We start from the raw sequence: 375,067 nt of genomic DNA, 5'->3' as shown, positions 1-375,067 counted from the left end.
AGCGAAAGGTCACCTTCCGTCACTACCGCCGCCGTACAGATAAATACGGATACAGGCGGGACTTTAAAATCTATGAATGTGAATCCTGCGAAGAATGCCCATTCAAAGCGGACTGCACCACCGCCAAAGGAAACCGGAAGGTCTATTATAATCCGGTCTACGAGGAACTCAAAGCGAAAGAAGCGATCAAACTGAAAAGTGAGTTCGGACGAACACTCTACGCGCGCCGAAAAACGGACGTGGAGAGTGTATTTGGTCATGTCAAACAAAATCTTGGCTTCCAGCGATTCCACCTGAGAGGGTTGGAAAAAGTTCAGGTGGAGTTTGGTTGGGTGGCTCTCGCTCACAATATACGTAAGATGGCGGTGGCAAGACGCCGCAAAATGAAGCCAGCTGCATAAGTTGGATTTTAAAAAATCCATGGTCACCATCTAGATGGATGGCGTCCATGGTATTTTAACATTAAGGGCTTTTGATACAGCCCCTTGGAAAGTCAATCAGACGTGTCATATTCATCGAGGGTGAGCCTAGTGACAGTGGTACTATCCCCTTTTTCTATTTCCTCTTTTGTAGCGTCTCGACCGTCTGACTCTTCTTCGTTCATCGTTGGCGCTACTTTTTGACGATTCACGCCATTGTTTTTCCTATCGTTCATTCACATCGACTCCCGTATTCTTGAAAAGCTTAGTTGATCGGGTTCTGAGGGGCTTTCGCAAAGCTTTGCATAAGTTGGGTCATGTCATTTTGAGCAAGCTGGGGAACCTGATAGTATCCATGCTTATTTTGATAAAGGAAAATTTCATAAGCCATTTCAATCATATTAGGAATACTATCAGCAAAAACACGACGCATCACGGGGTTCGTGGATTCCAATGCGGCCATTGTCATGTGAGATGCAAGACCTTTCGCTTGGCTCATCATAAAACTGGAAATGCATTCATCCGAAATTTCATTCATTGATTGGATTGGTTTTTTCGGTTGACCACCGGGCTTCATACCATAGATGACATCATTACTTTGGGACATGTTATATGTCTGGGTAGGCTGAGAGGGATCTTTGCCTGTTTGGAACGTATCGAGCATCGTATTGTATAGATTTGTAACAAAGTTAGAGTGTCTTTGCATCATACTTTTCAATTCAGTGTCTTGCACATGCTGTTCATACATTTTGTATTGATCGAGCATACCGATTACTCCGCCGATCACCTCGTGGGCGTCAAAAAGTTCATGTCCCCCGTGGTTCATCATACCAGGCATATTTTCAGATACCTGTTTTCCTTGCATTTGATTTTGGTTCATGTTTTGTTGATCCATCTCGTTCCCTCCATTAACATTAAAATTCTTTTTTATTATGATACAAAAGGGGAAAAACATGTACGAAAATTATAAGCTGGAAAGGAAGGGATCCTACTTAGAAATTCTTCTCGTTCCGTTTTAATCGGTCATAAAATTTTAAGTAGAGAAACGGTGAGTTCCCTAAGAATTTTTAGAAAATAGTTAAAAATCACTAGTCAGATTTCATATTATATGCAATAATTAAATTATTAAGGTTTTGATTTACATATTGATTTCATCAAAACCAAAAAGTATTTTAAAAGGGGTGTGCAATGTGAATACACAAAAAGTGTTGATTAATGGCGAACGGTTGAAAAACACATTGGAGGAATACGCTGATAATGGGCGTACAGAGAATAATGGGGTAACACGCCTTTGCTTTTCTGAAGAAGATATACAAGCCCGCAACCTATTCCGTTCTCATTGTGAAGAGCTAGGTATGACGGTAAAAATTGATGATATGGGGAATATCTATGCGACCCTTCCAGGAAAAGATAATAGCAAGCCGCCTGTAGTGATGGGTTCCCATCTCGACTCTGTAAAAAAAGGCGGACGCTTTGATGGTGTTCTTGGTGTATTAGCCGGACTTGAAGTGGTTCGTACGATCGTAGAAAATAACATCGAGCCGGAAGTGCCTGTTATGGTTGTAAATATCACAAATGAAGAAGGTGCCCGATTCGAACCATCCATGATGTCATCTGGTGTTCTTTCTGGTCGCTTTGACAAGGCGAAAATGCTTCAGTCTACAGATGCAGAAGGAATTTCATTTGAGCAGGCACTAAAAGAAAGCGGTTACGAAGGAGAAGAAGCGAACCGTATTAAAGAAGCAAAAGCATTTTTAGAGCTTCATATTGAACAAGGGCCCGTCTTGGAAAGAGAACAAATTGATATCGGTATCGTTGAAGGCGTTGTAGGAATGGTATGTTATGACATTGAAGTAACAGGTGAATCCGACCATGCTGGAACAACACCGATGCCAATGAGAAAAGATGCTTTCTTTGCAGCGAATAATCTTATCCAGGAAGCTAGAGAAAAATTAAGCAAGCTTGATGATGATCTTGTCTATACCATGGGACGGATTAATGCTTGGCCTAACATTCATACGGTCATTCCGAACAAGATTGTCTTTTCCCTTGAAGCAAGACACCAAAATCCTGAAACCATTAAACGCGTAGAAGAAATTATTCAGGAACTCACTCAGTCAGAAGGGAAAGAAAAATGTGAAGTAAAAGCCACGAAATTATGGAGCCGCGACACGATATGGTTCGATAAAGATGTGGTGAATACGTTCGAACAATCGGCTGAAGCTCTTGGATATTCTCATAAACGGATGGTAAGCGGTGCCGGACATGACGCACAATTCCTACAAGATTTCCTGCCGTCCGCAATGATATTTGCTCCTAGCGTGAATGGGAAAAGTCATGATGAAGATGAGTTAACCCATTGGGATGACTGTGAAAGAGCGGTAAACGTTGTCCTCCAGACAGCTCTCTCTCTTGCCACTGAATAAAAGGTAATATACTGGCTAGTGCATGAAAACAAACATGCGCTAGCCTTTTTTTCATTTGAATAGCCTTTTTTTCAAGCCTCTCTTTTCATAACTAGGCGACTGATTAGTTTAACTTTTATAGACGGTGGGGAATAGATCAGACAGAGAATCGTACATGGGAGGAAACATCATGACAGACGATCCAATGAAAAACAAGTGGATGCCTATGACGTCCGTTGAAACTGGAGAAGTGCATGACATTCGTTCAGATGTGCATGGATTGACTCTTCAAATAGTGAACGTTTGTTTTGTTGGCAAACCGGCTGATCCAAAAGGATGGGTACTAGTGGACGCTGGAATGCCGAAATCCGCTGATGCTATCAAAAAAGTGGCGAAAGAGCGTTATGGTAAAAATAGCCGCCCGCAAGCAATCATACTCACACACGGGCACTTTGACCATGTCGGAGCTGTCGTTCAACTGGCAGAAGAATGGGACGTCTCTGTATATGCCCATTCCTCGGAGATTCCTTACCTTACAGGTAAGAAAAAATATCCCGATCCTGATCCTGGCGTAGAAGGTGGGATGGTAGCAAAAATGTCTAGTCTGTTCCCGGATGAACCGGTGGACTTAGGACCGTATATACACGAGCTGCCTGAAGATGGATCAGTGCCCGCCATGACAGGGTGGAAATGGGTTCACACACCGGGGCACACGGAAGGTCATATCTCGTTATTTCGAGAATCTGATCGGACCCTTCTTGCTGGGGATGCTTTTGTGACAGTGAAACAGGATGAGCTCTACAAGGTCTTCAAGCAAGAAAAAGAAATTACAGGCCCGCCTCGTTATTTTACTCCCGATTGGCAGAAAGCGAAAGAATCAGTAAAAAATCTAGCGCAGCTAAACCCTGACGCTGTGTTAACAGGACACGGACGTCCTATGACAGGTACAGAATTAAAAGAAGGGCTTCACACGTTAGCCCGCCATTTTGAAGAAATAGCGGTACCTGATCACGGACGATATGTGGATTCGAAAGATGAAAATAGGGTATAATCAGGGAGCTGATAAAACAGCTCCCTGCCCTTTTTCATTAGAGTGGTAATGGAAAGGATGGGTCGAGTAGACCATGTAATATAGCAGTCATAACTAGGAGGGAGAGAATTGGGTTTTTTAAACAACTGGGGAGAATGGCTTTTGGGGCTTCCTTGGATTGATATTGGTGTTGCTGTTTTAATATTTATCCTCGTGTTTTTATTTAGGAAAATATTTACAAAATATCTTTTTCGTCTTATCCTTCGATTGACCAATAGAATTCCTCGAATCTTTAGAAATATACTTACATCCTTTGAGAAACCATTGCATTTTTTCATAGGTATATTAGGGATTTACTTAGCTCTGCTCTATTTACCGATTCCATGGGAAAATATGCAAGTTATTAATACATTGTATCGATCTATTATCATTATAGTGCTTGGTTGGGGGTTCTATAATTTTGCAGGAACCTCTTCTAGTTTGTTTTATAAGATTGCGAAGAAAATGGAAGACGGAAAAGACAGCATGCTGATACCGTTTTTATCTCGGCTTCTCCGTTTTGTGATCATTGCTCTTACGCTTACCATCGTTGCATTTGAGTTGGGGTATGATGTGAATGGGTTCATTGCAGGACTCGGATTGGGTGGTTTAGCCTTCGCTCTCGCTGCTCAAGATACGCTGAGCAATTTCATTGGAGGCATCATCATTGTTACCGAACGACCATTTAAAAAAGGTGACTGGATTTCCACTCCAACGGTTGAAGGGATTGTAGAGGATATTTCCTTTCGAAGTACAAAAGTTCGTGCCTTTGAAGATTCGCTAGTCATCATACCTAACAAAACTATTGCTCACGAACCGATTACGAACTGGTCACTAATGAACAAACGTCTCATTACATTTACGATAGGATTGGAACGAAGTGTTTCCCGCATTCAATTGGAAACAATCGTTCAACGGATTAAGCAAATGCTGAACGATCATGAAGACATTGATAAAGAATTGATCATCGTTAACTTTAATGAGTTGAAAGACTCCTCTTATGAATTGTATTTGTATTTCTTTACGAAAACAACGGCTTGGGTCGAATGGACAGAAGTCAAACAAGAAATGAACTTAGAGATTGTTAAGATATTAGAAGAAGAAGAGGTAGACATTGCATATCCTTCCCGTTCGCTCTATCTAGAAAGCGACAGTGAAGTGATGGAACAAGTAATGGACGAAGTACGGAATAAGCAGCTTCAGTATGTGAATGGAGAAAATACAGAGAAAAAGGACTAGATAGGAAGTAGGGCTGTATGAAAGGTCATAAACAATGATCTTTCACAGCCCTTTTTTAGAGGGAGTAACAGGATATTAAATGCATATTTTTGGCATGTCTGAAGGGTGTGTCGCCGATAGATAGGAACCTGGACTTTTCTTACGATTATCACTATTCTTCTGTTTGCTGTTTAAAGGATTTGGTATAATAGGGGAGTTATCTTTTGTTAGACGCCGGAGGGAAAAACATGGAAGAAGAAAATATAACGAGATTAACAATAGACGGAAAAGAATTTATATTAATTGGTACGGCACACGTTTCGAGACAGAGCGTGGATGAAGTCAAACAGGTCATAGAAAGCGAACAACCTGATGCAGTTTGTATTGAGTTAGATGAACAGCGTTTCCAAGCTATGATGGAAGGCAATAAATGGAAAGATATGAATATATTTCAAGTCATTAAAGAAAGGAAATCCTCCTTACTTTTAATGAATTTGGCTATTTCTTCGTTTCAGAAACGTATGGCAAAACAGTTTGGTATCGAAGCAGGACAAGAAATGAAACAAGGAATCGAGTCTGCGGAACACATAGGTGCCGAATTAGTACTAGCAGATCGAAATATTCAGATTACGTTTGCACGAATTTGGAGAGAAGTAGGGTTTTGGGGAAGAGCAAAGCTATTAATGGGTATTATACTCAGCATCTTCAGTAAAGACACGATCACCGAAAAAGAATTAGAAGAGATGAAATCACAAGATACGTTAAACGCAGTCCTCCATGAATTAACAGAAACGTTCCCCCGGCTGAAGAAGCCATTAGTAGATGAACGAGATCAATATCTCTCCCATAAAATCAAGGAAGCACCGGGTGAGAAAATAGTCGCTGTGTTAGGGGCTGCACATGTTCCTGGTATAAAAAAAGAAATCAAACGCGAACAGAACATAGAAGAATTAACTAAGGTTCCACCTAAATCGGTCCTTCCGAAAGTAATAGGCTGGGCGATTCCCGTTCTTATCGCGTCTATTATCATCTATACCTTTATCGCGAATCCGACAGCTGGAATCCAGCAGATGATTAGCTGGGGATTGTGGAATGGATCTTTTTCAGCTTTAGGGACAGCTATTGCAATGGCTCATCCACTAGCTATCCTGACTGCATTTGTTGCTGCCCCTATTACGTCTTTAAATCCTCTTATAGCTGCAGGCTGGTTAGCAGGTGCGGTTCAAGCGCTGATTCGAAAACCGAATGTTAGAGATTTTGAAGCACTATCAGATGATGTGTACAGCGTCAAAGGATTTTGGAGAAACCGTGTGACAAGGATTCTCTTAATTGTCGTTTTGGCCAACTTAGGGAGCACTCTAGGCACGGTGATTGGAGGAGCAGATGTGATTCGGTTGTTTTTTGAAAATATTGGATAGAACGTTAACCGGGAGGGTGGCGAGATGTCACAATGGTATGCGGTGGTTGATATCGGTGCAAAAACGACAAAGCTTGTTATATTCGAAGTCAGCTCTTCCAACTTAATAAAAGAAGTGAAAAAATGGAAAAAACCTCTTCATCTTCAATCTTATATAACGATAAAAAATGAAATGTCATTAGAAGGCCAGCACGTATTGGTGGAAGCACTTCAAACATTTAAACTTCTTTTGAACGACTTTGAAATCGAACAATATATATGCGGAGCCACTGCCGCCTTACGAGACATACAAAATCAGGAAGAAGTTCTCTCGCGCGTGAAACATACCGTCGGATGGAATATTTCGGTGTTAACAGGGGAAGAAGAGGCTTACTATGGGTATGCAGCGGTGGTGCAGACGTTAGAAGTGAATTGTGGTATAACTTGTGACATTGGCGGAGGAAGCACTGAAATAACGAGTTTCTACAACAATGACTTAGTTCATAAGGCAAGTATTCCGGTAGGCACACTTGTGCTAGCAGAACAACTTCATATGGTTGACGGGCTGCCATTAGAGGACTCCGTTAAACAAGTCTATCAACTGATCGAAGGACATATGGCGGGTTTACCGTGGGTGGAAAATCAGAAGGTTTCATTGATCGGCATTGGCGGCAGTGCTCATGCATTGGCCAAGATAGACAGGCATAGAAGAAAGCTCCCGCGCCAAAATATGCACGGGTATCGCATGGCTGTAGAGAATATTTTGCAGATGAAAACCTATTTCTCTTCTTTATCCAATACGGAGCGAAAGAGGGTAAAAGGGTTGTCTAAAGAAAAAGCAGACAATATTCTGCCTGCTTTGTATATATTGGAGACTCTCATACATCATATGAAAGCAACTCAGTTTGTCATAAGCAGAAATGGGTGGAGAGAAGGCATCTTGTATGATAAACTTATGCTCCTTTAATGGCTGTGCTCTTCCTCAGATGTAGGAAGACCATAAAAGCCTGTTTCAATCTGCATTGGTCTTCCTCATCAATCCCTCTAATCTCTATACTTAGCGAGTGGTTTCGTCCATGAGAAAGTTTAAAAACGCTTTGTTTGCCGGGGACAACGGTACATTCTTTTTGTGAGCAATCCCAAGTGTCAACACGATTGGCGGATCGAAGGGAATGGCTACAAGATCTTCTTCTTTTTCGGGAACGACCATTTTCAAAAACACAGAGACTCCAAAACCACGGGCTGTCAACGATTTAGCCATTGAAATTTGATTCGTTTCAAACGCTATTTTTGGAGATTGTCCTGCCAGCTCACCTGCTTCTTCGATCACTTTTCTTTGATAGTATCCTTCTTTAAACAATATTAAAGGTTCATGTGCTAGTTGGCTTAAGGGAACCGATCTTTTCTCAGCCAGATGATGATTGGGCGGAACGACCAGCATAAGTGGTTCTTCTAAAAAAGGATGTATCTGAAGCATGTCATTCATGCCTTCGCTCACTACGACCGTCCCCATTTCCATTTCTCCGTCAATGATTGCCTCTCCCAGATCTGTACTTCCTGCCTCATAAAGATCAATGGCAAAAGAAGGATTCTTTTTTTTAAAACGAGCCAGTTTTTCTGGAAAATAATATGAACCAACCATAGAAGGCAGGCCAAGCTGAACAGTACCAAGGATACCAGCTTTCACATCTTGTAATTCATTTTTTGCCCTCTCAAAGCCTTTTATTAACTGATCGGCGTGTTTTTTTAAAATACGGCCTTCTGCTGTCAAGTAGACATGACGCTTTTCGCGGATAAATAACATACAGTCGAGTTCGTTTTCTAGGTTTTTAATTGCTTTACTGATGGCTGGCTGGGCAATATGAAGTTTTTCAGCGGCTCGAGTAAAGCTTCCTAGTTCTGCCACTTCTTGAAAGTACATCAATTGCTTGATATCCATGTATCTATATCTCTCCCTATTATTCATTAAAGTTATGATTATGATAATTATTATATATTTTTTTTATTGTTAGAACAATGATAGGATAAAGATAGAGAAAGAAGAGAAAGAAGGCATACTCATGATTGATGTAAAGACAAAAACTTTTTGGAGAGCAACGGCAGCACTTGGAGCTGCTTCCTTGTTAATTTTTGCGAATATATATTTCCCTCAGCCACTCCTTCCATTGTTTACACAGGAGTTTGGCATATCAGAAACAACTTCAAGTTTAACTATTTCTGTTGCATTGTTTGTGTTAGGAATTAGTTTCTTTCTATATACAGCGTTGTCGGATGCATATGGCAGAAGGAATATTATTATCCTTGCCATGGTGCTTGGAACGTTGGGAACTTTAGCGATAAGTTTGGCCCCGACGTTTGAATGGCTATTAGCCGCGCGTATTTTCCAAGCGGCTGCACTTGCTGGAATCCCCGTAGCAGCCATGGCCTATATTAGTGAAGAATATAAAGTGAGAGCAATGTCGGTGGCTGTAGGTATTTATATCAGCTGTAACAGTATTGGGGGGATGAGCGGCCGTGTAATCAGCGGAGTATTAACAGACTTGTGGGATTGGCGATTTGCTTTTTTGGTTATGACCATTTTAAGTGTGTTTATCTTACTGCTAGTCTATTTTCTGTTACCAAAATCCAAACAGTTTACTTCAAGGCCGTTTCATTTGAAGGAAGTTATTCGCGATAATAAAAACCATATAACTGACCCGAAAATGCGTTATGCTTATATTATTGGCGGTTTACATTTCTTCGTATTTATTGGAGTGTTTAATTTTATTACCTATTATTTACATGGAGAACCATTTCAGGTTTCAACGGCTATTCTTGGCCTTTTGTTTCTCACGTATGGAGCAGGAACGATAAGTTCGACGCTCGCTGGTAAGGCTGCCCAAAAATGGAATCAGACAACTTGCATGTTTATTGGGATTGCTTTCATGGCCACGAGTATTGCTCTTACTTTAATACCTTCCTTTCCTGTTATTATTGTAGCCTTGATCTTCCTGAGCTTTGGATTCTTTTTTGTTCATTCCACGTCTAGTGCGTGGGTAACTACACATGCCAAAACTGCGAAAGCCAGTGCTTCCGGTTTGTATTTAACCTCTTATTATTTAGGCGGGAGCCTTGGAAGCATTTATTACGGCTGGCTGTGGCCTGCATTCGGATGGTCTGGGATAGTCGCAGGTTCGATGGTTATATTGTGTGTAACAGTTCTTTCTACGAAAATACTGTCCCGAATGGAAAAGGAAGAAAGAAAAGAAACACGAAAATATACACGCCCCGTACACGCTCAGAAGTCGTTATAATCATTGAGAGTGTTTGTTTCTCCTTGTCGTGAGTATGGTAAGATGAGGTAAAAAGGGAGCGATGCCCATGAATACTGTTACAAAACAAGAAAGTTTTGTGATCCCTATGGAACAGAACTTATATGTGAGAGGAAATGTTCACCTAAACGACACGAAAGAGAAAAAACCAGTCGTAATTTTGTGCCATGGCTTTAAAGGCCATAAAGATTGGGGGTTCTTTCCTTATGTCGCTGACTATTTGGCTGATAAAGGGTATGTGGCCATTCGCTTTAACTTCTCTTGTAATGGTGTCAAAGAAACCGACTTTGATGAGTTAGATAAATTTGCTATAAACTCATTTTCTCGTGAACTGAAAGATATAAAGACACTGTTTGCAGCAATGACAGACAGAAAACTTCCATACCATGACGTGTTTGATCTGGATAAAATTGCTCTTCTCGGTCACAGTAGAGGGGGAGGGACGAGCATTCTACATGCTGCGGATAATACAGGTATTAAAGCTGTAATAACGTGGAATGGAATTTGGAACGTCCATTATCTAGGGGACGATGTTAAAAAAGAAGCCTATGAACAAGGTACAGCGTATATAAAAAATGCACGCACAAACCAATGGATGCCTATATCTAAAAGCTTTTTTGATGATATAGAGAGTAACGGTAAAAAGTATGACATATTAAATGCACTTACGTCGATGACTACACCTTTGTTGCTTGTGCAAGGGGAGAAAGATCGAGAATGGCTCGTTGAAGGTTCTAAAAAAATGTCAGAAACAAATGAACAGCATAAGCGTGTTTTGATCTCTGGAGGGAATCATACCTTTCAAGCTGTTCATCCGTTTCAAGGTGTGACTCCTGAATTGGAGGAAGCTTTACGTCATACTACAGCTTTTTTAAAGGAAACTTTAAAATAGACAGCTTCAAGGGATATAGAAAAAATTATAGAAAAAACCGGACTTGATTATACCAACAAGTCCGGTTTTTTTGCTATTTCCTGTAACATAACAGGATTTTCAATTTGAAACAATCATAAATAAATATATGAAGTGAACCTTATGGTTATAGGGGTAGAGTCGGATATAAAGCTAATTTTATATAAAAATTTTAAAAAAATCAAAAATACCTGTTGCAAAACAGGTGTTACTGTTATAACATAATAACCAGATAAAGGAACTGTAATAAAACAGTTGTTAACCAGAAGGGAGAAGCTGGATAAGGCACGGCTGCCTCTCTTCCACACTAAAACTCGCAAAAAGGGAGATGAAAAAAATGGGGAATATTCAAGAGCAAGCAAAACAATTGCAAGAAAAGTGGGAGAAAGAGGATCGCTGGATTGGAGTTGAGCGTCCTTACAGCGCAGAAGACGTAATTAAACTACGCGGCTCTTTGCAAATTGAACATACATTAGCAAAGCGTGGTGCCGAAAAATTATGGGATTTACTACATGAGGAACCTTATGTGAATTCTCTCGGTGCTCTGACTGGAAACCAAGCGGTGCAACAGGTGAAAGCAGGACTGAAAGCAATCTATTTAAGTGGCTGGCAAGTGGCAGCAGATGCAAACCTTTCAGGGCAGATGTATCCAGACCAAAGTCTCTACCCTGCAAACAGTGTACCGCATGTGGTAAAACGAATTAATCAATCGCTTCAGCGGGCGGACCAAATTCAACACATGGAAGGCGAAGGAGATACAGATTATTTCGCTCCTATCGTGGCTGATGCGGAAGCTGGATTTGGCGGACAACTGAATGCATTTGAATTAATGAAAGCCATGATTGAATCCGGAGCTTCTGGGGTACACTTTGAAGATCAGCTCGCTTCCGAGAAAAAATGTGGTCATCTCGGCGGAAAAGTACTCGTTCCTACCCAAACCGCTGTCCGTAATTTAGTGGCTGCTCGTCTCGCTGCTGATGTTAGCGGTACAGATACCATTCTAATGGCAAGAACCGATGCCAATGCTGCTGATTTGATCACGAGCGATATTGACCCTGCTGACCATGAATTTATTACAGGAGAGCGTACGTCAGAAGGCTTCTATCGTACAAATGCCGGGCTTGACCAAGCGATTGCTCGTGGATTGGCTTACGCTCCATATGCAGATTTAATCTGGTGTGAAACTGCTAAGCCTGATTTGGAGGAAGCGAAACGATTTGCAGATGCTATCCATGCGAAATACCCTGGAAAAATGCTTGCTTATAATTGTTCTCCATCTTTCAACTGGGAAGCGAACTTAGATGAAAAAACAATCGAAGAATTCCAGGTAGAGCTCGGCAAAATGGGATATAAATTCCAATTTGTTACACTTGCCGGCTTCCATGCTTTAAATCACAGCATGTTTGAATTAGCTCGCGGCTATAAAGAGCGCGGAATGGGAGCATATTCTGAGTTACAACAGGCTGAATTTGCGAGTGAAGCGGATGGGTATACAGCTACTCGTCACCAACGTGAAGTGGGGACTGGTTACTTTGATGAAATTTCACAAGTGATCAGCGGAGGTACTTCTTCTACAACTGCAATGGCTGGATCTACAGAAACAGCTCAATTTAAGCAAACCACAAAATCCTAAATCAATAGAGTAGTAAAGAGCCAGGGAGATATTATCTTCCTGGCTTTTTTAGCAAAAGATCATTAAACGACGAGCCTCCGAGCGATTAGGAGCTGTAGCTAGACATCACTCCATGCATGTTATACTTTTCTATCTGATAAAAAAAGGAGGGGATACCTCCTTTTTAAAAACGATAGCATATAGATCGTTATAGAACAGACAAGTCTAACATATCTTCTGTAATTAAAATACCATCTTCATCAGCATACACCCAAGAACCAGGTTTCCAATCGACATTTGCAAAACGAACCGGTACATTGACCTCTCCTTCGCCTTTTTTAATGGATTTTATAGGGTTTGTCGCTACAGCGCGTATACTTACATTCATATCATTCATTTCTCCTGAATCTCTTATGCAACCGAAGACAATAACACCTTGTAGTTTTCGAGACTCTGCAATAGCTGCAAGATTATCCCCTAACAAAGCACAGCGCATAGAGCCTCCTCCGTCAACAACTAATACACTGCCTTCTGGTATGTCCTCTAGCGATTTTTTTACAAGAACATTATCTTCAAACACTTTCACCGTATGTATCGGACCGTAGAATGTCTGTTTCTTTCCGAATGATTTAAACATGGGGTCTGCTAATGTGACTTTTTCTCTGTAAATGTCGCAAATATCTGCTGTTAATCCCACGAAGATCCCTCCTAATTATGGTGTCTCCTTAATTCATTTCGACAAAAAAAAATATGATCCTCTTTTGTGTAAATAGTTGTCTTGAAAAAAAAATTAGTATACTCTTGTTTTAGCTGTTTTTGAAAGCAGTAGAAATTCGATCGGAGGGATATACATAATGTCAGAGAAAATTAGAATAGGCATAACCGGTTACGGAAACTTAGGAAAAGGGGCACAATCTGCCATTAAGCAAAATGACGACATGGAATTAGTAGCCGTTTTTACGAGAAGAGATCCATCCAGCTTGGATGTAGGAGATCCGAATGTAAAGGTTATCTCTCTTGATGATGCGGAACAATACAAAGACGAGATAGATGTCATGCTTCTCTGTGGCGGTTCTGCCCATGACCTTCCAGAACAAGGGCCAATGCTTGCCAGACACTTTAATACGGTCGATAGTTTTGATACACACGCTAAAGTTAATGAATATTTTGATGCTATTGATGCACCCGCTAAAGAAGGCGGTAATACCGGAATCATTTCGATTGGATGGGACCCAGGCTATTTTTCACTCAATCGCTTATATGGTGAAGCAACGTTGCCAGAAGGAGAAACATATACGTTCTGGGGGAAAGGACTTAGCCAAGGGCATTCAGATGCCGTTCGACGAGTAGAAGGCGTGAAAACAGGAGTCCAGTATACAATTCCTTTGGAAGACGCGGTAAATAGAGTACGTGCTGGAGAAAATCCATCTCTTGAAACGAAAGAAAAGCATTTCCGGGAATGCTATGTTGTTCCTGAAGAAGGAGCCGACAAAGACGCGATTGAACGGGAAATAAAAACAATGCCTAACTATTTTGCGGACTATGAAACAACAGTGAATTTTATCGATGAAGATGAAATGCGTAAAAATCATTCAAACATGCCACATGGTGGTTTTGTTATCCGTAGTGGAAAAACAGGTGAAAATACGAATCAAATTATGGAGTACTCTTTAAAGCTGGACAGTAACCCTGAGTTTACCTCCAGCGTGTTAGTAACTTATGCTCGTGCTTGTCATCGGTTGAACAAAGCTGGTGACGTTGGCGCTAAATCCATGTTTGATGTGGCTCCAGGGTTGTTATCCCCTAAATCCCCATCACAGCTTCGTAAAGATCTTTTATAAAAACGTGATGAACCCTTCCTAATGGGAGGGTTCTTTTACGTGCCTAAAAACCACTCCCATGAAATATTTCACGTTGATATGTGATATAATAGTAAGAGTAACAAGAAAGGGATGGATGTATGGCTTACTACAATAATAAGAAAGAAGCACCGCCGGAAGTAGAGACGTCTATCTGGTCTTGTACAAATGAAGATTGTTCAGGCTGGATGAGGGAAGATTTTACGTTTGAGAAACAACCGGATTGCCCGTTATGTCAGTCGAGCATGGAAAGAGAGACAAAAACATTACCGCAGATTATTTAATAACCGTTAGCCTAACCGAATAGGCCTCCCAACTAATAGTAACAATGGTTGGGAGGCCTATTTTTTGTTTAGGAAATGATAAAAGTTATTCGCTTGTAGGTAACTTTTGTGGAATGGTTAGCTACGTCCAGCTCCAAGCACCATCGGTTGCTAGAGCATTAAGCAGGTTAGAAACCTATATGTCCACGTTAACTACTCGTCTTATTGATATTTACTTGATGAGGATAAGGGATAACAATGTTATGGTCCTCGAGCGCTTTCTTACACGCTAAACGCAAATCGCGTTCGACTCGCCATTGCTCCATATTTTCTGTTTTACCGATAATTCGAATCACTACATCTGAATCTCCAAACGATTGGACGCCAAGTACATCCGGTCCCTCTTTAATAGCAGGGTCCTCTGCTGCCACTTCATTACAGGCATCCTGGAGAATACGAATGGCCTCGTCCACGTTGTCATCATAAGAAATGCTCATATCGACAATTGCTTGCATATTTCCGCGTGAGTGGTTATTTACGGTTGTGATTTCCCGGTTAGGTACGAAATTCAATGTACCGTCAAAGCTGCGAATTTGTGTTGTACGTAATCCTACTTCTTCGACAATGCCATCAATGCCTGCGACAGTCACGTAATCTCCGACGTCAACTTGCTTTTCTAACAGGACAAAAAAACCTGTGACCACATCACTTACAAGTCCTTGAGCACCAAAGCCTATCGCTAATCCAACCACACCGGCACCGGCAATAAGAGGAGCAATGTCAAGGCCGAAAATACCGACAATAATAGTAATAAGAATGAAAATAAGTATGTAAGAAAATACATTGACGCTTAATTTTAATAATGTTTGTACTCGTCCGGGATGCATATTCCTAGTCTTTGACATACGTTCAAAACTCTTGTTGATGAGTTTTTGTCCAATCGCTTTTGCTATAAAAAAGCCAATGAACACTAATAGTACTTGGAGAATAATCTTTACCGCTCCTCCAAGAAATGTTGCCCATAATTCATTATCTAGCAAATCCACAACAACTTTCACTCCTTCAAAGTAAATATAGTCTATTAGTTCCCTAAATGGAAGAAGGTGAAACAATATCACCTTATCACGAGGAATGATAAATAATCTACTTCTCGAAAGCAAAATATTTTACTTTTTCGGAAGTATTCGGTAATCTTAAACATAGGTTGAGAAATTACATTAATATTCTCATCTCACGGGGATAAATACCGATAAGGTTTTTTATTTTCTGTGGATGGGTAGACTATCAAAAGGTCATTTTTAAATACAGCCTTTAATTAAATTTATTACAATTTAATATTGACTTTAATTTGAGGCTCGTATTATAATGATTGATGGAAGAATAATGAAAAAATACTTAAAGGAGTGTTGTTACATGAGTGATAAGCGTATGGTTGCGAAACAAGCCCCTCGATTTGAAATGGATGCTGTAATGCCAAATAAAGAATTTGGTAAAGTTAGTCTTGAAGAAAACATGAAAGAGGACAAGTGGACGGTATTGTTCTTCTATCCAATGGACTTTACGTTCGTCTGCCCTACTGAAATTACCGCATTGAGTGATCGATATGATGAGTTTGAAGATCTTGATGCAGAAGTGATCGGTGTTTCAACTGACACTATTCATACTCACAAAGCATGGATCAACACTTCCCGTGATGACAATGGACTTGGCGACCTGAACTATCCTCTTGCAGCAGACACTAACCATAAAGTCGCTGAAGAATACGGCGTTCTTATTGAAGATGAAGGGGTTGCTCTTCGCGGACTCTTCATCATCAGCCCGGAAGGTGAATTGATGTACTCTGTTGTAAACCACAACAACATTGGTCGTGATGTAGATGAAACTCTTCGCGTACTACAGGCACTTCAAACTGGCGGACTCTGCCCAGCTAACTGGAAGCCTGGCCAAGAAACTCTAAACGTGTAATGTTTCTCTAATTAGGAGAGATAAGAAAGAGAGAGGTCTAGCAGAGATGTTAGACCTCTTTCTTGCCCTATGTGGTCAGATAACGATGAGATGTTGAAAAAGGAGGCAGTTAACATGGCTTTAAAGCTAAGATCTGAAATGCCGGAGATTGAAGGAGCAACCACGTGGTATAATGGAGAAGTGACGAAGGATGATTTATTAGGTGACAAACCGACTTTAATTCACTTCTGGTCTGTAAGCTGCGGATTGTGTAAAGAAGCAATGCCAAATGTGAATCAATTTCGGGACGATTACAAAGACGAACTGAACGTCGTGGCTGTTCATATGCCGCGTTCTGAAAAAGACTTAGACCTCGAACAGATCAAAGAAGTAGCAGACGAACACGAAATCACTCAACCGATTTTTGTTGATAATGAGCATAAGCTTACTGACGCATTTGAAAATGAGTATGTGCCTGCGTATTATGTATTTGATAAAGATGGTACGCTGCGTCACTTCCAGGCAGGCGGCGGTGGCATGAAAATGTTAACGAAACGTGTAAACCGTGTGCTCGGAAAAAATGAAAAGAAATAAAGGAAGAACTGTCCAGAACCTAACTCTGGGCAGTTTTTTTATCGTGCAATGTTCGGAAGCTCGTGGAGAAGGAACCGGGTTTACCAACTGGGCCTGCCATCACACTTTAGAGGTACTTTTCAGTGAGGAACATCCATGTGTGTTTGTCGATTACCAGAACGTTTTAATGAGTTATTCATTTTCAATTACGCTGTCTCACTCTCAATTAAAGAGTATAAAGTACAGAAAGGGAGAAGTATAAACATATCCCACATTTTATGAAGAGAACCTGTTAAAATAGTGAGAGAGTTATCATGTCAGCGGAGGAAAGAATGATGAAAAAACAATTTGCAGTGATAGGACTTGGACGTTTCGGCGGCAGTATTTGTAAATCATTGGCGGCAGAAGGAATGGAAGTCCTAGCGATTGATCAAGATGAAGAAAAAGTGAGGGAATTTTCCTCTATTGCTACCCAAGCTGTCATAGCCGACACGACGGATGTAAAGGCGTTAAAAGGGTTAGGGATTCGAAACTTTGACCATGTGATCGTAGCAATAGGTGACAACATACAAGCGAGCATCATGACAACATTGATTCTCGATGAAATGAATGTCAAACATATTACGGTGAAAGCTCAAAATGACTATCATGAGAAAGTATTGAGGCGAATCGGGGCAGATGAAGTCGTTCATCCTGAAAGGGATATAGGTGTTCGAATTGCACATAATGTAGTCTCACGTAACGTTTTAGATTATCTAGAGCTCTCCGATGAATACAGTATTGTCGAATTAGCTGCGGGAGATAAATTAGACGGTGAGAGCTTAATTGACCTAGACTTTCGTTCTAAATACGGCTGTAACATTCTTGCTGTTAAAAGAGGAGATGACATACACGTTTCCCCGCGCCCAGAAGAAACAATCAAGAGTGGAGACGTTTTAATTGTAGTGGGAGCCGATGATGATATTAACAGGGTTGAAAATCATTGGATCAATGATGAAGATTAGGAATGGCGAAATGAAGAAGAGATTTCGTTATAACAGCCGGGGAAGGAATAATTTACCGGCTGTTTTTATTGGTTTAAAGAGGTTCGAAGAGTGGTAGAACAGTAACTAGAAGTTATTTGATACGCAAGTTATTAAAGGAGTGAAATTGTATGACACAAGAAACAAACAGTAAGTTAACAGCAGGGTTATTAACAGGTGTAGCCATTGGGATTGGAATTGCTTTGTTAGACAAAAATACGCGTTCCATGATGATGGATAAGACGAAGACAACAACTGGAACGATGTCACGCTTTGCTTCTGAAGTGAAAGAGAATCCAAGAGAGTCAAAGGATCAGCTGATGGATAGAATTCAAGAAGCAGGTAATATTATGAAAGAAGCAATAAATGACTTACAATCCCTTTATAAAAACACTGGAGGAGAACTGGCTGACAAAATAAAAGACGTCCAGGAAGATTCCAAAGATGTGGTTTCTACCACGAAAGAAGTTACCCAAGACCTTCAAGATGTAGGGGAGAAAGTAAAAGAAGCAAAAGAAGAGTTAGTGAACAATGAAAATGGATCAGGAGGCACTAGTCCAAGCAATGGAGCAACTTCTGGCAGCAGTACATCTTCCTCTACTAGCAATCAAAGTTCTGTAAATAAACCTATGTAAGAAAATAATAACAAGCCCTTAATAAAACACCCTCGTTTTTCTATTTACTGAAAAACGAGGGTGTGTTTTGTATATTTCTTAGACTTCCATAATAATTGGTAAGATCATGGGGCGGCGCTTCGTACGTTCATACAAATAAGGAGCCAATTGATCAATTACTTCGTTTTTAATTTCTGCCCATTGTGTTTTTTTCTGTTCCATAATCGTGTCTAAATGCTTAGCAAGCATGGCTTGGGCATCGTTAATTAAGTCACTGGATTCTCTCATATAGACAAAACCGCGTGAAATGATATCTGGCCCGGCGGCTACTTTTATATTTTTCATATCAATGCTGACAACGACAACAACAAGTCCTTCTTCTGATAATATGCGCCGGTCTCTCAGCACAATATTTCCAATATCTCCAATGCCATGTCCGTCTACATAGACAGAACCAGAAGGAACTTTTCCTGCGATAGCCGCACTATTTTTTGATAAAGCCAACACTTCTCCATTATCCATAATAAACGAGTGATCTTCTGGTACACCGCAGTCTTTTGCGAGACTCGTATGCTTTTTCAGCATTCGGTATTCCCCGTGAATCGGCATGAAGAATTTTGGTTTCATTAAACGGAGCATTAGTTTTTGTTCTTCTTGACCACCGTGGCCGGAAGTATGAATATTACTTAAGGATCCATGAATAACATTCGCTCCTACGCGGAAGAGCTGGTTAATAATTTTATTGACGGACAGTGTATTCCCAGGGATTGGTGAACTGGAAAATACAACAGTGTCTCCAGGGATGATTTGGATTTGTCTATGCGTTCCGTGAGCGATGCGAGACAATGCTGCCATCGGTTCGCCTTGACTTCCTGTACATAAAATGGCTACTTGATCATCCGGAATCCGGTTTAACTGGGATGGCTCTACAAAAGTACCTTTAGGTGCCTTAATATACCCAAGTTCTTGGCCAATGGTAATGGCTGATTCCATACTTCTTCCGAAGACTGCAATTTTGCGGCCAAACCGAACAGCTGCCTCCACGGCTTGTTGTAGCCGATATATATTCGAAGCAAATGTTGCGAATATTAAACGCCCCTCCGCTTGACGGAAAATAGAATCAATACTCTTTCCAACCGTCCGTTCTGACATAGTAAATCCGGGGATTTCACTGTTTGTGCTATCAGACAATAAGCAGAGGACTCCTTCTTCTCCTATCTGGGCCATTTTTGCCAAATTAGCCGGCTCCCCAACTGGCGTAAAATCAAACTTAAAATCACCGGTGTGAACAATGTTTCCTTCAGGTGTGTGAACTACTACACCTAATGAGTCAGGAATACTGTGAGTTGTTCGGAAAAAAGAAACCTTGGTCTTTTTAAATTTGATGTCTTGTTCTTCTTTAATAATATTTAATTTCGCGCGGCGGAGTAAACCATGTTCCTCTAATTTCCCCTTTAAGAGACCGATGGCGAGCGGACCGCCGTAAATAGGAACATTCACTTCACGTAGAAGATAAGGAACTCCTCCAATGTGGTCTTCGTGTCCGTGAGTAATAAATAAACCTTTGATCTTCTCTTTGTTGCGGGCAAGGTACGTGTAATCAGGTATGACATAATCGATTCCAAGTAATTCATCTTCTGGGAACATAATTCCGGCATCAATAAGAATAATCTCATCTTGATACTGTACGGCATACGTATTTTTTCCGATTTCGCCTAAACCTCCAAGGGCGAAAACAGCTACTTGATTCTTTTTTATTTGCTTCATATCCTATACATTCTCCACTTTAAAATCTTCTTTAGATTGTTCGAATTTAAGGAGGTCTTCTGAAACCGGTTGAATGTACTCAATGTTGTATTTTTTGTCCGCCAGTTTTTGCCGCACTTCTCTTTCCGATTCTGCTTCTACGAATAGAGAGCGTGTATTTTCTCTTACAGGTACTTCTGAGAAGTTTTCTTGATAAAAAACTTTGTAAATCATAACTCTTATCTCTCCTCTTTCTGTTCTTCTTTGTATATCGCTGTATTGGAAAGGGACGGCGCTTACTTTCGCAAGCAGCACATCCCAACAATCACTACATTCGATTCTTCTTATTTTTCATTATAAGCTACTACTATTATTAATTCGATGAATTAGTATGAAACGACAAGATAATGAAATATTTGGGTCCGGCAAGTATTCAATTAACAAATTGTAATCGATTTACAAGTTTTTTTCAACAGAACAGAAGGAGAGAGCTGTTTAGGCAGGCAAGTACCGGTTTCTTGGAAGCAGGTCACGACAGCGTCTTAATAGGCGTCTTCGCCATTTTCTAGACATAACCAAACTCCTTTCTCATTCACGACGTCTTCAAATAGACGCTTCGCTTTTTTAGTGTGCCTCCTCTCGATTCGTTCCTATCAAGTAATTACTGGAAAGCATAATGAATAATAAAATTCAAAGTTATGTTAAAATAACAGTAGAAACAAAAATGATTAGACATGGGGGATAACATGAAGAAACCATCGATTGTATTTTTTGATATTGATGGAACGTTGTATACGGAAGAAATGACACTTCCGCCATCTGCGAAACAGGCAATACGGGAGCTGAAAGAAAAAGGGGTTTACGTCGCAATAGCAACAGGGAGAGCACCGTTTATGTTTGAATCATTAAGAAGAGAGCTTGAGATTGATACCTTTGTAAGTTTTAACGGTTCCTATGTTGTGGTGAATGGAGACGTCATAATGAAGCAGCCATTAGACCGTAAAACAATCTCAGAATTACAAAAGGCTGCCTACCAAAAACAGCATCCAATGGTATTTTTAGATCATCAACAAGCAGCAGCTGATATAGAAGGACATGAACATGTAGCAGAAAGTTTACACTTTTTAAAAATGCCCTATCCGCCAGTCAAAAAGGATTTTTATTTAAATAATGATATTTATCAAGCATTATTATTTTGTGACGAGCGAGAGGAAAAAACATATAAAGGACTTTTTGAATCGCTTCATTTCATAAGATGGCATCGCCGATCTCTTGATATACTTCCTGCTGGAGGGTCAAAAGCAAACGGCCTCCGTGCTGTCGCGAATCATTTAGGGTATACGATGGATGAGACTGTGGCTTTTGGGGACGCCTTAAATGATATAGAAATGTTACAAGAAGCTGGAATAGGGGTAGCAATGGGAAACGCATTAGAAGAAGTGAAAAAAACAGCGGATATGGTAACGGCACCTGTCCATGAAAATGGAGTGCGCACAGGGTTAGAACGTCTGGGACTGTTGTGATTAAAAAAGATGCCTCCGTAATTGGGGACATCTTTTTTAGATTGCTTGTACTATTCTATAGCTTTGGAAGTTCTTTCTTAAACTTGCCTTTATAATCGTCAATGCGATCATAAAACATAATGCCGTTTAAATGGTCCAATTCGTGTTGGAAGACAATAGCTGGTAAACCACGCAATCGCAACGTTACTTTTTCATTTTCCAACGTTGTCCCTTCCACTTTTATGCGCTTGTAACGAGGTACAATGCCGGGTACTTCCCGGTCCACTGAAAGACAGCCTTCTCCTCCTTCAATATGCGTTTCCTCAACAGAATGACTGATAATTCGTGGGTTAAAAAAACTATAGCTATATAAATTATCTTTATCATCCGTTACATGCATAGCAAATATCCGTTTCGTTATCCCGAGCTGAGGAGCTGCTAATCCTACTCCTGAACGTAAATTATATTTTTCTGCTATCTCTGGATCTTGACTATTTTTTAGAAACTCAAGCATTTTTTCGGCTGTTTCCCGATCTTCTTCAGAGGGCGGGAGACTTACTTCTTCTGCCATTTTACGCAAGGCCGGGTGCCCTTCCCGGACAATGTCTTTCATAGTGATCATCGATTCTTTCCTCCTATATGTCGCGCTGAAAAAACACGGTGTTTTTATCTAAAATTATAGTATAGCAGAAATTAAAATTACGCAAAAAAAAAGCGCCCCGCAAAAGGGACGCTGTTTTTATTATTTACAATCTTTATCGTGAAATTTTGAAGCTCCTACAATAATAAGCAGGATAAACAAGACAACGATCAAAGCAAAACCACCTGTGCGTGGGTGACCGCCGTATCCTCCAACAGGGCCTCCGCCGAAACCACCGACATCACCTTTGCTATAACCGCCGACAGGACCTCCGCCGTAACCGTTCGGTCCAAAATTATTGTTGTTATTGTTGCCCCACATACGTAAAAACCTCCTTTAAAAGTAACAAAGCACCTTCTTCAGGCATTTCCCTACATTTGTATGCAAGAACAATAGAAGAGACTGGGCGAATAACGAGGAGAAATGAAATAAACAGTTATGGTATGAATTGAATTACCGAATACGTTGTTTTAAAATGAAAAAGGTATAATTAGTAAAATTTCACAATAGATGGTGCGGAGTGACTGGGGAGGAGTCGGTTTTGTTTTTACTAAACAAGAAAAAATGGCAATCGGTAGGAATAGCTGGTTTATTATTAATTACTGGGGCCTGTGGCAGCCCAGAAGAAAAAGCCTACAATCAATTAGAAGAGGCGGCATCACAAGAAGCGTCCTTTCAAGAACAACAAGAACCTCTTATGAAGCATGAAAAAGAAGAACAAGAGCTTTACGAAGAAATGCTTTCATTAGACTTGGAGGATCATGAGCAGTTAGAAGAACTAGCAAACGAAGCTGTGTCACATGCTGAGGAACGTAAACAATTGACTGAAAAAGAGAAAGAGAGTATTGAAGCAGCGTATGAGGAGTTCCAAAAGGCTGAAGAGAACATGACAGAAGTCGAAGGGGCAAAAAAGGAAGCAGAAGCTGTGAGTGAAGCAATGAATCAACGGTACGACGCTTATCAATCGTTGTATGAAACATACACGTCTGCGCTTGAAGAAGATATAAAATTATATCAAAGCTTGACACAAGAAGATCTAACCTTAGATGAGCTTCAAAAACAAATAGATCAGACGAATGAAAAGTATGCTGAAGTTCAGGAACATAGAAAAACATTTAACACTCATACAGAAAAGTACAACGAAGCAAAAAAGTTGTTTTATGAAGCTGCAGGGTTCGAAGTGAGTGCAAAACCAGAAACGGATGAATCAAAAGAAGAGGAAAAATAATCGATAGACTGTTTTAAAGAGGGGATGGTTCTCTTTAGAGCAGTCTTTTTTATTTAAAAAATAGGAAATGGCCCGATTTCGAATAGTCGAACCGGCAATTGTGTTAACTGCCGAAGAAGGCGCTTTCATACCTATTAACTGTTTACGTTATTCACCTCATGATATATAACAGTTTTCTAAATGTGAATTTTATGTTGCAACAATTGACATAATAAAAAGGTTAAGATTAAAAGGTTGACGAGGGATTTGCTTATGATATATTCTAATTATTGTAAGAGGTTGTTACACTAAGTTTATGTATTTATTTGAAACAGTAAGCACTAAAAAAGAATGAGAAGAAAAGATTATCAAGTGGTGATGAAGGGTAATTAATCAGTAGTAGCATGAAGAAAAGTGTTGTTTTTAACAGAGATGGTTACCCTAGAAAGCAAGAAATGAATTCACGTAATCACCACTGGCTGCATCCATAGACGATGACATTATGTGTACAGAAAGGAAGAGGTGAGCACTTGTGGCTACCAAAACATTGGAGCAGATTGAGAATCAATTTGAAACATTTCAGATTTTGAATGAAAAAGGAGAAGTTGTGAACGAAGAAGCGCTGCCAGACCTCTCAGATGAGGAACTAGTAGAGCTGATGGAGAGAATGGTGTACACCCGCATTTGGGATCAGCGCGCCATCTCTTTGAATCGACAAGGGCGACTAGGATTTTATGCACCGGTTGCGGGTCAGGAAGCATCCATGCTTGGATCACAGTATGCCCTGGATAAAGAAGATTGGATATTACCTGGTTATCGCGACGTTCCTCAAATTGTATGGCATGGGTTGCCATTATACCAGGCATTTTTATATTCCAGAGGTCACTTCCATGGCGGTCAAATCCCTGAAGATGTCAATGTGTTGATGCCACAGATTATTATCGGAGCACAAATTGTACAAACCGCTGGAGTAGCTCTTGGGTTAAAGAGAAAAGGGAAAGAAAATGTAGCTATTACGTACACCGGAGATGGTGGTGCATCGCAAGGTGACTTTTATGAAGGCATGAACTTTGCGGGAGCTTACAACGCACCGGCTATTTTCGTCGTCCAAAATAACCAATTTGCAATTTCCGTCCCGGTAGAGCAGCAATCTGCCGCAAAGACTATTGCACAAAAAGCAGTGGCTGCGGGAATTCGCGGGCTGCGCGTTGACGGCATGGATGTGTTGGCGGTGTATGCGGCGACAAAAGAAGCACGTGAAAATGCCTTAAACGGCAACGGACCAACACTCTTAGAAAATGATTGTTACCGCTATGGTCCTCATACTATGGCTGGAGATGATCCGACAAGGTATCGTACCTCTGAACTTGATGATGAGTGGGAGAAAAAAGATCCAATTGTACGGTTCCGTAAATACTTAGAAGACAAAGGTTTATGGTCCGAAGATAAAGAGAACGAAGTAGTAGACAAGGCGAAAGAAGATGTAAAAGCTGCGATTAAGAAGGCGGATGAAACGCCGAAGCAGAAAGTGACAGATCTAATTGATATTATGCATGAAAAACTGCCTGCTAATTTACAGAAGCAGTTAGAAGAATATAGAGAGAAGGAGTCGGAGTAAGCTATGGCGCAAATGACAATGATTCAAGCAATCACTGATGCGATGCGTACGGAGCTAAAAAACGATGAGGATGTACTCGTTTTCGGGGAAGACGTTGGTTTAAACGGCGGTGTGTTCCGTGCAACGGAAGGATTGCAGGAAGAATTTGGGGAAGAGAGAGTGTTTGATACGCCGCTTGCAGAATCTGGAATCAGTGGGCTGGCTATTGGATTAGGGTTAACAGGATTCCGTCCTGTTATGGAAATCCAATTCTTTGGATTCGTATTTGAAACAATGGACGGTGTGGCAGGTCAAATGGCGCGTATGCGTTACCGTTCTGGAGGAAACTATCACTCTCCTATCACGGTTCGCTCTCCATTTGGAGGCGGTGTAAAAACACCGGAACTACATGCCGACAACTTAGAAGGTTTAATGGCTCAATCACCGGGTTTGAAAGTTGTTATCCCATCTACCCCTTATGATGCAAAAGGGTTATTGATATCATCTATCCGTGATAACGATCCTGTTGTATTTCTTGAGCATATGAAGCTTTATCGCTCGTTCCGTGAAGAAGTGCCAGAGGAAGAGTATACGATTGAATTAGGAAAAGCAGATATAAAAAGAGAAGGAAAAGATGTCACCATTGTTACGTATGGTGCAATGGTTCACACTTCTTTAAGAGCAGCAGATGAATTAGCAGAAGATGGCATTGAAGCAGAAGTAATTGATTTACGGACAGTTAGCCCTGTAGATATGGAGACCATCATAGAATCTGTTAAGAAAACAAACCGGGCTATTGTAGTACAGGAAGCACAAAGACAAGCAGGAATCGCAGCTAACGTCGCAGCTGACATTAGTGAAGAAGCTATCCTCCACTTAGAAGCTCCTGTATTGCGTGTGACAGCACCAGATACTGTTTACCCGTTTTCAGCTGCAGAAGACGTATGGCTTCCAGGTACGAAAGATGTTATTGAAAAAGCAAAAGCTGTTATCGACTTTTAATGAAATCCTTGAAGAACGCCGTACACATCACGGCGTTTTCCTTGGGAAATAGGGAAGTGTAAGACTGTAAGGGCACTGTCTCGTTCCAAACCGAGAGGACTCCTGTGACTAAATTCGAGGTTATGAACGGTGTTGTCTCAGGACGAACTTTCGAGGAGTGGGTGTGTGTTGTGTTGGTCAGGGCAATTCACTTTTCTAGTAGAATACAATTGCGGTACGGAGAGAGATGAGATAATAAAGGAGGCAAAATGAGTGGCTTTCGAATTTAAACTTCCAGAACTAGGTGAAGGTATCGTTGAAGGCGAGATTGTGAAATGGGCCATCAAAGAAGGCGACGAAATCAAAGAAGACGACACCCTCGTTGAAGTACAGAATGATAAATCAGTTGTAGAAATCCCATCGCCTGTAGAAGGTACCATAAAGGAAATTAAAGCAGAAGAGGGCAAAACAGTCGTCGTCGACGAAGTAATCGTCGTGATAGATGATGGCAGTGAAGACACTTCCTCTGAAGACAAGAAGGAAGAAGACAAGAAGGAAGAAGACAAGAAGGAAGAAGACAAAAAAGAAAAACAAGAAAGCAAACAAGAAGAACAAACGGAGACAACAGCAAACGAAGAGCCAAAAGAAGAGCAAGCGACGAAAGAAGAGAAACAAACAGATAATAAACGTGTAATCGCCATGCCATCTGTTCGAAAATTCGCCCGTGAAAAAGGCGTAAATATTCAAGAAGTAAAAGGCACGGGTAAAAACGGACGGATTTTAAAAGAAGACATTGAAGCATTCTTAGATGGTGGACAGGACGCGGAAACATCAGCAGATGGAAAAGACGAATCACAGGAAGAAGCACCAGCTGCAACTGCAACAAGTCAAGACACTGCTTCACTTGAAGAACGTGTTCCAATGAAAGGGATACGTAAGGCAATTGCCAAAGCAATGGTAAATTCTAAACACACTGCCCCTCATGTTACTCACATGGATGAAGTCGATGTAACAAATCTTGTAGCAAATAGAAAGAAATTCAAGCCAATCGCTGCTGAAAAAGACATTAAGCTTACGTATCTTCCATATGTTGTAAAGGCTCTAACGTCTGCGTTAAGAGAATATCCTGCATTAAATGCCTCCATCGATGATGAAAAGGAAGAAATTGTTTACAAAAAGTATTATAATATAGGTATTGCCGCTGATACAGAACAAGGACTTGTCGTTCCGGTCGTGAAAGAAGCCGATCGTAAATCTATTTTTATGATTGCTGATGAGATCAACCAACTCGCAGTCAAAGCGCGCGACGGTAAATTAACTTCAGAAGAAATGAAAAATGGATCTTGCACAATCTCTAATTTAGGATCCGCGAGTGGCCAATGGTTCACACCGGTCATTAATCATCCGGAAGTGGCAATCTTAGGTATCGGCCGCATAGAAGAAAAAGCAGTGGTACGTGACGGAGAAGTTGTCATAGCCCCTATGCTTGCTTTATCCTTAAGTTATGACCATCGTTTGATCGATGGGATGACAGCACAGCACGCGCTAAACCATGTGAAGCGCTTGTTGAACGATCCTGAATTATTAGTGATGGAGGGGTAGTAGAAATGGTTGTAGGAGATTTTCCAGAAGAAGTAGATACGCTTATTATAGGATCCGGACCAGGAGGATACGTAGCTGCTATTCGAGCAGCGCAACTTGGGCAAAAAGTGACCATCGTAGAAAAAGAAAGCGTTGGCGGCGTTTGTTTGAACGTTGGTTGTATTCCTTCTAAGGCTCTCATTCAAGCGGGACATCGTTTTGATGAAGTGAAGTCCGGAGGAGACGATCTGGGAATCACAGCTGAAAACGTAAGTATTGATTTTTCTAAAGTACAAGACTGGAAAGCAGGAATCGTTAAGAAATTAACTGGCGGTGTGGAATCTTTATTAAAAGGAAACAATGTGAATATAGTTAAAGGGGAAGCATATTTTTCAGATGAGAATTCTGTAAAAGTTTCCACGGATGAATACAATTCCCAAACGTATAAATTTAAAAATTGTATTGTAGCGACTGGCACACATCCTACAGAAATTCCTAATTTCAAATTTAGTGACCGCGTCATTCATTCGACGGGAGCACTCCAATTAAAAGAAATTCCTGAGAAACTGGTTGTAGTTGGCGGCGGATATATCGGAATTGAATTAGCCGGGGCATATGCAAATTTAGGTTCGGAAGTAGTTGTTCTTGAAGGCGAAAAACGCATTCTGACTGGATTTGAAAAACAGATGGCTCAGTTGGTTCAGCGTCGTTTGAAGAAAAAAGGCGTGAAATTCCATACGCAAGCCACCGCAAAAAATGTTGAGGAAACAGAGAACGGTGTGACAGTTACTGCCGAAGTAAAAGGAAATGAAAAGACTTTTGACGCGGACTATGTGCTTGTTTCGGTAGGACGTAAACCAAATACAGAAGAGCTCGGATTAGAGCAAATCGGAGTTGAAATGGATGATAAAGGTCTCATTAAAGTAGACAAGCAACTCCGTAGTTCAAAAAGTAACATTTATGCGATTGGTGATATCGTAGAAGGTCCACAGCTTGCACACAAAGCTTCTTATGAAGGAAAGATTGCAGCAGAAGCCATTTCAGGCCAAGCATCAGAAGTAGACTATATCGGTATACCTATGGTCGTGTTTGCTGAACCAGAGCTTGCGAGCGTCGGATATACTGAAAAGGAAGCGAAAGATGCGGGATATGAAGTTGAGGCAGCTAAGTTTCCTTTCCAAGCGAATGGACGTGCTTTAACATTAAATGACGCCGATGGGTTTATGAAGCTTATCACGCGAAAAGAAGATGGTTTGGTTATTGGCGCTCAAATCGCTGGACCAAACGCTTCAGACATGATCGCTGAGGCAGGACTTGCGATTGAAGCCGGTATGACAGCTGAAGATATTGCCATGACCATTCATGCTCATCCAACACTTGGGGAAATTACAATGGAAACAGCAGAAGTGGCACTAGGTACGCCTATTCACATTACGAAATAATAATTGATGACTAACAGCCGATGAAGAGAGTTAATCTCTTCATCGGCTGTTTTTGTTTCATTGAGTGAAAGGAAACGAAAGAAAGAACCAAACGTGCCCATGGATATCGTAAAGTAAACAATTCAAGGATGTTATCATGGGCTCAAGTTATTGGTCGAGTGAAAAGAAAATGTACGGGAAGTGAGAATTTTTTCTCTGCGTCCGTCTTTAACAGAGAACAAAGCGAGTTACTTCAAAGAAAACGTATATTTATCTATGGGTTATACGTTCTATTGGTAGTAGGAAGTTTGAAAAAGAGACAAGCCCCACAAAGGCAGGAGGGTAAAAGTTGTGTGGGGGAGCAAAAAGTCCAGCTCTAATTGGCTGGACTTAAATGGTGTATTATCTTTTAGGTGTGCCGACTTGTTCTTTTAATTTTTTGTTCTCTTTTTTTAGTTCATCTTTTTCTTTGCGAAGTTTGTTACGTTCTGCTTGGATCGAAGATTGATCAGCTAGCAATGCGCTTCTTTCCGCTTTAAAGGCTTTTAAGATAGAGATAACCATTAGCAGCATAATAATCGTAAATGGCAGAGCTGCAATAATCATGGCTGTTTCTAAACCAGCAAGACCACCAAAATACAGTAAAACAGCAGCGGCAGAGGATTGAATAATACCCCAAGCCATTTTTACAGAAGTAGGCGGGTTCAAACTTCCATTCGTCGTCTGCATACCTAATACAAAGGTAGCGGAGTCAGCGGATGTAACGAAGAAAGAGACGATAAGCAGTATGGCTAATGTCATCATTATTCCTGATAATGGAAACTGATCCAATAGGGTAAACAATGCAATCTCATCACCAAAATTGTTCATGACTTGATACAATTGTCCACTTAACGCATTATCAACAGAAATTCCGGTACCGCCAAAAACCGAGAACCAAAAAGCACCAAATATAGTCGGTACCGCTAACACTCCAACTACGAATTCTCTTATTGTACGTCCGCGAGAGACACGAGCAATAAATGTACCAACGAATGGTGACCAAGCTATCCACCATGCCCAATAGAAAATGGTCCAGCTTTCTAACCAACCTCTATCCCCGGCAAATGTGGCTGTACTGAAACTCATACTTGGCAGGTTTTGCAAGTAATGGCCGATGGTAGTCGTGAAGACGTCAAATATATAAACGGTTGGTCCTACAATAAGTAAGAATATCATTAGACCGATAGCTAAATAAACATTGGTCATACTTAATATACGAATACCGCGGTTAATACCCGTCCCAGCAGAAATCAGATAGAGCACGGTTATAATGGCAATGATGATCAGCTGGGTTCCAATGTTATTTTCAATAAAGCCTAATGTGTAACTTAAACCGCCAGTTACTTGGGCCGCACCTAAACCTAGTGAAGTTGCTACACCAAAGATGGTGGCAAAAACAACAATCACATTAATTAATGTACCAAGTGGGCCATCGACACGATCACCAAGAAGGGGGCGTAATACTGCACTGAGAACACCTGGTGCATCATGACGGAATTTAAAATAAGCTAATGATAAAGCGACAATAGAGTATATGGCCCAGGGGTGAACTCCCCAGTGGAAGAAAGAATACTGTAACGCTGCAGCCGCAGCAGCACTAGATTCAGGCTCTGAAACGGGAGGTCCGTAATAGTGATACAAAGGTTCAGCCACACCCCAGAATACAAGACCGATTCCCATTCCAGCCGTAAATAAAAAGGCGAACCATGTAAAATAATTGTACTCAGGTCTTTCATCAGGCTTTCCGAGGCGGATCTTTCCATAAGGACTCACGATTAAATAGAGAGCAAATATGACGAAGGCTGTGGCAGACAGCAAATAAAACCAGCCTAAATTTTTAGAGATGGCACCTTGAATGCTGCCGAGTACGGTTTCCGTATTATCCGGTGCCACGGTCCCCCAAATAATAAATATGAGGGCAATGAAAAATGAGATATAAAAAACAGGAGTTAATTTTTTCATCCCAGGCAATACCACCTTTCTCATCCTTATACTTTCCATGTTTCGATTAATTATCATGTAATTCCCGACCAATTATTCACGTAAGCATTTTTTCTTCTTCGATAGAGCCCTTAGCCTGATACCCTCTAAAAAACACAATGAACATTGTAACATCCCCCCCACCCGTGAAATCAAGGGAAAAACATAGGCATTGATATATACCCTATGTACGAAGAAACTAATCGATAATATAGATTATATTTAAACAATTAAAGCAACTTTTCCAATTTCTTTCCTATCGATTACCACTTTTCTCCACCAAACTTTGATAAAATTGGAAAGGAAATAAGAGTGGGGGGAGTAATGAAATGAAGATTTTTTATTCAATGGTTATCATACTATTATTGCTAGGAGCCTGCCAAACAACGGAAAAGACAGCAATGAATGAAGAGGAAACGGACAGAGAGAGTAACCGGGAAGTAACAGAAGTTGAGGAAAAAGATACGACAAAGGAGGAAGAACCAGAGAAAGAAAAAAGTAAAGAAGAGAATAATGAAGAAAAATACGAAATTAATAAGGCAAATTGGACGTTGGAACCAATAAAAGAGCAAACGGGGGAAAACACGTCCAAGGTGTTATTAACAATAGATGATGCACCGGATCAACATAGCGTGGCTATGGCAAAAATGTTAGCAGAAGAGGAAGTTCCTGCCATTTTTTTTGTGAATGGTCATTTTTTAAAGGATGAAGAAGGTAAAAAGCAATTAAAAGAAATAGCTGAACTTGGTTTTGAGATCGGAAATCATACTATGAATCATTCAAATTTGAATGAATTAACCGAGAAAGAAACAGAACAGGAAATCATTACATTGAATGACACGATTGAGGGCATTACTGGAGTTCGTCCCGTCTTTTTCCGTGCTCCATTTGGAGTGAATACCGATGTCTCCAAACAAATATTGAAAGAAGAAGATATGGTATGGATGAATTGGACATATGGGTACGATTGGGAAGACCAATATATGGACGCCGAAGCGTTAGCTGACATAATGGTCAATACTGAGCTTCTTCAAAATGGTGCAAACCTGCTCATGCATGACAGGGAGTGGACAAAAAATGCCCTTCCCTCCATAATAGAAGGTTTTCGAGAAAAGGATTATGAATTTATAGATCCGGATCAGATAGAAAGAAAAGAAGATGAAGATTAGTGGTATTGTGTCATACTATTTCCTATTGACTTCTTCAATATGTCATCATATTATAAACAATATAAATACGGATGCGTCAAGGGAGGAGTAAACAGGTGGGAACGATAGTATGTCAAGATTGTAACCGAACCATCGAACATTATGATGATCATAAAGTAACCATTCTTTACGCTTCAACATGTGAATCCTGTGAAAAAGAGAACAAATAGTTAATGATATAAACGATCAATCCCCTGTGTAATATGGCAGGGGTTTTTTTGTGTAAGGCATTAATACTGGGTATAATGAAAAGAGAAGCAGTAGCGAGAGGAGGAAAAACAGTGAGTGAATTACATATGCCTATTTCTATGGAATGGAGTAAAGAGGAAGTGATTGATGCAGTAAACTTTTTTCAAACGGTTGAAAGAGCTCACCATAAAGCTGTACCGCGGGAAGATATATTAGCCCTTTACAATCGTTTCAAAGAAATCGTTCCCTCAAAAAGTGAGGAAAAGCAATTGTTTCGAACATTTGACGAGCGCGCTGAAGTTTCGTGTTGGCAGGCTGTCCAAGCGGCCAAAAAAGCAGAACCTGGCGAAAAAGTAAAATTGTAGGCTCAACAGTTGTCCGTCTTTGTATGTCCGAATACGGAACTTTCACGAATGACATGCTTCGCTCGCCTTCCACAAGGAGCTGTATCAAAAGATATTTTTCAGTTGCCAAGCACTCCATCTCTGCCACAGGTATAAGTGCGACATCCATTTGCGAACAGAGAAGAAGTTCATGTAATTGTTCGACCGAACCACAAGATTAAGAGCTTTAATAAGAGATACAGTCCTTTGTAAATAGGCGAGCATGTTACTTTTTTTAGCGAGTAATTGCACGCTGGGCTTCAGTATAAAATGGAACTAACGTTTCGAACGTACGTTTAGCCTCTTCTAAAAAGGCTTCTCCATCTTTTAATAGAGGGTGACCTTTCTCAAAGTGCTTCCCTAGTAAAAATTCTCCTTTTTTTACATCTCTAAATCTTTCTAAGCCTGCGATTAGTTCCTGTTCTTCGATATGCTTCAGAACTAAGGACTCTTTTTTAGTATGGTCAAGAGAGATGCGGTAATCCTCAGGTAATGCCATCATATCATTTGATGTATGGAGTAATGCTTCTGCCGCTTTCTCTTTATCAGGCATTTCGTAGATGAAAGCGAGCCATATAAAGACATGATCATCAAATAAACCGACTTGGAAATGAGGGTGCTTTTTATACCCTCGTTTATCATCTGCAACCGCTAACCAAGTGTCATTAGGTGGGTTCTTTGTACGTCTCGCGTGCTTGGCAATGTGGAGAAACATTTCTTTCCCAAGCATAAGAGACAATTCTTCTCTTAAATAAGCTCCGATTTCTTGAAATTTCGGCTGGATTCTCTCCTGGATAGCGCTCATTCTAGTTTCTAATCCATCGAGATGAAAAGTATCAAAATCCGTTTTTTGGAATCCCTGAAACGTCATGAGTTGGTCTCCTTTCCATATGCTCACCTTTGATATTATCATAAGTGATCAATATGTCGAAAAGCAAATGGTCCTTGCGCTGAAAGTTATCGCATATTTTTCTTTTTTTAATAAGTACCAAAAATTTATAGTTTGTAATTAAAAAATTTTATGGTATAATATTCAAACAAACTATCAGAAAATTTAGTTTGTTCAAACGTGATGAAGGGGTCAATGAAAAACCGTTTTTGTTTTAGGAGTATCACTATTACACATCCACCGTTTCTCTTCCAGCAAAAGATACTTCCCAAACAAAAGCAATAATCAAAGAAGGGGTGCATGGCCATGGAACAAGTAATCCAGACATTTAAACAGAAAAATGCGGGAGAAAGACTTCCAGTAGTGCGGCTGGAAATTGACTATGAACTTGTCAGTTTACATGATGCAATGCAGGCCGGAGACCTCGAGGAAATGAAACATAGTAAAGAGAGATTGCAATTATTGCGAGAAGAATGGCTTAGGCTGACGAAGCCTGTACCTTTGTAGAACTTGGCATTATTTATAGGTATTCCTTTATAAGCGATGTATTTGACTGGCTGGGACAACCAGCCAGTTTTTTTGTTTGTTAGAGTAGAAGCCTATTCTTAAAGTTAACTGGAGTGTTTCTTATTGTCTAGCTTCAGGCGCCATTGGCTCGAGATCGCTTCAATCCGCACTGCGGCAGCAAAGCCTCCTCGGCGGGCCTCCAGCGCTTGTCCCCGATAGGTGGGCGCCTTGCGCTTTTCTTTATGCAAGTGAAACTCTTACTCATAAAGTCATATGATATGTTAATTTTCAACAACGTATGCCATAATAGGTTCAGGAAGGAAAATCACACAGATGTTAGTAAATGGAGTGGTTAAATGACAGCAGATTGGAATGAACTGAAAAATCAAGCAGTAAAATGGATGGATGAAGCGGGAAAAATGCTGAAAGAATCTTTGTCTCATCATCTGCAAGTGGATAAGAAATCTGATCCTAATGATTTAGTGACAGAGATGGATTATAAAGTAGAACGATTTTTGAATGAAAAAATAAACGACACGTATCCTGGCCACCTTGTACTGGGAGAAGAAGAAACTGGGACGAATATAGAGTCTACCGATGGTGTGTTATGGATTATAGATCCGATTGATGGAACAACTAACTTTGTTCATCAGAAATTCAACTTTGCTATATCTGTGGCCGTGGTAGAAAATGGAGTTGGCAAGGTAGGAGTCATTTATAATGTCATGCATGATGAATGGTACACCGCGGTAGAAGGAGAAGGTGCCTATCTTAATGAAAGTCAATTACCAGAAGTAACACCAGTGGATTTACCAGAGGCTGTCATCGGCTTGAATGGCAGATGGCTTGCGAGAGAGAAAAGAAGAGATGAACGCTCTCTTCATCGAATGGTTCGAAAATCGAGAAGTGTACGCTCTTACGGCTCAGCAGCTATTGAACTAGCATATGTAGCTTCAGGAAGATTAGATAGTTATATGAGTTTTAGTCTTTCTCCTTGGGACTACGCAGCAGGATTAGTGCTTTTAAAAGAAGTTGGAGTGACGGCAACTGATTTCAAAGGTGAGCCGCCTTCTTATTTACAATCAAGTACCGTTCTTGTGGCACGCCCTGGATTGCATAACCAGCTTCTTCATTATGTACATGATCACGAAGGTTTTCAGGAGTAATTCATCTCCAACGAACATGTTTGTTAACTAACATGTATAAAAGACTCTTCATTAAAAAAATACACAAACAGCCACAGAGTAATTTATATTCTGTGGCTGTTTTTGTTTATATGGTGGAGATTCGAAACTCTGCTTAGCTGACAGGGCCAACATGATCACGAAGCTTCCGAGCTAGCGTGAAAGATAGATACACTCCGGCAATACAAACAATTGCAAGTATAATAGAACGTTCTGCAATGGCAACTCCAATAAATGCAATGCTTAAAACAGCAAATATAGCTAATAATAAAAAGTAAATCTTTATCCGGCTCATCTTTTCACCTTCCAAATTTATTGCGTTAGTCAAGTCACTCACTAATAAATAGTGTACAACGAACTTCTTTCATTGAAAAGAGAAGCTTCTCTTAAAGTAAGGAAACGGATAACTTTCCAAAAGAGAGCGAGAATATGTTGTCTCAATATCTCAACGTCACTTAAGAAGCAGTGGTTTTATTATAGCGTAAATTATGATACAATTGTTTGGTTAATGAACCGACCGAGAATAGGAGAGATATAACTTAATGAAAGTACGGAATGATTTACGAAACATCGCGATAATTGCCCATGTTGATCATGGTAAAACAACCTTGGTTGACGAGTTGTTAAAGCAAGCAGGAACCTTTCAGGATCATGAGAAAATTGACGAAAGGGCCATGGACAACAACGACATTGAAAAAGAAAGAGGAATTACGATTCTAGCGAAAAACACAGCTGTTAATTACGGAGATACTCGCATTAACATAATGGATACTCCGGGACACGCTGATTTTGGCGGAGAAGTAGAGCGTATCATGAAAATGGTAGACGGTGTTCTTCTAGTAGTTGATGCATATGAAGGTTGTATGCCGCAAACACGTTTTGTGTTGAAAAAAGCATTGGAACAAAAGCTGAAGCCGCTTGTTGTATTAAATAAAATTGATCGTGATATGGCAAGGCCGGAAGAAGTTGTTGATGAAGTGCTTGACTTGTTTATAGAACTTGGAGCTGATGATGAGCAACTTGAGTTTCCAGTCGTTTACGCTTCAGCCATAAACGGAACTGCGAGTGAAGATCCAAATAAGCAAGATGATAATATGGAAGTGTTGTTCAATATGATTATCGATAATGTTCCAGCTCCTATTGATAATCGTGAGGAACCGTTCCAATTCCAAGTAACCATGCTTGACTATAACGAGTATGTCGGGCGTATTGGTGTGGGAAGAGTATTCCGAGGCACAATAAAGACTGGTGATCAGGCTGCGCTTATAAAAAGCGACGGCACAGTCAAAAACTTTCGGGTAACAAAATTGTTTGGTTTTATGGGCCTTAAACGTATGGAAATTGACCAGGCGGAAGCAGGAGATTTAATTGCGATAGCAGGTGTCGAGGATATCATGGTAGGAGACACGATCTGCCCTGTTGAACATCAAGAGTCCCTTCCTCTTCTTCGAATTGATGAGCCGACACTTCAAATGACGTTTCTAGTTAATAATAGTCCATTTGCAGGTCGTGAAGGGAAATATGTAACGAGCAGAAAAATAGAAGAACGTTTACTCACTCAATTGGAAACAGACGTTAGTTTACGAGTGGACCATACTGATTCTCCTGACGTGTGGACAGTTTCTGGACGTGGAGAGCTTCATTTGTCTATACTCATTGAAAACATGAGACGGGAAGGTTATGAACTTCAAGTATCGAAGCCTGAAGTAATTATTAAAGAGATAGACGGAGTGAAATCAGAGCCTGTAGAACGTGTCCAAATTGACGTTCCTGAAGATTACACCGGAAATATTATGGAATCTCTTGGCGAACGAAAAGGCGAGCTCATTGACATGGTAAACAAAGGAGAAGGCCAAGTCCGCATGGAATTCCTCATTCCGGCACGAGGATTAATTGGATATTCCACAGAGTTCATGGCACAAACAAAAGGCTATGGCATCATCAATCATTCATTCGACAGTTATAAACCTGCTCATGCTGGACAAGTAGGCGGACGTCGTCAAGGTGTTCTTGTTTCTATGGAAACAGGAAAAACGACACCATATGGTATGATGCAGCTAGAAGATCGCGGAACATTATTTGTTGAACCAGGTACGGATATTTATGCAGGAATGATTGTAGGGGAACACAACCGCGATAACGATTTAACGGTTAATATCACAAAAGCAAAGCAACAAACAAACGTCCGTTCCGCTACAAAAGACCAGACGGTAACGATGAAACGTCCTCGTCTTTTAACGCTTGAAGAAGCTCTAGAGTATTTAAATGAAGATGAATATTGTGAAATTACGCCTGAATCGATCCGTCTCCGTAAAAAAATATTAGACAAGAGCACGAGAGAAAGAGAAGAGAAACGAAAAAAATTGGCGAAAAAAGCATAACTTCGCTAAAAAACTGGACACTGCTCGTAAATTATAATACATTCTAATAGTATGGATAATGTATGATGAATTTGATAGAGTACTGTCTAGCTATAGTGCCAAGCCATCAACAGGGATAACTGCCTGCGTTCATCCTTACCCGTGAATACGTAGGCAGTAGCATCTTCTGTACAAGGCTTTATGGTGCTAGCGCTTTTCTTACAGAAAGGCATCGAGGTGAAATGTAATGAATATAGCAGCGGTAAATCCTAACAGTGTAGAAGTAACAAGAGAACAGCTAAGTTGGATGGCGGGTGTATTAAACGTGCATGAAAGTCCAATTCTCGGCTTTTGGCTGTTGTATGCTGCCATCATCATCACAAGCGTGATTGTCTATAACTTAGGATTTGCAAAGAAGTTATCGGTTTTAAAAAATGTTGTTATTTATATTTTGTTGTTAATAGGTGCCCTTCCTCTCACCATTTTTGCGATTGGTATGCCTGTAGTCGAATCCCTTCTTATCGCTGCAGCTGTGTTGGGCGGATATCGAATCCGACATCGTCACACTAGGAAAGAACAAGGAGATAATAATACGGCGGTTCAAAAATCGTAATAGTGGAGAGCTTATAACGTGTAAAAACGCCTCCGATTATCAGTAATGATAGTCGGAGGCGTTTTATACAGAGGGAGCATCCACCTTTTTACGGTCTTAGCCTGGCTTAACTGGGAGTTAGTCCCAATCATCTTGATTTTTAGGATCACGGTATAGATGGAAATGCCCCGAGGCCCAACGTTCATTTGTTCGCTTTTCTATCCGAGAGTAGCACTCATCACATAAATACGTATGAATGGGCCGGTTTCTAAGTTTCTTGGCTAAAGGATCCTTATCATCGAGATCATTGATCGAATCACATATGGCACATTTAACTTTCATCTTATTCACTCTCCATGGGAGGTAGACTTCTATTTTTATTACATACATGAGTCATTATCTTACATGCTTACCTATGATGATTGCACTGTATATGCTATCCACTAATTTACACCACAACATTATTAAGAGCGATCATTGAAATATAAGATTGACTCTCATGAAAAACAAGCAATTTATATTATAACATGTTTAAAGAAGGGAATTATATGTAAGAATGATATAAATAACAAAATATACAGGAATCTTTGAATCAAGTGTCGTATTTCATTAATAAAGGTGTCTAAGATTTAAATTGGATGAATGAGGGTAGGAGCATACTAAGTGGAGGGATGACAATGTCAGCAAACAATCAACAGCAATTAACAGATGAATTACTTCAGCAACTGCGCGAGGAGACGTTCGTATCTTTGATTACGGTTGATCATGAAACAGGCAATCCGTATGTCAGTGCTATCTCATGGGTATACGCTCCAGATCGACAAACGATACGTTTCTCGATAGACAATGGCTCTAAAAACATTATGAATGTGAAAAAGCATGCTGGGATTGTATTGACGATTATCGATAACGGAACAACGTATGCTATTTCCGGCAATGCTTCCATTATAGAGGAAAACATGGATAATATTCCCATTGACTTAGCATTAATGGAGTGCCGGATCGAAGAAATAAGGGACATTATGTTTTATGGCGGAAAATTAGTGAACGAGCCGGACGTAGAAAAAACCTATGATGAGGAAGCGGCAGAAAAATTGGATAATCAGGTAATGAATGCATTAAAGGAGGCATAGTCCGGTCTTTTTCCGGTCTAGCCTTTTTTTTAGATTGGAAAGGAATCATGGCATTCTGTCCAGCTTCAGACTGTTCTGGGGGATTGAAACAGGTCTTTTGCTAAGACTTACACATACACTGTACCACGCAAAATTCAGAAAGTAATTCATATTGAAAGTGGCGTTGCTTGCACATTCCTCACGTCGTAATTTGCCACATCTGATCAAAGAGCTAACGCTGTTCTGCTAAAACATTAACATTAATTAATGAATATTTAACATGAATCCGTATGTTGGTAAATATCGTAAGGAGTACAGTAAGAATTAAGGATACAAACAAATCATGAAATAGCCGTCAATTTTGGCCAAGTTGTCGCATAAATTATAGTAATTACCGATGAATATTGAGTCTCCCAACAGTAAGGTATTGAATAGTGGGGAGGAAATCCATGAGGAAAATTTATGTTATTGATACAAATGTACTGTTACAAGACCCGCGAGCGATGTTTCAATTTGAAGAAAATGAAGTGGTTATCCCAGCTGTGGTTTTGGAAGAAATTGATTCGAAAAAAAGATATATGGATGAAATTGGACGAAATGCAAGACATGTTTCAAAAATCCTGGACGGTTTACGAAACGAAGGTATGCTTCATGAAGGGGTGCCTCTAGTGTCAGGCGGAGTGATTAGAGTCGAATTAAATCACCGTTCTTTTCAGTATTTAAAAGACACGTTTATGGAAGTTACAAATGATAATCGCATACTAGCAGTAGCGATGAACTTACAAGTCGAACAAGAAACACTCGAGCGCCCTAAAAAAGTTTGTATCGTAAGTAAAGATGCTTTGGTACGTGTGAAAGCTGACGCCCTGGGAATCAAAGCAGAAGATTTCTTAAGCGACCGTGTGACCGAGTACGATAATGTGTACAAAGGAAAAATATATGCTAACGTTCCAGCACAGTTACTAGACTTATTTTATGAAAAACAATCCTTGCCCGTTTCCGTCTTAGAGAAGGAACGTCTCGCGCCTCATCAATTTGTCGTATTAAAAGATGCACTGGGCACCCCCGCCTCTGCGGTAGGGAAAGTAGACGAAACAGGGAAAATGGTCAAGCCATTCGCCATTGAGATGGATCAAGTATGGGGTATCCGACCACGTAATGTAGAACAAAAAATGGCACTCGAGCTCTTACTTCGAGATGAAATTCAACTCGTTACGTTAACAGGGAAAGCTGGAACAGGAAAAACATTGCTTTCCTTAGCAGCGGGATTGTTACAGACTGAAGATATGGGGAACTACAATAAATTATTAGTAGCACGACCGGTGGTACCGATGGGGAAAGATATTGGCTTCCTGCCAGGTGAAAAAGAAGAAAAGTTACGACCGTGGATGCAACCTGTTTTCGATAACTTGGAATTTCTTTTTAATACTAAAAAACCAGGGGAAATTGATCAAATACTCGCAGGTATGGGGTCGATTCAAGTAGAAGCTCTCACGTATATCAGAGGGCGAAGCATCCCTGATCAATTCATTATTATAGATGAAGCACAGAATTTAACAAAACATGAAGTGAAAACGATTCTGACTAGGGTAGGAGAGGGAAGTAAAATAGTATTTATGGGGGATCCGGCGCAAATTGACCATCCGTACCTTGATGAGTTAAACAACGGTTTAGCTTATGTAGTGGAGATGTTTAAAAATGAATCCATCAGCGGGCATGTTACGTTAGAAAAAGGAGAAAGATCTGGGCTTGCACAATTGGCAGCTGATTTATTGTAACGGTTGCTTTAAACGGGTTCCATGCTAATAAAGAAAGCAAAGCAGGGTAGCGACGATACCTTGCTTTGCTGTCGGCTAGTGAACACGAAATCCTTTTACGTGTGTAATGGGATCATGCTTGTTACTCGCATCTCCGTAGTAAACATGGACAGGCCCCGTTTCTTTTAGTGGACTGCCATCTTTTGAAAATCCAATTACGAGATGGTAAGCATCTTCTAAAGAGATAATATGTTCTTTCCCATTTGTTGTCTCAATTACAACGCGGGAAGCACTGTCTTCAGGTTCAGCATTTTGAAGAAAGGAACCAAAAGGGATACCAAATGTACCGTTGATTAGCGCTTCTTTTTTGTTTCTAATTTGGTTCGTTTGCGTTCTCTTAGGTATTTGTGCACCTTCAATCATTTCCTTGTCCCATTGCTTTGATATGGATTTAGTATATTCTTCTAAGTCCTGAGCTTTCCGCTTTTCTTCCCCTTCCCACGTTCTTAAATCAATTTTTCGGTCATCAAAGATCCAAACTGTGGGGTCGATAGTGATCTGGTGTTTTATATTACCATGGATTGTTACGATAAATTCCAAAAGATTTCCTCCTTCTATACAAGTTCCTCATTTATCCTAACATATCTTTATAGATATGAAATAAAAAAAACCATTCCATATACGCATTAATATTGTTTTACACGCACGGTAAGATTATCCAGAAACAAGTATAAAGTATATAGTAGAAAAATAGTGATTAAGCAACAAACTGAAGAAATATTGACGCCTTCCCTTAAAAAGGTTTCTTGCAATTTATCATGTGAACAGATAAGATAGAAGCAAGGAGTTAACGAGTAGGAGGGATCACCTTGAGCGTGAAGGCGATGACTGAACATAGTGAAAAGGCGTATGCACTACTTAAAGCCGACGCAGAAAAGATCCGGAAATTAATTGAAGTTCAAATGGATAATTTAACAATGCCTCAATGTCCATTATATGAAGATGTACTGGATACTCAAATGTTTGGCTTGTCTCGCGAGATAGACTTCGCTGTACGCTTAAATCTGATCGACGAGGACACAGGCAAGCAAATACTAAATGAATTAGAACGGAAACTTGCAGCTTTTCATGAAGCAACTGTAGGTAAATAAAAAGAAGCCAGGCGCTGAACAATGTCAGCCTGGTTTTTATTTTTTTTATTGGACGGAAATAACGTTTTTTAAAATGCTGCTTAGAGAAAACTTGGCACAGACAGTCTTGTAAAAATTTTGACAGAAAACAAATACATGATATGATAAATTATATTTAAAATAATCAGTCAACATAGAGTTTTTTAAATAATTAGTAGATAGTTGCCAAGGAGGAGTTGGATGAGCGGATTAGGAAACATCAACAAAGTATTAGTCGCGAACAGAGGTGAAATTGCAATCCGGATATTCCGGGCATGTACCGAATTACATATTCGTACAGTAGCAGTGTATTCAAAAGAAGATACTGGTGCTTTTCATCGTTATAAGGCTGATGAGGCTTACTTAGTAGGAGAGGGTAAAAAGCCGATTGATGCTTATCTTGATATTGAAAGCATCATAGAAGTGGCAAAAGCAAATGACGTAGATGCCATTCATCCAGGTTATGGCTTCTTGTCAGAAAACCTAGAATTTGCAAAAAGATGTGAAGAAGAAGGGATCATTTTCATCGGGCCAGAAACAGAGCATTTACATATGTTCGGGGATAAAGTTCGAGCTCGGGAAACCGCCATCAAAGCTGGAATTCCTGTTATCCCTGGTAGCGACGGACCAGTTGAAAGCATGGATGAGGTTAGAGAATTTGCTGATAAACATGGTTTTCCATTTATCATTAAAGCCTCCCTTGGCGGTGGAGGACGCGGGATGAGGATTGTGCGAAGCCGTGAAGCGTTAGAAGAGGCGTATGATCGAGCCAAATCAGAAGCTAAATCTTCATTTGGTAATGACGAAGTGTATGTGGAGAAATTCATTGAAAATCCAAAACATATCGAAGTTCAGATTCTTGGTGACCAGGAAGGCAACATCGTTCATTTGTATGACCGAGATTGTTCCGTACAACGCAGACACCAAAAAGTTGTAGAAATTGCCCCTACTGTTGCTTTGAGTGATGAATTACGAGAGAAAATCTGTGCCTCAGCGTTAAAACTCGCGAAAAACATTCAATATGTGAATGCCGGAACAGTGGAATTTCTCGTTAATCCTAACGGGGATTTTTATTTTATTGAAGTAAATCCTCGGATACAAGTAGAGCATACTATCACGGAAATGGTTACAGGGGTTGATATTGTTCAAAGCCAGCTTTATGTGGCGGCAGGCTACCCTTTACATGGTGCGGAAATTGGTATTCCACAACAGGAGAATATTACAACACTTGGGTACGCGATACAATCTCGAATAACCACAGAAGACCCTGCCAATAAATTCCTCCCGGATACTGGCAAAATAATGGCTTATCGCTCAAGTGGCGGATTTGGAGTCCGACTCGATGCTGGAAATGGTTTTCAAGGTGCTGTCATCACACCGCACTATGACTCATTATTAGTGAAAGTATCGACATGGTCTCTTTCTTTTGAAGGAGCGGCGGCAAAAATGCTCCGTAACTTGAAAGAATTTCGGATCCGCGGTATTAAAACGAACATTGCATTTTTGGAAAACGTTGTCCAACATGAAGAGTTTTTGAATGGAGAATATAATACATCCTTTATTGACTCTACACCTGAGTTGTTCGTTTTTCCAAAAAGAAAAGACCGTGGAACGAAAATGCTTACGTTTATTGGAGAAACCATTGTAAACGGATACCCAGGGCTTGAAAATGTAAAAAAACCAGTATTTGAGCAAGTGGAATTACCTAAAGTAAAATATAGTGAACCAATACCAAATGGCACGAAGCAAATATTGGATGAACAGGGGCCAGAAGGGCTTGCAGAATGGGTGAAAAACCAAAAAGAAGTGCTATTGACAGACACTACTTTCCGTGATGCTCACCAGTCTCTTTTAGCCACAAGAGTGAGAACTCATGACTTAAAGCGAATTGCTGAGCCAACTGCCAGATTACTCCCTCATTTGTTCTCCTCCGAAATGTGGGGAGGGGCAACCTTTGATGTATCTATGCGCTTTCTGCACGAGGATCCGTGGGAAAGACTTATCCAGCTTCGGAAAAAAATGCCAAATGTTCTGTTGCAAATGCTTTTGCGCGCTTCCAATGCAGTAGGGTATAAAAACTATCCAGACAACGTCATAAAAGAATTTGTAGCGACATCTGCTGAAGCCGGTATCGACGTTTTCCGGATTTTTGATTCCTTAAATTGGTTAGAGGGAATGAAGCTTGCCATCAATGAAGTACGCCAGCACAATAAGATTGCGGAAGCATCGATGTGTTATACCGGCGACATATTGGATCCTTCTCGGGACAAGTATGACTTATCCTACTATAAAAATCTTGCAAAAGATTTAGAGCGTTCTGGTGCTCATATATTAGGAATTAAAGATATGGCGGGACTATTAAAACCAGAAGCGGCATACCAGTTAATTTCTGAACTAAAAGAAACAGTCGATATTCCTATTCATTTGCATACACATGACACAAGTGGAAACGGCTTAGTAACGTATACACGGGCTGTGGAGGCTGGAGTCGATATTGTGGACGTTGCGGCAAGCTCCATGGCTGGTCTAACCTCCCAACCAAGCGCCAACAGTCTTTACTATGCATTAAAAGGTACAGAGCGAATGCCTAACATCGATATAAAAGCGTTGGAAGAACTAAGTGAATATTGGGAGTACACCAGAAAATATTATCAAGGATTCGAAAGTGGGATGAATGCCCCGCATACGGAAGTCTATGAGCACGAGATGCCCGGAGGTCAGTATAGTAATCTGCAGCAGCAAGCGAAAGCAGTCGGGTTAAAAGGACGCTGGAATGAAGTGAAGAAAACGTACCGGCGAGTCAATGACATGTTTGGAGACATTGTGAAAGTAACCCCATCTTCCAAAGTGGTTGGAGACATGGCTCTATACATGGTACAAAACGACTTAACAGAAGATGATATTTATGAAAAAGGAGAAAACCTCGATTTCCCAGATTCAGTGGTAGAATTCTTCCAAGGGCAATTAGGACAACCTTATCAAGGTTTTCCAAAGGAACTTCAAAACATTATCCTGAAAGGAAGAGAAGCAATTACCAATCGGCCGGGGGAACAGATGGAACCGGTACGCTTCCAAGGTTTGAAGGAAGACTTATATCATTCCCTTGACCGGCAAGTATCGGAGCATGATCTTATCTCTTATGCTTTGTACCCGAAAGTATTTCTTGAATTTGAGAAGTTCCGGCAGCAATTTGGGGATGTTGCCGTACTGGACACACCTACCTTCTTTTATGGTCTTCGCCTGGGGGAAGAGATTGAAATAGAGATTGAACAAGGAAAAACTTTGATAGTGAAGCTAGTATCTGTCTCTAAACCACAGGATAATGGGAATCGCATTGTTTACTTTGAGTTGAACGGTCAATCTCGAGAAGTAATGATTAAAGACCAAAATGTAAAAACGATAGCATCTGATCGTCCGAAAGCTGATAAAACAAACCCAGAACATATTGGCGCCTCCATGCCGGGGACGGTAATAAAGAAGCTGGTTGAAAAAGGAGAACGAGTCAAAAAAGGTGATCATTTAATGATCACAGAAGCCATGAAAATGGAAACAACGGTCCAAGCACCATTTGACGGAGAAGTGAAGAATTTACATGTAAAAGACGGTGACTCTATTGAAACAGGGGACTTACTAATAGAGATAACAAAATAAAAAGGAATTTGTATAATTCCCTTCGATATTTAAAGGAATAAAAGAGAAAAAAGACTGCTGTCTGATAAGTGACAGCAGTCTTTCTTTATCTGGTTTAAGAAGCTGGTTTTCTGGTTATAATCATTGTAATATATGCCAATATAGTGAACAATAATGTGATCGTTAATGCGTGGAAGAGTGCAGGTGTTAAATAAGTGTCTGCGTAAAGGATGGACACTCCTGCCACAATTTGTACGATGATCAACAAGACCGCAGCAATGCTTGTCCAAACCAAACTAAGGTAATGAGTGTACTTACGAAGGGTCCAGATGGTCAAAATGAGTATCATCAGTGTGAGCAAGTAGGCAGATACTCGGTGCGAGAAGTGAACTGCAGTTTGAAAACCTAAGCTTCCTGTCATAGTTGGAATTATTTCCCCGTTACATAGAGGAAAACCTGTACAAGCATAAGTAGCTTCGGTGTGTTTTACGTAAGCTCCCGTATATATAACGAGATAACTATATATAAAGACAATAAACGTGTACAATCTGTATCCTTTGGAAATGACGGGAGCGGGGATGCCGCGTTTGCCGTCTTCAAAGGCTAATACATTTAACAGAACAACGGATGCAAATGATATGGTCGAAATTCCAAAGTGTAAAGCTAAGACAATATCTGAATTACCCCAAATTACAGCCCCTGCCCCCATCAGACCTTGAAACATAATAAATAAAACAGCCATCAATGCTAAAAATTTTGTCTCTCGTAAGTGAGAAAGTTTTTTCCAAGACCAGATCGCTAGAATGATGATAACAATTCCCATAAGTCCGGACCAGAGTCGGTGGCTATATTCTATGATCGTTTCTACCGCAGGATTTTCAGGCATAAATTCACCGAAGCAAAGAGGCCATGTTGCGCCGCAGCCATCTGCAGAGCCTGTTTTAGTTACTAACGCTCCTTGTAATAAGACAATCAACATGCCGAATGAGGCAAATAGCCCAAAAATCTTTAACCCTTTATTCATTTTCTTGTCACCTCCTCTTTGCCATAGCTTCGACAAAGATTGGAATGTATATAACATATTCATAGTAATGAAGAACAGCCTAAAAAGTCAATTTCGAAAGAGTGAACAATCGGCTTCACTCTCATACAAATGTGAAGATCCTGTGAAACTTGCGAAAATGATGAAACTCGTACACTTTTAAGCTATAATGTCAGGTAGATGTCAAGAGAGAGAGAATAATTACGTGCTCTTTCTCTTTTTATGCGGTTATATGATACAATCTGTATGGTAATACAAATAGGAAGACAACATAGTATAAGTATGTTATTCTATTTTCTCTATTTGAAGGTGTCATAAATATAACCGCAAGTGTGAGAAGGGGGGGAAAGGTTTGGAAAAAAGCAACACAGCAGTAGATACTGCTAAAGTCGTGGATGCTCATCCTGAGAGAACCCAAGCCCATTCCGGTAACAAAACCTGGAAAGAATATGTAACTCTGGCTAAAATGGGAATCGTTTCATCGAACTTAATTACAGTGTTTGCCGGCATCTTTCTAGCATCTGTATATACTGATTTCCAGCTGTTACAGAACTTGCATATTTTAATATTGACAATGGTTGGCTCCGGCCTTGTAATGGCAGGTGGATGTACACTCAATAATTATATTGACCGTGATATTGATCCTGTTATGGAACGTACAAAAGAAAGACCGACCGTTATAGGCAGTGTGAAAGCAACGAATGTACTGCTTGCAGGTTTAATTGAATCGGCGCTCGGTATTATGTTGCTGGCAGCTGTCGAACCAATTGCTGCTGTCATCGGAATTGTTGGGCTTGTTACGTATGTAGTAATTTATACGATGTGGTTGAAACGAGTTTCTACATTAAACACAGTAGCAGGTTCTATTTCTGGCGCTGTCCCCCCCCTTATCGGTTGGGCAGCGGTAGATCCGGGATTGCATCTTTATGCATGGTTGTTATTTGCAATTATGTTTATTTGGCAGCCGCCTCATTTCTTAGCATTAGCTATGAGACGTGCTGATGAATACAAAGCTGCAAACGTGCCGATGCTTCCAGTAGTAGCAGGTTTCGCAATGACGAAAAGACAGATTGTTTTATATGTAGCTGTCTTGCTTCCTATTTCATTGTTTCTTTATGAATTCGGGACAATATATACCGTAGTTGCGGCATTGCTTGGGATTGGATGGTTGGCTTTAGGTATTGCTGGCTTTAAGATGAAGGATGATATCAAATGGGCTACGATGATGTTCATCTATTCGCTTAATTATCTCACCATTTTGTTTGTGCTTATGGTCATTGTCCACTTTTAACAACAAGAGTGGAAGGTTATCTTCCACTCTCTGTTGTTCACTTTCCTAAAAGGGAGAATGACTGTAAAAGCATATAAATTTTGCAATTATTTTTATGTGAAAGAGAGGTTTGATGATTTTATGAAAGGACGCAAAGGGTTACTGCGTTTCCTTCCTCTATCCGCAATGCTTCTTTTCCTTGCGGGGTGCGGGGAGGAAAGGTTATCAGCGTTAGATCCAAAAGGCCCGCAGGCACAATGGATCTACGACAACATGATACTCAGCTTATATGTAATGGCCTTAGTAGTCATCGTCGTATTTACGCTATTCTTTATTGCTGTTTTTAAATTCCGTAAAAAACCAGGCGATGATGAACTTCCGAAACAGGTGGAAGGCAGTAAAGCGTTGGAGATTACTTGGACTGTTGTACCTATTATTCTCCTTATTATCCTTGCTGTACCTACCATTCAAGGTACATATTATTTCGCGGAAAGTCCGCCTGATGTAGAAGGCTCCAGCCAGGCTGGCGAGAGCGGTGAAGAAGCACCAGCTCCAGATGAGTCTGAAGCATTGATTATTGATGTAGTTGGACACCAATACTGGTGGCAGTTTGATTATCCACAAGGTTTCACTGCGGGGAATGAAGTCCATATCCCGGTCGGAGAAAAAGTTTGGTTTAATCTAACTGCAAGCGACGTCATGCACTCATTCTGGGTGCCGGCACTAGGTGGTAAAATTGATACTGTTCCTGGTGTGGACAACATGATGTGGCTTGAAGCGGACGAGCCTGGTGTGTATAAAGGCAAGTGTGCTGAATTGTGCGGACCGTCTCACGCGTTGATGGACTTTAAAGTGATTGTACAAGAGCCTGAGGAATATGAAGCTTGGGTGGAAGAAATGTCTCAGGAAGAAGAATTACCTGAAGAGAATTCTGTTGAAGCAGATGGCCGTCAAGTGTTTGAAGATCAAGGCTGTATCGGCTGTCACGCAGTTGCTGGACAAGGAACAGGCCAAGGACCGGCACTGAGTAACTTTGCTGACCGTGAATTCATTGCAAATGTTGTCGAATTCTCAGATGAAAACTTAGAAGGTTGGATCCGTAATCCAGAAGATTACAAACAAGGTAATAACATGCCTGGGTTCCAAAATATTAGCGATGAAGATATGGAAGCACTTATTGCATACTTGAAATCTTTAAGTGTAGAAGAGTAATTATTGAATAATTAGAAGGAGGTAAACCACTTGGCTACTGCTACTGCTACAGCGAATAAAAAGAAAAGCGTTGTATGGGATTGGCTAACTACAGTCGACCATAAAAAGCTTGCGATATTGTATCTAGTGGCGGGTACGCTGTTTTTCGTAAAAGCTGGTTTAATGGCGCTGTTTATTAGAATTCAGCTCATGGTGCCAGAAAACGATTTTATGACAGGCCAGGTTTTTAATGAATTGATTACCATGCATGGTACAATTATGTTATTCTTGGCAGTTACCCCGCTGATTTTCGGGTTTATGAACTTTGTTATTCCTTTACAAATCGGGGCGCGTGACGTTGCGTTTCCATTTATTAATGCTCTCGGTTTTTGGATTTTCTTCTTTGGAGGATTGCTCTTAAGCATGAGCTGGTTCTTCGGAGGAGCCCCAGATGCAGGGTGGACAGCATATGTACCACTTTCTACGAGAGAGTATGCCGGTTCAGGGATGGACTTTTATGCTCTAGGATTACAAGTTAGTGGTTTTGGTACGTTGATCTCTGCCATTAACTTTATAGTTACGATCATAAACATGCGTGCTCCAGGTATGACCATGATGAGAATGCCATTGTTCTGCTGGACAGGACTGGTTGCTTCCATTTTGATCGTATTCGCCTTTACACCACTCGCAGCAGGTCTTGCGTTATTAATGTTAGATCGTCTGTTTATGGGTCAATTTTTCACTCCTGACATGGGTGGTAACTCTATTTTGTGGGCACATATTTTCTGGATCTTTGGACATCCGGAAGTGTATATATTAGTATTACCTGCTTTTGGTATTATTTCAGAAGTGGTTCCTGCGTTTTCACATAAGCGGTTGTTTGGTTATACTGCTATGGTATTTGCGACAATTGTTATCGCGTTCCTATCTTTCATGGTGTGGGTGCACCACATGTTCACGATTGGTATTGGACCGATTACGAACTCAGTGTTTGCACTAGCAACGATGACGATTGCCGTGCCGACAGGTATTAAAATATTTAACTGGCTGTTTACAATGTGGGGCGGTAAGCTCGTATTCAACACAGCTATGCTTTGTGCAGCTTCCTTCGTCCCTACGTTTGTTTTAGGTGGTATTACAGGTGTAATGCTTTCGATGGCACCTGTTGATTATTTATACCATGATACGTACTTTGTAGTAGCTCACTTCCACTATATTATTATTGGTGGTATTGTATTTGGTCTTTTAGCAGGCCTCTACTACTGGTATCCAAAAATGTTTGGCCACAAGCTGAATGAAACACTAGGTAAAATCATGTTCTGGTTACTTTATATTGGATTCCATTTAACATTCTTTATCCAGCATATCCTTGGTTTAATTGGAATGCCTCGCCGTGTATACACATATCTTGGCGGTCAAGGTTGGGATACGATGAACTTAGTTTCTAGTGTCGGTGCTTTCGTAATGGGAGCTGCCATTGTAGTGCTCGTGCTAAACATTGTTTATTCAGCATTTAAGTCAGAACGTATTACAGTGAGTGATCCTTGGAATGCTCGTACATTAGAGTGGGCAACACATACTCCAATTCCAGAGTATAACTTCGCTCAAACACCACAAGTACGTTCTCTCGATCCGTGGTTTTATGAAAAAGTACACGGGGAAGGTAAAATGCAACCAGCTGAACCATTACAGGACATCCACATGCCAAATGGATCGATCCTTCCGTTCCTCATGTCGCTTGGTTTATTTATTTGGGGATTTGGTATGATAATGATTAACATGGATAACCCTATCGTGCCACCAGGAGTTGTGATTGCTATCGGATTTATTATGACTTTCGGTACAATGGTACTGCATTCAAAAGAAGATCATGGCTACCACATTCCTCTCGAGGAAGTAAAGAAAATCGAGAAGGAGGTTGGATAAAATGTCAGATCACGTAGATGTATCGAATGGTCTTCCGGCTAATCCGGAAAAATCAACGATAGAAGGTAAAAATAAGTTTCTCGGTATGTGGGTATTTCTCGGCGGGGAAACCATCATGTTTGCTACCTTTTTTGGTACATTCCTTGGGTTAAGAGAAGGAACAGCAGGCGGTCCAACGCCAGATGAGCTGTTCTCTCTCCCGCTCGTCTTTTTAATGACCATGTTCTTGTTAACTAGTTCCTTAACAAGTGTATTGGGTATTATATCGATGAAGAAAAATAATTTTAAAGCGATGAGAATGTATTTTCTCGTTACCGTCCTGCTGGGACTTGGATTCTTTGGATGTGAGGTATATGAGTTCTGGCACTACAACCATGTTGGGCTAGGGTACTCGGTAAGTGCATTTGCATCTTCCTTCTACACTCTCGTAGGGCTTCACGGAGCTCACGTACTGTTTGGTCTCGGGTGGATTACTACATTGCTTGTACGTTATTGGGGGAAAGGGATTACGTTGGCAAATGCTCCTAAATTCTACTCCGCCAGTCTGTATTGGCACTTTATTGACGTGGTGTGGGTATTCATATTTACAGTAGTGTATTTATTGACACTAGGGGGTGCGTAAAACATGTCTGATGAACTTTCAAAGCCTTTTCCGAAAAGCGCAATGACTGAGAATGAAAGATATGAACTTGGAAGAGAAACTCGCATCCAAGTGGTGTCTTTTGCTTTTATGATTATGCTTACGATCATTTCGTTTATTTCCGTAGCTACGGAAACGATTCCGTCTGGATTTGTAGTACCTTTCATTTTGTTGTTGGGAACCGTACAATTTGCCTTACAGCTATTTTATTTTATGCACTTAAAGGACAAAGACCACGGTTGGCCTAATGCTTTTTTCGCAACAGGGATTGTGGTTACCATCCCAGCACTGATTGCATTGATTTTATTGCTGGGAGAAACAAAGTGGTAATAGAATAATAAAAAACTGCTTCGAGGCCTAGCCTGAAGCAGTTTTTTTATCCAATAGGTCATCATTTACGTAATGCTGTTTCGGTGTCTGGCAACTTATGGGGTTGGATATCACACTTATGCTCTTTTGCAAATCAGAGCAGTTATGGCTATCGTAGAGAAATTGTCCTCCAACGTTCACGTGATTGTTAGGATTACACTCGCTTTGACTCGCATAACTTCGGTACAATAAAAGAGAATAGCTGAAAATGAGGAGGTTACCACGTTGGCAGAACGTCATTCGACAGCTTCGTCTTCTAGCGATAGACAGAATATATGGGTGGCTGTACTCGTAACGATTATCGTCAATGGGCTTGTCACATTTCTAATTTTTGCGGATGGCATCAATAAAGATATTGGTTTTGATTTAACGATTCTTCCAATGATGAATGCCATTTTTAATAGCTTTACTACTGTTTTCTTACTCATGGCTTTGTTTTTCATTTTGCGTAAAAATATAAAAATGCATCGCCGTTTTATTTATGCCGCCTTTTCATCCACTTCGTTATTTTTAGTGACGTATTTAACATACCATTCCTTGGCTGAATCGACGTCATACGGAGGAAGTGGATTCTTAGCTGGCGTTTATTACTTTATATTAATTACTCATATTATTCTAGCTGCTGTTATCGTACCGCTAGCGATATTATCATTTTTACGCGGTATTAAATACCAAGTGGAAAAACATCGAAAAATTGCACGCTGGACAATGCCATTATGGCTTTACGTCAGCATCACAGGCGTGCTTGTTTATCTAATGATTTCTCCGTATTATTAAATGCCGAGTAATTTGAGTGAGAGTAAGACAGGTGTTTAGGAAAGGCTGTTTGGTAGTTGTTCCAAACGTGAAACCTAAGAAAAAGATAATAAAAAGAAGAAGGAGACATGTGATGGTCACATGTCTCCTTCTTGTTTCGGCTGACTTAGACTTTAAAATTCAATTTGATGATCCCAGCTTCTTTGGCAGAAGTAAACGCAATGACAGCTAACGGTCCGATAATAAATCCGATTACTCCGAGCAGAGTCAAACCAAGGTATAAAGAAATTAAAGTCGCAAGGGGGGACAAACCAATGTGATGTCCCATTACTTTTGGTTCCACTGTTCTCCGGATAATCAGTAGGATAGCTGCTAAAATGATAAGCTGCGTTCCGAGTAATGTTTCACCAGCTACAAAATAGTAGAGGGACCACGGAGCTAAGATAGCGATAGAACCAATGATTGGAATAAAATCGATCAACCATATAATAACAGCCATCATGAGTGCCACTTCTGGTGTAAATATGTACAGGCCTATCAGTGTCACTATAAAAATAATAATGCTCACGAGGAACTGTGCTTTAAAGAAACCAAGAATGACGTAAGAAAGACGGGACGTCATAAATTTAAACTTTTCTGCAGTATCTTCTTTCATGAACGTATACATTTGTTTACGAAGCCTCGGTAGTTCTAACATGAATAAGAACAAAGCAATTAAGTACACGAGAAACGACACTAAGTACCTAGGAATCGAGGCGACTAAACTTGCGATGTTGTTAATTAAATCACCACTCGCATATTGATCACGCATGTTATTGAACATGTCTGTGATTTGATTATTAATTTCCTGAATGACGACAGGGGGTAGATCCAGTTCTTCATAAGCTTTTTCAATTTTTGTCTGTAAGTTCAACCAAGAATGATTAATATCATTGATATAACCAGGTAAATTTTCGATGAAATCCAACACTTGTGTAACGACTTGTGTAATTAAAAAATAACCACTTAACCCTAACACACACAGAAAACCGGTAAAAACAAGGGTAACGGCAATACTTCGCTTAATTTTTGTTTTTTCCATAATAAACTTAATAGAAGGGCTTAAAAAAAGAGCCGTTAACAATGCAAGAAGGATAGGGCCTGATACGGGTAAGATGTAGTAGGCACCAATTAATAATAAAACAATTACTACAATACGAAAAATTATTTTTTTGTTAAGTACGAACGGCACAGTGAGTCTCCTTTCAACCCTCTCGACACTATGTAAGGGGATTACATCCATCAGCATTAAGTTACTATATTATAGAATAAAATTTTTGGAATGGACACGTGGGATGATATGTTTCGAGAAATGAATGTCACACTCTTTTATTATAATATGAGAATGAAGCTTTGAACAGGTAAACGAATGGTTATTATACGTGGAGTAGTGAAAAAATAAAAAAACAGGTGAATCATAAGGATTCACCGTTTTTTAAAAGAAATATAAGCTTGTGTCTGCTTATGAAGCAGCTTCTTCTGCATCAAATAATTCCTTATGGACGCCTTCTATGATGCTTGTAGATTTTCTAGCAATTTTGTCCGGAAATTCTTCGTCATATTCGATACCATGAGGGTAATAATGACGTCCTAACATTGGAGTCAACAACTGAACTTTCGCGTTTTTCTGTGGAATTTCCCCTTCTATTGCAAATGCTTGTACACGTAAATAATAAGTGGCGTCATCGCTTTCGTCCAACATTTTATAATCATACGTTACTCTTTCATAGTCCCATTGTTCGGCATGAATGAAACCATGTTTTTCCATGATTCGAGTTAAATTCCCAAAACTATATTCTCTTCCCTCAAAATCAAAACCCTTAATATCCATTGATGTCCCTCCCATATTTACATACAATTGCTTTATTTTAATCATAGTATGAATAGACACGTTATGCAATGATGTCTGTTTAATACTTTGTGAATTATAGAATGGTATTTAATGGCGTACGAAGTAAAAGGTAGCCGTTGCATGGGCGATTTGCGTGCCATCCTCCCGATACACGCTTCCTGACGTAACCGCTGTTTTACGACTGTGAGAAAGGATGCTCGCTTCACAGCGAAGTTCATTGCCTTTTCCGGGTTTCATGAAATTTATTTTCATTTCCAGTGTGACAGCAGCATACCCTTCTGGAGCTATGGTATCAGCAGCAATTCCCATAGAATTGTCAAGGAGAGTAGCTGTGACACCTCCGTGAGTAATTTCTAAAATATTTTCAAGTCCTTTATGATTAGGAATGGTTACGACCAGGGTATTTTCTTCCCAATGACTTCGAGGCTGAAGCCAACTCCCAATAAACGAGTCGTATTCTCCATCTCTCTTTTTTTCCCATCCTGATAACATACGCTCCATGACATCAATCTCACTGTCAGATGCAGTATTAATAAATGACTCATACCTCTCTTGTAGTGATTTTTTCGTAAGCGGCATAATAAATGTTCCTTTCTTATCAATGTAGCAGCGACCGTATATTATTGTAACGCACTCCTAACAAGTTTGAAAGCGTCTTTCATAAAGGAACATGTCTGGGTATCTATGCATAGGATGAGAAAAAAGAATGGAGGTGGAGATAATGAGTGAAGAATCGTTACCTTCATCGTTACAGGAATTTAGAAGGTTCATTTATGATCATCCGCTCCTCATAAGAGAAGTGAGGGAAGGACGAAGGACATGGAATGATCTATACCAAGACTGGATCGTTTTAGGTGAAGAGCATGACGATTGGAAAAACTATAAAGATACGAAGGAAGATAAAAGCAGCCCTGTAACAGAACAAGGAGATTCCCTCGGTACTGTCATGAAGATGCTCAGTCAAGTGAACATCCAAGAATTGCAACAGCAGATGTCTCAATTCAGTGGGATGATCGGAAATGTTCAACGTCTGCTTCAACAGTTTCAAAAGCCTCCCGGACCTCCAAAACCACCACAGGATCCTTTTTCGTTCCGCGGGTTTTAAGGGGGGATTAGAACATGCAGCCTGACATGTATCAATTTATTACATCGAAACCGGAATATAAAGAATTTATTCGTTTCCATCCACACTGGTATCGACGTTTGAATGCAAATCCAGAAACCGTTTATGAGTTCATTGAAGAAGCTCGGCGCTATCATGGGCAGACGCTTCCCCAAAAGCTTGAACGGTGGAAAAGCAACATGGACTTAGCTTTAATGCTGTTTAATCTGATTAGTAACAAGTAAAGTGGTTTAAAAAGACTTCTCTGCCACATAATAAGTGAAGTACGTCTCAAGATAAGAGAATCGTGCAACTTTTAGGCAGAGGAGGATTTTTATGTGGAAATATATCATGTTAGCGTTGAGTATAGGAAGTCTGACAGGGATGTTTTTGTTTCATGGTGAAGAATCACAAGCAATGGAGATATTAGAAATTCGCAGCGACGTTTCCGTCCAAGCTGCCAATATGAAAGGGATAAAACAAGAAAATTGGTCACTTCAGTATAAATTGAAAAACCAAGATTTATACGTAGAATGCATCATTCCTGATTTCTCTTTAACTAAAGAAATGAAAGAAAATGGAGGGTACTTGCTTATTAAGATGAATGGTCAAAAAACTGCAGAAATGCATCAAGCAGCTTTCATGTTGAAAAATATGCCTCCCGGAGAACATACGATGGAAATCATACCAGTGGAACACAATGGTAAGCAATTTGCAGAACCTATTTCGTTTGAGATAAAAGTAAATCAGTCGTAGTGATTATACTTTTCATCCATCGTTGATAGAATGTATAATAAGAAGATGGAGGTGTTTTCATGTCTGCAGTAGTTTCTGCTTCGACAGACGTATTAGAAGAGGCTCAAATAATGGGGGAAGCTATTCTACAGTCTGATGTATTTATAGATTATCAACAAGCAAAACAGCGGTTAACAAATGATGAGGAAGCTCAAAGACTCATTAGTGAATTTAATAAGTGGAAAGATCAGTATGAGGAAGTTCAGCGTTTCGGAAAATATCATCCAGATTATAAAACCATTTCCCGTCATATACGGTCAGCGAAACGGGAAATGGATATGCATGAATCCGTGGCATCTTTCAAAAAAGCGGAAAAAGCACTAGAAACGTTATTAAATGAAATTTGTGCTGAGGTAGCCGGAGCTGTTTCTCCTACGATTAAAGTTCCTACAGGAAATCCTCATTTTGATAATGCCTCTTGCAGTGGTGGTTGTGGATCAGGGCAAGCCTGTGGTTGTTCGTAAAGTGGCTAAAAAATTGTGTCCATAACTATTAAAAAACTCCGAGCTGGGCAGCTCGGAGTTTTGTGGTGTATAAAGGGCCATCTTTCTTTTAAAGACAGGTAGAATGCAGGATTTATGGGTAAGAAAACGTTATGTTATTTTCCAAGATGGCGGTGAATGAGAGCAAGAATAGAACGGCGTGTCATAATACCGATAAAAGATTGCTCATCATCTTCGATACATACAAAAGGATGGTTAATAGAGAGCATAAGAGCCTTCCCGAATGTTTCATTTTGATTCATTCGCGGTACTTTATTAGACATCACTTCATCAACTTTATAATCATGAAGCCTCTCCATTTCAATACGCTCAATACCCAAGATGGAATCTAAAATTTGAGCTTTGCTTATTTGGCCCTGTACTTTATAATCCGTATCGAGTACAGGGATAGCTGTGTAGCCTGATTTAATCAATACAAGCAATGCGTGATCCAGTGGATTATTTGATTGTACATGAGCTACTTTTTCATGAGGGATCATTAATTTTTTAATTTCATTATCCATAATTTGACTATCTTTTAATGCCTGAAGCAACATACTTATCACTTTCTTTCGTTTAAATTTACAGGTCGAAAAAGAAAGTGGCCCAATTGCCGAAAATCTTTAGTATCCAATTTAATAGTAGGGTGTTAGAAATAGGATGTCAAGATAAAGATGTAAGCGTTTTCCTATGTAGGGAAACCCTAACGACAAGGAAAAGACAAAACTCGACATAATTCTCTAATACCCGTTTCATCAATCCGTAAACATCTTATCCGCCAGAATAGGATTCTTTCTGTTTATCCTATGACTTAGGAGTAATTTTTTGACATAGTTTGCGTGGAAAATTCGTTGATTTTTCAAGTGGATAACTGGGAGCATACTTAAAAAAACGGTATAATAAGAGTTGGATAGAAAAAGAAGAGGAGAGGTAACTATGGAATTAAGAGAAGGGCTATTAACAAGAAGAACTATCAGCACATTTTCAAAGCAGCCTGTAGACCGTGACATCGTTAAGCGAGCCACGGAATGTGCTATGCTCGCCCCTAATCATAAAAATACGGAACCATGGCATTTCTATATATTAGAAGGGGAATCAAAAGAGAAATTAGCAAAACGCCGAGGATATTTTAAAGCGTCTAAATTTGAGGAAGGTGACGAAAGAGCAAAGACAGCGCAAGAAAAGGGATATCAATCTATGGTAGATCTTCCGTGGGTTGTCGTAGTTACTGCGCGAAGAACACCCGAGGATCCTGTGCGTGATCGAGAAGATTATGCAGCAGTCTCTGCAGCTATTCAAAACTTCATGCTGTCTGTATGGTCAGAAGGCGTAGGTACAAAATGGTCTACTGGAGCCCTCGTTCAGGATGAAGAAGTGGCCCGTATTATTAGTGCAGAAGAAAATGAAGAAGTCGTAGGGATACTCTTTGTTGGCTATCCAGAAGGTACGCAGCCTAAACCAAAAAAACGTCATGAAGCAGAAAGCATTACATGGTTGGATTGAGGAGATAATGTGAAGAAATTAATCAATGGAGCGATCATCTTATTTGTTATTTTAATTGTTTCGGGATTTTTGATACCGGTCCAACTGACAGCTCCCCCTGATGTCCGTACTATTGTAGATCATACGAACCAAGTGTACGTCACCCCTCCGTGTTTCAATGAAGCGGAATTAACTAATTATTTACAGGAAACGACGTATCAGGAGGCAACTGAATTAGGATACAAACCTGAGTCTTCATGTACCGCAGACAGCGTAGTAGAAGAGGAGGTCCCTATCAACATCGCTCTCTTTAAAATGATGGGACTCCGGGAGACAAAATGGGATGATGAAGCGGTTTGGCAGTAGAGAGTAAACATTGAGCAGCTAGGAAAAGTCAGGAGATCTTCATTCGGGTAAGGATACGCGAAAGATTTAAAGCGTAAGCAGGTTGACTTTTCCTGAGGTGCTCATAAGTATAAGAACTGTACTTAACGGAATGACAGCGACTTTGTAGACGAGAGGTTGTTGTGATAGTCTAAGATTTGTGCAATTTCAGAAACGTCGAAAGACAAAAGTGGGAGTTGTGGAGAATTGTTAAAAGTAGCTAAATTCGGAGGGACATCCCTCGCTAATGCAGAACAAATGAAAAAAGTAACAGGTATCGTTACGTCAGACACGGACAGAAAGGTCATTGTCGTATCTGCACCGGGGAAGCGCAGCGGTGAAGATACGAAAGTGACTGATCTTCTTATTGAATTAGGTGAAGCAGCGTTAAGTAAAAAGGATACGGAGACAGCCCTGCAACATGTGGTCAGCCGTTACCGTGAAATCGCGGAAGAGTTAGGATTAGGTGAAGAGATAACAAACACGATTGAAGATGATCTGCGCAGCCGACTTGCCTTCGATACCTCACACTCTGCCCAGTTTATGGACCAACTTAAGGCGAGTGGAGAAGATAATAACGCAAAATTATTTGCACGATACTTACAGAGTATGGGCTATGATGCTGAGTATGTGAACCCAGAAGAAGCAGGTTTATTTGTAAGTGATACACCGGGAAATGCTCAAGTTTTACCGGAGTCTTACGAAAATCTGTATCAATTAAGAAACAGAAGAGGAATTTTAGTATTTCCTGGGTTTTTTGGCTATTCGAAAGAGGGACGTCTTGTCACGTTTCCTAGAGGAGGCTCTGATATAACAGGTTCTATTCTTGCGGCGGGAATTAAGGCAGATTTATATGAAAACTTTACGGATGTAGACTCCGTATTTGCTGCTAACCCGACAGTTGTGAGTGATCCAGTGGCAATTAAGCGCATGACATATCGTGAGATGAGAGAGCTATCTTACGCTGGCTTTGGCGTGTTTCATGATGAAGCGCTTATCCCTGCCTTCCAGAGTAACATTCCGGTTTGCGTAAAAAATACAAATAACCCGGAATCAAATGGTACAATGATCATCAATGAGCGAGAGTACGCTTTAAACCCAGTCATTGGGATTGCAGCAAAGAAAGGGTTTAGCACTATTTATGTTCGTAAATATTTGATGAACCGAGAGATTGGCTTTGGTCGCCGGCTATTAGAAATTATTGAGGATGAAGGGATATCTTACGAGCACATGCCTTCAGGAATTGATGACACTTCCGTCATATTAGAAGAAGATCAATTAACTCCGGAAAAAGAGGAAAATATTTTGAGGCGCGTACGTGACGAATTACAAGTGGATGATGCTTATATTGAAAAGGACCATGCCATGATCATGCTCGTCGGTGAAGGCATGCATGAGACAGTAGGAATTGCGGCGCGTGCAACGAAAGCAATGTCCGATCAAGGAATTAATATTGATATGATCAACCAAGGGTCATCAGAAGTCTCCTTATCTTTTGGAATTCATGAAGATGATGTAGAAGTAGCCATTCGAGGCTTATATGAAGAATTTTTCAGTTCCAAGGAAGTATTACAATAGCTGTAGTTTTATTTTTACGTATCGAAGCAAAAGTCAGGCTTATAGGCCTGGCTTTTTTTGTTATAAGTTGGATAGGGAGTTAGCGAATTAAGGGTGAGGGAGTCTTTAGTAGAGATATCCCAACCAGTAAATGAAAGGATGTCCTGGAGATTACAAGCGTAAAAGCAACATTGTGACCGGTGCCACAATAGGTGTAGGCGTTTCATTACATCATTTTAACGGATGAAATATATATCGTAATATTTTATTGCTCCAAAGCGTTAACACTTATAAGTGTTAACGCTTTAAATCACATTATATTAATAAAATAAAAGCCGAAACATAATATAGTAATAAAAGAAAACGAGTTCATTTTTTTTCGAGAAGTTATTTGATGAAAATACGCATGAACAATCAAAAATTATATGTTATCGTTCGCCATTTCGATTTTGAGGTATGATGGTAGGTACAGGAATGATGAGCACTGCAACACAATTAAAAAACGCTATGATTTCACTTTGTATAACATTCGGATATTAGAAAAAACAGTGAATTGGCGAATTGAATGGAAAATAGAGTGCTTGAACAAACTGCACTAATTTTTGAAAGATTTATAACAAAATCATTGACTTTATATATTCAGTTATAGTAAATTCAAGTCAAATATAAGCATTACAGATTAAAAGAAAGCGTATGAATTTCGTCACTATTTTTGAAAGCGCTTTATTAAGTGAGAAGGAGGGATAACATTCTATGAATTTTCCACTTGTTCGTTGTATAAAAGAAGATGGAAACATGGTAGATCCTTCTTTAAAGGAAAAAATATCTGAGGAATTGGTGAAGAAATTTTACTTTCATATGAAACGAATTAGAGCTTTTGACAGAAGTGCCAAAAATTTACAAAGGCAAGGGCGACTCGGAACATATGCCATGTATGAGGGGCAGGAAGCCGCTCAAGTAGGAAGTGCATTAGCGTTAGATACGATGGATTGGATGTTGCCAACATATCGGGACCACGGTGCGCTATTAACGCATGGCGCTGAAATGATGAGAGTGCTTTTGTATTGGAACGGTCGAATGGAAGGGAGTTTTCATCCTGGTAAGCGAATTTTTCCACCAGCGGTACCGATAGCGACACAACTTCCGCATGCGGTTGGTACAGCTTGGGCAGAGGTTCGAAAAGGCACAAATAATGCGTGTTTAGTATATTTTGGAGACGGTGCGACATCTGAAGGCGATTTTCACGAGGGTCTTAACTTCGCCAGTGTTCTAAAAAGCCCGGTTGTCTTCTTTAATCAAAACAATGGATATGCTATTTCCGTTCCTGTCTATAAACAAATGAATTCAGAATCAATCGTGCAAAAAAGTGTAGCCTACGGCATACCTGGTATTCGAGTAGATGGAAATGATATTGTTGCTGTTTATTTTGAAACACAGAAAGCCTTAGAACGGGCCAAGAAAGGCGAAGGTCCAACTTTGATTGAAGCAGTTACACAAAGATTTGGAGCCCATACTACCGCGGATGACCCTTCAAAATATAGAGATCAGGAGGAAGTAGAGCGGCAACGAGAACACGTAGACCCGATAAGAAGATTGGAAAGATTTATGCATAAACATGGGTTTGAGAATGAAACGTGGATAAAAGAGACAGAGAAAGCAATTGAAACAGAGATACAAGAGGCAATTATGGAAATGGAAAACTTCCCAAAAGCAGAAATAGAAGACATCTTTGATCATGTGTTTGAAATAATGCCACGGTCTATTGTTGAACAAAAAAATGAGTACATGGAATGGATAAGGGGGGAAAAAGTTTGAGTCTCATATCCGCTAATAAGAAAAATAAAACGAATGATTTTGCGCTGGGACAAAAGAATATAACAATGGTGCAAGCAATAACAGACGCACTTGATGTAATGCTTGAAAGAGACGAAAGAGTAATGCTTTTAGGAGAAGATATTGGTAAAAACGGAGGTGTATTTCGAGCAACGGATGGACTTCAAAAAAAATATGGCGAGGATCGGGTCGTTGATACTCCGTTAAGTGAAGCAGGTATCATTGGTACAGGGGTGGGACTGGCAGTCAATGGGATGAGACCGGTTCTTGAAATACAATTTTTAGGGTTTATTTATCCAGCGTTTGAACAAATCGCTACCCATGTCACAAGAATGCGAATGAGAACGCGAGGAGAACTAACAGTACCAATGGTCATTCGCGCTCCCTATGGGGCAGGTGTAAGAGCGCCGGAAATACATTCAGATAGCACAGAAGCCTATTTCACCCATATGCCAGGTATTAAAGTTATTTGTCCATCAAGTCCCTATGATGCAAAGGGGCTGCTCATTTCTGCAATGGAAGATCCTGACCCTGTATTATTTATGGAATCCATGCGATTATACCGGTCTGGTAAAGAAGAGGTTCCGGAAGGTTATTATAAAGAGGAAATCGGAAAAGGAAAGAAAGTAAAAGAAGGAAAAGACGTAACCGTTATTACGTGGGGAGCTATGGTGAAAACAGCTAAAGAAGCGGCAGATTCAATGGAAAACAGAGACATAGAATGTGATGTTATTGATGTACGAACATTATATCCTCTGGACCAAGACATCATCGCTGACTCCGTGCAGAAGACAGGAAGAGTAGTTATCGTGCACGAAGCTCATGAAACAGGTGGAGTGGGAAATGATATTCTTTCTGTGATTAACAAGCAAGCATTTATGTATTTGAAAGCTCCCATCGAAAAGGTAACAGGTTTTGATGTGCCAGTGCCCATGTTTTCACTTGAAGACCATTATTTGCCTTCTGCGGCTAGAATTCAAACCGCCATTCATAAAGTGTATTCATTCTAAGAGGGAGGGGAGGGCGTGAAAGAAGTTAAATTACACGATATAGGAGAAGGGTTGACAGAAGCAGAAGTGATTAAATGTTGGGTTGTCTCTGGACAGTTCGTGGAAGCAGACGAACCACTGCTCGAAATTCAGACTGATAAGATGACGGCTGAACTGCCTTCTCCTTCTGCTGGAGTAGTCAAAGAAGTACGAGTAGAAGAAGGAGACACCATTACCGTAGGGACGACTGTAATAGTATTAGAAAACGAAACAAGTGACCGGGATAGGGAAGTTGAAAAACCGCCACCTTCTTTTCAAAAGAAGAAGAAAGTTCCTGATAAGGACAATAAATACAATCGAGTAAGAGCAGCTCCATATACCAGAAAAATAGCGAGAGACTATGGTATTCAGGTAGAAGAAATAGCAAAAGTACATTCAAGTGACATAGTGACCGAAGAAGATGTTCATCAATACGTAAGCATAAATAAAAAAAGAGAGCCGGAGAACGAAAGTAAATTCACACCTTCAACAAACTTGATGAAATCATCCAAACAGAAAGATAGTGACAGAAAGGGAGCGGGATCAGCGGAAATACTTCCATTTAAAGGGGTACGAAAACAGATTGCCAAAAGAATGACGCACTCTTTATTTACAATTCCCCATGTCACTCATTTTGAAGAAGTGGATATGTCACGTTTATATGAACTGAAAGAGGAGCTAAAAAGAGTAGATAGTTCCATTTCAGCAACGGCGTTTTTCGTAAAAGCACTTGTTATCGCACTAAAAGACTTTCCTATATTTAATGCAGAATTAGATGATGAAAAAGAAGTCATCTATTTAAAAAAAGAGTATCATATCGGTCTTGCCGCTGATTCGAAACAAGGTTTGCTAGTACCGGTATTGAGAGAAGCAGACAAGAAAACAATAAGAGAATTACATGAGGAAATAAAGAATCTAAATGAACGAGTACGAGGAGGGACATTGTCGCCGTCTGAAATGAAAGGGAGTACAATCACGATTAGCAATGTGGGCCCTATGGGAAGTATAGGGGCTACTCCCATCATTAATTACCCTGAGACGGGTCTCGTCTCCTTCCATAAGACAAAAAAGAGAGCTGTTGTCACAGAAAAAGACGAGATCGTCGTGCGTCCAATGATGAACATATCGATGTCTTTCGATCATCGGGTAGCAGATGGAGGGACAGCAGTGTCTTTTACTAACCGTCTAGCTGAAATATTAGAAAACCCGAAAGAATTGCTATTGCACTTAAGGTAATCCCACCTTGCCTTATTGCTTCCTTATCATCAATTCTTTCAGCTCTTGGATTTCTTTACGTAGTTCCTGTAAGTCTTTAGGAGAAACATTTGGATTCGCAGGTTCGTTGGCTTCTTCTTGTTTATTTTTTTTGAGCTCTTGTGTTTCCATTTCATTTGCTTTTTCGACGTTGTTAACAATCACGCCCACAAACAAGTTAAAAATCACAAAGGTTCCTACAAGAACAAAACTCACAAAATAAATCCATGACCAAGGGGAATGCTCAAAGATTGGCCACATTACTCCCGTGGCCCATGATTCTAATGTCACCACTTGGAAGAGTGTGAGCAGGGATAAGAAGATATTTCCAAATTGATGAGGAGCTATGTTTTGAAATAACAGTGTACCCATCACGGCATATATATAAAATATGATACTCATTAATAAAAGTATATTTCCAAGGGCTGGTATTGTTAGTAACAATGCATCAACCAATCTACGGAGGGCAGGCATAACAGTGATTGTTCGTAATACACGTAATACTCTTAATACCCGGAGAACGGTTACAAAGTGAGCTCCAACAAAAACATGACCTGCGAACACGATGAGAAAATCAAACCAGTTCCATGGACTGGTGAAGAAAGAGTAAAATGGCCGAGCCCCTATTATACGAAGAAGTATTTCTACAGTGAAAATCCATAATAATAACCGATCGGCTGTATAAAACCAAGAAGAGTAAGACTGGTAAAGCTCTGGAAAAGTTTCTAACCCTACAATAATTGCATTGATAAAAATGCTCACCATGACAATGGTGATAAATAACCGGTGTTCTGTTAACTGATGAATCTTATCTCTCCAATGCGAATGAACTACTCGTTCCATAAAATATGAATCCTCTCCTTAAATAACATGAGGTGAATACTAACTGGCGATAAGTAATGGAAAACGAAGGATACAAAAACTTGACTGACCAAGAAAAATTGATGTCTATGCAGAGACGTCACCTATAAAAAGCGGCGAAAAGATATGGCATAAAAAAACTGTCCCGCTGTGGTGAATAAGTCGGGACAGTCGTTTCGTTTAGGATTCAGGAGAAGAACCTAATTCGGCTGCACGTTTCATAGAAGCTTTCATGGCATCCTTAAAATGTGCTGCTACATTATTTTCTTCCAGAACACGAAATGCGGCTTCTGTTGTGCCGTTTGGACTCATTACCTCTTGATACAATTCTTTCGGTGTTTTTTCTGAAGAACGCAGTCGTTTCGCTGCACCTGCCAATGTCTGGATGATGAGTTCTTTTGACTCTTCTTCAGGAAGGCCAGCTTCTGCAGCAGCTTCTTCCATCGCTTCTACAAAGTAATACATATAAGCAGGGCCACTTCCTGATATGCCAGTAATCCGATCAATCTCAGATTCATGAAGAATGCTAACCGCACCTACGGCAGAGAAAAGAGCACGAGCCATTTGAATGTGGTCTTCCGTTGCATACTGTCCAGCACATATTACGGTTGCTGAGGCCCCGACTTTCGCTGATGTGTTGGGCATCGTTCGGATAATAGCAGGATTTCCGCCAAAGAGTTGTTCCATATAGGAAGTGGACACACCGGCTAACACGGAAATAAGCAAGTGTTGATCATGAAGATGCTCCTTCAATGTATGTGCTGATTCTTCAATGTGTTTTGGTTTCATAGCCAGGACAATAACCTCAGCTTTTTCCATTGCTTCTTTGTGTGAAGTGGTTATCGATACACCATACTGGCTATGAAGTCGTTGCAATTTTTCATGATTGGATTTATTGGTAACGATAATGTTTTCTGCGTCTAATAGTTGTTCAGAAATTAAACCGGCAAATATGGATTCCGCCATCGAACCGGCCCCTATAAACGCAACTTTTTTTCCTTCTAGCATGACACGGCCTCCTATTCCTGTTCTTATATCATCTATTGGAATGCAATAACAAGAGAACTGAATCGTTATTGTCTAGAACAGTAAGCTGATACATTTACTTAATTTGTCCATTTCCATGGACTACATATTTTGATGAGGTAAGTGCCTCTAATCCCATCGGACCTCTTGCATGTAATTTTTGAGTACTTATCCCGATTTCTGCGCCAAAACCAAATTCAAACCCATCAGTAAAACGAGTGGACGCATTATGGTAAAGAGCCGCAGCATCAAGCTGTTGTAAAAAAGCTTGTTTATTTTGTTCATTTTCTGTAACAATTGCTTCAGAGTGCCCCGTTCCGTATTGCTTAATATGAGTGATTGCTTCGTCAGTATCTTGTACTGTTTTCATCGCAACGGTTAAATCTAAATATTCTTCCGACCAATCTTTTTCCGTTGCTTCTTTCACATTATCATGTAGTTTTTGGATGTTTTTATCGCCACGAATTTCCACATCTTTATCGATAAGGGCCTGAATTAATTCATACCCATGCTCAGAAGCCCACTTTTCATGCAGTACAATCGTTTCTGCAGCATTACAGACAGAAGGACGCTGAGTTTTAGCGTTAATAGCAATTTCAATGGCCATCTCACGTGCAGCCGATTCATCAATATACACATGACAATTGCCTACTCCTGTCTCAAGTACAGGGATGGAAGAATTTTTAACAACAGCTTGGATTAATCCGGCTCCGCCTCTAGGAATTAATACATCCAGATATTCATTCATCGTAAACATTTCAGAAGCGGCCTCTCTCGACGTGTCTTCTGCAAGTTGAACGGCATCCGTTGGGATTCCTTGTCTGATCATGGCATCATGGATGGAAGAAACGATCGCTTTGTTAGAATGGTAGGCAGATGAACTACCTCGTAAAAACACAGCATTGCCTGTCTTAAGGCACAACGCAGCAGCGTCAGCCGTTACATTAGGTCGTGCTTCATATATAATGCCAGCGACCCCAAGTGGTACGCGGATTTTTTGTATTTGCAACCCATTTGGTCGTTCCCAGCTATCTATCATTTGACCGATAGGGTCTTCTAATGACGCAATTTGTTCGAACCCTTGTGCCATCCCTTCAATTCTTTCTTCAGATAAGCGCAAACGATCTATTAATGCAGTGGAAAGACCGTTGTCCATTCCAGCTTGTATGTCTTTTTCATTTTCCCGAAGGAGGGTCCCTGTATCTTTGAGTAGTTGCTCGCGCATAGCTAGTAGGAGGTCATTCTTGTCTTTTGTTGTTAGTTGTCCAATTTGATCAGAGCTTTGCTTAACTTTTTTTCCTTGTTCTCTCATTGTCGATAATGCATTGCTCATTCTTATACTCTCTCCTTTTCAATATAGACCCAGTCATCTCGGTGGATGACTTCAGGGCGTTTGGTTTTTGTATATTGCGCGGCTTCTGCAGTAGACTTGCCTTTTATATCATTTAATTCGTCCGCTGACATATTCACTTGTCCTTTGCCAAGCAAACGACCATGAATATCCTTCACCTCTACTACTGCTCCCGATTCAAAACGGCCATGTACGGTTGTAATTCCAGCGGGGAGAAGGCTTTTTCCTTTAAATAACAAGGCTTTCTTTGCACCGTTGTCAATGTACAGTTCACCGGCTGGCAATGAATGAAGAGCAAGCCACTGTTTCTTATTATTCAATACTTCATTACCGCTGAACCCGATATACGTCCCGTTTCCTTTTCCGGAAATAATATCGACTAGGCAATTTTCCTGTTCTCCTAGGCCGATAAAAACACGCAATCCTAGTGACATAGCTGTCTTTGCTGCATCTAACTTCGAACGCATACCACCTGTCCCAACGTTACTGCCAGCTTCTCCTGCCTGTAGATACAGCTCGTCTGGGATTTCACTCAAAAACTGGTATCGTTTGGCATCGGGGTGGCCTTTTGGATTGGCGTCATAGATGCCATCAATGTCTGTTAATATAAGCAGACAATCAGCGTGAATTAATCCACCTACGAGAGCTGATAACATATCGTTGTCTCCAAAAGTAAGCTCATCAACGGCAATTGTGTCATTTTCATTAATGATTGGGATCACGCCGCGACGCAATAGTTCACTTAAGGTGGCATAGGCATTTTGGTACTGCAGTTTATTTGAGAAATTGCTTCTCGTTAATAAAATTTGGCCAGTCTCATATCCGTATTCGCTAAATGCTTCGGTATAAGCTTGCATGAGCAACCCTTGTCCTACTGCTGCTGCAGCTTGTTTTCCAGCTAATGTAACTGGACGTGACGGGTATTTAAGTCCAGAGAAACCAGCTGCTACAGCACCGGAAGATATAAGAATGACTTGGTGACCTGCAGTACGTAACTGCGCAATTGCAGAAGCATACATATTTAATTTTGTACGGCTTAATTCGCCGCCTGGTTTTGTTAAGGAGCTGCTCCCTATTTTCACTACGATTCGTTCTTTTTTCATTATTTCACCTAGTTTCGTTACTCTTCCCACACAGCAATAATAATTAAATCATAACACGGAAGGGGAGAAGAGTTAATAAACTTGTTATCACAATCCACGCAACCATAAAAAAGCTCTTCTGTCCCTAGTAAAGGACGGAAGAGCCTGGTTTCCGCGGTACCACCTTTCATTGGATAACACTGTTTTGAAACATGTTATCCCGCTTGGCTCCTGTAACGAAGGAAAGACGGTCAGACATGGCTAAGAATCTATCCCTGACAGCTCAAGGGCAGGTTCGAAAGAAGGCGGTCTTATACAGTCTTTCAGCCAAGGACTATACTCTCTGCAAGTGCCATCCCTATCTACTATTCCCTATCCGTGCTTTTACGTGTCATCTCACAATTCTTTCTGTTACATATTATTATGAAATGGTACATATCCATTGTCAAGCATGTTACACACAGTACGTGAAACATAATTTTATTATGTAAACATAACTTTATTTTACCAAATGGGAAAAAGCATGCTACACTATAAGAAATGGGAAAAGGAGAATATCCTATGTATCAAGAAAGAATCGGTCTTGCTGTTTGGCTCCACTCTCCAAAGCAGGCACGACATTTGCGTAAATTTGGTATCGTTCACTATGTCTCAAATCATATGAATTATGCTATCTTATATTGTAGTTATCAAGAATCAGATTCCATCGTAGAAAAACTTGAAGCGTTACCTTTTGTGAATAAGGTAGAGAAGTCGCAAAAACCTTCATTAGAAACAACATACAGTGGTCCTCTCCACCCGAGAGAATCACAAGAGCGTAAAGCAATACAGGCACAAGCAGGTATTTAAAGCATGCCGTTTAAAAAAGGATCAGCAAACAGTGAGAGAAAAGTAAGCTTCTGATTGAATAATCGGAAGCTTTTTATTGTACTTGAAAGGATATCAGGCTAGCGGGTAGTCGAATACAGCGAATCGATGCTTTGCATGTTTCAAGAATGTTATTTGTTTGCCAGTTTTACTGCTCTATAATATAATAGCGGACAATTGTAGCGAAGAAAGAAGGGCCTTTTTCGTGGAAGACTGGAAAAAAAACTTATATATATTAACGGCATCCGTTTTTATAGTCATGTCTGGTATGACCATGATTATTCCTTTTTTACCATTATACCTTCAGGAACTTGGAGTTACAGGGCATCGGGAAGTTACTATTTGGGCCGGTCTCATTACGGGGATAAATTTTTTCAGTGCTTTTCTTGTTTCTCCTTTGTGGGGGCGGTTAGCGGACAAACATGGTCGGCGCCTCATGGTGTTGCGATCTGGTTTTGGAATGGCTATCGTCATGGTGTTAATGGGATTTGCCACAGGACCATGGAGCCTTTTCTTTTTCCGGTTATTAAATGGGACGATATCAGGTTTTAACCCTGCATCCATTGCCTTAGTTTCAACAAATACACCGAAGCAGCATGTCGGTTATGCGTTAGGTATTTTACAGGCAGGATCTGTTGCAGGGACAATCTCGGGACCGCTGTTTGGTGGATTGATGGCGGAGGTATTCGGTTTTCGAACGATCTTTAATATTACTGGACTGTTCGTAGCAATCGCTGCGGTTACAGTTCTTTTATTTGTTAAAGAAGATTTTACCCGGCCGGAAACTGAAGAAAAAACAAGTACTTGGCAGGATTTTAAAAAAGTTGCAGCGATACAGCCAATTCCATTTATATTTGTCCTCGTATTTATCATCCAGTTTTCATTGATTGGTTTAAACCCAATGGTCTCTCTTTTAGTGGATGAGTTAAGCGGTGGTACGAATAGTGCCTTTTTTGCAGGTCTTGCTGTATCAGTAATGGGGTTTGCTAATATGACAGCTTCCCCTAAGTTAGGGAAACTAACGGATAGAAAAGGAGCACAGTATGTTCTTTTTGGTTCTCTCATAGGGGCGGCTGTCTTTTCTATTCCACAAGCCTTTGTCACTGAATTATGGCAGCTTATTGTTATGCGTTTTCTAGTAGGTTTATGTTTGGGAGGTTTGTTACCAGCTGCCAATACGTTAATACGTAAGCTGTCACCTAACGGGATGGAAAGCAGAACATATGGGTTTTCCAATAGCTTTCTTTTCCTCGGTTCAATGTTTGGATCCATGGCTGGAGGATTGATTGCTTCAGCAGTTGGCATTCGAGGTTTATTTTTAATCGCTGCCTTGTTGCAAGTCATCGGAGTGTTTATTATTTACTACCGTGTAATACCTAAATTGCGAGAAAAAAGAGGCTGTTCCTCAGGGTAAAGGAACAGCCTGCCCGATTTTTCGGGCTATGGGAGAGGAGAAACCGGAGGAAGAACTTATGGGGAAAGTAAGTCTTCTCCGCGGTTAACAGCAGCATGGCTTCATGCTGCTGTTTTTCATTATTACCGCAAAGGATGGTAATTATACTTATTTTTCCTAAAATCCTCAGTGAAATTGCCAGTTTTTAAACAATTGTGGTAGGATAAAGTGAAACTTCAGTAATTAAAGGCCGTGAAAAATATGAGAATAATTTCGGGAGACTACAAAGGAAGAACAATAAAAGCGGTTCCTGGAATGAAGACAAGACCCACCTCGGATAAAGTAAAGGAATCTTTGTTTAACCGAATTGGACCCTATTTCGATGGAGGAGCTGTCCTTGATCTCTACGCTGGCACAGGAAACTTAGGCATCGAAGCGTTAAGTAGAGGCTGTGACACTTGTGTATTTATCGACCAATCTTCTCAGGCTGTTCGTGTTGTGAAACATAATATAAAAAATTTAGGCATCATGAAAAACACAGAAGTGTATCGTAATGACGCAAAACGTGCGTTATACATAATGGGGAATAGAAAGAGATCGTTTGACCTCATTTTTTTAGACCCGCCATACGCCAAAGAACAACTGAGCAATATAGTGGAAATTATTGAGGAGCAGAATTTACTTACGGAAGAGGGACAAATTGTCTGTGAACATCATTCAGAAACAGTTTTACCTGAAGATATTCAATCATTCCGCAAGTCGCAAGCGGTTACATATGGAGATACGGGAATTACTATATATACATACTGAACTGGAGAGAGAAGGAGGGCCTGTTTATGGCAGCCATCGCAGTGTATCCCGGGAGTTTTGACCCGGTGACAAACGGTCATTTGGATATCATTGAAAGAAGTGCAAATGTTTTTGATAAAGTAATAGTTGCGGTCTTGCACAACCGTAACAAAGTACCATTGTTCTCCGTGGAAGAGCGTGTCGATATGTTAGAGAAATCAATCAATATTAATAATGTTGAAATTGACTCATTTAATGGGTTATTAATAGACTACGTGAGAAAGAAAAAAGCTTATACTATTGTTCGGGGACTTCGTGCTGTCTCTGATTTTGAATATGAAATGCAGGCGGCATCGATTAATCGTAAGTTAGACCCGGGGATTGAAACTTTTTTTATGATGACAAATAACCAGTACTCATACTTAAGCTCAAGCATTGTGAAAGAAGTAGCTAAGTATGAAGCTGATGTCAGTACACTAGTTCCTCATGTAGTACAAAAAGCTCTGTATGACAAATTTAAATGAATGGACTAGCCTCTTTATGGAGGCTTTTTTTGTGGAATTGGTATCACAAATCAAACTTACCTTCATATAATATTCAGGTCAACGAAGAAGAGGGTGAGTAAACATGTGTGGGATAACTGGATGGGTAAATTTCCGAAAAAATATAAGTCAAGACACAAAGGTCGTTGAAAAAATGGCCGCTACGTTAAAGAGAAGAGGCCCTGATGACTCAGGAACATGGTCTTCCTCCCATTGTCTTCTCGGTCACACAAGATTGGCAGTGGTAGACGTGACTGGCGGGAAACAACCGATGACTAGAAAATATCATTCGCGTCTATATACCATTTGTTATAACGGAGAATTATACAACACAGAAGAGATACGCACAGAGTTAAAACGCCAAGGCTATACTTTTCAATCCTATTCCGATACGGAAGTACTACTTGCGGCTTACTCGCAATGGAAAGAGAACTGTCTTCGCCATTTGAATGGAATTTTTGCTTTTGCTATTTGGGATGATGAATTGCAGCAATTATTTGCGGCTAGGGATCGATTAGGAGTAAAGCCATTCTTTTTTTCTCAAGGTTCCGAAGGATTTCTTTTCGGCTCTGAGCAAAAAGCAATTTTGGCTCACCCCGGTGTAAAAGCAGAAGTAAATACAGAAGGGTTACAAGAGATATTCGGGCTTGGACCTTCTCGTACTCCCGGGCATGGTGTTTTTCGGGGAATTGATTCTCTCCGTCCAGCGCACGCCTTCATTTATTCGAAAAACGGCTTGAAAACATGGAGATATTGGAACGTGAAAAGTAAAACTCATGAAGATTCATTAGAAGAAACCGCATCAAAAGTAGGAAATATATTTACAGATGCAGTCACACGTCAGTTGGTGTCTGATGTTCCAATATCAACTTTTTTATCCGGCGGTCTTGACTCAAGTGCTATCACAGCTATTGCAGCAAAACATGTAGAAAAAGAAAAAAATGAAAAACTGCATACTTTTTCCGTCGATTACGCAGAAAACGAGAATTATTTTGTGAAAAGTGATTTCCAGCCAGATATGGATCAAAATTGGATTGACAAGATGGTGAAATACGCTGGGACTCAACATCATAATGAAATCATATCCACGGAACAGCTGGTTGAACGATTGAGTGAAGCTGTGAAAGCCCGTGATCTTCCAGGGATGGCGGATGTTGATTCTTCCTTATTATGGTTTTGTCAGAGGATTAAAGAGAGAACGACCGTGTCTTTATCTGGGGAATGTGCGGATGAAATTTTCGGAGGTTATCCTTGGTTTCATAAGCCGGAATTGCTGCACCACGAAGGTTTCCCGTGGATGCCCTTCCATAGCGAACGAGAAACATTATTAAGTGACTACTGGAAAAACAAATTATCGCTGTCTGCTTATGTGAAAGAGCGTTATCAAGAGACGACAAATGAAACGCCTTATTTAGACGGAGAATCAAAAATAGAAGCGCGTCGTCGTGAGTTATTTTATATGAATCTCCAATGGTTTATGACCACGCTTCTTGATCGTAAAGACAGAATGAGCATGGCAGCCAGTTTAGAAGTTCGTGTTCCATTTGCAGACCATCGTTTAGTGGAATACGTATGGAATGTACCATGGCATATGAAACAAACAGAAGGACGAGAAAAAGGTATACTCAGAAATTCGCTTAAAAATTGTCTTCCTGAAAACATTTTATATCGTAAAAAAAGCCCGTACCCCAAAACGCACCACCCCCGCTACACTAAACAAGTAAAAGAGTGGCTGCTTCAAATATTGGAAAATCCTTCTTCTCCTATTTTATACTTTATCGATAAACAGACAGTAAAAGATATCGCACATTCAGGGGGAGCCGCGTATACTACTCCTTGGTTTGGTCAGCTCATGACAGGACCTCAATTATTAGCCTACCTTATTCAAGTGGACGTCTGGATGCGAGAGTATAATATTAATATAATAGAATCTTAATCGATTGGATTTACTCTTAATATAGAGGGAGTACCGTTCGAAAACGATAAAAGATTCTTTTGTTGACACTATACCCCCACCCATATATAATTTGCCAGTGAATAAAAAAGGAGGACATTATGTATTTATTCCTAGCATTGATTATTTTTTCACTGGCAGTAAGTATGGCGAAGAGATTAATTCCTGTGCCAGGAGTTCATCCCGTTGATATAAAGCATATCGAGAAAGACACTATTTTCGTGGATGCAAGGGACTATCAAACGGCTGAGCGCGAAGGCTGGGTACCTGAGGCATGCCGTATTCCTTTGCCTTATGTAAATCGTCAATATAATAGCTTACCAGATAAGCAAATAATATTACTCGTTTCTGATCGAGTAGAAAAAAATTTATATGCGCGTTTGTTATTAAAAAAAGGCTATCGAGTGGTGGGATATAACATTCCTCACGCTAAACAAACATTTAGCAAACAAAGACAGGTTTGCTCGCAAACGGATTAAAATAATAAATTTTCATCTTTTATGAGGCTGTATCAACATGTTTACAGTTGAAAGACTTATAAAATAAGTATATCCAACTTCCTGCTACAGCCTCTGCTATTTTAGGGAGGGTCACGTGAAAAACTGTTCAATGACCTGAATGCGTCATATTATTAATTATTATGATCTTCATATTCTTTTTCGGTGTTGTTTGGGAAATCGATTTCTAACTCAAAATCCGTGTAATCGTTATTTAGTTCAAAACCGTCTACGACCTCATTAATGACTTCTGTTTCAGATGACTCTTCGTTAAACGAAAATGAATCAAATACAGGTTTTATTTTCTCCATTGCTTCCACATCAGTTAAAGATTCATTATTCCTCTCATCTTCCCAGTCTGCTTCTATTTCCCCGTTGTTTTTCTCTTCATAGTCGACTTCAAACGACTGTCCATCGCCATATTCCACATCTAAATCAAAATTCTCGAACGAGAAACGATCATCTGTTTGTTGGGAGTTATCCCCGTTTGTGTTTTCCGTAGAATCTGACGTGTTTTCTTCGTGAATGTCAGGTGTTGGCTCATTCGTAGTAGTGGAAGGGGTATCGTCACTATTATCCGTTCCTGCTCCACAGGCACTCATTATTGTTAATCCTGCCGTTACCATGAATGGTGTGATCCACTTTTTCATCAGAATAGCGCCTCCTTTCCTTAGCAAATATTCCCGATAGATTAGTTGTTTAACCATCAAATATTAAACGTTATTTATACAGACGAGAATCTTGTAATAAAATGTTTTAGGTTCCAAAGGCGCGAGCATAGAGAGCTAAGTTATATTTACAGAAATGGTACAATATAGGGAGGATTTTAAGCTTCGTTTTGTTAGGGGTCATGGATAGCCAGTTCGACGTGATAAGGAAAAGGAAACACATGTATCTAAAATACGTGATATAAGGAGGGTGCAACTTGGCACACGACATATATTTAAACAATACAAAAATAAAAGTGAGTCAGTTTAACGTAGAATTAAAGGAAGGTAAAAGATTAGTGTCTATTGTTTTTCCAGTTACTAGTGAGAAATACCATGATATTACCACGCTTTTATATCAAGAGACATTTCAGTTAATCGTACCTCAAAAAGAGATTAATACCCACGTGAAAATAATGAAGTATTACACGTCCATTACTAACTTATACGAAGAAAATCAGGTTGGCGAATTCACTCTCCAATTAATAGAAGACTAAATAGGTTTAAATTAATTTGGATCATCTTTTACACGTTGTTGTCACAGCACAAACGTTACCTATAAATCGAAATGGATAGAGAAAACATTTATTTCGCATATTACGCTTTTCTATCCCACACACCTTGTGGCGCTTCTAATGTGTACGGTATCCTCTGTTTTGTGAGCGTGGCCTAATTTTGTTTTGACGAAAGGATAGGTCGAACCATCCCAAAAAAGTATACATGACATGCTAAAATAAAGAAAACAGAAGTAAGAGTGGAGAGAGTGTATAAAGAGCAGGGAGAAGAGGTATGGACAGAGACGATCATATACGGTCGAAGCGAGAAAAACATTACAAAAGAGATATTTCCCTATTGGTATTGGTCCTGCTTATATTCATAGGTTCAGCAATTTATGCAGCTTACGAACAAGGGATGCAGCGAGGAACTTCAATAGTAGAAACGTCTCAAGAGTCGTTACATGAGATGGAACAAGCCTTAAAGGCTGCGAATAGAGAGTATAAGCAAACTGATCAACGTTTAAAGAAAATAAAGGGAGATTATGAAGAAGCATTAAAAATTGCCGAAGAAAAACAGCAGCTACAACAAGAAATAAAAAAATTAAAAGAAGAAGAAAAAGCTTTGAAACATAGAATATCTACTTTGAATGAGGAAAAGAAATCACAAGAAGAACAGTTAAAATTACTACAACAAAAAATAGAGCTTAATAAGGAAAATACGATATATCTTCCTGCGGGAGGATTCACCGTAGGCAGCGATATTCCTCCTGGTAAATATATTGTTAAGCCCCATGGAGGAAACGGAAATTTTCTGGTGAATAATGGGTCGAAAGCAAATATTATGTTAGGGGAGCGGTCAGAGAGTATTTATTTAGAAGAATACATGCTTGAATTTGAAAAAGGTGACACGATTGGTACTTCTTTACCTACTAAATATATTCCAGTAATAAGTGAAGACGAATAAATGCAGTAGAGAACGCTGGGTGAATTTAAACAAAGAAGCAAGGAGGAAGGATACATTGATCACTTTATCCGATATTAAAAAAGCACGTGAAACTTTAAGAAACACTGGTATCAAACAGACACCGGTGCTCACATCTCAATTGATCTCTGAAAGATATCAAAATAGAATTTTATTTAAAGGAGAGCATTTACAAAAGACGGGAGCGTTTAAAGTGCGTGGGGCTGCTGTGAAAGTAGGACAAGAAGTAGCAAAAGGGGCAGACCATGTTATTGCCGCCTCTTCAGGAAATCATGGACAGGCAGTGGCCTATCACGCGCAAAGGCTAGGGGTTCGCTCTACTATCATTGCCCCTGTTGATGCAGCAGCTTGTAAAAAAGATGCGATAGAAACTTATAAAGGTAACATCGAATTGTGCGGGACAACCTCGGAAGAAAGAATCACCAGAGCTAAGCAATTGGCAGAAGAATCAGACGGAAGTTTTATCCCTCCTTATGATGATCCAGCTATCATGTCTGGGCAAGGTACTGTCGGTTTAGAAATTTGTGAACAGGTTGATCAACTAGACGCTGTTTATGTACCAGTAGGCGGGGGAGGTCTCATTTCTGGTACAGCTACTGCGATTAAAGAACAATTTCCTCATGTACGAGTAATTGGTGTTGAACCTAGTTTAGCTAATGATACGTATTTGTCTTACCACAATGGAAGACGAACATCTATACAGAAAGCTCCCACCATCGCAGACGGTTTAAGAGCTTCCATTCCAGGAGAGTTAACGTTTCCAGTTCTACAAAAATATGTAGATGACATAGTGCTCGTAAGTGAAGAGGAAATAAAGGAAGCATTTACTCAAATATTTACTTACATGAAACAAGTTATTGAACCCTCCTCCGCGGCAGCAGCAGCAGGAGCATTTAAACATCGTAATCAGAATGAAAATGTCGTCGTTGTTGTCTCAGGAGGAAACGTGGACCCTGCAGTAATACCGGATTTATTAGTACAGTAAGACGAGCAGCTTGTTCTTTCTTTGTATTTATCCGTGTATAGATGTCCAACAACCATATAGGAGATAGAAAAAAGACAACAAGTGAGTAAATGAAAAGAAATCCAGCGTCTATTGCATGGATTTCTTTTTTTATGTAAGGACTTTTAAGGGATGTAACAATAGTCCTCGGCTGCCCTCCATTGATCCTCCCTTTTGATTATCTCATTAGGCAGACCTTGTGCATGTAACTGAAGTTATCCGTTGTTCGGGACATCAGAATCAATATGTAAAGAAACTAAACTTTACCAGTTTACCCGTATATAGAAATGGGAAAGGGCTTTATAAGTAACTGAAAATACTTGTTTTTTTAATGAACGATGAACAATGGATGGGGGAATAACATGCAAGCAGAAACAAATACAGAAGAACTGACGTATCTCTATGCTTTTATACCAACCGATGAATATGAGAAAAATCCATTTCCAGAAAGAAAAGGAATGGATCCAGAATATACGATAAAATGTTTGCCGTTCGACACTATTACGGCCGTGACCTGTCCAGTGTCCCACCAAGAATTTTCTGAAGAAGTGCTGCAGAAAAAGGTAGATAATATGCAGTGGCTTCAAGAAAAAGCTTTTCATCATCATGAAATGATGAATACTCTTCATGCGGAATACACAGTCATACCCCTGAAGTTTGCCACTATTTATGAAAAAACAGATAGCTTAGAACAAGTGATTGAAGAAAAAAAAGAACACATACACTCCATTTTTCATGAGATTAGTAACCAAGAAGAGTGGAACATAAAAATATACACAGTCAAAGATGAATTTACACAGCGAATAGAAACATATCATCCGGATATTGAACAAAAGAAACAAGAGATAGAAGGCTTGTCTAGAGGGAAACAATTTTTCGAAAAAAAGAAACTGAAAGAGCTCATCCTAATGAAAGCCGAAGAAGAAATTGATGAATACTGCGAAAGGATTCATGAGCAATTAATGAAGTGGAGTACAGACCATGAAATCAAAAAGAATTGGGAAAGAAAGTTAACAGGCCGTACCGATGATATGTGTTGGAATGGAGCTTATTTGTTACCAAAAGAGAAAGTGAAGAGCACATTGTCTTACATTGAAGAAGAAAGAGAGAGAGCGAGAAAGAAAGTTTTTCCTTTTACATTCGAAGTCACGGGACCTTGGCCAGCATATCATTTTTCTAACTTTATAAACCGAGGTGAGCAAAGTGGCGGGTGAATCATTACAGACCAAAGATGTATCTCTTCTTGATGTACTTGATGCTGTTTTAGAGAAAGGAGTCGTACTAAAAGGCGATTTGACGATTTCTGTAGCCGGTGTTGACTTGGTTTATTTAGATTTAAGAGTGCTTCTTTCTTCAGTGGAAACGTTAGTACAAGCCCAAGAACAGGAATCGCAAGAAGTTGTTAGAGAGGAATACATCGATTTCACGTAAAGGAGGACGCACAATGAGTGAACCGAAAGTACTCCATGAGCATCAACCGACGGGGAAAATTGCTCTAGATCCAGAGAAAGCGGAAGAAGGATTATCTCAACTTGTTATGACGGTAGTAGAACTACTACGTCAACTGGTGGAACGACAAGCTATGCGAAGAGTAGAAAATGGTAGTTTAACGGAAGAAGAGATCGAAAGAGTGGGAGAGGCTCTATTGAATTTAGAAGAAAAAATGGAAGAGCTGAAAGAGATTTTTCAATTAGACGACGATGACTTAAATATTGACTTAGGTCCGCTAGGAAACCTCATGTAATAAAGAAAGGAAATGTGATGGTATGAGCGATCTACAGCAAAGTGGAAACCATCCTGCTCAATTAACAAGTAGTCTAGTAGATGTATTAGAAACAGTTTTGGATAAGGGTGTCGTTATTGCAGGAGATATAAAGGTGAATTTAGCAGAAGTAGAACTGTTAACTATTAAAATAAGACTCCTTGTAGCTTCTGTAGATAAAGCAAAAGAAATGGGTATTGATTGGTGGGAAAATGACCCGCATTATTCTTCCAAAGCGATAAAAATGGAACAAGAAAACAAACAATTACAAGAAAGAATCAAACATCTTGAAGAAAGAATAGAAGGTCCCTCCTTGGAGTCAAATCAAGAAAAACGAATATAAATTGAACGCTGTCCTAATAGGAAATGATTCCTGAGGACAGCTTTTTCTGTATTTCAGACTCTGGCAGGTTTTCTCCAGTTGTCGACGTTCGAATGAAAATGCTGACGACAACTCTATAGCTTGGCTATATGCATAATTTTGTCATGATATGATAGGATAGTAGAGATTCCTATTCAAACATATAGAAAAGGGGAGATTGTATGGTTAGCAATCCAGCAGGTTTTTGGATTAGGTTGCTTGCAAATATTCTCGATGGGATTATTATTGGGCTGCCACTAGGAATTATTAGTTATTTTATCGCTGGCGATATGGAAGGTGATATATTTACAAATGTGTTAAGTCTGTTATACGCAGTCGTTTTACCTGTTATTTGGATGGGGTATACCATTGGTAAGAAAATAACAGGAGTTCGCATAGTGAAAATAAATGGTAAGAAATTAGGAATAGGCAGTATGCTGTTACGCACAGTAGTAAGCGGAATTGTATATATGGTAACGTTTGGCATTGGATTACTAATAAGCGCGTTCATGGTAGGTTTGAGATCTGATAAACGTAGTATCCATGACATGATAGCAGGGACATATGTAACAAAAGATAATCCCTGAAATTTTATTAGTTAGGTGGGAGCAATGAAAGCAAAAATCAATGGTAACACGTTGGAGTTGATCACCGGAGATATTACACAATTCAGCACAGATGTAATGGTAAATGCAGCAAACGGTACGCTTATGGGGGGCGGTGGAGTAGATGGTGCAATTCATAGAGCTGCCGGAGAAGAGTTGCTTGAAGAATGTAAAGCAGTAAGAAACAACCAATTACACGGGGATTTGCTTCCAACAGGAGAAGCTATCATGACCAGAGGATATAATTTGCCTGCAAAGTATGTCATTCATACTGTTGGTCCTGTATGGGGAGAGCATAGCGGCGAGGAAGCTGCTCTTTTAGCAAAGTGTTACAGTCATTCGCTCTTGTTATCGTTTGAAAAAAATATGAAGAGAATATCTTTCCCGTCTATTTCTACGGGTGTGTATGGATATCCTGTAGAGAAAGCTTCTATCGTAGCTATTCAAACGATTGGTGAATTTTTAAAAAGTAACGAGTTTGGAAAAGTAACGATGGTATTATTTTCCCGGGAAGATTATGAAACGTATGTCGCTGCTCTCGAAGAGTACTTAAGTGAATGGAATAAATGAAATGAGGTAAGCTCTGTCCTTTTTAGAAGGTTCCAGAGCTTATTGTTGTTTATGGGAGTCTCATAACGTTCTATTTATATTTTTTGAAAAGGAGTAGGACGATAATTTACCGGGTTTTATGGAAAGGAGGGGCGTGGATTTTTGTTTTTCCATATAAGTGAATAGTTATAATGTAAAAGAGTAAAGCTGAGATAGTTATTATATGACCAAATGTCGCAATCGTTGTTTCGGTCCATTCCCACCATGCAGATATCCAATTTTCTGTACTGCCTTGACTGAAAGTTGGTATACCAGCACGACGTATATATAAAGGTTCCCAGATTACATACGTGATGAAAGAAGCCAAAACACCGTGTAACCAACGCGCAACAAAAAATGGTTTATAGCGGATATCGGATTCAGCAAGTAAACTAGCGACTTGAGCGTGAACGGAAAATCCGCTAAACCCTAATATGAAACTGACAATCATTGCTTTTTGTAATAAACTAATGTCCGACAGGTCACTTGTTAATTTGCTCCCTACGGTGATTTCAAAAAAACCAGAGAGCCATGGAAATGCTAATTCTTGAGAAAAGTGCAGCCATTGAAGGACCATGGAGGGGAAAACGGCTAAATAATGAATGGACCCCGTCACGTGCAAAAGGCGGTAAATGACAGAAAATAAGACAACAAACCCACCGATCATGAATAAGGTATGGATCGACGAGTTTAAAGCATCACCAAGTTTTTTTCCTAATGGACGCTTGTCATTTTCCTGTTCTTCTTGTAAAGCCTTCCAAGCTTCCTTTATAGAAAAAGAAGAAGATTGTGAGTGTGAGGCGGGTGCGGTTCGTTTGTAAAATCGCATGATGATACCAACAACTGTGTTTGATATATAATGGGCAGCAGCTAACAGAACACCAAGCGCTGGGTTATGAAAGAAACCAACAGCAACTGCTCCAAAAATAAATAAAGGGCTGGAAGAATTCGTGAAGCTTACTAGACGCTCTGCTTCTTCTCTTGATAATTTATTCTCTTGGCGCAGACGTACTGTAAATTTAGCTCCCGAGGGAAAACCGGAGGCAAATCCCATTGCCCAAACAAACCCACCAGAACCGGGTATCCGAAATAACGGGCGCATAAATGGCTCTAATAAAACACCTAAAAAGTTAACAACCCCAAATGCAATCATTAATTCAGCAGCAATGAAAAAAGGTAATAGAGCGGGAACGACGGATGTACTCCATATCTCCAAACCACTTCTGGAAGCTTCCAATGCGTCTTGAGGATAAATAATAAGACACACAGCAAATAGTACAGAGGCAAAAGCAAGCAATAGCATCTTGATTGAGCTGGATCTTAGCGCCACGTATTCCTCCTCCTCTTTCTACGTTCAGTTCATTTGGGCAATGATTAGGGTCATGTTACTATAATAAACGAACAGATTTTTGGGTTCTGTCATAGTTGGAGTAGGTTTGTCCTTACACATGAATATGATCTTCCTCTCATAAGATATACCAATTTAATAATAACTGGGTAAATCAGATGGGAGGAGATGTGGTGACCCGGAATCGACCACGTATTGGGGTTGCCTTAGGAGCTGGTGGAGTAAAAGGGTTTGCCCATATTGGTGTTCTTGAAGTACTTCTTAAAAATAATATACCGATTGATATGATGACAGGAAGCAGTATGGGAGGCTTGATTGCGGCCTTATATGGGGCGGGTCAAACTCCGGGAAACATGAGTATGTTTGCAAAATTATTCAAAAGAAAATTCTTTTTAGATTTTACTGTACCGCGTCTAGGCTTGATACAAGGGGAACGCGTGAGAGAATTAGTTGCTATGCTTTCGAAGAACAAGCAGTTAGAAGAAATGAACCTTCCCATTGGAATTGTTGCTACAGATTTAGAATCAGGGGAGGCTTTTTTGTTTAAAAGTGGACCAGCGTCAGAGGCGGTTCGAGCAAGTATTTCTATCCCTGGTATATTTGTTCCTGTCCGTTCCCATGGAACCGTATTCGTGGATGGAGGAGTAGCGGACTTAGTTCCAGTTAGACAGGTCAAGGAACTTGGAGCAGACCTTACGATTGCAATAGATGTGTCTTTTTATAATACGCAACCCTCTTTTTTCACGATTTATGATGTCATTGTAAGGACAATGGATATTATGGGAAAACAGTTAAAAACTTATAAAGAAATGGAAGCGGACATACTTATTAAGCCTATTACAAAATACCAACCTACTTTAGCTTTTGAAAATACAGAGGAGTTAATTGAGTCTGGAAGAATTGCAGCTGAAAAAATGCTACCAGACATCAAAAAAATGATAAAACAGTGGAAGGAGACAGACAATGACAAAGGAAAATAAAATAGGCAAGAGACGTTGGACTGCAATCATACTTCTGCTGGCCCTTCTCATTCTCACACAAATACCGCTGCCCTATTATTATTCACAGCCAGGGGATGCGACTTCTCTTAGGAACATGGTTACTGTTGAAAATGGGTATGAAGAACAAGGAGAATTTTACCTAACGACCATCAGGCAAAGAAGAGCTAATATTCCTTTGTTTATTTGGGCCCAATTTTCTCCGTATCGGAATATAACTCCGAGTGAACAGTTTTTGAGGGAAGGCGAAACAGATGAAGAATATTTTCATCGACAAGAAATGTTGATGACGAGCGCACAGGAAGATGCAAAACTTACTGCATACAAAGCAGCTGGGTTTCCTTATGAAGTCGACGTTCTTGGTGTACGTGTAACACAAATTATCGATGAAATGGACGCTGCCAACCACTTGGAAGAAGGAGACCTCATAAAGGAAATTAATGGACAGTCTTTCGAATCGTTAGAAGAAATGAATGAATTGCTAGAATCGAAAAAAGCAGGGGATGAAGTGGAAGTAACCCTGATCAGAAATGATAATACTGAAGCCGTGACGGTAGAGATGGATACCTTTCCAGAAGAGCTCGGGGCAGATGGACGGGCAGGGCTTGGTTTATTATATCCATTCACGCAAAGGAATGTGCAATTTGATCCAAACGTTTCAATAGAAGCAGGTGCTATAGGTGGCCCTTCCGCAGGCTTAATGTTTTCTCTAGAGATATATAATCAACTCACGGAAGAGGACTTAACGGATGGTTTTCATATCGCAGGTACCGGCACAATTGATGAAGAAGGAAAAGTAGGACGCATCGGTGGGATCAATCAAAAAATTGTAGCGGCAGATAACGAAAACGTCGATATCTTTTTTGCTCCTGACGATGATATGGCTTCTCCTTCTAATTATGAAATGGCGGTAAAGACAGCCAAGGACATCGGAAGTGATATGGAAATCGTACCTGTTAAACAATTTGAAGATGCACTAAAGTATCTGGAAAATAGGCAGGAAGAGAAGAAGGTACACGAAGGAAAAGCCAGCTAAGCATATTATTAAATGATAGGTCGTGAAAAGGAGAAAAGAAATTTTTGGATCTAGGTATAAAAAAATCACCAGAAGAAACGATCCAAGATAGAAGTTTGAATAACATGGAGTCTCCTGCACCACGACCTGTCCATCGAACAACAAAAGAAATTCTACGAAGCCACATAAGTACGTATAGAATGTTACTAAGTTTTGTCGCACGATGCCTGAGGAAAGTGGAGAGTTTGCAACTGAAAAACCTATTTTTGTCTCTTCCTTCTAATATATTGGATACTCTCCCTCTCACTCCTCACGGATAATGACAGGGGGGAATTGAAACTCCTCTTGCCATTTTTGAATGCGTTCTCTAGGGGGAAGAGGAATATAATAAGCTTTTGCTGCTCTCTCATCAAGAATTTGTTGAGCAGTTTTCTTTTTGGTTAATTTATAGGTGAGGGGGATCTCCAAGTGTTTTTTTATGTTGTTTAAATATGCTTGTCCTTTTTTGTTCATGCCTAAAAGCCGAATGTGATCGGCTTGACCGGTACGAAGTGCATATTCTACTTCTTTACGTTCAGTTCCTGTGAGGAAATGAACAGCTAATCGTTGAAGCCGTGTCCATGTATAACGTTTTGTTTTTAATTCTTTTAAGAAAGCATGAAATGAGTCGTGAGATTGGATACACGATAAAAATCGGTGGTGTAATCCTTCGTTTGCTTCGTAAAGGGAGGCCGCTTGTGTTACAGACATAGTAAGTGCTTTTGCTTGTAAAAAAGGGAAATAACGTTCCCAGTCATATAATTCATTCCCGGCTGCTACAAAAGATTCCAATTGTTTGAGCGTAGTCTTCGGGACGGTATGAGCAACGTCATCAAGCTTTTTACTACCGGCTGTCAAAGAGCGGCGAATACTTGTTGCACTGGCAATATGATGATCCGACATGTGTTCCTCATGATAGCCCGCCTGTTTCCGTTGTATGGTTTCTGGTTGAATAGAACTTTTTAGGTCATAAATGGCTTGAATGTAATGATATCCGAGGATATTGTTTGGCTGCGTAAGATCAGGCCAGTCATGATCCGGCTCTAATGCTGAAAAAGCAAGAGATGCTGCTTTTGGGTAACTATTACCTTGAGAGCTATAATATTTAATGTACCTATTGTATTGTTCCTTATTGTCTCGTAAAAAAGACTGCAATTCTAAAAAAGGTTGAATATCCCCGTGCTCACTCCCAAAACATAAAGAGTCTACCCCTAAATGATGAAGGATCGAGACAGCCCCACGCGCAAACCAGCTGGCATGTTGGCTTGAAAAGATGTAAGGAAGTTCGACCACTACATCTGCTCCACCTTCGAGTGCCATCTTTGTTCTTTCACGCCTAGGTAGTAGTGCAGGCTCTCCACGTTGGAGAAAATAACCACTCATCACACAAACAACAACGTCTGCTTTCGTTTTTTCCTTAGAAGAATGGATATGATAATAGTGACCATTGTGAAAAGGATTATATTCAACGATAAGACCGACGGCTTTCATAGAGACCTCCTATAAATAAAACAACTGCCTTTTCTTTGTGAAATAGGCGTGATATGATAGGGAGACTGTTGGGAAATAAAAGCATGCAAGGAACCGTTTAATGTACAATGTGAAACTTTGCTTCTATTCAAGCAGTAGAAGACCGGATGATCTACCTGAAAGACGCAGACTGGTTGAGTCAAGGTGAGAGCACCTTCCGCCGACGAAGTAGCACATCCTTTATCTTCGAAGGGTCTCCGCTTTTCTTATTATAATGTAAAGAAAAAATATTGACAAATAAATTTACGATAGATATAATTATTTTTGTTGCCTAGAGGTGATATCCCATGAGATGGAGCATTAATCAACTGCTTGCCAAAAAGCACGCAGGTTTAACTGTAGATGAACAGGCGGATGTCAGCGAATTGAAAGAAAGAGACCGGGAAATTCGCGAAATTTCACCGGTAGATGTAACAGGAACGGCAGCATATTCTGGAGAAACCGTCACTTTCCATTTAAGAATAAAAGGGACGATGGTGTTACCATGTTCTCGAACATTGGTCGATGTCCATTATCCGTTTGATATTCATACTGCTGAAAGTTTCCGTTTAGATGGCATGCCAGTGGATGAAGAGGATATTTACATGCATGAACCTGAAGATGGCTATGTGGATCTTCTCCCTTATGTGAAAGAGAATATTTTACTGGAGCTTCCTATTCAAGTGTTCGCAGAGAATGTGGATGAAGCGGAGGCACCTGCTCCACAGGACGGGGAAGATTGGAAAGTGATCACGGAAGAGTCGAATGAGTCCCGTGAAACTGAAAAAAGTGACGTCGATCCAAGGATGGCTGATCTAGCCAAGTTTTTTGATAAAAAACAATAAAGAATGAACAGCATCCTCAGAAGGAGGTGGGAATCATGGCAGTACCAAAAAGACGAACTTCAAAAGCTCGCAAAAGACAGCGCCGTACACATTTTAAGCTGCAAGTACCTGGTATGACAGAATGCCCAGATTGCGGCGAAATGAAATTATCTCACCGTGTATGTAAAAATTGCGGTTCTTACAAAGGTGAAACCGTAAAAGAGAATAATTAAACGTGCGACGAAAGAAGCTGGTCATTTATTGTGACTTCAGCTTCTTTTTTGCATGTAATAAGAACTTTTATTTGGTGTGATAAGTGAAACTATAACTATCGTTTTATAAATAGAACCGGGTAGGATGAAAGGTCCTTTCTCGGTTTTTTTTTATTTCTGGAATAAAATTTTGATAGAAGGCAATAATCTTTTGATAGAGTCATTCTATCTTTTATTTTTACCTCATAGATATAAAGTAAAAAGACGGAGGGATTAACATGACAGTTTCTCGCCAAGATGCTTGGTCAGCTGATGATGACATTTTGCTAGCTGAAATTGTACTTAGGCATGTTCGTGAAGGCAGCACACAACTCGCTGCTTTTGAAGAGGCAGGTAAAAAGTTGTCTCGAACTGCAGCAGCCTGTGGATTTCGCTGGAATGCTTGCATCCGGAAGAAATACGATGCAGCTATTGAACTTGCTCGCAAACAAAGAGAACATAAATCAAAACAGACTCCAGTTGAAATAACACGATCAGAGATCTTCCTTGAACAAGAAGATATAAGCGACAATACGGTTTCTGTTCCCTCAGAAAGTAGTACAATGGGCAGCAAACGTCCGGACTCTCTCTCTCAGCAATTGAAAGAAACCATACAATTTTTAAAGCAAGTCTCGCAACATGTGGAGAAAAACAACCAGTTAGAAATCACACCGCTGCTGGAGAAGAAACAAACATTAGAAAATGAAAAAGAACAATTAAAACGAGAACTTGAAAAAGTAAAAAAAGATTTTAACAGATTGCGAGAAGATTATCGTGCTCTTTTAGAAGTAATGGATAAGGCAAGAGCTTTGTCTGAAGGAGCTCTGCCTTATCTTAAAGAAGAAGAAAGCATAAAAGAAAGCGGCTGATTGCGTATTTTGCATCAGCTGTTTTTTTGTTCTGTATTTTCCGAAAATAAAATCAGGTAAGTTCGTCCTGGCTCTTGCGTCGGAAGCTTGAGTCGTATATGCTAAATTTTGGAGGTAGTGGAAGAGGAGGTGTTTCCCCGGTTGAGTAGTTTTTTCGTATTTATCTTAGCAACGATGATAAGTATACCTTTTCTTGCATGGTATGGTGTGTATATTGTAACGGTCAAATGGACAAAACAAAAAGGAAAAGCTGTCCGTTTAGCAGCAGATACCTCTACTTTGTTGTTCATTTTATCTGTTCATTTTCTCATACTTGCTATATGGGGTAAATCGATGTTTTGGTTTTTAATTCTCATTGTTCTTGCCATAGCCATTGTTTTCACTATTCTTCATTATCGGTCACATGAAGAAGTGGAGTTTCTCAAATTGATGAAAGGAATTTGGCGGTTTACTTTTTTTCTATTTTGCAGTGCCTATGTTGTTCTTTTTATCTATGGAATGATCAGTTATTTGCTTTCTGCTTTTCTTGCCTAAGGCTTCATGATAATCTGAATGACAGATGAGGTTAAGGGATTGATGCAGAAAGGTTGGAAGCATAATGGAAGTATTACATAAAAATCGGCTTCACGTTGATTCGTTCGTAAGAGATTATCTCAATAGAGAAAAAGAATCGGCTTCGTTTTTTGATTATGGTTTTACGCCGGAAGAGATAAATAGGCGTTTTTTGGAGATTGATAAGAAAAAAGATATGTACCAGAAGGCTGCTCTAAAAAAGCACCTCTCTACATATAATCAGTCCTTTTTATATCATAAGGATGCTTTGGTAGAGTTGGATAAATTAGACGACGACCGAGCAGTAATGGTAGTAGGAGGACAACAAGCTGGTTTGTTAACTGGACCGTTCTATACCATTTCCAAAGCTATCACCATAATTAAAGAAGCGAAAAAGCAAGAGGAATGGCTCCAAGTACCAGTAATACCTGTATTTTGGATTGCTGGCGAAGACCATGATTGGGAAGAAATTAATCATATTTATCTACCTGGAAATGAAACGGTCAATAAGTATACATACGAAGGGGTATGGAAACCAGGAGCTTCGGTTTCTGAGCAGGATATAGATGAGGAAACATTCGAGCACTGGTGGGAGACTATATTACATGCTTGTGGGGAGACGGAGTATACGTCTGATATTTATAAGATAGTTCGTCATTTAGCTGACCGTTCACGTACTTTTTCAGATTTCTTCGGAGAAACTATGCGCTGGCTTTTCAGAGGGACTGGTCTTGTTATGTTAGACGCTCACTCACCTGAGCTCCGTAAGTTAGAGAGTCATACATTCTCTGAGTTGTTTTCCCGACAGTTTGAAGTGCAAGAGGCTGTTAATAAAGGAATAACAAGACGTAAGCAATCTACTTATCATGTACCTCAAGGTCTGCCTGAACAAGACAGTATACATTTATTTTATCATAAAAGTATGGAGAGAACCTTGCTCTACTCGTATGATGACGGTCACGTTGCTGATAAAAATCACAAACATCTATTTAATAAAGGTGATGTATTAAACGAAATTCACACTTCGCCTGAGCGATTTAGCACCAATGTTTTCACAAGACCTATCGTCCAAGAGAAATTGCTTCCTGTATTAAGTTTTGTAGCGGGCCCTGGGGAAATCAATTATTGGTCCTTGCTTCAGCCCCTATTTCATATGACCAGCAGTAAAGTTCCACCTGTCCTTCCACGTTTCGAATTCACGTGTCTATCAAGGGACGTTCAGTCGATTATGGAACGTGAAAAACTTAGTATCGATGAATGTTTAGAAGGAAATATCCTAAATAAAGTGGAGGCCATTCTTCAACATGCAAAGAAAGTGAATGGTCATCAAATGTATGAAAATGTACTAGACTCGATGGAAAATGGACACATGGCAATGAGAGAGGCATGGAAGTCCCTAGCTCCTTCGGAAGAAAGTTACGGAGAAACAAATTGGCATATTGTGAAAAGCGAACTAAAAAAGTTTGCTAATAAAATAGATACGTTTCAAGAAAAACAAGAGCAAGAGAGAGTCAAGAGACTGATGAAAGTCCATCATTTTATTCGACCGAAAGAAAAACCACAGGAACGGGTGCTCAATGTTATTTGGTTTATTAATCGGTATGGCAGTGATTTCGTTTGGGAGCTGCTAGATCAAGATGTCGAACGAAACCGGCCGCATATCGTAGTCAAATTGTAAAATAAATGAAAAATAGACGAACGCCATTGTATTTTGCCGGCTCTTCTCCCTAGGAGAAGAGCTTTTTTGTCGTGAAAAATTGTATAAAAAAAGTGGTGTAAAGTGGGGGAATGTGGTAACGTAAAGATAGAAAGTGGAGGAGGCAGGAAACCCAATGTTTATGGGTGAACACCATCATAATGTGGATGACAAAGGCAGGTTAATTATTCCATCCCGTTTTAGAGAGGGACTTGGCAAGTCTTTTGTGATTACACGTGGGATGGATCACTGCTTATTTATATATCCCATGGACGAATGGGGCCGATTGGAAGAAAAATTAAAATCGCTTCCCTTCACTAAAAAAGATGCTCGGGCGTTTACACGCTTTTTTTTCTCAGGAGCAGCAGAATGTGAACTTGATAAGCAAGGAAGAATAAGCATCCCCTCCACTTTGCGCCACTATGCAGAACTAAAAAAAGAGACCGTAGTAATTGGTGTGTCATCGCGCGTAGAGGTATGGAGTAAGGAGCGGTGGGAAACATATTTTGAAGAATCACAGGAATCTTTCTCCGATATTGCGGAGAATATTGCTGACTTAGATTTTTAATGGGTTAAAAACCGAAGGATGTAATTAGTCATTATAATCCTATAAACAATCACAAAGACTATAGGTGAAGGAACCACAAGCATTTTTTCTTGGAAGGAGGTAGATTTCTTCATTGGAAAATTTCCACCATGATACCGTATTGTTGAAAGAGGCAGTGGAGGGGCTGCGGATCACCCCAGATGGTACATATGTTGACTGCACTTTAGGTGGAGGCGGTCATAGCGAGCTCATTTTAAAACAATTAGGGCAAGAAGGGCACTTGTATGCCTTTGATCAAGATTACACAGCGATTCAATATGCTGAACGTCGTCTCGCTGCATTCTCAAGTTCCTATACGTTGATTCACTCTAATTTTGCCAACTTGGCTGAAGAACTTGCAGAAAGAAATGTAAGTGGGGTAGATGGGATTTTGTTTGACTTGGGAGTATCCTCTCCCCAGTTTGATGAGGCAGAAAGGGGTTTTAGTTATCGGTATGATGCCCCTTTGGATATGAGAATGAATCAAAGTCAAGCACTTACTGCTAAAGAAATAGTTAATGAATGGAGATTTGAAGATTTAGCTTATATTATTTCTCGATATGGAGAAGAAAAGTTTGCTAAACAAATTGCTCGGAAGATAGAAGCAGCCCGCAAGAAGCAACGTATCGAAACGACGTTTGAATTAACTGAAATTATTAAAGAAGCTATTCCTGCACCGGCCAGAAGAAAAGGCGGTCACCCGTCAAAACGTACATTCCAAGCCATTCGTATGGCAGTGAATGATGAGTTAGAGGTTTTAAGGAAAGCACTTGATGATGCAATATCTTTATTGAATAAGAACGGCAGGGTTTGTGTCATTTCGTTTCACTCGTTAGAAGATCGGATATGTAAAAAGGTTTTAAAAGAAAAAAGTAGTGTCCCTTCTTTGCCAAAGGGGCTTCCCGTCATACCGCCAGAGGCAGAACCAGAATTACGCTTGGTTACAAAAAAACCAATCGTTGCGGAGAATATAGAACTAGAAACGAATCATCGTGCACATTCGGCTAAGTTACGAATAGCTGAAAAACGTTAGGGGGAGTGGATATGAATAATCTAGCCCAACAGCTGCAACGCCAGAGAGAAGAACAACAAGTCGTACAGAAAAACGTTCAGCATCGGATCAAGGGAAAAGTAACAAAAGGAGAAAAGGTTATTGTTGCCGCAATGATGGTTGCTATTCTTATAGCATCTGTACTGGTGGTTACAAATTATGCAAAAGTTTATGCTCAGGATAGAGAAATTACAAGTTTACAGTACTCGGTTCAAGAACAGACAGAATATAATAGCAGTCTACAGCTTGAAGTTTCGGAGTTAAGTGCTCCTGAGCGGATTATGCACTATGCGAAAGAAGAGCTTGGCATGTCTTTAGATGACAACAAAGTGAAAGTGATTCCAGGCCAAGAGGAACAAAACAGATAGAAGAACAGGATAATAAGGAAGGGGCCGGTTGTCATACGTCGCGGGCTCCTTTTTTGTGATCTTATAATAAATTGTAATGAGGGAAATCGAAAACACAGATAATTACTTTCAAGTGATAAGGCAGCTAATATACGTGTTGATGCTCGAGGAATGAACAGGCATGTGAGAAAGGAGAATTTCATAGAAGCTTAGAAAAAAGTGCTTCGTTCAACAGCAAGACGCACCATCGAGAGAATGTGATAGAGAGGCGGTAATCCGGACATGACCCGGCCCAAAAAAACAATATTAAAACGAGCACTTCTGTTAATGACTGTTGTTACTTTGTTTTTTTTGGTTTTTACTGGAAGAGTTATTTATATTCAAGTGGGTAAGGAAGTGGGAAATCAGGATTTGCATGCGATGGCAGAGTCACGCTGGACGACTTCTCAGACGATACCAGGTGAACGCGGTACGATATTTGGGAGAGATGGAGATGAGCTCGCGGAAGAAGTGCAGTCTTATACGGCATTTGCGATATTAGATGAAAACTATGAAGGTCACGTGGAAAATCCAGAGGAAACAGCGAAAAAGCTTGCTTCCTATATTAATATGGAGGTTGGTGATCTCAAGGAACTTCTTACAAGAGATCAATTTCAAGTAGAATTAGGTTCTGGTTCCAAATACTTAACGTTGTCTCAAAAGGAAGAAATTGAAAAGCTTGAACTCCCAGGTATATATTTCCGAGGAGAAAAGAAACGTTATTATCCAAAACAGGTTTTTGCTTCCCATGTTTTAGGGTACACATCCCGTGACATGTCTGAAGCGCAAATGGGACTCGAAGCTTCTTTGAATGACCGTCTTTCAGCAAAAGATGGATCTCTGTCCTATCAAAGAAATGTGAAAGGCATTCCTCTCTTACATAAAAATGAAATATTAACAGAGCCAAAAGATGGGGAAGATGTGTATTTAACGCTTGATACTCAAGTACAGACGGTACTGGAACAAGCAATGACCGAAGTTGAAGAAGAGTATTCTCCGAATAAAATGACAGCTATAGTGGCAAGCGCTGAAACGGGTGAAATCCTTGCTCTTAGTAATCGACCTAGCTTTAATCCTAATGAATATCAATCTATTACCAACTATACAAACTATGCGGTGTCTGATCGATTTGAACCCGGTTCTACCATGAAAATTTTCACACTTGCTGGGGCTATGCAAGATAAAGTGTATAACGGGAATGAAACATTTCAATCAGGTACCTATGAAGTGAATGGCACAACGGTCGGTGACCATAATCAGAATCGCGGCTGGGGAGAAATCAGTTATGACGAGGGGTTGCAACGTTCATCTAACGTGGCATTTGCAAAATTGGCAGTAGATAAATTAAAACCTTCACGATTTTATGAGTATCTAGATGCCTTCGGTTTCCGAGAAAAAACCGGAGTTGATTTACCAGGAGAGTCAAGTAGTTTAATTGCTGAGTCTAGTGCATTAGATGCGGCTACGACCGCTTTTGGTCAAGGCACAGCAGTAACACCTATTCAATTAGTACAAGCGACAACCGCTGTGGCAAATGATGGGGAAATGATGAAACCTTACGTCATTCAAAAGATATACAATTCAAACTCAAAAGAGTACACGTACGAGGCGGAACCAGAAGTGGTTGGAAATCCTATCAGCAAAGAAACGGCAGAGAAAGTAAGAGAAAAATTAAAGACGGTAGTATCTGGAGAACATGGTACAGGGCATGCATATGATATTGAAGGTATTGAAGTTGCCGGGAAAACGGGAACAGCTCAAATTAGCAAACCGGATGGCCCAGGTTATATCTCGGGCCACAACCAAAATATCTTTTCCTTTTTAGGTATGGCGCCTGCCGATGATCCTAAAATTATTGTATATGTAGCAGTCGACCGGCCTAATTTAGAAGGACACGAATCAGGGTCAGCACCAGTTTCTAAAATTTTTAACCCCGTTATGAAGCAAAGCCTTTCATATTTAAACCTCTCGTACGGGGAAGTGGACGAGCAAGAGGTTTATGAAGAAGACGGGATCGAAATGAAGTCTTATTCAGATATACCAATTCAAGAAGCAGTAAAAGATATTCAGGACCTTGGACTGCGTCCTGTGATTATCGGAAATGGCGACACGGTGAAAGGTCAGTTCCCAGAAGAAAAAGAAAAAGTAATCATCGGTGAGAAAGTGTTCTTGCTAAGTAATGGACAATTGGCCATGCCTGATATGAATGGTTGGTCTCTTAGAGATGCAAAACGATTTAGCGAGATGCTTGGCCTTAAGCTTCACCATATCGGTTCCGGCTATGTAAGCGATCAAAGTATTGAAAAAGGAGTAGCGCTGAACGAAGGTGACTTTTTAACAATTGAGTTAAAAGATCCTGAACAAATAAGAGAAGAAAACGAAGCATCTAAAAAAGAAGAGGAAAAGGAAGAAGAGGAGGAAGAGCCTCAAGAATAGGTCCATGTAGTCGAGTAAATGATGCGTTCTTATCTAATATCCTCATGCATAGGGTGTAAAAGAGACAACCTGGTGTACATGTATCTCATTTTATAACCCTATGGTGGTGGTTAATTCGTGCGTGTATCTGCAGCAACAGTAAGGAAAAGGCTTTTCATCGTACTATGCGCTGGGGCTCTGGCAATAGCAATATTACTAATCCGTCTTGGTTTTGTTCAATTTGCCATGGGTGACTGGCTCACTGGGTTAGCGGAAGATTCTTGGAGTCGGGACGTACCTTTTGAAGCAGAACGTGGAGAAATATTAGACAGGCATGGAGATGTTCTCGCGACAAACATAAGTGCTCCTTCTATTATAGCTGTACCAAGACAGATCAAAGAACCAGAGAACACTGCAAAAGTTTTAGCTAAGACGTTGGGAGTGAGTGAGGAAAAAGCGTACGGATGGGTGACGAAAAAAGAATCAATGGTAAGTCTTAATCCCGAAGGACGGAAAATAAGCAAAGAGAAGGCAAAAGAAGTAAGAGATCTAAATATCGACGGAATTTTTATTGCAGAAGATAATAAGAGGCATTATCCGAAAGGAAAATTTCTATCTCATGTCCTTGGTTTTGCAGGTATTGATAACCAAGGGCTAACAGGAATAGAAAAATATTACGATGATCAATTAAGAGGGGAATCTGGTTATGTCTCTTACTTTTCCGATGCGAAAGGAGAGAGAATGCCAGGAATTGCCGATAGGTATAAACGCCCTGAGCAAGGAGATAACTTACGGTTAACCATCGATTCAAAAGTACAAACGATTATAGAGAGAGAATTGGATATCGCAGAAGCAACATATGATCCTGACGGAGCTCTTGCCATCGCCATGGATCCTAATACTGGTGAAATTCTTGGGATGAGCAGCAGGCCTGACTTTCATCCAGAAAATTTTCGAAATATCCCACCAGAGATTTACAATCAAAACAAACCTGTCTGGTCTCAATATGAACCAGGGTCTACCTTCAAAATTATTACGTTGGCGGCAGCGCTGGAAGAAGAAAAAGTAGATTTAAAGAATGAGACGTTTCATGATCCCGGGCATATTGAAGTAAGTGGGAGTAAGCTGCGTTGTTGGAAAAAAGGCGGGCATGGAGAGCAGACATTTTTAGAAGTAGTTCAAAATTCATGCAACCCGGGTTTTGTGACGCTAGGGGAACGATTAGGTACTGAAACTCTATTTCAATATATTGAAAGCTTCGGTTTCGGAAAGAAAACAGGCATTGATTTAGAGGGAGAAGGGAAAGGTATTCTTTTCGACCGTGAAGCGGTAGGGCCCTTGGAACTTGCAACAACAGCTTTCGGTCAAGGGGTTTCTGTTACACCTCTGCAACAAGTTACAGCAGTAGCAGCAGCAGTAAATGGTGGTTATCTTTACGAGCCCCATTTGGCGAAAGAATGGGTAGAAGCAGAAACTGATCGTGTTATTTATTCCTATCCGCCAGAAATGAAAAAGCGTGTGATTTCTAAGGACACTTCTGAGAAAGTTCGCAATGCATTAGAACACGTCGTAGCTAAAGGAACAGGTCGAGGAGCTTTTGTAGATGGTTATCGTGTTGGTGGTAAAACGGGGACTGCTCAGAAAGCTGTAGGTGGAAGATATTTAGAAAATAATCATATTGTTTCATTTATAGGCTTTGCACCTGCTGATGATCCTGAAATTGTAGTGTACGCGGCCGTGGACAACCCAAAAGACACCCAACAATTTGGTGGCATTGTAGCAGCACCTATTGTTGGTAATATTATTGGAGATAGCTTAGCTGCTATGGGTGTCGAAAAACGAAAAGATCAAATCGAAAAAGAACTAAGTTGGAATGATGAGGCATTGATTGAAGTTCCAGATCTTAAAGGCCAAACACTGAAGCAAGTTCATGAAATGTATTACCCGTTCCTAGTAGAAACACAAGGTGAGGGAAAGATCGTTCTTTCTCAGTCACCGGAAGCCGGAGAAAAATTAAAAGAAGGTGGAACAATCCGCTTGTATCTTGGTGACAAATCAGAGTCGACAGATTAAAATAGAAAAGGCGTCTTAAGGCGAAGAAAGTATAACACACTAATATGGTATTCAGGAGCGATCGGGCATGAAAAAATTAAACGATTTAACGAAACATTTATTAGTGAAAGAATTGACAAATACAGGGGATCCGGTGATCACTTCGTTAGAGATGGACTCTCGCGAGGTCGAAAAGGGGAGTTTATTCTTTTGTATAAAAGGCTATACCGTTGATGGTCATGATTTCGCCCGCCAAGCAGAAGAGCGCGGGGCTGCTGCCTTAGTTGCAGAACGCCCCGTGAATGTCAATATACCTGTTGTTCTTGTAAAAGATGTAAAAAAAGCAATGGCTGTTATGTCAAATGTGTTCTATGATTTTCCTACGAATTCTTTCCAACTTGTGGGAATCACGGGAACGAACGGAAAAACAACAACTAGTCATTTAGTGGAAGCGATGTTTCGACGTGCTTCTAAAAAAACAGGTCTTGTTGGTACGATGTACACAAAAATAGGCGATCGAGAAACGGAGGCAAAAAACACTACTCCCGAATCTTTAGTACTTCAGAAGCTGTTTATGGAAATGAGAGAAAAACAAGTAGAAGCTTGCGCCATGGAAGTTTCTTCTCACGCTTTAGATTTAGGGCGTACACACGGGTGTGATTTTAACACAGCAGTATTCACGAATTTAACGAAAGATCATTTAGATTACCACCATACTATGGAGGCATACAAACAGGCAAAGAGTCTCTTGTTTTCACAGCTTGGCAATACGTATGATGGTAATAGAAAAACAGCTGTTTTAAATGCAGATGATTCCGCTTCTAAAGATTTCATGCGCATGACAGCTGCTCAAGTTCTTACATATGGAATAGAGACGGAATGTGATATTAGAGCAAAAAACGTGGTGATCACGCCGACTGAAACAACTTTTACTTTGACGACTCCTTGGGAAGAGCGGCTGGTAACGATGTCATTAATAGGAAAGTTCAGTGTTTATAACGCGTTGGCGGCAGCTGCAGCATGCTTAGCTGAAGGGGTCTCTATTGATGTTATAGTGGAAACGCTGGAAGAAACGAAAGGAGTAGCAGGCCGTTTTGAATCAGTAGATGCTGGTCAGGACTTTGCCGTAATTGTTGATTATGCCCATACGCCGGATAGTTTAGAAAATGTGTTGGAAACAATTCAAGGAATAACTGAAGGCAGAGTGATCACCGTTGTTGGATGCGGTGGGGATCGCGATGCTACGAAACGTCCGGAAATGGCCAACATAGCTATTCAATATAGTAATCATTCCATTTTTACATCGGATAATCCAAGGACGGAAGATCCTCAAAAAATATTGGGTGATATGACAACCGGTCTCCAGGAAAAAGGTTCATATCAAGTTATCGTCGATCGACGTGAAGCTATTCGGAAGGCGGTTAAAGAAGCTGGTGATGGAGACGTCGTACTCATTGCAGGAAAAGGTCATGAGACTTACCAAGATGTTGGCGACAAAGTTCTCGATTTTGATGATCGAGAGGAAGCACGACAAGCAATTCAGATGTTGAAGGAATTGTAGAGGAGGACACAGCAACATGACAGCAGCCATATTTCTAGCACTTGCTGCAGCATTTTTATTAACAGTTATTATATCGCCGGCCTTTATCCCGCTATTAAAAAGGTTGAAGTTTGGCCAAAGCATTCGGGAAGAAGGGCCTAAGACACATATGAAAAAGGGCGGCACTCCGACAATGGGCGGAGTGATGATCCTGTTATCGATTTTCGTCGTCACCCTCATCATTCAAGGGATTTGGCTAAATTGGACAACGGAAGTATTCTTATTACTTTTCGTTACGATTGGTTATGGGTTGATAGGGTTTCTAGACGACTTTATTAAGATTACAAAAAAGCGTAATCTCGGATTAACTTCGAAACAAAAGCTCTTTGGACAATTACTTGTCGCTTTTGTTTTCTTTATTGTTTTAAACGCTCATGGGTTTGAAACGTCGGTGTCATTTCCAGGAACAAACTGGTCCGTTGATATAGGATGGTTATATTTTTTATTAGTCATTGTCATGCTCGTTGGTTCGTCTAACGCAGTTAATTTAACAGATGGATTGGACGGATTACTTGCTGGGACCGGAGCCGTGGCATTTGGGGCATTTGCTGTCCTCGCCTGGAATGAAGGGATGAGTGAAACAGCCGTATTCTCTGCCACTATCGTAGGTGCCGTACTCGGATTTTTAGTGTTTAATGCCCATCCGGCTAAAGTATTTATGGGTGATACTGGATCTCTTGCTCTGGGCGGAGCGATTGCTGCGATTGCTATCTTGTTAAAAATGGAATTGCTCCTCGTATTAATAGGAGGAGTATTTGTAGCAGAAACGTTATCCGTTATTTTGCAAGTAATTGCGTACAAAACAACAGGAAAAAGAATATTTAAGATGAGCCCGCTTCATCACCATTACGAATTGTCCGGCTGGTCAGAGTGGCGAGTGGTGGTAACTTTTTGGACGGCGGGGATTGTATGTGCAGTATTTGGTATTTATATTGAGGTGTGGCTATGAAAGGAATAGACTGGCTTACAGGTAAACAAGTATTAGTATTGGGGCTTGCGAAAAGCGGTTTTGCGGCAGCGAAACTTCTTAAGAAGATAGGTGCGAAGGTAATTGTTAATGATGCTAAAAATTTAGAAGGTACCAAAGTAGAAAAGGAATTGACCGAGCTTGGAATAAATCTCGTATCCGGAGATCATCCCCTCTCTTTGTTGGATCACGCCGAATATATTGTGAAAAACCCAGGCATTCCTTATAGTAATCCAATAACAAAAGAAGCTCTTTCACGCGGGATTCCAGTTGTAACGGAAATAGAACTTGCCGGGTTTATTTGTAAGGGTGAGCTGATCGCCATTTCTGGTTCAAATGGTAAAACAACAACAACTCGACTGATCCATGCTATTTTGAAGGAGAGCATGAAGGGCGAAACAGGTGCTCCCCACTTAGCTGGAAACATAGGGAATGTTGCTTGTGATATTGCTCAAGAAGTCCATGAAAATGATATTATGGTAACAGAAGTGTCCAGCTTTCAATTAAAAGGGACAGAACGTTTTCATCCTCGAACTTCTGTTTTGTTAAACATATTTGACGCCCATTTAGATTACCATGGCACCCGGGAAGATTATGAAAAATCAAAAGGGAAATTGTTTACAAATTTAACTTCAAAAGATCATGCAGTCTATAATGTGGAAGACCCAGTGGTAAAAGGTTTAGCGGAAGAATCGGATGCTGCACTGATCCCTTTCTCGGTATCAGGAATGACTCGGTCTGGAGCTTATGTATCGAATCATTCGTTTTATTTTAAGGGCGAGGAGATCATTCCTGTTCATGAAGTGATGTTACCTGGTAAACATAATCACGAAAATATATTAGCTGCGATAGCAGCCTCCATTCTTCATGGCGCGGATATAGCAGCAATTAGAAAGGTGCTGCGTGAATTTTCTGGGATTGAACATCGCCTCCAGTATATTGGCAGCAGATATGGCAGGAAAGTGTATAATGATTCAAAAGCTACCAATATCTTATCTACACAAAAAGCAATTGAAGCATTTCATGCGCCAACTGTATTAATTGCCGGCGGCCTAGACCGAGGCAACAGTTTTGATGAGTTAATCCCGTCTCTAAGTAAAGTTAAAGCTGCTGTTTTTTACGGAGAAACGAAAAACAAATTAGTCCAGGCAGCTACTCAGGCTGGTGTGTTAAATATAAAGACTGCTGATACTCTAGAGAAGGCGGTTCCTTTAGCATTTGAGGAGACAGATCCATCCGATATACTTTTGTTGTCACCCGCGTGTGCAAGTTGGGATCAGTTTAAAACCTTTGAAGAGCGCGGTGAAGCGTTTGTTGAGATAATTAATCATTTAAAGGATCCGAACGCATAAATAAAGAAAGCATGTTCACCACTTTTCAGCCATAGATTGAAAAGAAGAGATTTAATGGGTGTGAAGAGGTGAGCATTTATGGAGAGCCGCGTGAAACCGTATGATCCAATACTCTTTTCAGCAATTATTTTGCTGCTCTTAATCGGCCTATTTATGGTATATAGTGCTAGCTCTGTGTGGGCAGAATACGTTCAAGATGATCCTTATTATTTTGTGAAAAGACAATTGATATTTGCAAGTGTTGGAGTCATATCTATGGTTATCATCGCCAAAATTGACTATTGGTTTTGGCAACGTTGGTCTATTGCTATTTTAATTATTTGTTTTGTTATGCTGATACTGGTATTAATTCCCGGTGTCGGGATGGTGAGAGGCGGAGCTCGAAGCTGGATAGGGGCAGGAGCATTCTCTCTCCAGCCTTCTGAATTCATGAAACTAGGGATGATTATTTTTCTGTCTCACTATGTGGCAGTCAATCAGAAAAAAATAACTCACTTTCAAAATGGAATGCTTCCTGCTTTACTGCTCATTTTTTTAGCATTTGCTCTTATTATGCTCCAACCGGATTTAGGGACCGGAGCGGTAATGACGGGGACGTGTTTTGTGCTCTTATTTACAGCTGGTGCTCGTATTCGGCACTTTGTATTATTAGGTCTAATCGGTGTGGTCGGTTTTATAGGTCTTATTATCTCTGCTCCTTATCGATTACAGCGTATTACGTCATTCATTGACCCGTGGTCTGATCCTCTCGGGGCAGGGTTTCAAATTATTCAATCCCTATATGCAGTAGGCCCAGGAGGTTTATTTGGCTTAGGGTTTGGGGATAGCCGTCAAAAATATTACTATCTTCCAGAGCCACAAACGGATTTTATTTTTGCCATTGTTGCGGAGGAAGCAGGGTTTATAGGAGCGGCGTTCGTGCTTTTTCTTTTCGGAGTGGTATTGTGGAGAGGGGTAGCAGCTGCGCTAACAGCTCCTGACATGTTCGGTGCCTCTCTAGCTGCCGGTGTGTGTGGAATGGTATTTTTACAAGTATTGATCAATATAGGCGTAGTAATCGGGTTATTTCCTGTTACCGGTATTACGTTGCCATTTTTAAGTTATGGTGGTTCTTCGCTTACTCTCATGCTGTTAGCGATGGGAATTGTTTTAAATATTACACGGCACCGTACTTATTTTTACTAAGCATTTGGGAGGACACTATGAAAATTATCGTCACAGGAGGCGGGACAGGTGGTCATATTTACCCCGCTCTCGCTCTTATTCATGAAATTCAAAAAGCTCATCCAGAGAGTGAATTTTTATATATAGGAACAAAAAATGGTCTTGAAAGCGGCATTGTTCCAAGAGCAGGTATACCGTTTGATACGATTGAGATCAGTGGGTTTAAACGAAAAATTTCCCTGCATAATATGAAAACGGTTTGGAAATTTTTAAGAGGTGTTCAAAAAGCGAAGAAAATAATAAAACAATTTGATGCCGACGTTGTCATCGGTACCGGTGGTTATGTAGCAGGACCAGTTGTCTTTGCTGCCTCAAAACTCGGCATACCTTCATTAATTCACGAGCAAAATAGTGTTCCGGGATTAACAAATAAGTTTTTAAGCCGATACGTGAACAAAGTAGCGGTATCATTTCCGGAATCGGCTGCTTACTTTCCTGCTGACAAAGTAAAAGTGACCGGCAACCCACGAGCTTCGGAAGTGGCAGGAAAAAAGCCGTTGAATCCATTACCTGATTTGGGATTGGCTACAAGGCGAAAAACAGTTGTTATCGTAGGTGGCAGTCGAGGGGCGAAGCCAATTAATGACGCATTTTTAACCTCATTAGACGAAGTTGCCGTTAAAGATTGGCAATTTTTGTATATAACAGGATCGGTTCATTATGATAAAGTAATGAAGGAAGTAAAAAAGGCTGGTAATCCAGCTAATGTAGTGATACAACCGTTTATTCATGATATGCCTGCTGTTTTATACCATACAGATTTAATTGTCACAAGAGCAGGTGCAACGACTTTAGCGGAAATCACAGCACTGGGATTACCTGCTATTTTAATACCAAGTCCTTATGTTACTAACAATCACCAAGAAAAAAATGCACGAATGCTTAGTGACAACGGAGCAGCTATTCTACGAAAAGAAAAAGATGTAAACTCAAATTCCTTACTAAGTGATATTGATGAAATTTTAAAGGATCCAAAGAAATGGGAAGAAATGCATCAAGCATCCTTGCAGTTGGCCGCTCCGGAAGCGGCGGAAGACTTGTATCGTTTAATGAAAGGCTTGGTAAAACCGGCAAAAAGGAGGGAATAAGGGGAAGATGAGAGAAATTATACGTGAACTTGAAAATGAGAATGTAGGAAAAGTGTTGGGATCGGAACCGTTGTCCAAACATACAATGTGGAAAATTGGCGGTCCCGCAGATATATTTATAGAACCGGATGGAATTGATGGGCTTAAAAAAACAATGAACATTATTACCAGGCATCATCTGCCTTGGCGGGCGATTGGCAGAGGTTCTAATTTACTCGTAGATGACGCCGGAATTGAAGGAGCGGTCATCAAGTTAGGACCGAACGTAAGCCACCTTGAACAAGACGGAGACTTCGTACGTGTGGGAGCTGGTTATTCTTTTATAAAACTTGCCAATGTCATTAGTAAACAAGGTCTGTCTGGATTGGAATTTGCAGGCGGGATCCCTGGAACTGTAGGCGGTGCTGTGTTCATGAATGCAGGCGCTCACGGTTCAGAGATGGCAAACATCCTTAAAGAGGCACATGTACTTTTTCCAGACGGAAGGCTCGAATGGATTAATAAAGAGGATATGGACTTTTCCTATCGAACTTCCCGACTTCAAAAAGAAAAAGGGATTTGTGTGGAAGCCAAACTTCAACTAAAACCAGGTGATAAAAAAGCAATAATGGAAGAGATGCAGAAACATAAACGATACCGTCGTGAAACACAACCGTGGAACAGACCTTGCGCCGGAAGTGTGTTCCGTAATCCATTACCTGATCACGCGGGAGCGTTAATAGAAAAGGCAGGTCTGAAAGGATACCGGGTAGGCGATGCGCAAATATCCGAGATGCATAGTAATTTTATTGTGAACCTTGGAGAGGCTAAAGCTTCCGATGTGTTAGCAATAATAAATCACGTGAAGGAAACAATCAGACGATTATATAATGTTGAGATGAGAACAGAAGTAGAAATTGTGAACAGGCATGACTAGGGCCCAGCATACATGGGCCCGCAGCCTTCCTTATTAGTTATAAACATAATTGTCCTGGGGATTGGAGGGTAAAAAAGATGCCGGATGACAAAATAGTAAAAGCGGAGGATCATATACCTGCCCTGAAAGAAAAACGTCGAAAGAAAACAAACCGACGACTCATTACATATCTTTCCATCTTTTTTATTCTTATTCTTCTCGTTGTTTATTTCCAATCCCCCCTCAGCCATGTGAGAAATATTACGGTGGAAGGATCGCAATTAGTAGAAGATAAGAAGATTATCGATACCAGCATGATTCAGACAGGGACAAGCATGTGGCAGCTGGAGATCTCAGAAGCGGAGTCACATATCGCAGAACTTGATGAAATCAAAGAAGTTTCGGTCGATCGAAATCTCCCATCGACCGTAGAAATTCACGTCACGGAGCATGAACGAATTGCTTATGTGGAGGATGGAGATCGTTATGTGCCGGTTCTTCAAAACGGAACTGTATTGAATGCTATCAGTACAGGAAGCCTGTCAGCTGACGCCCCGGTATTAAAAAACTTTAACGACTCTTCCAAGCTTGAAGCGTTTACTAATGAATTGAGTAAGTTAGGCGATGGTATTCTGAATCGGATTTCCGAAGTTCATTATCTTCCTGAAAACGAAGAAGAAAATGAACTGTTCTTGTATATGAATGATGGAATTGAAGTTGTTACTTATGTGAATGATTTTGCAGAGAATATGGGGTCTTACCCTGCTATATCCAGGGAAATCAACCCGGATACCCCTGGTGTTCTTCATATGAAAATGAGTGCTTACTTTGAATCCTGGGAGGAAGAAGAAGTCGAAGAGAGGTTACCGGCAGAAGTAGAGCAAGCTCAGTAAAAGTAATAAGCTAATAATAGAGAACCTGGCTGTCATTTGTGAACGTGCACGAATTTGAAGTTATGAGTATACGAATTCTCTTTCTTGTGTGAAAACTTAAGTCACCCTATAGGAACTTTAGCTTTTCTACAATGAGAAGGTAGTGTAGACTAGATATAACTAACTACCAATTTATTTACTGACTTTAAAAGGGAAAATGAAACAAATGTGGAAGTTGTAATTGTATTGAAAAATAATCGTAATCTATGAATTGCTTTTTACTCTACTACTCCATACTTACCCATGCTAAGATGAAAGTAGATGAAGTAATAGAGTAAAAACAATAGATGCAGTAGAGACCTACAACGGGAGGTGCCACTATATGAACAGCGATGAAATATACGTCAGCCTTGATATCGGTACGTCCGGCGTTCGTGTTATAATTGGAGATATGTCCGGAGGCTCCTTAAAAGTAATGGGTGTGGGGAATGCCCCCTCTACCGGTTTAAAAAAAGGAGCGATTGTAGATATCGATGAAACAGTAAAATCCATTCGTGAAGCTGTGACTGAGGCTGAGCGGATGGTAGGCCTTGATGTGGAACAAGTGGTTGTCGGGGTGAACGGTAACCATATTGATATGCAGTTTTGCAGCGGGGTCGTTGCTGTTTCAAGTGCTGATAGAGAAATTAGAGATGAAGATATAGAGCGAGTGATGGATGCTGCTCAAGTTATGCCTATCCCGCCGGAAAGAGAAATTATTGACGTCATTCCCCACCAATTTATTGTGGATGGGCTAGATGAAATTAATGATCCGCGCGGCATGTTAGGAGTACGTCTTGAAATGGAAGGCACTATCATTACAGGTGCAAAAACTGCTTTACATAATCTGCTTAGATGTGTAGAGAAGGCTGGGTTGGCTGTGGCTGATATCTGTCTGCAGCCATTAGCAGCAGGGAGTGTTGCTGTCTCTAAAGATGAAAAGTCATTAGGGGTGGCATTAGTAGATATTGGCGGCGGCTCATCGACTGTATCTGTTTTTCAAAACGGGACGATGAAAGCGATGTCCGTGTTAACTATCGGGGGAGACCATATTACGAATGACATTTCAGTTGGCCTTCGTACTACCATGGAAGAAGCAGAACGAATTAAGAAAGAACATGGTCACGCTTTTATTGATGAAGCATCAGATGAAGTTCTTTTTGAAATTCAAACAATTGGCAGTGAAGAGCCGGAAGAATACACTCAATATGAAATTGCTCATGTTATTGAACCACGTATGGAAGAAATTTTTGAAATGGCAGCTAGTGAAGTACATAGACTGGGCTTTTCTGACTTGCCGGGCGGCTTTGTATTAACTGGTGGCTCTATAATGATTCCCGGTACATTGGAACTTGCTCGGGACGTTTTGCGTCATAACGTCCGCATGGCGGTGCCAGATTATATTGGTGTACGCGAGCCTATATATACTACAGGTATCGGGCTTATTGAATTTGCTAACCAAAATGTGAAAATTCAAAGCAGAGAGGCGGCAGCAGCTGTAGCGCCAGTGAAGAAAAATGAAAATAATGAGTCTCTCAAAGAGGACACACAACCTAAGAGAGAGAAGAAACAAGACGGACCTGGTATGAAAAAGAAAGTCAAAAACTTTTTTAAAGTCTTTTTTGAATAGGTTCTGTGCTGAATGAACGCAGGACCTTTTCATTTTCAATGTGTCAAAACGACAAATGAAGCGATAGACTTGAAGAATTAGGGAGGACCTTTAATGTTGGAATTCGAAATGGATATGGATCAGTTAGCGCAAATTAAGGTAATAGGCGTAGGAGGCGGTGGATCGAATGCTGTCAACCGCATGATCGAAAACGGCCTCCAAGGCGTTGAATTCATAGCAGTTAATACCGATGCACAAGCCTTGCAGCTATCAGATGCAGAAACAAAATTACAGCTTGGTGGTAAATTAACACGTGGACTAGGTGCAGGAGCAAATCCGGATATAGGAAAGAAAGCAGCAGAAGAGAGTAGAGAACAGTTAGAGGAAGCATTGACAGGTGCCGATATGGTCTTTATCACAGCAGGAATGGGAGGCGGAACCGGCACAGGTGCAGCACCGGTTATTGCAGAAGTTGCAAAAGAAATCGGTGCTTTGACAGTAGGTGTTGTCACTCGTCCGTTTACATTTGAAGGCCGTAAACGCTCTACACAAGCGGCATCCGGTATTACAGCGTTAAAAGACAAAGTAGATACTTTAATTGTCATACCTAATGACCGTCTTCTGGAAATTGTTGATAAAAGTACTCCTATGTTGGAGGCGTTTCGTGAGGCGGATAACGTATTGCGTCAAGGTGTGCAAGGTATTTCCGACTTAATTGCAGTCCCTGGGCTTATTAACCTCGACTTTGCGGACGTGAAAACAATCATGAGTGAAAAAGGTTCCGCTTTAATGGGGATTGGTATCGCTACAGGTGAGAACAGAGCCGCGGAAGCCGCAAAGAAAGCAATCTCTAGTCCTCTTTTAGAGACATCTGTAGACGGGGCTCAAGGTGTTCTGATGAATATTACAGGCGGCAGCAACTTAAGTTTATTTGAGGTGCATGAGGCTGCTGAAATTGTGTCTGATGCCTCTGATGAAGAGGTAAATATGATTTTTGGTTCAGTAATTAATGATAACCTTGATGACGAGATTGTAGTTACTGTTATTGCTACTGGTTTTCAGGACGCAGAGGATAAAAATGCTGGACCTGCTCCTCGTCAAGGCGGCCTTCAACAGAGAAGAACTCAACAAAACAATGCAACTGGGCGTATCAGTCAACCACAGGAGCGTCCTCAAGAAGAACCACAAGAACCAAGACGTGAGGCTCCTGTCCAAGAAGAGGCAGCTGATACACTAGACATCCCAGCTTTTCTGCGTAATCGTAGAAGAAGAAGACAATAATTGAACGAAGCATAACTATAACGATCAGAGTGAGAAACGCTCCCGCTTATCAAATGGATAGCCGGGAGCGTTTTCTTTAATGTGACTTTTTCTATGACTAGGCTCTTTATGGAAAGTTTTTAACCACACGATTTATATTCATCACCAATAAGGAAGGCACATGAGACAGCAATATTCAGAAAATCACCTCCTCTCACGGTTATGTTTTCCGATTCCTCACCAATTATAGTCTGGCAAAATCCCACGGTCATACGATTATTCCCTTTTTTCCCATTCTTTGATTTGCTCGTACATGAGAATGTTTGGTTATTCTGTCGTCAATGATTCTTGCGACAAAATCTTTGAAAAGAAGAGTGAAAAGGCTGTCATGAACTGACAGACTTTTAAATATAGTAGCTATATAATCAAAATAAGAAAAGGTAGGGGGAGGGGGCTGACATATATTATCTAGATATTTTATGGGGGATCAATCTTATTATTCATGTAACATTGTTAACCGGTACCGCTCGTCTCCTTAAAAGAAAGATAACAAAAAAAAGATTGTGGTTTGTTTCCCTTTTAGGTTCATGCACTATTTTTTTTGTATTAACGCCATGGGAAAGTTGGTTATTTCACCCTTTCGGGAAAGCATTATTAACAATTGTTCTAGTTTGGCTCGCCTTTGGTTATTCATCCTTGTACATGTTCGCTCAAAGTGTCTTTATGTTTTATATGACAAGTTTTCTAGCCGCCGGAACGATTCTTGCGCTGGAAACGTGGAGATACTCTATCCAGGAACACTATATTGCTATCTCTCATTACGTCCAATCCATGTATAGCAGCTTTTCTCTAATACTTATTGTATTATCTATCCCCGGGATATGGCTCATCTTTTATTGGACAGACTCTATTATTAAAAAAAGAAAAGTAAAAATGTCCAAGCTTGCTCATGTTGTCATCGAAGCAGAAGGAGTGAGTTTAGAAGGGAAAGCTTTAGTTGATACCGGAAACGAGTTAAAAGATCCCATTACTCGAGTGCCTGTAATGGTGATGCAGATATCTCATTTACGGAAAATTTGGCCGATGGATGAATATGAAACCTTACACGAAGTTGTCCATCATAATCGCTTAGAACAATTAAGTGAAATTACCCATTGGAAAGACAGGTGGAGATTTATCCCCTATCGCTCAGCAGGTCAGGACATGAAAATGATGGTGGCGTTTAAACCAGATCGAGTAGCTGTCGAAGATGAAGAAATTAGTACTTTTGATTCCATATTAGTGGGACTTGAAACGAGGCAACTTTCTTCAAGCAATGATTTTACGATGATATTTCCTTCCGATCCATTGGAGACAAGTAAACACGCTACAGCATAAATACAAAGTAAAGGAGGTCTTCGGTTTGCTGACATTAAAACTTAAATTATTTTGGATGAAATTATTAAAGAAGCTCGGCTTCAAACCGGACGAACTGTATTATATTGGTGGCAGTGAAGCACTCCCGCCCCCTTTATCGAAAGAAGAAGAAGCTCATCTCATCAATTTGCTACCGAAAGAGGATGAAGAAGCGAGATCGATTTTAATAGAAAGAAATTTAAGACTGGTTGTGTACATTGCTAGAAAATTCGAAAACACAGGCATTAACATCGAAGATTTAATTAGCATTGGAACGATTGGGCTTATTAAAGCAGTAAATACTTTTAATCCTGAAAAGAAAATTAAATTAGCAACTTATGCTTCTCGTTGTATCGAAAACGAAATACTGATGCATCTAAGAAGGACAAATAAGATACGCTCTGAAATCTCCTTTGATGAACCTCTGAATATTGATTGGGATGGCAATGAGCTTTTGTTGTCTGATATCCTGGGGACCGAAGAAGACATCATTACGAGAGGAATTGAAGAAAAAGTGGACCGTCATCTATTAAGAGGCGCTTTAGAAACTTTAAATCCTCGTGAAAAACAAATCATGGAAATGAGATTTGGTTTGGCCGGTAAGAAAGAGAAGACTCAGAAAGATGTCGCTGACTTATTAGGAATTTCCCAATCATATATTTCTCGTTTGGAAAAAAGAATCATTAAACGTTTACAAAAAGAATTTAATAAAATGGTGTAACTTGGAAGAAACGTTTTAGCGTTTCTCTTTTTTTATAAAGAATGGGAGAATTTACTAATGAATTTTTTTTAAGAAGCCATTCTTTGTGACACCTTGAAATAATTACATTTCATTCTTTATTTTAATAAAGTGTTCGTTTCCATAGAACTGTGCAGCCATCCCTTCCTGCATAATTTCTTTTTATAAGGACCATACTGAGCATACACGTACTTAAGAAGCGGGATGATACTTCACCAGAACCACTGAAGGAAGTCCCCATACATCTATGCTTGGGAGGGAATGGAATTGGCACGTAGCAAAGTAGAAATTTGTGGTGTGGATACATCGACACTTCCCGTCCTTAAAAACCAGGAAATGAGAGAATTGTTTAAACGCATGCACAAAGGTGATGAGTCAGCAAGAGAGGCACTAGTAAATGGAAATCTCCGCCTTGTGCTAAGTGTCATCCAGCGCTTCAATAACCGTGGAGAACATATGGATGATTTATTTCAAGTTGGTTGTATAGGGTTAATGAAGTCTATAGATAACTTTGATTTATCTCAAAATGTACGATTTTCTACGTATGCGGTACCAATGATTATAGGTGAAGTAAGAAGGTATTTACGAGATAATAATCCTATCCGTGTGTCGCGATCGTTGCGGGACACAGCATACAAAGCTCTCCAAGCGAGAGACAAGTTAATGGCCGAGCGATCGAGAGAAGAAGAACCTACTGTCCAAGAGATAGCCGCTAAACTGGATATGCCAAAAGAAGATGTTGTATTTGCTCTAGATGCCATTCAAGATCCTGTTTCCTTATTTGAACCAATTTATAACGATGGCGGCGACCCCATTTATGTTATGGATCAGATTAGCGATGATAAAGAACAGGATAGAAAATGGTTGGATCATTTAGCATTGAAAGAAGCAATGGTTCGTCTAAGCAGCAGAGAAAAGATGATATTGGATATGAGATTTTTCCAAGGAAAAACGCAAATGGAAGTTGCTGAAGAAATTGGTATATCGCAAGCCCAAGTGTCCCGTCTGGAAAAAGCGGCAATCAAACAAATGAATCGAACAGCGAGTGTTTGAGTATGGCTCCCGTTTTGTACGGGAGCTTTTTTTATGCAAAAATTCTACACTCCTACTTGTGGGAAGAACATTTTATATTAATGTTTCTACGTTAACTAACATATAAATGAAATACTGAACCAAATACAATGTCTGGGCAGGGGGCGGACACTGCTTATAACATGCGGCTACAGCCAATAGAATTCCGAATTAAAAGGAGAGGTGCTTATGCGAATATCAGAACTCCAAGCGAAAGATATAGTGAATATGCATACCGGAAAAAGGCTCGGCCATGTTGGGGATATTGATATAAATGTTGAAGCAGGGCAGGTAGAAGCACTCATAGTAGGTGGGGCTGGAAAGATGATGAACTTTTTCAATCGTGATAACGAATTTGTCATACCATGGACACAAATAGTAAAAATTGGATCAGACGTCATATTAGTGAATCTCTATGAAGAATGAAATTTAGGAACATCGTAGAAAAAAAGAAGAAGAGAGCATATTATAAATAAAACAAACGAGAACTTTCTATGGGATGATCATAAAATATGTTAAAATAAATAGACGATTTATGGCAAAATGTACGAATAAAGGAAGCGATTTGCGTGAGGAAGGATCCTTTTTTTCCACGTTCTGAAAGTTTTCTAGAAGTGAATGTTTCTCCATTCGATGATGATGAGGATTTGATAGCTGGAATGACTACTCGGCGCAACGGGAATAGTCGTCATTCTTTTCACTCATTAAATATGGCTTACTACACAGGTGATGATCCAGCCGCAGTATCAGCAAATAGGCAGGCCATTGCAGACCAAATAGGTCCTGGCTTCTCTCATTGGGTGGAGGCGGAACAAGTACATGGAGATCATATTATAGAAATGTCCAGCACTAATATATTGAATGAGACACCACTAGAAGCGGATGGAATGTATACTAGGGAGAGAGGAATCCTCTTAACTAGTTATTATGCAGATTGTGTCCCTTTATTTTTTTATTCACCTCTGACTCGTTACGTTGGGCTTGCGCATGCCGGCTGGAAAGGTACCTCTTTAGATATCGGAGGAAAATTAGTGAAAGAATGGATTTATAAAAAAGAGGTTCCTGTCGGTGACATAGTAGCTGTCATCGGTCCATCTATTTCACAAGCGCGTTATGAAGTAGATGAAAGAGTCATTCACCGAATGGATATGATATGTCCGAAAGAGAAACCGAAACCATGGTATACTTCAAAGAAAGGCCACTATCAGTTAAATTTAAAACAAATGAACGCACTCCTTCTTGAAAAAGCTGGATTACCTCTTGAGAATATATTTATAAGCAAACATTGTACATATATAGAGGATAATTTGTTCTTTTCTCATCGGAGAGATCAAGGAACAACTGGCCGAATGATGACATGTATAGGAATAAAGAATGATGGAACTAAGGAAAGTACAGGAGGAAAGCACGGTGACAATTGCAGAAAATTTAGCAGACATTCAAGAAACAATTAAGACAGCATGTGACAAATCAGGCCGAAAACACGAAGATGTTAAAATCGTGGCGGTAACAAAATATGTATCAGTGGATACTGCTAAAGCTGCAGTGGCAGCGGGGATACATCATATAGGTGAGAACAGATTGGAAGGGGCGGTGAAAAAGTGGGAAGCTTTGAATGGACAAGCTACCTTTCACTTCATAGGCACTCTTCAATCGAGAAAAGTAAAAGAAATCATTGATAAGTATGATTATTTCCATTCTCTTGATCGTAAATCACTAGCAAAAGAATTTCAGAAGCGGTGTCCTGAACAAAAGAAAGTTCGTTGTTTTGTTCAAGTGAACGTATCAGGAGAGGAATCAAAGGCAGGGTTATCACCTGATGGAACGATTGATTTCATTCAATCCCTTGAGCAATATCCATCAATTGAGGTGGTCGGACTTATGACCATGGCTCCTTATGAAGAGGATCCTGAAGCTACGAGACCTGTCTTTCGGAGGCTGAGAGAACTGCGAGATCGCGTGATCGATTTAAATCTTAAGCATGCTCCTTGCCGGGAGTTGTCAATGGGGATGTCTAATGATTTTCACATTGCTGTTGAAGAAGGCGCTACGATTGTACGGATTGGCAGTCTCTTAGTAGGGAAAAGCTAACGAACTCTGACATCACGGGTCATTCACGAGGCGGAAGGGGGGAGAATGATGAGCTTTAAATCGAAATTTAAACGTTTTTTTGAGTTAGATGACGACGTAGTTGAAGAAGAGGTGGAAGTGGCAGATACCTCCGAACAGGAGAATCATACTAAAAACGTTGTCAGTTTGCAAAGCATTCAACAATCAGCTAAGGTTATGCTGGTGGAACCTCGTGTGTATGAAGAGGCACAAGATATTGCGGACCATTTAAAAAATAGAAAATCAGTCATCATTAACCTGCAGCGCCTCCCTAACGAAGAAGCAAGAAGAGTAGTTGATTTTTTAAGTGGGACCGTTTACGCTATTGGCGGGGAAATGCAAAAAGTGGGGTATCATATATTCCTATGTACTCCGGATAATGTCGATGTTTCCGGCGCCATATCCGAAATGTTAAGCCAGTCCCATGATTGATTCGATTTTAAAGGAGATTACAACTCATGCAAACAATTGGAGTTATATTGCTTACAGGAATGCAAATATATTCGTGGATTATTATTGCTTATATATTAATGTCCTGGTTTCCAAACGCTCGAGAATCGTCTTTTGGACAAATGCTTGGAAGTTTAGTAGAACCATATTTAGAGCCTTTTCGACGCATTATACCGCCTCTAGGAATGATAGATATATCACCGATCGTGGCGATTATTGCCCTTCATTTTGCTAGGTTTGGAGTGCAAGCACTCTTTTTCTAGGTTGATTCTAGCAAAGGGTAAGGCGGTAGCTTTAGGTGATAAGCTTAGGAGACTAGGAAGAGACTTATGCACCGCGAGTGAATGGAAATAAACTCGAGCTAATTTAGTCTGAAGCTGGGTGTACGTCTTCCATGTTGGTACAGGAGTTATGAAGGACGGTTAGAGATGTCAATTTTCGAACACTTCCGCAAAGAAGAGCACGCATTTATAGAACAAGCTTTAGAATGGAAAGCTGCAGTTGAACACACATATGATCAAAAGCTGACTGATTTCTTGGACCCGCGAGAACAAGATATTCTTGCATCAGTGGTAGGAAAGGACGAAATCGTTTATTTATCTTTTTGGGGCGGCAGTGAAAACTGTGAAAGAAAAAGGGCGTTGTTATATCCATTTTATGAAAACATTCATGAAGAAGATTTTGATATGACGCTTTATGACATTCATTATCCCTCGAAATTCGTAAAAATTAGTCATCGTGATGTGTTAGGTTCCTTGATGGGACTTGGTCTGGAGAGGCGTAAATTTGGAGATATTCTAGAATACGAAGGGAACTATCAATTTGTAACTGCAAAGGAGATTGCTCCTTTTGTTGAAATGAACCTTCAACAAATCGGAAAAGGTCCTGTCACTCTATCCGAACGTTCTTTTCATAACATCCTTCCTGTCGAAGAGGAATGGGTATACGAGACTACGACTGTTACTTCTTTTCGTATTGATGCGCTGATTGCAAAAATGTATAACATATCCCGAAGCAAAGCCAATGCCTATATAGAGAAGAAACTTGTGAAAGTAAATTGGAAAACCACGGACCAAGCATCCTCTCTTCTTCAACAAGGTGATTATGTTTCTGTTCGTGGTTTGGGGCGGACGATCATTCGTGAAGTAGAGGGTCAAACCAAAAAAGGGCGTTGGCGAATTGTTTATGGAACAAAAGGAAGTCGCTAATATATCATTGTCTGCAGGAAATGTCTCTATTTTTGGCGAATAAGAGAGAAATAGCCCGATGAAGAATCCAGGGAATGAGAATCTTACATATATTTTTAACTTTACAGGAGGTGGGGAATGTGCCTTTAACACCGCTAGATATTCATAATAAAGAGTTTACGCGAGGATTTCGTGGATATGATGAAGACGAAGTGAATGAGTTTTTAGATCAAGTCATCAAAGATTATGAAACAGTAATCCGGGAAAAAAATGAATTATTTTCTAAGGTGGACGAATTAGAAGAAAGGCTTGAACATTTCTCTAATATTGAGGAGACCTTAAATAAATCTATTCTAGTTGCTCAAGAATCTGCAGAAGAAGTGCGCAGAAATGCAAGAAAAGAAGCCCAATTAATTATTAAAGAATCGGAAAAAAATGCAGATCGAATTATTAACGATGCTTTAAACAAGGCTAGGAAAATTGAAATGGAAATAGAAGAGCTAAAAAAACAGGCTTCTGTTTATCGCATGCGTTTTAAAATGCTCATTGAAGCCCAGCTCGAAATGCTACATAATGAAGATTGGGATCAAGTAACTGAAAGAGATGAAGGGACAGAAGAACTAGAAGAAGAAAATGTGCCTTCTCGTGAATAATTTGACGGACTCACGTCATTTGTTCTATAATTTCATCAATAAAAAGTCAAAAACCAACGAAGATAAGGACGTGCCTGTTTCCGACTGTTTTTGCACAGCGAACCGTGGGTGGTGAGAGCGCGGTAAAACAAGAAACAGGACATCACCTTGGAGTTCCGAAGCTGAACATTCTTTATGATTATTAGGCTTCGGCGGCTAGAGCCGTTATCGCAAGCAAAGTGGTTGTGCTTTATTCAAGTAAACAACAAGGGTGGTACCGCGAGGCTTTCTCGTCCCTTTTCAGGGATGAGGAGGCCTTTTTTCATCGTTTAAATTATAAAAGCTATTCGCTTTAAATAGGAGGAAGAATAAATGAGTTACAAAGAGACATTGTTAATGCCAAAAACAAAGTTTCCAATGAGAGGAAACCTTCCTAATAAAGAGCCGGAACGACAAAAACAGTGGGAAGAAGACAATATGTATGAACGAGTACAAGAAAGAACAAAAGGGCGTCCGCTATTTGTACTACACGATGGCCCACCTTATGCAAATGGGGATATTCATATGGGGCATGCTTTAAACAAAGTTTTGAAAGACTTTATTGTTCGCTCTCGATCCATGATGGGGTACCATGCTCCTTACGTACCAGGTTGGGATACACACGGTCTTCCTATTGAAACGGCTCTTACTAAAAATAAAAAAGTGAAGCGCAAAGAAATGACAATTGCTGAGTTCAGAAAGCTATGTGAAGAATACGCTCATGAACAAATTAATAGTCAACGCGAGCAATTTAAAAGACTTGGAGTCAGAGGAGATTGGGATAATCCTTATATAACGTTGACGCATGAATATGAAGCTCAACAAATTAAAGTATTTGGTGAGATGGCGAAAAAAGGCTATATCTATAAAGGTAAAAAACCTGTGTATTGGTCTCCTTCATCTGAATCAGCTTTAGCTGAAGCAGAAATTGAATATCATGACAAACGCTCTCCTTCTATTTATGTGGCTTTTGACGTAAAAGATGGGAAACAGGTTCTTGATGGAGATGAGAAGTTCATTATTTGGACTACTACCCCTTGGACGATCCCTGCCAACTTGGCAATCACCGTGCATCCTGAATTGACCTATGTAGTGGTACAAGAGGGAGAGCAAAAGTATGTTATTGCTGAAGGCCGTTTAGAAGAACTGAAAAAAGAATTAGAATGGGAACAAGCTGCAATAGTGAAGAAATGTAAAGGGCAAGAATTAGAACATGTCATGGCAGCGCATCCTCTTTATGGAAGAGATTCTTTAATCATATTAGGTGACCACGTAACGATTGATGCAGGTACTGGATGTGTACACACGGCGCCAGGACACGGGGAAGATGACTATGTCGTAGGGAAGCAGTATGGATTAGACGCCTTTTGTCCAGTGGATGACAAGGGTCATTTTACTAATGAAGCACCCGGTTTTGAAGGAATGTTTTACGATGAGGCTAATAAACCTATCACTCAGAAATTGGATGAGTTAGGCTCCCTTCTCAAACTTCAATTTATTACACACTCTTACCCGCATGACTGGCGGACAAAAAAGCCTGTTATTTTCAGGGCAACTGCCCAGTGGTTTGCATCGATCGAAGATTTTCGAGAGGATTTGCTAGAAGCGATTCGGTCCGTCTCCTGGATTCCAGAGTGGGGGGAGACACGGCTGTATAATATGGTTCGCGACCGCGGTGACTGGTGTATCTCCAGACAGCGCGCGTGGGGAGTACCTATTCCAATCTTTTATGGAGAAGATGGAGAAGCTATCATTACCGATCAGACAATTAATCACGTGTCTGACTTGTTTCGAAAGCATGGATCTAATATTTGGTTTGAATGGGAAACGAAGGAACTGCTTCCTGATGGCTTCACCTCAGAGCATAGTCCAAATGGTGATTTTACAAGAGAAATGGATATTATGGATGTTTGGTTTGACAGCGGTTCTTCTCACCAAGCTGTTTTGGAAGAGAGAGAGGACTTACGCTTTCCTGCGGATATGTATCTAGAAGGATCTGATCAATACCGTGGATGGTTTAATTCATCATTGTCAACAAGTGTTGCTGTCAAAGGTCAATCTCCGTATAAATCGATATTAAGTCATGGTTTTGCTCTTGATGGAGAAGGCAGAAAGATGAGTAAATCGATGGGAAACGTTGTTGTGCCGAATAAAGTAATGAAACAACTCGGTGCTGACATTCTCAGGCTTTGGGTCGCTTCCGTCGATTATCAAGCGGATGTTCGTATTTCAGATGACATCCTTAAACAAGTTGCTGAAGTGTATCGTAAGCTTCGTAACACCTTCCGTTTTATGCTTGGAAACTTGAATGATTTTGATCCTAAAACAAACCGCGTACCGGTTGATGACATGTCAGAACTTGATCAATACATGGTAGTGAAGCTGCAGGAACTCATTAACAAGGTTCAACAAGGGTATGAAAATTACCAATTTATGACGGTATACCATGCTCTCCATAATTTCTGTACGATAGAACTAAGTTCATTTTATATGGATATTGCAAAAGATACTTTATATATTGAAGCGGAAAACAATAAAAATCGCCGTGCGATTCAAACAGTCATGTTTGACACGTTACAGTCATTGATTCAGTTAGCAGCACCTATCATTCCACACACTGCAGAGGAGGTTTGGGAATTCATCCCTGGCACTGATGCAGACAGTGTTCAGTTGACCGACATGCCAAGAGAATCTATGTTGACAGAAAAAGATAAAGAGCTGCTTTCAAAGTGGGATCAGATTATGGCAGCGCGTGATGATGTATTGAAAGCATTAGAGAATGCCCGTAATGAAAAGAAGATTGGAAAATCCCTAACGGCAGAGATAAAATTATATCCGGAAGAAGAATTAAAAGCTTTGTTAGAAAAAGCAGGCGATCTGGATAAACTATTTATCGTATCTAAAGCATCGATAGCGGGTGAAAAATCGGAAGCACCATCAGAAGCTGAAATGTTTGAAAACACATCGGTTATTGTTATTCCTGCTGAAGGTGAGACGTGTGCACGCTGTTGGACAGTAACAGAGACAGTGGGGAATGATGAAAAGCATCCTGATCTCTGTGAAAAGTGTGCTGATATTGTTACCACTCATTACAGCGAAGTATAACAAATCCTTCCCAAACAGCAGAATGAAAATGCCTGTTGTTTGGGAATGCTTATATTAAACAGGGAGCTTTCGATTATGAATATCGTATATTATCTCGTTGCATTAATAATTATCGGTCTGGATCAACTAACAAAGTTTTTGGTTACAAAGAACATGGACATTGGGGAAAGTATAGAAGTGATACCTGGATTCTTTTATATTACCTCTCACCGCAATGCCGGTGCAGCTTTTGGTATCCTCCAAGGCCAAATGATGTTTTTCTACATTGTGACAGTGGTCGTTATTATCGCAGTCATCTATTACATGCAGAAGTACGCAAAAGAAAGCCGCACATACGGCATATCACTAGGGCTTATTCTTGGCGGAGCAATTGGTAATTTTATCGATCGTGTATTACTAGGTGAAGTGGTAGACTTTTTTGATGTTTACATATTCACTTACAATTATCCTATATTTAATATCGCTGATTCCGCGCTTGTATCCGGTGTGGTTTTACTGATCATCAAGATGACAGTGTCTGAAATGAAGGAAAAGAGGAATTTAAAAGAATGAAACAAGAAACATGGTTAGTTCAACAAGGGGAAGCGGGCAGTAGAATCGATAAATTTTTAGCTCAAAAAAAGGAAGAATGGTCTCGGACGGTCATACAAACTTGGATAAAAGAGAACCGTGTTCAAGTCAATGAGAAAAGAATAAAGAGTAATTACACGTTACAAGAACATGATAGAATCGATGTCTTTCCTGAAGAGAAGAAAGAAATAGAATTATTGCCCGAACCAATAGAGTTAGATGTTCGTTATGAAGATAACGATGTCATCGTCGTTAATAAGCCACGAGGAATGGTGGTCCATCCAGCACCCGGTCACCATACTGGCACTTTGGTAAACGGATTGATGCACCACTGTAGTACGCTCTCTACTTTAAATGGAGAATGGCGTCCTGGGATCGTCCATCGGCTGGATAAAGATACATCCGGGCTTCTCGTTGCAGCAAAAAATGACAAAGCACACGAAAAACTTGGCCTTCAGCTCCAAGAACGAAAGGTGAAAAGAATATACAGGGCTATCGTACATGGAGATCTGCCTCATGATTATGGAACAATTGATGCTCCCATCGGAAGAGATCTAAGAGATCGTCAAAAAATGGCTGTTACCGATAAAAACTCTAAAGATGCGGTAACATATTTTAAAGTCCTGAATCGCTGGGAAAATTACACACTTTTAGAATGTCAGCTTCTGACAGGGAGAATGCATCAAATCAGAGTGCATATGGCCTATATCGGTTATCCCGTTGCCGGTGATCCTAAATATGGTCGTGCTAAAACGTTACCGATCAATGGTCAAGCACTTCACGCGTATCAACTGGAATTCACTCATCCCTCGACAGATAAAGAGGTGCAAATAGAAGCTGAACTACCGAGAGATATGAAGGTTTTAATAGAGGATTTAGAAAAAAAGGATTGATTTCATCCTGACATTCTGTCATAATCACTATAACAGAAGAAATGATAACCTTTTAAAACATAATAAAAGACGAGTACCTTTAATTGTAGTCCCGTGAGGCTGAGAAGGATCTTATGTACAGGAATCGGCTGTAATTCTTGCAGCTGAAGTGTACGTATATGTAAAAAGACCCCTCTCATTCATCGGATGAGAGGTTTTTTTATGGGACAATATAAAGTCATTAAAAGAGGGCGGGTTGAATGATGGAAAGTAAAGAGAGAGTTCTTCTTGATGAACAAGCGATACGCAGAGCTATCATACGTATCTCCCATGAAATAATTGAGCGTAATAAAGGTATAAAAGATTGCGTGCTGATTGGTATTAAAACAAGAGGCATTCACATGGCTCGCCGCATCGCGGAAAATATTTCCAGAATAGAAGGAGAAACAATCCCTGTCGGCGAAGTAGATATTACACTGTATCGAGATGATTTAACTCCGGAAACAAGCACCGCTGATCCAGAGTTAAAAGGCACTGACATTCCAATCGATTTAAATGATAAACGGGTCGTTTTAATTGATGACGTACTTTTTACAGGGCGTACAGTACGAGCAGCAATGGATGCATTAATAGACGCAGGTGGAAGACCATCACAAATCCAGCTTGCTGTTTTGATCGACAGAGGGCATAGAGAGCTTCCGATCCGACCGGATTTTATTGGGAAGAATGTTCCTACTGCTAAAGATGAACTCATTGCTGTCGGTTTCACGGAAGAAGATGGGAAAGACCAAGTCATTATTAGGAACAGAACTTAATATATATCTCTTTAAATCAGTCCTGCGAGACTGAAAAGAGGTGAAGATCCTAGTATGGGCCACCCGGCCTTTCTGCCAGTGATTTCTGCCTCTTTGTCTCCGGGACAAAGGGGCTTTTTTTATCAGTATACGTTTTTCTTACTGGCAGAATAGACGTTCCAATATATCTCAAAAAAGGGGAGAGGTACAATGAGAAAAGAAGAAGTAAGGTTAGATGTCAAAGATGTACCGAAGTGGAACCAGTGGATCATTTTAAGTTTACAGCACTTATTTGCTATGTTTGGAGCTACCATCTTGGTACCGATTCTTACGGGTTTAAGCCCAGCGGTAGCTTTAGTATCAAGTGGGCTCGGGACGATTGCATATTTAATCATAACGAAAGGTCAAATACCAGCATATCTTGGCTCATCCTTCGCTTTTATCATGCCAGTCATCTCCGCCATGGCAATAGGAGGGCCAGAAGGTGTAATGATTGGTACATTCACTGCTGGTATTGTGTACGGGGTGGCTGCCCTGCTTATAAAAGGGAGTGGAGTGCAATGGTTGATGAATCTTCTCCCTCCGGTAGTGGTAGGCCCAGTCATCATGGTTATCGGTCTTGGACTTGCAGGAACAGCAATTGAAATGGCGATGAACTTCGACGCAGAAAGCGGACAATATATCAACCCAATGCTTCACTTCAGTGTAGCTTTGGCTACTCTTGCCATTACTATTATTGCATCTGTGTACTTTAAAGGTTTTTTCAACTTAATACCAATTCTTTTTGGAGTAGTTGGGGGATACATCATCGCTTCATTTGCAGGGTTAGTAAATTTTAGTGAAGTCTCAGCTGCCCCTTGGTTTCATGTACCAAACTTTGTTATTCCGTTTGTTACCTTCTCTCCAAGTTGGAGCTGGAGCATTGTCATCTTAATGGCTCCGATTGCTCTAGTTACTTTAGCTGAACACATAGGCGATACAATGGTGTTAAGTAAAGTGACGGGAAGGAATTTCCTGAAAAAACCGGGTCTTCACCGGACGATTATGGGAGACGGAGTAGCAACTATTGTAGCCTCCCTGATAGGCGGTCCTCCTAATACGACGTATGGAGAGAACGTTGGAGTAGTTGCAATTACGAGAGTATTTAGTGTCTTTGTGATTGGTGGAGCTGCCGTCTTTGCGATCTTCTTCGGTTTTGTTGGAAAAGTAGAAGCATTGATAGCAAGTATCCCAGGAGCTGTTATGGGAGGAGTCTCCATCCTGTTATACGGAATTATCGCTTCCTCTGGGATGAGAATGATGATTGATAACCAGATTGACTTTGGAATTAAGCGCAATCTCATTATTCCATCAGTTATACTCGTAACAGGAATCGGAGGAGCATTTATTAACCTCGGTGAAGGGGTGGAAATTACAGGAATGGCGTTAGCTACCTTCTTAGGAATTATTCTAAATCTTATCCTTCCGGGTAAAGAATACGGGTACGGGAACGGAGCCATGTTTGCTTCGATGAAAGATAAAATGGATCAAGAGAATAAAAAAGATACTGCTTGAAAGTAAATATCCCTTTAAATAGAGTACAGAGAGACTCTCAAGGGTGATACGGCTAATAGGTGAAGTGTGTGTTTACCTAATGATCGGCTGTCGCGGGGAACGACCCCCTGCCCCCTGAGTGTTTCTCAGGGGGATTTTTTATTGGCTCCAGTCGCCATCGGCTCGAGGTCGCTTCAACCCGCTCTGTGGCGGCAAGCCTCCTCGGCGGGGTCTCCAGCGCTTGTCGCTAGTGGTTCTTCTGCTAGAAACGCAAACGTCCTGTTTGCAACGCAGAAGCCAGCACATCTTGTGCAAGTACTTTTGTTCTGAAAAAAAGTATGAGCCTTTTTATAAAAAGGAGGAAGCGATACATGATCATGACTAAAGAAGAGTTCGCAAATCATTCGGATATCCAATCACCACGCCATGTCTTTCGTGCAGAGGACTGGGAGGAAAAGGAAATTCATGCTCTGTTAGACGAGGCAGAGAATATAGCACAAATACCTCGACAAACACCGTTATTTCAGCGATTATACGCAGTGAACTTGTTTTATGAACCAAGCACTAGGACAAAATTAAGCTTCGAAGCGGCAGAGAGAAATCTCGGATTGGAAATTCTACCGTTTGCCACTGATTCATCGAGTGTTCAAAAAGGAGAATCTTTATATGACACGGTAAAAACATTGGAAAGCATCGGCGCTGATGTGGTTGTCATTCGTCATAGTCAAGAAAAATTTTTTGATGATCTTCGAACAGGAATAAATATACCGATTATAAACGGAGGAGACGGTTGCGGAAATCATCCGACACAATCTCTTCTTGATCTCATGACTATTCGCCAAGAGTTCGGGTCATTCCAAAACATTAACGTAGTAATAGCGGGAGATATTTCACACAGCAGGGTAGCGCGTTCCAATATTTCACTGCTTAGAAAGCTAGGTGCGAATGTCACTGTTTCCGGACCAGAAAAATGGATTCCAGACGAATACAGAAAGATGTACCAGCCCATGGATGAAGCTATCCCCATGGCTGATGTAATGATGATGCTTCGTATTCAGCATGAGCGTCACCATGCTTCCAATCAGAATGTTTACTCCTTTCATTCTTCCTATGGATTAACAACAGATAGAGAAAGCAGGATGAAAAAAAGTAGTATCATTATGCACCCTGGTCCGGTCAACAGAGGAGTGGAAATTGCTGATGAATTAGTAGAGTGCAAACGTTCACGTATATTTAAACAAATGCAAAATGGAGTTTTCGCCAGAATGTCATTATTAAAGCATGTATTGAGACAATCATGAGGAGGTTTCTGGAAATGAATAGAAAATTAATTCTTGAAAATGGTGCTGTATTTCATGGAGAAGGGATCGGCAGTGATAAGGAGATAAAAGGGGAAGTGGTCTTTACCACAAGTATGACAGGGTATCAGGAGACTTTATCCAATCCTTCTAATTATGGGCAAATTGTTACGTGGACATATCCATTGGCAGGAGGATATGGCATCAATCGAGATGATTTCGAAGCGCTGAATCCAGCAGCAGGAGGAATGGTAGTCAAGGAATCTGCAGAGAAACCGAGCAATTTTAGAAGCATTTCTACTCTGAATGAATGGCTGAAATTAAAGAGTATTCCTGGTATATCCGGGGTGGACACAAGGCGGCTGACTTTACTTTTACGAAAAGAAGGCTCGTTAAGAGGATGTATTACAGCAGCAGATGCAGATACTCAAACAGTTGTGAACGAACTAAAAAATTTTCAGCCATCTTGTGACCAGGTTGGACAAGTATCAACGAAGAATGCGTATCACGCACCAGGGAACGGTCACCGGGTAGTATTAATGGACTTTGGTGCGAAGCATAGTTTGTCTCGTCAATTGATCGGCCAAGACTGTGACATGTTTGTCTTGCCTTATCATGCGACAGCTGACGAAATATTTTCCTATCACCCGGATGGCGTCGTCTTAAGTAACGGACCAGGAAATCCAGAAGATTTAGAACAGGCACGCCGAGTTGTACAATCGTTAATTGGTAAAGTCCCTATTTTTGGAATTGGCTTAGGCTATCAACTGTTAGCTCTTGCGTGTGGAGCTAATGTAGTAAAGATGCATACCGGTCATCGGGGAAGTAATCACCCGGTAAAAAATCTGGCAAAAAACAAAGTGGATATTACGTACCAAAACCATGGATATGTTGTAGAAACAGACTCTCTTCAAGAAACCGATTTAGAGGTAACGCACGTACATATAAACGATGGGACCCCAGAAGGAGTTTCCCATCGGGCACACCCGGCATTTGGTGTTCAATTTTATCCGGAAGGCGCACCAGGTCCGGAAGATACGGTTGAATTATTTGATGATTTTATTGAGATGATGGAAACATATAACAACCAGAACCAGCCTATTAAAGGAATGGAGAGATAAATATGCCAAAACGTACAGACATCCATAAAATTTTAGTGATTGGGTCGGGTCCGATAGTTATCGGGCAAGCTGCGGAATTTGATTACGCAGGAACGCAAGCGTGTCAAGCTTTAAAAGAGGAAGGGTATGAAGTTATCTTAATTAACTCGAATCCGGCCACCATTATGACAGATACAAATATGGCTGACAAAGTATACATGGAACCTATCACGCTCGATTTTGTCACTCGTATTATTCGCAAAGAAAAACCCGATGCATTGCTGCCTACGTTAGGTGGCCAAACAGGACTCAATATGGCAATGGAATTGCATAGAGAAGGGATATTAGAAGCTTATCAAATAGAATTATTAGGAACCGAGCTGGCTGCTATTGAACAAGCAGAAGACCGAGAAGCATTTCGAGCTCTGATGGGTGAATTGAATGTTCCGGTACCAGACAGTGAAATTGTTCAAACATTAGAGGAAGCAGAGCGCTTTGTTGAAGAAATTGGATATCCTGTGATTGTAAGACCAGCTTATACACTTGGTGGGACAGGCGGAGGCCTTGTATTTAATGAAAACGAATTAAAAGAGATTGTCAGTTCAGGATTGAAATATAGTCCGGTCACTCAATGTTTAATTGAGAAAAGTATTGCCGGTTACAAAGAAATCGAATATGAAGTGATGAGAGATTCGGCTGGGCAAAAAATTGTCGTTTGTAATATGGAAAACATCGACCCCGTTGGCATTCATACTGGGGATTCTATCGTCGCGGCTCCATGCCAAACGTTGTCTGACAGAGAAAGTGGAATGTTGCGTCGGTCTGCGTTAAACATTATTGAAGCCCTAGGGATAGAAGGAGGATGTAATGTACAATTTGCCCTATCTCCTGACAGCTTTGAATATTACATTATAGAAGTAAATCCCCGGGTCAGCCGTTCCTCGGCTTTAGCATCGAAAGCGACAGGCTATCCCATTGCAAAGCTTGCTGCCAAAATTGCAGCTGGATACCAATTGGATGAACTTAAAAATCCAATTACAGGAACGACATTCGCTTTCTTTGAACCGGCCCTTGACTATGTTGTTACGAAAATCCCGAGATGGCCATTTGATAAGTTTGAATCCGGTAATCGTACGTTAGGAACACAGATGAAAGCTACGGGAGAAGTCATGGCGATTGGCCGATCATTCGAGGAGTCTTTGATGAAAGGGATTCGCTCGTTGGAACTCGGGAAACCACATCTTGTTGACGCCTCATTCAGTAAGTTCACAGACGAACAAATCGAAGAAAAGTTAACCAATGCTGAAGACGAGCGCATTTTTGTAGTAGGAGAAGCGTTCCAACGTTCTTGGTCATTAGACAAGGTGTTCGAGTTAACAAAGATCAATCCATTTTTTCTAGAGAAAATGAAAGATATTGTGGAGACAGGAAAAAATCTGGCGGCTCAACCAGGAAATATAACATTGCTGAAAAGAGCAAAGGACATGGGTATTTCCGATGAAATGGTTTCTATTGTATGGGAATGGGAGGAAAGAGACGTATATGATTTCAGGCGGGACCATAGCATTACTCCCGTGTACAAAATGGTGGACACTTGTGCAGGCGAATATGAGTCCCAGACTCCATACTACTATTCATCCTATGAAGAAGAAAATGAAAGTGTAAGGTCAGACAAAAAGTCAATCCTAGTCATCGGCTCAGGACCGATTAGAATTGGACAAGGTGTAGAATTTGATTATGCTACTGTTCATACTGTCTGGTCTTTACAGGAAGAAGGCTATGAAGCGATCATTATTAATAACAATCCTGAAACGGTTTCTACGGATTTTAGTATCTCTGATAAATTATATTTTGAGCCGCTCACCATAGAAGACGTCATGCATGTTGTTGACTGTGAGAAACCTGAAGGGGTGATCGTTCAATTTGGAGGACAGACTGCAATAAATCTGGCGGATGGTTTACATGAACGTGGAGTCCAGATATTAGGAACAACCCTTGAAGATATGGATCGAGCAGAGGACCGAGACAAGTTTGAACAAACGTTACAAGATCTTAATATTCCTCAGCCATTAGGCCAAACAGCGACTTCCGTAGAGGAAGCAACCGCGATTGCTGCAAAGATCGGCTACCCGGTTTTAGTACGTCCTTCTTATGTTCTCGGAGGGCGAGCTATGGAAATTGTCGATAATGAGGAAGAATTAATGTCTTACATGGCTCGGGCTGTAAAAGTAAATGAAAAGCATCCTGTGCTTATTGATCGATATTTGTTAGGAAAAGAAATAGAAGTGGATGCGATCGCTGATGGGGAGACTGTTTTCATACCAGGGATCATGGAACATATTGAAAGAGCTGGTGTGCACTCAGGGGATTCTATCGCTGTATACCCGACTCAAACGATTTCAGATGAATTAAAACAAAAACTTGTAGAGCGGACTATAGCCATCGGCAAAGGACTTAATATAAAAGGATTATTAAACATTCAATTCGTTATTCATGAAAATGAAGTATATGTGTTAGAAGTAAATCCGCGTGCGAGCAGAACGGTACCGTTTCTAAGCAAAATTACCGGAGTTCCTATCGCCTCGATAGCAGCTAAAATCATGATTGGTGCGAATTTAGACAGTCAAGGGTATGAACGTGGTTTGTTACCAGAAAAGGACGGCGTGTCAGTAAAAGTACCTGTATTCTCTTTTGCAAAACTACGAAGAGTAGATATTTCATTAGGGCCGGAAATGAAGTCGACTGGCGAAGTAATCGGCCGGGATGAGTCGTTGGAAAAAGCATTATATAAAGGATTAATTGCTTCCGGCATGAAAATACCTACACATGGCTCGGTGCTATTCACGGTGGCAGACAAGAATAAAGAAGAAGCATTAGAGCTTGCACGCCGTTTTTATCGAATCGGCTATCACCTGATTGCGACGGAAGGCACGGCGACATTCCTTCAACAACATAATATTCCCGCCACTGTAGTGAACAAAGTAGCGGAAGAATCACCAAACTTGCTTGATATTATCCGAGAAGGAAAAGCCCAGTTTATCGTGAACACCTTGACGAAAGGAAAGCAGCCGGCTCGGGACGGCTTCCGTATTCGCAGAGAAGCAGTAGAAAATGAAGTGGTCTGTATGACCTCGATCGATACGGCTGATGCACTTCTTAAAGTGTTAGAGATGATTACTTTTTCCGCGGAAGCTATGCCACTTATGGAATCGAGGAAGCAGCCGCTAGGGAACGGAGTGAAAGAATGATAAAAGAAGAGATGAGAATACGTTCGAACCTTCCCATAGCCCAGCATATTTTTGAGATGAAACTGGAAGGAAATATACCAGAAGAGGTCAACCAGCCGGGACAGTTCTTGCATATGAAAACAACCAATCAAGTTACACCACTTTTGCGCCGGCCGATTAGTATTTGTTCCAATGATAAAGATAAAGGACAATTAACAGTCATATACCGGTCTGGTGGTCAAGGGACGAAGTGTATATCCGAAAAAAAGATTGGTGACACAATAGACGTTCTTGGTCCGTTGGGCAATGGATTTAATATAGAGAATGTGAATAGAACAGATACAGTCGTATTGGCTGGTGGAGGAATTGGTGTGCCGCCTCTGTATGGGCTCGGATTAGAATTAAAGAAAAAAGGAATTCATGTCGTTTCTGTGCTAGGTTTTTCGACTGCTTCGGCAACATTTTATCACGATAAATTTGCTGAACTAGGGGAAGTATTTTATTGTACCATGGACGGAACAGAAGGGCATAAAGGAACTGTGACGGATGTCATGCGTCGAGAAAATATCTCATTTGACCAGTTGTTTGCGTGTGGTCCTGTTCCTATGTTGAAGTCTCTCGAAGATACTTTTCCAGACGCAAAAGGTGCCTTATCTCTTGAAGAGCGAATGGGCTGTGGTATTGGCGCATGTTTTGCCTGTGTATGCCATGTGCAAGATGATCCAACAGGGAAGGACTACAGAAAAGTTTGCAGCAACGGTCCTGTGTTTCCATGGAGAGAGGTGGCATTGAGATGATTCTTGAAACAAAACTTCCCGGTTTACCAATGAAAAATCCTATTATGCCTGCATCGGGCTGCTTTGGATTTGGAGAAGAATTTGCAAAACTATATGACCTCTCCCAGCTTGGATCGATTGCTTTAAAGGCAGCCACTGCAGAACCCCGTTATGGTAATGAAACTCCGAGAGTGGCTGAAACACCAGCTGGGATGTTAAACGCAATTGGTCTCCAAAATCCAGGGGTAAAGGATATTATTGAGAAAAAACTGACTTGGTTAGAACAATATCAAGTGCCGTTACTAGCAAATGTGGCAGGTTCTACGATGGAAGACTATGAAAATACTGCGAAACAGTTGGCAGATAGTGGATTAGTAGGAGCCATAGAACTGAACATTTCTTGCCCGAATGTGAAAGAAGGAGGGATTGCATTCGGCACGGATCCTGATTTAGCAGCGGAATTAACCTCACGTGTGAAAAAAGTATCAAGTATACCGGTTTATGTGAAGTTGTCTCCCAATGTCACAAGCATTGTAGATCTTGCTTTGGCAGTGGAAAAGGCAGGTGCCGATGGACTGTCGATGATAAACACTGTAACGGGAATGCAAATAAATGTGAACACAGGAAAACCGTTACTAGCTAACAAAGTTGGAGGTTTATCCGGACCGGCTGTAAAACCGATAGCTATCCGTATGATATATGAAGTTCGACAACAGACCGATCTTCCTATCATTGGAATGGGTGGGATACATTCAGTGGAAGATGTTGTGGAATTTTTATACGCAGGGGCAAATGCCGTTGCGATCGGTACCGCGAACTTTACTAACCCTTTTATATGTCCGGAGATTATTCAAGGACTCGAACAATGGGCAAAAGAGAAAAAAGTTGCGAACATACACGATGTAACGCGTAGCGAGGTTGTAGAACAATGAAAGAGCCTGTAATCATAGCCATGGATTTCGATAATAAGTCATTAGCTAATACGTTTTTGAAGGAATTTGGAGAACAACAACTTTTTTTAAAAGTAGGTATGGAACTTTTTTATAAAGAAGGTCCTTCAATTATTTGGGAATGGAAAGAAGCAGGGCATCACATTTTCCTCGACTTAAAACTTCATGACATCCCGAACACAGTGAGAGAAGCGGCTCGTCAAATTGCAGCTTTAGGCGTCGATATGACGACCATACACGCAGCTGGCGGTATCCGGATGATGGAAGCGGCACGTGAAGGATTGGAGGCTGGAACACCTTCCGGACACCATCCACCCGCTTGCCTGGCAGTGACTCAGCTAACAAGCACAAGTGAAGACATCATGAGAGAGGAATTATTAATAGATAGATCACTGGAAGATACTGTTATTCATTATGCGCAACACGCAATGAGAGCTGGGGCTACTGGAGTGATATGCTCAGCATTAGAGGTTCCTTCTATCAAAGAAAGGGTAGGACAAATGTGTAAAACCGTAACACCAGGGATTCGCCTAAAGCATAATAACAGAGATGACCAAAAACGAGTGGTCTCCCCCTATAAAGCACACACATTAGGAAGTGATGCCATTGTGGTAGGTCGAAGTGTAACGAAGGCAGCGAATCCTGCAGAGGCATATCAAGAAATCTTAAAACAATGGAGGAATGACTCATGAAACATTGGTTAGCAAAAGAGCTTATCAACATTCACGCTGTATCCTTGTCACCAAACGAGCCTTACATTTGGTCATCTGGAATAAAGTCGCCTATATACTGTGATAATCGATTAACATTATCGTACCCTGCTTTAAGACAGTGTATCGCGGAAGGGTTAATTGCAATCATTCATAAATATTATCCTGAAGTGGATGTGATTGCTGGTACCGCTACGGCAGGTATTCCACATGCTGCACTTGTTGCCGACCGTATGGGGCTTCCTATGATTTATGTACGTGGAAAATCAAAATCACACGGGAAAGGAAATCAAGTAGAAGGTACGTTGAAAGCGAACCAAAAGGTAGTAATTATAGAAGATTTGATTTCCACAGGCGGAAGTGTTATCACTGTCCAGAAGGCAATAGAAGAAGCAGGGGCAAATGTACTCGGAAGTGCTGCGATTTTTACGTACGGACTGCAGAAAGGAAAGGATTTGTTGCTAGAAGCGGGGTTGCGTTATGAAACATTAACAGATTATAACGCCTTACTCGAAGCGGCATTAGAAAATAAATATGTGACCTCGGAAGAAATGACTCGTTTACAACAATGGCAAAAAAACCCGGAGAATGACTCCTGGCTATCACTACCGGTGAATGAATAATAGAGGTCATTTATTCGTAAGGTTACAAACAAAGAAGAGGCTGTTCGCCGTATGATAGACATACGATGAGAACAGCCTCCTTTCTAATAACTTAAATAGTAACTATTCCCTATCATCATGAATTGTCACGCAAACGGAGGACAAGATCTTCATCTGGCGTAACAAATATGGTAGATTGTTGTTCATATGTGACAAATCCAGGCTTTGCCCCATTAGGTTTGTGAACATGCTTTACTTTCGTATAATCAACAGGAACAGATGCGGAAGATTTTGCCTTCGAAAAGAAGGCAGCAATGTTTCCAGCTTCCAATAAAGTCTCTTCATTATAGGAGTCACTACGGATAACAACATGAGACCCTGGTATATCTTTTGTATGCAACCACGTATCTTCTTTGTGAGCTACTCGATTCGTTAAAAATTCATTTTGCTTATTATTTTTTCCAACTAGAATATCGACACCTTCGCTTGATTTGTATTTCTCGAGAGAAGGTTTTCCCGGTTTTCTTTTTCTCCCGTCCTTTTGAGGTCTTTTCTTAATATATCCTTGGTCTGCCAGCTCTTCACGTATTTCTCCGATATCCTGCGTTGATGCAGATTCCAATTGTTGAATTAACTGCTCTAAATATGCCATTTCCTGCTTTGTTTCCTCAATTTGTTCTTTTCCTTTGGAGTAAGATGTTTTTAATTTATTATAGCGACGGAAAAAGTGTTGAGCGTTTTCAGAAGGTGACTTTTCAGGATCAAGAGGGATCGTAAGGGTGCCTCCTTCTTCATCATAATAATCTATTACTTCAATTTCTTTCTCACCACCCTGAATCATGTGGAGGTTAGCGGTAAGAAGTTCACCATACTTTTGAAAGTCATCTGCTTTTGTTGCTTTTTGGACAGATTGTTCCAGCTTTTTAATTTTCTTTTTGTTTTTCTCCCATTCATTTCTTAAGAACCGCTCTAGATCATGAGCTTGCTGCTTTACACGATCTCGTTCAGCTTTTCCAGTGTGAAATCTCTCGAGCATCTCACTTACCGAATCAAATTCACTTTGGCGGCCTTGAAGATGAGTTAAAGGAAGGACAGTATAATATTCCTTTCCGTTTACTTCTATGGTTTGGGGATGATACGTATGTTCTTTGATCTCTTGCATAATAGAAGTAAAGGTAGAAGCAATTTTTTCGGCGCTGCCTAGTCCGGATCGGTGAATAATTTCTCGTGCTGTTTGAGGTGAGATACCTGTGAAAGACTGGACCAGCTGGCGGTCAACCTTTCCTTGGTTCATGTCCAGCTTTTTTAATACATCTTCTTTCTCTGCCATTAATGGATCTAGCTTATCCTGAGCGGGAGGAGCAACATACTCTCTTCCTGGCAAAATTGTACGATGCCGATTTACAGAAGGTGGAAGATGCTTCATGCTATCTAAAATATGATTCGTTTTCTCATCCACTAGTATGATGTTACTGTGCTTTCCCATAATTTCAACAATGAGTAATTTTGTAGCTTTATCTCCAATTTCATCTTTTCCCTCAATAACAAATGTAACGATTCTTTCCATACCTTGTTGACGTATTTCTTTTATAAACCCGCTTTCTAAATGCTTTCTTAGTATCATACAAAACATGGGTGGCTCTGCTGGGTTTTCTAACTTCTTGTCCGTTATATGAAACCGTGAAAAGTTGGGATTAGCTGATATAAGCAGCTGATAGTTTTTACGGTTTGCTCGAACAGTAAGTAGTAAATCTGTTTTAAAAGGCTGCTTTATTTTAGTTATTCGTCCATTTGATAATGTCTCGTCACATTCATGGACAACGGCTCGTGTCATTATTCCATCAAAAGACATAAGTTCAATTCATCCTTTCTCTGCACAAGTATAGCATGAAATGAAGCTTGTCTGAATAAGATGAGGTGACACGTATATGCAGAGGTGAAGATGGATGAATTGGCATCAACAATCGAAAGAAGAATTGGAAAAGCTATTTCAGGTCTCCGTAGACGCTGGCTTATCGGAAAAAGAGGCGAAGAAACGCTACCGTGAAGTAGGACCTAACTCATTGGAAGAAAAGAAAAATACGCCGGCATGGCTGCTGTTCCTTAAACAATTTCAAGATACCATGATTATCATCTTACTAGGTGCTACAGCCATCTCTGCTTTGCTAGGAGAACTTGTTGATGCAGTCACAATCCTATGTATTGTCATTTTAAATGGGGTCCTTGGTTTTATTCAGGAAAATAAAGCAGAAAAGTCTTTAGATGCCTTGAAAGAATTGGCATCCCCTGTTATGACGGTCAAGCGTAACGGCAAATGGCTGACGATTCCATCAGTAGACGTAGTCCCTGGAGATATTGTTAGATTGAGCGGGGGAGATAAAGTCAGTGCTGATATTAGGCTGATATCCGGTGGAGAAATTACCTCAGAGGAATCGGCTTTAACAGGAGAGTCCCATCCTGTAATAAAAGGCACACATTTAATTAATGGAGATCAATTAGCGATAAGTGATATAACGAACATGGCTTTTGCCGGCACATTAATTACAAAAGGTCGTGCCGAGGGCATAGTCGTTGCGACAGGGATGAATACCGAAATGGGAAACATCGCTCATTTATTGACAGAATCAAAAGATTCGGAAACCCCTTTACAAAAACGACTTGCTCATTTAGGTACTATGTTGATCACAGCGGCTCTATTACTAACTGCTCTCGTTGTCATTCTAGGTGTTTTTCAAGGACAATCGTTTTATAAAATGATATTTGCAGGCGTATCGTTAGCAGTTGCAGCTATCCCAGAAGGGCTTCCTGCTATCGTTACAGTAGTACTTGCTCTTGGTGTTCAAAGAATGATTAAAAGAAATGCTATCGTCCGACAGCTTCCAGCAGTGGAGACATTAGGCTGCGCTTCTGTCATTTGTACGGATAAAACAGGTACTCTTACTCAAAACAAAATGAAAGTTATGGCTTTATGGAACGGAAAAGAAATGACATCAAGACCACGTACAAAAGGATTTTCTAAGAAAAACCATGAAAAGCTGTTAACCTATGGAGCTTTATGTAATCAAGCTGTGTTGGACTACCTTGAAGACCAGAAAGAAGAGTTAAGTGGAGATCCTACTGAAAAAGCACTCGCTGAAGCTGCTATTTCTGCAGGAATTAATCCCGGGGCATTGGCATCTTCATATGATATCAAGCAAGTTTTTCCATTTGATTCCGAAAGAAAATGCATGTCGGTGGTGGTTGAGGAGAGGGATGGAGACGATTTAATCGTATGTAAAGGAGCTCCAGATGTTTTACTAGAAAAATCGTCTTACACGGAAAGGAACGGAAAGCTAGAACGGTTGACTCCTACGCGAAAAAGAGAAATCAAACAAGCTATTCAGTGGATGGCTAATAAGGCGTTACGAAACATTGCTATAGCTTATCGACCAGCTACAGAAGAAAGTACGTTGACAAATGCATCAGAGGCTGAACGAAATTTAATATTTGTAGGTATTCAAGGTATGATTGATCCTCCTCGTCCCGAGGCTAGAGATGCGGTGAAAGAGTGTAGAAGTGCTGGCATTAAAACCATCATGATTACAGGTGACCATGAAGTTACGGCAGCCGCTATTGCGAAAGATATTGGCATTTTGCCACCCCATGGAAAAGTAATGACAGGAAGGGATTGGAACCATGCAAATGAAAAGGAAAAAGACCTCGTTATACAGAACACTTATGTGTTTGCTCGTGTCAGCCCCGAAGAAAAACTTAATATTGTAAATGTTTTAAAGAGGCAAGGGCACGTAGTAGCGATGACAGGTGACGGAGTAAATGACGCCCCCGCATTAAAATCGGCGGATATCGGTATCGCCATGGGAAAGACAGGAACAGATGTGGCCAAAGAAGCCTCGGCCCTCATTTTGCGTGACGATAATTATTCTACGATACGCTCTGCGATCAAAGAAGGACGTAATATTTACGAAAATATACGCAAATTTATACGGTACATGCTTGCATCCAATGTCGGTGAGATATTAGTAATGTTATTTGCTGTGATGCTTGGTCTGCCTTTACCTTTGGTGGCTATACAAATCTTATGGATAAATCTTATAACCGATGGATTGCCCGCTATGGCTTTGGGGCTCGATCAACCAGAAGGAGACGTCATGAAACGACCACCAAGGTCTGCCTCTGAAAGTATATTTGCAAGAGGGATGGGTTGGAAAATAATTAGCAGAGGTTTTCTTATTGGGTGTGTTACTCTCGTTGGTTTTATGACAGCATTATATGAACAGCCAGATAACTTAGTCAGAGCCCAAACGATAGCATTTTCTGTACTGGTTATGGCACAACTTATTCACGTATTTGATTGTCGGGCAGATAGAACAATATTTGATAGGAATCCCTTTGAAAATAAGTATTTAACTGCAGCTGTTCTGTCATCCATGGTTCTGCTGCTGGCTGTCATTCATACACCAACGCTACAACCTATTTTTAATACGACAGCATTGTCCCCAGTTGAGTGGTTGTACGTTCTCGCTTTAGCAGCCATTCCTACATTTGCGCTCGCGGGAGGGATCTTTTTTAGAAAAACGGGGGGAAGAACGTATCGAAGTATAAAAGGGAAATTAGGAGAAAAAGGGATAAATCAATAGTTTCTTCTTTTCTTTTGCTTGTAGAGGGTGTTAGAATTGTTTAGAATAGGAATTAACCGGATGTGATAGTAATGACCGTTAGTATGACTGGTTTTGGGCATGCTCAATCTCAATACAAAGATGGACGAATCATTGTCGAAATAAAATCCGTGAACCACCGTTTTTGTGACATTCAATTTCGAATGCCGAGACAGCTGATGATGCTTGAGGAGCAGTTACAGACTTTGGTTCGGAAAAAGGTGGCCAGGGGAAAAGTAGATGTATTTATTAGTTTGGAAGGCATTTCCCCTTCCACCAAACGAACAAGTGTTGATAGGGAATTGTTGCATCACTATCTAGACGAAGCGGATCAGTTAGAACAATATAACTTATTTGATCCTCGCTTGAGTCTTCAAGAATTTTTGTTCCACCCTGATATTGTGACCGTCGAGGAAGAAACGAAAATGGCCCAAGACTGTATGGATGAGATTAAGGCAGCTGTCCAGTTAGCAGTGGACCAACTGTTTGAAATGAGATTAGCGGAAGGGAAGAAGCTGTTTGAAGACATCATACAACGTATCGACATGATACGAGGTCTTACGGCTAACATAGAAAGACAAGCTCCTAAAGTGGTCGATTATTATATGAATCGTTTACATCAACGGATAGCTGAACTGCTGGATGGTCGATATGAACTAGAGCAAGAAAGAGTGTTAACAGAAACAGCTGTATTTGCAGACAAAATAAACGTAGAAGAAGAAATAACAAGAATGTATGCGCACTGCGATCAATTTATCAGTATTATGGAAGACAGAGGCGCAAAGGGAAGGAAGCTGGACTTTCTCGTACAAGAGATGAATCGAGAAGCGAACACCATAGGCGCGAAAGCAAACGATGCGACGCTTAGTCATCTTGTAGTGGAAGTGAAAAGTGAACTTGAAAAAATAAAAGAACAAGTGCAAAATATAGAATAGTCAGCGAACGCATTTTCGTATACTATAATAATAAAGCGGTAAAGATAGTAGTAGTTGTCGCTTCTGTTGAAATGAGGGGTTCATGTGAATATTAAATTGATAAACATAGGGTTTGGTAACATTGTTTCCGCCAATCGCATTATTTCGATAGTAAGTCCTGAATCTGCTCCTATCAAGCGGATTATACAAGAAGCTAGAGATCGAAATATGCTGGTGGATGCGACATATGGCAGAAGAACACGGGCTGTCATCATTGCAGACAGCGATCACGTGATATTGTCAGCCGTTCAGCCAGAAACGGTAGCACAGCGTCTAAGTAACAAAGATGACATAGCAGATGATTAACAGATAATTTGGCAAGAAAGGCGTTGGAAGTATGAAAGATGATAAAGGTCTTCTTATCGTTCTTTCCGGTCCTGCAGGGGTTGGCAAAGGGACAGTTTGCGGTGCATTACGAATGGAAGACACGAATATTGAGTACTCTGTTTCCGCAACTACACGCAAGCCGCGAGCTGGTGAAAAAGATGGAGTTAACTATTTTTTTAAATCAAAGCAAGAATTTGAAAAAATGATTGAAAATAACAAGTTACTAGAGTGGGCACAGTACCTTGATAATTATTACGGTACTCCGATAGATTATGTAACCGAAACAATCGACAAAGGAAAAGATATCATTTTGGAGATAGAGGTACAAGGTGCAAAAAAAGTAAAAGAACGGTATCCTGAGGGGATTTTTATCTTTTTAATGCCACCTAGTCTTGCAGAGCTTCGCAGCCGCATTGTCGGCCGTGGAACAGAGACTGAAGATGTGATCGATAAACGTATGATGGTTGCGAAAGACGAGCTGGAAATGATGGAAAACTATGATTATGTCGTTGAAAATGATGAAGTGGGCAAGGCAGTAGAACGAATTCAAGCAATAGTAACTGCAGAGCACTGTAAGAGAGAACGACTGATAGAAAAATATAAACAACTCGTGGAGGTCGAATAACCATGTTATATCCATCCATTGACAACTTACTAAAACATATTGATTCAAAATACACGCTGGTCACTATTTCAGCACGTCGGGCTCGCGAGTTAAAAGAGCTTGAGATGGAAGGGGCAGGCGATCAGCACGACTCTTCGAAGCTCGTAGGAATAGCATTAAATGAAATTAACGATAAGAAACTCACTTATAAAAAAGACTCGTAAGATTTTCCGTTGCCAACAGAATGAGCTGTAACTATGCTCATTGCAAACTAAGCTCAAGAAGATATCTTTCTAAAGAGGAGGATGTCAACGGAAGAAAGCGGTATAAATAACGTGGACAACAGCAACCTATCCTTATTGATAGGTTGTTGTTTTCATTCACATGCTAGGAGAGGACAGTTATGCTTCAAAATAAACGTATTATTTTGGGAGTTAGTGGAGGGATTGCAGCATATAAATCAGCGGCGCTCGCAAGTAAACTAACGCAGGCAGGGGCTCAAGTCAAAGTAGTGATGACAGAAGAAGCAAAGAAATTTATCACCCCTCTTACGTTTCAAGCGTTAACTCGTGAACGAGTGTACGATGATACATTTGAAGAAGCTGAACCGGATAAGGTATCACACATAGATGTTGCGGATTGGGCTGATATGATAATCATAGCACCAGCAACAGCTAACATTATCGGGAAGGCAGCAAACGGAATAGCTGATGATATGTTATCGACTATTTTGCTCGCTTCGCTGTGTCCTATATATATCGCCCCTGCCATGAATGTAAATATGTATCAGCACCCCGCTGTACTAGAAAATATGAACGTATTGAAAACACGTGGCTGTCAATTTATTGAACCAGGGGAAGGGTATTTAGCTTGCGGTTGGATTGGAAAAGGTAGAATGACAGAGCCGGAAGATATTATCCACTATATTGAAACATCAGTAAAGAAGAAATCTCCTTTCCAAGGAAAAAAAGTACTCGTCACTGCAGGTCCAACCTATGAGTACGTAGACCCGGTTCGAGTTTTCACAAATCCCTCCAGTGGAAAAATGGGGTTTGCTGTAGCGGCTGAAGCTTCAAAAATGGGAGCAGATGTGACACTCATTACAGGACCCGTACATCTGGAGAGTCCGAGCAATGTAAAAAGGGTTGACGTGATAAGTGCGCAAGACATGTATGATTCAGTAATGGAACAATATGAACAGTCAGATATTGTTATTAAAGCGGCTGCTGTCTCTGACTACCGTCCTATACATGTGGATAGTAGAAAAGAAAAAAAACAAGAAGGCGACGTAACGATCCCGATGGAGCGTACGATGGATATATTGGCTGAATTAGGGAAAAGAAAAGAAAACCAATTACTAGTGGGCTTTGCTGCGGAATCGCATAATTTAATCGAATATGCACTTGATAAGATGGATAAAAAAAATTTAGACATCGTAGTCGCTAATAATATTACTTCCGAAAATGCTGGTTTCCGCTCCGATACAAATCAAGTTTTGCTGATTAAGAGAGATCAGGAACCAGTAGAGTTACCATTAGCTTCTAAAAAGAGTATAGCGAAAGAGATTCTCGCTCAGTTGGAAACATTATTGTGAAGGATCGTGTAAATTATGTATGCAAGAGTAATTGTGGATGTCGCAGCAGGGCAAATTAATAAGCCATTTGATTATGCCATTCCTGATGAATTGTCTCATCTCATTCGTCCTGGAATGAGAGTTATCGTTCCATTCGGCCCCCGGAAGATACAAGGTTTTGTATGGAAAGTTGCAGAGTCCACGGACGTACCAAACGTAAAGCCAATCGCAGATGTACTTGACCCCCATCCCGTTTTAACGTCGGAGCTCTTGGAATTAGGAGAATGGCTCGCAAAAGAGACAGTATGTTTTTTAATTACTGCCTTTCAATCGATGATTCCGGCGGCAATACGAGCAAAATCGAAAAAAATATTGCAGCTTAATAGTGAAAATGATCAATTACCTCCTGTTCTCCAAGTGCTATTTCAAGGGAAACATAAGGTGGAGTGGGATAAAGTACCAAAAGAAAAAGGTACTCTTTCTCTAGTAAAACAAGCCTTAGAAAAGAATATAATGGAAGTTGTTTATGAAGTAAAAGATAAAACGAGAAAGAAGACGATACCAGCGGTAAAATTATCACGAGAAGTGAGAGATCAATCTCTATTGGATGTTCTCGACTCGCGGGCTAAAAAGCAATATGCCGTATTAGATTATATGAGGAATCATTCGGATGGGAAATCTGTTCCAATCCAACGTGTAATGGAAGATCTAGCGGTTACAAGGCAAGTCATTCGTACGCTCATTCAGAAAAACCTCTTAATAGAAGAAGAATTGGAATCGTATCGCGATCCTTATGAAAACAGAGAATTTCATACATTCCCGCGCCCAGCATTGACCGAAGGACAGACAAACGTCCTCGAGCCCATTGTTCAATCATTGGAGAAGAAAGAACATGTGCCATTTTTATTGCGAGGAGTAACGGGTAGCGGAAAAACAGAAATATATTTACGTGCCATTGAAAGAGTAATAAAAACGGGAAAAGAAGCGATTGTACTTGTACCGGAAATATCATTGACACCACAAATGGTTGAACGGTTTAAGGGACGGTTCGGTTCGAAGGTAGCTGTTCTCCATAGTGCGTTATCGTCTGGTGAAAAATATGACGAGTGGAGAAAAATTCACCGAAAAGAAGTACAAGTAGCCGTTGGTGCGAGATCTGCAGTGTTTGCCCCATTTGAGAATTTAGGTTTGCTCATTATCGATGAAGAGCATGAAGGCAGTTATAAACAGGAAGATCATCCGCGCTACCACGCGCGTCAAGTTGCGTTATGGAGAGGAAAATATCATGGATGCCCTGTCATTATGGGGAGTGCTACTCCTTCATTAGAATCTTATGCTCGAGCTAAACGAGGAGTATACAGATTACTGGAATTACCAGAACGAGTGAACAACACTGCGCTTCCGCCTGTCCATATCACAGATATGAGAACGGAGTTAAAGAAAGGGAATCGTTCTGTTTTTTCGGAGATATTACTTGAGAAATTAAAAGACCGACTTCAAAAAAATGAACAATCCGTTCTATTTTTAAACAGAAGGGGATACTCCACGTTCATCATGTGCCGGGATTGCGGCTATACAGCTGAATGTCCCCATTGCGAAATCACACTCACGTACCATCACAATGATCGAAAAATCAAATGTCATTACTGTGGTTATGAAGAAATTCTACCTTCTTTGTGCCCGGAATGTCATAGTGACCAAATTCGTTTTTTCGGAACAGGTACTCAAAAAGTAGAACAGGAATTAACGAAACTATTGCCGGAAGCTCGTGTTATACGAATGGATGTAGATACTACGTCCCGGAAAGGATCGCACGAAAAGCTCTTAACATCTTTTGGCAGGGGAGAAGCAGACATCTTACTAGGTACTCAAATGATTGCAAAAGGGCTTGATTTCCCAAAAATCACATTAGCGGGGATTTTAGCAGCGGATACGATGCTTCATCTTCCTGATTTCCGCGCTTCCGAGCGAACGTTTCAACTGCTTACCCAAGTGAGTGGAAGAGCCGGACGTGATAAGTTAGCTGGAGAAGTCGTCATCCAAACTTATACCCCAGATCATTATAGTATTCAGTACGCAAAGCACCATGATTACGAAGCGTTTATGCTAGAAGAGATGGGACAAAGAAAACAGGGAGGCTATCCTCCGTATTATTATTTAGCATTAGTTACAATCGCTCACGAAGATGTTGTCCAAGTTATGAAAACCGCTGAGAAAATAGCCTCCTATTTAAAAAATTCGCTTTCCCCTGAAACGAAAGTACTTGGTCCAACCGTCTCTCCTATTGCCCGGATTAAAGATAGATATCGATACCAATGCATGATAAAATACAGAAATGAACCGAACTTGACCGACATCTTAAATCAGATCGCTGCACGTTATCAGAAAGAAATGGCAGCGGATAAATTTTTTATTTCTATAGATATGAACCCGCAGATGTTTATGTAGCTCCCCGCTGCCAAGAATGAAGGAAGCGGGGTTCATTTCTATCGATTCTTATGAAAGAAGAGCGATAGCTTTCGTGATTAAAAGAGAGGCTGATTGATATGGATATCGTTTTTATGGGCACCCCGGACTTTTCTGTGCCGATTTTAAAAGGTTTAATAGAAAATGATTACACTGTTAGTGCTGTGGTTACACAGCCAGATCGACCAAAAGGCCGTAAAAAAAAGCTAACGCCTCCCCCTGTAAAAGTAGAAGCAGAGAGGCATGGATTAGAAGTTCTTCAACCGGAAACACTGAAAAAAGAAGAACAAATCCAAGCAATCATCGAGAAGAATCCAGATCTAATCGTGACAGCAGCTTACGGTCAGATATTGCCAGAAGAGCTCTTAAAAGCACCCAAGTTAGGGTCTATCAATGTTCATGCTTCTCTGCTTCCAAAATACCGAGGAGGCGCTCCAATTCATCAAGCTATTATAGACGGTGAAGAAAAAACTGGTGTTACTATTATGTATATGGTGAAAGAATTGGATGCAGGAGACATGTTGGCACAAAAGGAAGTAGAAATAACGTATACAGACACGGTAGGAAGTCTACATGATAAACTGAGTATCGTTGGACGTGAATTGCTGCTGGAGACCATTCCCCAGCTGCAGGCCGGCACTCTACAACCAACCCCTCAAAATGAGGCCGAGGCGACATTTGCTCCGAACATCCAACGAGGACAGGAAGAAATTAACTGGGAACGTACAGCATTAGATATTTATAATCAAGTTCGTGGGATGAACCCTTGGCCAGTTGCGTACACCACTTATAAGGAACATTCGTTTAAAATATGGAGTGTTGGTGTGGACAGCCATACACGTACAGACAAGTTTTCACCTGGGACCATCGTTGAAATATCAGCGAACAGACTGCTCGTAGCAGCTGGAGAAGGAACGGCAATAACTGTCGAAGAGTTACAGCCTGCCGGGAAGAAAAAAATGCCTATTGCAGACTTTTTAAACGGAAAACATGAACTCGATGTAGGAGAGCGATTAGGACAATGACTGTTAAAAATGTAAGGGAAGAAGCACTCCGAATTTTAGAACGAGTGGAGAAAGAAGGCGCATACAGTAACCTTCTGCTTAACCACGTATTAAATGAGGGACGTATTGCTGAAAAAGACTCTAATCTGTTGACAGAGCTCGTATACGGGACGATCAAACGAAAGAATACGCTGGATTATTATCTAGGTCATTTCATTAACAAAGGGATCAGTACATTAGATTCATGGGTATTACAATTGCTTCGACTGTCACTATATCAACTTATTTATTTGGATCGAATACCGGATCGGGCGGTCGTCCATGAAGCAGTCAACATTGCCAAAAAAAGAGGCCATAAAGGGGTCAGCAGTCTAGTAAATGGTGTGTTACGCTCTGTCCAGCGTCAAGGGGTTCCCAACATCGACTCGTCTCTTTCTACTCTAGAAAAACTTTCCATTGAGACAAGTCATCCTGTCTGGCTATTAGAAGAGTGGAGAGAGACATACGGTACTGAGCAAGCTGAAAAAATGGCTTATAAAAACCTAGAAACACCGTATGTAACCATTCGTGTCAATCGGCTGCAAACAAAGAAAGAGACAGTTAAGTATAAGCTAGAGAATCATCATGACTGTCAGCTTGATGACGGAAAGCTTGCTCCAGAAGCTCTAAGAGTCATTTCTGGTCATGTGATTGGTAGTGAAGTATATAAAACCGGGGATATTACTGTTCAGGATGAAAGTTCCATGCTCCCTTCCCGGTTGTTAGATCCAAAACCAGGAATGCTTGTTCTGGATGCTTGTGCAGCGCCAGGAGGAAAAACAACTCATATGGCTGAAATGATGGATAATGAAGGAGATATTCATGCCTTTGATATCCATAGAAAGAAAGTGGGATTGATCGATGAACAAGCAAGTCGCTTAGGTATCTCTATCATCAAAGCAGATGCTCTGGATGCGCGGAAATTGACTTCGAGATTTGAAACATTGCGTTTTGACCGTATTTTAGTGGACGCACCTTGCAGTGGGTATGGTGTCATTCGACGTAAGCCCGAATTAAAATGGCAAAAACAGAAAGAAGACCTTGAACGATTTCCGGGTATCCAGCTCAGTATATTGGAGGAGGCTTCGGAGCTTCTCAAAGAAGGAGGGCGTTTGGTATATAGCACGTGTACGGTCAGAAAAGAGGAGAATGAAGAAGTGGTCGAAATGTTTTTAAAGAATAACCGTGATTTCGTAAGAGATAGCAGTGCATCGGAAAATTTTCCATCACCTCTTCAGGAGTTTGATAAAGAAAAAGACGGACAAGTAACCATTCTCCCTCATTATTTTGACACCGATGGTTTTTTTATGGCCGCGTTAAAGAAGAAAAACAAAGGGAATAATTTTTAGAAAGAGGAGTCGTATATGCAATCTTTAAAAAAGAAAGTCGGAGTAAAAGCACCAGAGAAGCCGTCGATTTATTCATTAAGGTATGAAGAACTTGAGAATTGGCTGAAAGAGCAAGGAGAACCATCTTTTCGCGCAAAACAGATATATGAATGGCTCTATGAAAAACGAGCAGCAAATTTTGAGGACATGACCAACATTTCAAAGAGACTTCGCAGCAGGCTGGAAGACACGTACACAATGACTGTATTAAAACAAACGGCACGCCAAGAGTCCGCGGATGGTACGATTAAGTTGTTATTTGAGCTTCATGATGGATATACGATTGAAACCGTCTTAATGAAACACAATTATGGAAACAGTGTTTGTGTGACTACACAAGTAGGCTGCCGTCTTGGCTGTACATTTTGTGCGTCTACGCTTGGTGGGTTAAAACGTAATTTAGAAGCAGGAGAAATAACTGCACAAGTAGTGGAAGTTCAGCGTGTACTAGACGAAAAAAATGAACGGGTCGATTCAATTGTAGTTATGGGCATTGGCGAACCTTTTGATAACTATGACCAATTGTTACCTTTTCTTAAAATCATAAACCATGATAACGGGTTGAATATCGGAGCTCGTCATATTACTGTATCAACGAGCGGAATGGTTCCACGTATTTATGATTTCGCTGATGAAAACATGCAGATTAACTTTGCAATATCCTTGCATGCACCGAATTCAGAGGTGCGTTCAAGGTTAATGCCGATTAACCGTGCATGGTCCGTAGATAAATTAATGGAAGCTATCCGTTACTATCAAGACAAAACAAATCGCCGTGTTACTTTTGAATATGGTCTCTTTAATGGAGTAAATGACCAAGTAGAGCATGCTGACGAGCTGGCTGACTTGATAAAAGGGATTAAATGTCATGTTAATCTCATGCCGTTTAATTATGTTCCAGAAAGAGACTATGTGAGAACAAGTAGATCTGATGTTTTTGCGTTCGAAAAGAAATTAAAAGAACGCGGCGTGAATGTTACGATACGCCGAGAACAAGGACATGATATCGATGCTGCCTGTGGCCAGCTTCGCGCAAAAGAAAGAAAAGAAGAAACGAGGTGAATCTCTTCCGTGAAAACTGCGTTTGTGACGGATGTTGGAAAGCTCCGCGAACATAATGAAGATGCCGGAGGAGTATTTGTGAACAAAGCAGGAGAATATCTAGCTGTGGTCGCCGATGGGATGGGCGGCCATCAAGCTGGTGATGTTGCAAGCCAAATAGCAAAAGAGATGCTAGAAACAGCCTGGTGCTCCATTGACCAATCATTTACGCCCCAAAGTGCCGAAGAGTGGTTAACAAATAAAATTTCAGACGTAAACAAAGCTATCTTTCATCGCGCACAAGAAGAACGGTCTTTGTCTGGAATGGGAACGACAATTGTGGCTGCTTTATGCACCAATCATTTTGTTGCGTTAGCCCATGTAGGGGACAGTCGTGCGTATTTTATTACTAAAGAAGCACTTCTTCTCAAAACAGAGGACCACTCCCTCGTAAATGAATTAAAGAAAAATGGGCAAATAACAGAAGCGGAAGCCGAAAATCATCCTCGGAAGAATGTATTAATTCGTGCGTTAGGAACCGAAAGGGAAACAAAAAGCGAGAGTGTCGTTTTGGGATGGGAAGAAGGCCAAGGAATACTGTTGTGTTCTGATGGGCTTACAAACAAGTTAAATAGCGATGAATTGCATGAAGTTATGTTATTGAATCTACCCTTGCCTGATCAAGCCCAGAAAATTGTACATATGGCAAATGAGCGAGGAGGAGAGGATAATATTACCCTTGCTCTCGTCCTTCACGAACCCCAAGATGAAGAGGGGATAACGTCATGTCAGAACTGATAGGTAAAAGAATCAGTCAACGGTACGAGATCCAAGATATGATCGGCGGAGGCGGGATGGCTCATGTCTATAAAGGGATAGATCTCATACTTGAAAGACCGGTGGCGGTGAAGGTCTTGCAGCCTCAATATAATACAGATGAGGAATTTATCCGCCGTTTTCATCGGGAAGCCCAAGCAGCTACGTCACTCGCTCATCCTAATATCGTTAATATATATGATGTGGGAGAAGAAGAAAACTTATACTATATCGTCATGGAATTCGTAGATGGAGAGACGTTAAAACAAAAAATCCAACATGACGGTCCACTTCCATTAGAACAAGCGATTGCTCTGATGGAACAAATATTAAGTGCAATTGGCCATGCCCATCTCAATCACATTGTACATCGAGATATAAAACCTCATAATATTCTACTAACTACTGAGGGAGAGGTAAAAGTAACTGATTTTGGTATTGCTCGTGCCGCGTCCGCCGCAACGATTACACATACTAATTCAGTTATGGGTTCCGTACATTACCTGTCACCAGAACAAGCAAGAGGCGGTTTTGTCACAGCACAATCAGATATTTACTCTCTTGGTGTTGTGTTGTATGAAATGATTACAGGGAGTTTACCTTATACAGGGGATTCTGCCGTAACCATAGCATTGAAGCATTTACAAGAACCGCTGCCTCGTCCGTCTGAGCATAGACCAGGCCTTCCTCAAAGCTTGGAAAATATTATCCTTAAAGCGACTGTAAAGGATCCAGGTATGAGATATGGCAACATTTCAGAGATGCATGAAGATTTAAAAACCTCATTGCATCCTGAACGCAGAAACGAGCCTCCATTTGAATTGCCCGGGGATGAGGATGTTACGAAAGCAGTACCCATTATTAAAGAAGGTTATCCTACAGACAACGATGAGACAAAAATCGCTGAAAATAACAACAACATCACATCTCCAACAGATAGTAAAGGCGAGAAAGATGACAAAGCGAAAACTCCAAAAAAGAAAAGACGCTGGTTATGGGTTCTTCTCTTTCTCTTACTCTTTTTTACAGCAGCAATTATATTTGCATTTACAGCTCTTCCCAATATGTTAAGAGTGGCAGATACAGAAGTGCCAGATGTAGTGGAAATGGAAGAGTCAGAAGCAATTGAAGAAATAGAAGCAGCAGAACTGATTCCAGAGGTTGAGAGGTCATTTGATGATGATGTAGAAGTCGATCATGTTATTTCCCAAGATCCGAGTGGCGGCAAGTCTGTAAAGGTAGATAGTACAGTAACATTATATGTCAGTGATGGGATGAAAGAAGAAGAAATGCCAGAACTGATCGGGCTCAGTCGCGAGCAAGCAGAGGAAGCACTGAGCGACTACGAAAATATCGAATTTACGGCAAGTGAAACGGCTGATATCCCACCCGGCAGGATCATGGACCAGTCTCCTGAACAGGGAGAAAGCGTAATACCTTCTGAAACAACGGTTTATTTAACCTATAGTGTGGAACAGGAGTTTCAGCTTGAAAATTTGGAAGGCGCTTCTAAAGATGCAGTGGAGAACTATTTAAGAAATAATCAGTTGAATGGAAATTTTGAAGAACGCCACTCTGATGTCGTAAGAGAGGGGCGCGTCATTGAGCATTCTCCTGGTCCTTACAACAACGTCACAGCAGGAGAGACGGTAACCTTTGTCATATCCATCGGCCCAGACGAAGAACCAGAAGAAAATACCGTAGAGGAGACTGAAGAAGAAAAGAAAGTAGAACAAGTGGAAGCAGTGATTCCAGTAGAGGTCGAAGAGGAAGAAGAGGCTTCTTTTGACATTCTTATTGAGTACGAAGATGCTACGACAGAGGAACAACCAGCTGTTTTCATTGAAGAGACGATTTCAGAAACTAAGACGTACCGGATACCATTAGAGGTAACGCCAGAAAAACCAGGATCGTATACGTTGTACGTAAATGGAGAGGAAGTTCAGTCAAACCGTTATAATTACGGCGAATAATAATAAGGAGGGTATATGGAAGAAGGGATTATTGTAAAAGCACTCAGCGGCTATTACTATGTGGAAAATAGTCAAGGAACATACCAGTGCCGGGGCAGAGGTCTGTTTAGAAAGCAGAAGATAAATCCTTTAGTAGGGGACAGAGTAAAGTTTGAGATCGATCAAAATGAAGAGGGCTATGTTTATGAAATTTCAGAAAGGCGTAACGCGCTCATTCGCCCGCCAGTGGCTAATATTGATCAATCCTTTCTTGTGTTTTCGGCAGAAGAACCTGCGTTTTCTTCTCTCTTACTTGATCGCTTTCTTGTTCATATGGAAGCAATGGATATTGAATCGGTTATCATTGTGAACAAAATTGATTTAGCAGATGAATCAACGAAGCAAGAACTGAATCAGTATAAAGAGAATTACGAGAGATGCGGCTATCCGTTTTTCTTCCTTTCCGGTACGAAAGGTGAAGGGGTTCAGCAGCTAACCCCTTTATTAGAACAAAAACTAACTATAGCTGCAGGTCAATCTGGTGTTGGAAAATCTACGATACTTAATTCGCTTGTACCTTCGTTGGATTTGAAGACAGGAGAAATATCGAAACACCTTGGAAGAGGGAAGCATACCACTCGTCATGTAGAACTCGTTCGAATGTATGGAGGTCTCGTAGCTGACACTCCTGGTTTTAGTTCTCTTGATTTCCAAGACATATCAGAAAATAATTTAGACATTTGTTTTCCGGAAATGAGAGAACGGATGCCAGCATGTAAGTTTCGAGGGTGTACGCATAGGAAGGAACCAGGCTGTGCCGTAAAAGAAGCGGTGGAGGCAAAAGATATACCAAATTACAGATATGACCATTATGTTACGTTTTATGAAGAAATATTGAACCAACGGAGGTATTAAACAATGACAAAAGTAGCCCCGTCTATATTATCAGCAGATTTCTCCCGTTTGAGAGACGAAGTTACAGAAGTAGATGAAGGAGGAGCGGACTATATTCATATAGATGTCATGGATGGTCATTTTGTACCCAATATTACGATTGGTCCTTTAATCGTAGAAGCAGTGAGACCTCATACGAAGAAGCCTCTTGATGTCCATTTAATGATTGAAGAACCAGAAAAGTACATTACTGATTTTGCTAAAGCAGGAGCAGATATTATTTCTGTTCATGTGGAAGCATGTCCTCATTTGCATCGAACCATTCAGCTGATTAAGAATGAGAATGTAAAAGCGGGTGTCGTAATAAATCCAGCTACCCCCGTAGAAATAATTAAGCCTATATTACAAGATGTTGATCTCGTTTTACTAATGACAGTAAATCCAGGTTTTGGGGGACAAGCGTTCATTCCGGAAGTATTACCTAAAATCTCAGAGGTAAAAGAGCATCTGGATAAGATAGGATCAGAGGCGGAAATTGAAGTAGATGGTGGTGTAAACGCAGAGACAGCAGAAGCTTGCCGAAAAGCAGGAGCCAATGTTTTAGTGGCAGGTTCTGCGATCTATAAACAAACAGACCGAGCAGCAGCCATTGCTGCGATACGAGGTTCTTCTTACCATTAAGATACGTGGTTCACTGTCATTATAATTTGTATACCAATATGAGGGCTGTTCTAATATACTGAGCAGTCCTTTTTGTTGTAATGACTCGAGTCTTCGTCTGCGGAAAACCTCTGCGGGCCATTGCGTTACCCTAGATAAGAATAGCTTTAGAAAAAAGAGAAAGGTGACGTGAGTGACACTATCACCTTTGACAGGAAAAGCTACGTTGGATTGATTTCAGGTCTTTTTCTACGTCGGCGTGAATTTTTCTTTGCTCCTTCTGGATCAGTCACTGTTTTCTTTTCGGCACGGAATGCTTTTAAGATAGAGAACGCCATAGCTATTAAGACAATAGCTAATGGGAAAGCACTAACGATGATCGTCGTTTGTATGGCTTCTAGACCTCCCGAGGCCATAAGGACAATCGCCGAAGCCGCGAGGATGATTCCCCAGCTAAATTTCACTGCATTAGGAGGCTCGGTTCCACTCTGCGTTGTTTGTAATCCGAGAACATACGTAGCTGAATCTGCGGAAGTTATAAAGAACGTAGTAATTAAAAATAAGGTGATAAGAGATAAAAGCCAACTGATAGGGAGCTGTTCAAATACGTAAAACAAAGCAGTTTCCAAGCTTTCTCCAGATACAGGAATCCCTAAATTAAATTCTAAAAAAATTCCTGTTCCTCCGAAAACACAAAACCATAATGTACAAACGACAGTTGGAACGAGTAATACAGCAATCATAAATTCGCGTACCGTTCTTCCTTTTGACACGCGTGCAATAAAAGTACCTACGAAAGGCGCCCATGATATCCACCAAGCCCAATAAAAGATCGTCCAGTTTTGAAACCAGGCTGCGTCTTCCGAATTAAAGGGAGCTAATCGCAACCCCATTTGCGGCAAGTTTTGTAAATAGGAACCAAACGTAGTCGTAAATAAATCTAACAAGAAAATAGTTGGGCCTAAAATCAACAAGGCCACAAATAGGATAACCGCCAATATCATATTCGTATTGCTTAAATATTTTATCCCTTTTTTCAAGCCCGTCCCTGCACTTATCATAAAAAGAATGGTAACGATTGAAATGATCATCAACTGTATCCAAAAATTATTAGGAATACCTGTTAAAAAGCTTAAGCCGCCATTAATTTGAGCTGCCCCCAGACCGAGAGATGCACATACCCCAAATACAGTAGCAAATACTGCAATTACGTCTATTACCTCACCTGTACGTCCCTTCACTCGATCTCCTAATAAGGGCCGAAGAGTGGCACTCATTAAGCCTGGATAACCTTTTCTAAATTTAAAGTAAGCTAACCCAAGAGCAATTGACGCATAAATGGCCCAGGCGTGAAAGCCCCAATGTAAGTAAGTGTATCTGAGACTTAAAATCGCCGCATCATCAGTTCCACCACTCGGTAGTAAAGGAGGGTTGGAGAAGTGAGAAATTGGTTCAGAGACACCAAAAAACAAAAGGCCGATTCCCATCCCGGCGCTAAACAACATTGCTATCCACGTAGGACGACTAAACTCGGGCTTGTCCTCTTCTTTCCCCAGTCTAATTTTTCCGTAGCGACGACTAAAAATAAGAAAGAGGGCAAAGAGAAGAAAAAAAGTGGCAGCAATTTGGTAAAACCACCCAAAGTTCTGCATAAAAAAGGATAAAGCCGCATCCATAGAAGCTTGCAAATTAGTAGGGAATATTACGCCCCAAAGAACAAATATAATCGCCAGAATAATGGAGACCCAAAATACCCTGGTTACTTTTTTCATCACAACATCCTCCTTTGTTTACCTAGTGTCTGAAAAAATAGGGAAGATTATGCTTGATGAAGGGTATGGAAAATTTTCTATGTACTATTTTTCACTTTTTGAATATACATATAAGAGAAACGGTAAGTTACGGGCAATGAAAAATTTATGGCGGAAGAAACAAGGTGATTACAAGAGGCGCGTGCCGCGTAAAATATATAAGAAATAGGGAGGAGATTCTATGAAAATTTATACGATTAAACTGCCTAAATTTCTCGGGGGGTTTGTACGCGCCGTTATTGGCACGGTGAAGAAGGAATAGTAAATGATAATTTTATTATGTAAACAAATATAGTATTAAAACCGGAACTCTCATAATGAGGTTCCGGATTTTCGTCCTAATTATACACGTTGAACTTTGCCAGATTTAAGAGCGCGAGCAGAAACATATACTCTTTTAGGTTTTCCGTCAACCATAATGCGCACTTTTTGAACGTTTGCGCCCCAGCGGCGTTTCGTTGCATTGTTAGCGTGTGAACGGTTATTGCCGGATTTAGGACCTTTTCCAGTCACATAGCATTTCCGTGCCATAACGTGCACCTCCTTTTATCTTGCCATCAATTCATGCTACACAATCAGTCATACTTGAATATTTTAGCATAGGGTAATTAGCGATGCAAGAAGGAATAGTGACTTTGCTTAGTGCACCACCGCTTTTCTTTACGTTTAGAGTATAGTAAAATAACCGTAGCTCTTGGAAGGAAACGTTATCAGGAGGAGGCTCTTTAATGTCTATAGAGATGAATTCCCAATTAGGATCAATTGATGTTTCGAAGGAAGTAGTAGCTACAATTGCCGGCGGAGCGGCGATTGATTGCTATGGTATAGTTGGTATGGCTTCGCAGAAACAAATTAAAGATGGTATAACAGAAATGCTGGGACGTGAAAACTTCTCTCGAGGAGTAGTAATAAGAGAAGTAAACGATGAAATTCATATTGATATGTATATTATAGTAAGTTACGGAACGAAGATTTCTGAGGTAGCATATAACGTTCAAAGCAAAGTGAAATACCAATTGCAGCAAATGCTTGGGTTATCTGTTGAATCGGTGAATGTTTATGTTCAAGGTGTTCGAGTGACTCAGCCTTAGGATCGTATGATGTAAGGAGGAAGTGTAAGGTGACAGAGGAAAAAGTAAATGGCAAACAGCTGTCCCATATGTTTACCGAGGGGGCAGCACTGTTAGACAAACATGCTAAAAAAGTAGATGCATTAAATGTTTTCCCTGTACCCGATGGGGATACCGGGACGAATATGAACTTGACAATCTCTTCGGGAGTGAAAGAAGTACAGGCTCATCTTTCAGATCACGCGGGAGAGGTGGCGAAACATTTTTCCAAAGGCCTTTTAATGGGGGCACGAGGGAATTCTGGGGTTATATTATCTCAGTTATTCCGTGGTTTTGCTAAAGCTGTCGAAAAAGAAAAGGAACTAAACACAAAGGTGTTGAAAAAAGCTTTAGAAGAAGGGGTGAACACTGCTTATAAAGCAGTGATGAAGCCTGTGGAGGGGACCATTCTGACCGTAGCGAAAGATGCTTCGCAATGGAGCAAGAAAATACCTGATGACACAAGCCCGGCAGATTGGCTTTCAAAAGTTGTGTCAAACGCAAAAGTATCTTTGGAAAAAACGCCTCAATTGCTTCCTGTTTTAAAAGAAGTCGGCGTCGTCGATTCAGGCGGACAAGGACTAGTATATATCTATGAAGGAATGTTACATGCGTTAGAAGGAAGAAATACACATCAAAATGAAGAATCAGCATTACCTGATTTAGAGGACCTTGTAAAGGTGGAGCATCATCAAATATCCCATGCTCCATTGGCACCAGAGGATATTACGTTTGGTTATTGCACAGAAGTGATGGTAAAATTTGACCATGAAAAGGCCAATCATCTTTTTGACGAAAATGTATTTAGAGAAGAGCTTTCTGAGCATGGGGATTCCCTTTTAGTTGTTAGTGATGACGATTTAATAAAAATACATATCCATGCAGAATATCCTGGTAATGTGCTCTCAAAAGCTCAAAAATATGGAAGTCTTATCCATGTGAAGGTAGACAATATGAGAGAACAACATGAGGCATTGCACCGTGAACAGAATGAAGCAGAAGTCTCAACAACCCCCTTACAGGAAGAGACAGACCGGAACTCTGAAAGGGAAGAGGTCAGAGCAGATTTTGGATTTGTAACAGTTTCCATGGGGAAAGGGATAGAAGAATTATTCAAAAGCCTTGGTGCAAGCGAAGTCATTGAAGGTGGACAAACAATGAATCCAAGCACCGAAGATATAATTCATTCTATTGAGAAAGTAAATGCCCGTCACATATTTGTCCTGCCAAATAACGGTAATATCATTATGGCCGCCGAGCAAGCTGCTGAGGTAAGCGGTTCACATGTGTATATTGTACCAACATCCTCCGTACCACAAGGAATAAGTGCCTTATTCGCATTCGATGAAACAGGCAGTGCAGAAGATAACCTTCAAGCGATGAAAGAAGCGAAGGAACAGGTGAAAACAGGACAGTTGACATATGCTGTGCGTGATACTTCCATTGACGGCATTGAGATAAAAGAAGGAGATTACATGGGGATTGCTGAAAAAGAAATTGTAGCATCAGGCCAGGATATAACTGACGTTGCAAAGACACTTTTACAAAAACTAATAGACGAAGAGACGGAAATTGTCACGTTAATTCGTGGGGAAGAAGGAAATGAAGAGACTGAACAATTCATGGTGACTTTCATTGAAAGCATTGATGATGAGGTGGAAGTAGAAGTCCATCAGGGGGGGCAGCCTTTATACCCGTTTATTATATCAGTTGAGTAAGTACGTCATTTGTTTTTATAGAAAGGAGAATCATGATGACCTCAAACGTAAAAATAGTAACAGACAGTACTGCAGATATACCGAGTGATCTTCTGAAAAAATATGACATATCTGTTGTACCTCTTAAAGTCATCATGGGAAATGAAACCTTTCAAGATGGAGTGACACTGACTTCAGAGGAGTTTTATGAAAAACAGGAATCCATGGATCAACTTCCAACTACCTCTCAGCCTGCTCCGTATGAGTTTGAAACAGTGTATCGCCGTATTGTTGAAAAACATAAAGAAGAAAATATTAAAATCCTATCCCTGCACATATCATCTAAATTGAGTGGGACTTTACAATCGGCGGCGTTGGCGGCTGAGCAAGTAGAAGACGAGGTTCATGTGGAAGTCGTTGATTCAAAACGTGCTTCGTATGCATTAGGAATCATTGTGGTTGAATTAGCAAAGATGGCTCAAGAAGGAGCTTCAGCAGAGGCGTGTCACGAAAGACTAACACAGCTGTTAAATGACACAACTGTTTATTTCTTAGTAGACACATTAGAGTTTCTTCAAAAAAATGGTCGTATTGGACGAGCATCTGCATTGATAGGGTCCCTGTTAAAAATGAAACCTGTTCTCGGTCTTACTGAAGAGGGAGAAGTGTGCCCTGTTCAAAAAGCAAGAGGTAAAAAGAGAGCGTTACATATTATAAAGAATGCTCTGCAAGAACAATACGGTGATGCTCCCGTTCATATTGGAGTGTCTCACGCGGGTTCATTAAATAGCGGAGAAGAGATGTTAGAAGAGGTTAGTACCTACTTAAACATTCAAACGACAACCTTGACGGATATTGGAGCAGTCATTGGTTCACATACAGGGCGAGGGACATTAGCAGTAAGTGTCACCAAAGCATAGAAATGGGATCGATAACATGAATTCGCAGCTTCAACAATCAGTCTCCGTTCTTAAGGGAGTTGGAGATGACAAAGAAACTGAATTAAACCAGCTTGGCATCCGAACGTTAAATGATCTGATTCAGCATTTTCCTTATCGTTATGATAATTTCGAAGTACAGCCGATTGAAAATCTAAAGCATGGGGAACGAGTCACCATTGAAGGCAAAGTTCAGTCAGAAGCGGTTGTCCGGTTTTACGGGAAGAAAAAATCTCGTTTGACAGTTCGTCTGGCTGTTGAGAACATCCTAGTAACTGCAGTATTTTTCAATCGACATTTTTTGAAGAAAAAGTTAAACATAGGCCACACGATAGTAGTTACCGGAAAATGGGATAAATATAAGTTAACAATCACGGGACAGGACGTGAAATTTGGCAGTTCTGACAGCTCAAGAAAAATGGAACCTGTGTACTCGGCGACAGGCAGCGTGACGGTAAAGCAGTTACGACGTTTTATGAATCAGGCATTGCAACGGTTTGGGGCTGATATCGAAGAAACATTACCAGCTGCCATCCGAAAAACTTATAAGCTTCCTGGAAAGAAAGAGGCTTATGAGTCTATCCACTTTCCTGAAACAGCAGAACAGTTGAAACATGCGAGACGAAGACTTGTCTATGAGGAACTGCTACTGTTTCAACTAAATATGCAAGCTTTTAAGAGACGAGAACGTATGTCTTCTCAAGGGGTAACCCATACATTTGAAGAATCTTCCCTTTTCTCTTTCATTGATTCATTACCTTTTTCTCTAACTGACGCACAGCATCGAGTAATAAAAGAAATTATCACTGATATGAAACAACCTTTGAAAATGAATCGGTTGTTACAGGGCGATGTAGGGTCTGGTAAAACAGTGGTAGCCTCAGTAGCAATGTTTGGGGCTCACTTGTCCGGAATGCAGTCAGCTCTCATGGTTCCAACAGAGATATTAGCAGAGCAACATTTTCAAGGATTACAAGATTTGTTTAAAGAGACGGATGTAACCATTACACTACTTACTGGTTCAACAAAAGGAAAAAAGAGACAAGAGATAAATGATTCGATTAGAGAAGGAAACGTAGATATTGTTGTAGGAACTCATGCTTTAATCCAAGAAGACGTACACTTCAATAATCTTGGTCTTGTCATTACCGATGAACAACATCGCTTCGGTGTTAATCAACGGCGAGCTCTCCGTGATAAAGGGTACGAGCCTGATGTTTTATTTATGACAGCTACACCAATACCCCGTACACTGGCTATTTCTGTTTTTGGTGACATGGATGTTTCCATTATTGATGAACTTCCTGCAGGACGTAAACAAATTCAGACTTATTGGGTAAAGCCTCCTATGCTTGAGAGAGTGCTATTTTTTATACAAAAGGAACTGAAAAAAGGAAGACAAGCATATGTCATTTGTCCACTTATTGAAGAATCGGATAAGCTTGATGTTCAAAACGCCATTGACGTACATGCACAGCTGCAGCAATTTTTCACAGAATATCAAGTTGCTTTAATGCATGGCAGGCTTCATTCGGAAGAAAAAGAAGAAGTTATGGCATCGTTTTCCAATGGCGCTACCGACATTCTCGTCTCTACTACTGTGGTGGAAGTCGGGGTGAATGTACCAAATGCAACTGTGATGCTTATATATGACGCAGATCGCTTTGGACTATCACAGCTTCATCAACTTCGCGGGCGAGTGGGTAGAGGAGAACATCAGTCATTTTGTATTTTATTAGCTGATCCGAAAGGGGAAACGGGCAAGGAACGAATGCAGATTATGGAAGAGACGCAAGATGGTTTTGCGCTGTCAGAAAAAGACTTAGAATTACGAGGCCCTGGCGACTTTTTTGGAAGTAAACAGAGCGGGTTACCTGACTTTAAGATTGCTGACGTCGTCCATGATTACCGAGCGCTGGAAACCGCTCGTAAAGATGCCATTCACTTTATAAACATGGAGCAATTTTGGGAGGACGATTCATTTTTATATTTACGAAATCATGTGAAACAAAGCGGAGCATGGAGTGGAACAAAGCTCGATTAGGAGCGGTTGAAATACAAAATGGGGGAATATATACTACTTTTAGTACCTAGTCATAGAAGTGGATGGTGGGCCAGTCGTGAAGCATAGTAAAAAAGAAAGGCAGCGACTTCTGAAAGACAAAATAGCTTCAGATCCGTTTATAACTGACGAATCATTAGCTGAATTGTTTAAGGTGAGTGTGCAAACAATCCGTCTTGATCGTTTGGAACTCTCCATTCCTGAATTAAGAGAACGAATGAAACATGCGGCTAGAGAGCACTATGATGAAGTGAAAGCACTTGCTCCTGAGGAAGTTATAGGCGAAATCATTGACTTACAGCTAGATAAAGAAGCGATATCTATATTAGATATTAAAGAAGAGCATGTATTTTATCGGAACGATATAGCGCGTGGTCATTTTTTGTTTGCGCAAGCTAATTCTTTAGCGGTAGCTATTATTAACGATGAGTTAGCATTAACGAACAAAGCTTCTGTTAACTTTATGAGACAAGTGAAAATAGGCGAAAGAGTTGTGGCAAGAGCCGTAGTTACAGAAGCGGGAAAAGCAAAAACACTAGTAGAAGTAACTAGTAAAGTAAATCGGGAAGTCGTATTTCGTGGAGAATTTACGATGTATCGGTCAAGACTTTAGTTTGTCACGAGACGGACGAAAAGGAGAACGTACATGATGAAAATAGTCATTGATGCAATGGGAGGAGATCAAGCGCCAAAGGCACACGTGGCAGGTGCTATGGCTGCTGTTCGATCTTTTGAGGATGTGGAGGTTACATTAGTAGGAAACGAGTCAGAAATACAAAAACACCTCACGAGTAATCATAAAAGGATTTCTATTTTGCATACTGAAGAAAAAATAAAAGATGATGATGTTCCTACGATTGCTGTAAGAAGAAAAAAAGAAGCTTCCATGGTACTGGCTGTGAAGGAAGTGAAAGAAGGACGTGCGGATGCTTGTATTTCTTCAGGAAACACTGGTGCGTTGATGACAGCTGGGCTACTGCACGTAGGAAGAATCAAAGGGATTGAAAGACCTGCATTGGCTCCTATGCTTCCAACCGTGGATGGGGAAGGCTTTTTGTTATTAGATGTAGGGGCTAATGTTGACGCTAAGCCGAATCACCTTCTACAAAACGCTATCATAGGAGCCACTTATTTGGAGATGGTTAAGAAAGTCGACTCTCCGAGAGTAGGTCTAGTAAACGTTGGAACAGAAGATGGAAAAGGAAATGAGCTATCAAAAGAAGCTTTTGAATTGCTGTCTCAATCGCAACTTCACTTTATTGGGAATGTAGAAGCCAGGGATTTGTTAAATGGCGTATGCGATGTGGCAGTTTGTGATGGCTTTTCTGGAAATTTAATTCTTAAATCGATTGAAGGTACGGCCGGCACGTTGTTCACCCTGCTGAAAAAAGAGCTTACATCTACATTTATGAACAAAGTGGCCGCGGGTATGTTAAAACATAGCTTTACAAAAATAAAAGAAAAAATGAGCTATTCTCATTACGGAGGGGCAGGCTTATTTGGCTTGAAGGCACCGGTGATTAAAGCGCACGGTTCTTCGGATCACACTGCCATATTCCATGCCATTCGACAAGCAAAGCAGATGATAAACGAAGACGTAACAGGGATTATTGAGCGAGAAATAGGAAACCAGGAGGAATAGGACAATGGGGAAAACAGCATTTTTATTTCCAGGCCAAGGGTCTCAGTACCCGGGAATGGGCAAAGATGTATATGATCATCACAGCGGTGCAAATCGTATCATTCAGTTAGCAGATCAAGAACTAGAATATTCTTTATCACGTTTGATGTTTGATGGACCGGAAGATATGTTGAAAAGAACAGAGAATGCCCAACCTGCTTTATTAACGACCAGCATAGCTATTCTCGAAGTATTAAAAGAAAATGGGATTACTGCGGACTTTGCAGCAGGTCACAGTCTTGGAGAATATTCTGCTCTAGTATCATCGGGTGTACTATCTTTCCCTGACGCTGTAAATGCAGTTCGTAAGAGAGGATTATTTATGGAAGAAGCCGTTCCTGCAGGGGTAGGTGCTATGTCAGCAGTAATGGGCTTGGATCGTGATTTATTACACGAAATAACTGAACTTGCAACGGAACAAGTTGGCGAAAAAGTCCAACTTGCAAATTTAAATGCGCCTGGTCAGATTGTCATTTCTGGAGAGAAAAAGGCTGTTGATCGTGCAGGAGAATTAGCAAAAGAAAAGGGAGCGAAGCGTGTTATCCCATTACCAGTAAGCGGTCCCTTCCACTCTGATTTAATGAAGCCTGCTCAAGAGAAGCTTACGCAGACATTATCAGCGATTTCTTTTAATAATGCAGATATACCTGTGGTGACCAACGTAAATGCAAAAGAAGAAACGGATGGGGCTCAGATGAAGCAGCTTCTTATAGAACAAGTAACTGCCCCCGTTTATTGGGAAGACACTGTTAGACGTCTTATCGAATTAGATGTGACGACGTTTATAGAAGTTGGTCCTGGAAATGTGCTAAGTGGTCTTGTCCGTCGAGTTCAGCGCCGCGGGCTTGAAGTGTTTGCCGTGCAGGATATGGAATCTATTGAAAAAATGATGGATAAACTAAAAAAGGAGGAGTCGTAACATGTTAAATGGAAAGTCGGCGCTTGTTACTGGTGCATCCCGTGGCATAGGACGGGCCATTGCTTTAGAGCTGGCTGACAGTGGTGCTAATGTGGCTATTAATTATGCTGGAAGTGCCCAAAAAGCAGAAGAAGTGGCTGCAGCTTGCCGGGATCGAGGCGTAAAGGCGATTACTATCAAAGCCAATGTTGCACTAGAATCTGAAGTAAAAGCTATGGTGAAAGAAGTAATAGAAGAGTTTGGCCGTATTGATATTTTGGTGAACAATGCAGGAGTTACAAAAGATAACTTAGTTATGCGTTTAAAAGAAGAAGATTGGGACTCTGTTTTAGATATTAACTTGAAAGGTGTCTTTTTCTGTGCCAAGGCCGCTGCTCGTCCTATGATGAAGCAAAGGGAAGGGAAAATAATTAATATTTCTTCAGTTGTCGGGAAAGTTGGTAATGCGGGGCAAGCTAACTATACTGCAGCTAAGGCAGGTGTATTAGGTCTAACCAAAACATTAGCGAAAGAATTTGCCTCAAGGAACATTCAAGTAAACGCTGTTGCTCCTGGTTTCATAGCTACTGACATGACAGAGGAGTTAGAGGAAGATTCAAAAAAAGCGTTATTAAATCAAATACCGCTTGGTAATTTAGGAGAGCCGGACGATGTCGCGCGTGCAGTTCGCTTTCTTGCTTCGGAGGACGCCAAGTATATTACAGGCCAAACATTGAGCGTTGACGGAGGAATGACGATGTCCTAACGAATGTTTCCAATTGGAAAAAATTCTTTAGTTGCATATAGCATTTTAAAATAACATCTTCTATAATGACAAACAGGTAGCTAGATTCAATCTATTCTATTTACCTTTAAAGGAGGTGAATATGATGGCAGATACATTAGATCGCGTAAAGAAAATCGTTGCAGATCGACTCGGAGTGGAAGAATCCGAAATTACAATGGAAGCGACATTTAAAGATGATTTGGGAGCTGATTCCCTCGATGTCGTTGAGCTTGTTATGGAATTGGAAGACGAATTTGATCTCGAAATTTCCGATGAAGAAGCGGAAAAAATCTCTACTGTAGCTGATGTTGTTAATTACATAGAAGCACAGTAATCAATTCACAATAAAAGGAAGCAGGTCGTTTTAAAACGACCTTCTCCTTTTATATTTGATGGAAAAATTGGAGGAGCTTTTATGGAGTATTCATCAAAAAAACCTTCTAGAAATCACCCTCCAGCAAAGAGACGAAAAACACGTAAGAAGTTAACCCTTACTAGAGAACAACGTGATCAGTTGATGTCAGTGCTGGAAGGTCTGGGGTTGGAATTTGAAAATGAAAGACTGCTAATTCAGGCTTTTACTCATTCATCCTATGTGAATGAGCATCGTATCCGTTCGATTCATGACAATGAAAGGCTGGAATTCTTAGGGGACGCCGTTCTGGAACTAGCTGTTTCCCAACATCTATTTAAGCGTTTTGCCACAATGAGTGAAGGGGATATGACAAAGCTGCGGGCTGCGATCGTATGTGAAGCCTCATTAGCTAACTTGGCAGAAGAATTAAGCTTTGGAAAACTAGTCTTACTTGGAAAAGGAGAAGAATTGACAGGTGGCCGACAACGTCCAGCACTTCTGGCTGATGTTTTTGAAGCCTTTGTTGGTGCCTTATACTTGGATCAAGGAATCGAAGCGGTTTATGCTTTTTTACAAAAATCAATATACCCGAAGATCGATGACGGTGCTTTTTCGCATATGATGGATTTTAAGAGCCAGCTACAAGAGCATATTCAGAGAGACCATTACGGGCTTATCCATTATGAAATATTAGAAGAGATCGGTCCTGCACATAGTAGAGAGTTTATATCTGCTGTATTTTTAAACGATAAGATGCTAGGTGAAGGGAAAGGACGCTCAAAAAAGGAAGCGGAACAACACGCGGCACAGCAGGCACTTGCAAAGCTTGGAACCTCGGAAGAAAAAAATGAATAGAAAAAGAAAAGCCGCGCAGCGTTGATAGGCACCGCGTGGCTTTATTTACTTCTTTTCGGCCGGTATTAAGTATGGTCCTTATTTTCTCAGCTTCCCTAACTCGGAAACAATTGCTTCTTTTTCATTGACACTTATATTGTCTTTATAACAAATCATGTCATATATGTCTTTAATATCGTCATACTTCTCTACATCAAAATGCTTTGGTTCCATGGCGGCAGTATTCACGACATCAAGCTTATTACTGATGGCATTTACCATAAATTCTAAATTTTCTTGAGTCGGCTCGTTCAATTTCATCGTTGTCCCCCTTATTATTAAATACTTCTCCTCGTTAGCTGTCCATCTTTCAGACATGTTTTTATTGTAGTAGCTTTCCTGAAAAAGCGCAAATAGATATAGATAGCACAGCTTCTTCCTAAGCCGCACGTATGGTAAAATGATGTAGGTCAAAGAATTATTCAACTAGATTACACAGAACACATATAGGGGAGGACATTGCCTTGTTCCTCAAAAAACTTGAAATAAAAGGATTTAAATCGTTTGCAGAGGAGTTTTCCATAGAATTCGTTCCAGGAATTAATGCAGTGGTAGGTCCGAACGGCAGTGGAAAAAGTAATATCTCTGATGCCATTCGCTGGGTGCTTGGTGAACAGTCGGCACGATCGTTGCGAGGGGCAAAAATGGAAGATATCATTTTTGCTGGCAGTGATACAAGACGAGCACTCAGCCGAGCAGAAGTAACATTAGTTTTACATAATGAAGAAGGGGAGCTTCCCCTTGAATATAGTGAAGTGAGCGTTTCCCGTAAATTATACCGAAATGGTGATAGTGAGTATTTAATTAATCGTCAACCATGTCGACGAAAAGACATCGTCGAATTGTTTATGGATTCAGGAATAGGGAAATCTGCTTTTTCTATCATTGGTCAAGGGCAAGTGGAGGAAGTACTGTCCAGTAAGCCTGAAGAACGGCGTCTCATATTTGAAGAGGCTGCTGGGGTAGTGAAGTATAAACAGAGAAAGCAACAGGCGGAAAGAAAGCTCTCTGAGACCAAAGATAATTTACAACGTGTGGAAGATATCTTATTTGAGCTGGAAGGTCAATTGGAGCCATTAAAGGTGCAGGCTTCTTTGGCAAAAGATTATCTTGATAAAAAAGAAGAACTAGAAGACATAGAAATAGCTCTTTTAGGATGGGAAATAAGAGAAAAACATCAACTGTGGTCTGCGTTGGAAAAAGAGATAAAAGAGCTCGAAGAAGAAAAGACAGTTACGGAAAAGAAAGTACAAGCAGAAGAACAAAAGAGACAAAAGGTTCAGCAGAGCGTAGAAGAGCTCGACAAGAAAATTAGCAGTTTGCAAGATGATTTAGTGTCTACAAGTGAGCAATTGGAAAAATCGGAAGGACGACGTCGTCTTCTTGAAGAAAGAGGGAAAAATGCCGATGAGAAGAAGGAAGAGTGGGCTGAAAGGTTAGAAGCTCTTCAAAAGCAATATGAAAAGACAACAGCGAAGCTTCGCTTTCAAAAGCAAAAAGAAGAGGAAAGTATGAAACATTTATCCGACTTAAAAGAAAAGCTGGATGACGTTCGTCGTCTCCATCAATTGTATGCTCAAAGCAGTCGAGAGGACATCGAACATTTAAAAAGTGAGTATATTGAACGTTTAAATGAACAAGCTGCGATTCGGAACGAAGACCGTTACTTATCAGATCAGAAAGAACAGCTTGAAAGAAAAATCAGTGTGCTTCATGAGGAGAATAATCAATTTATCCACGAAAGCACTCAAGCGGAAGAGACGTTTGCTAAGTGGAAAATTCACAAGGAAGAAGCACAGAAAGCGTATGAGGACAGCAAAAAATCTACACAGCACTGGCAGGAAAAGTGGAAGAGAATTGATCAAGAAACAAAAAACAAAGAAAATAAATTATATGAAGCGTACAGGTATGTAGACCAGACAAAGTCCCGGATTCAGCTTTTGGAAGAAATGGAAGCAACATACGCAGGATTTTATCAAGGTGTTAAGGAGGTTCTAAAAGCAAGGGGGAATCACCTCACTGGTATCGCCGGAGCCGTAGCAGAACTTATTCACGTACCGAAAGAATTCATTACAGCAGTGGAGACAGCTTTGGGTGGAGCGTTACAGCATGTAGTGGTGTCTTCAGAGGCGGATGCTAGAAAAGCAATTCAGTTTCTAAGGGTGAAACGGAAAGGAAGAGCTACATTTTTACCGGCAGATGTCATACGACCACGCTGGATTTCTGAAAATGTGAAAAGAAAGCTGCGTCAAACGGATGGATTTGTTACGTTCGGTGCAGACGCTGTATCTGTGCCGAAGGAATATCAACATATTACAGAACATTTATTAGGACAAGTTGTTTTGGCAGAGTCTTTGGAAGCCGCTAATCGTTTGGCAAAAGTGTCTAATTACTCGGTTCGTATCGTTACGCTTGAAGGAGATATCGTAAGTCCAGGCGGTTCAATGACAGGAGGGGCATCGAACCAAAAAAAAGGACAGGTTCTTGGCCGGCAGCAAGAGTTGGAGGAACTGAAAGACAAGTATGATTATATGATGCAAACCACGGAAAAACTAGAAGACACGGTCCGGCAACTAAAACAAGAGTATACGGAAGCTTCTCAAGAAATGGAGAGGTGGAGAGAAGAAGAAGAACGAACACGTGTACATCTTGAAAAAATGAAAGAAAATCTTTCAAAAAGTGAAGCGGAGCTATCTCAAAGTCAGTCGCGTTTATCTTTATTTCATCGAGAATCCTCTTCATTAGAGGAAGAGAAAAGACGCCTCCATAACAGGCAGCACGTTATCTCTGAAAACATGGAGACGATTCAACAAAAAATCGAGCAAATAGAAAGCCAAATTGCTCAATTAGAGACAAAGGAAAAAGAAAGAGCAGGGAAAGAAGAAGAGTTAAAGGAACGAGAGACCGCATTAAAAGTAGAAATAGCAGCAGCTCGGGAAGCGGCTTCTTATGACAAGACAGAAAGAGAGCGGCTGCAGAATCAAGCAAGTGCAGAGAGGAATCAAGTGACAGCCCTTCAACATGAGCTTGAGCAGTTAGAACAGGAAATGATTGCTGGGGATGAGGATCGTCTCGAAGACAAGATTTCGTCTTTGAAAGAGAAGAAAATAGATCTTACGAATACGATTAACCAGCTGAGAGAAGAGAGAGTGACAGACTTTGAAGAAGCAGAACGGCTAAAGGTGGTCCTTCAACAATTGTCTGTTACTTATCAACAACAGCAAGAATTATGTCAGGAAAAACAAGTGAGTCTTAACCGTACAGAAGTAGAGCTGGACAATAGACTTCAAGAGCTTCAAGAATCATACGAGATAAGTTATGAGCGTGCAGTGAAAGAATATCCTTTAGCAATAGATCCGAAGGAGGCAGCTAAGCAAATAAAACTTATTAAAAAAGGAATAGAGGAACTAGGCGCTGTTAATCTTGGAGCGATTGACGAATATGAACGTATTTATGAACGAGCCACATTCTTACAAAATCAAAGAAGTGATCTGTTAGAGGCGGAAAGCTCTTTATATGAAGTAATTGATGAAATGGATACGGAAATGAAACGGCGTTTCTCTGAGACGTTTCAATCTATCCGCACTCATTTTCAAGAAACGTTTACAACTCTATTTGAAGGTGGAGAAGCCGACCTGTATTTAACAGATCCGGATAACATTTTAGAGTCAGGGGTAGATATTTCTGCACGGCCTCCTGGCAAGAAAAAACAGCATTTGTCTTTACTTTCAGGCGGAGAAAAAGCCCTAACGGCCATTGCTTTATTGTTTTCTATCGTGAAAGCTAAACCAGTACCGTTTTGTGTTTTGGATGAAGTCGAGGCGGCTCTAGATGAAGCGAACCTTCTTCGTTTCTCTGCTTACTTACGCTCCTTCAGCAAAACAACTCAATTTATCGTAATCAGTCACCGAAAAACGACGATGGAAGAAGCGGATGTTTTATATGGAATCACTATGGAAGAATCAGGCGTTTCAAAAATGGTCTCAGTGAAACTCGAAGAAACAGAACAATTATTGGAACCACAGAAATAGGAATGGAAGCATAGAAAGGGGGAAGGCTGTCTCTAACGTAGTGTGTAACTATTCCATGGTTTTGCGATTAGAGACAGCTTTTATATATGAGTTTTTTTAAAAAACTAAAAGAAAAGTTCACCACACAAACAGATTCCGTCACCGAAAAATTTAAAGAAGGTCTGGCCAAAACAAGAGACTCTTTTGTAGGCCAGATGAATGAATTATTTGCACAGTATCGAAGTGTCGACGAAGAGTTTTTTGAAGAACTCGAAGAAATCTTGATTGGTGCTGATGTCGGCGTGTCGACTGTTCTGGAATTAATCGATGAATTAAAAGATGAAGTGAAATTACGTAACATTAAAGATTCAACGGAGATTGCCCCGGTTATTAGTGAAAAACTGGCTGAAAAACTAGACAAAAGCGGGGAAGATACAGAGCTGAATATACAAAAGGACGGCATGACAGTCATTCTTTTTGTTGGTGTCAATGGTGTTGGAAAAACAACAACGATAGGAAAAGTAGCTCATTTTTTTAAAGAGCAAGATAAAACAGTGGTTATGGCAGCCGGAGATACATTTCGGGCTGGAGCGATAGAGCAGCTCGAAGTATGGGGGGAGCGTGTTGGCGTCGATGTGGTTAAGCAACAGGCTGGTTCCGATCCAGCTGCAGTAATGTATGATGCCATCCAATCGGCACGTGCAAAGCAAGCAGACATCTTGTTATGTGATACAGCAGGCCGCCTGCAAAATAAAGTGAATTTGATGAAGGAATTAGAGAAAGTAAAGCGGGTCATCAGCCGTGAGCTGCCAGAGGCTCCTCATGAAGTTCTATTAGTTTTAGATGCGACAACGGGCCAGAACGCATTGAGTCAAGCCAAAACGTTCCAAGAAACAACAGATGTTTCAGGTATTGTATTAACCAAATTAGATGGAACTGCACGCGGTGGCATTGTATTAGCGATTCGAAATGAACTTGACATTCCAGTCAAATTAGTTGGATTAGGCGAAGGGATTGAAGACTTACAACAATTTGATGCCGAACAGTTCGTGTATGGATTGTTTAAAGAGCTGGTTGAAGAAGATACTGGGGCAGGGGAAGAGGATGAAGAAAGCCGTTAAGTTATTTTCTTGACACCTTGTTCTCCTTTTAGTATTATAATTAACGCAATGACTTTTCGCGTGAAGCAAGAGAGTGGATGAGCATGCTTGAAAAAACAGTTCGAATGAATGCTTTATTTGATTTCTATCAGCCTCTGTTGACGGGAAAGCAGCAACAGTATATGGAAATGTATTATCTGAATGATTTTTCGCTTGGAGAAATTGCTGAGCAGTTTGATGTAAGTCGCCAAGCGGTGTATGACAATGTGAAACGAACAGAATACATGCTTGAAGAATATGAGGAAAAGCTCGGTTTGTACCATAAGTATGTGAAGCGGACGGAACTCTACCGCCGCTTGCGAAGTCATGCGGAAGATAATGATTCTCCTTCCCCCGGTTTGATAAAGATAGTTGAGTCTCTTGAAATATTAGAGGAGGAGGGGACAAACGATGGCGTTTGAGGGTTTAGCAGAAAGGCTGCAGGCGACGTTTGATAAAATGAAAGGCCGAGGGAAAGTCTCTGAGGCCGACGTAAAAGAAATGATGAGAGAAGTACGCCTTGCCCTTTTAGAAGCTGATGTTAACTTCAAAGTAGTAAAAAAGTTTGTCAACGATGTAAAAGAGCGAGCGGTTGGTCAAGAGGTGATGAAAAGCCTAACTCCTGGTCAACAAGTAATTAAAGTTGTAAATGAAGAATTAACAAAGCTGATGGGAGAAGAACAAAGCAAAATTGCTCTTGCTCAAAAACCTCCTACAGTAGTGATGATGGTCGGTTTGCAAGGTGCAGGTAAGACAACAACCACAGGAAAGCTTGCCAACTTTCTCAGGAAAAAGAATAACCGAAAACCATTAATGGCAGCAGCCGATATATATCGTCCTGCGGCTATAGATCAGCTTGAAACACTTGGCAAACAACTCAGCATGCCTGTATTTTCACTTGGTGATCAAGTGAATCCTGTGGACATTGCAACCGGAGCAGTTAATCAGGCAAAAGAGGAGCATCACGACTACGTTCTTATTGATACGGCTGGACGGCTTCATGTCGATGAAGATTTAATGGGTGAACTTCAACGTATTAAAGAAGCGGTACAACCAGATGAAATACTGCTAGTTGTTGATGCCATGACTGGACAAGACGCTGTAAATGTAGCAGAAAGTTTTAACGAACAGCTTGATCTTACCGGAATCGTCCTTACGAAGCTTGATGGGGACACGCGTGGCGGTGCTGCTCTCTCTGTAAAAGCCGTCACGGGAACTCCTATTAAATTTGCAGGTATGGGTGAGAAAATTGACCAGCTGGAGCCGTTTCACCCGGAACGGATGGCATCTCGTATTCTCGGAATGGGAGATGTGTTATCTCTTATTGAGAAAGCACAAACCAATGTAGATGAGGAACGGGCAAAAGAACTAGAGAAAAAAATGCGGACAGCTGAGTTAACGTTCGATGACTTTTTAGAACAGTTAGAGCAGGTAAGAAATATGGGACCTCTTGATGAACTGTTAGCTATGATTCCAGGGGCGAATAAAAAAGCATTAAAAAATGTCCAAGTTGACGAAAGTCAGATTGGCCGTGTAGAAGCTATTGTTCGCTCGATGACTTCACATGAAAAACAGCAACCTTCTGTTATTAACGCAAGTAGAAAACGCCGCATTGCTAAAGGAAGCGGAACTTCTATCCAGGATGTGAACCGTCTCTTAAAGCAATTCGAAGACATGAAAAAAATGATGAAACAGATGACAAACATGCAAGGTAAAAAGAAAGGAAAAGGCGGATTTCAACTTCCTTTCATGTAGTTTAAAGGAAAAAGACTTTACAGGGGTTCGATTCCCTATTATAATGTGCTATTGTGAAATATATTTGGAGGTGTCTAATAATGGCAGTTAAAATTAGATTAAAACGTATTGGATCAAAGAAAAGACCTTATTACAGAGTGGTAGTTGCGGATTCTCGCGCGCCTCGTGACGGTCGATTTATCGAAGAAATCGGGACGTACAACCCATTGAAAGATCCGGCAGAATTGACCATTAATGATGATAAAGCATTAAAATGGATGCTTGATGGGGCGAAACCATCTGATACAGTTCGAAACCTTTTCTCTAGAGAAGGTCTTATGGAAAAGTTACATCACGCAAAAAATGAAAAGTAATTTCATCACAAAACGAGGGGGATTTTGATGAAAGAGCTGGTAGAAACGATTGCCCGCTCCCTCGTGGATTATCCTGATAACGTTGATGTGAAAGAACATCAGCAAGATAACACGCTCATCCTGACGTTGTCCGTCCATGAGAGTGATATGGGAAAAGTGATAGGAAAACAGGGAAGAATAGCAAACGCCATCCGTTCGGTTTTGTATGCTAGTGCTTCTCACCAAGAGAAGCGAGTTCGTTTGGATATTAAAGAACCGGAGTAAGAGTGTCATTTATACAAGTCACTCAACGAAGGTATAAAGCATACGGAAAGAGTTATAATGAGAATAGCTTTAGTGGAATGGGCGAGGATAGTATCCTTGCCCTTTTTGCATGATGCGATTTATAACGTATGACCTCTGTCATCTCGGCAGCTCTCTTCATCGCTTGTCATCGGGGTAGGTGGACGCTCTTGGTCTTTTCTTACGTTGCCTGACCAGTATATAATTGTTATAGAACCATAGAAGTCTTGCCTTTGCTTTTTCTGGGAAAGGAATTCAGGAAAGAATGATCAATGAGAAGGGGATTGACCTATGGTTAGGAACGGGGGCCGATATGCGGATAATAAAGAAAGTGCCGGTCAAGTACATTTTGACAGAAAAAATGAAAAGTGAGATGAAGGAAGAATTTGACCAAGAAGTAAAGCGTTTAACGAGAGAAATAGAACAACTCCGTTTTCAAATGCACAAACAAATAAAGTCTACCGATACTTCTCACCAAAAGTCGGCTGTGAAACAACGATTTACGAAAGAAATCGAAAAACGTAATGAACAAATGAATGAGGTTACATTTCAACGATCACAATTATTTCAACTGCCTTTAGGGGCAGAGATCACAACACGACACGTGGATTCGATTGAGGAAGTTGACGTTGGCAGTAAGTGGCCGCCGGAAGAAAAGGAAATCATCGTAAAAGACGGCGAAATTGTAACGATAAGAAATAGGACGGATGATAATAATGGAATGGTTTAATGTTGGAAAAATCATTAACACGCACGGCGTACGCGGGGAACTGAAAATTCTTCCTATTACCGATTTTGTAGATGACCGATTTCAAAATGGGAACGAGCTCTTCCTATTTCATGAAACCAAAAAGGACAGAGTGAAAGTTACAATAGAGAGAAGCCGTTCTCACAAACAGTTCCTTCTGCTCACGGTAACAGAAATCAATACACTTGAAGAAGCAGAAACATGGAAAGGTGGAATCCTGCAAATTCCTGAGACGGCTCTTACTCCTTTAGAAGAAGGGGAGTATTACTATCATGAAATTATTGGCTGTACTGTATACACAGAAGAAGAGAAACCACTAGGAGAAGTCGATGACATTCTCTCTCCGGGTGCAAATGACGTGTGGGTAGTAAAGCCGTTTCATGGAGAAAAGGAGATACTTATTCCGTACATTAAAGAAGTAGTGAAAGAAATCGACGTAGAAAAGAAGAGAATCTCAATCCAACTGATGGAGGGTTTACTTCCATGATGAAAATGGATTTTCTGACTTTGTTCCCCGAAATGTTTCCGGGAGTCCTTGAGTCTTCGATAATGAAGCAAGCCTCTGAAAAACAAGCTGTAACTTTTGGGGTTCACAATATCCGGGATTTTTCTTTTGACAAGCATCGAAAAACGGATGATTATCCGTATGGTGGCGGTGCGGGGATGGTGATGACGCCACAGCCTGTGTTCTCAGCTGCAGAACATCTTATGCAAGAAGCAGAGTCCACTCCCCGTGTTATTATGCTTTGTCCACAAGGCAAGCCATTTACACAAAGAGAATCGGAAAAATTGGCAAGAGAACATCATTTGATTTTTATATGCGGGCATTATGAAGGCTACGATGAGAGAATAAGGGAACATTTAGCAACGGATGAATATTCAATAGGAGATTTTATATTAACAGGGGGAGAGCTTGGAGCTATGGTGATGGCAGACAGTATTACCAGACTTCTCCCTGGCGTGTTGGGTAATGATGAATCGGCAAAAAAGGATTCTTTTTCAGAAGGAATGCTTGAACATCCCCACTATACACGCCCTGCAGATTTTAAAGGATGGAAAGTCCCTGATGTGTTGCTCTCCGGCCACCACAAAAATATTGAACGTTGGCGTCGAGAGCAATCTTTAAAACGAACAGCAGAGAGACGACCAGATTTACTCAAAAAATTGACACTCACCGACGAGGAAAAAAAATGGCTTCAATCTATAGAAAATGAAGAGTAATTATTGATTAGCAAGTATGGTTATGCTAAGATAAACTTTGTGGCGAAAGCCCATTACTACAATGTTCCGCTGTCATACTTAACAGAGACATGAGCATTTGGAGAAAGGGAGGCGAATTGCATGCAAGAACTAATTCGCGAAATTACGAAAGAACAGTTGAAAACGGACATTCCGAATTTCCGTGCCGGAGACACAGTACGTGTTCACGTGAAAGTTGTGGAAGGTTCCCGTGAGCGTATCCAGGTGTTTGAAGGCGTCGTTATCAAGCGTCGCGGCGGCGGTATCAGCGAAACATTTACCGTTCGTAAAATTTCTTATAACATCGGTGTGGAACGTACTTTTCCTGTTCACTCCCCGCGTGTAGATAAGATTGAAGTGAAGCGCCGCGGTAAAGTCCGTCGTGCGAAGCTCTACTATCTACGTAACTTGCGCGGAAAAGCAGCACGTATTAAAGAAATTCGTTAATTGTTTTACCAAAAGAACTGTGGCGGGCAAGTCCGTCGCAGTTTTTTTGTTGTTGACGGGGATATATAAGTACCGAATGAAGGATCATTTCTTGGTGCTTATAGAGAGACCTTAAAATAGAAAGTGTAACAGTGTTATAATAAAATGAAAAACGATACTTGGAAAGAGGAGACACCATGTACATAAAAGATAACAGCTGGCGTGAAGCAGCTTACTTGCTTATGTTTGCCGTGACGGTAGCTGTTATAGCGCGCGTTTTTCTCATCGCACCCATTATCGTTGAAGGAGAGTCCATGGAACCTACTTTATCGAATCAAGACCGGATGATTGTAAACAAATCTAGTTATTGGATGTCCGATCCGGAACGCTTCGATATTATTGTTTTTCATGCCTCTGAAGAAAGAGATTATATTAAAAGAGTTATTGGTCTGCCAGGGGACACGTTATATTACAGTAATGGTGTGTTGCACATTAATGGAAAAAGAGTTGCCGAGCCGTATCTAGAACCATTGGCAGAAAGGGATGAAGGACAACCTATAACGCCGGATTTCACTCTTCCTGGCACCATTGGTTCAAAGACCATTCCTGAAGGCTATGTTTTCGTATTAGGAGATAATCGCCGACATAGCCTTGATTCGCGAATAATTGGACTTGTCGCTGAAGAGGATATTGTAGGAGAAGCGTCCCTTACATTCTGGCCTCTTTCTCATTTTAATGTACGTCACAAGTAAGTTATAGAAAAATTTCACGCTTGTAAAAGGAGCACGAATGACATGACAATACAATGGTATCCCGGTCACATGGCAAAAGCAAAACGTGAAGTTGCTGAACAATTAAAACGAGTTGATATGGTGATAGAACTTGCAGACGCGCGCGTTCCACAATCTTCAAGAAACCCGATGCTCGACTCTATTATACAAGATAAACCTCGCTTACTTGTTTTAACAAAGAGTGATATGGCTGATGCAGCAGCGACGGAAGAATGGATGAAAGTGTTTGCGGAGCAGGGAACAGAAGTTATCTCTATCAATGCTTTAAAAAATCAAGGTGCGAAGCCTATTATAGAGAAAGCTAAAAAACTGACTGCCCCTTTTTTCGAAAAAAGAAAGAAGAAAGGGATTCGCCCGCGCGCTATTCGAGCTATGGTCATCGGTATACCGAATGTTGGGAAGTCTACGGTGATAAACCGTCTTGTGGGTAAAAACACGGCACGGACAGGAAATAAACCAGGGATAACGCAAAAACAGCAATGGTTAAAAGTTTCAAATACAATGGAATTACTCGACACTCCAGGAATTTTATGGCCAAAATTTGACGATCCTCTAGTAGGCTATCGTTTAGCAGTAACGGGTGCTATTAAAGATGACTTATTAGATTTTGGGGATATCGCCCTTTTTACGTTACGAATGTTAAAAGAAAGATACCGCCCTATGTTACTAGAAAGGTATCAGTTACGTATGCCACTCCCTGAAGAAGATCTAACATTATTTGAAGAAATTGGAAAACATAGAGGTTGCTTGAAACCTGGCGGCGTCATTGATTACGAAAAAGCAGCAGAGATTATTATACGTGACATTCGTTCATTGAAATTAGGAAGGATTACCTTAGAAGTCCCAGAAGATTGGAACGACAAGTAAAGGATGAAGCTCATGCCACAGGCAAAAATGACAATAGCAGAGATTAAACATCATTTAAACAATGGAACGGCACAAGAGGATTGGATAAGAAACTGGCGGGGCGATGACCGAAAAGGGGTACGCCAGTTAATAGAAAAATACGATAGACACATGGAGCAGGCTGTCCTATTACAAAAGCAATATGAAACATTACTTTCATACGAAAAAGAATGGCGGCAAAAGGGGTACAAATACATAGCCGGTGTAGACGAAGTAGGAAGAGGGCCTCTCGCTGGGCCAGTAACAGCTTGCGCAGCTGTGTTACCGGAAAATGAAATGTTCCCAGGGTTAACGGATTCAAAGAAATTATCAAGAGCAAAGCGAGAATACTTTGGCGAGGTGTTAAAAGACAAAGCACTTTCATATCATATCGTTCACGTGTTTGCACAAACCATTGATGAGGTGAATATTTATCAGGCCTCCAAAGAAGCGATGATGAAATCTGTGAATGGATTAGATATTGAGGTAGATGCTCTCTTTATCGACGCCATGACCTTACCAACCGCAGTGAAACAATTGCGGCTCATACAAGGAGATGCGAAAAGTGCATCTATTGCAGCTGCTTCTGTACTTGCAAAAACAGCAAGGGATCAGTATATGATTGAACTAGCGGAGAAATATCCGGAGTATGGGTTTGAACAGCATATGGGTTACGGAACAAAAGAACATTTAGAAGCGTTACGCAAGTATGGTCCTACTCCTGAGCACCGCTGTTCTTTTTCTCCGGTGCAAGCGGTACTGTAATTTAAATAATAATGGGAGACCTAAAATGGAATCAATGAGTAGAATTACACCTTTTGCGGAAAGCCAAGCGTCCAAAATAAAACAGAGTCTTTTACGTTTGAAACCTGGTCAGATGTTTAGTGGAAGAGTGAACAAGCTATTTCCACGTCATACTGCTTCGCTTCGGTTAGGAAACATGAATGTAATCGCTCGTTTAGAAGTTCCCTTATCTGCAGGACAGCAATATTTATTTAAAGTGACGAAAAACGAAGGAATACCTAATTTGCAAGTGATAAGCAGTCTTTCCTCAAACAATGGGCATCATACCGATATATCTAGATTATTACACAAAGCAGGTCTAATAAATAACAACATGAATCAGCGGTTTGTGACATGGCTTCTCAAAGAACAACAACCTTTTTCGAGAGATTTAATAAATAAAGGAAGTAATTTAATGGAATCTCACCAACTGTTTAACAAAAAAGGATTACAAATTCTTCGAACGATGGAACAAAAGGGACTGTCGTTCACTCCCTCAAATTTTCAAGCAGTGGAAGCTGCGTTAAATAATAAATCGCTCTCCGCTCATATAGAGGATGTATGGAGCACGCTTAATCATTATACTAGCAAAGTACCCACCGAGTCGAAAGCACTTCATCAGCTGCAACAAGCGTTCATCCAGTCTGAAAAAGTATTCTCCTTACCAGAGTACATTTCAAACGAGAAGCAATATGAAAACAAGAACTCTCAAGAAGTGCGAGCTGCCGCCGACCACGTTGCTACAAAATCAATCATTAATGACGCAGGGATGCGGCAAAACAGCATGTTCCGTTTTTTATTAGCAGTCATTGATCAAATAGGCTATCATCACGAGTCTACCAACGCTAGAGATCAAAAAGGAGTGAACAAGGAAGGACGACATTTACAATTGAAGCAAGCCTTGTTTGAAAATTTACCCGATCTCCCCAAGTCGGTCAGAGTAAAAGCTGAGTCGCTGTTACACCGTATCACAGGTCAGCAGCTGTTGTCTCAAGAAGAACAAGGTTTATACCAACAAACTGTTATACAAATTCCAATAAAGATGGGTGAATGTTGGACAGATATGTCTCTTCAGTGGGAAGGAAAGAAAAATGAAGAGGGCGGTATCGATCCTGATCATTGCAGGATTCTCTTTTATTTAAAATTACCTTCCATCGGAGAAACGATGGTTGACGTTCAAATTCAAAATCGGATGATTGCCGTAAAAATTTTTAATGATAATGCTGAGCCTGCGTCAGTCCAGTTGTTGCAGCCGCTTTTAAAAAATCAACTAGAGTCTTTGCAATACAAATTAAGTTCGTTGCATTGGAAGAAAAATGATGAAAATAAAAAACAGTCCATGCATAAAAGGTACACTTCACCAGGAGAGAGAAGAGGGGTGGACATCCGTGTCTAAACTGGAGAGCAGTAAGAAGTTAGCTGTGGCAGTCGGATACGACAGTAATTCGGACAATGCTCCGTTATTAAAGGCAAAAGGTCAAGGTTATGTAGCGGAAAAGTTATTAAGTAAAGCGAACGAGAACGATATTCCGGTATATGAGGATCCTGCGTTAGCAGAGCTTCTATCTTCTTTGAATTTAAATGAATCCATACCGGAAGACTTATATGAAGTTGTTGCTGAAGTGTTCTCCTTTCTTTATCTCATTGACAAAAACGTTCATGAAACGACGACTCAAAGGGAAAAGTAATAAAAAAAGGAGAGATCAAGATGCCGCGTTTTCGTAGAGCTGTATTTAAAGATGGAAGGTCTTTAGATTATATGGAAGAAGCTGGTCATGAGCTAGGATTCTTCAGAAACCTCGAAGAAATTAAATCCTTGGCCGCCATAACCAATTTTTTTAAGCATAGGAAAGACAAGGACAAAGAAAAATCTCAAAACAAAAGCCAATAGAGAAAACGTAGCGAGGCTGGGACAAAAGTATTTAAATGAAAGATAAATCCGAACAACTTATGTTGTCGCTTTGTCAAAATACTTCGCTTTCCGCGGGCACGGCTTCAGCTTCCTCGGAAAGCGAAAACGGCTTTCTTGCGGGATCTTTAGCTCGTGCTGTTCCCGCTGGAGTCTACGTATTTTGACTACGCTGATACACTGCGTTTATGAAACGGGTGACTCCTTCAACATGTGATCGTTCGTCTTTAGAGTTGACTATTCTAGTTTTGTCCCAGCCTCGTTTTTAAAGGGAGCTGTATCAAATGCAGGGATATATCTACTTTAGGTGTCTTGCAGTTGAAAAACATGAAGACTCCTGCGGGACGCCGACTAAGGAATTGAACTTCTACTAAGATCGCAAACGTCTAATAATATGAATCTTTTGCTAAAAGCGCAAACGTCCTGTTTGCAACGCAAAAGTCAACGCGTCCTGCGTAAGTCAACGTAGAAGCCCCCACATCCTGTGGCAATAAGATCCCGCAGTGAGCGGGTTTTGCTCATGAGGAAGCTGAAGCGTTACCCTGCGGCTAAGAAGACACCGTGAAAGCAAACATAGTGCAGCTTGAACGGATGTCGCACTTGTGCCCGTGGTGAAACCGGAATGTTTTCAACGGAGTAACACCTTTTGATTCAGCCACACTTGACACAAAAGAACAAAATGTTTTAAAAACTTTTTTGATATAAAAAATAATTTATGACAAAATGTTGAATTTCCTCCATAAGTTTAATACGATTAAGGGTGTGTGAGAAACAATGGCCGTTGCACAGCCAGATTCCACCCGGTCCTTGCCAATGCGCATGAACGGACATTCGTAATGAATCGTTAGGAGGATGGAGAGAACATGAATATTCATGAGTATCAAGGGAAAGAGATCCTCAGAAAATACGGCGTAGCTGTACCAAATGGTAAAGTCGCTTTTTCTGTGGATGAGGCAGTAGAGGCTGCCAAAGAACTTGGCTCTGACGTGTCAGTCGTAAAAGCCCAGATCCATGCTGGGGGACGCGGTAAAGCCGGAGGCGTAAAAGTAGCGAAAAACTTAGATGAGGTAAAAGCTTACGCAGAAGAAATCCTCGGTAAGACGCTCGTCACTCATCAAACAGGACCTGAAGGGAAAGAAGTTAAGCGTTTACTTATTGAAGAAGGCTGCGATATCCAAAATGAATACTATGTCGGAGTTGTTTTAGACAGAGCCACTTCCCGCGTTGTCATGATGGCGTCGGAAGAAGGTGGAACAGAAATCGAAGAAGTAGCCGCAGAAACACCTGAGAAAATATTCAGAGAATACATCGATCCAGCTGTAGGAATGCAGGCTTATCAAGCTAGACGTCTCGCATTTAATATTAACATTCCAAAAGAACTTGTTGGACAAGCTGTCAAATTCATGTTAGGTCTTTACAAAGTATATGTAGAAAAAGACTGCTCCATAGCTGAAATCAATCCGCTTGTCACGACTGGTGACGGTAGTGTGATGGCTTTGGATGCTAAGCTGAACTTTGATTCCAACGCTATGTACCGTCAAAAAGATATTCTTGAGTACAGAGATCTGGAAGAGGAAGACCCGAAAGAAATCGAAGCTTCTAAATATGATTTAAGCTATATTGCACTCGATGGTAACATTGGCTGTATGGTGAATGGCGCGGGTCTTGCCATGGCGACGATGGATATCATCAAGCATTATAATGGAGACCCTGCAAACTTCTTAGATGTTGGCGGCGGTGCGACAGCAGAAAAAGTAACAGAAGCTTTCAAAATTATCCTCTCCGATGATCATGTACGCGGTATTTACGTGAACATTTTCGGAGGAATCATAAAATGTGACGTTATCGCAGATGGTGTAGTAGAAGCAACGAAGCAAGTAGGATTAGAGATTCCTCTCGTCGTACGGTTGGAAGGTACGAATGTGAAGGAAGGAAAAGAAATTTTAGAAAAATCCGGCTTAAACATAACAGCTGCTGATTCTATGGCAGATGGTGCACAAAAAATTGTATCTCTTGTGAAATAGAAAGGCGGGACGAAGTGAAATGAGCATCTTCATAAATAAAGACACGAAGGTGATAGTACAAGGAATCACCGGTTCAACAGGCTTGTTCCACACCAAGCAAGCAGTTGAATATGGAACACAAGTAGTCGGTGGAGTAACGCCTGGTAAAGGTGGAACAGAAGTGGAAGGAATCCCTGTATTTAATACAGTGGAAGACGCTGTAAAAGATACGGGAGCAAATGCTTCGGTCATATATGTTCCTCCTGCTTTTGCTGCTGATGCAATTATGGAAGCGGTTGATGCGGAATTAGATTTGGCTATTTGTATTACGGAAGGAATTCCGGTCCTTGATATGTTAAAAGTAAGACGGTTTATGGAAGGAAAGAAAACTAGGCTTGTTGGGCCTAACTGCCCAGGGGTCATCACTCCAGAAGAATGTAAGATTGGTATCATGCCTGGTTATATCCATAAAAAAGGTCACGTCGGCGTGGTCTCTCGCTCTGGTACCCTTACCTATGAAGCCGTGCACCAATTATCTACGAATGGTATTGGGCAATCCACTGCTGTTGGAATTGGTGGAGATCCAATCAATGGCACGAATTTCATTGATGTACTTAATGCATTTAACGAGGATGAAGACACAGAAGCTGTCATCATGATAGGTGAAATTGGGGGGACAGCTGAAGAAGAAGCTGCGGAATGGATCAAAGAGAATATGAACAAACCAGTTGTTGGGTTCATTGGCGGTCAAACGGCTCCTCCAGGAAAGCGTATGGGTCACGCTGGTGCCATTATTTCTGGTGGTAAAGGTACCGCTGATGAGAAGATTAAGACGCTAGAGGCATGCGGAGTTAGCGTTGCAGATACTCCTGCCGAAATTGGTGAAACATTAATAAGCGCCTTAAAGGAAAATAACATTTATGAGAAATGCTTAACACACCAATCATAAATACAAGATGGGAAAGGTGCGGGTCATCCGCGTCTTTCCTATCAATAAACTTTTCTGTGAAAAAGGAGTTGAAAACGTTTACTTTAGAAGAAAAGATTATCCATTTACACGAAGCCCCTTTTATGACATGGAAGAGAATGAAACGACTAATGAGGCATGATTCTACTCTCAAGTCGTTGTATGAGTGGTCTCCCCCCTTTTTTTCCCGTCTTTTACACTTATCGTCTTCTCAGGCCTTACATGTATATCGGTATTTACATGCTACGAACCCGAAACATATCCGCGATCAATACAAAACACGCAACATTGAAATAATAACCCCCCTTCACGAAGCTTATCCTAAACGACTTCTCCAAATTTACGATCCCCCGTGGGTGCTCTACGGAAAAGGGGATATTTCATTGCTTCATGCTTCCTCTCTCCTCGCAGTGGTAGGGACTCGAACTCCAACGGACTATGGAACACAAGCCTTAAAACACCTACTTCCTCCTCTGATAAAAAAGAAAGTTCCCATAGTGAGCGGACTTGCAACAGGTATTGATGGTCTCTCCCACAGTCTTGCCATCAAACATTCTGGAAAAACCGTTGCAGTGTTAGGGTCAGGGTTTGATTATATTTATCCTCGAGAACATAAAAAACTCGCTAATACCATAGCAAGTGAACATTTACTACTAAGTGAATACTCTCCTTCCACTCCCCCGAGAAAATGGCAATTCCCCGCACGAAACCGGATAATTAGCGGGTTAGCAGATCTCATATTTATTGTTGAAGCTGGAGAAAGAAGCGGTTCTCTCATCACAGCATATCAGGCCTTAGAGCAAGGAAAAGAAGTACGAGTATTGCCAGGGTCTATTTTTTCGCCTTATTCCAAAGGGACAAATACTTTAATAGAAGAAGGAGCTGCTCCTGTTTTAACCCCTGAACATTTATGGCTGGATATATGGGAGAACTGATTGGTGACACAATTGTCACAGTTATCACTAAAAAACAGTAATAAAAGAAACAATTGCAGGAATTTAAGCTAGACAGCGTACATAAACTGTGAAAAAATGATTGTGATTGTTTCCTAAAAGTGTTGAGATCCGAACCTCCTGTTTTTCACGTTGCTAGGAAAGATGTATATAATTTGACAACAAACCTAAAAATGGTTAATACTATTAGGAATTTGAGATATAAAAAAGGGGGAGGAAACAAAATATATGGCAGATTATTTAGTAATCGTTGAATCTCCCGCGAAAGCAAAAACAATCGGCAAATATCTCGGGAAAAAATACACGGTGAAAGCTTCAATGGGGCATCTGCGTGATTTGCCGAAAAGTCAAACGGGAGTTGACGTTGAAAATAATTATGAACCTAAATATATTACTGTTCGCGGGAAAGGCCCGATTTTAAAAGAGCTAAAGACGGCGGCTAAAAAGGTAAAAAAAGTATATCTCGCTGCCGACCCTGATAGAGAAGGGGAGGCAATTGCCTGGCATTTGGCAAACAGCTTAGGGATTGATACGGACTCGGATTGTCGAGTTGTCTTTAATGAGATTACGAAAAGTGCTATTAAAGAATCGTTTAAACATCCACGTCCGATTAATATGGATCTCGTAGATGCCCAGCAGGCTAGACGTATTTTAGATCGTCTCGTCGGTTACAACATAAGTCCGTTATTATGGAAAAAAGTAAAAAAAGGACTAAGTGCTGGACGGGTTCAATCCATTGCGGTTAAAATGATCATTGATAGAGAGAAAGAAATTAATGCGTTTGTTCCTGAGGAGTATTGGAGCATTGAGGGAGAGTTTAAACGTGAGAAAGACACGTTTCAAGCTAAGTTTTATGGTTTAGATGGCAAAAAGAAAGAGTTAAAGTCGAAAGAAGATGTCGATGATATTCATAAAAGAATGAAAGGAAAGTCATTCACGGTTCAGAAGGTAACACGGAAAGAAAGAAAACGTTATCCTGTTCAACCATTTACGACGTCTTCTCTTCAACAAGAGGCGGCTAGAAAGCTAAACTTTAGAGCTAAGAAAACAATGATGATTGCTCAACAACTCTATGAAGGAATTGACATAGGTAAAGAAGGAACCATTGGTCTTATTACGTATATGAGAACGGATTCTACTCGGATATCAGAAACAGCAAGAGCAGAGACGGAATCGTACATCATAGAGAATTATGGAAAAGAATATACCCGAAAAGAGCAAAGGAAGAGCAAAAAAAACACAAACGCCCAAGATGCTCATGAGGCGATTCGCCCGACTTCCGTGGTGAAAGATCCGAAAACAGTTAAATCTTATCTGAGTCGCGATCAATACAGGCTGTATAAATTAATTTGGGAACGACTCGTTGCGAGTGAAATGGCACCTGCTGTAATGGATACGATGTCTGTGGATTTAGAAAACAATGGTGTCCTCTTTCGAGCGAATGGTTCTAAATTAAAATTTGCTGGCTTCATGAAAGTGTACGTGGAAGGAAAAGATGACGAGAAAAAAGAAGAAGACCGGTTTCTTCCTGATCTTAAAGAAGATGAGAAAGTACAAAATGAAGAATTTAATGACAATCAGCACTTTACCCAGCCGCCTCCACGCTATACAGAAGCTCGGCTTGTGAAAACGATGGAGGAGCTTGGGATTGGGCGGCCATCAACTTATGCACCTACTCTAGATACGATTCAGCGGAGGAATTATGTTGCATTGGAAGATCGCAGGTTTGTTCCAACTGAACTGGGAGAAATTGTGTCAGAATTAATGGTAGAATTCTTCCCGGAGATATTAGACGTTGAATTCACAGCTAAGATGGAAAATGATCTTGACTATATTGAAGAAGGGCGTCAAAATTGGATTGAGATTATCGATAATTTTTACGAGGGCTTTGAGAAGCGCTTGAAAAAAGCGGAAGAGGAAATGGAAGAAGTAGAAATTAAAGACGAACCTGCCGGCGAGGATTGCGAGAAATGTGGTCATCCTATGGTGTTTAAAATGGGCAGGTACGGTAAATTTATGGCTTGTTCTAATTTCCCGGAATGCCGTAATACAAAAGCAATCGTCAAAGAAATAGGTGTAAAGTGTCCTAATTGTAAAGTAGGAAACGTAGTCGAACGGAAAAGCAAGAAACAGCGGAAATTTTATGGCTGTGACCGTTATCCAGAATGTGAATTCGTTTCGTGGGATAAACCTATTGCAAGGACGTGCCCGAAATGTGACTCCATGCTTGTGGAAAAGAAAACGAAAAAAGGAGTTCACGTGCAGTGTAGTCAATGTGATTATAAAGAAGAACCGAACTAGCAAACCGTAAAGATAAGATCCCCTTTTTCGAAGGGGGTTTTCCTTTGCAATGAAACGAATCGTAAAATTTTTTCTTTCAATTCTAGGAGGAATGAATATGGCATCGGAGAAAGTGACAGTAATAGGAGCAGGACTAGCTGGCAGTGAAGCAGCTTGGCAGCTGGCAAATCAAGGTGTACCTGTTCGTCTTTTTGAAATGAGACCGGAAAAACAAACGCCTGCTCATCATACGGATAAATTTGCTGAACTAGTTTGTAGTAACTCGTTAAGGGGAAACAGTTTAACAAATGCCGTTGGCGTCTTAAAAGAGGAAATGAGAAAGTTAGACTCGGTTATTATACATGCGGCGGATACAAGCTCCGTTCCAGCGGGAGGAGCCCTCGCTGTTGATCGTCATGAGTTTGCTGCCAAGGTCACAGAGTTGGTGAAAGGTCATGAAAATGTAGAAGTAGTCCATCAAGAGATTCCTGAGATTCCAGAAGGACCGGTGATTGTTGCTACGGGCCCTCTCACTTCTGAATCTTTATCGAAAGACATAAAAGCGTTAAGTGGAGAGGAATACTTATATTTTTATGATGCAGCTGCACCTATAATCGAAACTGACAGCATAGATATGGAAAAGGCCTATATTAAATCCCGGTACGACAAAGGAGAAGCTGCGTATATTAACTGCCCGATGAACGAGGAAGAATTTGATCGTTTTTATGAAGCGTTAACTTCAGCAGAAACCGTACCATTAAAAGAATTCGAAAAAGAAATCTTTTTTGAAGGGTGTATGCCTGTTGAAGTCATGGCTGGCCGCGGGAAGAAAACACTTCTTTTTGGTCCAATGAAACCTGTGGGTCTGGAGCATCCGGAAACCGGGGAAAGACCATATGCAGTCGTTCAATTGCGACAAGATAATTTAGCAGGCACGTTATATAACATTGTCGGTTTTCAGACACATTTAAAGTGGGGGCCTCAAAAAGAAGTGATTCGCTTTATTCCAGGTTTGGAAAATGCTGAAATCGTCCGCTACGGAGTCATGCATCGCAACACATTTATTAATTCTCCAAACTTACTTCACCCGACATACCAATTAAAAGAGAGAGAAGACCTTTTTTTCGCGGGTCAAATAACGGGAGTGGAAGGGTATGTAGAATCAGCTGCTGCTGGTCTAATAGCTGGAAGGAATGCAGCAAATCTGTATCATGGAAGCCCGCTTGATGTTATGCCGGAGGACACTGTTATCGGTGCACTTGCTCAATATATTACCACGGCAGATCCAAATAACTTTCAGCCTATAAATGCAAACTTTGGGCTATTACCTCCACTAGATAGAAAAATAAAAAATAAAAAAGAACGAAATGAACAGCTGGCAGAAAGAGCACTGGGGTCCATTCAGAATTTTATGAAAAAATAATTAACTGTCTTGCTAACTGGCGGGGACTATGTTAAGATTTAGTAGCTTTTTAGTACGAGGTGACCGCTTCATGGCAGAGGAAGAGTTTAACACTTTTTTGACAAATTTTTTGCGATACTTACAAATAGAAAAAAATGCTTCAGAATGGACATTAAAGGCCTACACCAAAGATATTGATGATTTCTCTTCTTTTCTACAGTCGGAAGAGATATCATCACCTGCTGAAGTAAATATGAATGTGGCTCGTCTCTATTACAGCCACTTGTATGACCGGAAACTAAAACGGGCTACAGTGGCAAGAAAGATATCATCCCTACGTTCTTTTTTTGCGTTCTTGAAACGAGAGGATCATATTACTGTGAATCCTTTTTTTAGTGCCAGTATGCCAAAAAGAGAAAAAAAACTTCCTCATTTTTTATATGATAACGAGTTAGAACAGTTATTTTCCTCTTTTGATACCAACAAATTACTCGATCAAAGAGATCTTGCTATTTTTGAAGTGTTGTATGCAACAGGGATTAGAGTAAGTGAATGCTGCCGTTTGAGGGTGGGCGACATAGATGAGGAATTAGGCACCGTCCTGGTCAAAGGGAAAGGGCGAAAAGAAAGGTTCGTTCCTGTTGGAAGCTTTGCATTAGAAGCGATTGACTATTATAAACAACATGCAAGAAAGCAATTAGCAAAGAAGCAGAAGAAAGATTCATCCGCCGCGTTATTTTTAAGCAGCAAAGGTGCCGCTCTTACAGAAAGAGGGGTATATTATATTGTCAATAAGCGAGTGAAAGCTGTATCTCAATCTTTAGAGATATCCCCTCATGATTTACGACATACTTTTGCCACGCATTTATTAAACAATGGTGCTGACTTGCGTAGTGTACAGCAATTACTCGGTCATGAGCATTTATCGACAACTCAAATATACACCCACGTTACAAAGGATCGATTGAAAAGTGTGTATGAAAAAGCCCATCCGCGTGCGGGAAAGAAGGGAGAATAAAGATGGAATCGTCCTTTCACGCTACAACTATTTTTGCAATTAAGCATGAAGGAAAGGGAGCTATGGCAGGGGATGGCCAAGTGACATTTGGAGAAGCTGTAGTGATGAAGCATACGGCAAGAAAGGTACGTAAAATTTTTAATAACCAAGTATTAGCTGGTTTCGCAGGTTCAGTCGCGGACGCCTTTACGTTATTTGATATGTTTGAAGGAAAGCTTGAGCAATGGAATGGTAATTTGCAGAGAGCAGCCGTAGAGCTGGCAAAAGAGTGGCGAAGCGACAAAATGCTGCGCCGTTTAGAAGCGATGCTTGTAGTTATGAATAACGATACATTGTTACTTGTAGCCGGTACAGGAGAAGTGATAGAACCAGATGACGGTATCATTGCTATTGGTTCTGGAGGTAACTATGCTTTAGCTGCCGGAAGGGCCTTAAAAGAGCATGCACCTCATTTAGATGCCAAGACGATAGCTGAATCTGCACTAAAGACGGCAGGAGATATTTGTGTATATACCAATGATCAAATAATAGTAGAGGAACTTTCCGAATAACACATGAGATGTATGGTAATTAGGAAAGGATGAAGAAAATGGAGACGTCACTAACGCCGAGGCAGATTGTTGATAAACTAGATCAATATATTATTGGTCAAAAAGAGGCAAAAAGATCTGTTGCGGTAGCCCTACGTAACAGATACAGGCGCAGCAAGCTTGATGAAAAACTACAAGAGGAAATCACCCCTAAAAACATTTTAATGATCGGCCCCACCGGAGTCGGGAAAACGGAGATAGCTAGGCGTTTGGCGAAATTCACGGGTGCCCCTTTCACCAAAGTGGAAGCAACTAAATTTACAGAAGTTGGTTATGTAGGCCGGGATGTTGAATCAATGGTCCGTGATTTAGTTGAAGCCTCCGTACGATTAGTCAAAGAAGAGAAAATGAAATCTGTAAGACAAGAAGCGGAAAGACAAGCGAATAAACGGCTAGTCAAACTGCTCGTACCAGAACAAAAGAAACAGCAATCTTATAAGAATCCTTTTGAAATGTTGTTTCAGCAGCAGAATCAAGAGGCAAACGCAAGTGATGAAAATGAGCGTCAGGAAGATCAACATATTTCAGAACGACGCCGTCAAATCGAACATCAGCTTTCTTTAGGCGAATTAGAGGATAGACTTGTCACGATAGAAGTGGAAGAACAAGCCTCTCAGATGATGGATATGTTTCAAGGCTCAGGTATGGAACAAATGGGTATGAATATGCAAGAAATGTTCGGAAACATGCTACCGAAAAAAAAGAAAAAAAGACGACTCACTGTGGCTGAGGCTCGCCCGATTTTAACGGAGCAAGAGGCACAAAAATTAGTCGATATTGAAGAAGTGAGCCAACTTGCAGTTTCGAGAGCGGAGCAGTTGGGTATTATCTTCATAGATGAAATAGATAAAGTTGCCGGGAAGTCACAGAACAGTGCGGACGTATCGAGAGAAGGCGTACAGAGGGATATTTTACCTATTGTAGAAGGTTCCGCTATTAATACCAAGTACGGTCCAGTTAAGACGGATCATATTTTGTTTATATCAGCAGGCGCATTTCATATGTCCAAACCATCTGATCTTATTCCGGAGCTCCAAGGAAGGTTTCCTATTCGAGTCGAGCTGGACAGTTTAGGACCGGCAGAATTTAAAAAAATCTTGATGGAAACCGACCAAGCATTAATTAAGCAATACCAAGCTTTATTACGTACTGAAGGTATAAATGTGGAATTTTCTGACGAAGCTGTTGATAAGGTCGCCGAAATCGCGGAGGACGTCAACCAACATACCGAAAATATTGGTGCGCGCAGGTTACACACATTGTTAGAACGTTTGCTCGAAGACCTTTCTTTCGAAGCTCCAGAGATAACAATGGAGACAATAACTATAACACCAGAGTATGTGGAGGAAAAACTTTCCACTATTGCAAAAAACCGAGACTTAAGTCGATATATTTTGTAGTAAATACAGGAGGAGACAAAAAAATGGATTTATTAACGAAGAGTCGTAAAATCAATGATATGTTGCAGAAAGCAGGAGGAGACAGTGTAAACTTTACCGACATGGCGGAAACACTTCGTGATGTACTTAGTTCAAATGTCTTTGTTATCAGCCGTCGCGGTAAATTACTGGGCTATGCTATTAAACAAGAAATAGAGAATGAGCGAATGGAAGAGATGATAAAAAATCGTCAGTTTCCTGAAGAATATACTTCCGGTTTGTTCGAAGTGTCAGAGACATCCTCTAATCTTACGGTAGAAAGTGAATATACTGCCTACCCAGAAGAAGACAAAGAACTATTTCGTGATGGCTTGACTACGGTGGTTCCTATTGTTGGTGGCGGACAAAGACTAGGTACACTTGTACTGGCACGTTTGAATGATGAATATGAAGATGATGATTTAGTCCTTGCCGAATACGGAGCTACGGTGGTTGGTATGGAAATCCTTCATGAAAAAGCCCAAGAAATTGAGGAAGAGGCTCGTAGTAAAGCCGTTGTTCAAATGGCAATTAGCTCCTTGTCTTATAGTGAGCTGGAGGCAGTTGAACACATTTTTGAAGAACTCGATGGTAAGGAAGGTCTTTTAGTCGCTAGTAAAATTGCAGATCGCGTAGGGATTACAAGATCTGTTATCGTAAACGCACTCCGTAAACTAGAAAGTGCAGGCGTCATTGAATCCCGTTCACTAGGAATGAAAGGAACTTATATTAAAGTATTGAATGATAAATTCCTTGTTGAGTTGGAGAAGATTAAAGAAAATAGTTAGAGTCGTTCCTGCTTAAAAACCCTACAGATAAGAAGAAGCCACGTCTATCCAAGAAAGGTCGTGGCTCCTTTTCATCTTTCGCGTACATGCCCACTACGCGCTCTTCCACTGAACTTGCCTTCAATCCTTTCATACCATTACTTCTCACTTTTTTGCACATGCTACTTACACCCCCTCTTTTTTATCTTCTTGCCTTAACCTTTCATTATTTCAGTCTATTCATATAACATTTATTTTGTGGTTACAGAGAGAGCATGAAGAAATGTTAACAGTACGTAGAACTATAGTTACGGTCCATATATTTAAATGAGTAAGCCCGTTAAAAATGGCGATTCGAATGTAAATAAAGGGAGAATATTTTATTAATATAGGAAAAAGAAAGCAAAGACGTAAAATTTAAATAGTCAAAAAGCCTAGTTTAACAAGTGGTTCTTTTATCTTGATTGTCTGTATTAGGTAAAAATGTTGTAGACATATTTACCATAATTTTATACAATGAGTTAGGATTAGGAAGGAATTCTTAAATTAAGACATAATATGACAATATTTACTGGAATTTAAAGAAATTCACATTTTTTTCATGACAAAAGTTGAGGTACTTATGCGATAGTTAAAAAGGAGGGGGATGTATGAATTTATTTAATTCCACATCACTTCAGATGTTAGAAAAAGGAATGGCGGGGGCGCAATTGGAACAACGGGCTATTTCTCAAAATATTGCGAATGTCGACACTCCTAATTATAAAGCGAAACGTGCTCAGTTTCGTCACGCTTTAGACAATGCATCACACCGTTTAGAAGCAGAACGAACCATGCCGCAGCACATAGAATTCGGCAAAGCAAACGGACAAGCCTATGTTTCTGTCGACAAATCGACTGATTATAACCATAACGGTAATAATGTCGATATCGATAAAGAAATGTCGAACCTTGCAAAAAACCAAATTTTGTATAATGCACTTGCTGATCGAATTAGCAGTAAATATGGCAGCTTAAAAACAGCTGTGAAAGGCGGACGATGATAGATGGGGTTATTTCATAGCGTGAATGCTTCTGCATCCGGACTCACAGCACAACGGCTTCGCATGGATGTGACTGCAGCAAATATGGCAAACGCGGAGTCTACTAGAGGCCGTTTGGTTGACGGGGAATGGGAGCCTTACAGAAGGAAGATGGTGTCTTTTTCACCACAAGATAATCAATTTTCGTCTTATCTTCAAAAAGCAAAGCAAGGATCGGAGAATCAGGGCGGAGGGGTGAAAGTCAACAGGATAGTCGAAGATCAGACCCCTTTCAAACAAGTATACCAACCGAGTCACCCGGAAGCTGATGACAACGGTTTTGTCCAATTGCCCAATGTAGATCCATTGAAGGAAATGACGAATATGATGAGTGCTACCAGGTCCTACGAAGCGAATGTCACTGTAATGAATGCTTCTAAAAACATGCTTCTTAAGGCACTTGAAATAGGAAGAGGTCAATAACGAATAGCCTAGAAAAGGAATGATACAGGTGGATAGCTCGCTCATTAATAATACATATATGAACCCTATTCAGCCAAAACAAGAAGCTTCCGTAAGTAAATCTCCAGCGGAAGTCCAGGCTGATTTTAAAAAAGTATTTACTGAAGCCATACATCGTGTAAACGAAGCTCAGCATGAATCAGATCAAATGACTCAAAAATTGGTTACTGGAGAAGTGGAAAATTTACACGACGTGATGATTTCTGCAGAGAAAGCTAGTGTTTTATTACAAACAACCATTGAGGTCAGAAATAAAGCATTAGAAGCATACCAAGAAATGATGCGAATGCAAGTGTAACTAGTCGAATAATTGGGAGGAACCATGAAAGAGAAGTTGATCCAAGAGAAAGATAAAATAACTGCATACTGGAACCAGCGTACGAAAAAACAAAAAAGCTTGCTTCTCGCTCTACTCATCCTCCTCATTGTTGTGCTCTTTCTTTCTGCTTTCTTCGGCTTTCGTACTTCGTATACCCCGTTATACACGGATCTCCCCCCTGAAGAGACAGGACAAATTAAAGAGAGCTTAGATGCAAGAGGGGTCAGTTCTCAACTATCGAACGACGGAACGACGATTAGCGTCCCATCCTCCGAAGTCGATGCACTCAAAGTAGAGCTGGCTGCAGAAGGTATTCCGAAGAGCGGCTCCATTGATTACAGCTTTATTGAAGGTCAAATGGGTTTTGGGATGACCGATAACGAATTCAATGTCATGGAACGTGCAGCGATGCAAACAGAACTTGAGAAACTAATTGAAAACATTGAAGGTGTAGATAAAGCAAACGTGATGATTACTTTGCCTGAAGAGTCGACGTGGGTATCAGAAGAACAAGATAGCGCTACAGCATCCGTTGTCCTTGATACTGGCGGGAGAAGTAACGTAGAACAGTCTCAAGTTCAAGCTTTGTATCATCTAGTTTCAAAAAGTGTTCCGAACCTGTCTGAAGATAATATCGTCATCATGAATGAAAGATTTGAGTATTTTGATCAAGAAAAACAAAATAATTCAGGATCCACCATGAATGCATATCAAGAACAACGAAATATTCAAGAAGACATTGAAAAAGATATACAATCACAAATTCAGCAAATGCTTGGCACTATGATGGGACCCGATAAGGTGGTTGTCGCTGTAACAACAGATCTAGATTTTACTCAAGAAAACAGAGAAGAACAGCTTGTCGAACCAGTTGATGAGGAAAACATGGAAGGTATTGAGATAAGTGCTGAGCGCATTACGGAATCGTATGAAGGGGGAGCTCCGCAGGACGGAGGCGTTCCAGGAGCAGGAGAAGAGGATATAGCCAACTATCCTGGCGCTGCAGCTGGGAGTGAAGGGGATTATGAACGAACGGAAAACCGTATAAATAACGAAGTGAACCGCATCCACAAAGAAATCGTCGAAAGCCCATACAAAATTAGGGATATGGGAATTCAAGTCATGGTAGAACCACCGAATCCAGAAGATCCTAACTCTCTAAACCCGCAGACGATAGGAGATATCGAACAAATATTAAGTACTGTTGTAAGTACTAGTATTGATGAAACATATATGGATGAGGTAACTGATGCAGAGGTTCTTGATAAAATTTTTGTCTCAGCACAGCAATTTAATGGAAAAGTCGATATGGAATCAGAACCGACGTCAAGTATACCACTATGGATGTATATAGCAGCCGGCGTCTTGGCAGCATCCGTATTACTTTTGTTATTCCTTCTCCTAAGAAAAAGAAAGACAGACAAAGAAGAGGATCTATTTCTTGGTGAAACGGAAACAGAGCAAGAAGTTCCAGAGCTGCCTGAAGAGGAGCAGACAGAGCATGCAATTCGGCGCAAACAGCTAGAGAACTTAGCAAAAGATAACCCAGAAGAATTTTCAAAGTTACTAAGGACATGGTTGTCTGAGGATTAAGAGAAGGGAGCAAGACGAATGCCGAGGACGAGAAACCAATTAAGCGGACGGCAAAAAGCAGCGGCATTACTCATCTCATTAGGCCCGACAGCTTCGGCTGAAATTTATAAATATTTAAGTGAAGAAGAAATTGAACAATTAACGTTGGAAATTGCTAATGTGCGGAGAGTTGATAATGAGACAAAAGAAGAAGTACTTGAAGAATTCCATCAAATAGCGGTTGCCCAAGAGTATATTTCACAAGGTGGTATTGGGTATGCCAAAAATGTCTTAGAAAAAGCGCTGGGAGAAGATGAGGCTATGTCTATCATTGAAAGACTCACGTCCACCTTGCAAGTGCGTCCCTTTGATTTTGCTCGCAAAGCTGATCCAGCCCAAATTCTTAACTTTATTCAACATGAACACCCACAAACCATTGCGTTAATACTCTCATATTTAGACCCTGTTCAATCCGGTCAAATTTTGTCCAGCCTTCCACAAGAAGTGCAAGCGGATGTAGCCAAACGAATAGCAACTATGGACAGTACGTCACCTGAGATCATCAATGAAGTAGAACATGTGTTAGAACAAAAATTATCCACTACCGTGACACAAGATTACACGGAAGCTGGCGGCATTGAATCTCTCGTAGAAGTTCTCAATGGAGTAGATCGCAGTACAGAGAGAACAATTCTAGAAACGTTGGAATTACAGGATGCTGACCTTGCAGAAGAAGTGAAAAAGAGAATGTTCGTGTTTGAAGATATTGTCACACTTGATAATCGATCGATCCAACGAGTTATACGAGATGTAGAAAATGAAGATCTCCAGCTGGCGTTGAAAGCTGCAAGTGAAGAAGTGAAAAAAGTAGTGTTTGGTAACATGTCACAACGTATGGCAGAAACGATAAAGGAAGAGATAGAGTTTATGGGGCCAGTCCGATTGCGTGATGTAGAGGAGGCCCAAACAACTATTGTCTCCGTTATCCGCCGACTAGAGGATGCTGGAGAGATCGTCATTGCTCGCGGTGGAGGAGATGATGTCATTGTCTAAAGTTATAAAAGCAGAACAAACAAAATCGGCAAACACGGTGACAAAGTCCATTACTTTGAAAACTGTTACGACACTAAAGGAAGCTCCTTCTCTACAGCAACAAGAGAACAAAGACTACATGAGATCACTGAGAGAAGCGAAGCAGAAAGCAATGGAAGTTGAAAAACAAGCTTATCAATTGAAAAATCAAGCCGTACATGAGTTAGAAGATGCAAGACAGAAAATCAGTGAAGAAGAAGAGAACTCTAAGCTTCTCATTCATGAAGCATACGATGAAGCTCAGAAAAAAGGCTTTGAAGAAGGATTTGAAAAAGGGCGCAAAGAGGGGCAGCAGACTTACGAAGAGGCCATAGAAGAAGCACGCCACGTAATCACAAAAGCAAAAAAAGAGTATGAGCATTATCTTTCCGAGGCAGAACCTGTCATTTTAAATCTTGCCTTAGAAGTCGCACGCCGCATTGTTGAAACATCTTTTGAATCTTCCGAAGACTTATGGAATCAGCTCGTTAAACAAGCTTTAGAAGAAGTCAAAGAAAACGAAGAAATAACGATTTACGTATCGCCATCTCACTATGAGCAAACAAGACAAATTCGAAAAGAATTAGAAAAAATTCTCGGGCATGCTCAAGAATTAATGATTTTCCCAGATTCATCCTTATCTCTTGGATCGTGTATTATCGAAACCCCTTATGGGAAAGTGGATGCCTCTCTTGACAGTCAATTTAACGAGATAAAGTCTGTTCTTATGGAACAATTGAAAGAGTGAAATGACAATGAAAGCGGCCGATCTTATTACGAAAGTGAAAGATATTAATCCATACAAAGAGTATGGAAAAGTAACACGGGTGGTTGGTCTCACTATTGAATCGCAAGGTCCGAAAACCGCAGTAGGAGATATTTGCCTTATCCATTCTACGAATACAAAAGAGACGACAAAAGCCGAAGTAGTGGGGTTTAAAGATAAGAATGTATTGTTGATGCCGTTAAAGCAAACGTCTGAAATTGGACCTGGTAGTTTAGTAGAAGCAACAAAAAAACCATTGCAAGTGAAGACAGGTACAGGGATCATCGGCAAAGTACTAGATGGGACAGGCATTCCGTTAGATCAATCACCATTACCAGAAGGCCTAATAACCATAGAAACAGAAAAGCAGCCCCCCAATCCGTTGACGAGACCTCGCATAGAGGAGCCTCTCTCCCTCGGTGTTAAAGCAATAGATGGCCTGCTCACCGTTGGAAAAGGACAAAGAGTGGGCATCTTTGCAGGAAGTGGGGTTGGAAAAAGTACATTACTCTCCATGATTACACGTTATTCTGACGCCGATGTCAATGTCATTGCTTTAATTGGGGAACGGGGCCGGGAGGTAAAAGATTTTATCGAACGTGATTTGGGAGAAGAAGGTATGAAAAAGTCTGTGGTTATTGTCGCCACATCAGATCAACCCGCCTTAATGCGGATTAAAGGAGCTTTAACTGCGACGGCTATTGCTGAGTACTTCAGAGATCAAGGCCAACATGTGAATTTAATGATGGACTCAGTAACAAGATTTGCGATGGCACAGCGGGAAATAGGACTTGCAGTAGGGGAGCCTCCAACTACAAAAGGATATACACCATCTGTGTTTGCGCTTCTTCCTCGTTTACTTGAACGCTCAGGGACAAATGACAAGGGAACGATCACAGCCTTCTATACTGTTCTAGTTGATGGGGATGATATGAACGAACCGATCGCTGATGCAGTAAGGGGTATTTTAGATGGGCATTTAGTCCTGGATCGTAAGCTCGCTGATAAAGGTCATTACCCTGCTATTAATATATTAAAAAGTGTGAGCAGGATCATGGGAGAGATAGTAACGGAACAGCACAGAAAAGCAGCGGAAGCCTTTCGTAAGTCCTTAGCTACTTACGTGGAAGCAGAAGATTTAATAAATATCGGAGCATACAAAAAAGGATCCTCACCAGAGATCGATCAAGCTATCCAGGCCTATCCTCTGGTAAATGGTTTTCTGCAGCAATCTACTGGAGAACCGCAAACTTATGATCATACTGTCGGTTTTTTAGTGGAAAATTTTTCTGCTAGAGGAGATCTATCATGACGTTCCAATACTCTTTCGAGAAAATATTAGACATGAAAAAGAAGGAAAAAGAAAAAAGAGAACAAGAATATCATCAATCTGTGACACAGTTTGAAAAGATGGCTACTTCGTTATATGAATTATTAAGGCAAAAAGAAGAAATGGAAGATCTTTACGAAAAGCAGATGACGAAGGGTGTAAAGATCTATCAGCTTCAGCATAATGAAAAGCTGCTGCTCCACCTGCAGAACAAAATCAGCAAAATCACCCAAGAAACAAATGTTGCAAGAGATCAAATGTATAGAAAAGAAGATGAATTACAAAGCGCGGCAATTGAATGTAAAAGATATGAAAAAATGAAAGAGAAAGAAAAAGAAGAGTATGACAAACTAAGAAAGCAAGAAGAGTTAAAAATGATGGATGAAATTTCTATTAGAAACTATGCTTTCGTCGAAACGAGGTGATCCAATGGCCTCAAGCGTTAAAAAAGAAAAGAAAGCCGGGAAATTCCAATGGTTTGTATTTCTTATTCTGATTCCAGTGTTGTTTGCCCTTGTTCTTGGTACCGTAATTTTGTCGATATTAGGTGTGAATGTTGCAGATTTGGGTAAAAACGCCATCCAAGATTTCCCACTTGCAGCAGCTATGTTTGAAGAAGAGAAATCGGAAGAATCGGTGGAATCGACAGATGTAATCAATGAGAAAGAAGAAGAGATTACAAGACTTCAGCAAGAGTTGGACACAAAGAATCAAGAGATTAGAACGTTAGAAGAGGAGCTCGAGGAGCTTCACATATCGATAGAAGCTGAAAGGGAAGAGGAAGAACCAGCAAGTAATAGCCATTTAAAAGAAGTGGCGCAAATTTATGAGAACATGAGCGCGGGAAAAGCGGCTGCTATATTATCTGAAATGAATAACGGAGATATTTTGTTACATATGGAAGAAATGAGCACCGAAGCAAGGGCGTCCATTCTAGGGAAAATGGAGCCTGAAAAAGCGGCAAAGATAATGAATGAATTAGACGATTAATTAAAATGTGAAAGGAGGTGACATAGGTGGAGGCACTATTCAAGGGTATATCATTGCCAATACAGCATGGGTCGAAATCATCTAATGATACGAAGCAAGAAGAAGTCGGCGGAAATAGCACGTCAAAAGAGAGTACTCCTTTTTTTCAACTGCTTGATAGGTTGATAGATAGTAAAGAAGGAAGCGAGCCAGATGCAAAGAATGAAAAATTACCAATAGAGCTGGCCTCTCTCTGGGAAGAAGGAAGCTTACTTGTATCACATTTTTCGGAGGAGATCCGTCAAACGATCGGTTCAGAACCATTTGAGTGGACTGGAGAATGGGAAGAGCTGCTTCAAAAGTTGCCGGCAGAGTATCAATTAGCTGCTGAGCAGTTAGAAGGGGTACAACCATTGCAAGTACTGAAAGACTTGATTGAGTCAGTATCTGGAATGACCGAATATTCCCCTTCATTATCCACTTTACCCAAGTTTGAAACGAATAAAACTTCCTTTCTCATAGAAAAAGAAAAAAAACCTGTGCAAGCAATGGTAAATATGTTCGCTCTTCTCCAAGTATTAAACAATAAAGAGAGCGGGATGGAGCAAACTACTCAAACTACGAAGATAGAGGATTTTACGTTTCAATTAAACGAAGTAAAACAACTCGTACAACAGCTGATATGGAAGTCGAACAATCAGGAAAAAGAGAATATATATAAGAAATCAGGGTCGGATCAGCTGCAGAATATGTCTGTGCCTTTTCTTCTGAAATCACCGAAAATGATAGGTGAGAATAAAAGAAACATGTCTACCAACGATCAGCTTTTACAACAAATCATTTCTAGGAGTGTCCTCTCACCGGTTCAAGAGCATCAACCTTTACAGACGGAAGCGATAATGAGAGAAAGCACTGGTGTTCTAAACACAGTCGAACAAGCTGTCATACATTTAGGGGATAAAAAGACAGACCATGCCCAGCAGCAACAATTTATCAAACAGCTGCAAGATCTAATTGGAAAAAGCCATCTTCAATCGTTTCGAAATGGGGTTCAGCAATTATCTATAAAACTTTACCCTGAACACCTCGGTCGTCTTGATGTGAAATTAATTCAACAAAATGGTTCCATCCATGCTCATATCATGACGACAACGAAAGCAGCAAAGGAAATAGTTGAAAGTCAAATTCATCATTTAAGACAAACCTTCCAACTACAAAATATACCGGTAGAACGAATTAACATAGAAGAGCAAGTGTCTTACACACAACAAGAGCAGAACAAAGAAGAGAGTAGAGAGCACAAGGAACAGGAAAACCATGAGCAAAAGAAAAAAGAAACAGAGGAGAAAGAAACATTTTCCAACATATTGGATGATATTACTTTTAATGAACAAGCGTAAGCAGGTGAGAGAATGTCCGATTCCATTCAAGAGACGTACGCACCGCCTTCCACTAAAGGGCCGGAAATAGTAAGTAAAAAAGAAAGCAATATTTTAGGTAAAGATGATTTCATGAAGATATTGATGGCCCAGCTATCAAACCAAGATCCGTTGAATCCCATGGAGGATAAGGAATTTGTTGCTCAGATGGCACAATTTTCTACACTGGAGCAAATGGTAAACATAAATGACGCCATTCAGCATCTTGTTCATACGAAAGAAAGCGGATCGCTCGTACAACACAGCGAGTTAATCGGGAAAGATGTAACGTGGCTCCGCGAAATTGAAAAAGAGGGTATGGTTATAGACACAGAAGAAGTGGAAGGAACGATACAGTCTGTTAAACGCGATGCCGATGGTAACATCCGTCTGTTGTTACAGGACGATCGCTGGATAAATAGTGAGCAGCTCTTACAAGTAAGTGCTCCCGTCGTAAATGACTCTGCAGAGGAAGAAGAAGCGGAATAAAGGGCAGAGAGAAACATAGGAACAGGCGTACATCCTATAGAGTGATGATGGATAGAACCAAACTAAATTATCGATTCAATAAGGAAGGTGAAGCGGATGCTTCGTTCAATGTATTCAAGCATATCAGGGTTGAAAAATTTCCAACAGAAATTAGACGTAACAAGTAACAATATCTCTAATGTAAATACTTTTGGATTTAAAAAAGGAAGAGCGACATTTAGTGACATGGTCAGTCAGCAAATTGCAGGAGCGACAGGACCAACTGACACAAGAGGTGGCTCGAATCCACGACAAGTTGGTTTAGGTGCACAGTTATCTTCCATCGATACCATTCATACGCAAGGGAGTCTCCAAAACACGAACCGTGAATTAGACTTAGGAATCTCTGGTGATGGTTTTTTTAGGGTGAATGATGGTGAGCAAGACTACTATACGCGGGCAGGTAATTTTTATCTTGATGCGGAGGGGGATATTGTTAATAGTAATGGAATGTACTTAAATGATGGCGATGGCGAAACCATTAACATTCCAACTAATGCACGTAGTTTTAGTATCGGGTCAGACGGCACGGTAAACTATGTGGATGATGGAGGAGAGCTACAAGAGGCTGGACAAATCTCCCTAATACAATTCCCTAACCCAGAAGGACTTCAAAAAGCTGGAAATAATCTATACCAGGAGACAGACAACTCAGGAGAACCTGAAGACCCTGTTGTTCCTGGCGAAGGAGGTTCAGGGCAATTAGTCGCTGGTACTTTAGAAATGTCCAATGTTGATCTCTCGGAAGAGTTTACGGAAATGATCGTGGCTCAGCGTGGCTTCCAAGCGAATACGAGAGGAATTACAACTGCTGATGAGATCCTTCAAGAATTAATGAATTTGAAGCGTTAATGAGGCAATGGCTGATGAAGGAGGGGACGGGCCTATTTAAACAGGTCTAATCATAAATGATCGAATTAACAAAACTCAACGGTCAACGATTTCTTTTGAGTGCTCCATTAATTGAACAAGTGGAAGCCTTGCCTGACACTACCATTACGTTAACAAATGGTAAAAAACTTTTTGTGAAAGAAAGTCCGAAAAAGGTAATGGAGTCCGCCAATGCATTTTATCGAAGAATTGGCTTAATGGGCGTGTCTATCAAAACGGAGGGGGATTGATCATTGCTTCAAAATAAATTGGTTAACATCATGCTTATTATATTACTGTCCCTTACCCTTATCGCAGTATTAGCACTTGGTATTATGAATTTTTACTCTACTTCTGAGGCAGGATCTGAGCCTAGCATAGATGAAATCATAGAAAATTCTTGGGAACTAGAAGGTATCACGACCAACCTTAGTAATGGTGATTTTTTGAAAGCAAGTTTTCAAATACATGCGGATACAAAGAAAGCTAGAAAAGAACTAGAAAAACGTGATTTTCAAATTAGAAACATTGTTATTCATGAATTGGCTGGCCGCACGGCAAAGGACTTACGCAGCCAAGAAGGAATGGATTCACTGGAATCCGATTTGCGCGATAGACTGAATGATAAGTTGGATTCCGGTCAAGTAATCAGAGTTTATATCACCGACCGAGTTGTCCAATAATGGATCGGAAACGTGGAATTAAGGGTGAGTTAAATGGCAGATGTTCTCTCGCAACATGAAATTGATTCGCTTCTTTCTGCATTATCTACTGGAGAGATGGATGCGGATGAGTTGAAAAAAGAAGAAGCGGAAAAGAAAATACGCACATATGACTTTAAACGAGCGCTTCGTTTTTCAAAAGACCAAGTACGAAGTTTATCAAGGATACATGAAAATTTTGCTAGGTTGTTAACGACTGCTTTTTCAGCAAAGCTGCGGACATTCGTACAAATTTCGGTAACTTCCGTTGATCAACTTCCTTATGAAGAATTTATTCGATCTATACCGAAAATGACATTACTCAATATATTTGAAGCTCCCCCTCTTGATGGAAGAATACTGATGGAAGTCAACCCTAATGTCGGGTATGCCATGCTGGACCGTCTCTTAGGAGGACAGGGAACAAGCATTAATAAAGTGGATAACTTAACTGAAATCGAAACGATTATTTTAAAACAATTATTTGAGGCAATGCTCGATGAATTTCAGTCAGCCTGGGAATCCGTAGTAGACATACAGCCTTATTTACATGACATAGAAGTCAACCCGCAGTTTCTTCAAATGGTTTCTCCAAATGAGACAGTAGTTGTTATTTCATTATCAACGACAATTGGGGAAACGAACGGGATGGTAAATATTTGTCTTCCCCATGTCGTGTTTGAAGAGACACTACCGGAACTTACCGTACATCACTGGATGCAAAATAAAAAAACGACTCCGAATGAAGTCGATAAAAATACAATTCAGCAAACAGTGCAATCAGCGCCATTGTCCGTGACAGCCATACTTGGTCGATCACAGCTGACAATTGAAGAATTTCTCCAATTGAGAGAAGGGGATGTGATTCAACTGGATCAAGGAATTTCCGATCCATTGCTGGTAAAAGCAGGGAATAAAACAAAATTTTATGCGCAGCCGGGTCAGCTGAAAAATAAAATGGCTGTTCAAATTACAGATGAAATCGAGGAGGGGGACGAATATGAATGATGACATGCTCTCCCAAGAGGAAATTAACGAGCTTCTAAAAAGTGTCGGAGAAACTGACGAAGGGGAAGACAATCAGGAACCCATCGACTCAGTTAAAGAATATGAGACAGAAGAAACAACAGAAACATCTATTGATAGTTACTTGGATGCGGTGGAAAAAGACGCACTAGGGGAAATTGGGAATATTTCCTTTGGAAGTGCAGCTACCGCTCTGTCTCAGCTTTTGAATCAAAAAGTGATAATTACAGCGCCTGTCGTCTCGATTATTGAACGCCAACATTTAGATGAAGAGTTTTCTATTCCTTATATTTCAGTCAATGTTCAATATACAGAAGGGGTGGAAGGGACAAATTTACTTGCGATTCAGACGAGAGACGCAGCAATTATAGCTGATCTTATGCTCGGCGGTGATGGTAGTAATCCTTCGGATGATTTAGGGGAGCTCCATTTGAGCGCCGTTCAAGAAGCGATGAACCAAATGATGGGGTCGGCCTCTACTTCTATGTCCACTGTATTTAACAAACGTATTGATATTTCTCCTCCAGGAATAGAACTACTGGATGTAAATGAAGATCAAGGTATTGAAAATATACCAGAGGATGATTTACTCGTAAAAAATTCTTTTCGTTTAAAAATAGGGTCTTTAGTAGATTCAAATATTATGCAAATATTTACCATTCCGTTCGCTAAACAAATGGTCTACGAGCTTATGAATCCTGTAACAGAAGAACCGGCTGCAATTCATGAAGAAATAACACAAACGGGGGTAAATATAGAAGCGACTGGAATAGAAAGAGAAAAAGAAAAGTCGCCGATTCATCGTGACGAGCCCGTCGCTGACGCACGAGAATCGTACTCGCACACACGCTCACAGCCTATTCACCAGCAGACTGAGAGTGTTCCATCAAAAAATGTACAACCAGCAGCGTTTTCTTCCTTTGATCAACCAACTTTGAATGAGGCAGAAACAAAAAACCTAAATATGTTGTTTGACATTCCACTAGAAGTAACGGTTGAACTAGGCCGAACACAGCATTCGATCAAAGATATATTAGAATTCTCACCGGGATCTATCATTGAGTTGGACAAATTAGCTGGAGAACCAGTGGATATATTAATAAATCAGAAATTGACAGCACGAGGCGAAGTAGTAGTGATCGATGAAAACTTTGGTGTACGGATTACAGATATTGTGAGCCAGGCAGACCGCCTGCGTAAATTGAAATAATATGAGGAGGATTTATTATGGCACACTCCGTTCTTATTGTAGATGACGCATCATTTATGAGGATGATGATCAAAGATATATTAGAAAAAAATGGATTCGAAATTGCAGGGGAAGCAAAAGACGGACACGAGGCAGTACAACTATATAAAGATACAAACCCAGATCTCGTAACTATGGATATTACAATGCCTGAAATGGATGGTATAGCAGCTTTAAAAGAAATAAAGTCACAAGACCCTAACGCAAAAATTATCATGTGTTCAGCGATGGGACAGCAGGCTATGGTAATAGATGCGATACAGGCTGGCGCGAAAGATTTTATCGTGAAACCATTTCAAGCCGACCGAGTTCTTGAAGCCATAAATAAAACATTGAACTGATTGGCAGGGGAACCGTAGTGAATAAAACCGCTAACATTTTAACTTGCGTTTTGATTCTTTGTCTTGGAGAGCTTATCGGCTCTCCAGCGCTTATCACCGCTGCCACTCCAACGGATGGAAACAGAATGATCAGTGAAACACTGTTAAATCAAGACGCGGAAGAAGACCAAGATACAACACATCAAGTGGAAAAATCATCATCAGAAAAAGAGACAACGTCCATCGAGGAGAAAAGTATATTTTCTATACTCTTTCAGTTAGTCGCTGCCCTTGGGTTAGTTATAGGAATCATGTATGTGTTGTTGAAGTTTCTTCATAAACGAACAAGACAATTTCAACCGCATCAAACAATGCAAAATCTTGGTGGAGTGCAACTAGGACAAAACAAGTCTGTCCAAGTTGTCAAAGTTGGTGAACAACTGCTCGTAGTAGGTGTGGGAGACTCTATCCAATTACTGAAAGAGATAGAAGATGAGGAAGAAAAAAACAAATTTTTTGAACCGGAAAATAGATCCTTTTTAACGGAAGAAAAGAAACGGACGTTGACAAATATTTGGCCAAGCGCTGCTTCTAAGCTCATGAAACAAAAAGAAACAAAAACTACATCTCCATTTCAAGAAGTGTTTGAACGCCAACTTGAAGATATGAAAGAAACCAGGAAACAAGCTCGTCAAAAATTAAAGGAGTATGATTCATGATTTATGTTATACCGGCCATTGATTTTAGCAGCCTTACGAGCGATAATCCAGCTGAATTGGCGACGACATTAAAGCTGATTGCACTCATTACAGTATTGTCTCTCGCTCCTGCCATATTAATTTTAATGACGAGCTTTACAAGGATTGTTATCGTACTTTCTTTCGTCAGAATGGGTCTGGCTACCCAACAAATGCCGCCCAATCAAGTGTTAATCAGTTTAGCGCTTTTTATGACGTTTTTCATTATGGCACCTGTTTTTTCGGAGGTACATGACACAGCTTTATCTCCTCTTTTAGAGGGAGAGCTGGATCAGGAAGAAGCGTTTGAAGAAGCGTCCATTCCGATGAAAGAATTTATGGCCAATCATACAAGGGAGAAAGATTTATCCTTATTCATGGGATATGCAGGGATGGACAAACCTGAGACATTGAATGATATCCCTTTAACAGCGATGATTCCCGCGTTTGCTATCAGTGAATTAAAAACAGCGTTTCAAATTGGATTTCTTATATTTGTTCCTTTCTTAGTGATTGATATGATCGTCGCAAGCGTCTTGATGTCAATGGGGATGATGATGCTTCCGCCGGTTATGATTTCGCTTCCTTTTAAAATATTGCTCTTTGTCCTCGTTGATGGATGGTATCTCATTGTTGAATCGCTCTTAATAAGCTTTTAGAAATTAGAAGGTGATGTATGGTGACTCCTGAAATGGTAATTAACCTTGCGGAAAATGGTGTTTGGACCGTGTTTTTTGTCGCTGGTCCTCTATTAGTGATTGCGCTTGTCCTAGGTCTTGGGGTAGCGATTTTTCAAGCAACTACTCAAATTCAAGAGCAAACACTTGCCTTCATTCCGAAAATCATAGGTGTGCTAGCGGCATTAGTTCTATTTGGTCCTTGGATGTTGTCCGAGCTGACTCACTTTACATATCAAATATTAAGTAATCTTCATGAGTTTATAAGGTAGATATGTAATGAATATAGAATGGTTAAATCTATTGCCCGCATTTTTATTAGTGTTTGTGAGAGTACTTGCCTTCTTCACTAGCATGCCTCTCTTTTCATATCGGAATATACCGGCTGTTTTTAAAGTAGGTCTCGGCTTTTTTTTTGCTTTTATTATTTTATTCACGATAGAGGACCCTGTTATAGAAGTGAATAGCTCTTATTTTATTTTAATTCTTAAAGAGCTTTTAGTCGGTCTTAGTATTGGCTTATTAGCTGGCATTATCATTTATGCCTTGCAGATCGCAGGGATGTTTCTCGATATAGCTTTCGGTTTTTTGGTGGCAAACGTCATCGATCCGCAAACAGGAGCACAAAGCCCATTGATGGGAGGGTTTATTTACACTTTTGCCCTCATGTTTATGTTAGCTGTTGATGGTCATCATCTCATATTAGACGGAATTTATTACAGTTATGAATTCATTCCGCTTACACAAGTCACGTTGCCATTTGGTGATGAATCTATTATGACACTGGTCGCCTCCTCCTTTAGCAAAATGTTTATGATGGCTTTTCAAATGAGCTTTCCGATTGTAGGTTCCTTATTTCTTGTAGACCTCGCACTCGGAATGATGTCGCGAGCAGTACCTCAAATGAATGTGTTTGTTGTAGGGCTGCCGCTTAAAATTTTTGCAGGGTTGCCACTTTTAGCTATTACACTGCCTGCGTTTTTTATGGCAACTGACAAATTATTTAATGAAATGTTTCAAGCGATGAGAGCGTTAATGGGAATGTTAGGAGGAGCAGGATAATGAAACTGTCATTAGACCTTCAGTATTTTGCTCAAGAAAAGACAGAAAAAGCCACTCCTAAAAAAAGACAAGATACAAGAAAGAAAGGACAAGTTCCAAAAAGTACTGATGTAAACACGGCTCTCATATTACTCGGAGTATTTTTGTTTATGTTTTTATACGCCGGTGTATTGGGTGACTTTATTGTGAACATGATGCAGCATGTTTTCCTTGAATATATCCATTGGGAAGTCAGTGAGCAAACCATACCTTCACTCTTTAATGAAATAGCTGCCGAATCAGCTATAGTCATTTTACCGATAATGCTCATCACATTAGTGGTAGGAGTTTCGGCTTCCTTAATACAAGTCGGTTTTATGTTCACGCCTGAGGCCATTGCATTTAAATTAGAAAAAATTAACCCGTTAAAAGGAATAAAACGTATATTCTCAATTCGAGCCCTTGTTGAGCTTTTAAAGTCGCTGTTAAAAATCATATTAGTTGGAGTACTAGTGTTCTCTATCATTTGGTTCAGTTTGGACTCGCTCGTTTTTTTATCACAGCGTCCGGTGGCGGCTGGATTTGGGGAACTTGCACGTTTAACAGGCATTATTGGAGCATCTGTTGCTTTTCTGCTATTATTGCTTGCTGTTCCGGATTACATGTATCAACGTTTTGATCATGAAAAACAAATCAGGATGTCGAAACAAGACGTTAAAGATGAACATAAAAAAATGGAGGGAGATCCTCTCATCAAGTCAAAGCGCCGGAAAAAACAAATGGATATGGCCATGCAGCGAATGATGCAGGAAGTTCCGGAGGCAGATGTGGTGATCACAAATCCTACTCACTTCGCTATAGCTCTGAAATATGATGAAGATACTATGGCGGCACCAAAAGTAACTGCAAAAGGTGCTGATTATGTTGCGTTGCGGATAAAATCTTTAGCTCAAAAACATGAGATTGTTATGGTGGAAAATAAACCGCTTGCAAGGTCTCTGTACGCTCAAACAGAGATTGGCGATGAGGTGCCTGAGAATTTATTTAAAGCAGTAGCAGAAGTACTAGCGTATGTCTATCGGTTAACGAATGAATGATTTTGAAAATAAAGGGAGATTATTATGGGAGCAAGAGAATTTTCGGTGTTATTTGGTGTAATTTTAATAGTAGTAATGTTAATCATCCCACTTCCAACAGTGATTTTGGATATTTTAATCATAGTAAATATCTCTCTTGCTCTGATGATTATCTTAATCTCTATGAATACAAAAGAGCCGTTGGAATTTTCGATTTTCCCAACATTATTGCTCTTAGTTACTTTGTTTCGGTTAGGATTGAACGTCTCTACAACGAGATCGATTCTAGGGAATGCAGATGCAGGAAATGTGATAGACACGTTTGGAAGTTTTGTTATCGGAAGTAGTGTTCTTGTTGGATTTGTCGTCTTCTTGATTTTAATTATTATCCAATTTGTAGTTATCGTGAAAGGTGCAGAGCGTGTATCAGAAGTAGGTGCTCGTTTTACACTGGATGCAATGCCAGGGAAACAAATGAGTATTGATGCTGATTTAAATGCAGGGATGATCTCTGAACACGAAGCGAAAGCTCGACGAGAAAAAATAGAACAAGAAGCCGATTTTTATGGATCCATGGATGGAGCTAGTAAATTTGTGAAAGGTGATGCAATTGCAGGGATAGTGATCGTCATCATCAATATGATTTTCGGTTTAGTCATTGGAATGGTGGAACATGGTTTATCAGTAGGAGAGTCCGCTAGTACGTATACACTCTTAACTGTAGGTGATGGGTTAGTAAGTCAAATTCCAGCTCTTCTTGTATCTACAGCGACAGGAATCGTTGTTACAAGAGCTGCTTCCGAAGGTAACCTTGGTCATGATGTAACAAAACAGTTATTTGCATACCCAACGATGTTGTATGTAGCTGGCGGCGTGATCTTCTTACTTGGTGTTTTCACTCCTATTCATGTTGTTTTAACTACTCTCGTAGGGGGAGCACTTGCTATTTTGGGCTACGTTATAAGCCGTTCCCAGCACAAAATGATTGAAGAGGAAGTAGATCAGGAAGAAGAGATGGAAGAGGAAAACAATCATTCTCCTGAAAATGTAGTGAGCTTGTTAACGGTCGATCCCATTGAATTTGAATTTGGTTACGGATTAATTCCACTAGCAGACACGAATCAAGGCGGAGATTTACTTGATCGGGTAGTTATGATTCGACGTCAACTTGCTTTAGAAATGGGGATGGTAGTGCCAGTTATCCGTATAAGAGATAATATACAGCTTCAGCCTAACGAATATGTGATAAAAATTCGAGGCAATGAAGTATCACATGGAGAATTGTATTTAGATCACTACATGGCAATGAGTCCAGGAGTGGACGATGAATCAATAACCGGGATTGAGACGACAGAACCTGCATTTGGACTTCCTGCACTTTGGATAGGGGAAGAATTTAAAGAGCAAGCTGAGTTATCTGGATACACAGTAGTTGACCCACCGTCCGTTGTGTCCACGCATCTAACAGAAATAATCAAGAGTCATGCTCACGAGCTATTAGGGCGGGAAGAAACAAAACAGCTAGTGGATCATTTGAAAGAAAGTTACCCAACATTAGTGGAAGAAGTTACACCAAATCCATTAACACTAGGAGAAATCCAGAAAGTATTATCAAATTTGTTAAAAGAGAAAATATCCATTCGGAATTTACCAACTATATTCGAGACTTTGGCTGAATATGGGCAGCTGACGAAGGATATGACTTTAGTAACAGAGTACGTTCGACAATCGTTGTCGCGACAAATTACAAAGCAGTATTCTCAATCTGAGGAACCGATGTATGTGGTAACGGTAGGAGGGGCGGCTGAAAAGAAAATAGCTGATGCTGTTCAGCAAACAGAGCATGGAAACTACTTAGCTATGAATCCAGAAGACTCTCAACAATTGATAGATACGATTGGGAAAGAAGCGGAACGAGTATCTCAGATGGGATACACTCCTGTGTTACTCTGTTCTCCAGCTGTTCGAATGTATATTCGTCAGCTTGTAGAAAGGGTATTTCCTCAACTGCCTATCCTGTCGTATAACGAATTAGATCCGACGATCGAAATCCAAAGCGTTGGGGTGGTGAATGCGTAGTGAAAGTAAAAAAATTCACAGGTAGAGATATGCCGGATGCGATGAAAAAAGTAAGACAAGAATTAGGTGATCATGCCGTTATACTTACTTCTAAAACGGTGAGCACAGGTGGTTTCCTAGGACTTTTTTCTAGAAAAAGCATTCAAGTCATCGCTGCTGTTGATGAAGAACACCCGTCTACGCCTGTCACTGCCAGATCAAAAACCAGAGAGAAAGAACCCGGCACGTACAAGAACGAATCTCTGCAAGAAAGTGACTTAGAGAAAGAAGTGAGCGAGATAAAGGAAACACTTCATCATTTAAAAAAGGACTCGCTTTTATCTTCGAGTGACCATCCCTTGCCTTTAATAAAAGTGGATAACGCTCTGCAAGATCACGAAGTTGAACATTATATCAGGCAGGAAACTAGAAATACATTACTAATGGAATGGTATCGCTCAGAAGCTCCCGACACCTCTTCCATCAAAAAGAAAACGAAACACGTATTGAAAAATGCCATGAAAGGGATAGAATTTGGTCACTCTTTCCCACCGAAGAAGTTTATTCATCTAGTAGGACCGACGGGAGTAGGTAAAACGACTACACTAGCCAAAATTGCAGCCCATTATCAGTTAAATCATAAGTTGTCTATTGGATTTATAACAACCGATACTTATCGTATCGCTGCAGTTGAACAATTAAAAACGTACGCAAAGATTCTGGATGTGCCTATTGAGGTCGTTTATTCGTTAGAAGATTTTAAGCGGGCAAAGCAGAAATTTGTAGAAAAAGATGTCGTATTCATTGATTCGGCTGGGCGTAACTATCAAAACTCATTGTATGTTGATCAATTAAACGAGGTAATTGAATTTGATGATGATATGGAAACATTTCTAGTTCTTTCTCTCACCTCCAAATACAAGGATATGAAATATATTTATCAACAGTTTTCAAAGATTCCAATTGATAAATTTATATTTACGAAATATGATGAGACCTCCTCTTATGGAGCTATTCTGAATTTAGTAGTAGAAAGCAGAATCGGAGCCGCTTATGTTACGAATGGGCAAAATGTCCCGGATGATATAGAAGTATGTGATCCCGACCAAATGATAGATTGGTTGTTAGCAGGAGTAACAGAAAATGAATGATCAAGCAACAAATTTACGTCGTTTAAAAGAAGCGAGCTTAAATCATAAAAAGACGAGAGTCATAGCAGTCACTAGTGGTAAAGGCGGGGTAGGGAAAACAAATATCTCTCTTAATTTTGCTTTAGGATTAGCAGCTGAAGGAAAAAAAGTTTTGTTATTTGATTTAGATATTGGCATGGCCAATATTGATATTCTGCTCGGCATCTCCACACGTCTTCACATTACTGACCTTATAGAAGGAAATGCAACGATTTGGGAAATCATGAAAGAAGGGCCGCTAGGAACATGTATCATTACTGGCGGATCGGGTTTTAAGGATGTATTCACTTTATCTCAAGAGCACGTAGAACGATTTACAAATCAGCTTCTCCAACTTGATGGACATTTCGATTTTATTATATTTGACATGGGAGCCGGTGCCAGTAAAGAGAGCTTACAATTTATTTTGTCGGCCCATGAATACTTTTTAGTTACTACTCCTGAGCCGACATCCATTACTGATGGGTATGCAATGATTAAGTATATCTATGGGAAAAACTCGCATATACCGGCTTCTCTTATTGTGAATCGAACGGCAAATTGGAAAGAAGGAAGGTCAACCGCTTACAACATCCAACAAGCAACGGAACGCTTTTTGGGTAAAGAAATCACGTTTCTAGGATGCGTTCCACAAGATTCATTCGTTCTACAATCCGTGAAAAAGCAGGACCCATTTTACACAGCATATCCAAGGTCAGCTGCTACACAAGCTATTAGACAAATGGTTTATTGTTATCTTGGGGAACGTGAAGACAAGCAGTTCGCTTCTTTTCATCGTTTTATTAATAAACTCACTGCTTTTATGAAGGGGGACAAGGGTTGATACGAGTATTGGTAGTTGACGATTCCGCTTTTATGCGTAAATTAATCTCAGACTTTATAAATGATACCCCTGGTATGACTGCAGCGGCTACTGCTCGAAACGGAAAAGAGGCAATAGAAACACTAAAAAAGGGGAACTTTGACGTCGTCACATTAGATGTGGAAATGCCCGTAATGGATGGGATTCATGCGCTGAGAGTGATCATGAAAGAGCATCCGACCCCTGTTGTTATGGTTAGCTCTCTAACACGGGAAGGGGCCTCAAAAACAATGGAGGCTCTACATGCAGGAGCTGTTGACATTATTCTTAAACCATCGGGGGCGATCTCTCTTGATTTACATAAGGTCAAAGAGGAAATGATTTCAAAGATAAAGATGGCGGCTGGAGTTTCCATTCAAAAACAATTTCGCTCTATGTCAGGAAATGACCGTCATAGAAAAGATTTTAAATTGAAAAGATATGTGAACCCAAAAAAAGTTCTGGCCATTGGAACATCTACGGGCGGTCCAAAAGCACTGCAGCATATTATCCCTAGAATTGATGATCGTTTACAAGCTCCTATTTTTGTTGCCCAACATATGCCTCCTAATTTTACCTATTCCTTAGCGGAACGCTTAAATAAGGAAAGTCGTATTTTTGTTAAGGAGGCTGTTGATGGAGAATTAGCAATCAAAGGCACAGCTTACATTGCTCCAGGTGGAAAACAAATGGAGGTTCAAAGCGTCGGAGATGAATTATATATTAAAGTTTCATCCCCCAAGAAGCATCATGTTCATTCTCCTTCTGTCGATCTCCTGCTATCATCCTTAGCCGATATAACTGGATACGTCATGGTAGGATTGATTTTAACAGGAATGGGCAGAGACGGGGCAGATGGGTTACGCCAGCTAAAAGAGAATAAGGACAGCATTGCGGTAATTGAATCTGAAAATAGCGCTATCGTCTATGGCATGCCTAAAGCCGCGAAAGAAAAGGTTGATATTGATTACATCTATTCATTAGAAGAAATACCCCACTTTTTAAATGAAATGTTTACTTCTCCATCGGCATAGTGGAATCCTATTTAAAGGCGTGAAAGCAATGAAATTGATAGAACAAATGCAGCCTATCCATTTAGACGCATTAAAAGAAGCGGGGAATATTGGAGCAGGACATGCTGCCACCGCTTTATCACAATTACTCCATAAAAAAGTGGATATGAGTATCCCGTCAGTAAAAATAATTCCTCTTTATGAAGCAAAAACCATCATGGGGGAAGAAACACTCGTAGCAGCTCTCTATTTTGACATCTCAGGTGAAGCCCCTGGCAGTATGTTTTTAATGTTTCAAGAAAAAGAAGCTTCGGACCTCATTTATTCTCTCACAGGCCAAACGATTCATTTATTAAACGGAAGATTAGACCCATTGGCTGTGTCCGCACTTCAGGAGGCAGGAAATATACTAGCCGGTTCATATGTTTCCGCATTGGCAGATTTTACTTCCCTGCCTATGCAAGTATCTATACCTTCCTTTGCGGTTGATATGGCTGGGGCATTGCTAGATTCAGGCTTGATTGAAGCATCTGAAGTCGGTGATTATGCAATTGTAATAGACACAGTAATCGGTGAGACGAAGAATAGTGAAAATAGTACACCGTTAGGTCAGTTTTTCTTACTCCCTAATATAGAAGCTTTCGAAAAAATATTAAAATCATTAGGAGTTCGTCTGCTATGACATCAATAAGAACAGAAAAATTGATTAAAGTAGGAATGGCGGACTGGAAACTTGCTTTTTCTCCTCAAGTGCTGCGCACTTCTGGTTTAGGTTCGTGTGTAGGTATCGTGGTGTATGACAGCCAAAAAAAAGTGGGAGCTTTGTCACACATTATGCTTCCGGACTCCACGTTAGCAAAGGATGGGAAGGTGAATCGAGCAAAATTTGCGGACACCGCCCTAAATGACATCGTTTCAGAGCTTGTGAGTAAAGGATGTGCACTTCCCTCTTTAAAAGCAAAAATGGCAGGCGGAGCTCAAATGTTTCGTTTCACATCAGGAACAGATATGATGCGGATTGGACCGCGAAACGTTGACGCAGTTAAAAAGGCTTTAATGGAGAACAATATTCCTCTCCTTGCTGAAGACACGGGTGGAAACAAAGGACGAACGATCACCTTCTATCCGGAAACAGGGTGCTTGCATATCCGTACCATTCATGAAGGCGAACAGGTGATTTAGAAAGGAGGCATTTAGGTGGCAAGTTCAGCAGCCCATGCATATCAAGAATGGTGGAATCGATGGTTGCATAAAAAGGATGACGAAGCAGGGAACCATATCGTTGAGGCTTATATGCCGCTCGTAAACTATCATGTTCAGCGAATAGCATCGACGCTTCCTAAAAATATTTCGAAAGATGACCTCCTCAGTCATGGACTTACTGGTCTATATGATGCTATGAAAAAATTCGATTTTTCGAGAGACTTGAAATTTGACACATATGCATCAATCCGAATCAGAGGGGCGATTATGGATGGTTTACGTCAAGAGGACTGGCTCCCTCGCTCATTGAGAGAAAAATCAAAGAGAATTGATGATATTAGTAGTAAACTTGAGCAAAAATTAGGACGTTACGCGACGGAAGAAGAAGTAGGACAAGAATTGAATCTGAGTGTAGAAGAAGTAAGAAAAGTAGTTACAGAAACGTTTTTTGCCAACACATTGTCTATAGATGAAGAGACACCTGAAGGGGAGAGAGAAGAAACGTTCCGAACAGCTATCGAAGATAAAGAAGCCATATCACCAGAAGAATCTGTGATGACACACTCCACATTAAAAGAGATAGCACAGGAAATAGAACGTTTATCAGAGAAAGAACAAATTGTTCTTAGCCTCTTTTATGAAGAAGAAATGACACTAACAGAGATCGGTGAAATCATGAGTTTATCTGTTTCGCGCATTTCTCAAATACATTCAAAAGCCTTATTTCGCTTAAGGCAATCCCTCAAAAAACATGGGAGAAATGTGGAATGATAGTATTTGTCATATTTAGCTTTATACTTCATGTAGCCAGCATAGGAGCAATTTTTGTTCTTTATCGAACTCAACAACGGCTTCAAGAGCAGGACAAGGAAGCAGGGGCGGTGAAGGAAGAGCTAGATGAGTTATTATCTACTTATATAGAAGAAATAAAACAAGAAAATAATGAGTTGAAAAAATGGATAGCGTCTAATAAAGATGTTGCAAGGAATGACATTAAAGAGAGAGATCCCTTTGTAACGGAAAATAAGCAGAGCCATAAAGAGGAAGAACTTGTATTCGAACCGCCGCTCCCGGAAGGAAACATTAAAATAGAAAAATCATTTCAATCCCAAGTATTATCTCTTGCCGCAAACGGATATACAGCAAATGAAATTGCAAAACAATTACAGGTGGGACAAACGGAAGTAGAATTATTGCTTAAATTTCACGAGAAATGAAGAGATTTCCTTGCGTTGGGAATGTACGTATGATATATTAAACCACGGTGTTAACACACACGCCGGCTGATTTAATCAAAGGTGCCCTGTAGGTGCAGGGTCTTGATTAAAGAAGAAGCAGGCGGAGGAAAAAAACCAAAGGAGGAGTTTTACATGGCAGTTATATCTATGAAACAACTGCTCGAAGCAGGGGTTCATTTCGGACACCAAACACGCCGTTGGAACCCAAAAATGAGCCGTTACATTTTCACAGAAAGAAACGGTATTTACATTATTGATTTGCAGAAAACAGTGAAGAAGGTAGAAGAAGCGTACAATTATGTACGTGACCTTGCCGCGGATGGAGGGGAAATTCTATTCGTCGGTACAAAAAAGCAAGCGCAGGATTCCGTCCGTGAAGAAGCTATCCGTTCCGGAATGTATTATATTAATCACCGTTGGCTTGGCGGGACGTTAACAAACTTCGCTACGATCCGTAAGCGGATTGCTCGCTTGAAGGACATTGAAAAGATGCAAGAAGACGGTACGTTTGATGTGCTTCCTAAAAAAGAAGTTATGTTGTTGAAAAAAGAAATGGATCGCCTAGAAAAGTTTTTAGGCGGCATTAAAGAGATGAACGAACTTCCTGATGCTATTTTTATCATCGATCCTAGGAAAGAGCGTATCGCGGTAGCCGAAGCTCATAAGTTGAACATCCCGATTATTTCTATCGTTGATACAAACTGTGACCCTGATGAGATTGATAAAGTTATCCCTGGAAACGACGATGCTATTCGCGCGGTTCGTCTCCTGACTTCTAAGATGGCTGACGCTGTTATAGAGGGTACTCAAGGTGCGACACAGCAGGAAGCAGAAGAAACTGCACAGGAAGAGGAAAAGGAAGAAGAAGAGTCTCTCTCCTAACCTTTCCAACTACAATGAAGCTGAATGGAAATGTTTCAATCAGCGATATGTAACTATAAAAGGGTGGTAAAAGGGGAATGCCCTTTTATCACCTTTTTTAGAGGAATGAGAGCGGTAGGTGTATAGGGCACTTCTCAGATAGAGAAAAAATGATGCTGACTCTCACTTTTTCTAGAAAAGGACAAGTTAATGAAAGGATTAGATCTGCTTGTCTTTAACTATAATTTTGAAGGAGGACTTCGTCCATGGCAATTACAGCAAGTATGGTAAAAGAGCTTCGTGAAAAAACTGGTGCAGGTATGATGGACTGCAAAAAAGCGTTAACAGAAACTGATGGTGATATGGATAAAGCAATTGATTACCTTCGCGAAAAAGGTATTTCAAAAGCAGCAAAGAAAGCAGACCGTATTGCAGCAGAGGGTTTGGCTTATGTGGAAAGTGAAGGAAACCGTGCAGTTATTGTGGAAGTTAACGCTGAAACAGACTTCGTTGCAAAAAATGAGAACTTCCAAACGTTAGTTGATACTGTTGCAAGCTTTCTCCTCGAGAAAAACCCAGCAGATGTAGAAGCAGCTTTAGCAGGAGAAATGGAGAATGGAACAACGTTAGAATCCTATATAAATGATCAAATTGCTAAAATTGGAGAAAAAATTTCTCTGCGCCGTTTCCAAGTAGTAGAAAAAGAGGACAACGCGGCATTTGGTGAATATCTCCATATGGGTGGACGTATCGGTGTTCTCTCTGTATTAGAAGGCACAACAGATGCAGACCTTGCAAAAGACATCGCAATGCACGTAGCTGCTATCAATCCTAATTATATTTCCCGTGATGAAGTACCGGCAGAAGAAGCTGATCGTGAGCGCGAAGTTCTTAAACAACAAGCCCTTAATGAAGGGAAGCCAGAAAAGATTGTTGAAAAAATGGTCGAAGGTCGTTTGAACAAATACTTTGAGCAAATTTGTTTATTAGATCAAGAATTTGTCAAAGATACAGATCAAAAAGTTGGGAAGTACGTGGAAAGCAAAGGCGCTTCTGTCAAAACTTTTATCCGTTACGAAGTCGGGGAAGGTATGGAAAAAAGAGATGACGACTTTGCAGATGAAGTAATGTCCCAAGTGAAAAAGTAATTAAATTCAATCAGTTAAGGGTTCAAGCGGGAGCATGAACACCTTCTCAACACAAAAGCGGGGGTTTGACAGTCAAATCTTCCGCTTTTTTAAGAAGGTTCCCGCTCTTCCATAACCGTTTCAACAGTGTCAATGCTCGTCGTATGGGCGAGTAATGGACTGCGCTGTTCTTCTTAGCAAAAGATACCGGGGGTAAACCATGGATAAGTATAATCGAGTCGTATTAAAATTAAGTGGAGAAGCACTTGCTGGCAGTCAAGGTTACGGTATTGACCCGGATGTTATCCAATCGATCGCTTCTCAGATAAAAGAAATTGTCAATTTGGACGTCGAGGTTGCTGTTGTTGTAGGCGGAGGTAATATTTGGCGTGGAATGGCCGGCAGCGCAAAAGGGATGGACCGAGCAACTGCCGATTATATGGGTATGTTGGCTACGGTTATGAATGCACTTGCGCTTCAAGACAGCTTAGAGCATAATGAAGTGGAAACCCGCGTACAAACATCGATAGAAATGAGACAAGTCGCTGAGCCATACATACGCCGAAAAGCGATTAGGCATTTAGAGAAAAAGCGTGTAGTTATTTTTGCTGCTGGCACTGGAAATCCATATTTCTCAACGGATACGACAGCTGCATTACGTGCTGCGGAAATAGAAGCAGAAGTTATTTTAATGGCAAAAAATAAAGTGGACGGCGTTTATGACGCTGATCCTTCTGTTAACACAAATGCGAAAAAATACCAGGAGCTAACTTATCTGGATCTTTTGAATGGCGGCTTAGGAGTGATGGATTCCACTGCCTCCACCCTATGTATGGATAACAACATACCATTATTGGTGTTTTCTATCACGGAAGAAGGGAATATAAAAAAAGCGGTTCTAGGTGAAGATATCGGAACCGTCGTCAGGGGGAAAAACTAATGGCTCAAGATAAAATCAAATTAGCAAACGAAAAGATGGGTAAGTCTGTAGAATCACTGCATCGTGAATTAGCCACACTCCGTGCAGGACGCGCAAACCCGGCAATGCTTGATAAAGTCATGGTAAACTACTACGGCGCAGACACACCGCTTAACCAGTTAGCAACTATTTCGGTTCCAGAAGCTAGACTATTAATTATTACACCATTTGATAAATCATCTATCGGAGATATTGAAAAGGCTATCCAAAAAGCGGATCTGGGCTTAACACCGAATAATGACGGATCTGTTATCCGTATTCAAATTCCTTCTCTGACCGAGGAGCGTCGTAAGGATTTAAGTAAATTGGTGAAAAAATATGCGGAAGAAGCGCGAGTAGCAGTGCGTAATATCCGCCGCGATACAAATGACGACCTAAAAAAGGATCAAAAAGACGGGGAGATTACCGAGGATGAGCTACGTCGCTATCAAGATGAAGTTCAAAAGACGACAGATGCTCATATTAAACAAATAGATCAGGCTGCCGAAGACAAAGAGCAAGAAATCATGGAAGTTTAACGAAAACAACGTTACAATAGTATATGGAACAAAAACCCTCTGTTCAAAAAGAGGGTTTTTTTCAACCATTCCATTTGAAATGATATTCGGCAGTCATAAAAAGTATGCTTATATTTCGTTATATATTTACAGAACATAGAAGGTTTGTCTCCATTTTTAACATAGATGTCTGCCGCATTTTATATACATAATATAAACGAAAAGGGATACCTTTAACAAAGGCTGGTGCGCTGATGATGTTTGAACGGTTTTTTCAGCATGCAGATGAAGACAATGAAGGAAGTCATATATCAATAGATCCGAACAATATCCCGTCTCATATTGCTATTATAATGGACGGGAATGGAAGATGGGCAAAGAATAAAGGTTTGCCTCGTGTAGCAGGACATAGGGAAGGCATGAAAGTTATTAATAAGATTGTTAAAAAGGCTAATACACTTTCCGTTCAATATTTAACTTTGTATGCTTTCTCCACGGAAAATTGGAAACGCCCGAAAACGGAAGTTGATTTTTTAATGCGTCTTCCACAACAATTCCTTAGTAAAGAACTTCCTGCGTTAAAAGAAAATAATGTAAGAGTAAGAGTAATGGGGGACGAAAGTGTTCTTCCCGAATATACCCGCAGGGCTGTGGAACAAGCGGTGTTAGAAACGAAAGAGAATACAGGCTTAGTATTGAATTTTGCATTGAACTATGGAAGTAGACATGAACTTGTCCGGATGGTGAAAGACATTAGCGAAGACGTAAAAAATGAACAATTATCGGTTAACAATATTGATGAAGAATTGATCTCTAATAAACTACTAACGTGTGATCTGCCGGACCCGGACTTGTTAATTCGTACAAGCGGTGAGATGAGATTGAGTAATTTCATGCTTTGGCAATTGGCGTACAGTGAATTTTGGTTTACTAATGTACTATGGCCGGACTTTACAGACAAAGACTTAGAAGAGGCAGTTAAAACGTACCAACAAAGAAAGAGACGATACGGCGGAGTATAGACGGAGGAAATGTATGAAAGATCGAGTTATTACTGGCGTAGTTGGAGGCCTGTTGCTTTTAGGCTCTGTGATCGCTGGCGGTATGATTTTTATGCTCGTGTTTTTGATCATTGGAACGATTGCTATGTACGAGCTTCTTAAAATGAAACAAATTCGGCCTTATTCACTCCCGGGAGCGATTAGCTTTTTATTTATGTGGTTTTTATTCATCCCTTCCACTTGGGGGAATATTACTTTTTTTTCTCATGTTTCTCGGGAGGAAATTTTTTTATTCATGATTTTTTTTCTTCTTGCATTAACAGTAATTACAAAAAACACATTTACATTTGATGAAGCGGGATTTGTTATCTTATCATCTGTGTATGTTGGCTTCGGGTTTCATCACGTGTTACTCGCACGGGATTCTGAAGAAGGTCTCATTTTAGTCCTTTATATATTATTTACAATCTGGGCAACTGACTCTGGAGCCTTTCTGGTTGGTAAAAATTGGGGGAAGAGAAAACTTTGGGAAGCGATCAGCCCCAAAAAAACAGTCGAAGGCTTTTTTGGCGGAATTGGAATGGCGCTTATTGTAGGAGTAATTATGCATTTGTTCTTTCCGTTGTTCGATTCCATCGTTATTTTGATCGCATTCCTGCTAGTTGTGTCGATATTCGGGCAATTTGGTGATCTAGTTGAGTCTGCTTTGAAACGGCGGTATATAGTAAAGGATTCTGGAAATCTCCTTCCGGGTCACGGTGGGATGCTAGATCGGTTTGACAGTCTTATTTTCGTTATGCCTATTCTGTACTTTTTACAACTTTATTAATGATCATTATTGTTTTTAAAATGAAAACACCACAAAGGAGAACATAGATGAAAAATATTGCATTGATAGGGTCTACGGGCTCCATAGGTACACAAACATTAGAGGTAATACGGTCTCACCCTGACAACTTTAATCTTGTATCCTTGGGTGGCGGAAAAAATACAGATTTAATTTTAAAACAAATTGAAGAGTTTCGCCCTGCACTAGTTTCCGTAGCAGGTAAGAAAGAGGCAGATTATATTTGTCAAAATGTGGATGCGCCTATTAAAGTATATTATGGACGGGAAGGTCTGAATGAAGTTGCAACGCATTCAGACGCTGATATGTTGATAAATGCAGTTGTAGGAAGTCTTGGTTTACAACCCACACTTCATGCCATTGAGGCTGGATTAGACATCGGGATTGCGAATAAGGAAACATTAGTAACCGCTGGTCATCTTGTCACAAAAAAAGCACGTGAATACGGTGTCCATCTTTTGCCTGTAGACAGTGAACATTCAGCGATATTTCAATGTTTAGAAGGCAATCATCAGAATGAGATCAACAGACTCATTTTAACCGCCTCCGGAGGCAGTTTCCGAGATAAAACGAGAGAAGAGTTACAAAATGTGAATGTGGAAGAGGCTTTACAGCATCCAAATTGGAATATGGGAGCTAAAATTACGATTGATTCTGCTACCATGATGAATAAAGGGTTAGAAGTGATCGAGGCTCACTGGCTTTTCAATATACCTTATGAGCAGATAGAAGTAGTCATTCACAAGGAAAGCATCGTTCACTCACTCGTAGAGTATTGTGATAAAAGCGTATTGGCACAGCTCGGAACCCCTGATATGAAAGTTCCTATTCAGTATGCTATGACCTACCCTCAAAGGCTTGAATTAGAAGATACAAACAGGTTAAACTTATGGGAAACAGGTACGCTGCATTTCAAAAAGCCTGATTTTGAAAGGTACCGCTGTTTAACATTTGCCTACGAGGCCGGCAAAACAGGAGGTACGTTGACAACGGTATTAAATGCTGCAAATGAAGAAGCTGTAGATGGTTTTTTACAAGGGAAAATACCATTCCTAGCGATTGAAGATTATATCGAAAAAGCTCTAGATCACCACCAGGCCCAGATGAATCCAGATTTAGAGACAATCCTGGAAGTTGATAAAGACACGAGAGCGTTTATTCGTTCTCAATTAGGATGAAGGTGGGAAAATTGTGGATACTTTAATTGCAATCATCGTAATCTTTGGCGTTCTAGTAGCAGTGCATGAATGGGGACACCTTTACTTTGCTAAAAAAGTAGGTATCCTCTGCCGCGAATTTGCTATTGGTTTTGGCCCTAAAATATTTTCAACGAAGAAAAATGAAACAGTCTACACAATCAGACTTCTGCCACTCGGAGGGTTCGTCCGGATGGCAGGTGAGGATCCTGAACTGGTACAGATAAAGCCAGGTTATGAAATTGGTTTAGTATTTAACGACGAGAACAAAGTCAGTCAAATTATTGTTAACAACAAGTCAAAGCACCCAGAAGCAAAAGTAGTCTCAGTCGAACGAATTGACCTTGAAAGACGTTTACTCATCGAAGCCTATGCCGATGATGAAGATGGGTTGCAAACATATCATGTAGATGAACAATGCGATTTAATTGTTGATGAGAAAGCTGAACAAATTGCCCCTTATGACCGACAGTTTCAGTCCAAAAAACCTTGGCAAAAAGCGATGGCTATTTTTGCAGGTCCTTTCATGAATTTCTTGCTTGCGTTTATTATTCTCGTTGGGTTTGGATTGGTAAATGGAGTCCCTCAAAATGATGCGTTAGTTGGTGAATTAACTGAAGACAGCCCTGCTCGGGAAGCCGGTTTACAAACAGGAGACCGTGTGTTGGCAGTTGACGGGGAACGCGTAAATAATTGGGAAGAGATGACTTTAGCTATTCAAGAACATCCAAACGAGGAAATTAACATGGAAATAGCTAGAGGTGAGGAAAACTTTAACGTTCCTATAGAGACGGATGCTCGATACGATGAATTTGCTGAACAAGAAGTAGGCTTAATTGGGGTAATGCGGGCCATGGAACATTCGCCGTTACAAGCTATAGAGTACGGTGCTACCCAAGTTTACGAGGTCAGCATGCTGATTTTCGACGTACTCAGTATGATTATTACCGGTGAATTTTCGTTAGACTATCTTTCCGGCCCTGTAGGCATTTATAATTACACGGGAGAAGCCGCTGCCCTGGGGATGGCTGTATTAATACAATGGGCAGCCATGCTTAGCGTCAATCTCGGTATAGTGAATCTCTTGCCTTTACCTGCACTTGACGGCGGCCGCTTATTATTTATTTTTGCTGAAGCGATTCGTGGGAGACCGATCGATCCTCAAAAGGAAAGTATGATACATTTCATTGGGTTTGCTTTATTGTTCCTGCTTATGCTTGTTGTAACATGGAATGATATCAATAAGTTCTTCATGTAATTTCTACAGGCCTTCAGAAATAGGAAACGATTTGATTATTCACTGTATCAATAAGGAGAAAGAGGGTTTTTGCAAAAAATGAGACAGCAATTCTTTTTTAGTCCAACGATGAGAGATATACCACAAGGAGCTGACGTACCAAGTCATCAATTAATGCTTCGTGCAGGTTTAATTCGTCAAACCGCGGCAGGTATTTATTCCTACTTGCCGCTTGGCATAAAGGTATTAAAAAACATTGAAAAGATTATTCGTGAAGAAATGAATAAAGCAGGAGCCCAAGAAATGCTCATGCCAGCCATACAGCCATCAGAGTTATGGGAGGAGTCCGGTCGATTAGATGACTACGGACCTGAATTGATGCGGCTGAAAGATCGGCATGACCGGGATTTCGTGTTGGGACCAACGCATGAAGAAGTGATTACGAGTTTAGTTAGAGACCATATTACTTCTTATAAAAAGCTCCCGGTCACTTTGTATCAAATCCAAACGAAATATCGAGATGAAAGACGGCCGCGTTTTGGTGTGCTGCGTTCACGAGAGTTTCTTATGAAAGATGCGTATTCTTTTGATAAAGATAAAGAAGGCCTGGACACTAATTATGAAGCTATGTATCGAGCCTATGAAAATATTTTTAGCCGTTGTGAATTGGATTTTCGTGCAGTAGAGGCTGATGCAGGAGCGATTGGCGGTAAAGGCGGGACTCATGAATTCATGGTCCTCTCAAAGATCGGGGAAGATACGATTGCGTACTCCGATGGTTCCAACTATGCGGCAAACATTGAAATTGCTGCAGTCCCTGATGTTTATGAGAAAGCAGAAGAACCAGAAAATCAAATAGAAGACATTGACACTCCAAATATGAAAACAATTGACGAATTGACAGAAGGGTTAAAAGTTAAGAAAGAACAACTTTTGAAATCTGTCTTATTCATCGTAGACGACTCCCCTGTATTAGTCGTTTGCCGAGGGGATCATGAAGTAAATGAAATTAAAGTCGTCAATGCTTTGGATGCACGTGACGTTCGGATGGCTGAGGATACAGAAGTAAAAGAGATTATGGGAGCGGAAGCAGGTTTTATCGGCCCTGTTCGAGCACCGGAATCGATTACTATTCTTGCTGACAATGCAGTGAAAACAATAACAGCTGGAATATGCGGTGCAAATGAAAGAGACAAGCATTTGCGGTTTGTCCATCCGGATAGAGATTTTTCCATTGAGCAATATGGGGATTTTCGATTAGTTCAGGAAGGTGATCCATCACCTGATGGTAAAGGAACCATTTGCTTTGCTGAAGGCATAGAAGTCGGACATGTATTTAAGCTCGGAACAAAATATAGTGAAGCATTAGGTGCTGAATTTTTGGATGAGAACGGACGATCTCAGCCAATGATAATGGGATGTTACGGAATCGGGGTTAGCCGCATGATTGCAGCGATTATTGAACAAAATCATGACGAGAATGGACTAATATGGCCTAAATCAGTAACGCCATTTGATCTACACTTACTTGTCCTTAACCCAAAACAGGAAGATCAGCTTGAACTCGGTGAAAAACTGTACCAAGATTTACAAGACGAGGGCTTTGACGTCCTATATGATGATCGAAAAGAACGAGCGGGAGTCAAATTTAACGATTCAGACTTGATGGGCCTTCCTGTTCGAATTACTTGTGGTAAAAAAGCAAATGAAGGAATTGTTGAGGTGAAATTGAGACGTGATGGCTCGATGAAAGAGGTTCATGTGGATGAATTGTTCTCTTACCTCCATTCTTTGAACGAAAATATGTGAATGAAATGTGAAAAGTGGCCATATTAGCGGAAGTGAGGTAGAAAATGAATAACGAAGAGAATCGTGTGAGAGAAGAACGTTTCAAACTGCTTCTTGAGCAAATCGGTATGCCAGCCGAAACACTCCGCAATTTAGAAGGTGGTCGGGTAGAAAAATTATCGATATGGAAAGATGAGAAAAAATGGCATTTTCAATTTAAGCTCCCAGCTCCATTGCCTTACACTGTTTTTCTTCAACTAGAAGAGAGACTATCAGCAGCTTTTCGACACATAGCTGATGTTCGTTTCTCTATTTCGTATGAAGAAGGATCGCCTCCTCTTACGGAAGTGTCATCGTATTGGCCATCGATTATGAAGCGACTTGAAGGGCTCGTACCTTACATACGACAACGTCTCAATAGCTCAAAACCAAAAACGGATGGTAATTTTCTAATTCTAGAATGTAAAAATGAAGCCGAAGGTACGGCTCTAGAAAGACGGCTTAGCGAACCACTAAATAATGTAATAAGAGATCTAGGTTTTTCTTCTTGTCAATTAAAAATGACGGTGAAAACATCGGCGGAAGAGATAGCGCAATTTGAAGAGCAAAAAAGACAAGAAGACCATTCAAAAGTCATCGAAGCGATGATGGAGAAGAAAAAGCAAGAACAAAAAGCAGCTTCAAACAATGCTAATAAACCATTGAAAATCGGTTATCCGATAAAGGAAGAACCAGTACCGTTAGAGACGATACAAGAAGAAGAACGAAGAATTGCGGTACAGGGATATGTATTTGAAGCAGAGACAAGAGAGTTAAGAAGCGGCAGGACTCTATTGACTTTCAAAATTACCGATTACACTGACTCTATCCTTGTAAAAATGTTTTCGAGAGATAAAGAAGATGTCCCTCAATTTGAAGCCATAAAAAAAGGAATGTGGCTGAAAGTTCGAGGCGGCGTTCAAAATGATACGTTTGTCAGGGACCTTGTTATGATCGGTAACGATGTTACTGAAATAGAGCCAGAAAAGCGGCATGATGATAGTGAAGAAAAACGGGTCGAACTACATGCACATACTGTGATGAGCCAAATGGACGCAACAGCTACAGCAACTCAGTATATTGAGAAAGCGGCCGAATGGGGCCATGAAGCAGTTGCTATTACGGATCACGGGGTGGTGCAATCCTTTCCAGAAGCATACAAGGCAGCGAAAAAACATGGCATAAAAGTGTTATATGGTATGGAAGCTAACCTCGTCGATGATGGGGTTCCTATTGCATACAACGAAGCGGACCGTAATTTATATGACGATACGTATGTAGTTTTTGACGTCGAAACAACGGGTTTATCTGTCGTATACGATACTATTATTGAGTTAGCAGCAGTAAAGATTAAAGATGGAGAAATTATTGACCGGTTTGAGTCCTTTGCTAATCCTCATGAAAAATTATCTGACACTATTATCAATTTAACAGGTATTACAGATGACATGGTCGAAGACGCCCCAGAAGTGGATGAGGTATTGAAAGAATTTAAAGAGTTTAGTCAAGATACAATTTTAGTAGCACACAATGCAAGTTTTGATATGGGTTTCTTGAATGAAGGATATAAAAAAGCAGGACTGGATAAAGCTGATAATCCAGTTGTTGATACGTTGGAGTTAGGACGCTTTTTATACCCTCATTTAAAAAACCATCGTTTAAATACGTTGTGTAAAACGTTTGATATCGAACTTGTAAGTCACCACCGCGCTATTTATGACGCTGAAGCTACAGGGTATTTGCTATGGAAAATGGTGAAAGACGCGGTTGATAAAGGGATTGAGAGGCACCATCAATTGAATGACAATATGGGACAAGGGGATTTCCATCGATTAAGACCTTCCCATTGTACATTAATTGCTACGACGCAAGAAGGGCTTAAAAACTTATATAAGCTGGTTTCTCTGTCCCATATCGATTATTTTTTCCGAACGCCTCGCATCCCACGCTCCGAATTACAAAAGCATCGGGCTGGCATTCTCGTTGGTTCTGGCTGTGACAAAGGAGAAGTATTTGAAACAGCTATGCAAAAATCATTGGAGGAAGCACGGGAAGCGGCTCGATTTTATGATTTTCTAGAGGTGCAACCACCGGAAAATTACGCACATTTGCTTGAGAAAGAACTCGTAAGAAACAAAGAAGCTATTTACGATATTATTAATAAAATTATTGGTTTAGGCGCAGAGTTAGATATCCCAGTAGCTGCGACTGGAAACGCTCATTATATTGACCCGGAAGATCATATTTACAGACAGATTCTTATTGCTTCTCAAGGCGGTGCTAACCCACTTAACAAGCAAACCCTGCCCCAAGCTCACTTTAAAACGACGCAGGAGTTGCTTGAGAGTTTTGCATTTCTAGATGAGAATACCGCCTATGAACTCGTGGTGAAAAACACGAAAGCGCTGGCAGAGCGAGTAGAAGACATTCATCCGGTACCTGATGACCTGTATACTCCTTATATAGAAGGCTCTGATCAGGAGATTAGGAATATGAGCTATGACAAAGCGAGAAGCATTTATGGAAACCCTCTTCCGGAATTAGTAGAGAAGAGACTGGAAAAAGAGCTAGAAAGCATTATCGGACATGGATTCGCTGTAATTTATCTTATCTCCCAGAAATTAGTGAAGAAGTCTCTTGATGATGGTTATCTCGTAGGTTCACGAGGTTCAGTTGGTTCATCTTTTGTAGCTACAATGACAGGCATAACTGAAGTGAACCCACTACCACCGCATTATGTATGTCCGTCATGTCAGCATTCTTATTTTTTTAATGATGGATCCGTTGGGTCTGGCTATGATTTGCCGGATAAAGAATGCGAGAAGTGCGGGACACCTTACGTCAAAGACGGCCATGACATACCATTTGAGACATTTCTCGGCTTTAAAGGAGATAAGGTACCGGATATTGACTTGAACTTCTCAGGAGATTATCAAGCACGCGCCCACAATTATACGAAGGAATTGTTTGGGGAAGATTATGTTTATCGTGCCGGAACCATAGGTACGGTTGCAGATAAAACTGCTTATGGATTTGTGAAAGGCTATGAAAGTGATCATGATATCCATTTCAGAGGGGCAGAAATTGACCGATTAGTTTCAGGGTGTACCGGTGTAAAACGCACAACGGGACAGCATCCCGGCGGTATTATTGTTGTACCGGAAGAATACAATATTCATGATTTTTGTCCTATTCAATATCCAGCAGATGATAAACAGTCAGAATGGAGAACAACTCATTTTGACTTCCATTCCATAGATGATAATTTATTAAAGCTTGATATTCTCGGGCATGATGACCCTACAGTTATACGTATGCTTCAAGACTTAAGCGGAATAGACCCAAACACTATCCCTGTAGATGATGAAGAAGTAATGAAAATATTTAGCGGGCCTGAAGTGTTAGGGGTAACCCCCGAGCAAATTCTTTGTAAAACGGGGACTTACGGCATTCCTGAATTCGGTACACGCTTCGTAAGACAAATGCTTGAGGAGACAAATCCAAGTACATTCTCTGAGTTAGTACAAATTTCCGGATTGTCGCACGGGGCAGACGTGTGGCTAGGTAATGCCCAAGAACTTATTCAGAGTGGCACGTGTGAATTAAAAGATGTTATTGGCTGCCGTGATGACATTATGGTTTATTTAATTTACAAAGGTGTAGAACACTCGTTGGCTTTTAAAATCATGGAATTCGTCCGGAAAGGGAGAGGTCTGGAAGAGGATTGGGTAGAAGAAATGAAGAAACATGGCGTTCCAGACTGGTATATTCAATCGTGCTTAAAGATCAAATATATGTTCCCAAAAGCGCACGCCGCCGCCTACGTATTGATGGCAATTAGAATCGCGTATTTTAAAGTTCATCATCCAATTTTATTCTACGCAGCATATTTTACGGTCCGTGCCGATGATTTTGACATTCCTACAATGGTAAAAGGGACGGATGCTATACGTGCTCGTATTGAAGAGATTCAAGCAAAGGGCATGGATGCTTCACCAAAAGAAAAAAGTTTAGTAACTGTGCTTGAATTAGCATTGGAAATGAGTGCCCGCGGGTTTTCCTTTCAGAAGGTGGATTTATATCGTTCCAAAGCGGTTGAATTTGTCGTGGATGGAGATACATTAATCCCACCATTTAATTCACTGGACGGCGTTGGTACGAACGCTGCTCTGAATATAGTGAAAGCACGGGAAGATGGCGAATTTTTATCCAAAGAGGACTTGCAGCAGAGAAGTAGAGCCACAAAGACAGTTATTGAGCACTTAGACGCTCATGGTTGCCTCGAAGGTCTTCCGGAATCTAATCAGCTTTCTTTATTCTAAGAGGTAGTTGACGTTGGCTGCATAAACCTTTCTCAATTGCATTATGTTGGAGAGTATGGTAGGCTTTTAAAGTAGACACCTCAATAAGCACGCATGGAGAAGAGTGGGTTTTTTTACCCACTCTTTCGTTTGTACTTATAGATAAAAATGGATAATTAAGCAACCAGTTATCGAACGTCAGTAAGTTTAAATGAGTCAATCTCACTCTATACGGGGAGTGGGAAAACGCGTTTTGAAATATACTAATCTCATCAGGATTCAACGTCAAAGGAGGAACGACATGAGTAATAGTATAAAGGAAAAAGCTGCACAAATTGCTGAACCAATTATTACAGATATGGACTTTGAGTTAGTAGATGTGGAATACAAAAAGGAAGGGAAAAGCTGGTTTCTCCGCTTTTTTATAGACGGCCCAAATGGGGTTGATATTGAAGATTGCGGCAGAGTCAGTGAACAGTTAAGTGATAAATTGGACGAGGAAGATCCGATTAAGGGCGCTTATTATTTAGAAGTTTCCTCACCAGGGGCTGAACGGCCATTAAAAACGGAAAAAGACATACAACGGTCCATAGGTAAATTTGTGTATGTCACCACGTATGAACCAATTGACGGTGAAAAAGCTTTTGAAGGTAAGTTGGTAAATTTTGATGGGGCAACTTTAACTATCGAAGGAAAAGTCAAACAAAAAGCAGTCACCTACCAGGTTCCATACGAGAAGGTAGCTAAGGCCAGACTTGCCATTCAATTTTAGATAAATCCGGGATGGTGAAGAAGCCCGGTGTATAAGGGGGAAAGCAACTCCATGAATACCGATTTTATGGATGCATTAACGACATTAGAAAAAGATAAAGGAATTGAAAAAGGAATCATTATCGAGGCAATTGAAGCTGCTTTGATTTCAGCGTATAAACGTAATTTTAACCAAGCGCAAAATGTACGCGTAGATATCAACCGCGAAAATGGCAGTATTCGTGTATTTGCTCGCAAACAAATCGTAGAAGAAGTCTTTGATCCGCGATTAGAGACCTCGCTTGATGAAGCAAAACAAATTAATCCTAACTATGAACTCGATGATGTTATTGAGCTTGAGGTCACTCCAAAGAATTTTGGACGTATTGCTGCACAAACAGCAAAGCAAGTAGTGACACAGCGTGTTCGGGAAGCAGAAAGGGATATCATTTATTCGGAATTCATCGATCGTGAGGAAGATATCATTACGGGTATTGTTCAACGGCAAGATCACCGTTTTATATACGTGGATCTTGGAAAAGTGGAGGCACTTTTACCACAGGGAGAACAGATGCCTAATGAAACGTATAGACACAATGATCGAATTAAAGCCTATATTACAAAGGTAGAAAAGACAACCAAAGGGCCTCAAATCATGATTTCTCGTAGTCACCCTGGTTTATTGAAACGCCTATTTGAGTTAGAAGTTCCTGAAATTTTTGATGGAACTGTTGAGATTTTATCTGTAGCTAGAGAAGCGGGTGACCGATCTAAAATCTCCGTCTATGCAGAGGATCCGGAAGTGGATCCGGTAGGTGCGTGTGTTGGGCCCAAAGGGCAGCGGGTTCAGGCAATCGTAGATGAACTGAAAGGGGAAAAAATTGATATTGTAGAGTGGTCAGAGGATACATTTACTTACGTATCAAACGCACTCAGCCCCTCAAAGGTTATCGATGTACAAGTGAACGAAGAAGAGAAAAGCACATTAGTGATCGTTCCGGACTATCAGTTGTCGCTAGCTATTGGGAAGCGTGGCCAAAATGCCCGTCTTGCTGCGAAGCTAACAGGATGGAAAATTGACATTAAAAGTGAATCAGAAGCAGAAGAATTAGGTTTGCTAAATGATAATCACCCAACAGGATTGGCTGTCGATGAAGAATCCGAATCCGATACGGAAGAATGGTCAGATGATATGCTGTTTGATACCGATCCAGAGCCGTTAGATGACGATGTGGAATTCGTAGAGGAAGAACCAGACGAACAATGAAACGGAGGAAAGGAGCAAAACGGCGGTGAAAAGAAAGAAACCATTACGTAAATGTGTGGTAACAGGGGAAGTGAAGGAGAAGAGAGAACTAATCCGAGTAGTTAGAGATCCGGATGGATTTGTTTTTGTAGATCATACCGGAAAGAAGAATGGTCGTGGTGCCTATTTGACAGATGAGGAAGACTGCTTTCAAGAAGCGAAACGAAAAGATGTACTGTCAAGGCATTTAAATGTTAAAATTTCTTCGGATGATTACGATCGGTTAATACAAGAGAGAAAGGAAAAGTAGAATGGATAATTCTTTTCACTCTTTTCTTGGATTGGCGGCGCGTGCTGGAAAAATAAAAACCGGAGAAGAAACGGTTTTGAAACAAATGAGAAACCAATCCCTTCACTTAGTGATAGTCTCCGGGGACGCTTCCCCCAACACGCAAAAAAAATTTAGAGATAAATCCAGCTTTTATCATGTACCGTTACGGATGACGTCCGACCGCGAGAGACTCGGCCAGGCAATCGGCAAAGAAAGCCGGGTTATCATTGGTATTACAGATAAGGGTTTTGCGGATAAGCTGCTTACCATGCTGGATGAATAGAAGGTGGAGGTAATGCTTATGAAAAAAATGCGAGTTTATGAATATGCGAAATCGGTAAATAAATCAAGCAAAGACATTGTGGAGCAATTAAAAAAGATGAACATCAATGTATCGAATCATATGTCTGTCATTGATGAGCGTACGATCGCAAAATTAGAAGGTAAGAGTGATTCGAAAGGGAAAGAAGAAAGTACGGCATCCGCACCGAAAAAAGAGAAAAATAGCGGCGGTGGAAATCAAAAACGAGAGGATAATCAAAATAAAGCAATGAATAAAACAAACAAAGATAAAAAAACAAACAATCAGAACAAAAAACAGGACAAACGAGGCAAGAATCAGAAAGGCCCCAAGAAAGATCAGCGAAAAAGATCGTTTCAAGAACAAAAACCAGCCCCTACTCCGGATAAAATTACTTACTCTGGAACACTGACTGTAGGAGATCTAGCAGAGAAACTTAACAAAGACTCTTCAGAAATTATCAAAAAGCTAATGTTTTTAGGGGTAATGGCAACGAAAAACGAAGACTTGGAAAAAGAAACCATTGAATTAATTGCTGAAGATTATGGGGTAGAGGTAGAAGAAGAAGTCTTCGTCGATGAATTAGGTATAGAAACTCAAGTAGAAGAAGATGATCCAGATCAGCTAGAGGAACGCCCACCTGTAGTTACCATCATGGGACATGTTGACCATGGGAAAACTACATTACTGGATGCTATTCGTCATACAAAAGTTACGGAAGGCGAAGCAGGCGGTATTACTCAGCATATTGGTGCATACCAAGTCACTGAAAACGATAAAAAACTTACATTCTTAGATACCCCAGGGCACGCTGCTTTTACGACAATGCGAGCTCGTGGTGCACAAGTAACAGATATTACTGTATTAGTCGTGGCTGCTGATGATGGCGTCATGCCGCAAACAAAAGAAGCCATCAATCACGCAAAAGCTGCAGAAGTTCCGATTATTGTAGCGGTGAACAAAATGGATAAGGAAAGTGCAAATCCAGACCGAGTCATGCAGGAACTTACTGAGTTTGAGCTAGTTCCTGAGGCATGGGGCGGGGACACTATTTTTGTGAATGTCTCTGCATTAAATGGGGAAGGCATTGATGAGCTGCTCGAAATGCTCTTATTAGTAGCAGAAGTGGAAGAGTTAAAAGCGAATCCTAATAAGAGGGCTCGAGGAACAGTGGTTGAAGCAGAACTGGATAAAGGGCGAGGCCCGGTAGCGACACTTCTTGTCCAAGAAGGAACCATGAATGTAGGAGATCCTATAGTGGTTGGAAACATGCACGGGAAAATACGTGCAATGGTGAATGACATAGGTCGTCGTGTGAAATCTGCAGGACCATCTACACCTGTAGAAATCACAGGTTTAAATGGCGTGCCTCAGGCAGGTGATCAATTCGTCACATTCGAAGACGAAAAGAAAGCTCGCCAGTTTGGAGAGGCGCGTGCCAGCAGAGCCCGAGAAGAAGAAAGAAGTCAAACGTCTAAAGTAAGCATTGATGATCTATTCAGCCAAATTCAAGAAGGCGACGTAAAAGAAATTAATGTCATTGTCAAAGCAGACGTACAAGGTTCTGTGGAAGCTGTACGAGGGTCACTAGAGAAAATTGAGGTAGAAGGCGTCAAAATTAATATTATTCATGCTGGCGCTGGGGCAATTACTGAATCTGATGTTATTCTTGCTTCTGCTTCCAATGCTCTTATTATTGGTTTCAATGTACGTCCAGATGTAAATGCCAAGCGTACGGCAGAATCAGAGAAAGTTGATATTCGTTTACACCGTGTCATTTATGACGCCATTGAAGAAATTGAGTCTGCGATGAAAGGTATGCTTGATCCAGAATATGAAGAAAAAGTCATCGGACAAGTGGAAGTTCGTCAGCTCTTTAAAGTCTCCCGTATCGGAACGATTGCCGGAAGCTATGTGTTGGAAGGCAAAATCACAAGGGATTCCACAGCACGCCTGATTAGAGAAGGTGTTGTTGTATATGAAGGTAAAATAAATGCTCTTAAACGCTTCAAGGATGATGTTCGTGAAGTTAGTTCCGGTTATGAATGCGGTATAACGTTAGAGAATTTCAATGATATCAAGGAAGGAGATATTATTGAAGCTTATGTGATGGAGGAAATTAAAAGAGCATGATTGGGGCCGTTCACTGTGAATGTCTCATTTACCAGACTCAATCGTTAAAAGAAAAACGGGCGATCGTTAAAAGTATAATTACGAGGCTGAAACAAAAACTAAATGTAGCAGCAGCCGAAATGGATTATCAAAACTTATGGCAGCGAACATCGGTAACGATCGTCTCCGTGAATGAGAACCGGCGATTGGTAGAAAAGGAACTCCAAAAAGCTCTCGATATGATAGATCGTATGCCGGAGTTAGAACGAACCATCACTAATTATGAATGGTTTTAATAAAAGGAGGCCGCGGCTATGTCTAACCTCAGAGCAGAGCGCGTGGGAGAACAGATCAAGAAAGAACTGGCAGACATATTTACTCGCGAAATAAAAGACCCACGAGTTCAATTTGTAACAGTTACGGACGTAGAAGTTACAGGCGATTTGCAGCAGGCAAAAGTGTTTGTTACTGTTCTCGGGGAACAGGATGATGTTGAAGAAACACTTCAAGCTTTACAGAAAGCCCGCGGGTTTATTAGAAAAGAAATTGGAAATAGAATTCAATTAAGAAAAACGCCAGAGATTTTCTTTGAATTCGATCAGTCCATTGAATATGGAAATCGAATTGAACAGTTATTAAGAGAAATAAAAAATGAAGAATGAGGGCGGGGCTGTCTCTTTGCTTCGGATGCGAATGGAAGATATTTTTTTACGGGCTGTTCAGAGCCTCATTCGCAGCTGAATTTACGAGGCAGCCCTTTCATGTGAGTTAGATAATTCAGTGTTATCGTGTCTCGGTCCTGTTGGATTGAGACATTAGTATCTATCTCTTCTCTGTACAGAAAAACTATTGTCATGTTTGGAATCATTCCGGCACGCCCGTTTCCAAATTAGATATAAAAGACTCACTGGATACTATCAAACGTTAAAGTCCTATGTTTAAAGTAGAAATTAGGTGATGTTACATATGTTTGAGGGGATAATTCCATTGTATAAACCAAAAGGGATGACTTCTCATGATTGTGTGATGAAAATGAGGAAGTTGTTGAGGACGAAAAAAGTAGGTCACACAGGTACTTTGGATCCTGATGTCGAAGGGGTTCTGCCTATATGTGTAGGAAGAGCGACGAAAGTGGTAGAATATGTAACAGATATGCCAAAAGAATACGAAGCGGAAGTGACTCTTGGAGTTTCTACAACGACGGAGGATGCGAGCGGAGAAGTCATAGCAGAAAAAGACATACCTCCTACACTATCAAAAGAAAACATTGTGGTTACGTTACACAAGTTTAAAGGAAAACAATCACAAGTCCCTCCCATGTATTCAGCAGTAAAAATTAATGGGAAGAAGCTATATGAGTATGCCCGCGAAGGTATAGAAATTGAACGGCCAGCAAGAGATATTGAGGTATATCGTATAACATTCATTGAAAACTCAATTCAGCAAGTACATCACCGTATGTCTTTCCGGTTTATTGTCACTTGCAGCAAAGGGACCTATATAAGAACTTTATGTACGGACATCGGAAAAGAATTAGGTTATCCGGCACATATGTCTGATTTAACACGTACCCGCTCCGGTCCCTTTATGTTGGAACGTACGCTCACGTTTGAGGAGATAGAAAATCGGAAAAATGAAGGGCTGTTAGAACAAGTGTTAGTTCCGATTACAGAAGGATTGATACATTTACCACACATCGAAGTAAATGAAAGTATGAAAGGGAAAATCCTTCATGGGCAAGTGCTCTCTGCTAATAATGAAACTCCAAATGAACCCTTTGTTTTTTCTTATAAAGGCGAGGCATTGGCCGTCTATCAACCACATCCTTTGAAAGATGGATTAATAAAACCAAAGACGATGTTAAAAACCATTTAAATGAAGTAGAAGGTGATCCGCAATGGAAACAATTTACTTACAGCACGATAAGCCCTTTCCGAAGCGTGAATTTCCAGAGATTGTTCTTGCTCTTGGCTACTTTGATGGTATCCATAAAGGACATCAGAAAGTAATACAAACGGCAAAATCGATCGCTGTCAAAAAAGAAGCTTCACTAGGGGTAATGACTTTTCATCCTCCTCCCCTGGCCGTGTTATCACAGGAGGTTTCCGTGGAGGAATTGCGTTATATCACTCCTCTGTCTGTTAAGGAAGAACAACTGGCTGCTGAAGGAGTAGATTATTTATTTATTGTCCATTTTAATCATTCTTTTTCAAAAATAGAGCCCCAGGAGTTCATTAAGAGATTCGTGGCTGGAATAAATGCTGTTCATACGGTTGCTGGATTTGATTTTTCATATGGTCATAAAGGGAAGGGGAAGTTACAGGATGTACCAGAGTACTCAGGCGGAGTAATTGATCAGACAACCGTGGAAGAAGTAACAGAGCAAAATAAAAAAATCAGTTCAACGAGGACCCGTGACGAATTGTTAAAAGGATATGTAGATGAAGTAAAATCATTGCTCGGTCGACCTTATATAACCAGAGGAATTGTAGAGAATGGAGAGAAACGGGGACGTACCATTGGATTTCCTACGGCGAATATAGCCATTAAAGATCCTTTCATTTTACCACCTACTGGTGTATATGCGGTGCAGATTGTAATAGATGGAGAAACGTTTAATGGTGTTTGTAATGTTGGGTATAAACCGACTTTCCATAGTGAACAAGAAGGGGATCCAGTGATTGAAGTTCATATTTTTGATTTCGACAGAGACATATATGGGAAACACGTAGAAGTGGAATGGCATTTTTTTATTCGAGAAGAAATAAAGTTCTCTTCCGTCGAAGAATTAAAGAACCAAATTACGAAAGACAAAGACACGGCTGCCTCTCTCTTGCGTCACGAATAAGCTTGATAATTAGAATAATCTCTTGCATTTTATATAAAAAAAAGGTATTCTATTCACTGTAGCAAATGGAAGCCATTGCTTGGCCGGCACGATCCTCCGGCGGCTGGCTAGGGAATCGGCGTTATTTATGAAAAGGAGGTGCCGAAATGGCATTATCATTAGAAAGAAAACAGGAAATTGTAAATGAGTTTAAAACTCATGACAAAGACACAGGATCTCCAGAAGTACAAATTGCGATCCTTACTGAACAGATCAACACGTTGAATGAGCATTTGCGTGATCATAAAAAAGATCACCATTCACGTCGCGGTCTTCTGAAAATGGTTGGTAAACGTCGTAACTTGCTTACTTACCTCCGTAAGAAAGATGTTACTCGTTACCGTAACGTTATTCAGAAACTTGGCCTGCGCAGATAAAGAGGATGTACCGATGTGCGGTCGGTATATGAGGAAAAGCGGGAGGAATCCCGCTTTTTATTATATCCGCAATTAATAAGGTAAATGATAATAGGAATTTTTCACAGAGGAAATAATAAAATTAATTACGAAAAAACAGGAGGACATCCTTTGAATATGGAACAAAAAGTACAAACTTTCACATTTGATTGGGCGGGAAGAGAGCTTGTTATCGAAACAGGCCAACTTGCAAAACAAGCGAACGGGGCTGTTATGGTTAGGTATGGAGATACGGCTGTGCTCTCTACAGCTACAGCTTCAAGAGAAGCAAAGGACCTACCATTCTTTCCGCTGACAGTGAACTATGAAGAGCGTCTTTATGCGGCTGGTAAAATCCCAGGCGGATTTATAAAAAGAGAGGGACGTCCTAGTGAAGCGGCTGTGCTCACTAGTCGTTTAATTGATCGGCCGATTCGACCTTTATTTCCAGATGGATTCAGAAATGAAGTCCAAGTTATTAGTATGGTAATGAGTGTGGATCAGGACTGCTCCTCTGAAATGGCAGCAATGCTTGGGTCTTCTCTTGCTCTGTCCTTATCTGATATTCCTTTCTCAGGTCCTATTGCAGGGGTGAATGTCGGCAGAGTAGACGGTACCTTTATTATAAATCCAACTTCCGAGCAATGGGAAAGAAGTGATTTAGAGTTAACGGTAGCTGGGACAAAAGACGCTATTAACATGGTGGAAGCTGGTGCGGAAGAAGTACCAGAAGAAGTAATGTTAGAAGCCATCATGTTTGGTCATGAAGAAATAAAGCGATTAGTTGCTTTCCAGGAAAAGATTGTGGAAGAGGCAGGCACAACAGAGAAAATGGACTTTGAAGTAAGTCTGCCGAGTGAAGAACTTAGCGAACGCGTTCGCGAAATAGGAGAGACACGTTTAAAAGAGGCAGTTCAAGTACAAGAAAAACAAGCTCGAGAGGTTGCCATTGATGAAGTAAAAGCATCTGTAGTCGAGCAGTTTGAGGAAGAGGAACAAGAAGAAGTAAAGGAAATTGTCCAAAAGGTAATAAAGGAAGAGACAAGACGTTTGATTACGAAAGAAAAGCTCCGTCCAGATGGTCGTAACCCGGACGAAATTCGTGACCTTTCTTCTCAAGTTAAGCTCTTGCCTCGAACACATGGATCTGGCTTATTTACTAGAGGGCAGACTCAAGTACTAAGTGTTTGTACACTCGGTGCATTGGGTGACGTTCAAATCATCGATGGACTAGGTATGGAAGAATCAAAACGATTTATGCATCACTATAATTTCCCATCTTTTAGTGTAGGAGAAACAGGTCCTATGCGTGGTCCGGGCCGGCGTGAGATTGGTCACGGAGCATTAGGAGAACGCGCCCTTGAACCAGTGATTCCAGCAGAAAAGGATTTTCCATATACGATTCGTCTCGTATCTGAAGTGTTAGAGTCCAATGGATCTACCTCGCAGGCGAGTATTTGTGCAAGCATTCTTGCTATGATGGACGCAGGCGTTCCAATCAAGTCACCAGTAGCCGGAATTGCAATGGGCTTGGTGAAAGAAGAAGAGGACGTTACTGTATTAACTGATATTCAAGGCATGGAAGATGCACTAGGTGACATGGATTTCAAAGTTGCCGGGACTGCGAAGGGAGTCACAGCCCTTCAAATGGATATTAAAATCGCGGGAATTGATCGTGACATTTTAGAATATGCTTTAGAAAAAGCCCATGCTGCAAGGTTAAAAGTACTCGACAATATGCTTTCAGCTATTAGTGAATCAAGAGAAGAGCTTTCTGAATATGCTCCGAAAATTTTAACCATGTCTATTGACCCTGATAAGATTCGTGATGTCATTGGGCCAAGTGGTAAAATTATTAATCAAATCATTGAAGATACCGGCGTTAAAATTGATATAGAGCAAGATGGTACCATTTATATCTCTTCAACCGACGCTGAAGCTAACAAGCAAGCTAAGAAAATCATTGAAGATCTCGTTCGGGAAGTGAAAGCAGGAGAGACATATCTTGGGAAAGTAAAACGCATTGAAAAATTCGGTGCTTTTGTAGAATTGTTTAAAGGTAAAGATGGATTAGTCCATATTTCCCAACTGGCAGAGGAACGTGTCAACAAAGTCGAAGACGTAGTGAACATCGGTGATGAAATTATGGTGAAAGTCACTGAAATTGATAAACAAGGCCGCGTAAATCTATCCCGAAAAGCCTTGCTAAAAGAACAAAACAATGAAAATAAATCCGAATAACGTGTGTCGAAGGATTCTTGGCTTTCGGGCCAAGGTCTTTTTATTTATGGAGTGGATCACTGAGATAAGACGAGAAGACCTATTTCACTACAGTTCTTCCTGTCCCAATCTTTGCATATTAATGGGATAGGAGGGAATGTCATGAGAAAACAACTTTATGCGTTAGTATTGTTTGTACTCGTTTTACTATTACTATTTCAAAGTCAAACCTCATTTGATTCGTCCCAGCCGTATTTAAGCGAACATCATACTACGGTGGCGCCGGTTGTGGCAGGGAAAGAAAATAATGTATATGACAAATTAGAAGAAGCAGCTAACGCGTACAATCAACCACCTATAGATGCGGTTGTAGACAAAGTATGGAAGGCAGTCCCTGGTTATAATGGAAGAATTGTGGACATGAAAGCTTCTTATGAAGCAATGGAAGATGCTGGACAATTTAAAGAGAACTTGTTAGTTTTTAAAGAGATCCCGCCTGAAGTGCATCTTGAAGACTTGCCTCCCGCTCCTATATATAAGGGAAACCCAGAAAAGCCTATGGCCTCATTTATTGTGAATGTGTCGTGGGGCGAAGAATATTTGCCTCAAATGCTGAAGGTTTTAAGAGAAGAGAGAACAAAAGCTACGTTTTTCTTAGAAGGAAGATGGGTGCAAAAAAACCCGAAGTTAGCTAAGATGATAGTAGAAGAAGGACATGAAATAGGGAGCCATGCCTATTCGCATCCTGATTTAAATGCCACGCCAGTTAATAAAATTCATCAGGAGCTTCAACAGACAAATGAATCGATAGAAGCTGTGTTATCCATCACTCCCTCATTGTTTGCCCCTCCTTCGGGAAGTTACAATGATCAAGTGGTCGAGATAGCGGCGAAGATGGGGATGCATACGATATTATGGACAGTCGATACGATAGATTGGAAAAGTCCGGACCCTATGCAAATGGCTGAAAAAACAGCTGCAAAAACGGATAATGGTTCGATCATATTAATGCATCCTACTTCTTCCGCTGTGCAAGGACTGCAACCATTAATCCGCTCCATTAAAGAAAAAGACATTCAACTTGATACGGTAAGTGAATTGATTGATGAGTCACGGGTAGATTAAGTTTGTCGTTTCTGAAATAAAGGAGGTACTTGTTTGGTACAAAAAACAACATTAGATAATGGATTACGCATAGTGACAGAACATATGCCTGCTGTCCGCTCGCTTTCCATCGGTATTTGGGTAGGAGCAGGCTCTCGATATGAAACAGCAATAAATAATGGGATTTCTCACTTTTTGGAACACATGTTTTTTAAGGGAACGGATACTCGCTCGCCAGCAGAAATCGCTGAGAGTTTTGATCGAATTGGCGGACAAGTCAATGCGTTTACTTCAAAAGAATATACATGTTTTTATGCAAAGGTTTTGGATCAACATGCAGAAATAGCGCTTGACGTGCTGACTGATATGTTCTTTCATTCAATGTTTTTGGAAGAAGAATTAGAGAAAGAACGAGGTGTCATTAAAGAGGAAATAAAAATGGTGGATGACACTCCTGATGATATTATCCATGATATTCTAGGGGAAGCTGGTTATGGGGATCATCCGTTAGGAAGGCCGATTCTTGGGACGCATGAAACAGTAGATCGTTTAACCTCCAATGATTTACGGGATTATATGGAGAATTTCTATACTGCTGAAAATGTCGTTGTGTCACTTGCAGGGAGCGTACCAAGTGAAGTTCTTGATACGATTAAGGAAAAGTTTAGCAGGCTCCCAACAAAGAATAATAAACCCACCATCCAGAAACCAGATTTTCATACTGGAAAATTAACGAGACAAAAAGAGACAGAGCAAGCCCATTTATGTCTTGGTTTCCCTGGACTTCCGATCGGTGATAGTCAAACATATGCGCTCGTTTTATTAAATAATGTCTTAGGCGGCAGCATGAGTAGCAGACTCTTTCAAGAAATTAGAGAAGAGAGGGGTCTTGCTTATTCTATTTTCTCTTATCATTCTTCTTTTCAGGATGATGGGATGCTTACTATTTATGGTGGAACAGGTAGAGACCAGCTCGATCAATTATTTGAGCAGACAATACAATGCATAAACGCACTTACCAAAGAGGGATTGACAGAGAAAGAATTGGAAAATGGGAAAGAACAATTAAAAGGTAATTTAGTTCTTAGTCTTGAAAGCACAAACAGTCGTATGAGCCGGAACGGAAAGCATGAGTTGATGCTTGGGTATCATCGGTCCATTGATGAAGTAATGGATGAAATTGAGAAGGTACAAATGGATGATATAATGAATGTGGCTCAAAAGGTTTTTCAAGAAGATTTTGCCCTCTCACTCATTAGTAATGATGGGAAGCTTCCATCCTCACTTTTAACCTATTAATCTGTGAAGGGAGCGCGAAAACATGCGGCTTCGTGATATAAGCTCCAGAGAGGTTATTGATAGGTCCCACGGACAAAAACTTGGAACACCGGGAGCCCTGGATGTGGTCATTGATGAAACAACTGGAAGCATTAAAGAGTTTGTTTTTCCGACTTCCCCGGCTCTCCCGTTTAAAAAAAGGCAAAAAGAGTGGTCTGTACCATGGGATAACATTGAACAAATTGGAGAAGATTTTATAATTATACGTTCATAATACTGTCTCTTGCGGGAGACAGTTTTTTTATGCCCTAAAATCAACATAAAAGCGATCTAATCACAGTTAAACAGTGTGAGCAGGGAAGGCGCCGCATTGGCTAACAAATCAACTGTGTACACGTCCTCATACCATAGAGAAGAAAGTATGTCGTGTATAGCTTCACCGAAAAGCGAGTACGTTCTAAGTATTTAGGATGCTTTTGGGTGTTTCCCAGAGGGGCATAAGCTGATTTTTAAAAACCTAATCACTAACTTTATCTACCCTCATAAGTTATTAAAGGTGGATTACATGGGGGAGGGGTGAAAAGATGGCCCATAAGAAAATTGTAGTACTGATTGGGGGAGATGCCCGTCAATCTGAAATTGCTGAACAATGCCTCGCAAGAAATATGAAGGTATATATGATTGGATTCGATCAATGGGAGCGAAATACCGCTGGAATTATAAAAGCTACCGGGGAGAATGATATACCATGGCAAATTGTTGACGTGTTGCTGCTTCCTGTCAGCGGATTAAAGGAAGGAAACAAAGTGGAAGCTCAATTTTCAAGCTCAGAAACTGTGATAAAAGAGGAGTGGCTTAGAAAGACAAAAAACGATTGTTTGCTTGTAACTGGTATTGACACAGAACCACTCAAAAAGCTTGAGAAAAGAATAAAGCGTAAATGGATACGTCTGATAGAACGAGATGATGTTTCTATATATAATTCTATTCCATCGGCAGAAGGAACCCTGCTTATGGCTCTGCAGGAAACTGATATAACTATTCATCAATCTCATACCATTGTTTTAGGATTAGGCCGAACTGGTCAAACAATAGCAAACACCTTTTCTTCATTAGGTGCATATGTAAAAGTAGGAACAGTGAATCCAGCAGAGAAAGCTCGTGCAGAAGCTATGGGATTAGAAGTCTTTGATTTAAAGGATCTGGCATCCGTAGTCGAAAAAGTGGATATTTGTATTAACACCATACCAGCTGGTGTGATAACGAAAAAGGAATTAGTTCATTTTCCTCACCATGCTCTCATTATTGATGTAGCTTCATATCCAGGAGGAACAGATTTCACGTATGCGAAACAACGTGGAATAAAAGCCATGTTAGCTCCAGGTCTTCCAGGAGCTGTAGCACCTAGAACTGCTGGTCAAATTCTTGCAAAAGTAGTTTTTCAACTTTTGGAGGAACAAGTGACAGAAAAGGAGGATGAAAATGCCTTTTCATAATAAAAAAATAGGCTTTGGGGTCACTGGTTCACATTGTACATTAGAAGAAGCGATTCCTTACATGAGGGAGCTTAGAGAGAAAGGGGCAGATGTATACCCTTTTATTACGCCTACTGTATTAAAAACAGACACTAAATTCGGCGCCTCAGAAAAATGGTTAAAAGAAATCAAAAAAGCTTCCGGGAAAGAAGAGGTAATAGATTCCATTGTAAAAGCAGAACCGTTTGGACCTAAGAGACCTCTGGATGCCATGCTCGTTGCTCCGATGACAGGCAATTCAATCAGTCGTTTTGCGAATGCAATTACAGATTCACCGGTACTGATGGCAGCCAAAGCAACACTTCGTAATCAACGTCCTGTTGTTCTCGCGATTTCTACGAATGACGCACTCGGATTAAACGGTGCAAACATTATGAAGCTCATGAATGCTAAAAATGTATACTTTGTACCATTTGGTCAAGACCATCCATTTAAGAAACCAACCTCCTTAGTGGCAAGAATGGAAGATATCTCTGCCACATTGGAAGAAGCGTTGTCTGGACGCCAATATCAGCCTGTCATAGTGGAAAAATATAAAGATTAACCGCTCATCGCAGTTGCTTCATATCCTGCAATCTTTTATGGTAATATAGGTAGAGTTTGATTTTATTAGCTTCCTAGAAGACCGAAGGGACAAAAGTGGAAGCAATTTTTATGAAATAGTTGGAAGGAGCAATGAATGATGGCAAATGAAACAGGATATTCTGTAGCAGTGTTAGGAGCAACTGGCGCTGTAGGTCAACAAATTTTAAAAACTTTGGAAGATAAGGATTTTCCAATAAAAGAATTAAAGTTGTTATCATCAAAACGTTCGGCTGGAAAACAAATCACCTTTAAAGGAGAAAATTATACAGTCGAGGAAGCGAAGCCTGAGTCATTTGAAGGAGTAGACATCGGATTGTTTTCTGCCGGTGGATCTGTATCAAAAGAACTGGCACCCGAAGCAGTAAAAAGAGGAACCATTGTTATTGATAACACAAGTGCATATCGTATGGATGAGAACGTACCGTTAATCGTACCTGAAGTGAATCAGGAAGCTTTGAAAGACCATAACGGTATTATTGCAAATCCAAATTGTTCAACCATCCAAATGGTAGCTGCATTGGCACCTGTACGAGATAAATACGGTCTTAAAAAAGTAATCGTATCGACGTATCAAGCAGTGTCGGGTGCTGGTTTATCTGCAGTGGAGGAAATGAAGCAGCAATCACAAGATATTTTGGACGGGAAAAAAGCAAATCCAGAGATACTTCCTGTTGGCGGGGACAAAAAACACTACCAGATTGCATTTAATGCGATTCCTCAGATCGATAAATTTCAAGATAACGGTTATACCTTTGAAGAGATGAAAATGATCAATGAAACAAAAAAAATTCTAGAAGATAAAGATTTAGCCGTTGCAGCTACTTGTGTAAGACTCCCGGTAGAGACTGGTCATTCTGAATCAGTTTATATCGAAGTAGAGAATGGTTCTCCTGATGTGACAGAGCTTCAAGAAGTATTATCTGCAGGTGATGGCATCACGCTTAAAGATAACCCGGCTGAACAAGAGTATCCTATGGCGGTAGACAGCGTAGGACTTCCGGATGTATTTGTAGGAAGAATTCGACGGGATTTAGACAATGACAAAGGTTATCATATGTGGATTGTATCCGATAATCTCTTGAAAGGTGCTGCTTATAACACGGTGCAAATTGCAGAAAGTCTCGTTCGGTTGGACCTGATTAAGAAGTAAAGCTGTATCTTATAGAGGGAACTCTATTCTTCGGTTCGATCGATTGAAAAGAGGAGTCACCTATGAATATCATTGTACAGAAATTTGGAGGCACTTCTGTTCGTGATGGCCAAACAAGACGGGAGGCAGCAAAACACGTCCTGACTGAAGTAAACAATGGTAAAAAAGTAGTTGTGGTTGTGTCAGCTATGGGAAGAAAAGGAGATCCGTATGCTACGGACACACTTCTTGGACTTCTCTCCAACCAATCTGCTCTGAAGAATAGAGATCGCGATTTATTCATTTCCTGTGGAGAAGTCATTTCTGCTGCCATTTTCACCGACCTGCTTCTTTCTATGGGATTACAGGCAAAAGCAGTGACTGGGGCACAGGCAGGTATACGGACGAATGAGAACTTTGGAAACGCACGTATTATAGATTTGAAATGCCAACCGTTAGTAAATGCTCTTCATGAGCATGATGTTATCGTAGTTGCCGGCTTTCAAGGCATGACACCAGCAGGGGAAGTAGCTACTCTTGGAAGAGGAGGAAGTGATACCTCTGCTGTTGCCTTAGCTGCGGCATTACATGCAGAAAGAGCCGATATTTTTACAGACGTGGACGGAATCATGACTGCAGATCCAACAATCGTTCAAGATGCCACCACTATCCACTCTGTGACGTACGAAGAAATATGCAATTTGGCATATCAAGGAGCAAAAGTTATCCATCCACGTGCTGTGGAAATCGCGATGCAGTCAAACCTGCCAGTGAAGATACGTTCAACATTATCTCATGAGGAAGGCACGTTAATTACAGGCGGCTTTTCATTAAGAGAACGGGTAATTACAAGTATTGCTTATATGCCTGGCATTACTCAAATAACGGTACGTGCAAAAGAAAATTTAAATGTACAAACGGATGTCTTTAAAAGCATGTCTGCTGCTAACATATCAGTAGACTTTATTAATATACAGCCTGCTTCCGTTGTTTACACTGTTCCAGATGAACGAAAAGAGGAAGCGGTCCGAATTTTGAAAAACAAAGGATACGAGCCGGAATGTCTCCCGGGCTGTGCAAAAGTATCGGCGGTAGGAGCTGGTATGGCAGGGGTTCCAGGTGTCGCCTCAAAAATAGTCGAAGCATTGACTAAAGATAACATCTCCATTTATCAGTCGGCAGATTCTCATACGACGATATGGGTGCTCGTTAAGGGAGAAGATATGAAAAAAGCTGTTCTCGCTCTGCATGAAGCTTTCCAGCTTGGAAAAAGTCAGTAATGTTAGGAAAGGGGCGGGGTGTCCTTGATATTTGGTCATTTGTTAACCGCTATGGTTACTCCTTTCGATGAAGAAGGGAAAATAGACCTTCCGGCACTGGAACCATTAATAGAACATTTAATAGCGACTGGTACGGAAGGGTTAGTTGTGGCAGGGACTACAGGTGAATCACCAACTCTTCGAACAGAAGAAAAACTCACGCTGTTCAAGAGAGTGAAAGAAATCACCGGTAACAGAGTGCATGTTATTGCTGGCACGGGTACGAATGATACTTCATATTCTGCCGAGTTGACAAGAAAAGCTGCTTCGATTGGAATAGATGGTACGATGGCAGTCACGCCGTACTATAATAAGCCGAATCAAGAAGGGATGTATCATCATTTCAAAACGATTGCCGAAGCTACTTCACTTCCGTTAATGATTTACAATATTCCTGGTAGGTGTATGGTTAATTTACAGGCAGACACTTTGATCCAGCTTTCTAAAATACCAAACATTACCTCGGTAAAAGAAGCGAGCGGTAATTTAGATCAAATTTCTGAGATTATCGAGAATACGCCATTAGATTTTCAAGTATACAGTGGTGATGATTCGACGACTTTACCGATTATGTCAATCGGTGGTACAGGAGTGGTATCGGTAGCATCTCATTTAATTGGTATGGAACTAACAAAAATGGTAAAAAGCTTTTTGTCTGGAAATGTGGTCGAGGCTTCGAAACTGCATCGACAGTTGCTCCCCAAAATGAAGGCATGTTTTCGGTCTCCAAATCCTATTCCATTGAAAGCCATTCTAGGTCATCTTGGTTTGGTGAAAAATCAAACCCGTTCTCCTCTTCTTCCTCTAGAAGAAAAAGAAACAAAAGAACTTCTTCATGTATTTAACCTGGCATAAAGCCAGGTTTTCTTTATCTTTATAACCGTACTAGGCGGGTATAGATGAGCTGATAGGCACTAAAAAGAACGCATAAACATACCAATTGGCGAGAAAGTCTTTATTTCATAGAAGGAAAAAAGAACAATGATAGTGACCTCATTGGTTATTCATCCATATTCAGGCTTGTATTTCCAAATTGAATTGAGTTATACTAACGAGAAGTGATCTGTACGGGCTGGCAAAGAATCACAGAGAACAAAGCAACTTTTGAATAAGCGGAGAAACTAGAGAAATCAAACTAAAACGTACCACAAATAGGAGGAAAGCAAGTTGGCAAAAGAGGCATTAAATAATATACGTGTGTTTGCCTTGGGCGGAGTCGGAGAAATCGGCAAAAACATGTATGTAGTAGAAACTGATGAAGATATTGTAATGTTAGACGCGGGATTAATGTTCCCAGAAGATGACATGTTAGGTGTTGATATTGTCATCCCAGACATTTCGTATATTGTTCAAAACAAAGATCGTTTTCGAGCAATCATACTTACACATGGACACGAGGATCACATAGGAGCGTTACCTTACATCCTTAGAAAGGTGAATGTGCCAGTTTACGGAACCAAATTAACGTTAGGTTTGGTAGAAGACCATTTAAAAGAAAAAGGTCTTCATAAAAAGTCTGACTTACGTATGATCGATCGTAACAGCAAAATGACGGTTGGTAATCTTCCAATCAGCTTTTTTCATACTAACCATAGCATTCCAGATTCTGTAGGAGTTGTGATCGAATCTCCGCAAGGATTGATTGTTTATACAGGTGACTTCAAGTTTGACCAAAGACCAGTTGACGGACAATTTATAGATATTGACAAACTATCTCAACTTGGTAAAAAAGGCGTTCTATGTTTACTATCGGATAGCACGAATGCGGAACGGCCAGGTATTACACCTTCTGAAACAACAACTGGCCAAGGAATAAAAGAAGTTTTTCAAGAAGCAGAAGGACGTATTATTGTGACCACCTTTGCTTCGAACATCCATAGAATTCAACAAGTAATTGATGCAGCAATGAAGCAAAATAGAAAAATTGCAATTGTTGGTCATACGATGAGTAAAGTGATCGATATTGCCCGGCAGCTAGGCTATTTAGATTCACCGGATGAATTGTTCATTGATACTGAGAAAGTAAATGAGCTCCCTTCGTCGGAAGTGACCATCCTTTGTACGGGAAGCCAAGGAGAACCAATGTCTGCTCTTGCAAGAATGGCTAAAGGAGCTCACCGTCAAATCACAATCGAAAAAGGTGATACGGTTATCATCGCTGCCAATCCGATCCCTGGAAATGAAAAGTCTGTGTCAAGAATTATTGACTTTTTATACCGTATCGGGGCGGAAGTAGTTTATGGAGAGCGCAATGTTCATGCTTCAGGACACGGCAGTCAGGAAGAATTAATGCTGATGCTGAATATTTTAAAGCCTGATTATTTTATTCCTGTTCACGGAGAGTATCGCATGCAATATGCTCACGGAGAACTTGCCGAACTCGTTGGAGTCCAACGGGAGCACATTTATTTAATAGAAAAGGGAGAATGTATAGAGTTTACTGATGGAAAAGCGAGACAAAGCGGAAAGGTTCCATCTGGAAATGTACTAATTGATGGACTAGGCGTTGGTGACGTAGGAAATATCGTTCTCCGAGATAGAAGACTTCTATCCGAAGACGGCATTTTAGTTGTAGTTGTGACATTGAGTAAAAAGACAAAAGGGATCGCGTCGGGACCTGATATTATTTCAAGAGGCTTCGTCTATGTACGGGAATCAGAAGAATTGCTTCAAGAAGCAAATAAGAGAGTGTCAGCAACATTAGAAAAATGTATGCAGGAAAATATTAACGAATGGTCCACCCTCAAAAGCAGCATTCGAGACGTTTTAAGTCGTTATCTCTATGAGAAGACAAAACGCCGACCTATGATACTGCCAATCATTATGGAAGTATAGAGAAAAGGACGTCTTTCCAACAGAAACAATTGGTGTCAGTCTCCTCCTTTCACGCAAGATATGATGTCATTATCCTGCTGAAGGAGGGGATTTTTTTGCGAAAAGGGCACATGACGTTCTAAGGGAATACTCTTAGTTTTTAGAAAAAGTCAACACGTCCGTTGGCACAAATGGGAGCATTTTCATTTTTACAATGTACTCTCCAAGCAAGACAATCGAGAAAATGTCTTGTTTCCCGTATGTTATGAAAGTAGGGTGTCATACTAAACATACCACCATAAAGGAGGTATTATGGATGCCTGAAAATCAAAATCCTTCCACAACAGAGCCATCAGCCCCGACTCCGTCGCAGCCATCACAGCCGGCTCAAAACCCAAATAATGACCAAAAATCGAATCTTGTACAAAAGATACAAGAGCTTGGACAAACCAACGTAGCAGAAATGGAAAATTCAAACATTCATTGTATCACGATTGTTGGCCAAATTGAGGGTCATATGCAACTGCCCCCTCAAAACAAAACGACGAAATATGAACATATTATTCCGCAGCTGGTAGCGGCAGAGCAAAATCCAAAAATTGAAGGGTTATTATTGATATTAAATACAGTAGGTGGAGACGTTGAAGCGGGTCTTGCTATGTCTGAAATGGTAGCAAGCATGAGTAAACCGACTGTGGCTTTAGTGTTAGGGGGAGGACATTCTATTGGGGTGCCGATCGCTGTAGCCGCAGATCACTCATTTATCGCTGAGACGGCTACTATGACTATCCACCCTATTCGTCTAACAGGTCTTGTAATCGGTGTACCACAAACTTTTGAATATCTTGATAAAATGCAAGAACGAGTGATTAATTTTGTGACAAGACACTCCAATATCAAAGAAGAGCATTTTAAAGATCTTATGTTCGCTAAAGGAAATTTAACAAGGGATATAGGCACGAATGTGATTGGTAGAGATGCAGTTGAAAATGGTCTCATCAATGAAGTAGGGGGAATAGGAAACGCCCTAAAGCGATTAAATATGTTAATTGACGAGAATAAACAGAATGGAGATATGCTTCAATGATTTTATATACTCCGTTGTCCAATGAAGAGATTTTTCCAGCCGATGAGAAAGAATGGGAGCAGCGTAAAGATATACCGATCGAGTTTGGTATGGTAACAATCCGTAAAGAATCTGATAAATGGACCGTCTGCTGTTTACAAAGTTCGAACCCTCAAGATTATTTATCACCAAAATATCAGCCTGGCACAGAGTGGGTTTTATGATACGTGCAAAAAAGTTCTTATTCTGGCAAACTATGCATAATTAGCTGCTTGAAAAGGAAAGAAAGGAAATTTGTGCTATAATAATAGAATAGAGTATACGAAGGCTGTCTCTTCCCATTTCGGGAGACAGCCTGCTTTATGCTTACATACAATTAATTACTCCAGTGAGAGTGGAGGTGAGAGTGTGGCTAAAAAAAGGAAAAAACGAAGCAAACGAAAATATGAGAAAAAGTGGAAAGAGCAAGTGAAATACGAGCTTACCGGTTTAATTTTATTTACATTTGGGATTTTGGCTTTATTTCATTTAGGACGAGCAGGGGAAGTAACTTTGTCACTATTCCGTTTTATCGCAGGGGAATGGTATCCCTTGTTGAATATTGGTCTTCTTATTATAGCAGCCGCTTTGATTATTTATCGCAGAATACCAAAATTAACAGGTAAGAGGTTAAGCGGGATATACTTGGCCATTTTAACTCTGTTATTACTCAGTCATGTCCAGATGTTCGAAAATTTAGGTGCATACGGCGAGTATATGGAGTCCTCAGCCATTGTCACAACTTGGGAGTTGTTTATCCTCGATCCGTTTGATCAAGGCCGGGTTGATGATATAGGAGGAGGAATGCTTGGGGCAGTCTTATTTGTATTCATGTATTTTCTATTTGATACAGGAGGCACCCGCCTGGTAGCTATGTTATTATTTCTTCTCTCGTTCTTATTAATCACTGGTCTGTCGATCCAAGACATTGTTCAATACTTTACAAAAAAGGCTGGGCCTATGCTAAAACAATCGTTGGCTTCATTAAATAGTAAAGCGCTTGAGCAAAAAAAGAAATTGCAGAATCAAGAATGGAACAAAAGAGCTAAGAAACAAACTATTCAGGAACAAACGGATATCTCAACAAATACAGATGAACCGACAGATAATACAGAGCCTGTTATCTACAATTTTGCCGAGCAAGCTTATCCTACAGAACAGGTTAACCGAGAAAGCTCTTCAAAAGATCAAGGTGAGGGTAGAAAAGAGGAAGAAGTAGATGTACAAACAGCATTTATATCTACAGAGGAAGAAAATAAAGACTATACATTACCTCCTGTGTCATTATTAGGTGCGCCCGAATATAACAATCAAAACCATGAACGCGGATTAATCTCTTCAAACGCGCGTAAACTAGAAGAAACGTTAAATAGTTTTGGTGTGAAAGCGCGTGTGAATGAAGTACACTTAGGACCAGCTGTAACGAAATATGAAGTACAACCAGACACGGGTGTAAAGGTGAGCAAGATTGTCAATTTAGCAGATGATTTGGCGTTGGCACTTGCTGCGAAAGACATACGTATGGAAGCGCCTATTCCTGGCAAGTCTGCAATCGGCATTGAAGTGCCCAATCAAGAAATAGCAATGGTCACTTTGCGAGAAGTGCTAGAAGCTGGTTCAAAAAAAGAGGAACATGTCCTCACGGTAGGATTAGGAAGAGATATTTCTGGCGAACCAGTCCTTGCTTCTCTTCATAAAATGCCTCACCTGTTAGTTGCCGGTGCTACGGGAAGTGGTAAAAGTGTTTGTATCAACGGCATCATCACAAGTATTCTTGTGAAAGCGAAACCACATGAAGTGAAATTAATGATGATTGATCCGAAGATGGTTGAATTAAATGTGTATAATGGCATTCCTCATTTGCTTGCTCCTGTCGTGACCGAACCAAAAAAAGCAGCTCAAGCGTTAAAAAAAGTTGTTGCAGAAATGGAGAGAAGATATGATTTATTCTCTCATGCAAGTGTTAGAAACATTGAAGGATATAATGAATGGATAAAAAAACACAATAATACAGAAGAAGCAAAACAGCCTGAACTGCCATATATCGTTGTAATTGTAGACGAATTGGCTGATCTTATGATGGTAGCATCAAGTGAAGTGGAAGATGCTATTACAAGACTGGCTCAAATGGCTAGAGCGGCCGGGATCCACATGATCATCGCGACCCAGCGGCCATCTGTTGATGTTATTACAGGTGTTATTAAAGCGAACATTCCATCAAGAATAGCATTCGGTGTTTCCAGTCAAACGGATTCTAGAACAATTTTAGATGCCTCAGGAGCTGAGAAACTATTAGGAAAAGGAGACATGCTTTTCCAGCCGGTTGGCTCCAATAAAACGACGCGCGTGCAAGGTGCCTTCGTTTCTGATGAAGAAGTGGAAACAATAGTGAACGCAGTAGTTGAACAGCAGCAAGCAAGTTATCAGGAAGAAATGATTCCAGATGACAAACCAGAGGTACAGAAAGAAGTCCAAGATGAGTTATTTGATGAAGCAGTTCAGCTCATTATTCAAATGCAAAGTGCTTCTGTATCGATGCTGCAACGCAGGTTTCGGATCGGATATACACGAGCGGCAAGATTAATTGATGAAATGGAAATGCGAGGCATTGTTGGGCCATACGAAGGTAGTAAGCCACGTGAAGTGTTAGTCAGCCAATATCCAGAGCAGCCGAATCAAGAAATGAATACACAGTGAAAAAAGCATTTATATTAGAAGGAGGCAAACTAGTTATGTTAGATGAAAACGTGATGAACAATAAGGGACTTCACATCCATTTGTTATCTACGCCTAAATACAAAACAACTACAATTGCTTTACAAATAAGATCAAACTTATCAAGAGAAACAGCAACAGAACGAGCATTATTAACACAAGTCCTAAAAAGCGCGACAAAATCACTCCCTTCTCGAAAAGAAATTCGTCGGTATTTAGATGAATTATATGGAGCTTCTTTTTCCGCTGATGTTCAGAAAAAGGGTGAGCAGCATATTATATCCTTAAAAATGGAATTAGCAAACGAGAAATACTTACGCGACACCACACCCCTCTTTGAAAAAGGCCTCCACTTTTTAAGAGAGGTTGTGGAAGAGCCATCATTTGAAAGCGATCATACTTTTTCGGAGAAAGTGATTCATGAAGAGAAGCGAACTCTGAAACAACGTCTCCATTCTATTTACGATGATAAAATCCGTTATGCCAATCAACGCCTGCTAGAGATTATGTGTGAAGATGAACCATTTTCTGTACATCCTTTCGGTATTCTCGAACGGGTGGACCAGATTACGAATGAAGACCTGATAAATGAGTATAAAAGAATGTTGAATGAAGATGACTTCCGTTTGTATATTGTGGGAGATGTCTCGGAGGAAGAAGTTCAAAAAGCCTCCAATACATTTACCATTCAATCCAGAGAAAGTAGTAATTTCTCTACAAGACCTTCCCCAATAAAGAGAGAAGAAACGCAAGAAGTGAAAGAAACGGATGATATTCAACAAGGGAAGCTGCATCTTGGTTACCGGACTTCCATTACATTTGATGACGACAACTTTACTGCTATGCAAGTGCTAAATGGTTTGTTCGGTGGTTTTCCACATTCTAAACTGTTCTTAAATGTGAGAGAAAAAGAAAGTTTAGCATATTATGCTGCCTCTCGTTACGAAAGCCACAAAGGACTGGTTCTCGTTTTTGCTGGGATTGAAGCCTCCAATTATGAAAAGGCAATGAAAATTATAGATGAGCAATTAGTTGATATTCAAGAAGGACAATTTTCAGAAGAGGCCATCAAGCAAACAAAAAGCATGCTCAAAAATCAGCTGCTTGAAACAGCAGACTCTGCAAGAGGGGTTATTGAATTATATTATCAAGGTATCATTGGCAATAAGAAAAGAAACCTTGACGATTGGCTGCAAGAGATTGAAAAAGTAACAAGAGAAGATGTGATTTCATGTGCGAGAGAACTACACTTAGATACGCGTTACTTTTTACATGGGAAGGAGAGTAACTAATATGGAACAAATGTCTTTTAAACAATTAAATGAAACGATCTATAAAGAAGTGCTACCCAACGGTTTAACTGTTTTTATTCTGCCGAAGCCGGGGTATCATAAAACCTTTGCAACATTTACAACGAATTATGGTTCCATTGACAACCATTTCGTTCCTATTGGAGGAGAGGAACCTGTTTCCGTTCCTGATGGGATTGCTCACTTTTTAGAACATAAAATGTTCGAAGACGAACAGGGAGATGTTTTTCATACGTTCGGTGAGCAAGGGGCATCGGCGAATGCTTTTACGAGTTTTACGAAAACTGCTTATTTATTTTCGAGCACACAATCGATCGATGAAAACTTAGAAACATTGCTTGACTTCGTGCAACACCCGTATTTCACAGTCGACAGCGTAGAAAAAGAAAAAGGCATTATTGAACAGGAAATCCGTATGTATGAGGATAATGCTGATTGGCAGTTGTTCTTTCGACTACTCCGTAATATGTATCACAATCATCCCGTGAAAATTGACATAGCGGGAACGGTTGATTCTATTCAAGAAATTACGAAAGAAGATTTGTACACCTGTTATGAAACATTTTATCACCCATCAAATATGGTCTTATTTATTGCAGGAGAAGCGAATCCGGAACATATGATGGGATTAATTAAAGAAAATCAAAGTAGCAAAACGTTTAAAGAGCCCGAAGAAATTACGAGAAAGTTCGAGAATGAACCTGAACATGTAGCTAATGAACGAAGTGTAACACCGATGAGTGTTAATACACCAAAATGTATGGTTGGTTATAAAATTCCACCTAGCGATAAACAAGGAAATGATTTACTGCGGTATGAATTATCTATGGATTTATTACTTGAGATGTTGTTTGGCACGGGGTCGGATGCACACGAGTCCTTATATGCAGATGGTTTAATTGATGACTCCTTTTCGACGGATTTCTCTGTTGATCGTTCCTTTTCCTTTGCTGTGATTGGTGGAGATACGTCTAATCCTGATGAATTAGAGAAGCGGATTAATCAAATCATGGAGAACGCAAAGGTTTCTGGAGTGAGTAGAGAACAACTGGAAAGAGTACGAAAGAAGAGAATAGGTAACTTTTTAAAACAGTTAAATTCTCCAGAATTCATTGCAAATCAATATACCGGTTATGTTTTTTCTAATATACACTTATTTGAAATGCTCCCGGTTTTAGAAACAATTACGTATGAAGAGATCAACGAATTACTCCGCTCCCAATTTAAAAAGAACAGACAAGCAGTCTCTCAAATTGTGAAGAAGGCGAATTAAAGTGGCCGCATATACGTTAATAACCGGAGCGAGTGGTGCTATCGGTAAAGCAATTGCATTGGAGGTCGCTCGGAAAAATAAACCTCTTTTTTTACATTATCATCAATCAAAAGATGAAGTGCTAAATATTAAGGACAAATGTGAAGAGTTCCACATCCCCGTTGAGCTTATTCAAGGAGATTTATCATTACGTGGTGGGGCTGATCACGTGTATAACCAGCTGCATTCTCCTGTAGATACGCTTATATATAATTGTGGAGTGTCTAAGTATGGCCTGTACCAAGAGACGACCGATGAAGAAATTTACCGACTTGCTCATGTTCATTTACTGAATGCGATGATATTAGCTAAGAAGCTGTTGCCAGATATGATTTTTCGAAAGAAAGGCAATATGGTTTTTATATCTTCTATTTGGGGCGAGAGAGGTGCTGCACTGGAAGTAGCATACTCTGCCATGAAAGGCGGAGTGAATGCCTTTGTGAAGGCTCTTGCAAAAGAAACCGCCCGATCAGGTGTGAGAGTGAATGCTATTGCACCTGGAGTCATGGATACTCCTATGATGAATGATATTTCTGATGTAGACCTATTAGAATTAAGAGAGGAATTACCATCGGGGCGTTTTGGCAAGGCAGAAGAAGCAGCGCAAGCAGTATCATTTTTAACCGGACCGCAGTCCAGTTATGTAAATGGACATATTTTAGATGTGAATGGTGGATGGTAATTCAATTTTTCAATTGATAAAGTACTGCATAATATTCTCTCTTTTGTTCATCCTATAAAGGACGACACCTTAAAGGAGGGAACAGTTATGTCAGTATTAAATAACTGGGATCAATGGAAACAGTTTTTGGATAATAAGTTAGATCAGGCAAAACAAGGTGGGATGGCTGAAAATGTTATTTCAGACGTCGCTTATCAAGTTGGTGACTACTTAGCCAATGAAGTTGATCCAAAAAATGAACAAGAACGTGTGCTGTCAGATCTCTGGAAAGTAGCAGATGAGCGTGAACAACACGCTATTGCCAACATGATGGTTAAATTGGTCCAAACAGATAACAGATAAAACTACAGATTTAGCGTGTGTTTCTACATGTTAAAAATTATAGGAAGAGTAGGGGCTGTCCTTCATTTATTGAAGGACAGTTTCTTTTAGAATAGTTGCAAGCCTGTCCCTTCATTACCATCAATTCATTTCCAGTGTTGCCAGCACAACCGGCGTTTCTCAAACGCTACCGCCAATGGGAGGCACCTTCTTTTCTTTTTCATGACCATAACCGGAATCGCTCATATTTACAGGTAAATATAGTGTTAGGTCTGTTCAAATGTAAAAAAATAGCGTAAAATGACAGGTAACTGATGATGCTTTCTGTCTGCAGAGGAGAGAGTGGAATGGACGAAAAAAAAGAATGGTACTTAGAGTATGAAATCCACCAAAACCGCCCCGGGCTCTTAGGTGACATTTCGTCCTTATTAGGGAAACTATCCATCAACATTGTCTCTATTAATGGAGTAGAAATGAGTCGGCGCGTTATGCTGATTCGAAGTAAACATGACGATCAAATTACGAGACTTAGAGCTATTTTAGACACCATAGACAGCATAACTGTCCGCAAGATTCGTGAACCTAAGCTGCGTGATCGTTTGGCGGTGATGCACGGCCGTTACATAGAAAGAGACACGGATCAGAAAAAGACATTTCGTTTTGTTCGTGATGAGTTAGGAATATTGGTTGATTTTATGGCGGAACTGTTTAAAAAAGACCGCCATTATCTTGTTGGCTTAAGAGGAATGCCAAGAGTTGGAAAAACGGAATCTCTTGTAGCTGCGAGCGTTTGTGCAAATAAGCGCTGGTCTTTTATTTCTTCTACCTTATTGCGACAAACGGTCAGAAGTCAGCTTGCTGATGATGAATTGGAAGGCGGACATGTTTACATCATTGATGGAATTGTCTCTATGATGCGTGCATCAGAAAAACATAGAATGTTAGTAGATGAGATTATGAGACTTCCAGCCGTTAAAGTAGTGGAGCATCCGGATATTTTTGTTCGAGAATCCTCCTATACGCTTGATGATTTCGACTGCATTATTGAATTAAGAAATGATGAAGATGAGGAGATTTCTTATGAAATTGTTGAAACCGGTTTTTCTTCTTTTGATATCAGTTAGGTGGTAGGTGTTAATATTGTCAGAGCTTGGTCATTATTTAAAAACAAAAAGAGAAGAACAAGGAATTTCACTTGAAAGATTAAAGGAATTAACGAAAATACAAAAGCGATATCTTGCTGCTATCGAAGAAGGACGACATGAAGCACTTCCGGGTGCGTTTTATGCGAGGGCATTTGTGAAAAGTTACTCAGAAGCGCTTGGTTTAAATCCGGAAGAAGTGTTAGAAACATACGGTTCAGAACTTCCTCAACCGAAGCAACAGACGAATGACTTTCCATCACGGGCGGAGAGAACGAAATCTCAGAGACCTAAAAAGAAGAAAAAATCTGCTTTTGCACCTGTCGTTTTTGGTATTATCTTTTTTGTTGTGGTAGCAGCTGGTATTTATCTAGTGATACAAGGTACTGCTAATAACGGTTCAGGGGGAATAGCACCCGAAGATGATCCATCCATTGAAGTCGATTCAAATGACGATCAAACAACGGATACAGAAGATAATAATGAATCTTCTGAAGAACCTGCTTCAGAAGACGAGGAAGAATCAGTAACCGATGAACAGGAACAAGAAGAAAATGAAGAAAATGAAGCAGAAGAAAAGACAGAAGATGATCAGTCTGTTCCTGAACTCGTATCTACAAATAATCGTCGTTCTGTATATGACGCTTCCAATGTGGAGGAAATGGTGTTGGAAATTGAGCTTGACGGGAACTCTTATTTGGATGTTCAGGATGAGAGTGGTTCTGTAATAGAAGACTTTGCCGGAGTTCAGCCTGGGGATACGGTAGAGCTTGATTACAGTGATCGAGATTACGTCAACGTAAACATAGGAAATACCACAGCTGTAACTGTTCGATTTAATGGAGAAGTCATTGAATATCCTGATGATGCCGTACATCAATATCTCATTTTTGATAAAACGGTTGATTAAAACCCCGCGGGCCTGGAGACGCGCCCGGGGGATTTTTTACTGTAACTGTTGGAAATGGGGGAAATTATGAACCTGCCTAATAAGATATCTATCGCAAGGATTTGTCTGATTCCTATTTTTATGGTCTTTTTACTTGTCCCCTTACCGCTTGGGACTTGGGATATCTATGGAGAAGTGTTACCAATTTCTCATGTACTAGGATGTCTATTATTTGTCATTGCCGCTGCAACCGATTGGCTGGATGGTTACCTCGCCAGGAAATACAATTTAATTAGTAACTTCGGGAAATTTCTTGATCCATTAGCAGATAAGCTGTTAGTCACTGCTGCCTTGCTTTCGCTTATTGAACTTCAGATGCTTCCAGCTTGGATGGCTATTATTATTTTAAGCCGTGAATTTGCGGTCACGGGCATGCGACTAGTTGCCGCAGCTGATGGACACGTTATTGCTGCGAGTCCTCTCGGAAAGTGGAAAACACTGTTTCAAATGGCAGCCTTAGCGGTGTTATTGCTTCATAACTTTCCATTTTCCATCTGGAATATCCCTGTAGGTATGCTTCTTATGTGGATTGCTGTACTGCTTACAATCATTTCAGGAATTGATTACTTTTTGAAAAATAGACATGTCTTTAAACATTCTATGTAGGGTGAGGTGGGTAACATGAATGCAGAAATCATTGCAGTAGGATCAGAGCTCTTACTAGGTCAAATTGCGAATACGAATGGTCAATATTTATCTGCAGAGCTTGCAGGAATTGGGATTAACGTTTACCGGCATACTGTGGTAGGGGATAATAAAGAAAGATTGAAGACAGCTATTAAAGAAGCATGTGAGCGCGCAGATTTTGTTCTTCTTACGGGAGGACTAGGACCGACAGAAGATGATTTAACGAAGGAAACTGTTTCGGAAATAACGGGTGCGGCTTTAACATACCATACACCGACATTAGAGAAAATAAAATGTTACTTTGAACAGAGCAAGAAACGTATGTCACCGAATAACAAGAAGCAAGCTCACTATACAGAAGGCAGTGAAGTATTTTATAATAGGGCTGGTATGGCATGCGGTATGGCTCTAAAGTTAGATGGTACACGAATTATTCTTCTTCCTGGCCCCCCTCGAGAATTAAAAACGATGTATTGGAATGATGTTAAGCCTTATTTGTTAAAAGAAGTAGGCGGAGAATCTCTTGTTCTGTCTAGAGTTCTTCGGTTCTTTGGTATTGGAGAATCCAGTCTGGAAGAAGAGCTTATTGATCTGATTCAGGCGCAAACAAATCCGACCATTGCACCGCTTGCTTCGGATGGAGAAGTATCGATTCGTCTCACAGCGAAAGTGCAAGAGCATAAAGAAGGCATAAAGCTTTTAGATAATATGGAAGAAAAAATTAAAACTAGAGTTGGAAAGTACATGTATGGTCGTGAGGATGAAACGTTACCTTTTCATGTAGTGAGGCTATTGAAAGATCAACACGTAACGATTGCGGCTGCAGAAAGTATTACGGGTGGCTGGTTTTCAAAAGCTCTCGTAGATATTAGCGGAGCATCGAGCGTTTTAACTGGCTCAGCCACGACATACTCTCTAGAAGCGAAAGAACGAGTGCTAGGGATAGAGAGGTCACTCTTATCTACTCATGGTGCGGTGAGTAAAGAGTGTGCCGAAGCAATGGCTGAAAAAGCACGATTGTTATATGGCTCTGACTTAGGTATCAGTTTTACAGGTGTAGCAGGGCCGGACGCATTAGAAGGACATCAACCAGGTACAGTGTGGATTGGACTTGCTGATTCAAAACGAACAGCTTCTCATGTATTACACCTTGCTGGTGGGCGCGACCAGATTCGTCGATTGTCCGTTTATTATGGCTGCTGGCATTTATTAAGATTTATGAAAAACTAATCAGGAAAAGTTAAAAACCATGGTTTTCTAATTTTTAAGGAACTTGGTTATTGAAAGAAAAAAGGTGGTAACAAATGACGTATTTTGATGATTTTGATATAAAACCTGAAATTAAAAAAGCAATCCGAGAAATGGGATTTGAAGAACCCTCTCCGATCCAAGAAAAAGCAATCCCTGCGATTTTAAAAGGAGACGATGTCATTGGACAAGCCCAGACCGGCACTGGTAAGACGGCTGCCTTTGGAATTCCTCTCATCAATCGCATTACGAATGACAATCACGTTCAAGCTGTTATATTGACACCGACTAGAGAATTGGCCATTCAAGTTTCGGGGGAACTTCAAAAATTGTCTAGGCATGTAAATGTTCGGACCCTGCCAATTTACGGTGGACAATCGATTGGACATCAAATCAAGGCTTTAAAACAAGGAGTTCAAATAGTGATCGGTACTCCTGGACGTCTTCAAGACCATTTACGCCGTAAAACGTTGCGGCTTGACCGAGTAAACACGGTAGTTCTTGATGAAGCTGATGAAATGCTTGATATGGGTTTTGTCGATGACATTGAAGCGATATTGAAGCAAGTCAATGTCGACCGACAAACTCTATTGTTTTCAGCCACGATGCCCCAGGCGATTCGTAAGCTTTCAAAACGCTACATGGTTAAGCCTGTGACAGTATCTATTAATAAAAGTGAAGTGACAGCCCCTTCGATTGACCAGGCCTATTACAAAGTTTTAGAAAAAAATAAACAGGAATCACTTTGTCGTATTTTGGACAGCCAAAATCCTGATTTAGGGATTATTTTTTGTCGTACGAAAAAAGGGGTTGCTGAATTGACAGAAGCACTGCAGGCTAGAGGGTATCTCGTTGATGGGCTTCATGGAGACTTGACCCAGCCGCAACGGGACGCGGTCATGAAAAAGTTTAGAGAGGGCACGATAGAATTTCTCGTCGCGACAGATGTTGCGGCACGCGGGATAGACGTACAAAATATTAGTCACGTCATCAACTTTGATATTCCTCAAGATCCTGAAAGCTATGTGCATCGTATTGGCAGAACAGGCAGAGCCGGACGTACCGGTCAGGCGATTACTTTAGTCACTCCTCGGGAAATGAAGCATTTGCGTTCCATTGAGGCAGAAATAAAAATGTCGATCCCATCTAAAACGGTTCCGTCTATTGAAGAAGTTGTGGAGAAGCAGCAGGAATCATGGAAAAATTTGATTGTCGATCAACTGAATGATGACGAAGATTTGGCGTTGTTTAACGAGCTGGCTGAAGATCTTCTTCTTGAGTATGAACCGAAAGATATCGTTCGTTCCCTTATGAAACTTAATTTTTCAGCTGCAATTGGAGAAAATGACCCGGGCTACAATTTCGGAGAGACCGGAGGAGCGAAAGGTATGACAAGATTCTTCATCAACGTGGGTCGAAACGTAAATATGAGCCCTAAAGTACTTATTGATGAAATCTCGGACGCAGTCGGCATTCCAGGCAAAGCCATCGGACGGATAGATATATTTGACAAATTTACATTCGTAGAAGTACCGGAAGAAGTAGCTCCATTTGTATATGAAGCCTTGCGTTATTCCCGCATTAACGGAGCAAGAGTAAACCTAGAACCCGCTAAGCCTCGCCCGAAACGAAATCAATCAAATTCGCGCTCTACTAGATAATAGCAATTTATTCTGCATAAAACTGTTCAAAGACACAAAGTCTTTGAACAGTTTTCGTTTTTGTGTAAAAGAAATTTCACTATCAATAAATCGAATAAATGTTCGTAAAAGTGTTGGCAAAATACTTTAAAAAAGGTATGATAATAAAGGGATAACATAACGGCCTCACTAAAAGAAAAGGGTCAGGTGGCGACGAACGGGAAAGCAGCAGTTGAACTCCCGCAGGCTTAAAAAGGTCTGATTAAGGCGTTGTCTGTCGGTAAGAAGTTTCAGAAAAAGCAATTTCAAAGCCATTGTATAGATGCGCCCGACACTCTAACTTTTAAAGAAAGGTGCATAGCACTCGCCTATCGGACACGAGCGTCGCTAAGGGAATGAAACTTGTAGTACCGATAGCGTTGTAGCTGAATTGCAACGCCAAAATGGCATGCTTTCCTAACTTCAAAAAACAGCCCTTTTTTACACAGTCGGTCTCTCTTTCATAGGGGTGAAAGAGTACACAGTTGTCAAGATAGATATAACTTTCCATAAAGGAGATAGATAAGCATGAGTGAAAGAAAAGCCGCTCTGGACCAGGCTCTACGAAACATAGAAAAGCAATTCGGTAAAGGCTCTATCATGAAGTTGGGAGAGCAGGCAGAGAAGAGAGTGTCCACTATTTCTAGCGGGGCTTTAGCTGTTGACATCGCGCTGGGAGTAGGCGGTTATCCGCGAGGAAGAATTGTTGAAATATATGGTCCTGAATCTTCCGGTAAAACGACAGTTGCGCTTCATGCGATTGCCGAGGTTCAGAGAAAAGGAGGCCAGGCTGCTTTTATTGATGCTGAGCATGCCCTTGATCCTTCTTATGCAGAAAAACTAGGTGTGAACATCGATGAGCTTCTTTTATCCCAACCTGATACAGGGGAACAAGCTCTTGAAATCGCTGAAGCACTTGTACGTAGCGGAGCAGTTGATATCATTGTCGTTGACTCGGTTGCTGCCCTCGTACCTAAAGCAGAAATTGAAGGCGAAATGGGAGATAGCCACGTAGGTCTTCAAGCGCGCCTAATGTCACAAGCTCTTCGAAAGCTATCCGGGGCTATCAGTAAATCAAATTCAATAGCTGTATTTATAAACCAAATTCGTGAGAAAGTAGGCGTCATGTTTGGGAGTCCTGAAACCACAACTGGTGGTCGTGCTCTTAAATTCTATTCCTCCGTTCGCTTGGAAGTTCGCCGGGCGGAGACGTTGAAACAAGGAAACGAAATGGTTGGTAACAGAACTCGAATTAAAGTGGTGAAAAACAAAGTAGCACCTCCGTTTAAACAAGCTGAAGTCGATATTATGTATGGAGAAGGAATTTCAAGAGAAGGTTCAATACTTGATATCGGTGCGGAGTTAGATATTGTCCAAAAAAGCGGTGCGTGGTACTCCTATGAAGGAGAACGACTTGGACAAGGAAGAGAGAACTCTAAACAGTATTTAAAAGAGAATCAGGACGTGACAGCTGCCATCGAAGCAAGTATCCGCGATCATTATGGTCTAACGGCAGGAGAGGGAGATGGAACACAACAGGAAGTCAGCGCTCCGCTCATTGAAGAGGAAGAGTAAAGTTAATAGTATGTTTAATCATTCAAGCGGGGGACTCACCACTCCAAGCCATGGTTGTAAGTAGCGTTCCCGTTGAAAGACTGTTTACCTTTTTCATTTCACAGGTATGCAGTCTTTTTTTGAAAAATCACCTCAGTGGCCGGCAAAACTTCCTTGAGGAAAATTTTAGAGGATGTCTGAAGAAATGAACACTATGCACTCTTAAGATGTAGAAGGGCTCAGGTGTTCCTGTAGTCTTGACATGAATATTGGAGACGGATACAATTAAGAGGCATGATGCTTTTAAGCATGATGAAACCATTCACTGTATTAGCTGAAGAAAGTGAAGCTTCCATGAAACGTAATTAATCCCTGAACGCTGAGTTAATAAATGGCGGCAGGGTGCACAATCAGATAGCAAGAGGAGGTGAAAAGAAATGGATAATATCTTTCTCATCTCCATTTTGCTTATTGTCGTTGCAGCTGCATGTTTTTTAATTGGTTATTTTGTTCGTAAATCGTTAGCGGAAGCAAAGATAGCAAGCGCTGAACATGCTGCAAAGCAAATTGTAGAGGACGCGGAGCGCGAAGCGGAAGCGAATAAAAAAGTAGTGGTGCTAGAAGCTAAAGATCAAGCACACCAAATTCGCGCTGAAGCCGAAGAAGATTTGCGAGAGAGAAAAAACGAAGTACAAAAACAAGAGAACCGGTTAATGCAAAAAGAAGAGATTCTTGACCGGAAAAGCGAAATGTTAGACAAAAAGGAAGAATCGTTGGACAAGAGAGAAGAATCTCTCACTGAAACACAACGGCAGGTTGAAGATAAGAACAGCAAAGTGGAGGAGATCTTAGCAAAACAACAAGCTGAATTAGAAAGAATATCCGGAATGTCTCGTGATGAAGCGCGGACGATGATACGTTCCGAGGTTGAACAAGAGTTAAAGCATGATATGGCTGTTATGGTAAAAGAGCAGACAGAACGAGCGAAAGAAGAAGCGGATAAAAAGGCGCGCAATATCCTGTCTTTAGCTATCCAACGTTGTGCTGCTGACCATATTGCAGAGACGACTGTATCGGTTGTCAACCTACCGAACGATGAAATGAAAGGTCGTATTATTGGTCGGGAAGGTCGTAATATACGGGCATTAGAGACGTTAACAGGAATTGACCTTATTATCGATGATACCCCGGAAGCAGTAATTCTATCCGGGTTCGACCCAATCAGAAGAGAAATTGCCCGTACAGCATTAGAACGTCTCGTGCAAGATGGCCGAATTCATCCTGCTCGAATAGAGGAGACCGTCGAAAAAGCGCGTCGTGAAGTAGATGAATTGATTCGTGAATACGGGGAAGAAGCTACTTTTGAAATGGGTATTCATGGATTGCATCCTGATTTGATCAAAATTCTTGGCCGTTTAAAGTATCGTACAAGTTATGGTCAAAATGTTCTTAAGCACTCCATTGAAGTAGCTCATCTCACCGCATTAATGGCAGCTGAATTGGGCGAAGATGAACAGCTAGCAAAACGTGCTGGACTGCTTCACGATATCGGGAAAGCAATTGACCATGAGGTAGAAGGCAGTCACGTTGAAATAGGTGTTGAGCTAGGTCAGAAGTACAAAGAGCATCCAGTGGTTATTAATAGTATTGCTTCTCATCATGGCGATACGGAAGCCACTTCTGTGATTGCTACATTGGTTGCTGCGGCCGACGCTTTATCAGCTGCAAGACCAGGAGCGAGACGTGAAACTTTAGAAACGTATATTCGGCGTTTAGAGCGTTTAGAGGAAATTGCGGAATCGTTTGATGGGGTTGAAAAAACATACGCTATTCAAGCGGGCCGTGAAGTACGAATTATCGTTAAACCTGACATGGTAGATGATGCGTTAGCTCACCAATTAGCACGAGACATTACGAAACAAATTGAGAATGAACTGGATTATCCAGGTCATATTAGAATTACAGTGATTCGAGAAACACGTGCAGTTGAATACGCAAAATAAAGCGGCGATGATGCCGCTTTTTTGCATTTTTAGGAGCATTCCTTGTAGTGAGAGTAGAGGCTTTCTTGTCATACAATGAAGAGGATTTGTACAGTACTTAAATACTCGTCTGACGAGTAAATCGAAGTCTGTCGTAAACAAAAAACATTTTGGATTTGCCAATTTTTCTTGAATTTGATATAACGAAAGTTAAATAACGTTTAAGCACAAAGGAGAAATTCATGAGACTATTATTCATCGGTGATGTGGTAGGTTCTCCAGGCCGTGAAATGATTAGAGAGTACCTTCCAAAGTTAAAAAGAAAACATAAACCAACAGTAACCGTTGTAAATGGAGAAAATGCAGCAGGAGGGAAAGGAATCACTGAAAAAATTTATAAAGGATTTTTAGAACAAGGAGCCCAAGCGGTAACCCTTGGAAATCATACATGGGATAACAGAGAAATATTTGAGTTTATAGATGACGCCTCTTGGCTGGTGCGACCTGCGAATTATCCGAAAGAAACACCAGGAAATGAATATATTATTGTAAAGGTGAACCAAATAGAAGTAGGGATTATTAATTTAATGGGTCGCACATTTATGACTCCGAATGACTGCCCATTCAAAAAAGCAGAAGAACTCATTTATAAAATTAAAAAACGTACCCCTGTCATTTTTGTAGATTTTCATGCGGAAGCGACTAGTGAGAAGCAAGCAATGGGTTGGTTTTTGGACGGCAAAGTTACTGCCGTGGCCGGAACCCATACGCACGTTCAAACTGCGGATAATCGCATACTCCCTCAGGGAACAGCATATATTAGCGATGCAGGTATGACAGGTTCTATGGATGGGATTTTAGGCATGAAACGAGACAACATCATTACAAAATTTTTAACAAATCTTCCAGCCAGGTTTGAAGTAGATAAAGGTCGGGAACAATTAAATGGGATACTTATAGATATCCAGCCGGAAACCGGGAAAGCGAACAAAATAGAGCGCATACAAATAAGTGCTGATCATCCTTTTTATGAATAAGTGACCAAGGTTAGAAAATTTAGACATTGCCATAACGAAAGCAGGAATAAACACAGTATATCGTGAATATATTTACCGAGGGGCATTATCCCACATAAGGAGGTACTAAAAATGGAAGTATTAAAAGTATCAGCCAAATCCACACCCAACTCTGTTGCAGGCGCTTTGGCGGGAGTCATTCGTGAACGTGGTGCTGCAGAAATTCAAGCAATAGGAGCAGGTGCCCTTAATCAGTCTATTAAAGCAATAGCCATCGCACGAGGATTTGTAGCTCCAAGCGGCATTGATCTTATCTGTATTCCTGCTTTCACTGACATTCAAATTGACGGAGAAGAAAGGACAGCAATAAAGTTGATCATAGAGCCCCGGTAAAATAGTAATAAGAAAAGCGTAAGCGCCCTGCTCAGACGCGACAGCTTCTGGGGAGGGACAGCAAAGTAAGGTACTTTTCCTTTCATTATGTGCACCGAGTTGGAAGATCGGCTAAGTTGGAGAGGTACTTCTACTAAGGCCGCACACGTCATGTGTGCAACGTAGATGCCACCGCCTCCTGCGGTAGTCCGTCCTGAGACGACGCCGACCTGGCTTGCACAGGAAGTGCTGACTTTTGCGTTAGCTAGTACACGACGTACTGACTTCTGCGTTGCAAACAGGACGTTTGCGTTTTTAGCAGAAGATCCACTGTTGACGTTTGTGATTTTAGCAAAAGATCATTCAACTGTGGGCCTCCCGAGCGTCTGGGCGCTGGAGCTAGACATCACTTTATGAATGCTTTCTTATCTTTTAAAGAATTAAAGAAAGAAAAACCTGGCCCTTGTATAACATAGCCAGGTTTTTCTCTTTTTAAATGATGAAAAAAGAAAGGAGTTAATTTCCATGCATGAACTTCTTCGCAGACTTTCTAAAATAGACAGAAAAGGTTATAAAGCATATAACGATATTAAAGGGACTTTTCAATATAACGAATTTACTTTACATATTGACCATATTCAGGCTGATCCATACGCAAGCCCATCTCGAATCAGAATAAAGATAAATAGAGAATTACTGAAATTGGATGAGAGGTGCGACAAAAGCAAGCATAGAAGAATAGCTACGACTGATTTTTTTGCAAGGCAAGTCTCGAAAGTGATCCATAAGGAGAAATGGGACAGGTTCCTCCACATTGACGGTCCCGGACAAGAAATAATGGAACGTTCTGCCGTGGCATTAGACAATGAGACGCTTGACATTCGATTATCGATCCACTTACCTGCTCGGGGAAGAACCATTTTAGGAACGAAAGCCCAAGAAATGTTTTCAAAGTATGTACCGCGCATGATAGAGGAAGCGGTGATACAACATAACACAAAAGCACTCGATCAACAGCTTAAGCTCGTAGACGATCAAATAGCAATTCGAGAATATCTTTATAAACATAATTTTATTACATTTATTGCTGATGGATCTATACTACCAAGAGAAAGCGGTATAAGTCGGCGTCCTCTCGCTGCTCACAAGTCTGTTCCCTTTCGTTCACCCTCTTCGTTACGAGTGGAAATTCATGTGCCCCATGCCGGCCGACTGACGGGGATGGCATTGAAAAAAGGGGTGAATATTATTGTTGGTGGAGGATATCACGGAAAAAGTACTTTATTAGAGGCTATCCAATATGGCGTATATAACCATTGTGCAGACGATGGACGAGAGTTTGTAATTACGGATAGCTCCGCTTGTAAAGTGAGAGCGGAAGATGGTCGAAGCGTCAAAGGAGTAAATATTTCATCTTTTATTTCAAACCTTCCAAACGGCAAACACACACACCACTTTTCGACAGAAAATGCAAGCGGGAGTACTTCTCAAGCGGCCAATATTATGGAGTATCTCGAAACAGGCACTTCTTGTTTACTCATTGATGAGGACACAAGCGCGACAAATTTTATGATTCGAGATGCTAGAATGCAAGCATTGGTTGCAAAAGAAAAAGAACCAATTACGCCATTTATTGATAAAGTTCAGTCATTATATAAGGAACATGATGTTTCCACGATTCTTGTCGTAGGAGGTGCAGGGGATTATTTTGACGTGGCTGATTGTGTGGTAATGATGGAAGAGTATGTGCCGTCAGATGTTACAGAAGAGGCAAAAGATATCGCTCGTACATATGAAACAGAACGAGTATCAGAGGCAGGAAACGATTTTGGAAGCTTGCCAAAGAGACACATAGATTGGAGAAGCTTTGATGCACGAAAAGGGAAACGTGAAAAAGCAAGTGCAAAAGGAAAAAATCATATACTTTATGGAAGAGATACGATTGACGTGAGCAGTATTGAACAATTGGTTAACAGTAGTCAAACGAGTGCTATCGCTAATATTATTCGTTATATAAGCCGTGAAATTCCAGATGATGTTCCCTTGTCAAAGACATTAAGCATTGTAGAAGAAATCATTAATGAAAAAGGGTTAGATGAGGTCTCACCCTTTCGAGGGAAACATCCCGGGGATATGGCTCTGCCTAGAAAATTTGAACTAGCAGCAGCGATCAACCGGTACAGAAAACTTAAGGTGAAAAACCATTCATAATGCGGTGCTCCTTCCTGATCTATTGTTTTCCGATGGCATAGACGGTATAATTTTTAGATGGGTCTTTCCTTATTGTAGCGATCCTATGTGACATTACTTAATGTATGTATTCAAGACAAGCTATAGAACGGATATATAAAATTGATTAGGAAAGGAGTTCTTGCTGTGAACGAAGAGCAAAGAAAGCAGTTAATGGGAGAAGGGTCTACCGAGGGTCCAGCATCTGCTAACGGAAAGCCAGCCTCTCATACAAAAGATTACAGCAAATATTTCGATTTTAGTAACGCTAAAATGGAAGAAGATGAAGAAGGACGCGAATATATGAAAATAGGTGGCCGCAGCATTTTAATTAAAGAGCAGCCTAACTATAAAAAAGGAAGACGTCGCCGCCGGGAAGATGTCCAAGTTCATTACGATTTCACAATTCCTGACCACATGAAAGGAATAGGAAAAGGAAAAAACTATTTAATCCGTACGTATGGTTGTCAAATGAATTATCATGATACCGAAAATATGGCGGGTATTCTTGAAGAAATGGGTTTTACCGAGACGGATCAGACAGAAGAAGCAGACGTAATATTTCTAAATACATGTGCTATCCGTGAAAACGCTGAAAACAAAGTGTTCGGTGAAATTGGCCATTTAAAGACATTGAAACGTGAAAAGCCAGAGTTGATTCTTGGCGTCTGCGGTTGTATGTCCCAAGAAGAATCTGTTGTGAATCGTATTATGCAGAAACACCAGCATATAGACCTAATATTTGGCACCCATAATATTCACCGTGTCCCTCATCTCTTATATGATGCTATTCAAGGAAAAGAAATGGTCATTGAAGTATGGTCAAAAGAGGGCGATGTTGTTGAAAATATGCCACGTAAACGGGTAGGGAAAACGCAAGCGTGGGTGAATATTATGTACGGTTGTGATAAATTCTGTACGTACTGTATCGTTCCCTATACGCGAGGAAAAGAACGAAGCCGTCACCCAGAGGATATTATTGAAGAAGTGCGGGATATAGCCAGACAAGGATACAAAGAAATTACGCTCCTCGGTCAAAATGTTAATGCATATGGGAAAGATTTAGAAGGAGATTATGGATTAGGTCATTTAATGGACGATCTCCATAAAATTGACATACCAAGGATCCGTTTTACTACGAGCCACCCGCGTGACTTTGACGATCACTTAATTCAAGTATTGGCGAAGGGCGGCAACTTAGTAGAGCACATTCACTTACCAGTCCAATCGGGGAACAGCGATATCTTAAAGATCATGGGACGAAAGTATTCAAGAGAAGAATACGTGAAGCTTGCACATAAAATTAAAGAAGCTATTCCACATGCATCTTTCACAACGGACTTAATTGTAGGCTTTCCGAATGAGACAGAAGAGCAATTTCAGGACACCTTATCGTTAGTGAAAGAAATGGATTACGACAGCGCGTTTACGTATATCTATTCACCGCGAGAGGGGACTCCGGCTGCACGCATGGAAGATAATGTACCGATGGAAGTGAAGAAAGACAGATTAGCACGTCTTAACGAGTTAGTCAACGAAATTTCAGCACGCCGAAATAAAGAATTAGAGGGACAAACGGTTGAGGTATTAGTAGAAGGAGAAAGTAAAAAAGATCCGGATGTCTTATCAGGTAGGACCCGTACAAATAAACTGGTTAATTTCCGGGGTCCGAAATCTTGCATCGGGGAAATTGTTTACACGAAAATCATTGAAGCGAAAACATGGACGCTCGATGGAGAAATGGTAGAAATGGCTGAGGTGAATAATTAATGGAAAACGCATCGTATACAAGGAAAGAAGTACTCAATAAAGCTCGCGAGCTTGGTAAGCTCATTTCCGAGACAGAGGAAGTGGACTTTTTCAAACGCGCAGAAGAACAAATTAATAAAAACTTACGTGTTCAAGAGTTAATTGGGAAGATAAAAAATAAACAAAAAGAAGCAGTTAATTTACAGCACTATGGAAAAACGGAAGCTTTGAAAAAAGTAGAACAGGAAATTGATGAACTAAATAATGAAATCGACCAGATTCCTCTTGTGCAAGAATTTAAACAGAGCCAAACGGAAGTCAATCATTTGCTTCAGCTTGTTTCTACCACTATTTCTAATACAGTCACTGATGAAATTATTGAGTCTAGCGGTGGAGATAAGCTTAGAGGAACTACAACAAAGAATCCATTTATTCCTATTCATAAACAATAATTGTTTACCTCCTGGTAAAAACCAGGGGGTAAATTTCTTGTTTATAGAGGTACAGTAAAGAATCTTCCACTTAATCTTAAAATTTCACGTACCGTACTAATATAATATATATACATAATTACTAAAATCATTAATAGATATAATGTAAAGTCCTTTTGTACAGAAAAGTTGTCTGTTAAGTACATTTATGAGTGAGTAAACATATACGTAAAAAAATTGAATACAATTGACAACATAGTCATTTATCACGCATATGCTTATACAGGAATCTCACTGGCTATAATCAAAGTCATCATTAATGTATGTTTGAATTTATATGTTTTAAAAGGAGGGTACTACATGGCGTCGGAGAGAAATAGACCCTACTACCGGGAGATTGTGACGAAAGCTGTTTGTGGTAAAGGAAAGAAACAATGCAAAGATACTCACGTGATTAAACCGCCGCAGAAGCCAACTAGTATACTCGGTTGCTGGATTATTAATCACACCTACGAAGCTGATCGAAAAGGAGATTCTGTTGAAGTCATTGGTAGTTATGATATCAACGTCTGGTATTCATATGACGACAATACGAAAACAGATGTGCTGTCTGACAACGTTACCTATACGGAAGTAGTACCACTTGCGATGAAACAGAAAGACTTAATTAGCGACGACGTTGAAGTGATTGCAAGGTCGGTTAAGCAGCCTAGTACGGTAGATGCCGTAATTACTGAAAAAGGAAGAGAAGTAAAGGTGGATGTGGAGAAAGAATTTGCTGCTGAGATTGTGGGCGAGACGAAAGTATGTATTCAAATTCATCCTGATGCAGAAGACGAAGATTATAAAGACATTGATTGGCAAAATCAAGTATCAGATCGTGAATTAAAGGAAATTGACACTGATTTTTTAGAGGGACACAAAAAATAAAAATATTTTGCCTGGCATATCATTGCCAGGTATTTTTCATTTTACTAGGAGACTTCTTGTGTATGATATAATATTTTTTATAAGTATAATTTGCGCTGGAGGAATAAATGTGGCACAGGAAACCCCGATGATGAAACAGTATAAGAAGATAAAATCAGAATATGAAGATGCATTTCTATTTTTCCGGCTTGGTGACTTTTATGAACTTTTTTATGATGATGCGGTCCAAGCGGCACGTGAATTAGAAATCACATTAACACGCAGAGGAAGTAAAGCAGAAGAGCATATACCGATGTGCGGGGTGCCTTATCACTCTGCAGAGCATTATATCACGACGCTGATTGAGAAAGGATATAAAATTGCAATATGTGAACAGGTAGAGGACCCGAAGACAGCAAAAGGCGTTGTAAAGAGAGAAGTGGTACAGCTTATTACTCCAGGGACCATTATGGAAGGAAACGCTATTCAGGAGAAAGAAAATAACTATATTGCCGGGTTTTATCCATTTGAAGATGGAACGGCTGGTTTTATAAAAGCGGATTTAACGACTGGTGAAACTCGAGCTGCTCTCTTAGGGATTGATCAAAAAACGTGGGAGCGAGAAATGTATCGGGCGGACATTAAAGAAGTGGTAGTTCCACCTCACGTTGATGAAGAGTGGTTAGGCGAAGGTAAGCTTGTATTTTCGCGGGAAGAGTCTACTGAATTACAGGATGAATTTCATCATTTATGTCACGGACTAGACAATGATAAACTTTTACAACTTGCTGGTCTCTTAACTAATTATTTCAAACGTACTCAAAAACGATCACTTTCCCATTTACAACCTATTGCTATTTATCACCCTAGTGATCATATGCAGCTTGATCATCATTCACGGCGTAATTTAGAACTAGTGGAATCGATGAGAGAGAAGAAGAAACATGGTTCTCTACTATGGTTGATGGACCAATCCGTAACGGCAATGGGAGGCAGAATGGCCCGAAAATGGATAGAAGAACCCTTATTAGATCGGACTTCTATTCAAAAGCGCCAATCGTTGGTGCAATCGCTTATGGAGAACTTCTTTGTAAGAGAGGAATTGAGAGATCGTCTGCAACATGTATACGATTTAGAGCGATTAGCTGGTAAGACAGCGTATGGAAACATCAACCCTCGTGAACTTGTCCAGCTCCGTCGCTCACTTGACGAACTGCCAACCGTTTATGAATTACTTAATCAACTTCATAATGAATATGTCGATGAGCTTCTTCGTTCCGTTGATGATTTCGATGAGCTTTTACAACTCTTACATGAAGCTCTTCAAGAGGACCCTCCTGCCTCAATGACTGAAGGAGACATTATTAAAAATGGATATCATCAACAATTAGATGAATATAGGGAAGCGAGCAAACACGGTAAAGAATGGATATCACGTTTGGAACAGAAAGAAAGAGAAGAAACAGGGATAAAATCACTAAAAGTTGGTTTTAACAAAGTATTTGGGTATTATATAGAAGTTACAAAACCAAACATACATATGCTGCCTGACGGAAGGTATGACAGAAAACAAACGTTGACAAACGCAGAACGGTTTATTACCCCTGAACTAAAGGAAAAAGAATCACTCATATTAGGGGCAGAAGAGAATAGCACAGCGCTTGAATATGAGTTATTTATACAGTTGAGAGAAAAAGTAAAAGAATACATCGCTTCCCTTCAACACGCTGCAAAAGTCATAAGTGAAATCGATGTGTTACAAGGTTTTGCTTTAATAAGTGAACGGTACCAATTTGTATGTCCAACGTTTTCATCTGACCGGTCTTTGATCGTAAAAGATGGCCGGCATCCAGTGGTAGAGCATATGATTGGTCAAGGTGAATATGTTTCTAATGACATTGTCATGAACAAGGATCGGGAAATGCTTCTCATTACAGGGCCAAACATGGCAGGAAAAAGCACATATATGCGACAAGCTGCATTGATTGCGATCATGGCCCAAACAGGCTGTTTTGTACCGGCTGCTCATGCAATTCTTCCTATTTTCGACCAGGTGTTTACACGGATTGGTGCTGCAGACGATTTAGCATCTGGTCAAAGTACATTTATGGTGGAAATGCTTGAAACTCGATTTGCTCTGCAGCAGGCAACACCAAACAGTCTTATTTTATTAGACGAAATTGGACGAGGAACTTCTACTTATGATGGTATGGCTTTAGCTCAAGCCATTGTTGAATTTATCCATGACAATATTGGCGCGAAGACGTTTTTCTCCACTCATTACCATGAGTTAACGGCGCTTGGCGATCAACTTTCGAAACTTAAAAATATCCACGTAAAAGCTATAGAAGAAGAAGGAGAAATAGTATTTTTACATAAAGTAGAAGAGGGGAAAGCAGACCGAAGTTACGGAATTTATGTGGCCAAGCTTGCAGAACTTCCTAATCAAGTATTACAACGTGCAGAGCAATTGCTTTCTGAATTAGAGGCAGATGGAGCAGGATACCGTGCCCCATCTACTCATTCGGCTGTAGTTGAATACTCCTCTATCCAGGATCAAAATGCGGAGCAACTACCGTTGTTTCAATGGGAATCAGAGCATACACGAGAAAAGAGTAAACAAAATAAACATTTGAATGCTATTGAAAAAGATATTCAAGATATGGATGTGCTACACTTGTCTCCCATAGAGGCACTTGAAAAACTATACGAATATCAAAAGAAATTACGAAAATAAGAACGACAGGAGGATTCTATGGCTGCTATCACAAAGTTATCCACGGAATTATCTAATAAGATTGCAGCAGGGGAAGTTGTCGAGCGTCCTGCATCTGTCGTAAAAGAATTAACAGAAAATGCTATTGATGCTAAAAGTACGCGTATATCTATCTATATAAAAGAAGGCGGTCTTTCGGAAATTAAGATCGTCGATAATGGTATTGGTATGGCACGGGAGGATGCAGAGTTAGCTTTTTCCCGGCACGCTACAAGCAAAATAAAAACAGAGCATGATTTATTTCGTATTTCTACATTAGGCTTCAGGGGTGAAGCGCTCCCTAGTATAGCTTCGGTAGCTAACGTCGAGTTAGAAACAGGTAATGGAAAAGACGCGGGAACGTTAATACGGTACCAAGGTGGAAAACGTATAGCATTTTCTTCTTCGAAAAGCAGGCAGGGTACGGAAATTACGGTTCGAGATTTATTTTTTAATACTCCTGCCCGACTGAAACATATGAAAACCATCCATACAGAATTAGGAAAAATAACAGATGTCGTAAACCGCTTAGCACTTGCTAACCCGTCTATAGCTTTTCAATTGTTCCATAATGAAAGGCAGCTTTTATTTACGAATGGGAACGGAAATATTCAGGCTGTAATTGCTGCCATATATGGGAGAAGAACAGCTCAACAATTTTTTCGTATCGAAAATTCTTCTGTTGATTATCAAATAGAAGGATTCATTGCGAATCCTGAAGTAACACGAGCATCAAGACAACATATTTCTTTTTTTATTAATGGGAGATATATTCGTCACTATCCTTTAACGAAATCGGTTGAACAAGCTTATCATACATTATTGCCAATTGGCCGGCATCCTATAGTAGTTATTCACATTAAAATGGATCCTGTATTGATTGATGTAAATGTACATCCTTCCAAGTTAGAAGTGCGTCTAAGTAAGGAAAAAGAATTATGTTCGGTGCTCGAAGAAGGGATAAAAAGCCAACTTTACAATCAAACGCTTATACCAAACGTCGAAGAAAAAAGAGGAAAACAATTAAATAGTGACCAGCTTTCTTTAACGTTTTCCGAACAAGCGCTTCCTAAAAGAGAAACACGAAAAGAATCACCACCTGAGGAGAAGGTACTCCAACCAAAAAAAGATCATTCGATGGATTTCAATCATGAAGAACAATATGATTTCTCCCCTGAAAAAAAAGGTTTTGAAAAAGATCAGGATATGCTAAGACAACAATCAGTGGAACCAAAAGGATATAAAATATCAAAACCAGAATGTGATGATACATTATTTGAGAAAATGGAAGTGAATACGGAGAATAAGAAAGAGACGGACACGCGTTTTCCAAATATAGAATTTATTGGTCAAATGCATGGCACTTATATATTGGCTCAAAATGAGGATGGTCTATATATTATTGATCAACATGCGGCACAGGAAAGAATTTTTTATGAATTTTACCGTGAGAAAATTGGGGACACTAAACCTGAATTGCAAGAGCTTCTCGTCCCTCTTACATTGGAGTTCTCTTCTGAGGAAGAAATGGTGATAAAGAGACACCAACAAGATTTAGAAGACGTAGGTGTCTATTTAGAACCGTTCGGACAGAGAACGTACCGTGTCCGCTCCCATCCGGTTTGGTTTCCAACTGGTGAAGAGGAGTATGTGATAAGAGAGCTTCTTGAGCAGTTAATGCAGGACAAAAAAATCAGCCTGCATAAATTGAGGGAAGAAGCTGCAATTCTTATGTCTTGTAAAGCAGCAATAAAAGCAAACCGTCACCTTCGTGATGATGAAATTCAAGCCCTTATAAAAAAACTGGGTACATGTGAAGTCCCTTTTACTTGTCCACATGGTCGTCCAATCGTCATTCATTTCTCTGGCTATGATATGGAAAAAATGTTTAAACGAATTATGTAGAAATGTAACATGATCGTCACAAGTCAGCATTATTTTTGGACGCGCCTCATGTTACTATATGGTTAAAAAGAGAATGAAGGAGAGAGAAACTATGACTCCAGTGGATCTTGTAGCAGTTCTTGGTCTTGCCGCATTTGTTGTTATCGTAAGCCTTGGCATGGCAATATATTTTTTGGCACAATCGCAATCTGATAACTAATCAGTAAATGGGCCTCCGAGTGACTAGGAGCCGGAGCTCACTCTATGCCTGTTATACTTTCCTATCTTTAAAAAGACACCTTACTAAGGTGTCTTTTTGCATATAACGAAATACCGGTGTTCGAATAGCTACATAGATCAATTCAATGGTCAACAAATAAACAGGAATTACGAAAGAATAAGGTTATGGATTGTTTTCAACTAACAGATAAACATTGGTATACTAAACAGGGTAAGATAGAGACAAGGAGATAGCCAAATGATTATTTCAACGCGTCAGAGACCGACCAAAGATGAAGTAGAGGAGGCTCAATATTTAGCCAAGGCGTGGGATGCGGTATATTTAGAACGAGATAAAAAGTCATTTAGAAAGTGGTTGAATGAAACGAGACAATGCATATATGTCGTGCACGATAAGGCTGATAAATTATACCATCCAAGCTGTGAAGAGCCGTTTTATTTTCATCCAAGTATGTCTTTCCTCCGAATCAAGCGTATGATGAAAGGAGAGCCCGATCCACTTATTGAAACGATAAGAGGGAAAGCAGGTATGAAAGTGTTCGATGCTACCTTAGGTTTTGGGTCTGACAGTATTGTCCTTAGTTATGTGGCGGGAGAAGAAGGACAAGTTATAGGAATGGAAAAAAATCCTTATATCTCTCGAATCGTGCAAAAAGGGCTTCAACAATGGGTAGAGGACCTGTCAGCATTTAATCAAGCTATGAGAAGAGTGAAAGTATTAACAGGAGAGAGTTACAAATTTTTACGCGAACAAGCGGATCAATCATTTGACTATGTATATTTTGACCCAATGTTTGAACATACATCAGATCGTTCTCCTCATTTTCGAGCTATTCGGCCCCATGCACACTATGGCAGGCTTCAAGAGAACGATGTGAAAGAAGCTTTACGGGTTGCAAAAAAGTGTGTCGTAGTGAAAAGCTCCTATCCTAATCAGAGTATAGAAAAACTAGGTTTTTCTTTTCATAACCGTCGGAGCCGTTCCTCTTTTCGTTATGGAATTATAGAAAAGAAAGGGCGTATCACATGAAGAAAAAGAACAAAGTGGTAGTGATTGCGGGACCTACAGCAGTCGGGAAATCTGAAGCGGGTATCAAACTTGCTCAGTGGTACGGAGGAGAGATAATAAGCGGGGATTCCATGCAAATATATAAAGGGTTAGATATCGGTACAGCAAAGGTATCTCCTTCTGAGCAGCAACTAATCCCTCATCACTTAATTGATAAAAAATCACCCTCTGAATCTTATTCAGCAGCTGAGTTTCAGGAAGATGCTGATCGACTGATTGATCATTTGAACGACAAAAATAAACTTCCGATCGTAGTTGGCGGGACGGGTTTTTATTTGCGAGGTCTTACGAGAAAACTTGATTTTCACAATGCTAATGTAGATGAATTATACCGAAGGAATTTGGAAACGTTTGCGGCCGAACACGGTTCAGAAGCTCTTCATGAAAAACTAAAACAAGTTGATCCGGAAAGCGCTGAAAGCATTCACTACAATAACGTAAAAAAAATAATTAGAGCCTTGGAAATATACCATGTGACTGGTAAAAAGAAAAAAGATTTTTCGTTTCAGGAAGACAATGATTCCCCGTACCATCTTGTATTAATCGGTATGACGATGGAGAGAGATTTACTTTACGAACGTATCAATAAGCGTGTAGATCAAATGGTAGAAGAAGGGGTTATAGAGGAAGCAAGGTGGCTATACCAAAATTTCCCGAAAGACTGTCAAGCAGCACAAGCGATTGGATACAAGGAATTTTTCCCTTATTTTAAAGGGGAATATAATAAAGAAGCTGCTATCGAAATCTTGAAACGTAACTCTCGTCGTTATGCAAAGAGACAACTAACATGGTTTCGAAATAAAGAAAATATGACGTGGTTCCATATAACAGAGAAGAATAAAAATGAAAAAATTCAGGAAATGATCCGGTTTACGGCAGGAGAATTACAGTAGTTGTCGAATCACACTTATGAGAGCTCGATGAGGGGGACGATAACATGAAACAGCCAATCAATATTCAAGATCACTTTTTAAATACGTTGCGTAAAGAGAAAACACCAGTAACTGTCTTTTTATTAAATGGTTTTCAATTACGAGGCCAGGTTAAGGCTTTCGATAATTTTACCGTAGTATTAGATAGCGACGGTAAGCAACAGCTTGTGTATAAGCATGCCATTTCCACTTTCGCACCGCAGCGCAATATTTCACTTCACCCAGAAGCAGAAACGGAAAGTACTCCTACCAATGTGTAACTTCATTTTAAATAAAACTTCCGGTGAGATACCGGGAGTTTTATTTATTTAGTTGTATTTGTTATGAATTGTTCTTTCCCTTATAAGAGGGAAGAGCAACTGAAAAATCAGAACTAACTATCCCGAGAAAGACGAAACGTATATTCGTTTCTTTCTACATATTCAATATATTTATTTAATGTTAAAATAGTTTGCAGACCTAACTTGTCCTTTAGCTCCTCAGGCGAGGTTCCCTGCACTAATTCTCGAATGATAAAAGTATTACGAAAATGACGAGCAGAAATAGCCCTTGTGATATCGGCACGCTTTCTCTCTTCTCTGATCATTTTTTGAATGGCAACTTCTGTTAAATTTTTCGGAGAATCAGTTTCATAGCTCCATCGATAGGTTTTTCTTTGGAAGTCAAACGCAACTAAGAGCGGATCGGTATCTTTGTACGGTCTTACTGGTGCTGGAATTGCTTTTACATAATAATGGAGTAGTTTTTTTTCAGTAGTGTTCAGCTGGATAACACGCGGATTTCCAGTTATTTCAGGGATGGAAATAGTACCTATGCCTTGGTTGATGTGTTTCATTTGCAAATGTGATAGTTCTTGTAACCTTAGGCCATAATAAAGAAATAGAGAGACAATAAATAAATTTCTCGGTGCTAAGAGAGGTCGTGCCGCTGCTTGTTTAATAGACAAACCGGCATCTGACTTCAATGAAGAGAGTAAACGGTGTTCCTCAGTGGCGGTTAACAATTCTTCGTCTGAAAGTGTATTCCAGACAGACTCGTCTAAGTCGAGTGAAGCTAGAGGATTAATATGTAATTTGCCGTTCTTTCTTAAAAAAGAAACATATTTTTTCAAGACAGTCTGAATTCTTTTCAAAGTACGAAGCTGATATCCTCTCTCTGATTCTAATAAATGGAAGTACGTTTCAAATAGTTGTGGCGTTAAGTCTCTTGGGGATGATGCTTTGTTCTCCCCTTTTACTACTTCTACATATCGAAAAAAATCAGCTAGATCATAGCTGTACCTTTTAATAGTACTTTTCTTTCTTTGGTTGGCAGCAAGATAATCTAAAAACCTTTCTGCTTCTTTTGGCAACTGATGCATAATTCATCACTCCTCTCTCCCTGTCTCCCGCGGTTACACAGATATTATAACAAACCTATGACTCACATATCTCTCCTTTCTACGTATAGTATAGGTAAACGCCTGTTTTATTTCTAAAGGAAAGAGAGGGGATTTGTTGTGATGGTTAATACAGAGGGTCGTGAGAGGATTCAAGTAACAATACAACCTTCAAAAAAGGAGCCACCCCTCAGAAACACGGAATACTATTTATTTGCTGAGGAGCATTACGCCCTTCAAAAGGCAGAGAAAAGTTTGAGTAAAATGATCGGAGTCACTCAAGTGAAAGAATTTATCAGAGAAATGTATGCTCTTGTTTATGTTAATCAATGCAGGGGGAAACTGAACCTTGAAGCTGCTCAGCAAAATCTGCATATGATGTTTATTGGAAATCCAGGGACAGGGAAAACAACGGTTGCTCGAATCCTTGCTCAAATGTTAAAGGACATGAATATTTTAGAAAAAGGACATTTTATCGAGGCGGAACGGGCTGATTTAGTCGGTGAATATATAGGTCAAACTGCACAGAAAACGAGAGATTTGATAAAAAAAGCATCAGGAGGTGTATTATTTATTGATGAGGCTTATTCTTTAGCCAGAGGAGGCGAAAAGGACTTCGGGAGAGAAGCTGTGGATGCTTTAGTAAAGGCTATGGAAGATCACCAGCATACATTTATTCTTATTCTAGCAGGCTATCCTGCTGAAATGAAGAAATTCTTACGTTTAAATCCGGGACTTCCTTCAAGGTTTCCGAATATCTTACACTTTCAAGACTTCACAAATGAACAGTTGCTTGATCTATTTAAACGTATGGTGAAAGAAAGAGATTATGAATGTACCGATCAGTTAACTAAAAAAGTAGCTGCTCATTTTCAAGTACGAACTTTGGAAAACACAAAAAGCTTTAATGGGCGTTACGTTCGAAACATGATCGAAAAAATTATCCGTCGCCAGGCTCTGCGACTACTGAAAGAAGGAAAAATAGATAAACAATCCCTCGTTACGTTAGAAGCAGGGGATTTTGTCGAAGAGGAACAAAGAGAGAATCATAAAGGAGGCTCTTTATGACAGAACGAGTAATTGTTGTTGGCTGTCAATTTCCAGACACGGGTGAACAAAAATTTCAAATGCTCATGGATGAATTAAAAGAGCTCGTACACACGGCCGGTGGAGAAGTGGTAGGACATATTATACAGAACAGACAAAAACCAGATCCTGCAACTTATATAGGGAGCGGCAAACTAGAGGAATTAATGAATGCGGCGGAGACCCTTGAGAGTGATTTAATCGTTTTCAATGATGAATTATCCGCTGGCCAAGTTAGAAATTTGGATGCCAATCTTAATGTGAAGATAATTGACCGTACCCAGATTATTCTCGATATCTTTGCTAACAGGGCTCATACCAAAGAAGGGAAAATTCAAGTGGAATTGGCCCAGCTAATGTATTTACTTCCGCGCTTATCTGGCCAAGGACAAATGTTATCCCGTCTTGGCGGTGGGATCGGAACCAGGGGACCGGGTGAGACAAAATTGGAGACAGACCGGCGGCATATCCAAAAAAGGATGGATGACTTAAAGAAGCAGCTTGAAGCTGTTAGAGCTCACAGAGAAAGTTATCGGAAGCAACGAAGAAAAAATAATGCTGTGCAGTTTGCTTTAGTTGGTTATACGAACGCAGGAAAATCGACGTTATTGCAAAAATTGTCGGGAGCGGAGACATTTCAAGAAGACCTTTTATTCGCAACACTGGACCCTTTGACGAGGCAGGCAGAGCTTCCGTCCGGTTATAAAGTACTCCTTACAGATACTGTTGGGTTTATACAAGATTTACCTACTACACTAATAGCAGCTTTCCGATCGACATTGGAGGAGGTAAAGGAAGCGGATATTCTATTGCATGTTGTAGATGTTTCTCATCCTGAAGCCCATACACAAATGCAGACAGTGGACAAGCTGTTGGATGAATTAGGAGCAAATTCTATCCCCGTTATTACTGTATACAACAAACGTGATAAGCTAGAAGGGTACTACAATGAAGACACAAGCGGAAAATCCACTATTACTATTTCTTCATTCAGTGATGACGATATCATGAAATTAAAACAAGTCATGGAAAAGACTTTGATAGAACATATGAGGTACTATCGCTTATTTATTCCAGTTTCGCAAGGAAAAGACTTAGCAACCATTCAACAATTTACGCTAATTCAACAGGAAGAGTTGTCGGAAGAAGGAGATGGCTATAGTATCGAAGGATACGTGCTTGTAGATCATCCAGTAAATGGAACGATTCGGAAATATGAAAGATAAGAAAAAGGGTGGGGGAGAATGACACCAGAAGAACAATTAATAGAAAAGCTATCAGAAAGAGCAGAGAAAAAAACACGTGAGCAACGGGAACATGTGGAGGCTGTTGCTGAACGAAACCAACAGCGCTTACTGAATATATTTCATGAAGAAAAAGTGTCTGCCTATCATTTTCAATCTTCTACGGGGTATGGATATGATGATATTGGCAGGGAGACACTTGATCAAGTATACGCTAAAATCTTTGGTACAGAAAAAGCTATAGTACGTCATCAATTTATTTCAGGAACCCATGCTATTACGACGGCATTATTTGGTAACTTACGACCAGGAGATCACTTGGTCTATGCAGGAATGCCATATGACACGTTACAAACAGTCATTGGAATTTCTGGCAATGAGCCTGGTTCATTGTCGGAATATGATATTTCATGTACTGTAGCTCCTTTAGCAGACGATGGGTACCCGAGTGTTGAAGTATTATTAACACATGTAAAGCCGGAAACAAAAATAGTGGCATTTCAGCGTTCGAAGGGCTATGCAATGCGCCCGTCTATTTCTATCGAAACATTACGTACGTTAATCCATGATATCAAAAAAGCGAGGCCGGACTTGATCGTTTTCGTAGATAATTGTTATGGAGAGTTTGTAGAGGAATTAGAGCCGGGACATGTAGGCGCTGATTTACTTGCAGGATCACTTATTAAAAATCCGGGAGGAGGAATTGCGAAATCCGGAGGTTACATTGCGGGCAATGCCACACTTGTCGATCGGGCTGCTTCACGATTTGCAGCACCTGGAATTGGGCTGGAGGGCGGTGCAACATCTGATATGCTTCTAGATATGTTTCAAGGCCTTTTTTTAGCACCTCATACTGTATCCCAAGCTGTGGCGGGAGCATTATACACTTCAGCAATATGTGAAGAGTGTGGATTAAACACTTTGCCTCATTATAAAGAAACACGTACGGATCTGATACAAGCGGTCGTTTTAGAAGACAGAGAAAGAATGATACGCTTTTGTCAAGCGATTCAGGAAGCGTCTCCTGTAGACTCAAACGTTTCGCCTTATCCCTCTTCCATGCCTGGGTACGAGGACGAAGTCATTATGGCTGGTGGGACTTTTATTCAAGGGTCTAGTATTGAATTTTCGGCTGATGGTCCAATGCGTGAGCCTTACATCACTTATGTACAGGGGGGATTAACCACCTCCCATGTAAAAATTGCTGTAAAACATGCACTAGTCACATTGATAAAAGAAGGTTTATTACGTTTGCCAGCCTCTCATCATGGGAAAATAAATTGACAACAAATATAACTTTATGTAAGATAAGCCCATAAATTAACTAATTAGTGTAAACTATTACTTGTTCGTGTAAAACATATTTTCACATCACAATCTTGCTTAAAGAAAGAGAGGAATCTCGTTTGAAAGCCCATCATTACACAAGAGAAGACATTACAAGAATGGCTGAAGAAGAAAATGTAAAATTTATCAGACTTCAGTTTACGGATTTACAAGGGATTATTAAAAATGTAGAAATTCCAGTCGACCAGCTACAGAAAGCATTAGATAACAAAATGATGTTTGATGGCTCGTCTATCCAAGGTTTTGTCAGAGTAGAAGAGTCTGACATGTATTTATACCCTGATTTGAACACATGGGTTGTATTCCCGTGGACTCCTGAGAAAGGGAAAGTCGCCAGGCTCATATGCGACATTTATGAACCAGGTGGTACAAGAGGAGAGCCTCGGCCATTCAGCGGGGACCCACGCGGTATTTTAAAGCGAGTATTGAAAGAAGCAGAAGAGATGGGTTACACTGCTTTTAATATTGGTCCAGAACCTGAGTTTTTCCTTTTCAAAAATGACGAAAAAGGGGAACCAACACTTGAATTGAATGACAAAGGTGGTTACTTTGACCTCGCCCCAACCGACTTAGGTGAAAACTGTCGTCGGGATATTGTCCTCGAACTTGAAGATATGGGATTTGAAATTGAGGCATCCCACCATGAAGTCGCTCCGGGCCAACATGAAATTGATTTCGAGTATGCTGATGCGATTACGGCTTGTGATAACATCCAAACTTTTAAGTTGGTTGTAAAAACCATTGCGAGAAAGCATGGGCTGCACGCCACATTTATGCCGAAACCATTGTACGGTGTCGCTGGTTCAGGAATGCATTGTAATATGTCCTTGTTCCGGGGGAATGAAAATGCGTTTTTTGATGATGCTACAGAGACGCAGTTGAGCGAAACAGCTATGCAATTCTTAGCAGGTATACTTGATCATTCACCAGGATTTACGGCTCTAACTAATCCTATTGTTAACTCTTACAAACGGTTAGTTCCAGGATATGAAGCTCCCGTATACATTGCCTGGTCTATGCAAAATAGAAGCCCTCTTGTTCGTATTCCTTCATCAAGAGGACTAAGCACACGTGTAGAAGTAAGAAGTCCTGACCCTGCTGCTAACCCTTACTTAGCGATGGCATCTATGCTGGCTGCAGGATTAGACGGAATTAAACGAAAAATGAAAGCTCCCGAAGCAATGGATCGTAACATTTATGACATGGGAGTAAAAGAGAGAAAAGAAGAAAACATCCATCAATTGCCTTCTAACTTAAGAGAAGCCATTGATGCTCTCTTGGATGATCAAGTTTTAGTGGAGAAAATCGGAGAACATGCTATTAATCATTTTGTAGAGGCAAAAGAAATAGAATGGGATATGTTTAGAATGCAAGTTCACCCATGGGAGCGAGAGCAATATCTCTCCCAATATTAAAAAAGCATGAAGCTATTAAAAAGGGGCTGTATCAAAAGGTCATAACCATGATCTTTTGACAGCCCCTTTTATATTCAAACGATTTGTTGTGCACTTAATTTTCTGTTGAAACAACCGGTGCCAGTGCGATTTCCGTCCAAGCGCAAACGGCATTTATGTGTTTGTGCTGTAATTTTTACAGGGCGGGAAAAGATTCAGCTAATCCGTCAGAATGTCACTTTTCGTAGATCACCGGGTTTAATGACAATTATTAATGAATGGTGCGGAACACACCTATCACTTTTCCGAGAATCGTACAATTGTCTAATATAATAGGCTCCATGGCGGAATTTTCAGGCTGGAGTCTTATATACCCGTCCTCTTTAAAAAAGCGTTTTACCGTAGCTTCCAATTCTTCGGTCATCGCTACTACGATATCTCCATTGTCTGCTGACTGTTGCTGGCGAACGATAACAAGATCTCCGTCATATATTCCAGTTTCAATCATACTTTCCCCTTGAATGGTTAATATGAATACTTTCTCATCTGTGACCATACTCTCTGGTAATGGGATATACTCTTCTATGTTTTCCACAGCTGTAATAGGGTCTCCAGCAGTAACTTTACCTAGAACAGGGACATAAACAGCTGAATGCTCTGAAATCTGTGTCTCTTCTTCGAGATGAAGGACTTCAATAGCTCTAGGCTTCGTAGGATCACGGCGAATATAGCCTTTACTTTCAAGTCGGGATAAATGGCCGTGCACGGTAGAACTTGAGGCAAGCCCTACTGCTTTACCTATTTCACGAACAGAAGGGGGATAACCCTTTTTCTTTACTTCGTCTTTTATATATTCAAGAATTTGCTCTTGACGTTTTGACAATTTTGTCAACCACTGCACCTCCTTTGGACATCTTATATTTTCTTTTATTGTAGCATGGAAAACATATGTCCGCAAACATTAGTTCTGGATATCTTGACGAGAACATAAGTTCTTTATATACTAAGATTAGAAAAAAGGGAACGTATATTCTTATATACGTGAGGAGGGGTTTTTATGTTTTCAAAACTGAAAAAGTTAAACAGCCAAGAGTGGGGAATTTTATTGTTATTCATTATATCTATATTGTGTCTCGTCTTAACGGTCAAGATGACTGGGCACAGTGAGGGAGAAAGTACTCTTCCCGTTTTTGCGGAAGGAAATAATTATGAGGTAGAGAGTCCTTTAACTGTATACAATAATAAAGTGGAGGAATAATCAAATGAAACGCTGTGTTATATACTGCCGGGTTAGTACAGATAAAGAATCACAGCAGACCTCTTTGATGAGGCAGCAGCAAGAATTAATTAACTTGTCGCAACACTGTGGTTTTAAAATAGAGAAGATAATCACAGAAGAAGCAAGTGGTTATTCACTGGAGAGAGAAGGTTTGCTTGAAGCATTGGATTTGCTCGGTTCTTCAGCTGCACAAGTTCTATGTATACAAGATGAAACAAGACTGGGGCGAGGAAATGCGAAAGTCGCTCTTTTGCATCAGTTATTTAAAATGGATGTGCCTATTTATACGGTAAAAGATGAAGGGACGCTCGAAGTATCTGAATCTGATCATATGTTGATGGAGATTGTATCGATGGTGGAAGAGTATCAGCGGAAACTTCATAATCTGAAAATAAAACGAGGAATAAAAAATGCAATGGAAAAAGGGTATAATCCAGGAGAGAATTTATCTCGCACTACCGAAGGCGGTCGAAGAAAAAAAGAAGTACCAATAGAAGAAATTATACGGCTGCGCGAGAGGAAACTCACCTTTCATGATATTGCAGCCACGTTACGAGGTTTTGGGTACGAGGTGTCCAAAGCTACCGTTCATCGGAGGTATAAAGACTACATAAACTCTATAGACTAGGAATTAAAAATAAATTTCAGCTTATTCAATGAAATGGAAGGTGAGGAGTATGCAACGCCTCTCACCTCTATGAATGAAACTTGCCTTATACGTTTTTTTACCCTATTATATCATTATATAAACAAGTTCGGGTTCATTTCTTTATTATGTATTTAGGGAGGTTTAAATTTAACTCATGCTCTCTCAAGAGAAAATAGACCGTATTAATGAATTAGCAAAACGTTCGAAAACGACGGGTCTTACCAATGATGAAAAGGAAGAACAGCAAACACTTCGAAAAGAGTATTTAAGTAAATTTCGCTCTTCCTTTAAAAGTCAGTTGCAATCAGTAAAGGTGATGGATCCAAATGGAGACGATGTAACACCGAATAAACTGGTCCAGATGAAAAAACGGAATTAAGAAACTTCCAGTAATGTATCTTCATTATCATCACATATAACCTCAGCCTGATGGCCTGCCATCAGGTTTTTTTATGTGGATGCAATTATACAGTTCGTGTCGGTAAGGTGTCTAGCTGTAATAAATACTCTGAAATATTATAAAAGTACGGGTAGTGACTGTGAGATATGAAGAAGAGGACTGTTAACGGATCCTCCTCGTAAATAATTTAAGAGACATGTTTTGGAAGGGAATCTTGTGCTATCGTTCAAGAACGTTTATGATGTAAGACAGTGAAGCCTTTATACATAATTGTGAAATGGAAAGGAAGGAATACATGATGGAAGAGCATCAAAGAGATGAATTGGCAATTAGTACTATTCGTACATTATCCATAGACAGCATTGAACAAGCCAATTCGGGACACCCAGGTTTACCAATGGGTGCGGCACCAATGGCTTACGTTCTATGGACAAAATTTATGAAACATAACCCAGGAAATCCTGAATGGTTTAATCGTGACAGATTTGTGTTGTCAGCAGGTCACGGATCTATGCTTTTATATAGTCTTTTACACCTCAGTGGTTATGATTTGTCTTTGGATGAACTAAAGAATTTTAGACAGTGGGGAAGCAAAACCCCAGGACATCCCGAGTACGGTCACACACCAGGTGTGGAGGCAACCACCGGTCCTCTCGGTCAAGGGATGGCGATGGCTGTAGGCATGGCGATGGCTGAAAGGCATTTGGCCGCGGTGTATAATAAAGATAACTTTAACATTGTTGATCATTACACCTATGCTTTATGCGGTGATGGTGATTTAATGGAAGGTATCTCTGGCGAAGCGGCATCATTAGCAGGACATCTTAAATTAAATCGCCTCATTGTCCTCTATGATTCAAATGACATTTCTTTAGATGGAGATCTTCATCAATCATTTTCTGAAAATGTTAGAGGGCGGTATGAAGCATACGGTTGGCATACGATATTAGTAGAAGACGGGAATGATCTGACATCAATTGAAAAAGCGATTGAAGAAGCACGACAATCAGACCGACCTACATTAATTGAAGTGAAAACGGAAATTGGTTTTGGGTCCCCCAATAAAGGTGGTACGAATGCAGCGCACGGGGCGCCTCTTGGGAAAGAGGAAGCGTCTATCGTAAAAGAGAATTACAAATGGGAGTTTGAAGAGGATTTTCATGTACCAGCTGAAGTAACCGAATATTTTGCGGAAGGTAAAGCGGAAGGTGCACGGAAAGAACAGGATTGGAATAGTCTTTTCTCCCAATATAAGGAGCAATATCCTGAGCTTGCAAATCAATTTACATTAGCTGTAAAAGGTGATCTTCCTCAAGGCTGGGATAAAGACCTTCCTGTTTATTCTGACGAAAAACTTGCAACTCGTGCAGTATCCGGAGAAGCTTTACAAGTATTGGCAAATTCTATCCCGTCCCTGTTTGGTGGATCAGCTGACTTGGCTTCGTCTAATAAAACTTTAATCAAAGAGGAAACAGATTTCAGCAGAGACAATTATAAAGGCCGGAATATTTGGTTTGGTGTCAGAGAGTTTGCGATGGCGGCAGCAGCAAATGGTCTGAAACTCCACGGTGGAGTGCATCCATATGTTGCAACATTTCTTGTCTTCTCTGATTATTTGCGCCCTGCACTTAGACTGAGTGCTCTGATGGAGTTGCCAATAACCTACGTATTTACTCATGACAGTATAGCTGTCGGTGAAGATGGTCCAACTCATGAACCGATCGAACATGTAAGTTCTCTGCGTGCCATTCCTAACGTGAATGTTATTCGGCCTGCTGACAGTAATGAAACAATTGAGGCTTGGAAAGTATCCCTAGAAAGTGAGAAGACACCAACAGCTTTAGTACTCACGCGTCAAGGATTACCGACATTGGAAGGTACGGCAGACAAAGCGAAGGAAGGACTTAGAAAAGGAGCTTATCTCCTTCTTGAGGCTGATCCACAACCTGATGTGTTATTGTTAGCAACAGGATCAGAAGTCTCGTTAGCTGTAGAAGCGAGTAATGAATTGGGAAGAGAAGGTATCAAAGCAAATGTAGTTAGCATGCCAAATTGGGCAGCGTTTGACCAACAGGACCTTTCTTATCAAGAACAGGTACTTCCTGAAGAGGTGCCAGCACTTGCCATAGAAATGGGGGCCAGTCACGGCTGGCATAAATATGTTGGGAGAAAAGGTGCTGTTTTAGGCATAGACCGGTTTGGTGCTTCGGCTCCAGGTGATAAAGTTGTTCATGAATATGGCTTTCACGTAGAAAATGTAGTTGCCAAAGTAAAATCATTGTTAGATTCTTAAATAAATAAGATAATAACCCCAAATGAGGTTTTACAACTTTTCATTTGGGGTAAATTACATCTATCATTTCTTTGTATCAGTTTATTCTTCTTCGACAAAATAAGTTTTTTTTATTTTCAGAAATTGACAGTCCTTTTACTAAAATTCCTGTATTCTTACAGTAAAGGAGTGAAAGGAGCGAATAAACCATGAACCGGTATCAATTAGTTATTATACAAAAAGAAGTCGCCCTGCATTATTATCAATCGGAGGAAAAACTATTTCGACTCTTTTTAGATTATCATAAAGCGTATGATTGGGCTCAACCCGTTCTTGAAAAACAAATTCATTATATTACAGAAGACATTAAACGGAGAGATTGGAAAAGATATATTCACGAGCCACTCAAAAACATAGGGTATAATAGCACATCCATGGGGGAAGGGTTATTCTATCAATCGCTGAAAACGGAGAGCAGTTTAAAAGTAACTAATCAATCGATCTGGTTTCATCATGAAGGGGATGTAAAAGAAGAGTGGAAAGTTTTTGATTGTTTAAAAAGCTTATCCCCTTGTATGTTTGCCGTAAATATTGATCGAAATACCTACGGATGGTTAAAGCCAATGAAAGTTTTCTCTGTGTTGTAAATAATTACTGTCCTCCTCTTTTAATGAACTATGGGATGCGTTATAATGATATAGGCTATTGGGATCAGATATGTAGAAAGCAAGGCAGCAATGGTGTTAGAAGGAGGAAGACGTAATGGACTGGCTTTGGTTTGTGCTCGTCGGCGTGCTCTGTTTGTTAGCAGGTGCACTTATTGGTTTTTTCATTGCCCGAAAAACAATGGTTAATTATTTGAAGAAAAATCCGCCGATTAACGAGCAGATGCTTCGGGTTATGATGATGCAAATGGGGCAAAACCCGTCGCAGAAAAAAATAAATCAGATGATGAAAGCAATGCAGAAACAATATGATAAAAAGTAATGAAAAAGGCTGTTCTGATACTCATCAGGACAGCCTTCTTTAATTAAATAAATGTTCATAAGTAGAAAAATCAATATTTTTTTCTATCAGTTTCTTCCTTAAGAACTTATGGTCGCGTTTTGGTGTTGCAATAATATAGCCTCTTATCAATAAGTCTTCGTCTATTTCCTGAGCTTTCTCCTTTAAGGCCAATTCTCCTACCTTACCGGCGATCTTTTCTCTGGCAGTGTCGCGAAAAATTTCGGGAACAGGAGAAACAAGTTCTTCAAGCAAATCTTTTTTATCTTGGGGCCATAAGTGTATTGTTTTGTCGATGTAGTAATCTTGCCAATCTAGTGTTGATTTGCCATCTTCTTTAGGCATACTTTTTAAAAATTTACGGAACATAAAATATCCGCCAATAAATAAGAAGCCTGTAATCAAAACGGACCAAAATACTATAAACCACATAAACATATCGGAAGGCATTTATATCACCTCATTAGCCGTTCTTTATCACCAAACATTCTAACACAACAAACAGAAAATAAAAGCATTTTTTCATAGACTTTCATGAAAGGTTCTTTTTTGTTGCAACGCCTCTGTTCGAATAGTGAAGTCACTCGTTCTTTGATATAATTCGAGAGGGAGGGAAATGAAATGTGGATGTATCTTATCAATTTCGGTATTCATTGGTTATTGGCTTTAGCATTTTTTTTGCTGATTCCTTTTCCGTTTTTCATTAAGGGGATGGAAGAGGAAAGTGCCCTTTTTATAAAAAGGATATACAAGTGGATTATTCATTTTGCTCATGTTGCTATTGTAGGAACGTTGATAACAGGAATTATTATTATGGATACCTGGTTGTCTTGGTGGACATTAATAATTATTCTGTTATGGCTCATTATCGGAGCTTTTTTAGGTTTTACGGCAAAATCTTTAAAAGCATCGCTTACCTCACATGAAAAACAGCCGCTTTTAAAGCATAGCACGATCTTATCCGTCGCAATCACTGTTATGTTCGTCATTAAGTTTTCAGGATGGTTTTAACGGGTAAGGTGAAGATGTACGAAACAGGGAGAAAAGGAAAATAAAAACGCACTGCTTTCTAGGTAACAGTGCGTAGTTACATGTATAAATTACAAAACATATCCCATGAAAATACCGATGGCTAATAATAATCCATAAAATGTATTTGTTTGAGCAGCCGCTTTCATGGCGGGCATCATTGATATAGGGGTCGTTTTTCCGATAAACCCATTCACAGCTTGGATGGCTTTCGGTATGCTCAAACAGGCTAGTAATACCCATGGAGTTAACGAGGTACTGGCTGCAATGTAGATTAACCATAAGTAAGAAAATCCATACATAATACCTAAAAATATGATGGCGTTTTTAGGACCTAAAACAATAGGAAGCGTTTTACGGCCGTTAGCTTTGTCTCCATCATGATCTCTGAGATTATTACCAAGATTGATGAGACCGACTAAAACGCCAATTGGTATGGCTGTGAGAATAGCTGTTTGGGAGACAAATCCTGTTTGGATAAAAAAAGTAATTAATATAATTAAAAATCCCATAAACAGTCCAGAAAATAATTCACCGAATGGAGTGGAAGAAATCGGTATTGGTCCGCCGGTGTATAAATACCCGACAGCCATGCAGACAAGCCCTACCACAGCTATCCACCAAGAGGACATGATGCAGATGTAAATACCGAGCAAAAGCGCTATGAAGTACATGCTTAGTGCTAAATTCATAATTAATTTTGGCGTCATCCCATATCGTACAATACCACCGCCAATACCGACTGATTCTTTTGTATCTAAACCTCTAACGAAATCGTAATACTCGTTAAATAAGTTCGTTGCCGCTTGAATGAATAAACTGGCTAGTAGCATAGCTGCAAACAAAAAGAGGTTGATCTCTCCTTCTAATAATGCCAAAACGGTACCTAACAGAACAGGGACAAAAGACGCGGTTAATGTATGGGGCCGGATTAATTCCCACCATATTTTCCAGCCGCGTTTCGAAGGTAATGAATTCGTCGACTGTGATTGTTCGTGAATGTCCATCTTTTTCTCCTCTTTCTTTATAAATGATTACAAGGAAGCCTAACGCAAGGGTATACTATATATGATCTACCGAATTAAGTGTAGGGAAGAAAGCAAAAAGTGTCAATTGTGTTAGCGCTAATATGACCCTTTGTTTGACAGTTATTAAAACGTAAGTGTATCTTTAAATAGGTTAAATCTCGCCTTTAATACAGATATATAGGGTGATCGAATTGGTAATAACAAAAGATGCGTACTGTTTGGACGGGCTACGGTTTGCTATTAAAAAGGCTAAAGACCAACAAACCACCGTGTTATTCAGCTACGTTCAAAAAATAGATAATCATGATCCGATTGCATTTTATCATGCCGGACGAGAAAACTATAAAGGTCAATGTTTTTTCTGGCAAGACCCCAAAAAAGAAATCATACTTGCCGGGACAGGTCAAGTTACTCCATTATCATCCACAGGTTCCTATGACCGCTATATTCATGTAGAAAAAAACTGGGATAAGCTGCTGCGTCAAGCGGTCTCTTCCGGTGAGTCTGGAGTAATCGGGACCGGTCCTCTTCTGTTTGGAGGGTTTTCTTTTGATCCAGAAGAAGAGAAAAAGACGCTATGGAATGATTTCGAAGATGAGACATTCGCTATCCCATGTTATATGTTGTCTCTTATTGAGGGGCAGTCATATTTAACGATTAATCGCATTTGTTCGCCGGATGATAACGAATGGCATCTTTATAAACAAGTAGAGAACGAGGTAGAAGAGTTAACAGATCAAAGAAAATTCTCTGTTTCTCCTTCGATTAATCCATTAATTAAACAGGAAGAGATTCATGCCGACGCATGGAAAACGACAGTAGCTTCTGCGATAACAAACATGAAACATAGTTCTTTAGATAAGGTCGTCCTAGCAAGAGAGTTAAGACTTACTTTTGAAAACGATATATCGCCTGAGAACGTGCTTCTCCAATTAATGAAAGAACAACCAGACAGTTATATTTTCAGTCTGGAGTCTGGAGACTCTGTTTTTATCGGTGCCACTCCTGAAAAATTAATCAAAAAGAGAAAGGAACAAGTGTTTTCTGATTGTTTAGCAGGGTCGATTGGCAGAGGAGAGGAGGAAGAAGATCGAAGGCTGGGAGAAGAATTGTTACAGGATCGAAAAAATTTATTAGAACATCAATATGTTGTCTCTATGATTAAGGATGCCTTTGATTCACTTTGCAGCTCTGTCAAAATCCCTGATGATGGCCCCGTGCTCATGAAAAACAGACATATCCAGCATTTGTACACGCCTATTTCGGGCGTTTGTGAAGAAGAAACTCCAGTGTTAGAGTTTGTGAGACGATTGCATCCTACTCCAGCGATGGGCGGGATGCCAAAAGACATGGCGGTTACTAAAATTAGGGAATGGGAAACCTTAGAAAGAGGAATGTATGCTGGTCCATTAGGTTGGATGGATGCCTATGGAAATAGCGAGTTTGCTGTTGGCATTCGATCGGCGCTGCTGAAAGGCCGTGAAGCATCTTTATTTGCTGGAGGCGGTGTGCTTGAAGATTCTACTCCAGAAAAAGAGTACAAGGAAACGGCGATAAAATTTAATCCGATGCTTAGTGCGCTTGGAGGGACGATGAATGAATGACCGTAGAGAGATAACATCTTATTTAAGTTCCTTCGTGAAGGGACTCTATCAGGGAGGAATTAAACATGCTGTCGTCAGCCCAGGGTCACGGTCTACCCCGCTTGCCATGATGTTATCCGCTTATCCTGAAATAGAAGTTCAAGTCAATATGGATGAAAGATCAGCTGGTTTTTACGCATTAGGACTCGCCAAAGCATTAAATGAGCCTGTAGCGGTGGTTTGTACTTCTGGTACTGCTGCCGCTAATTTCTATCCTGCTGTTGTAGAGGCTTTTTATGCGAGAGTACCACTCGTTGTATTAACGGCCGACCGACCGCATGAATTAAGAGATACAGGAGCACCTCAAACGATTGATCAGATACATATGTATGGCAAACACGTGAAATGGTTCATGGATGTCTCGTTACCCGAGAGCTCTCAACATATGCAAAATTATGTAAAAACAATAGCTGTCCGCGCTGGGACAACATCTGTAAACAATCCAATTGGCCCCGTTCACTTAAATTTGCCATTTAGAGACCCTCTTGTACCCGATATGCAGTTGGCTAAGCAGCTGCTGAAGGAAAAACATGACGATCAAGAAAGACTGGTAAGGCAAGGTTCTTTAACACTGTCAAAAGAACAAATTCACCAATGTCTTTCCCTCTTAACTTCATCTAGTCGTGGTATTATTATTTGCGGAGAACTACAACATAAGAAGGCACAGAAACATATTTTGGAGCTAGCGGAACAACTTCAATTTCCTGTCCTGGCTGACCCTTTATCTCATATACGAAGCAATAGGGATAGTGAAGCAATCATTGATACGTATGACACTTTTTTAAGAAATGAAAAAGCAGTAGAATGCATGAAACCAGATGTAGTCTTAAGGTTTGGTGCTATGCCCGTATCGAAGCCACTTTTATTATTTCTTAAAAAGTGGAAAGATGCCGAACACCTGATTGTTGATGAAGGAAGCGGGTGGAGAGAGCCGGTCGGAGTTCCTGCACATATGTTTTTTAGCGATGAGGAAACGTTTTGTTCGAGTGTATTAAAAGAATTGGCGAACGATCATGGAAAAGATAGCGATTGGTTGTCCTTATGGAAAACGATGAACGATCAGACTAAGTCCGCTTTACAACACGTTTATGAGGATAAGGAATTAAATGAGGGAAAGTTATTTGCTTTATTACAAAAGCAAATGCCTGAGGATTCAACTCTGTTTGTAGGCAATAGCATGCCAATCCGGGACGTGGATACATTTTTTCATACAAATAATAAAGGCATTCAGATACTAGCTAATCGTGGAGCAAACGGCATAGACGGTGTGGTCTCGACTGCAATTGGTGTAAGTCAGGTAAGAGAGAACACAATATTGGCGATTGGTGATATTAGTTTTTACCATGACATGAATGGGTTGCTCGCTGCAAAACAATTAAAATGTGATCTTACGATTATTGTTGTAAATAACGATGGAGGCGGGATATTTTCGTTTCTTCCTCAATCTCAGGAAGAAGAATATTTCGAGAAATTATTTGGAACTCCTCATGGATTGGATTTTTCGCATGCCGCCGCTCTTTATGATGCTTCTTTCTACCGAATTCATAATTGGGATGAGTGGGACCGGGCGTTTCAGAATTCTATGGAGAAGAAAGGTTTAAAGATCATCGAAGTTCAAACAGAAAGAACAACAAACGCTACAAATCACCGAAAATTATGGGAGCATGTGTCTCATCAAATTTCCAATTTATTGGAAGGTGAGAAGGGAAAATGAATGTCGATTGTGGAGATGTTACTTATCATATACAAGTAGCAGGAGAAGGGGAAGCACTGTTACTATTACATGGATTTACAGGCAGCGGTCAAACATGGGAATACCTGATAGATGACTTAAAGGAAGATTATTTTGTAATAATGGTAGATATCATTGGGCATGGGCAGTCTGATCATCCTCGTGATGTAAGGAAATATGATATCAAGCGTGTGGCGGGGGATATAAAAGCGATTTTACATGATCTAAACTTCTCTTCCGCCCATGTTCTCGGCTATTCTATGGGAGGACGACTCGCCTTAACGTTAGCATGTCTCTATCCCGAAATCGTCCGCAGTCTGATCCTAGAAAGTGCCTCACCTGGCTTAAAGACAAGAGAAGAAAGAGAAAAACGAAGACACCATGATAAAAAACTAGCTAATGAAATTTCAGATAAAGGAATAAGTGCATTCATAAAGAAGTGGGAGAATATTCCGTTGTTTGCGAGTCAGAACAAACTTCCTGTTGAACAGAAACAAGCCATTCGATCTCAAAGATTGAAAAATACAGAAGTAGGCCTTGCCAACAGCTTACTTGGTATGGGGACGGGTGCTCAACCTTCTTGGTGGGATTTCCTCCCAAGACTAAACATGCAAGTATTGTTGATCACAGGTGAATTGGATGTTAAGTTTTGTGAAATTGCTCGTGCAATGGCAAGAGAGATCAATAGTGTGAAATGGGTAACGGTTAACGATACAGGACATACAATTCATGTCGAATCCCCTCAGAAATTTGGTACAATAGTAAAAGAGTTCTTACTATCCAATCATACAAATAATACATAGGGAGGCAGTAACAATGACGATTCAGTGGGAAGCAATCAGGGAATACGATGACATTCTGTATGAAAAATATAATCACATCGCAAAAATATCTATTAACCGGCCGGAAGTACGGAATGCTTTCCGTCCTAAAACAACAGCTGAATTGATTGATGCATTTTCGAGAGCGCGTGATGATTCATCCATAGGCGCTATTATACTTACTGGAGTAGGAGAAAAAGCCTTTTGTTCCGGAGGCGACCAAAAAGTGCGAGGCCATGGTGGATATGTTGGTGACGATGAAATCCCTCGTCTTAATGTACTAGATTTACAGCGGATGATTCGGGTGATTCCAAAACCAGTCGTTGCAATGGTTGCCGGATATGCAATTGGAGGAGGCCACGTGTTACATGTTGTTTGTGACTTAACAATCGCTGCAGAAAATGCGATATTTGGCCAAACAGGTCCGAAGGTTGGAAGCTTTGATGGCGGTTATGGCGCAGGTTACTTGGCTGAGATTGTTGGTCAGAAGAAAGCACGTGAAATTTGGTATTTATGCCGCCAATACAATGCCCAGGAAGCTCTAGATATGGGCCTTGTAAATACGGTAGTTCCTGTTGATAAGCTGGAAGAAGAAACAGTTCAATGGTGTGAAGAAATGCTTGAAAAAAGCCCGACTGCACTACGTATGTTAAAAGCAGCATTTAATGCGTCTACAGACGGTCTTGCCGGGTTGCAGCAATTTGCTGGTGACGCAACTCTCTTATATTACACGACTGATGAAGCAAAAGAAGGAAGAGACGCTTTTAAAGAAAAACGCAAGCCTGATTTTGACCAGTTTCCACGTTTTCCTTAAACGAAGTGAATCTTTTTAACAAAGAAGGAGAACAGCTTGGCGATAGCCAGGCTGTTTTCTCTATGCGATACGAAGAAAGGTGGTAGAGAGTACATGACAAAAGTACTGCCAAATTGGCTGAAAAAAAGAGCTTTTGTAACGCCTGACCGTACAGCGATCGAGTACAAAGATCAACAATATACGTTTAAACAACTACATCAATTGACAGGGGAAAAAGCGGGCCAATTAGCTGCAGCTGGAGTTAAAAAAGGAGATGTAGGAGCCATTCTTTTAAAAAACCATCCAGATACTGTCATTATGATCCATGCGCTTTTTTATATTGGTGTACAAGTAGTTATGTTAAATAATAAGCTCTCCAAAGATGAATTGACCTGGCAACTAGAAGATAGTCAAGCTTCGTTCGTCATCACCGAAACCACTTTTTTAAACAAAGTAGAGACGCAGCATCAATGGTCTGTGTGGACAATGGATGAAATGTCTGAATGGCCAAGCATAACTGCGGCAGTGAAAGAAGAACATGACTTAGATGATATAGCGACTGTTATGTATACTTCTGGTACAACAGGGTATCCAAAAGGAGTCATACAGACTTATGGGAATCATTGGTGGAGTGCAGTTGGCTCAGCTTTAAATCTTGGATTAAGTGAAAATGATAGTTGGTACTGTTCCGTGCCTGTTTTCCATATTAGCGGTCTATCTATTTTAATGAGAAGTGTGATTTATGGGATGACTGTTATTTTGGCAGAAAAATTTTCTGCGAAAGAAGCCAATTGGCACATACATGAGAACGGAGTCACGATTATGTCTGTCGTACCAACCATGTTAAACAGAATGGTTCATGAATTAGGAGAGTCTATTTACCCATCTTCTTTCAGGTGCATGCTTTTAGGCGGAGGACCTGCTCCCGAATCCTTATTAAAAAAATGTAAAACAAAAAAGATACCAGTCTTTCAATCCTATGGAATGACAGAAACCTCTTCACAGATTGTTACGTTATCTCCTGATGACAGTTTAAGAAAATTAGGCTCTGCGGGAAAAGCGCTCATGCCTTCTCAAGTTCGTATTAACACAGAGGATAAGGAGGCAAAACCCGGAGAAGAAGGGGAAATTTTAGTTAAAGGACCCAACGTGACGAGAGGTTATTTAAATAACCTAGCAGCTACGGAAAAGGCGATTCATGAAGGGTGGTTCTATACAGGTGATATTGGTTACTTAGATAAAGAAGGGTTTTTATATGTCCTTGATCGTCGTTCCGACCTCATCATCTCAGGAGGGGAAAATATTTACCCTGCAGAGATCGAGTCTGTATTATCTTCTTTTCCTGCGGTTCAGGAAGCTGGAGTGATTGGGAAAAAAGATGAGGAATGGGGGGAAGTCCCTGTTGCTTTTGTCGTAGTGAATGCACAATCAGCTGAGACTATAATAAGGGAAATAAAAACATATTGTGAAGAAAGATTGGCATCCTATAAAGTTCCAAGAAAAATCATACCGTGCAATAAGCTGCCTCGGAATGCTGCTGGTAAATTGCTGAGAAGAGAACTAAGAAAAACTTTGGGTGATCAAGATGAAGCTTAGTAGTATACATTTGCGGATAGTTAAAGCATCATTGAAAAAGCCATTTGTCAGTCCATTGTACACGGTGAAAGAGAGAGAAGCTATCATTGTGGAGGCAAGAGACACGGAGGGACGGGTTGGATATGGGGAAGCAGTTCCATTTGCGTCACCATGGTATACAGAGGAAACGTTACATACATGCTGGCATATGTTAGAAGATTTTTTAATTCCGTTAACGTTTCGAGCTGAATGGGGACATCCTAGCGAGCTTCCTTCTATATGGAGCAGTGTGAAAAGAAACAATATGGCAAAATCTGCGCTGGAACAGTCCTTATGGGATCTACATGCGAAGAAGAAAGAGACGTATATTGGACGTCTGTTTGGAGGGGAAAGAACGAGAGTCTCCGCTGGTACGGTAGTGACTTCAGACAGCCCTGAAGGCATGGTTACCCAAATATCGGAACGAATGAAAGAAGGATACAGTCGTTACAAAGTGAAAATCTCACCTGAAAATGACATTGCTATTCTTCAATCGATCAGAGAAGCGTATCCGCATCTTCCATTAATGGCGGACGCTAACAGTACGTATAGCTTAAAAACAAAAGACCTTATAAAAAGATTGGACCCATTTCATTTATTAATGATAGAACAGCCATTGTCTCATGACGATATCGTAGAGCATGCTGAACTGCAAAAGTACATAGATACACCAATATGCCTCGATGAAAGTATACATTCTGTACATGACGTAAAAAGTGCTCTTATGCTCGGCAGCTGTCAAATATTTACGGTTAAAATGGCTAAGCTTGGTGGTTGGAATGCAGCCGCTCATGTTCATCATTTGTGTTCCAAACAGGACATCTCTTTGTGGGTCGGGGGGATGATTGAATTTGGAGTGTCTCGTGCTCATAATCTAGCGTTAGCTACCTTACCTGGGTTTACAATTCCTGGAGACATTTCCTCGTCTTCTACCTACTGGGAAGAGGACATTATTGATCCAGAAATCGTAGTGAATAACGGAAAAATCAAGGTCCCCGACTCACCAGGCATCGGTTTTGCTATCAATAATAAACGCTTGAACGAAATTACAATGTATTCTGAAGTATTTTCTGCAATATAACGTGCAGAATGAATAGCATCACTAATATAAAAGCTCAAATATGGTAAGGCCATATTTGAGCTTGACATATTTACATAAGCAAACTTCGAGATAACATGATGCACTTTGTATGTTGGGACCGTCTGGGAATTAGGCAATATAGTCTTCTTTTTCAATATCGCTGGATTCTGTTTTTATATAATATTTCCCTTGTGTGGAAACGGCTAGAATTACAGTGAGTATAGCAGCCAGTGCCGCTGCAAAGAATGCAGCCGTACTTTGCAGGAACGTACCCATGTATCCTAAGGCAGCAATCGTGCCTAAGCCACTAGCTACCAACAATGATACAACGCCAACCGGATTCCATTTATGCAGATTATGTTGTCTGGCCTCATAATAAGCTGGACCAATCTTAAGTACTCTTTTAACGACAATCGCATCGGTTACTAAAATGGCCGCCCAAGTCATCAAGAAGACCCCTTGGAATGTCATCACACTTTCCAGATGATTAACGATACCTCCAAGCATTAAAATCATCGCAGAAACACCTGTAACTACTACCCAAAAACGTCTGCCCGGGGTGAATTTAAAGATATTTTCAAAGAAGGTAGACAGTGATAAGGATCCGCTGTAGATGTTAGTAATGTTAATTCTTACTTGAGTTAACATGGTAAATAAAGCACCCCAAACACCAAGGAGTAGAACGATGTATACACCAGGATTCGGTTCTCCCAGACGAACGCCAAACCAAATTCCAAGACCGCCCATAACTCCAAAACAAAAAATTTGTGGGATAAATCCTATGGCAAAGATTCCTATCTTCGTATCTTTCGGTTTAAGAAAACGAGCATAATCGGAAGCTAGCAATGGAGTTAGTCCCATGATTCCGTGCTGCATCCCGATACAAAGTAATAAAGCCGTTCCACCAGCTTGAACCCCTTCTGGCATATAGGACCAAAAGCTTCCTTCATAAACAGAAGGAGTGAATGCAGTCATCACAATAGCCGCAACCAAAAAAACGCCAAAAAGTGGAAGGGACCATTTTTGCAGTTTATCTAATTGCTTGATACCAAACCAATTTAAAGGGATCACAATAGAACCAAAGAAAATAATTAATATCCATTCTGGAATAGCAGGTAAAAACTCATGAACAGCAGCAACTAATATTAAGCCTTCAAGCGCACAATACATAATAAAATTAGTAGCATAAATAAATGACGTCAAAGACGCACCAATATAGCCAAATCCACCGCCGCGGGACAGCAGGTTCACGTTCATCCCTGACTTTGCTGATAGAAAAGCAATGAATGTTCCTAATATACCAGCAACGATGATTGCATAAACAGCAGAGATAATAGCATTTATCGCACCAAATTGAAGCGCCATGACACTTCCCATTTGAAAGTAAAAAATGGCTGTGGCAATTCCAAAAGTAATATTGGTAATACTTAGCCACCCCATGTTTCTTTTGTTACGAGGTACCCTATCTAATGAATAGTCATCACTCATTTCCTCCTTAGCGTCGTGATCTGTAGAATAAACAGATCCCATCATTATCAACTCCTTTTACATGTGCAGAATTTCACAAGATGCTTCGTTGTTTATTTTGATGATATTTCACGACTAACGTTCCGTGTATCATCGTTAATGCTTCTTCATTACAATTAATCGGTTGCAATGGTATTGCCTATCCGGGAATGGATGGATGTAATGTCCACAATAACCCTGAAAAACGGAAGATGGAGGATGATGGTGGCGAACGGTGTTATTCATTCAGCAGCACCGGTGCCGACAGAAGAAACGAACAAGCCGTAGCGAAATGCCGGAATAGAGATTTAAAGGGATTGTCCAGCCAGGAGATTGGAAGCAGCGCAACCTCGAGGAGAAACGGGCGAAACACAGGTATAGCGATACATAAGCGAAGTCAGCCGACTCATCAATAAACCGGAAGATGCATATGCCTGATCTACAACGTGTAAAAACGACCATTGGATACTCAATGATCGTTCGGTAAAACAGGTAATGAAGGGAGAATTAGCATCATTCTCTCTTAAAAAACGGGAAAAGATTCTCCGTCAATCCTCGGACCATCTTCCCATCCGTTTTAGGGCTTTAAGCATCAACATGAACAATATATCAATTTTGTTAGGATAACCCTAATGTGACTATGATGCATGAATTGTTATAAGCGTGTAAAAAATCCAACCTATCTGCCAAATACTTGTTCTATCTCAGTAATAGTATACGTTCTATTTATGAAGCGCTTTCTTTTATTGATTTGTTTGGGGGAAGGTGATTCATCTTCATTCCTCTCACACCACCCGTATACGGACGTTCCATGTCATGTCATAGTAGAAACTCCTATCTTACAGAAAGGCTCTGGATCTCCAGTTTTACCCAATAAAGATCGATTCATCATTTGTCCGCTATGATGACCGTTTTATTCCTTGTTTTATTTTTAGGGCCTCATCAGACGTTCATGGTGACCGGGTGCGGGCTTCAGAATCGATTACGGTCTCCATCAAGCATCTAAGCGGGTAGACGTACATACCGAAAATTCATAATCCCTTTTAGTCTCTTAAAAATGTTCTTTACAGCTTTTTCTGTTAACCGCTCATTCTCTCTATTTGTGAATATATTATGATAGTCACGCAACGTTATTGCTACTGTGTCTTTAAACAGCGATAAAATTACTAAACATAGTAGTTAACGAAAAGTCTTCAAATTATAAAATTTTAAATTGAGTCCAAGCTTTAGATTTTCTACCTTACTTTCTTGTGGTTTTTCTTTTTTGACATAAAAAAACCTCCTATATGAATATAGAAGGCTGCGGTGGTGGGTATATTTATAAACCTTAACCCAAATGGTCACCCATTAAAGGTTTCTAAAAGATTCGCTTATATTGTTAATAGACCTCGTGATAGATAGAGCTTTAATAATTACTTTATTTTCATAATGGCGGGACCGTCTGGGAATCGAACCCAGCGGAGACGGCACGCGCCTCCCTGAAGGTTTTGAAGACCTCGGTGTGCACCAGCTTCACAACCGGCCCCATGTTTTTTCATATGTCATTGTACGACTATACAGAAATGAAAGCAAGCGCTTCGATTTATTTTTCATCTATTCATCGGTATAGTAAGATAAATAGAGAATAATCACAGAAACTTAGTATAGGAGTACATCAATGGAGAAACGGACATTTACAATAGGAATGGCTGGTCATATTGATCACGGAAAAACGACATTAACAAAAGCATTAACAAACATTGATACTGATCGACTGCAAGAGGAAAAAGCGCGTTCTATTTCGATAGAGCCAGGTTTTGCCCCTCTATCTTTAACGGAAGAGCTTGAAGTTTCCATTATAGACGTTCCAGGGCATGAGCGCTTTATCCGTCAGATGATCGCAGGGGTTGCTGGCATAGACGCCGTGGTTCTTACCGTTGCTGCTGACGAAGGCGTGATGCCACAAACGAAAGAACACCTTGAAATTTTATCTTTGCTTGAAGTGAGAGGGGGTTTAATTGCCGTTACTAAGTCAGACACCGTGGATAGTGACTTGCTAAAGCTTGCCGGAGAAGATATAAGAGAAGAAGTGAAAGGGACTCCTTTTGAAAAAGCGGAAATGGTGTTTGTCGATTCTCTTACAGGAAAAGGGCTGGAGGAACTGAAAGAAAAGTTAATCACCGTGTTGTCTTCGATACCGGTAAGGAACAGTCAAGGGGCATTTAGGCTTCCAATTGACCAAGTATTTTCAGTGCACGGTCAAGGTACTGTAGTAAGGGGTACTGTTTATGAAGGAAGTGTACAAGAGGGAGAACATCTTCAACTTCTCCCGATGAATCAAAGTATTCGCGTGAAACAGCTTCAAGTCCATGGAACGCGTGTGACTAAAGGGAATGCCGGTCAACGTCTAGCTTTGAACATCACCGGTGTTCCGAAAGAGGACATATCAAGAGGAGACGTTATTGTAGCTACGGAGGATTATATCACGACTAACGTGCTTAATATCTTTTTAATCGTGTCCGAATCGATGCGGTTTAAAGTCAAACAAAGAGGAGAAATAAAACTCCACCTCGGGACAGCGGAAGTGTACGGTACCATTGTATTCTTTGACCGAAACATCATGGAATCAGGAGACGGCCGGGTGTTGTGCCAGCTTCGTTTAGATGAGCCCGTAGTTACAAAAAGAAATGACCGGTTCATTTTACGCAGGCCTTCGCCTGTTGAAACGATAGGTGGAGGATGGGTTATAAACCCCCAGAGTGAACATCTTCGTTTTGGGAAAGAGACCATTCAACACCTCGAAGAAGAGTTAGAGGGATCGCCGAAAGATCATGTGATGAAATCATTGAATGAACATAAATGGCTAACGAGAGAAGAACTCGCGAAATTTGCAGGTATTTCATTAGAAGAAATTTATACATTGGCAGAGAGATTAATCAAAGAAGGTGAAATAAAAGAATTTACAAATGGAAAACTGTATACAACAAGAGAGTCTAACCTTTTTCTTAAAAGTATACGCTCGGAGCTTCAAACTTACCATGAAAAGTATCCGTTGCGGTTAGGGAAGAACAAAGAAGAATTATATTCGAAGAAATCATATCCTAAAGAGCTAGGTGACCGCTTGTTAGAAGTTTTTGTGAACGAGGATAATATTTCTCGAGAACAACAATATTTATCTCACCCAGCGTTTACTCCTCATTATCCAAAAGGGTGGGAAAAAAGAATGGAAAAGACCATAATAAATTGGGAAAAAGATGGTGTGCAAGTCTCGCCGTGGCAAGATTATACAGAGGAACAGAGCCTGCCAGCATCATTGTCCATTGATTTGAGGCAGTATTTACTGCAAATCGGTAAAGCGGCGGCTATGGACGACAAACACATTTGGCCCGTTGAAGCAATAAAAAAAGCAGCACACATCCTTTATGAGGAATGTCCGGAAACATTCAGTTTACAAGACGCAAAAAACGTACTAGGTCTTACAAGAAAATATTTAGTTCCTCTGCTGGAATGGATGGATGATGCGAAATGGACAAAACGGTCTGAAAATATTAGAATTTGGCGGCGACAACTATGATGAAAAGTCCGTTACGTGTTTTATATTTAACTCCTTACTATTTATCAAAACGAGGGAATGCTACCACTGCTCGGCGGATGGAGCAAATACTTAGTGATCAGGGTGTGGACATTTCCGTATTTGCGTATGAGGAAGAAAAAGGGGTACCACATGAGATGCTTGCAAATGCGGATATCATTCATGCTCTTCACATAAACAGAACAGCAGACTGGATTGCGAAAGAAAACATTTCTTTTAATAAGCCGCTCATTTTAACTTCGGGTGGAACGGATATTAACATTGATATGAATCAACCGGTCAAAAAAAGAATAATGGAAACGCTCCTTCAACAAGCGGATGCTTTGACTGTTTTCACAGAAGACGCAATGAAAATGGTTGGCAGGCAATTTCCCTTTTTTAAAAGTAAAGTTCACGTTATTCCTCAATCTGTTAGACCGCATATAAAAAGTAAAGGATGTATGGACTTGCCTAAAGCGCAACCACGAGTGTTACTGCCGGCAGGACTAAGGCCGGTAAAAAATGTCTTTTACTCCTATGATGAAATGAAAAAAATGACTGATCTATTCCCGCTGCTGCATTTTATCATCATTGGAGAAGTATTGGATGTTACAGTAGCAAAAGAGGTAAAGAAGGTATCAGACCAAAATGACTGGTACTCGTATCATCCGCCTGTAGCACCTCATAGAATGAGTGATTACTATGATTGGGCAGATATCATTATCAATACATCCGAATCTGAAGGACAGCCGATTAGTTTATTAGAAGGAATGGCTGCCGGGCTCCCCGCATTAGCAAGAGATATACCGGGAAACCGCAGCCTTGTTTCACATGGCTACAATGGGTATTTATTTTCGAGCCCAAGGGAATTCGGGGAACAATTGAAAGATTTAGTGATGGATCAAACATTGTACAACAGACTGTCCATACAAGCAAAAGACTATGTTGAGACTTATCACCATCCAGCGGTAGAAGCAAAAGCGTATGTAGAACTATATCAAGAAATATTATAAAAGGGGCTGTTCAAAAGGTCATAAAAATGACCCTTTGTCCGCCCCTTTTTCGATTTACTAGGCACTCTGAGTGTTTTAGCTGTTTATACAGTCATCGCCTGTTATTTAAGAAACAACTCATGAGAGCCTCTTTCGGTGACATATCCAATTATGGAAGTGTTAGTCGCGCCTTTTTCATGCATATCTTGAACGTATTGTTCTGCTTCTTCTTTTTCTAAGGAAACAAGCAGACCTCCTGATGTAATGGCATCACATAATATTTGTTGCATGATTTCCGGCACTTCCCTATCTCTTTCAATGCGACTGTTTAAGTAAGATGCATTCGCTTTTGAACCTCCAGGAATGATTCCTTTTTCTGCGAGTTCTCGAGCGCCATCCAAGATAGGAACACGAGACGTTTGAAAGACCATACTTACATGACTGGCATCCGCCATCTCAAATGAATGACCTAGCAGCCCAAAACCAGTTACATCGGTCACTGCATGAGGATGGTACTTAGAAAGTGTCTCGGCGGCTGTTTTGTTCAGTTGAGCCATAACTTCCGTAACTGCTTGTTCTTGTTGAGAAGAAACTGCTTCTCTTTTTATCCCGGTTGTTAGAATACCGACCCCTAAAGGTTTCGTTAAAACAAGCAAATCCCCCGGTTTGGCTCCTTTATTGGCCCAGACCTTACCAGGGTGTACGATACCAGTAGCAGCTAATCCGAACTTAGGCTCCTGGTCATCGATTGAATGCCCTCCTACAATAGTAGCTCCCGCTTCGTATACTTTGTCGGAAGAACCTTTCATCATGCCAGCGAGCAACTCGTCCGGTAATTCTTTTATTGGGAACGCTACGATGTTTAAAACAGTGGTTGGTTTCCCACCCATGGCGTATATATCGCTTAACGCGTTTGCTGCAGCAATTTGTCCAAACATATATGGGTCGTCTACAATGGGTGTGAAATAGTCTACTGACTGTACGAGTGCTAAGTCATCAGTTAATTGATAAACCCCGCCATCATCAGAAGTGTCCATACCAACTAACAAATTCGGATCTTGTTCTCTTTCAGGTAAATGACGCAATACTTGCGCCAGGTCCTCTGGACCGATTTTACATCCTCAGCCAGCTTTCGATGATAAGCTGGTAAGCTTTATAATTTCATCTTTGTCTTTCATCGTCTGTTACCCCCTTTTTTCTCCTTCTAGTATAATCGCTAACATTGCAACAACTCAAACGATAACTTACAATGTAGGGGAATAAGGCATGTTTTATCGAACGCTGTTTTCCTGCTGAACAGCCATATAAAGAAGGTGCAAAAGTTGAACGAGAAACTACGATATTTGCCAGCTGTTCATAAAGTGCAGCAAAATAACCAATTTAAAAATATAGCACATCAAGTGGGCAATGAAAGAACTGTAACAAGCTGGCTGAGAGAAGAAATGGATGCTTTGAGACAGATCCTTTTAACAAACGAAGAAAGCCAGTTAGAAACGACTCAGCAAATGGAGCAGTTTGTGCTCGACCAACTCCAAAAGAAACTGGAGAAATTCCGTAATGGAAATATGAGACGTATCATTAATGCAACAGGTACTATACTTCATACAAACTTCGGTCGCGCTACAATGAGCGAATCAGCGATTGAAAAAATTATTATGGCAGCGCGTCATTATACAAATTTGGAGTACAACATAGAAAGTGGTGAGCGTGGGTCCAGGCATTCACTCGTAGAAGATTTCATCATCCAATCGACAGGGGCCGAAGCAGCAATGGTGGTAAACAACAATGCTGCAGCTGTTTTTTTTGTATTAAAAGCCTTTGCGGAAGGAAAAGAAGTCATTGTTTCAAGAGGCCAATTAGTTGAAATTGGAGGTTCTTTTCGAATTTCTAAAATTATGGAGGAAAGTGGAGCTAAACTTGTCGAAGTAGGGACTACTAATAAAACACACAAGTATGATTACGAAGACGCTATTTCAGAAAAAACGGCAATGGTCATGAAGGTCCATACAAGTAATTTTAAAACGATTGGCTTCACTGCAGAGGTTTCTTTAAAAGAATTGTCCGATGTTGCGAAAAATAATAAATCTGATATCCTCGTATATGAAGATTTGGGCAGTGGGGCAATTTATGATTTCAAACAGCACGGTGTTGGCGAGGAACCAACCGTGAAAGAAGTCTTAAAGAATGGGGCAGATATCGTTTCCTTCTCCGGAGACAAGTTGCTTGGGGGCCCGCAGGCGGGAATTATTGCAGGCAAAAAATCATTGATTGACCATCTCAAGAAACATCAGTTAGCAAGAGTGCTTAGAGTAGATAAAATGACCTTAGCAGCTTTAGAAGAAACCTTCTCCACCTATGTGAAAGGTGAGCATTTAATAAAGCAAATCCCTACAGTACAAGTGATTCTCGAATCAAAAGAGTCCATTACTGAAAGAGTGAGACAGTTTATTGTAGATCTTCCACTCAGAAAATGGGAGGCAACGGAAATGGATGATGTCTCGATGATTGGAGGCGGCACAATGCCGGAAGTCTCGTTGCCAACTACTGTGTTGTCTGTTAACACCGGGCCTGCTCCAGCCCAGCTTGTGTTAAATAAGCTTCGTACAACATCCAATCCTGCGATTGCTGCACGGTTAAAAGACGGAAAGATTTTATTTGATTTCCGGACCGTATCAGATTCGGAAAGTACTTATATTAAACATGAATTACTTAAATTAGAAAATGAATTCAATACGGACGAAACTGTGTAAACACAGAGAAGGTTCTGGAGAAAATTCATAAAACCCATTTCTATTTGTAGAAAGTTTTGCTATTCTAGTGGAGTGGGAAACGGCTGTTCCATGACGTTGGAAAGTCAGGCATAATCATCGACTTTTTTCTCAGCCTGTTATATCATAGTTTATGAGGAGGGACTACATATGAGTGAAAAGCAAGATGTGTTCAATGCTCGCCAATCGTTTACTTCGAATGGTAAAACGTACTATTATTATAACCTGAAAGCATTGGATCAAGCGGGAGTAGGAAATACAGATAAGCTCCCATTCTCAATCAAAGTTTTACTTGAATCTGTACTAAGACAGTTGGACGGAAAAGTAATTAAAAAAGAGCACGTAGAAAGTCTCGCAAATTGGGGATCGGACAAGGGTGGTAACGAGGATGTACCATTTAAACCATCCCGAGTAATATTGCAAGACTTCACAGGTGTGCCTGCAGTTGTCGATTTAGCATCTTTACGTAAAGCGATGGCTGATATCGGTGGAGATGCAAAACAAATCAACCCTGCGATTCCTGTTGATCTCGTAGTGGATCACTCTGTGCAAGTTGATACATTTGGAACAAATGATTCCTTGCGCAGAAATATGGAATTAGAATTTGAAAGAAATGAAGAAAGATATAAGCTGTTAAGCTGGGCAACAAAAGCGTTTGATAATTATAGCGCTGTTCCACCTGCTACGGGGATCGTTCACCAGGTTAACTTGGAATATCTTGCTTCCGTCGTACACGCGAATGAGACAGACAATGGTGAAGTGGAGACCTACCCTGATACACTCGTCGGTACGGACTCCCACACAACAATGATTAATGGCCTTGGCGTATTGGGCTGGGGTGTTGGTGGTATTGAAGCAGAGGCAGGAATGCTGCAACAGCCATCCTATTTCCCTGCTCCAGAGGTGATTGGAGTACGCTTAAATGGTACTTTGCCTGAAGGAGCAACAGCAACAGATATTGCCCTAAAGGTAACTCAAGTACTCCGTGAGACGAATGTTGTAGGTAAATTCGTTGAGTACTTCGGACCCGGACTTCAAGAGCTGCCATTAGCTGATCGCGCCACTATTTCAAATATGGCTCCTGAATACGGTGCAACCTGTGGTTTCTTCCCTGTAGACGAAGAAGCTCTTAACTACTTACGTCTTACAGGCCGCTCAGAAGAACACATTCAATTAGTAGAAGATTACTGCAAAGCAAACGGGCTATTCTACCAAGCAGGACAAGATGACCCAGAGTTTACGAAAGTAGTGGAAGTAGACCTTGGAGCTATTGAACCAAGTCTGTCTGGTCCAAAGCGTCCACAAGACTTAATTCCAATGTCTGCAATGAAAAACAAGTTCAATGAAGCGCTTACTGCACCGGCAGGTAACCAAGGATTTGGTCTAGCTCCAGAAGAAGTAGAGAAAAAAGTTTCTGTCACGCATCCGAGCGGAAAAACTTCCGAAATGGAAACTGGGGCAGTAGCAATTGCTGCAATTACAAGTTGTACCAATACATCCAACCCTTATGTCATGATAGGTGCAGGATTATTGGCAAAGAAAGCAGTTGAAAAAGGCTTGGAAGTACCAGAGTATGTGAAAACTTCTCTTGCTCCTGGTTCCAAGGTTGTTACGGGCTACTTGGAAGATTCCGGTTTAATGCCATATTTAAATGAACTCGGATTTAACCTTGTTGGGTATGGTTGTACTACCTGTATCGGAAACAGTGGACCGCTTCCGGAAGAAATTGAAAAATCAATAGCGGATAGTGATTTGCTGGTATCTTCCGTTCTAAGTGGTAACCGAAACTTTGAAGGCCGTATTCATCCGCTAGTAAAGGCTAACTATTTGGCTTCTCCGCCACTAGTTGTAGCATACGCGCTTGCTGGTAATGTTAATTTTGATATGTACAATGATTCCTTCGGTAAGGATAAGGATGGAAATGACGTCTACTTTAAAGATATTTGGCCATCTGCCTCTGAAGTGAAGGATTTTGTTAATAAAAACGTTTCACCTCAGTTATTTAAAAAAGAGTACGAAAACGTATTTGAAAATAATGATCGTTGGAATGACCTTCAACCTGAAGAGAGTCCCGAGTTATATGATTGGGATGAGGATTCCACATACATTCAGAATCCGCCATTTTTCGAAGAAATGTCTGAGGAACCAGAAGATATTCACGCCCTCAATGATCTGCGCGTGATCGGTAAGTTCGGAGACTCTGTAACAACGGACCACATTTCACCAGCGGGCTCCATTGCAAAAGACAGCCCGGCAGGTAAATATTTAATGGAAAAAGGGTTAAAGCCATCTCAGTTTAACTCTTATGGATCCCGCAGGGGGAACCACGAAGTTATGATGCGGGGTACGTTTGCTAACATTCGAATTAAAAACCAATTGGCACCAGGAACCGAAGGCGGGTACACGACATACTGGCCAAACGGTGAAGTGATGGCTATTTATGATGCCGCAATGAAGTATAAGGAAGATAATACTGGATTAATGGTTATCGCAGGCGAAGACTACGGTATGGGAAGTTCCCGCGACTGGGCTGCGAAAGGAACTAATCTCCTAGGCATCAAAACAGTGATTGCACAAAGCTTTGAAAGAATTCACCGCAGTAACCTGGTTTTGATGGGCGTACTGCCGCTTCAATTTAAAGAAGGGGATAGTGCTGAATCACTAGGCCTTACAGGCAAAGAATCGTTCAATGTAAAAGTTGATAACAATGTGAAGCCTCGTGACCTTGTAACGATTGAAGCAACAGATGAAGATGGGAACAAGAAGACGTTTGAAGCAATTGTCCGCTTCGACAGTGACGTAGAAATTGATTATTATCGTCATGGCGGCATTCTCCAAATGGTACTTCGTAATAAACTTGCAGAAGAAAGAAGCAAGAAATAGAGATTGTTTTAGCCGGATCTATGACAGATCCGGCTTTTTTTGTGGTTAGCTGAACGAGGTGCAAAAAAGGAGCACAGAAACATAAAACAGATATCGTAACTAAGCATTCATAAAATTTCACGTACTGTAATTTAACAAGTATAATAAAATTAAAATTTGTCAAAAATTATAAAACAAGCAAGTTAGAACTAAAAGCAAATGTTATTACTAGGAACATTTCACTAGACATCACTCAAAAAGATCGTTTTTAGCAGCATGAGTTTCAGAACTAAAGCCACTTTTTTGAAAATATCTTCAGAAAGGAGACCTAAAATGTTTCAGAAGAAAAGAGTTTCAATGAAGAATTTATTAGAGGAAAACAAGAAGGAAATTATGAATAACCCAACTGAACTAGAGAAAATTGAAGAGAAATGGGAAAAGAAAAGAACGGTACGACGAGTATCTAATTAAAATCAATATAAGTTCATCAGAGCAGACCAATATTTATATCCGATTTCTAGTTTCCCTGATTGGGTCTTCTTTTGTCGAAGTGTGATTTCTACTTTCTCTTGATTATTAATAAAAGAAAAACGATAATAAGATAGTAGAAGATCACAAAGGCAGGAGACATAGATGAGCAATCTCTCAATGGATAAGAATAAGAATAAGACTCCGATCGTTCATTTTTCTTGGAACAAAGTGATCTTTACATTACTGGTTATTTACTTAATCTTAGTATTCTATGTCACTTTGTTTGCCTGGAATTATGGATCTTCTTACGGACCGGTCGGCCCCGGTGGCAGAAATTACAATCTAACGTTATTTGAAAGTATTTATCGTATTGCCGTTTACAGTCCAGACATGTATGATCCGATACTCATTTTGGGTGGAAACTTTCTCATGTTCATTCCTTTTGGAATATTAATTTCTTTATGGTTTCGTGGCTCTTTATCTAGTGTGTGGTACGTCCTTCTTTTATCTGTTTTGTTATCCTCTTTTATCGAGGTTAACCAATTCATATTTACGTATCGGGTTGCTAATATTGATGACGTCCTTTTAAATACGATGGGAGGGGTCATGGGAGCCTGGTTTATTGTTTCAAGCCGATGGTTTATTAAAAAAATTGTTTGGTGAGCGCTGTTTCTTAATAAAGAGGCAGCTTTTTCATTTTTATATAAATACGTTAAACTATTACTAAGGCAACCTTTTGTCATAAAAGCAGCACTATTCATTTTCGTATCTGATTAATAATACTATTTAATACGAAGAAAAGGGGAAAATCTAATGCTAATAACTGAAACCGACATCGAAGTCAGGTATGCCGAAACTGATCAAATGGGAGTAGTGCACCATTCTAACTATATCATTTGGTGTGAGTTAGGGCGGACAAACCTCATAAAAAAACTTGGTTTTGATTATAGTGATCTTGAAAAAGAAGGCATTCTTTCGCCGGTAATTAACATTAATCTGGATTACAAAGCCCCCGCTCATTATGGAGAAACAGTCAGACTATTAACATGGATTGATCATTACGATGGGCTGCGAGTAGTTTATGGATATGAAATAAGAAATGAAGATAATAAGTTATGTGCTACAGGTAAAAGCAGTCACGTGTGTGTAAGAAAAGACTCATTCCGGCCTATATCAATAAAGAAGCACCTTCCCATATGGCACGATGAATACGAAAAACATAAGAAAAAAGATTGAACACATACAAGAAAAGCGCAAGCGCCCTGACTTGCACAGGATGTGCTGACTTCTGCGTTGCAAACAGGACGTTTGCGTTTTTAGCAGAAGTTCAACTGCTGATAAGTGAAAGATCGATTTCAATCGACTTTTATGCAGACGTCGTTATATTATTGTGGTATAAAGAAGAGAAGGAAGGGAAATACATGGCGTTTGGTATTAAACGTTCCGAGCTAGAATCATGGAAAAAACTCGCTAGTAAAGGAGAAGTAGCGTTCATTACTCATTACTGGTATGACGAACGCTTTCCCGATTGTACTACCGTTACGAAAGCTGCGTGTAGTGACCTATCGACCCTTATAAAATGGGGTCAGAAATACGGCTTGAAGAAAGAATGGATCCATTACCGCGAATGGTTTCCACATTTTGACCTACTGGGTGAAAAACAGTTGTACATTTTAAAAGAAGAAAATAAAACGGACCAAATTGCCCGATTTCAACTGGAATCAAGAGTTTAAACTTGAACAGCACAGGTAAAAGATAACCATGACTTGCTAACCCGTATCAGAGTGGAGGGGAATAATCATGAGAGTAACTCAAGAAAAAATTATTGATGTATTAAAAGCGAAATCTACTATTGATCCACAGCAAGAAATCGAAGACCGAAAAAATTTCCTGAAAGAATATGCCAAGAAAGTAGGCGCAAAAGGCTATGTTTTAGGCATTTCCGGAGGACAAGATTCAACACTTGCGGGAAAAATTGCTCAAATGGCTGTAGATGAGTTGAATAATGAGGAAGAAGACACATATACATTTATAGCACTGCGTCTTCCATACGGAAAGCAGTTTGATGAAGATGATGCTGTTGCTGCTTTAAACTATATAGAACCCACTGAAACGTATACTATCAATATTCAAGAAGCTGTAGATGGAGCTCAGCGGGCTTTTGAAGAGGCCACTGGCAAAAAAATGAGTGACTTTAATAAAGGAAATACAAAAGCTAGAGAAAGAATGAAGGTTCATTATGATGTAGCCGCAGAATTCAACTGTTTAGTACTCGGTACTGACCATGCTGCTGAAGCTATTACAGGTTTTTTCACTAAGCATGGGGATGGTGCATGTGATGTCGCACCGTTAGTGGGATTAAATAAAAGACAAGGTAAGACTCTTTTAAGTGAATTGCAAGCTCCTCCCAGTACGTATGAGAAAGTTCCGACAGCTGACCTCGAAAGTGATAAGCCTGGCTTACCTGATGAAGAAGCGCTCGGCATTACGTACAATGAAATTGATGATTTCCTAGAAGGAAAAAATGTTAGTACGGAAGTGAAAGAAAAGTTAATAAACATGTACACCTTAACAGAACACAAAAGACAAATGCCTGCAAATATCTACGATGATTGGTGGAAATAGTATAGCATCATTCCGAAATCGCTCGTATCTGTGAACGATTTCATTTGAATGGGAGAGGACAGACAATGGACAAGAGATTTTATCTTCTGCTTGGACTCATACTAATCTTAGGTATTTTTTGTGGAATGTATATACAATCCCAGCAAGCTATTGTACCAGAAGACCAATTTTCTCAAATGGTTTCGGCAGATTCAGAACACTTGCTTGAAGTCGGGGAAACAGATAATGTTCATCATTTTGATATAACTGTTCATGAAGCTTATACTACAAAAGAAGAAGATCAACTGTATGTCGTAGTAGATGTTTCATTCTTCAATCGTTCAGATCAATCGAAAGAAATTCCTTTATTTAACACGTTAGTTGTTAACGAAAAGGGATATGCCTCTGAAAATGAATCTAATTATGACGATCAACGGCTCATTGGCGGTCAATTACGCCCTGAGGGATTAAGAAGAGGTACGTTAGCTTTTCCAGTTGAACCATCCTCCCACTATGAATTCACCTACACGAACCACTCGGGAGTTGGATTAGCAACTTGGGATTTAAATGTGGATGTAAATGACAACGAATAAAGGAGAAGATAATATGTCGAAAGCAGACTTACATATGCATTCGACAGCATCAGACGGGGGATATTCCCCGTCTGATTTAATGCATAAATGCAAAAAAGCTGGACTATCCATCGTGTCCCTTACCGATCACGATTCAACGGAAGGTATAGCAGAAGCAAAAGAAACAGCATCATCTCTCCAAATAACCATAATTAATGGAATTGAACTTTCCACTAAAGCACAGAACAAAAATGTACATATGCTTGGATATGGAATAGACATAAACCATCAAGAACTACAAGATGTATTAGCCGAACAGCGAATTCTTCGTGAGAAACGTCTTCACTCTATTCTTCAAAAACTGAAAGACGTCGATATTTCGTTAAAGCCAGAAGACGTTACGAAGCATACAGATGGAGGCAGTATCGGAAGGCCACATATTGCCAAAGCGTTAATAGAAAAAGGGTTTGTCCATAACATGGACGAGGCGTTTGCATACTATCTTGCTGAAGGTAAACCTTGTTATGTAGAAAAAGCAGAGGAAATGACACCACTAGAAGCAATCCAATTGATTCATCGTGCTAACGGTTTGGCTGTCGTAGCTCATCCTGTTTATTACAACTTAGATAACGAAATAGAACAGTGGATACACCACTATCATCTTGATGGAGTTGAAATTTACCATCGAGATCACAATGAAGAAACCGTTCTTTACTATGAAGAAAAGATGAAAATTTGGGAAGTACAATCTGGAAGAAAGTTATTACGTACTGGAGGATCCGATTTCCATCATGAGGAATATGGACGTCACCCAGAACCACTAGGCGTAAGTACAATATCTGAAAGGTTAGCTTTAGAATTGTTGGAGGCCATTCCAAGCAGGGACAAGTCATAATGTTATTGCTAATTTGTATTTTTCATGATAACTTTAAGTATTAAAGATCACTAAATTAACGAAACAGAGTATAGCGAAGGAGCAATAGATTCGTATGCCTATAAAAGTACCTGATCATTTGCCTGCTAAAGACATATTAGAAAAAGAAAATATATTTATCATGAATGAAAGTCGTGCCTACACACAGGATATACGCCCACTCAAGATACTAATATTAAATTTAATGCCATTAAAAGAACAGACGGAGACTCAAATTCTAAGAATGCTTGGTAATACTCCTTTACAATTAGACGTCTCCTTTATCCATCCCAATACTCATCAATCAAAAAATACTCCGGTTGAACATCTCGCAGCATTTTATAAGACAATTGATGAAGTCAGCAATCGGAAATTTGACGGGATGATTATTACAGGGGCTCCTGTGGAAACACTCCCTTTTGAGGAAGTAGATTACTGGGATGAGCTGACTCACATTCTCGATTGGAGTAAAACCAACGTTACTTCTACTCTCCATATCTGTTGGGGAGCACAGGCTGGTTTATATTATCATTATGGCGTCCCAAAATACCGTTTAGACAAGAAACAATTTGGTGTTTTTGAGCACCGTGTTCAAAACCAGCATTATAACCTACTTAGAGGATTTGATGATGTCTTTATAGCTCCTCATTCTAGATACACGGAAACTAGAAAAGAAGATGTAGAAAAAGTAGAAGCGTTAGATATTCTAGCAGAATCGGATGAAGCGGGATTGTACCTTATTGCAGAGAAAAGTGGGAAACAGATTTTTGTTACGGGTCATGGCGAGTATGATCGTGAAACATTAGGAGATGAGTTTGTACGTGATCGAGAAAGAGGATTGAATACAGAACTTCCAGAAAATTATTTTCCTGATAACAATCCTGAGAAAAAGCCTCCGCTTCGATGGAGAGCACATTCCAATTTGCTATTTACTAATTGGCTAAACTACTATGTGTATCAAGAAACTCCTTACGATTTCGCATAAGAAAAGCGCAAGCGCCCTGCTCAGACGCGACAGGCTCTGGAGGAGCAGCAAAGAAAGGTGCTCTTTCTTTCATTGCCTGTACCGAGTTGGAAGATCGGCTAAAGAAAAAGGAACTTCTACTAAAACCGCACACCTCGTGTGTGCAGCGTAGAAGCCACCGCCTCCTGCGGAGGTTCCTGAGACAACACCGACCTGGCTTGCACAGGATGTGCTGACTTTTGCGTTGCAAACAGGACCGTTTGCGCTTTTAGCAAAAGAACATTCATCTGTGGGCCTCCAGAGCGTCTGGGCGCTGGGGCTAGACATCATCCATGAATGTTATACTTTCCTATCTTTTAAGAATATAAAAGGTCTGGGATAAGATGAAGATCTTACCCAGACCTTTTTCCAATTTTACCGCTCATGATATAATTGTTATATTGTCTAGAAAAGGTGATGCGAATGGATGCCTTAGATATTGTAATGAACAAAGATAAAGCTGTTCCTTATTATCAGCCGATCATAAGTGCAGATAAACAAGAAATTGAAGGTTACAGGGTTAGTGGTAAAGTAAAAGGCGAGGGAGAAAAATGGATAGATCTTCATCCTTTCTTTGCAGATAATTCGATTCCTGATGATTACCGTCAAGAGATAGATGATCATATTAAGCAAGTAGCTGTATCAAAATATTTGCACGAAAACCGTTCAGAGTTACTTTTTTTTAGTCTCAACCCGAATTTAGTCGTGCCCGAGAATATAGAACAATTTATTGATCGTTTATCAGTATTCAAATCTCAAGGTTTACCTTTTGAGAAGATGGTGATCGAGTTAAAAGAACATCAATTTGAAGGGGATGTATCTAATTTAAAACACTTCGTTCAGTATATTCAAAGTTTGCAAGTAAAAGTAGCATTGGATGATGTTGGTACAAGCTCCACGCAATTGGATGAGATCGCCTTACTACAGCCTGATATTATCAAAGTCGATTTACACGCTATAGGGAATTCTCCGTTTCCAAGTGTACTAACCGAAGTGTTGCATTCACTTTCGAGTCTTTCAAGAAAAATTGGTGCTTCTCTTCTTTTTCAAAATATACAAGAGTTTACCCATCTTAATTATGCTTGGAGGCACGGAGCGAGATATTACCAAGGCAGTTACCTATCAAAAGAGTCTTTAACGTTTTTAGATAAAAAATCCTTTACACAAGCGTTAAACAAAGACTTCCACCGATTCCTCAGCTTTGAGAAAAAGAAAATCAAGTCACAAATTGCTTTAACCGATACATTGACAAAAAGGCTAAAGAATTACTTGAATAATAACAAAGATTTTTCAGATATTGATCAAGTTACAAAAGAAATTGCTTCTGTGTTAAGTGATTATAGCTTCCGTGTGTACATTTGTAATGAGGAAGGTATTCAACAGTCAGGGAACGCGCTCAAAGATGAAAAGGGTGTATGGCAATACAGAGTGGAAGAGCGTTACCGAAATTGGAGCTGGCGGCCTTACTTTTTAGAAAATATCGTACGATTGCAGTATGAACAAAAAGGAATGCTTTCTGATTTGTATACTGATATACATAGAGAAGAAAGAATCCGAACATACTCCTATCCCTTAAATGATCAGTTGTACGTCTTTGCAGATATACCGTATTCTTATCTTTACGAAAAAGACTTCCTATTATAGGGGGTGTAAGTTTATCTATAACATTACATCTGAATTTCTCACCCTTGAACAACGAAATGACTTATTCAATAATTACAGTTTTGATAAAGATGAGTTGTTAAATATAGTGAATGATGTAAAAAGGGAAAGTGAAATATATGATACTCCTGACACGTCAGCCCGTTTGGACAGCTTATTACATAAGATTCAAAAAGAGCGGCGTACCGCCGTTTTTTGCGGTCACTTTTCAGCTGGGAAATCAACTATATTAAATCAAATTATTGGAAGAGACCTTCTCCCTTCACACCCCATCCCTACGAGTGCGAATGTGGTTCATATCAGTAAGGGAGATGTTTTTTCTGCAACTTATAAAGCTTCTAACAGTGAAAGATATCAAACGCTCTCTCTTCATGATCTCTCTGATGAATGGTTTACAAATTCAGAAAACATTGAGGAAATATTTATGGAGCTTCCCGTCGAACATTTTCCTGCTAATTTAGAGGTAATCGATACACCAGGAATTGATTCGACTGATCATGCTCATTACTTAGCCGCCCAATCACGTCTTACAGAAGCAGATAGTATTTATTATATTGTGGACTATCAACAAGTGGAATCGAGCGAAAATTTTTCGTTTCTTCAACAATTAAATGATAAATATATATATCCCACATTAATAATCAATCAAATTGATAAACATAATAATTCAGAACTGTCCTTTTCTGAATACAAACAGAAAATACTTGACAGCATTGCAAAGCACAATATATCACTGAGAAATATTTTATATTTATCGGCTACAAACCCAGCTATATCGAAAGACGACTGGAACCAATTAATGCATGAATTATTTTCCCAAGATCAGCCAAGTGAACAGGTACGGCAAACAACTGCATTAGGAATATACAGGGAGATAGAAACATTAGCTCTTCATATCGATCATTCTATACGGCCGGCTAAAGAGGAGCAGAATCAAATATTAGCTTATTCAAATTTCACTACATTAATAGAAGAAATATATCACATACAACGTACTTTAGAGGAAGTACCTCATTGGTCTAACTTTATTGAAAAAGATCTCATCGAAGCTTTCAATCTTATATTTGCGAATGCTAAACTCACTCCGTATCATACACGGAATTTCATACGAGACTATTTAGAATCGAGACAAGCAACGTTTCGTATAAAAGGATTATTTAAAAACAAAAAAACAACTAAAGAAAAGCATCGTCGTCAGTCCGTTCTTTTACATAGCTTAAATGAAAACATTCGAAACTATATTGACATACATTTACGACAATCGATAGAAGATATACTGAGAAAATACGGAATTAATGCGCATGTTTTTCAAGAGGAGATTATGTCACTGCAGCATAAAGCAGACACAACATTACTTCAGCAAGCTGAAAGAAGAGGAGCTTTATTTTCCCAGGAATACGTATTAACTTACAGTAAAACAGTAGTTGACGAGATACGGCAAAAATACAAAGCAAGTCTTATTCAGTTGTTTCCGTTACTGAAAAAGCATTTACATCAAGTCATTGAAACGGAAAATTCAACATTACGCACGAAGCTGGGACGGCTTCAACAATTACGGACAACGTGGGAAGAATGGAACCAAAACTATAAACAGCTTACCTCTTTTGTTAAAGAATTCATCCAAAGACTAGAAGCCTGTAAAAAGATTCTTCCCTCATCCACTTTTTCTCAATCTCCTGCTTCTCTTCCTATGCCAGAACCGCTGTATCATCAATCTGAGATCGATATTAGGTCCTATTACACAGACAGTGACAGCAGGGAAAATACAAATGAATTCAATAGTAACAGTTTCTCCCAAGCTATAGAAGATCATTCTAACCGGATAGAACATGCATTATATCTATTAAATGAAGCGCCAGGTCTAACGAACATTAAACATTCACTGAATCGACGACTGGAGAGACTGCAGAGGAAGCAATATAAGATTGCTTTGTTTGGAGCTTTTAGTGCTGGTAAATCTTCAATAGCCAACGCTTTATTAGGGGAAAAAATTCTTCCAGTCGCAGCTAATCCGACAACGGCTTCCATCCAATATATAAAAGCACCAGATGTATGTTATGAGCATAAAACAGTAAAAATTATTTATAAAACGAGTCAAGACATCCTTCAGGATATGAATGATATTATTAGACCTGCGAGTGTTACCTTATCTTCTATTGAAGATTGGAACGCACTTCTCGAGGAGAAAATGGAACAGGATGAGAATAACGAGCAAAAAGACGAGAGAAATGAAGAAAAGGAATCGACAGGGGAAAAAGAAGAACAACAACCAGATCCATTTCGCATCCTTACCGAAGAGGAGATTCATTTATTAAATCAGTACTATGACAATTACCACTATTCTTATTCACGTTTAGGAAACGAAACCATCACCGATATTCATCACTATGCTACTTTAGCGTCCACAGAGGAAGAAGCTATGTTGATGAAAGAAGTTACAATTTATTTTGATTCTCCATTTACTCGCGAAGGATATTTATTAACAGATACACCAGGCGCCGGTTCGATTTACCGGCGACACAGCGAAGTAGCTTTTAAAGAAATGAAGGAAGCCGATTCTATTTTATTTGTAAGTTATTATAACCATTCTTTCTCAAAAGCCGATAGAGAGTTTTTATTACAATTAGGGAGGACAAAGGAATATTTTTCTTATGATAAAATGTTGTTCCTGGTCAATGCTTCTGACCTCGCTAAAAGTCATACGGAATTAAACGAGGTCCTTGATTATGTAAAAACAGAACTTATTCAATTCGGTATTCGGAACCCGCAGGTGTATCCTGTATCAGGGAAGATGGCTATAAACAGTGATACAAACTTTGCAACAAAAGACAGCTTAGAAACCTCTGGGATGAACGGGTTCTTGCGTAATTTTCGCTACTTTATTATAAAAACTTTAGATGAATTGATTATAAGAGAAGCAGATCAAGAGATTCGTCAAGCAGTTCACTTATTAGAAGATAAAATTCATACCGCTCATCTAGATAGAAAAGAAAGACATCATCTTCAACAACAAAGAAAAGAAGAACTGATTCAATTTCACGATTACTTGGAAACTTATCCTTTTGAGTTAGATATGGAACGAATCATGCAAGAGCTGGAAGAACTGTTATTTTACGTAAAGCAACGGGTGTTTTACAGGTATTATGATGAATATAAAGAAATATTTAATATTGCTCGCATAGAAGAGGCAGACTTTCAACATCAAATTTATCGATACACCAATGAATTAATCAATTTTATTTTCCATGAGCTCACACAAGAAATAAGAGCTACGATCATTAGGATGGAATATTTTATTCAGAAGCACTGGTCACATATTCAAAGCACCATGACTTCTCATTTACCGCATCCATTAAAAGAAGAGTTTGTTACATTGAAGGTAGAGGAATTTCCCGAATTTGATATCCACAGTGAAGCTCCAATAAATAGTGGTGATTTACCTTTCTTAAACCAGTTTAAATCCTACAAAGAGTTTTTCGCAGGAGAACAAACCAAATTGTTTAAAGAACAGCTCGAAGAAGCGCTTAGACCCTATGGGAGTGAATTTGTAGAGGGATATCATAAGATTATGGCAGAGCACTATAAATTGTTTTTGCTTCGAGAGTGGGAGCACCTTCGCAGTGAATATCTAAACACAGCACAGTATGTGATGACGGCGAATGAACAAGATCTCCCCCCGCAACAGGAAGAACAGATGAAACATGTGTTAAAAAGACTAAAAATGGAAATATAGTGGTAATTATTGTCTTTCTGTGATATACTTAATCAAAATAAATAGCGATGAGACAAGAATTACATCGCAAAAGGGGTTATCATGGACAGGCGCAATATATTTCTTGATGATATGCGACCGGGCCCTCCTGATCATATTGTTGTGAAAACGGCAGAAGAATGCATACTATTACTGCAAGAGGAGGAACCAGTCTCACATTTGTCTCTGGACCATGACTTAGGAAGCCATCAAAAAAATGGCTATGAAGTCGTTTTATTCCTGCTTCAGTTGAAACGCTTTCCGGAACGAATTACCATACATTCCGCTAACGCAACAGCAGGGAAGAAAATGTACAGACATTTACTAACAGCAAAGACGGAAGGGATTATACCAGAAGACGTTAAAATCGTATATCGCCCATTGCCGTTTCTCGTATAATATAAATGTTTCACTAAATCACCGATAGGAATGCCTACCAGTTTCACACTTACAAGTTTTTGTATTTGTGATAAGGGTAGGCATTTCTTTTTCTGTCTTTATCCATGTACGCCTCTATACTTAATGTGGTGATGTGATGATAGATAGACCATGAAAAAGAGAAAACATGCGAACCGTCGAAACGCTCTATGTAAGGAGGCGGGTCGTTCGTTGGCGAAAAGCGAGTACTTTTCTCTGTGGCTTATACGCGCTCTCATGTAAATGAAGAGCCTTTGAAAATTGGTGTATGTACTCAAAATCCTCTTCTTACATATGCTTACAAGTAAGCATGTAAAAGGGGGAAAATGATATGTTCACCGCAGATATTCATTGTGATGCTTTGTGGAAAATGAGTGAGACTGGAAATCACTCCTTTACTGAAAATGCACATACGCTAGTAAATAAATATTCTTTAGAGCGAGGAAACATCAATGTACAAAATTTCGCGTTGTTTACTCCACCACGCCAATCCATACAAAAACAAAGACAGCAAATTCAGGAAGAAGTACACTTATTTGAAAATAAAATTATTGTAGAAGATACCATAGAATGGAAGCCATATCAACGGATCTCACTAACTTCACCGGCAAATACTCATGCCATTTTATCATTGGAAGGAGCCGGAATGTTTGCAAACGACTGGAAATCATGGGAGTGGTTAAAATCCAAAGGAGTAGAGATAATAAGCTTGACCTGGAATGAAAAAAATGATCTTGCTGCCGGTAGTTCACAGCCAAACCAATATGGTTTAACTGAAGCCGGGAAAGAAATGATTCAGTGGATGAATGCAAATGATATTATCGTGGACGCCTCTCATTTAAACGAAAAAAGCTTTTGGGATGTACTAGACTGGGCCGATCAAGTCCTCGTCACTCATTCCAATGTAAAATCAATTTGTAATCACCCTAGAAATTTATCTGATGACCAAATTAAAGCTCTCGCCCACAAAAAAGGATTCCTTGGGTTGACACTTTATCCCCTTTTCCTCAATGGAACAGAATCAGCAACTTATGCGGATATTGCACGCCATCTAGAACGGTTGGACCAATTGGGAGCTTTAAGAATTACTGGGTTTGGCTCTGATTTTGACGGGATAGACACGTATGTAGATGGCTTAAGTGGTCCAGAGCACTTGCCGCACCTCATTAGCTGGCTCACCCATTTCTTTGACAGGCATATAATTAAAGGCATCAGCGGTCACCATTTTAAAGAATATTGGAACGCAAGCCGCCCTAATAAGTAACGTACTCCATGTGCTGAATCCTTTCCAAATATAAAAGGATGATCTACAATAAGTATAGAGCTTAGAAAGAGGTGAGAAACATGCAAATTACTGATAAAGCTAAAGAGTATATTGAAGATGTAATGAAAGAACAAAATGTTAGTACTCTCCGGGTAGTATTCTCTGGCTATGGCTGAGGAGGCCCTAAACTGGGACTGGCTCTGGATGAGCCGGAAGAATCCGATGTTAAAAAAGAGATTAATGGTATTGACGTGGCTATTGAAGAACAAATTGTGCCACATGTAGAAAATGTCACTTTAGATACAGGCCTGACGGAGAACGGTAAAGTAGGGCTTGTGATGAATGATACACCTAGCAATTGTTAATGTATTGAAAGAGGTACCATCCTAATAGGTACCTCTTTTCTATTTCATCTAATACGTACATACATAGTCATACACGTATCTCGAGTATGTTACACTACATAACAATAAAAGGATAATTAGAGAGGGGTTTCATTTTTGAAAAAAAACTGGATAATGGGACTCGCCACTGCCATATCTGTCTCTTTGATTACAGGGTGTGGTGGGGAAGAAACAGCAGATAAAGAAGAGAATATGAGTGAAGAAGCAAGTGAAAACGAAGAAGAAACAATGGACCAACAACCGGAAATGCCAGATCCAGATTTAGAAGGTATCCCTGATGTTGTCGCTGAGGTAAATGGGAGTGAAATTACAAAAGATCAATTTGAACCCATCTACGTATCAACGTTAAATAATTACGCGATGCAGGGGATGTATGATGAAGAACAAGATGAAAATGGAGAAATGGCCAAACAAATTCAACAGCAAATCGTTGATCAAATGATCGGTCAGGAGCTTCTCATCCAAGAAGCAAGTCAGCGAGAATTACAAGCATCCGACGAAGAATTAAACGAAAAGCTGGCATCACTAAAAGAACAGTTTGAATCAGATGAACAGTATGAAGAAGCACTCGAATCAAGCAATGTCTCAGAAGAAGATCTCATCGAAGACATCCAAACTCAGATAAAAGTTGAAAAACTAGTTGCAGAAGAAACAGGCGAGATAGAAATACCTGAAGAGGACATTAAAGAGAGCTATGATCAAATGACTGAAATGCAAGGGGAAGGGGAAAACATACCAGAATTTCCTTCCTATGAGGAAATGAAGCCTCAGCTGGAGAATCGGCTTCGAGCCCAAAAAGAAAATGAAGAAATAGAAAAGATCATCGATGATCTTCGCAAGAAAGCCGACGTCGAGGTTCATATGTAATTCTGATTTATTACAGGCCCAACAGAAATAAAACTGTTGGGCTTTTTGTTATAATTTTTCTCAAAAAAACTATTGACTGTTTTATAACACAGGGATATAATAAAAACAACATAAAACAGCAATGAGGAGTGGTTGGAATGAAACGCCCAGAAAAAAAATCAAACGAACGCCGATTTACCCCTGTTAAAGAAGAAAAAAGCGTTTTGCAAATGATTAATGACTATTACACAGTAAGATAACGGTGCGAAAATCATTAAATGGTAAAACAGGATAGGCTCTGTATTATTACAATAACGGGATACCGTTATTGTTTTTTTGTATACACACTTTTACATATAACAGTTCACCTATTGCTTTCTTATTATCTAGTTTCTTAAACATATTGGAAATCAAACGTATATTCGCTAAAATGATACGTACAGAGGTGAACAGACATGCATAAAAGAAATATGGCTCAACTGATCGATTGGATGCGGTCGGATGAGGATCTGAGTGGAAATATTGCCCATTGGCACACCATTCCGGAGGAACCTGCTAAAGAAGTGCCGTTCCCAGATTATCTCGATGACCGTATTATACGATCTTTAAAGAACAAAGGAATCGATTCTTTATATACGCACCAAAAAAGTGCTTTGGAGCTTAGCGGGCTATATCAAAAACATACTGTATCAGTCACTCCAACTGCTTCTGGTAAAACGCTTTCTTATAATCTCCCTGTGCTTCAATCTATACTAAAAGACGAAAGCAGCCGAGCATTATATTTATTCCCGACGAAAGCACTTGCTCAAGATCAAAAAAGCGAGATAAATGAACTTATAGATGACATGGGCGTTCCTGTAAAAAGCTTCACTTATGATGGAGACACAGCGCCTAACATTAGACAAGTGATTCGAAAAGCCGGTCATATTGTTATCACGAATCCAGATATGTTACATGCTGCTATATTACCTCATCATACAAAATGGGTTTCTCTCTTCGAGAATTTAAAATACATTGTAATCGATGAATTGCATACGTACCGAGGTGTATTTGGCAGCCACGTAGCAAATGTGATTCGACGATTAAAGCGCATTGCTCGCTATTATGGCAGTGATCCTGTCTTCATTTGTACATCGGCGACCATTGCTAATCCAAGTGAGCTCGCTGAATCCGTAACAGGGGAATCATTTGAATTAATTAATAACAATGGCGCTCCCCGCGGGAAAAAACATTTTGTTTTTTATAACCCGCCCATCGTAAATGAAGCATTAAATATCCGAAAAGGTGCCACGTCCGAAGTGAATAAGCTCGCTTCCCTATTCTTAAAAGAAAAAATTCAAACGATTGTGTTCGCTAAAAGCCGTGTCCGTGTTGAAGTTATATTGAGTCATCTACAGGAATTAATCAAAAAAGAACTCGGTCCTAGCACAATACGTGGGTATAGAGGCGGTTATTTACCAAAACAACGACGTGATATCGAAAAAGGACTCCGTAATGGCGACATAATGGGGGTTGTGAGTACCAATGCTTTAGAACTCGGGGTGGATATAGGGCAACTACAAGTTTGTATTATGACAGGTTATCCGGGATCTATCGCAAGCACGTGGCAGCAAGCAGGCAGGGCAGGAAGAAGGCAGGAAGAATCGTTAACGATTCTCGTTGCCAGCTCAGCGCCTATTGATCAATATATGATTCAACATCCTGACTTCTTTTTAAGCCAAAATCCAGAAACAGCTAGAATTGATCCTAATAATCTAATTATATTATCTGACCACTTGAAGTGCGCCGCATTTGAACTCCCTTTCCGAGAAGGGGAGACATTTGACGGAGTAGAAGTAGAAGAGATATTAGAATTTCTTACAGAAGAACAAGTTCTTCATCACCGCGGTCGTAAATGGTACTGGATGAATGACACGTTTCCCGCTCATGGAATAAGTTTACGTTCTGCCTCTCAAGAAAACGTAGTGATCATAGACCAGACTACTAAGTCTGATGTGAAAGTGATTGGGGAAATGGACCGCTTCAGCGCCATGACCTTACTCCATGAGAAAGCAATATATTTACATCAGGGAATTCAATATCAAGTAGAAGAGTTAGATTGGGAAGAACGAAAAGCATACGTAGAAGAAGTTCGAGTGGAATACTTTACAGATGCTAATTTAGCAGTGGAATTAAAGGTATTAGATGAAGACGACAGCTGCAATCATTCCGGCCTTGAAACCGCATTTGGCGATGTTATGGTTAATGCTAAAGCGACTATATTCAAAAAAATAAGGTTATCTACTTTTGAAAATATCGGCTCAGGCTCGATTCATCTACCAGAAGAAGAACTTCATACTAATGCCTGTTGGCTGAGTCTTTCAGACGAAATTACACAGCATTTTGACAGAGAATCATTAGAACAGGCATTGATGGGACTCGCTCATTTGATCCGTCAAGTAGCTCCTGTTCATGTCATGTGTGATCAAAGTGACTTACATGTCGTTCCTCAAATGAAAGCGACTCATTCCGAGAAACCGACGATCTTTATGTATGACCGTTATCCCGGAGGCATCGGCTTATCCAAAACATTATTTCAATCACTGTCTTCTCTTTTGAGACAGGCTAAAGAATTACTCCGCTCTTGCCCTTGTACGTCGGGATGTCCCTCTTGTACAGGGTCTGATGTGAATTTGGACGAAGAAGTGAAGTGGACAACTAATCGTCTTCTTCGACAATTAGAGGAGAGATTTCCTGTTGAAACTAAAAAATAAATTAAAACGTATGAAGCATCACATGGGGACTCCTGTTGAAACAAAAAAAACACCTGAACTGATAGACAAAGAAATGAATCGTGATATCACGAGGCATGAAGAGCTCCCTTACGCAAAGGAATGGGAAAAATTAAATGCCTATCCTTTATTTTTAGATGGGGAATATACTATGAAACGAGAGGTCACTTATCCTATTGATCATTTACACGGAAATTATTCATTTCGTGAAATATTTGACGTCTGTCACTTATGGGAGAAAGAGTTATCTCATCATCCGCTCCACCCAGAAAAAAGAAGACCCGAAGATTTCCTCTTCTTTGATACGGAAACGACAGGTCTAAACAGTGGGGCAGGTAATTTAATATTTCTATTAGGAAGCGCTGCATATGATGATAATCAAATTAAAGTGAACCAATATTTTTTGCCTGGACCAGAAGCCGAAGCTGCTTTTTACTATTATTTTCTATCCGAAACCCGTTCTACGCATCACCTCGTGACGTACAACGGAAAGGCATTTGATTGGCCTCAAGTAAAGACACGACACACCTTCGTAAGAAATGAAGTACCTAAACTGCCTCCTTTTGGTCACTTTGACCTTTTGCATGCTGCTCGTCGACTCCTGCGCCACCGCTTACCCTCTTGTAAGTTATCGATAGTAGAGAAAGAAATATTAGGAGTCGAACGAGTAGAAGATACTCCCGGTTACTTAGCACCTATGCTGTATTTTGATTATTTGCATGAACAGCATCCGGAGTATATAGAAGGGGTCCTTGAACATAACGAATGGGATGTACTTTCTTTGATCACACTATACATCGATTTATCAAAACGAGTGCTGGCGAAGGGGACGAGTAGCAGAGAACGAATGGAAATCGGTAAATGGTATGAGCAATTGAACGAATGGGAGAAAGCAGAGTGGTGTCATCGAAAAGTGTTTGAAGCAAGTGATAATCAGGAAATAAAACAAGAAAGCAGTCTTAGAGTCGGAAGGGCTTTAAAGAAGCAGAAACAAGAAAGAGAGGCAATGTATTACTTCGAATGGGCGTTTCGTCATCCAGGGATGCATCAATATGAAGCAGCGATTGAGCTCGCTAAATACTATGAACACCGGGTGAAAGATCCTGAAAAAGCTCTCCATTTCATTAAATACATTCAGCCTGATAAATCGAATGTAAGAGATGATATAACAAAGCGGAGGCTTCGATTACAAAAGAAAATTGAACGGGAAATACCACCTTCGTGATATTTCTTTTATTTCCCGGGCAAGCGCAAAATCTTTCTTTATCTCCCTCATTAGGGAAACTTCCGACAAAAAATTCTGTTGAGATGGAGTGCTTTGTCGTATTTTACATGGAAGAAATCCTATGTACCATCCACCTAACGCCCGGAACGGTGTATCCACTGATACTACGGCCTGAGAGAGGAGTCGGTCCTCGAACAACTCATTTTAGGCAAAAAGGGTATTCTCAAGCGTAAGTAAATGAATAATAATGAGACAAGGGTCGTTACAGCCGGTATTTATGTGCCGGCTGTTCTTTAAAATATGAAACGTCATGTTTAGCGAAAGAGGGATCGTGTGAAAGTATTAGCAATAACAGGATACAAACCTAATGAATTGGGGATATACAGAAGAGACGCTCCCGAAATAGAGTACATTAAACATACAATCAAGAAGCGTTTGATTGCCTTTCTGGACGAAGGTCTCGAATGGGTAGTGTTATCCGGACAGCCTGGCGTAGAACAATGGACAGCTGAAACAGTGATCCAATTAAAAGAGGAATGGCCTCATTTAAAATTAGCTGTGCTTCCTCCCTTTCTGAACCAAGAGAAAATTTGGCCGGAAGATGCTCAAGAACGTTATCATGCCCTGTTGCAGCAAGCAGATTTTACAGAAGCCATATCGAAACGAGAGTATGAAAACCCGGGCCAGCTGCGTGCTAAAAATGACTTTATCATTATGAAAACAGATGCTTTACTCTTGATGTATAATGAGGAACAACCCGGTACACCTAAGTACTATCTCGAAGCCGCCGAGCGCCGCTCTCAAAGAGACAACTATCCCATTTATTGGATAACGCCAGATGAATTACAAGAAGCTGTAGAGGAAGCGAATTCCCATCATGATTTCTTAGAGTAAAGACAACAAAATTGACTTTTCTGCAATATTTTGAAAAAATGAAGGAAAAATAACTTTTTCTTAAATTTTGGGGTGAGCCGAAGAATGGAAAACATTCGTTTAACTGCCAAAGAAATATTAGATAAAGATTTTAAAACAAGCATGAAAGGTTACAATAAAGACGAAGTCGATCAATTTCTTGATCTTATTATACAAGACTATGAAGCTTTTAATGAGAGAATTAGAGATCTTGAAACCGAACTAGAACAAACAAAGCAACATAAAGGACCTGTTGCAACAAACAGCCCCAAAAGTGAGACAACTGTTACCGATCATTATCAAACGCAAACTAGCGCCGGAACCAATTATGATATTTTGAAACGCTTGTCCAACCTTGAGAAAGAGGTATTTGGAAAGAAGTTGTATGAATAAGAGAAAATATAAAGTGGGGATCGCCCAAATTCCCTCTTCCGCCGGGGATATTGATGAAAATGAGTCCCGCTGTCTCCATGCCTGTTTAGAAGCTAAGAAAAAAGAAGTCAGTCTATTAGTATTTCCTGAGCTTGTTTGGAGTGGATATTTTTTAAGCAAGGCTGCTTTCTACTCCCTTGCCGCACCAGCGACGAGAGATTCACGTCCCGTCCGCTTCTTTAGAGAGTTGAGTCGTAAATTGGAAGGCGGCATTGTTTTTTCTTTCCCTGAACGTGATAGAAATCATCTATTTATTACTTGCGGATTCGTAGATGAAAAGAATCATACCCTGCATTTTTACCGCAAGTCTAAGCTCTGGGGGAAGGAGAAATACATATTTACCCCTGGAGAAAAAAATTATGAACCCCTTCCTACACAATTTGGGCAAATCGGTCTTCTTGTCTGCTATGATATAGAATTCCCTGAACCGGCACGTACTTTGGCAAAAAAAGAGACTGATATTATTATTTGCCCTTCTGTCTGGAGCAATCAAGCGGAAACCCGCTGGAACGTACAACTTCCTTGCCGCGCATTAGATAACCAATGTTTTGTAGTCGGGGCGAATACGATACATTCGACTGCATGTGGACAAAGTCAAGTGTGTGATCCATATGGAAACGTAGTTACTAAAGCCTCTTCTCATGAGAAGCAGATTCTGACCACGTTTATTGATCGTGACACCATCAAACAAGCGAGGCAGGACATTCCATACTTAGAGGAGTTAGACTTTTGAACAGGAGGACAGTAGCTTGGTAAGAATATTTGTAGACGGAGCGAGCGCCGGAAACCCGGGTTATGCTGGTGCTGGGATTTTCGTGCAGCCAGACGAGGGAGAAAATGAATTTATTTCTATACCTTTAGGTACAATGACGAACCATGAAGCAGAGTTTGCTGCTGTTCTCGAAGCTCTAAAACTGTGCGAAACGAGAGATTGGAACATTATTTCCATTAATACAGATTCAAAACTAGTGGACGAAGCAGTGGAGAAACGCCATACGAAAAAGTCAATGTTCCGTCCGTATTTACTGGAAATTCTCAACCGGATGGATTCTTCTGAACTTTGCTTCTTAAAATGGATCCCTTCGAAGCAAAATCGAGCTGCTGATAAGTTAGCAAAACAAGCCATTCAAGAGTACACCAAAAGAAACGAAATGGAATCAGAAGGGAAAAGAGGAAACAATTCTTTTTAAAGGGTGCTTGTCAAAAGCATACAAACAAGCTATAATAGCACTTGGCTTAAAAAAGAAGCTGGAAACATTCTGGCAGTCGCTGCGTTTTAACGCAGAGGAAAGTCCATGCTCGCACAGTCTGAGATGACTGTAGTGTTCGTGCCTGACGAAACAATAAGTCAGGGCAGTCCGGCTGTACCGCTGGACTGACGGCGGGGAATAGACCTGTGTCCTTAGGATATGGTCTTATTACCCTGAAAAGTGCCACAGTGACGGAGCCCGTTTGGAAACAAGCGGGGTGGAACGAGGTAAACCCCTCGAGCGAGAAACCCAAATATTGGTAGGGGCGCCTTTCTGAAGGAATAAAACGGAAAGAAAGGGCAGAGCATAATGCTTTGCAGATAGATGACTGCCACCGGAGTGCGAGGTGAATAACCGTAACAGCACAAAGGGACAGAACATGGCTTACTAGAATGTTTTCGGCCTCTGGACAACCCCTTAATAGGGGTTTTTTTTATTTCAGCAACATTTCATTAGGAGAAATTCACAAGCAAAGTAAAAGAATGATACGCTTTATACATACTAGAGAGAAAGACCAAGAAAAGAGCAAGGCGCCCGCCTATCGGCGACAAGCGCTGGAGAAGGAAGTTCGACTAAAGAAAAAGGAACTTCTACTAAGATCGCCCACATCGTGTGGGCAACGTAGAAGCCACCGCCTCCTGCGGAAGTTCCTGTGACAACATCGAACTGCCTTGCACAGGATGTGCTGACTTTTGCGTTGGCTTACGCAGGATGCGTTGACTTTTGCGTTGCAAACAGGACGTTTGCGAAGTTAGCAAAAGATCCATACCTGACGTTTGCGCTTTTAGCAAAAGAACATTCAACTGTGAGCCTGAGGAGGCTTGCCGCCACAGTGCGGGTTGAAGCGACCTCGAGCCGATGGCGCCTGAAGCTAGACATCACTCCATGAATGTTTTCTTATCTTTTAAAAAAAGGAGCAAAGCCATGAATAAACAGGTGACTCTTATCGCAACTGCCACTATGGGTCTTGAATCCCTTGTCGCACAAGAAGTAAAACAATTAGGTTACGGAGAGAACATGAAGGTTGAAAATGGAAAAGTAGAGTTTGAAGCACCGCTAGAAGCTATCGCGCGTGCAAATTTATGGCTTCGAACTTCTGACCGTGTGAAGATAAAAATGGCAGAGTTCCCCGCCTATTCTTTTGAAGAGTTATTCGAACAAACAAAAGCCGTGGCTTGGGAAGAATTTTTACCAAGCGATGCGGAATTTCCGGTAACCGGTCGTTCCGTGAAATCGAAGTTATATAGTGTACCAGACTGCCAAGCCATTGTAAAAAAAGCAATTGTCGAACGCTTAAAACAAACGTATCATACGGATTGGTTTCAAGAAGATGGACCTCTCTATAAAATTGAAATAGCCATTCATAAAGATAAGGCACAACTCACTATCGACACCACAGGACCTGGGCTGCATAAACGTGGTTATCGTCCGCTTCATAGCCAAGCCCCTCTAAAAGAGACATTAGCAGCCGGACTAGTTATGCTTACCAATTGGCATCCAGACCGACCATTTGCAGACTTATTTTGCGGTTCAGGAACCATTCCTATCGAAGCAGCTCTAATGGGACAGAATATTGCCCCTGGGTTCAATCGTGAATTTGTGGCTGAAAAATGGAATTGGCTCGGAAGCGACATTTGGGAAAAGGCACATGAAGAGGCGGAAGACGTAGCAAAATACGATCAACCACTCGAAATTATAGGTACGGATATAGACCACAAGATGATTGAGCTTTCAAAAGAAAATGCCAAAGAAGCAGGACTATATGGAGTGTTATCATTTAAGCAAATGCAAGCATCCGATTTTACAACAACAAAAGAAAGTGGATGCATCGTATCTAACCCTCCGTATGGTGAAAGAATCGGCGAAAAGGAAAAAGTAGAACAACTATACAAACAGCTGGGGCAAACGTTGCGCCCATTAGATACATGGTCGGTGTATATTATTACATCAAATGAAAAATTTGAGTCCTTATATGGCAAAAAAGCGACGAAAAAACGAAAGCTCTATAACGGAAATATAAAAACGGACTATTATCAATTTTGGGGTAAAAGAATACGTAAAAAATAGGCATAATCCCCTTCTTGAATGGATACGCTTTAAAAGTAGTATTTTCGAGGAGGGAATGGGTTTGGAGAAAATACAAAATCAACATCAGCTTGAATGTCTGCGTAAAATAGAAAAAGCGTTAGACAATGCAGAAAAACGATATAACATGTCACAGGCAGGTCTATACCCCGATCAGGCACTTACCCAAGTGAAGACAGACTTAAATAAAGCTTGGGAGTTTTACTTGAAACCACGTTCCTGACATAAAAAGCAAGTCAATACGTAGTACGTTAGAAAACCTTTCGTTCCAAAAACACGGATCGAAAGGTTATTTTTTCGCACCGTCATATATAGGAGCGATATTATTGAATTTTTTATGAAACGAAGAACTCCGAGACAGTTTGTGATTGATAATTTACAGAACAGTCATTCAATCCGTCCTTATTCTATACACCAGGGTATGGTAAAATGTAATGGATGATGTTAATTTACTAAATAATGGAGAAGCCTATCTAATCGAAAAGGAATGTCAGTCATTCATACGGGGGAAACAATAAGTAGTCGAACTGGATTACCGATGGTCACCTTGTATAGAAACGAAGGAGGATGATGTACCATGGATAGCTTTCCGTATCCATCCCGTAACGAAATTGGTGAAATATTAAAAGATAATAAAACCATTGCAGTGGTAGGATTATCAGATAACCCGGAACGTACTTCTTATCAAGTCAGCAGTGCTATGCAAGAAGCGGGATATAAGATTATCCCGGTTAACCCAAAAGCGAAAGAAGTCCTTGGAGAACGAGCCTACGCTTCTTTAAAAGACGTCAACGAACCGTTTGATATCGTAAACGTATTCCGAAGAAGCGAACACCTCCCGGCAGTGGCGAAAGAGGCTGTAGAAACAGATGCTAACATCTTTTGGGCCCAGCTTGGTTTAGAAAATGAAGAAGCATACAATATAGCAAAAGAAGCTGGAATGACTGTCATCATGAACCGGTGTATTAAAGTAGAACATGCGTTGACAAAATAGAAGAGACAGCGCTCATTTTAAGATGAGCGCTTCTTTTACGCTTCGAATACTTATTATTCTCTCCGTTTTCCCGCCCTGTGAACAAGTGTTCTCTTTTGTGTTATGATAAGAAATATAGTACAACTAATAAAAGGTAAACTCCATAGTTTGTGCGTACATAGGAGAAAGGAGACCTACGAATGAAGCAAACAGTGAACTACAATGATGATACAATACAGGTTCTTGAAGGTCTTGAAGCTGTGCGCAAGCGTCCAGGTATGTATATCGGCAGCACAGATGCGAGAGGATTGCATCACCTTGTTTTCGAAATATTAGACAATGCTGTCGATGAAGCATTAGCAGGTTTCGGTGACGTTATTGAAGTCACTCTCCATAAAGATAATAGCGTGTCCGTAAGAGACGAAGGAAGAGGTATTCCGACAGGGACCCATCGGACAGGTAAACCTACCCCAGAAGTTATTTTTACGGTACTCCATGCCGGCGGGAAGTTCGGTCAAGGCGGGTATGCTACGAGCGGGGGATTACATGGCGTCGGCGCCTCTGTAGTTAACGCTCTATCTGAATGGCTGACAGTGACTATTTGTAGAGACGGACAAATGTACCAACAAAAATTTTCACATGGTGGAAAGCCAATTACTTCCTTAAAAAAAGAGGGAAAAACAAAACAGACAGGAACAATGATACGTTTTAAGCCCGATCCTTCTGTGTTCAGTTCAACGACTTTTCAATACGATACGCTTGCAGAAAGATTACGAGAAGCATCTTTTCTTCTAAATGGTGTTACTATCCGCCTTCATGATGAAAGGCCGAAGAACAAAGAAGATTATAGAACGGACACATTTACATATGAAACTGGAATCCAGGCTTTTGTTGAATATTTGAATGAAGATAAAGAGATGCTTCATCCAGTCGTCTTTTTTGAAGGAAAGAGTCAAGATATTGAAGTAGAATTTGCTTTTCAATTCAACGATGCTTATACAGAAAATATTCTTTCTTTCGTTAACAATGTAAGAACGAGAGACGGAGGCACGCACGAATCAGGAGCGAAAACAGCAATAACAAGAGCCGTAAATGATTATGCTCGCAAGATGAATTTTCTTAAGGAAAAAGATAAAAACTTAGATGGTTCAGATATTAGAGAAGGCTTTACTGCTGTCATTTCTATTCGGATACCAGAAGACTTATTGCAATTTGAAGGTCAAACAAAAGGAAAACTTGGTACTCCGGAAGCGCGTTCAGCGGTAGACCAAGTCATTTCAGAAAAGCTGAGTTATTTCCTTGAAGAAAACGCATCTATTAGCTCCATGCTGGTGAAGAAAGCGATCAAAGCAGCTCAAGCTCGTGAAGCGGCACGAAAAGCTAGAGAAGAGGCAAGGCAAGGAAAGAAAAACAGGAAAAAAGATGTGTTGTTAAGCGGAAAACTCACACCCGCTCAATCTAAAAATCCGGAAAAAAATGAACTGTACCTCGTGGAGGGAGATTCCGCCGGCGGTTCAGCGAAACAAGGGAGAGACCGAAAATTCCAAGCCGTATTACCATTACGGGGAAAAGTCATTAATACAGAAAAGGCAAAGCTCGATGACATAATGAAAAATGAAGAAATTCGTACGATTATTTATGCCCTCGGTGCCGGAGTTGGAACAGACTTTTCTATGGAAGACCGCAATTACGATAAAGTGGTCGTTATGACAGATGCTGACACTGATGGTGCTCATATCCAAGTCTTATTACTTACTTTTTTCTATCGCTATATGCGTCCCTTGGTGGAAGCAGGAAAAGTATATATTGCCCTGCCTCCTTTGTATAAAGTCAGCAAAGGAAGCGGCAAGAAGGAAAAGATAGAATACGCTTGGGATGAGAGAGGATTAGAAGACGCCATTAAAAAAGTTGGGAAAGGATACACCATCCAACGATACAAAGGTCTAGGTGAAATGGATGCCACGCAGCTCTGGGAAACCACAATGAATCCAGAAACAAGAACGCTCATCCGCGTTACGATCGATGACCTTGCTCGTGCGGATAAAAGAGTAACAACATTAATGGGAGACAAAGTAGAGCCACGTAGAAAATGGATTGAATCCCATGTAGCATTTGGTCTCGAAGAAGAAACAAATATTTTAGAAAATGAAAATCTACATGTTACAAAGGAGGATTAAAGAGTGGCAGAGGCGGAAAAATTCTTAGATTTACCTCTAGAAGACGTACTTGGCGACAGATTTGGACGCTACAGTAAATATATTATCCAGGAACGTGCCTTGCCTGACGCAAGAGACGGCTTAAAACCTGTACAACGGCGCATCCTATACGCCATGCTTCAAGATGGGAATACGGCAGACAAACCTTTCCGTAAGGCTGCCAAGACGGTAGGGAATGTGATTGGTAATTATCATCCGCATGGAGATAGCTCGGTGTATGAGGCAATGGTACGGATGAGCCAAGAGTGGAAGAGCAGACTTCCTCTAATAGAAATGCACGGAAATAACGGCTCTATTGACGGGGATCCTCCTGCGGCTATGAGGTATACAGAAGCTCGCTTATCCTCTATAGCAGCAGAGCTGTTAAAAGATATAGAAAAAGATACAGTTGAACATATTCCTAATTTTGATGATTCCTTACAAGAGCCCGTCGTCTTACCCGCTTTATATCCCAATTTACTCGTAAATGGTTCGACCGGCATTTCATCGGGATATGCGACAGATATACCTCCTCATCATTTAGGGGAAGTGATCGATGCAACTTTGCTAGTCATGCAGAAACCTGCGTGTACGGTCGATGAGCTTATGACCGTTTTAAAAGGCCCCGATTTTCCAACAGGGGGGATTATACAAGGCGTAGATGGTATCAAAAAAGCGTATGAAACAGGTCGCGGTAAGATAGTTGTAAGAGCAAAAGCTGAAATCACTGAAGTGCGCGGAGGCCGGAAACAAATTGTCATCTCGGAAATCCCATATGACGTGGTGAAAGCAAATTTAGTCAAGAAAATGGACGAAATCCGATTTGATAAAAAAATAGAGGGCATTGCAGAAGTACGAGACGACACCGATCGAACTGGTTTGCGAATCGTTGTCGAGCTAAAAAGAGAAGCGGATCCTCATGGGATTTTAAATTATTTATACAAGACAACAGATTTACAAGTATCATATAACTTTAATATGGTCGCAATTCAAAACAAAACTCCAAAACTACTAGGGTTAAAAGAGATACTGAACGCATACATTGACCACCAGAAAGAAGTAGTGACAAACAAAAGCCGGTTTGAATTAGAAAAAGCCGAAAAAAGACAGCATATTGTAGAAGGTCTCATAAAAGCTGTTTCAGTCTTAGATGAAGTAATAGCTATTATTAGGTCTTCACGAGATAAAAAAGACGCAAAACATAACTTAATGGAACAATACCATTTTACGGAAGTCCAAGCGGAAGCTATTGTCACACTCCAATTATATCGTTTAACGAATACAGATGTTCAAACACTAGAAAACGAATCAGAAGAACTTGCAAAAGAAATAGAAAAATTAAAGGGCATCCTTTCTAGTGAAAAGAAACTATTAAATGTAATAAAAAGGCAATTACAACGTGTGAAAAAAGCATACGCGGACGATCGGAAAACGGTGATTGAAGACGAAATCGAAGAATTAAAAATTGATTTAGAAGTCATGGTACCTTCTGAAGACGTGATTGTTAGTATTACGAGAGAAGGGTATGTTAAAAGAACCAGTCTCCGGTCTTATAGCGCTTCTAATGAAGAGCCGCCCGGTATGAAAGAAACAGATGACTTGTTATTTGCACAACAGCTAAATACTACCGATACCTTGCTAATATTTACACAAAATGGACGATATATCTATATGCCCGTTCACCAACTGCCGGATATTCGTTGGAAAGACAATGCACAGCATATCGGTAATATTGTACAAGTTGAACCAGACGATATATTAATTCAAGCGATACCTGTGTCTGAGTTTAATGAGGATAGATTCCTCGTATTCTTTACAAAACAAGGAATGGTAAAACGTACTGCTTTATCTGCTTATCAAGCTCAACGTTATACTCGAGCTCTTGTTGCGGTTAAATTAAAAGATAATGACGAAGTGAGAAACATACAGCTGACAAATGGAGAAACTGATATATTTATCGGGACACACAATGGTTTCGGTCTGCGATTTCCAGAGTCTGAAGTATCTCCAGTCGGTCAACGAGCAGCCGGGGTAAAAGGAATAAACCTGAAGAAAAATGACACCGTAGTAAATGGTTTTTGTGTTCCAGCAAATAATGATTCGTCGTGGCTGATTGCAATGACCCAGCGAGGGGCAATGAAAAAAATGTCTCTAAAAGAATTCGAGTCAGGGTCTCGGGCAAATAGAGGGGTAGTTATGCTCCGTGAGCTAAAGACAAAACCCCATTTCATCGTCGGCTTAGAATTAATAAACCAAGATGTCGATGTACAAATTCGTACGGAAGAGGATCAAGTATCGACGCAGTCCACCAGCAGCTTACGCCCCGTTGATCGTTACAATAACGGCTCTTTTGTCATTGATGTAGAAGAGAGTGGTAACATCCGGGAGATATGGATAAAAACAGATCATTTAAATATAACTACAGAAGCAGATAAAACTTAACAATACAATTATTATGTAAACTATTAGAAAGGTAATATGTATGAATGCAGGTACACATGCTATTGGAGCTATTGCAACAGGAACTTTTTATTTAACTATCTCATCGTTACCAATTACAACGATTTACAGCCCAGAAGGAATAGTTTTCACCGCTAGTGCGTTAGCGGGTGGGCTGCTGCCTGACATTTGCCAGCCTTTTTCATGGATTGGAAGACGAACGGGAATTCTTTCAAAATTGATTGGTAAGATATTTGGGCATCGAACAATCACACACAGTATACTTTTTGTCTTTTTTATGTATCTCGTAGTAGAGGGAATACCTGGAGTATACGGAACAGCCATTCAAGCAGGTTTATTAAGCGGGATAATTAGCCACATTTTATTGGACATGCTCACGACACGTGGTGTGGCTATATTATATCCCATTAAATACAATGTAAGTTTTCCTGTCACCACAAAAACAGGTTCTATTTTTGGCGAAGGACTCATTTCATTGTTAATGCTTGGATGGATCATTTACTACGCAATGGGTCTTGCTTAGTGAAATGCCTGTTCATTATGTAACGAGTTACATAGTGGAGTTTGGATTAATTTTTCTTCCGTCTCATTATCTTAAGTTTACTTAGTATATGAGACGGTTTTTTCATCTTTTCTTTTACTTCTTATAATATATATTATGTAAACTTAAAACAAAAGAAAGCCGTTGGATTCATTCTTCCCATGTTCATATCCCCCTTCTCCTCCACAGAATAAAAATGCGAGTTACAGGAAAGGATAAACATATGTCTTCTTCATTAGGTGAACATTTATGCAAGAATCACTGGTTGTGATTGTGAGAGCATTTATTACGTTCTTTGTAATCCTTATTTATGCTCGTCTTATAGGCAAACAGCAAATCGGTAACTTTACCATGTTTGATTATATAAACGGGATTACAATTGGCTCTATAGCTGCAGCAATGGCTACAGATTTAACTACGAAAGCCATGGTGCATTGGCTTGCTCTATCCGTATTTTTAATATTGACGTTTGCTTTACAATGGATCGGGATTAAAAGCTCTTTTTGGTCCAAAGTTCAAGATTCTGAACCGGTTGTGTTAATGCAAAACGGTAAAATATTAGAACATAATTTAAAAAAAGTCCGCATTACTAAGAATGAATTAATGGCACAGCTTCGGCAAAAAAATATCTTCTCTCCCTTAGAAGTTGGACTTGCCTTATTAGAACCAGATGGCTCTGTATCGGTTCTCCCAGAATCCCCTTATTTGCCGGTCCAAAAAAAAGACTTACATATCCCTTATCATATCGCGCGACTAACGACGGAAGTGATCAATGATGGAAAAATAATTGAACAAAACCTTAAACAGCGAAATAAAAATAAGGAATGGTTACTCGACAACATTCAAAAAGCTGAAGTTGACATTAGCCAAATAGCATTTGCTGCTATATTGCCAAATGACACACTCTACATTGATACATTTGCTGACGATGTTGGAGATGAAAACAATGTTAGTGACTTTCAAGGACCTTATTAAAGGAAATGATTACATTGAATAAAATGCTTCTATACTGTATTCCTACGCTGTTCATGCTATTATCTGCTGCATTATTGGCGGGTGGAACGTGGATAAAGGAACCGCTAGGAGAAAAACATGATATCATGGCCCAAATGGAGTACATGCATTCCCTTATTGATAAAAAAGAATGGGAGAAAGCTTCAGATGAATATGACAATGTGGAAGCTTCTTGGGAAACCATCTCAAAAAGAGTTCAATTCAGCGTTGAGCGCGACGATTTGGAAGCCATCAATGAAACATTAGCAAAAATCAAAGGTGGCATGAAACAAAAAGATACAAGTATCGTTTACCCCGAGCTTTATTACTTCTACGAACTATGGGAACAATTAGGTTAAAAGTACAGGAAGACCAGTTAGGCCTTCCCTCCATTGGACACTATCCGTTTATATAGTTATCGTTTATATTGTGATTTTCTTTCGGTGAAAACGCATCTTGCTGTAAGCTTATATCTTCTTGGTCAGGATGCTCTGTCGTATGATCAATCTCACGTATCGTTTCTCTTTCAATTTCCTTAGCTTTCTTGTCACGTTTTCTTTCTTTATCTCCAGCCATGTTAGAAATAGCCCCTCCCCGTTTATATTTCGTAAGAACATTTCTAGTGTATGAGGGTCTTTCTATGATTAAACGAGGAAAATAATGTTGCGCCATTGACCCTGTTACTACTTTTTCGTACGACTTTGCATACTTCTAGTAAATTTGTCAGAATATTAATACAAACATAATATGTGGTGGCCCGTTACCTTACTTAGAAGAAGAAACAGAAATGGAGTAGCTAGCCTCTATCATTTTAATTAAATCGGTTATCATCTCGTTATAAGGAGTAGAGATCGAGTGTTTTTTTCCCAATGAGACAACAGCACCGTTAATATAATCGATTTCTGTTTTTCTTTTTTCTATAATATCAGTCAGCATAGAAGACTTATTTTCACCTATGTCTTCATAACCAATACGTATACATTTCCTTAAGATCTCCTCATCGTGGAACGATATGCCTTCAGCTTGTGCTACCATTGCTGCTTCCCGGACTACTTTTTCGATAATACGTTTCCCCTGACTTGAGCGAACAGCATCTCCATTTCTTAAACGTGTAATAGCTGTTAAGCCATTGTAAGCTATATTTATCATTAACTTATTCCATATCACTCGTTGTATATCGGGAACCACATAGGATTCTAATCCACTGGCTGATAAAAGTTGGACGAAGTGCGTTAATTTTTCATTGTTTGTATTGGTTTCTCCAATATATGTTTTACCAAATGCCCTTTGCGCAATGACTCCGTTCTCTATAACACCTGCTCCCGTCTCGGTCCCTCCAACACTAACGATATGCTTCGGGGCAATCTTTTTTATCGTTTCTGCATTGCCAAGTCCATTTTGAAGAGACAAAATAATCGAGTTTCTGTTCAAATGAGGGAGTAACGAAAGTAGTACTTTTTCTGTCGCAAAAGCCTTAACTAATACAATGACAATATCATAATAGTCATCGATCATTTCTGGTGAGTGAAAGACAGTCATAGAAACCGTTTGATTTACTCCACCGTCGACCAATACCGTTAACCCTTCCATGTTAATTTTATCTGTATGGTTATTTTTACGATTATACATATGTACTGTTGCTCCTTGGCTCGCTAGCTTTGCTGCAAAAAGCGAACCCATGGCACCAGCACCTACTATCAATATTTTCAACCGTTCTCTCCTCCACTATTTATTTCTATTCTTCATCAATTTTTGCTTCTCCATAAGGTCATGAGCTTTTTCAATAAGGTCTGTTAATACTTCCCCTTTGTACACTTTCCCATACTTCGTGTTTTCTTGATAATATTCAACGATTTGATCTAATAATTGTGCCGTCTCATTTTTTACTCTTACGTTGAGTTGCACCTTTTGTTCCTTTTCCAAGAGCGGTTCCTCCTTGCATACTGGAACTATGCTAGCTATCTAATAGTGACTGCTATCAATTTGATAGCACCCGCTATATTTATCAATTATACAAGAAATTCCTAAGGTTTTGTAATGTTATCTGTATTTCACTTCTGAACGAAGTTACTATGTTTGAGTAAAAAATAGTTCTCATCCCTCTTACGTAATTGTGCCAATTTTAAACTGAGAACTAGAAGCTTCCCTTGTTACACCACAGTCCTTTTACCCTGCTTTATTTGATTCTCAAGAGAAACATTTTAGACACAAAAATATCGCCTGCTTTCGTTCATGCAATGTTGAAGTCCTCAACATGTCGAAAGCGGCGATTATTTAAGTTTAGTGTAATCATTTCGTACGTACCTTTAAGGAACGAGAGCAAAGCAGCCACGTTGTATCGTCTGGCTGACACTGCCACTATTCTTGGCTGGAAGACGCGGTTTTTTCTTTATTCCCCCATGTATTATGAAAAATGAGAGGTTCCATTTCTTGTCTTTGCTCCCAGTTTACAGTCTCTAAGATAGGTTTTTCCGGGTAAGTGTCGGTATAACCTAGAGAAATTAAAGCGGTAGGGTCTATGTGTGGCGGGATGTCTAAAATGTCACGTATGTCATTTTTTTTGTAAAAACTAACCCACCCCATTGCTATCCCCTCTGCACATGACGCGAGCCACATATTTTGGATAGCACAAGCTGTTGACATCATATCTGTCTCAGGTATGGAATTCCTGCCGAGCACGTGAGATCCCCCTTTGGTGGGGTCACAAGTTACACAAATAGTTAACGGCGCTTCTTTTAAACCTTCTACTTTAAGTTCAAGAAACTTCGTCTCTCTTTCACCTTCATAATGAATAGCTAAAGCCTTTCTCTCTTTTTCCGCGGCCCACGCTAACTTATCTTTTACGTCTTTATGGTTAATTAGGATGAAATTCCACGGTTGCATAAAACCAACAGATGGTGCGTGGTGAGCAGCATTTAAAATTCTGAACACAGCTTCATCAGGGAGAGGTTTATCCAAAAAACTCCGTACGTCTCTTCGTGTATATATAGCTTTATAAACTGCTTCTCTCTCTGCATCTGTAAATTTATTCATTTTGTCACTCCCATGTCTTAAAAGTTACATTCTCCTTATTATTTCATTGTACTTCTATAACTCTGTATGAAAACCCCCTTTTTTGAATGTTGATACTTATTTAAAAGTACATCCAACTCCTGACTGCAGATAACCGTTTTTTCATCTGTCAGCCCGTAACGCGCCGCAGTAATATGCATCTTCCGTCGCTTCCAAGCGATTCTGATTTTTAACAAAACATATCTTAAAATAGTAGCCAACTCCTATTGCTTATGTAATGTCAATAAAACATTCTATATCAGCCTACAACAAACAATTTTAAATTGTTGTTGAAATTTGTCTATAACTATAAGCATTTATTTAAATCTTTTTACGCCTTATAGAACGAACGTACTGTCAGGGAATAAAAACCCATATTCGTATATAAACGGTTCAACCGTGTACTGAAAGAGAGATAAATCGTAGACATTCTCCTTTTAACATATACATACAGAGTTCTCTATTCTTTCGTGATATGATTGTTACGTGAAATAAACGGATAACTCTTGAAGTTTCTCTTCGGGGATGGCTTTTTCAATGACAGGGAAAATGATACGTTCTTCTTTTCGTACATGTTCTTCTAACATCTGCCCTAGTTCATGCATGCGTGGAAGTAATTCTTCTGGTGTAGAATCAGGGGAGTCCTGAATGAGAGAGTAAAAAGCCGAGCGAATTTTCACATGTTCTATTAGCATCTCTTGTATTTCCGGGGTTTCAATGGGACCGTATTCATAATAGGCAGGCAACAAAATTTCCTCTTCCTCACGAAAATGGTTTTGCCCATCAGGTTCCCAAAATTCTTTCAGATCATGCCATACCTTTTCGACGGAATCCCTTGCCTCTTCTGTGCCGGCTCTTTTTAACTTTAGCGCTAAAAAGAGCGCACTATGATGATGGTGCGATAACGGATATAATGATTCATGCCTCTTTATTCCTTTCCCTTTTCCCATAACCTCACCGCCTTAAACTTGTACATTCTTGTATATATCATACCATGTAAAATAAAGAATAAAACGCTGGATTTTTTCATGTTGATAAATGATTTCTTAGGGTTTCAGGTAAGAATTTTAAAAAGGAGTGCATGCTGATTTTCATTTATTGATCAGCATCGAAACGCATGAGATGGAAACACCTCATGCGTTTCTTCAAAAATTCTTGAATGAAAGAAGATGTTACTCAGTCGATTTGTCTTCGCTGTTCATCACATCCGGCAATAGTTCTTCAGCAAAAGCAGCTTGTGTGCGTGATCCGCCACGTTGCGCATTAGCAAACATTTCTTGAATCGGTTGCTGTTTATTATTATTTCGATTTTGACTCAAGCCAAACCATGCAGCCGCTCCTGCTCCAAGACCTAATAAAGTCATCAGCATACCTTTCCAATTCCCATTTCGATTGTTATTAAAGTTAAAAGCCTTTCTACGTCTTCTATTGAAAAATGGGTTGTTCCTGCGGAAATTGTTCATACTCAGTTCCCCTCTTTCCCTGGTTATTCAGTATGGGGGAGAGGAAGCATCCCCACGGTTTTATCATTAGCGAAGAACGCGACTTTTATAAATTATATTTTTTCCATTATGTAAGGAACCAGATCACACCAACTAGTAGAAGGATAGCAGGTAAAATTATAATATAAATTACCGTTAAATTAGTTAAACTTTTTTTACTATCATAGTTTTTATCTTCAATTTGAGTAAGCGCGATTGTTACAACGAGAGCGATCAAACAAATAATGATTGCTATTATTAACGAAATATTCAACCCTTTTGTCTCCTTTCCCAAATAGGTGCAACCACTATTTTACCATATCGCCCTGTACTTCATAAGCGTAAGGTAACAATAGAAAAGAGATCTGCCAGGTAAGCAGACCTCTTATATTCTCTAATTATTATGGAATGACACTGACTTTCCAATAACAAGGTTATTGTTGTTGCAGCTTTTCTTCTACTTGTGTCGTGATTTCGTTTGCACTAAATCCATGGGCATTAATAACTGAACCTTGAGTAGCACTATCTTGTATATTCATCATGTTTTGATCCTGGCCTGTAATCACACAGCAGTCACAGCCTTGCGCATCTTTTTCTTGTTGAAGAGTAACCACTTGATGTCCCTTTTCTACGAGGGCCTGTTGTACATCTGTTAAAGATTCTTCCACTCCTATTTTAGCCATCTTCATCCTCCTTGCAGTTAAGTAATCTCCGTCTTATATTGTTCACTATCTAAATAATAATACTGTTTGTATTTACGTCTAAGACAGGGTGATATTAAATAGTTAAATGCAAGGCACACTATGCACGATGGCTTATTTCGCTTTAGACTAAACAGGCACATCTTGCTGAATCTCCAAGATGCCTTTTGTATTGGCTGTACTGGAACTTATAACTCATGAAAATCCAAACCTGACTGTACAGATTTCACGTATCCTGCACGAATCGTAAAATCACCAAAATGTTCTCCCTCTTGCCGATTTGCTGCATAATCGTGAAAAATCGGCGTTAGTGCAGATATAATTTCTTCCTCGCCGATATTTTCTCGATATAATTTATTTAATCTCTCCCCAGTAAATCCACCGCCAAGATATAAGTTATACTTTCCAGGTGCTTTTCCAATAAAGGCAATTTCAGCAAGAGGGGCACGAGAGCACCCATTTGGACAGCCAGACATTCTGATTACAATGTCTTCTTCTCTTAAACCAGCTTCATTCAGTATTTCTTCAATGGTATCAAGTAAAGAAGGAAGGTAACGCTCGGATTCCGCCATTGCCAGACCACAAGTAGGTAATGCCACGCACGCTATAGAATTTCGTCTTAGGGCAGAGGCATAACTTCCGTCCGATAAACCGTATTGATCGATTAAGGACTCAATTTCTTTCCTCTTCTCCTCCGATACATTACTAATGATCAAGTTCTGATTAGGGGTGAGTCGAAATTCACCATGGTGCACTTTTGCGATTTCTCTTAAACCGGTTTTCAAGAGTGCGTTTCCATCATCCCGTACGCGTCCGTTTTGAATAAATAACGTGAAATGCCAGTGGTCATTTGCACCTTTTACCCAACCAAAACGGTCACCGTTATGTTCGAATTGATAGGACTCACCAGGTTCGAGCTCCCATCCTAACCTCTCATGAAGTTCATCAAGAATTACAGATAATCCAAGTCGGTCAATCGTATATTTAAAACGAGCATTTTTACGAACAGAACGGTTTCCATAGTCTCTTTGGATGGAGATCACATTTTCCGCTACTTCAAGTATTTGTTCAGGCTTGCAAAAACCTGCCAAACGCGCAACTTGAGGGTATGTTTTTGTGTCTCCATGTGACATTCCCATGCCTCCGCCGATCAGCACATTGAACCCTTTTAATTTATTTTCCTCCAATATAGCAATGAACCCAAGATCTTGAGAGAAAACATCGACATCATTAGAAGGCGGGACAGCCATACCAATTTTAAATTTTCTTGGTAAATATGTTTTTCCGTATAATGGTTCTGTTTCCATTTCTTTTTCTGTTCCTGCTACTTTCTCGTCCCCTACCCATATTTCATGGTAAGCTCTCGTTTTCGGAGAGAGATGTTCACTTAATTTCTTTGACCATTCATATACTTCGGAATGAATATCCGATTGATATGGGTTTGGATTACACATGACATTTCTATTGACGTCGCCGCAGGCAGCAAGCGTATCTAACAAGGATTCATTGATCTCTTTCATCGTGTTTTTCATATTCCATTTTACGATCCCGTGCATTTGGAACGCTTGCCTTGTTGTCAGTTTTAAACTCCCATCGGCATATTCACCGGCTATTCGATCCATTGTCAGCCATTGGTCTGGAGTAGCCACACCGCCGGGGGCCCGTACTCTCACCATAAATTGGTAAGCAGGCTCCAGTTTTTGCAGACGCCGTTCATTTCTAACATCTCTATCATCTTGCAAGTAACTTCCATGAAATTTCATTAAACGGTTGTCATCATCTGGTATACCGGCACTTAGCGGGTCCGTAAGTGTGTCCTGCAAGGTACCTCGTAAATAATTACTCTTTTCTTTGATGTGCTCGACATCACTTGGAGGTCCTAATTGGGAAGCCTCCTGTTTTATTTTACTCATTCTTTATCTCCCTTTCTTCCCTTTTTTCTTAATAAACGTCCCTTTGATAACGTTTTTGACGTTGCATCTCTTGAAGATATGTTATAGATTCTTCTTCTTTCATGCCGCCTTCCTCCTGTAAAATCGTTAGCAGCGTCTGATGAACATCCCCAGCCATCTTTTTCTCATCTCCACATACATAAATCACTGCTCCGTCATTTATCCAGCGGTACAATTCGTTACTATTTTCCATCATTCGATCCTGAACATAAATTTTTTCGTTCGTATCACGTGAAAACGCTAGATCTATTTTTGTTAAGATCCCGTCTTTATGATATTGCTGCCACTCGGTTTGATATAAAAAATCAGTGTGGAAATGTTGATCACCGAAGAACAGCCAATTTTTACCGTTTGCTCCGACTTCTTCTCTTTCTTCTAAAAAAGCGCGAAAAGGAGCAACTCCTGTTCCAGGTCCTACCATGATAATAGGCGTATCTGGATCGTCAGGAAGTTTAAAGTTCGGATTAGGCTGTACGAACACAGGTAATGTATCTCCCGGCTGTGAACGCTCTGCACATTGAATTGAGCACACACCGGTGCGGTCTCTACCGTTAGCATGATATCTAACGGCTCCAATCGTTAAATGGACTTCATCTGGATTAGCCTCGTGACTACTAGCAATGGAATATAACCGCGGAGGCATTTTTCGTAAAATAGAGACAAATTGACTTGGCGGTACATTCCATGGACCAAAGTCTTTCCCAACATCTATAAGGTCTCTGCCCGACATGTATTCTTTTAACGCTTTCTCGTTTTCGATGAGTTGATGTAAATCTTCGTTATCTGTAAATTTTGCTGCTTTTTCCAAAAGCGGTTTTGTTAAAACTGTAATTTCATAATGAGAACGCAGTGCTTCTTGAAGAGAAAGCTGCTTTCCTTTTTTATTTACTACAATCGGTTCATCAGGGTCCCAACTCATCTCATCAATAAGACGATGTACAATAAAAGGATCATTCTCTGGGAAAATACCGATACTATCTCCAGGAGCAAATTTAAACCCTGAGCCTTCAAGAGATAACTCCAAGTGACGAGTCTCTTTATTGGATCCGCGTCCATTTAAATTAATATTTTCAAGGATCTCTGCCATAAAAGGATTTGTTCTTCCGTATGAAGTCTGGACTTTTTCAGCGGTTTTCCCAAGTGTTGCAGTCTGAGGTGTCGGTTCAGAAACGGCTGTGCTATCTTGCAAGGCATCAATCACACCGCTCATCCAAGCTTCAACCTCTTCCTCAAAGTCAACATCACAATCGATACGTTCATACAACCGTTTTCCACCCAGTTGTTCCAGACGCTTATCAAAGTCTTTTCCCGTTTGACAGAAAAACTCATAGGAGGTATCTCCCAATGCCAACACAGAAAAGTGGGTGTCTGTTAAATCAGGAGCTTTTCGGCTGTGTAAAAATTCATAAAAGCTGAGCGCATTATCTGGAGGATCTCCCTCTCCATGGGTACTTGAAATCACGAATAAATGATTTACTTTCTTAAGTTCTTTTGGCTTATAATTTTCCATGGAAAAAAGTTCAGCCTCAAAACCCGCATTCTGCAACTTTTCTTGAAAACTATCCGCTATCATCTGGCCATTCCCAGTCTGAGATGCAAATAAAATAGTTGCTTTTTGAGACACACTCTGAGAGCTCACCTCTTTATTGGGCTTTTCTGCGACCTCTACCGCAGCTGCATGTTCTCCTGCATGTAATACCGTCTCCGTGCTGGCTGTCAGAAAACCACTCAGCCATATTTTTTGCTCCTCTGTTAAAGTCGGCAAAATCATATTGAGGAGCTCCGTCTGTTTATCATTAAAGGGGCTGTTGTAAGTCTGAAGCTGCAACAGTGCACACCTCCGTTTTTATTTGTTTTTCTTCTTTTTCTTTTCTTCCTTCAAGATCATCTGTTTCCAATCTCTTCTACTATGATCAAGAGTATTTAAATGTTCTTGGTATCCGTCTTCATACAATTTTACTAATTCATCGTATATTCTTTTTACAAGCAATGAACTCACTCCGATACTAACCTGCCTTAGTCAAAAGGAGGGACATGTGCCTTGAACACTCATTTTGTTTGCTGCTTCATCGACTCTCTCCACTAACACATCACGTATGAAAGGGTGATACCCTAAAGTCTCACACAAAACAAATGCTTGTGCAGGGCTTGTGAATTCCTCAACCTTCTTTTTTAACGTATCGAGAAGTACTCCTGAAAACAGAAGATACGGAAGGACCAATACCCGGTCATATTCCGATTGTTTTGCTTTAAGGAAGCCTTGCCATATATCTGGCTGAACACCGTACATAAATGCCAGTTCCACATGTTGATATTGGTAGATGTCAAGAAGGCGTCTTTTTATTTCTTCCATATCGTGCTTTACCGAAGGGTTTTTACTTCCTCTTCCGATAAGGAGCACCATATCATTTCCTAAACTGTCTGTGTTTTTTTCCTGAATGCGGTCATGAACGCTCTCCGCCATTTTGTCATGCACTCCGAGTGTATTACCGTAGGAAAATTCAATTGCAGGATAACGCTCCTTAGCTTTTTCTATTTTTGATGGAATATCGTAGAGTGCATGGCCTGCTGTCAATAGAAGCACAGGCATGATCACAATTCTAGTTGCGCCTTGCACAGCACACTTCTCAATTCCCTCTTCTATCGAAGGAGAGGCGAATTCTAAAAAACAAGTTTCTTGAATGGGTTTGTTAATTCTGCGTTTCACATGGTCTATAAACAGTGCAGCCTCTTCCACCCCAGCTTTTACGCGACTTCCGTGTCCAACATATAGAATAGCCGTAGACATGACTAACTCCTTTTCTCTTCCATATAAATTCATTCCAATACACTCTAAGCGTTGGTGAAACAGTAAAGTCTCGGAACTCAATCTTTTTCGTCATAATTACAAAGCCACAAAAATCTTAAACTTGAGCTTTTTGGTAACCACGTCCAACTGAATCGGCAGCTGAGAGTTGTTCAAACCATTTTATTTTTTCACGGAGAGTAACGACTTCCCCAATGATGATCACACTGGGATTTTTAACATTTGCGGCTGTTGCTTTGTCTGCTAATGTCTCCAACGTTGCTGTTACTGTTTGCTGATTACCAGTCGTTCCCATATAAATAACAGCAGCAGGTGTCGTGCCTGGTCTCCCGTGATCCATTAATTTTTCCGAAATGAGAGGCAAATGACTGACCCCCATATATATGGCAATGGTGTCCACACCTTTCGCAAGATGTTCCCATTGGATATCTTTATCTGAACCTTTTTGTTGATGTCCGGTAACGAGCGCAAACGACGAACTCAGTTTTCGATGTGTAACTGGAATACCAGCGTAGAGAGGGGCCGCTATGCCAGATGTGATTCCCGGTACAACTTCAAATGAAATTCCATTCTCAACGAGTGCCTCCGCTTCCTCTGCTCCCCTTCCGAAAACAAAAGGATCCCCGCCTTTTAATCGAACAACCGTTTTTCCTTGCAGCGCATGTTTGATTAAAAAATGATTGATTGTTTCTTGCTTCATTGCATGATATTTCGGGAGCTTGCCGCAAAATATTAAGTCTGCCCGTTCGTTGGCGTATTCCAATAGCTCCGGATTCACCAGTCGATCATAAAGAATAACCTCTGCTTTTTGAATACACTTTAATCCTTTTACGGTGATCAGATCAGCTGCTCCCGGGCCTGCACCGACTAAATAGACTTTCCCCATGGTCATCCCTCTCTTAGATAGAATCATTACTATTTCAGACTTGTAATTAAAGCAATCCTTTCTCTTTCAAATGTGTTTTTATCAATGTGATGGATTGCTCGATAGAATGGTTATCCGTTTCAATGGTTATTTCGGGATCACTCGGCTCTTCATATGGCGAGTCGACCCCCGTAAAATTCGTTATGTGACCGTCACGTGCTTTTTTATACAGTCCTTTCGGATCCCTCTTTTCACACGTTTCTAAGCGACATTTCACATAAACTTCAATAAATTCATCTTCTTCTAACAGATTACGTACATTCTCCCGATCTTCCTGATAAGGAGAAATAAAAGCTGCCGCTGTGATTACCCCCGCATCCACAAATAATTTTGCAGTTTCTCCAATCCTGCGGATATTTTCTTTCCGGTCTGCAGCTCCAAATCCCAGGTCTTTATTTAGACCATGCCGAATGTTATCTCCATCGAGTACATATACCGCTTTTCCGTCTTCAAACAACTCTCTTGTTAAGGCGTTAGCCAGCGTTGATTTTCCTGACCCGGACAACCCTGTAAACCATAAAACAAAACTTTTATGGCCGTTTTTATTTTGCCGCTCCTTTTTGCTAACCGATGAACCATGCCAAACAATATTAGAACTCATTGTTAATCTCTCCTATAAATTTAGTTGGTTTTATTTATATGCCACTTCCTTCATCATGGAATTGGCTTTTCTCTTTTTTAATTAATCGAGACAAATGAATAGATCCTAACGTAGCAATAAAAACGCTCATCAAAACGATGCATGTGTATAGGTCTTCATGAATAAAAATCATCATTAAAGCATATGAGACGACGAGTGACACAACAGGAGATAAGAGCCATACATTCACAATTTGTCTTAATATCGATTTCTGCCAGAGTCTCATCCCGTATTGGGAAGCTCCTATCCCTGCAATAGCGGTAGTTGTGACTTGAGTGAGCGGGACAGGAATCCCCGCGAGTGAAGCTGCAATAACAAGTGAACCACCGGTCGTTGAAACAGCGATTCCTTGTGAGACAGATAGCGGGATAATCCTTTTCCCATTTGTTTCAAGCACCTTTCCTCCTAATAACATGCATCCTAAACCAAGAAAAATCCCTCCATAAAACAGTGCGGAAGGAACCGATATCACTCCCGCTCCAACCAAAGGCCCTACCGCATTCCCTACATTATTCATTCCGGCCGCAAACGCTTCTGTCAGTCCGGCTGCGATTAACAGATATGGCAACAATGACTTCCATTTTTTCTTTTTTAATAATAGAGGATATCTTTGCTTCGTTATTTGGATCACTTTCCCAAAAAAGAAAGATATTAAAAAGGAGACACAAGGAATAATGAACCAAAAGATTAAAATGATCACAAGATTATAGATATATATATCTTTATAGGCGAGACCTACACCAACCAGTGAACCGATGACAACTTCACTTGTTGAAAGAGGAATTCCCAGTATGTTGGCGATAAATAAAGTAAAGCAGGCGCCACATAAAATAATTACCACTGTGCCAGGTTCGATTACCGAATGAGGAATAATCCCTTCTCCAATCGTTTTTACAACTTCACCGCCTGCCAGTGCTCCTGCAAATGCACTTATACCAGCAAGAAACACTGCAAGCGAACGTTTTTTAATGGCGCCACTTCCATAAGCAGGACCCATGGAAGCCGCAGTACCACTAGCTCCTATGTTCATTGCAAAGAAGAAAGCTATTATATATGCTGCAATGATCCAGTCCATACACTCGCCTACCTATACTGTTTCTTTCATTCCTGAGATCAACACTTTGACCACTTCTGGACGACTGAATTCTTCAGGCGGCATTTCTCCGTTTTTTAACATTTCTCTGACTTTCGTACCAGAGAGAATCACATGGTCTTCTTTGTCGTGAGGACAAGTTTTCGCTGATGCCATATTTTTGCACTTTTTGCAATAAAAACTGTGTTCAAAGAAAAGAGGTGTGATACCAAGCTCATCGGCCTCAAACTCGCGGAATATTTTTTGAGCATCATACGTTCCATAATAATCACCAACGCCGGCATGATCCCGGCCGACAATAAAATGCGTGCAACCATAGTTTTTTCTAACAATAGCATGAAAAACAGCTTCTCGCGGTCCTGCATATCGCATTGCAGCTGGAAAAACAGCCAAGAAAGTCCGGTCCTGAGGATAATAATGTTTTAAAATTGTTTCATAACTGTTGAGTCGAACGTCTGCAGGAATGTCGTCGGCTTTTGTAGCCCCAACGAGCGGGTTTAAGAAGAGACCATCCACTGTTTCTAACGCCGATTTTTGAATATATTCATGCGCGCGATGTACCGGATTCCGAGTTTGAAAACCTACGACTTTTTCCCATTCTCTCTTCTTAAATTCAGCTCTCGTTTCTTCAGGGTCTAGATAATATTTGCTGAATTGATCGTGTTCTATCGTTTTTGTTACCGTTACCGGCCCCCCTACATACGTATCAGGTCGACTGTACACTTTTTCTACCCCCGGATGATTGTTATCCGTTGTTTGATACACACATTCAGCTTCTTTTTCTTTATCAGGAATGTAGATAGATTCTACAACAATGTATCCTACATCTTCCCCTTTATAATGAAGAATAGCTTTGTCCCCAATTTGGAGCTCGGCAGCTTCCTCATCATGGACAGGAAGAGTAATGGGAATGGACCAAACGAGACCGTTCGCAAGACGCATATGTTTCGTCACAGAATCATAGTCTGATTCATTTAAGAAGCCAGTTAACGGACTGAAAGCCCCATTGGCAATAAGTTCTATATCTGAAATTGCAATCTCATCTACTTCGATACGGGTCTGAATGTCTGTTAATTGTTCTTGTGTATTCTTTCGGTTAATCAGTGTTCCTCCGTGTGGTATACTTGTTGTCAATTAAATCACTCCTTACATCGTTTATCGGTGAAGTCCGCACTCTGTTTTCCCCATGCCTTTCCACCGTCCATTTCTTCCGTCTTCTCCATCCGTTACTGCTGTCGTACAATGAAAACAGCCAATGCTCGGATAGTTTTGATCATGAAGCGTGTTATACGGCAGGTCATGTGTGGTGATATAGGCCCAAACATCGTCCCACGTCCAGTGAATGAGTGGACAGACTTTTATGGATTTAAATCTAGCGTCTGGGTTAATGAACTGTGTGTTCTTTCGGGACGGTGATTGCTCCCGTCGCAAACCTGAAATCCATGCATCGTAATGGGCAAGCTCTTTTTCTAATGGCATCATTTTACGAAGAGAACAGCACGTATCAGGGTCCTTTTTCCATAATTCATCCCCGTATTGTTTACTCTGTTCATCTTGGCTGATGCGAGGCTTTACAACATGAATAGAAAGCTGTGAAAAGCGTTTCTGTACTTTTTCAAGCAGCTGATAGGTTTCCTGAAAATGAAATTCGGTGTCTAAAAATATCACATTTGCTCCAGGTTGTACTTTACTGATTAAATCAAGAAGCACCATCCCTTCTGCTCCGAGACTGCAAGCATAGACAATATTATCGTCATACATGCCATAAGCCCAACGCAGTATATCTATGGCTGTTTTTTCTTGTAATTCCGTCTCGTTTATTTGGTCACACTCTTTGTATACCGAATCACTATAAACAATACTCATCTTACGCCCCCTCTTCTTTTTAACAACAATAGCGCCAGGCGCCCGCCTATCGGCGACAAGCGCCGCAGGGCGGGTTGAAGCGACCTCGAGCCGATGGCGCCTGAAGCTAGACGCAGCTAACCCTTTCACAAAAGTTAACGCATCCTGCGCAACCACCAGTAAATAGCTATTATAATTTCCTAAAAAATAAAAAAGCGACGCTCTTCCTCACCTCTCGTTAGGTAAAGAAGATACGCCGCCTCCAGTGTGTCTGGTCAGCAACCCTGATTATAATCTCATCTTTTCTTTCTTCTCTAATTGAACGACTTTCCCATCTTGCACAACCAAAATGACAGATCCAAATTTCAAATCTTTAAGGAGATGTTTTAACTTAGCGAAGACATCATCTAGTTCTTCTGAATGCTTCATATTTCTCCCTCTTTTCAAAACCAAGTATTTTTATATACATTATATAATTAATTTGTTAAATTGTATTTTAACCAACACTAATGGAAAAGTCAAACACATTTCAAGAAAAAGTCAGTTGTTTGATCCACACTTAATATGGATATAGTGCCTAATAAGAGATTTTCACGAAGAATCGGAGGGGTACAAGTGAAAAATGAAGATGTAACTGCTATGACGTTTCGCAATAACGGTGCGATACCAAATAACGAAGAACTCCCCGTGTTACTTTATTCCGGGGTATTCAAAGACAACCCTGAAGTTTGCCGGGACGTATTTACAGAGAATAATTGGACAAACAGCTGGTTAGGAAGCATCCACGAGTATGATCACTACCATAGTAATACGCATGAAGTGTTAGGGATTGTTAATGGTTCTGCTCAAATTCGTATAGGCGGAAAGAAAGGAACCAATTTCGACATGCGAGAAGGGGATGTAATTGTTCTCCCCGCAGGAACAGGCCATAGACTGATGAGTGCTAGTTTTGATTTTAGAGTGGTAGGTGCTTATCCAGAAGGAAAGAGCTATAATGAAAAAACCGGAAAGCCAGAAGAGCGAGACTCTTCCATAGAAGAAATGAAACAAGTACCTTTACCTGAGAAAGATCCTGTGTACGGGGAGAATGGACCTTTAATTAAAATGTGGGCAGAGGAAGAATAAAAAGAATAGAAACTGAGAAACGCCGGGCGTTCATCGCTCCGGCGTTTTCATTGGTTCATTATACTTTTTGATCAGGCATTCTTTCTTTGCTTTTCATTTCATCGTCAGTATCTTGTCCCATCCCTTTCAGAAATGTCATCATTAATGTCAAGGCCCGATTGATTTCAGGATCTTTCAGAGCCCGAACGAGGTCAAGGTATCCTGTTTTCTGCCCAGAGCCACTGTTTTCAGATACATGTTCAATTCCGTTATTTACTTTAAGCAGTATTGGCTCTAATTCCTTGATATTTAATTTCCCTGCCACTCCCAGGATCAACAGTAAATTACGAATAGCATTCGTTGATTCTGGCTTGTTAATCGCATCCATCAGAACTTTAAGCACTTGTTCCCCTTCACTTAATAATCCATTAACTAATGATAACAGTCCGTTATTGTTCGCATGATTAAGGATATCTACTGTCTGTAAGATGGCTTCTTTGTTGTCGATCAGTGCATCTTCAATTTCTCGTAAATCCTTCTGACGTTTTTCTTCCTCTGTTAGTTCCCATTTTTTAATCGATTCAATTTTTCTGGCCATGGGCTGCCGCTCCTTTTTTCACAAGGTTTCCAGGGAAATCATAATCCTCCCGCTTCCACTTCCTCTTCACTTGAACACCAATTTGCGGTTGTGGATTTCCGTAACGATGATTGATTCGAGGCAATGGAGACTCCCCAGTTTTTTCTAACACTTCCATTCGTACCGACACTTCTTTGTAAGCAGGTGTATCTGTATCCTTGTCGGCATAGCTGCTCGTTAACAAATTAACCGCTCCCGCATTATTATCATTCATAGGGATATAGACTTCTTTTCCGCGCACGCGATCGGTGACTAAGCACTTCATTCTTACAGCACCATAAGGGGACTCAAGGCGCACAAGTGTACCGTCCGTTACCCCTCTTTCCTTCGCTAGTTCTGGTGATACTTCCACAAATACTCTAGGTGTTTTGCTTGTGATCCCTTTTGATTTATACGTCATATTACCTTCATGGAAATGCTCAAGCAGGCGACCATTATTTACGTGAATATCATATTCTTTTTCATACTCAAGAGGCTTTGTCCAATCAACAGGGAACAATTTTGCTTTCCCATCGTCAAATGGAAACTCTTCTGTGAACAGTAATGGGGTATCTGTGCCATCAGGTTCAACCGGCCATTGCAAGCTGTCATATCCTTCTAAACGCTCGTACGATACCCCGGCAAATAGGTCAGCTAAACCGGCAGCTTCTGCCATAATGTCACTCGGATGTTCGTAATTCCAATTTGCCCCTAATGTATTAGCCACCTCCTGGATGATTCGCCAATCCGGCTTTGAACCACCCAACGGCTCTAGTACTTGGTAAAGACGTTGAATTCTACGTTCTGTATTAGTAAATGTTCCTTCTTTTTCTAAACTAGGGCTGGCTGGAAGAACTACATCTGCGAATTTTGCGGTTTCTGTTAAAAATAGATCTTGGACTACGAAAAACTCTAATTTTTCAAATGCTGCGCGAACGTAGTTTATATTAGAGTCTACGATCCCCATATCTTCACCTTTTAAATACATGGCTTTTAGCTTACCTTCGTGGACCGCATCCACCATCTCATGGTTGTTCCATCCTTTTTCGCTTGGTAAGTCAACTCCCCAGCCATTTTTATATTTTTCACGCACCTCCTCGTCAGCGACTAATTCATAGCCTGGCATACGATCTGGCATGCTGCCAAAATCACTGGCTCCTTGTACATTATTATGCCCTCTCAACGGGTATGCTCCTGCTCCCGGCTTTCCATAATTCCCAGTCATTAATAGTAAATTTGAAATAGCCGTACTTGTGTCGCTTCCTCCTGAGTGCTGTGTTACACCCATCGCCCATAATACACAAGTGGTCTTAGCATCCCGTATCATTTCTGCCGTCTTAATTAATTCTGCTTTGGATACACCGGTAATTCGCTCTGCTTCTTCCAATGTATATTTTTCGAGAGATTCTCTATATTCTTCAAGACCGTTGACACGATTTCTCAAAAACTCCTCATCTATCCAACCATTGTCAGCTAAGTATTTTGTCACTGCAGACAACCATACGAGGTCAGTCCCTGGTTTCGGACGAATAAATAAATCGGAACGCTCAGCCATCTCATGTTTGCGTAAGTCTGATACTATCAGCTTTTGACCGCGTAGTTTATGAGAGCTTTTTACTCTCGTCGCGAGAACTGGGTGTGATTCAGCGGTGTTGGATCCGATAACGATCACTAATTCGGACATTTCAATATCCTTAATAGAACCAGCGTCTCCTCCATGTCCTACAGTGCGGAAAAGTCCCATCGTTGCAGGAGTTTGACAATAACGCGAGCAATTATCAACATTGTTCGTGCCTACTACAGCCCGAGCTAATTTCTGCATTAAGTAGGATTCTTCATTGGTACACTTCGAAGAACTAATAAAACTTAATGCATTGGCTCCGTCTCTTTCTTTTATCTCCATGAACTTCTCTTTTATTAATTGAAGCGCTTCTTCCCAGCTGGCTTCGTGAAACTCTTCGCCTTTACGGATCAACGGTTTCGTTAACCGTTCCTCACTGTTTACATAATCCCAGCCGAATTTCCCTTTCACACAAGTTGAGATTCCATTAGCAGGCGCTTCCACTTGGGGTTCAACTTTTAATATATCTCTCCCCTTCGTCCATACGTCAAAACTGCATCCGACTCCGCAATACGTGCATACTGTTTTCGTTTTGTTGATACGATTATCACGCATCGCCGCTTCCATTTCAGAGACGGTCAAAATAGAACCGTATCCTGTCTCCACATCTTTGGTTACTTCTATCATAGGGCGCAATGTTTCTTCAGAGAGACCAGTCATGTAACCTGCTTCACCGAGCATCGATTTCTCCATCATAGCGTTGCAGGGACAAACCGTGGAACAATGGCCGCAAGAAACACAAGACGATTCATTAATAGGAACATCATCATCCCATATAACTCGCGGGCGTTCCCGTTCCCAATCAATGGTTAATGTTTCTGTCACTTGTACATCCTGGCACGCTTCGACACAGCGCCCACAAAGTATGCACTGGTCGGGATCGTACCGATAGAAGGGGTGAGACATATCTTTCTCATAAGGTTTTGTTTCAAACGGAATGCTTTGATGGTTGATTTTCATATCTCTCACTGTATTGTGTACTTCACATGCGCCATTATTGTAATCGCAAACCGTGCAATATAACTCGTGGTTATATAAAATGCGATCCATCGCAATGACTTGTGCTTCTTTCACGTGAGGAGACAATGTATTAATACGATCCCCATCTTTCATTTCAGTGGAACAGGCCCTGACCATTTCTCCATTCACTTCCACGATACACGTATCACAAGTCTCAATAGGCCCAAGGCTAGGATGATAACAAACGTTAGGAACTTCATTTCCATGATCATCTAGTAATTCCAGGATCTTTTGATTACTTTTCGCTGTAACTTTCTCTCCATTTACGATAGCTGATAACTGGTCGCTCATAACAATCACCCTTTCTGCTTTTATTCCGGGCAACGGTCATTGAAAAACAAAAGCCACCGCACTCTGCTATAAAAAGGCGAAGCAAAAAGCGGTGGCTGAGCCTTTCACAGGAACGCTGCTAAGTACTTAACCATGTTGATGTTTAAATTTTTTTTCGATATCTTCGTCGAATACGAAGATAGACATCCCAAAATCCCTTTCAATATCAATGTCTACGAACAAATCAATAAAATGACATTGAAGAAGCTCTTCCATTTCCACCGGGTGGTTTTTTCTGTACATTTCTTTTACCATTTCTGTTCTGGCCTCGCGCAGAAACTGTTTGCCTTCTTCGGCGTTAGCAATAAATTTCTCTACTGGTGAAAGATTCCCTTCCATTTCACATATCGCCCAGCATTTACAAAACGTAGTGCTTATTTTACTAGGCCCTTTCCCCATATGACGTTTTCGGAAAGCTCGAACTAGATTGCTAAATTCTGCTTCGTATTTTCCCATGATGTCTGCCGTCTGTCCTTTCACCGCGTACTGTTTTGAATACTCTTTCTTTTTCCTTAATTTCAGTATAAAGAGAACTTCTTAGGAGGTCAACTTGCGAGCGTGTCCTTGCTTTCTTTTAGTTGTTTGATGTCCAAACGAACTAACAATGATATAACAAGTGCGATGAAAATTAATACTCCAAATATATACAGTGTAGCGGTATAACTCTCTGTGGCTTCACGTACCCAAGCGGCAATGTTTGGCCCGGCTAATCCAGCTGCAGCCCATGCCGTTAAAATATAGCCGTGAATCGCTCCTAATTGTTTCGTGCCGAATAAGTCACCAATATAAGCAGGTATGGAAGCAAAACCACCTCCGTAGCAGCTAATAATCAGGAACAGTAAAATCTGGAACAAGATAGCTGAAGTAACACTCGGGAGAACAAAATAAGTTACCACCTGGATAATGAAAAAAGTAGTATATACATTAGGACGCCCTATATAGTCTGAAATGGTAGCCCATCCTAGACGGCCTGCACCATTGAAAAAGCCCATAATCCCTACCATTGTAGCTGCCGCTGCCGCCGATAAACCTGCGATTTCCTGTCCCATGGGAGAGGCTACTGCTAAAATAGCTATACCGCATGTCACGTTAATAAATAACATCAACCATAAAAACCAAAAACGGCGTGTCTTAATTGCTTCATTGGCAGTGAGTTGGGAGAGATCCATGTTTCTTTTGCTCCCTTCCCCTTGGCCTGCTCCTTCCATGTAACCGTGAGGAGGCTTTTCCAAATACAGCGCGGAGGCAATCATGACGATCAAGAAAATGGCACCGAGTATATAAAAAGTATTTGCAATACCGACAGATTGAATGAGAGCTCCTTTTACAAGGCTGTAAATGACAGCCGAAAAACCGAAGCCCATGATAGCCAATCCAGTGGCCAGCCCTCTTCGGTCAGGAAACCATTTTACGAGAGTAGATACGGGAGTAATATAACCAACACCTAGTCCAATTCCTCCTAACACACCATATGTTACATAAAGAAGGCCCAATGACTCGATAGAGACTGCCAATCCAGAACCTAAAATACCTAAACTGAAAAAAGAAGCCGATACCAGACCCGATACTCGAGGTCCATATTTCTCTACAAAATGTCCTAAAAATGCAGCGGACAACCCTAAAAATAGAATCGCTAAACTGAAAGTGAACGAGACTGCGCTTAAATCCCATCCATACTCCTCCATCAATGGGTTTGTGAAAACACTCCAAGCATACACAGATCCAATCGATAAGTGAATCCCTACTGCGGACAATGCAATAAGCCAACGGTTCTTCGTCCTTTTCACCACTCTCACCTCACTGCATGATTTTTTCATCTTGTTTTCTCAAACAAAAACCAAACACTAGTGCGGCCTTAAAAAAAGCGTCGAGTTTACTCAGGAGTGTATGATCCTAAATAAACACGACGCTTAGTATAAAGCAGGTACGCTGCTTTCAAACTATAGAAATCGCTTACATCAATGTCCTCATTAAAACCCAACAACAGGAGCGCTGCCTTGAGCCTTAATGACATTCCATTGTAACCTATGTAAGATAATACCTTTTTTTGAACATTTTGGCAATATGATTTTGACAATTCTAAGTTGTTTAAACAAGAAGGGTTGTCACACAGCAAAAGTTATGGTTATATTTGAATTATGTAACTTTTTCTATGTGGGGTCACTGAAAAAAGGGGGGAACCGTGAGTGAGATGGAAAGCAAAATAGAACCTGTAATTACATATAGGAATGGACACTTTACCAGAATAGAAGATGAAATCGCTGTTGAAAAGCCGCTGACCATTATCATTAATGAGATAGAGTTTGCAACAATCGTATGCTCCCCGACTGATTTAAGAGAATTGGTCATTGGTTTCTTAGTCTCTGAAGGAGTTATTTTCCTTCTAGAAGATGTACATTCTTTAGACATAGACGAGGAGCGAGGCTTCGTTTACGTGAATTTAAACAAGCCAGTGCCAGATCCATCTCATTACACGAAACGATTGATTGGTTCATGTTGCGGAAAGAGCCGGCAATTTTACTTTCATAATGATTTGAAAACAGCAAAAACGGCGACTTCATCTTCCTCACTCTCTCCGCAGCAGTGTTTGGTATTAATGGAAAAATTGCAATCTCAGAGCGCTTTATTTGACCGCACGGGCGGCGTTCATAATGCGGCTCTTTGCACGAGCGAAGATATTCTGCTCACCCGCTCAGATATCGGGCGTCACAATGCTCTCGACAAGTTATATGGGTACTGCCTGGTGAACAAGATAAATGTCCGTAATAAGGTCCTGGTTTTCAGCGGCCGATTGTCATCAGAAATACTCACAAAAGCTGCTAAAATTGGTGTTGGTATTGTGTTGTCCAAATCTGCCCCTACGGACTTGACTATTCGACTTGCTCAAGATTTGAACATTACAGCCGTAGGTTTTTTGAGAAACGAAAGTTTTAATGTGTATTCCCACCCGGAACGAATTGTAAAGAATAGCAAAGGAGGAGTTTCCATGGGAAAATGTAATATTGACCACAGCCTCGACTCTGTACGCGAAAAGTTAGAGAGCCAGCGATCCTACCTGCCTGATGATGTGTATCAGCACAGCCAGACTATTTTAGGTGAAAATCCAGATCAAACAACTCTCAACGAACTGTTTCATCTTCTAAAAAAATATGATTTAGCAGACATAAAAGAAAAACAAGAACGTGATGAAAAAATAATCGCGCTCACCATGTGAGTGTTCCCTCTCTGCTATAAGCTGAGAGGTTTTTTCATTTCCCGTATGTTTCCCCTTGCTTGATGCAAGGATGTCTAACGAAACTCTCTGTGAAACTCGTAACAGAAAGGCCATGAAACATGAAAATGATATTAACCATTCCCTGGTTGGTAATGATTCTCTTTCTCCATGCATGTTCTTTCTCAGGGACGAATCAACAAACAACCATTTTAGTCTCCTCGGCAAGCAGTCTTCAAGGGTTGCTTGCTGATGTAGAAGAACAATTTGAAGAAAAATACCCTGACATTGATGTCGTTTTCAATTTTGGCTCATCCGGGTCTTTGAAACAACAAATACTGTATGGAGCGCCTGTTGACGTCTATTTATCTGCCTCTAAAGACGCGTTTGTAGAATTAATAAGAGAGAAGAAAATGGACAAGGAACATTCTACTATCTTATTAAGAAACAGCCTTGTATTGGTAACTAAAGACGGAATAACTATTCGAGATACAAAAGATTTAACTTCCTCTGTTATTGAGCGGGTTGCTATTGGTACTCCAGAAAGTGTCCCTGCTGGTAAATACGCAAAGGAAGCTTTAACCGCTTTACAATTATGGGAGGATCTCCATCCTAAGTTAGTTCAAGCAAAAAATGTACGTCAAGTGCTAACCTATGTAGAAAGCGGGGATGCGGACGCCGGGATGGTGTATAAGACAGATGCTGTCTCCGCGTCAGACATTCACATTACAACAGAGATTCCTGAAAATCTTCATACCCCTATTTTATATCCAGTCGGCGTAACGAATTTTGGAAAAGAAAAAAAGGAAGCGATGCTGTTGTATGAATTCTTACAGAGCCAGGAAATTCAACACTCCATAGAAAAACACGGCTTTCAAAAAGTAACAGGAGGAGACCTTCCATGATAGAGCTTTCAGCATTATGGGAACCTATCCGTCTCTCTCTACAAACAGCAGTAGCTGCTTTGCTTATCGTATTCGTGGCAGGAACAGCAGCAGGTTGGTGTATGTCCCGCTACACATTCAGAGGAAAACTCATCATCGAAACGATATTTTTATTACCGACGGTTCTCCCGCCAACGGTTGTTGGATTCCTATTAATTACTATATTTGGGACTTATGGTGTCGTTGGAAATTTTCTCTATTCTCTCTTCGATCTTTCTCTGATGTTTACGTGGACAGCAGCCGTGATTACTGCCGTCATTGTTGCTTTTCCTTTTATGTACCAATCCGTAAAAGTCGGCCTTGATTCAGTGGACCGCGATATCGAAAACGCAGCGCGTGTCGATGGCGCCTCAGAATGGGAAGTGTTTCTTTTTATCTCTCTCCCTTTATCCTTAAAGTCTATTATTTCTGGACTAGTGCTTAGCTTTTCGCGAGCGCTTGGTGAATTCGGGGCTACTTTTATGTTTGCCGGAAACATTCCAGGTCGTACACAAACGGCCCCTATTGCTATCTTTACTGCAATGGAAGCGGGGAATATGACACTTGCTTGGACACTTGTTATTATCTTGGTCGTCCTATCATTTGCTATGTTATTATCTATACGAACGTTTGCCCGCTAAGGAGGGATATTCATGAATTTGGCCGGGGTAGTATTAGCCGGCGGAAAATCATCCCGCTATGGCTCTCAGAAAATCTTTGAAACGTATCAAGGTCTCCCGCTTTATAAGCACAGTCTCCATGCTTTGTTGCAAGGCGGAATCTCCGACACATACATATCTACAAATAAAGAACTCGCTTCGTCGTTTTACCAAAAAGAAACTGACCTCCTCGTGGAAGACAGTTTTCATGAAGGACCGTTATATGCGTTTGCTCATGTGGCGCGCTCTCTCTCACAACGGTACGATTGGCTGTTTCTACTCCCTTCTGACAGTCCCTTCGTGTCAGAGGATTTCATTCCATATATGGTATCTCAGCTACAAGAAACGGGAAATGACTTTGATTGTCACCTCCCTGTTTCCGGCGATACATGGCAGCCACTTCACGCCATGTATCACACTCGAATTTTATCCGCGGCAGAGAAATGTCTCGCCCAAGGCAAAAGGAGTATGCTTCCCCTTCTACACTCTATACGTGTAAACACCATCCCGTTTCCAGAAGACGAGCCGAGTTTCGTAAACATTAATCGACCACAAGATTGGCGCCGAATCTAAGAAATATGACTATATCTTTATTCAGAGGATGGGTGCTTAATAAAGAATGATAACAACAAAGCGATGAACCCAAAAATGAGAGCTGCCCAGAATGCCATATTCACGCCGTGTATCAACGCCTCGGCGTCCACCCCTGTTCCTAACGCGCTGGTTGTCATAATCGTGACGAGCAGTGCGGTTCCTATCGAAGCAGCGACTTGTCTTAATGTATTGTTCACAGCGGTACCATGCGGAATCAAACGAGTGGGAAGTGCGTTTAAACCCGCTGTTGTTACTGGCATCATTACCATAGCCGTGCCAACCATCCGAATGAGATACATGGTTGTTAAATAAGCAAAAGATGTCGTCGATGTTAAATCTGTGTACATGAAGTTAGAAAAAGTCACTAAAGTAAGACCAATGAGTGCTAACCATTTCGCTCCTACCGCGTCAAAAATTCTCCCGGTTATTGGAGACATAATCCCCATAAGGATCGCCCCCGGCAACATGACAAGTCCAGACTCCAGTGCAGAGAAATTCCTCATATCTTGCATGTAAATCGGCATAATCGTTGCTCCACCGATCATCGTAATAAATACGAGCATACCAATAATCGTTGATAAGGTGAAAGGCCAGTTTTTTAACACTCTCAACTCTAATATTGGCTGTTTCAAGCGCAGCTGTCGGATAGAGAAAAAGAAGAGACTTATTAATCCGATAGTCATGGTAATTACTACCGGAAGGCTGCCCCATCCTAAATTGCCCGCACTACTAAATGCATACAATATTCCTCCGAATCCTAAAGTGGACAATATAATAGATAAAACATCTACCTTCGGAAAATGCTGTTCTGTCACATTCTTCAATACGAAATAGGCGAATATAATGTCGATCACTGAGATAGGGAAAACAATATAAAAGAGCGTTCTCCAATGAAAATGATCTACCATAAAGCCGGATAACGTCGGACCTATTGCGGGAGCAAATGAAATCACAAGCCCCATAAATCCCATCGCCTGTCCTCTCTTTTCTTTTGGAAAAACAAACAGGACAATAGTCTGCATAAGAGGCATCATAATACCAGCACCGGCCGCTTGAACAATTCTCCCGACCATTAAAATAGAAAAGCCTGGAGCTACGGCACAAATAAGCGTACCTGTTGCAAACAGACCAATCGCTGTCAAGAACAGCTTTCTAGTGGTGAATGTCTCTATTAAAAAGGCGGTAATCGGGATCATGATCCCGTTCACCAGCATAAAAATAGTTGTCAACCACTGAGCTGTGTTGGCGGTTATTTGCAAATCTTCCATGATAGGAGGAAGAGCGGTAGCTAACAGTGTTTGGTTTAATATAGCTACAAAAGCCCCCACCAATAAAACAGCCATGAGAGGGACTTTTTTAATTTCAGTTCGTTCCTGAGTTTGAGTGTTCGCCATCGTATACGCCTTCTTCTTTAATAGTTATACTCATTTTTTTCTAATACATCTTCAAGCCATGAGAGACTATGAACTAGTTTTGTCTCCGTTTTAATAAACCTTATGAGAGATTTAATGAGTATTTTTTGCGGGTCTCCCCGTGTTATCTCCCGTTTCAACAGGTGAAGAGCTTCCATTATCTCCGTTTCATTTTGAAACTCTAACTGTCGGACTTCCTCTTTAAAGAGAAGGAACCAATTCTGTAACTCATCTTCCTTCTCGTTCCCCTCTTCCCCTTCTTGCTTCTCATGTTTTTCCATCATATCTGAGGTTAATATCGGTTCCATTGTTTTCATATGTTGTACCGCCATGTCTAATCGATCCACTAGCTTTTCTGCAGCCTCTTCTTTATCAAGTATACGAATCGACTCTCCTAATAGAATAATTAACTCTTTGATGGCTCCCTGCCACATAAGAACGACATCCCATAGGACAGTCTGAACCTCACTTCCATATACATATAAGAGCCATTTTTTATGAATCCGTATCATCGATGCTTTTGTCTTTTTTACGATGGGCTGAAACTTCTGATTCTCGTGAGACGGCACCACTTTATGCAAGAGCAGGAATAAGTCTCGATTTTTGTAAAGCACTTCCATTTCAAACGCAATCAACTTGACTAATTTTTCCCTCTTGGACAAGTCTTCACGCCGCTCGATTTTCTCAGAATGAAGAACAACTTGATGGTGATTATAACGAAAAACTTCCATTAAAAGATCTTCTTTGGAGCTAAAGTATTTATAAAAACTACCTTTCGAAATACCGCAATACGTCGCTATGTCCTGAACCGAGGTAGAGCTATACCCTCTCTCGGAAATCAATTGCAGAGCTGCCAGTATGATTTGTTCTTTTTTATTATTCATGAACTAGGGCGCAGATTATCGTCACTTCAGTCATGAGAGGAAGCGCCCTTTCACTTCCTTCCTAGGTCCTTCCAAAAGTTTAGACTCACCGGTCACGAAAAAACCAATGAGTTCACACACTTTACCTATTGTATATACCCCTCTCTTCCTTGTCAAAAGTTATGATTTAGTACCATTCTGGCTCTAAAGAGAGGGGGGGCTGTATGTTTCTCGTAAGTAAATAGTTAATACGGAGAGCAGAATATGTTATGATGTCGATAGTTTAAAGAAAAGGATGTATGTGAATGATTACTTGCCAAAATGTTGGTTTGCGATTTGGTGACAAAAAACTATTTGAAGATGTAAACATTAAGTTTACACCGGGAAATTGTTATGGATTAATCGGAGCAAACGGTGCTGGAAAATCCACGTTCCTTAAAATATTATCCGGAGAACTAGATTCTCAAACCGGACATGTTCATTTAGAAAAAAATCAAAGAATGGCCGTGTTAAAACAGGATCACTTTGAGTATGAGGAAGAAAAAGTGATCGACGTTGTCATGATGGGATATCCTCGTCTCTTCGAAGTAAAAGAAGAAAAAGATGCCATTTACATGAAACCAGATTTTTCAGATGAAGATGGGATGAGAGCGGCAGAATTAGAAGCTGAATTCGCAGAGATGGACGGCTATGAAGCGGAAACAGAAGCTTCTCAACTCTTACAAGGTCTCGGTGTACCCGAGTCTACGCATGATAAGAAAATGTCCGAGTTGACTGGTTCCGAGAAAGTCAAAGTTCTCTTAGCTCAAGCTCTATTTGGTTCGCCGGATATTTTACTAATGGACGAGCCGACAAACCACCTTGATATTGAAGCTGTACAATGGCTTGAAGAATTTCTGATAAACTTTGAGAATACGGTCATCGTCGTTTCACATGATCGTCATTTCTTAAATCAAGTTTGTACTCATATCGCCGATTTGGATTACGGAAAAATTGAGCTGTATGTAGGAAATTATGATTTTTGGTATGAATCCAGCCAGCTTGCCCAGAAGATGGCAAAAGAACAGAACCGTAAAAAAGAAGAAAAGGTAAAAGAACTAAAGGAATTTATCGCTCGTTTCAGTGCAAATGCATCGAAATCAAAACAAGCGACATCTAGAAAAAAGACGTTAGAAAAAATTTCTTTAGATGATATTAAACCATCTTCCCGCCGCTATCCATACGTACATTTCCAACCTGAACGTGAACTAGGAAAAGATTTACTAACGGTGGAAGGACTAACAAAAACAGTGGATGGCGTCAAAGTGTTAGACAATGTCAGTTTCACACTAAACAGCGGGGACAAGGTAGCATTTGTGGGTGACCACGAGATCGCGAAGACGACGTTATTTCAGATATTGAGCGGGGAATTAGAGCCTGATGAAGGCACTTATAAGTGGGGGTTAACGACATCCCAATCTTACTTCCCAAAAGACAATTCCAAGTACTTTGAAGGGGTAGACCTCAACTTAGTGGAATGGCTGCGACAGTATTCCCCCGAAGACCAAACAGAGACATTTATCCGTGGTTTCCTAGGTCGTATGTTATTTTCTGGCGACAGCGTCTTTAAAAAAGCAAGTGTCCTATCCGGAGGAGAAAAAGTACGCTGTATGCTCTCTAAAATGATGTTAAGCAATGCCAACGTCTTAATACTTGATGAGCCTACGAACCATCTGGATTTGGAATCCATCACGGCAGTAAACAAAGGTCTAATTAATTTCAAAGGCTCTATTTTATTCTCATCCCACGACCATGAATTTATCGAGACCATTTCGAACCGAATTATTGAGTTTACCGACAACGGCATGATCGACAAGCAGATGTCCTATGATGACTATATCCGCGAATTCAAGCTGCAAAAGCAATCCTAAGAAGTTGGTTCACAAATCTATTTCTGATAGGCTGGCAGAGCGACAAACAGCTCTTTGCCAGCCTTTTTATGTCTTCTCGATTTATCCTACCCGTCATCACGCTGCCCCTAAGATTATTCCTTTCTTTCAGGTAAATGTTCATGTAAAAATGTGTGAACATCTTCGATAGGTACAGCTAATCCTATAGATTCTTGATTGCTTTCTTGAATCGTCTTTTTAGCATATACGACTCCCGTCACTTCCCCACTTTCTGTAATTACAGGGCTTCCACTATTACCTCGGTAAATAGGCGCTGAAATACCTAATGCTTTTTCATTTGTCCTTTCTTCTCCCAGGATGTGACCCTCATTTGCAATCTTAGTAAAAGATAATGGGTTGCCAATGACAAAAATATGGGCGGATTCATCAGCTCTCTTTTCTTGTAATTGTAAAAATGGATGATTCTCTCCATTAATATTCAACAAAGCTAAATCTTTCTCCTCATCGCTGCCGATGAGTTCCCCGTTATAAATCTCTCCATCTTCCGTACTTACTCCTACCGTCTTTTGATTTTCAATCACATGATGATTCGTTAGCAACAATCCATCAGACGAAATAATAAAACCTGTACCTTTTGAACGACCGAAAGGACCTTCTCCTTGAATTACAACCACACTTTGCTTCCATTCCTGGACTGTTTCGTCTTTTGACAATTCATAGGACGTTTTTAAAAAATCTATCGCATCGATTCGAAAAGTATCAAACAATACGGCGATTCCCTGAAATATCAAAACAAACGTCAACAGAACAGCTATTAATCGAATGCCATTTCGTTTTTTCTTTTTTATATTTTTATCTTTGTCTGTTCGTTGCCCCTCTTTTGTATCTCGGTCTTCCTCGATAGCCTCCCGAAATTCTTCATAGGACATGTTTTCAAAACGCTCGTCATATAATTCATTTTTATAGGAACCTTTGCTTTTATCCGACATAACTGGATCTCCTTTTTACGAAAGAGTAGCTACCTTCTCTCTTAATACTACACGTTTTCTTTTCACGGAGAAAATAAACAGCAGCAGATGCATAATTATACGCAAGTGAATAAAAATACACCTATGTATATTTATACAATAGGTCCGGCATTTGCATATCCTCCGTCTATTACACACCCCAAAACAAATCTATTGATTTATGTACACTGCATGCGCACAGTTATTTATCTGTTACATTTTTGTTGACTGGTACAGTGTTTCTTGCTATGATGATTTGCCAATATCGTTCATTACATGAACCTGCTTTTTTTAAAAAAAAGCGCTTGGCCCCTAACTAGGCACCAAGCGCTGATATCATATAATATCCCTCTCTATTAAAAATTAAAACAATCTCCTTACTCCCAATAACAAAACAGAAGTGCCCTTCCATACTTCTTGGGCACTTCTACATCAAACGATCAAAGAGTAAATCAATTCGCCTCTCACGTTTTCGGCTCTCCACCAAAGGGCAGTTATATAAACATTCCAGCTATAGCAGCACTTAGCAGTGATGCTAGTGCTCCACCCGCGATAGCTCGCAATCCTAATTGGGCCAGTTCTTTTCTTCGTGACGGAATAAGAGAACCCAATCCTCCTAAAATGACAGCCATGGATCCTAAATTTGCAAATCCGCATAAAGAAAATGTAATAATTACTTGAGCTCGTTCACTGAACTGTTCCATTTGAGGGGCAAAGGAAGCATAAGCAACAAATTCGTTTAAAACAAGCTTCTGACCTATAAAACTGCCAGCTTGTAAGGCTTCCCCCCAGGGAACCCCAACCATAAACGCAATTGGCGCAAAAAGAAAACCTAAAATTAATTCTAACGTTAAATTTTCAAAACCAATCCAACCGCCGACCCATGTTAATAATGAGTTGATCACTGCAATCAAAGCTATAAAGGCCAGGAGCATGGCTCCGACATTTAAGGCAAGCTGAAGACCTGTAGAGGCACCTCTGGCGGCAGCATCAATGACATTTTGAGATTCCGTATCCTTTTCAATTTTAATGTCGTCCGTTGTGACAGACTCCTCTGTTTCAGGCATCATTACTTTTGCCATGACCAAACCGGCTGGAGCCGCCATAAAACTAGCCGCCAGCAAATAATTGAGCGGTATCCCTAAAGACGCATAACCAAATAAAACAGATCCAGCTACCGAAGCGAGCCCTCCCGTCATAACGGTAAAGAGTTCCGATTTTGTCATCTTCCCTAAGTAGGGTCTCACAACCAAAGGAGCTTCTGTTTGCCCTACAAAAATATTAGCTGCAGCTGACACAGACTCCGCTTTACTCGTCCCTAAAATAAAGGAAAGAATCCCACCAATAATTTTGACAAACCATTGCATAATGCCCAGATAATAAAGCACACCAATTAGTGAAGAAAAGAAAATAATAATAGGCAAAACTTGAAAGGCAAATACATTGCCAACTCCTTCAAGCAACAACAAATCACCAAATAAAAATGCGATCCCTTCATTGGCATTATCAATCACGCTTTGTACGCCTGCTGTCAAACCTGCCAAGGCCGCTCGTCCCGTTTCTGATTTCAATACGATAAAAGCAAACAAAATTTGAAAAGCCAATCCACCTGCAATCACTCTGAGGTTAATAAATTTTTTTCGTTGAGACAGTAAAAATCCAAGAAAAAGAACAAATAAGATACCCATTATTCCCCACAGAATATTCATCTATTGCCCTCCCCTAACATAGGTTAATGTTTATATTTTTCCTCTCTTACCAAGAAGTTAAAACATGTTTACAAATAAAAAAAATAAACCCCGATAAAAATCGGAGTTTGGTCATTGGTTGAGTGATAATAAATAAACTTACTCAATGCTGAGTCGCAAATCTGGAAGATGATTTAAAATAAATTGAGATTTATCTACATCCGAGTGTACATTAAATTGACGATTATATTTTAATGCTGTTTCGAAGTGAGCAGGCATGCTTTGATAAGCATCGAGCACTTTATCAAATGCATTGTAGGCGTGCATCAATGCAGACACCAACTCGGTCAGCGGAAGAATATAAGAAGGTGAATCATACTGTGGGGATGTACAAAGCGTCATTTGTTCAATTTGTTCATCAAAAAAGACAGACGCTTCTTCAATATAAGGACGATAAAGCGGATGCATGTTTCTTGCTTCATTTTCAAAAAACGTACGCCACTCTCGACAAAAACTAATGAAATAAGGCAAGTCCTCTTTTACAATCACGATATCAAACCCAGCTTGTCTGATACGATCCATACTCATCGGTTCCATCCTGCGATGATTTGCACCTAAATAATAAAATTTACGACGATACGCTTTCATACCGCACCCCGTCTTTCCACATATCTAGTTTTCTTTTGAACATTGTATCACATGTCGTCCGTAACGAAAATCAAAAAATTAATTTTCATGCAGCTGTCTTGTCTCCATCCTTCCTAAGAATTGATAGGCCGCTTCAGGAGCTGACTGGAGATTCTGTGCTGTAATTATATTATGGTGGACTTCTACATTATGATGAAAAGGTGGTGCAGAAACGAAAGTAGCTCCTCGCTCTCTTAATTTTGATTCAATGTAAAAAGGGATATTTGTTCTCTCCTTGCTGTATCTTTCCTCCTCTTCATTCGTAAAGGCAGTTACACGCTTCCCCTCTACCAGAGGAGTTCCGTCCGGTAAGTATAATTCAGTAAACACAGCTGCCGCATGAGCAACAGTCGCTATACTTTTTCCCATTTCAAGCATGCGGAAGATAAGTTCCAGCAAACATCTGTTTTCCGAAAAGTCCAGCAAAGACTGGTGTTTTCCGATCAAGAAGATCCCATCTGTCTTAGTGGGTTCTATTTGATGAATTGGAACTGTTTGGTGGAAAGAAGACGATTGTTCACCTTCTCCCTCATTCCTTCTACCATCACCAACCGGACCTCCAGACGGACTTGAAACTGTTACAGAAAAACCTGCTTGAGTAAATATTTGATACACATTGGTGCACGTAGTTATATATTGGAAAGAATCCATTATTTTTTTACTTCTATCAACAACTGAGTTGGGAAGCACCATGGTGATATGAGCCATCTTTGCCCCTCCATTGCAGTGTACATTTAGGAACATATACCCTAAAAAATCATATGTAAACGACTTTTCTTGTTCAGAAGAAAATTAACCGGAAAGGTAATAGAAAAAATAAAGCGCACCCGTAAAGGGTGACGCCATGGTGGTTGTTCATATTCGACTTAAAGGCAGGATATACGTCTGACCTCTCCAACGAATTCCAATACTTCACTGTCGCGGAAGGAAATTTCCTTTAATTGATCCGTGTGCAAGTACAGCACAATGGTATCACGGTCTCGGTTATCAATTAATTCTACGCCACTTTTTCCTTGATCACCTTCAACGATTGGTAAATCGAATCGTTCACTTATATCCTCAATGGATATTTTTCCATTCGGGACATCTAGAATTAGTTTTAAATGGTCATCCATGTCATCACAGATCATACCCCACCGTTTACCGAACCACGCACGACATCCTGTCATACTCATTAGTGTAAATCCGTAAGGTGGTGTTGGTACAAATTTAGTACTTGCCCAACCTCTGAGCTCCATTGCGCTGCAGAGTTCACGCGCTTTCGTACGAACCAAAGTCTCTTTGTTTTCAGTAACAGGCAATGAAATCCCCTCCTTAAATTTTACCTCAGCACCGAGTCATGAATCATCTCCTTCAAGATCTTAGTAATGTAGAGATGAATACTACATCACCATTTTACTTTAACACAAACGTTAATAATTGTCGATAAAACGAATGAAAATTCAAACTTTTATCACAAATGATTGGATTTACGACTCTGCTGTATTATACATATTACTGGAAGCGAATAGAACAGTCAATGAACAAATAGTGACAGTATCACACGCTGGATAAAAGGACAACCGTCGTTTATATTTACCCTTGTGTCTGATTAATAAAACATATTTTACTACATTTTTTAGGGATTATACACGAAAAGGCAGCACTCTGTAATTACTAGCTTATGCGATAAAGTGGTAAAAAAACTAAAATTTTAAGCAGTCTTATCCTCCCTTATGATAGCACTTGGCTAATGATGAGGCATGCATGCATTAGCCAAGTTTTGTTTACATAATAAAATTACGTGTTGCTTTAGTTTTGAACTCCATGAACCGTAATCCGGCTCCCTTCCCCTCCAGGCTGAGCTGGAATCACTTCAATTTTCCTGGCGATCCTTTCTTGCAGTTCAGGAACGTGACTTATGATACCGACAGATAAAGAATGAGTCTGTAATTTTTCTAACGAGCTTATTACGGTTTCTAACAAGTCTTGATCTAATGTACCGAACCCTTCATCTAAAAAGAAAAATTCCAAAGGATATTCTCCCTTTAATTGTATAGATGCAGATAATGATAATGCCAGGGCTAAACTCGTTAAAAACGTTTCGCCGCCGGACAGACTGCTTACCGGCCTTCTTATCCCTCCATTGGTGTCGTCTCGAATAACAAACCCGCTATTCGAGTCAACTTCTAAGGCATATCTTCCTCTGGTGAGATCTCTTAATCGCTCAGAGGCAAGTTGGCTTATTTGGATTAACTGTTCCTCGGCCAAAAACTCTATGAAATTTTTCCCTCTGAATACCTGATATAGTTTTTGGTATTTTTCCGCTGTGTCTGCCCATTTTTCTCTTTGCTTCTCTAACTCTTGGTAGCGGTCTCGTTTATTATTTAGATCATTCAACTGCTCTAAAGCAGCGCCTCTCTTCTCTCTTATATTGTCAATCTCTTCATTAATTTCTTTTTTCTTTACCTCACACGCCTGCCAGTCCTTTTCTTCCACGCGACGTCCGTTCAACTTAATACTTACATTTTCAAGAAGGTTCCTCCATTTTTCTTTCTCCTTCTCATGGTCATCTATTTGTTGCCTATAATCGATATACTCGTTTTCGGTTAAAATATAGGCATGAACTTCCTCTGGATTTGTAAAAAAATGGTTTTCTTTCTTCTTGCTTTCTAGCCACTTCGATAAAGAGAGCTCGTAACGTGATTTGGCATCCTGACACGTATGTGTAGCTATATTTTTCTC

361 protein-coding genes, 1 tRNA gene, 1 other RNA gene, 2 pseudogenes and 2 other annotated features (1 of these 367 cut by a window edge) are annotated in these 375,067 nt (G+C 40.4%); of the genes and pseudogenes, 297 read left to right on the top strand and 68 right to left on the bottom strand.

What is annotated here, in order from left to right:
• Positions 1–392 (top strand): annotated as a pseudogene (locus tag BM095_RS04135) (transposase); the annotation flags it as partial.
• A 101-nt stretch (positions 393–493) separates the two neighbouring features.
• Here BM095_RS04135 and BM095_RS16485 read toward each other — a convergent pair.
• Together BM095_RS16485 and BM095_RS04130 are read right to left on the bottom strand one after the other, a co-directional pair.
• Positions 494–655, bottom strand: a complete 162-nt coding sequence (locus BM095_RS16485) for a hypothetical protein (RefSeq protein WP_177194680.1) — start codon at positions 653–655, stop codon at positions 494–496.
• Positions 656–684: 29 nt separating this feature from the next.
• Positions 685–1,314, bottom strand: coding sequence for a spore coat protein (locus BM095_RS04130; protein ID WP_091657756.1), 630 nt, complete (start codon positions 1,312–1,314; stop codon positions 685–687).
• Between the two features lie 295 nt (positions 1,315–1,609).
• Between BM095_RS04130 and BM095_RS04125 the strand changes: the two genes are divergently transcribed.
• The 5 genes from BM095_RS04125 to BM095_RS04105 all read left to right on the top strand — a co-directional run bounded on the left by BM095_RS04125 (position 1,610) and on the right by BM095_RS04105 (position 7,474).
• Positions 1,610–2,845, top strand: a complete 1,236-nt coding sequence (locus BM095_RS04125) for a Zn-dependent hydrolase (RefSeq protein ID WP_091657754.1) — start codon at positions 1,610–1,612, stop codon at positions 2,843–2,845.
• Between the two features lie 169 nt (positions 2,846–3,014).
• Complete coding sequence (locus BM095_RS04120; protein ID WP_091657751.1) at positions 3,015–3,875, top strand: MBL fold metallo-hydrolase; 861 nt, start codon at positions 3,015–3,017, stop codon at positions 3,873–3,875.
• A gap of 108 nt (positions 3,876–3,983) precedes the next feature.
• Entirely contained in the window at positions 3,984–5,132 is a 1,149-nt protein-coding gene (locus BM095_RS04115) for a mechanosensitive ion channel family protein (protein WP_091657747.1), read from the top strand.
• A gap of 227 nt (positions 5,133–5,359) precedes the next feature.
• Positions 5,360–6,529 (top strand): TraB/GumN family protein, encoded by a 1,170-nt coding sequence (locus tag BM095_RS04110; RefSeq protein ID WP_091657946.1) that lies wholly within the window; start codon positions 5,360–5,362, stop codon positions 6,527–6,529.
• 24 nt (positions 6,530–6,553) lie between these two features.
• Complete coding sequence (locus BM095_RS04105) at positions 6,554–7,474, top strand: Ppx/GppA phosphatase family protein (RefSeq protein ID WP_091657744.1); 921 nt, start codon at positions 6,554–6,556, stop codon at positions 7,472–7,474.
• A 90-nt stretch (positions 7,475–7,564) separates the two neighbouring features.
• Here the strand turns inward: BM095_RS04105 and BM095_RS04100 are convergent, their stop codons facing one another.
• Positions 7,565–8,446, bottom strand: coding sequence for a LysR family transcriptional regulator (locus BM095_RS04100; RefSeq protein WP_177194679.1), 882 nt, complete (start codon positions 8,444–8,446; stop codon positions 7,565–7,567).
• A 121-nt stretch (positions 8,447–8,567) separates the two neighbouring features.
• Between BM095_RS04100 and BM095_RS04095 the strand changes: the two genes are divergently transcribed.
• From BM095_RS04095 to aceA, 3 genes are all read left to right on the top strand, one after another.
• A complete protein-coding gene (locus BM095_RS04095) occupies positions 8,568–9,800 on the top strand; it encodes an MFS transporter (RefSeq protein ID WP_091657739.1) in 1,233 nt (410 codons plus the stop codon).
• Positions 9,801–9,867: 67 nt separating this feature from the next.
• Positions 9,868–10,710 carry an alpha/beta hydrolase family protein gene (locus BM095_RS04090; RefSeq protein ID WP_177194678.1) on the top strand — a complete coding sequence of 281 codons (843 nt, stop codon included), beginning with the start codon at positions 9,868–9,870 and terminating at the stop codon, positions 10,708–10,710.
• A gap of 355 nt (positions 10,711–11,065) precedes the next feature.
• Positions 11,066–12,361, top strand: a complete 1,296-nt coding sequence (aceA, locus tag BM095_RS04085) for an isocitrate lyase (protein ID WP_091657733.1) — start codon at positions 11,066–11,068, stop codon at positions 12,359–12,361.
• A 187-nt stretch (positions 12,362–12,548) separates the two neighbouring features.
• Here aceA and rraA read toward each other — a convergent pair whose 3' ends face one another.
• Positions 12,549–13,037 (bottom strand): ribonuclease E activity regulator RraA, encoded by a 489-nt coding sequence (gene rraA / locus BM095_RS04080; RefSeq protein ID WP_091657730.1) that lies wholly within the window; start codon positions 13,035–13,037, stop codon positions 12,549–12,551.
• 157 nt (positions 13,038–13,194) lie between these two features.
• Between rraA and BM095_RS04075 the strand changes: the two genes are divergently transcribed.
• Positions 13,195–14,181 (top strand): diaminopimelate dehydrogenase, encoded by a 987-nt coding sequence (locus BM095_RS04075; RefSeq protein ID WP_091657727.1) that lies wholly within the window; start codon positions 13,195–13,197, stop codon positions 14,179–14,181.
• Positions 14,182–14,300: 119 nt separating this feature from the next.
• Positions 14,301–14,483: a cold-shock protein gene (locus BM095_RS04070; RefSeq protein ID WP_091657725.1), complete on the top strand. Its 183-nt coding sequence runs from the start codon at positions 14,301–14,303 to the stop codon at positions 14,481–14,483.
• A gap of 188 nt (positions 14,484–14,671) precedes the next feature.
• Here BM095_RS04070 and BM095_RS04065 read toward each other — a convergent pair whose 3' ends face one another.
• Positions 14,672–15,508, bottom strand: coding sequence for a mechanosensitive ion channel family protein (locus tag BM095_RS04065; protein WP_407639126.1), 837 nt, complete (start codon positions 15,506–15,508; stop codon positions 14,672–14,674).
• 367 nt (positions 15,509–15,875) lie between these two features.
• On the opposite strand from BM095_RS04065, the gene BM095_RS04060 reads away from it, so the two are divergent.
• The 4 genes from BM095_RS04060 (at position 15,876) to BM095_RS04045 (ending at position 18,636) form a co-directional block, all read left to right on the top strand.
• On the top strand, positions 15,876–16,427 hold the full coding sequence (locus BM095_RS04060; protein WP_091657722.1) for a peroxiredoxin: 552 nt from the start codon (positions 15,876–15,878) through the stop codon (positions 16,425–16,427).
• Positions 16,428–16,541: 114 nt separating this feature from the next.
• On the top strand, positions 16,542–17,000 hold the full coding sequence (locus BM095_RS04055; protein ID WP_091657720.1) for a TlpA disulfide reductase family protein: 459 nt from the start codon (positions 16,542–16,544) through the stop codon (positions 16,998–17,000).
• Positions 17,001–17,311: 311 nt separating this feature from the next.
• The gene (locus BM095_RS04050) at positions 17,312–17,983 is read left to right on the top strand and encodes a potassium channel family protein (RefSeq protein WP_091657717.1); all 672 of its coding nucleotides are present in this window, start codon (positions 17,312–17,314) and stop codon (positions 17,981–17,983) included.
• Between the two features lie 149 nt (positions 17,984–18,132).
• Positions 18,133–18,636, top strand: a complete 504-nt coding sequence (locus BM095_RS04045) for a YtxH domain-containing protein (RefSeq protein ID WP_091657715.1) — start codon at positions 18,133–18,135, stop codon at positions 18,634–18,636.
• A 78-nt stretch (positions 18,637–18,714) separates the two neighbouring features.
• On the opposite strand, the gene rnjA is transcribed toward BM095_RS04045, so the two are convergent.
• Positions 18,715–20,382 (bottom strand): ribonuclease J1, encoded by a 1,668-nt coding sequence (gene rnjA / locus BM095_RS04040; protein WP_091657712.1) that lies wholly within the window; start codon positions 20,380–20,382, stop codon positions 18,715–18,717.
• Positions 20,383–20,385: 3 nt separating this feature from the next.
• On the bottom strand, positions 20,386–20,595 hold the full coding sequence (locus BM095_RS04035; protein ID WP_091657710.1) for a DNA-dependent RNA polymerase subunit epsilon: 210 nt from the start codon (positions 20,593–20,595) through the stop codon (positions 20,386–20,388).
• A gap of 512 nt (positions 20,596–21,107) precedes the next feature.
• On the opposite strand from BM095_RS04035, the gene BM095_RS04030 reads away from it, so the two are divergent.
• Complete coding sequence (locus BM095_RS04030; protein ID WP_091657707.1) at positions 21,108–21,884, top strand: Cof-type HAD-IIB family hydrolase; 777 nt, start codon at positions 21,108–21,110, stop codon at positions 21,882–21,884.
• A gap of 55 nt (positions 21,885–21,939) precedes the next feature.
• On the opposite strand, the gene def is transcribed toward BM095_RS04030, so the two are convergent.
• The gene (gene def, locus BM095_RS04025) at positions 21,940–22,485 is read right to left on the bottom strand and encodes a peptide deformylase (protein WP_091657704.1); all 546 of its coding nucleotides are present in this window, start codon (positions 22,483–22,485) and stop codon (positions 21,940–21,942) included.
• A 120-nt stretch (positions 22,486–22,605) separates the two neighbouring features.
• Complete coding sequence (locus BM095_RS04020; protein WP_091657701.1) at positions 22,606–22,824, bottom strand: YjcZ family sporulation protein; 219 nt, start codon at positions 22,822–22,824, stop codon at positions 22,606–22,608.
• A 220-nt stretch (positions 22,825–23,044) separates the two neighbouring features.
• Between BM095_RS04020 and BM095_RS04015 the strand changes: the two genes are divergently transcribed.
• The 5 genes from BM095_RS04015 (at position 23,045) to lpdA (ending at position 29,311) form a co-directional block, all read left to right on the top strand.
• Positions 23,045–23,731, top strand: a complete 687-nt coding sequence (locus BM095_RS04015) for a YkyA family protein (RefSeq protein WP_177194677.1) — start codon at positions 23,045–23,047, stop codon at positions 23,729–23,731.
• 511 nt (positions 23,732–24,242) lie between these two features.
• Positions 24,243–25,328: a pyruvate dehydrogenase (acetyl-transferring) E1 component subunit alpha gene (pdhA, locus tag BM095_RS04010; RefSeq protein WP_091657696.1), complete on the top strand. Its 1,086-nt coding sequence runs from the start codon at positions 24,243–24,245 to the stop codon at positions 25,326–25,328.
• Positions 25,329–25,331: 3 nt separating this feature from the next.
• Positions 25,332–26,309, top strand: a complete 978-nt coding sequence (locus BM095_RS04005) for an alpha-ketoacid dehydrogenase subunit beta (RefSeq protein WP_091657694.1) — start codon at positions 25,332–25,334, stop codon at positions 26,307–26,309.
• Positions 26,310–26,561: 252 nt separating this feature from the next.
• A complete protein-coding gene (locus BM095_RS04000) occupies positions 26,562–27,890 on the top strand; it encodes a dihydrolipoamide acetyltransferase family protein (protein ID WP_091657691.1) in 1,329 nt (442 codons plus the stop codon).
• Positions 27,891–27,895: 5 nt separating this feature from the next.
• A complete protein-coding gene (lpdA, locus tag BM095_RS03995; RefSeq protein ID WP_091657689.1) occupies positions 27,896–29,311 on the top strand; it encodes a dihydrolipoyl dehydrogenase in 1,416 nt (471 codons plus the stop codon).
• A 381-nt stretch (positions 29,312–29,692) separates the two neighbouring features.
• Here the strand turns inward: lpdA and BM095_RS03990 are convergent, their stop codons facing one another.
• Positions 29,693–31,294 (bottom strand): glycine betaine uptake BCCT transporter, encoded by a 1,602-nt coding sequence (locus tag BM095_RS03990; protein WP_091657940.1) that lies wholly within the window; start codon positions 31,292–31,294, stop codon positions 29,693–29,695.
• A gap of 347 nt (positions 31,295–31,641) precedes the next feature.
• Between BM095_RS03990 and BM095_RS03985 the strand changes: the two genes are divergently transcribed.
• The 3 genes from BM095_RS03985 (at position 31,642) to BM095_RS03975 (ending at position 33,074) form a co-directional block, all read left to right on the top strand.
• Positions 31,642–32,481: a polysaccharide deacetylase family protein gene (locus tag BM095_RS03985; RefSeq protein ID WP_091657686.1), complete on the top strand. Its 840-nt coding sequence runs from the start codon at positions 31,642–31,644 to the stop codon at positions 32,479–32,481.
• A 95-nt stretch (positions 32,482–32,576) separates the two neighbouring features.
• A complete protein-coding gene (locus BM095_RS03980; RefSeq protein WP_091657683.1) occupies positions 32,577–32,690 on the top strand; it encodes a GapA-binding peptide SR1P in 114 nt (37 codons plus the stop codon).
• Positions 32,691–32,801: 111 nt separating this feature from the next.
• Positions 32,802–33,074 carry a UPF0223 family protein gene (locus BM095_RS03975; protein WP_245757795.1) on the top strand — a complete coding sequence of 91 codons (273 nt, stop codon included), beginning with the start codon at positions 32,802–32,804 and terminating at the stop codon, positions 33,072–33,074.
• Between the two features lie 253 nt (positions 33,075–33,327).
• On the opposite strand, the gene BM095_RS03970 is transcribed toward BM095_RS03975, so the two are convergent.
• A complete protein-coding gene (locus BM095_RS03970) occupies positions 33,328–33,963 on the bottom strand; it encodes a YktB family protein (protein ID WP_091657676.1) in 636 nt (211 codons plus the stop codon).
• 324 nt (positions 33,964–34,287) lie between these two features.
• Here BM095_RS03970 and BM095_RS03965 point away from each other — a divergent pair, with 324 nt between their 5' ends.
• Positions 34,288–34,488 carry a hypothetical protein gene (locus BM095_RS03965; protein ID WP_091657673.1) on the top strand — a complete coding sequence of 67 codons (201 nt, stop codon included), beginning with the start codon at positions 34,288–34,290 and terminating at the stop codon, positions 34,486–34,488.
• Positions 34,489–34,844: 356 nt separating this feature from the next.
• Positions 34,845–35,654: an inositol monophosphatase family protein gene (locus tag BM095_RS03960; protein WP_091657671.1), complete on the top strand. Its 810-nt coding sequence runs from the start codon at positions 34,845–34,847 to the stop codon at positions 35,652–35,654.
• A 133-nt stretch (positions 35,655–35,787) separates the two neighbouring features.
• Here the strand turns inward: BM095_RS03960 and BM095_RS03955 are convergent, their stop codons facing one another.
• Complete coding sequence (locus tag BM095_RS03955; RefSeq protein WP_091657667.1) at positions 35,788–35,967, bottom strand: DUF5325 family protein; 180 nt, start codon at positions 35,965–35,967, stop codon at positions 35,788–35,790.
• Positions 35,968–36,214: 247 nt separating this feature from the next.
• Here BM095_RS03955 and typA point away from each other — a divergent pair, with 247 nt between their 5' ends.
• Together typA and BM095_RS03945 are read left to right on the top strand one after the other, a co-directional pair.
• Positions 36,215–38,053 (top strand): translational GTPase TypA, encoded by a 1,839-nt coding sequence (typA, locus tag BM095_RS03950; RefSeq protein WP_091657664.1) that lies wholly within the window; start codon positions 36,215–36,217, stop codon positions 38,051–38,053.
• Positions 38,054–38,279: 226 nt separating this feature from the next.
• Positions 38,280–38,645, top strand: coding sequence for a YlaH-like family protein (locus BM095_RS03945; protein ID WP_091657661.1), 366 nt, complete (start codon positions 38,280–38,282; stop codon positions 38,643–38,645).
• A 117-nt stretch (positions 38,646–38,762) separates the two neighbouring features.
• On the opposite strand, the gene BM095_RS03940 is transcribed toward BM095_RS03945, so the two are convergent.
• Complete coding sequence (locus BM095_RS03940; RefSeq protein WP_091657659.1) at positions 38,763–38,966, bottom strand: YlaI family protein; 204 nt, start codon at positions 38,964–38,966, stop codon at positions 38,763–38,765.
• A 335-nt stretch (positions 38,967–39,301) separates the two neighbouring features.
• On the opposite strand from BM095_RS03940, the gene BM095_RS03935 reads away from it, so the two are divergent.
• Both BM095_RS03935 and BM095_RS03930 read left to right on the top strand, forming a co-directional pair.
• Entirely contained in the window at positions 39,302–39,757 is a 456-nt protein-coding gene (locus tag BM095_RS03935; RefSeq protein ID WP_091657656.1) for a pyridoxamine 5'-phosphate oxidase family protein, read from the top strand.
• Between the two features lie 428 nt (positions 39,758–40,185).
• Positions 40,186–41,514 (top strand): PhoH family protein, encoded by a 1,329-nt coding sequence (locus tag BM095_RS03930; RefSeq protein ID WP_091657652.1) that lies wholly within the window; start codon positions 40,186–40,188, stop codon positions 41,512–41,514.
• A 75-nt stretch (positions 41,515–41,589) separates the two neighbouring features.
• On the opposite strand, the gene BM095_RS03925 is transcribed toward BM095_RS03930, so the two are convergent.
• Positions 41,590–42,093 carry a hypothetical protein gene (locus BM095_RS03925; RefSeq protein ID WP_091657650.1) on the bottom strand — a complete coding sequence of 168 codons (504 nt, stop codon included), beginning with the start codon at positions 42,091–42,093 and terminating at the stop codon, positions 41,590–41,592.
• A gap of 284 nt (positions 42,094–42,377) precedes the next feature.
• Here BM095_RS03925 and BM095_RS03920 point away from each other — a divergent pair, with 284 nt between their 5' ends.
• Positions 42,378–42,644, top strand: a complete 267-nt coding sequence (locus tag BM095_RS03920; RefSeq protein ID WP_091657937.1) for a YlaN family protein — start codon at positions 42,378–42,380, stop codon at positions 42,642–42,644.
• Positions 42,645–42,863: 219 nt separating this feature from the next.
• Complete coding sequence (gene pyc, locus BM095_RS03915) at positions 42,864–46,313, top strand: pyruvate carboxylase (RefSeq protein ID WP_091657648.1); 3,450 nt, start codon at positions 42,864–42,866, stop codon at positions 46,311–46,313.
• Positions 46,314–46,407: 94 nt separating this feature from the next.
• Here the strand turns inward: pyc and BM095_RS03910 are convergent, their stop codons facing one another.
• Positions 46,408–47,316 carry a COX15/CtaA family protein gene (locus tag BM095_RS03910; protein WP_091657645.1) on the bottom strand — a complete coding sequence of 303 codons (909 nt, stop codon included), beginning with the start codon at positions 47,314–47,316 and terminating at the stop codon, positions 46,408–46,410.
• Between the two features lie 370 nt (positions 47,317–47,686).
• Here BM095_RS03910 and cyoE point away from each other — a divergent pair, with 370 nt between their 5' ends.
• The 6 genes from cyoE (at position 47,687) to BM095_RS03880 (ending at position 53,507) form a co-directional block, all read left to right on the top strand.
• Positions 47,687–48,625 carry a heme o synthase gene (gene cyoE, locus BM095_RS03905; protein ID WP_091657642.1) on the top strand — a complete coding sequence of 313 codons (939 nt, stop codon included), beginning with the start codon at positions 47,687–47,689 and terminating at the stop codon, positions 48,623–48,625.
• Between the two features lie 120 nt (positions 48,626–48,745).
• Positions 48,746–49,816: a cytochrome c oxidase subunit II gene (gene coxB, locus BM095_RS03900; RefSeq protein WP_091657934.1), complete on the top strand. Its 1,071-nt coding sequence runs from the start codon at positions 48,746–48,748 to the stop codon at positions 49,814–49,816.
• Positions 49,817–49,846: 30 nt separating this feature from the next.
• Positions 49,847–51,721 (top strand): cytochrome c oxidase subunit I, encoded by a 1,875-nt coding sequence (gene ctaD, locus BM095_RS03895; RefSeq protein ID WP_091657639.1) that lies wholly within the window; start codon positions 49,847–49,849, stop codon positions 51,719–51,721.
• Between the two features lies 1 nt (position 51,722).
• The gene (locus BM095_RS03890) at positions 51,723–52,343 is read left to right on the top strand and encodes a cytochrome (ubi)quinol oxidase subunit III (RefSeq protein WP_091657636.1); all 621 of its coding nucleotides are present in this window, start codon (positions 51,723–51,725) and stop codon (positions 52,341–52,343) included.
• Positions 52,344–52,346: 3 nt separating this feature from the next.
• Positions 52,347–52,691: a cytochrome C oxidase subunit IV family protein gene (locus BM095_RS03885; protein WP_091657633.1), complete on the top strand. Its 345-nt coding sequence runs from the start codon at positions 52,347–52,349 to the stop codon at positions 52,689–52,691.
• Positions 52,692–52,955: 264 nt separating this feature from the next.
• Positions 52,956–53,507, top strand: coding sequence for a DUF420 domain-containing protein (locus BM095_RS03880; protein WP_177194675.1), 552 nt, complete (start codon positions 52,956–52,958; stop codon positions 53,505–53,507).
• A gap of 145 nt (positions 53,508–53,652) precedes the next feature.
• Here BM095_RS03880 and ytvI read toward each other — a convergent pair whose 3' ends face one another.
• The 3 genes from ytvI to BM095_RS03865 all read right to left on the bottom strand — a co-directional run bounded on the left by ytvI (position 53,653) and on the right by BM095_RS03865 (position 55,956).
• The gene (ytvI, locus tag BM095_RS03875; RefSeq protein ID WP_245757794.1) at positions 53,653–54,717 is read right to left on the bottom strand and encodes a sporulation integral membrane protein YtvI; all 1,065 of its coding nucleotides are present in this window, start codon (positions 54,715–54,717) and stop codon (positions 53,653–53,655) included.
• A gap of 270 nt (positions 54,718–54,987) precedes the next feature.
• Positions 54,988–55,356 carry a YugN family protein gene (locus BM095_RS03870; RefSeq protein WP_091657628.1) on the bottom strand — a complete coding sequence of 123 codons (369 nt, stop codon included), beginning with the start codon at positions 55,354–55,356 and terminating at the stop codon, positions 54,988–54,990.
• 108 nt (positions 55,357–55,464) lie between these two features.
• A complete protein-coding gene (locus BM095_RS03865; protein ID WP_091657626.1) occupies positions 55,465–55,956 on the bottom strand; it encodes a PaaI family thioesterase in 492 nt (163 codons plus the stop codon).
• A gap of 142 nt (positions 55,957–56,098) precedes the next feature.
• On the opposite strand from BM095_RS03865, the gene ylbD reads away from it, so the two are divergent.
• The 4 genes from ylbD to BM095_RS03845 all read left to right on the top strand — a co-directional run bounded on the left by ylbD (position 56,099) and on the right by BM095_RS03845 (position 57,738).
• Positions 56,099–56,482 (top strand): spore coat protein YlbD, encoded by a 384-nt coding sequence (gene ylbD, locus BM095_RS03860; protein ID WP_177194674.1) that lies wholly within the window; start codon positions 56,099–56,101, stop codon positions 56,480–56,482.
• Between the two features lie 14 nt (positions 56,483–56,496).
• Positions 56,497–56,724, top strand: a complete 228-nt coding sequence (locus tag BM095_RS03855) for a YlbE-like family protein (protein WP_091657621.1) — start codon at positions 56,497–56,499, stop codon at positions 56,722–56,724.
• Between the two features lie 91 nt (positions 56,725–56,815).
• Positions 56,816–57,235: a hypothetical protein gene (locus BM095_RS03850; protein WP_091657618.1), complete on the top strand. Its 420-nt coding sequence runs from the start codon at positions 56,816–56,818 to the stop codon at positions 57,233–57,235.
• 59 nt (positions 57,236–57,294) lie between these two features.
• Positions 57,295–57,738 (top strand): YlbF family regulator, encoded by a 444-nt coding sequence (locus BM095_RS03845; protein ID WP_091657617.1) that lies wholly within the window; start codon positions 57,295–57,297, stop codon positions 57,736–57,738.
• Between the two features lie 134 nt (positions 57,739–57,872).
• Here the strand turns inward: BM095_RS03845 and cbpB are convergent, their stop codons facing one another.
• On the bottom strand, positions 57,873–58,313 hold the full coding sequence (gene cbpB, locus BM095_RS03840; RefSeq protein WP_143083173.1) for a cyclic-di-AMP-binding protein CbpB: 441 nt from the start codon (positions 58,311–58,313) through the stop codon (positions 57,873–57,875).
• Between the two features lie 379 nt (positions 58,314–58,692).
• Between cbpB and BM095_RS03835 the strand changes: the two genes are divergently transcribed.
• The 6 genes from BM095_RS03835 to BM095_RS03810 all read left to right on the top strand — a co-directional run bounded on the left by BM095_RS03835 (position 58,693) and on the right by BM095_RS03810 (position 65,276).
• The gene (locus BM095_RS03835) at positions 58,693–59,259 is read left to right on the top strand and encodes a nitroreductase family protein (protein ID WP_091657614.1); all 567 of its coding nucleotides are present in this window, start codon (positions 58,693–58,695) and stop codon (positions 59,257–59,259) included.
• 9 nt (positions 59,260–59,268) lie between these two features.
• Positions 59,269–59,604: a hypothetical protein gene (locus BM095_RS03830; RefSeq protein ID WP_091657611.1), complete on the top strand. Its 336-nt coding sequence runs from the start codon at positions 59,269–59,271 to the stop codon at positions 59,602–59,604.
• Positions 59,605–59,829: 225 nt separating this feature from the next.
• Positions 59,830–61,200 carry an aspartate kinase gene (locus BM095_RS03825; protein ID WP_281243858.1) on the top strand — a complete coding sequence of 457 codons (1,371 nt, stop codon included), beginning with the start codon at positions 59,830–59,832 and terminating at the stop codon, positions 61,198–61,200.
• 732 nt (positions 61,201–61,932) lie between these two features.
• A complete protein-coding gene (gene pdhA / locus BM095_RS03820) occupies positions 61,933–62,994 on the top strand; it encodes a pyruvate dehydrogenase (acetyl-transferring) E1 component subunit alpha (protein WP_091657608.1) in 1,062 nt (353 codons plus the stop codon).
• 65 nt (positions 62,995–63,059) lie between these two features.
• The gene (locus tag BM095_RS03815) at positions 63,060–64,022 is read left to right on the top strand and encodes an alpha-ketoacid dehydrogenase subunit beta (RefSeq protein ID WP_245757803.1); all 963 of its coding nucleotides are present in this window, start codon (positions 63,060–63,062) and stop codon (positions 64,020–64,022) included.
• A 15-nt stretch (positions 64,023–64,037) separates the two neighbouring features.
• A complete protein-coding gene (locus BM095_RS03810; protein ID WP_091657602.1) occupies positions 64,038–65,276 on the top strand; it encodes a dihydrolipoamide acetyltransferase family protein in 1,239 nt (412 codons plus the stop codon).
• 12 nt (positions 65,277–65,288) lie between these two features.
• Here the strand turns inward: BM095_RS03810 and BM095_RS03805 are convergent, their stop codons facing one another.
• The 4 genes from BM095_RS03805 to proB form a co-directional block, all read right to left on the bottom strand.
• Positions 65,289–66,137 (bottom strand): ion transporter, encoded by an 849-nt coding sequence (locus BM095_RS03805; protein ID WP_091657599.1) that lies wholly within the window; start codon positions 66,135–66,137, stop codon positions 65,289–65,291.
• A gap of 198 nt (positions 66,138–66,335) precedes the next feature.
• Complete coding sequence (proC, locus tag BM095_RS03800; RefSeq protein WP_091657596.1) at positions 66,336–67,163, bottom strand: pyrroline-5-carboxylate reductase; 828 nt, start codon at positions 67,161–67,163, stop codon at positions 66,336–66,338.
• Between the two features lie 94 nt (positions 67,164–67,257).
• Positions 67,258–68,514, bottom strand: coding sequence for a glutamate-5-semialdehyde dehydrogenase (locus tag BM095_RS03795; protein WP_091657594.1), 1,257 nt, complete (start codon positions 68,512–68,514; stop codon positions 67,258–67,260).
• 2 nt (positions 68,515–68,516) lie between these two features.
• Positions 68,517–69,635: a glutamate 5-kinase gene (gene proB, locus BM095_RS03790; protein ID WP_091657591.1), complete on the bottom strand. Its 1,119-nt coding sequence runs from the start codon at positions 69,633–69,635 to the stop codon at positions 68,517–68,519.
• Positions 69,636–69,762: 127 nt separating this feature from the next.
• Positions 69,763–70,002 (bottom strand) — a binding site (T-box leader).
• 173 nt (positions 70,003–70,175) lie between these two features.
• Between proB and BM095_RS03785 the strand changes: the two genes are divergently transcribed.
• The 6 genes from BM095_RS03785 (at position 70,176) to BM095_RS03760 (ending at position 75,638) form a co-directional block, all read left to right on the top strand.
• Entirely contained in the window at positions 70,176–70,463 is a 288-nt protein-coding gene (locus tag BM095_RS03785) for a YlbG family protein (RefSeq protein WP_091657590.1), read from the top strand.
• 223 nt (positions 70,464–70,686) lie between these two features.
• On the top strand, positions 70,687–71,895 hold the full coding sequence (locus BM095_RS03780; protein ID WP_091657587.1) for an MFS transporter: 1,209 nt from the start codon (positions 70,687–70,689) through the stop codon (positions 71,893–71,895).
• 231 nt (positions 71,896–72,126) lie between these two features.
• Positions 72,127–72,684: a 16S rRNA (guanine(966)-N(2))-methyltransferase RsmD gene (gene rsmD / locus BM095_RS03775; RefSeq protein ID WP_322787591.1), complete on the top strand. Its 558-nt coding sequence runs from the start codon at positions 72,127–72,129 to the stop codon at positions 72,682–72,684.
• 26 nt (positions 72,685–72,710) lie between these two features.
• Positions 72,711–73,187 (top strand): pantetheine-phosphate adenylyltransferase, encoded by a 477-nt coding sequence (coaD, locus tag BM095_RS03770; protein ID WP_091657584.1) that lies wholly within the window; start codon positions 72,711–72,713, stop codon positions 73,185–73,187.
• 103 nt (positions 73,188–73,290) lie between these two features.
• Positions 73,291–75,141 carry an asparagine synthase (glutamine-hydrolyzing) gene (asnB, locus tag BM095_RS03765; protein WP_091657582.1) on the top strand — a complete coding sequence of 617 codons (1,851 nt, stop codon included), beginning with the start codon at positions 73,291–73,293 and terminating at the stop codon, positions 75,139–75,141.
• A gap of 119 nt (positions 75,142–75,260) precedes the next feature.
• Positions 75,261–75,638 carry a rhodanese-like domain-containing protein gene (locus BM095_RS03760; RefSeq protein WP_091657579.1) on the top strand — a complete coding sequence of 126 codons (378 nt, stop codon included), beginning with the start codon at positions 75,261–75,263 and terminating at the stop codon, positions 75,636–75,638.
• Positions 75,639–75,790: 152 nt separating this feature from the next.
• On the opposite strand, the gene BM095_RS03755 is transcribed toward BM095_RS03760, so the two are convergent.
• The gene (locus BM095_RS03755; protein ID WP_177194673.1) at positions 75,791–76,306 is read right to left on the bottom strand and encodes a YusW family protein; all 516 of its coding nucleotides are present in this window, start codon (positions 76,304–76,306) and stop codon (positions 75,791–75,793) included.
• Between the two features lie 275 nt (positions 76,307–76,581).
• Between BM095_RS03755 and BM095_RS03750 the strand changes: the two genes are divergently transcribed.
• From BM095_RS03750 to BM095_RS03710, 9 genes are all read left to right on the top strand, one after another.
• Complete coding sequence (locus BM095_RS03750; protein ID WP_091657573.1) at positions 76,582–76,860, top strand: DUF3219 family protein; 279 nt, start codon at positions 76,582–76,584, stop codon at positions 76,858–76,860.
• Positions 76,861–77,326: 466 nt separating this feature from the next.
• Positions 77,327–77,824 carry a hypothetical protein gene (locus tag BM095_RS03745; protein ID WP_143083172.1) on the top strand — a complete coding sequence of 166 codons (498 nt, stop codon included), beginning with the start codon at positions 77,327–77,329 and terminating at the stop codon, positions 77,822–77,824.
• A gap of 55 nt (positions 77,825–77,879) precedes the next feature.
• On the top strand, positions 77,880–78,827 hold the full coding sequence (locus BM095_RS03740; protein WP_091657567.1) for a threonine ammonia-lyase: 948 nt from the start codon (positions 77,880–77,882) through the stop codon (positions 78,825–78,827).
• Positions 78,828–79,207: 380 nt separating this feature from the next.
• Positions 79,208–80,059: a GvpL/GvpF family gas vesicle protein gene (locus tag BM095_RS03735; protein ID WP_177194672.1), complete on the top strand. Its 852-nt coding sequence runs from the start codon at positions 79,208–79,210 to the stop codon at positions 80,057–80,059.
• The gene (locus BM095_RS03730; RefSeq protein WP_091657562.1) at positions 80,049–80,276 is read left to right on the top strand and encodes a gas vesicle protein; all 228 of its coding nucleotides are present in this window, start codon (positions 80,049–80,051) and stop codon (positions 80,274–80,276) included. The genes BM095_RS03735 and BM095_RS03730 overlap by 11 nt, the downstream gene beginning before the upstream one ends.
• Before the next feature lie 13 nt (positions 80,277–80,289).
• A complete protein-coding gene (locus tag BM095_RS03725) occupies positions 80,290–80,589 on the top strand; it encodes a gas vesicle protein K (protein WP_091657559.1) in 300 nt (99 codons plus the stop codon).
• Positions 80,590–80,611: 22 nt separating this feature from the next.
• Positions 80,612–80,950 (top strand): gas vesicle protein, encoded by a 339-nt coding sequence (gene gvpJ / locus BM095_RS03720; RefSeq protein ID WP_091657557.1) that lies wholly within the window; start codon positions 80,612–80,614, stop codon positions 80,948–80,950.
• Between the two features lie 200 nt (positions 80,951–81,150).
• Complete coding sequence (locus BM095_RS03715) at positions 81,151–81,555, top strand: RDD family protein (RefSeq protein ID WP_091657553.1); 405 nt, start codon at positions 81,151–81,153, stop codon at positions 81,553–81,555.
• Positions 81,556–81,579: 24 nt separating this feature from the next.
• Positions 81,580–82,143: an O-acetyl-ADP-ribose deacetylase gene (locus BM095_RS03710; RefSeq protein ID WP_091657550.1), complete on the top strand. Its 564-nt coding sequence runs from the start codon at positions 81,580–81,582 to the stop codon at positions 82,141–82,143.
• A gap of 106 nt (positions 82,144–82,249) precedes the next feature.
• Here the strand turns inward: BM095_RS03710 and ylbJ are convergent, their stop codons facing one another.
• A complete protein-coding gene (gene ylbJ / locus BM095_RS03705; protein WP_245757793.1) occupies positions 82,250–83,491 on the bottom strand; it encodes a sporulation integral membrane protein YlbJ in 1,242 nt (413 codons plus the stop codon).
• 191 nt (positions 83,492–83,682) lie between these two features.
• Here ylbJ and BM095_RS03700 point away from each other — a divergent pair, with 191 nt between their 5' ends.
• Positions 83,683–84,489, top strand: a complete 807-nt coding sequence (locus tag BM095_RS03700; RefSeq protein WP_245757792.1) for a patatin-like phospholipase family protein — start codon at positions 83,683–83,685, stop codon at positions 84,487–84,489.
• The gene (locus tag BM095_RS03695) at positions 84,473–85,543 is read left to right on the top strand and encodes a SepM family pheromone-processing serine protease (protein WP_091657545.1); all 1,071 of its coding nucleotides are present in this window, start codon (positions 84,473–84,475) and stop codon (positions 85,541–85,543) included. Before BM095_RS03700 ends, BM095_RS03695 begins: the two co-directional genes overlap by 17 nt.
• A 282-nt stretch (positions 85,544–85,825) precedes the next feature.
• Here the strand turns inward: BM095_RS03695 and BM095_RS03690 are convergent, their stop codons facing one another.
• On the bottom strand, positions 85,826–87,052 hold the full coding sequence (locus tag BM095_RS03690; RefSeq protein ID WP_091657542.1) for a nucleotidyltransferase: 1,227 nt from the start codon (positions 87,050–87,052) through the stop codon (positions 85,826–85,828).
• Between the two features lie 326 nt (positions 87,053–87,378).
• On the opposite strand from BM095_RS03690, the gene BM095_RS03685 reads away from it, so the two are divergent.
• The 41 genes from BM095_RS03685 (at position 87,379) to pyrE (ending at position 131,838) form a co-directional block, all read left to right on the top strand.
• Positions 87,379–87,915, top strand: coding sequence for a YceD family protein (locus BM095_RS03685; RefSeq protein WP_091657539.1), 537 nt, complete (start codon positions 87,379–87,381; stop codon positions 87,913–87,915).
• A 35-nt stretch (positions 87,916–87,950) separates the two neighbouring features.
• On the top strand, positions 87,951–88,127 hold the full coding sequence (rpmF, locus tag BM095_RS03680) for a 50S ribosomal protein L32 (protein ID WP_091657537.1): 177 nt from the start codon (positions 87,951–87,953) through the stop codon (positions 88,125–88,127).
• 257 nt (positions 88,128–88,384) lie between these two features.
• Positions 88,385–89,014: an RsfA family transcriptional regulator gene (locus tag BM095_RS03675; protein ID WP_091657534.1), complete on the top strand. Its 630-nt coding sequence runs from the start codon at positions 88,385–88,387 to the stop codon at positions 89,012–89,014.
• Positions 89,015–89,155: 141 nt separating this feature from the next.
• Positions 89,156–89,548, top strand: coding sequence for a DUF3397 domain-containing protein (locus BM095_RS03670; RefSeq protein WP_091657531.1), 393 nt, complete (start codon positions 89,156–89,158; stop codon positions 89,546–89,548).
• A 64-nt stretch (positions 89,549–89,612) separates the two neighbouring features.
• Positions 89,613–91,244, top strand: a complete 1,632-nt coding sequence (bshC, locus tag BM095_RS03665) for a bacillithiol biosynthesis cysteine-adding enzyme BshC (protein WP_091657528.1) — start codon at positions 89,613–89,615, stop codon at positions 91,242–91,244.
• A 154-nt stretch (positions 91,245–91,398) separates the two neighbouring features.
• Positions 91,399–91,830, top strand: coding sequence for a division/cell wall cluster transcriptional repressor MraZ (gene mraZ / locus BM095_RS03660; RefSeq protein WP_091657526.1), 432 nt, complete (start codon positions 91,399–91,401; stop codon positions 91,828–91,830).
• A 112-nt stretch (positions 91,831–91,942) separates the two neighbouring features.
• The gene (rsmH, locus tag BM095_RS03655) at positions 91,943–92,881 is read left to right on the top strand and encodes a 16S rRNA (cytosine(1402)-N(4))-methyltransferase RsmH (protein WP_245757791.1); all 939 of its coding nucleotides are present in this window, start codon (positions 91,943–91,945) and stop codon (positions 92,879–92,881) included.
• A gap of 11 nt (positions 92,882–92,892) precedes the next feature.
• On the top strand, positions 92,893–93,267 hold the full coding sequence (gene ftsL, locus BM095_RS03650) for a cell division protein FtsL (RefSeq protein ID WP_091657520.1): 375 nt from the start codon (positions 92,893–92,895) through the stop codon (positions 93,265–93,267).
• Positions 93,268–93,528: 261 nt separating this feature from the next.
• A complete protein-coding gene (locus tag BM095_RS03645; protein WP_091657517.1) occupies positions 93,529–95,721 on the top strand; it encodes a penicillin-binding protein in 2,193 nt (730 codons plus the stop codon).
• 117 nt (positions 95,722–95,838) lie between these two features.
• On the top strand, positions 95,839–97,773 hold the full coding sequence (locus BM095_RS03640; protein ID WP_091657514.1) for a stage V sporulation protein D: 1,935 nt from the start codon (positions 95,839–95,841) through the stop codon (positions 97,771–97,773).
• Between the two features lie 67 nt (positions 97,774–97,840).
• On the top strand, positions 97,841–99,313 hold the full coding sequence (locus BM095_RS03635) for a UDP-N-acetylmuramoyl-L-alanyl-D-glutamate--2,6-diaminopimelate ligase (RefSeq protein ID WP_091657510.1): 1,473 nt from the start codon (positions 97,841–97,843) through the stop codon (positions 99,311–99,313).
• Between the two features lie 16 nt (positions 99,314–99,329).
• Positions 99,330–100,301, top strand: coding sequence for a phospho-N-acetylmuramoyl-pentapeptide-transferase (mraY, locus tag BM095_RS03630; RefSeq protein WP_091657508.1), 972 nt, complete (start codon positions 99,330–99,332; stop codon positions 100,299–100,301).
• A complete protein-coding gene (gene murD, locus BM095_RS03625; RefSeq protein ID WP_091657505.1) occupies positions 100,298–101,671 on the top strand; it encodes a UDP-N-acetylmuramoyl-L-alanine--D-glutamate ligase in 1,374 nt (457 codons plus the stop codon). Before mraY ends, murD begins: the two co-directional genes overlap by 4 nt.
• Before the next feature lie 78 nt (positions 101,672–101,749).
• Positions 101,750–102,856 (top strand): stage V sporulation protein E, encoded by a 1,107-nt coding sequence (gene spoVE, locus BM095_RS03620; protein WP_091657502.1) that lies wholly within the window; start codon positions 101,750–101,752, stop codon positions 102,854–102,856.
• Between the two features lie 17 nt (positions 102,857–102,873).
• Positions 102,874–103,983: an undecaprenyldiphospho-muramoylpentapeptide beta-N-acetylglucosaminyltransferase gene (gene murG, locus BM095_RS03615; RefSeq protein ID WP_091657499.1), complete on the top strand. Its 1,110-nt coding sequence runs from the start codon at positions 102,874–102,876 to the stop codon at positions 103,981–103,983.
• Positions 103,984–103,990: 7 nt separating this feature from the next.
• Positions 103,991–104,899 carry a UDP-N-acetylmuramate dehydrogenase gene (gene murB / locus BM095_RS03610; RefSeq protein WP_091657497.1) on the top strand — a complete coding sequence of 303 codons (909 nt, stop codon included), beginning with the start codon at positions 103,991–103,993 and terminating at the stop codon, positions 104,897–104,899.
• A 77-nt stretch (positions 104,900–104,976) separates the two neighbouring features.
• Entirely contained in the window at positions 104,977–105,771 is a 795-nt protein-coding gene (locus BM095_RS03605; protein WP_091657493.1) for a cell division protein FtsQ/DivIB, read from the top strand.
• A 361-nt stretch (positions 105,772–106,132) separates the two neighbouring features.
• A complete protein-coding gene (ftsA, locus tag BM095_RS03600; protein WP_091657490.1) occupies positions 106,133–107,419 on the top strand; it encodes a cell division protein FtsA in 1,287 nt (428 codons plus the stop codon).
• A 93-nt stretch (positions 107,420–107,512) separates the two neighbouring features.
• Entirely contained in the window at positions 107,513–108,679 is a 1,167-nt protein-coding gene (gene ftsZ, locus BM095_RS03595; RefSeq protein WP_091657488.1) for a cell division protein FtsZ, read from the top strand.
• A gap of 438 nt (positions 108,680–109,117) precedes the next feature.
• On the top strand, positions 109,118–110,035 hold the full coding sequence (spoIIGA, locus tag BM095_RS03590) for a sigma-E processing peptidase SpoIIGA (RefSeq protein ID WP_091657485.1): 918 nt from the start codon (positions 109,118–109,120) through the stop codon (positions 110,033–110,035).
• A gap of 25 nt (positions 110,036–110,060) precedes the next feature.
• Entirely contained in the window at positions 110,061–110,774 is a 714-nt protein-coding gene (gene sigE / locus BM095_RS03585; RefSeq protein WP_091657483.1) for an RNA polymerase sporulation sigma factor SigE, read from the top strand.
• Between the two features lie 285 nt (positions 110,775–111,059).
• Positions 111,060–111,845, top strand: coding sequence for an RNA polymerase sporulation sigma factor SigG (gene sigG, locus BM095_RS03580; protein ID WP_091657480.1), 786 nt, complete (start codon positions 111,060–111,062; stop codon positions 111,843–111,845).
• 207 nt (positions 111,846–112,052) lie between these two features.
• The gene (locus BM095_RS03575) at positions 112,053–112,289 is read left to right on the top strand and encodes a YlmC/YmxH family sporulation protein (RefSeq protein WP_091657473.1); all 237 of its coding nucleotides are present in this window, start codon (positions 112,053–112,055) and stop codon (positions 112,287–112,289) included.
• A gap of 143 nt (positions 112,290–112,432) precedes the next feature.
• Positions 112,433–113,317, top strand: coding sequence for a peptidoglycan editing factor PgeF (gene pgeF, locus BM095_RS03570; protein WP_091657470.1), 885 nt, complete (start codon positions 112,433–112,435; stop codon positions 113,315–113,317).
• Positions 113,274–113,954: a YggS family pyridoxal phosphate-dependent enzyme gene (locus BM095_RS03565; RefSeq protein ID WP_245757789.1), complete on the top strand. Its 681-nt coding sequence runs from the start codon at positions 113,274–113,276 to the stop codon at positions 113,952–113,954. The genes pgeF and BM095_RS03565 overlap by 44 nt, the downstream gene beginning before the upstream one ends.
• Positions 113,955–114,002: 48 nt before the next feature.
• A complete protein-coding gene (locus BM095_RS03560; protein WP_091657461.1) occupies positions 114,003–114,404 on the top strand; it encodes a cell division protein SepF in 402 nt (133 codons plus the stop codon).
• A gap of 26 nt (positions 114,405–114,430) precedes the next feature.
• Positions 114,431–114,685: a YggT family protein gene (locus BM095_RS03555; RefSeq protein WP_091657455.1), complete on the top strand. Its 255-nt coding sequence runs from the start codon at positions 114,431–114,433 to the stop codon at positions 114,683–114,685.
• A gap of 165 nt (positions 114,686–114,850) precedes the next feature.
• The gene (locus tag BM095_RS03550) at positions 114,851–115,630 is read left to right on the top strand and encodes a YlmH family RNA-binding protein (protein WP_091657450.1); all 780 of its coding nucleotides are present in this window, start codon (positions 114,851–114,853) and stop codon (positions 115,628–115,630) included.
• 119 nt (positions 115,631–115,749) lie between these two features.
• Positions 115,750–116,262 carry a DivIVA domain-containing protein gene (locus tag BM095_RS03545; RefSeq protein ID WP_091657443.1) on the top strand — a complete coding sequence of 171 codons (513 nt, stop codon included), beginning with the start codon at positions 115,750–115,752 and terminating at the stop codon, positions 116,260–116,262.
• 50 nt (positions 116,263–116,312) lie between these two features.
• Positions 116,313–116,542 (top strand) — a binding site (T-box leader).
• A gap of 71 nt (positions 116,543–116,613) precedes the next feature.
• Positions 116,614–119,385 carry an isoleucine--tRNA ligase gene (gene ileS / locus BM095_RS03540; RefSeq protein WP_091657439.1) on the top strand — a complete coding sequence of 924 codons (2,772 nt, stop codon included), beginning with the start codon at positions 116,614–116,616 and terminating at the stop codon, positions 119,383–119,385.
• A gap of 75 nt (positions 119,386–119,460) precedes the next feature.
• Complete coding sequence (lspA, locus tag BM095_RS03535; protein ID WP_281243857.1) at positions 119,461–119,937, top strand: signal peptidase II; 477 nt, start codon at positions 119,461–119,463, stop codon at positions 119,935–119,937.
• A complete protein-coding gene (locus BM095_RS03530; protein WP_091657433.1) occupies positions 119,934–120,848 on the top strand; it encodes an RluA family pseudouridine synthase in 915 nt (304 codons plus the stop codon). The genes lspA and BM095_RS03530 overlap by 4 nt, the downstream gene beginning before the upstream one ends.
• 239 nt (positions 120,849–121,087) lie before the next feature.
• A complete protein-coding gene (gene pyrR, locus BM095_RS03525; RefSeq protein ID WP_091657429.1) occupies positions 121,088–121,642 on the top strand; it encodes a bifunctional pyr operon transcriptional regulator/uracil phosphoribosyltransferase PyrR in 555 nt (184 codons plus the stop codon).
• A 189-nt stretch (positions 121,643–121,831) separates the two neighbouring features.
• Positions 121,832–123,175, top strand: coding sequence for a uracil-xanthine permease family protein (locus BM095_RS03520; RefSeq protein ID WP_091657422.1), 1,344 nt, complete (start codon positions 121,832–121,834; stop codon positions 123,173–123,175).
• A 350-nt stretch (positions 123,176–123,525) separates the two neighbouring features.
• The gene (locus tag BM095_RS03515; protein WP_245757788.1) at positions 123,526–124,455 is read left to right on the top strand and encodes an aspartate carbamoyltransferase catalytic subunit; all 930 of its coding nucleotides are present in this window, start codon (positions 123,526–123,528) and stop codon (positions 124,453–124,455) included.
• A 14-nt stretch (positions 124,456–124,469) separates the two neighbouring features.
• Positions 124,470–125,573, top strand: coding sequence for a carbamoyl phosphate synthase small subunit (locus BM095_RS03510; protein WP_091657419.1), 1,104 nt, complete (start codon positions 124,470–124,472; stop codon positions 125,571–125,573).
• A 2-nt stretch (positions 125,574–125,575) separates the two neighbouring features.
• Positions 125,576–128,800, top strand: a complete 3,225-nt coding sequence (gene carB, locus BM095_RS03505; protein ID WP_091657416.1) for a carbamoyl-phosphate synthase large subunit — start codon at positions 125,576–125,578, stop codon at positions 128,798–128,800.
• Entirely contained in the window at positions 128,797–129,576 is a 780-nt protein-coding gene (locus tag BM095_RS03500; RefSeq protein ID WP_091657412.1) for a dihydroorotate dehydrogenase electron transfer subunit, read from the top strand. The genes carB and BM095_RS03500 overlap by 4 nt, the downstream gene beginning before the upstream one ends.
• Positions 129,576–130,487, top strand: a complete 912-nt coding sequence (locus BM095_RS03495; RefSeq protein ID WP_281243859.1) for a dihydroorotate dehydrogenase — start codon at positions 129,576–129,578, stop codon at positions 130,485–130,487. The genes BM095_RS03500 and BM095_RS03495 overlap by 1 nt, the downstream gene beginning before the upstream one ends.
• Positions 130,484–131,197 (top strand): orotidine-5'-phosphate decarboxylase, encoded by a 714-nt coding sequence (gene pyrF / locus BM095_RS03490; protein ID WP_091657406.1) that lies wholly within the window; start codon positions 130,484–130,486, stop codon positions 131,195–131,197. Before BM095_RS03495 ends, pyrF begins: the two co-directional genes overlap by 4 nt.
• Complete coding sequence (gene pyrE / locus BM095_RS03485) at positions 131,194–131,838, top strand: orotate phosphoribosyltransferase (RefSeq protein WP_091657403.1); 645 nt, start codon at positions 131,194–131,196, stop codon at positions 131,836–131,838. Before pyrF ends, pyrE begins: the two co-directional genes overlap by 4 nt.
• Positions 131,839–131,953: 115 nt before the next feature.
• Here the strand turns inward: pyrE and BM095_RS03480 are convergent, their stop codons facing one another.
• On the bottom strand, positions 131,954–133,669 hold the full coding sequence (locus BM095_RS03480) for an Rqc2 family fibronectin-binding protein (RefSeq protein ID WP_177194671.1): 1,716 nt from the start codon (positions 133,667–133,669) through the stop codon (positions 131,954–131,956).
• A 94-nt stretch (positions 133,670–133,763) separates the two neighbouring features.
• Between BM095_RS03480 and BM095_RS03475 the strand changes: the two genes are divergently transcribed.
• The 14 genes from BM095_RS03475 to rpe all read left to right on the top strand — a co-directional run bounded on the left by BM095_RS03475 (position 133,764) and on the right by rpe (position 150,231).
• Positions 133,764–136,454, top strand: coding sequence for a calcium-translocating P-type ATPase, PMCA-type (locus BM095_RS03475; RefSeq protein ID WP_091657398.1), 2,691 nt, complete (start codon positions 133,764–133,766; stop codon positions 136,452–136,454).
• A gap of 71 nt (positions 136,455–136,525) precedes the next feature.
• On the top strand, positions 136,526–137,407 hold the full coding sequence (locus BM095_RS03470; protein WP_091657395.1) for a YicC/YloC family endoribonuclease: 882 nt from the start codon (positions 136,526–136,528) through the stop codon (positions 137,405–137,407).
• Between the two features lie 84 nt (positions 137,408–137,491).
• Complete coding sequence (gene remA, locus BM095_RS03465; protein ID WP_091657393.1) at positions 137,492–137,752, top strand: extracellular matrix/biofilm regulator RemA; 261 nt, start codon at positions 137,492–137,494, stop codon at positions 137,750–137,752.
• A 31-nt stretch (positions 137,753–137,783) separates the two neighbouring features.
• Positions 137,784–138,398: a guanylate kinase gene (gene gmk / locus BM095_RS03460; protein WP_091657390.1), complete on the top strand. Its 615-nt coding sequence runs from the start codon at positions 137,784–137,786 to the stop codon at positions 138,396–138,398.
• Positions 138,399–138,400: 2 nt separating this feature from the next.
• The gene (gene rpoZ / locus BM095_RS03455) at positions 138,401–138,601 is read left to right on the top strand and encodes a DNA-directed RNA polymerase subunit omega (protein ID WP_091657387.1); all 201 of its coding nucleotides are present in this window, start codon (positions 138,401–138,403) and stop codon (positions 138,599–138,601) included.
• Positions 138,602–138,780: 179 nt separating this feature from the next.
• Complete coding sequence (coaBC, locus tag BM095_RS03450) at positions 138,781–139,971, top strand: bifunctional phosphopantothenoylcysteine decarboxylase/phosphopantothenate--cysteine ligase CoaBC (RefSeq protein WP_091657384.1); 1,191 nt, start codon at positions 138,781–138,783, stop codon at positions 139,969–139,971.
• A gap of 12 nt (positions 139,972–139,983) precedes the next feature.
• On the top strand, positions 139,984–142,398 hold the full coding sequence (priA, locus tag BM095_RS03445; RefSeq protein WP_091657381.1) for a primosomal protein N': 2,415 nt from the start codon (positions 139,984–139,986) through the stop codon (positions 142,396–142,398).
• A gap of 98 nt (positions 142,399–142,496) precedes the next feature.
• On the top strand, positions 142,497–143,441 hold the full coding sequence (gene fmt, locus BM095_RS03440) for a methionyl-tRNA formyltransferase (RefSeq protein WP_091657378.1): 945 nt from the start codon (positions 142,497–142,499) through the stop codon (positions 143,439–143,441).
• Positions 143,438–144,808 (top strand): 16S rRNA (cytosine(967)-C(5))-methyltransferase RsmB, encoded by a 1,371-nt coding sequence (gene rsmB, locus BM095_RS03435; RefSeq protein WP_091657375.1) that lies wholly within the window; start codon positions 143,438–143,440, stop codon positions 144,806–144,808. Before fmt ends, rsmB begins: the two co-directional genes overlap by 4 nt.
• Positions 144,809–144,823: 15 nt before the next feature.
• On the top strand, positions 144,824–145,909 hold the full coding sequence (gene rlmN / locus BM095_RS03430) for a 23S rRNA (adenine(2503)-C(2))-methyltransferase RlmN (RefSeq protein ID WP_091657373.1): 1,086 nt from the start codon (positions 144,824–144,826) through the stop codon (positions 145,907–145,909).
• A 9-nt stretch (positions 145,910–145,918) separates the two neighbouring features.
• The gene (locus BM095_RS03425; protein ID WP_091657370.1) at positions 145,919–146,686 is read left to right on the top strand and encodes a Stp1/IreP family PP2C-type Ser/Thr phosphatase; all 768 of its coding nucleotides are present in this window, start codon (positions 145,919–145,921) and stop codon (positions 146,684–146,686) included.
• Positions 146,674–148,677, top strand: a complete 2,004-nt coding sequence (pknB, locus tag BM095_RS03420) for a Stk1 family PASTA domain-containing Ser/Thr kinase (protein ID WP_245757787.1) — start codon at positions 146,674–146,676, stop codon at positions 148,675–148,677. The genes BM095_RS03425 and pknB overlap by 13 nt, the downstream gene beginning before the upstream one ends.
• Before the next feature lie 15 nt (positions 148,678–148,692).
• Positions 148,693–149,571 carry a ribosome small subunit-dependent GTPase A gene (gene rsgA / locus BM095_RS03415; RefSeq protein ID WP_091657368.1) on the top strand — a complete coding sequence of 293 codons (879 nt, stop codon included), beginning with the start codon at positions 148,693–148,695 and terminating at the stop codon, positions 149,569–149,571.
• Between the two features lie 3 nt (positions 149,572–149,574).
• On the top strand, positions 149,575–150,231 hold the full coding sequence (gene rpe / locus BM095_RS03410; RefSeq protein WP_091657365.1) for a ribulose-phosphate 3-epimerase: 657 nt from the start codon (positions 149,575–149,577) through the stop codon (positions 150,229–150,231).
• 200 nt (positions 150,232–150,431) lie between these two features.
• Here the strand turns inward: rpe and BM095_RS03405 are convergent, their stop codons facing one another.
• Complete coding sequence (locus tag BM095_RS03405) at positions 150,432–151,982, bottom strand: BCCT family transporter (RefSeq protein ID WP_091657363.1); 1,551 nt, start codon at positions 151,980–151,982, stop codon at positions 150,432–150,434.
• Positions 151,983–152,202: 220 nt separating this feature from the next.
• On the opposite strand from BM095_RS03405, the gene spoVM reads away from it, so the two are divergent.
• Positions 152,203–152,283, top strand: coding sequence for a stage V sporulation protein SpoVM (gene spoVM, locus BM095_RS03400; RefSeq protein ID WP_091657359.1), 81 nt, complete (start codon positions 152,203–152,205; stop codon positions 152,281–152,283).
• A gap of 80 nt (positions 152,284–152,363) precedes the next feature.
• On the opposite strand, the gene rpmB is transcribed toward spoVM, so the two are convergent.
• Positions 152,364–152,552, bottom strand: a complete 189-nt coding sequence (rpmB, locus tag BM095_RS03395; protein WP_091657356.1) for a 50S ribosomal protein L28 — start codon at positions 152,550–152,552, stop codon at positions 152,364–152,366.
• A 197-nt stretch (positions 152,553–152,749) separates the two neighbouring features.
• Between rpmB and BM095_RS03390 the strand changes: the two genes are divergently transcribed.
• The 10 genes from BM095_RS03390 to rnc all read left to right on the top strand — a co-directional run bounded on the left by BM095_RS03390 (position 152,750) and on the right by rnc (position 162,403).
• A complete protein-coding gene (locus BM095_RS03390; protein ID WP_091657354.1) occupies positions 152,750–153,112 on the top strand; it encodes an Asp23/Gls24 family envelope stress response protein in 363 nt (120 codons plus the stop codon).
• Positions 153,113–153,141: 29 nt separating this feature from the next.
• Positions 153,142–154,848, top strand: a complete 1,707-nt coding sequence (locus BM095_RS03385) for a DAK2 domain-containing protein (RefSeq protein ID WP_407639124.1) — start codon at positions 153,142–153,144, stop codon at positions 154,846–154,848.
• Positions 154,849–154,883: 35 nt separating this feature from the next.
• Entirely contained in the window at positions 154,884–155,747 is an 864-nt protein-coding gene (locus BM095_RS03380) for a DegV family protein (RefSeq protein ID WP_091657351.1), read from the top strand.
• A 16-nt stretch (positions 155,748–155,763) separates the two neighbouring features.
• The gene (gene recG, locus BM095_RS03375; RefSeq protein WP_091657349.1) at positions 155,764–157,809 is read left to right on the top strand and encodes an ATP-dependent DNA helicase RecG; all 2,046 of its coding nucleotides are present in this window, start codon (positions 155,764–155,766) and stop codon (positions 157,807–157,809) included.
• Positions 157,810–157,885: 76 nt separating this feature from the next.
• Positions 157,886–158,440 carry a transcription factor FapR gene (gene fapR / locus BM095_RS03370; protein WP_091657906.1) on the top strand — a complete coding sequence of 185 codons (555 nt, stop codon included), beginning with the start codon at positions 157,886–157,888 and terminating at the stop codon, positions 158,438–158,440.
• A 36-nt stretch (positions 158,441–158,476) separates the two neighbouring features.
• Positions 158,477–159,469, top strand: a complete 993-nt coding sequence (plsX, locus tag BM095_RS03365) for a phosphate acyltransferase PlsX (RefSeq protein ID WP_091657904.1) — start codon at positions 158,477–158,479, stop codon at positions 159,467–159,469.
• 4 nt (positions 159,470–159,473) lie between these two features.
• Positions 159,474–160,427 (top strand): ACP S-malonyltransferase, encoded by a 954-nt coding sequence (gene fabD / locus BM095_RS03360; protein ID WP_091657346.1) that lies wholly within the window; start codon positions 159,474–159,476, stop codon positions 160,425–160,427.
• Position 160,428: 1 nt separating this feature from the next.
• Positions 160,429–161,172 (top strand): 3-oxoacyl-[acyl-carrier-protein] reductase, encoded by a 744-nt coding sequence (gene fabG, locus BM095_RS03355; protein WP_091657344.1) that lies wholly within the window; start codon positions 160,429–160,431, stop codon positions 161,170–161,172.
• Positions 161,173–161,296: 124 nt separating this feature from the next.
• On the top strand, positions 161,297–161,527 hold the full coding sequence (gene acpP / locus BM095_RS03350) for an acyl carrier protein (RefSeq protein ID WP_091657341.1): 231 nt from the start codon (positions 161,297–161,299) through the stop codon (positions 161,525–161,527).
• Between the two features lie 81 nt (positions 161,528–161,608).
• Entirely contained in the window at positions 161,609–162,403 is a 795-nt protein-coding gene (gene rnc, locus BM095_RS03345) for a ribonuclease III (RefSeq protein WP_091657338.1), read from the top strand.
• Between the two features lie 78 nt (positions 162,404–162,481).
• On the opposite strand, the gene BM095_RS03340 is transcribed toward rnc, so the two are convergent.
• The gene (locus BM095_RS03340) at positions 162,482–162,703 is read right to left on the bottom strand and encodes a DUF1128 domain-containing protein (RefSeq protein WP_091657336.1); all 222 of its coding nucleotides are present in this window, start codon (positions 162,701–162,703) and stop codon (positions 162,482–162,484) included.
• Between the two features lie 203 nt (positions 162,704–162,906).
• Here BM095_RS03340 and smc point away from each other — a divergent pair, with 203 nt between their 5' ends.
• The 110 genes from smc (at position 162,907) to hfq (ending at position 277,268) form a co-directional block, all read left to right on the top strand.
• On the top strand, positions 162,907–166,473 hold the full coding sequence (smc, locus tag BM095_RS03335) for a chromosome segregation protein SMC (protein WP_091657333.1): 3,567 nt from the start codon (positions 162,907–162,909) through the stop codon (positions 166,471–166,473).
• A gap of 86 nt (positions 166,474–166,559) precedes the next feature.
• On the top strand, positions 166,560–167,573 hold the full coding sequence (ftsY, locus tag BM095_RS03330; RefSeq protein WP_091657330.1) for a signal recognition particle-docking protein FtsY: 1,014 nt from the start codon (positions 166,560–166,562) through the stop codon (positions 167,571–167,573).
• Positions 167,574–167,656: 83 nt separating this feature from the next.
• Positions 167,657–168,013: a putative DNA-binding protein gene (locus tag BM095_RS03325; RefSeq protein ID WP_091657327.1), complete on the top strand. Its 357-nt coding sequence runs from the start codon at positions 167,657–167,659 to the stop codon at positions 168,011–168,013.
• A complete protein-coding gene (gene ffh, locus BM095_RS03320) occupies positions 168,003–169,346 on the top strand; it encodes a signal recognition particle protein (protein WP_091657324.1) in 1,344 nt (447 codons plus the stop codon). The genes BM095_RS03325 and ffh overlap by 11 nt, the downstream gene beginning before the upstream one ends.
• Positions 169,347–169,426: 80 nt before the next feature.
• Entirely contained in the window at positions 169,427–169,699 is a 273-nt protein-coding gene (gene rpsP, locus BM095_RS03315; protein WP_091657321.1) for a 30S ribosomal protein S16, read from the top strand.
• Positions 169,700–169,726: 27 nt separating this feature from the next.
• On the top strand, positions 169,727–169,963 hold the full coding sequence (locus BM095_RS03310; protein ID WP_091657319.1) for a KH domain-containing protein: 237 nt from the start codon (positions 169,727–169,729) through the stop codon (positions 169,961–169,963).
• A gap of 283 nt (positions 169,964–170,246) precedes the next feature.
• Positions 170,247–170,711 (top strand): YlqD family protein, encoded by a 465-nt coding sequence (locus BM095_RS03305; RefSeq protein ID WP_091657316.1) that lies wholly within the window; start codon positions 170,247–170,249, stop codon positions 170,709–170,711.
• On the top strand, positions 170,698–171,216 hold the full coding sequence (gene rimM, locus BM095_RS03300; protein ID WP_091657314.1) for a ribosome maturation factor RimM: 519 nt from the start codon (positions 170,698–170,700) through the stop codon (positions 171,214–171,216). Before BM095_RS03305 ends, rimM begins: the two co-directional genes overlap by 14 nt.
• The gene (gene trmD / locus BM095_RS03295; RefSeq protein WP_091657901.1) at positions 171,216–171,950 is read left to right on the top strand and encodes a tRNA (guanosine(37)-N1)-methyltransferase TrmD; all 735 of its coding nucleotides are present in this window, start codon (positions 171,216–171,218) and stop codon (positions 171,948–171,950) included. Before rimM ends, trmD begins: the two co-directional genes overlap by 1 nt.
• Positions 171,951–172,070: 120 nt before the next feature.
• Positions 172,071–172,415, top strand: coding sequence for a 50S ribosomal protein L19 (gene rplS / locus BM095_RS03290; protein ID WP_091657311.1), 345 nt, complete (start codon positions 172,071–172,073; stop codon positions 172,413–172,415).
• A 176-nt stretch (positions 172,416–172,591) separates the two neighbouring features.
• Positions 172,592–173,146 (top strand): signal peptidase I, encoded by a 555-nt coding sequence (gene lepB, locus BM095_RS03285; RefSeq protein WP_091657308.1) that lies wholly within the window; start codon positions 172,592–172,594, stop codon positions 173,144–173,146.
• Between the two features lie 42 nt (positions 173,147–173,188).
• The gene (gene ylqF / locus BM095_RS03280; RefSeq protein WP_091657306.1) at positions 173,189–174,052 is read left to right on the top strand and encodes a ribosome biogenesis GTPase YlqF; all 864 of its coding nucleotides are present in this window, start codon (positions 173,189–173,191) and stop codon (positions 174,050–174,052) included.
• A gap of 12 nt (positions 174,053–174,064) precedes the next feature.
• Entirely contained in the window at positions 174,065–174,835 is a 771-nt protein-coding gene (locus tag BM095_RS03275; RefSeq protein ID WP_245757786.1) for a ribonuclease HII, read from the top strand.
• A 25-nt stretch (positions 174,836–174,860) separates the two neighbouring features.
• Positions 174,861–176,249: a hypothetical protein gene (locus BM095_RS03270; protein ID WP_091657303.1), complete on the top strand. Its 1,389-nt coding sequence runs from the start codon at positions 174,861–174,863 to the stop codon at positions 176,247–176,249.
• Complete coding sequence (locus BM095_RS03265) at positions 176,242–176,541, top strand: EscU/YscU/HrcU family type III secretion system export apparatus switch protein (protein ID WP_322787590.1); 300 nt, start codon at positions 176,242–176,244, stop codon at positions 176,539–176,541. Before BM095_RS03270 ends, BM095_RS03265 begins: the two co-directional genes overlap by 8 nt.
• Positions 176,542–176,561: 20 nt before the next feature.
• The gene (locus BM095_RS16480) at positions 176,562–176,744 is read left to right on the top strand and encodes a hypothetical protein (protein WP_091657301.1); all 183 of its coding nucleotides are present in this window, start codon (positions 176,562–176,564) and stop codon (positions 176,742–176,744) included.
• An 881-nt stretch (positions 176,745–177,625) separates the two neighbouring features.
• Positions 177,626–178,786, top strand: coding sequence for an ADP-forming succinate--CoA ligase subunit beta (gene sucC, locus BM095_RS03255; protein WP_091657299.1), 1,161 nt, complete (start codon positions 177,626–177,628; stop codon positions 178,784–178,786).
• Positions 178,787–178,805: 19 nt separating this feature from the next.
• Positions 178,806–179,714, top strand: a complete 909-nt coding sequence (sucD, locus tag BM095_RS03250) for a succinate--CoA ligase subunit alpha (protein ID WP_091657296.1) — start codon at positions 178,806–178,808, stop codon at positions 179,712–179,714.
• A 122-nt stretch (positions 179,715–179,836) separates the two neighbouring features.
• Positions 179,837–180,667, top strand: coding sequence for a DNA-processing protein DprA (gene dprA / locus BM095_RS03245; RefSeq protein WP_245757785.1), 831 nt, complete (start codon positions 179,837–179,839; stop codon positions 180,665–180,667).
• 246 nt (positions 180,668–180,913) lie between these two features.
• Positions 180,914–182,986 (top strand): type I DNA topoisomerase, encoded by a 2,073-nt coding sequence (gene topA, locus BM095_RS03240; RefSeq protein ID WP_091657292.1) that lies wholly within the window; start codon positions 180,914–180,916, stop codon positions 182,984–182,986.
• Between the two features lie 49 nt (positions 182,987–183,035).
• On the top strand, positions 183,036–184,388 hold the full coding sequence (gene trmFO / locus BM095_RS03235) for an FADH(2)-oxidizing methylenetetrahydrofolate--tRNA-(uracil(54)-C(5))-methyltransferase TrmFO (protein WP_143083171.1): 1,353 nt from the start codon (positions 183,036–183,038) through the stop codon (positions 184,386–184,388).
• A 70-nt stretch (positions 184,389–184,458) separates the two neighbouring features.
• Positions 184,459–185,385 (top strand): tyrosine recombinase XerC, encoded by a 927-nt coding sequence (gene xerC / locus BM095_RS03230; protein ID WP_091657291.1) that lies wholly within the window; start codon positions 184,459–184,461, stop codon positions 185,383–185,385.
• A gap of 2 nt (positions 185,386–185,387) precedes the next feature.
• On the top strand, positions 185,388–185,936 hold the full coding sequence (gene hslV, locus BM095_RS03225; RefSeq protein ID WP_091657288.1) for an ATP-dependent protease subunit HslV: 549 nt from the start codon (positions 185,388–185,390) through the stop codon (positions 185,934–185,936).
• A 38-nt stretch (positions 185,937–185,974) separates the two neighbouring features.
• The gene (hslU, locus tag BM095_RS03220) at positions 185,975–187,375 is read left to right on the top strand and encodes an HslU--HslV peptidase ATPase subunit (protein WP_091657286.1); all 1,401 of its coding nucleotides are present in this window, start codon (positions 185,975–185,977) and stop codon (positions 187,373–187,375) included.
• Positions 187,376–187,398: 23 nt separating this feature from the next.
• On the top strand, positions 187,399–188,181 hold the full coding sequence (gene codY, locus BM095_RS03215) for a GTP-sensing pleiotropic transcriptional regulator CodY (protein ID WP_091657283.1): 783 nt from the start codon (positions 187,399–187,401) through the stop codon (positions 188,179–188,181).
• Positions 188,182–188,810: 629 nt separating this feature from the next.
• Positions 188,811–189,203, top strand: coding sequence for a flagellar basal body rod protein FlgB (gene flgB, locus BM095_RS03210; protein ID WP_091657279.1), 393 nt, complete (start codon positions 188,811–188,813; stop codon positions 189,201–189,203).
• Between the two features lie 3 nt (positions 189,204–189,206).
• On the top strand, positions 189,207–189,665 hold the full coding sequence (gene flgC, locus BM095_RS03205) for a flagellar basal body rod protein FlgC (RefSeq protein ID WP_091657276.1): 459 nt from the start codon (positions 189,207–189,209) through the stop codon (positions 189,663–189,665).
• Positions 189,666–189,723: 58 nt separating this feature from the next.
• The gene (gene fliE, locus BM095_RS03200) at positions 189,724–190,002 is read left to right on the top strand and encodes a flagellar hook-basal body complex protein FliE (RefSeq protein WP_091657274.1); all 279 of its coding nucleotides are present in this window, start codon (positions 189,724–189,726) and stop codon (positions 190,000–190,002) included.
• Positions 190,003–190,026: 24 nt separating this feature from the next.
• A complete protein-coding gene (fliF, locus tag BM095_RS03195; RefSeq protein WP_091657271.1) occupies positions 190,027–191,616 on the top strand; it encodes a flagellar basal-body MS-ring/collar protein FliF in 1,590 nt (529 codons plus the stop codon).
• Positions 191,617–191,634: 18 nt separating this feature from the next.
• Positions 191,635–192,648, top strand: coding sequence for a flagellar motor switch protein FliG (fliG, locus tag BM095_RS03190; RefSeq protein ID WP_091657268.1), 1,014 nt, complete (start codon positions 191,635–191,637; stop codon positions 192,646–192,648).
• Positions 192,641–193,414, top strand: a complete 774-nt coding sequence (gene fliH, locus BM095_RS03185) for a flagellar assembly protein FliH (protein ID WP_177194668.1) — start codon at positions 192,641–192,643, stop codon at positions 193,412–193,414. Before fliG ends, fliH begins: the two co-directional genes overlap by 8 nt.
• A 7-nt stretch (positions 193,415–193,421) precedes the next feature.
• On the top strand, positions 193,422–194,744 hold the full coding sequence (gene fliI, locus BM095_RS03180) for a flagellar protein export ATPase FliI (RefSeq protein ID WP_091657263.1): 1,323 nt from the start codon (positions 193,422–193,424) through the stop codon (positions 194,742–194,744).
• Complete coding sequence (gene fliJ, locus BM095_RS03175; protein ID WP_091657261.1) at positions 194,741–195,187, top strand: flagellar export protein FliJ; 447 nt, start codon at positions 194,741–194,743, stop codon at positions 195,185–195,187. The genes fliI and fliJ overlap by 4 nt, the downstream gene beginning before the upstream one ends.
• A 4-nt stretch (positions 195,188–195,191) precedes the next feature.
• Entirely contained in the window at positions 195,192–195,752 is a 561-nt protein-coding gene (locus BM095_RS03170; protein ID WP_177194667.1) for a MotE family protein, read from the top strand.
• A 26-nt stretch (positions 195,753–195,778) separates the two neighbouring features.
• Positions 195,779–197,131, top strand: coding sequence for a flagellar hook-length control protein FliK (locus BM095_RS03165; protein WP_091657255.1), 1,353 nt, complete (start codon positions 195,779–195,781; stop codon positions 197,129–197,131).
• A gap of 12 nt (positions 197,132–197,143) precedes the next feature.
• The gene (flgD, locus tag BM095_RS03160; RefSeq protein WP_091657252.1) at positions 197,144–197,638 is read left to right on the top strand and encodes a flagellar hook assembly protein FlgD; all 495 of its coding nucleotides are present in this window, start codon (positions 197,144–197,146) and stop codon (positions 197,636–197,638) included.
• 96 nt (positions 197,639–197,734) lie between these two features.
• Complete coding sequence (gene flgG / locus BM095_RS03155) at positions 197,735–198,529, top strand: flagellar basal body rod protein FlgG (RefSeq protein ID WP_091657249.1); 795 nt, start codon at positions 197,735–197,737, stop codon at positions 198,527–198,529.
• Positions 198,530–198,585: 56 nt separating this feature from the next.
• Entirely contained in the window at positions 198,586–198,798 is a 213-nt protein-coding gene (locus BM095_RS03150; protein ID WP_091657247.1) for a flagellar FlbD family protein, read from the top strand.
• Positions 198,799–198,801: 3 nt separating this feature from the next.
• Positions 198,802–199,230 carry a flagellar basal body-associated protein FliL gene (gene fliL / locus BM095_RS03145; protein ID WP_091657244.1) on the top strand — a complete coding sequence of 143 codons (429 nt, stop codon included), beginning with the start codon at positions 198,802–198,804 and terminating at the stop codon, positions 199,228–199,230.
• Between the two features lie 33 nt (positions 199,231–199,263).
• Positions 199,264–200,256 carry a flagellar motor switch protein FliM gene (gene fliM / locus BM095_RS03140; protein WP_091657241.1) on the top strand — a complete coding sequence of 331 codons (993 nt, stop codon included), beginning with the start codon at positions 199,264–199,266 and terminating at the stop codon, positions 200,254–200,256.
• On the top strand, positions 200,249–201,484 hold the full coding sequence (gene fliY / locus BM095_RS03135) for a flagellar motor switch phosphatase FliY (RefSeq protein WP_091657238.1): 1,236 nt from the start codon (positions 200,249–200,251) through the stop codon (positions 201,482–201,484). The genes fliM and fliY overlap by 8 nt, the downstream gene beginning before the upstream one ends.
• 17 nt (positions 201,485–201,501) lie before the next feature.
• Positions 201,502–201,864, top strand: coding sequence for a response regulator (locus BM095_RS03130; protein WP_091657236.1), 363 nt, complete (start codon positions 201,502–201,504; stop codon positions 201,862–201,864).
• 17 nt (positions 201,865–201,881) lie between these two features.
• A complete protein-coding gene (fliO, locus tag BM095_RS03125; protein WP_091657233.1) occupies positions 201,882–202,562 on the top strand; it encodes a flagellar biosynthetic protein FliO in 681 nt (226 codons plus the stop codon).
• Positions 202,559–203,239, top strand: a complete 681-nt coding sequence (gene fliP, locus BM095_RS03120; RefSeq protein ID WP_091657230.1) for a flagellar type III secretion system pore protein FliP — start codon at positions 202,559–202,561, stop codon at positions 203,237–203,239. Before fliO ends, fliP begins: the two co-directional genes overlap by 4 nt.
• Positions 203,240–203,259: 20 nt before the next feature.
• The gene (gene fliQ / locus BM095_RS03115) at positions 203,260–203,529 is read left to right on the top strand and encodes a flagellar biosynthesis protein FliQ (protein WP_091657890.1); all 270 of its coding nucleotides are present in this window, start codon (positions 203,260–203,262) and stop codon (positions 203,527–203,529) included.
• Positions 203,530–203,536: 7 nt separating this feature from the next.
• On the top strand, positions 203,537–204,319 hold the full coding sequence (fliR, locus tag BM095_RS03110) for a flagellar biosynthetic protein FliR (RefSeq protein ID WP_091657228.1): 783 nt from the start codon (positions 203,537–203,539) through the stop codon (positions 204,317–204,319).
• On the top strand, positions 204,319–205,395 hold the full coding sequence (flhB, locus tag BM095_RS03105) for a flagellar biosynthesis protein FlhB (RefSeq protein ID WP_091657225.1): 1,077 nt from the start codon (positions 204,319–204,321) through the stop codon (positions 205,393–205,395). The genes fliR and flhB overlap by 1 nt, the downstream gene beginning before the upstream one ends.
• A 24-nt stretch (positions 205,396–205,419) precedes the next feature.
• Positions 205,420–207,453, top strand: a complete 2,034-nt coding sequence (flhA, locus tag BM095_RS03100) for a flagellar biosynthesis protein FlhA (RefSeq protein WP_091657222.1) — start codon at positions 205,420–205,422, stop codon at positions 207,451–207,453.
• Entirely contained in the window at positions 207,453–208,583 is a 1,131-nt protein-coding gene (flhF, locus tag BM095_RS03095; RefSeq protein WP_091657219.1) for a flagellar biosynthesis protein FlhF, read from the top strand. Before flhA ends, flhF begins: the two co-directional genes overlap by 1 nt.
• Positions 208,576–209,445: a MinD/ParA family protein gene (locus BM095_RS03090; protein WP_091657217.1), complete on the top strand. Its 870-nt coding sequence runs from the start codon at positions 208,576–208,578 to the stop codon at positions 209,443–209,445. The genes flhF and BM095_RS03090 overlap by 8 nt, the downstream gene beginning before the upstream one ends.
• The gene (locus BM095_RS03085) at positions 209,442–210,497 is read left to right on the top strand and encodes a protein-glutamate methylesterase/protein-glutamine glutaminase (RefSeq protein ID WP_245757783.1); all 1,056 of its coding nucleotides are present in this window, start codon (positions 209,442–209,444) and stop codon (positions 210,495–210,497) included. The genes BM095_RS03090 and BM095_RS03085 overlap by 4 nt, the downstream gene beginning before the upstream one ends.
• Positions 210,498–210,525: 28 nt before the next feature.
• A complete protein-coding gene (locus BM095_RS03080; protein ID WP_091657214.1) occupies positions 210,526–211,158 on the top strand; it encodes a chemotaxis protein CheC in 633 nt (210 codons plus the stop codon).
• Positions 211,155–211,658 (top strand): chemotaxis protein CheD, encoded by a 504-nt coding sequence (locus BM095_RS03075; protein ID WP_091657210.1) that lies wholly within the window; start codon positions 211,155–211,157, stop codon positions 211,656–211,658. Before BM095_RS03080 ends, BM095_RS03075 begins: the two co-directional genes overlap by 4 nt.
• Positions 211,659–211,673: 15 nt before the next feature.
• The gene (locus tag BM095_RS03070; protein ID WP_091657208.1) at positions 211,674–212,450 is read left to right on the top strand and encodes a FliA/WhiG family RNA polymerase sigma factor; all 777 of its coding nucleotides are present in this window, start codon (positions 211,674–211,676) and stop codon (positions 212,448–212,450) included.
• Entirely contained in the window at positions 212,447–212,896 is a 450-nt protein-coding gene (locus BM095_RS03065; RefSeq protein ID WP_091657205.1) for a DUF6115 domain-containing protein, read from the top strand. Before BM095_RS03070 ends, BM095_RS03065 begins: the two co-directional genes overlap by 4 nt.
• A gap of 153 nt (positions 212,897–213,049) precedes the next feature.
• Positions 213,050–213,799 (top strand): 30S ribosomal protein S2, encoded by a 750-nt coding sequence (gene rpsB / locus BM095_RS03060; RefSeq protein WP_091657885.1) that lies wholly within the window; start codon positions 213,050–213,052, stop codon positions 213,797–213,799.
• Between the two features lie 245 nt (positions 213,800–214,044).
• Positions 214,045–214,926, top strand: a complete 882-nt coding sequence (gene tsf / locus BM095_RS03055) for a translation elongation factor Ts (RefSeq protein ID WP_091657203.1) — start codon at positions 214,045–214,047, stop codon at positions 214,924–214,926.
• Positions 214,927–215,125: 199 nt separating this feature from the next.
• Positions 215,126–215,845: a UMP kinase gene (gene pyrH / locus BM095_RS03050; protein ID WP_091657200.1), complete on the top strand. Its 720-nt coding sequence runs from the start codon at positions 215,126–215,128 to the stop codon at positions 215,843–215,845.
• The gene (gene frr, locus BM095_RS03045; protein ID WP_091657197.1) at positions 215,845–216,402 is read left to right on the top strand and encodes a ribosome recycling factor; all 558 of its coding nucleotides are present in this window, start codon (positions 215,845–215,847) and stop codon (positions 216,400–216,402) included. Before pyrH ends, frr begins: the two co-directional genes overlap by 1 nt.
• Positions 216,403–216,638: 236 nt before the next feature.
• Positions 216,639–217,403, top strand: coding sequence for an isoprenyl transferase (locus BM095_RS03040; protein WP_091657882.1), 765 nt, complete (start codon positions 216,639–216,641; stop codon positions 217,401–217,403).
• A gap of 13 nt (positions 217,404–217,416) precedes the next feature.
• Positions 217,417–218,211, top strand: coding sequence for a phosphatidate cytidylyltransferase (locus BM095_RS03035; RefSeq protein ID WP_091657195.1), 795 nt, complete (start codon positions 217,417–217,419; stop codon positions 218,209–218,211).
• Between the two features lie 47 nt (positions 218,212–218,258).
• A complete protein-coding gene (locus BM095_RS03030) occupies positions 218,259–219,407 on the top strand; it encodes a 1-deoxy-D-xylulose-5-phosphate reductoisomerase (RefSeq protein WP_091657193.1) in 1,149 nt (382 codons plus the stop codon).
• Between the two features lie 13 nt (positions 219,408–219,420).
• On the top strand, positions 219,421–220,683 hold the full coding sequence (rseP, locus tag BM095_RS03025) for an RIP metalloprotease RseP (protein WP_091657187.1): 1,263 nt from the start codon (positions 219,421–219,423) through the stop codon (positions 220,681–220,683).
• 78 nt (positions 220,684–220,761) lie between these two features.
• The gene (locus BM095_RS03020) at positions 220,762–222,471 is read left to right on the top strand and encodes a proline--tRNA ligase (protein ID WP_091657879.1); all 1,710 of its coding nucleotides are present in this window, start codon (positions 220,762–220,764) and stop codon (positions 222,469–222,471) included.
• 44 nt (positions 222,472–222,515) lie between these two features.
• A complete protein-coding gene (locus BM095_RS03015) occupies positions 222,516–226,811 on the top strand; it encodes a PolC-type DNA polymerase III (protein WP_091657184.1) in 4,296 nt (1,431 codons plus the stop codon).
• Between the two features lie 280 nt (positions 226,812–227,091).
• The gene (gene rimP, locus BM095_RS03010; RefSeq protein WP_091657180.1) at positions 227,092–227,562 is read left to right on the top strand and encodes a ribosome maturation factor RimP; all 471 of its coding nucleotides are present in this window, start codon (positions 227,092–227,094) and stop codon (positions 227,560–227,562) included.
• Between the two features lie 51 nt (positions 227,563–227,613).
• A complete protein-coding gene (nusA, locus tag BM095_RS03005) occupies positions 227,614–228,807 on the top strand; it encodes a transcription termination factor NusA (RefSeq protein WP_091657178.1) in 1,194 nt (397 codons plus the stop codon).
• A gap of 25 nt (positions 228,808–228,832) precedes the next feature.
• On the top strand, positions 228,833–229,096 hold the full coding sequence (gene rnpM, locus BM095_RS03000) for an RNase P modulator RnpM (protein ID WP_091657175.1): 264 nt from the start codon (positions 228,833–228,835) through the stop codon (positions 229,094–229,096).
• 1 nt (position 229,097) lies between these two features.
• Complete coding sequence (locus tag BM095_RS02995; protein ID WP_091657172.1) at positions 229,098–229,400, top strand: YlxQ family RNA-binding protein; 303 nt, start codon at positions 229,098–229,100, stop codon at positions 229,398–229,400.
• Between the two features lie 18 nt (positions 229,401–229,418).
• Positions 229,419–231,551 carry a translation initiation factor IF-2 gene (infB, locus tag BM095_RS02990; protein WP_091657169.1) on the top strand — a complete coding sequence of 711 codons (2,133 nt, stop codon included), beginning with the start codon at positions 229,419–229,421 and terminating at the stop codon, positions 231,549–231,551.
• Positions 231,548–231,826: a DUF503 domain-containing protein gene (locus BM095_RS02985; RefSeq protein ID WP_091657167.1), complete on the top strand. Its 279-nt coding sequence runs from the start codon at positions 231,548–231,550 to the stop codon at positions 231,824–231,826. Before infB ends, BM095_RS02985 begins: the two co-directional genes overlap by 4 nt.
• A gap of 18 nt (positions 231,827–231,844) precedes the next feature.
• On the top strand, positions 231,845–232,192 hold the full coding sequence (gene rbfA / locus BM095_RS02980; protein WP_091657164.1) for a 30S ribosome-binding factor RbfA: 348 nt from the start codon (positions 231,845–231,847) through the stop codon (positions 232,190–232,192).
• A 295-nt stretch (positions 232,193–232,487) separates the two neighbouring features.
• Complete coding sequence (truB, locus tag BM095_RS02975; RefSeq protein ID WP_407639122.1) at positions 232,488–233,405, top strand: tRNA pseudouridine(55) synthase TruB; 918 nt, start codon at positions 232,488–232,490, stop codon at positions 233,403–233,405.
• Between the two features lie 22 nt (positions 233,406–233,427).
• Positions 233,428–234,378 carry a riboflavin biosynthesis protein RibF gene (gene ribF, locus BM095_RS02970; RefSeq protein WP_091657159.1) on the top strand — a complete coding sequence of 317 codons (951 nt, stop codon included), beginning with the start codon at positions 233,428–233,430 and terminating at the stop codon, positions 234,376–234,378.
• A gap of 146 nt (positions 234,379–234,524) precedes the next feature.
• Positions 234,525–234,794 carry a 30S ribosomal protein S15 gene (gene rpsO, locus BM095_RS02965; RefSeq protein WP_091657156.1) on the top strand — a complete coding sequence of 90 codons (270 nt, stop codon included), beginning with the start codon at positions 234,525–234,527 and terminating at the stop codon, positions 234,792–234,794.
• Positions 234,795–234,950: 156 nt separating this feature from the next.
• Positions 234,951–237,053 (top strand): polyribonucleotide nucleotidyltransferase, encoded by a 2,103-nt coding sequence (locus BM095_RS02960; RefSeq protein ID WP_091657877.1) that lies wholly within the window; start codon positions 234,951–234,953, stop codon positions 237,051–237,053.
• A gap of 141 nt (positions 237,054–237,194) precedes the next feature.
• Positions 237,195–238,157 (top strand): polysaccharide deacetylase family protein, encoded by a 963-nt coding sequence (locus BM095_RS02955; RefSeq protein WP_091657154.1) that lies wholly within the window; start codon positions 237,195–237,197, stop codon positions 238,155–238,157.
• Positions 238,158–238,190: 33 nt separating this feature from the next.
• Positions 238,191–239,435 (top strand): M16 family metallopeptidase, encoded by a 1,245-nt coding sequence (locus BM095_RS02950; protein WP_091657151.1) that lies wholly within the window; start codon positions 238,191–238,193, stop codon positions 239,433–239,435.
• A gap of 22 nt (positions 239,436–239,457) precedes the next feature.
• On the top strand, positions 239,458–239,688 hold the full coding sequence (locus tag BM095_RS02945; protein WP_091657148.1) for a YlmC/YmxH family sporulation protein: 231 nt from the start codon (positions 239,458–239,460) through the stop codon (positions 239,686–239,688).
• A 310-nt stretch (positions 239,689–239,998) separates the two neighbouring features.
• Positions 239,999–240,910: a dipicolinic acid synthetase subunit A gene (gene dpaA / locus BM095_RS02940; RefSeq protein WP_091657145.1), complete on the top strand. Its 912-nt coding sequence runs from the start codon at positions 239,999–240,001 to the stop codon at positions 240,908–240,910.
• Entirely contained in the window at positions 240,897–241,493 is a 597-nt protein-coding gene (locus BM095_RS02935; protein ID WP_091657143.1) for a dipicolinate synthase subunit B, read from the top strand. Before dpaA ends, BM095_RS02935 begins: the two co-directional genes overlap by 14 nt.
• 138 nt (positions 241,494–241,631) lie before the next feature.
• Complete coding sequence (asd, locus tag BM095_RS02930; protein ID WP_091657141.1) at positions 241,632–242,684, top strand: aspartate-semialdehyde dehydrogenase; 1,053 nt, start codon at positions 241,632–241,634, stop codon at positions 242,682–242,684.
• A gap of 62 nt (positions 242,685–242,746) precedes the next feature.
• On the top strand, positions 242,747–243,943 hold the full coding sequence (gene dapG, locus BM095_RS02925; RefSeq protein WP_091657138.1) for an aspartate kinase: 1,197 nt from the start codon (positions 242,747–242,749) through the stop codon (positions 243,941–243,943).
• A gap of 24 nt (positions 243,944–243,967) precedes the next feature.
• Positions 243,968–244,837, top strand: a complete 870-nt coding sequence (gene dapA, locus BM095_RS02920) for a 4-hydroxy-tetrahydrodipicolinate synthase (protein WP_091657874.1) — start codon at positions 243,968–243,970, stop codon at positions 244,835–244,837.
• Positions 244,838–245,149: 312 nt separating this feature from the next.
• Complete coding sequence (locus tag BM095_RS02915; RefSeq protein ID WP_091657135.1) at positions 245,150–246,817, top strand: ribonuclease J; 1,668 nt, start codon at positions 245,150–245,152, stop codon at positions 246,815–246,817.
• Positions 246,818–247,112: 295 nt separating this feature from the next.
• A complete protein-coding gene (locus BM095_RS02910; RefSeq protein WP_091657133.1) occupies positions 247,113–247,883 on the top strand; it encodes a ClpP family protease in 771 nt (256 codons plus the stop codon).
• Positions 247,880–248,086 carry a YlzJ-like family protein gene (locus BM095_RS02905; RefSeq protein WP_091657130.1) on the top strand — a complete coding sequence of 69 codons (207 nt, stop codon included), beginning with the start codon at positions 247,880–247,882 and terminating at the stop codon, positions 248,084–248,086. The genes BM095_RS02910 and BM095_RS02905 overlap by 4 nt, the downstream gene beginning before the upstream one ends.
• Positions 248,087–248,270: 184 nt before the next feature.
• Positions 248,271–250,598 (top strand): DNA translocase FtsK, encoded by a 2,328-nt coding sequence (locus tag BM095_RS02900; RefSeq protein ID WP_091657127.1) that lies wholly within the window; start codon positions 248,271–248,273, stop codon positions 250,596–250,598.
• A gap of 35 nt (positions 250,599–250,633) precedes the next feature.
• Entirely contained in the window at positions 250,634–251,908 is a 1,275-nt protein-coding gene (gene yfmF, locus BM095_RS02895; RefSeq protein WP_091657124.1) for an EF-P 5-aminopentanol modification-associated protein YfmF, read from the top strand.
• Between the two features lies 1 nt (position 251,909).
• Positions 251,910–253,199: an EF-P 5-aminopentanol modification-associated protein YfmH gene (gene yfmH / locus BM095_RS02890; protein ID WP_091657122.1), complete on the top strand. Its 1,290-nt coding sequence runs from the start codon at positions 251,910–251,912 to the stop codon at positions 253,197–253,199.
• A gap of 1 nt (position 253,200) precedes the next feature.
• Positions 253,201–253,920 (top strand): elongation factor P 5-aminopentanone reductase, encoded by a 720-nt coding sequence (gene ymfI, locus BM095_RS02885; RefSeq protein ID WP_177194666.1) that lies wholly within the window; start codon positions 253,201–253,203, stop codon positions 253,918–253,920.
• An 87-nt stretch (positions 253,921–254,007) separates the two neighbouring features.
• Positions 254,008–254,262: a DUF3243 domain-containing protein gene (locus tag BM095_RS02880; RefSeq protein ID WP_091657115.1), complete on the top strand. Its 255-nt coding sequence runs from the start codon at positions 254,008–254,010 to the stop codon at positions 254,260–254,262.
• A gap of 326 nt (positions 254,263–254,588) precedes the next feature.
• Positions 254,589–255,365 (top strand): DUF3388 domain-containing protein, encoded by a 777-nt coding sequence (locus BM095_RS02875; protein WP_091657112.1) that lies wholly within the window; start codon positions 254,589–254,591, stop codon positions 255,363–255,365.
• A 16-nt stretch (positions 255,366–255,381) separates the two neighbouring features.
• Entirely contained in the window at positions 255,382–256,293 is a 912-nt protein-coding gene (locus BM095_RS02870; RefSeq protein ID WP_177194665.1) for a helix-turn-helix domain-containing protein, read from the top strand.
• A 66-nt stretch (positions 256,294–256,359) separates the two neighbouring features.
• The gene (gene pgsA / locus BM095_RS02865) at positions 256,360–256,938 is read left to right on the top strand and encodes a CDP-diacylglycerol--glycerol-3-phosphate 3-phosphatidyltransferase (RefSeq protein ID WP_091657106.1); all 579 of its coding nucleotides are present in this window, start codon (positions 256,360–256,362) and stop codon (positions 256,936–256,938) included.
• A 15-nt stretch (positions 256,939–256,953) separates the two neighbouring features.
• On the top strand, positions 256,954–258,189 hold the full coding sequence (locus BM095_RS02860) for a competence/damage-inducible protein A (RefSeq protein ID WP_091657103.1): 1,236 nt from the start codon (positions 256,954–256,956) through the stop codon (positions 258,187–258,189).
• 74 nt (positions 258,190–258,263) lie between these two features.
• Positions 258,264–259,868, top strand: a complete 1,605-nt coding sequence (locus tag BM095_RS02855) for a DEAD/DEAH box helicase (RefSeq protein ID WP_091657100.1) — start codon at positions 258,264–258,266, stop codon at positions 259,866–259,868.
• 546 nt (positions 259,869–260,414) lie between these two features.
• Positions 260,415–261,461 (top strand): recombinase RecA, encoded by a 1,047-nt coding sequence (gene recA / locus BM095_RS02850; protein WP_091657099.1) that lies wholly within the window; start codon positions 260,415–260,417, stop codon positions 261,459–261,461.
• A gap of 416 nt (positions 261,462–261,877) precedes the next feature.
• On the top strand, positions 261,878–263,443 hold the full coding sequence (gene rny, locus BM095_RS02845) for a ribonuclease Y (protein WP_091657096.1): 1,566 nt from the start codon (positions 261,878–261,880) through the stop codon (positions 263,441–263,443).
• 221 nt (positions 263,444–263,664) lie between these two features.
• Positions 263,665–264,459 (top strand): TIGR00282 family metallophosphoesterase, encoded by a 795-nt coding sequence (locus BM095_RS02840; protein ID WP_091657094.1) that lies wholly within the window; start codon positions 263,665–263,667, stop codon positions 264,457–264,459.
• Between the two features lie 111 nt (positions 264,460–264,570).
• Entirely contained in the window at positions 264,571–264,831 is a 261-nt protein-coding gene (locus BM095_RS02835; protein WP_026701128.1) for a stage V sporulation protein S, read from the top strand.
• A gap of 504 nt (positions 264,832–265,335) precedes the next feature.
• Positions 265,336–267,021, top strand: a complete 1,686-nt coding sequence (locus BM095_RS02825; protein ID WP_218151603.1) for an ABC-ATPase domain-containing protein — start codon at positions 265,336–265,338, stop codon at positions 267,019–267,021.
• 165 nt (positions 267,022–267,186) lie between these two features.
• Complete coding sequence (gene miaB / locus BM095_RS02820) at positions 267,187–268,809, top strand: tRNA (N6-isopentenyl adenosine(37)-C2)-methylthiotransferase MiaB (protein ID WP_091657086.1); 1,623 nt, start codon at positions 267,187–267,189, stop codon at positions 268,807–268,809.
• Complete coding sequence (locus tag BM095_RS02815; RefSeq protein WP_091657083.1) at positions 268,809–269,240, top strand: RicAFT regulatory complex protein RicA family protein; 432 nt, start codon at positions 268,809–268,811, stop codon at positions 269,238–269,240. The genes miaB and BM095_RS02815 overlap by 1 nt, the downstream gene beginning before the upstream one ends.
• Before the next feature lie 339 nt (positions 269,241–269,579).
• Complete coding sequence (gene cotE / locus BM095_RS02810; RefSeq protein ID WP_091657080.1) at positions 269,580–270,149, top strand: outer spore coat protein CotE; 570 nt, start codon at positions 269,580–269,582, stop codon at positions 270,147–270,149.
• Between the two features lie 109 nt (positions 270,150–270,258).
• Entirely contained in the window at positions 270,259–272,865 is a 2,607-nt protein-coding gene (gene mutS, locus BM095_RS02805; RefSeq protein WP_245757782.1) for a DNA mismatch repair protein MutS, read from the top strand.
• An 18-nt stretch (positions 272,866–272,883) separates the two neighbouring features.
• Positions 272,884–274,788 carry a DNA mismatch repair endonuclease MutL gene (mutL, locus tag BM095_RS02800; RefSeq protein ID WP_091657077.1) on the top strand — a complete coding sequence of 635 codons (1,905 nt, stop codon included), beginning with the start codon at positions 272,884–272,886 and terminating at the stop codon, positions 274,786–274,788.
• Positions 274,789–275,245: 457 nt separating this feature from the next.
• A complete protein-coding gene (locus BM095_RS02795) occupies positions 275,246–276,037 on the top strand; it encodes a class I SAM-dependent methyltransferase (protein WP_091657074.1) in 792 nt (263 codons plus the stop codon).
• Positions 276,034–276,969 (top strand): tRNA (adenosine(37)-N6)-dimethylallyltransferase MiaA, encoded by a 936-nt coding sequence (gene miaA / locus BM095_RS02790; protein WP_091657072.1) that lies wholly within the window; start codon positions 276,034–276,036, stop codon positions 276,967–276,969. Before BM095_RS02795 ends, miaA begins: the two co-directional genes overlap by 4 nt.
• A 44-nt stretch (positions 276,970–277,013) precedes the next feature.
• Complete coding sequence (hfq, locus tag BM095_RS02785; protein WP_091657068.1) at positions 277,014–277,268, top strand: RNA chaperone Hfq; 255 nt, start codon at positions 277,014–277,016, stop codon at positions 277,266–277,268.
• Positions 277,269–277,381: 113 nt separating this feature from the next.
• Here the strand turns inward: hfq and BM095_RS02780 are convergent, their stop codons facing one another.
• Positions 277,382–278,368 (bottom strand): tyrosine-type recombinase/integrase, encoded by a 987-nt coding sequence (locus tag BM095_RS02780; protein WP_091657066.1) that lies wholly within the window; start codon positions 278,366–278,368, stop codon positions 277,382–277,384.
• A gap of 141 nt (positions 278,369–278,509) precedes the next feature.
• Between BM095_RS02780 and BM095_RS02775 the strand changes: the two genes are divergently transcribed.
• The 4 genes from BM095_RS02775 to glnA all read left to right on the top strand — a co-directional run bounded on the left by BM095_RS02775 (position 278,510) and on the right by glnA (position 283,478).
• Positions 278,510–279,454: an AAA family ATPase gene (locus BM095_RS02775; protein WP_091657063.1), complete on the top strand. Its 945-nt coding sequence runs from the start codon at positions 278,510–278,512 to the stop codon at positions 279,452–279,454.
• Positions 279,451–280,698, top strand: a complete 1,248-nt coding sequence (gene hflX / locus BM095_RS02770) for a GTPase HflX (RefSeq protein ID WP_091657060.1) — start codon at positions 279,451–279,453, stop codon at positions 280,696–280,698. Before BM095_RS02775 ends, hflX begins: the two co-directional genes overlap by 4 nt.
• An 18-nt stretch (positions 280,699–280,716) precedes the next feature.
• Positions 280,717–282,000 (top strand): methionine gamma-lyase family protein, encoded by a 1,284-nt coding sequence (locus BM095_RS02765; protein ID WP_091657057.1) that lies wholly within the window; start codon positions 280,717–280,719, stop codon positions 281,998–282,000.
• 161 nt (positions 282,001–282,161) lie between these two features.
• A complete protein-coding gene (gene glnA, locus BM095_RS02760) occupies positions 282,162–283,478 on the top strand; it encodes a type I glutamate--ammonia ligase (protein WP_091657869.1) in 1,317 nt (438 codons plus the stop codon).
• Between the two features lie 250 nt (positions 283,479–283,728).
• Here the strand turns inward: glnA and lexA are convergent, their stop codons facing one another.
• On the bottom strand, positions 283,729–284,349 hold the full coding sequence (gene lexA / locus BM095_RS02755; RefSeq protein ID WP_091657054.1) for a transcriptional repressor LexA: 621 nt from the start codon (positions 284,347–284,349) through the stop codon (positions 283,729–283,731).
• A 165-nt stretch (positions 284,350–284,514) separates the two neighbouring features.
• On the opposite strand from lexA, the gene BM095_RS02750 reads away from it, so the two are divergent.
• The 6 genes from BM095_RS02750 (at position 284,515) to BM095_RS02725 (ending at position 289,044) form a co-directional block, all read left to right on the top strand.
• The gene (locus BM095_RS02750; protein ID WP_091657052.1) at positions 284,515–284,715 is read left to right on the top strand and encodes a hypothetical protein; all 201 of its coding nucleotides are present in this window, start codon (positions 284,515–284,517) and stop codon (positions 284,713–284,715) included.
• A 4-nt stretch (positions 284,716–284,719) separates the two neighbouring features.
• Positions 284,720–285,364 (top strand): YneB family resolvase-like protein, encoded by a 645-nt coding sequence (locus BM095_RS02745; RefSeq protein WP_091657049.1) that lies wholly within the window; start codon positions 284,720–284,722, stop codon positions 285,362–285,364.
• 175 nt (positions 285,365–285,539) lie between these two features.
• On the top strand, positions 285,540–285,764 hold the full coding sequence (locus BM095_RS02740) for a DUF896 domain-containing protein (RefSeq protein WP_091657047.1): 225 nt from the start codon (positions 285,540–285,542) through the stop codon (positions 285,762–285,764).
• Between the two features lie 319 nt (positions 285,765–286,083).
• On the top strand, positions 286,084–288,078 hold the full coding sequence (tkt, locus tag BM095_RS02735; RefSeq protein WP_091657867.1) for a transketolase: 1,995 nt from the start codon (positions 286,084–286,086) through the stop codon (positions 288,076–288,078).
• 188 nt (positions 288,079–288,266) lie between these two features.
• Entirely contained in the window at positions 288,267–288,704 is a 438-nt protein-coding gene (gene sirA / locus BM095_RS02730; protein WP_091657044.1) for a sporulation inhibitor of replication protein SirA, read from the top strand.
• A 115-nt stretch (positions 288,705–288,819) separates the two neighbouring features.
• A complete protein-coding gene (locus BM095_RS02725) occupies positions 288,820–289,044 on the top strand; it encodes a YneF family protein (RefSeq protein WP_091657042.1) in 225 nt (74 codons plus the stop codon).
• A gap of 39 nt (positions 289,045–289,083) precedes the next feature.
• On the opposite strand, the gene BM095_RS02720 is transcribed toward BM095_RS02725, so the two are convergent.
• Positions 289,084–289,512: a DUF2621 family protein gene (locus tag BM095_RS02720; protein ID WP_091657039.1), complete on the bottom strand. Its 429-nt coding sequence runs from the start codon at positions 289,510–289,512 to the stop codon at positions 289,084–289,086.
• Positions 289,513–289,683: 171 nt separating this feature from the next.
• Here BM095_RS02720 and BM095_RS02715 point away from each other — a divergent pair, with 171 nt between their 5' ends.
• Positions 289,684–290,073: a hypothetical protein gene (locus BM095_RS02715; protein WP_091657036.1), complete on the top strand. Its 390-nt coding sequence runs from the start codon at positions 289,684–289,686 to the stop codon at positions 290,071–290,073.
• 89 nt (positions 290,074–290,162) lie between these two features.
• Here BM095_RS02715 and BM095_RS02710 read toward each other — a convergent pair whose 3' ends face one another.
• On the bottom strand, positions 290,163–291,098 hold the full coding sequence (locus BM095_RS02710) for a 1,4-dihydroxy-2-naphthoate polyprenyltransferase (protein ID WP_091657033.1): 936 nt from the start codon (positions 291,096–291,098) through the stop codon (positions 290,163–290,165).
• Between the two features lie 212 nt (positions 291,099–291,310).
• On the opposite strand from BM095_RS02710, the gene BM095_RS02705 reads away from it, so the two are divergent.
• From BM095_RS02705 to menC, 6 genes are all read left to right on the top strand, one after another.
• On the top strand, positions 291,311–292,723 hold the full coding sequence (locus BM095_RS02705; protein ID WP_091657030.1) for an isochorismate synthase: 1,413 nt from the start codon (positions 291,311–291,313) through the stop codon (positions 292,721–292,723).
• On the top strand, positions 292,716–294,476 hold the full coding sequence (menD, locus tag BM095_RS02700; protein ID WP_091657028.1) for a 2-succinyl-5-enolpyruvyl-6-hydroxy-3-cyclohexene-1-carboxylic-acid synthase: 1,761 nt from the start codon (positions 292,716–292,718) through the stop codon (positions 294,474–294,476). The genes BM095_RS02705 and menD overlap by 8 nt, the downstream gene beginning before the upstream one ends.
• A complete protein-coding gene (gene menH, locus BM095_RS02695; RefSeq protein ID WP_091657025.1) occupies positions 294,473–295,297 on the top strand; it encodes a 2-succinyl-6-hydroxy-2,4-cyclohexadiene-1-carboxylate synthase in 825 nt (274 codons plus the stop codon). The genes menD and menH overlap by 4 nt, the downstream gene beginning before the upstream one ends.
• Before the next feature lie 13 nt (positions 295,298–295,310).
• Positions 295,311–296,129 (top strand): 1,4-dihydroxy-2-naphthoyl-CoA synthase, encoded by an 819-nt coding sequence (menB, locus tag BM095_RS02690; protein ID WP_091657023.1) that lies wholly within the window; start codon positions 295,311–295,313, stop codon positions 296,127–296,129.
• Positions 296,130–296,222: 93 nt separating this feature from the next.
• Complete coding sequence (locus tag BM095_RS02685; RefSeq protein ID WP_091657020.1) at positions 296,223–297,704, top strand: o-succinylbenzoate--CoA ligase; 1,482 nt, start codon at positions 296,223–296,225, stop codon at positions 297,702–297,704.
• Positions 297,694–298,803, top strand: a complete 1,110-nt coding sequence (gene menC, locus BM095_RS02680) for an o-succinylbenzoate synthase (protein ID WP_091657018.1) — start codon at positions 297,694–297,696, stop codon at positions 298,801–298,803. The genes BM095_RS02685 and menC overlap by 11 nt, the downstream gene beginning before the upstream one ends.
• A gap of 129 nt (positions 298,804–298,932) precedes the next feature.
• On the opposite strand, the gene BM095_RS02675 is transcribed toward menC, so the two are convergent.
• A complete protein-coding gene (locus BM095_RS02675) occupies positions 298,933–300,333 on the bottom strand; it encodes a purine-cytosine permease family protein (protein WP_091657015.1) in 1,401 nt (466 codons plus the stop codon).
• Positions 300,334–301,738: 1,405 nt separating this feature from the next.
• Positions 301,739–301,835 (bottom strand) — tRNA-Sec (locus BM095_RS02670).
• Positions 301,836–301,966: 131 nt separating this feature from the next.
• Here BM095_RS02670 and selB point away from each other — a divergent pair.
• A complete protein-coding gene (gene selB, locus BM095_RS02665; protein WP_091657012.1) occupies positions 301,967–303,862 on the top strand; it encodes a selenocysteine-specific translation elongation factor in 1,896 nt (631 codons plus the stop codon).
• A complete protein-coding gene (locus BM095_RS02660) occupies positions 303,859–304,872 on the top strand; it encodes a glycosyltransferase (protein WP_091657010.1) in 1,014 nt (337 codons plus the stop codon). The genes selB and BM095_RS02660 overlap by 4 nt, the downstream gene beginning before the upstream one ends.
• A gap of 101 nt (positions 304,873–304,973) precedes the next feature.
• On the opposite strand, the gene selD is transcribed toward BM095_RS02660, so the two are convergent.
• Positions 304,974–306,029, bottom strand: a complete 1,056-nt coding sequence (gene selD / locus BM095_RS02655) for a selenide, water dikinase SelD (RefSeq protein WP_091657008.1) — start codon at positions 306,027–306,029, stop codon at positions 304,974–304,976.
• 144 nt (positions 306,030–306,173) lie between these two features.
• Here selD and selA point away from each other — a divergent pair, with 144 nt between their 5' ends.
• The 31 genes from selA (at position 306,174) to BM095_RS02510 (ending at position 340,584) form a co-directional block, all read left to right on the top strand.
• Positions 306,174–307,601: an L-seryl-tRNA(Sec) selenium transferase gene (gene selA / locus BM095_RS02650; protein WP_091657006.1), complete on the top strand. Its 1,428-nt coding sequence runs from the start codon at positions 306,174–306,176 to the stop codon at positions 307,599–307,601.
• A gap of 168 nt (positions 307,602–307,769) precedes the next feature.
• Positions 307,770–310,502 carry an aconitate hydratase AcnA gene (gene acnA, locus BM095_RS02645; protein WP_091657004.1) on the top strand — a complete coding sequence of 911 codons (2,733 nt, stop codon included), beginning with the start codon at positions 307,770–307,772 and terminating at the stop codon, positions 310,500–310,502.
• Between the two features lie 312 nt (positions 310,503–310,814).
• A complete protein-coding gene (locus BM095_RS16310) occupies positions 310,815–310,952 on the top strand; it encodes an FbpB family small basic protein (RefSeq protein WP_143083170.1) in 138 nt (45 codons plus the stop codon).
• A 162-nt stretch (positions 310,953–311,114) separates the two neighbouring features.
• Entirely contained in the window at positions 311,115–311,615 is a 501-nt protein-coding gene (locus BM095_RS02640) for a VanZ family protein (RefSeq protein WP_245757781.1), read from the top strand.
• A 150-nt stretch (positions 311,616–311,765) separates the two neighbouring features.
• Positions 311,766–312,188 carry an acyl-CoA thioesterase gene (locus tag BM095_RS02635; protein WP_091657003.1) on the top strand — a complete coding sequence of 141 codons (423 nt, stop codon included), beginning with the start codon at positions 311,766–311,768 and terminating at the stop codon, positions 312,186–312,188.
• Between the two features lie 185 nt (positions 312,189–312,373).
• Positions 312,374–312,685, top strand: a complete 312-nt coding sequence (locus BM095_RS02630; RefSeq protein WP_091657861.1) for a hypothetical protein — start codon at positions 312,374–312,376, stop codon at positions 312,683–312,685.
• Between the two features lie 67 nt (positions 312,686–312,752).
• Positions 312,753–313,577 carry an ammonia-dependent NAD(+) synthetase gene (nadE, locus tag BM095_RS02625; protein ID WP_091657000.1) on the top strand — a complete coding sequence of 275 codons (825 nt, stop codon included), beginning with the start codon at positions 312,753–312,755 and terminating at the stop codon, positions 313,575–313,577.
• A 65-nt stretch (positions 313,578–313,642) separates the two neighbouring features.
• Complete coding sequence (locus tag BM095_RS02620; protein WP_091656998.1) at positions 313,643–314,149, top strand: DUF4352 domain-containing protein; 507 nt, start codon at positions 313,643–313,645, stop codon at positions 314,147–314,149.
• Positions 314,150–314,162: 13 nt separating this feature from the next.
• Entirely contained in the window at positions 314,163–315,023 is an 861-nt protein-coding gene (locus tag BM095_RS02615; protein WP_091657858.1) for a PHP domain-containing protein, read from the top strand.
• Between the two features lie 94 nt (positions 315,024–315,117).
• On the top strand, positions 315,118–316,026 hold the full coding sequence (metA, locus tag BM095_RS02610; RefSeq protein ID WP_091656995.1) for a homoserine O-acetyltransferase MetA: 909 nt from the start codon (positions 315,118–315,120) through the stop codon (positions 316,024–316,026).
• Positions 316,027–316,467: 441 nt separating this feature from the next.
• Positions 316,468–317,688 carry an EAL domain-containing protein gene (locus tag BM095_RS02605; protein WP_177194664.1) on the top strand — a complete coding sequence of 407 codons (1,221 nt, stop codon included), beginning with the start codon at positions 316,468–316,470 and terminating at the stop codon, positions 317,686–317,688.
• A 106-nt stretch (positions 317,689–317,794) separates the two neighbouring features.
• On the top strand, positions 317,795–321,439 hold the full coding sequence (locus BM095_RS02600) for a dynamin family protein (protein WP_177194663.1): 3,645 nt from the start codon (positions 317,795–317,797) through the stop codon (positions 321,437–321,439).
• A gap of 81 nt (positions 321,440–321,520) precedes the next feature.
• Positions 321,521–321,856 (top strand): cyclic-phosphate processing receiver domain-containing protein, encoded by a 336-nt coding sequence (locus tag BM095_RS02595; RefSeq protein ID WP_091656987.1) that lies wholly within the window; start codon positions 321,521–321,523, stop codon positions 321,854–321,856.
• 349 nt (positions 321,857–322,205) lie between these two features.
• Positions 322,206–323,138, top strand: coding sequence for a dipeptidase (locus BM095_RS02590; protein WP_091656985.1), 933 nt, complete (start codon positions 322,206–322,208; stop codon positions 323,136–323,138).
• 80 nt (positions 323,139–323,218) lie between these two features.
• Positions 323,219–323,503: a HesB-like (seleno)protein gene (locus BM095_RS16930; protein WP_456061738.1), complete on the top strand. Its 285-nt coding sequence runs from the start codon at positions 323,219–323,221 to the stop codon at positions 323,501–323,503.
• Positions 323,504–323,638: 135 nt separating this feature from the next.
• A complete protein-coding gene (locus tag BM095_RS02585; RefSeq protein ID WP_091656983.1) occupies positions 323,639–324,409 on the top strand; it encodes a SurA N-terminal domain-containing protein in 771 nt (256 codons plus the stop codon).
• A gap of 434 nt (positions 324,410–324,843) precedes the next feature.
• A complete protein-coding gene (locus BM095_RS02580) occupies positions 324,844–327,141 on the top strand; it encodes a DEAD/DEAH box helicase (protein WP_091656980.1) in 2,298 nt (765 codons plus the stop codon).
• Positions 327,125–328,384, top strand: a complete 1,260-nt coding sequence (locus tag BM095_RS02575; RefSeq protein ID WP_091656977.1) for a ribonuclease H-like domain-containing protein — start codon at positions 327,125–327,127, stop codon at positions 328,382–328,384. Before BM095_RS02580 ends, BM095_RS02575 begins: the two co-directional genes overlap by 17 nt.
• A gap of 333 nt (positions 328,385–328,717) precedes the next feature.
• Positions 328,718–329,278 carry a DUF1273 domain-containing protein gene (locus BM095_RS02570; protein WP_091656975.1) on the top strand — a complete coding sequence of 187 codons (561 nt, stop codon included), beginning with the start codon at positions 328,718–328,720 and terminating at the stop codon, positions 329,276–329,278.
• A gap of 84 nt (positions 329,279–329,362) precedes the next feature.
• Complete coding sequence (gpsB, locus tag BM095_RS02565) at positions 329,363–329,689, top strand: cell division regulator GpsB (RefSeq protein WP_091656972.1); 327 nt, start codon at positions 329,363–329,365, stop codon at positions 329,687–329,689.
• Positions 329,682–330,461 carry a nitrilase-related carbon-nitrogen hydrolase gene (locus BM095_RS02560; RefSeq protein ID WP_091656969.1) on the top strand — a complete coding sequence of 260 codons (780 nt, stop codon included), beginning with the start codon at positions 329,682–329,684 and terminating at the stop codon, positions 330,459–330,461. Before gpsB ends, BM095_RS02560 begins: the two co-directional genes overlap by 8 nt.
• Positions 330,462–330,477: 16 nt before the next feature.
• Positions 330,478–330,918: a reverse transcriptase-like protein gene (locus tag BM095_RS02555; protein ID WP_091656966.1), complete on the top strand. Its 441-nt coding sequence runs from the start codon at positions 330,478–330,480 to the stop codon at positions 330,916–330,918.
• Positions 330,919–330,983: 65 nt separating this feature from the next.
• An RNA gene (gene rnpB, locus BM095_RS02550) (RNase P RNA component class B) lies at positions 330,984–331,370 on the top strand.
• 532 nt (positions 331,371–331,902) lie between these two features.
• Positions 331,903–333,045 (top strand): THUMP domain-containing class I SAM-dependent RNA methyltransferase, encoded by a 1,143-nt coding sequence (locus tag BM095_RS02545; protein WP_091656962.1) that lies wholly within the window; start codon positions 331,903–331,905, stop codon positions 333,043–333,045.
• Between the two features lie 61 nt (positions 333,046–333,106).
• The gene (locus BM095_RS02540) at positions 333,107–333,286 is read left to right on the top strand and encodes a hypothetical protein (RefSeq protein ID WP_091656959.1); all 180 of its coding nucleotides are present in this window, start codon (positions 333,107–333,109) and stop codon (positions 333,284–333,286) included.
• A gap of 354 nt (positions 333,287–333,640) precedes the next feature.
• Positions 333,641–334,057, top strand: a complete 417-nt coding sequence (locus BM095_RS02535) for a CoA-binding protein (protein ID WP_091656956.1) — start codon at positions 333,641–333,643, stop codon at positions 334,055–334,057.
• Between the two features lie 179 nt (positions 334,058–334,236).
• Positions 334,237–336,213 (top strand): DNA topoisomerase IV subunit B, encoded by a 1,977-nt coding sequence (parE, locus tag BM095_RS02530; protein WP_091656953.1) that lies wholly within the window; start codon positions 334,237–334,239, stop codon positions 336,211–336,213.
• 3 nt (positions 336,214–336,216) lie between these two features.
• Positions 336,217–338,673, top strand: a complete 2,457-nt coding sequence (gene parC / locus BM095_RS02525) for a DNA topoisomerase IV subunit A (RefSeq protein ID WP_091656951.1) — start codon at positions 336,217–336,219, stop codon at positions 338,671–338,673.
• A 40-nt stretch (positions 338,674–338,713) separates the two neighbouring features.
• Positions 338,714–339,214 (top strand): metal-dependent hydrolase, encoded by a 501-nt coding sequence (locus tag BM095_RS02520; RefSeq protein WP_091656947.1) that lies wholly within the window; start codon positions 338,714–338,716, stop codon positions 339,212–339,214.
• 267 nt (positions 339,215–339,481) lie between these two features.
• Positions 339,482–340,207, top strand: coding sequence for a DUF421 domain-containing protein (locus BM095_RS02515; RefSeq protein WP_091656943.1), 726 nt, complete (start codon positions 339,482–339,484; stop codon positions 340,205–340,207).
• A 23-nt stretch (positions 340,208–340,230) separates the two neighbouring features.
• Complete coding sequence (locus BM095_RS02510; protein WP_245757799.1) at positions 340,231–340,584, top strand: DUF4363 family protein; 354 nt, start codon at positions 340,231–340,233, stop codon at positions 340,582–340,584.
• 40 nt (positions 340,585–340,624) lie between these two features.
• Here the strand turns inward: BM095_RS02510 and BM095_RS16475 are convergent, their stop codons facing one another.
• The 19 genes from BM095_RS16475 to BM095_RS02425 all read right to left on the bottom strand — a co-directional run bounded on the left by BM095_RS16475 (position 340,625) and on the right by BM095_RS02425 (position 355,148).
• The gene (locus BM095_RS16475) at positions 340,625–340,801 is read right to left on the bottom strand and encodes a hypothetical protein (protein ID WP_177194661.1); all 177 of its coding nucleotides are present in this window, start codon (positions 340,799–340,801) and stop codon (positions 340,625–340,627) included.
• 189 nt (positions 340,802–340,990) lie between these two features.
• Positions 340,991–341,935 (bottom strand): ketopantoate reductase family protein, encoded by a 945-nt coding sequence (locus BM095_RS02505; RefSeq protein WP_091656937.1) that lies wholly within the window; start codon positions 341,933–341,935, stop codon positions 340,991–340,993.
• Positions 341,936–341,950: 15 nt separating this feature from the next.
• The gene (locus tag BM095_RS02500; protein ID WP_091656935.1) at positions 341,951–342,148 is read right to left on the bottom strand and encodes a hypothetical protein; all 198 of its coding nucleotides are present in this window, start codon (positions 342,146–342,148) and stop codon (positions 341,951–341,953) included.
• Between the two features lie 435 nt (positions 342,149–342,583).
• Complete coding sequence (gene bluB / locus BM095_RS02495; protein WP_091656932.1) at positions 342,584–343,258, bottom strand: 5,6-dimethylbenzimidazole synthase; 675 nt, start codon at positions 343,256–343,258, stop codon at positions 342,584–342,586.
• Between the two features lie 38 nt (positions 343,259–343,296).
• Positions 343,297–343,473 (bottom strand): aspartyl-phosphate phosphatase Spo0E family protein, encoded by a 177-nt coding sequence (locus BM095_RS02490; RefSeq protein WP_143083169.1) that lies wholly within the window; start codon positions 343,471–343,473, stop codon positions 343,297–343,299.
• A gap of 285 nt (positions 343,474–343,758) precedes the next feature.
• Entirely contained in the window at positions 343,759–344,226 is a 468-nt protein-coding gene (locus tag BM095_RS02485; RefSeq protein ID WP_245757780.1) for a hemerythrin domain-containing protein, read from the bottom strand.
• A gap of 222 nt (positions 344,227–344,448) precedes the next feature.
• A complete protein-coding gene (locus BM095_RS02480) occupies positions 344,449–344,739 on the bottom strand; it encodes a hypothetical protein (RefSeq protein WP_091656927.1) in 291 nt (96 codons plus the stop codon).
• A gap of 106 nt (positions 344,740–344,845) precedes the next feature.
• Entirely contained in the window at positions 344,846–345,052 is a 207-nt protein-coding gene (locus BM095_RS02475; protein ID WP_245757779.1) for a BshB3 potential contributor to bacillithiol synthesis, read from the bottom strand.
• Between the two features lie 139 nt (positions 345,053–345,191).
• A complete protein-coding gene (locus BM095_RS02470; RefSeq protein ID WP_091656922.1) occupies positions 345,192–345,440 on the bottom strand; it encodes a YkuS family protein in 249 nt (82 codons plus the stop codon).
• Positions 345,441–345,646: 206 nt separating this feature from the next.
• Positions 345,647–347,371: an assimilatory sulfite reductase (NADPH) hemoprotein subunit gene (gene cysI, locus BM095_RS02465; RefSeq protein ID WP_091656919.1), complete on the bottom strand. Its 1,725-nt coding sequence runs from the start codon at positions 347,369–347,371 to the stop codon at positions 345,647–345,649.
• 28 nt (positions 347,372–347,399) lie between these two features.
• A complete protein-coding gene (locus tag BM095_RS02460; protein ID WP_091656917.1) occupies positions 347,400–349,238 on the bottom strand; it encodes an assimilatory sulfite reductase (NADPH) flavoprotein subunit in 1,839 nt (612 codons plus the stop codon).
• Between the two features lie 18 nt (positions 349,239–349,256).
• Positions 349,257–349,400: a hypothetical protein gene (locus BM095_RS16470; RefSeq protein WP_177194660.1), complete on the bottom strand. Its 144-nt coding sequence runs from the start codon at positions 349,398–349,400 to the stop codon at positions 349,257–349,259.
• A 30-nt stretch (positions 349,401–349,430) separates the two neighbouring features.
• Positions 349,431–350,198 carry a sirohydrochlorin chelatase gene (locus BM095_RS02455; RefSeq protein WP_177194659.1) on the bottom strand — a complete coding sequence of 256 codons (768 nt, stop codon included), beginning with the start codon at positions 350,196–350,198 and terminating at the stop codon, positions 349,431–349,433.
• Positions 350,199–350,313: 115 nt separating this feature from the next.
• A complete protein-coding gene (gene cobA / locus BM095_RS02450; RefSeq protein WP_091656911.1) occupies positions 350,314–351,102 on the bottom strand; it encodes a uroporphyrinogen-III C-methyltransferase in 789 nt (262 codons plus the stop codon).
• Positions 351,103–351,148: 46 nt separating this feature from the next.
• The gene (gene cysC / locus BM095_RS02445; RefSeq protein ID WP_091656909.1) at positions 351,149–351,742 is read right to left on the bottom strand and encodes an adenylyl-sulfate kinase; all 594 of its coding nucleotides are present in this window, start codon (positions 351,740–351,742) and stop codon (positions 351,149–351,151) included.
• Positions 351,743–351,776: 34 nt separating this feature from the next.
• The gene (locus BM095_RS02440) at positions 351,777–352,856 is read right to left on the bottom strand and encodes an inorganic phosphate transporter (RefSeq protein WP_091656906.1); all 1,080 of its coding nucleotides are present in this window, start codon (positions 352,854–352,856) and stop codon (positions 351,777–351,779) included.
• A 12-nt stretch (positions 352,857–352,868) separates the two neighbouring features.
• Positions 352,869–354,008, bottom strand: a complete 1,140-nt coding sequence (gene sat / locus BM095_RS02435; protein ID WP_091656904.1) for a sulfate adenylyltransferase — start codon at positions 354,006–354,008, stop codon at positions 352,869–352,871.
• A 21-nt stretch (positions 354,009–354,029) separates the two neighbouring features.
• Complete coding sequence (locus BM095_RS02430) at positions 354,030–354,740, bottom strand: phosphoadenylyl-sulfate reductase (protein WP_091656901.1); 711 nt, start codon at positions 354,738–354,740, stop codon at positions 354,030–354,032.
• Between the two features lie 267 nt (positions 354,741–355,007).
• Positions 355,008–355,148, bottom strand: a complete 141-nt coding sequence (locus BM095_RS02425; RefSeq protein ID WP_091656898.1) for a YezD family protein — start codon at positions 355,146–355,148, stop codon at positions 355,008–355,010.
• A 186-nt stretch (positions 355,149–355,334) separates the two neighbouring features.
• On the opposite strand from BM095_RS02425, the gene BM095_RS02420 reads away from it, so the two are divergent.
• Complete coding sequence (locus BM095_RS02420; protein ID WP_245757778.1) at positions 355,335–355,844, top strand: cupin domain-containing protein; 510 nt, start codon at positions 355,335–355,337, stop codon at positions 355,842–355,844.
• Positions 355,845–355,902: 58 nt separating this feature from the next.
• On the opposite strand, the gene BM095_RS02415 is transcribed toward BM095_RS02420, so the two are convergent.
• From BM095_RS02415 to BM095_RS02400, 4 genes are all read right to left on the bottom strand, one after another.
• Positions 355,903–356,421: a DUF1641 domain-containing protein gene (locus tag BM095_RS02415; RefSeq protein ID WP_091656895.1), complete on the bottom strand. Its 519-nt coding sequence runs from the start codon at positions 356,419–356,421 to the stop codon at positions 355,903–355,905.
• A complete protein-coding gene (gene fdhF, locus BM095_RS02410) occupies positions 356,405–359,371 on the bottom strand; it encodes a formate dehydrogenase subunit alpha (RefSeq protein ID WP_091656892.1) in 2,967 nt (988 codons plus the stop codon). The genes BM095_RS02415 and fdhF overlap by 17 nt, the downstream gene beginning before the upstream one ends.
• A 126-nt stretch (positions 359,372–359,497) precedes the next feature.
• Positions 359,498–359,866 carry a DUF2294 domain-containing protein gene (locus BM095_RS02405; RefSeq protein WP_091657846.1) on the bottom strand — a complete coding sequence of 123 codons (369 nt, stop codon included), beginning with the start codon at positions 359,864–359,866 and terminating at the stop codon, positions 359,498–359,500.
• Between the two features lie 89 nt (positions 359,867–359,955).
• A complete protein-coding gene (locus tag BM095_RS02400; RefSeq protein ID WP_091656890.1) occupies positions 359,956–361,200 on the bottom strand; it encodes an L-lactate MFS transporter in 1,245 nt (414 codons plus the stop codon).
• Positions 361,201–361,592: 392 nt separating this feature from the next.
• On the opposite strand from BM095_RS02400, the pseudogene fdhD reads away from it, so the two are divergent.
• From fdhD to mobA, 4 genes and pseudogenes are all read left to right on the top strand, one after another.
• Positions 361,593–362,369, top strand: a pseudogene (gene fdhD, locus BM095_RS02395) (formate dehydrogenase accessory sulfurtransferase FdhD); the annotation flags it as partial.
• A 374-nt stretch (positions 362,370–362,743) separates the two neighbouring features.
• Positions 362,744–363,526 carry a molybdate ABC transporter substrate-binding protein gene (modA, locus tag BM095_RS02390; RefSeq protein WP_091656887.1) on the top strand — a complete coding sequence of 261 codons (783 nt, stop codon included), beginning with the start codon at positions 362,744–362,746 and terminating at the stop codon, positions 363,524–363,526.
• Positions 363,523–364,185 (top strand): molybdate ABC transporter permease subunit, encoded by a 663-nt coding sequence (modB, locus tag BM095_RS02385; protein WP_091656884.1) that lies wholly within the window; start codon positions 363,523–363,525, stop codon positions 364,183–364,185. The genes modA and modB overlap by 4 nt, the downstream gene beginning before the upstream one ends.
• Positions 364,186–364,197: 12 nt before the next feature.
• Positions 364,198–364,776, top strand: coding sequence for a molybdenum cofactor guanylyltransferase (mobA, locus tag BM095_RS02380; protein ID WP_091656882.1), 579 nt, complete (start codon positions 364,198–364,200; stop codon positions 364,774–364,776).
• A 17-nt stretch (positions 364,777–364,793) separates the two neighbouring features.
• On the opposite strand, the gene BM095_RS02375 is transcribed toward mobA, so the two are convergent.
• Both BM095_RS02375 and BM095_RS02370 read right to left on the bottom strand, forming a co-directional pair.
• Positions 364,794–366,191 carry an MDR family MFS transporter gene (locus BM095_RS02375; protein WP_091656879.1) on the bottom strand — a complete coding sequence of 466 codons (1,398 nt, stop codon included), beginning with the start codon at positions 366,189–366,191 and terminating at the stop codon, positions 364,794–364,796.
• A 17-nt stretch (positions 366,192–366,208) separates the two neighbouring features.
• Positions 366,209–367,093 (bottom strand): TetR/AcrR family transcriptional regulator, encoded by an 885-nt coding sequence (locus tag BM095_RS02370; protein ID WP_091656876.1) that lies wholly within the window; start codon positions 367,091–367,093, stop codon positions 366,209–366,211.
• 284 nt (positions 367,094–367,377) lie between these two features.
• Between BM095_RS02370 and BM095_RS02365 the strand changes: the two genes are divergently transcribed.
• Positions 367,378–368,982, top strand: coding sequence for an ABC-F family ATP-binding cassette domain-containing protein (locus tag BM095_RS02365; RefSeq protein ID WP_091656873.1), 1,605 nt, complete (start codon positions 367,378–367,380; stop codon positions 368,980–368,982).
• A 113-nt stretch (positions 368,983–369,095) separates the two neighbouring features.
• Here BM095_RS02365 and BM095_RS02360 read toward each other — a convergent pair whose 3' ends face one another.
• The 6 genes from BM095_RS02360 to BM095_RS02335 all read right to left on the bottom strand — a co-directional run.
• Positions 369,096–369,950: a S1C family serine protease gene (locus BM095_RS02360; protein WP_091656870.1), complete on the bottom strand. Its 855-nt coding sequence runs from the start codon at positions 369,948–369,950 to the stop codon at positions 369,096–369,098.
• 512 nt (positions 369,951–370,462) lie between these two features.
• A complete protein-coding gene (locus tag BM095_RS02355; RefSeq protein WP_091656867.1) occupies positions 370,463–371,677 on the bottom strand; it encodes a NupC/NupG family nucleoside CNT transporter in 1,215 nt (404 codons plus the stop codon).
• A 138-nt stretch (positions 371,678–371,815) separates the two neighbouring features.
• The gene (locus BM095_RS02350) at positions 371,816–372,304 is read right to left on the bottom strand and encodes a nucleoside-diphosphate kinase (protein WP_143083168.1); all 489 of its coding nucleotides are present in this window, start codon (positions 372,302–372,304) and stop codon (positions 371,816–371,818) included.
• Between the two features lie 78 nt (positions 372,305–372,382).
• Positions 372,383–373,051 carry a type 1 glutamine amidotransferase domain-containing protein gene (locus BM095_RS02345; RefSeq protein WP_091656862.1) on the bottom strand — a complete coding sequence of 223 codons (669 nt, stop codon included), beginning with the start codon at positions 373,049–373,051 and terminating at the stop codon, positions 372,383–372,385.
• 158 nt (positions 373,052–373,209) lie between these two features.
• The gene (locus BM095_RS02340) at positions 373,210–373,644 is read right to left on the bottom strand and encodes a hypothetical protein (protein WP_091656859.1); all 435 of its coding nucleotides are present in this window, start codon (positions 373,642–373,644) and stop codon (positions 373,210–373,212) included.
• 490 nt (positions 373,645–374,134) lie between these two features.
• Positions 374,135–375,067 carry the final stretch of an AAA family ATPase gene (locus BM095_RS02335; RefSeq protein WP_091656857.1) on the bottom strand. 2,496 nt of this gene lie beyond the right edge of the window, so 933 of the gene's 3,429 nt are visible here — the last part of the coding sequence; its start codon lies beyond the right edge, outside the window — the gene reads right to left on this strand; its stop codon occupies positions 374,135–374,137.

It is taken from the genome of Alteribacillus iranensis (genome assembly GCF_900113025.1).
GTDB classification, from domain to species: Bacteria; Bacillota; Bacilli; order Bacillales; family Marinococcaceae; genus Alteribacillus_A; species Alteribacillus_A iranensis.
Note: the sequence above shows the minus strand (reverse complement) of the source record. Positions and strands in the feature narration are given on the sequence as shown.

Excerpts from the sequence above, each read along its gene's own strand:
- BM095_RS02635 (WP_091657003.1), top strand. The coding sequence starts at position 311,766 with ATGCTAATAACTGAAACCGACATCGAAGTCAGGTATGCCGAAACTGAT.
- BM095_RS03325 (WP_091657327.1), top strand. The coding sequence starts at position 167,657 with ATGCTTGAAAAAACAGTTCGAATGAATGCTTTATTTGATTTCTATCAG.
- pknB (WP_245757787.1), top strand. The coding sequence starts at position 146,674 with ATGTCAGAACTGATAGGTAAAAGAATCAGTCAACGGTACGAGATCCAA.
- BM095_RS03080 (WP_091657214.1), top strand. The coding sequence starts at position 210,526 with ATGAAATTGATAGAACAAATGCAGCCTATCCATTTAGACGCATTAAAA.
- pyrE (WP_091657403.1), top strand. The coding sequence starts at position 131,194 with ATGAAACATTGGTTAGCAAAAGAGCTTATCAACATTCACGCTGTATCC.
- sucC (WP_091657299.1), top strand. The coding sequence starts at position 177,626 with ATGAATATTCATGAGTATCAAGGGAAAGAGATCCTCAGAAAATACGGC.
- ribF (WP_091657159.1), top strand. The coding sequence starts at position 233,428 with ATGGAAACAATTTACTTACAGCACGATAAGCCCTTTCCGAAGCGTGAA.
- rny (WP_091657096.1), top strand. The coding sequence starts at position 261,878 with ATGGATAATATCTTTCTCATCTCCATTTTGCTTATTGTCGTTGCAGCT.
- flgG (WP_091657249.1), top strand. The coding sequence starts at position 197,735 with ATGCTTCGTTCAATGTATTCAAGCATATCAGGGTTGAAAAATTTCCAA.
- hslU (WP_091657286.1), top strand. The coding sequence starts at position 185,975 with ATGGAGACGTCACTAACGCCGAGGCAGATTGTTGATAAACTAGATCAA.
- aceA (WP_091657733.1), top strand. The coding sequence starts at position 11,066 with ATGGGGAATATTCAAGAGCAAGCAAAACAATTGCAAGAAAAGTGGGAG.
- cbpB (WP_143083173.1), bottom strand. The coding sequence starts at position 58,313 with ATGTTGCTTCAGGCATTAAAAGATAGTCAAATTATGGATAATGAAATT.
- BM095_RS02580 (WP_091656980.1), top strand. The coding sequence starts at position 324,844 with ATGCATAAAAGAAATATGGCTCAACTGATCGATTGGATGCGGTCGGAT.
- pyrR (WP_091657429.1), top strand. The coding sequence starts at position 121,088 with ATGATGGAAAGTAAAGAGAGAGTTCTTCTTGATGAACAAGCGATACGC.
- BM095_RS03990 (WP_091657940.1), bottom strand. The coding sequence starts at position 31,294 with ATGAAAAAATTAACTCCTGTTTTTTATATCTCATTTTTCATTGCCCTC.
- yfmF (WP_091657124.1), top strand. The coding sequence starts at position 250,634 with ATGTTAGATGAAAACGTGATGAACAATAAGGGACTTCACATCCATTTG.
- spoVE (WP_091657502.1), top strand. The coding sequence starts at position 101,750 with ATGGAGAGCCGCGTGAAACCGTATGATCCAATACTCTTTTCAGCAATT.
- fliP (WP_091657230.1), top strand. The coding sequence starts at position 202,559 with ATGATTTATGTTATACCGGCCATTGATTTTAGCAGCCTTACGAGCGAT.
- BM095_RS03965 (WP_091657673.1), top strand. The coding sequence starts at position 34,288 with ATGGAACAAGTAATCCAGACATTTAAACAGAAAAATGCGGGAGAAAGA.
- nadE (WP_091657000.1), top strand. The coding sequence starts at position 312,753 with ATGAGAGTAACTCAAGAAAAAATTATTGATGTATTAAAAGCGAAATCT.
- ylbD (WP_177194674.1), top strand. The coding sequence starts at position 56,099 with ATGAGTGAAGAATCGTTACCTTCATCGTTACAGGAATTTAGAAGGTTC.
- BM095_RS03815 (WP_245757803.1), top strand. The coding sequence starts at position 63,060 with ATGGTGCAAGCAATAACAGACGCACTTGATGTAATGCTTGAAAGAGAC.
- fliY (WP_091657238.1), top strand. The coding sequence starts at position 200,249 with ATGAATGATGACATGCTCTCCCAAGAGGAAATTAACGAGCTTCTAAAA.
- BM095_RS02855 (WP_091657100.1), top strand. The coding sequence starts at position 258,264 with ATGACGTATTTTGATGATTTTGATATAAAACCTGAAATTAAAAAAGCA.
- BM095_RS03725 (WP_091657559.1), top strand. The coding sequence starts at position 80,290 with ATGAGTGAACCGAAAGTACTCCATGAGCATCAACCGACGGGGAAAATT.
- nusA (WP_091657178.1), top strand. The coding sequence starts at position 227,614 with ATGAATACCGATTTTATGGATGCATTAACGACATTAGAAAAAGATAAA.
- codY (WP_091657283.1), top strand. The coding sequence starts at position 187,399 with ATGGATTTATTAACGAAGAGTCGTAAAATCAATGATATGTTGCAGAAA.
- ffh (WP_091657324.1), top strand. The coding sequence starts at position 168,003 with ATGGCGTTTGAGGGTTTAGCAGAAAGGCTGCAGGCGACGTTTGATAAA.
- BM095_RS03075 (WP_091657210.1), top strand. The coding sequence starts at position 211,155 with ATGACATCAATAAGAACAGAAAAATTGATTAAAGTAGGAATGGCGGAC.
- fliE (WP_091657274.1), top strand. The coding sequence starts at position 189,724 with ATGAACCCTATTCAGCCAAAACAAGAAGCTTCCGTAAGTAAATCTCCA.
- recA (WP_091657099.1), top strand. The coding sequence starts at position 260,415 with ATGAGTGAAAGAAAAGCCGCTCTGGACCAGGCTCTACGAAACATAGAA.
- rpsO (WP_091657156.1), top strand. The coding sequence starts at position 234,525 with ATGGCATTATCATTAGAAAGAAAACAGGAAATTGTAAATGAGTTTAAA.
- flgD (WP_091657252.1), top strand. The coding sequence starts at position 197,144 with ATGTCCGATTCCATTCAAGAGACGTACGCACCGCCTTCCACTAAAGGG.
- recG (WP_091657349.1), top strand. The coding sequence starts at position 155,764 with ATGAATTCGCAGCTTCAACAATCAGTCTCCGTTCTTAAGGGAGTTGGA.
- BM095_RS03855 (WP_091657621.1), top strand. The coding sequence starts at position 56,497 with ATGCAGCCTGACATGTATCAATTTATTACATCGAAACCGGAATATAAA.
- gvpJ (WP_091657557.1), top strand. The coding sequence starts at position 80,612 with ATGAGCGATCTACAGCAAAGTGGAAACCATCCTGCTCAATTAACAAGT.
- parE (WP_091656953.1), top strand. The coding sequence starts at position 334,237 with ATGAAGCAAACAGTGAACTACAATGATGATACAATACAGGTTCTTGAA.
- BM095_RS03030 (WP_091657193.1), top strand. The coding sequence starts at position 218,259 with ATGAAAAATATTGCATTGATAGGGTCTACGGGCTCCATAGGTACACAA.
- BM095_RS03945 (WP_091657661.1), top strand. The coding sequence starts at position 38,280 with ATGAATATAGCAGCGGTAAATCCTAACAGTGTAGAAGTAACAAGAGAA.
- sucD (WP_091657296.1), top strand. The coding sequence starts at position 178,806 with ATGAGCATCTTCATAAATAAAGACACGAAGGTGATAGTACAAGGAATC.
- BM095_RS16310 (WP_143083170.1), top strand. The coding sequence starts at position 310,815 with ATGTTTCAGAAGAAAAGAGTTTCAATGAAGAATTTATTAGAGGAAAAC.
- BM095_RS03865 (WP_091657626.1), bottom strand. The coding sequence starts at position 55,956 with ATGCCGCTTACGAAAAAATCACTACAAGAGAGGTATGAGTCATTTATT.
- BM095_RS02710 (WP_091657033.1), bottom strand. The coding sequence starts at position 291,098 with ATGGACATTCACGAACAATCACAGTCGACGAATTCATTACCTTCGAAA.
- BM095_RS03760 (WP_091657579.1), top strand. The coding sequence starts at position 75,261 with ATGTATTTATTCCTAGCATTGATTATTTTTTCACTGGCAGTAAGTATG.
- mraZ (WP_091657526.1), top strand. The coding sequence starts at position 91,399 with ATGTTTATGGGTGAACACCATCATAATGTGGATGACAAAGGCAGGTTA.
- yfmH (WP_091657122.1), top strand. The coding sequence starts at position 251,910 with ATGGAACAAATGTCTTTTAAACAATTAAATGAAACGATCTATAAAGAA.
- glnA (WP_091657869.1), top strand. The coding sequence starts at position 282,162 with ATGGCTGAAGAAGAAAATGTAAAATTTATCAGACTTCAGTTTACGGAT.
- rsmB (WP_091657375.1), top strand. The coding sequence starts at position 143,438 with ATGACTGTTAAAAATGTAAGGGAAGAAGCACTCCGAATTTTAGAACGA.
- BM095_RS03955 (WP_091657667.1), bottom strand. The coding sequence starts at position 35,967 with ATGAGCCGGATAAAGATTTACTTTTTATTATTAGCTATATTTGCTGTT.
- BM095_RS04075 (WP_091657727.1), top strand. The coding sequence starts at position 13,195 with ATGTCAGAGAAAATTAGAATAGGCATAACCGGTTACGGAAACTTAGGA.
- BM095_RS02775 (WP_091657063.1), top strand. The coding sequence starts at position 278,510 with ATGGTTAATACAGAGGGTCGTGAGAGGATTCAAGTAACAATACAACCT.
- miaA (WP_091657072.1), top strand. The coding sequence starts at position 276,034 with ATGAAGAAAAAGAACAAAGTGGTAGTGATTGCGGGACCTACAGCAGTC.
- BM095_RS04095 (WP_091657739.1), top strand. The coding sequence starts at position 8,568 with ATGATTGATGTAAAGACAAAAACTTTTTGGAGAGCAACGGCAGCACTT.
- proC (WP_091657596.1), bottom strand. The coding sequence starts at position 67,163 with ATGCTAGAAGGAAAAAAAGTTGCGTTTATAGGGGCCGGTTCGATGGCG.
- flgB (WP_091657279.1), top strand. The coding sequence starts at position 188,811 with ATGAATTTATTTAATTCCACATCACTTCAGATGTTAGAAAAAGGAATG.
- BM095_RS02425 (WP_091656898.1), bottom strand. The coding sequence starts at position 355,148 with ATGAAGCATTCAGAAGAACTAGATGATGTCTTCGCTAAGTTAAAACAT.
- BM095_RS02430 (WP_091656901.1), bottom strand. The coding sequence starts at position 354,740 with ATGAGTATTGTTTATAGTGATTCGGTATACAAAGAGTGTGACCAAATA.
- BM095_RS02360 (WP_091656870.1), bottom strand. The coding sequence starts at position 369,950 with ATGTCGGATAAAAGCAAAGGTTCCTATAAAAATGAATTATATGACGAG.
- BM095_RS04020 (WP_091657701.1), bottom strand. The coding sequence starts at position 22,824 with ATGTGGGGCAACAATAACAACAATAATTTTGGACCGAACGGTTACGGC.
- BM095_RS02535 (WP_091656956.1), top strand. The coding sequence starts at position 333,641 with ATGGATAGCTTTCCGTATCCATCCCGTAACGAAATTGGTGAAATATTA.
- metA (WP_091656995.1), top strand. The coding sequence starts at position 315,118 with ATGCCTATAAAAGTACCTGATCATTTGCCTGCTAAAGACATATTAGAA.
- BM095_RS03605 (WP_091657493.1), top strand. The coding sequence starts at position 104,977 with ATGCCGGATGACAAAATAGTAAAAGCGGAGGATCATATACCTGCCCTG.
- BM095_RS02485 (WP_245757780.1), bottom strand. The coding sequence starts at position 344,226 with ATGGGAAAAGGGAAAGGAATAAAGAGGCATGAATCATTATATCCGTTA.
- flhB (WP_091657225.1), top strand. The coding sequence starts at position 204,319 with ATGAAACTGTCATTAGACCTTCAGTATTTTGCTCAAGAAAAGACAGAA.
- asnB (WP_091657582.1), top strand. The coding sequence starts at position 73,291 with ATGTGTGGGATAACTGGATGGGTAAATTTCCGAAAAAATATAAGTCAA.
- BM095_RS03150 (WP_091657247.1), top strand. The coding sequence starts at position 198,586 with ATGATCGAATTAACAAAACTCAACGGTCAACGATTTCTTTTGAGTGCT.
- BM095_RS02620 (WP_091656998.1), top strand. The coding sequence starts at position 313,643 with ATGGACAAGAGATTTTATCTTCTGCTTGGACTCATACTAATCTTAGGT.
- pyc (WP_091657648.1), top strand. The coding sequence starts at position 42,864 with ATGAGCGGATTAGGAAACATCAACAAAGTATTAGTCGCGAACAGAGGT.
- dpaA (WP_091657145.1), top strand. The coding sequence starts at position 239,999 with ATGGCCCATAAGAAAATTGTAGTACTGATTGGGGGAGATGCCCGTCAA.
- BM095_RS02835 (WP_026701128.1), top strand. The coding sequence starts at position 264,571 with ATGGAAGTATTAAAAGTATCAGCCAAATCCACACCCAACTCTGTTGCA.
- menD (WP_091657028.1), top strand. The coding sequence starts at position 292,716 with ATGAATGACCGTAGAGAGATAACATCTTATTTAAGTTCCTTCGTGAAG.
- flhA (WP_091657222.1), top strand. The coding sequence starts at position 205,420 with ATGGGAGCAAGAGAATTTTCGGTGTTATTTGGTGTAATTTTAATAGTA.
- BM095_RS03390 (WP_091657354.1), top strand. The coding sequence starts at position 152,750 with ATGTCTATAGAGATGAATTCCCAATTAGGATCAATTGATGTTTCGAAG.
- rpoZ (WP_091657387.1), top strand. The coding sequence starts at position 138,401 with ATGTTATATCCATCCATTGACAACTTACTAAAACATATTGATTCAAAA.
- menB (WP_091657023.1), top strand. The coding sequence starts at position 295,311 with ATGACGATTCAGTGGGAAGCAATCAGGGAATACGATGACATTCTGTAT.
- BM095_RS04055 (WP_091657720.1), top strand. The coding sequence starts at position 16,542 with ATGGCTTTAAAGCTAAGATCTGAAATGCCGGAGATTGAAGGAGCAACC.
- BM095_RS03500 (WP_091657412.1), top strand. The coding sequence starts at position 128,797 with ATGATAAAAGAAGAGATGAGAATACGTTCGAACCTTCCCATAGCCCAG.
- fliF (WP_091657271.1), top strand. The coding sequence starts at position 190,027 with ATGAAAGAGAAGTTGATCCAAGAGAAAGATAAAATAACTGCATACTGG.
- BM095_RS02510 (WP_245757799.1), top strand. The coding sequence starts at position 340,231 with ATGCTTCTATACTGTATTCCTACGCTGTTCATGCTATTATCTGCTGCA.
- BM095_RS02780 (WP_091657066.1), bottom strand. The coding sequence starts at position 278,368 with ATGCATCAGTTGCCAAAAGAAGCAGAAAGGTTTTTAGATTATCTTGCT.
- rpe (WP_091657365.1), top strand. The coding sequence starts at position 149,575 with ATGACAAAAGTAGCCCCGTCTATATTATCAGCAGATTTCTCCCGTTTG.
- BM095_RS03695 (WP_091657545.1), top strand. The coding sequence starts at position 84,473 with ATGACAAAGGAAAATAAAATAGGCAAGAGACGTTGGACTGCAATCATA.
- fmt (WP_091657378.1), top strand. The coding sequence starts at position 142,497 with ATGGATATCGTTTTTATGGGCACCCCGGACTTTTCTGTGCCGATTTTA.
- BM095_RS02640 (WP_245757781.1), top strand. The coding sequence starts at position 311,115 with ATGAGCAATCTCTCAATGGATAAGAATAAGAATAAGACTCCGATCGTT.
- fliM (WP_091657241.1), top strand. The coding sequence starts at position 199,264 with ATGGCAGATGTTCTCTCGCAACATGAAATTGATTCGCTTCTTTCTGCA.
- BM095_RS03275 (WP_245757786.1), top strand. The coding sequence starts at position 174,065 with ATGCCACAGGCAAAAATGACAATAGCAGAGATTAAACATCATTTAAAC.
- BM095_RS03530 (WP_091657433.1), top strand. The coding sequence starts at position 119,934 with ATGAAACAAGAAACATGGTTAGTTCAACAAGGGGAAGCGGGCAGTAGA.
- BM095_RS04130 (WP_091657756.1), bottom strand. The coding sequence starts at position 1,314 with ATGGATCAACAAAACATGAACCAAAATCAAATGCAAGGAAAACAGGTA.
- BM095_RS03405 (WP_091657363.1), bottom strand. The coding sequence starts at position 151,982 with ATGAAAAAAGTAACCAGGGTATTTTGGGTCTCCATTATTCTGGCGATT.
- selB (WP_091657012.1), top strand. The coding sequence starts at position 301,967 with ATGGAGAAACGGACATTTACAATAGGAATGGCTGGTCATATTGATCAC.
- BM095_RS02560 (WP_091656969.1), top strand. The coding sequence starts at position 329,682 with ATGAATAAGAGAAAATATAAAGTGGGGATCGCCCAAATTCCCTCTTCC.
- BM095_RS03555 (WP_091657455.1), top strand. The coding sequence starts at position 114,431 with ATGCAAACAATTGGAGTTATATTGCTTACAGGAATGCAAATATATTCG.
- BM095_RS03340 (WP_091657336.1), bottom strand. The coding sequence starts at position 162,703 with ATGAAATTGAACGAGCCGACTCAAGAAAATTTAGAATTTATGGTAAAT.
- rpsB (WP_091657885.1), top strand. The coding sequence starts at position 213,050 with ATGGCAGTTATATCTATGAAACAACTGCTCGAAGCAGGGGTTCATTTC.
- rbfA (WP_091657164.1), top strand. The coding sequence starts at position 231,845 with ATGTCTAACCTCAGAGCAGAGCGCGTGGGAGAACAGATCAAGAAAGAA.
- bshC (WP_091657528.1), top strand. The coding sequence starts at position 89,613 with ATGGAAGTATTACATAAAAATCGGCTTCACGTTGATTCGTTCGTAAGA.
- BM095_RS04050 (WP_091657717.1), top strand. The coding sequence starts at position 17,312 with ATGATGAAAAAACAATTTGCAGTGATAGGACTTGGACGTTTCGGCGGC.
- mraY (WP_091657508.1), top strand. The coding sequence starts at position 99,330 with ATGACAGCAGCCATATTTCTAGCACTTGCTGCAGCATTTTTATTAACA.
- BM095_RS16485 (WP_177194680.1), bottom strand. The coding sequence starts at position 655 with ATGAACGATAGGAAAAACAATGGCGTGAATCGTCAAAAAGTAGCGCCA.
- topA (WP_091657292.1), top strand. The coding sequence starts at position 180,914 with ATGGCAGATTATTTAGTAATCGTTGAATCTCCCGCGAAAGCAAAAACA.
- hflX (WP_091657060.1), top strand. The coding sequence starts at position 279,451 with ATGACAGAACGAGTAATTGTTGTTGGCTGTCAATTTCCAGACACGGGT.
- xerC (WP_091657291.1), top strand. The coding sequence starts at position 184,459 with ATGGCAGAGGAAGAGTTTAACACTTTTTTGACAAATTTTTTGCGATAC.
- proB (WP_091657591.1), bottom strand. The coding sequence starts at position 69,635 with ATGAAAAAAGAACGAATCGTAGTGAAAATAGGGAGCAGCTCCTTAACA.
- BM095_RS02935 (WP_091657143.1), top strand. The coding sequence starts at position 240,897 with ATGCCTTTTCATAATAAAAAAATAGGCTTTGGGGTCACTGGTTCACAT.
- BM095_RS04030 (WP_091657707.1), top strand. The coding sequence starts at position 21,108 with ATGAAGAAACCATCGATTGTATTTTTTGATATTGATGGAACGTTGTAT.
- coaD (WP_091657584.1), top strand. The coding sequence starts at position 72,711 with ATGGCAGCCATCGCAGTGTATCCCGGGAGTTTTGACCCGGTGACAAAC.
- BM095_RS03550 (WP_091657450.1), top strand. The coding sequence starts at position 114,851 with ATGTCAATTTTCGAACACTTCCGCAAAGAAGAGCACGCATTTATAGAA.
- acnA (WP_091657004.1), top strand. The coding sequence starts at position 307,770 with ATGAGTGAAAAGCAAGATGTGTTCAATGCTCGCCAATCGTTTACTTCG.
- BM095_RS03675 (WP_091657534.1), top strand. The coding sequence starts at position 88,385 with ATGACAGTTTCTCGCCAAGATGCTTGGTCAGCTGATGATGACATTTTG.
- BM095_RS02615 (WP_091657858.1), top strand. The coding sequence starts at position 314,163 with ATGTCGAAAGCAGACTTACATATGCATTCGACAGCATCAGACGGGGGA.
- BM095_RS03380 (WP_091657351.1), top strand. The coding sequence starts at position 154,884 with ATGACCTCAAACGTAAAAATAGTAACAGACAGTACTGCAGATATACCG.
- ftsA (WP_091657490.1), top strand. The coding sequence starts at position 106,133 with ATGAACAGCGATGAAATATACGTCAGCCTTGATATCGGTACGTCCGGC.
- tsf (WP_091657203.1), top strand. The coding sequence starts at position 214,045 with ATGGCAATTACAGCAAGTATGGTAAAAGAGCTTCGTGAAAAAACTGGT.
- ftsZ (WP_091657488.1), top strand. The coding sequence starts at position 107,513 with ATGTTGGAATTCGAAATGGATATGGATCAGTTAGCGCAAATTAAGGTA.
- BM095_RS03795 (WP_091657594.1), bottom strand. The coding sequence starts at position 68,514 with ATGAGCAATGCATTATCGACAATGAGAGAACAAGGAAAAAAAGTTAAG.
- BM095_RS02910 (WP_091657133.1), top strand. The coding sequence starts at position 247,113 with ATGCCTGAAAATCAAAATCCTTCCACAACAGAGCCATCAGCCCCGACT.
- BM095_RS03970 (WP_091657676.1), bottom strand. The coding sequence starts at position 33,963 with ATGACGTTTCAGGGATTCCAAAAAACGGATTTTGATACTTTTCATCTC.
- BM095_RS03515 (WP_245757788.1), top strand. The coding sequence starts at position 123,526 with ATGATCATGACTAAAGAAGAGTTCGCAAATCATTCGGATATCCAATCA.
- murG (WP_091657499.1), top strand. The coding sequence starts at position 102,874 with ATGAAAATTATCGTCACAGGAGGCGGGACAGGTGGTCATATTTACCCC.
- BM095_RS04110 (WP_091657946.1), top strand. The coding sequence starts at position 5,360 with ATGGAAGAAGAAAATATAACGAGATTAACAATAGACGGAAAAGAATTT.
- fabD (WP_091657346.1), top strand. The coding sequence starts at position 159,474 with ATGGGGAAAACAGCATTTTTATTTCCAGGCCAAGGGTCTCAGTACCCG.
- menC (WP_091657018.1), top strand. The coding sequence starts at position 297,694 with ATGAAGCTTAGTAGTATACATTTGCGGATAGTTAAAGCATCATTGAAA.
- fliG (WP_091657268.1), top strand. The coding sequence starts at position 191,635 with ATGCCGAGGACGAGAAACCAATTAAGCGGACGGCAAAAAGCAGCGGCA.
- BM095_RS02660 (WP_091657010.1), top strand. The coding sequence starts at position 303,859 with ATGATGAAAAGTCCGTTACGTGTTTTATATTTAACTCCTTACTATTTA.
- flgC (WP_091657276.1), top strand. The coding sequence starts at position 189,207 with ATGGGGTTATTTCATAGCGTGAATGCTTCTGCATCCGGACTCACAGCA.
- BM095_RS02815 (WP_091657083.1), top strand. The coding sequence starts at position 268,809 with ATGGAAAACGCATCGTATACAAGGAAAGAAGTACTCAATAAAGCTCGC.
- hslV (WP_091657288.1), top strand. The coding sequence starts at position 185,388 with ATGGAATCGTCCTTTCACGCTACAACTATTTTTGCAATTAAGCATGAA.
- BM095_RS03560 (WP_091657461.1), top strand. The coding sequence starts at position 114,003 with ATGAGCTTTAAATCGAAATTTAAACGTTTTTTTGAGTTAGATGACGAC.
- BM095_RS02590 (WP_091656985.1), top strand. The coding sequence starts at position 322,206 with ATGTTCACCGCAGATATTCATTGTGATGCTTTGTGGAAAATGAGTGAG.
- acpP (WP_091657341.1), top strand. The coding sequence starts at position 161,297 with ATGGCAGATACATTAGATCGCGTAAAGAAAATCGTTGCAGATCGACTC.
- rlmN (WP_091657373.1), top strand. The coding sequence starts at position 144,824 with ATGCAATCTTTAAAAAAGAAAGTCGGAGTAAAAGCACCAGAGAAGCCG.
- BM095_RS03470 (WP_091657395.1), top strand. The coding sequence starts at position 136,526 with ATGACCGTTAGTATGACTGGTTTTGGGCATGCTCAATCTCAATACAAA.
- BM095_RS02520 (WP_091656947.1), top strand. The coding sequence starts at position 338,714 with ATGAATGCAGGTACACATGCTATTGGAGCTATTGCAACAGGAACTTTT.
- BM095_RS02725 (WP_091657042.1), top strand. The coding sequence starts at position 288,820 with ATGGACTGGCTTTGGTTTGTGCTCGTCGGCGTGCTCTGTTTGTTAGCA.
- BM095_RS02740 (WP_091657047.1), top strand. The coding sequence starts at position 285,540 with ATGCTCTCTCAAGAGAAAATAGACCGTATTAATGAATTAGCAAAACGT.
- BM095_RS02745 (WP_091657049.1), top strand. The coding sequence starts at position 284,720 with ATGAAACGCTGTGTTATATACTGCCGGGTTAGTACAGATAAAGAATCA.
- cobA (WP_091656911.1), bottom strand. The coding sequence starts at position 351,102 with ATGGGGAAAGTCTATTTAGTCGGTGCAGGCCCGGGAGCAGCTGATCTG.
- BM095_RS03960 (WP_091657671.1), top strand. The coding sequence starts at position 34,845 with ATGACAGCAGATTGGAATGAACTGAAAAATCAAGCAGTAAAATGGATG.
- BM095_RS02350 (WP_143083168.1), bottom strand. The coding sequence starts at position 372,304 with ATGAAAGCGTATCGTCGTAAATTTTATTATTTAGGTGCAAATCATCGC.
- coxB (WP_091657934.1), top strand. The coding sequence starts at position 48,746 with ATGAAAGGACGCAAAGGGTTACTGCGTTTCCTTCCTCTATCCGCAATG.
- BM095_RS02440 (WP_091656906.1), bottom strand. The coding sequence starts at position 352,856 with ATGGACTGGATCATTGCAGCATATATAATAGCTTTCTTCTTTGCAATG.
- rpsP (WP_091657321.1), top strand. The coding sequence starts at position 169,427 with ATGGCAGTTAAAATTAGATTAAAACGTATTGGATCAAAGAAAAGACCT.
- modB (WP_091656884.1), top strand. The coding sequence starts at position 363,523 with ATGATAGAGCTTTCAGCATTATGGGAACCTATCCGTCTCTCTCTACAA.
- BM095_RS02415 (WP_091656895.1), bottom strand. The coding sequence starts at position 356,421 with ATGGCCAGAAAAATTGAATCGATTAAAAAATGGGAACTAACAGAGGAA.
- rimP (WP_091657180.1), top strand. The coding sequence starts at position 227,092 with ATGAGTAATAGTATAAAGGAAAAAGCTGCACAAATTGCTGAACCAATT.
- BM095_RS02860 (WP_091657103.1), top strand. The coding sequence starts at position 256,954 with ATGAATGCAGAAATCATTGCAGTAGGATCAGAGCTCTTACTAGGTCAA.
- BM095_RS02945 (WP_091657148.1), top strand. The coding sequence starts at position 239,458 with ATGCGGCTTCGTGATATAAGCTCCAGAGAGGTTATTGATAGGTCCCAC.
- BM095_RS03305 (WP_091657316.1), top strand. The coding sequence starts at position 170,247 with ATGATCAATGAGAAGGGGATTGACCTATGGTTAGGAACGGGGGCCGAT.
- truB (WP_407639122.1), top strand. The coding sequence starts at position 232,488 with ATGTTACATATGTTTGAGGGGATAATTCCATTGTATAAACCAAAAGGG.
- BM095_RS03885 (WP_091657633.1), top strand. The coding sequence starts at position 52,347 with ATGTCTGATGAACTTTCAAAGCCTTTTCCGAAAAGCGCAATGACTGAG.
- dapG (WP_091657138.1), top strand. The coding sequence starts at position 242,747 with ATGAATATCATTGTACAGAAATTTGGAGGCACTTCTGTTCGTGATGGC.
- BM095_RS03940 (WP_091657659.1), bottom strand. The coding sequence starts at position 38,966 with ATGAAAGTTAAATGTGCCATATGTGATTCGATCAATGATCTCGATGAT.
- BM095_RS04090 (WP_177194678.1), top strand. The coding sequence starts at position 9,868 with ATGAATACTGTTACAAAACAAGAAAGTTTTGTGATCCCTATGGAACAG.
- gpsB (WP_091656972.1), top strand. The coding sequence starts at position 329,363 with ATGGAAAACATTCGTTTAACTGCCAAAGAAATATTAGATAAAGATTTT.
- BM095_RS03645 (WP_091657517.1), top strand. The coding sequence starts at position 93,529 with ATGACCCGGCCCAAAAAAACAATATTAAAACGAGCACTTCTGTTAATG.
- BM095_RS03040 (WP_091657882.1), top strand. The coding sequence starts at position 216,639 with ATGTTTGAACGGTTTTTTCAGCATGCAGATGAAGACAATGAAGGAAGT.
- murB (WP_091657497.1), top strand. The coding sequence starts at position 103,991 with ATGAGAGAAATTATACGTGAACTTGAAAATGAGAATGTAGGAAAAGTG.
- BM095_RS03835 (WP_091657614.1), top strand. The coding sequence starts at position 58,693 with ATGGAATTAAGAGAAGGGCTATTAACAAGAAGAACTATCAGCACATTT.
- BM095_RS02365 (WP_091656873.1), top strand. The coding sequence starts at position 367,378 with ATGATTACTTGCCAAAATGTTGGTTTGCGATTTGGTGACAAAAAACTA.
- BM095_RS02480 (WP_091656927.1), bottom strand. The coding sequence starts at position 344,739 with ATGAACAATTTCCGCAGGAACAACCCATTTTTCAATAGAAGACGTAGA.
- BM095_RS03035 (WP_091657195.1), top strand. The coding sequence starts at position 217,417 with ATGAAAGATCGAGTTATTACTGGCGTAGTTGGAGGCCTGTTGCTTTTA.
- BM095_RS04005 (WP_091657694.1), top strand. The coding sequence starts at position 25,332 with ATGGCGCAAATGACAATGATTCAAGCAATCACTGATGCGATGCGTACG.
- cysI (WP_091656919.1), bottom strand. The coding sequence starts at position 347,371 with ATGAGTAAAATAAAACAGGAGGCTTCCCAATTAGGACCTCCAAGTGAT.
- fdhF (WP_091656892.1), bottom strand. The coding sequence starts at position 359,371 with ATGAGCGACCAGTTATCAGCTATCGTAAATGGAGAGAAAGTTACAGCG.
- rpmB (WP_091657356.1), bottom strand. The coding sequence starts at position 152,552 with ATGGCACGGAAATGCTATGTGACTGGAAAAGGTCCTAAATCCGGCAAT.
- BM095_RS02720 (WP_091657039.1), bottom strand. The coding sequence starts at position 289,512 with ATGCCTTCCGATATGTTTATGTGGTTTATAGTATTTTGGTCCGTTTTG.
- BM095_RS16475 (WP_177194661.1), bottom strand. The coding sequence starts at position 340,801 with ATGGCTGGAGATAAAGAAAGAAAACGTGACAAGAAAGCTAAGGAAATT.
- BM095_RS02825 (WP_218151603.1), top strand. The coding sequence starts at position 265,336 with ATGCATGAACTTCTTCGCAGACTTTCTAAAATAGACAGAAAAGGTTAT.
- cysC (WP_091656909.1), bottom strand. The coding sequence starts at position 351,742 with ATGAGTTCTAATATTGTTTGGCATGGTTCATCGGTTAGCAAAAAGGAG.
- fliJ (WP_091657261.1), top strand. The coding sequence starts at position 194,741 with ATGACGTTCCAATACTCTTTCGAGAAAATATTAGACATGAAAAAGAAG.
- BM095_RS03930 (WP_091657652.1), top strand. The coding sequence starts at position 40,186 with ATGAGGAAAATTTATGTTATTGATACAAATGTACTGTTACAAGACCCG.
- BM095_RS02995 (WP_091657172.1), top strand. The coding sequence starts at position 229,098 with ATGGATAATTCTTTTCACTCTTTTCTTGGATTGGCGGCGCGTGCTGGA.
- dprA (WP_245757785.1), top strand. The coding sequence starts at position 179,837 with ATGACATGGAAGAGAATGAAACGACTAATGAGGCATGATTCTACTCTC.
- BM095_RS03910 (WP_091657645.1), bottom strand. The coding sequence starts at position 47,316 with ATGAATAAAGGGTTAAAGATTTTTGGGCTATTTGCCTCATTCGGCATG.
- pgsA (WP_091657106.1), top strand. The coding sequence starts at position 256,360 with ATGAACCTGCCTAATAAGATATCTATCGCAAGGATTTGTCTGATTCCT.
- BM095_RS03690 (WP_091657542.1), bottom strand. The coding sequence starts at position 87,052 with ATGAAAGCCGTCGGTCTTATCGTTGAATATAATCCTTTTCACAATGGT.
- BM095_RS03935 (WP_091657656.1), top strand. The coding sequence starts at position 39,302 with ATGTCAGCAAACAATCAACAGCAATTAACAGATGAATTACTTCAGCAA.
- BM095_RS03020 (WP_091657879.1), top strand. The coding sequence starts at position 220,762 with ATGAGACAGCAATTCTTTTTTAGTCCAACGATGAGAGATATACCACAA.
- BM095_RS02960 (WP_091657877.1), top strand. The coding sequence starts at position 234,951 with ATGGAACAAAAAGTACAAACTTTCACATTTGATTGGGCGGGAAGAGAG.
- BM095_RS03715 (WP_091657553.1), top strand. The coding sequence starts at position 81,151 with ATGGTTAGCAATCCAGCAGGTTTTTGGATTAGGTTGCTTGCAAATATT.
- BM095_RS03920 (WP_091657937.1), top strand. The coding sequence starts at position 42,378 with ATGACTGAACATAGTGAAAAGGCGTATGCACTACTTAAAGCCGACGCA.
- BM095_RS03710 (WP_091657550.1), top strand. The coding sequence starts at position 81,580 with ATGAAAGCAAAAATCAATGGTAACACGTTGGAGTTGATCACCGGAGAT.
- BM095_RS03130 (WP_091657236.1), top strand. The coding sequence starts at position 201,502 with ATGGCACACTCCGTTCTTATTGTAGATGACGCATCATTTATGAGGATG.
- cotE (WP_091657080.1), top strand. The coding sequence starts at position 269,580 with ATGGCGTCGGAGAGAAATAGACCCTACTACCGGGAGATTGTGACGAAA.
- modA (WP_091656887.1), top strand. The coding sequence starts at position 362,744 with ATGAAAATGATATTAACCATTCCCTGGTTGGTAATGATTCTCTTTCTC.
- BM095_RS02375 (WP_091656879.1), bottom strand. The coding sequence starts at position 366,191 with ATGGCGAACACTCAAACTCAGGAACGAACTGAAATTAAAAAAGTCCCT.
- BM095_RS02715 (WP_091657036.1), top strand. The coding sequence starts at position 289,684 with ATGTGGATGTATCTTATCAATTTCGGTATTCATTGGTTATTGGCTTTA.
- pyrF (WP_091657406.1), top strand. The coding sequence starts at position 130,484 with ATGAAAGAGCCTGTAATCATAGCCATGGATTTCGATAATAAGTCATTA.
- BM095_RS03480 (WP_177194671.1), bottom strand. The coding sequence starts at position 133,669 with ATGTCTTTTGATGGAATAATGACACGAGCCGTTGTCCATGAATGTGAC.
- BM095_RS02455 (WP_177194659.1), bottom strand. The coding sequence starts at position 350,198 with ATGTCTACGGCTATTCTATATGTTGGACACGGAAGTCGCGTAAAAGCT.
- BM095_RS03170 (WP_177194667.1), top strand. The coding sequence starts at position 195,192 with ATGGCCTCAAGCGTTAAAAAAGAAAAGAAAGCCGGGAAATTCCAATGG.
- BM095_RS03090 (WP_091657217.1), top strand. The coding sequence starts at position 208,576 with ATGAATGATCAAGCAACAAATTTACGTCGTTTAAAAGAAGCGAGCTTA.
- BM095_RS03510 (WP_091657419.1), top strand. The coding sequence starts at position 124,470 with ATGAATAGAAAATTAATTCTTGAAAATGGTGCTGTATTTCATGGAGAA.
- plsX (WP_091657904.1), top strand. The coding sequence starts at position 158,477 with ATGAAAATAGTCATTGATGCAATGGGAGGAGATCAAGCGCCAAAGGCA.
- BM095_RS02370 (WP_091656876.1), bottom strand. The coding sequence starts at position 367,093 with ATGAATAATAAAAAAGAACAAATCATACTGGCAGCTCTGCAATTGATT.
- BM095_RS03890 (WP_091657636.1), top strand. The coding sequence starts at position 51,723 with ATGTCAGATCACGTAGATGTATCGAATGGTCTTCCGGCTAATCCGGAA.
- BM095_RS03850 (WP_091657618.1), top strand. The coding sequence starts at position 56,816 with ATGTGGAAATATATCATGTTAGCGTTGAGTATAGGAAGTCTGACAGGG.
- coaBC (WP_091657384.1), top strand. The coding sequence starts at position 138,781 with ATGCTTCAAAATAAACGTATTATTTTGGGAGTTAGTGGAGGGATTGCA.
- BM095_RS02355 (WP_091656867.1), bottom strand. The coding sequence starts at position 371,677 with ATGAATATTCTGTGGGGAATAATGGGTATCTTATTTGTTCTTTTTCTT.
- asd (WP_091657141.1), top strand. The coding sequence starts at position 241,632 with ATGGCAAATGAAACAGGATATTCTGTAGCAGTGTTAGGAGCAACTGGC.
- typA (WP_091657664.1), top strand. The coding sequence starts at position 36,215 with ATGAAAGTACGGAATGATTTACGAAACATCGCGATAATTGCCCATGTT.
- lpdA (WP_091657689.1), top strand. The coding sequence starts at position 27,896 with ATGGTTGTAGGAGATTTTCCAGAAGAAGTAGATACGCTTATTATAGGA.
- BM095_RS02795 (WP_091657074.1), top strand. The coding sequence starts at position 275,246 with ATGATTATTTCAACGCGTCAGAGACCGACCAAAGATGAAGTAGAGGAG.
- BM095_RS03870 (WP_091657628.1), bottom strand. The coding sequence starts at position 55,356 with ATGGATATTAAGGGTTTTGATTTTGAGGGAAGAGAATATAGTTTTGGG.
- BM095_RS02880 (WP_091657115.1), top strand. The coding sequence starts at position 254,008 with ATGTCAGTATTAAATAACTGGGATCAATGGAAACAGTTTTTGGATAAT.
- BM095_RS03985 (WP_091657686.1), top strand. The coding sequence starts at position 31,642 with ATGAAGATTTTTTATTCAATGGTTATCATACTATTATTGCTAGGAGCC.
- ftsY (WP_091657330.1), top strand. The coding sequence starts at position 166,560 with ATGAGTTTTTTTAAAAAACTAAAAGAAAAGTTCACCACACAAACAGAT.
- BM095_RS04100 (WP_177194679.1), bottom strand. The coding sequence starts at position 8,446 with ATGGATATCAAGCAATTGATGTACTTTCAAGAAGTGGCAGAACTAGGA.
- BM095_RS02605 (WP_177194664.1), top strand. The coding sequence starts at position 316,468 with ATGGATGCCTTAGATATTGTAATGAACAAAGATAAAGCTGTTCCTTAT.
- trmD (WP_091657901.1), top strand. The coding sequence starts at position 171,216 with ATGAAAATGGATTTTCTGACTTTGTTCCCCGAAATGTTTCCGGGAGTC.
- BM095_RS04060 (WP_091657722.1), top strand. The coding sequence starts at position 15,876 with ATGAGTGATAAGCGTATGGTTGCGAAACAAGCCCCTCGATTTGAAATG.
- BM095_RS03575 (WP_091657473.1), top strand. The coding sequence starts at position 112,053 with ATGCGAATATCAGAACTCCAAGCGAAAGATATAGTGAATATGCATACC.
- ileS (WP_091657439.1), top strand. The coding sequence starts at position 116,614 with ATGAGTTACAAAGAGACATTGTTAATGCCAAAAACAAAGTTTCCAATG.
- rnjA (WP_091657712.1), bottom strand. The coding sequence starts at position 20,382 with ATGAAGCAAATAAAAAAGAATCAAGTAGCTGTTTTCGCCCTTGGAGGT.
- BM095_RS03475 (WP_091657398.1), top strand. The coding sequence starts at position 133,764 with ATGAATTGGCATCAACAATCGAAAGAAGAATTGGAAAAGCTATTTCAG.
- trmFO (WP_143083171.1), top strand. The coding sequence starts at position 183,036 with ATGAAACGAATCGTAAAATTTTTTCTTTCAATTCTAGGAGGAATGAAT.
- gmk (WP_091657390.1), top strand. The coding sequence starts at position 137,784 with ATGAAAGATGATAAAGGTCTTCTTATCGTTCTTTCCGGTCCTGCAGGG.
- murD (WP_091657505.1), top strand. The coding sequence starts at position 100,298 with ATGAAAGGAATAGACTGGCTTACAGGTAAACAAGTATTAGTATTGGGG.
- hfq (WP_091657068.1), top strand. The coding sequence starts at position 277,014 with ATGAAACAGCCAATCAATATTCAAGATCACTTTTTAAATACGTTGCGT.
- BM095_RS03270 (WP_091657303.1), top strand. The coding sequence starts at position 174,861 with ATGGAATCAATGAGTAGAATTACACCTTTTGCGGAAAGCCAAGCGTCC.
- lepB (WP_091657308.1), top strand. The coding sequence starts at position 172,592 with ATGTACATAAAAGATAACAGCTGGCGTGAAGCAGCTTACTTGCTTATG.
- mobA (WP_091656882.1), top strand. The coding sequence starts at position 364,198 with ATGAATTTGGCCGGGGTAGTATTAGCCGGCGGAAAATCATCCCGCTAT.
- BM095_RS16480 (WP_091657301.1), top strand. The coding sequence starts at position 176,562 with ATGCCGCGTTTTCGTAGAGCTGTATTTAAAGATGGAAGGTCTTTAGAT.
- fliI (WP_091657263.1), top strand. The coding sequence starts at position 193,422 with ATGAAAGCGGCCGATCTTATTACGAAAGTGAAAGATATTAATCCATAC.
- BM095_RS02470 (WP_091656922.1), bottom strand. The coding sequence starts at position 345,440 with ATGGCTAAAATAGGAGTGGAAGAATCTTTAACAGATGTACAACAGGCC.
- menH (WP_091657025.1), top strand. The coding sequence starts at position 294,473 with ATGAATGTCGATTGTGGAGATGTTACTTATCATATACAAGTAGCAGGA.
- BM095_RS03755 (WP_177194673.1), bottom strand. The coding sequence starts at position 76,306 with ATGAAAAAGTGGATCACACCATTCATGGTAACGGCAGGATTAACAATA.
- rsgA (WP_091657368.1), top strand. The coding sequence starts at position 148,693 with ATGGAAGAAGGGATTATTGTAAAAGCACTCAGCGGCTATTACTATGTG.
- sirA (WP_091657044.1), top strand. The coding sequence starts at position 288,267 with ATGAACCGGTATCAATTAGTTATTATACAAAAAGAAGTCGCCCTGCAT.
- BM095_RS02685 (WP_091657020.1), top strand. The coding sequence starts at position 296,223 with ATGACAAAAGTACTGCCAAATTGGCTGAAAAAAAGAGCTTTTGTAACG.
- rimM (WP_091657314.1), top strand. The coding sequence starts at position 170,698 with ATGGAATGGTTTAATGTTGGAAAAATCATTAACACGCACGGCGTACGC.
- frr (WP_091657197.1), top strand. The coding sequence starts at position 215,845 with ATGGCTCAAGATAAAATCAAATTAGCAAACGAAAAGATGGGTAAGTCT.
- BM095_RS03635 (WP_091657510.1), top strand. The coding sequence starts at position 97,841 with ATGAAAAAATTAAACGATTTAACGAAACATTTATTAGTGAAAGAATTG.
- BM095_RS02545 (WP_091656962.1), top strand. The coding sequence starts at position 331,903 with ATGAATAAACAGGTGACTCTTATCGCAACTGCCACTATGGGTCTTGAA.
- fliR (WP_091657228.1), top strand. The coding sequence starts at position 203,537 with ATGAATATAGAATGGTTAAATCTATTGCCCGCATTTTTATTAGTGTTT.
- BM095_RS02905 (WP_091657130.1), top strand. The coding sequence starts at position 247,880 with ATGATTTTATATACTCCGTTGTCCAATGAAGAGATTTTTCCAGCCGAT.
- ylqF (WP_091657306.1), top strand. The coding sequence starts at position 173,189 with ATGACAATACAATGGTATCCCGGTCACATGGCAAAAGCAAAACGTGAA.
- tkt (WP_091657867.1), top strand. The coding sequence starts at position 286,084 with ATGGAAGAGCATCAAAGAGATGAATTGGCAATTAGTACTATTCGTACA.
- BM095_RS03685 (WP_091657539.1), top strand. The coding sequence starts at position 87,379 with ATGAGATGGAGCATTAATCAACTGCTTGCCAAAAAGCACGCAGGTTTA.
- ftsL (WP_091657520.1), top strand. The coding sequence starts at position 92,893 with ATGAATAATCTAGCCCAACAGCTGCAACGCCAGAGAGAAGAACAACAA.
- BM095_RS02875 (WP_091657112.1), top strand. The coding sequence starts at position 254,589 with ATGGACGAAAAAAAAGAATGGTACTTAGAGTATGAAATCCACCAAAAC.
- BM095_RS02840 (WP_091657094.1), top strand. The coding sequence starts at position 263,665 with ATGAGACTATTATTCATCGGTGATGTGGTAGGTTCTCCAGGCCGTGAA.
- rpmF (WP_091657537.1), top strand. The coding sequence starts at position 87,951 with ATGGCAGTACCAAAAAGACGAACTTCAAAAGCTCGCAAAAGACAGCGC.
- rplS (WP_091657311.1), top strand. The coding sequence starts at position 172,071 with ATGCAAGAACTAATTCGCGAAATTACGAAAGAACAGTTGAAAACGGAC.
- BM095_RS02955 (WP_091657154.1), top strand. The coding sequence starts at position 237,195 with ATGAGAAAACAACTTTATGCGTTAGTATTGTTTGTACTCGTTTTACTA.
- BM095_RS03805 (WP_091657599.1), bottom strand. The coding sequence starts at position 66,137 with ATGGAACGAGTAGTTCATTCGCATTGGAGAGATAAGATTCATCAGTTA.
- BM095_RS03065 (WP_091657205.1), top strand. The coding sequence starts at position 212,447 with ATGATAGTATTTGTCATATTTAGCTTTATACTTCATGTAGCCAGCATA.
- BM095_RS04070 (WP_091657725.1), top strand. The coding sequence starts at position 14,301 with ATGGCTTACTACAATAATAAGAAAGAAGCACCGCCGGAAGTAGAGACG.
- BM095_RS02765 (WP_091657057.1), top strand. The coding sequence starts at position 280,717 with ATGACACCAGAAGAACAATTAATAGAAAAGCTATCAGAAAGAGCAGAG.
- BM095_RS02675 (WP_091657015.1), bottom strand. The coding sequence starts at position 300,333 with ATGGGATCTGTTTATTCTACAGATCACGACGCTAAGGAGGAAATGAGT.
- BM095_RS03735 (WP_177194672.1), top strand. The coding sequence starts at position 79,208 with ATGCAAGCAGAAACAAATACAGAAGAACTGACGTATCTCTATGCTTTT.
- lspA (WP_281243857.1), top strand. The coding sequence starts at position 119,461 with ATGAATATCGTATATTATCTCGTTGCATTAATAATTATCGGTCTGGAT.
- BM095_RS02515 (WP_091656943.1), top strand. The coding sequence starts at position 339,482 with ATGCAAGAATCACTGGTTGTGATTGTGAGAGCATTTATTACGTTCTTT.
- BM095_RS03745 (WP_143083172.1), top strand. The coding sequence starts at position 77,327 with ATGGAACAAGCCTTAAAGGCTGCGAATAGAGAGTATAAGCAAACTGAT.
- BM095_RS04045 (WP_091657715.1), top strand. The coding sequence starts at position 18,133 with ATGACACAAGAAACAAACAGTAAGTTAACAGCAGGGTTATTAACAGGT.
- BM095_RS03520 (WP_091657422.1), top strand. The coding sequence starts at position 121,832 with ATGAGAAAAGAAGAAGTAAGGTTAGATGTCAAAGATGTACCGAAGTGG.
- BM095_RS03785 (WP_091657590.1), top strand. The coding sequence starts at position 70,176 with ATGTATCAAGAAAGAATCGGTCTTGCTGTTTGGCTCCACTCTCCAAAG.
- fabG (WP_091657344.1), top strand. The coding sequence starts at position 160,429 with ATGTTAAATGGAAAGTCGGCGCTTGTTACTGGTGCATCCCGTGGCATA.
- BM095_RS02405 (WP_091657846.1), bottom strand. The coding sequence starts at position 359,866 with ATGGGAAAATACGAAGCAGAATTTAGCAATCTAGTTCGAGCTTTCCGA.
- infB (WP_091657169.1), top strand. The coding sequence starts at position 229,419 with ATGAAAAAAATGCGAGTTTATGAATATGCGAAATCGGTAAATAAATCA.
- bluB (WP_091656932.1), bottom strand. The coding sequence starts at position 343,258 with ATGAATAAATTTACAGATGCAGAGAGAGAAGCAGTTTATAAAGCTATA.
- BM095_RS04120 (WP_091657751.1), top strand. The coding sequence starts at position 3,015 with ATGACAGACGATCCAATGAAAAACAAGTGGATGCCTATGACGTCCGTT.
- BM095_RS04105 (WP_091657744.1), top strand. The coding sequence starts at position 6,554 with ATGTCACAATGGTATGCGGTGGTTGATATCGGTGCAAAAACGACAAAG.
- mutL (WP_091657077.1), top strand. The coding sequence starts at position 272,884 with ATGGCTGCTATCACAAAGTTATCCACGGAATTATCTAATAAGATTGCA.
- BM095_RS02985 (WP_091657167.1), top strand. The coding sequence starts at position 231,548 with ATGATTGGGGCCGTTCACTGTGAATGTCTCATTTACCAGACTCAATCG.
- BM095_RS03845 (WP_091657617.1), top strand. The coding sequence starts at position 57,295 with ATGTCTGCAGTAGTTTCTGCTTCGACAGACGTATTAGAAGAGGCTCAA.
- BM095_RS02630 (WP_091657861.1), top strand. The coding sequence starts at position 312,374 with ATGGCGTTTGGTATTAAACGTTCCGAGCTAGAATCATGGAAAAAACTC.
- pdhA (WP_091657608.1), top strand. The coding sequence starts at position 61,933 with ATGAATTTTCCACTTGTTCGTTGTATAAAAGAAGATGGAAACATGGTA.
- def (WP_091657704.1), bottom strand. The coding sequence starts at position 22,485 with ATGATCACTATGAAAGACATTGTCCGGGAAGGGCACCCGGCCTTGCGT.
- BM095_RS02595 (WP_091656987.1), top strand. The coding sequence starts at position 321,521 with ATGGACAGGCGCAATATATTTCTTGATGATATGCGACCGGGCCCTCCT.
- BM095_RS03015 (WP_091657184.1), top strand. The coding sequence starts at position 222,516 with ATGAATAACGAAGAGAATCGTGTGAGAGAAGAACGTTTCAAACTGCTT.
- BM095_RS02345 (WP_091656862.1), bottom strand. The coding sequence starts at position 373,051 with ATGGCTCATATCACCATGGTGCTTCCCAACTCAGTTGTTGATAGAAGT.
- BM095_RS04035 (WP_091657710.1), bottom strand. The coding sequence starts at position 20,595 with ATGATTTACAAAGTTTTTTATCAAGAAAACTTCTCAGAAGTACCTGTA.
- carB (WP_091657416.1), top strand. The coding sequence starts at position 125,576 with ATGCCAAAACGTACAGACATCCATAAAATTTTAGTGATTGGGTCGGGT.
- rnc (WP_091657338.1), top strand. The coding sequence starts at position 161,609 with ATGGAGTATTCATCAAAAAAACCTTCTAGAAATCACCCTCCAGCAAAG.
- BM095_RS03310 (WP_091657319.1), top strand. The coding sequence starts at position 169,727 with ATGAAAGAGCTGGTAGAAACGATTGCCCGCTCCCTCGTGGATTATCCT.
- pyrH (WP_091657200.1), top strand. The coding sequence starts at position 215,126 with ATGGATAAGTATAATCGAGTCGTATTAAAATTAAGTGGAGAAGCACTT.
- spoVM (WP_091657359.1), top strand. The coding sequence starts at position 152,203 with ATGAAAATTTATACGATTAAACTGCCTAAATTTCTCGGGGGGTTTGTA.
- BM095_RS02750 (WP_091657052.1), top strand. The coding sequence starts at position 284,515 with ATGTTTTCAAAACTGAAAAAGTTAAACAGCCAAGAGTGGGGAATTTTA.